Source organism: Streptomyces sp. BBFR25, from assembly GCF_044590125.1.
Classification (GTDB): domain Bacteria; phylum Actinomycetota; class Actinomycetes; order Streptomycetales; family Streptomycetaceae; genus Streptomyces; species Streptomyces canus_D.
This window is the reverse complement of the sequence record NZ_CP172447.1, coordinates 573,978-1,033,227: the sequence shown is the minus strand read 5'-3', so window position 1 is coordinate 1,033,227 and position 459,250 is coordinate 573,978. Positions and strand designations below refer to the sequence as shown.

399 protein-coding genes and 11 pseudogenes (1 of these 410 running past the window's edge) are annotated in these 459,250 nt (G+C 72.6%); 211 read left to right on the top strand and 199 right to left on the bottom strand.

Annotated features, from left to right (window positions below; all coding sequences use genetic code 11):
- Positions 1–4 precede the first annotated feature (4 nt).
- Positions 5–1,459: an MFS transporter gene (locus ACGH52_RS04500; RefSeq protein ID WP_210976913.1), complete on the bottom strand. Its 1,455-nt coding sequence runs from the start codon at positions 1,457–1,459 to the stop codon at positions 5–7.
- Positions 1,460–1,703: 244 nt separating this feature from the next.
- Between ACGH52_RS04500 and ACGH52_RS04495 the strand changes: the two genes are divergently transcribed.
- From ACGH52_RS04495 to ACGH52_RS04480, 4 genes are all read left to right on the top strand, one after another.
- Positions 1,704–2,360, top strand: coding sequence for a TetR/AcrR family transcriptional regulator (locus ACGH52_RS04495; RefSeq protein ID WP_059302967.1), 657 nt, complete (start codon positions 1,704–1,706; stop codon positions 2,358–2,360).
- Positions 2,361–2,939: 579 nt separating this feature from the next.
- Entirely contained in the window at positions 2,940–3,320 is a 381-nt protein-coding gene (locus ACGH52_RS04490; RefSeq protein ID WP_076977600.1) for a MauE/DoxX family redox-associated membrane protein, read from the top strand.
- Positions 3,317–3,784, top strand: coding sequence for a peroxiredoxin (locus tag ACGH52_RS04485; protein ID WP_076977601.1), 468 nt, complete (start codon positions 3,317–3,319; stop codon positions 3,782–3,784). The genes ACGH52_RS04490 and ACGH52_RS04485 overlap by 4 nt, the downstream gene beginning before the upstream one ends.
- 61 nt (positions 3,785–3,845) lie before the next feature.
- The gene (locus ACGH52_RS04480) at positions 3,846–6,215 is read left to right on the top strand and encodes a SpoIIE family protein phosphatase (RefSeq protein WP_210976911.1); all 2,370 of its coding nucleotides are present in this window, start codon (positions 3,846–3,848) and stop codon (positions 6,213–6,215) included.
- A gap of 13 nt (positions 6,216–6,228) precedes the next feature.
- Here the strand turns inward: ACGH52_RS04480 and ACGH52_RS04475 are convergent, their stop codons facing one another.
- Positions 6,229–6,882: a DNA polymerase ligase N-terminal domain-containing protein gene (locus tag ACGH52_RS04475; protein ID WP_399946629.1), complete on the bottom strand. Its 654-nt coding sequence runs from the start codon at positions 6,880–6,882 to the stop codon at positions 6,229–6,231.
- Positions 6,883–6,954: 72 nt separating this feature from the next.
- Positions 6,955–7,785, bottom strand: a complete 831-nt coding sequence (locus ACGH52_RS04470; RefSeq protein ID WP_121702207.1) for an aldo/keto reductase — start codon at positions 7,783–7,785, stop codon at positions 6,955–6,957.
- Positions 7,786–7,897: 112 nt separating this feature from the next.
- Between ACGH52_RS04470 and ACGH52_RS04465 the strand changes: the two genes are divergently transcribed.
- Positions 7,898–8,872, top strand: a complete 975-nt coding sequence (locus tag ACGH52_RS04465; protein ID WP_399937745.1) for a TauD/TfdA dioxygenase family protein — start codon at positions 7,898–7,900, stop codon at positions 8,870–8,872.
- 33 nt (positions 8,873–8,905) lie between these two features.
- Here ACGH52_RS04465 and ACGH52_RS04460 read toward each other — a convergent pair whose 3' ends face one another.
- The 3 genes from ACGH52_RS04460 to ACGH52_RS04450 form a co-directional block, all read right to left on the bottom strand.
- A complete protein-coding gene (locus ACGH52_RS04460; RefSeq protein WP_399937742.1) occupies positions 8,906–10,408 on the bottom strand; it encodes a metallophosphoesterase family protein in 1,503 nt (500 codons plus the stop codon).
- Positions 10,409–10,499: 91 nt separating this feature from the next.
- Positions 10,500–11,255, bottom strand: a complete 756-nt coding sequence (locus tag ACGH52_RS04455) for a dienelactone hydrolase family protein (RefSeq protein WP_210976906.1) — start codon at positions 11,253–11,255, stop codon at positions 10,500–10,502.
- A 52-nt stretch (positions 11,256–11,307) separates the two neighbouring features.
- The gene (locus ACGH52_RS04450) at positions 11,308–11,928 is read right to left on the bottom strand and encodes an L-threonylcarbamoyladenylate synthase (RefSeq protein ID WP_059302929.1); all 621 of its coding nucleotides are present in this window, start codon (positions 11,926–11,928) and stop codon (positions 11,308–11,310) included.
- Positions 11,929–12,079: 151 nt separating this feature from the next.
- Here ACGH52_RS04450 and ACGH52_RS04445 point away from each other — a divergent pair, with 151 nt between their 5' ends.
- Entirely contained in the window at positions 12,080–13,612 is a 1,533-nt protein-coding gene (locus tag ACGH52_RS04445) for a helix-turn-helix domain-containing protein (RefSeq protein ID WP_121702216.1), read from the top strand.
- A gap of 118 nt (positions 13,613–13,730) precedes the next feature.
- On the opposite strand, the gene ACGH52_RS04440 is transcribed toward ACGH52_RS04445, so the two are convergent.
- The 4 genes from ACGH52_RS04440 to ACGH52_RS04425 form a co-directional block, all read right to left on the bottom strand.
- Positions 13,731–14,771 (bottom strand): NAD(P)-dependent alcohol dehydrogenase, encoded by a 1,041-nt coding sequence (locus ACGH52_RS04440; protein ID WP_076977607.1) that lies wholly within the window; start codon positions 14,769–14,771, stop codon positions 13,731–13,733.
- A 45-nt stretch (positions 14,772–14,816) separates the two neighbouring features.
- Positions 14,817–15,605 (bottom strand): SDR family NAD(P)-dependent oxidoreductase, encoded by a 789-nt coding sequence (locus ACGH52_RS04435; RefSeq protein WP_059302932.1) that lies wholly within the window; start codon positions 15,603–15,605, stop codon positions 14,817–14,819.
- A 10-nt stretch (positions 15,606–15,615) separates the two neighbouring features.
- Complete coding sequence (locus tag ACGH52_RS04430; protein WP_059302933.1) at positions 15,616–16,284, bottom strand: TetR/AcrR family transcriptional regulator; 669 nt, start codon at positions 16,282–16,284, stop codon at positions 15,616–15,618.
- A 102-nt stretch (positions 16,285–16,386) separates the two neighbouring features.
- The gene (locus tag ACGH52_RS04425; RefSeq protein WP_399937736.1) at positions 16,387–17,256 is read right to left on the bottom strand and encodes a fructosamine kinase family protein; all 870 of its coding nucleotides are present in this window, start codon (positions 17,254–17,256) and stop codon (positions 16,387–16,389) included.
- A gap of 547 nt (positions 17,257–17,803) precedes the next feature.
- Between ACGH52_RS04425 and ACGH52_RS04420 the strand changes: the two genes are divergently transcribed.
- Positions 17,804–18,127 carry a hypothetical protein gene (locus ACGH52_RS04420; protein WP_059302935.1) on the top strand — a complete coding sequence of 108 codons (324 nt, stop codon included), beginning with the start codon at positions 17,804–17,806 and terminating at the stop codon, positions 18,125–18,127.
- 86 nt (positions 18,128–18,213) lie between these two features.
- Positions 18,214–18,981 carry a maleylpyruvate isomerase family mycothiol-dependent enzyme gene (locus ACGH52_RS04415; protein WP_399937733.1) on the top strand — a complete coding sequence of 256 codons (768 nt, stop codon included), beginning with the start codon at positions 18,214–18,216 and terminating at the stop codon, positions 18,979–18,981.
- 33 nt (positions 18,982–19,014) lie between these two features.
- On the opposite strand, the gene ACGH52_RS04410 is transcribed toward ACGH52_RS04415, so the two are convergent.
- Complete coding sequence (locus ACGH52_RS04410; protein WP_399937730.1) at positions 19,015–20,307, bottom strand: SLC13 family permease; 1,293 nt, start codon at positions 20,305–20,307, stop codon at positions 19,015–19,017.
- Positions 20,308–20,586: 279 nt separating this feature from the next.
- Between ACGH52_RS04410 and ACGH52_RS04405 the strand changes: the two genes are divergently transcribed.
- The gene (locus tag ACGH52_RS04405; protein WP_399937728.1) at positions 20,587–21,114 is read left to right on the top strand and encodes a hypothetical protein; all 528 of its coding nucleotides are present in this window, start codon (positions 20,587–20,589) and stop codon (positions 21,112–21,114) included.
- Positions 21,115–21,136: 22 nt separating this feature from the next.
- Here the strand turns inward: ACGH52_RS04405 and ACGH52_RS04400 are convergent, their stop codons facing one another.
- On the bottom strand, positions 21,137–22,357 hold the full coding sequence (locus ACGH52_RS04400) for an MFS transporter (RefSeq protein ID WP_399937725.1): 1,221 nt from the start codon (positions 22,355–22,357) through the stop codon (positions 21,137–21,139).
- Between the two features lie 480 nt (positions 22,358–22,837).
- Between ACGH52_RS04400 and ACGH52_RS04395 the strand changes: the two genes are divergently transcribed.
- Entirely contained in the window at positions 22,838–23,887 is a 1,050-nt protein-coding gene (locus ACGH52_RS04395) for an NAD-dependent epimerase/dehydratase family protein (RefSeq protein ID WP_247700876.1), read from the top strand.
- Between the two features lie 126 nt (positions 23,888–24,013).
- Here ACGH52_RS04395 and ACGH52_RS04390 read toward each other — a convergent pair whose 3' ends face one another.
- The 4 genes from ACGH52_RS04390 to ACGH52_RS04375 form a co-directional block, all read right to left on the bottom strand.
- Positions 24,014–24,577, bottom strand: coding sequence for a hemerythrin domain-containing protein (locus tag ACGH52_RS04390; protein WP_399937722.1), 564 nt, complete (start codon positions 24,575–24,577; stop codon positions 24,014–24,016).
- A 101-nt stretch (positions 24,578–24,678) separates the two neighbouring features.
- Positions 24,679–25,212 carry a DoxX family protein gene (locus tag ACGH52_RS04385; protein ID WP_076977615.1) on the bottom strand — a complete coding sequence of 178 codons (534 nt, stop codon included), beginning with the start codon at positions 25,210–25,212 and terminating at the stop codon, positions 24,679–24,681.
- A 155-nt stretch (positions 25,213–25,367) separates the two neighbouring features.
- Positions 25,368–25,859 carry a hypothetical protein gene (locus ACGH52_RS04380; RefSeq protein WP_210976902.1) on the bottom strand — a complete coding sequence of 164 codons (492 nt, stop codon included), beginning with the start codon at positions 25,857–25,859 and terminating at the stop codon, positions 25,368–25,370.
- The gene (locus ACGH52_RS04375) at positions 25,856–28,291 is read right to left on the bottom strand and encodes a molybdopterin-dependent oxidoreductase (RefSeq protein ID WP_399937719.1); all 2,436 of its coding nucleotides are present in this window, start codon (positions 28,289–28,291) and stop codon (positions 25,856–25,858) included. Before ACGH52_RS04375 ends, ACGH52_RS04380 begins: the two co-directional genes overlap by 4 nt.
- 109 nt (positions 28,292–28,400) lie before the next feature.
- On the opposite strand from ACGH52_RS04375, the gene ACGH52_RS04370 reads away from it, so the two are divergent.
- Positions 28,401–29,045 (top strand): GNAT family N-acetyltransferase, encoded by a 645-nt coding sequence (locus tag ACGH52_RS04370; protein WP_171987524.1) that lies wholly within the window; start codon positions 28,401–28,403, stop codon positions 29,043–29,045.
- 15 nt (positions 29,046–29,060) lie between these two features.
- Here ACGH52_RS04370 and ACGH52_RS04365 read toward each other — a convergent pair whose 3' ends face one another.
- From ACGH52_RS04365 to ACGH52_RS04355, 3 genes are read right to left on the bottom strand one after another with little or no spacing between them, the layout of a single operon-like run.
- On the bottom strand, positions 29,061–29,786 hold the full coding sequence (locus tag ACGH52_RS04365) for a metallophosphoesterase (RefSeq protein ID WP_399937715.1): 726 nt from the start codon (positions 29,784–29,786) through the stop codon (positions 29,061–29,063).
- A complete protein-coding gene (locus tag ACGH52_RS04360) occupies positions 29,786–30,091 on the bottom strand; it encodes a BON domain-containing protein (protein WP_059302946.1) in 306 nt (101 codons plus the stop codon). The genes ACGH52_RS04365 and ACGH52_RS04360 overlap by 1 nt, the downstream gene beginning before the upstream one ends.
- Complete coding sequence (locus tag ACGH52_RS04355; RefSeq protein ID WP_076977620.1) at positions 30,088–30,798, bottom strand: nucleotidyltransferase family protein; 711 nt, start codon at positions 30,796–30,798, stop codon at positions 30,088–30,090. Before ACGH52_RS04355 ends, ACGH52_RS04360 begins: the two co-directional genes overlap by 4 nt.
- A gap of 157 nt (positions 30,799–30,955) precedes the next feature.
- Between ACGH52_RS04355 and ACGH52_RS04350 the strand changes: the two genes are divergently transcribed.
- Positions 30,956–31,267, top strand: a complete 312-nt coding sequence (locus ACGH52_RS04350) for a hypothetical protein (protein ID WP_399937711.1) — start codon at positions 30,956–30,958, stop codon at positions 31,265–31,267.
- Between the two features lie 19 nt (positions 31,268–31,286).
- On the opposite strand, the gene ACGH52_RS04345 is transcribed toward ACGH52_RS04350, so the two are convergent.
- On the bottom strand, positions 31,287–32,468 hold the full coding sequence (locus ACGH52_RS04345) for a PP2C family protein-serine/threonine phosphatase (RefSeq protein WP_076977622.1): 1,182 nt from the start codon (positions 32,466–32,468) through the stop codon (positions 31,287–31,289).
- Between the two features lie 167 nt (positions 32,469–32,635).
- Here ACGH52_RS04345 and ACGH52_RS04340 point away from each other — a divergent pair, with 167 nt between their 5' ends.
- Positions 32,636–33,049, top strand: coding sequence for an SRPBCC family protein (locus ACGH52_RS04340; RefSeq protein ID WP_076977623.1), 414 nt, complete (start codon positions 32,636–32,638; stop codon positions 33,047–33,049).
- 77 nt (positions 33,050–33,126) lie between these two features.
- Here the strand turns inward: ACGH52_RS04340 and ACGH52_RS04335 are convergent, their stop codons facing one another.
- A complete protein-coding gene (locus tag ACGH52_RS04335) occupies positions 33,127–33,501 on the bottom strand; it encodes a hypothetical protein (RefSeq protein ID WP_059302951.1) in 375 nt (124 codons plus the stop codon).
- A 36-nt stretch (positions 33,502–33,537) separates the two neighbouring features.
- Complete coding sequence (locus tag ACGH52_RS04330) at positions 33,538–33,912, bottom strand: SH3 domain-containing protein (RefSeq protein WP_121703647.1); 375 nt, start codon at positions 33,910–33,912, stop codon at positions 33,538–33,540.
- Positions 33,913–34,098: 186 nt separating this feature from the next.
- Here ACGH52_RS04330 and ACGH52_RS04325 point away from each other — a divergent pair, with 186 nt between their 5' ends.
- The 4 genes from ACGH52_RS04325 (at position 34,099) to ACGH52_RS04310 (ending at position 38,847) form a co-directional block, all read left to right on the top strand.
- The gene (locus ACGH52_RS04325) at positions 34,099–35,340 is read left to right on the top strand and encodes a cytochrome P450 (protein WP_399937705.1); all 1,242 of its coding nucleotides are present in this window, start codon (positions 34,099–34,101) and stop codon (positions 35,338–35,340) included.
- A 665-nt stretch (positions 35,341–36,005) separates the two neighbouring features.
- Positions 36,006–37,049, top strand: coding sequence for a polyprenyl synthetase family protein (locus ACGH52_RS04320; RefSeq protein WP_121703645.1), 1,044 nt, complete (start codon positions 36,006–36,008; stop codon positions 37,047–37,049).
- Positions 37,050–37,210: 161 nt separating this feature from the next.
- Positions 37,211–38,086 (top strand): ABC transporter ATP-binding protein, encoded by an 876-nt coding sequence (locus ACGH52_RS04315; RefSeq protein ID WP_238696926.1) that lies wholly within the window; start codon positions 37,211–37,213, stop codon positions 38,084–38,086.
- A complete protein-coding gene (locus ACGH52_RS04310) occupies positions 38,083–38,847 on the top strand; it encodes an ABC transporter permease (protein ID WP_076977627.1) in 765 nt (254 codons plus the stop codon). Before ACGH52_RS04315 ends, ACGH52_RS04310 begins: the two co-directional genes overlap by 4 nt.
- A gap of 46 nt (positions 38,848–38,893) precedes the next feature.
- Here ACGH52_RS04310 and ACGH52_RS04305 read toward each other — a convergent pair whose 3' ends face one another.
- Positions 38,894–39,142, bottom strand: coding sequence for a hypothetical protein (locus ACGH52_RS04305; protein WP_059302956.1), 249 nt, complete (start codon positions 39,140–39,142; stop codon positions 38,894–38,896).
- Positions 39,143–39,327: 185 nt separating this feature from the next.
- Here ACGH52_RS04305 and ACGH52_RS04300 point away from each other — a divergent pair, with 185 nt between their 5' ends.
- Positions 39,328–39,969 (top strand): CAP domain-containing protein, encoded by a 642-nt coding sequence (locus tag ACGH52_RS04300; protein ID WP_399937700.1) that lies wholly within the window; start codon positions 39,328–39,330, stop codon positions 39,967–39,969.
- 25 nt (positions 39,970–39,994) lie between these two features.
- On the opposite strand, the gene ACGH52_RS04295 is transcribed toward ACGH52_RS04300, so the two are convergent.
- Entirely contained in the window at positions 39,995–40,972 is a 978-nt protein-coding gene (locus ACGH52_RS04295) for a hypothetical protein (RefSeq protein ID WP_399937698.1), read from the bottom strand.
- A gap of 874 nt (positions 40,973–41,846) precedes the next feature.
- On the opposite strand from ACGH52_RS04295, the gene ACGH52_RS04290 reads away from it, so the two are divergent.
- From ACGH52_RS04290 to ACGH52_RS04280, 3 genes are all read left to right on the top strand, one after another.
- A complete protein-coding gene (locus ACGH52_RS04290) occupies positions 41,847–43,166 on the top strand; it encodes a cation:proton antiporter (RefSeq protein ID WP_399937695.1) in 1,320 nt (439 codons plus the stop codon).
- 25 nt (positions 43,167–43,191) lie between these two features.
- A complete protein-coding gene (locus tag ACGH52_RS04285; RefSeq protein ID WP_399937692.1) occupies positions 43,192–43,395 on the top strand; it encodes a hypothetical protein in 204 nt (67 codons plus the stop codon).
- Between the two features lie 170 nt (positions 43,396–43,565).
- Positions 43,566–44,009 (top strand): hypothetical protein, encoded by a 444-nt coding sequence (locus ACGH52_RS04280; RefSeq protein WP_059302959.1) that lies wholly within the window; start codon positions 43,566–43,568, stop codon positions 44,007–44,009.
- A gap of 94 nt (positions 44,010–44,103) precedes the next feature.
- Here ACGH52_RS04280 and ACGH52_RS04275 read toward each other — a convergent pair whose 3' ends face one another.
- Positions 44,104–45,294 carry a S1 family peptidase gene (locus tag ACGH52_RS04275; RefSeq protein WP_210976895.1) on the bottom strand — a complete coding sequence of 397 codons (1,191 nt, stop codon included), beginning with the start codon at positions 45,292–45,294 and terminating at the stop codon, positions 44,104–44,106.
- A 273-nt stretch (positions 45,295–45,567) separates the two neighbouring features.
- Here ACGH52_RS04275 and ACGH52_RS04270 point away from each other — a divergent pair, with 273 nt between their 5' ends.
- The 4 genes from ACGH52_RS04270 to ACGH52_RS04255 all read left to right on the top strand — a co-directional run bounded on the left by ACGH52_RS04270 (position 45,568) and on the right by ACGH52_RS04255 (position 49,339).
- Positions 45,568–46,074 (top strand): SRPBCC family protein, encoded by a 507-nt coding sequence (locus ACGH52_RS04270; RefSeq protein WP_076977633.1) that lies wholly within the window; start codon positions 45,568–45,570, stop codon positions 46,072–46,074.
- Positions 46,067–47,686 (top strand): phytoene desaturase family protein, encoded by a 1,620-nt coding sequence (locus tag ACGH52_RS04265; protein WP_399937687.1) that lies wholly within the window; start codon positions 46,067–46,069, stop codon positions 47,684–47,686. The genes ACGH52_RS04270 and ACGH52_RS04265 overlap by 8 nt, the downstream gene beginning before the upstream one ends.
- Positions 47,687–47,729: 43 nt before the next feature.
- Complete coding sequence (locus ACGH52_RS04260; RefSeq protein WP_399937684.1) at positions 47,730–48,608, top strand: SDR family oxidoreductase; 879 nt, start codon at positions 47,730–47,732, stop codon at positions 48,606–48,608.
- Positions 48,609–48,847: 239 nt separating this feature from the next.
- Positions 48,848–49,339: an MSMEG_6728 family protein gene (locus ACGH52_RS04255; RefSeq protein WP_399937681.1), complete on the top strand. Its 492-nt coding sequence runs from the start codon at positions 48,848–48,850 to the stop codon at positions 49,337–49,339.
- A 5-nt stretch (positions 49,340–49,344) separates the two neighbouring features.
- On the opposite strand, the gene ACGH52_RS04250 is transcribed toward ACGH52_RS04255, so the two are convergent.
- Entirely contained in the window at positions 49,345–49,869 is a 525-nt protein-coding gene (locus tag ACGH52_RS04250) for a hypothetical protein (protein WP_399937678.1), read from the bottom strand.
- A 216-nt stretch (positions 49,870–50,085) separates the two neighbouring features.
- Here ACGH52_RS04250 and ACGH52_RS04245 point away from each other — a divergent pair, with 216 nt between their 5' ends.
- Positions 50,086–51,021 carry an EamA family transporter gene (locus ACGH52_RS04245; RefSeq protein WP_399937675.1) on the top strand — a complete coding sequence of 312 codons (936 nt, stop codon included), beginning with the start codon at positions 50,086–50,088 and terminating at the stop codon, positions 51,019–51,021.
- Here the strand turns inward: ACGH52_RS04245 and proP are convergent.
- The 8 genes from proP to ACGH52_RS04205 form a co-directional block, all read right to left on the bottom strand.
- Positions 50,985–52,472, bottom strand: a complete 1,488-nt coding sequence (proP, locus tag ACGH52_RS04240) for a glycine betaine/L-proline transporter ProP (RefSeq protein WP_079252728.1) — start codon at positions 52,470–52,472, stop codon at positions 50,985–50,987. The genes ACGH52_RS04245 and proP overlap by 37 nt on opposite strands.
- 137 nt (positions 52,473–52,609) lie before the next feature.
- A complete protein-coding gene (locus ACGH52_RS04235; RefSeq protein WP_121703639.1) occupies positions 52,610–53,956 on the bottom strand; it encodes a lipase family protein in 1,347 nt (448 codons plus the stop codon).
- Between the two features lie 158 nt (positions 53,957–54,114).
- On the bottom strand, positions 54,115–54,711 hold the full coding sequence (locus tag ACGH52_RS04230) for a 3'-5' exonuclease (RefSeq protein ID WP_210976892.1): 597 nt from the start codon (positions 54,709–54,711) through the stop codon (positions 54,115–54,117).
- Between the two features lie 316 nt (positions 54,712–55,027).
- Positions 55,028–57,100, bottom strand: coding sequence for a siderophore ABC transporter permease CdtC (cdtC, locus tag ACGH52_RS04225; RefSeq protein ID WP_399937671.1), 2,073 nt, complete (start codon positions 57,098–57,100; stop codon positions 55,028–55,030).
- Positions 57,101–57,107: 7 nt separating this feature from the next.
- Positions 57,108–58,091 (bottom strand): iron-siderophore ABC transporter substrate-binding protein, encoded by a 984-nt coding sequence (locus tag ACGH52_RS04220; RefSeq protein ID WP_076977648.1) that lies wholly within the window; start codon positions 58,089–58,091, stop codon positions 57,108–57,110.
- The gene (cdtA, locus tag ACGH52_RS04215; protein WP_059298919.1) at positions 58,088–58,951 is read right to left on the bottom strand and encodes a siderophore ABC transporter ATP-binding protein CdtA; all 864 of its coding nucleotides are present in this window, start codon (positions 58,949–58,951) and stop codon (positions 58,088–58,090) included. Before cdtA ends, ACGH52_RS04220 begins: the two co-directional genes overlap by 4 nt.
- A 102-nt stretch (positions 58,952–59,053) precedes the next feature.
- Complete coding sequence (locus ACGH52_RS04210; protein ID WP_399937667.1) at positions 59,054–59,620, bottom strand: MSMEG_1061 family FMN-dependent PPOX-type flavoprotein; 567 nt, start codon at positions 59,618–59,620, stop codon at positions 59,054–59,056.
- An 85-nt stretch (positions 59,621–59,705) separates the two neighbouring features.
- Positions 59,706–60,878 (bottom strand): spore photoproduct lyase family protein, encoded by a 1,173-nt coding sequence (locus ACGH52_RS04205; RefSeq protein WP_399937664.1) that lies wholly within the window; start codon positions 60,876–60,878, stop codon positions 59,706–59,708.
- A gap of 157 nt (positions 60,879–61,035) precedes the next feature.
- Between ACGH52_RS04205 and ACGH52_RS04200 the strand changes: the two genes are divergently transcribed.
- On the top strand, positions 61,036–61,221 hold the full coding sequence (locus tag ACGH52_RS04200) for a hypothetical protein (protein ID WP_059298917.1): 186 nt from the start codon (positions 61,036–61,038) through the stop codon (positions 61,219–61,221).
- A 32-nt stretch (positions 61,222–61,253) separates the two neighbouring features.
- On the opposite strand, the gene ACGH52_RS04195 is transcribed toward ACGH52_RS04200, so the two are convergent.
- From ACGH52_RS04195 to ACGH52_RS04170, 6 genes are all read right to left on the bottom strand, one after another.
- Positions 61,254–62,045 carry an SAM-dependent methyltransferase gene (locus tag ACGH52_RS04195; protein WP_059298916.1) on the bottom strand — a complete coding sequence of 264 codons (792 nt, stop codon included), beginning with the start codon at positions 62,043–62,045 and terminating at the stop codon, positions 61,254–61,256.
- Positions 62,046–62,156: 111 nt separating this feature from the next.
- Positions 62,157–62,804, bottom strand: coding sequence for a sugar O-acetyltransferase (locus ACGH52_RS04190; RefSeq protein ID WP_210976891.1), 648 nt, complete (start codon positions 62,802–62,804; stop codon positions 62,157–62,159).
- A 95-nt stretch (positions 62,805–62,899) separates the two neighbouring features.
- Positions 62,900–64,945: a beta-galactosidase gene (locus ACGH52_RS04185; protein ID WP_121703635.1), complete on the bottom strand. Its 2,046-nt coding sequence runs from the start codon at positions 64,943–64,945 to the stop codon at positions 62,900–62,902.
- Between the two features lie 25 nt (positions 64,946–64,970).
- On the bottom strand, positions 64,971–66,326 hold the full coding sequence (locus ACGH52_RS04180) for an ABC transporter substrate-binding protein (RefSeq protein WP_399937659.1): 1,356 nt from the start codon (positions 66,324–66,326) through the stop codon (positions 64,971–64,973).
- An 86-nt stretch (positions 66,327–66,412) separates the two neighbouring features.
- Positions 66,413–67,363: a carbohydrate ABC transporter permease gene (locus ACGH52_RS04175; RefSeq protein WP_399937656.1), complete on the bottom strand. Its 951-nt coding sequence runs from the start codon at positions 67,361–67,363 to the stop codon at positions 66,413–66,415.
- A gap of 7 nt (positions 67,364–67,370) precedes the next feature.
- Complete coding sequence (locus ACGH52_RS04170) at positions 67,371–68,297, bottom strand: carbohydrate ABC transporter permease (protein WP_076977655.1); 927 nt, start codon at positions 68,295–68,297, stop codon at positions 67,371–67,373.
- Positions 68,298–68,488: 191 nt separating this feature from the next.
- On the opposite strand from ACGH52_RS04170, the gene ACGH52_RS04165 reads away from it, so the two are divergent.
- From ACGH52_RS04165 to ACGH52_RS04155, 3 genes are all read left to right on the top strand, one after another.
- The gene (locus ACGH52_RS04165; RefSeq protein WP_059298910.1) at positions 68,489–69,547 is read left to right on the top strand and encodes a LacI family DNA-binding transcriptional regulator; all 1,059 of its coding nucleotides are present in this window, start codon (positions 68,489–68,491) and stop codon (positions 69,545–69,547) included.
- Positions 69,548–69,664: 117 nt separating this feature from the next.
- Positions 69,665–71,467, top strand: coding sequence for a thiamine pyrophosphate-requiring protein (locus ACGH52_RS04160; protein WP_076977657.1), 1,803 nt, complete (start codon positions 69,665–69,667; stop codon positions 71,465–71,467).
- On the top strand, positions 71,464–72,507 hold the full coding sequence (locus ACGH52_RS04155; protein WP_210976888.1) for an SDR family oxidoreductase: 1,044 nt from the start codon (positions 71,464–71,466) through the stop codon (positions 72,505–72,507). The genes ACGH52_RS04160 and ACGH52_RS04155 overlap by 4 nt, the downstream gene beginning before the upstream one ends.
- A 15-nt stretch (positions 72,508–72,522) precedes the next feature.
- Here the strand turns inward: ACGH52_RS04155 and ACGH52_RS04150 are convergent, their stop codons facing one another.
- Complete coding sequence (locus ACGH52_RS04150) at positions 72,523–73,326, bottom strand: ribonuclease BN (protein ID WP_399937651.1); 804 nt, start codon at positions 73,324–73,326, stop codon at positions 72,523–72,525.
- A 156-nt stretch (positions 73,327–73,482) separates the two neighbouring features.
- Between ACGH52_RS04150 and ACGH52_RS04145 the strand changes: the two genes are divergently transcribed.
- A complete protein-coding gene (locus ACGH52_RS04145; RefSeq protein ID WP_399937648.1) occupies positions 73,483–74,640 on the top strand; it encodes an enolase C-terminal domain-like protein in 1,158 nt (385 codons plus the stop codon).
- A 24-nt stretch (positions 74,641–74,664) separates the two neighbouring features.
- Here the strand turns inward: ACGH52_RS04145 and ACGH52_RS04140 are convergent, their stop codons facing one another.
- Positions 74,665–75,069: a hypothetical protein gene (locus ACGH52_RS04140; protein ID WP_059298906.1), complete on the bottom strand. Its 405-nt coding sequence runs from the start codon at positions 75,067–75,069 to the stop codon at positions 74,665–74,667.
- 72 nt (positions 75,070–75,141) lie between these two features.
- Positions 75,142–75,834 carry a GAF and ANTAR domain-containing protein gene (locus ACGH52_RS04135; protein WP_121703147.1) on the bottom strand — a complete coding sequence of 231 codons (693 nt, stop codon included), beginning with the start codon at positions 75,832–75,834 and terminating at the stop codon, positions 75,142–75,144.
- Between the two features lie 112 nt (positions 75,835–75,946).
- Between ACGH52_RS04135 and ACGH52_RS04130 the strand changes: the two genes are divergently transcribed.
- Entirely contained in the window at positions 75,947–76,435 is a 489-nt protein-coding gene (locus tag ACGH52_RS04130) for a MarR family winged helix-turn-helix transcriptional regulator (protein ID WP_399937644.1), read from the top strand.
- Entirely contained in the window at positions 76,432–78,153 is a 1,722-nt protein-coding gene (locus tag ACGH52_RS04125; RefSeq protein ID WP_210976885.1) for an MFS transporter, read from the top strand. Before ACGH52_RS04130 ends, ACGH52_RS04125 begins: the two co-directional genes overlap by 4 nt.
- Positions 78,154–78,206: 53 nt before the next feature.
- On the opposite strand, the gene ACGH52_RS04120 is transcribed toward ACGH52_RS04125, so the two are convergent.
- Positions 78,207–78,650: a hypothetical protein gene (locus ACGH52_RS04120; protein ID WP_210976884.1), complete on the bottom strand. Its 444-nt coding sequence runs from the start codon at positions 78,648–78,650 to the stop codon at positions 78,207–78,209.
- A gap of 149 nt (positions 78,651–78,799) precedes the next feature.
- Between ACGH52_RS04120 and nsrR the strand changes: the two genes are divergently transcribed.
- Positions 78,800–79,246 carry a nitric oxide-sensing transcriptional repressor NsrR gene (nsrR, locus tag ACGH52_RS04115; RefSeq protein WP_059298901.1) on the top strand — a complete coding sequence of 149 codons (447 nt, stop codon included), beginning with the start codon at positions 78,800–78,802 and terminating at the stop codon, positions 79,244–79,246.
- Between the two features lie 72 nt (positions 79,247–79,318).
- Positions 79,319–80,515: a globin domain-containing protein gene (locus ACGH52_RS04110; protein ID WP_076977666.1), complete on the top strand. Its 1,197-nt coding sequence runs from the start codon at positions 79,319–79,321 to the stop codon at positions 80,513–80,515.
- A gap of 47 nt (positions 80,516–80,562) precedes the next feature.
- On the opposite strand, the gene ACGH52_RS04105 is transcribed toward ACGH52_RS04110, so the two are convergent.
- Positions 80,563–80,913 (bottom strand): hypothetical protein, encoded by a 351-nt coding sequence (locus ACGH52_RS04105; RefSeq protein WP_076977667.1) that lies wholly within the window; start codon positions 80,911–80,913, stop codon positions 80,563–80,565.
- Positions 80,914–81,098: 185 nt separating this feature from the next.
- Between ACGH52_RS04105 and ACGH52_RS04100 the strand changes: the two genes are divergently transcribed.
- Positions 81,099–81,785 carry an adenosylcobinamide amidohydrolase gene (locus ACGH52_RS04100; protein ID WP_399937639.1) on the top strand — a complete coding sequence of 229 codons (687 nt, stop codon included), beginning with the start codon at positions 81,099–81,101 and terminating at the stop codon, positions 81,783–81,785.
- A gap of 18 nt (positions 81,786–81,803) precedes the next feature.
- Here the strand turns inward: ACGH52_RS04100 and ACGH52_RS04095 are convergent, their stop codons facing one another.
- Together ACGH52_RS04095 and snpA are read right to left on the bottom strand one after the other, a co-directional pair.
- Positions 81,804–82,064 (bottom strand): hypothetical protein, encoded by a 261-nt coding sequence (locus tag ACGH52_RS04095; RefSeq protein WP_399937636.1) that lies wholly within the window; start codon positions 82,062–82,064, stop codon positions 81,804–81,806.
- Positions 82,065–82,202: 138 nt separating this feature from the next.
- Positions 82,203–82,886 carry a snapalysin gene (snpA, locus tag ACGH52_RS04090; RefSeq protein WP_076977669.1) on the bottom strand — a complete coding sequence of 228 codons (684 nt, stop codon included), beginning with the start codon at positions 82,884–82,886 and terminating at the stop codon, positions 82,203–82,205.
- A gap of 215 nt (positions 82,887–83,101) precedes the next feature.
- Here snpA and ACGH52_RS04085 point away from each other — a divergent pair, with 215 nt between their 5' ends.
- Together ACGH52_RS04085 and ACGH52_RS04080 are read left to right on the top strand one after the other, a co-directional pair.
- Positions 83,102–84,091 carry a LysR family transcriptional regulator gene (locus tag ACGH52_RS04085; protein ID WP_121703142.1) on the top strand — a complete coding sequence of 330 codons (990 nt, stop codon included), beginning with the start codon at positions 83,102–83,104 and terminating at the stop codon, positions 84,089–84,091.
- Positions 84,092–84,198: 107 nt separating this feature from the next.
- Positions 84,199–84,960 (top strand): PepSY domain-containing protein, encoded by a 762-nt coding sequence (locus ACGH52_RS04080; protein WP_121703141.1) that lies wholly within the window; start codon positions 84,199–84,201, stop codon positions 84,958–84,960.
- Positions 84,961–85,035: 75 nt separating this feature from the next.
- Here ACGH52_RS04080 and ACGH52_RS04075 read toward each other — a convergent pair whose 3' ends face one another.
- The 3 genes from ACGH52_RS04075 to mdlC all read right to left on the bottom strand — a co-directional run bounded on the left by ACGH52_RS04075 (position 85,036) and on the right by mdlC (position 89,473).
- Positions 85,036–86,304 (bottom strand): MFS transporter, encoded by a 1,269-nt coding sequence (locus ACGH52_RS04075; protein ID WP_399937631.1) that lies wholly within the window; start codon positions 86,302–86,304, stop codon positions 85,036–85,038.
- A gap of 89 nt (positions 86,305–86,393) precedes the next feature.
- Positions 86,394–87,848 (bottom strand): benzaldehyde dehydrogenase, encoded by a 1,455-nt coding sequence (locus ACGH52_RS04070; protein WP_076977673.1) that lies wholly within the window; start codon positions 87,846–87,848, stop codon positions 86,394–86,396.
- Between the two features lie 44 nt (positions 87,849–87,892).
- Positions 87,893–89,473: a benzoylformate decarboxylase gene (gene mdlC / locus ACGH52_RS04065; protein ID WP_121703138.1), complete on the bottom strand. Its 1,581-nt coding sequence runs from the start codon at positions 89,471–89,473 to the stop codon at positions 87,893–87,895.
- Between the two features lie 94 nt (positions 89,474–89,567).
- Here mdlC and ACGH52_RS04060 point away from each other — a divergent pair, with 94 nt between their 5' ends.
- From ACGH52_RS04060 to pgm, 4 genes are all read left to right on the top strand, one after another.
- Complete coding sequence (locus ACGH52_RS04060) at positions 89,568–90,503, top strand: LysR family transcriptional regulator (protein ID WP_059298890.1); 936 nt, start codon at positions 89,568–89,570, stop codon at positions 90,501–90,503.
- Positions 90,504–90,513: 10 nt separating this feature from the next.
- Positions 90,514–91,254, top strand: a complete 741-nt coding sequence (locus tag ACGH52_RS04055; RefSeq protein WP_076977675.1) for a peptidase E — start codon at positions 90,514–90,516, stop codon at positions 91,252–91,254.
- Between the two features lie 127 nt (positions 91,255–91,381).
- Positions 91,382–91,810 (top strand): hypothetical protein, encoded by a 429-nt coding sequence (locus tag ACGH52_RS04050; RefSeq protein WP_210976875.1) that lies wholly within the window; start codon positions 91,382–91,384, stop codon positions 91,808–91,810.
- An 88-nt stretch (positions 91,811–91,898) separates the two neighbouring features.
- Positions 91,899–93,539, top strand: coding sequence for a phosphoglucomutase (alpha-D-glucose-1,6-bisphosphate-dependent) (pgm, locus tag ACGH52_RS04045; RefSeq protein ID WP_210976874.1), 1,641 nt, complete (start codon positions 91,899–91,901; stop codon positions 93,537–93,539).
- Positions 93,540–93,581: 42 nt separating this feature from the next.
- Here the strand turns inward: pgm and ACGH52_RS04040 are convergent, their stop codons facing one another.
- Entirely contained in the window at positions 93,582–94,778 is a 1,197-nt protein-coding gene (locus ACGH52_RS04040; RefSeq protein ID WP_210976873.1) for a cytochrome P450, read from the bottom strand.
- Positions 94,779–94,960: 182 nt separating this feature from the next.
- Between ACGH52_RS04040 and ACGH52_RS04035 the strand changes: the two genes are divergently transcribed.
- Both ACGH52_RS04035 and ACGH52_RS04030 read left to right on the top strand, forming a co-directional pair.
- Positions 94,961–95,698, top strand: coding sequence for a cyclopropane-fatty-acyl-phospholipid synthase family protein (locus ACGH52_RS04035; RefSeq protein WP_210976872.1), 738 nt, complete (start codon positions 94,961–94,963; stop codon positions 95,696–95,698).
- 103 nt (positions 95,699–95,801) lie between these two features.
- Positions 95,802–96,278, top strand: coding sequence for an ATP-binding protein (locus ACGH52_RS04030; RefSeq protein ID WP_059298886.1), 477 nt, complete (start codon positions 95,802–95,804; stop codon positions 96,276–96,278).
- A 459-nt stretch (positions 96,279–96,737) separates the two neighbouring features.
- Here ACGH52_RS04030 and ACGH52_RS04025 read toward each other — a convergent pair whose 3' ends face one another.
- Positions 96,738–97,277: a GNAT family N-acetyltransferase gene (locus tag ACGH52_RS04025; protein ID WP_399937622.1), complete on the bottom strand. Its 540-nt coding sequence runs from the start codon at positions 97,275–97,277 to the stop codon at positions 96,738–96,740.
- Positions 97,278–97,418: 141 nt separating this feature from the next.
- Between ACGH52_RS04025 and ACGH52_RS04020 the strand changes: the two genes are divergently transcribed.
- From ACGH52_RS04020 to ACGH52_RS04005, 4 genes are all read left to right on the top strand, one after another.
- The gene (locus tag ACGH52_RS04020) at positions 97,419–99,323 is read left to right on the top strand and encodes a SpoIIE family protein phosphatase (protein WP_210976870.1); all 1,905 of its coding nucleotides are present in this window, start codon (positions 97,419–97,421) and stop codon (positions 99,321–99,323) included.
- Between the two features lie 256 nt (positions 99,324–99,579).
- Positions 99,580–100,314, top strand: a complete 735-nt coding sequence (locus ACGH52_RS04015) for a hypothetical protein (protein WP_399937618.1) — start codon at positions 99,580–99,582, stop codon at positions 100,312–100,314.
- A 115-nt stretch (positions 100,315–100,429) separates the two neighbouring features.
- Positions 100,430–101,110 carry a class F sortase gene (locus tag ACGH52_RS04010; protein WP_399937615.1) on the top strand — a complete coding sequence of 227 codons (681 nt, stop codon included), beginning with the start codon at positions 100,430–100,432 and terminating at the stop codon, positions 101,108–101,110.
- A 168-nt stretch (positions 101,111–101,278) separates the two neighbouring features.
- Positions 101,279–102,445, top strand: a complete 1,167-nt coding sequence (locus ACGH52_RS04005) for a SchA/CurD-like domain-containing protein (protein WP_121701024.1) — start codon at positions 101,279–101,281, stop codon at positions 102,443–102,445.
- A 28-nt stretch (positions 102,446–102,473) separates the two neighbouring features.
- Here ACGH52_RS04005 and ACGH52_RS04000 read toward each other — a convergent pair whose 3' ends face one another.
- Positions 102,474–103,502: a methyltransferase gene (locus tag ACGH52_RS04000; protein WP_059298881.1), complete on the bottom strand. Its 1,029-nt coding sequence runs from the start codon at positions 103,500–103,502 to the stop codon at positions 102,474–102,476.
- 64 nt (positions 103,503–103,566) lie between these two features.
- Complete coding sequence (locus ACGH52_RS03995; RefSeq protein WP_121701025.1) at positions 103,567–104,637, bottom strand: nitrous oxide reductase family maturation protein NosD; 1,071 nt, start codon at positions 104,635–104,637, stop codon at positions 103,567–103,569.
- A gap of 144 nt (positions 104,638–104,781) precedes the next feature.
- On the opposite strand from ACGH52_RS03995, the gene ACGH52_RS03990 reads away from it, so the two are divergent.
- Together ACGH52_RS03990 and ACGH52_RS03985 are read left to right on the top strand one after the other, a co-directional pair.
- The gene (locus ACGH52_RS03990; RefSeq protein WP_076977836.1) at positions 104,782–105,579 is read left to right on the top strand and encodes a restriction endonuclease; all 798 of its coding nucleotides are present in this window, start codon (positions 104,782–104,784) and stop codon (positions 105,577–105,579) included.
- 74 nt (positions 105,580–105,653) lie between these two features.
- A complete protein-coding gene (locus tag ACGH52_RS03985) occupies positions 105,654–106,190 on the top strand; it encodes an isochorismatase family cysteine hydrolase (protein WP_059298879.1) in 537 nt (178 codons plus the stop codon).
- 7 nt (positions 106,191–106,197) lie between these two features.
- Here ACGH52_RS03985 and ACGH52_RS03980 read toward each other — a convergent pair whose 3' ends face one another.
- Together ACGH52_RS03980 and ACGH52_RS03975 are read right to left on the bottom strand one after the other, a co-directional pair.
- The gene (locus ACGH52_RS03980) at positions 106,198–106,689 is read right to left on the bottom strand and encodes a DUF5949 family protein (protein ID WP_076977685.1); all 492 of its coding nucleotides are present in this window, start codon (positions 106,687–106,689) and stop codon (positions 106,198–106,200) included.
- 104 nt (positions 106,690–106,793) lie between these two features.
- On the bottom strand, positions 106,794–107,483 hold the full coding sequence (locus ACGH52_RS03975; protein WP_247700312.1) for a FadR/GntR family transcriptional regulator: 690 nt from the start codon (positions 107,481–107,483) through the stop codon (positions 106,794–106,796).
- 152 nt (positions 107,484–107,635) lie between these two features.
- Between ACGH52_RS03975 and ACGH52_RS03970 the strand changes: the two genes are divergently transcribed.
- The 3 genes from ACGH52_RS03970 (at position 107,636) to rpfE (ending at position 110,569) form a co-directional block, all read left to right on the top strand.
- Positions 107,636–108,565 carry a dihydrodipicolinate synthase family protein gene (locus tag ACGH52_RS03970; protein WP_059298876.1) on the top strand — a complete coding sequence of 310 codons (930 nt, stop codon included), beginning with the start codon at positions 107,636–107,638 and terminating at the stop codon, positions 108,563–108,565.
- 69 nt (positions 108,566–108,634) lie between these two features.
- On the top strand, positions 108,635–110,107 hold the full coding sequence (locus tag ACGH52_RS03965; protein ID WP_059298875.1) for a sialate:H+ symport family MFS transporter: 1,473 nt from the start codon (positions 108,635–108,637) through the stop codon (positions 110,105–110,107).
- Positions 110,108–110,203: 96 nt separating this feature from the next.
- Positions 110,204–110,569: a resuscitation-promoting factor protein RpfE gene (gene rpfE / locus ACGH52_RS03960; protein WP_399937607.1), complete on the top strand. Its 366-nt coding sequence runs from the start codon at positions 110,204–110,206 to the stop codon at positions 110,567–110,569.
- Between the two features lie 24 nt (positions 110,570–110,593).
- Here the strand turns inward: rpfE and ACGH52_RS03955 are convergent, their stop codons facing one another.
- The 8 genes from ACGH52_RS03955 to ACGH52_RS03920 all read right to left on the bottom strand — a co-directional run bounded on the left by ACGH52_RS03955 (position 110,594) and on the right by ACGH52_RS03920 (position 117,440).
- Positions 110,594–111,916 (bottom strand): LLM class flavin-dependent oxidoreductase, encoded by a 1,323-nt coding sequence (locus ACGH52_RS03955; protein WP_076977688.1) that lies wholly within the window; start codon positions 111,914–111,916, stop codon positions 110,594–110,596.
- Complete coding sequence (locus tag ACGH52_RS03950; protein WP_121702033.1) at positions 111,913–112,689, bottom strand: ABC transporter ATP-binding protein; 777 nt, start codon at positions 112,687–112,689, stop codon at positions 111,913–111,915. Before ACGH52_RS03950 ends, ACGH52_RS03955 begins: the two co-directional genes overlap by 4 nt.
- On the bottom strand, positions 112,665–113,522 hold the full coding sequence (locus ACGH52_RS03945; RefSeq protein WP_210975657.1) for an ABC transporter permease: 858 nt from the start codon (positions 113,520–113,522) through the stop codon (positions 112,665–112,667). Before ACGH52_RS03945 ends, ACGH52_RS03950 begins: the two co-directional genes overlap by 25 nt.
- A complete protein-coding gene (locus tag ACGH52_RS03940) occupies positions 113,519–114,595 on the bottom strand; it encodes an ABC transporter substrate-binding protein (RefSeq protein WP_076977691.1) in 1,077 nt (358 codons plus the stop codon). Before ACGH52_RS03940 ends, ACGH52_RS03945 begins: the two co-directional genes overlap by 4 nt.
- A gap of 48 nt (positions 114,596–114,643) precedes the next feature.
- Positions 114,644–114,718 (bottom strand): putative leader peptide, encoded by a 75-nt coding sequence (locus tag ACGH52_RS03935; RefSeq protein ID WP_352146619.1) that lies wholly within the window; start codon positions 114,716–114,718, stop codon positions 114,644–114,646.
- Positions 114,719–114,804: 86 nt separating this feature from the next.
- Entirely contained in the window at positions 114,805–115,644 is an 840-nt protein-coding gene (locus tag ACGH52_RS03930) for an ABC transporter ATP-binding protein (protein ID WP_399937601.1), read from the bottom strand.
- Positions 115,645–115,788: 144 nt separating this feature from the next.
- The gene (locus ACGH52_RS03925) at positions 115,789–116,517 is read right to left on the bottom strand and encodes a trypsin-like serine protease (protein ID WP_171987530.1); all 729 of its coding nucleotides are present in this window, start codon (positions 116,515–116,517) and stop codon (positions 115,789–115,791) included.
- Positions 116,518–116,687: 170 nt separating this feature from the next.
- Positions 116,688–117,440, bottom strand: coding sequence for a sulfite exporter TauE/SafE family protein (locus ACGH52_RS03920; protein ID WP_171987531.1), 753 nt, complete (start codon positions 117,438–117,440; stop codon positions 116,688–116,690).
- 333 nt (positions 117,441–117,773) lie between these two features.
- Here ACGH52_RS03920 and ACGH52_RS03915 point away from each other — a divergent pair, with 333 nt between their 5' ends.
- From ACGH52_RS03915 to ACGH52_RS03890, 6 genes are all read left to right on the top strand, one after another.
- Positions 117,774–118,958: an ATP-binding protein gene (locus ACGH52_RS03915; protein WP_059298866.1), complete on the top strand. Its 1,185-nt coding sequence runs from the start codon at positions 117,774–117,776 to the stop codon at positions 118,956–118,958.
- Positions 118,955–119,356, top strand: coding sequence for a roadblock/LC7 domain-containing protein (locus ACGH52_RS03910; RefSeq protein ID WP_076977694.1), 402 nt, complete (start codon positions 118,955–118,957; stop codon positions 119,354–119,356). The genes ACGH52_RS03915 and ACGH52_RS03910 overlap by 4 nt, the downstream gene beginning before the upstream one ends.
- Complete coding sequence (locus ACGH52_RS03905; protein ID WP_076977695.1) at positions 119,353–119,730, top strand: DUF742 domain-containing protein; 378 nt, start codon at positions 119,353–119,355, stop codon at positions 119,728–119,730. Before ACGH52_RS03910 ends, ACGH52_RS03905 begins: the two co-directional genes overlap by 4 nt.
- Positions 119,705–120,298 carry an ATP/GTP-binding protein gene (locus ACGH52_RS03900; RefSeq protein ID WP_059298863.1) on the top strand — a complete coding sequence of 198 codons (594 nt, stop codon included), beginning with the start codon at positions 119,705–119,707 and terminating at the stop codon, positions 120,296–120,298. Before ACGH52_RS03905 ends, ACGH52_RS03900 begins: the two co-directional genes overlap by 26 nt.
- Before the next feature lie 15 nt (positions 120,299–120,313).
- Positions 120,314–121,663, top strand: a complete 1,350-nt coding sequence (locus ACGH52_RS03895; RefSeq protein WP_399937595.1) for a cytochrome P450 — start codon at positions 120,314–120,316, stop codon at positions 121,661–121,663.
- Between the two features lie 207 nt (positions 121,664–121,870).
- A complete protein-coding gene (locus ACGH52_RS03890) occupies positions 121,871–122,998 on the top strand; it encodes a tryptophan dimethylallyltransferase family protein (protein ID WP_399937592.1) in 1,128 nt (375 codons plus the stop codon).
- 98 nt (positions 122,999–123,096) lie between these two features.
- Here ACGH52_RS03890 and ACGH52_RS03885 read toward each other — a convergent pair whose 3' ends face one another.
- The 3 genes from ACGH52_RS03885 to paaI form a co-directional block, all read right to left on the bottom strand.
- Complete coding sequence (locus tag ACGH52_RS03885) at positions 123,097–124,395, bottom strand: NAD(P)-binding domain-containing protein (RefSeq protein ID WP_059298860.1); 1,299 nt, start codon at positions 124,393–124,395, stop codon at positions 123,097–123,099.
- Between the two features lie 111 nt (positions 124,396–124,506).
- Positions 124,507–125,853 carry a phenylacetate--CoA ligase PaaK gene (gene paaK / locus ACGH52_RS03880; RefSeq protein ID WP_399937589.1) on the bottom strand — a complete coding sequence of 449 codons (1,347 nt, stop codon included), beginning with the start codon at positions 125,851–125,853 and terminating at the stop codon, positions 124,507–124,509.
- Positions 125,850–126,290 (bottom strand): hydroxyphenylacetyl-CoA thioesterase PaaI, encoded by a 441-nt coding sequence (gene paaI, locus ACGH52_RS03875; protein WP_399946625.1) that lies wholly within the window; start codon positions 126,288–126,290, stop codon positions 125,850–125,852. The genes paaK and paaI overlap by 4 nt, the downstream gene beginning before the upstream one ends.
- A 213-nt stretch (positions 126,291–126,503) precedes the next feature.
- Here paaI and paaA point away from each other — a divergent pair, with 213 nt between their 5' ends.
- The 5 genes from paaA to paaE are packed head-to-tail and all read left to right on the top strand — an operon-like array spanning position 126,504 to position 130,241.
- On the top strand, positions 126,504–127,490 hold the full coding sequence (paaA, locus tag ACGH52_RS03870; protein WP_076977837.1) for a 1,2-phenylacetyl-CoA epoxidase subunit PaaA: 987 nt from the start codon (positions 126,504–126,506) through the stop codon (positions 127,488–127,490).
- Positions 127,487–127,789, top strand: coding sequence for a 1,2-phenylacetyl-CoA epoxidase subunit PaaB (gene paaB / locus ACGH52_RS03865; protein ID WP_059298856.1), 303 nt, complete (start codon positions 127,487–127,489; stop codon positions 127,787–127,789). Before paaA ends, paaB begins: the two co-directional genes overlap by 4 nt.
- A 9-nt stretch (positions 127,790–127,798) precedes the next feature.
- The gene (gene paaC / locus ACGH52_RS03860; protein ID WP_399937586.1) at positions 127,799–128,626 is read left to right on the top strand and encodes a 1,2-phenylacetyl-CoA epoxidase subunit PaaC; all 828 of its coding nucleotides are present in this window, start codon (positions 127,799–127,801) and stop codon (positions 128,624–128,626) included.
- Positions 128,620–129,135, top strand: coding sequence for a 1,2-phenylacetyl-CoA epoxidase subunit PaaD (gene paaD, locus ACGH52_RS03855; protein WP_399937584.1), 516 nt, complete (start codon positions 128,620–128,622; stop codon positions 129,133–129,135). Before paaC ends, paaD begins: the two co-directional genes overlap by 7 nt.
- A complete protein-coding gene (gene paaE, locus ACGH52_RS03850) occupies positions 129,135–130,241 on the top strand; it encodes a 1,2-phenylacetyl-CoA epoxidase subunit PaaE (protein WP_121704453.1) in 1,107 nt (368 codons plus the stop codon). Before paaD ends, paaE begins: the two co-directional genes overlap by 1 nt.
- Positions 130,242–130,263: 22 nt before the next feature.
- On the opposite strand, the gene ACGH52_RS03845 is transcribed toward paaE, so the two are convergent.
- On the bottom strand, positions 130,264–131,481 hold the full coding sequence (locus ACGH52_RS03845) for an alginate lyase family protein (RefSeq protein WP_076977705.1): 1,218 nt from the start codon (positions 131,479–131,481) through the stop codon (positions 130,264–130,266).
- Between the two features lie 254 nt (positions 131,482–131,735).
- Between ACGH52_RS03845 and ACGH52_RS03840 the strand changes: the two genes are divergently transcribed.
- Positions 131,736–133,199, top strand: a complete 1,464-nt coding sequence (locus ACGH52_RS03840; RefSeq protein WP_399937580.1) for an alpha/beta hydrolase family protein — start codon at positions 131,736–131,738, stop codon at positions 133,197–133,199.
- On the opposite strand, the gene ACGH52_RS03835 is transcribed toward ACGH52_RS03840, so the two are convergent.
- Together ACGH52_RS03835 and ACGH52_RS03830 are read right to left on the bottom strand one after the other, a co-directional pair.
- Positions 133,196–134,098, bottom strand: coding sequence for an aminoglycoside phosphotransferase family protein (locus tag ACGH52_RS03835; protein WP_399937577.1), 903 nt, complete (start codon positions 134,096–134,098; stop codon positions 133,196–133,198). The two genes, ACGH52_RS03840 and ACGH52_RS03835, sit on opposite strands and share 4 nt — an antisense overlap.
- 75 nt (positions 134,099–134,173) lie before the next feature.
- Positions 134,174–134,752, bottom strand: a complete 579-nt coding sequence (locus ACGH52_RS03830; RefSeq protein ID WP_399937575.1) for a tellurite resistance TerB family protein — start codon at positions 134,750–134,752, stop codon at positions 134,174–134,176.
- 192 nt (positions 134,753–134,944) lie between these two features.
- Between ACGH52_RS03830 and ACGH52_RS03825 the strand changes: the two genes are divergently transcribed.
- Positions 134,945–135,343: a GtrA family protein gene (locus tag ACGH52_RS03825; RefSeq protein WP_121704449.1), complete on the top strand. Its 399-nt coding sequence runs from the start codon at positions 134,945–134,947 to the stop codon at positions 135,341–135,343.
- 142 nt (positions 135,344–135,485) lie between these two features.
- Positions 135,486–135,893: a RidA family protein gene (locus ACGH52_RS03820; RefSeq protein WP_076977839.1), complete on the top strand. Its 408-nt coding sequence runs from the start codon at positions 135,486–135,488 to the stop codon at positions 135,891–135,893.
- Positions 135,894–135,899: 6 nt separating this feature from the next.
- Here ACGH52_RS03820 and ACGH52_RS03815 read toward each other — a convergent pair whose 3' ends face one another.
- From ACGH52_RS03815 to ACGH52_RS03800, 4 genes and pseudogenes are all read right to left on the bottom strand, one after another.
- Positions 135,900–136,610, bottom strand: coding sequence for a Gfo/Idh/MocA family protein (locus ACGH52_RS03815; RefSeq protein ID WP_399937573.1), 711 nt, complete (start codon positions 136,608–136,610; stop codon positions 135,900–135,902).
- Positions 136,565–136,753, bottom strand: a pseudogene (locus tag ACGH52_RS03810) (sugar kinase); the annotation flags it as partial. The pseudogene ACGH52_RS03810 and the gene ACGH52_RS03815, both read right to left, overlap by 46 nt.
- An 18-nt stretch (positions 136,754–136,771) precedes the next feature.
- Complete coding sequence (locus tag ACGH52_RS03805; protein WP_399946622.1) at positions 136,772–137,653, bottom strand: carbohydrate ABC transporter permease; 882 nt, start codon at positions 137,651–137,653, stop codon at positions 136,772–136,774.
- Between the two features lie 425 nt (positions 137,654–138,078).
- A pseudogene (locus ACGH52_RS03800) lies at positions 138,079–138,845 on the bottom strand (ABC transporter substrate-binding protein); the annotation flags it as partial.
- On the opposite strand from ACGH52_RS03800, the pseudogene ACGH52_RS03795 reads away from it, so the two are divergent.
- Positions 138,843–139,829: pseudogene (locus tag ACGH52_RS03795) on the top strand (amylo-alpha-1,6-glucosidase); the annotation flags it as partial. The pseudogenes ACGH52_RS03800 and ACGH52_RS03795 sit on opposite strands and share 3 nt — an antisense overlap.
- Positions 139,830–139,834: 5 nt before the next feature.
- Here the strand turns inward: ACGH52_RS03795 and ACGH52_RS03790 are convergent.
- The gene (locus ACGH52_RS03790; protein WP_399937571.1) at positions 139,835–140,275 is read right to left on the bottom strand and encodes a hypothetical protein; all 441 of its coding nucleotides are present in this window, start codon (positions 140,273–140,275) and stop codon (positions 139,835–139,837) included.
- 141 nt (positions 140,276–140,416) lie between these two features.
- Between ACGH52_RS03790 and ACGH52_RS03785 the strand changes: the two genes are divergently transcribed.
- Positions 140,417–141,346 (top strand): GNAT family N-acetyltransferase, encoded by a 930-nt coding sequence (locus ACGH52_RS03785; protein WP_399937568.1) that lies wholly within the window; start codon positions 140,417–140,419, stop codon positions 141,344–141,346.
- Positions 141,347–141,353: 7 nt separating this feature from the next.
- Here ACGH52_RS03785 and ACGH52_RS03780 read toward each other — a convergent pair whose 3' ends face one another.
- Positions 141,354–142,151 carry a sulfite exporter TauE/SafE family protein gene (locus ACGH52_RS03780; RefSeq protein WP_399937566.1) on the bottom strand — a complete coding sequence of 266 codons (798 nt, stop codon included), beginning with the start codon at positions 142,149–142,151 and terminating at the stop codon, positions 141,354–141,356.
- A 93-nt stretch (positions 142,152–142,244) separates the two neighbouring features.
- Here ACGH52_RS03780 and ACGH52_RS03775 point away from each other — a divergent pair, with 93 nt between their 5' ends.
- On the top strand, positions 142,245–143,024 hold the full coding sequence (locus tag ACGH52_RS03775) for a helix-turn-helix domain-containing protein (protein ID WP_121704446.1): 780 nt from the start codon (positions 142,245–142,247) through the stop codon (positions 143,022–143,024).
- Between the two features lie 4 nt (positions 143,025–143,028).
- Here the strand turns inward: ACGH52_RS03775 and ACGH52_RS03770 are convergent, their stop codons facing one another.
- From ACGH52_RS03770 to ACGH52_RS03760, 3 genes are all read right to left on the bottom strand, one after another.
- Positions 143,029–143,679, bottom strand: coding sequence for a GntR family transcriptional regulator (locus tag ACGH52_RS03770; protein ID WP_076977719.1), 651 nt, complete (start codon positions 143,677–143,679; stop codon positions 143,029–143,031).
- 125 nt (positions 143,680–143,804) lie between these two features.
- On the bottom strand, positions 143,805–144,530 hold the full coding sequence (locus ACGH52_RS03765; protein ID WP_059298836.1) for an aspartate/glutamate racemase family protein: 726 nt from the start codon (positions 144,528–144,530) through the stop codon (positions 143,805–143,807).
- 86 nt (positions 144,531–144,616) lie between these two features.
- Positions 144,617–146,104: an NCS1 family nucleobase:cation symporter-1 gene (locus ACGH52_RS03760; protein ID WP_121704444.1), complete on the bottom strand. Its 1,488-nt coding sequence runs from the start codon at positions 146,102–146,104 to the stop codon at positions 144,617–144,619.
- A 216-nt stretch (positions 146,105–146,320) separates the two neighbouring features.
- Between ACGH52_RS03760 and ACGH52_RS03755 the strand changes: the two genes are divergently transcribed.
- Positions 146,321–147,805: a family 43 glycosylhydrolase gene (locus tag ACGH52_RS03755; protein ID WP_399937562.1), complete on the top strand. Its 1,485-nt coding sequence runs from the start codon at positions 146,321–146,323 to the stop codon at positions 147,803–147,805.
- A gap of 30 nt (positions 147,806–147,835) precedes the next feature.
- On the opposite strand, the gene ACGH52_RS03750 is transcribed toward ACGH52_RS03755, so the two are convergent.
- The gene (locus ACGH52_RS03750; RefSeq protein ID WP_399937559.1) at positions 147,836–148,879 is read right to left on the bottom strand and encodes a LacI family DNA-binding transcriptional regulator; all 1,044 of its coding nucleotides are present in this window, start codon (positions 148,877–148,879) and stop codon (positions 147,836–147,838) included.
- A gap of 154 nt (positions 148,880–149,033) precedes the next feature.
- Here ACGH52_RS03750 and ACGH52_RS03745 point away from each other — a divergent pair, with 154 nt between their 5' ends.
- The 4 genes from ACGH52_RS03745 to ACGH52_RS03730 all read left to right on the top strand — a co-directional run bounded on the left by ACGH52_RS03745 (position 149,034) and on the right by ACGH52_RS03730 (position 154,159).
- Complete coding sequence (locus ACGH52_RS03745; protein WP_399937556.1) at positions 149,034–150,407, top strand: extracellular solute-binding protein; 1,374 nt, start codon at positions 149,034–149,036, stop codon at positions 150,405–150,407.
- Between the two features lie 21 nt (positions 150,408–150,428).
- Positions 150,429–151,370, top strand: a complete 942-nt coding sequence (locus tag ACGH52_RS03740; protein WP_059298831.1) for a carbohydrate ABC transporter permease — start codon at positions 150,429–150,431, stop codon at positions 151,368–151,370.
- 2 nt (positions 151,371–151,372) lie between these two features.
- Complete coding sequence (locus ACGH52_RS03735; protein WP_399937553.1) at positions 151,373–152,272, top strand: carbohydrate ABC transporter permease; 900 nt, start codon at positions 151,373–151,375, stop codon at positions 152,270–152,272.
- 66 nt (positions 152,273–152,338) lie between these two features.
- A complete protein-coding gene (locus ACGH52_RS03730; RefSeq protein ID WP_059298829.1) occupies positions 152,339–154,159 on the top strand; it encodes a glycoside hydrolase family 2 protein in 1,821 nt (606 codons plus the stop codon).
- A gap of 54 nt (positions 154,160–154,213) precedes the next feature.
- Here ACGH52_RS03730 and ACGH52_RS03725 read toward each other — a convergent pair whose 3' ends face one another.
- The 7 genes from ACGH52_RS03725 to ACGH52_RS03695 all read right to left on the bottom strand — a co-directional run bounded on the left by ACGH52_RS03725 (position 154,214) and on the right by ACGH52_RS03695 (position 161,496).
- On the bottom strand, positions 154,214–155,152 hold the full coding sequence (locus ACGH52_RS03725; RefSeq protein WP_121704440.1) for a TauD/TfdA family dioxygenase: 939 nt from the start codon (positions 155,150–155,152) through the stop codon (positions 154,214–154,216).
- A 297-nt stretch (positions 155,153–155,449) separates the two neighbouring features.
- Positions 155,450–156,283, bottom strand: a complete 834-nt coding sequence (locus tag ACGH52_RS03720; protein WP_059298827.1) for a class II glutamine amidotransferase — start codon at positions 156,281–156,283, stop codon at positions 155,450–155,452.
- A gap of 40 nt (positions 156,284–156,323) precedes the next feature.
- Positions 156,324–157,802 carry a glutamate-cysteine ligase family protein gene (locus ACGH52_RS03715; protein WP_059298826.1) on the bottom strand — a complete coding sequence of 493 codons (1,479 nt, stop codon included), beginning with the start codon at positions 157,800–157,802 and terminating at the stop codon, positions 156,324–156,326.
- Between the two features lie 149 nt (positions 157,803–157,951).
- Entirely contained in the window at positions 157,952–158,449 is a 498-nt protein-coding gene (locus ACGH52_RS03710; protein ID WP_059298825.1) for a peptidylprolyl isomerase, read from the bottom strand.
- A 49-nt stretch (positions 158,450–158,498) separates the two neighbouring features.
- On the bottom strand, positions 158,499–159,497 hold the full coding sequence (gene gap / locus ACGH52_RS03705) for a type I glyceraldehyde-3-phosphate dehydrogenase (RefSeq protein WP_210975679.1): 999 nt from the start codon (positions 159,495–159,497) through the stop codon (positions 158,499–158,501).
- A 135-nt stretch (positions 159,498–159,632) separates the two neighbouring features.
- On the bottom strand, positions 159,633–160,589 hold the full coding sequence (locus tag ACGH52_RS03700) for a GlxA family transcriptional regulator (RefSeq protein ID WP_399937546.1): 957 nt from the start codon (positions 160,587–160,589) through the stop codon (positions 159,633–159,635).
- 31 nt (positions 160,590–160,620) lie between these two features.
- The gene (locus ACGH52_RS03695; protein ID WP_399937543.1) at positions 160,621–161,496 is read right to left on the bottom strand and encodes an SGNH/GDSL hydrolase family protein; all 876 of its coding nucleotides are present in this window, start codon (positions 161,494–161,496) and stop codon (positions 160,621–160,623) included.
- 203 nt (positions 161,497–161,699) lie between these two features.
- Here ACGH52_RS03695 and ACGH52_RS03690 point away from each other — a divergent pair, with 203 nt between their 5' ends.
- The gene (locus tag ACGH52_RS03690; protein ID WP_121704437.1) at positions 161,700–162,197 is read left to right on the top strand and encodes a DUF2975 domain-containing protein; all 498 of its coding nucleotides are present in this window, start codon (positions 161,700–161,702) and stop codon (positions 162,195–162,197) included.
- A gap of 7 nt (positions 162,198–162,204) precedes the next feature.
- Here ACGH52_RS03690 and ACGH52_RS03685 read toward each other — a convergent pair whose 3' ends face one another.
- From ACGH52_RS03685 to ACGH52_RS03675, 3 genes are read right to left on the bottom strand one after another with little or no spacing between them, the layout of a single operon-like run.
- Positions 162,205–163,566, bottom strand: coding sequence for an MFS transporter (locus ACGH52_RS03685; RefSeq protein WP_210975681.1), 1,362 nt, complete (start codon positions 163,564–163,566; stop codon positions 162,205–162,207).
- 55 nt (positions 163,567–163,621) lie between these two features.
- Entirely contained in the window at positions 163,622–164,539 is a 918-nt protein-coding gene (locus ACGH52_RS03680; RefSeq protein ID WP_399937540.1) for an amidohydrolase family protein, read from the bottom strand.
- Between the two features lies 1 nt (position 164,540).
- The gene (locus ACGH52_RS03675) at positions 164,541–165,566 is read right to left on the bottom strand and encodes an amidohydrolase family protein (protein WP_399937537.1); all 1,026 of its coding nucleotides are present in this window, start codon (positions 165,564–165,566) and stop codon (positions 164,541–164,543) included.
- A gap of 250 nt (positions 165,567–165,816) precedes the next feature.
- Between ACGH52_RS03675 and ACGH52_RS03670 the strand changes: the two genes are divergently transcribed.
- From ACGH52_RS03670 to ACGH52_RS03645, 6 genes are all read left to right on the top strand, one after another.
- Complete coding sequence (locus ACGH52_RS03670) at positions 165,817–166,479, top strand: response regulator transcription factor (protein ID WP_076977736.1); 663 nt, start codon at positions 165,817–165,819, stop codon at positions 166,477–166,479.
- Positions 166,480–166,489: 10 nt separating this feature from the next.
- Positions 166,490–167,926 carry a HAMP domain-containing sensor histidine kinase gene (locus tag ACGH52_RS03665; protein ID WP_121704433.1) on the top strand — a complete coding sequence of 479 codons (1,437 nt, stop codon included), beginning with the start codon at positions 166,490–166,492 and terminating at the stop codon, positions 167,924–167,926.
- On the top strand, positions 167,923–168,906 hold the full coding sequence (locus ACGH52_RS03660; RefSeq protein ID WP_210975684.1) for a TAXI family TRAP transporter solute-binding subunit: 984 nt from the start codon (positions 167,923–167,925) through the stop codon (positions 168,904–168,906). Before ACGH52_RS03665 ends, ACGH52_RS03660 begins: the two co-directional genes overlap by 4 nt.
- A gap of 117 nt (positions 168,907–169,023) precedes the next feature.
- Complete coding sequence (locus tag ACGH52_RS03655; protein ID WP_399937533.1) at positions 169,024–169,560, top strand: DUF4303 domain-containing protein; 537 nt, start codon at positions 169,024–169,026, stop codon at positions 169,558–169,560.
- 85 nt (positions 169,561–169,645) lie between these two features.
- Positions 169,646–171,556, top strand: a complete 1,911-nt coding sequence (gene htpG / locus ACGH52_RS03650) for a molecular chaperone HtpG (protein WP_121704430.1) — start codon at positions 169,646–169,648, stop codon at positions 171,554–171,556.
- A gap of 273 nt (positions 171,557–171,829) precedes the next feature.
- A complete protein-coding gene (locus tag ACGH52_RS03645; RefSeq protein WP_076977741.1) occupies positions 171,830–173,128 on the top strand; it encodes a YeeE/YedE family protein in 1,299 nt (432 codons plus the stop codon).
- A 48-nt stretch (positions 173,129–173,176) separates the two neighbouring features.
- Here the strand turns inward: ACGH52_RS03645 and ACGH52_RS03640 are convergent, their stop codons facing one another.
- The 5 genes from ACGH52_RS03640 to ligA all read right to left on the bottom strand — a co-directional run bounded on the left by ACGH52_RS03640 (position 173,177) and on the right by ligA (position 179,067).
- Positions 173,177–173,752 (bottom strand): TetR/AcrR family transcriptional regulator, encoded by a 576-nt coding sequence (locus ACGH52_RS03640; RefSeq protein ID WP_399937530.1) that lies wholly within the window; start codon positions 173,750–173,752, stop codon positions 173,177–173,179.
- 10 nt (positions 173,753–173,762) lie between these two features.
- Positions 173,763–174,344, bottom strand: a complete 582-nt coding sequence (locus ACGH52_RS03635; RefSeq protein WP_059298816.1) for a sugar O-acetyltransferase — start codon at positions 174,342–174,344, stop codon at positions 173,763–173,765.
- Positions 174,345–174,415: 71 nt separating this feature from the next.
- Positions 174,416–175,630: an MFS transporter gene (locus ACGH52_RS03630; protein WP_399937528.1), complete on the bottom strand. Its 1,215-nt coding sequence runs from the start codon at positions 175,628–175,630 to the stop codon at positions 174,416–174,418.
- A gap of 67 nt (positions 175,631–175,697) precedes the next feature.
- Positions 175,698–176,807 (bottom strand): serine hydrolase domain-containing protein, encoded by a 1,110-nt coding sequence (locus tag ACGH52_RS03625; RefSeq protein ID WP_399937526.1) that lies wholly within the window; start codon positions 176,805–176,807, stop codon positions 175,698–175,700.
- A gap of 148 nt (positions 176,808–176,955) precedes the next feature.
- Entirely contained in the window at positions 176,956–179,067 is a 2,112-nt protein-coding gene (ligA, locus tag ACGH52_RS03620; protein ID WP_399937523.1) for an NAD-dependent DNA ligase LigA, read from the bottom strand.
- A 124-nt stretch (positions 179,068–179,191) separates the two neighbouring features.
- On the opposite strand from ligA, the gene ACGH52_RS03615 reads away from it, so the two are divergent.
- The 4 genes from ACGH52_RS03615 (at position 179,192) to ACGH52_RS03600 (ending at position 185,868) form a co-directional block, all read left to right on the top strand.
- Positions 179,192–181,705, top strand: coding sequence for an ATP-dependent Clp protease ATP-binding subunit (locus tag ACGH52_RS03615; protein ID WP_399937521.1), 2,514 nt, complete (start codon positions 179,192–179,194; stop codon positions 181,703–181,705).
- Positions 181,702–182,220: an SRPBCC family protein gene (locus ACGH52_RS03610; RefSeq protein ID WP_121704424.1), complete on the top strand. Its 519-nt coding sequence runs from the start codon at positions 181,702–181,704 to the stop codon at positions 182,218–182,220. Before ACGH52_RS03615 ends, ACGH52_RS03610 begins: the two co-directional genes overlap by 4 nt.
- A gap of 42 nt (positions 182,221–182,262) precedes the next feature.
- Positions 182,263–184,557, top strand: a complete 2,295-nt coding sequence (locus ACGH52_RS03605; RefSeq protein ID WP_399937518.1) for an FdhF/YdeP family oxidoreductase — start codon at positions 182,263–182,265, stop codon at positions 184,555–184,557.
- Between the two features lie 99 nt (positions 184,558–184,656).
- Positions 184,657–185,868, top strand: a complete 1,212-nt coding sequence (locus ACGH52_RS03600; protein WP_059298809.1) for a Cmx/CmrA family chloramphenicol efflux MFS transporter — start codon at positions 184,657–184,659, stop codon at positions 185,866–185,868.
- Positions 185,869–185,889: 21 nt separating this feature from the next.
- On the opposite strand, the gene ACGH52_RS03595 is transcribed toward ACGH52_RS03600, so the two are convergent.
- Positions 185,890–186,906: a helix-turn-helix transcriptional regulator gene (locus ACGH52_RS03595; protein WP_399937515.1), complete on the bottom strand. Its 1,017-nt coding sequence runs from the start codon at positions 186,904–186,906 to the stop codon at positions 185,890–185,892.
- A gap of 132 nt (positions 186,907–187,038) precedes the next feature.
- On the opposite strand from ACGH52_RS03595, the gene ACGH52_RS03590 reads away from it, so the two are divergent.
- Both ACGH52_RS03590 and ACGH52_RS03585 read left to right on the top strand, forming a co-directional pair.
- Positions 187,039–187,461: a VOC family protein gene (locus tag ACGH52_RS03590; protein WP_171987537.1), complete on the top strand. Its 423-nt coding sequence runs from the start codon at positions 187,039–187,041 to the stop codon at positions 187,459–187,461.
- Positions 187,458–188,555: a winged helix DNA-binding domain-containing protein gene (locus tag ACGH52_RS03585; protein WP_210975693.1), complete on the top strand. Its 1,098-nt coding sequence runs from the start codon at positions 187,458–187,460 to the stop codon at positions 188,553–188,555. The genes ACGH52_RS03590 and ACGH52_RS03585 overlap by 4 nt, the downstream gene beginning before the upstream one ends.
- A gap of 33 nt (positions 188,556–188,588) precedes the next feature.
- On the opposite strand, the pseudogene ACGH52_RS03580 reads toward ACGH52_RS03585, so the two are convergent.
- Positions 188,589–188,906, bottom strand: a pseudogene (locus tag ACGH52_RS03580) (PP2C family protein-serine/threonine phosphatase); the annotation flags it as partial.
- Positions 188,907–189,410: 504 nt separating this feature from the next.
- Between ACGH52_RS03580 and ACGH52_RS03575 the strand changes: the two are divergent.
- Positions 189,411–191,630: an MMPL family transporter gene (locus tag ACGH52_RS03575; RefSeq protein ID WP_121701376.1), complete on the top strand. Its 2,220-nt coding sequence runs from the start codon at positions 189,411–189,413 to the stop codon at positions 191,628–191,630.
- A gap of 64 nt (positions 191,631–191,694) precedes the next feature.
- Here ACGH52_RS03575 and ACGH52_RS03570 read toward each other — a convergent pair whose 3' ends face one another.
- Positions 191,695–193,008, bottom strand: coding sequence for an aspartate aminotransferase family protein (locus ACGH52_RS03570; RefSeq protein WP_399937511.1), 1,314 nt, complete (start codon positions 193,006–193,008; stop codon positions 191,695–191,697).
- Positions 193,009–193,115: 107 nt separating this feature from the next.
- On the opposite strand from ACGH52_RS03570, the gene ACGH52_RS03565 reads away from it, so the two are divergent.
- A complete protein-coding gene (locus tag ACGH52_RS03565; RefSeq protein WP_121701378.1) occupies positions 193,116–194,051 on the top strand; it encodes a LysR family transcriptional regulator in 936 nt (311 codons plus the stop codon).
- A gap of 43 nt (positions 194,052–194,094) precedes the next feature.
- On the opposite strand, the gene ACGH52_RS03560 is transcribed toward ACGH52_RS03565, so the two are convergent.
- The gene (locus ACGH52_RS03560; RefSeq protein WP_121701379.1) at positions 194,095–194,829 is read right to left on the bottom strand and encodes a TetR/AcrR family transcriptional regulator; all 735 of its coding nucleotides are present in this window, start codon (positions 194,827–194,829) and stop codon (positions 194,095–194,097) included.
- 193 nt (positions 194,830–195,022) lie between these two features.
- On the opposite strand from ACGH52_RS03560, the gene ACGH52_RS03555 reads away from it, so the two are divergent.
- Positions 195,023–197,269, top strand: a complete 2,247-nt coding sequence (locus ACGH52_RS03555) for an MMPL family transporter (RefSeq protein WP_399937507.1) — start codon at positions 195,023–195,025, stop codon at positions 197,267–197,269.
- Positions 197,270–197,352: 83 nt separating this feature from the next.
- Here the strand turns inward: ACGH52_RS03555 and ACGH52_RS03550 are convergent, their stop codons facing one another.
- The 3 genes and pseudogenes from ACGH52_RS03550 to ACGH52_RS03540 form a co-directional block, all read right to left on the bottom strand.
- Positions 197,353–198,024 (bottom strand): CBS domain-containing protein, encoded by a 672-nt coding sequence (locus ACGH52_RS03550; protein ID WP_059298800.1) that lies wholly within the window; start codon positions 198,022–198,024, stop codon positions 197,353–197,355.
- Positions 198,021–200,183: a SpoIIE family protein phosphatase gene (locus ACGH52_RS03545; protein WP_399946619.1), complete on the bottom strand. Its 2,163-nt coding sequence runs from the start codon at positions 200,181–200,183 to the stop codon at positions 198,021–198,023. Before ACGH52_RS03545 ends, ACGH52_RS03550 begins: the two co-directional genes overlap by 4 nt.
- A 153-nt stretch (positions 200,184–200,336) precedes the next feature.
- Positions 200,337–201,683 (bottom strand): annotated as a pseudogene (locus tag ACGH52_RS03540) (family 43 glycosylhydrolase).
- Between the two features lie 236 nt (positions 201,684–201,919).
- Between ACGH52_RS03540 and ACGH52_RS03535 the strand changes: the two are divergent.
- From ACGH52_RS03535 to ACGH52_RS03510, 6 genes are read left to right on the top strand one after another with little or no spacing between them, the layout of a single operon-like run.
- The gene (locus tag ACGH52_RS03535; RefSeq protein ID WP_171987538.1) at positions 201,920–203,185 is read left to right on the top strand and encodes an ROK family transcriptional regulator; all 1,266 of its coding nucleotides are present in this window, start codon (positions 201,920–201,922) and stop codon (positions 203,183–203,185) included.
- Complete coding sequence (locus ACGH52_RS03530; RefSeq protein ID WP_121702058.1) at positions 203,172–204,053, top strand: ABC transporter permease; 882 nt, start codon at positions 203,172–203,174, stop codon at positions 204,051–204,053. The genes ACGH52_RS03535 and ACGH52_RS03530 overlap by 14 nt, the downstream gene beginning before the upstream one ends.
- The gene (locus ACGH52_RS03525) at positions 204,050–204,862 is read left to right on the top strand and encodes an ABC transporter ATP-binding protein (RefSeq protein ID WP_399937503.1); all 813 of its coding nucleotides are present in this window, start codon (positions 204,050–204,052) and stop codon (positions 204,860–204,862) included. Before ACGH52_RS03530 ends, ACGH52_RS03525 begins: the two co-directional genes overlap by 4 nt.
- 20 nt (positions 204,863–204,882) lie before the next feature.
- The gene (locus tag ACGH52_RS03520; protein WP_399937501.1) at positions 204,883–205,884 is read left to right on the top strand and encodes an aliphatic sulfonate ABC transporter substrate-binding protein; all 1,002 of its coding nucleotides are present in this window, start codon (positions 204,883–204,885) and stop codon (positions 205,882–205,884) included.
- Positions 205,881–207,410, top strand: a complete 1,530-nt coding sequence (locus ACGH52_RS03515; protein ID WP_399937498.1) for a sulfatase-like hydrolase/transferase — start codon at positions 205,881–205,883, stop codon at positions 207,408–207,410. The genes ACGH52_RS03520 and ACGH52_RS03515 overlap by 4 nt, the downstream gene beginning before the upstream one ends.
- A 32-nt stretch (positions 207,411–207,442) precedes the next feature.
- Positions 207,443–208,432, top strand: coding sequence for a formylglycine-generating enzyme family protein (locus ACGH52_RS03510; protein ID WP_193777611.1), 990 nt, complete (start codon positions 207,443–207,445; stop codon positions 208,430–208,432).
- Here the strand turns inward: ACGH52_RS03510 and ACGH52_RS03505 are convergent.
- The 4 genes from ACGH52_RS03505 to ACGH52_RS03490 all read right to left on the bottom strand — a co-directional run bounded on the left by ACGH52_RS03505 (position 208,407) and on the right by ACGH52_RS03490 (position 210,783).
- Entirely contained in the window at positions 208,407–208,751 is a 345-nt protein-coding gene (locus ACGH52_RS03505; RefSeq protein ID WP_059298793.1) for a hypothetical protein, read from the bottom strand. The two genes, ACGH52_RS03510 and ACGH52_RS03505, sit on opposite strands and share 26 nt — an antisense overlap.
- Positions 208,752–208,874: 123 nt before the next feature.
- Positions 208,875–209,729, bottom strand: a complete 855-nt coding sequence (locus ACGH52_RS03500; protein WP_399937494.1) for a glycerophosphodiester phosphodiesterase — start codon at positions 209,727–209,729, stop codon at positions 208,875–208,877.
- A 167-nt stretch (positions 209,730–209,896) separates the two neighbouring features.
- Entirely contained in the window at positions 209,897–210,100 is a 204-nt protein-coding gene (locus ACGH52_RS03495) for a hypothetical protein (protein WP_059298791.1), read from the bottom strand.
- A gap of 65 nt (positions 210,101–210,165) precedes the next feature.
- Positions 210,166–210,783, bottom strand: a complete 618-nt coding sequence (locus tag ACGH52_RS03490) for a TetR/AcrR family transcriptional regulator (RefSeq protein WP_171987548.1) — start codon at positions 210,781–210,783, stop codon at positions 210,166–210,168.
- Positions 210,784–210,890: 107 nt separating this feature from the next.
- Between ACGH52_RS03490 and ACGH52_RS03485 the strand changes: the two genes are divergently transcribed.
- From ACGH52_RS03485 to ACGH52_RS03475, 3 genes are all read left to right on the top strand, one after another.
- Positions 210,891–211,853 (top strand): zinc-binding dehydrogenase, encoded by a 963-nt coding sequence (locus ACGH52_RS03485; RefSeq protein WP_399937488.1) that lies wholly within the window; start codon positions 210,891–210,893, stop codon positions 211,851–211,853.
- Between the two features lie 175 nt (positions 211,854–212,028).
- Entirely contained in the window at positions 212,029–212,250 is a 222-nt protein-coding gene (locus ACGH52_RS03480) for a hypothetical protein (protein ID WP_399937485.1), read from the top strand.
- 48 nt (positions 212,251–212,298) lie between these two features.
- The gene (locus ACGH52_RS03475; protein WP_107487908.1) at positions 212,299–212,694 is read left to right on the top strand and encodes a hypothetical protein; all 396 of its coding nucleotides are present in this window, start codon (positions 212,299–212,301) and stop codon (positions 212,692–212,694) included.
- Positions 212,695–212,743: 49 nt separating this feature from the next.
- On the opposite strand, the gene ACGH52_RS03470 is transcribed toward ACGH52_RS03475, so the two are convergent.
- Positions 212,744–213,757 carry a LacI family DNA-binding transcriptional regulator gene (locus tag ACGH52_RS03470; protein ID WP_076977849.1) on the bottom strand — a complete coding sequence of 338 codons (1,014 nt, stop codon included), beginning with the start codon at positions 213,755–213,757 and terminating at the stop codon, positions 212,744–212,746.
- Between the two features lie 337 nt (positions 213,758–214,094).
- On the opposite strand from ACGH52_RS03470, the gene ACGH52_RS03465 reads away from it, so the two are divergent.
- From ACGH52_RS03465 to ACGH52_RS03450, 4 genes are all read left to right on the top strand, one after another.
- Complete coding sequence (locus tag ACGH52_RS03465; protein WP_059298786.1) at positions 214,095–215,405, top strand: ABC transporter substrate-binding protein; 1,311 nt, start codon at positions 214,095–214,097, stop codon at positions 215,403–215,405.
- Between the two features lie 105 nt (positions 215,406–215,510).
- The gene (locus ACGH52_RS03460) at positions 215,511–216,503 is read left to right on the top strand and encodes a carbohydrate ABC transporter permease (RefSeq protein WP_059298785.1); all 993 of its coding nucleotides are present in this window, start codon (positions 215,511–215,513) and stop codon (positions 216,501–216,503) included.
- A 12-nt stretch (positions 216,504–216,515) separates the two neighbouring features.
- Positions 216,516–217,439, top strand: a complete 924-nt coding sequence (locus ACGH52_RS03455; protein ID WP_076977850.1) for a carbohydrate ABC transporter permease — start codon at positions 216,516–216,518, stop codon at positions 217,437–217,439.
- A 47-nt stretch (positions 217,440–217,486) separates the two neighbouring features.
- Entirely contained in the window at positions 217,487–218,926 is a 1,440-nt protein-coding gene (locus ACGH52_RS03450) for a GH1 family beta-glucosidase (RefSeq protein ID WP_076977851.1), read from the top strand.
- 68 nt (positions 218,927–218,994) lie between these two features.
- On the opposite strand, the gene ACGH52_RS03445 is transcribed toward ACGH52_RS03450, so the two are convergent.
- From ACGH52_RS03445 to ACGH52_RS03430, 4 genes are all read right to left on the bottom strand, one after another.
- A complete protein-coding gene (locus ACGH52_RS03445; RefSeq protein ID WP_399937479.1) occupies positions 218,995–220,191 on the bottom strand; it encodes a glycoside hydrolase family 64 protein in 1,197 nt (398 codons plus the stop codon).
- Between the two features lie 319 nt (positions 220,192–220,510).
- Entirely contained in the window at positions 220,511–221,020 is a 510-nt protein-coding gene (locus ACGH52_RS03440) for an NUDIX hydrolase (RefSeq protein WP_121701421.1), read from the bottom strand.
- 4 nt (positions 221,021–221,024) lie between these two features.
- Positions 221,025–222,086, bottom strand: coding sequence for a serine hydrolase domain-containing protein (locus ACGH52_RS03435; RefSeq protein WP_399937477.1), 1,062 nt, complete (start codon positions 222,084–222,086; stop codon positions 221,025–221,027).
- Positions 222,083–222,919, bottom strand: a complete 837-nt coding sequence (locus ACGH52_RS03430; protein WP_121701423.1) for an IclR family transcriptional regulator — start codon at positions 222,917–222,919, stop codon at positions 222,083–222,085. The genes ACGH52_RS03435 and ACGH52_RS03430 overlap by 4 nt, the downstream gene beginning before the upstream one ends.
- Positions 222,920–222,973: 54 nt before the next feature.
- On the opposite strand from ACGH52_RS03430, the gene ACGH52_RS03425 reads away from it, so the two are divergent.
- The 5 genes from ACGH52_RS03425 to ACGH52_RS03405 are packed head-to-tail and all read left to right on the top strand — an operon-like array spanning position 222,974 to position 228,258.
- The gene (locus ACGH52_RS03425) at positions 222,974–224,551 is read left to right on the top strand and encodes an ABC transporter substrate-binding protein (RefSeq protein ID WP_171987550.1); all 1,578 of its coding nucleotides are present in this window, start codon (positions 222,974–222,976) and stop codon (positions 224,549–224,551) included.
- Positions 224,548–225,540 carry an ABC transporter permease gene (locus ACGH52_RS03420; RefSeq protein WP_059298777.1) on the top strand — a complete coding sequence of 331 codons (993 nt, stop codon included), beginning with the start codon at positions 224,548–224,550 and terminating at the stop codon, positions 225,538–225,540. Before ACGH52_RS03425 ends, ACGH52_RS03420 begins: the two co-directional genes overlap by 4 nt.
- Positions 225,537–226,457 carry an ABC transporter permease gene (locus ACGH52_RS03415; protein ID WP_210975704.1) on the top strand — a complete coding sequence of 307 codons (921 nt, stop codon included), beginning with the start codon at positions 225,537–225,539 and terminating at the stop codon, positions 226,455–226,457. The genes ACGH52_RS03420 and ACGH52_RS03415 overlap by 4 nt, the downstream gene beginning before the upstream one ends.
- On the top strand, positions 226,454–227,320 hold the full coding sequence (locus tag ACGH52_RS03410; protein WP_076977858.1) for an ABC transporter ATP-binding protein: 867 nt from the start codon (positions 226,454–226,456) through the stop codon (positions 227,318–227,320). The genes ACGH52_RS03415 and ACGH52_RS03410 overlap by 4 nt, the downstream gene beginning before the upstream one ends.
- Entirely contained in the window at positions 227,317–228,258 is a 942-nt protein-coding gene (locus tag ACGH52_RS03405; protein ID WP_121701426.1) for an ATP-binding cassette domain-containing protein, read from the top strand. Before ACGH52_RS03410 ends, ACGH52_RS03405 begins: the two co-directional genes overlap by 4 nt.
- 11 nt (positions 228,259–228,269) lie before the next feature.
- On the opposite strand, the gene ACGH52_RS03400 is transcribed toward ACGH52_RS03405, so the two are convergent.
- Positions 228,270–229,229, bottom strand: a complete 960-nt coding sequence (locus ACGH52_RS03400; RefSeq protein ID WP_399937470.1) for an ROK family protein — start codon at positions 229,227–229,229, stop codon at positions 228,270–228,272.
- A 41-nt stretch (positions 229,230–229,270) separates the two neighbouring features.
- On the opposite strand from ACGH52_RS03400, the gene ACGH52_RS03395 reads away from it, so the two are divergent.
- The 4 genes from ACGH52_RS03395 to ACGH52_RS03380 all read left to right on the top strand — a co-directional run bounded on the left by ACGH52_RS03395 (position 229,271) and on the right by ACGH52_RS03380 (position 234,610).
- A complete protein-coding gene (locus ACGH52_RS03395; protein ID WP_399937469.1) occupies positions 229,271–230,038 on the top strand; it encodes a creatininase family protein in 768 nt (255 codons plus the stop codon).
- Between the two features lie 23 nt (positions 230,039–230,061).
- Entirely contained in the window at positions 230,062–231,189 is a 1,128-nt protein-coding gene (locus tag ACGH52_RS03390; protein WP_121700989.1) for a mandelate racemase/muconate lactonizing enzyme family protein, read from the top strand.
- Positions 231,186–231,593: a RidA family protein gene (locus ACGH52_RS03385; protein ID WP_121700990.1), complete on the top strand. Its 408-nt coding sequence runs from the start codon at positions 231,186–231,188 to the stop codon at positions 231,591–231,593. The genes ACGH52_RS03390 and ACGH52_RS03385 overlap by 4 nt, the downstream gene beginning before the upstream one ends.
- Before the next feature lie 92 nt (positions 231,594–231,685).
- Complete coding sequence (locus ACGH52_RS03380; RefSeq protein ID WP_399937466.1) at positions 231,686–234,610, top strand: FAD-binding and (Fe-S)-binding domain-containing protein; 2,925 nt, start codon at positions 231,686–231,688, stop codon at positions 234,608–234,610.
- Between the two features lie 6 nt (positions 234,611–234,616).
- Here ACGH52_RS03380 and ACGH52_RS03375 read toward each other — a convergent pair whose 3' ends face one another.
- The 3 genes from ACGH52_RS03375 to ACGH52_RS03365 all read right to left on the bottom strand — a co-directional run bounded on the left by ACGH52_RS03375 (position 234,617) and on the right by ACGH52_RS03365 (position 238,152).
- Positions 234,617–235,465 (bottom strand): glycerophosphodiester phosphodiesterase, encoded by an 849-nt coding sequence (locus ACGH52_RS03375; protein ID WP_399937463.1) that lies wholly within the window; start codon positions 235,463–235,465, stop codon positions 234,617–234,619.
- Positions 235,466–235,470: 5 nt separating this feature from the next.
- Entirely contained in the window at positions 235,471–237,717 is a 2,247-nt protein-coding gene (locus tag ACGH52_RS03370) for an alpha-N-acetylglucosaminidase (RefSeq protein WP_399937462.1), read from the bottom strand.
- Between the two features lie 90 nt (positions 237,718–237,807).
- Complete coding sequence (locus ACGH52_RS03365; protein WP_059298767.1) at positions 237,808–238,152, bottom strand: STAS domain-containing protein; 345 nt, start codon at positions 238,150–238,152, stop codon at positions 237,808–237,810.
- 114 nt (positions 238,153–238,266) lie between these two features.
- Here ACGH52_RS03365 and ACGH52_RS03360 point away from each other — a divergent pair, with 114 nt between their 5' ends.
- Positions 238,267–238,818 (top strand): YciI family protein, encoded by a 552-nt coding sequence (locus ACGH52_RS03360; RefSeq protein WP_210975728.1) that lies wholly within the window; start codon positions 238,267–238,269, stop codon positions 238,816–238,818.
- Positions 238,819–238,909: 91 nt separating this feature from the next.
- On the top strand, positions 238,910–239,056 hold the full coding sequence (locus ACGH52_RS03355; RefSeq protein WP_063124347.1) for a hypothetical protein: 147 nt from the start codon (positions 238,910–238,912) through the stop codon (positions 239,054–239,056).
- A 249-nt stretch (positions 239,057–239,305) separates the two neighbouring features.
- Here the strand turns inward: ACGH52_RS03355 and ACGH52_RS03350 are convergent.
- Positions 239,306–240,157, bottom strand: a pseudogene (locus ACGH52_RS03350) (family 16 glycosylhydrolase); the annotation flags it as partial.
- 99 nt (positions 240,158–240,256) lie between these two features.
- On the bottom strand, positions 240,257–241,450 hold the full coding sequence (locus ACGH52_RS03345) for a glycoside hydrolase family 64 protein (protein ID WP_399937460.1): 1,194 nt from the start codon (positions 241,448–241,450) through the stop codon (positions 240,257–240,259).
- Between the two features lie 252 nt (positions 241,451–241,702).
- Here ACGH52_RS03345 and ACGH52_RS03340 point away from each other — a divergent pair, with 252 nt between their 5' ends.
- On the top strand, positions 241,703–242,812 hold the full coding sequence (locus ACGH52_RS03340) for a glycoside hydrolase family 43 protein (RefSeq protein WP_121701006.1): 1,110 nt from the start codon (positions 241,703–241,705) through the stop codon (positions 242,810–242,812).
- Positions 242,813–242,817: 5 nt separating this feature from the next.
- Here the strand turns inward: ACGH52_RS03340 and ACGH52_RS03335 are convergent, their stop codons facing one another.
- Complete coding sequence (locus ACGH52_RS03335; RefSeq protein ID WP_076977772.1) at positions 242,818–243,288, bottom strand: hypothetical protein; 471 nt, start codon at positions 243,286–243,288, stop codon at positions 242,818–242,820.
- A gap of 288 nt (positions 243,289–243,576) precedes the next feature.
- On the opposite strand from ACGH52_RS03335, the gene ACGH52_RS03330 reads away from it, so the two are divergent.
- Both ACGH52_RS03330 and ACGH52_RS03325 read left to right on the top strand, forming a co-directional pair.
- Entirely contained in the window at positions 243,577–244,452 is an 876-nt protein-coding gene (locus tag ACGH52_RS03330) for a helix-turn-helix transcriptional regulator (RefSeq protein WP_059298761.1), read from the top strand.
- Positions 244,453–244,497: 45 nt separating this feature from the next.
- The gene (locus tag ACGH52_RS03325; RefSeq protein ID WP_059298760.1) at positions 244,498–245,313 is read left to right on the top strand and encodes an SAM-dependent methyltransferase; all 816 of its coding nucleotides are present in this window, start codon (positions 244,498–244,500) and stop codon (positions 245,311–245,313) included.
- A 30-nt stretch (positions 245,314–245,343) separates the two neighbouring features.
- On the opposite strand, the gene ACGH52_RS03320 is transcribed toward ACGH52_RS03325, so the two are convergent.
- Together ACGH52_RS03320 and ACGH52_RS03315 are read right to left on the bottom strand one after the other, a co-directional pair.
- The gene (locus ACGH52_RS03320) at positions 245,344–246,981 is read right to left on the bottom strand and encodes a vWA domain-containing protein (protein WP_399937455.1); all 1,638 of its coding nucleotides are present in this window, start codon (positions 246,979–246,981) and stop codon (positions 245,344–245,346) included.
- 20 nt (positions 246,982–247,001) lie between these two features.
- On the bottom strand, positions 247,002–248,219 hold the full coding sequence (locus ACGH52_RS03315) for an AAA family ATPase (protein ID WP_399937452.1): 1,218 nt from the start codon (positions 248,217–248,219) through the stop codon (positions 247,002–247,004).
- Between the two features lie 152 nt (positions 248,220–248,371).
- Between ACGH52_RS03315 and ACGH52_RS03310 the strand changes: the two genes are divergently transcribed.
- Complete coding sequence (locus tag ACGH52_RS03310) at positions 248,372–250,255, top strand: glycoside hydrolase family 9 protein (RefSeq protein ID WP_399937449.1); 1,884 nt, start codon at positions 248,372–248,374, stop codon at positions 250,253–250,255.
- Positions 250,256–250,292: 37 nt separating this feature from the next.
- Here the strand turns inward: ACGH52_RS03310 and ACGH52_RS03305 are convergent, their stop codons facing one another.
- Together ACGH52_RS03305 and ACGH52_RS03300 are read right to left on the bottom strand one after the other, a co-directional pair.
- A complete protein-coding gene (locus ACGH52_RS03305) occupies positions 250,293–250,865 on the bottom strand; it encodes a TetR/AcrR family transcriptional regulator (RefSeq protein WP_059298757.1) in 573 nt (190 codons plus the stop codon).
- A 63-nt stretch (positions 250,866–250,928) separates the two neighbouring features.
- The gene (locus ACGH52_RS03300) at positions 250,929–251,294 is read right to left on the bottom strand and encodes a MerR family transcriptional regulator (RefSeq protein WP_059298756.1); all 366 of its coding nucleotides are present in this window, start codon (positions 251,292–251,294) and stop codon (positions 250,929–250,931) included.
- 116 nt (positions 251,295–251,410) lie between these two features.
- Between ACGH52_RS03300 and ACGH52_RS03295 the strand changes: the two genes are divergently transcribed.
- Both ACGH52_RS03295 and ACGH52_RS03290 read left to right on the top strand, forming a co-directional pair.
- Positions 251,411–252,484, top strand: a complete 1,074-nt coding sequence (locus tag ACGH52_RS03295; protein WP_399937445.1) for an alkene reductase — start codon at positions 251,411–251,413, stop codon at positions 252,482–252,484.
- A gap of 152 nt (positions 252,485–252,636) precedes the next feature.
- Positions 252,637–253,956: a phosphatase PAP2 family protein gene (locus ACGH52_RS03290; RefSeq protein ID WP_399937443.1), complete on the top strand. Its 1,320-nt coding sequence runs from the start codon at positions 252,637–252,639 to the stop codon at positions 253,954–253,956.
- Positions 253,957–253,974: 18 nt separating this feature from the next.
- On the opposite strand, the gene ACGH52_RS03285 is transcribed toward ACGH52_RS03290, so the two are convergent.
- The 4 genes from ACGH52_RS03285 to ACGH52_RS03270 all read right to left on the bottom strand — a co-directional run bounded on the left by ACGH52_RS03285 (position 253,975) and on the right by ACGH52_RS03270 (position 258,723).
- The gene (locus ACGH52_RS03285) at positions 253,975–254,895 is read right to left on the bottom strand and encodes an SDR family oxidoreductase (RefSeq protein ID WP_121704550.1); all 921 of its coding nucleotides are present in this window, start codon (positions 254,893–254,895) and stop codon (positions 253,975–253,977) included.
- 125 nt (positions 254,896–255,020) lie between these two features.
- Positions 255,021–255,764, bottom strand: a complete 744-nt coding sequence (locus tag ACGH52_RS03280) for a hypothetical protein (protein WP_399937440.1) — start codon at positions 255,762–255,764, stop codon at positions 255,021–255,023.
- A gap of 188 nt (positions 255,765–255,952) precedes the next feature.
- The gene (locus ACGH52_RS03275; RefSeq protein ID WP_399937437.1) at positions 255,953–257,473 is read right to left on the bottom strand and encodes a catalase; all 1,521 of its coding nucleotides are present in this window, start codon (positions 257,471–257,473) and stop codon (positions 255,953–255,955) included.
- A gap of 296 nt (positions 257,474–257,769) precedes the next feature.
- Positions 257,770–258,723, bottom strand: coding sequence for a LysR family transcriptional regulator (locus ACGH52_RS03270; protein WP_121704552.1), 954 nt, complete (start codon positions 258,721–258,723; stop codon positions 257,770–257,772).
- Positions 258,724–258,835: 112 nt separating this feature from the next.
- Between ACGH52_RS03270 and ACGH52_RS03265 the strand changes: the two genes are divergently transcribed.
- From ACGH52_RS03265 to mgrA, 3 genes are all read left to right on the top strand, one after another.
- Positions 258,836–259,729: an NAD(P)H-binding protein gene (locus tag ACGH52_RS03265; RefSeq protein WP_210975714.1), complete on the top strand. Its 894-nt coding sequence runs from the start codon at positions 258,836–258,838 to the stop codon at positions 259,727–259,729.
- Positions 259,730–259,787: 58 nt separating this feature from the next.
- Positions 259,788–260,153, top strand: a complete 366-nt coding sequence (locus ACGH52_RS03260; RefSeq protein ID WP_399937433.1) for a darcynin family protein — start codon at positions 259,788–259,790, stop codon at positions 260,151–260,153.
- A 117-nt stretch (positions 260,154–260,270) separates the two neighbouring features.
- Positions 260,271–261,317 (top strand): L-glyceraldehyde 3-phosphate reductase, encoded by a 1,047-nt coding sequence (gene mgrA / locus ACGH52_RS03255; protein WP_121704554.1) that lies wholly within the window; start codon positions 260,271–260,273, stop codon positions 261,315–261,317.
- A 23-nt stretch (positions 261,318–261,340) separates the two neighbouring features.
- On the opposite strand, the gene ACGH52_RS03250 is transcribed toward mgrA, so the two are convergent.
- From ACGH52_RS03250 to ACGH52_RS03240, 3 genes are read right to left on the bottom strand one after another with little or no spacing between them, the layout of a single operon-like run.
- Positions 261,341–262,519, bottom strand: coding sequence for an anhydro-N-acetylmuramic acid kinase (locus ACGH52_RS03250; RefSeq protein ID WP_399937430.1), 1,179 nt, complete (start codon positions 262,517–262,519; stop codon positions 261,341–261,343).
- A 39-nt stretch (positions 262,520–262,558) separates the two neighbouring features.
- On the bottom strand, positions 262,559–264,130 hold the full coding sequence (locus tag ACGH52_RS03245) for a sodium:solute symporter (protein WP_210975717.1): 1,572 nt from the start codon (positions 264,128–264,130) through the stop codon (positions 262,559–262,561).
- Between the two features lie 8 nt (positions 264,131–264,138).
- Entirely contained in the window at positions 264,139–265,140 is a 1,002-nt protein-coding gene (locus ACGH52_RS03240; protein WP_059298745.1) for an N-acetylglucosamine kinase, read from the bottom strand.
- Between the two features lie 195 nt (positions 265,141–265,335).
- Here ACGH52_RS03240 and ACGH52_RS03235 point away from each other — a divergent pair, with 195 nt between their 5' ends.
- Positions 265,336–266,271, top strand: coding sequence for a MurR/RpiR family transcriptional regulator (locus ACGH52_RS03235; RefSeq protein ID WP_059298744.1), 936 nt, complete (start codon positions 265,336–265,338; stop codon positions 266,269–266,271).
- 43 nt (positions 266,272–266,314) lie between these two features.
- On the opposite strand, the gene ACGH52_RS03230 is transcribed toward ACGH52_RS03235, so the two are convergent.
- A complete protein-coding gene (locus ACGH52_RS03230; protein WP_399937426.1) occupies positions 266,315–267,484 on the bottom strand; it encodes an alanine--tRNA ligase-related protein in 1,170 nt (389 codons plus the stop codon).
- Positions 267,485–267,751: 267 nt separating this feature from the next.
- Positions 267,752–269,212, bottom strand: coding sequence for an amidase (locus tag ACGH52_RS03225; protein WP_121704559.1), 1,461 nt, complete (start codon positions 269,210–269,212; stop codon positions 267,752–267,754).
- A 129-nt stretch (positions 269,213–269,341) separates the two neighbouring features.
- Here ACGH52_RS03225 and ACGH52_RS03220 point away from each other — a divergent pair, with 129 nt between their 5' ends.
- The gene (locus ACGH52_RS03220) at positions 269,342–269,929 is read left to right on the top strand and encodes a TetR/AcrR family transcriptional regulator (RefSeq protein ID WP_076977790.1); all 588 of its coding nucleotides are present in this window, start codon (positions 269,342–269,344) and stop codon (positions 269,927–269,929) included.
- Positions 269,930–269,971: 42 nt separating this feature from the next.
- Here ACGH52_RS03220 and ACGH52_RS03215 read toward each other — a convergent pair whose 3' ends face one another.
- Together ACGH52_RS03215 and ACGH52_RS03210 are read right to left on the bottom strand one after the other, a co-directional pair.
- Positions 269,972–270,946 (bottom strand): LysR family transcriptional regulator, encoded by a 975-nt coding sequence (locus ACGH52_RS03215; RefSeq protein ID WP_193777906.1) that lies wholly within the window; start codon positions 270,944–270,946, stop codon positions 269,972–269,974.
- A gap of 40 nt (positions 270,947–270,986) precedes the next feature.
- Positions 270,987–271,580 carry a TetR/AcrR family transcriptional regulator C-terminal domain-containing protein gene (locus tag ACGH52_RS03210; RefSeq protein WP_076977792.1) on the bottom strand — a complete coding sequence of 198 codons (594 nt, stop codon included), beginning with the start codon at positions 271,578–271,580 and terminating at the stop codon, positions 270,987–270,989.
- A 78-nt stretch (positions 271,581–271,658) separates the two neighbouring features.
- On the opposite strand from ACGH52_RS03210, the gene ACGH52_RS03205 reads away from it, so the two are divergent.
- Both ACGH52_RS03205 and ACGH52_RS03200 read left to right on the top strand, forming a co-directional pair.
- A complete protein-coding gene (locus ACGH52_RS03205) occupies positions 271,659–272,927 on the top strand; it encodes an FAD-dependent monooxygenase (RefSeq protein ID WP_399937422.1) in 1,269 nt (422 codons plus the stop codon).
- An 8-nt stretch (positions 272,928–272,935) separates the two neighbouring features.
- Positions 272,936–273,820, top strand: coding sequence for an endonuclease/exonuclease/phosphatase family protein (locus ACGH52_RS03200; RefSeq protein ID WP_121704563.1), 885 nt, complete (start codon positions 272,936–272,938; stop codon positions 273,818–273,820).
- Between the two features lie 7 nt (positions 273,821–273,827).
- Here the strand turns inward: ACGH52_RS03200 and ACGH52_RS03195 are convergent, their stop codons facing one another.
- Positions 273,828–275,246, bottom strand: coding sequence for a M1 family metallopeptidase (locus ACGH52_RS03195; RefSeq protein WP_399937417.1), 1,419 nt, complete (start codon positions 275,244–275,246; stop codon positions 273,828–273,830).
- A gap of 130 nt (positions 275,247–275,376) precedes the next feature.
- Here ACGH52_RS03195 and ACGH52_RS03190 point away from each other — a divergent pair, with 130 nt between their 5' ends.
- Together ACGH52_RS03190 and ACGH52_RS03185 are read left to right on the top strand one after the other, a co-directional pair.
- Positions 275,377–276,510, top strand: a complete 1,134-nt coding sequence (locus tag ACGH52_RS03190; RefSeq protein ID WP_076977796.1) for an ABC transporter substrate-binding protein — start codon at positions 275,377–275,379, stop codon at positions 276,508–276,510.
- A 151-nt stretch (positions 276,511–276,661) separates the two neighbouring features.
- Entirely contained in the window at positions 276,662–277,036 is a 375-nt protein-coding gene (locus ACGH52_RS03185; protein ID WP_121704566.1) for a VOC family protein, read from the top strand.
- Between the two features lie 82 nt (positions 277,037–277,118).
- Here ACGH52_RS03185 and ACGH52_RS03180 read toward each other — a convergent pair whose 3' ends face one another.
- Positions 277,119–277,805 carry an alpha/beta fold hydrolase gene (locus ACGH52_RS03180; RefSeq protein ID WP_121704567.1) on the bottom strand — a complete coding sequence of 229 codons (687 nt, stop codon included), beginning with the start codon at positions 277,803–277,805 and terminating at the stop codon, positions 277,119–277,121.
- 114 nt (positions 277,806–277,919) lie between these two features.
- Here ACGH52_RS03180 and ACGH52_RS03175 point away from each other — a divergent pair, with 114 nt between their 5' ends.
- The 3 genes from ACGH52_RS03175 to ACGH52_RS03165 all read left to right on the top strand — a co-directional run bounded on the left by ACGH52_RS03175 (position 277,920) and on the right by ACGH52_RS03165 (position 281,934).
- A complete protein-coding gene (locus ACGH52_RS03175; RefSeq protein WP_210975722.1) occupies positions 277,920–278,906 on the top strand; it encodes a YafY family protein in 987 nt (328 codons plus the stop codon).
- A 170-nt stretch (positions 278,907–279,076) separates the two neighbouring features.
- A complete protein-coding gene (locus ACGH52_RS03170; RefSeq protein ID WP_399937412.1) occupies positions 279,077–281,188 on the top strand; it encodes an acyltransferase family protein in 2,112 nt (703 codons plus the stop codon).
- Between the two features lie 59 nt (positions 281,189–281,247).
- Positions 281,248–281,934: a 2-phosphosulfolactate phosphatase gene (locus ACGH52_RS03165; RefSeq protein WP_076977845.1), complete on the top strand. Its 687-nt coding sequence runs from the start codon at positions 281,248–281,250 to the stop codon at positions 281,932–281,934.
- Between the two features lie 22 nt (positions 281,935–281,956).
- On the opposite strand, the gene ACGH52_RS03160 is transcribed toward ACGH52_RS03165, so the two are convergent.
- Both ACGH52_RS03160 and ACGH52_RS03155 read right to left on the bottom strand, forming a co-directional pair.
- On the bottom strand, positions 281,957–282,607 hold the full coding sequence (locus ACGH52_RS03160) for a YceI family protein (RefSeq protein ID WP_210975724.1): 651 nt from the start codon (positions 282,605–282,607) through the stop codon (positions 281,957–281,959).
- Positions 282,608–282,991: 384 nt separating this feature from the next.
- Positions 282,992–285,409 (bottom strand): SCO7613 C-terminal domain-containing membrane protein, encoded by a 2,418-nt coding sequence (locus tag ACGH52_RS03155; RefSeq protein ID WP_399937410.1) that lies wholly within the window; start codon positions 285,407–285,409, stop codon positions 282,992–282,994.
- 133 nt (positions 285,410–285,542) lie between these two features.
- Here ACGH52_RS03155 and ACGH52_RS03150 point away from each other — a divergent pair, with 133 nt between their 5' ends.
- From ACGH52_RS03150 to ACGH52_RS03140, 3 genes are all read left to right on the top strand, one after another.
- The gene (locus ACGH52_RS03150; RefSeq protein ID WP_059298731.1) at positions 285,543–286,301 is read left to right on the top strand and encodes an IclR family transcriptional regulator; all 759 of its coding nucleotides are present in this window, start codon (positions 285,543–285,545) and stop codon (positions 286,299–286,301) included.
- A gap of 84 nt (positions 286,302–286,385) precedes the next feature.
- Complete coding sequence (locus ACGH52_RS03145) at positions 286,386–286,790, top strand: STAS domain-containing protein (protein WP_210976408.1); 405 nt, start codon at positions 286,386–286,388, stop codon at positions 286,788–286,790.
- Positions 286,791–286,961: 171 nt separating this feature from the next.
- Positions 286,962–287,450 carry a nuclear transport factor 2 family protein gene (locus ACGH52_RS03140; RefSeq protein WP_121704572.1) on the top strand — a complete coding sequence of 163 codons (489 nt, stop codon included), beginning with the start codon at positions 286,962–286,964 and terminating at the stop codon, positions 287,448–287,450.
- A 10-nt stretch (positions 287,451–287,460) separates the two neighbouring features.
- On the opposite strand, the gene pntB is transcribed toward ACGH52_RS03140, so the two are convergent.
- The 5 genes from pntB to ACGH52_RS03115 all read right to left on the bottom strand — a co-directional run bounded on the left by pntB (position 287,461) and on the right by ACGH52_RS03115 (position 292,848).
- Positions 287,461–288,915, bottom strand: a complete 1,455-nt coding sequence (pntB, locus tag ACGH52_RS03135) for a Re/Si-specific NAD(P)(+) transhydrogenase subunit beta (protein ID WP_399937404.1) — start codon at positions 288,913–288,915, stop codon at positions 287,461–287,463.
- The gene (locus tag ACGH52_RS03130; RefSeq protein WP_399937401.1) at positions 288,912–290,486 is read right to left on the bottom strand and encodes a Re/Si-specific NAD(P)(+) transhydrogenase subunit alpha; all 1,575 of its coding nucleotides are present in this window, start codon (positions 290,484–290,486) and stop codon (positions 288,912–288,914) included. The genes pntB and ACGH52_RS03130 overlap by 4 nt, the downstream gene beginning before the upstream one ends.
- Positions 290,487–290,647: 161 nt before the next feature.
- Positions 290,648–291,211, bottom strand: a complete 564-nt coding sequence (locus ACGH52_RS03125; RefSeq protein ID WP_079032856.1) for a TetR/AcrR family transcriptional regulator — start codon at positions 291,209–291,211, stop codon at positions 290,648–290,650.
- Between the two features lie 49 nt (positions 291,212–291,260).
- A complete protein-coding gene (locus tag ACGH52_RS03120) occupies positions 291,261–292,652 on the bottom strand; it encodes an amidase (protein WP_399937397.1) in 1,392 nt (463 codons plus the stop codon).
- A complete protein-coding gene (locus tag ACGH52_RS03115; RefSeq protein ID WP_059298724.1) occupies positions 292,639–292,848 on the bottom strand; it encodes a hypothetical protein in 210 nt (69 codons plus the stop codon). Before ACGH52_RS03115 ends, ACGH52_RS03120 begins: the two co-directional genes overlap by 14 nt.
- A 179-nt stretch (positions 292,849–293,027) precedes the next feature.
- On the opposite strand from ACGH52_RS03115, the gene ACGH52_RS03110 reads away from it, so the two are divergent.
- Both ACGH52_RS03110 and ACGH52_RS03105 read left to right on the top strand, forming a co-directional pair.
- On the top strand, positions 293,028–293,951 hold the full coding sequence (locus tag ACGH52_RS03110; protein ID WP_399937394.1) for an MBL fold metallo-hydrolase: 924 nt from the start codon (positions 293,028–293,030) through the stop codon (positions 293,949–293,951).
- A gap of 26 nt (positions 293,952–293,977) precedes the next feature.
- Positions 293,978–294,565, top strand: coding sequence for a GNAT family N-acetyltransferase (locus tag ACGH52_RS03105; protein WP_399937391.1), 588 nt, complete (start codon positions 293,978–293,980; stop codon positions 294,563–294,565).
- On the opposite strand, the gene ACGH52_RS03100 is transcribed toward ACGH52_RS03105, so the two are convergent.
- A complete protein-coding gene (locus tag ACGH52_RS03100) occupies positions 294,558–295,238 on the bottom strand; it encodes a TetR/AcrR family transcriptional regulator C-terminal domain-containing protein (RefSeq protein WP_361464513.1) in 681 nt (226 codons plus the stop codon). The two genes, ACGH52_RS03105 and ACGH52_RS03100, sit on opposite strands and share 8 nt — an antisense overlap.
- A gap of 53 nt (positions 295,239–295,291) precedes the next feature.
- Here ACGH52_RS03100 and ACGH52_RS03095 point away from each other — a divergent pair, with 53 nt between their 5' ends.
- Entirely contained in the window at positions 295,292–296,413 is a 1,122-nt protein-coding gene (locus tag ACGH52_RS03095; protein ID WP_399937387.1) for an FAD-dependent oxidoreductase, read from the top strand.
- Positions 296,414–296,475: 62 nt separating this feature from the next.
- Here the strand turns inward: ACGH52_RS03095 and rox are convergent, their stop codons facing one another.
- Positions 296,476–297,954, bottom strand: a complete 1,479-nt coding sequence (gene rox / locus ACGH52_RS03090) for a rifampin monooxygenase (RefSeq protein WP_399937385.1) — start codon at positions 297,952–297,954, stop codon at positions 296,476–296,478.
- 259 nt (positions 297,955–298,213) lie between these two features.
- Between rox and ACGH52_RS03085 the strand changes: the two genes are divergently transcribed.
- From ACGH52_RS03085 to ACGH52_RS03070, 4 genes are all read left to right on the top strand, one after another.
- Positions 298,214–298,807 (top strand): dihydrofolate reductase family protein, encoded by a 594-nt coding sequence (locus ACGH52_RS03085; RefSeq protein WP_121704579.1) that lies wholly within the window; start codon positions 298,214–298,216, stop codon positions 298,805–298,807.
- A 120-nt stretch (positions 298,808–298,927) separates the two neighbouring features.
- Positions 298,928–300,064: a sorbosone dehydrogenase family protein gene (locus tag ACGH52_RS03080; RefSeq protein ID WP_059298982.1), complete on the top strand. Its 1,137-nt coding sequence runs from the start codon at positions 298,928–298,930 to the stop codon at positions 300,062–300,064.
- 53 nt (positions 300,065–300,117) lie between these two features.
- Positions 300,118–301,359: a D-mannonate dehydratase ManD gene (gene manD, locus ACGH52_RS03075; protein WP_399937382.1), complete on the top strand. Its 1,242-nt coding sequence runs from the start codon at positions 300,118–300,120 to the stop codon at positions 301,357–301,359.
- Positions 301,360–301,435: 76 nt separating this feature from the next.
- Positions 301,436–302,110, top strand: a complete 675-nt coding sequence (locus tag ACGH52_RS03070; protein ID WP_076977815.1) for a histidine phosphatase family protein — start codon at positions 301,436–301,438, stop codon at positions 302,108–302,110.
- Here ACGH52_RS03070 and ACGH52_RS03065 read toward each other — a convergent pair.
- Both ACGH52_RS03065 and ACGH52_RS03060 read right to left on the bottom strand, forming a co-directional pair.
- On the bottom strand, positions 302,094–303,983 hold the full coding sequence (locus tag ACGH52_RS03065; protein ID WP_399937379.1) for a LamG-like jellyroll fold domain-containing protein: 1,890 nt from the start codon (positions 303,981–303,983) through the stop codon (positions 302,094–302,096). The genes ACGH52_RS03070 and ACGH52_RS03065 overlap by 17 nt on opposite strands.
- A 140-nt stretch (positions 303,984–304,123) precedes the next feature.
- A complete protein-coding gene (locus tag ACGH52_RS03060) occupies positions 304,124–304,465 on the bottom strand; it encodes a helix-turn-helix domain-containing protein (protein ID WP_193777908.1) in 342 nt (113 codons plus the stop codon).
- Positions 304,466–304,580: 115 nt separating this feature from the next.
- On the opposite strand from ACGH52_RS03060, the gene ACGH52_RS03055 reads away from it, so the two are divergent.
- Together ACGH52_RS03055 and ACGH52_RS03050 are read left to right on the top strand one after the other, a co-directional pair.
- On the top strand, positions 304,581–304,964 hold the full coding sequence (locus ACGH52_RS03055) for an STAS domain-containing protein (protein ID WP_399937376.1): 384 nt from the start codon (positions 304,581–304,583) through the stop codon (positions 304,962–304,964).
- Between the two features lie 189 nt (positions 304,965–305,153).
- On the top strand, positions 305,154–305,987 hold the full coding sequence (locus ACGH52_RS03050; RefSeq protein ID WP_076977820.1) for a PIG-L family deacetylase: 834 nt from the start codon (positions 305,154–305,156) through the stop codon (positions 305,985–305,987).
- Between the two features lie 36 nt (positions 305,988–306,023).
- On the opposite strand, the gene ACGH52_RS03045 is transcribed toward ACGH52_RS03050, so the two are convergent.
- A complete protein-coding gene (locus ACGH52_RS03045; RefSeq protein ID WP_121704586.1) occupies positions 306,024–306,590 on the bottom strand; it encodes a TetR/AcrR family transcriptional regulator in 567 nt (188 codons plus the stop codon).
- Positions 306,591–306,709: 119 nt separating this feature from the next.
- On the opposite strand from ACGH52_RS03045, the gene ACGH52_RS03040 reads away from it, so the two are divergent.
- The gene (locus ACGH52_RS03040; RefSeq protein WP_399937374.1) at positions 306,710–307,828 is read left to right on the top strand and encodes a saccharopine dehydrogenase NADP-binding domain-containing protein; all 1,119 of its coding nucleotides are present in this window, start codon (positions 306,710–306,712) and stop codon (positions 307,826–307,828) included.
- Between the two features lie 3 nt (positions 307,829–307,831).
- Here ACGH52_RS03040 and ACGH52_RS03035 read toward each other — a convergent pair whose 3' ends face one another.
- Both ACGH52_RS03035 and ACGH52_RS03030 read right to left on the bottom strand, forming a co-directional pair.
- Positions 307,832–308,740, bottom strand: coding sequence for an alpha/beta hydrolase fold domain-containing protein (locus ACGH52_RS03035; protein WP_399937371.1), 909 nt, complete (start codon positions 308,738–308,740; stop codon positions 307,832–307,834).
- Positions 308,737–309,294: a quercetin 2,3-dioxygenase gene (locus tag ACGH52_RS03030; protein WP_076977823.1), complete on the bottom strand. Its 558-nt coding sequence runs from the start codon at positions 309,292–309,294 to the stop codon at positions 308,737–308,739. Before ACGH52_RS03030 ends, ACGH52_RS03035 begins: the two co-directional genes overlap by 4 nt.
- A gap of 110 nt (positions 309,295–309,404) precedes the next feature.
- Here ACGH52_RS03030 and ACGH52_RS03025 point away from each other — a divergent pair, with 110 nt between their 5' ends.
- Positions 309,405–309,866, top strand: coding sequence for a MarR family winged helix-turn-helix transcriptional regulator (locus tag ACGH52_RS03025; protein WP_076977824.1), 462 nt, complete (start codon positions 309,405–309,407; stop codon positions 309,864–309,866).
- A gap of 82 nt (positions 309,867–309,948) precedes the next feature.
- On the opposite strand, the gene ACGH52_RS03020 is transcribed toward ACGH52_RS03025, so the two are convergent.
- From ACGH52_RS03020 to ACGH52_RS02980, 9 genes are all read right to left on the bottom strand, one after another.
- Positions 309,949–310,866, bottom strand: coding sequence for an endo-beta-N-acetylglucosaminidase H (locus ACGH52_RS03020; RefSeq protein WP_399937367.1), 918 nt, complete (start codon positions 310,864–310,866; stop codon positions 309,949–309,951).
- A 155-nt stretch (positions 310,867–311,021) separates the two neighbouring features.
- On the bottom strand, positions 311,022–311,600 hold the full coding sequence (locus ACGH52_RS03015) for a snapalysin family zinc-dependent metalloprotease (RefSeq protein WP_210976422.1): 579 nt from the start codon (positions 311,598–311,600) through the stop codon (positions 311,022–311,024).
- A gap of 130 nt (positions 311,601–311,730) precedes the next feature.
- Positions 311,731–313,116 carry a cellulase family glycosylhydrolase gene (locus ACGH52_RS03010; protein WP_210976423.1) on the bottom strand — a complete coding sequence of 462 codons (1,386 nt, stop codon included), beginning with the start codon at positions 313,114–313,116 and terminating at the stop codon, positions 311,731–311,733.
- Between the two features lie 194 nt (positions 313,117–313,310).
- A complete protein-coding gene (locus tag ACGH52_RS03005; RefSeq protein ID WP_121704592.1) occupies positions 313,311–314,531 on the bottom strand; it encodes a Gfo/Idh/MocA family protein in 1,221 nt (406 codons plus the stop codon).
- Between the two features lie 53 nt (positions 314,532–314,584).
- A complete protein-coding gene (locus ACGH52_RS03000) occupies positions 314,585–315,742 on the bottom strand; it encodes an ROK family protein (RefSeq protein ID WP_399937363.1) in 1,158 nt (385 codons plus the stop codon).
- A gap of 93 nt (positions 315,743–315,835) precedes the next feature.
- A complete protein-coding gene (locus ACGH52_RS02995; protein WP_121704594.1) occupies positions 315,836–317,335 on the bottom strand; it encodes a glycoside hydrolase family 36 protein in 1,500 nt (499 codons plus the stop codon).
- Positions 317,336–317,398: 63 nt separating this feature from the next.
- Positions 317,399–318,748, bottom strand: a complete 1,350-nt coding sequence (locus tag ACGH52_RS02990) for an ABC transporter substrate-binding protein (RefSeq protein WP_399937359.1) — start codon at positions 318,746–318,748, stop codon at positions 317,399–317,401.
- A 39-nt stretch (positions 318,749–318,787) separates the two neighbouring features.
- A complete protein-coding gene (locus ACGH52_RS02985; RefSeq protein ID WP_399946614.1) occupies positions 318,788–319,684 on the bottom strand; it encodes a carbohydrate ABC transporter permease in 897 nt (298 codons plus the stop codon).
- A gap of 58 nt (positions 319,685–319,742) precedes the next feature.
- Complete coding sequence (locus ACGH52_RS02980) at positions 319,743–320,696, bottom strand: carbohydrate ABC transporter permease (protein WP_210976425.1); 954 nt, start codon at positions 320,694–320,696, stop codon at positions 319,743–319,745.
- Between the two features lie 232 nt (positions 320,697–320,928).
- Here ACGH52_RS02980 and ACGH52_RS02975 point away from each other — a divergent pair, with 232 nt between their 5' ends.
- Positions 320,929–321,213 carry a DUF1905 domain-containing protein gene (locus tag ACGH52_RS02975; protein ID WP_399937355.1) on the top strand — a complete coding sequence of 95 codons (285 nt, stop codon included), beginning with the start codon at positions 320,929–320,931 and terminating at the stop codon, positions 321,211–321,213.
- Here the strand turns inward: ACGH52_RS02975 and ACGH52_RS02970 are convergent.
- Both ACGH52_RS02970 and ACGH52_RS02965 read right to left on the bottom strand, forming a co-directional pair.
- Positions 321,210–321,422 (bottom strand): annotated as a pseudogene (locus ACGH52_RS02970) (integrase core domain-containing protein); the annotation flags it as partial. The gene ACGH52_RS02975 and the pseudogene ACGH52_RS02970 overlap by 4 nt on opposite strands.
- A gap of 140 nt (positions 321,423–321,562) precedes the next feature.
- Positions 321,563–321,619 (bottom strand): annotated as a pseudogene (locus ACGH52_RS02965) (hypothetical protein); the annotation flags it as partial.
- Positions 321,620–321,819: 200 nt separating this feature from the next.
- Between ACGH52_RS02965 and ACGH52_RS02960 the strand changes: the two are divergent.
- Positions 321,820–321,900 (top strand): annotated as a pseudogene (locus ACGH52_RS02960) (IS5/IS1182 family transposase); the annotation flags it as partial.
- Between the two features lie 80 nt (positions 321,901–321,980).
- Here the strand turns inward: ACGH52_RS02960 and ACGH52_RS02955 are convergent.
- Complete coding sequence (locus ACGH52_RS02955) at positions 321,981–322,916, bottom strand: SDR family NAD(P)-dependent oxidoreductase (RefSeq protein WP_399937352.1); 936 nt, start codon at positions 322,914–322,916, stop codon at positions 321,981–321,983.
- A 208-nt stretch (positions 322,917–323,124) separates the two neighbouring features.
- Between ACGH52_RS02955 and ACGH52_RS02950 the strand changes: the two genes are divergently transcribed.
- Positions 323,125–324,030 (top strand): LysR family transcriptional regulator, encoded by a 906-nt coding sequence (locus ACGH52_RS02950; protein ID WP_399937350.1) that lies wholly within the window; start codon positions 323,125–323,127, stop codon positions 324,028–324,030.
- A gap of 48 nt (positions 324,031–324,078) precedes the next feature.
- On the opposite strand, the pseudogene ACGH52_RS02945 reads toward ACGH52_RS02950, so the two are convergent.
- Positions 324,079–324,470: pseudogene (locus ACGH52_RS02945) on the bottom strand (transposase); the annotation flags it as partial.
- Positions 324,471–324,587: 117 nt separating this feature from the next.
- Here ACGH52_RS02945 and ACGH52_RS02940 point away from each other — a divergent pair.
- Positions 324,588–324,895, top strand: a pseudogene (locus tag ACGH52_RS02940) (transposase); the annotation flags it as partial.
- Positions 324,896–324,910: 15 nt separating this feature from the next.
- Here the strand turns inward: ACGH52_RS02940 and ACGH52_RS02935 are convergent.
- Entirely contained in the window at positions 324,911–325,879 is a 969-nt protein-coding gene (locus ACGH52_RS02935; RefSeq protein WP_399937347.1) for a DUF3500 domain-containing protein, read from the bottom strand.
- 249 nt (positions 325,880–326,128) lie between these two features.
- On the opposite strand from ACGH52_RS02935, the gene ACGH52_RS02930 reads away from it, so the two are divergent.
- Complete coding sequence (locus ACGH52_RS02930; protein WP_399937344.1) at positions 326,129–328,474, top strand: esterase-like activity of phytase family protein; 2,346 nt, start codon at positions 326,129–326,131, stop codon at positions 328,472–328,474.
- Positions 328,475–328,527: 53 nt separating this feature from the next.
- Here the strand turns inward: ACGH52_RS02930 and ACGH52_RS02925 are convergent, their stop codons facing one another.
- From ACGH52_RS02925 to ACGH52_RS02915, 3 genes are all read right to left on the bottom strand, one after another.
- Entirely contained in the window at positions 328,528–329,265 is a 738-nt protein-coding gene (locus tag ACGH52_RS02925) for a VOC family protein (RefSeq protein WP_076978115.1), read from the bottom strand.
- 90 nt (positions 329,266–329,355) lie between these two features.
- Positions 329,356–329,643 carry a DUF6355 family natural product biosynthesis protein gene (locus tag ACGH52_RS02920; protein WP_121703627.1) on the bottom strand — a complete coding sequence of 96 codons (288 nt, stop codon included), beginning with the start codon at positions 329,641–329,643 and terminating at the stop codon, positions 329,356–329,358.
- 170 nt (positions 329,644–329,813) lie between these two features.
- Positions 329,814–331,163 (bottom strand): hypothetical protein, encoded by a 1,350-nt coding sequence (locus ACGH52_RS02915; RefSeq protein ID WP_399937340.1) that lies wholly within the window; start codon positions 331,161–331,163, stop codon positions 329,814–329,816.
- Between the two features lie 383 nt (positions 331,164–331,546).
- Here ACGH52_RS02915 and ACGH52_RS02910 point away from each other — a divergent pair, with 383 nt between their 5' ends.
- Positions 331,547–331,825, top strand: a complete 279-nt coding sequence (locus tag ACGH52_RS02910; RefSeq protein WP_076978112.1) for a DUF4190 domain-containing protein — start codon at positions 331,547–331,549, stop codon at positions 331,823–331,825.
- A 44-nt stretch (positions 331,826–331,869) separates the two neighbouring features.
- Here ACGH52_RS02910 and ACGH52_RS02905 read toward each other — a convergent pair whose 3' ends face one another.
- A complete protein-coding gene (locus tag ACGH52_RS02905) occupies positions 331,870–332,295 on the bottom strand; it encodes a DUF6003 family protein (protein ID WP_399937337.1) in 426 nt (141 codons plus the stop codon).
- Positions 332,296–332,382: 87 nt separating this feature from the next.
- Entirely contained in the window at positions 332,383–333,606 is a 1,224-nt protein-coding gene (locus ACGH52_RS02900; protein WP_399937334.1) for a saccharopine dehydrogenase family protein, read from the bottom strand.
- Positions 333,607–333,736: 130 nt separating this feature from the next.
- On the opposite strand from ACGH52_RS02900, the gene ACGH52_RS02895 reads away from it, so the two are divergent.
- From ACGH52_RS02895 to ACGH52_RS02880, 4 genes are all read left to right on the top strand, one after another.
- Positions 333,737–334,444, top strand: a complete 708-nt coding sequence (locus ACGH52_RS02895) for a TetR/AcrR family transcriptional regulator (protein WP_121703625.1) — start codon at positions 333,737–333,739, stop codon at positions 334,442–334,444.
- A gap of 145 nt (positions 334,445–334,589) precedes the next feature.
- Positions 334,590–335,534 carry an NADP-dependent oxidoreductase gene (locus tag ACGH52_RS02890; protein ID WP_399937331.1) on the top strand — a complete coding sequence of 315 codons (945 nt, stop codon included), beginning with the start codon at positions 334,590–334,592 and terminating at the stop codon, positions 335,532–335,534.
- Complete coding sequence (locus tag ACGH52_RS02885; protein WP_238696920.1) at positions 335,531–336,142, top strand: HD domain-containing protein; 612 nt, start codon at positions 335,531–335,533, stop codon at positions 336,140–336,142. Before ACGH52_RS02890 ends, ACGH52_RS02885 begins: the two co-directional genes overlap by 4 nt.
- Positions 336,143–336,206: 64 nt before the next feature.
- On the top strand, positions 336,207–337,097 hold the full coding sequence (locus ACGH52_RS02880) for an SDR family oxidoreductase (RefSeq protein ID WP_399937328.1): 891 nt from the start codon (positions 336,207–336,209) through the stop codon (positions 337,095–337,097).
- Between the two features lie 38 nt (positions 337,098–337,135).
- Here the strand turns inward: ACGH52_RS02880 and ACGH52_RS02875 are convergent, their stop codons facing one another.
- From ACGH52_RS02875 to ACGH52_RS02865, 3 genes are all read right to left on the bottom strand, one after another.
- Entirely contained in the window at positions 337,136–337,579 is a 444-nt protein-coding gene (locus tag ACGH52_RS02875; RefSeq protein ID WP_121703622.1) for a DUF2267 domain-containing protein, read from the bottom strand.
- Positions 337,580–337,641: 62 nt separating this feature from the next.
- Positions 337,642–338,061: a DUF2267 domain-containing protein gene (locus ACGH52_RS02870; protein WP_076978105.1), complete on the bottom strand. Its 420-nt coding sequence runs from the start codon at positions 338,059–338,061 to the stop codon at positions 337,642–337,644.
- Between the two features lie 101 nt (positions 338,062–338,162).
- Positions 338,163–338,600: an Hsp20/alpha crystallin family protein gene (locus ACGH52_RS02865; protein WP_059298685.1), complete on the bottom strand. Its 438-nt coding sequence runs from the start codon at positions 338,598–338,600 to the stop codon at positions 338,163–338,165.
- 127 nt (positions 338,601–338,727) lie between these two features.
- Between ACGH52_RS02865 and ACGH52_RS02860 the strand changes: the two genes are divergently transcribed.
- A complete protein-coding gene (locus ACGH52_RS02860) occupies positions 338,728–339,387 on the top strand; it encodes a type III effector protein (RefSeq protein WP_210976432.1) in 660 nt (219 codons plus the stop codon).
- Between the two features lie 52 nt (positions 339,388–339,439).
- Here the strand turns inward: ACGH52_RS02860 and ACGH52_RS02855 are convergent, their stop codons facing one another.
- Positions 339,440–340,345, bottom strand: coding sequence for an SDR family NAD(P)-dependent oxidoreductase (locus tag ACGH52_RS02855; RefSeq protein ID WP_121703620.1), 906 nt, complete (start codon positions 340,343–340,345; stop codon positions 339,440–339,442).
- 58 nt (positions 340,346–340,403) lie between these two features.
- Between ACGH52_RS02855 and ACGH52_RS02850 the strand changes: the two genes are divergently transcribed.
- From ACGH52_RS02850 to ACGH52_RS02830, 5 genes are all read left to right on the top strand, one after another.
- The gene (locus tag ACGH52_RS02850; protein WP_210976433.1) at positions 340,404–341,057 is read left to right on the top strand and encodes a TetR/AcrR family transcriptional regulator; all 654 of its coding nucleotides are present in this window, start codon (positions 340,404–340,406) and stop codon (positions 341,055–341,057) included.
- Between the two features lie 112 nt (positions 341,058–341,169).
- Positions 341,170–341,979 (top strand): hypothetical protein, encoded by an 810-nt coding sequence (locus ACGH52_RS02845; protein ID WP_210976434.1) that lies wholly within the window; start codon positions 341,170–341,172, stop codon positions 341,977–341,979.
- Positions 341,980–342,239: 260 nt separating this feature from the next.
- Positions 342,240–343,544, top strand: coding sequence for an acetyl-CoA carboxylase biotin carboxylase subunit family protein (locus ACGH52_RS02840; RefSeq protein ID WP_059298680.1), 1,305 nt, complete (start codon positions 342,240–342,242; stop codon positions 343,542–343,544).
- A 16-nt stretch (positions 343,545–343,560) separates the two neighbouring features.
- Positions 343,561–345,609 (top strand): CocE/NonD family hydrolase, encoded by a 2,049-nt coding sequence (locus tag ACGH52_RS02835; RefSeq protein WP_121703614.1) that lies wholly within the window; start codon positions 343,561–343,563, stop codon positions 345,607–345,609.
- Positions 345,610–345,705: 96 nt separating this feature from the next.
- Positions 345,706–346,353 (top strand): hypothetical protein, encoded by a 648-nt coding sequence (locus ACGH52_RS02830; protein ID WP_399937320.1) that lies wholly within the window; start codon positions 345,706–345,708, stop codon positions 346,351–346,353.
- Positions 346,354–346,377: 24 nt separating this feature from the next.
- On the opposite strand, the gene ACGH52_RS02825 is transcribed toward ACGH52_RS02830, so the two are convergent.
- Both ACGH52_RS02825 and ACGH52_RS02820 read right to left on the bottom strand, forming a co-directional pair.
- Positions 346,378–347,067, bottom strand: a complete 690-nt coding sequence (locus ACGH52_RS02825; RefSeq protein WP_121703612.1) for a response regulator transcription factor — start codon at positions 347,065–347,067, stop codon at positions 346,378–346,380.
- Entirely contained in the window at positions 347,068–348,255 is a 1,188-nt protein-coding gene (locus ACGH52_RS02820; protein WP_193777802.1) for a sensor histidine kinase, read from the bottom strand.
- A 191-nt stretch (positions 348,256–348,446) separates the two neighbouring features.
- Between ACGH52_RS02820 and ACGH52_RS02815 the strand changes: the two genes are divergently transcribed.
- From ACGH52_RS02815 to ACGH52_RS02805, 3 genes are all read left to right on the top strand, one after another.
- On the top strand, positions 348,447–349,907 hold the full coding sequence (locus ACGH52_RS02815; RefSeq protein ID WP_399937316.1) for an alpha/beta hydrolase: 1,461 nt from the start codon (positions 348,447–348,449) through the stop codon (positions 349,905–349,907).
- A gap of 22 nt (positions 349,908–349,929) precedes the next feature.
- Positions 349,930–350,583 (top strand): hypothetical protein, encoded by a 654-nt coding sequence (locus ACGH52_RS02810; RefSeq protein WP_399937313.1) that lies wholly within the window; start codon positions 349,930–349,932, stop codon positions 350,581–350,583.
- Between the two features lie 124 nt (positions 350,584–350,707).
- Positions 350,708–351,364, top strand: coding sequence for a DUF4328 domain-containing protein (locus tag ACGH52_RS02805; protein WP_399937311.1), 657 nt, complete (start codon positions 350,708–350,710; stop codon positions 351,362–351,364).
- Positions 351,365–351,392: 28 nt separating this feature from the next.
- Here the strand turns inward: ACGH52_RS02805 and ACGH52_RS02800 are convergent, their stop codons facing one another.
- Positions 351,393–351,983 carry a TetR/AcrR family transcriptional regulator gene (locus ACGH52_RS02800; RefSeq protein ID WP_399937308.1) on the bottom strand — a complete coding sequence of 197 codons (591 nt, stop codon included), beginning with the start codon at positions 351,981–351,983 and terminating at the stop codon, positions 351,393–351,395.
- A 51-nt stretch (positions 351,984–352,034) separates the two neighbouring features.
- Between ACGH52_RS02800 and ACGH52_RS02795 the strand changes: the two genes are divergently transcribed.
- A complete protein-coding gene (locus ACGH52_RS02795) occupies positions 352,035–352,577 on the top strand; it encodes a GNAT family N-acetyltransferase (RefSeq protein WP_399937305.1) in 543 nt (180 codons plus the stop codon).
- Between the two features lie 40 nt (positions 352,578–352,617).
- Here the strand turns inward: ACGH52_RS02795 and ACGH52_RS02790 are convergent, their stop codons facing one another.
- Genes ACGH52_RS02790 through ACGH52_RS02780 form a run of 3 tightly spaced genes read right to left on the bottom strand, consistent with a single transcriptional unit; the run spans position 352,618 to position 353,812 of the window.
- Positions 352,618–353,010 carry a VOC family protein gene (locus tag ACGH52_RS02790; RefSeq protein WP_121703607.1) on the bottom strand — a complete coding sequence of 131 codons (393 nt, stop codon included), beginning with the start codon at positions 353,008–353,010 and terminating at the stop codon, positions 352,618–352,620.
- Positions 353,007–353,309 (bottom strand): helix-turn-helix transcriptional regulator, encoded by a 303-nt coding sequence (locus ACGH52_RS02785; protein WP_121703606.1) that lies wholly within the window; start codon positions 353,307–353,309, stop codon positions 353,007–353,009. The genes ACGH52_RS02790 and ACGH52_RS02785 overlap by 4 nt, the downstream gene beginning before the upstream one ends.
- A 32-nt stretch (positions 353,310–353,341) precedes the next feature.
- A complete protein-coding gene (locus tag ACGH52_RS02780) occupies positions 353,342–353,812 on the bottom strand; it encodes an SRPBCC family protein (protein ID WP_399937300.1) in 471 nt (156 codons plus the stop codon).
- Positions 353,813–354,094: 282 nt separating this feature from the next.
- On the opposite strand from ACGH52_RS02780, the gene ACGH52_RS02775 reads away from it, so the two are divergent.
- The gene (locus ACGH52_RS02775; protein ID WP_399937297.1) at positions 354,095–354,508 is read left to right on the top strand and encodes a DUF4190 domain-containing protein; all 414 of its coding nucleotides are present in this window, start codon (positions 354,095–354,097) and stop codon (positions 354,506–354,508) included.
- A 7-nt stretch (positions 354,509–354,515) separates the two neighbouring features.
- Here ACGH52_RS02775 and ACGH52_RS02770 read toward each other — a convergent pair whose 3' ends face one another.
- On the bottom strand, positions 354,516–355,037 hold the full coding sequence (locus ACGH52_RS02770; protein ID WP_121703604.1) for a GNAT family N-acetyltransferase: 522 nt from the start codon (positions 355,035–355,037) through the stop codon (positions 354,516–354,518).
- Positions 355,038–355,182: 145 nt separating this feature from the next.
- Between ACGH52_RS02770 and ACGH52_RS02765 the strand changes: the two genes are divergently transcribed.
- From ACGH52_RS02765 to ACGH52_RS02740, 6 genes are all read left to right on the top strand, one after another.
- Positions 355,183–355,623 carry an OsmC family protein gene (locus ACGH52_RS02765; RefSeq protein WP_076978085.1) on the top strand — a complete coding sequence of 147 codons (441 nt, stop codon included), beginning with the start codon at positions 355,183–355,185 and terminating at the stop codon, positions 355,621–355,623.
- Positions 355,624–355,698: 75 nt separating this feature from the next.
- On the top strand, positions 355,699–356,586 hold the full coding sequence (locus ACGH52_RS02760) for a hypothetical protein (RefSeq protein ID WP_399937293.1): 888 nt from the start codon (positions 355,699–355,701) through the stop codon (positions 356,584–356,586).
- Positions 356,587–356,748: 162 nt separating this feature from the next.
- Positions 356,749–356,892: a hypothetical protein gene (locus tag ACGH52_RS02755; protein WP_399937291.1), complete on the top strand. Its 144-nt coding sequence runs from the start codon at positions 356,749–356,751 to the stop codon at positions 356,890–356,892.
- Positions 356,893–356,899: 7 nt separating this feature from the next.
- Positions 356,900–358,567, top strand: a complete 1,668-nt coding sequence (locus tag ACGH52_RS02750) for a PucR family transcriptional regulator (protein WP_399937289.1) — start codon at positions 356,900–356,902, stop codon at positions 358,565–358,567.
- A 154-nt stretch (positions 358,568–358,721) separates the two neighbouring features.
- Entirely contained in the window at positions 358,722–360,098 is a 1,377-nt protein-coding gene (locus tag ACGH52_RS02745) for a diaminopimelate decarboxylase (RefSeq protein WP_399937286.1), read from the top strand.
- Positions 360,095–361,534, top strand: a complete 1,440-nt coding sequence (locus ACGH52_RS02740) for an amino acid permease (RefSeq protein ID WP_399937283.1) — start codon at positions 360,095–360,097, stop codon at positions 361,532–361,534. The genes ACGH52_RS02745 and ACGH52_RS02740 overlap by 4 nt, the downstream gene beginning before the upstream one ends.
- Before the next feature lie 36 nt (positions 361,535–361,570).
- Here ACGH52_RS02740 and ACGH52_RS02735 read toward each other — a convergent pair whose 3' ends face one another.
- From ACGH52_RS02735 to ACGH52_RS02725, 3 genes are all read right to left on the bottom strand, one after another.
- The gene (locus ACGH52_RS02735) at positions 361,571–361,993 is read right to left on the bottom strand and encodes an ATP-binding protein (RefSeq protein WP_079252760.1); all 423 of its coding nucleotides are present in this window, start codon (positions 361,991–361,993) and stop codon (positions 361,571–361,573) included.
- Between the two features lie 126 nt (positions 361,994–362,119).
- The gene (locus ACGH52_RS02730; RefSeq protein ID WP_399937280.1) at positions 362,120–362,500 is read right to left on the bottom strand and encodes an FhaA domain-containing protein; all 381 of its coding nucleotides are present in this window, start codon (positions 362,498–362,500) and stop codon (positions 362,120–362,122) included.
- Between the two features lie 255 nt (positions 362,501–362,755).
- Positions 362,756–363,190 carry a MarR family transcriptional regulator gene (locus tag ACGH52_RS02725; protein WP_121700952.1) on the bottom strand — a complete coding sequence of 145 codons (435 nt, stop codon included), beginning with the start codon at positions 363,188–363,190 and terminating at the stop codon, positions 362,756–362,758.
- A 183-nt stretch (positions 363,191–363,373) separates the two neighbouring features.
- Between ACGH52_RS02725 and ACGH52_RS02720 the strand changes: the two genes are divergently transcribed.
- The 6 genes from ACGH52_RS02720 to ACGH52_RS02695 all read left to right on the top strand — a co-directional run bounded on the left by ACGH52_RS02720 (position 363,374) and on the right by ACGH52_RS02695 (position 368,371).
- Complete coding sequence (locus ACGH52_RS02720) at positions 363,374–364,543, top strand: PP2C family protein-serine/threonine phosphatase (protein WP_210976447.1); 1,170 nt, start codon at positions 363,374–363,376, stop codon at positions 364,541–364,543.
- Between the two features lie 144 nt (positions 364,544–364,687).
- A complete protein-coding gene (locus tag ACGH52_RS02715) occupies positions 364,688–365,584 on the top strand; it encodes an STAS domain-containing protein (RefSeq protein WP_121703050.1) in 897 nt (298 codons plus the stop codon).
- Positions 365,581–366,012 (top strand): STAS domain-containing protein, encoded by a 432-nt coding sequence (locus ACGH52_RS02710; protein WP_121703051.1) that lies wholly within the window; start codon positions 365,581–365,583, stop codon positions 366,010–366,012. The genes ACGH52_RS02715 and ACGH52_RS02710 overlap by 4 nt, the downstream gene beginning before the upstream one ends.
- Positions 366,012–366,455 (top strand): ATP-binding protein, encoded by a 444-nt coding sequence (locus ACGH52_RS02705; protein ID WP_076978075.1) that lies wholly within the window; start codon positions 366,012–366,014, stop codon positions 366,453–366,455. Before ACGH52_RS02710 ends, ACGH52_RS02705 begins: the two co-directional genes overlap by 1 nt.
- A complete protein-coding gene (locus tag ACGH52_RS02700) occupies positions 366,452–367,525 on the top strand; it encodes a SpoIIE family protein phosphatase (protein WP_210976449.1) in 1,074 nt (357 codons plus the stop codon). The genes ACGH52_RS02705 and ACGH52_RS02700 overlap by 4 nt, the downstream gene beginning before the upstream one ends.
- 384 nt (positions 367,526–367,909) lie before the next feature.
- The gene (locus ACGH52_RS02695) at positions 367,910–368,371 is read left to right on the top strand and encodes a SpoIIE family protein phosphatase (protein ID WP_399937275.1); all 462 of its coding nucleotides are present in this window, start codon (positions 367,910–367,912) and stop codon (positions 368,369–368,371) included.
- On the opposite strand, the gene ACGH52_RS02690 is transcribed toward ACGH52_RS02695, so the two are convergent.
- The 4 genes from ACGH52_RS02690 to ACGH52_RS02675 all read right to left on the bottom strand — a co-directional run bounded on the left by ACGH52_RS02690 (position 368,297) and on the right by ACGH52_RS02675 (position 374,409).
- On the bottom strand, positions 368,297–370,249 hold the full coding sequence (locus tag ACGH52_RS02690) for an alkyl/aryl-sulfatase (RefSeq protein ID WP_076978073.1): 1,953 nt from the start codon (positions 370,247–370,249) through the stop codon (positions 368,297–368,299). The two genes, ACGH52_RS02695 and ACGH52_RS02690, sit on opposite strands and share 75 nt — an antisense overlap.
- Complete coding sequence (locus tag ACGH52_RS02685) at positions 370,246–371,595, bottom strand: MFS transporter (protein ID WP_399937272.1); 1,350 nt, start codon at positions 371,593–371,595, stop codon at positions 370,246–370,248. Before ACGH52_RS02685 ends, ACGH52_RS02690 begins: the two co-directional genes overlap by 4 nt.
- A gap of 72 nt (positions 371,596–371,667) precedes the next feature.
- On the bottom strand, positions 371,668–372,837 hold the full coding sequence (locus ACGH52_RS02680) for an acyl-CoA dehydrogenase family protein (RefSeq protein ID WP_399937270.1): 1,170 nt from the start codon (positions 372,835–372,837) through the stop codon (positions 371,668–371,670).
- A 15-nt stretch (positions 372,838–372,852) separates the two neighbouring features.
- Positions 372,853–374,409 (bottom strand): long-chain fatty acid--CoA ligase, encoded by a 1,557-nt coding sequence (locus ACGH52_RS02675; protein WP_121703056.1) that lies wholly within the window; start codon positions 374,407–374,409, stop codon positions 372,853–372,855.
- A 108-nt stretch (positions 374,410–374,517) separates the two neighbouring features.
- Here ACGH52_RS02675 and ACGH52_RS02670 point away from each other — a divergent pair, with 108 nt between their 5' ends.
- Complete coding sequence (locus ACGH52_RS02670; protein WP_076978069.1) at positions 374,518–375,168, top strand: TetR/AcrR family transcriptional regulator; 651 nt, start codon at positions 374,518–374,520, stop codon at positions 375,166–375,168.
- A gap of 94 nt (positions 375,169–375,262) precedes the next feature.
- Positions 375,263–376,447 (top strand): serine hydrolase, encoded by a 1,185-nt coding sequence (locus tag ACGH52_RS02665; protein ID WP_171987573.1) that lies wholly within the window; start codon positions 375,263–375,265, stop codon positions 376,445–376,447.
- Here ACGH52_RS02665 and ACGH52_RS02660 read toward each other — a convergent pair.
- Complete coding sequence (locus ACGH52_RS02660; RefSeq protein WP_399937267.1) at positions 376,437–377,966, bottom strand: monooxygenase; 1,530 nt, start codon at positions 377,964–377,966, stop codon at positions 376,437–376,439. The genes ACGH52_RS02665 and ACGH52_RS02660 overlap by 11 nt on opposite strands.
- 75 nt (positions 377,967–378,041) lie before the next feature.
- Between ACGH52_RS02660 and ACGH52_RS02655 the strand changes: the two genes are divergently transcribed.
- Positions 378,042–378,755: a TetR/AcrR family transcriptional regulator gene (locus ACGH52_RS02655; protein WP_399937264.1), complete on the top strand. Its 714-nt coding sequence runs from the start codon at positions 378,042–378,044 to the stop codon at positions 378,753–378,755.
- A gap of 66 nt (positions 378,756–378,821) precedes the next feature.
- Here the strand turns inward: ACGH52_RS02655 and ACGH52_RS02650 are convergent, their stop codons facing one another.
- Together ACGH52_RS02650 and ACGH52_RS02645 are read right to left on the bottom strand one after the other, a co-directional pair.
- Positions 378,822–379,046, bottom strand: coding sequence for a hypothetical protein (locus ACGH52_RS02650; protein ID WP_059298649.1), 225 nt, complete (start codon positions 379,044–379,046; stop codon positions 378,822–378,824).
- 15 nt (positions 379,047–379,061) lie between these two features.
- Positions 379,062–379,430 carry a VOC family protein gene (locus ACGH52_RS02645; RefSeq protein WP_076978065.1) on the bottom strand — a complete coding sequence of 123 codons (369 nt, stop codon included), beginning with the start codon at positions 379,428–379,430 and terminating at the stop codon, positions 379,062–379,064.
- A 63-nt stretch (positions 379,431–379,493) separates the two neighbouring features.
- Between ACGH52_RS02645 and ACGH52_RS02640 the strand changes: the two genes are divergently transcribed.
- Complete coding sequence (locus ACGH52_RS02640) at positions 379,494–379,955, top strand: MarR family winged helix-turn-helix transcriptional regulator (protein ID WP_121703059.1); 462 nt, start codon at positions 379,494–379,496, stop codon at positions 379,953–379,955.
- Positions 379,956–379,976: 21 nt separating this feature from the next.
- Here ACGH52_RS02640 and ACGH52_RS02635 read toward each other — a convergent pair whose 3' ends face one another.
- Positions 379,977–380,279 (bottom strand): hypothetical protein, encoded by a 303-nt coding sequence (locus ACGH52_RS02635; protein ID WP_308293546.1) that lies wholly within the window; start codon positions 380,277–380,279, stop codon positions 379,977–379,979.
- A gap of 109 nt (positions 380,280–380,388) precedes the next feature.
- Between ACGH52_RS02635 and ACGH52_RS02630 the strand changes: the two genes are divergently transcribed.
- The 4 genes from ACGH52_RS02630 (at position 380,389) to ACGH52_RS02615 (ending at position 384,467) form a co-directional block, all read left to right on the top strand.
- Positions 380,389–381,243, top strand: coding sequence for a LysR family transcriptional regulator (locus tag ACGH52_RS02630; protein ID WP_121703060.1), 855 nt, complete (start codon positions 380,389–380,391; stop codon positions 381,241–381,243).
- 225 nt (positions 381,244–381,468) lie between these two features.
- Positions 381,469–381,936 carry a DUF6228 family protein gene (locus ACGH52_RS02625; RefSeq protein ID WP_121703061.1) on the top strand — a complete coding sequence of 156 codons (468 nt, stop codon included), beginning with the start codon at positions 381,469–381,471 and terminating at the stop codon, positions 381,934–381,936.
- Positions 381,937–381,944: 8 nt separating this feature from the next.
- On the top strand, positions 381,945–382,454 hold the full coding sequence (locus tag ACGH52_RS02620) for a 2'-5' RNA ligase family protein (protein ID WP_171987572.1): 510 nt from the start codon (positions 381,945–381,947) through the stop codon (positions 382,452–382,454).
- Between the two features lie 255 nt (positions 382,455–382,709).
- Positions 382,710–384,467, top strand: a complete 1,758-nt coding sequence (locus ACGH52_RS02615; protein WP_399937258.1) for a lysyl oxidase family protein — start codon at positions 382,710–382,712, stop codon at positions 384,465–384,467.
- Positions 384,468–384,540: 73 nt separating this feature from the next.
- Here the strand turns inward: ACGH52_RS02615 and ACGH52_RS02610 are convergent, their stop codons facing one another.
- Positions 384,541–385,437: a MurR/RpiR family transcriptional regulator gene (locus ACGH52_RS02610; protein ID WP_399937255.1), complete on the bottom strand. Its 897-nt coding sequence runs from the start codon at positions 385,435–385,437 to the stop codon at positions 384,541–384,543.
- A 111-nt stretch (positions 385,438–385,548) separates the two neighbouring features.
- On the opposite strand from ACGH52_RS02610, the gene ACGH52_RS02605 reads away from it, so the two are divergent.
- The 8 genes from ACGH52_RS02605 (at position 385,549) to ACGH52_RS02570 (ending at position 394,185) form a co-directional block, all read left to right on the top strand.
- Positions 385,549–386,688, top strand: coding sequence for a C45 family peptidase (locus tag ACGH52_RS02605; protein WP_079032817.1), 1,140 nt, complete (start codon positions 385,549–385,551; stop codon positions 386,686–386,688).
- 82 nt (positions 386,689–386,770) lie between these two features.
- Entirely contained in the window at positions 386,771–388,411 is a 1,641-nt protein-coding gene (locus ACGH52_RS02600) for an ABC transporter substrate-binding protein (RefSeq protein ID WP_399937252.1), read from the top strand.
- A gap of 3 nt (positions 388,412–388,414) precedes the next feature.
- Positions 388,415–389,368: an ABC transporter permease gene (locus ACGH52_RS02595; protein WP_076978058.1), complete on the top strand. Its 954-nt coding sequence runs from the start codon at positions 388,415–388,417 to the stop codon at positions 389,366–389,368.
- Entirely contained in the window at positions 389,365–390,222 is an 858-nt protein-coding gene (locus ACGH52_RS02590; RefSeq protein WP_059298635.1) for an ABC transporter permease, read from the top strand. Before ACGH52_RS02595 ends, ACGH52_RS02590 begins: the two co-directional genes overlap by 4 nt.
- Positions 390,223–390,229: 7 nt before the next feature.
- Positions 390,230–391,219 (top strand): ABC transporter ATP-binding protein, encoded by a 990-nt coding sequence (locus ACGH52_RS02585; RefSeq protein WP_399937249.1) that lies wholly within the window; start codon positions 390,230–390,232, stop codon positions 391,217–391,219.
- Complete coding sequence (locus ACGH52_RS02580; protein WP_121703066.1) at positions 391,216–392,058, top strand: ABC transporter ATP-binding protein; 843 nt, start codon at positions 391,216–391,218, stop codon at positions 392,056–392,058. The genes ACGH52_RS02585 and ACGH52_RS02580 overlap by 4 nt, the downstream gene beginning before the upstream one ends.
- A 573-nt stretch (positions 392,059–392,631) precedes the next feature.
- Positions 392,632–392,844, top strand: coding sequence for a hypothetical protein (locus ACGH52_RS02575; protein WP_121703067.1), 213 nt, complete (start codon positions 392,632–392,634; stop codon positions 392,842–392,844).
- A 39-nt stretch (positions 392,845–392,883) separates the two neighbouring features.
- Complete coding sequence (locus tag ACGH52_RS02570) at positions 392,884–394,185, top strand: hypothetical protein (protein WP_399937245.1); 1,302 nt, start codon at positions 392,884–392,886, stop codon at positions 394,183–394,185.
- 30 nt (positions 394,186–394,215) lie between these two features.
- Here the strand turns inward: ACGH52_RS02570 and ACGH52_RS02565 are convergent, their stop codons facing one another.
- From ACGH52_RS02565 to ACGH52_RS02545, 5 genes are read right to left on the bottom strand one after another with little or no spacing between them, the layout of a single operon-like run.
- On the bottom strand, positions 394,216–397,365 hold the full coding sequence (locus ACGH52_RS02565; protein ID WP_399937243.1) for a glycoside hydrolase family 38 C-terminal domain-containing protein: 3,150 nt from the start codon (positions 397,363–397,365) through the stop codon (positions 394,216–394,218).
- Between the two features lie 51 nt (positions 397,366–397,416).
- Positions 397,417–398,622, bottom strand: a complete 1,206-nt coding sequence (locus ACGH52_RS02560) for a glycoside hydrolase family 76 protein (RefSeq protein WP_210976462.1) — start codon at positions 398,620–398,622, stop codon at positions 397,417–397,419.
- A 47-nt stretch (positions 398,623–398,669) separates the two neighbouring features.
- Positions 398,670–399,485: a carbohydrate ABC transporter permease gene (locus tag ACGH52_RS02555; RefSeq protein WP_059298621.1), complete on the bottom strand. Its 816-nt coding sequence runs from the start codon at positions 399,483–399,485 to the stop codon at positions 398,670–398,672.
- Between the two features lie 2 nt (positions 399,486–399,487).
- Complete coding sequence (locus tag ACGH52_RS02550) at positions 399,488–400,447, bottom strand: carbohydrate ABC transporter permease (protein WP_059298618.1); 960 nt, start codon at positions 400,445–400,447, stop codon at positions 399,488–399,490.
- Complete coding sequence (locus ACGH52_RS02545) at positions 400,444–401,757, bottom strand: ABC transporter substrate-binding protein (RefSeq protein ID WP_399937238.1); 1,314 nt, start codon at positions 401,755–401,757, stop codon at positions 400,444–400,446. The genes ACGH52_RS02550 and ACGH52_RS02545 overlap by 4 nt, the downstream gene beginning before the upstream one ends.
- Positions 401,758–402,048: 291 nt before the next feature.
- Between ACGH52_RS02545 and ACGH52_RS02540 the strand changes: the two genes are divergently transcribed.
- The 6 genes from ACGH52_RS02540 to ACGH52_RS02515 all read left to right on the top strand — a co-directional run bounded on the left by ACGH52_RS02540 (position 402,049) and on the right by ACGH52_RS02515 (position 409,848).
- On the top strand, positions 402,049–403,767 hold the full coding sequence (locus ACGH52_RS02540; RefSeq protein WP_399937235.1) for a class I mannose-6-phosphate isomerase: 1,719 nt from the start codon (positions 402,049–402,051) through the stop codon (positions 403,765–403,767).
- Entirely contained in the window at positions 403,764–404,699 is a 936-nt protein-coding gene (locus ACGH52_RS02535; RefSeq protein ID WP_399937233.1) for an ROK family protein, read from the top strand. The genes ACGH52_RS02540 and ACGH52_RS02535 overlap by 4 nt, the downstream gene beginning before the upstream one ends.
- 44 nt (positions 404,700–404,743) lie before the next feature.
- On the top strand, positions 404,744–405,787 hold the full coding sequence (locus ACGH52_RS02530; protein WP_171987571.1) for a LacI family DNA-binding transcriptional regulator: 1,044 nt from the start codon (positions 404,744–404,746) through the stop codon (positions 405,785–405,787).
- Between the two features lie 61 nt (positions 405,788–405,848).
- Positions 405,849–407,153 (top strand): glycoside hydrolase family 125 protein, encoded by a 1,305-nt coding sequence (locus ACGH52_RS02525; RefSeq protein ID WP_399937231.1) that lies wholly within the window; start codon positions 405,849–405,851, stop codon positions 407,151–407,153.
- 156 nt (positions 407,154–407,309) lie between these two features.
- The gene (locus tag ACGH52_RS02520) at positions 407,310–409,013 is read left to right on the top strand and encodes an amidohydrolase (RefSeq protein ID WP_399937229.1); all 1,704 of its coding nucleotides are present in this window, start codon (positions 407,310–407,312) and stop codon (positions 409,011–409,013) included.
- A gap of 31 nt (positions 409,014–409,044) precedes the next feature.
- Entirely contained in the window at positions 409,045–409,848 is an 804-nt protein-coding gene (locus ACGH52_RS02515) for a LuxR family transcriptional regulator (RefSeq protein WP_121702749.1), read from the top strand.
- A gap of 47 nt (positions 409,849–409,895) precedes the next feature.
- Here ACGH52_RS02515 and ACGH52_RS02510 read toward each other — a convergent pair whose 3' ends face one another.
- From ACGH52_RS02510 to ACGH52_RS02500, 3 genes are all read right to left on the bottom strand, one after another.
- A complete protein-coding gene (locus ACGH52_RS02510; RefSeq protein ID WP_399937226.1) occupies positions 409,896–410,840 on the bottom strand; it encodes an NADP-dependent oxidoreductase in 945 nt (314 codons plus the stop codon).
- 148 nt (positions 410,841–410,988) lie between these two features.
- Positions 410,989–411,735 (bottom strand): ANTAR domain-containing protein, encoded by a 747-nt coding sequence (locus tag ACGH52_RS02505; RefSeq protein WP_399946609.1) that lies wholly within the window; start codon positions 411,733–411,735, stop codon positions 410,989–410,991.
- A gap of 340 nt (positions 411,736–412,075) precedes the next feature.
- Entirely contained in the window at positions 412,076–413,509 is a 1,434-nt protein-coding gene (locus tag ACGH52_RS02500) for a PLP-dependent aminotransferase family protein (protein ID WP_059298601.1), read from the bottom strand.
- 150 nt (positions 413,510–413,659) lie between these two features.
- Between ACGH52_RS02500 and trpD the strand changes: the two genes are divergently transcribed.
- The 9 genes from trpD to ACGH52_RS02455 form a co-directional block, all read left to right on the top strand.
- Positions 413,660–414,718: an anthranilate phosphoribosyltransferase gene (trpD, locus tag ACGH52_RS02495; protein ID WP_399937223.1), complete on the top strand. Its 1,059-nt coding sequence runs from the start codon at positions 413,660–413,662 to the stop codon at positions 414,716–414,718.
- A 400-nt stretch (positions 414,719–415,118) separates the two neighbouring features.
- Positions 415,119–415,589, top strand: coding sequence for a phospholipase (locus ACGH52_RS02490; RefSeq protein ID WP_121702744.1), 471 nt, complete (start codon positions 415,119–415,121; stop codon positions 415,587–415,589).
- Between the two features lie 87 nt (positions 415,590–415,676).
- On the top strand, positions 415,677–416,642 hold the full coding sequence (locus tag ACGH52_RS02485; RefSeq protein ID WP_063895711.1) for a helix-turn-helix transcriptional regulator: 966 nt from the start codon (positions 415,677–415,679) through the stop codon (positions 416,640–416,642).
- A 259-nt stretch (positions 416,643–416,901) separates the two neighbouring features.
- The gene (locus ACGH52_RS02480; protein WP_121702742.1) at positions 416,902–418,650 is read left to right on the top strand and encodes a fatty acyl-AMP ligase; all 1,749 of its coding nucleotides are present in this window, start codon (positions 416,902–416,904) and stop codon (positions 418,648–418,650) included.
- Entirely contained in the window at positions 418,647–418,916 is a 270-nt protein-coding gene (locus ACGH52_RS02475) for an acyl carrier protein (protein ID WP_059298593.1), read from the top strand. Before ACGH52_RS02480 ends, ACGH52_RS02475 begins: the two co-directional genes overlap by 4 nt.
- A gap of 109 nt (positions 418,917–419,025) precedes the next feature.
- Positions 419,026–433,329 carry an amino acid adenylation domain-containing protein gene (locus ACGH52_RS02470; protein WP_399937218.1) on the top strand — a complete coding sequence of 4,768 codons (14,304 nt, stop codon included), beginning with the start codon at positions 419,026–419,028 and terminating at the stop codon, positions 433,327–433,329.
- On the top strand, positions 433,326–450,812 hold the full coding sequence (locus ACGH52_RS02465) for a non-ribosomal peptide synthase/polyketide synthase (protein ID WP_399937215.1): 17,487 nt from the start codon (positions 433,326–433,328) through the stop codon (positions 450,810–450,812). Before ACGH52_RS02470 ends, ACGH52_RS02465 begins: the two co-directional genes overlap by 4 nt.
- Positions 450,812–458,020 (top strand): amino acid adenylation domain-containing protein, encoded by a 7,209-nt coding sequence (locus ACGH52_RS02460; protein WP_399937213.1) that lies wholly within the window; start codon positions 450,812–450,814, stop codon positions 458,018–458,020. The genes ACGH52_RS02465 and ACGH52_RS02460 overlap by 1 nt, the downstream gene beginning before the upstream one ends.
- A gap of 187 nt (positions 458,021–458,207) precedes the next feature.
- On the top strand, positions 458,208–459,250 hold the 5' portion of the coding sequence (locus tag ACGH52_RS02455) for a cytochrome P450 (RefSeq protein WP_399937210.1). It continues 205 nt past the right edge of the window; 1,043 of the gene's 1,248 nt are visible here — the first part of the coding sequence; the start codon lies at positions 458,208–458,210; the stop codon falls past the right edge of the window.

Below are 459,250 nucleotides of genomic sequence, written 5' to 3'. Positions count from 1 at the left end.
GGGGTCAGCGCACGGAGGCGGGCTCCGTCGCGGCGCCGTCCGTCGGTGCCGGGCCCGCCACCGGGTCGGCCGGACGGTGGCGGGGGATGAAGGACGCGATGGCGGCGGCCAGCAGCGCCGCGCCGGCGCCGATGGCCATGACCACCTTGAACGCGTTCTCGGACGGGAGGGCGAAGCCGCCGAGGTCGATCGTCAGCTGGGCCAGGATCACACCGGCGATGGCACTGGCGACCGAGGTGCCCAGGGACCGCATCAGGGTGTTGAGGCTGTTGGCGGCGGCCGTCTCGCTCGGCGGCACCGCGCCCATGATCAGCGACGGCATGGCGCCGTAGGCGAAGCCGATGCCCGCGCTGATCACGCAGGAGACCAGCACCAGGTGCCAGACCTCGGCCATCAGCACGATGTTCAGGCCGTAGCCGGCCGCCACGATCAGGGCGCCGATCATCAGCGTCACCTTCGGCCCCCTGGACCCCGAGACCTTCGCGGAGACCGGGGCGAACGCCATCATCACCAGACCGGACGGAGCCATCACCAGACCCGTGGTCAGCAGGGAGCGGCCGAGCCCGTAACCGGTGGCCTCGGGCAACTGCAGCAGCTGCGGAAGGACCAGGGACATCGCGAACATCGAGAAGCCGATGGCGATGGATGCCAGGTTGGTGAAGAGCACCTGGCGGCGGGCGGTGGTGCGCAGGTCCACCAGGGGCTCCGGGGTGTGCAGCTCCCACCAGCCCCAGACCAGGAGGATCACCACGGCCGCGACGAACAGGCCGAGGGTGGTGGCCGAGGTCCAGCCCCAGTCGCCGCCCTTGGAGATGGCCAGCAGCAGGCTCGCGAGACCGGCGGCCATGCCGATGCCGCCGAGCAGGTCGAACCGGCCGCCGGTGCGCACCGCCGACTCGGGCACCAGCGTCAGCACCAGCACCAGGGAGACCGCACCGAGCGCGCCGGAGAGCCAGAAGAGCATGTGCCAGTCGAGCTTGTCCGCGATCAGCGCCGCCGCGGGCAGGCCGAGCGCGCCGCCCACCCCGAGGGAGGCGCTCATCACCGCGGTGGCACCGGCCAGCCGTTCGACCGGGAGTTCGTCGCGCATGATGCTGATGCCGAGCGGGATCACGGCGGCGGACAGGCCCTGCAGGGCGCGCCCGGCGACCATCGGGACCAGCGTGTCGCTCAGTCCGCAGACCGCCGAGCCCGCGATCAGCAGGACCAGGCTGAGCAGCAGCATCCGCCGCTTGCCGAACATGTCGCCGAGCCGGCCGACGACCGGCGTGGCCACCGCGGAGGCGAGCAGTGTGGCGGTCACCGCCCAGGCCGCGTCCGAGGCCGACGCGTCCAGGAGCTTCGGCAGCTCCGGGATGATCGGGATGACCAGGGTCTGCATCAGCGCGACGACGATCCCGGCCAGGGCCAGTACCGCCACCACGGCGTTCGGCCGTGGTGAGGCGGGGGAAGCGGGCATGGAGAAGCCTTTCGAGCAGTGGGTCTTGCGACGGGTGTGGAAACCGGAACGCGAGCCAATTAAGTCAGTCGCTTGAAGTATCGTACGGGGTGTCGCGGGCGAACGCCCGTCCGGGCCGGGCGGCGGTCCGGCGCCGCGGCGCCGTAGGCTTTCGTGACGACCCGCCGTACGTCGGCGGACCTGCGACGACTCGAGGGACTGGTCGTCGTGGGCGGCAAGGAGAAGTCCCGGCGCGGTGGTGAGCATGGCGGGCAGGGCGGTCCGGACGGAACAGGTCAGCGCGACCCGGCAGCTGATCCTGACCACCGCTGAGCGGCTGTTCGCCGAGCACGGGGTGTACGCGGTCTCCAACCGCCAGGTCAGCGAGGCCGCCGGGCAGGGCAACAACGCGGCGGTCGGCTACCACTTCGGCACGAAGACGGACCTGGTCCGGGCCATCGCGCAGCACCACTCGGGACGCGTCGAGGAACTGCGCGCCCGCCAGCTCGCCGCCCTCGGCGACTCGGCCGACCTGCGGGACTGGGTGGACTGCCTGGTCCGTCCCCAGTTCGACCACCTGGCGGCGCTGGGCAGTCCCACCTGGTACGCGCGGTTCTGCGCCCAGGTCATGACCGACCCCTCGCTGCGGCAGATCCTGACCGAGGAGTCCCGGGCCTCCGTCTCCCTGCGGGCGATCATCGAGGGGCGCAACCGGTGCATGCCCGCGCTGCCGGACGAGGTCCGCGCGGAGCGGGGCGACATGGCCCGCCACCTCATCGTGCACACCGCGGAGGAGCGCGAGCGGGCCCTGGCCGAGAACCGGCCCACCCCGCGGGCCAGCTGGCAGGACGCGGCCGACGGGCTGGTGGACGCGATTGTGGGCATGTGGCTGGCGCCCGTCACGCCCCGGGGCGGGGGATGACGGACGCCTGGTGACAGGCGCGACCAGCGGACGGGGCGGGTCCGTCCCTCGGTGCCCTGGGCGGCGCCGGCGCCCGGCCGCCCGGAGGTCCCGTCGCTCATCACACCCCGGTCGCACCGACCGGCACGCGGCACCCGGCGCCCGGCCGCCGGGCAGCGGATCGACGCGCACCGGCACGACGAGCACCGGATCGTCCACGCCGGGCCGGGGGGCGTGGCCGTCACCGCCCTGCCTGGGTTCGCGCCCGGGACGCGGGCCATCCGGATCGCGCGGCCTGCACTGCGCACTCCCATCGTGCCCACGGCCGCCGCCTCCGGGGCACGAGCCCCCGCAGCGGCAGCCGCTGCACCTGCCCACCCCTGCCGACCCCCGGCCGACCGCGGGCCGCGCCCTCGTCCACGCCGATTTCGCGGAGACGCGCGCCGCCGCCACCGGCACCGTGGAACGCGCCCTCAGCCCGTTCTTCCGCCGCGCGTGCGACCGCACGTGCGGCACCCCCGACCACCGGACACGAACCGTTCACCACCCGGTCCTTACCGTCGAGTAATATCGCGCGGCAGGCCCCCCTGAGGAGGAACCGTGTCACGGTCCGAACGCTCACCCCTGCTGCTCGCCGGCCTCCTGGCCACCGCGGGCGTCGCCCATTTCGCCCAGCCCCGCACCTTCGACGCGATCGTGCCGCGCTCTCTGCCGGGCACCCCCCGGGCGTGGACGTACGCCAGCGGCGTCGCCGAAGTCGCGCTGGCCGCCGGACTCGCCGTGCCGCGCACCCGCAAGGCCGCCGCGCTGACCGCCGCCGCCTTCTTCGTCGGGGTGTTCCCCGCCAACGTCAAGATGGCCTGGGACTGGCGGCACCGCCCCGCCCCGCAGAAGGCCGCCGCCCTCGGACGGCTGCCCGTGCAGGTGCCGCTCGTGCTGTGGGCCCGCGCCGTCGCCCAGGGCAGCGGGGGCCGGTCATGAGCGCGCTCCCCGCCGTGGGCGACACCGTCGAGGACTTCACGCTGCCGGACGAGACCGGCACCCCGCGCCGCCTGTCCGAACTGCTCGCCGACGGCCCGGTCGTCCTGTTCTTCTACCCCGCGGCCCTGACCACCGGCTGCACCGCGGAGGCCTGCCACTTCCGCGACCTCGCCGCCGAGTTCGCCGCGGTCGGCGCCCGGCCCGTCGGCGTCAGCGGTGACCCCGTCGAACGCCAGCAGGAGTTCGCCGGGCGCCACACACTCGGCATGCCCCTGCTGTCCGACGCCGACGGCACGGTCCGGGAGCGGTTCGGGGTGAAGCGGGGCTTCAGCCTGGCTCCCACCAGACGGGTCACCTTCGTCATCGGGCAGGACCGCACCCTGCTGGAGGTCGTCCGCAGCGAACTCAGGATGAACACCCACGCCGACCGCGCCCTCGCCGCGCTACGCGCTCACCGTCGGTGACGGGGCCACCCGCGCCCCGCCCCGGTTGATACCGCATCGTCCTGGGATGATCCTGGACGGCATGGAGGATTCCTCCGCCGCGATGACCGTCGACGCCCGCGGACTGGTGACGGGGTGGAGCGACGGCGCGCGGCGGCTCACCGGATACGCGGCCGAGGAGGCGGTGGGACGCCCCGCGCGGGACCTGCTCGCGCGAGACGCGCCCGCCCGCCCCCTGGCCCGCACCAGTCCGACCGGCACCGCCCTGTCCGGCAGCGTCCTGATCCGGCACCGGGACGGCCACCCGGTGAGCCTGCGGCTGACGGTCTGCCCGCTGCTGGGCGCCGACGGCGCACCGGACGGCTACCTGGCGACCGCCGAGGCCTCCGGCGGCCCGGCGCCCGCCCTGATCGACGACGCGGTGCGGCAGGCCTCCCTGTCCCTGTCCGTCCTCGACCCCGACCTGCGCTTCGTGCACGTCAACGACACCGCGTGCCGGATGCTGGGCAGATCCGCGGAGGAACTGGTCGGCCGCGGCCTGCCCGACACGCTGACCGACTTCGAGGGCGACGCGCGCAGCTTCCTGCACCACCTGCGGGTCGTCGCCGAACGGGGGCGGCCCGTCCAGTACGAGAGCTACTCGCCCGCGCCCGTCGGCAACCGCCCGCACGCCTGGACGGTGGAGATGTGGCCGGTCCACGACGCCTCCGGCACGCTCACCGCCGTCGCGATGGCGGCGCTGGAGAGCACCGAACAGCACCGGGCCCGGGAGCGGCTGGCCCTGCTGAACGCGGCCGGAGCGGTCGGCAGCACCCTCGACGTGGTCCGCACCGCCGAGGAACTGGTCGGGCTGCTCGTTCCCCGGTTCGCCGGTTTCGCCAGCGTCGACCTGCTCGACTGGGTGCTCGGCACCGACGAACCCCTCGCCGTGCCGCCCGAGACCGGCGAACTGCGCCGGGTGGCCCACGCCTCCGCCACCGAGGGCTTCCCCACCCCCGCCGTACACCTCGGCGGCCACGAGGTCCACCCGTCCGACAGCCCACCCGCCCGGGCGGTGCGGGAGGGCCGCGTCGTCCTCAGCGGCCCCGGCGACCCGGAGTTCGACCGGTGGATGCGCACCCGCGAGGCCGAGGCCCCGCACAACCGCCCGTTCCGCGAAGCCGTCTGCTCGACCCTGTCCGTCCCGCTGCGCGCCCGCGGCATCACCCTGGGCGTCGCGCTGGCCGCCCGGACCGCGCCCCGGGAGCCGTACGCCACGGAGGACGCCGTACTGGCCGAGGAACTGGTTTCCCGGGCCGCCGTCTCCGTGGACAACGCCCGCCGTTTCGCGCGCGAGCGCTCCACCGCCCTGGCGATCCAGCACAGCCTGCTCCCCAAGGGCCTGCCCGGACAGGCCGCGGTCGAGGTGGCCCACCGCTACCTGCCCTCCGCGTCCGCCGCGGGCATCGGCGGCGACTGGTTCGACGTCATCCCGCTCTCCGGCACCCGCGTCGGCCTCGTCGTCGGCGACGTCGTGGGCCACGGCATCCCGTCCACGGCGACCATGGGCCGCCTGTGCACGGCCGTGCGCACCCTCGCCGACGTCGATCTGCCCCCCGACGAACTCCTCACCCACCTCGACGACCTCGTCACCCACCTCGCGGCCGGGGACGCCCACGACGGCGCGGCGGAGATCGCGGAACTGGGCGCCACGTGCCTGTACGCCGTGTACGACCCCGTGTCCCGCCGCCTGGCACTCGCCGCCGCCGGTCACCCCGCGCCCGCCCTCCTCCTCCCCGACGGCACCGTCCGCCTCGTCGCCATGACGGCGGGGCCGCCGCTCGGCGTCGGCGGACTGCCCTTCGAGGCGACGGAGCTGGAACTGCCGGCAGGCTCCGTCGTCGCCCTCTACACCGACGGGCTGGTCGAGGACCGCGACCGCGACGTCGACCACGCCACCGCGGAACTGTGCCGGGCACTGGCCGCGCCCGCGACCTCGCTCGACGCGCTGTGCGACGGCGTGCTCAAGGCCGTGCTGCCCGAGGAGCCCGGCGACGACGTCGCGCTGCTGCTGGCCCGCACCCGGGCGCTGGGCGAGGACCGGGTGCGCACCTGGGACGTGCGCCCCGACCCGTCCGGAGTGGCGGCCACCCGGCGGTCCGTGAGCGAGCAGCTGACGGCGTGGGGGCTGGACGACACGGCCTTCGTCACCGAACTCGTCGTCAGCGAACTGGTCACCAACGCGATCCGGTACGGCGAGCCCCCCATCCAACTGCGCCTCATCCGCCACACCGCCCTGATCTGCGAGGTCTCCGACGCCAGCTCCACCTCGCCCCACCTGCGCCGCGCCCACGCCTTCGACGAGGGCGGCCGGGGACTGCTCCTGGTCGCCCAGCTCACCCAGCGCTGGGGCAGCCGCCAGACGGACACCGGCAAGACCATCTGGGCCGAACAGCAACTGCCCGCGGACTGAACCGCCCGGGCGCCTACCCCGGCCCGTCCTCCGCCGCCACCCGCGCCAGTGTGCGGCCGGTGCGCGCGGAGCGGGCCCGCCGGGGGTCCGGAGTCCCGTGCCCGCGTCCGCCGCCGGCCGTCTTCACCAGCAGCCACGCCGCGTCCTCACCGTCGCCGTCCGGGCCGCCCCGGAACCGGGTCAGCGCGTACTCGCCGCGCAGCTTCCCGCCGTGCAGCCGGAACCTGGCGTGCCCGTGCGCCAGCGACTCGGCGAAGTCGACCGGACGCCCCCGGCGGTCGTGGCTCAGCGGCTCGTAGGTGCCGCGGTCCCACACGATGACCGTGCCGCCCCCGTACTCACCCGCCGGGATCACGCCCTCGAACTCCTCGTACTCCAGCGGATGGTCCTCCGTAGGCACCGCGAGCCGCTTGTCGCGCGGGTTGGCCGACGGTCCCTTCGGCACCGACCAGGACTTCAGCACGTCGGCCACCTGCAGCCGGAAGTCGAAGTGCAGGGTGCTCGCGTCGTGGATCTGCACGACGAAGCGCGGCGCCCCGCCGTCGCCGGACGCCGCGCTCTCGTCGGCCGCGCCCTCGCCGGACGCGCCCGGTCCCGCGGGCTCCCCGGTCCGGCCGAAGTCCCGTTTGCCGTGGTAGGCCCGCAGGCCGTCGCCCTCGCCGTCCACCTGCCGCTCCTCCCGGACAGTTCCTCGAACCACGCTTCCCCGAAGCTCGCCGACCCGGGCCGGGTACCCCGCTCAGAACTCCTCGTGCACCTCCGGGTCGCCGCCGATCCGCCGGTGCGGACGGTCCGCCACCGCGCGCATCTGGGCGGCGTCCAGCTCGAAGCCGAAGACGTCCAGGTTCGCCCGCTGCCGCGCCGGGTCGGCGGACTTCGGGATCGGCACCGCGCCCAGCTGGGTGTGCCAGCGCAGGACCGCCTGGGCGGGCGTCACACCGTGCGCCTCGGCGACCGCGGCGACGGCGGGATCGTCCAGCAGGTCGCTGCCCCGGCCCAGCGGGCTCCAGCTCTCGGTCCTGATGCCCTTGCGCTCGTGGAAGGCGCGCAGCTCGTCCTGCGGGAGGAGCGGGTGCAGCTCGATCTGGTTGACGGACGGCAGGACACCCGTCTCCTTCTCCAGCCGCTCGATGTGCTCCGCCGTGAAGTTGGAGACGCCCACCGAACGCACGAGACCGTCCTCGCGCAGCTTGACCATGGCCTTCCAGGAGTCGACGTACTTGTCCACGCGCGGCAGCGGCCAGTGGATCAGGTACAGGTCGACGTACTCCACCCCGAGGCGGGCGCGGGACTCCTCGAAGGAGGCGAGCGTCTCCTCGTAGCCGTGGTGGCGGCCGGGCAGCTTGGTCGTCACCACGATCTCCTCGCGAGGGAGACCGGCGGAGGCGATCCCGCGGCCGACGCCGGTCTCGTTGCGGTAGTTCGTCGCCGTGTCGATCAGGCGGTACCCCGCCCGCAGGGCCTCGCGGACCGCCCGCTCGGCCTCGTCGTCCGTCATCGGCCAGGTGCCCAGGCCCAAGGCGGGGAGCGTGCTGCCGTCGTTGAGCGTGTACGCCGGGATGCTGATCACCGTGGGACCTTTCCTCGACTGTGCGCGGCGGTGTGCCGCCCGTCCAGCCTCGCCCACCGAAGGACCGGTGATCAACCGGACGGCGCGGCCGGGGTTCTGCCACGATCTGCGCATGACGACGGACAGCGCGAAGGACACGGCAACGGACCGGGCGACGGGAATCGAGGTGGAACCCGTCGCCGGGCACATCGGCGCCGAGATCCGCGGCGTCGACCTCGCGGCGGGCCTCGACGCCGCACAGGTCGCCGTGGTGCGGGCGGCGGTACTGCGCTGGAAGGTGGTGTTCTTCCGCGACCAGCGCCTCGACCACGCCGGACACGTCGGCTTCGCCCGCCTCTTCGGCGAGCCGGTCGTCCTGCCCCGGCGCGGCAAGGCCTCCCCGGCCGGTTTCCCGGAGATCGAGACGACCGCCGACCGGCTGGAGCTGGGTGGCCGGTTCGGGATGGAGCACGACGAGTGGCTGCGGCGCCGGCGGCACACGCTGCTGCGCGGCTGGCACTGCGACCACGGCGCCCGCGTCGACCCGCCGGCGGCTACGATCCTGCGCGCCGAGACGGTACCCCCGTACGGCGGCGACACCACCTGGGCGAACCTCGCCGCCGCCTACGCCGGGCTGTCCGCCCCGCTGCGCGCCTTCGTGGACACGCTGCGCGCCGAACACCGCCTCGGCGTCGGCTACCAGCCCCGGCCCGGCGACGACGCCTACGTCCGCCACCTCCTGGACCACCAGACCGCGACCGTGCACCCGCTGGTCCGCGTCCACCCGGAGACGGGGGAGCGGGTGCTGTTCGTCAACGGCTACTACGTGGAACAGATCACCGGGCTCTCCCGCCCCGAGAGCGCGGCGATCCTGGAACTCCTCGTCGAGCAGGCCACCCGCCCCGAGTACACCGTCCGCTTCCGCTGGGCACCCGGCAGCGTCGCCTTCTGGGACAACCGCGCCACCATCCACCTCGCCCCCGGCGACCACGCCCACCTCGACCACCCCAGGACCATGCACCGGGTGATGCTCACCGGCGACGTACCGGTGGGGGTCGACGGCACCCCGTCCGAGGCGGTCGTCGGCAGCGAGGCGGGCCGCTGGTGACAGGGGGCCCCGAGGAGGCGGGCCGGGCGCCGGTCACACCAGCGGGATCGTCACCTCGTCCTCCACCGGCGGATCCTCCTCCTGCGCCCGGTTGCCGGTGGCGGCGTAGCAGCGCAGCGTCACCGCCTCCGGCGTCACGTCCAGGCGCAGGAAGCACTTGAAGAAGGGCGGGCTGTAGGTCGCCGAACCCGGCGAGAACACCGACGTGTAGATCTTGCGCACGGGCAGCCGGAACCGCTTGCGGCGCTCGGGCCGCCGCGCGGTGCCGAGCAGCCCGGCCACCAGCCGGGTGCGCCATGTGACCCGCGCGCCCTCGCCCGGGGCGCGGCCGGTGCGGATGCCGAGGCGTTCGGCGATCACGGCCGTCGCCTCGGCCTCCGTGAGGGTGAACAGACGCCGCAGCCGCAGTCGGCGGCCGTACAGCGCGCTGTAGAAGGCGAGCGAGTCACCGCGCAGCGGATACGAGCGGAAGTCGTCCTCGGTGACACCGGCCACCGAGACGCGCGGGATGGTGTGGCTGGCGTGCATGAACGCGCCGCCGCCGCCCGCCACCACGTACTGCACGGTGCGGCCGTCCACGTCGACCGGGTAGCGCTGGTAGTTGTGGATGTCGCCGCCGATGGCCGCGACATAGCGGTGGGCGGGGTCGCGCACGATGTCGTCGACGGTGCCGCCGCCCTCGATGGCGCACGGGTGGTGCTCGCCGTCCACGTACAGGGGTGAGCCGGTGACCAGGATCTTCGGCCGGTCCCCCGCCGACACCTCGCGCAGCCAGGCGCCCTGCTCGGCGTCGACGGTGCCCAGCAGGCCCGTGTCGATGCCGACGATCCGCACCGGACCGGCGTCGACGGCCCAGTACGGTCCGGGCTGGACGGCCTGCTGGGCGGGGTCCGCGCGCAGCTTGCGCGCCTCGTCCAGGTGCCTGCCGTCGTCCGGGCGCGGCCGGTGCCACAACAGGGACCGCAGCCACGCGGGGGTCAACGGGCGCGGCCGCGGTTCCGGCGGCAGGGGCGGGGCGTCGTCGCAGAAGACGCGCATGAAACCGCCGAGGTCCTCGTACCAGTCGTGGTTGCCCGGTATCGCGTATATGGGCGCCCGGTAGTCGCGGTAGGGGCGGAAGAACTTCGTGCCGTAGTCGTCGGCGCTGCCCACCGGGTAGATCACATCGCTGGCGAGGACCGCGAACCGGGTGTCCCCGCCCGCCTTCAACAACCCCGGCACGACGGCGTACTGGGGGTCGTCGCCCTCGCCCGTGTCACCGATGACGAGGAAGGAGAACCGGTCGGGGTCGTCGCGCCGGATCACCTTGTCGGCCGGTGCCCCGGCCGCCACGCGCCGCGCCACCCAGCGGGAGCGGGTGTGGCCCGTGGGATCACCGAACCAGGAGGCCAGCACGCCGTTGCGGGCGGCCCACAGCGTGCTCGGGTTCAGCCAGGACAGCTTCTCGGTGCGCGGGGGCATGAGCGCTCGGTAGGCGCCGGGCTCGGCGGAGCCCCAGCCGGCGCCTTCGGCGGAATCGCGTGAGGAGTTGGACACCCGGGCACGGTAACAACGGCCGGACCGGGGGCCGGAGAGGGGTGGGCCCGCCAACTCCGGCCCGCCGGTGGCCGTTTCACACTGACCGGCGTCAGAACGTCCGCTTCAGGAGGTCGAGCAGCGCGTCCCAGTGGCGTTCCGCCGCCTGCTCGTCGTACGCGGAGGTGTCGACCTGGGTGTAGCCGTGGAGCGCTCCCGCGTAGACCTCGCAGCGGTGGGTCACGCCCGCCGCGGTGAGGGCCGCTGCCAGCCGCTCCTGCTGCTCGGCGGGCATGCCCGGGTCCCGGTCCGCGTGGGCGAAGTACGCCTCGGCGGTGATGTCCCCGGCCACCAGGTGCGGGCTGCGCGGACCGTCCGTCGCCAGGTTCCCGCCGTGGAACCCGGCCACCGCGGCGACCCGGTCGGGGTAGGTGCCGGCGGTGCGCAGCGCGAGCCCGGCGCCCATGCAGTAGCCGGTCACCGCGACCGGTCCGTCGGCCGTTTGCGGCGTCCGGGCCAGCCACTCCAGGTAGGCGCGCGCGTCCCGCATCGCCCTGTCCGGGGTCAACGCCTTCCTGAACGGGTCGAGCCGCCGGAAGATCTCCGGCCGTTCCTCCGGGCCGATGAACCCGGGCAGCTCCACGACGGGCGCCCGACCGCCGCGGTAGAAGACGTTCGGCACCAGGACGGTGTACCCGGCGGCGGCCAGCCGGTCCGCCATGGCGCGCAGGGACGGGCGCAGCCCGAAGGCGTCCATGTACAGCAGGACCGCGGGACGCGGTACCCCGTCGGCCGGGTGGGTCAGATAGGCATCGGCGGTGCCGTCGTCGGTGGGGATGTCGACGGCTGTTCCCGCTGGGGCGGTCATGGTGGGGCGGGCCTCTCTCTCGGCTTCTGCGGTCGGGCGGGGGGACGCCTCGCTACTCGAACCGGGTCGTGTCGCCCGCGCCGCGCCGGACGATCTCCGCCTCGCCGCCGGAGAAGTCGACGACCGTGGTCGGCTCGGTGCCGCAGTCCCCGGAGTCGACGACCGCGTCCAGCACATGGTCGAGCCGGTCCTTGATCTCCCAGCCCTGGGTCATCGGCTCCTCCTCGTCGGGCAGCAACAGCGTGCTGGACAGCAGCGGTTCACCGAGTTCGGTCAGGAGGGCCTGGGTGACGACGTGGTCGGGGATGCGCACGCCCACGGTCTTCTTCTTGGGGTGCTGGAGCGCCCGCGGCACCTCCCGCGTCGCGGGCAGGATGAAGGTGTAGCTGCCGGGCGTCGACGCCTTGATCGCCCGGAACACGTCGTTGTCGATCTGCACGAACTGCCCGAGCTGCGCGAAGTCCTGGCAGACCAGGGTGAAGTGGTGCCGGTTGTCCAGGTGGCGGATCGACCGGATGCGGTCGATGCCGTCGCGGCTGCCCAGCCGGCAGCCCAGGGCGTAGCAGGAGTCCGTCGGGTACGCGATCAGCGCGCCGGAGCGGACGCTGTCGGCGACCTGGGCGATGCTGCGCGGCTGGGGGTTGTCGGGGTGCACGTCGAAGTACTTCGCCATTCACCGAGCTTATGCCCGCGCGCCCGCACCGGCCGACAGGCCCGGCGCGGTCCCGTCGCCGACGCCGGAGGGGACCCGTACACGGAGCCATGAGGTAACGTCCCCGGCCTGGGCCGGGGACGAAGTGGGGCGAGGCGAGGAGAAGGCCGACGTGGCGGGCCGAGAGGACGGCGGACGACAGCGGACCTCCGGGGCCGGTGAGCACGCGGGATGGGCGCGGGAACTGCTCGAACACCTGCGGCCGGCCGGACGCGACCTGAACCGGGTCGTGGCCTGGCTCGCGGGCACCGCGCACGCGACCGTCTCGCTGCAGGACGGCACCGGCCGGCTGCTGGCCGGGACCCGCGTCCCACTGGACGAGGACCTGGTCGCCGACGTCACCTCGGGCCGGCTCGCGTCCGCCGCGCTGGAGGACCGCGGCCGCCATCTGCGGCTCGTGCGCGTGGATCGGCCCCAGCCGGCGCCCGCGGCCGTCCTCGCGGTGGCCCGCGCCGTGCCGTTCGACCGGCGGGTCTCCGACATCGTCACGCACACCGCCCAGGTACTGGAGCTGCTGCTGGCGGGCCACGAGTCGACCGTCGCCGGTCACCGGCTGCGGCGGGCCACCTCCGACCTGCGCCTGGCCATTCTGCAACTGCTGATGGTGGAGGACACCGTCTCGGCCCGCCGGGTGGCCGCCGGACTCTGGCCCGGACTCCTCGACACCGACACGGCGTGCGTGTACGTCGTGGAGAGCAGCCCCGCCGAACGGGACCGGCTCGCCGAGGAGTGCCTGGCGGCGACGGGGGAGCGGGCGCTGGTCGTGAGGTGCCCGGCGGTGGACGGTCACGTCATCGTGCTCGCCCCGCGCGACACGGCCGGGCAGGAGCTGCGTTCGCTGGTCGGCCGCCGCCCCGGCGTGTACCTCGGCGGCAGCGCCCGGCAGGGCCTCGCCCGCACCGCGGCCGCCTACGGACAGGCCGTCAGCGCCCTGGCCGTGGCCCGGTTCCGCCCTCAGAAGGCGGCCCTGTACGCCGAGCGGACCCGCCCCGAGCGGCTGATGGACCCGGCGCGGCTGCACGACTGGACGGCCCAGGTGCTGAGCCCGCTGGACCGCCTGTCGCACCACACGCGGGCCGAGCTGCTCGCCACCACCCGGCTCGGCCTGGAGTTCACCGCCGTCAACACGGCGAAGGTGCTCGGCGTCAGCCGCAACACGGTCCGTGCCCGCATGGACCGGGTCGAGTCGCTGCTGCGCACGGACTTCGACGACCTGACCGTCCGGGCCGCCGTCCACCTGGCCCTGAACGCCCAGGTGGGCCTCGCCGAACCCCCGCCGGGCGCCGGGGCACGGGGAGCCGGTGCCGCCCGGCTCACCGACCTGCTGTCCGGGCCCGCGCTGCGCACCTGGGCCGTCGACCTGCTCGGGCGCCTCGACCCGGACGGCCGGGACCTGCGGCGCAGTCTGCGCACCTGGATCGCCGTGGGCGGCAACGCCGAGCGTGCCGCCCAGAAGCTCGGCATGCACGCGCAGACCGTCCGCGAGCACGTCCGCAGCGCCGAGCCGGTCCTCGAACGCCAGCTGCTGGCGGCCGGCAGCGACCTGTACGAGGTCGTGCTGGCCCACCTGGCCGCCGGTGACCTCGACCAGCCGGTACTGCACGGGACGAAACCGGGTCATCCGGACTCACCTGTGCACGAGTGAGTCCTGAGGGCCCGGCAGCGGGCACCGGCACGATTCACAACGGCGGACCCGTCCACGTAGGTTCGACGCGACGGGGGCACGACCGGAACGGGGGACCGGTCGCGCCCCCTCGGTCCCGTCAGCCGTGGGGCAGGATCACCGCGCGGCCGTTGACCTTGCCCTCGTGCAGCCGCTCGTAGGCGAGCGGGGCGTCGTCCAGGGAGTACGTCTCGGTGTGCACCGACACGGCACCCGAGCGGGCCAGGTTCAGCACCTCGATCAGCTCGCTGCGGCTGCCCCAGTACGGGGCGTTGACCGACACCTCGAACGGCAGCACGCCGAACCCGACGGGCAGCGAACCGCCACCGATGCCGACCAGGGTGACATCGCCCTCGACGGCCGCGACGGCTCCGGCGGTCTTCACGGTGGGCGCCACGCCGACGAAGTCGAACACGGCCTCGGCGCCCAGCCCTCCGGTGATCTCGCGCACCGCGTCCGCGGCCTTCGCGTCCGACAGCACCGCCTCGTGCGCGCCCACCGCACGGGCGAGGCGCAGCTTCTCCTCGCTGACGTCCAGGGCGACCACCCGGGCGGACGTCAGGGCGCGCAGCAACTGGATGGCGACGTGGCCGAGACCACCGGTGCCGATGACCACGGCGGTCGAACCGGGCACCAGCTTGGGCAGCGACCGCTTGATCGCGTGGTACGGCGTCAGCCCGGCGTCGGTGAGCGGCACCGCCGCGACCGGGTCGAGCCCGTCCAGCGGGACCAGGTGCCGGGGGTCGTCGATCAGCAGGTACTCGGCCATGGAGCCCGGGCGCCCGAGTCCCGGCGGGCGGATGCCCAGCTCGTCGGCGCGCAGGCAGTAGTTCTCCTTGCCCTCGGCGCACTTGGCGCAGGCGCCGCAGCCCCAGGGACCGTACACGGCGACCGCGTCGCCCTCGGCGAGCCCGGTCACCCCGGCGCCGAGCGCGGCCACGGTGCCGACGCCCTCGTGGCCGAGGGTGAGCGGCAGCTCGTACGGGAAGCCCTCGGCGGGCCAGCTCATCACCGCGATGTCGGAGTGGCAGACCCCGGCCGCGGTCACCTTCAACAGCACCTGTCCGGGGCCCGGTTCCGGGTCCGGGACCGTGACGACCTCGGGCGCGGCGCCGATGGTGCGGTACTGCAGTGCCTTCATGATCGAACTCCTTTGTTCTCTCCCCCCGGGTCAGGTGAGTGCCGGTCAGACGGCGGTGTAGGCGCCGTCGACCAGGTGGTAGCTGCCGGCGACGAAGGAGGCGCGGTCCGACAGCAGGAAGGCGATCAGCTCGGCGACCTCCTCGGCGCGTCCGAGGCGACCGGCGGGGTGCAGGGCGACCAGGCCGTTGTAGGCGGCCTCGTCCATGGTCTTCAGCAGCGGGGTGTCGATGAAGCCCGGGCCGACCGCGTTGATCCGGATGCCCCGGGCGGCGTACTCGGCGGCGGCCGCCTTGGTCAGCCCGACCACGCCGTGCTTGGCGGCGACGTAGGCGGGGGAACCGGCGAAGCCGACCGAGCCGAGGATGGAGGCGACATTGACGATGGCGCCGCCCCGGCCGGCCGCCTCGATGGCGGGCAGTTCGTAGCGCATCGAGTAGAAGACGCCGTCGAGGTTGGTGTGCACGACGCGCTGGTAGGCCTCCACGTCGTACTCGCCGGTCGGGGCGCTGGGGCCGCCGATACCGGCGTTGTTGACCGCGAGGTCCAGCGAGCCGTACGTGTCGACGGCGAAGGCGACGGCCGCCTCGACGGACTCCGGACGGGTGACGTCCACCTCGACGGCGGCGGCCTCGACGCCCTCGGCCCGCAGGTCGGCGGCGGCCTTCTCGGCGCCCTCGGCGTTGTAGTCGGCGACGACGACCCGGGCGCCGGCGGCGCCGAGCCGGCGGGCGGTGGCCAGGCCGATGCCGGAGGCGGCGCCGGTGACGAGGGCGGTCCGTCCGCCGAACTCGGTGGCGTGGGCGGGGGTGGGGGTGGTGCCGGTGGTGCTCATGGTGCTGTTCTCACTCTTCGGTGGTGGTGCTGTCGGGGGTCGCGGACGCGGCCTCCGAGGTCAGGGCGTCGTAGGCCTGCTCCACGAGGGCGGCGAGGTCCGCGGCTCCCGAGTCCCGCTCGCCGCCGCGCGCCCACAGGCGCAGGGCGGCGATCAGGACCCCGGCGGCGGCGTCGACGACGGCGGCCGGGCGCACGTCCCGGGCGTCGTCGCTGCCGAGCCGGGCGGCGACGATGCGGATCGACTCCTCCTGGGCGTCGACCCGGATGCGCTGGTAGGCGGCGAACAGTTCGGGCTCGGTGTCGGCCAGGGCCAGCAGGCGGCGCATCCGCGGACGCACGTGCCACGCCGGGTCCTCCCGGTCGGCCAGCCAGGCCCGCACGGCCCTGCGATAGGCCAGCAGGGGTGGCTCCTCGGCGGGGCGGGACCGCAGCAGCGCGTTGATCCGGTCCCCGTCCCGGCGGACGAAGTCGAGCGCGGCGTCCTCCTTCCCGGCGAAGTGCCGGGAGAACGTGCGGCGCGTGACGTCCGCGCGCTCGGCGATCGCCTCCACGGTGGTCGCCGCCGATCCGCGCTCCAGGATGAGGTCGCAGGCGGCGGTGGCCAGCGCGTCGCGGGTCCGGCGCGCCTTGCGCTGCCGCCGGTCCTCGGAGGCGGGAGAGGGCTTCGTTGCCGTCATGCCTCCGAGGGTACACCTGGAAATGTCCCAGTGGGACATGTGACTCGGTGGGACATGTGACTCGGTAGGACATTGACTCTGCGGGACATCGAGCGGGGTCGTTCATCCGAGGTGCCGCAGCGCCGTCCGGGCCGCCGCGAGGGCCTGCTCGGCGTAGCCGCGGCCGAACAGCACGGCGTGCACGAGCAGCGGGAAGAGCTGGTGCACGCCGACGCGGCCGGTCCAGCCGTCGGCGAGCGGCGCGGTCTCCTCGTAACCGGCCAGGATCCGCTCCAGGTGCGGACAGCCGAAGAGGCGCAGCATCGCCAGGTCGGTCTCCCGGTGCCCGCCGTGCGCGGCCGGGTCGATCAGATGGACGTGCCCGTCGGCGCCCCACAGCACATTGCCGTTCCACAGGTCCCCGTGCAGCCGGGCGGGCGGCTCGGCGGGCCCCGCCAGCTCCGGCAGCCGCGCGCAGACCCGCTCGACGTCGGCCGCCTCGGCCGCCCGGAGGGTTCCGGCGTCGACCGCGAGGCGCAGATACGGCAGCACGCGGTGCGCGGCGTACCAGCGGGGCCAGTCGTCCCCGGCGACGTTGCGCATCGGGGCCCGCCCGATGTAGGCCTCCTCGGGCCCGCCGGGCGGCGCGGCCCCGAACGCCGGTGCCCCGGCGGCGTGCAGCCCGGCCAGGTCCCGCCCGAACCGGACCGCGGCCCCCGCACTCGCCGGCCCCTGTACCACCCGGTCGGTGACCAGCCCGCGCTCGTCCACGCCGTGCACCGCGGGGATCCGCACCGTCCCCGCCCCGGCCAGCCAGCGCAGCCCCGCGGCCTCGGCCCGCGCCGCACCGGGTCCGTCCGCGAACTTGACCACCACGGTGCGCCCGTCGTCGAGCCCGACCTCGGTGAGCCCCCCGGACAACGGCCGCTCATCGACCACCCCCCGCCCGGTGAACCGCGCCGCGACGACCGAGGACGAGCTGACGCCACACATACCCACGAGCCTAGGCGGCGTCGTTTGGTTCTTGCCGGGGGGCGCGGGGCCTGGCACGCACATCTGCGGCGTTGTCGTCGGTTGCCAACTCCCCCACGCTCGACTGCGCTCGTGCGGGAGGGGCCCCCATCGCGTTGTCGCCCTCCTCCGCCTTGCAGCTGCACGCTCCCCCACGCTCGGCTTCGCTCGCGCGGGAGGGACCCCCATCGCCCCCGCTCGGGTCGGCAACAAGGCGCCGTCGACCGGACCCGGCCTGATCCAAACGACACCCCCTAGCTAGGCCCCCACCGCGCCCGAGCCCGGCCCACGCCGCGCCCGATCGTGACCCCACGACAACGGACGGGCGCGACCCCGCGCGGGGCGCGGTCACCGCGAAACCGGGGGTGTCGCGGTGGGCCGAGGCCGTGCTGGTCCTCGGTCGGGGTGTTGTTGTGGTCGTCCGGGCTCGCTGCGCCCGTGTCGGGTCTGCGGTGTGGCTGCCGCCGACCCGGTGAAATCCGCCGGGGGCGCCGATCGGACACCCCGGGGACGGGGGAGTAGTGGGACTATGACCAGTTCAGCGTTTCATCGCACCATCGTCCTGCCTGCCTCCGTGTGCCAGCAGGCCGCGCACCACCTGGAGCAGGCGGTGCACAAGGCCATCGACGGTGCCGCCACGCCGTGGCGCGCCTTCCGCGGGGCGGACGGCGACGACTTCGCCTTCTCCGTGCCGGTCGTCGAGCAGGCCGCGGGCTGTCTGCTGGTGCTGGCCGCCGAGAGCGCCCAGAGCCTGCGGCCCTCCGCGCTGCGCGCCCTGATCGCCGTCGCCCTGCACCTGCGGGACGCCGCCGAGGCGGTGCGCCGCCCCGCGGTCCCCAGCCCGGCGTGGTAGGCGCGGGCGGTGCGGGAGGGCGCGGGGGTACAGCGCGGGTGGAAAACACCGTGCCGCCGATCTGAACCTGTGTTTGGGTCGACGCCATGGAGTCCACCCGCCTGCTCGACTGCCTCGCGGCCGACCACGACCGGCTGCGGGCAGTCGTCGAGAGCCACGCCGACGCCCCGGTGCCGACCTGCCCCGGCTGGACGGTCGCCGACCTGACCCGCCACGTCGGCGAGGTCTACCTGCACAAGACCGCCGCCATGCGCGACGGCGCGGAACCCGAACCCTGGCCGCCGAAGGAGTTCGCCGAGGTGGCGCCGACGGCGCTGCTCGACCGGGGCTACACCGCGCTGCGCGCCGAGTTCGCCACCCGCGCCCCCGAGGACCCGGCCGGCACCTGGTACGGCCCCGACCAGAGCGTCGGCTTCTGGATCCGGCGGATGGCGCAGGAGACCGTCGTCCACCGCATCGACGCCGAACTCGCCACCGGACGGCCCGTCACCGCCGTACCGGACGACCTCGCCGTGGACGGCGTCGACGAACTGCTCAAGGTCTTCACCGCGTACGCCGTGGCCGAGTGGGGCGACTACTTCACCGAGATCCTGGGCGGCTCGCCGGGCCGTACGGTCCTGGTGCGCGCGGGCGACGACGCGGCATGGCGGGTGCGGACCGATCCGGGGGAGTTCACCGTCACGGACGGCGCGGGCGACGGCACGGCCGACGTGACGCTGAGCGGCTCCCCGCAGGACGTGCTGCGGTCGCTGTGGAACCGGGCGGGCGCCGACGGGGACCGCGGTGTGGCCGTCGCGGGTGACCCCCTGGCCCTGGCGGAGCTGAGGCGCTGCCTCGTCGTGGCGACCCAGTGAGCGGACCTCCGGCGCCCGGCGGCGTCCCGGGCGTCAGGCGCCGACGAGGCGCAGCGCCGCCCACAGGGCCACCGTCGACGCGGCGACCGTGGCCGGCACGGTGAGCAGCCCCAGCGCGGTGAACCGGCCGAGCTCCACCTCGACCCCGTGCCGGTGCAGGATGCGCCGCCACAGCAGGGTTGCCAGCGAACCGACGTAGGTCAGGTTGGGGCCCAGGTTCACACCGATCAGTACGGCGAGGACCTGGCCCGGCCCGCCCGGCGCGGCCAGCGGAAGCAGGGCGAGTACGGCCGGCAGGTTGTTGACCAGGTTGGCCAGCACCGCGGCGACCGCCGCCACCCCGAGCAGCGCAGGCAGCGAGTCCCCGTCCGGCAGCAGCCGCCCGAGCCCGGCCGCCGGCGCGCCCGCCACCACCCCCTGCACCACGATGCCGAGGGCCAGGACGAACAGGCAGAACAGCGGCGCGGCGGCGCCCACCAGCTCCCGGGGCGTGACATGGCGCCGGGCCAGCGCCCGTACCCCGAGCACCAGCACACCGCCGAGCGCCGCCCAGGCGGGGTCCACCCCGGCCGGCGAGGCCACGGCGAACCCGGCCAGGGTCAGGGCCACGACGACCACGGTGAACCGCGGCACGGCAGGCGCGGGTGGCACGGCCACCGTCCCCGGCCCGTCCCCGGCGGCTCCGCCCGGCGTCTTCACGGCCGCGGACCCGGCGGACCCGGGAGCGACGGGCACCGGGCCGATCCGCGCGGGTGCCACGGACAGCGGCTCGGCCAGGTCGGCGCGGAAGAACCGGCGGAACACGGCGTACTCGACGGCGATCGCGGCCAGCCAGGGCAGCGCCATCAGCGCGGCGAACCGGATGAAGGACAGCCCACTGGCCGCGAACGCCAGCAGGTTGGTCAGATTGGAGACCGGCAGGAGCAGCGAGGCGGAGTTCGACAGGTGCGCCGTCGCGTACACGTGCGGGCGGGCCCGCGCACCGGCCCGGGACGCGGTGGCCAGGACCACGGGGGTGAGCAGGACCGCGGTGGCGTCCAGACTGAGCACCGCCGTCACCGCGCAGGCCAGGGCGAACACCCCGGTCAGCAGCCGCCGCGGGCTGCCCCCGCACCGTCGGGCCACGGCCGCGCCGACGGCCTCGAACAGACCCTCCTTCGCGCACAGGTACGCCAGCGTCAGCACCAGCGCGAGGAAGACCACGACCGGCAGCAGCGTACGGGTCTGCTCCCACGCCCGGTCCGGGGACACCATGCCGAACGCCACCACGAGCACGGCGGCCGGCACGGCGGCCACCGCCTCCGGCAGCCCCCGCGGGCGCAGCACCGCGAAGACCAGGACGCCCAGCAGCAGGACGAGGGGGACGGCCTCGGAGAGGACGGTGGTACTCAGGACTCCTCCACACCGGTGAGCCGGGCGGCAACCCGGTGATCGGCGAACGGGATACAGGGTCGCACCCCTGGGCGGGGACACGATCCGCGGTACGCGGTGTGGCCGAGGCCACGCCCCGGGCGGGAGCCGGGCCATGTTCCGCGCGGTGCGCCGCGGGCTACCGTTTCCACGGACCCCGAGTCCCCCACCTCGAGCAGTTCGGACGGCCCGGCAGTGCACACAGATCTCTCCCCCGTCATCGCGGCGACCGCGCAGTGGCTCACCCGCGCCTACCCGGCGTCCGGCGGCGCCCTGGCCGACGCCCTGTGCGAGGTGCAGGCCCGGCAGGCCGTGACGGTCGCGGCCCGGCTGCGCTACCGGACCCCGATGGACGTGGCTCTGCTGGGCGTGGCGGGCCCGGGCGGTTCCGCCCGGCTCGACTGGATCACCGGCGCCGACGGCGCCACGGCCGCCGACCCGGACGCGGACGCCTGGCGGACCTGGGTGGACGAGGTCGTCGCCAGCTGGGCGGCCTGCCTGCTGACCGATCCGGCGCTCGCCGAGCCGGCTGTCGCCGCGCTGGCCGAGGGCGGCCCGTCCGCCGGGACACCCGCGGAGTTCCGCCGCCTGCTCGCACCCGACGACGCCGACCGCCGGGCGGCGGCCCTGCTGCGCCACCCGGACCTCGTCGCCCCCGTCGCCGCCCTGCACCGCGCCGGGCTCATGACCCGGCTGGACCCGGGACAGGCACTCGTCGCCTGAGCGGCGCGGCCCGCCCGGGCCCTCAGGCAGCCGTCTCCAGGTTCGCCACCGGCGACACCCTCGGCACCGTCGCCCGGCGCTCGCGCAGGAGGTGGCCGGCGCCGATGGTGCCGGCGATGATCAGCCCGCCCGCGATCAGGGCGCCGCGGGCACCGGCCAGCTCCATCAGGAGCCCCAGCGCGGGCGGCCCGCCCAGGCCCCACACCGTGCCGATGCTGCCCCACACGCCGAGCACCCGGCCCCGCAGGTGCGCGGGCGGGTCGGTCTGGAGCACCGCCGTACCGGCGGTGTCGGAGACGGACTCCACCACGGCCATCGGCAGCACCATCACCAGCAGCACGGCCAGCGACGGCGACAGCCCCGCCACGACCTGCAGCAGCCCGCCCGCCGCCGCCAGCGCGCCGACCACGCGTACGGAGGGGCGGCGCAGCCGGGCACCGAGGACGGCGCCGACGATGCCGCCGACCGCCAGCACCGTGGAGACGGTGCCGAAGGACCCCGCGCCGCCCGCGAGCGGCCCGGTGACCAGGACGGCCAGGGTCAGCTGGTAGTTGCGTCCGAAGACCGCGCTGACCCCGGTGACCCCGGCCAGCGCCAGCAGCCGGGGGCGGCGGGCGAAGAAGGCCAGCCCCTCGCGCACGCTCATGGTGTCCTTCGCATCGCGGTCCTTCGCCGCCCCCGCCTGCCGGACCGCACCCCGGGCCGGGCGCAGGAAGGGGATGACCGAGGCCACGAACAGGAAGGACAGCCCGTTGGCGGCGTACGCGGCGGCCGTGCCGAGGAAACCGACCGTCACACCGGCGAGCGCGGCGCCCGCGAGCCGGCCCGCCTGGTGCACCAGGGCGCCCACCCCGATCGCGGAGGGCACGTCCTCGCGCGGGACGAGGTCGTTGCCGAGCAGGGAACACGCCGGGCCGTCGACCGTGGCGACGACGCCGGTGACGGCGGCCAGCACCATCAGGGAGGTCACGTCGAGCCGGTCGAGCGCCACCATGAGGGCGGTCACGAACGCGACCGCTCCGAGCAGTGCCTGGCTGACCGCGGCGGTCAGTTTGCGCGGCCAGCGGTCGACGGCCGCGCCGCCGAACACGCTGATCAGCAGCGCGGGCGCGGCCTGGACGGACATCGACAGACCCGTCGCCGCGGCGGAGCCGGTGATCTGCAGGACCAGCAGGTTCTGCACGGTGAGCTGCATCCACGTACCGGCGTTCGACACGAAGTTCGCGACCGACCACCAGCGCATGCTGCGGTGTCGCAGGGACCGCCACGGTGAGCGGCTCGTCGACGCGGACGACGCGGGTGGATCGGACGGCGAGGCGGCAGGGGGCAGCGGGGCGGAGACGGAGGAAGAAGACACAGTGCGCCACTCGGAGGCGGGTCGCGGGACCCGAAGGGGAAGCGGACGGGGACGAACGGGCCGGCTGCGCTGCGCGGCCGTTCCACCGATCCGGATAGGGCGCCGACCATCGTGGCAGAACGGACCGGCGAGTCGTCGCCGGTCCGCGCCCCGGCCCCCGGCCCGGACGGAGCAACCGCCGCTGCCGGTGCCTCACTTGACGAGGCGAGTGCGGTTGATCACAGCGGCCCGCGGGTGGCCGGCGGACGCGTGGGCCGTGACCGTCGTCACGGAGCGTGACCTCGGCGGTGGGCGTCGGAGCATGTGAGTGCGCCGGTGGGGCACTCGGGGCACGCTTCAGCGCACCGAGGGAGAAAGGTCGTCCCCATGATGCCGATGGCGGCGTTCAGCCCACGGGGGGAGTCCCGCACGCCCTGGGACCGCGTCCTGGTGACCGGCGGCGCCGGATTCCTCGGCTCCCACCTGTGCACCCGGCTGCTCGACGCGGGCGCCGAGGTCGACTGCCTGGACAACCTCTCCACGGGGCGGGCCGAGAAGGTGGCCCATCTGGCGGGCCGCCCCGGCTTCCGCTTCCTGGAACGGGACATCTCCGAACCCGGCTGCGCGGACGCGCTCACCGGCCCCTACGACCTCGTCCTGCACCTGGCGGTGCCCGCGTCCCCGGCCGCCCGGCCGGACCGGTCCGTGGCGGTCCTCGACGCGGGCAGCCTGGGCACCCGTGCCGCGCTGGCCGTCGCCGGCCGGGACGGCGCCCGGTTCCTGCTCGCCTCCTCGCCGCCGCCGGGCCCCGACGCCCGCGGTGACGTCCCGGACGGAGCCGACCCGGTCGGCCCGCACCGCGCCTGCGCCGAGGCCGTCCGGTTCGCCGAGGCCCTGGTCGCCGCACACGCGGGCGCCCACGGCTCGAACGCCGGGATCGTCCGGCTGTTCGCGGGCTACGGCCCCGGCATGCGCGCGGACGGCGGGGCGACACCGGCCGCGCTCATCGAACAGGCGCTGGCCGGCCGGCCGGTCACCGTCCCCGGGGACGGCAGCGGGACGCACCCCCTGTGCTACGTCGACGACATGGTCGACGGCGTACTGCTGGTCGCGGCCGGCCGTTCGGTGCGGCCCGTGGACATCGGGGGCGACGAGGAACCCACGGCCGCGGAGATCGCCCGCCTGGTGATCGAACTGACCGGCTCCGACTCGCCGCTGGCGTTCGTCGAGGACACGGGCGACGGTCCGCTCCCGCCCCGGCCGGTCACCGGATTCGCCCGCGAGATCTTCGGCTGGCTGCCGAGCGTCACCTGGCAGGACGGCCTGGAGCGCACCGTCGCCGCCTTCCGCGGACGGCGCGAGCCCTTCCCGGCGCCGGACGGGGAGACGGCGGGCGGGCGGACGGGGGAGCGGACGGGGGAGGAGTGGTGGGCGTGAGAGCGCGCGCAGCCCGGCCCGCCACCCGCGCGCCCGGCACCGCACCACCCGGGCGCCCGGCGCATCATCCGCGAGGGCCCGTCGCCACGGCGACGGGCCCTCGCGGATGATGCCGACGGTGATCGCTCAGCCGGACTTGCCCCGCCCCGACAGGGCGTCCCGCACCCGGTCGACCATGCCCGCGCCGGGGGCGAGGAGCTTGTTCATCGGGGGCTTGTCCGGGGCCGACGGGTGCGGCCGGGTCGGCGCCGTCTTCTTCGCCTGACGGACCTTGTCGCCCAACTCGTCCAGCGCCTGTGCGGGGCACGCCTCGCGCAGCCGCGGGAACAGGTTGCTCTCCTCGTCGGCGACGTGCTCACGGATCTCGCTCATCAGCTTGCCGATCAACCGGTCGAACTCGGCGTCGTCCGCCGCGCAGCCCTCCAGGTCCTTCATGATCTGCTCGGCCTCGGCGTGGTCCTCGAGCTCCTTGTCCGCGAGGGCGCCGCCGTTCGCCACGTGCTCCCGGACCGCCGGGTAGAGATACGCCTCCTCGGCCACCGAGTGCCGGATCAGCTCGCTCGTGGCCTGATCGGCGTACAGCTTGCGGTCCTTGTGACCGGGCGGCAGTGCCTCGATCTTGCCGAAGAACTCCTCGACCTCACGGTGATCGGTCGTCAGCTCGTCGATGACGTTTCCTCCGTGACCCATGTACCACTCCACCTCCAGAGGTCGTGGCGGCTACGGATCCCGATCCGCCACGGGCGTTGGGACGACCGGGTCCCCCCGGGCGCGGTGGGCTAACGCCCGGTTCAGGACCCGAGCTTGGCCCTGATGCCGCCCGCTCGCGCCGCGGGACCGGCGGCGGCCCGCACCGAGCGGTGCACCAGGTGCGCGTCGTGCCGAAGGTCGTGGGCGGCGTGCCGGCCGCGCCACAGCAACGAGGGCGCGCTGCCCGTGTCGTCGGCCGCGATCAGCAGCCCGCCCATCATGGACAGGTTCTTCAGGAAGTGGATGCGCTGCTGGGCGCGGTCGGCGGGGTCCTCCGCCTCCCAGTACCGGTGCGCCGCCAGCGTGGTGGGGACCAGCGTGGCCGCGAGGGCCAGCGCGGCCAGCCGCGGACAGCGGCCGAGTCCGAGCATGATCCCGCCGACCACGTGGACGGCGCCGTTGAGCCGTACGAGTTGTTCGGTGCTGTCCGGCAGGACCGGCACCCGGTCGGCCACCGGCCGCACGACCGGCTCGGCCGCCGGGGCCACGTCCTGCGGCCTGCGCAGCGAATGCAGGCCGCCCGCGACGAACATCGAGGCGAGCATCGGCCGGCCGGCCAGACGCAGAAGACTCATGACGCTGTCTCGCTCTCTCCAAGAGGGTGTCAACGGGGGTCATCGGCGGGGAGGGCCCCACTGGGATCATCAGGTGCCCCCGGCGGTCGGCGCCAATCGGCGTGAGCCGTGGCCCCGGTGCCCTCCGACACCGCACCGGCCGGGGAAGACGCAGGTCACAGGCTGGTGAGGAGCTGGGGCGACAAGTTCTTGATCATGGTGTTGGTCCAGCGCATCTGGCGCAGTGTCCGCGGATGGCAGGAGGAGGCGAGCGCCAGCAGCCCGCCGTCCCTCGACGCCTGGGCGGCCTGGGCCAGCATCTCCCAGTGCAGTGAGTTCTCCGCCGCGGCGACGTGCAGCTCCCGCAGGTCGCGCAGGAGGAGCAGGCCCGGCTCCGGCCGGTGCACGACCGCCTCGGCCGCCTTCCCGCGCAGGGTCGCGAAGACGCCGTCCGAGGAGTGGTCCGGCGTCTCGCCCAGCTTCACGCCGTGCTCCGCGGCGGTCTCGGCGAGCCGCCGGACGTGCTCGCGGGACCAGAGGGCCAGGTCGGTGGCGACGTGGTGGACCTCGTGCTCGGTGCGGTGCCGCTCGGCGACGGTCACCAGGTCGTGTGCCAGCCGCCGTTCGCCGCGGTGCAGTGTGCGCAGGACCAGCGTGATGCCGTTCATCGGGTGCCTTCCTCGTGGCCGTGCGGGGCGGCACCCGCGTCGACCGGTGCCGAGGCGGTGGTGGTCGGTGCCGGGGAGGGCCGGCCGTCCCCGCGTTCCACGAGGGTGAGCGCGGCCGTGGCCGTCTTGAACAGCGGCTGCTTGGAGGCCGGGTCCCAGTCGGTGACCGTGGTCTCGTTCGCGGCCCGCCCGGGAGTGTCCGGGCCCGGGCCCGACCCGTTGTCGGTGTCCCAGTAGCCGTAGTGGAACGGCACGAACAGCAGCCCCGCGCGGATGCCGCTCACCCGCAGCCGTCCGCGCAGCGAGCCGCGCCTGCTGGTGACCTCGACCAGGTCGCCCTCGCCGAGGCCGAGCCGCTCCGCGTCCCCGGCGGAGATCTCGACCCACACGTCGGGGGCGGCGTCGTTCAGCTGGGGCGCCCGCCCGGTCTTCGTACGGGTGTGGAAGTGGTAGAGCGTCCGGCCGGTCGTGAGCTGGAACGGGTACCGCTCGTCCGGCTCCTCGTGCGGCGGCAGACAGGCGGCCGCCTTCAGCATCGCCCTGCCGTCGGGGTTGAGGGAGCGGTACTCCACGACCTCCTGCGAGGCGCCGGTCTCCAGGTCCTTGCCGTAGCTCTCGCACCTGTCGGGGTGGGCCCAGTCGATGCCGTCCGCGTAGAGCCGTGCCGTCCCCTCGGGGGCCCGGTCGTTGCAGGGCCACTGGATGCCGCTGGTGTCGCGCAGCTTGGCGTAGGACAGGCCGGTGTAGTCGCAGGGGCGGCCGGCGCTGCACCGCTTCCACGCCTCGAACGCCGACTCGGGGCCGGCCCAGGTGATCAGCGGGCCGCCGTCCTTGTCCCGGAAGTCCATGCGCCGCGCGTAGTCCAGGAAGATGTCCAGGTCGGGCCTGGCCTCACCGGGCGGTTCCACCGCCTTGCGGGACAGGTGCACCGTGCGGTCGGCGTTGGTGAGCGCGCCGGTCTTCTCGCCCCAGGTCGCGGCGGGCAGCACCACGTCGGCCAGCCGCGCCGTCTCCGTCAGGTACAGGTCCTGTACGACCGTGAACAGCCGCTCCTGCGACAGGATCGAGCGGATGCGGGACAGTTCCGGCATCGAGACGGCGGGGTTGGTGCCGCTGATCCACAGCATCCGCAGCGAGCCCTGCTCGGCGTACCGGAAGATCTGCATCGCGTGGGTCGGCGGCGCGAAGTGCGGGATGGTCTCCGGCTCGACGTTCCACACCCGGGCGAGGTCGGCGACATGGGCGTCGTTCTGCCAGTTGCGAAAGCCCGGCAGGTCGCCGTCGGCCCCGCACTCGCGGGTGTTCTGGGCGGTGGGCTGGCCGTTCATCTGGAGGAGACCGGCGCCGGGGCGGCCCAGCATGCCGCGGATCAGGTGCAGGTTGTTGACCTGGACGGCGGCGGCGGTGGCCTGGTGGGACTGGTAGACGCCCTGGAGGACGGTGGACACCAACGCGTCGGTGGTGCCGACCAGTTCGGCCGCCTCCTCGATCCGGGCGGCGGGGACGTCGCAGATCTCCGCGGCCCACCTGGGCGTGCAGTCGGCGACCCGGGCGGCCAGTTCGTCGAAGCCCACGGTGTGCGCGGCGATGAAGTCGCGGTCGATCCGCTCGTGCCGGATGGTCTCGTGCAGCAGCGCGTTGAGCAGGGCGACGTTGGTGCCGATGCGCGGCGCGAGGTGTACGGCGGCGTGCTGGGCGACGCGGGTGGGGCGCGGGTCCACGCACAGCAGCCGCGGCGGATCGGCGCCCTCCAGGCGGTCGAGGAGCCGCATCCACTGCACGGGCTGGGTCTCGGCGATGTTGTGGCTGAACAGCGCGACCACGTCGGCGTGGTCGAAGTCGTCGTAGCTGCCGGGCTGCCCGTCGCAGCCGAACGTCTCCTTCAGCGCCTCCGCGGCCGTGGCGGTGCACAGCCGGGTGTTGCCGTCGAGGTGGTTGGTGCCGATGCCGGCCCGGGCCAGCACGGCGAGCGTGTAGTACTCCTCCAGGAACAGCTGCCCAGAGGTGTAGAAGCCGATCGAGCCCGGCCCCCGCGTGTCCAGCAGTTCGCGCGAGCGGGCGGCCACCAGGTCCATCGCCGTGTCCCAGTCCGTCTCCACCAGCTCTCCGTCGCGCCGGACCAGCGGCCGGGTCAGCCGGTCGGGGGAGGCGTTGGCCTGCCAGCCGAACAGGTCCTTCGGACCGAGCCGCCCCCGGTTGACCCGGTCCACTTCCCGGCCGCGCACGCCCACCATGCGGCCGTCGGCCACCGCGATGTCCATGGCGTCACCGTCCGAGTGCAGGATCGACGCGGACTGCACCCAGCGCTGCACCGCGCCGGGCTCCACCCCGTCCGCGAGGAACGTGTCCACCCGGGCCGGCCAGGTCCCGTGCCGACCGTAGGGCACCCGTGCGCCCCACGGCCGCGCGATCCGGTCCGTCGCGTCCTCCATCGCCGGCCTCCCGCCCACGTCCGTCGCACCGCCGGCCGTCGGGTACCCGGGCGCCGCGGATCGAAGCGAACCACTTGTGGGAGCGCTCCCAGGCGGGCAGGATGCCGAAGTGACAGCTACTGCCTCCGTACGCCCCTACCGCCCCGCCGACGCCCCGGCCCTCGACGACATCTGCATCCGGACCGCGCACAACGGCCGGGACAGCCGCCCCGTGTACGCCGACCCCGACGTCCTGCCGGCCATCTTCGCCGCCCCCTACGTCCACCTCGACCCCGACCTGGCCTTCGTGCTGGACGACGGACAGGGCCGAGCCGTCGGCTACATCCTCGGCACCGCGGACACCGTGCGCTTCGCCGAGGAGTTCCGGACCAAGTGGCTGCCGCGGGTCGCGGAGCGCCACCCGGCCCCGCAGAGCCCGCCCGGCACCCGCACCCCGGACGAGGTCATGGCCGGACTGCTGCATGACCCGGAGCGCATGATCATCCCGGAACTGGCCGCCTACCCCGCCCATCTGCACATCGACCTGCTGCCCGACTGGCAGGGGCGGGGCCACGGCCGGACCCTGATGCGGACGTTCTGGCGGGCCCTGCGCGGACGCGGCGTCCCGGCCGTCCACCTGGTCATGGCGACGGCCAACACCCCGGCCAGGGCCTTCTACGACCGGCTGGGCTTCCACGAGATCGCGGCGGCGGGCCTCGACCCGGCGGACGTCACCTGCCTGGGACGGACGACCGAGGACCCGGAAGGGGCCTGACGGCCGGTCAGACGGTCAGGCCGCGCCCAACCGGTAGACGTTGAAGGCCCGGCGGATGACCGGCTGCGCCACGTTGCGCACCCGGACTCCGCCCGCCGTCATCCCGTGCTCCGAGCCCAGGTGGGCGTGACCGTGCACGGCCAGGTCGGCGCCGGCCGTGTCGATCGCCTCCGCCAGGAGGTAGCTGCCGAGGAACGGATGGATCTCCGGCGGCTCCCCGGCGAGCGTGTCCGCGACGGGGGAGAAGTGCGTCAGCGCCACCCGCGCCGCACACTCCTCCTCGTCCAGCTCCTTGAGCGCGGCGTGCAGACTGTCCGCCGAACGGCGGGTGGTCCGCACGAACTCCTTCATCACCGGCTCACCGAACTCACCGGCGCTGCGCCCCACGAACCCGCCGCCGAACCCCTTGGTCCCGGCGATCCCCACCCGGCCCCCGGCGCACTCCACGACGGTTCCCTCGCCCTCCAGCACGGTCACCCCGGCGTCCCGGAGGATCGCGGTGACCTTCTCGGGCTGCTCGTCGTGATGGTCGTGGTTCCCGAGGACCGCCACCACCGGCACCGGCAGGCCACGCACCTCCCGGGCGACCACCCGCGCCTCCTCGGGCGTGCCGTGCCGGGTGAGGTCCCCGGCGAGCAGCAGCACGTCGGCGCAGTCCGGCAGGGTCTCGAACGCGGGCCGCAGCAGCCCTTCGCTGTCGGGTCCCATGTGGATGTCCCCGACGGCGGCGACGCGGATCATCACAGCTCCTCTGCGTGATCGGGGCGGGTGCTGTCCGCCACCACGACATCGGCGTGCACGGTCAGCCCGGCCAGCTCCTCACGGGCGATGCGCAGCACGGTCTCGCGGCACTGCGCCGAGGGCACCGTGCCGGTGAGGGCGATCGCCCCGGCCCGGACCTCGGCCCGGACGCCGAGTTCACCGAGTTCCTCCGCGGCGAGCCGGTCCTGGAGGTGCGCCACCCGGTACTCGACGTTCTCGGGCTCCCCGGCCGCGCGGGCGGGGCCGCTCGCGGCGGGTCCCTGGTGTCCGACGGGGTCGCTCATGGCCGACCCTCCTTCGTGGCGGTGGCCGGTGGACCGGCCGGAGGGATGATCTCCAGCCGTTCGAGGATGAAGAAGAACGCGGCGGGCATCGGGTCGTCGCCGCAGTCGCGGCGCAGCGCCGCCCAGTCGATCTTCTCGCGCAGGGTGCGGGCGATCGGCAGCACCGCACCGAAGTCGCAGTGGTGCTCAGAGAAGGCCGCCAGCAGACCGTGCAGCAGGTCGGTCGGCGCCAGGACCGGCATCAGCACCGAGTCGACCGACAGATCCCGGGCCCGGGCCAGCAGAGCCGTCGTGACGGGCTCGTGCGCCAGCTCGAAGATGAGGTCGACCTGCTGGCCCAGGCAGTCCGCCTTGAGCAGCCAGTCCTCGGGCGGTGTGTACACCGTCAGCCCCGCCTCCCGCAGCGTCGCGGCGACGGCGTCCGCGTCCTCGGGCCGGATGCAGAAGTCGACGTCGTGCTGGAGGTTCTGGGTGCCGCCGTGCGCGTACACGGCGACGCTGCCGGCCAGCGCGAACGGGTGCTCCGCCTTCTTGAGGGTCGAGCCCACCTGCTTGGCGGCCTGGAGGATCGCCTGGTTGCGGTCGAGCGGGAGATCCTCGTGAGGTGCCTCGTGCCGGGGGAGGGGCCCGCCTTCCCCGGCGGCCGGTCGCAGCTCGGAGACGCCTGCGCGTCGGCCGGTGGCGTGGTCGTCGGCGGGCTGCCTCATCGATGTCCCCTTCCCGGGCTGTCGCCGTCCGGGGAACGGACCGGAGCGGCCCTCCCCCTCGAAGGTCGGGTACCCGGCGCCGTACCGCCGACACCGCGCCCTGCGTCGCGGCCCGCACCCGTGTGGGCCGCGCGGGGATCGCGGGCACTCGTCCGGCATGAGCGACAAGCGGATGCGACAGGGGGCCGGTCCCGCCGACCGCCGGACCGTGGAACGGCTGGTGGCGGCCTGGCTGGCCGAGACCGAACGACACGACCCCGGGGCCGCGCGCGAGGCCCGGGACGGTTGGGAACGGGACGCGCTGCCCGAACGGGCCGCCCAGGACCTGGCCACCTGGGTCACCGCCAGGGTCACGGACACGGGCTTCACCGAGGACGAGGGCCCCTACGTGGCGGGTTCCGTGCGGATCACACCGGCGGACAAGGACACCGTGCACGCCTGGCTGCGCGCCCGGGGGCACGCCGTGTGAGGCGGACACCGGCGCCGCCTCACGCAGGCGGCCGCCACTCGAACATCAGCAGCGTCGCGTCGTCCCGCAGCCGACCCTCCTGCATGGCCAGGATCGAGTGGATCAGCCGGCGCAACGACTCCGGTGCCAGCTCCCCGCCGGCCGTGGCCCGGATGACGTAGTCGGCGAAGCGTTCGAGGCCCAGCAGCTTGGCCTCCCTGGTCCGGGCCTCCACGACGCCGTCGGTGTACATCAGCACCCGGTCCCCCGGCTCCAGCTGGATCTCGTGGGTCCGGCGCGGATGCGGGCTGAGCAGGGACGGCACCCCCATGGGCGGGTCGGCGTCACGCTCCATGGCGTCGATGATCAACCGCTGGTCGCGGATCAGGATGGGCGCTGGATGACCGCAGTTGGCCCAGCGCAGCGCCCCGGACGCCAGGTCCAGCTGGGCGATGACCGACGTGCAGAACTTGTCCGGGAGCCAGCTGGACAGCGCCTCGTCCGCACTGCGCACCAGCTCGGGCAGGTCGGCGCCGGTACGCCGGGCATTGCGGCAGGCCGCCAGCGAGACCGTGGTGGCCAGTCCGGAGGCCAGGTCGTGCCCCATCGCGTCCAGGACCGCCACGTGCAGGGTCGTCTCGGTCAGCGCGTGGTCGAAGGCGTCGCCGCCGATCTCGTAGGCCGGTTCCAGCACGGCCGTCGAGACGACGTTGCCGTCGCCGATGGTGCGCGGCGGCAGCAGGGCGCGCAGCATCTCGGCGGGCAGCTGCATGGGCTCGGTGCGGGTGCGCCGCACGAAGGAGTCCTCGTAGGCCCGCTTGGACGTGATCACCATGGCCAGCAGCGAGGCGAGCGCCCGGCCGCGGGTCAGCGAGGAAGCGGTGAGGGCCGTCTCGTGCACGGCCAGGACACCGAGCCGCTCCGCACCGTCCAGGAGCGGGAACCAGGCGGTGATGCCGCCGCTCGCCCCGGACTCCTCCACCCGCAGCGACTGGGTGCGGTACGCCCACCCCGCGAGCGAGCCGTCGACCGGGACCACCGGGGCCACGGCCGTCTGCGGGACCAGGCGGCGCTGCTGGAGGTCGACGAGGTAGACGACGGCGCGTCCCAGCCCCAGCGCCTTGGCACAGCGGGCCGTGGCGGTCCGCAGGTCCAGGGTGAGATGGGCCGGATCGGCGAGGAACCTCCACAGCCCCGCGTCGTCCGGGTCCGTCGTGGACACCTCGTCTCCTCTCCTCGAGAGCCCGCCGCGGCGGGGACGATGCCCAGCAGTCTGGCACCGCCCGTACCGCCCCGCCCGTCGGGCCGCTCACCCGTGTGGCGCTTCGGTCCCGGCAGAAGGGGCACGCGTCACCTCGTACGACCCCGAGCGCCGAGGAGTGGTGCCGCATGACCGAGTACGAGCGTTCCCGCACCATGCCCGCCCAGCCCGAGCAGGTCTTCGACCAGGCCGCGAACGTCGGACAGCTGGAGACCTGGCTGCCCCGGGACCTGCACGTGGAGCCTCAGGAGCCGCCCGCCGTCACCGTGCACGAGGACCGCACCGACCGGGACACCTCGGCGCTGCTGAGCGCCCGGCCCGAGCAGATGCGGCTCGAGTGGGGCACCCGCGAGCAGGGCAGCTACGCCGGCTGGCTGCAGGTCGCCGGACTCGACAGCGGGGCCAGCGAGGTCACCGTGCACCTGTCGTTCTTCGACGACCGCCACGACCCGGGCCGGCGGACGGTGGATGAGGCCCTCGACGGCAGCCTGCGCCGACTGGAGCACCAGGTGAGGCTGCGCACCGACAACGCGGCCGGCTGAAGAGGCGAGGACGGCCCTCGGTGACCGTGCGGGCGCCGCGGATGTGGGCGCCCGCACGGTCACCGCCAGGACGTCCCTCAGCAGTCCGGAACGCCGGCGATCTTCTCACCGCCGCGCAGATAGAGATTGCTGACCCAGGCGATGTCGCTGCCCGAGAACTCCTGCACGGCCGTCCACCAGTCGTTGCCGCCGACGGCCGGGTCGTTCACGTACTGCCCCCGCTTCTGGCAGACGGCGTCCAGCCAGTAGGTGGAGCGGACCGCGAGCACGTTGGAGTCGGTGGTGGGCTCCTGGCGCAGCCGGACGTCCGTCGCCCAGATGTAGACGTCGGTCAGCGTCGGGTCCCCGCCGCTCGGCGCGGCCGGGGCGGCCTGCGCGGTGGCGGCGAGCGCGCCGACGGTGAGCGCGGCCGCGGCCAGCGCGGTGCCGGAGTGACGCATCAGTCGCTTCATGTGTGGTTCCCCCATGGTCGTGGACGGTGGTCCGGGTCAGCAGGTGGCCGAGGCGGGCAGGTCGCCGTACGCGTCGCCCTTGAGGTAGACGGCGCTGACGTAGCCCTCGACGAGCTTCACCCAGACGTTGTTGGTGTAGCCGTGGTCGCTGATGGTCTCGCCCCGCGTCCAGCAGTAGGCGCCGCGCGGCTGGCCGGCCGCGACCGAGCCGACCTTGTCGTAGGAACGGGCCGGTCCGGAACGGACGTTGACCCTCTCGTACGGCTCGACCGCGTACGGCGCGGCGAGCACGCGGTCGGCGCCCCGGCCGCCGTCGGAGACCGCGGCGGCGGTCGTCGCGGTGAGCGGGCCGAGCAGCGCGAGCGCGCCGGCCCCGATGAGCGCGACCCTGGTGAGCGGGCGAACGGTCATGTGGTGATTCCCCCTGTGCGGATGGTGCCGCCGGGCGGTACCCGGCTCGCACTCAGCACTCTAGGGACGACCGGGACGCTGGTGTCCCTGACAATTGTCAGGGCGCCCGACCGGCGAGGACCGCGCCCCGGGGACCCGGCGCGAGCGGCCCGGTGTCCGTCCGCCGTCCCGGGGCACCCACCCGCCATGGACGCTCACCGCCGCCCGCTGATGGACCACACCCCGGCCCTGCTCGTCGAGGGGTACGCCTGGCTGCCCGACCGCATGCGCCGGAGCACCGGCTCCGTGCTGCGCACCCGGCTGCTCGGCAGGCCCGCGCTGGCCGTACGGGGGCCGGAAGCGGTGCGCTTCCTCTACGACGAGTCACACGTCCACCGCCACGGCGCCGTCCCCGCGCCGGTGCTGGACACCCTGTTCGGCCAGGGCGCGGTCCACACCCTCGACGGCGCCGCCCACCGCACCCGCAAGGAACTGTTCCTGCCGCTGCTCGAAGCCGACCGCGTCGCACGCCTCACCGACCACGTCATCACGGCCTGGGACGATGCCGTGCGCACCTGGAGCGGCCGCGACCGCGTGGTCCTGTTCGACGAGGCGGCCCACGTGCTCACCCGCGGGGTGTGCGACTGGGCGGGGCTCCCGTCCCGGGCCGTCGACACGCAGACCCTGGCGGCGGACCTCGTCGCGATGGTCGACGGCTTCGCCACCCCCGGCCCCCGCCATCTGCGGGCCCGCCGTGCCCGCGCCCGGCAGGAGACCCGGATGGCCGGCCTGATCGACGAGGTCAGGGCGGGGGACCTCGCGGCTCCCGCGGACTCGGTGCTGGAGCGGGTCGCCCGGCACCACGACGCGGAGCAGGGGCCGCTGGACCCCCGGACGGCGGCGGTGGAACTGCTGAACGTCCTGCGCCCCACCGTCGCCGTGAGCTGGTTCGTGGCCTTCGCCGCCCACGCCCTGCACCGGTGGCCTGCCCACCGAGAGCGGCTGCGCGCGGGGGACGACGCCTTCGCCACGGCCTTCGCGCACGAGGTCCGCCGCTTCTACCCGTTCGCCCCGTTCCTCGGCGGCCGGACCGTGAGGGAGCTGACCTGGCACGGCGAGTCCGTCCCGGCCGGCGGGATCCTGCTGCTCGACGTCTATGGGCAGAACCACGACGAGGAACTCTGGGGCGACCCCTACGCCTTCCGGCCCGAGCGGTTCCTGGAGAGGCCCCCCGGCCCCGACGAACTGATCCCGCAGGGCGGCGGCGACCCCGCGGCCGGCCACCGCTGCCCCGGTGAGCGCGTCACCGTCGGCCTCCTCGCGTCCCTGGCGGTGCGGTTGGCGCGCCTGGAGTACACGGTCCCCGAGCAGGATCTGCGCATCCCGCTGCGCCGCATCCCCACCCGCCCCCGCAGCGGCTTCGCCGTCACCGCCGTACGCGCGCCCTGACCGGGCGTCAGCCAACCCGTCGACGACACGTCACGCGACCATGCGTACAGGGCCGGTTGGCTGATCGTTTGCAGCCCTCCGGGTGTGCGGCCGCCCCCGGGCGGCCGAAGCGGCCGTCACCCGAATGGCCCCCGCGCGCTACTGGTCACGGCCGATCCGGTGTCTCCTGGAGTGTGTCAGCGGCGTCCAGGCTGGGAGGCCGATCATGTACGAAATGTGCGTGGGCCCGGAGAAGACGAGCGGAGCGTTGGTGTGGCACGTCCTGTCCAAACAGGCCGCGGCCACACTGTGCGGACAGCAGCTCCGCGAACGAATCGAGGCATCCGACGGTGAACGGGCGCGGCACTGCCCGGACTGCATGGCTTCCTTCGAGAAGTTGATGGCGACCACACCGTGCTGACGGACCGTCCGCAAGCCGTCCGCCCCGTCGCATCCCGCGGCGGGGCGGACGGCGTTCCAGGTCGGCGTGATTGTCGGCTGGGGTCATGGTCATAGATCTGGGCCGCTTCGGTGATCTTTGGACGGGCGGGGCGCCGCGGCGGCTCCGCGCGGTCCGGCAGCCGATTGACTGGGGCGAACGGCCGGCTACGCGACGCGGCGCGGCGAAGCCGTGCGCCGCCGGAATCCGTTTCCCCCTCGTGCCCCGCCATCGTGAGGAGTAGTACGTGTCGCAGATCACCGACTCGGCCCCGGCCGGAGCCTTCCCGCGGCTGGACTGGGTGGACGACGTGCTGTCACCCGCCCTGCGGTCCGCCGTCGAGTCGCTGCCGGCCGCGGAGAGCCTCGTGGCCGGGTACCACCGGGGCTGGTGCGAGGCCGACGGCGCGCCCCGGGCCGCCACCTCCGGCGGCGGCAAGACGGTACGGCCCGCGCTCGCCCTGCTGTCGGCGGTGGCCGTGGGGGCGGACCCCTCCCAGGCGGTGCCCGGCGCCGTCGCGGTCGAGCTGGTCCACGACTTCACACTCCTGCACGACGACGTCATCGACGGCGACGCGCTGCGCCGCCACCGGCCCGCCGCCTGGTCGCTGTTCGGGACCCCCGCGGCCGTACTGACCGGCGACGCGCTGCTGGTGGCGGCGCTGCGCGTCCTCACCCAGGCACCTCCGGGCCGGGCCGGGGCGGCGGTGTGCGAACTGGTGGGGACCCTCCTGGAACTGGTGGAGGGGCAGAGCCACGACGTCGCGTTCGAGAAGAGGCAGGAGGTCTCGGTCGCCGACTACCTGGCCATGGCCGCCGGCAAGACCGGTTCCCTGATCGGCTGCGCCTGCGCGCTGGGCGGCGTACTGGCCGGCGCGGACAGCGTCCGGGTCGGCGGACTGCGGGAGTTCGGCCGGAGCCTCGGTGTGGCCTTCCAGTGCACGGACGACATCCTCGGCATCTGGGGCCGCAGCGCGAGCAGCGGCAAGCCGGTCGGCGCCGACCTCGCCGCACGCAAGAAGTCCCTGCCGGTGGTGGCGGCCCTCGCCGCCCGGGGCCCCGCGGCCGAGCGGCTGCGCGAGCTGTACCGCACACCGCACCGGCCGGGGGAGACCGACGTGGACCTGGCCCGGCACCTGGTGGAGGAGGCCGGGGGACGGCAGGCGGCCGAGGAGGAGGCACGCCGTCACATGGCGGCGGCGCTGCGGTCCCTGTCCCTGGCCCGGCCGACCGCCGACGCCTACCGCCAACTGCACGACATCGCCTGGGCGATGACCCGCCGGGAGTCCTGACCCCGCCCGCCGCCCCGCGCACCGGCCGCGACCAGTGGGCCGGCCGCGCGTGACCCGGGGCCGGACGGACCGTTGTCCTGGCGATGACCGCTCCGTTCCCCCGCCCCGGCCGCACCGTGGCCCGAGGCCGCGGACCCGATCCGACGAAACACAGTGGAGCCGTGCAGCACACCGAGCACAGCGCAGCACCCGAGAGCGACCTCCCGGCCGTGGCCGCCTACGGGCTGCGGGTGGCCCGGGGCACCCGCCCGGTGCTGCGCGACATCAGTTTCACCATCCCCCGCGGCCGGGTCGTCGGACTGCTGGGCCCGAGCGGCTGCGGCAAGACGACCCTGCTGCGCTGCGTGGTCGGCGTGCAGCAGCCGAGCGCCGGTCACGTCCAGGTCCTCGGCCACACGGCGGGGGCCTGGCCGCTGCGCACCCGCGTCGGCTACGTCACCCAGGCGCCCTCCGTGTACGCGGACCTGACGGTGCTGGAGAACCTGCGGTACTTCGCCGCCGCCCTGGGCCTCAGGGGCTGGCACCGGGAGGACGCCGTGGTCCGCGTCGTGAAGGAGGTGGACCTCGTGGCGTACGCGGACCAGCCGGTCGCCCGGCTGTCGGGCGGCCAGTACTCGCGGGTCTCCCTGGCCGTCGCCCTGCTGAACCGGCCCGACCTGCTGGTGATGGACGAACCGACGGTCGGGCTCGACCCGATGGTGCGGCGCGAACTGTGGCTGGTCTTCCGGCGGCTCGCCGACGAGGGCACCACGCTGCTGGTCTCCAGCCACGTCATGGACGAGGCCGACCGCTGCGACCGGCTGCTGCTGATGCGCTCCGGCCGGCTGCTGGCCAGCGCCGACCGCGGCAGCCTGCTGGAACACACCGGCTGCGACGAGGTGGAGGAGGCGTTTCTGCACCTCGTCAAGGCCGCGGCGGCCGCCGAGGCACGGGCCGGGCAGCGCCACCCCGTCGACGGCCTCTCGCCCCACCTCCTCGACCAGCCCGGCGCCCCCGAAGCCGAACGCGCCTTCTTCGCTGCGGAAACCCTCACATGACTGCCACCCACCTGACCGACCGCCTGCCGTTCTCCCCCGGCATCACCGCCGCCACCGCGGTACGCGTGCTCCAGCAGATCTCCCGCGACCGGGGGAGCACCGCGCTGCTGCTGGGCATCCCCTGCATGCTCATGGTGCTGCTCAAGCTGATGTTCCACGACGCCGAGGACACCTTCGAGCGGGTCGGGCCGCAGGTCTTCGGCATCTTCCCGGTCATCGTGATGTACCTCGTGGCCTCGGTGTCCACCCTCAGGGAACGCACCTCGGGCACCGCGGAACGGCTGCTGACCATGCCGGTACGGCGACTCGACATCGTCCTCGGCTACAGCCTCGCCTTCGCGTTCCTGGCGCTGCTCCAGGCGGTGCTCTCCACGCTGCTCTCGGTGGGCCCGCTGGGCCTGGACATCAAGGGCCCGGCCTATCTGCTGATGGTCATCGCCATGCTGGGGGCGCTGCTGGGGCTGGCCCTCGGCCTGCTGGTGAGCGCCTTCGCCCGCAACGAGTTCCAGGCGGTGCAGTTCCTGCCCGCCGGTGTCCTGCCCCAGTTCCTGGTGTGCGGACTGTTCGTGCCCCGCGACGAGATGCACGGCGCGCTCGCCGCCGTGGCCCGGGCGATGCCCATGACCTACGCCGTGCAGGCGGCGGGCGAGGCGGCCACGCACACCGGCGTCACCGGACTGTTCGTCAGGGACGCGGTGCTGATCCTCGTGTGCGTGGTCCTGGTGCTCGTCGCCAGCGCGGCCACGCTGAAACGCGGATGAGGGCCGTCCACGACGGCCCTCATCCGCGTACCGGCTGCCCGGGCGGCTAGCGCGCCAGACCCCAGGAGAAGCCTCCGGAGACGCTGCCGAACTTCGGGATCTCGAACGGTCCGAAGTGCATCGGGGGCTCGTGGCGGCCGCCGCCGAACCCTTCGCCGCCTTCACCGCCCGGGCCCACCGGGGCGACGGCGGGGGCGGACTGCGGGGCGGCAGCTGCGGCCGACACGGCACCGCCCGCCGTCAGGGCCAGCGCGGCCAGGGAGACCACCGCGGCGCGGCGCAGTGAGAACGACATGAAAAACCTCCTGAGGAATTGCGAAAAAGGGAGAAGGGGTGAACGACTGAAAGTCTATCCAAGGCAGTTGTCCAACATCGGGAATGAAAGGCCGAGTTCCCTCGAACGAGGCGGTGGATACACCAGAAGAAAACGCGATGAACGTCACTGAATCCGAAGTCGGAATGAGAAAGGCGGAATTCAACATGACCGGGACGCGGCACCCCGCGCCGGCCCCCCGCGCGGTCCTCTCCACCCTCACGGCCCTCATGGCGCTCCTGGCCCTGAGTACGACCACGGTGCCCGCCTGGGCCGGACCGCCGCCCGCGCCGTGGCCGCCCACCCCCTACCGCGCACCCCTGTGGCCGGTCCCCGAACCGGGCCGGTGGCAGCCCGCGCCCGGCACGGCCGCCCCCGGTGCCCGCGGCGACTCGGGAGGCGGCCGACCCCGCGAGGCCCGCCCCGGCAGCGCGGACAGCCGTATGGTCGCCGCCGTCAACCGGCAGCGTGACAAGGCCGGTTGCCGACCGGTGCGGCCGCACAAGGCGCTGGGCCGGGCCGCCCGCGAGCACAGTGCCGCCATGGCCCGCTCCGGGCGGCTGACCCACACCGGGCCCGACGGCAGCAGTCCCGCCGACCGGATGCGGGAGGCCGGATACCGCGTCGGTTCCGCGGGCGAGAACCTGACCGCCGGCTCGGACAGCGCGGAGGCCGCCGTGGCGGTGTGGATGCGCAGCGCCCCGCACCGCCGCATTCTCCTGACCTGCCGTTACACCCATGCGGGCGTGGGCAGGGCGCAGGGCTCCGGCGGTCCCTGGTGGACCCTCGACCTGGCCTCGGGGCGCTGACCCGCCCGCGGCCCACACGGGGGGGTCAGGCGAGGTCGGGGTCCCACCACCAGGCGATGGACGGTGCGCCCTCCACCGGACCGGGACGGGTGTCCGACGGTTCGTCGGCCCAGGTCAGCAGTGTGTCGTCCATCTCGTCCGGCCAGTAGCCGCCACTGAGATAGCGCGGCACCCGCAGTCCCCACTCGTTGTTGCCGCGGATGCCGTACCTGAGCCCCTGGAGATAGGTGCCCAGGTCGGCGCCGGCGGCCGGCCGGACCCGGTCGTGGAGTGCGACGAACCGCAGCAGGACGCGGTCGCGCAGACCGGTGGCGGCCACCACCGCGTCCTGGAGCGCGCAGGACCGCTCCTGCATCAGGACCGTGTAGACGTTCTGGTCGGCCTGGCCGCCCGCCAACTCCTTGTGCAGCGAGTGCCGGTCGTTGTCCAGCGCCGCCACGAGGATGGCCATCTCGGTCAGCGCGCGGACGACCGGGCGATGCAGCTCCCGGTCCGGTACCCGCGCGCCCGTCGCCAGTTCCAGCAGGGCGAAGGTGGGCTCGCCGCCCGAGGACAGCAGTCGCATCGCCAGGAAGTCGTCCAGGTCCGGCATGCGCCCGGCGGCCTGGTTGCCGATCTGCCAGGCCACGCCGGACAGCCAGGCGCGGTGCGCCTGCGTGAACCGGCTCACCTGCGTGGGCGGGGCGAAGCCGCGGAAGCGGCGCACGATGTCCTGGAGGGCGCCGACGAACCGGTCCGCGCCCCTCGCCGTGTCCGCCTCGCAGGCCCGCTGCACCTGCCCGGCCAGCGCGTTGAACTGCGCGGGACGGGTGCTGAGCGGTCCGCTGTCGCAGCGCGCGTCGTCGAAGGCGAAGCCCCAGTACACCCACAGCGCCGCCGCCAGCAGGCGGTCCTCGTCCGCGACCGGGGCGAACCGGGCGAAGAAGTCGGCGCTGTGCGTGGCCACCGTCCAGGCGCGTTCCCGTTCCGACGCGCACATGCCGCAGTCGCGAATCCAGTCCACGGCCCGTTTCTCGACCTGTCGGACCCGGGGATGAATGGCGGACTCGAAAGGACAGAAGACGGGCGGCAATTCCACTCCGGACACGCGGGACGCGGGGGATCCCATGAAAAACACGCACCTTCCGGTCGGGGGACGGGATTCGCTCACGATCATGGGTAACGGCCCGATCGAATGTCGGCAGACCGGGCCAGCCCGTGATGGGTGTCAGTCGAAAGGGGGGCTCCGGCGCCGCGGTTGACCTCGGGGCCCGGGGCGAGGATCCGGGAGCGGGCGGACGGCCCCTGACGATCACTCGGTTGGTGCAGTGTCAGGGTGGGGAGCCGGGGAAGTCGCCGGTCATGCCCCGGTGCGCCGTCCTCCCGTGCCCGGGGCGGCGGGACGCGCCGCGGCCGGGATCCCCGAATCGGCCGTGGCGCATCCTCCCGGGCCGCCGAGCGGCTCTCCACGCCGGGACGATGGGTGTCGGCCGCCGGACCATTTGGGTGTCGTCCCCGATGGCCGAGCGGGGCCCCGGCGTGTGACCGTGGACCGACGCCGCGCCCGGGGGCCTTCCGGATGCCGGGGCAGGGCGCGAGCAGGCCCGTTCCGCCCGTTCAACGGGTCTCGCCGCGTCGTCCGTTCGCTCCGGGTGTGCCGTGCGCACCCGCGTGGCGGGGCGGTGTCAGGGGGCACCGCCGCCCCCGGGGGCGGCGCATTCGACCGGCCGCCTGCCCGCGTCCCCGCCTGTCCGCCGGACCGTCAGAGTGCCTGTCCGCCTGTCCGCCCGTCCGCCCGTCCATCCGTCCGATGACGCATCCCCGACGAAGGAGAACCCGCATCCATCCCCGTCAAGTGAAGCCCTCCCGAACCTCCGCGCGGTCGAAGGCGGTGACCCGTGGGACACGCTGACACGTTGCTCGCCATGGGCGGTGCCTTCGTCGCCGCCGCGTTCCTCGCCCGCCTCGGCGGGAGGATCGGACTTCCGACGATCCCCCTGTTCATGCTCGCCGGCATCCTGCTCGGCCCGCACACACCGGGCTTCGTCCTGGTCGAGGACGCGCACGACTTCGAGATGCTCTCCGCGCTCGGACTGGTGCTGCTGCTCTTCTACCTGGGCCTGGAGTTCCACCTCGACGACCTCAAGAGCGGCGGCAAACGGCTGCTCACCGCCGGGGGCATCTACCTGCTCCTGAACGTCGGTGCCGGACTCGGCTTCGGCTTCGTCCTCGGCTGGGGCGTGCGCGAGGCACTGGTGCTGGCGGGCGTGCTCGGCATCTCCTCCTCCGCGATCGTCACCAAGATCCTCATCGACCTGGGCCGGATCGGCCGCCCGGAGACCCGGTTGATCCTCGGTGTCATCGTCGTGGAGGACATCTTCCTGGCGCTGTACCTGGCCGCCCTTCAGCCGGTGATATCGGGCGCGCACGGCGTCGCCGACACGGCGCTCCAGGCGGGCAAGGCCTTCGGCTTCCTGCTGGTACTGGCCGCCGCGGCCCGCTACGGCACCCGGCTCGTGGGCCGCCTGATCGACACGCGGGACAACGAACTGCTCGTCATCAGCTTCCTCGGCGCCGCGGTGCTCGTCGCCGGGGTCTCCGAAGTCCTGGGCGTCGCCGACGCCATCGGCGCCTTCATGGTCGGTCTGATCCTCGCCGGCACCCCTTCGGGGCCGCGGATCCGCGAACTGGTGCACCCGCTGCGTGACGCCTTCGCGGCCATCTTCTTCTTCGCCTTCGGGCTCGCCATCGACCCCGGCGACCTCGCCTCCGTCGCCGGGCCGGTCGCCGCGGCGGCCGCACTGACCGTCGTCATGAACGTCGTCGCCGGGCTGTGCGTCGCCCGGGTGTACGACTACGGTTCCGAACCGGCCGCGGAGATCGCCACCACCCTCGTCGCCCGAGGGGAGTTCGCGCTGATCCTGGCCGCCATGGCCGCCGGTGCCGGACTCGACGCCCGGCTCGCTCCCTTCATCGCCGGATACGTCCTCGTCCTCGCCGTCCTCGGCCCCGTCGTCGCGGGCCGCGCCCACGTCCTCGCCGCCGCACTGCGCGCCGCCGGCCGACTGCTGCCCGGCGGGAAGGCGCCGGACGCGGTGGCGGGCGGCGGGGAGGCGGACCGGTTGGCGGAGTCGGCCTCGGTGCCGGTGGCGGCCCAGGCCGCCCGCTCGTGCGGGGCGTCGTCCTCTGCCGCGGAGCACGCGGAGGCGGAGCGCTAGTCCGGGGCGGGAGGGGCGCGGGGCGATGCCCGCGGTGGCCGTCGTCCTTGCCGCCGCGCTGCGCGCCGCCGTTCGGCTGCTGTCCGGCGGGAAGGCGCCGGACGCGGTGGCGGGCGGCGGGGAGGCGGACCGGTTGGCGGAGTCGGCCTCGGTGCCGGTGGCGGCCCAGGCCGCCCGCTCGTGCGGGGCGTCGTCCTCTGCCGCGGAGCACGCGGAGGCGGAGCGCTAGCTCGGGGCCGTATGGCCGGGGCGGGAGGGCCGCGGTGCGGGCGATGCCGCGGGTGGCCGGTCGTCGCCCCGGGCGGGGCGGCGCCGAGGTGCCCGGTGGGACAATCTGCCCACAGGGTCGTTGCCCGACGCCGTGGTCGGACGCGTCCGGGACCGGAAGGAGCCGTCAGCATGATCGAGTGGGTGCCCCTGGGCCGCGGTGCCAGACCCGTTCCCCGGCCGGTCGCGGCTCCCCTGGTGTGGGCGGGGGCGTTCGGCGGCGCCCTCCTGCTGGTCGCGCTCCTCAACGGCACCGTGGGCGTGGGGCGTCCGGGACTGGCCCTGGTCGCGCTCTCCCTGCTGGCGGCGGTGCTCGGGCTCTGCGCCCGGTTCACGGCCGCGCCGGGGACGGCCCTGCTGTGCTGGCTGTCCCTCAACGGCTTCGCCATACCGCCGGCGGGCACGCTCACCTGGGCCGGACGGCGGGACGCGGTCTGGCTGGCCTGTCTGCTCGGCGCGGCCCTCGTCGGCACGGCGCTGGCCCGGCTGCTCCACGCGCGGGCCGCCTACCGTCGGCTGACCACGGCGACGGGCCTCGACGCGCCGGAGCCGGGGACCGGTCCCGGCGACGTCTGAGCCGCCCGGCAGGTGGGGCCACCGGGCACCTGGGCACCGGCGGCCGGGGAGGGCCGGACCGTGGACCGGACCGGCCCTCCCCACCGCCGTCGGGTCAGGCCGTGTGCAGGGTCAGGCCGTAGCGGTTCAGGATCTCGTTGACCGGCTGGAACCAGGTCTCCCCGCCGCTGGAGCAGTTGCCCCAGCCGCCCGAGGTGACGCCCTGCGCCTGGTCACCGCTGATGAACGAGCCGCCGGAGTCGCCGCCCTCGGCACACACGCTGGTCTTGGTCAGCTGGTGCACCACCGAGCCGTCGCTGTAGTTGACCGTCTGGTTGTGGGCGAGCACCGTGCCGCAGTGCCAGTGCGTGGTGGACCCGGAGCGGCAGATCGAGGCGCCGACGGGTGCCACGTTCGAGCCGCGCACGAGCTGGTCGGAGACCGTGCCCCAGCCCAGCACGACCGGCACCGTCCACCAGCCGCTGCCCACGCTGACCCACGCGTAGTCGTTGTCGGGGAAGGACGAGCCCTGGAAGGTGCCGATGTGCGAGCGGTCCCAGCCGCTGACCGCCGCACCGGCCCGGCCGCAGTGCCCGGCGGTGACGAACCCGCCGTGCACCGAGAAGCCGATGGAGCAGCGGACGTTGCCGGTGTAGTACGGGTCGCCGCCGACGGTGCCCGCCGCGAAGGTCCGCGGTGCGGACGCCACCGTCCGCACCGTGACGGGCCCGGCCTCGCGGGCCTGGTTCACGAAGCGCCGGACATCGTTGTCAGCGCGCTCGCCCTCGACCACGTCCACGACGACCCGGTTGGCGGCCTGGTCGACGTGCCAGCCGCTGACTCCGGCCGGTGCGTCGAGACGGTCGACGCGTGCCTTGGCCGCGTCCAGCCGCTGTGCGCTGTGCTCCACGGTGCGCACCTGCGCGCCGGTGGCGCGCACCGCCCGCAGGGTGGAGGGTGCCGCGTCCGAGGTGACGGCCACGGTCAGTCGTCCGGCGTCGGCGTCGAACCACGAGCCGCCGTACGCCTTTCCGGCCGCCCGGCGGGCCGCGGGCTCGATGCCGGTGGCGTCGCGTTCGGCCGCGAGCCGGTCCTCGGCCTCGGCCCGGGTGAGGCCGAAGTCCCGCTGCAGGGCATCCAGCAGACCGGCGGAGGCCGGCTGCTCGGACGAGGAGGAGGAAGGTGAGGTGGAGGGTGAGGAGGAGGGGGCTTCGGCCGCCGAGGCCGGCAGGGTGCCGACCGCGGTGAGGCTGCCGAGTACGAGGAGTCCGGCCAAGCCGAGGTGCCTGAGTCTGCTGCGTCTCACGGAGTTGCCCTTCGTCGTTCCAGCAAGGTGGGGGTGGAACAGTCGGCATGGAACAACCGCGGTTTGAGAGCGCTCTCATCGGGTCGCTTCGAGCTTAGCCAGCCCTCCCTCATCAGGTCCATGCCAATGCACGGCCTTTCCTGGCCCCGGATTCCGTTCCGAGCGGCCCCCCCCGGCTCGGCCGGTCTTTGGTTGGCCCGTCGTCTCCGGGGCACTCAGGCTGCGTCCTCGCAATGACGGCCGCATGACGGCCACCGAGCGTGGGAGGCACGCGTGGCGGTACGGCACAGGCTCATCCAGGCGACCCCGGAGGCGGTCTGGGACGTCCTGGCGGACGGCGACCTGTACGCGGAGTGGGTCGTGGGGCCCTCGGAGGTCACGCCCAAGGACGGACAGTGGCCGGAGGTGGGCGCGACGATCGCGTACGAGGTGCGGCTCGGGCCGCTGCGACTGCACAACGAGTCGGTGGTCAGGCGCTGCGTGCCGGGTTCCGAGCTGGAGCTGGAGGCGAAGGCGGGCCGGCTCGGCACCGCCCGGATCGCCGTCGAACTGCGGTCCTGGGGCGAGCAGTGCCTGGTGATCGTGGACGAACACCCCCTGCGCGGCCCCGGAGGTCTGCTGCACAACGTCGGCGTCGAGGCGCTGATCCAGGTGCGGCACCGGGCCATGCTCGCCAGGCTCGCGAGCCTGTGCGAGTCCCAGGCCGGTGGCAGGTGCCGCCCCGACCCGCCGGACACGGTGGGATCCGTGGAGTACGGCACCGGAACCGGCCATGCCTGACGCCGTCGTGATCGGGTCGGGACCCAACGGCCTGGTGGCGGCGAACCTGTTGGCCGACGCGGGCTGGAGCGTGACGGTCCTGGAGGAGCAGCCCGAGCCGGGCGGCGCGGTGCGGCACGACGGCGAGGTCGCCCCCGGCTTCGTGAACGACCTGTTCAGCTCCTTCTACCCGCTCGCCGCCGCCTCCCCGGTACTCGCCGGACTGCGGCTGGAGGAGCACGGGCTGCGCTGGGCACATGCGCCCCACGTACTGGCCCACCCCCTGACCGACGGGAGCTGCGCCGTCCTCGACCGCGACCTCGCGACCACCTCCGCCTCCGTGGACGCCTTCGCCCCGGGCGACGGCGCCGCCTGGGAGCGGCTGCACGAGGTGTGGGACCGCTACCGTGCCGACATCCTGGACGCCCTCTTCACGCCCTTCCCGCCGGTACGCGCCGCTGCCCGGCTGGCCCTGCGACTGCGCGGCGCGGGCGGGCTCAGGCTGGCCCGCACCCTGGTCCTGCCGGTGCGCCGGATGGGCGAGGAGGAGTTCCGGGGCGAGGGCGGCAGGCTGCTCCTGGCGGGTAACGCCCTGCACGCCGACCTCGCCCCCGAGGCCGCCGGCAGCGGCGGCTTCGGCTGGCTGATGTCGATGCTCGGGCAGACCTACGGCTTCCCCGTGCCCGTCGGCGGTTCCGGCGCCCTCACCGAGGCCCTGGTCCACCGGCTGCGGGCCCGGGGCGGCACCCTGCACTGCGGGCGGCGCGTCGAACGGGTCCTGGTCCGCGACCGGCGCGCCGTCGGCGTGCGCACCGCGGACGGGGAGACGGTCACCGCTCGCCGCGCCGTCCTCGCGAACGTCTCCGTGCCCGTCCTCTACGGCGCCCTCGTCGCCCCGGCGGACCTGCCGGACCAGGTCCGCACCGACCTGCGGCGCTTCCAGTGGGACTTCGCCACCTTCAAGGTGGACTGGGCGCTGGACGGCCCCGTGCCCTGGCAGTGCGAGCAGGCGGCGAAGGCGGGTACCGTGCACCTGTCCGACGGTCTCGACGAACTGACCCGGTTCGCCGCGCAGATCGCCATGCACCAGGTCCCCGACCGCCCCTTCTCGCTGTTCGGCCAGATGACGACCACGGACCCCACCCGCTCGCCGCGCGGCACCGAATCCGCCTGGGCGTACACCCACGTCCCTCACGACGTGCGCGCCGACGCGGGCGACGAGGGCATCACCGGCCGCTGGGACGCCAAGGACCAGGAACTGATGGCCGACCGGGTCGAGCGTCAGGTGGAACGCTTCGCGCCCGGCTTCCGCTCACTGGTCCGGGCCCGCCGCGTGCTCGCCCCGCCGACGCTCCAGGCCATGAACGCCAATCTGGAGGGCGGCGCCATCAACGGCGGCACCACCGCCATGCACCAGCAACTCGTCTTCCGGCCCGTGCCCGGCACCGGGCGGCCGGAGACCCCGGTGGCCGGTCTGTTCCTCGCGTCCGCGGGCGCCCACCCGGGCGGCGGGGTGCACGGCGCCCCCGGCGCCAACGCCGCGCGCGCCGCACTGCGTCAGCACCGGTTCGCGGGCCTCACCCGGGTGCAGCGGGCCCTGACGCGGCGCGACCGGACCGGCGACCGGCGGTGAACGCCCGCGCAGTGTTCCAGGAGTCCGAGGAAGGGGCCGGCCCGTGACCGACAGCCCACTGCAGAACCGCACCGTCGTGGTGACCGGCGCCGCGCGCGGACTCGGCGCCGCCCTGGCCCGCGCGTGCGCACGGCGCGGCGCCCGGATCGCGCTGCTCGGCCTCGAGAAGCCACGGCTGGACGCCCTGGCGGCGGACCTGCCGACCCTGGCGCTCGCCGTCGAGACCGACGTCACCGACCCCGCCGCGCTGGCCGACGCGGCCGATGAGACGCGCCGACGCCTGGGGCAGCCGTCGGTCGTGGTGGCCAACGCCGGTGTCGCGCACGGCGGACCGTTCGCCACCTCGGACCCCGCCGAGTGGAGCCGCGCCGTCGAGGTGAACCTGACCGGCAGCGCCCACACGGCCCGCGCCTTCCTGCCGGACCTGCTCGACACCGCCGGGTACCACCTGCAGATCGCCTCGCTGGCCTCGCTCGGCGCCGCCCCCCTGATGAGCGCCTACTGTGCTTCGAAGGCGGGCGCGGAGGCCTTCGCCCACTCGCTGCGCGCCGAAGTGGCCCACCGCGGCGTCGCCGTGGGCATCGCCTACCTCAACTGGATCGACACCGACATGATCCGCGATGCCGACCGCTACCCGGTCCTGCGTGAACTGCGCGCCCACATGCCGCCCCCGGCCCGCCGCACCTTCCCGGTGGACGACGTCGCCGCCCGGCTGGTCCGCGCCGTGGAGCGCCGCCGTACCGCCGTGTACGTGCCGGGCTGGTTGCGCCTGGTCCAGCTGGGGCGCGCGTCCCTGCCGCCCGCGGTCCTGCGGCTGTCCCGCCGCGAGCTGCCCCGGCTGGAGGCCGAGGACTCCATGGGGCACACCGGCCCGCTGGGCGCGGGAGGCCGTGCCGACCGCGCGGCGGACACGGGTGCGTGACGGGCCGACGCGGCAGCGCCGTATCGCGGCACCGGCCGGGCGGCGGCGCGACACGGCACCCGCCGGGGGAGCGGGGCCACCGGACGGGTGACCGCGGGGCCCGGAACCGGCTCCTGCGGCGTCGTGCCGCAGGCGAAGGGGGAAGACATGACGCCGACCCCACGAGAGCAACCGCGATGCGCCCCGGCCCGGTCGCACCGGCCACGCCGTGGTCCCCGGCTGAACGGAGCGGCACCGCAATGCAGACCTTCCTGCCCCACCCCGGATTCCGGGACTCGGCACTGGCCCTGGACCGGCGCCGCCTGGGCAAACAGCGCGTGGAGGCGCTCCAGGTGCTGCGCGGCCTCATCGTCCCCGGCTACGGCTGGCGCCACCACCCGGCGGTGCGGATGTGGACGGGTTACGAGGAGGCGCTCGTCCGCTACGGCCTCGACGTCTGCCGGGTCTGGCGCGAACACGGGCACCAGGACAGCTGCGCGGCCTCACTCGTCGCGGGGCTCGCCGAGATCCGTCCGGGCGAGCCGGTGCGCGACCAGCCGGAGCTGGCGGACGCCGGGGAACTGCCGCCCTGGCTGGGCGACAAGGCCTTCCACCGCAGCCACCGTTCGGCCCTGGTGCGCAAGGATCCCGCGGTGTACGCCGGGCTGTTCCCGGGGGTCCCGGACGACCTGCCCTATGTGTGGCCGGGTTCGGACCGGGAGCGCGGCCGGGAGGGGAGCGCCGACGCCTAGGACGGTCAGGTCTGCTGCTCGCCCGCGAGTTCCCTCATGTCGACCGTCTCGCCGGCCGGCGGCTGCTCGGGGCTCACCGTCTCGCCGTACTCGCTGAAGGTGACGCTGCCCGGGTTCTTGCCGCCCTCGGTCGTGGTCTTGAGGATGTACGGCTCGCCCTCCGTGGCGACGTGGAGGGTGAGCTTCTCGCCGCCGGAGGCGTCCTTGGTCAGCTCCAGGGCCTCCTCGCCGTTCACCTCGGTCGTGGAGCCGCGCTTCATGCCCTGGCGTTCCGACTCGTCCTCGTCCATGGCGGCGACGAAGCCCTGCTTGTCGCAGACCCCGGCGGTCGAGGCGTCGTCCGCCGGCATCCTCACCCACTTGTCCCGGAGCTTCGGCGCCATCTTCCGAGCCGCGTCGGGCTGCTGCTTCAGGGCGGTCCGCCAGTACTGCTCGTCACCGCGCAGGTAGAGGGTCGCGTCGGTGTGCCGCACGTCCGCCCGGGTCTCGCCGGCGCCGATGGTGCCCTGGCAGTTCTTCTCCTGGTCCACCGAGATGTCGGATCATTGCCGTCAAATCCGTTGATTCACCGATGTGTTGACACCGGGAACCTCCGACTGCCCCCGAGTGCCGAGACATGCACACTCGGCACACTCGGGGAAGAACCGGTGACGAGTGTGTGCGCGGCCCTCGGCGCCGATTGGTCCCCGACAGCGCACGCCAAGTGGACCCCGTGGCGGACCGCCGGGCTGCCTAGCGTCGTCACCATGAACGCCACCACCACCCGCGGTGCCCTGCTCGCCGCGCTCGCCTGTGTCCTCGTCGGAGGGTCCTTCACCGCCAACAGCCTGCTGGGCGACTACCCCTACGCGGGCGGCCAGTTCCTGCGCTACGGGCTGGCCTTCCTGCTGCTCGTCCCGCTGGCCGGGCCCGGTGCGACGGCCCGGCTGCGGGCGCTCGGCGCCGGCCGGTGGCTGCGTCTCGCGCTGCTCGCCGCCGTGGGCATGGTCGGCTTCAATCTGGCCGTCCTCGCCGCGGAACGCACGGCGGAGCCCGCGGTACCCGGCGTCTTCGTGGGCTGCGCGCCCGTGGTCGTCGCCGTACTCGTCCCCCTTCTGGCGCGGCGCCCTCCGCAACGGGCCGTCCTGTACGGGGCGTTGGCCGTGGCCGTGGGCGCCTTCACGGTCCAGGGGTGGGGCCGCACCGACGGCGCGGGCATCGCCTTCTCCGTGTGCGCGCTGGCCGGGGAGGTCGGCTTCGCCGTGCTGGCCGTGCCCGTACTGCGGCCGCTGGGCCCGCGGCTGCTGTCCACCGTGGTGTGCGCCGTCGCGGCGGCCGAGTCGGCGGTGGCGGGTGTCCTGGCCGACGGGGCCGGGTGGCTGCGCACACCGGACGCGGTGGAGGCGGGCGCGCTGCTGTGGCAAGCGGTCGTGGTCACCGTCGTCGGGTTCGTGTGCTGGTACATGGGCATGCAGCGGATCGGGGCCGAGCGCGCCACCCTGTACTCCGGCCTGATCCCGGTCGCCGCCGCCTGCACGGCACCGCTCGTCGGCACCGGCTCCTACGGCACCGCCCAGGCCGTGGGCAGCGCCCTGGTCTTCGCCGGGGTCGCCGCGGGATCGGGCGCGCTCCCGTTCGCGCGCCGACGGCGGTCCCCGGCCGGGCGTCAGACGGCGCCCGAGCGGTCCTTGGAGAAGCTGTAGAGGTCCTGCGAGGTGGTGATCAGCTCGCTCTGCTCCTGCGGGGAGCCGACCATGGGCTGCGAGCCGCGCAGCGGCACCTGGGCGCTCTCGGGCAGGAACCGCACGGTCACCAGGCCGATGGCGCCCGCGGCCATCAGGTAGTAGGCGGGCATCAGCTCGTCGCCGCTGATGCTCACCAGCGCCTCCGCGACCAGCGGTGTGGTGCCGCCGAAGGCCGCCACGGCGAAGTTGAAGCCGATGGCCATGGCGGCGTAGCGCACGGCGGTCGGGAACAGCGCCGGCAGGGTCGCGGCGCTCGGTGCGGCGAAGCAGGCCAGCAGGGTGGACAGCAGCAGGACCCCGGCGACCGGCGCCCAGACGCCGTCCGACTTGAGCAGCAGGAACGCCGGGACGGCGAGGACGATCATCGCCACGGCACCGGTGGCGTAGAGCGGGCGACGGCCGACGTGGTCGCTGAGCCGGCCGAGGAAGGTGATCAGCAGCACGATCCACACCATGCCGATCAGCACCAGCACGTCCGCGAAACCGCTGGAGCGGTCCAGGGTCTCCGTCTGATAGGTCGGCAGATAGCCGGTGACCATGTAGTTGGTGACGTTGTAGAGCAGCACCAGTCCCATGCACACGAGCAGCGGGCGCCAGTGCTCGCGCACGATGGTCTTGAACTCACTGCCCGCCGACTCCTGGGCGAGGCCCTTCTCGTGCTCGTCGAGCTGCTGCTGGAAGGCGGGCGACTCCTCCAGCTTGAGCCGCATGTACAGGCCGATGACGCCGAGCGGACCGGCGATCAGGAACGGCAGCCGCCAGCCCCAGTCGAGCATCTGGGCGTCGGTCAGCGCCAGGTTGAGGACGGTGACCAGCGCCGAGCCCAGGGCGTAACCGACGAAGGTGCCGAAGTCGAGCCAGCTGGAGAGGAAGCCCCGCCGCCGGTCGGGTGAGTACTCGGCCACGAAGGTGGTGGCGCCGCCGTACTCGCCGCCGGTGGAGAAGCCCTGGACCATTCGGGCGAGCAGCAGCAGGATCGGGGCGGCGATGCCGATGGTGGCGTAGCTGGGGATCAGACCGATGGAGAAGGTGCCGAGCGCCATCATGATCATGGTGGTGGCGAGCACCTTCTGCCGTCCGATGCGGTCCCCGAGCGGCCCGAAGACCAGGCCGCCGAGCGGGCGTACGACGAAGGCCGCGGCGAAGGTGGCGAAGGACGAGATGACCTGGGCGGCCGGGGAGGCGCCGGGGAAGAAGACCTTCCCGATGGTGGCGGCCAGATAGCTGTAGACGCCGAAGTCGAACCACTCCATGCAGTTCCCGAGCGCCGAGGCCCCGACCGCGCGTTTGAGCAGCGGCCCCTCGACGACCTGGACGTCCTCCTCGCGAAAGGCCCGCCTGGTGCGGCGGAGCCGGCGGGCCAGCTCCTCGCGCACCTGCAGCGGCAGGTGCGCGACCGTACTCGGCATCTTCGCCCCGCGCTGCGGCCCGGACCCGCCGTCGGGCTTCGCGTCCACCACGCCGTCGCCTCTCCGTCGCTCCACCACGATTCGCCTGAGCGAATTCTGTGCAGGAACCCGGGGTCGGCGCATGCCGGGGGCAGGGCTCAGGGCTGGACGGGCATGCTCCAGCAGTTGGAGCCGGCGGGCTCGCCGGAGAGCCGGTCGGTGAGCCAGGAGATGGCGTTGCCCTGATCCGTGAGCAACGGGGCGAAGTGGTTGAGCAGACCGCTGCCCACCCCAGGCAGCACCACGGGGACGTAGGTCACCTTCCCGCCCTTGGCGCACCAGTCGGCGGCCAGTCGGCGGGCCTGGCCGTGGGGGACCAGGTCGTCGCTGACGCCCGTGGCCACCCGGACCGGGCTGCCGGGCCGGAGCGAGCCGATGCGCTGCTCGGCGAGGAAGCGCTGGAGCACCGGTTCGGCGCGGATGACGTCGCCGATGGACTGCCCGGTCTTCGTCCAGTCGGTGCTGCTGTCGCCGCCGTAGCCGAAGAGCGCGTCGCCCACGCACATGGTCGACAGGTCCTTCAGCGCCTCCTGTCCCGCCGCGTTGATGTACCGGTCGGCGATGGGCCGCAGGGCCGGTTCGGTCTGCAGGAAGCCGTTGAGCGACCAGCCGAGCGCGCCCGCGAGGTCGCTGCCGTCGATCGCCTCCGTCACCTCCGTGAGATCGGCGGGCGGGGCTCCGGCGTAGGTACCGGCCAGTTGGACGTCGGGGGCGTAGGAGGGCTGGAGCTCGGCCGCGGCCGCCGTGGCGCCGCCGCCCTGGCTGTACCCGAACAGCCCCACCCGCGAGTCGGAGGTGACGGAGGACGAGTCGAGGGAGCGCGCGGCGCGTACGGCGTCCAGTACGGCGTGGGCCCCGTCGACCCGGTTGACGTAGGTGTGCAGCCGGTCGGTGGTGCCCAGGCCCACGTAGTCGGTGACGACGACGGCGACTCCGCGCAGCAGCAGCCGGTAGACCGACAGGTCCTCGTAACCGACCGAGACCGTCTGCCCGTTGAGCCGCAACGGGTGCTCCAGGGCCATGGAGGCGGCGCACTGGTCGCCCTGTCCCATGGTGCCCGGCGCCACGGCGACCAGGGGGCGGGGCCCGTCGCCGCGCCACTTCGCGGCCGGTTCGATGTAGGCGCCGGTCACGGCGACCGCCTCGCCGTTCGCGTCGGTGGACTTGTACATGAGCCGGGTCGCGCGGCCGGGGAGCGGGCCGTCGATGCCCGGCAGGCTCAGCGCCAGGGGGAGCGGTTCGCTGCGGATCAGCGCGCCGTCGGCGCCGGGGAGCGCGGACGGCGGTGTGTAGAACGCCGGTATCTCGATGCCGCGGGACGTCGTGGTCGTGGTGGCCGCGTCGTCGGCCGGGGGGCCGTCGGCCGCGGCGGCCGGGACGGCCTGGGCGCCGAGGGCGAGGGCCGCGGCGATCGCCGCGGCGAGCATGCGGGGACGTGGGGGCATGGCGAACCTCCTGGGGAAGGGCCGGATCCGGTCGTCCGCGGTCCCGTGCGGTCAGGGCCGTGGTCGCGCTGCTCCTGTGGGGTTACGGGACCGTAACCGGACAGGGGTTACCAGGGGTAGCACCTGACTCATTACGGTTCAGTAACTTGACGTCGCGTCTAACAAGAGCCGGGCCAGAAACCCCGGTCGGCCAGCTGGAGCACCAGCGCCGCGATGTTCCAGGCGTCGTCCACGCCCCGGTGGTGCCGCCCCTGAAGGGGCAGTCCGGCGATCTCCAACGCCCGCGCCATGCCGGGGCGTCGGCGCAGCCCGTGGGCCTCGGCGAAGACGGCCTTGGCGTTGGTGTGCGTGCGCTCGGCCGGGTGACCGAAGGGGTAGGGCACCCCGTCGGCAGCGCACTGGCGGACGAACTGCTTGCGGTCGTAGTCGCCCCAGCTCGCCCAGGGCCGCACGCCCCCGCCGTGGTCACGCAGCAGCGTCTCGCAGGCCTGGGCGAGACTCACGCCCCGGTCGGTCTCGGCCCGGGTGATACCGGTCAGCTCCGTGCAGAACGCGCTGACCCGGGAGCGGGCGGGCCGCACCAGGATCCGGTGCCGGGACACCCGCTCCCCGGCGTCGAGGTCGACCACGGCGAGCCCGATCTCGATGATCTCGCTCACCGCGCCGGGCGGCGGCTGCCCGTCCCAGCAGGTGGCCTCCAGGTCGATGACGTTCAGCAGGCCCGCGTGGCCCCCGTCCGCGGCGCGCCGGTCCATGACGGCACCGTACGGGGGCACCCGAACCACCGGCACCCGGATTTTCCTCCCCCGTCGTGCCTAGGGGGCGTCGTTTGGATCTTGCCGGGGTCGCGGGGTCTGGCACGCACTCCCCCACTGCCTTAAGGGCGTGGGAGGTACCCCCAGCGGCGTTGTCGTCGGTTGCCAGGGCTCCGCCCTGTCGCCCTCCTCCGCCTTGCAGCTGCACGCTCCCCCACGCTCGGCTTCGCTCGCGCGGGAGGGACCCCCATCGCCCCCGCTCAGGTCGGCAACAAGGCGCCGTCGACCGGAGCCGGCCTGATCCAAACGACACCCCCTAGCGGCGGCTCCGTACCAGCAGATACAGGAAGTACGGCGTTCCGATCACCGCCGTCATGATGCCCGCGCCGAGCTGGGCCGGGGCGATGACCGTGCGGCCGAGCAGGTCGGCGGCGCAGACGAGCGTGGCGCCGAGGAGGACCGCGACCGGCACGACCCGCACGTGCCGCCGGCCCACCAGGGCGCGGGCCGCGTGCGGGGCCACCAGTCCGACGAACCCGATGGTGCCCGCGCAGGCCACGGCGGTCGAGCTGAGGACGACGCTCAGCACCAGGAACCCGAGGCGCCCCGGAGCCAGCCGCAGGCCCAGCAGCCGCGGTGTGTCCTCGTCCAGCGAGATCAGGTCCAGCTCGGTGCGCTGGGCGACCGCCACCCCGATGCCGACGACCAGCGCCAGCGCGACCGGTACGACGTCCGGCATGGTCCGCCCGTAGGTCGAACCCGACAGCCAGGTCAGCGCCTTGGTGGCGTTGAACGGGTCGGTGAGCACGATCAGCAGGCTGATCAGCGCCGCCGTCCCGGAGGCCACGCCGATGCCGACGAGGACCAGCCGGTTCTGCCGGAAGCCGCCGCGGGCGGCGAGCCCGAAGACGAGGACGGCGGTGACGGCGGACCCCGCGAACGCGGCTCCCGCCACCCCCCACGTCCCGGCGGCCGGCACGGTGGTCACGAGGATCACCGCCCCCAGCGCGCCGCCGCCGGTCACGCCGAGGACGTTCGGTTCGGCGAGCGGGTTGCGGGTGACGGCCTGCACGAGCGTGCCGGCCAGGGCCAACGCCGCGCCCGCCCCCAGCGCGGCGAGCACCCGGGGCACCCGCGTGTCCAGCACGAAGGAGACGGTCCGCCCGGCCCGGCCCTGGGCCCAGTTGACGACGTCACCGAGCAGCAGCCGGGTGTCGCCCACCAGCACCGCGGCGATCACGAGCCCCACCAGGGCCACGACCAGGACGGCGACCGTGGCCAGGAACACCGCCCGGCTCGGGATCCGCAGCCGGTCGGGCGCCCCGGCCCCGGCGGTGTCCCGCACCCGCAGCGCCATGGCGACCAGGAACACGGCGCCGACCAGGCTGGTGACCACACCCGTGGGCACGGACACCGAGCGGTCGTCCGCGACCAGGGCCCGCAGCAGCACGTCCGAACCCAGCACCAGGGCGGCGCCGGTGAGCGCCGCCGCGGGCATCGCCGTACGGGAGCGGGCGAAGCCGCGGAACCGGCGGGCGAGCGGACGCACCAGGGCGGGTGCGCACAGGCCGACGAAGCCGATGGGCCCGGCGAGCGTGACGGCGGCGGCGGACAGCAGCGCCGCGAGCACGACGACCGTGACGCGGGTGGCCCGTACCGGGACGCCGAGACCGCGAGCGGCGTCGTCGCCGAGGGCCAGCGCGTCCACCCGGCGGGCCGTCAGCATCAGCCCGACCAGCCCGATCAGGGCGATCGGCAGCATCTGCAGGACGCCGTCGAAGCCGTTCTGGGCGATGCTGCCCTGGTTCCACGCGTAGAGGCCCTCGGTCTGCTCCGGGAAGAGCAGCAGCAGTCCCTCCGTCATGGAGTTCAGGCCCAGCATCAGCGCGGTGCCCGCCAGCACGAGGCGGACGGTGCCCGTGCCGAGGCCGGACAGCCCGAGCACGACGGCCGCCGCGGCCAGGCCGCCCACGAAGGCGATCCCGGACGAGGCGAGCATCGGCAGCGAGAGCCCGGTGGCACCGGCCAGCCCCAGCGCCAGGTAGGAACCGGCGTTCACCGCGAGGGTGTCGGGGGAGGCCAGCACGTTGCGGCTGACCGCCTGGAGCACGGCACCCGCCATGCCCAGGACGGCGCCGACCAGGAGCCCCGCGGTCATCCGGGGCAGCCGGGAGGCGACGACGACGGACGCGTCGTCCGGATCGGCCCGCCCGGTCAGGGCCTTGAGGACCTCGGAGGGTCCGACGGCGGCGGTGCCCTGCGTGATGTCGACGACGGCGAGCACGGCGACCAGCAGGACGATTCCGGCCGTCACCGCGGCCGCGCCCGACCGGGACGTGGGGACCGTCGTCGGACGGGCCGCGGTGGGTTCGGTTGCGGTGACGGCCATGGCTCCGCTACTTCGTCAGGGCGGCGACGACGGAGTCGATGTACGCCTCCATCGACCCGGGACCGCCGAACATCCAGATGCCGTCGTCGAGGCGGTGCACGTCGCCGGCCTTCACGAACGGCAGGGACTTCCACACCGAGTTCTTGGCCAGCTCACCGGTGAACGGGGTGGCGCTCGGGTCGTCGTCGTTGCCGATGTAGGCGAACCGGGTGTCCTTCGGCAGCTTGGTCAGGCCCTCGACGTCGGTGGTGCCGAGCCCGTAGGCCGCGTCGCCCTTGACCGTCCAGGCGTTCTTGAGACCGATGGCCTCGTTGACCTCACCGATGAGCGAGGTCGCGGTGTAGGGGCGGATCGAGACCTGGTTGGAGGCGACGTAGCCGTCGGCGAAGGCGAAGTTCCCGCCCGCCGCCCCGGCGTCGGTCAGGGCCTTCTTGCCCTCGGCGACCTTGGCCTCGAAGTCCGCGCGGATGGTCTTGGCCTTGTCCGAGGTGCCGGTGGCCTTGGCGATCAGGTCGACGTTCTCCAGCATCTGGTCGATCTGACCGGTGCCGTCGGCGGAGGTCACCTCGATCACCGGCGCGACCTCGCGCAGCTGCTTCACGGCGGCCGGGGTGAGGTCCGTGGTGGCGACGATGAGGTCGGGGGCGAGGGAGGCGACGGTGTCCATGCTCGGCTCGCCGCGGGTGCCGATGTCCTTCGGCTCGTTCTTCAGCGGAACGGCGCTGTCCCAGGTCTTGTACCCCTTGACGTCCGCCACGCCCACCGGGTCGACCCCGAGCGAGACGAGGCTCTCGACGACGTTCCACTCGGTGGCGACGACCTTGGTGGCCGGCCCGTCGAGCTTCACCTCGGTGCCCTTGCCGTCCTTGAGCGTGATCGCCTCGGAGGCCTTCTTCTCCGTCTTGTCGGCGGCGGGTTCGGTGGTGCCGCAGGCGGCGAGGGCGAGCGCCGCGGCGGTGGTGGCGGCCGCGGTGAGCAGGAGGCGTCTCATGAGGTGGTGCCGAGCCTTTCGGGGGTTCGTATGTGGTGGCGGCCGATCGGGCGGGTGCGCAGCCGGCCGGTCAGGGGGTCGGTGTCGACGTCGATCCGGATGCCGTAGACGGCGGTCAGCCGCTCGGGGGTCAGGACGTCCTCGGGCGGGCCGTCGGCGACGATCCGGCCCGCTTCGAGGAGCGTGATCCGGTCGGCGACGGCGGCCGCCTGGTCGAGGTCGTGCAGGACGACGCCGACGGCGATGCCGTGGTCGTCCGCCAGGTCGCGGACGAGGTCGAGGAGTTCGACCTGGTAGCGCAGGTCGAGGTAGGTCGTGGGTTCGTCCAGGAGCAGTACGCCGGTCTCCTGGGCGAGGCAGCTCGCGAGCCACACCCGCTGCAACTGCCCGCCGGAGAGGTGGTCGGCGCCGCGGTCGGCGAGCTTGTCGACGCCGGTCAGCGCGAGCGCCCGGTCGACGGCGGCCGGGCCGTCCGGGTCGGGCCGCCCCCAGCGGCCCCGGTACGGATAGCGGCCGAACTCGACGACGTCCCGCACGGTCAGCCCGCCGGGCGTCGGCCGGCCCTGCGTCAGCAGGGCGACGTACCGCGAGAACTCACGGGACGTCAGTGCCAGTCCGTCGGTGCTGCCGTCCAGGCTGAGCGTGGCACTGCGGGCCCGCTGCAGCCGGGCGACGGTCCGCAGCAGCGTCGACTTCCCGCTGCCGTTGGGCCCCACCAGGACGGTCACTTCACCGGGCCTGAGCCTGACCGCGGCGTCGTGCACGACATCGACACCGTCGTACGCGACGGTCACGCCCGTCGCCGACAGGTCATGGCCGCGCAGGCGCGGGGTACCGGCTGCGTCTTCACCTGATCTCACGTAGCGAAGGTTAGCCTAACCTAAAAAGTGCTGGTAGAGACGGGGCTCACACCGGCACCGGGGCGGTTGCCCCCTCCTTCGTTCCCCGGCGGAGCGTCAGGCTCAACTTGCTTGCCGGGGACGGGGTTTCCACAGCCCCGCCCGGTTCAGGGACATCGGGCAGTGGAGGTAGATCTCGTCGATCTCCAGGAGCAGCGCGAGGTCCGGACGCCGTCCGTCACGCGCCATCGCGTCGAAGAAGGGGGCGTCGGTGAGGAGCCGGGCCCGGCCGTTGACCCGCAGCACTTCCTTGCTGCCGGGGATCAGATAGAGCAGACCGGCATGCGGATTGTCGAGGATGTTGTGGAAGCTGTCCCCGCGCCGGTTGCCCGGACGGTCCGGCAGGGCGAGGGTGCGCGAGTCGACCACGTGGGTGGAGCCGGGGACGTCGCCGCGGGGCGAGACGTCGCAGTTGCCGCCCGCGTCGGAGGTCGCCAGGAGGCAGAAGGGGGAGCGGGCCAGGATGTCCCGGTCCTCGTCCGTGAGCCGGTCGTGCACCTTGTCGATGACGACGGGCCAGGGTTCGCCCAGCAGCTCGCGCAGTTGTGCGCGCGAGCCGAGTTCGACCCAGCCCTCCTCGGTGGTGGCGGCGTCCGGCCGGTCTCCGGTCGGGTCGATCGTGTGCGGCAAGGCCGGCTCCCCAGTGTGCTCGCGGAACTGCCGGACGTACTGCTCCCGGCGGTTGTTGCACACGCAACATTATCGGGGGCCGCTCTCAGAAGGCGTACCGGATCCGCAGCCAGGGCGTGTGCTCGGCGACCAGCGCACGGAGCCGGGCGACCGCCCCGGCCTTGACGTCCGCCCGGTAACGCACGTTGAGCGCGCCGTTCTCCGAGCGCTTGGCCTGCTGGATCTCCTCTCGCCACAGCACCTCCTCGGCCCGTGGGTGCCAGCCCAGGTTGACTTCGTGCAGCTCCCGGTTGTGCGTCAGCATGATCACCTCGGCGGCGGCCTGCCGCTTGACCCGCTCGGGCAGAACGTCGTCGAGGTGTCGCAGCAGCTCCGCCCAGGCCTCCTCCCATCCCGGCCGCACCACCACGGGGGAGAGGTTGAAGTGCACCTCGTACCCGGCGTCCAGGAAGTCGCCGGCCGCGGCGATGCGCTCGGCGACGGGGGAGGTGCGCACGTCCAGCATCCGGGAGTCGTCCGGCGGCATCAGGGAGAAGCGGATCCGGGTCCGGCCGCGCGGGTTCAGGGCGAGCAGGTCGGGATTGACGAACTTCGTCGCGAAGGACGCCTTGGCCGTCGGCCACTGCCCGAAGGCGTGCACCAGGTCCGCGGTGTTGTCGCAGATCAGGGCGTCCACCGAGCAGTCGCCGTTCTCACCGATGTCGTAGACCCAGGCGTCGGCGTCGCACTGGTTCGGCTCGCGCTTGGGTCCCTGCCGGGCGATGTGCCGGCCGAGGTGGGCGATGATCCGGTCGACGTTGGTGAAGACGGTGACGGGGTTGGCGTACCCCTTGCGGCGCGGCACGTAGCAGTAGGCGCAGGCCATGGCGCAGCCGTTGGAGGCGCCGGGCGCGATCCAGTCCGCGGAGCGGCCGTTGGGCCGGGTGGCCAGGGTCTTCCGCTCGCCCAGGACCAGCGTCTCGCCCTTGACCCGCACCCAGCGCTCGACGTTGCCCTCGTTGCCGTGCAGCCCGGGGATGCCCCAGTGGGAGTCCACCTCGACCACGCGGGCGTCGGGAAACCGGGCGAGGACCTGACGGCCGCGCGGGGAGGCGGCGGCGGCCGGCTCGGCGTGGATCTCCCGCACCGGCAGCAGCCGGCGGGCGGCGGCGGAGTCCCGGAAGAGCGGTCCGGCGGCGGGCGTCGCGGGGGGCGAGAGGGCGTCCAGGCCGAACAGGGTGCCGGAGCCGTCGTCCGGCGCGGTGGACGGGTCGTGCATGGGGGGCTCCGGGGCGGGATGCGGGAGGGACCGCGCGATGTCGCCGCGGTCCGGTCCCTCCACTGTACGGAGCCTTCGGTGCCCGCCGCCGTGTCACGCGGCCCGTCGGGGGCATACGCGAGACACGGCACCGCTCCGGTGCCGCCGATCCGAAGGGATGTACACCGTGCTCGCCATCATCGCGGCGGTTCTGTTCCTCATCGCCTGGCTGATCAACGCGGCGGAGGTCTCGACCAACGACGTCTTCACCTCCACCAACGTCATGCTCATCGGCCTCGCCCTGCTGGCCCTGCACGTCGCCGGGATCGGCAGCGGCTGGGCGGCGCGGGGGCGCCGCCGCTGAGCCACCGCCACCGTCAGCTCCCGTGCCAGCTGTCAGGGGATGCGCGCCACGCCCGCGTAGATACCGCTCTCCTCCGGCGCGGGCGGCTCCATGCCCTCGCCGTACCACTCGGTGGCCGTGACCAGGCCGGGCGGCAGCAGTTCCAGGCCGTCGAAGAAGCGGGCGACCTCCGCCCGGGTGCGGAAGCCGAGACGGATGCCGCCCTTGGCGTACTGGGCGATCACCTGCTCCGCCAGTTCGGGGAAGAGGTCGATCGCGGCGTGCGAGAGGACCAGGTGGCTGCCCGGGGGGAGGGTCTCGACCAGGCCCCGGACGATGCCGTGGGCGTCCTGGTCGTCCGGGACGAAGTGCATCAGCGCGATCAGCGACAGCGCGATCGGCCGGTCGAAGTCCAGGATCCCGCGGGCGTGCCGCACGATCTCCTCGGGCTCCCGGACGTCGGCCTGGATGTAGTCCGTGGCCCCCTCCGGGCTGCTGACCAGCAGGGCCTCCGCGTGCCGCAGCACGATCGGGTCGTTGTCGGCGTAGACGACCCGGGCCGCCGGCACCGTCCGCTGGACGATCTGGTGCAGGTTGGGCTCGGTCGGGATGCCCGTGCCGATGTCCAGGAACTGGTCGATGCCCTGCGCGGCGAGGTGCGCCACCGCGCGGTTCATGAACGCGCGGTTCTGCCGCGCCGCGTCCCGCGCCTCGGGCGGCAGGGTCTCGCCCACCGCCTCGTCGACGGGGTAGTTGTCCTTGCCGCCCAGCAGCCAGTCGTAGACCCGCGCGGGGTGGGCCCGGCCGGTGTCGATGTGGGGAGGCTGGGTGTGGTCCGTGGTCATGGCAGGCTCCGTGCTCCGGGAGGTGACGCTCCACCGCAGTTCTCGATCATCGTACTGCGGTGCCGCCGTGCCATGTGCCGCACGAGTGGCGGAAGTTGCCGCTCACCCCGGTCATCCGTCCCGGCCGGGGCGGCCCAGGGTGCGGGGCGGACGGTAGGCCCACGCGCGGTCGGCGTCGGTGATCTCGCGCAGCACCCGGGCCGGAGTCCCGGCGACGACCGTCATCGGCGGCACGTGGGCCGTCACGACACTGCCCGCGCCGACCACCGAGCCCCGGCCGACGGTCACGCCCGGCATGATCAGCGCACCGGCCCCGATCCACACGTCGTCCTCGATGCGCACCGGCGCCGAGAACTGCGTGCCGTCCCGGCGCAGGTCCGGGTGGACGGGGTGGCCGGTGGTGCTGACGGTCACGTGCGGGGCGAACATCACCCGGTCCCCGACGAAGACCTCGACGTCGTCGACGAGGGTGAGGCCGAAGTTGGCGTACACGTCGTCGCCCACGTGCACCCGGTTGCCGTAGGCCACGTGCAGCGGCGGCTCGATCCACACCCCCGTGCCCAGCGCGGCGAACATCTCCTTCAGGATCGCCCGGCGTCCCTCCTCGTCCCGCGGGCCGGTCCGGTTGTAGGCGTCGGCCAGTTCCTTGCCGCGCAGCCGCTCCTCCGCCAGGCCCTCCAGGCCCGGGGCGCCGTCCGAGTACAGCTCCCGGGCCGCCATTTTGCGGCGGACCTCGCGCTCACGGGGGTCGGTGGTCATGCGGTCTCCTCGTGTCCGTACGGGACGGGCCGGAACGCCCCCCGGAGCTGACGCGTGCCGCTCCGGGGAGGCGGGGTGGTGGTGCGGAGGTGCGCCTAGTCGGTGGGCGTGCGCAGGACGGCGACTCCCCGGCCCGCCAGGACGACGGCGCCCTCGTCACCGGTGTCGCCCACCAGGACCTCTCCGGTGAGCCCGGGGACGGTGACGGCCTCGTCGGTCCGGTTGACCAGGAACAGGAAGCGTCCGCCGGGGCCGCGGCGCACGGTGGTCTCTACCCGGCCGCGCACCGGGGCGGGCAGTTCGCTCGTCACCCCGGCCGGCTCCAGCAGCCTCGGCAGCAGCGCGGCCAGCCCCTCGGAGCCGAGCCGGGTGGACACGTAGGCGGCCGAACCGCCGCCCGTCGGGCGCCGGGTGACCGCGGGGCGGCCCGCGTGCGCACCGGTGCGGTAGCGGACGAGCACCTCGGTCCCGGGGGCGGTGACGGTGACGTGGTCGGTCCACAGACCGCCGGTGCCGCCGTCGTCCAGCTCCACGCTCTGCCCGGCGGGCAGCGGACCGAACTCCTCGACGCGGATGCCGAGCAGGTCCCGCAGCGCGCCCGGGTAACCGCCCAGCCAGACGTGGTCGTTCTCGTCCACGATGCCGGAGAAGTACGTGGTGACCAGGTGCCCGCCCTGCTCGGCGTAGCGGGTGAGGTCCTTGGCCAGCCCGGCCGGGACCAGGTGCAGCACCGGCGCGATCAGCACCCGGTGACGGCTCAGGTCGGCGCCGGTGGTGACGACGTCGGCGCGCACGCCCAGGGAGAGCAGCGCCGAGTACCAGTCGAGCGCCTCCTGGTGGTAGTCGAGCAGCGAGGTGGGGTGCGAGTCCTGCTCGCTCGCCCACCGCGACTCCCAGTCGAAGAGGATGCCCACCTCGGCGGGCTCCCGCTCGCTCCCGGCGACCGGCGCGAGCGTCTTCAGCGTGTCGCCGAGCGCGGTGACCGCGCGGAACAGGTCGCTGTCCGCACCGGCGTGCGGAACCATCGCCGAGTGGTACTTCTCCGCGCCGGCCGCCGACTGGCGCCACTGGAAGAAGCAGACCGCGTCGGCGCCGTGCGCCACGTGCGTCAGCGAGTCCCGGGCCATCTCACCCGGCCGCTTGGCCAGGTTGACGGGCTGCCAGTTCACGGCGCTGGTGGAGTGCTCCATCAGGAACCAGGGGCGCCCGCCCGCGATGTTGCTGGTGAGGTTCGCCGAGAACGACAGCTCGTCGCGGGCCTGCGGGTGCGGCACGACGTAGTGGTCGTTGGCGACGAAGTCCACCTCGCCCGCCCAGTCCGCGTAGTTCATGCCCTTGGTGCCGGGCATCACCATGAAGTTGGTGGTGACGGGAACCCCGGGGGTCAGCTCCCGCAGCAGGTCCCGCTCCGCGCGCAGGTGGTCCTTGAGCGCGTCCGAGGAGAAGCGCTTGAAGTCCAGCTGCTGGGTCGGGTTCGGGTGCGAGGCGGCCAGCCGGGGCGGCAGGATCTCCTCCCAGTCGCCGTAGCGCTGCGACCAGAACGCCGTGCCCCAGGCGTGGTTGAGGGCGTCCGTCGTGCCGTACCGCGCGCGCAGCCAGACCCGGAAGGCGCGGGCCGCGTCGTCGGAGTAGTCGTAGACGTTGTGGCAGCCCAGCTCGTTGTTGACGTGCCAGGCGACGAGCGCCGGGTGGTCGGCGTAGCGGGTGGCCAGCTTCCGGACCAGGCGCAGGGCGTGCTCGCGGAAGACGGGCGAGGTCGGGCGCCAGTGCTGGCGCGCTCCCGGCCACAGCGTCTCGCCCCGGTCGGTGACCGGGAGGATCTCGGGGTGCGCGGTGGTCAGCCAGGGCGGCGGGGAGGCGGTGGCGGTCGCCAGGTCGACGCCGACGCCGTGCTCGTGCAGCAGGTCCATCACCTCGTCGAGCCAGGCGAAGTCCCAGGCGTCGGGGCCGGGCTGGATGCGGGCCCAGGAGAAGATGCCGAGCGAGACGATGGTGACACCGGCCTCGCGCATCAGCCGTACGTCCTCCTGCCACACCTCCCGGGGCCACTGCTCGGGGTTGTAGTCGGCGCCGTAGGCGAGGCGGGGGGCGGGCGCACCGTCCGCCGCGCGGTGCGAGCGGGAGTGGAGGGTGGAGATCATGGCGGTCCTTCCGGTGGGGCGTGCGCTACTTCTCGACGGTGAAGCCCTGCTCCTCGCCGTACTTGACGGAGGCCTCCTGCCAGGACTCGAGACCCTCGGCCAGCGTGGTGCCGGAGACGTATGCCTTGCCGACGGTGTCGTTGAAGACCGAGTTCGCGTAGACCTGGTAGGGCAGGTACGACCAGTCGTCGGGGACGTTCGCGGCCGACTCGGCGAAGACCTTGTTGGCCTTCTGGCCGCCGAAGTACGGGAAGGCGGTGTCCTGGAACGTGGTGGACTGCAGATCCGCGGTGGTCGCCGGGAAGGCGCCGTTCTTCAGCCGGGTCTGCACGCCGTCACCGGCGTTGGCGTACTCGACGAAGGCGTACGCCAGCGCCTCGTTCTTGCCCAGCTCCGGGAGCGCCAGCGCGCTGCCGCCGTTCTCGGCGCTGACCCTGCCGCCCGCCGTCCACTGCGGCATGGGGGCGACGCGCCAGTCACCGGAGGCCGCCTTCGCGCCGGACTCCAGGTTGGCCGGCATCCAGGCGCCGGTCGCCAGCGTCGCGATGCTGCCGTCGGCGAGGCCCTTGTACCACTCGTCGGTCCAGGCGGGGACGGAGGCGAGCAGCTTCTCGTCGATGAGCTGCTGCCAGGTGTCGGTGAAGGTCTTGGCGCCCTGGTCGGAGAAGTCGATCTTCACTTTGGTGCCGTCGACCGTGTAGGGGCGTGAACCGGCCTGCCAGAGCATGCTGGTGGCGAATCCGGCGTCGCCGTTGTCGGCGGTGATGTACGCCTTCGGGTCCGCCTTGTGCAGGTCGCGGGCGGCGTCCAGGTACTCGGCCCAGGTGGTGGGCACCTCGATGTCGTACTTGTCGAAGACCTTCTTGTTGTAGAACAGCGCCATCGGGCCCGAGTCCATCGGCAGCGCGTAGACACCGTCCGAACCGGCCTTCACGCCGTTCCACGGACCGGGGGAGAACGTGGCGGAGAGCTTGTCGGCGCCGAAGGACTTCAGGTCGGTGAGCTGCTCGGTCAGGGCGTACTGGCCCATCGCGTAGTACTCGATCTGGGCGACGTCCGGGACGCCCTTCTCCGCCGAGATGGCGTTCTGCAGCGCCGTGTACTGGTCCTTGTTGGTCCCGGCGTTGACCAGGTCGACCTTGACGCCCGGGTGCGCCTTCTCGAAGTCGGCGGCGACCTGCTTGAGGGTGGGTTCCCAGGCCCAGACCGTGACGGTGCCGCCCTCCTTGAGGGCCGCCTGTATGTCCGCCTCGGAGACGGCCTTGTCGCTCGACCCCCCGTCGTCGGAGTCGCCGCAGGCACTCGCCCCCAGGGCGAGGGCGCAGACGAGGGCCGTGCCGCGCAGGAGGCGGCGCGAGCGTGTGCTCAGGTGTGTGGGCATGGGCGTGCTTCCACTTCTTCGTGGCCGGAACGGCACCGGTTGAGGGCGGGCGGGGTGGTCGGGTGAGGGGCAGGAGCGGGGGAGGGCTACTCCTTGACGCTTCCGGCGGCGAGACCGGACTGCCAGTACCTCTGGAGCAGCAGGAACGCGGCGATCAGCGGCAGGATGGTGAGGAGCGACCCGGTGACGACGAGATTGAAGACGGCCTCGCCGCCCGCGGTCGCGGCCTGCTGGTTCCAGCTGTTGAGCCCGAGGGTCAGCGGGTACCAGTCGGGGTCCTTGAGCATGACCAGCGGCAGGAAGTAGTTGTTCCAGGTCGCGACCATGGTGAACAGCAGGACGGTGACGATGCCGGGCGCCAGCAGCGGCAGCGCGACCCGGAAGAAGGTGCGCGCCTCGCCCGCTCCGTCGATGCGGGCGGCCTCCATCAGCTCGGTGGGGATGGCCTCGGTGGCGAACACCCACATCAGATAGAGGCCGAACGGCGAGATCAGGGACGGGATGATCACCGCCCAGGGCGTGTTGGTGAGCCCCATCTCGCTGAACATCAGGAAGGTCGGCACCGCCAGCGCCGTCCCCGGCACCGCCACCGCGCCGATGACGACGGCGAAGACGGCACTCCGGCCGGGGAAGCGGAACTTGGCGAGCGCGTAGCCGCCGAGCACGGCGAGGAAGGTGGCGCCGCCCGCGCCGAGGCCCACGTACAGCAGGGTGTTGAGCAGCCAGCGGGTGAAGACGCCGTCGTCGTAGGTGAACGTCTCGGTGATGTTGTCCCACAGCGCGAAGTCGCCGTCGAACCAGAGACCGGAGGAACGGGACAGCCCCTCCTGCGTCTTGGTGGCGCTGACGGCGAGCCAGACCAGCGGCACCAGGCTGTACAGCAGCACGAGGGCGGTGAGCGCGGTCAGCAGCACGCTGCGCCGGGGTTTGTCGGCGGAGTGCCGGCGCCGGGGCGCACGCAGCCGCGGGACGGAGCCCGGGGTGCCGGAGGGCGCGGGCGCACCACGGTCGGAAACGGTGGTGACGGGACCGGTCATCGCTGCCTCACACTCCCTTGCGCATGCCGCGCAGCTGCACGGCGTAGGCGACGACCATGGTGATCAGCCCCATGACGATGGCGACCGTCGCGGAGTAGTTGTGCTGCTGCCCGTTGAAGGACAGCGCGTAGGTGTAGTAGTTCGGCGTGTAGTCCGTGGTGATGGCGTTGCGCGCCAGGGGCTGCAGGATGCTGGGCTCGTTGAAGAGCTGGAAGCTGCCGATGATCGAGAAGATCGTGGCGATCACCAGGGCCCCGCGGATGGCCGGGAGCTTGATGGCGGTGATCACGCGGAGCTGGCCGGCGCCGTCGATCTGGGCCGCCTCGTACAGCGAGTGCGGGACCACCCGCAGCGCCGAGTAGAAGATCAGCATGTTGTAGCCGACGAACTCCCAGGTCACGATGTTGCCGATGGAGGCCAGCACCAGGTCGGGGGAGAGCGGGTCGGGCAGCGAGACACCCAGCGCGCCGTTGATGTCGCCGACCAGACCGAAGCGGGTGCCGTACATGAAGCCCCACATCAGGGTGGCCACCACGGCGGGCACGGCGTACGGCAGGAAGATCGAGACGCGGAAGAAGTCGCGGCCGTAGAGGCGGCCGCTGTCCAGCGCCAGGGCCACGAGCAGCGCGATGCCGAGCATGATCGGCACCTGGACGGCGAGGAAGAGCGAGACCCGGCCGAGCGACGCCCAGAACCGCTCGTCCCCCAGCGCCTCGCCGTAGTTGTCGAGGCCGACGAAGGTGGTCCCGCCGATCAGCTGGTCGCGGAAGAGGCTGAGGTAGACCGAGTACGCGAGGGGCGCCAGGAACACCAGGGCGAACACGGCCACGAACGGGCCGAGGAAGCCCCACCCCGTCCAGGAACGGCGGTCCCGCCGCACCGGGGGCGGGGCCGGCCGCGGCTCGGCGGCGGCCGGCGGTTGCAGCGTCGTCATGTCGTCCTCGCTCGTCCACGTCCTGGAGCCACGCCCGATGGTTGCGTAAACATCGGGCACCGCGAAGAGGCCCCCGAGCTGTTATGTTTACGTAAACATCCGATGGCGGCATGTCTACACTGCCCCGATGACGACGGTCAAGGGTCCTTCCGCACCGGACCCGACAGCGACAGAGAGGCGGCTGACGGCGAGTGAGCACGGCTGAGGAAGTCCCGACGAGCGGACCCGCGCGTCCCCGGCGCGGCCGGGACCGCACGGCCTCCATGGCGGACGTGGCCCGGCTGGCCGGAGTCTCCTCGCAGACCGTCTCCCGTGTCTCCAACGGCTACGCGGGCGTGACCGAGGAGACCCGACGGCAGGTGCTGGCGGCCATGAAGGAGCTGGGCTACCGGCCCAACAGCGCCGCCCGCGCCCTCAAGCGGGGCGAGTTCCGCACCATCGGCGTCATCACCTTCACGCTGGCCACCACGGGCAACGTGCGCACCCTGGAGGCGATCGCGACCTCCGCGGCGAGCGAGGGGTACGCGGTGACGCTGCTGCCGGTCGCCGTCCCGACCCAGGACGAGGTGCGCGGCGCGTTCTCGCGCCTGGAGGAACTGGCCGTCGACGCGGTCATCGTCATCATGGAGGTCCACCTCCTGGACGCGGCGTCCCTCACCCTGCCGCCGCACGTCCAGGTCGTCGTGGTCGACTCCGACGCCGGTGACACCTACACGGTCGTCGACACCGACCAGGCGGGGGGCAGCCGTGCCGCCGTGCGCCACCTGCTCGACCTCGGGCACGACACGGTGTGGCACCTGGGCGGCCCCGAGGGCTCCTTCGCCGCCCAGCGCCGCGCCGACGCCTGGCGGCGCACGCTCACCGAGGCGGGCCGCACCCCGCCGCCCCTGGTGCGCGGCGACTGGTCGGCGGAGTCCGGCTACCGGGCGGGTCTGGAACTCGCCGCGCGCGAGGAGTGCACCGCCGTCTTCGCGGCCAACGACCAGATGGCCCTCGGTCTGCTGCGCGCCCTGCACGAACGCGGCCGGCGCGTGCCCGAGGACGTCAGCGTCATCGGCTTCGACGACATCGCCGAGGCCGGTTCCTTCCTGCCCCCGCTGACCACCGTCCACCAGGACTTCGCCGAGGTCGGACGGCTGTGCGTGCGGGCCGTGCTGCGCAAGATGCGCGCGGCCGGTCCCGAGCGGGGCACCACGCTGGTGCCGACCCGGCTGGTGACCCGGGCGAGCACGGCACCGCCGCCGGGCTAGAAGGGGCTGGAGGGCCGGGCGCGAGAGGGGCGGAAGCGGACGGACCGCCGGTTTGGGAGCGGCTGTGACGGTAACCCCACAAGCCGACCGCCGTACCCCCACGCCCGGGAGAGCCCCATGACCCAAGTCGCCGACTACGTGCTCCAGCGCCTGTCCGAGTGGGGCGTCCAGCGGGTGTACGGCTATCCGGGTGACGGCATCAACGGTCTGCTCGGCGCGTTCGACCGGGCCGCCGGCGACCCGGAGTTCATCCAGGCCAGGCACGAGGAGATGGCCGCGTTCATGGCCTGCGGCCACGCCAAGTTCACCGGCGAGGTGGGCTGTTGCGTCGCCACGTCGGGTCCCGGCGCCGTGCACCTGCTCAACGGCCTCTACGACGCCAAGCTCGACCACCAGCCCGTGGTGGCGGTGGTGGGCCAGCAGAAGCGGCTGTCGCTGGGCACCCACTACCAGCAGGAGATCGCCCTCGACCAGCTCTTCGCGGACGTGTCCGAGTACTGCCAGATGGTCGTGCACCCGGGCCAGGCCCGGCACGTCATCGACCGGGCCTTCAAGACCGCGCTGACCACCCGGGGCGTCGCCACGATCATCATCCCCAACGACATCCAGGAGGAGGAGGCCCAGCCCTCCCCGCCCAGGGAGCACGGCTCCGTCTTCTCCAGCGTGGGCTGGAGCCGCCCCCGGGTCCTGCCCGACCTCGACGAGCTGCGCAGGGCCGCCGACGTCCTCAACGCGGGGAACAAGGTCGCCATGCTCGTCGGCCAGGGCGCGGCGAAGGCGGAGGCCGAGGTGAAGGAGGTCGCCGAACTGCTCGGCGCCGGTGTCGCCAAGGCCCTGCTCGGCCGGGAGGTCCTGCCCGACGACCTGCCCTACGTCACCGGGCCCATCGGCCTGCTGGGCAGCAAGGCCAGCGACAACATGATGCAGGGCTGCGACACCCTGCTCATGGTCGGCAGCAGCTTCCCGTACTCGGAGTGGCTGCCCGAGGAGGGGCAGGCCCGGGGCGTCGAGATCGACATCGACGGCCGCATGATCGGCATCCGGTATCCCATGGACGCCCACCTCGTCGGCGACTCCAGGGAGACCCTGCGCGCCCTCATCCCGATGCTCCAGCGCAAGGAGGACCGGGGCTGGCGGGAGAAGATCGAGAAGGACGTGCGGGAGTGGCACGACCTCTGCGACCGCTGGGCGGGCGAGCACTTCGGCAAGACCATCAACCCCCAGGCCGTCGCCGCCGAACTCTCGCCGCGGCTGCCCGACGACGTCATCCTGACGGCCGACTCCGGTTCGGGCACCAACTGGTGGGCGCGCCACCTCATGCTGCGCGACGGCATGCAGGCCTCGCTCTCCGGCACCCTGGCCACGATGGGCCCGGGCACGCCCTATGCCATCGCGGCGCGGTTCGCCTACCCCGAGCGCCCGGTGATCGCCTTCATCGGGGACGGCGCGTTCCAGATGAACGGCATGAACGAGATGATCACCGTCAAGCGCTACCTGGACCGCCTGTCCGGGTCGGCACCGCTGATCTTCTGCGTCTTCAACAACCAGGACCTCAACCAGGTCACCTGGGAGCAGCGCGCCATGGCCGGAGACCCCAAGTACCCGGGCTCCCAGGTCATCCCCGACGTCCCCTACGCCGCCTACGCCGAACTCCTCGGCCTCAAGGGCATCGTCTGCGCCGATCCCAAGAAGGTCGGCTCCGCCTGGGACGAGGCGCTCGCCGCCGACCGGCCCGTGGTCCTGGAGTTCAAGGTCGACGCGGAGATCGCGCCGATCCCGCCGCACATCATGAAGGACCAGGGCAAGAAGGCCATCAAGGCGGCGCTGCACGACCCGGAGCTGACCGGGATCGCCACCAAGGGCGTACGCCAGAAGCTCACCGAGTACGCCGAGCACCTCCCCGGACGGGGCAAGAAGTGAGCGGCACCCGGCACCGGGCGGCGAACGGCACCGAGGTCGTCGTCGTCACCGGCGCGACCGGCGGCGTCGGTCGGGCCACGGCCCGGGCTTTCGGCGCCCGCGGGGCCGCGGTGGCCCTGCTCGCCCGGGGCGAGCACGCTCTCGAACGAGCGGCCGAGGAGGTGCGCGAGGCCGGGGGACGCGCGCTGCCGCTGGTCGTGGACGTCGCCGACGCGGACGCCGTGGACGCGGCGGCCACCCGTGTCGAGGAGGAGTTCGGCCCGATCGACGTCTGGGTGAACGCCGCGTTCTCGACCGTCTTCGCGCCCGTGCCGGAGATCCGGCCCGAGGAGCTGAGGCGGGCCACCGAGGTGACCTACTTCGGCTTCGTCCACGGCACCCAGGCCGCGCTGCGGCGCATGACACCGCGTGATCGCGGCACCATCGTCCAGGTCGGATCGGCCCTGGCCGAACGCAGCGTCCCGCTCCAGGCCGTCTACTGCGGGGCCAAGCACGCCATCCAGGGGTTCACCGAGTCGCTGCGCTGCGAGCTGCTGCACGACCGCAGCGGGGTGCGGGTGACGATGGTGCAGATGCCCGGGCTCAACACGCCCCAGTTCAGCTGGGTCCTCACCCGGCTGCCCCGCCATCCGCGCCCGGTGGCCCCCGTCTACCAGCCCGAGGTGGCCGCCAGGGCGGTGCTGCACGCCGCGGACCATCCCGAGCGGCGCATGTACTGGGTGGGCGGCTCCACCGTGGCCACCCTGCTGGGCCAGAAGTTCGCCCCGGGTCTGCTCGACCGCTACCTGGCCCGCACCGGCTACGACGGCCAGCAGACGGACCGGCCGGTCGACCCCTCGCGGCCGGTCAACCTCTGGAAGCCGCCGGACGACACCGCCCCGGACGACTACGGCGCGCACGGGATCTTCGACGACGAGGCCCATCCGCGCAGCCTCCAGTTCTGGATCTCCCGCAACCGCCGGCCGCTGGCCCTGGCCACGGCCGCGACCGGGGCGGTGGCCGCGGCACTCGCGGGCGGACTGCGCCGGCGTGCCGGCTGACGGACCGCCCTCGGGTCAGTCCGGTCTGCGGTCGATGTTCCGCGCCCACCAGTGGTGCTCGCAGAACCAGTGCCCGACCATCGCGCCGCCGAAGACGACGAACCCCACTCCGATCAGCCAGGACTCCACCACCAGCACGATGCCGACCGTGCCGTAGCTGAAGGCGTTGTCGAGGATGAGCGGTGTGAAGAAGAGGTAGGAGAAGCCGCGCAGGCCGATCAGGCCCACCATCGTGGCGAACGCTCCCGGCAGCAGGTCGCGCCAGCGGACCTGGCCGCCCAGCAGGAAGTGCTGGCCCCACCAGAAGAACAGCATGCCGCTGGCGGTCGACAGCGCGATCCGCGCCGAACCGTGCAGCGCGGTCCGCGTCTGCACCTCCTGGTAGAGGTAGGCGGTCAGCATGATCACCCAGGTCATCTGGCGCCAGATGCGGTGCCACGGACCGGTGGGCAGTTCCCAGATGCGCTCGTAGCCGTTCTGGACGCTCGCCGCGAAGGACACGCCGAACACGCCGAGCAGGATTCCGCCCCACACGCTCGTCGTGCCGACGACCTTGGTCGGCGGGCTGATGATGTCGGTCAGCACCTTGGCCGACCGCCCGGACAGCCCCATGCCGTCGGCCAGCCAGGAGGCGAAGCCCCCGCGTCCCAGCGGGTCGGCCGCGGCCACCACGATCAGCAGCGGCGCGAGCGTGACCAGGGCGAGGGTGGCGAAGCCCATGGCCCGGTGCATCAGCTCCAGGTCCCGGCCGCGCCGGACCAGGGCGGACGCGGCCAGCCAGTCCCACGCACGGTGGAAGGGCCGCCACAACCGGTTCACGGGGTGCTCCTCGGGCGTCCTTTCGATGGCTCGCGACGGGGAACTGAGTGACCCGGCCCGCGCCCGGACAAACGTCGGTTGACCCGGACGGCCCGCGCATGGACCGGACGGCGCGGGGAACCGGCCCCGGGTACGCGAACGGCGAGGGAGCGCGCGATGACGTCGGTGACCGGCCCGGAGACGAGGTCACTGGACGCGTGCGTGGTCGACGCGGTCGACGTGCACGCCTTCGAGGTGCCCACCGACGGTCCCGGGGGCCGCGAGCAGGACGGCACCCTGGAGTGGGACGCCACGACCCTGGTCCTGGTGCGCGTGCACGCCGGCGGGCGCACCGGGCTCGGCTACACCTACGGAGACGTCTCGGTGGCGTCCTTCGCGCACTCGGTGCTCACGCCGGTCGTCGAGGGCAGCCCCGTCACCTCGCCGCCCGCCCTGTGGGAGCGGATGGGCGCGCGGATGCGCAACGCCGGCCGCCCCGGAGCGGGAGCCATGGCGCTGTCCGCCGTCGACGTGGCGCTGTGGGACCTCAAGGCGCGGCTGCTGGGACTTCCGCTGGTCCAGCTCCTGCCGGCCCACCACGACCGGGTGCCCGTCTACGGCAGCGGCGGCTTCACCAACTACCCCCTGGACCGCCTCACCGGCCAGCTCGCCGGATGGGCCGAGGAGGGCATCGGGCGCGTGAAGCTGAAGACCTCACGGGAACCGGAGTCCGACCCGCGGCGCCTGACCGCCGTCCGCCGGGCGGTCGGGGACGGGACGGAACTGTTCGCCGACGCCAACGGGGCGCTCGGCCGCAAGGAGGCCCTGTACTGGGCGCACCGGTTCCACGAGGAGTGGGACGTGCGCTGGTTCGAGGAACCGGTCGGCTCCGCGGACCTGGAGGGGCTGCGGATGCTGCGCGAGCGCGGCCCGGCCCGTCTGGAGGTCGCCGCGGGGGAGTACGCCTTCACCGCCCAGGACTTCGCCAACCTGGCCGAGGGGCCCGCGGTCGACTGCCTCCAGGCCGACGTCACCCGGTGCGGGGGCATCACCGGCGTGCTGGAGGTCGCCGGTCTGGCCGCCGTCCGGCACCTGGACCTCTCCGCGCACTGCGCGCCCGCGGTGTCCGCCCACGCCTTCTGCGCCGTGCGGCGGCTGCGGCACCTGGAGTACTTCCACGACCACGTGCGCGTCGAGCGGCTGCTGTTCGACGGCGTCCTGTCGCCGCAGGGCGGGGCGCTGCGCCCCGACACCTCGCGGCCGGGCCTCGGCCTGGACGTCAGGTGGGCCGACGCGGAGCCCTACCGGGTGTACGGGGTCCGTCCGCCGCGCTGACGCCGACGCCGAGGCCCGGTGGCCTCACGGGTCGCTGCGCTCCTGCGCCTCCCGCACGCGCTCGTTGTGCCAGGCGACGGCCGCGCGTATCTGGGGCTCCTGGAGCCCCGTGCGGGACCCGAGCTGGTCCATGGACAGGGCCGGCGGGCCGGTGGTCAGGGCCCGGGTCAGCTTCGCCGCCCACAGCTCCTCGTCCACGAAGGGCCGGTGCGCGTACCCTTCCTTGATCACGTCGAAGTGGTCGTCCGAGCACGTGGTGATGAGCCGCAGCCCGTCGAACCACTCCTTGGTGGCGTGCGCCGCGGACGAGTCCGGCACGTAGCCCGTCACGGACTCGTCCTCGGGGAAGACCCTGGCACACAGGTCGCACAGCTCCATGGGGACCGGCTTCGCGGCTCGGCGGTCCTTCCTGCCCTTGCGCTTCCACATGGCGACTCCCGGGTTCGTTGTCCGGAATGCCGGAGTTACCAGCGGGGCGGGAAGCAAACGCCCCGCGCTCCGTCAGGGCAGGCCGCCCCGTTCGCAGACCCGTGCCGCCACGTCCCGGAGTTTGACGTTGTGGTCCTGCGAGTACCGGCGCAGCGTGGCGAAGGCCTGGTCCTCGCTCAGGCGGTGCCTGCCCATGAGGATGCCCATGGCCTCCCCGATGGTGTGCCGGGTGCCGATGGCCTCCTGCAACTGCGCGTGGGTGCGGGCGCTGGAGAAGGCGACCGCCGCGTGGGAGGCCAGCAGCCAGCCGGCCGTCTCGTCGGCCTCGGTGAAGGCGCCGGGACGGTAGGAGTACAGGTTCAGGGCGCCGAGGTCCTCGTCCTCGGTGAACAGCAGGAAGCCCATCATGCTGCCGAGGTTCAGCTTGCGCGCCTCCGGGACGTACTTGGGCCAGCGCACCGCCTCGTCGGTGAAGTCGACGATCCGGAACTGGCGCTCCCCCGTGGAGGAGCGCGCGGCGTCGAAACACGGGCCCTCTCCGACCCGCCCCTGCAGTGCGTCGCTGTCGATCACCACCTGCTCCGTGGGGGCCAGTGACTGCACCTTGCCGCCGCGCAGGATGAGGATGCCGGCGGCGTCGCAGTCCGCCACCAGCTCGGTGGCCGAAGCCGTGATCCGCCGCAGGGTGTCGTTCACCGATTCCTGGGCCAGCAGATCGCGCGCCAACGACGCCATCTGCTCCGCGAACCCGCGCCAGTCGTCCATGCGGTTTCCTCCCTCGCTCTCCTGACCATTGCCCCGGGGAGGGACGGACGCAACGGGGAAGGCCGCCGCGCGCCATCTTGTTTCAAGCTACATCTAAATGCATCATGCGCTTATGGATACGCCGCAGGAGGGTCACGGCCCGAGCGGCCCGCCCCGGAACGCACCGGACCCGGACGATCTGATCATCGCCGTGGAGCAGATGATCCGGTACGTGCGGCACAGCGCCCGGACCGGCTCTCTGAGCACCGCCGCCTCCTCGACGCTGGCCAGGCTGAGCCGCGAGGGCCCCCGGCGGCTGACCGAGCTGGCCAGGGCCGAGGGCGTCTCCCAGCCGAACATGACCCAGCTCGTCACGCGCCTGGAGCGCGCCGGTCTGGTCCGGCGCACCGCCGACGCGAGCGACGGCCGCGCCGTGCTCGTGGCGGTGACGTCCACCGGCGCCGAGGTCCTGGCCGCCCGGCGCGCCGAGCGTGCCGGAGTCCTGCGGCAGCTCATGGAGGACATGACCGGGCCGGAGCGGGAGGCCACCACCACCGCGCTCCTGGCCCTGGCCCGGGTCATCCGCAACCGTCCGTCCACCCCGGAGGAAGACCGCGCATGAGTGCACCCCGTGGAAAGGCCGCCAGTCCCTTCCGGCAGCCCAGGGCCGTCTGGGCCGTCGCCTTCGCCTGCGTCATCTCGTTCATGGGCATCGGCCTGGTCGACCCGATCCTGCCGGCGCTCGCCGAGAGCCTCGACGCCACGCCCAGCCAGGTCTCCCTGCTGTTCAGCAGCTACCTGATCGTCACCGCCGTCGCCATGCTCTTCGTCGGCTGGGTCTCCAGCCGCATCGGCGCCAAGCGCACCCTGGTCACCGGCCTCGCCGTCATCGTCGTCTTCGCCGCCCTGGCCGGTGCCACCGACTCCATCAACGGCATCGTCGGCTTCCGGGCGGGCTGGGGACTGGGCAACGCCCTCTTCATCGCCACCTCCCTCGCGGTCATCGTGGCCTCCGCCAGCGGCGGCTTCAGCGGCGCGATCATCCTCTACGAGACCGCCCTGGGCCTCGGCATCGCCGTCGGCCCCCTGCTCGGCGGCGAGCTGGGCGGCATCAGCTGGCGCGGCCCGTTCTTCGGCGTCGCCGCCCTGATGGCCGTCGCCCTGATCGCCACCCTCGCCTTCGTCCCCGACCTGCCCAGGCCCGAGCGGGTCACGTCACCACTCGCCCCGCTGAAGGCCCTGCGCCATCGCGGCCTGCTGACCATGGGCATCATGGCCCTGCTGTACAACTGGGGCTTCTTCACCATGCTCGGCTACGCCCCGTACCCGATGGAGCTGGACGCCCACGAACTCGGCCTGGTCTTCACCGCCTGGGGTCTGCTGGTCGCCGCCTTCAGCGTCTTCTTCGCGCCCCGCCTGCAGGCCCGCTACGGCACCGCGCCCGTCCTCTACGCCAACCTGCTCGGCCTTGCCATCGTCATGGCCGTCATAGCCGTGGGCGTCACGGACCCCACGACCGTGATCGTCGCGGTCGTCGTCAGTGGCGCCTTCATCGGCATCAACAACACCCTCACCACCCAGGCCGTCATGCTCGTCTCGCCGGTCGAGCGTCCCGTGGCCTCCTCCGCGTACGGCTTCCTGCGCTTCATCGGCGGCGGACTGGCCCCCTACGTCGCCGGAAAGCTCGCCGACGCCTCCGACCTGAGCGTCCCCTTCTACCTCGGTGCCGCCACCTTCCTCCTCGCCGTCCCGGTCCTGGCCGGCGGGCACCGGCTGCTCCGCCGGGCCGAGGCGGACACCGGCGCGGGAGAACCCGTCCCCCCGACGCTGACGCCCGTCGGCACCCCGGCGCCGACCGACGCGCCGCCCGTGATCGTGGCCGTCGGCACCCACCACGAGTCGGCCGCCGTCGTGGACGCCGCGGCTCGCCTCGCCCGCGACACCAGGAGCCCACTGGAGGTCGTGCACGTACGGCAGACCGCCGTCGTCGAGGAGCAGGCCGCCGACACCGAGACCGAGGCGGAGGCCGAGGCCGCCGTCACCGCGCACCTCGACCGGCTGGGCGGCCTCGGGGTGGCCGCCACCGGCCAGATCCTCACCGGCGTCGGCGACCACGCCGCCGCGGGCCGCGCCCTGGCCCGGCACGCCGCCGAGGCCGGGGCCCGCACGGTCGCGGTCGGCCGCTCGCCGCGCGGTCCGCTGGCCCAGTTCGCCGAGGGCAGCTTCACCAGCGCCCTGACCCACGCCGCCACCTGCACCGTCGTCCTCGTCGACCCCGACGAGGAGCCCAGGCCCCTGACCGCCCGGTCCCTCACCCAGCTGCGCGCCGAGACGCGGTGAGCGCCCTCGGGGCACGGAGCGGCGCCCCGGCCCAGGACGCCTGCCCCGTCTGATCAGACACCGTCGCCGCCCAGGGACTGCCGCAGCCGGTCGGCGGCCTCCGGCGGCTGGATGCGCAGACCGGGACGCCGGCGGTGCACGGTCAGGTACGTCACCCCGTCCGGGCCGGCCTCAACGGCCCGGGACGAGCCGTGCGGCAGCCAGGTCAGGACGCCGGTGCGCAGGGGCTGCCCGCCGTCGGCGGAGTCGAGGCGGGCCGCGCCGTCCAGGACGAGGAGCAGGACGTCGAGGTCGGGCTCGGTGTGGGCGTCCACCCGCCCTCCGGCGGGGAGGCGGACGACGTTGGCGTCGAGCTGCCGTCCTGGTTCCGCCAGTTTCCACAGCGCTCCGGTCGGCGCGTCGGCGCCCAGGGCCACGAGCGACGCCGTGTCGCACAGCACCCGGGGGAGGGGAGGGCCCGCCGCCGTGCCGGGGGAGCCGCCGTCTTCCACTGCCATCAGATGTCGCCGATCCGTTTGCCCAACCGTGCCCGCACGCCGTCCTCTTGGGCGGTGTGCCCCGGGTGCGGCCGTCCAGTGACGCACCGCACAGGGCCCGTACCCCGGGTAAAGGCGAATCTAGCATGCGTATTTGATAGCTTCCCGGTGTGCGGCTGACGAAGTTCACCGACCTGGCGCTGCGTTCCGTCATGCGCCTGGCGGTCGTGAGAGACGGGGACGAACCGATGGCCACCCGAGAGGTGGCCGAGGTCGTCGGTGTGCCGTACACGCACGCCGCGAAGGCCATCACCCGCTTGCAGCACCTGGGTGTGGTGGAGGCGCGGCGCGGTCGCGGCGGCGGACTGATCCTGACCGACCTGGGGCGGCGCGCCTCGGTGGGCTGGCTGGTGCGCGAACTCGAGGGCGATGCCGAGGTGGTCGAGTGCGAGGGTGACAACCCCTGCCCGCTGCGCGGGGCCTGCCGACTGCGCGGGGCGCTCCGCGACGCCCAGGAGGCGTTCTACGCCGCGCTCGACCCGCTGACCGTGACCGACCTGGTGGCCTCCCCGGCGGGCCCGGTCCTGATCGGCCTGACGGACCGCCCCTCGGGATGACCGGGGGCGGCCCCGAGGGGTGCCCGGCTGTGCAGTAAAACACGAATCTCATCTACCAATTAAGGAGTCGCTGTGCTCTCCGAACAGTCCGTTCCCGTGGTCCGAGCCACTCTCCCCGCTGTCGGAGCGGCCATCGGCGAGATCGCCGACCTGTTCTACCGCAAGCTCTTCGACGCCCACCCCGAACTGCTGCGGGACCTGTTCAACCGCGGGAACCAGGCCAACGGCGAGCAGCAGCGGGCCCTGGCGGGCTCCGTCGCCGCGTTCGCCGGTCTGCTGCTGGAGAACCCGGACGAACGCGCCGACGTGATGCTCTCGCGCATATCCCACAAGCACGCCTCGCTGGGCATCACCTCCGACCAGTACGCGATCGTCCACCGGCACCTCATGGCCGCCGTCGTCGACGTGCTCGGTGACGCCGTCACCCCCGAGGTCGCCCGGGCCTGGGACGAGGTCTACTGGCTGATGGCCAACGCGCTCATCGCCCTGGAGGCGCGGCTCTACGCGCAGCAGGGCGTCGCGGACGGAGACGTCTGGCGCCCCATGGAGATCGTCGACCGGGTCGAGGAGAGCGCGGACGCGGTCTCCTTCGTTCTCGTGCCGGCCGACGACCGCCCCGTCGTACCGTTCCAGCCGGGCCAGTACGTCAGCGTCCAGGTCGAACTGCCCGACGGCGCCCGGCAGATACGCCAGTACAGCCTGTCCAACGCCCCCGGCCGTTCCGGCCGGCGGATCACCGTGAAGCGGGTCCGGGGGGACGGACAGCCGGACGGCGAGGTCTCCTCCTGGCTGCACGCGAACGCCCGCAAGGGCGACGTGCTCAACGTGTCGCTGCCCGCCGGCGACCTGGCCCTGGCGGAGCACGACGGCCCGCTGCTGCTGGCCTCCGCCGGTATCGGCGTCACGCCGATCCTCTCCATGCTCGACCACCTGGCCGCCGCCGGCGCCACCCGTCCGGTGACCGTCGTGCACGCCGACCGCACCCCCGACGACCACGCCCACCGGCAGGAGCAGCTCGACCTGGTGCGCGCGCTGCCCGGCGCCCGGCTCCACCTGTGGTACGAGGAGCCGGGCGACCGGGCGCCGGAGGCGTCCACCGGTCGCGCCGACCTCACCGGCCTCGACCTGCCCGAGGGCCTCACGGTCTACCTGTGCGGGCCGGTGCCGTTCATGCGCGCGGTCCGCGGCGACCTGCTGCGCCGCGGGGTGCCCGCCGAGGCCATCCACTACGAGGTCTTCGGCCCCGACCTCTGGCTCGGGCGGCAGTAACGGCGGACGGGGCCGCCGAGGGCCGCCGAAGAACTCCGGTACGTGCGTTAGGCCGCCGCGGTGAACGCGGTGCTGATCGCGGTGTCGACGCGGGCGTGCACCACCAGGCGCGGCCCCGAGCTGTCGGCGTTGGCCTCCAGCAGCCGCCGGACCGGCGCGCTGTGGGTCACCACCGACATCAGGACACCGAGCCGCCCGCACCACTGGTGCGCCCGGAGCACCGCGCTGACCGCGGCGTGGCCGCCCGCCCGGTCGGTCAGGACGATGACGACGGGGGTCGGCTGATGGGCGTCGACCAGGTTGGTGATGTGCGTGGTCAGCGTGGCCCGCCCGTCGATTCCCGGGTCCTGGTCCACCGTGATGACCAGGACCCCATGCTCCAGGGTGTGGGACAGCATCGCGGCCTCCGATCCGTCGCCTGGCGGCGAAGTTGTGTTCAGTGAAGGTGCCCTGACCCGGCTCCGCAATGCGCCCCGCGACGCACCGGCCGGGCGGCCGCCGGGACACCGGCACTGAGTACGATCGTCCGGTCCGCCTCCGACCTCCGCCGACCTCCGTCGATCACCGCTGGGAGTCCCGACCCGTGCCCGCCCTCCTGCCGCCGTCCCGCACCGGGGCCGCCCGTCTGCTGGACCCGCGCCACCTGACCCGGGTGGAGGACGGCGAACGGCTGCACGCCCTGCTGTGGAGCCCGGGGCCGGGCTGGCGGATGGTCAGCAGCGCGGTGCTGGGCGGCGGGATCGCCGAGCGTGCCTGGGTGCTCAACGCCCAGGTCGCCCACGGCTACCGGCGCACCGACCCCGCACGGCACCTGGCCGTCCTGGCCCGTGCCGCCGGTGCCCGCGGGCCGGGCGTGGGCCTGATGACCGCCGCCGACGTGTCCGCCCACGGCCGGGCGCACGACGGCGGGGCGGAGGCCCTCGCGACCGCCGGGATCTCGGTACGCGGCTGGGCGGCCGCGCCGCAGGAGTGCGCCACCGGGGCCGCGCTTCCGGGAACCGTCAACATCGTCGCCGCGCTGCCCGTCGCCCTGAGCGACGCCGCCCTGGTCAACGCCGTGATGACGGCGACCGAGGCCAAGGTCCAGGCGCTGCTCGACGCCGGTCTCGACTGCTCCGGCACCCCCACCGACGCGGTGTGCGTCGCCGCCCGGTCCCCGCGCGAGGGCGTCGAGGTGCACGCCTTCGCCGGTCCCCGCTCCGAGTGGGGCGCCCGGCTCGCCCGGGCCGTCCACCGGGCCGTGGGCGCCGCCCTGCCCACCTCCTCGTGAGGCCGGGAACCGCTTGCGCTACAGCGAGGTCCTGCGCCGGACCGCCGCCGCCCGCAGGCTCAGCGCCACGGCGAGCAGCACCCAGGCCATCGCGCAGTACACCCACGCCGTCGCGCCGCGCGCGAGATCGACGGCGCTCCACACGGCCCACAGCGCGAGCACCACGCACAACGCCGTCCAGGCGATGTCGGCGACGCGACCGCGCAACTGGGTGCGCTGTCTCGTGCCCGGCTCCAGATCGCCGAGACCGTCGTCGACAGGTGCCTTCCGCTCGTCCACGTCCGTCTCCTTCGGTATCTCACTGCAGAGTGAACACCGCTTACCCCCGGGGACGTTGCGCAAGCGACGGGGAGGGGAGCGCGTACGTGCGTGGGGGCGGCCCGGCCGGGCCGCCCCCACGAGGGTCCACCGCCGGTGTCAGCGCTGGGAGGCCTTCTCCAGCGCCTTGTCGAGCGCGGCCTGGAAGCCGTACGCCCACAGCTGGTTCACCCGGCTGCGCTCGTTGGCGTTCGGGTAGGGGTTGGTGCAGGACGGGCCGGGGCCGCCGCCCGACATCAGCTCGCTGCACGGCCCGGAGTAGTGGTCGGGCAGGCCGAGCACGTGCCCGGTCTCGTGGGCGGTCACGCGGGTCGAGTCGTACTGCTGGTTCTGCCGGTAGTCGAGGAAGATGTACCCGCTGCCGTGCCCGTCGGTGGAGGCGTACGAGCCGCGCGAGTCGTTGCCCTCGTAGTACGCGAAGTCCGCACCCGAACCGGACTCCGCGAGCCGCACGTTGGACACCGAGCTGTTCCAGATCTGGGCCGAGCGGGATATCTGCGAACGGAAGCTCGGCGCGTTGGTGGCGCTGTAGTAGACCGTGACGGCCGCGGCGGCCGACGGGTTGGCGGCGCGCTTCTCGGCGACGGACTTGACGACCGCCTCGAAGAACGCCCGGTTGGCGGCCGCGTCCTCGCCCGAACCGGCCGAGGGCTGGTAACCGAGCTGGGCGGCCCGGACCGGCTCCTGGGGCGCCGCGGCCGTCGCGGCGGGGCCGGTGCCGAGCACGGCCGCCGTCAGTCCGAGACCGACCGCGGTGGACAGCAGGGGCAGGCTGATACGCATCGATGACTCCTTGAGTGGGGGAGTGGGGAGAAGTCGTCATCGGCGAGTGTGGGGCGCCCGTGAGCCCGCTGTGATGATGGCAACCGGTGATAGGACCGGGCTATCACCCCCCGTCCGGCCACCCGTTGCGGCTTTGACCAGTGTGCAGAACTCGCCCTGTTCCGCCGCGTTTTGTTCACCTGGCGCAACCAACTGTTCCGCTTTACGCTCCCTGCATGGAGCTCGAGGTGAGGCACCTACGCGCACTGTGCGCCATCGCCGACGCCGGCAGCCTGCACCGGGCGGCACGCCAACTGGGCGTCGCGCAGCCCACGTTGAGCACCCAGCTGACCCGTATCGAACAGGCCCTGGGCGGCCCCCTGTTCACCCGGGAGCGCACCGGCTGCCGACCCACCCCGCTCGGCCGGACGGTCCTCGGGCGGGCCAGGCCGCTGCTGGCCGACATGAGCACCCTGGTCCGCGAGGCCCGCGCCGCGGCGGCCGGCGGCGACAGCAGGCTGCGGGTCGGCTCCACGGCCAGCCGCGCCCTGGCCGGCTGGCTGCGCCGACTCAGACGGCCGGGCCTGGAGCCCACCCTGCAGATGGACGTCTCCGCCAACGCGCTGCTGCGCCGGGTCACCGAAGGGCAGCTCGACGTCGCCTTCGTGCACGAGGTCGAGGGCAGTGCGCTGCACATCCCCGAGGGTCTGCGGCTGCGGGTCCTGGTCGAGCGCGAACCGCAGTTCGTCATGCTGCCCGCCGACCACCCCGCGGCCGTCCGCCCCGTCGTCCGGCTCGCCGATCTCGCCGACGACCGGTGGATGGTCGACCCCACCGTCGACGGCGAATGGGACGGCGTGCACCGCATGCTGCGCGCCGTCGGCCTCAACCCCCGTGTGCTGCACGGCGATTACCACACCGCCGCCTCCCTCGTCGCCACCGGCGAGGTCGTCACGGTCTGCCAGCCCAGCTCCCAGTCCCGCCCCGACATGGCGGTACGGCGCCTGTACGGCGACCCCCTCGGCGTGCGCCTGCTGCTGGCCGCCCGCACCCGGGCCGAGCTGGACGCCGTCTTCCCGGCGCTGGAGGACGCGTACTGGGAGGTCGCCCGCCAGTCCACCGCATACCGGGAGTGGCTGGAAGGAGGCGGGATCCGGACGCTGCCCCGCTGCCCGGTGACCGCCGCCACGGGCACCGGCCGGGTGGAGTTCGTACGGGCCCGCTGAAGGCTTCGTGCGCCCCGCTCCCGGCAGGATCGCCCCAACCCGGCCGATAGGGTGATTTTCATACCGGACCGGTGTGTCTGCGTGACGGAGCGGTTACGGACAGCATCATGAGCTCTGCACGACGACTTCCCCCCTTGCGTTCGCTGGCCGTGACCGGTGCCCTGGGCGCCTCCGTCCTGCTGCTGACGGCCTGCACGAACGCCGATACGAACCGTTCCAGCGTCGCGGAGGCGGCTCAGACCGAGTCCCCCTCCCCGACCGGCACCGATACCGCGTCCCCCACCGGCTCCCCGTCGGCCTCGATGAACGCGGACCAGACCGAGCGCAAGGACCTCGTCTCGGCGACGAAGGTCACCTGGGACAAGGCCGCCGCCACCGCCGTCAAGGAGGTCCCCGAGGGCAAGCTCGTGGACCTCGAACTCAAGCGCACGGAGGCCGACGCCACCGCGTCGCCGACCGGATCGCCGACCGGCTCGGCGAGCCCGAGCATGCCGAACCCCGCGCCCAGCGAGGGCGCCCCGGAGTGGGAGGCCAAGGTCGCCCAGTCCGACGGCACCCTGCACCGCATCGACATCGACGCGGTGAACGGCAAGGTCTTCCGCACCATGGCCGACCCGGACCAGGACCCCGACGACAAGACCCAGGTCACCGAGTGGCTGGACAAGGCCAAGCAGACGCCGGAGCAGGCGGTCAAGGCGGCCACCGCCAAGGCCAAGGGCACCGTCACCCACGTCGAACTCGACGACAACGACAACCAGCAGGTCGTCTGGGGCGTCGACGTGGTCGACAAGGGCAACTGGAACAAGACCACCGTCACCGTCGACGCGGCCAACGGCAAGGTGCTGGGCCAGAAGGTCGACAAGGACTGAGTCACCCCCTTCGACACCGACGGGAGCAGCGGGCCGCGCGGCCCACTGCTCCCGTTCCTCATGCCGTCAGGGGCGTCACCCGGCCGGTGCCGCGGGTGCCACGGGCGCCGCGGCCTCGGCCGGCTCCCCACCACCGCGCGGCAGCGTCAGCACGGCCAGGAAGCCGAGGACCGCCACCGCGGCGAAGAAGTAGAAGCCCCACGGGTGGCCGACCCCCGACGCGACCAGCGCGCCGGTGATCGACGGGCCGACGATCGAGCCGATCCGGCCGATCCCGGACGCCGAGCCGAGCGCGGTGCCGCGCACGGACGCCGGGTAGAAGTGCGTCACGTACGCGTAGACGAGCACCATGGCCGAGAAGACGAACACACCGGTGAAGAAGACCACGACGTTGAGCAGCAGGTCGCTCTCCATCCTGATGCTCAGACACCCCAGCATCAGCACCGAGACCGCGAACCAGACCATGGTGGTGCCCTTGATGCCCCGCCGGTCCGCCACGAACCCGCCGAGGACCAGGCCGACGACGCCGCCGATGTTCAGCACCAGGAGCTGGGTCACGGCCGTGGGCACGGGGTAGCCCGCGTCGTTCATCAGCTTCGGCAGCCAGGTGTTGAGGCCGTAGACCAGCAGCAGTCCCATGAACGAGGCGACCCAGATGCCGATGCCCGCACGCAGGTACGCGGGCTTGAGCAGCTCGGTGAACGGCACGCGGTGTGCCCCGTCCTCCTTGGCCCGCACGAAGGCCTCCGACTCCGGCAGCTTGAACCACTGGATCGCGGCGATCACGAGGCCGACGACGCCGAGCAGGTAGAAGAGGATCTCCCAGTTGTCCGTCACCTGCAGCGCCAGCAGCGAGGTGATCACCGCGCCGGTGTGGTAGCCGGTCATCGTCAGGGTGCTGGCCCGCGCCCGACGGCTGGCGGGCATGTGCTCGGCCATCATCGTGAGCGAGACCGGCATGCAGGCGCCCAGGCCCAGACCGGCGAGGAGGCGCAGCGCGGCGAACATCGCGACGGAGTTCGCCAGCGGCACCACGATCGTGAGGACCGAGAAGAGCACGACCGAGCCGATGAGCAGGCGGCGGCGGCCCAGCCGGTCGGCCAGCGGACCGACGCAGACCGCGCCGATGGCGACGCCCACCAGCGAGAGCGTCGCGATGGTGGTGGCGTCGCCCGCGGTCATGCCGAGGTGGTGGGTCTTGAGCAGGGTGGGGATGATGGCGCCGAGGACGACGAGGTCGTAGCCCTCCAGCAGGACGGTGATCCAGCACAGGACCACCGTCCAGGTGCCGCCGGCGGTGCGGCCGGTCTGCGCGGGCGCGCCGGACGTGGTGGTGGAAGCCATGATGACTCTCCCCCCGGGGACGGGTGTGAGTGAGCGGAGCCGGACCGGCCGGGGCGGCCGGGCGGGACCGGTACGGGTGACCGGAGGGATCAGAACGGGTAGTCGGCGATGTCCGGGCGGACCGTGAGCCACTGGGTCTCGGTGAACGCCTCCACGTTGGCCGCGGCGCCGCCGAAGCGGGAGCCGGTGCCGGAGGCCTTGACCCCGCCGAAGGGGGCGTTGGGCTCGTCGCTCACCGTCTGCTCGTTGATGTGCACCTTGCCGGAGTCGATCCGGTCGGCGAGCTTCATCGCCGTACCCACGTCGCCGAGGATGCCGACCGAGAGCCCGTACTCGCAGTCGTTGACGATCCGCGCGGCCTCCTCCGTCGTGGAGAAGGAGATGACGGGGGCGACCGGGCCGAAGATCTCCTCGCGCCACGCCGGCATGTCCGTCGTCAGGCCGGTCAGCACGGTGGCGCGGTAGCCCGCGCCGTCGATCTCGCCGCCCGCGGCGACCTTGGCACCCGCCGCGACGCTGTCGGTGACGATGCCGTGCACCCGCTCCAGCTGCCGCCGGTCGATGATCGGTCCGAGCGCCACGTCCTCCCGGGCCGGGTCGCCCACCGGCAGGGCCTCGGCCTTCGCGGCGAGCGCGGCGGTGTACTCCTCCACCAGCGACTCGTGCACGATGTGCCGGCCGGTCGTCATGCAGATCTGCCCCTGGTGCAGATACGACCCGAACGCACCCGCCGAGGCCGCCTTCGCCACGTCCGCGCCGGGGAGCACGACCAGCGCGTTGTTGCCGCCCAGCTCCAGGTGCGCCCGCTTCAGCAGCCGTCCGGCCTGCTCGCCGATGGCCCGCCCGACCGGGGTGGATCCGGTGAACGAGATCACCCGGACCTCGGGCGCCTCCACGACGGCCCGGCCGACCGACCCGTCGCCCGGCAGCAGGTGCAGGACACCGGCCGGCAGCCCCGCCTCTTCGAAGATCCGGGCGATGACGACACCGCCGCTCACCGCGGTGCGCGGGTCCGGCTTCAGCAGCACGGCGTTGCCGAGCGCCAGCGCGGGGGCCACGGAACGCAGGCCGAGGATGAGCGGGAAGTTGAAGGGCGCGATCACGCTGACGACTCCGGCGGGGCGGCGGCGGGCGAGCGACCAGCGGGCGTCCTCCGAGGTGAGCACCTCTCCCTGGGGATGCGTGGGCAGCCCGGCGCACTCGAAGCACTCGCCGATGGCCAGCCCCGCCTCGAAGCCCGCCTTGGACCGCACGGAGCCCGCCTCGCGCACCAGCCAGTCCTCGATCTCGGCGGCGTGCTCGGTGAACAGTTCGCCCGCGCGCCGCAGCACGGCGGCCCGCCGCTGCGGCGAGGTCGCCGCCCACCCGCGCTGGGCCTCGGCGGCCCGGGCGGCGGCGCGGTTCACGTCCGCGGCCGTGGCCAGGCCCACCGTGCCGAGCCGGTCGCCGGTGGCTGGCTCGGTGACCGGCTGCTCGGTGGGGGAGTCCTGCCAGCCGTCGCTGTGGAACTTCCCGCCCCAGACGGCGCTGTCCAGGAGTGTCATCGTCTTCCCTCTCGTCGGGATCTTCGGTCGGGTTCGCGTTGGGTTCAAGAAGGTGTGGTGAGTGCCGTGTCCACCTGGATCAGCCGGGGGTGGTCCGGCGTTTCGGCGAGTGCGGCGCGCAGCTGAGCCACCCCGCCGACGTGCTGGGCGCGGACGCCGTAGCCCTCCGCGATGCGGGTGAAGTCCAGGCCCGGGATGTCGAGCCCGGGCGCGTCCGGCACCCCGAGCAGACCGCCGAACCAGCGCAGCGCCCCGTACGTGCCGTTGCGCAGCAGTACGACGGTCAGCGGTACCCGGTGCTGCGCGGCCGTCCACAGGGCGGTGATGCCGTAGTTGGCCGAGCCGTCCCCGATCACGCCGACCACCGGACGGCCGGGCTGGGCCATCGCGACGCCGACCGCGCCGGGCAGCCCGAAACCGAGGCCGCCGGCCGCCGGGAAGTAGTAGGAGCCCTGACGGCGCAGGTCCATCTGGCGCCACCACGCCGCGTTGGTCGACGTCGACTCGACGACGTACGCGGTGTCCTCGGGCATCTCCTCGCGCAGCGCGGCGAAGACCTGCTCGGGGTGGAGCGCCGGCCCCTCGGCGGTGAGCGGTTCCGGCACCGGCCGGTACGGCTCCGCGGGCCCGTCGGCGGCGTCGAGAGCCTCCAGGAGTACGTCGATGACGGCACCCGGGTCGGCGACCAGCGCCTCGCCCATCGGCGCCCGCGCGGCGGCGGAGGCGTCCTCGGTCACCTGGATCAGCCGGGTGCCCTCGGGCAGGTACCGGCCGGGCAGGTGCTCGTGGTAGCGGAAGACCGGCGCGCCCAGCACGAGGACCAGGTCGTGGCCCTCGAACGCCGCCGAGACCGGCGCGATCCCGGCGGGCAGCACACCCCGGAACTGCGGATGCCGGTTCGGGAACGGCAGCCGGAACTGCGAGGGCGCCGCCCACACCGGACCGCCCAGGCGCTCGGCCAGCCGCACCGCGTCGTCGAAGCGGCCGGCCGAGTCGATGTCCCCGCCCAGCACGAGCGCGGGGCGCCGGGCCGCGGCGACCCGCTCCACGAGCCACCGGCGCTGCTCACCGTCCGGCACCGAGGCCCGCAGCACCCGCCGGTCGAGCACGGCCAGGGCGTTGCCGTCGACCTCGGCCGACCAGTCGTCGTACGGCACCGACAGATACGTCGGCCGGCGCTGGAGCCGCGCCTCGAAGACGGCCTGGGCGAGCGCGCGGGGCACGTCCCCGGCGCACGCCGGTTCCGCCGCCCAGCCGACCAGCGGCTTCATCAGGGCGGGGGCGTCGACGCTGGCCAGGTTGGCCTCCGGGCCGATGGCGGGGCGCACCTGCTGCCCGGCCACCACCACGAGCGGCGTACGGGAGGCGACGGCGTTCGTCAGGGCACCCATCGCGTTGCCGGAACCGGAGGCGGCGTGCAGGTTGACCAGCACCGGGCGGCCGGTCGCCTGGGCGTAGCCGTCGGCCATGCCGACGACGGCGCCCTCGTGCAGACCGAGGACGTAGCGGAAGCCGTCGGGCAGTCCGGCGAGGAAGGGCAGCTCGTTGGAGCCCGGATTGCCGAAGACGGTGGTGAGGCCCTGGCGCTCCAGGAAATCGTGGGAGACACGGCGCACGGATGGCACGGGCGTTCCTTTCGAAGTGACGCGGCACACGCTAGGCACCCCGCGACATGGGCACCAATAGATGTTTCGCCACTCCGATATAGAGTCCGTCGATATGGGCACCTTCGATCTCAACCTGGCCCGCGTCTTCGTGCTGCTCTACGAGACCGGCAGCGTCACGGCCACCGCCGAGACGCTGCACGTCACGCAGCCCACCGTCAGCTACAGCCTGGGCAAGCTGCGCCGGCACTTCGACGACGAGCTGTTCCGCCGCAACGGACGCGGGCTGACCCCCACCGCCGGCGCACGACGGCTGTACCTGCCGCTCCAGCGCGCGCTGGCGGAGATCGACGGGACGGTCCGCCAGGGCGACGTCTTCGACGCCGGGACCATGTCGGGCCGCTTCACCATCGCCCTGTCCGACCTCGGCGAGGCCACGCTGCTGCCGCGACTCGTGGCCGCCGCGCGCGAGCGGGCGCCGGGGGTCTCCTTCACCGTCCGCCCCTTCGACGTGGAGGACGCCGAGGGGCAGCTGCGCCGCGGCGACCTCGACGCGTTCGTGGCCACCCCGGTGATCACCTCGCACCTCACCGTGCGCATCCCGCTCTTCCGCGAGCGCTACGTCCTGATGGTCGCGGCCGACCATCCGCGCGTGCGGGGCGACGCGGTCACACCGGCCGACCTCGCGGCCGAGCACCACGCGACGGTCTTCGGGCCGAGCGGCCACGTCACGCCGAGGGCCCTGCTGGGCGCCCACGGGCTCCTGGAACGGGTGGCCGTGGACGCCACCCGCTTCTCGATGCTGCCCTACCTGCTGGAACAGACCGACCTGGTGGCCATCGTCCCGGAGTACGTCGGCGAGGTCTTCACCGCCTCCCACCGGGTGCGCCTGGTGCGGCTGCCGTTCGAGACCGAGCCCATCGAGATCGCCCTGTACGCACGGCACGAGTCCTCCCGCAGCCCGGCCCAGCGCTGGCTCGTGCGGTTCCTGGCCGAGGTGCTGGGCGAGCAGGTGAGCGCGGCCCAACTGCCGCCGTCGAGCCGTCGTTAGGATCACCGCCATGACGGCACCGGAACCCACCATCCTCGCCACCTCGGGCGGCCACCGCGCGGGCGGCCGGACCATGGTCGCCTTCGACGCCCTGGTCCACCACGCGGTGGACCTCTCGGGCGCGCACGGCCGGCGCCCCCGCGTCCTGTACGTGGGCACCGCCATAGGGGACGCCGAGCACTTCACCGCCCGCATGACGGAGGCCGCCCGCGTCGCTGGGTTCGACCTGACACCGCTGCACCTGTTCCCGATGCCCAACGTCGAGGACGTCGAGGAGACCGTGCTCGCCCAGGACGTCGTCTGGGTGATGGGCGGATCGGTGGCCAACCTGCTGGCCGTGTGGCGCGTGCACGGCCTGGACCGGGTCCTGCGCAAGGCCTGGGAGGCTGGCGTCGTGCTCAGCGGCGTGAGCGCGGGCTCCCTGTGCTGGTTCCGGGGCGGCGCGACCGACTCCTTCGGTCCCGAACTGCGCCCGATCACCGACGCGTTGGGCTTCCTGCCCTACGGCAACGGCGTCCACTACGACGTCGACCCGGGCCGCCGCCCCCTGATCCACCGGCTCGTCGCCGACGGCACCCTCCCGACGGCCCACTGCACGGACGACGGCGTCGGCCTCGTCTACCGCGGCACCGAACTGGTGGAGGCGGTCACCGAAGTCCCGGGCAAGGGCGCCTACGTGGTGGTACGCGACGGTGACACCGCGGTCGAGGAGCGGCTGGAGCCGCGCGACCTGCCCGGTCCGCGGCGGTGAACCGGCCGCGGCGGTGATCGGGACAACACCCCTGCGGCAAAGCTTCGTTGAGTGCCGGGACCGGCCGGTGGCGCACCGGAGCGGGACGGACGCGTTTGCCGACGCGGTGAGGGGCAAGGCGGTGTCCATGAGCGATCCGAACAAGGACACGAGCAAGAAGCCCACCAGCACGCGGACCGTCGAGTCCAAGGCTCGCGACGCCGCCGAGAAGACGACCGCGCCCGCCGCACGGGCGGGACAGGCCGCCGCGGGCAAGGCGAGTGACGCCGCGTCGGCGGCCAAGGCCGGTGCCCAGCGTTCCGCCGACGCGGCGAACGGCGCCGTGCAGACGGCGGCCAAGGGCGTCGCGGCCGGCCGCCAGGCCGTCGTCGCCACCTCGGAGCAGGTCGCGGCCACGGCCAAGACCGCCTGGACGGTGGTCGCCCAGCGCAAGCTCGTCGCCGCCGGGGTCGGCGCCGGCCTCACCGCCGTGACCGCCGCGTCGTACGCGATGGGCCGCCGCGCCGGACGCCACACGCACGGTCCCCTCACCCGCCTCACCGGCGGCCGGATCTGACACCGGCCGCGACGTACGGCACCACTGCCCGGACAGGGGAAGATGGGACTCGCGAGCGAAGTCCCGACCTATGCGGAGGAGTGGGCGCATGCAGCACGACCGAGCCGGCCAGCCGGCCGGCCCCGAGGACCTGATCGACGTCGCCCGGCTGGTGACGGCGTACTACGCCCTGCACCCGGACCCGGCGGAGCCGGGGCAGCGCGTGGCCTTCGGGACGTCCGGACACCGGGGTTCGTCCCTGGCGTCGGCGTTCAACGAGGACCACATCGCCGCCACCAGCCAGGCCATCTGCGAGTACCGCTCGGCACAGGGCACCGACGGCCCGCTCTTCCTGGGCGCCGACACCCACGCCCTGTCCGAGCCCGCGCGGGTCACCGCACTGGAGGTGTTCGCCGCCAACGACGTGACCGTCCGCATCGACAGCGCGGACGGCTACACCCCCACCCCGGCGGTCTCCCACGCCATCCTCACCCACAACCGGGGCCGCACCTCGGGCCTCGCCGACGGCGTGGTCGTCACGCCCTCGCACAACCCGCCCGCCGACGGCGGGTTCAAGTACAACCCGCCGAACGGCGGTCCCGCGGGCTCGGACGCCACCTCCTGGATCCAGGACCGGGCCAACGAGATCATCGCGGCCGGGCTGAAGGACGTACGGCGCATCCCCTACGCGCGGGCGCTCGCCGCCCCCGGCACCGGCCGCCACGACTTCCTCGACGCCTACGTCCGCGACCTGCCGAACGTCCTGGACCTCGACGCGATCCGCTCGGCCGGCGTGCGCATCGGCGCGGACCCGCTGGGCGGCGCCTCCGTCGCCTACTGGGGCAGGATCGCCGAGCAGCACCGCCTCGACCTGACGGTGGTCAACCCGCTCGCCGACCCGACCTGGCGGTTCATGACGCTGGACTGGGACGGCAAGATCCGGATGGACTGCTCGTCCCCGCACGCGATGGCCTCCCTGATCGAGCGGCGCGACCGCTTCACCATCGCCACGGGCAACGACGCCGACGCGGACCGCCACGGCATCGTCACCCCCGACGGCGGCCTGATGAACCCCAACCACTACCTCGCCACCGCCATCGCCTACCTCTACGCCCACCGCGTCGACTGGCCGGCCGACGCGGGCGTGGGCAAGACACTGGTGTCCTCCGGCATGATCGACCGGGTCGCCGCCGACCTCGGCCGCCGCCTGGTCGAAGTGCCCGTGGGCTTCAAGTGGTTCGTGGACGGGCTGGTCGACGGCTCCCTCGGCTTCGGCGGCGAGGAGTCCGCCGGGGCGTCGTTCCTGCGCCGGGACGGCTCCGTGTGGACCACCGACAAGGACGGCATCATCCTGGCCCTGCTCGCCTCCGAGATCACCGCCGTCACCGGCAAGACCCCCTCCGAGCACTACGCCGCGCTCACCGCCCGGTTCGGCGAACCGGCCTACGCCCGCATCGACGCCCCCGCCACCCGCGAGGAGAAGGCCCGGCTGGCCAAGCTGTCCCCGGCCCAGGTCACGGCCGACACCCTCGCCGGGGAGGCGGTCACCGGCGTGCTCACCGAGGCACCCGGCAACGGCGCCCCGATCGGCGGCATCAAGGTGACCACGGAGAACGCCTGGTTCGCGGCCCGCCCCTCCGGCACCGAGGACGTCTACAAGATCTACGGCGAGTCGTTCCTCGGCGCGGACCACCTCCGGCAGGTCCAGGACGAGGCCAAGGACGTCGTCCTGGGCGCCCTGGGCGGCTGACACCGCACCGCCGACGCCGTACGTCGGTCGTTCCCGGGCCGGTCAGCCGCGACCGGCCCGGGGGAGCGCCACGGTCAGGTCGCGGATCTCGTAGCCGTCGATGGCCTCCTGGAAGGCGACGCGCGGCTCAGCGGTCATCCGGACCCCGTCGAGGGCGAACAGGCGGCTGAGAAACACGTCCGTCTCCAGCAGCGCGATGTGCGCGCCGGGGCATCGGTGCGGTCCGTCGCCGAAGGAGAGCCCCGCACCGACCGCCTCGGCGCGTTCCGGGCGGACGAGCAGCGGCTCTTCGCCCACGGCCCCCGGGTCCGTGTTGACGTCGTCCAGGTGGACCTCGACGTACTCGCCGGGGCACACCGTCACCGGCCCGTCGGGACAGGGCAGCTCCACCGGCTCGGTGGCCCGCCTGCGCAACCGCCCGATGACGGGCTCCAGCCGCAGCAGCTCCTGGAGGACGGCGAGGCGCCCGGTCTCGTCCGCCGACCGGTAGTGGCCGAGCAGTTCGTCGTCCGAGAACAGGTGCCAGGCGGCCAGGCACACGAACTCGCGCGTGGTGACCATGCCGGCCGCGGCGAACGTCAGGCACTCGCCGAGGATCTCGACGTCCGAGCAGCCCTCCGCGATCAGGTGGGAGATCAGGTCGTCGTGCGCACGGCGCCGGTGCGCGCGGACGGCGGGGCGCACGTCGGCCAGGTGGACGCGCAGCCAGTTGGTGTTCTGCCGCACCAGCCAGTACAGGCCCCGGACACTGGTCAGTCCGGGCTCGCCGAACTCCTCGGGGAAGAACCGCTCCAGCCTGCGGCGGATGCCGGGCCTGCCGTACCGCAGCCCGACGACCTCGCTCACCACGCCGATGGCCAGACCGAAGGCCAGATCGGAGAGCGGGGCCTCGCCCGCCGAGCGCAGGACGGCCAGCTGCTCCTCGGCGATCCGGACCATCGGCCCGCGGTAGTGCTCGTTCACCCGGCGAGGAGTGAAGTACCGGGCGGTCTGCCTGCGGTGCTCCCGGTGCTCGGGGCCGTCCCGGTAGAGCACGGGCCGGCGGACGCGCGGCGGGAGCTTCTCCACCGTCTCGACGCCGAGACCCGCCTGCACGGTGCCCGGAGCGCGCAGCAGCGCCCGCGCGACGGCGAAATCGTGCACCTGCCAGGTCCCGTCCGCCGCCCGGTCCACCGGGCACGTCGGCCCGGCCCGCCCCCGGTCGGCCTTCCGCGCGGAGACTCGCCCGTCCTGCACCACGTGCCCACCCCCAAGTCCGGCCGTGCGGCCCCGGCGACCGCTGCGGCTCGACGACAGGATCGGCCATCCGTCCGACGCCGACCACCCCCCGAATCCGCCGAGTCGGACGGCCCCGGACCCGCCCGGCCGTCGCCGCCCGGAAATCGGGTGCGCCGTCCGGGCCGCCGTGCGAGGCTCCGCCGATGGACCGTCAGCAGATCTCCCGACTCGCCCATACCGACCACCCCGTCGCGGCACCGCTCGACGACGACTCGGTGCGCCGGCTCCTCGCCCGCGCGGTCCCCGGTGACGGCGCACGCGTCCTCGACCTGGGCTGCGGCGGCGGCGAGTGGCTCCTGCGCGCCCTCACCGGACACCCTGGCCTCACGGCCGAGGGCGTCGACACCTCCGAGAGCGCGCTCGGCCACGCCCGCGAGGCCGCGGCCCGGCTCGGGGTGGCGGACCGGCTGACCCTGCACCGTGCGGACGCCGCGCGGTTCCCCGCCGCGCACCGCTTCGACCTGGTCCTGTGCGTCGGCTCCACGCACGCCTTCGGGGGCCTGGCCGCCACCCTCGCCGCCGCACGCGAGCACCTTGCGCCCGGCGGACGCGTCCTGGTCGGCGACGGATTCTGGGAACGCGACCCGTCTCCGGAGGCCGTCGAGCTGCTCGGCGACCTCACCGACCTGCCGACCACCCTGGAGCGGGTCGTCGCGGACGGCTGGACGCCCGTGGGAGGGCACATCAGCACCCGCGCGGAACTCGACGACTACGAGTGGTCCTGGACGGGCGCGCTGGCCGCCTGGGCCCTGGACCACCCCACCGACCCGGACCGCGCTCAGGCACTCGAGACGGCCACCGCCCACCGCGACGGCTGGCTGCGCGGCTACCGGGACTCCCTGGGCTTCCTCTGCCTGGTCCTGCGCCCGACGGACGCCTAGCGCCGGCGCGCCGCACGGGTCGCGGTGGGACGGGTGATGTTTGCCGGATTCGGGGGTAGACGGGCTGGCGTAACGGTCAAGGCTCAGGAAGAGGGCGGATCGGATGGACGGGGCTGCCCACACGGGGGACCGGCTGAGTGACGCACCGGTCAAGGTTTCGGCGGAGTACCAGGGCATGCCCGGCGACATCGCCAGAGGCCGGGAACTGGCGCGCGAGTTCCTGGCACGCGTACACGCGGCCCAGGGCGCCGCGGTGTCCGACCGCGCGGTGGAAGTGGTGCAACTGGTCGTCAGCGAGCTGCTGACGAACGCCTGCAAGTACGCGCCCGGCCCCTCGCTGGTCGACCTCGAACTGACCGGGGACCGGGTGCAGGTCACGGTGTGGGACAGCGCCCCGGTGCTGCCCGTGCCCGCGACCGCGGACCCCGGCCGGATCGGCCGGCACGGGCTGGAGATCGTCATGGCCGTCTGCGAGAGCTTCGAGGTGCACCGGGAACCGGTCGGCAAGCGCATGCGGGCCGCGGTGGGCCTCGCCGACGACCTGACCACCACAACGACCCCCCTCAGCCACCCGGCCTGACACACCCGGCACCGCCCCTCCACCCCGCCCGGCATCACGCCCTCAACCTGCGCGGTACGGCCCTCTCGGCCGATCAGCCCACCCCACCGCCGCACGCGGCGACGCGCCTACGGTCTGGGCGGCTGCGTGCCTCTGGCCCGCGCGGCATCACGCTGTCGGCCAGTGTGGCGCGACGCCGTTGGCCGGTCGGCCTGCCCCGCCGCCGGGCGGGGGCGACGCGCCTCTGCCTGTGCGGTATGGCTTCCTCGGCCGGTCGGCCTCCGCCGCCGCACGGGACGACGCGCCTACGGCCTGCGTGGCGACGGCCTTCGGCCTGTGCCGTGGCGTGTCGCTGGTCTGCGCGGCGGCAGGCCCCCGTCGTGAGCGCGTACGGCGCTCGCGCCGCCGCCATCTCACCCCTCCGCCCTGCGGACCCCCGGTCGCCCCCGGGCAACCGGGGCTGTACGCGGCGGCGCCCGGTTACCGCTCCCCGGCGCGGAGTCGGTACACGACGGAGCGGCGCAGGGGGCTGCCCTCGGGGATCTCCGGGTCGTCGAAGTCGTCGGCCGGGTCGTAGGTCATGCCGAGGCGGTCCATCACCGCCCGCGAGCGCAGGTTGCCGGCCGCGGTCACCGCGAGCACCTCCGGCAGCGCGAGGCCCTCGAAGGCGTGGACCACCGCGGCCCGCCCGGCCTCGGTGGCATAGCCGTGGCCCCAGGCCGGGCGGGCCAGCCGCCAGCCCGCCTCCACCCCGGTGAACGGCATGCCGTCCTCCACGGGATCGAGCCCGGCGAACCCGATGAACTCACCGGTGGCGGCGATCTCCACCGCCCACCAGCCCCAGCCCCGCCGGTCGAGGTCGGCCTGGAAGCGGGCCACGGACGCCTCGCTCTGGGCCCGGGTCAGCACCCCCGGGAAGTACTCGCGGACCACCGGATCGGCGTTCATGGCCGCCCACGGGTCCAGGTCGGACGTCCGCCAGTCGCGGAGCACGAGACGATCGGTTCGAAGTTCGGGCATCACGCGAAGGTACGGCGTCCGGCCCGGCGGAGCGACCGGATTACGCGCCCGGACCTCCCCCCTTCGGCCGCGCGGAGCGGTTCATCCCCGCCCGCCGGGGGAACCTGGCGGGATGGACGGCATCGGAAGGCTGTGAGGGTCGTGACGTCACGCTGGGCGGGCCACCGGGAGGGCGAGGAACCAGAACACGACACGTCGGACGGGGCGGACGGCGCGCCGGAGCCCGACTTCTCCCGCGCCGTCCTGCGCACCCTCGGCGCCGGCGTCCTCACCCTCGGCCCCACCGCCCGGATCACCTCGGTGAACCCTTGGGCCGAGCACCTGCTGGGCCGGTCGGAGCAGGAGATGCTCGGGCACGACGCGCACGACCTCCTGCACCGGCATGCCGACGGCAGCCCCGTGCCCCGCGAGCGCTGCGCGCTGCGCCGCCCCCTGCACGGGGTGCCCTCCGAGGAGGGGAGCGACGAGTACTTCCAGCGGGCCGACGGCACCACGGTCCCCATCATCTGGGCCACCACCCCCTTCGTCCGCGGGGGACGGCAGGAAGGGCTGGTGCTCGTCTTCCACGACTTCAGCCTGCACCGCAGCGCCGCCGAGGAGACCGAGGCGCGGACCACCGCACTGGAAGACCTCACCGCGCAGCTGCACCTGGTCGCCGAGATCTCCACCGTGCTGGTCCCCACCGAGCGCACCTCCACCACCCTGCGCCGCCTCGTGCGGCTGCTGGTGCCGGAACTGGGCCAGTGGGCGGCGGTCGACGTCTGCTCGGGCCCGTCGGACGTACTGGAACGGGTGGCCGTCCGCAGCAGCGACCGGCCGGACCGGGCCGGACCCCTGCGCGGCCCCATCACCGCGCTGCCGGACCAGGCCCGCGCCGCGCTGACCCTGCTTCTCAAGGGTGACCGGCCCGTCCCGCTCAGCGCCGACCAGCTGTTCCAGGACCCCGAGCACCCGCTCGCCGCCACCCACCGGATGCTGTTCGAGCGGCTCGGCGGCCACGCGGCCGTCGTCGTCCCCCTCCGCACCCGGCAGCGGTCCTACGGCATCCTGACGGTGGCCCGTGCCGGGGCGCGCCCCGCCCACACCGAGGCCGAGGTCGCCCTGCTGGCCGACATCGGCCGCCGCGTCGGAATGGTCCTGGACAGCGCCCGGCTGTACCACGAGCAGCAGAACGTCGCCGAGACCATGCAGCGCCAGCTCCTGACCCCGCTCCCGCAGGTCGACCACCTGCGGATGGCCGCCCGCTACTGGCCCGCCGAGAGCGCCATGGAGGTCGGGGGCGACTGGTACGACGCCTTCCTCCTCGGCGACGGCGTGATGGCCCTGGTCATCGGGGACGTGGTCGGACACGACCTGAAGGCCGCCGCCCACATGGCCGAGGTCCGCAACATGCTGCGCGCCCTCGCCTGGGACCACCAGGAGCCGCCCAGCGTGATCATGCGCCGCCTGGACGAAGCCGTGACGAACACCAGCGACGCGCCCATGGCCACCCTCGTCTTCGCCCGCGTCGAAGGCGCCGAGGGCGGCCCCTGGTGCCTGCACTGGGTGAACGCCGGCCACCCCCCGCCCCTGCTGATCACGCGGGACGGCGCGACGCGCTTCCTGGAGGGCGGCCACGGCCCGCTCATCGGCATGGGCGCCACCCTGCGCCTCGGCCTGAACTGGCCCGACACCCGCGAGGACCTCCCGCCGGAGAGCCTCCTCCTGCTCTACACCGACGGCCTGGTGGAGAGCCGGGAGCGCCCCATCGACGTGGGCATGGAGCAGCTCCGCCACCACGCCGGCGTACTCGCCGGGCGGGTGGACAGGTGGAACGTCGACGCCTTCTGCGACGAACTGCTCGCGCGCATCGCGCCCCGCGGGGACGACGTCGCCCTGCTCGCCCTGCGCGTGCCCGCCGCCGGCATGGGCGCCCCCGGCGACACCGAGCCGCCCCCGCCGCCCCAGTCCGGGCAGAGCGAGGCCGCCCCCGACCGGGCCGCGCCCGGCTCCCGGCGCCAGGAGGCCGACGTGCAGGACCCGACCCACCCGGAGTCGGCGGAGTAGCGGATCGGGGTCGCGCGGGGGTGACCGGCCGTCGCGGGGTGACGCCCCGTCCGGACCGGCCCAACTCCACAGCCGTGCGGACCAGTTCACAGCCGACGCGGAAGCGGTCCCGGCACCCGAACGGGCGGGGTGTTCACCCGGCTGAGCGCCTTGAGTGGTGCGAGACGGGCGGTGGGCTGACGGTGATTCACGTCGGGGCCGGGTCCCCTCAGCTGACGAAGCACCAGCTGCCCGGTCGTGACGGAAGGAACCTCAGATGCGTTCTGCTCGCATGGTCCTGACCACGGCGGCGGCCTCGGCCGTCTTCGTCCTCGGCGCTCCCGGTGCCTACGCGGCGGCCGGTGGCGACTGGGACCACGACGACTCTTCCTACAGCAAGGAGCACGACAACGGAAGCAAGCACGACGAGCCGCGCGGTGGCATGCACACCGGCGGCGGCGCGCTCGCCGCGGTGAGCGAGGGCGACTGGGACCACGAGGACGCCTCCTCCGGCAAGGAGCACGACAACGGAAGCAAGCACGACGAGCCGCGCGGTGGCATGCACACCGGCGGCGGCGCGCTCGCCGCGGTGAGCGAGGGCGACTGGGACCACGAGGACGCCTCCTCCGGCAAGGAGCACGACAACGGAAGCAAGCACGAGGACGGAAGCAAGCACGAGGACGGAAGCAAGCACGACGAGCCGCGTGGCGGCATGCACACCGGCGGCGGTGCGCTGGCCGCGGTGAACGAGGGCGACTGGGACGGCGGCGGCCGCGAGTCCGGCGGCCGCGAGTCCGAGTCCAAGGAAGGCGGCTCGCAGACCTACCGCCAGGACGAGGGCGAGGGCTCCCGGGGCGGCGGCGAGCACGAGAAGCCGCGCGGTGGCATGCACACCGGCGGTGGTGGCCTGGCCACGCCGACCACGACCGCCGGCGGGCTGGCCGTCCTGGCCGTCGCCGCGACCGGTCTGTACGCCGTCCGCCGCAAGAAGTCGGTCAACGGGGTGGCGTAAGCCGTGCCGGGCGCGATAGCAGCCGGGCCGCCACCCAGGAACCACGGGGCGGCCCGGCTCGCTCCCCGCCCATCGTGTCCGCCCCCGCCGCCGTGCCCCAGTGAGGTCGTCCCCGATGTCAGTCCCCCCTTCCGCCCCCGCCCCCGCCGACGACGAGACGACGACCGGTCAGGGCTCCCGCTCCGGCCTGATGGTGCTGTGCGCCGTGGCCCTGCTGATCCTCGCGGTGAGCCTGGTCGGCGGCAACGACACGTCCGCCGACCCCGCCCGACCCCCGCTGCCCGCCCACCCCGGCACGACCGCCTCGTCCGCCCCGCCCGCGACCGGCGCGGCGGGATCCGCCCTGCCCCGGTCGAAGCCGGTGCGCCTGCTGATCCCCGAGATCTCGGTCGACGCCCCCTTCACCGACCTCGCCATCGGCGACAAGGGGCAGTTGCAGCCGCCGCCGGCCGGTGACACCAACCTCGTCGGCTGGTACGCCAAGGGCGTCTCCCCGGGCGAGAAGGGCACCTCGATCATCGCCGGGCACGTGGACACGAAGACGTCGCCCGCCGTCTTCGCCCGCCTCGACCAGCTCGACAAGGGCGACAAGTTCCAGGTACGGCGCGCGGACGGGCGCGAGGCGACCTTCGTGGTCGACGGCCTGGAGACCTTCGCCAAGGACGAGTTCCCCAGCGACCGCGTCTACGGCGACGCCGCCCGGCCCGAGGTACGGCTCATCACCTGCGCGGGCGACTACGACCACAAGGTCAAGGACTACACGGACAACCTGGTCGTCTTCGCCCACCTCGCCTGAGCCCGCGCTCACCGGCCGTACGCGGCACCGGTCGCCCGCGGCACAGGTCACCCGCGCAGTGCACACCGGTCGCGTGCCGTCGGGGCCGGGCACAGGATCGAGGCAAGCCGGCGTCGCATCACCGCGGCCGACGTACAGTTCCGCCCCCGCGAAGGAGATGTGCGCCAGATGACCACCACGTCCACCCCCGCTTCCGAACCGATCGCTTCCGAACCGCTGACGCGACAGCTGGCGCACCAGGTCTCCCAGTCCGTGTTCGACGGCTCCCGCCTGCGGGTCATCCTGCTGGTGGAGGTCTACGACGGAGCCCAGCAGCAGTTCCTCGAGACGTACGAGAACCTGCGCAGCCACGTCGAGTCCGTCCCCGGGCACATCGGTGAGCAGCTGTGCCAGTCCATCGAGAACCCCTCCCAGTGGCTGATCACCAGCGAGTGGGAGAGCGCACCGCCGTTCCTGAACTGGGTGAGCAGCGAAGAGCACGTGCGGATGGTCAAGCCGCTGCACAGCTGTGTGCGGGACACCCGGTCGCTCCGCTTCCACGTGGTCCGCGAGACCGGCCGTCCGACGGCCGGCGCCGACAACGCCCGGGGCGGACTGCAGGCCGAGCCGCGCGTCGGCGACGGCGTCCTCCGGCACGCGCTCACCTTCACGGTGAAGCCGGGCAGCGAGGAGGCGGTCGGCAAGATCCTCGCCGACTACGCCTCGCCCGAACCGCGGGTCGACGACACCACGCGCCTGTGCCGCACCTCCCTCTTCCTGCACGGCAACCGGGTGGTGCGGGCCATCGAGGTGCGGGGCGACCTGCTCGCCGCCCTGCGGCACGTGGCCGAACAGCCCGAGGTGCGGGCCGTCGAGGAGGCCATCAACCCGTACCTGGAACAGGACCGGGACCTCGGCGACCCGGAGTCCGCCCGGGTGTTCTACACGCGGGCGGCGCTGCCCGCCGTCCACCACGTCACCGCCGGTGAGCAGCGGGGCGACGCGCAGCGGCACGCGCTGTCGTACCCGGCCCGGCCGGGCTGCGGCATGCGGCTGGCCCAGCTGCTCGCCGAGCACGACGAGGCGGCGGCCAGGGATCCGCGCAGTCCCGTCCTGTGCAGCACCATCTTCCAGCGTGACGACGTCGTGGTGCGGCTGGTCGACGTACGCGGCGACCTCCACGACGGCGATCCCGCGGTGACCCTCGGCCTGCCGGACGCCGACCCGGTGTCCGAGCTGACGACCCTGCTGGACGGCTTCACGGACGCCGGTTCCCCGACGGGCGGCGGACTCGTCCGCGCGCTGGAGGGCGCCCGGATGGAGCTGGTCACCGACCGGCGCGCGCCGGACGCCTGAACGGCCCGCGTGTGCGTCCGCGATTGACTCACTCGGGCACGGTGCAGTCGAAGGCGTGCAGGTACGGGTTGACCGGACGGATGTCGTCGATGACGAGCCCCGCCTCGGTCAGGCGGCCGACCATGCTGTCGGTGGTGTGCTTGGCACCGCCGACGTTGAGGAGCAGCAGCAGGTCCATGGCGGTGCTGAAGCGCATCGACGGGGTGTCGTCGACGAGGTTCTCGATGACGACGACCCGGGCACCCGGGCCGCCCGCCGCCATGACGTTGCGCAGGGCGCGGGCGGTGCTGTCGTCGTCCCACTCCAGGATGTTCTTGATGACGTACACGTCGGCCCGCACCGGGATGGCCTCGCGGCAGTCGCCCGGCACGATACTGACCCGGTCCGCGAGCGCACCGCCCTCGCGCAGCCGGGGGTCGGCGTTCTCCACCACCCGCGGCAGGTCGAGCAGGGTGCCCCGCATCGCCGGGTACTTCTCCAGCAGGCTCGCCACCACGTGCCCCTGGCCGCCGCCGATGTCGGCGACCGAGCTGCTCGCCGACAGGTCGAGGAGCGCGGCGACGTCCTGGGCGGACTGCCGGCTGGACGTCGTCATGGCGCGGTTGAAGACCTCGGCCGACTGGGGCGCGTCCTCGTTGAGGTAGGTGAAGAACTCCTTGCCGTACAGGCCCTCGACGACGTTGGAGCCGGTGCGCACCGCCTCGTCGAGGAGCGGCCAGGCGTCCCAGGTCCACGGTTCGGTGCACCACAGGGTGATGTTGCGCAGGCTGTGCGGGTCGTCCTCGCGCAGCAGCCGGGACATGTCGGTGTGCGCGAACGTCCCGTTCTTGTGCTCGGTGAAGACGCCGTAGCAGGTCAGCGCGCGCAGCAGTCGGCGCAGCGGCTTGGGTTCGGTCTTCACCGCGGCCGCGAGGTCCTCCACGGCCGTGGGGGTCTCGCCGAGCGCGTCGGCGACGCCGAGCCGTGCGGCCGCGCGGAGGGCGGCGGCACATGCCGCCCCGAACACGAGCTCCCGCAGCCGCATGGGCGGGGGTGGGGCGGTCTGTGCGGTCGTCATGTGCCGCTTTCCTTCCTTCTTCGGTCCATGGGCCGTCTTCGGTCCACGGGTGGTTACGACCGGCTCAGCACAGGCCCGCGGGCTTGGAGGCGCCGCAGGTGTTGCCGGTGAAGGTGTTGCTCTTGCCGGTGTCGCCGGTCCCGGCGTTGACCAGGTCGGCGGGGGAGTTCCGGCTCAGCCGGTTGCCGTTGACCTCGTTCTTCGCGTTGGCGGTGCCCACCACGCTCGCGGCCAGGACGATGCCGCCCGACATCGACGACTTGCCCGCGTTGCCCTCGACCGTGTTGTCGGCGACCAGGACCTTCTCGACGCCGGTCAGGACGATGCCGGAACCCTGGAGCGCCTCCAGCCGGTCGGTCTTCGGGCACGACTTGTTGTTGCGTACGACGTGGTTGTCGCGCACGACCAGGTCACCGGCCTTGGGCGCGTTCTCGTCGCCGACGACGAAGACGCCCGCGCAGTTGCCGGTGATGTGGTTGCCCGCGACGGCGAGGTTGCGCAGGCGCCGGACGGTGACGCCGATCCGGTTGCCCTCCAGCCGGTTGTGCGCGACCTCCGTGCCCTCGGTGTCGGCGGCGCCCTCCTCGGTCTTGACGGTGTTGGCGAGGAAGATGCCCGCGTCGCCGTTGTCGCGGGCGGTGTTGCCGCGGATGATGCCGTGGACCGACCGCTCCTGGGCGATGCCCCAGACGCCGTTCTTCACCGCGTTGACGTTCCGGACCGTCAGCCCGTCGGTGGCCATCGAGAACACACCGGTACGGGTGAACCCGGTCACCGTCAGGTCGGAGACGGTGACGCCCTTGACGTTCTCGTCCTTCGTGCCGATCACACAGATGCCGTTGCCGCCCTCGGCACACGTGTTGTCGGCCGCCTTCTGGGTGCTGGGCCTGATGACCGTGGAACGGCCCATGCCCCGCAGGGTGAGACCGGGGGTGCTCACCTTCACGCTCTCGTGGTAGGTGCCGGTGGTGACGAGAACGGTGTCGCCCGACTCGGCGGCGTCCACCGCCTTCTGGATCGATTCCCCGGGGTGGACCAGGTGGGTCCGGGGGACGGAGGACGCCGGGGCCGCGCCGATCCCCGTCCCGATCATGGCTGCGGTGCACACCAGGTACACGACATGGCATTTCTTCATATTCCGAAAGATATGCCGGAAATATTCCGTGGCGACGGGGATAAGCCATCCGACGGCGTGTCATGAACCGGCGCTGAAGCGGTGGTTCGTGGGCACAAGGCCTACATGATCTTCATGTCGGCCACCCGGGGAGGAACGACCACCGTGACCGTGCCTGAACACCGTGTGAGCGAGCGGCGCACAGGGCGTCGCTTCGACCTGCGGGCGACCACCGTGACGTTCGGCCTCGCCGCCATCGCCCTGGTCCTGGTGGGATGGGTCGTGCGCATGGCGTTCGACGTGGCGCAGCGGCGGCCGGTCTGGGTGTTCGTCCTGGTCGTCGGGGTGGTCACGGCCGTTCTCCTGAGCCGGAGCGCACGGAGTCGGCGGACCGCCGCGCGGGCGGCCCTGTGTACCACGGACGCCCTGACGGCGGCCACGGCGACGACGCTGGACGCGCTGGACGTGGAGCGCGAGGCACCGCCGACGCGGTCCGCGCCCGGCGAGGAGACCAGCGTGGCCGTCGTCGCCGCCGACCTGGGGGAGCTGGACCCCTACGAGTTCGAGGAGGCGATAGCGGACCTGTGCAGGCGCGACGGCTGCACCGACGTCGAGGTGGTGGGTGGGGCGGGCGATCTCGGCGCCGACGTGCTGGCGGTGGCTCCCGACGGCCGGCGGGTCGTCATCCAGTGCAAGCGCTACGGCGACGACAACAAGGTCGGCTCCCAGGACCTCCAGCGCTTCGGCGGCACCTGCTTCACCGTGCACGGGGCCGACGTGGCGGTCCTCGTCACCAGCAGCGACTTCACCGCACCGGCCGCCGACTACGCCGAGTGGTGCGGCATAGTCTGCGTGAACGAGGAGCGGCTGCGCGACTGGTGCGAGGGCGGGGGACCGGCGCCCTGGGAGCAGCCTCCGCCCGAGGAAAACGGGACGGGGCCGTCCGAGCGGGCCCTGTGGTGAGCCGGGGGGCACACCGACCCGCGGTCGGCGGGTGCAGAGGGGCTTCACCGCCGTCCGGTGGCACCCTGGGCGGCATGGGCAAGACCGCGCTGATCGTCATCGACATGATCAACACCTACGACCACCAGGACGCCGAGTCCCTGATCCCCGCCGTGGAGTCCGTACTGCCGCATGTGACCGGACTGCTGGACCGGGCGAGGCGGCAGGGCGTCCCCGTGATCTACGTCAACGACAACTTCGGGGAGTGGCGCTCGCACCACGGCGAGATCCTCGACAAGGCCCTCTCCGGACCGCACTCCCGGCTCGTCGAGCCGCTGAAGCCCGACGAGTCCTCCCTCTTCGTGGTCAAGGCACGCCACTCGGTGTTCTTCGAGACCCCGCTGACCTATCTGCTGCACCAGCAGGGGATCGACCGGCTGGTGCTGTGCGGGCAGGTGACCGAGCAGTGCGTGCTGTACTCGGCGCTGGACGCGCACATCCGCCATCTGCAGGTCATCGTCCCGCGGGACGCGGTCGCCCACATCCACGCCGACCTGGCGGACGCGGCGCTGCGCATGATGGAACGGAACATGGGCGCCCGGGTCTGCGACAGCGGCGAGCTGTGGACGTGAGGCGGCCTCAGCTCCGCAGGGTGCGCACGGGCAGGACGACCTGCGCCGCCGAGGAGAGCGTGTCCTCGTGGTTGGCGAAGGCGGCGACCGCCGCACCGTCGCCCGGCTCGCCCCCGGACCAGGGGCGCGTGGCGAAGATGAGGCAGGCGTACCCCTGCCGGTCGACCGCCGCCCGCCACTGCGGGGTGGGGGCGAACTGGGCGTTGACCCCCGGCATGGTGAGGGCCGCGGCGCCCGGTACGACGAGCAGGCCGACCGGCAGATCGGGCAGGACGGTGGCGTCGAGGACGGTGGCGTCGCCCACCGCGATTCCGGCGCGGCTCAGCAGCCCCTCGACGGCGGCCGGGGTCGCCTCCGGGCCGCCCTCCCCGTCACCGAGGGAGCAGGCGAGGAGGAAGGGGACGTCGCCGTCGGGCGTCTCACGGCTCCAGGACATGATGACGAGCGTGCCGAGGTCGGCGGTTCGCAGGGGGCGCGGGTCAGTGGAGATCGAGGTCACCGCGAAACGGTAAGCGCGCGCGGCGACGCGTCCGCCCGGCCGTCACCCGACTGGGCGACTCCCGCGCGCTTCTTCACACGAACGAGGGGCGTCCGCCAACCCGGTCAGTGCTGCGACAGCCGCCCGCGGATGTCGTCGAAGTGCCGGTGCACGGCCGTCTCCGCGGCCTTCGCGTCACCAGCGCGCACGGCCTCGACGATCCTGGCGTGCATCCGGGCCAGTTCCTCGCCGTCGGCCGCCGAGCCGAGCCCCCGCGCCTGCGCGCGCACCCGGTGGAAGGCGCTCCAGAAGGCGTCGAGCAGCTCGCTGAGCAGGTCGTTGTCGAGCGAGCGGTGCAGCACCCGGTGGAAGGCGCGGTCGGTGCGGGACACGATCTCGCCTCCCTCGCGCACCTCCGTGTGCATCGTCTCCACCAGCGCGTCCAGCTCGGCCAGATCCTCTTCGGGCAGCCGTCCGGCGAGCTGGTGCATGAGTCCCGCCTCCAGGGCCTCGCGCAGTTGCAGCAGCTCCAGCAGACTGCCGTGGCCGCGGCGGTGCCCGACCACCGTGCGGAAGGCCATGGCCTCGGTCATCGGCTCCAGCGACATGGACCCGACATAGGTCCCGAAGCCGCGGCGGATCTCGACGATGTGCATGGCCTGGAGGGACTTGAGCGCCTCCCGCAGCGAGTTGCGGCTGACGCCGAAACGCTCCATCAGCTCCGTCTCGGTGGGCAGCGGATCGCCGGGACCGAGGCCCTGTTCGACGATCAGCTCCTTGATCTTCTCCTCGGCGTCGGCGGCGACCGAGCCCATGTGACGTCCCCTCTCGACCCTTGACATCCCCTGCTCCGACATGTGTCACTCTAACAGGACGTGGGACATCCTACGTCCCCCGTCACCTGGGGCTCCGGCGCGCTGCTGCCCGCCGCGGCCCGGGGCGAGGACAGTACGACCTGGAGTACCGCATGCCCATCCCCACGCCGCTGAGCGGCGTCGTCCCCCCGGTCATCACCCCCCTCACGCCCCAGGGCGAGGTGGACACCGCCTCCGTGCGCCGGCTCACCGAGCACCTGATCACGGCGGGGGTGCACGGCCTGTTCCTGCTGGGGTCCAGCGGCGAGGCCGCCTACCTCACCGACACCCAGCGGCTGACCGCGCTGGAGACCGCCGTGGACGCCGCCGCGGGCCGCGTCCCCGTCCTCGCCGGGATCATCGACACCACCACGGCCCGCGTCCTGGACCGGGCGGCCGACGCGGTCCGGGCGGGCGCCGACGCGCTCGTGGCCACGGCGCCCTTCTACACCCGCACCCACCCCGTGGAGATCGCCGACCACTTCCGGCGCGTGCGCGAGGGCTCGGGACTGCCGCTGTTCGCCTACGACATCCCGGTCGCCGTACACACCAAGCTGCCCCGCGACGTGGTCCTCGACCTGGCCGGGGACGGCACCCTCGCCGGACTCAAGGACTCCAGCGGCGACGAGGGCTCCCTGCGCCGCCTGCTGGTCGAACTCCGCCGCCGCACCCCCGGCTTCACCGTGCTCACCGGCTCCGAGCTGACCGTCGACGGCGCGCTGCTCGCCGGCGCCGACGGAGTCGTGCCCGGCCTCGGCAACGTCGACGCCCACGGCTACGTACGCCTCTACGAGGCCGCCCGGGCCGGGGACTGGGCGACCGCCAGGACCGAACAGGACCGGCTCGCCGCCCTGTTCGCCCTCACCGACGCGGGCGACCCCGCGCTGATGGGCGGCAGCTCCAGCGCGCTCGGCGCCTTCAAGGCGGCGGCCCACCTGCTGGGTCTCATCGACTGCCCGGCCACCGCCGCACCGCAGGTACCGCTCGACGCGCCGGCCGTGGCCCGGGTCCGCGACCGGCTCACCGAGGCCGGACTCCTCTGAACCCAGCCTCGCCCACCCGGTCCCCGTCCCCGTCCCCGACGCGCGTCTCCCCACCCGCATAGGATCGCCATGTCATCTGCGCGCACCACCTCGACCTCCCAGCCCTGGTACCGCGAGATCACCCGGGAGAAGTGGAAGTCCTTCTTCGCCGCCTGGATCGGCTACCTCCTCGACGGCTTCGACTTCGTCCTCATCACCCTCGTACTGACCGAGATCGCCGACGACTTCGGACTGTCGGCCGTCGAGTCCGCCAGCCTCGTGTCCGGAGCCTTCATCACCCGCTGGCTCGGCGGCGCGGTGCTCGGCGCGCTCGGCGACCGGTTCGGCCGCAAGAGCGCCATGGTGGCCAGCATCCTGCTCTACTCGGTCGGCACCTTCGCCTGCGGCTTCGCCTGGGACTACACCAGCCTGTTCACGGCCCGCCTGCTGATCGGCATGGGCATGGCGGGCGAGTACAGCGCCAGCGCCACCTACGTCCTGGAGAGCTGGCCGGCCCGGCTGCGCAACCGCGCCTCCGGCTTCCTCATCTCCGGCTTCTCGCTGGGCGGCGTCCTGGCGGCCGAGGTCTACGAGCACGTGGTGCCCGGGCACGGCTGGCGCTGGCTGTTCTACATCGGCCTGTTCCCCGTCGTCGTCGCCCTGTGGGTGCGCCGGGCGCTGCCCGAGGCCGACGACTGGGAGGCACGGGTGGGGGCCACCGGTGAACGGCCCAACCCCTTCCGGCCGCTGTTCGCCGGTCCCCGCCGGGCGACGGTCAACACGGTGCTCGCTCTCGTCGCCACAGGCTCGCTCTTCGCGGTGTTCACCCCGCTCGGCGCGGGCGCCGTACCCGTCCTGTCCGTCCTGGCGACGGCCTGCCTCGTCGCCTTCGCGGTGCAACTGGGCGGCCGCAAGCGGTGGGTGCTCTTCGTCGCGCTGTGCGTCACCGTCTTCTGCGCCTTCCTCTACAGCTGGCCGGTGCAGGCCCTGCTGCCCACCTACCTCAAGACCGAGCTGGGCTTCACCCCGGCACAGGTCAGCGACGCGCTCTACTACGCCGGGTTCGGCACGATGGCGGGCTGCGTCGTCACCGGCTTCGTCGGCGACCGGTTCGGCACCCGCAGGGCGTACGCCTGCACCCTGGTGGTGGGTGTCGCCTTCGTCTTCCCCGTCTTCGCGATCCGCGACAGCCAACTCCAGCTGGGCATCCTGCTGTTCCTCATGCTCGCCTGCATGCAGGGCATCTCCGGGCTGCTGCCCAAGTTCATCGCCGGGCACTTCCCGACCGAGACCCGGGCCGCGTCCCTGGGCTTCACCTACAACGTGGGCGCGCTGGGCGGCGCGGTGGCCCCGGTGCTCGGTGCCAAGCTCGCGTCGAGCATGTCCCTGGGCCAGTCGCTGGCCGTGCTCACCTTCTCGCTGACCCTCGTGGTGATCCTGCTGATCGGCTTCGACGTCCCGAGCCGCCTCAACCGGCTCGTCGACAAGGAGGCGGTCCCGGACTACCTCGCCGCCGAGGCGACGGTGCCGGACGGCGCGGAGCGCATCCGGTCGGCACCGTGAGACGGGCGGCGGGCGGGGGACGACGTGTGCTCCGACTGGCCCAAGACGCGGCCGTCGGCGCGGCGACCGGCGGCCGCCTGGTGTAACTGTCTTCGTATGATCTGTAGACGAAATGATCGTCAGAGCGACGTGCGTGGTTCGCGTGGCCGCAGGATCCGCACCGCCGCGGTGACCCTGGTCGCCGCGACCGCCCTCGGCGCCACCGGTCAGACGGTGGCCGCCCCGTCGGTGCCCCCGCGCACCGACTGGGACGCCATCGCCGCCTGCGAGTCCAGCGGCAACTGGCAGGCCAACACCGGCAACGGCTACTACGGCGGGCTGCAGTTCGCGCGCTCCAGCTGGATCGCGGCCGGCGGCCTCAAGTACGCCCCGCGCGCGGACCTCGCCAGCCGCGCCGAGCAGATCGCCGTGGCTGAACGCCTGGCCCGCATGCAGGGGATGTCCGCCTGGGGCTGCGCCTAGGCCCGGGGCCGCGCTCGCCCGCGCTCAGCGGACGGGTGCGGCGGCGGGTCGCGGCAGGCCGTAGTGGTCGCGCAGCGTGGTGCCGTCGTACGCCGCGCGGAACAGGCCCCGCTCGCGCAGGACCGGCACCACCTGATCGGCGAAGAGGTCGAAGCCCCCGGTCAGCCAGGGCGGCATGACGTTGAAGCCGTCGGCCGCCCCGTGCTCGAACCACTCCTGGAGCTGGTCGGCGACCTGCTCGGGTGTCCCGGCCACCACGCGGTGGCCGCGGGCGCCCGCGAGACGGTGCAGCAGCTCGCGCACCGTGGGCTGTTCGCGGTCGATGATGTCCAGGACCAGCCGGAAGCGGCTGCCGTTGCCGCGCTCGCCCCGGGTCTCGACGAGTTGCCGGGGCACGGGACCGTCCAGCTCGGCGGCGCTCAGCCGAAGACCCAGCAGGCGCTGCAGCAGTTGGAGCGAGTACTCGGGCTGGGTGAGTTCGTCGAACTCCTTGTGCAGCGCCCGTGCCTCCGCCTCGGTCGAACCGATGAAGGGGCTGATGCCGGGCAGGACGAGCAGCCGGTCCGGGTCACGGCCGAGCGCCCCGGCCCGCGCCTTGAGGTCGGCGTAGAACTCCTGAGCGCCGCGCAGCGTCTGGTGCGCCGTGAACACGGCCTCGGCGTAGGCAGCGGCGAAGGAACGGCCGTCCTCGGACGATCCCGCCTGGACGTACACCGGGCGGCCCTGCGGGGAGCGGGGGAGGTTCAGCGGTCCGCGCACCCGCAGCCGCGGGCCCGTGTGGTCGATCGTGTGGATGCGGTCGGTGTCGGCGAACACGCCGGACTTCTGGTCGACGACGAGTGCCTCGTCCTCCCAGCTGTCCCACAGCTTCGTCACCACCTCCACGAACTCCCGGGCGCGCTCGTACCGTTCGGCGTGCACCGGGTGCGCGTCGAGGCCGAAGTTCCCGGCGGCCTGCGGGGCGCCGGTGGTGACGATGTTCCAGCCCGCCCGGCCCCCGCTGAGATGGTCGAGCGAGGAGAAGAGCCGGGCCAGGTTGTACGGCTCCGTGTACGTGGTCGAGGCGGTGGCGATCAGGCCGATGCGTTCGGTGGCCGCGGCGAGAGCCGACAGCCAGGTGAACGGTTCGAGCCGGAAGCGGCTGGCGTAGCGCACGTTGTCCGCCAGGGACGGACCGTCGGCGAAGAACACGGCGTCGAAGGCGGCCGCTTCCGCCCTGCGGGCGAGGTCCTGGTAGAAGCCGATGTCCAGGATGCGTTCCGGGTCGGTGCCGTGGTACCGCCAGGCGGCCTCGTGGTGTCCGCCCGGGTAGACGAACAGGTTCAGACGCAGTGTCCGGGTGCTCATGCCGCCTTCTCCTCCTCGGCGTTGCCGGTGTCCTCGGTGACGTCCACGCCCAGGTGGGCGAGCAGCCGGCCGCGCAGGGCCGCGTACGCGGTGCCGCCGGGGCGGCGCGGCGCCGAGAGCCGCACGGGAAGGTCGGCCGCGATCCGGCCCCGGTCCAGCACCACGACCCGGTCCGCGAGCGCGATGGCCTCGTCGACGTCGTGGGTGACGAGCAGTACGGCGGGCCGGTGCCGCTCGCACAGCCGCCGCAGCAGGGTGTGCATCCGCGTGCGGGTCAGCGCGTCCAGCGCGCCGAACGGTTCGTCGGCGAGCAGCAGCCGCGGCTCGCGCACCAGGGACCGGGCGAGCGAGACGCGCTGCTGTTCACCGCCCGACAGCTCCACGGGCCAGGCCCGTTCGCGCCCGGCGAGCCCGACCTCGGCGAGCGCGTCGCGCCCCCGGTCTCCGGCCAAGGGTCCGGACAGGCCCAGCACGACGTTGTCGAGCAGCCGCTTCCACGGCAGCAGCCGTGCGTCCTGGAAGACGACGGACACCTGCTCGGGGGCGGTGAGGTCGCCGCTGCCCGCCACCTCGTGGTCGAGTCCGGCCAGGGCCCGCAGCAGCGTGCTCTTGCCGGAGCCGCTGCGGCCGAGGAGCGCCACGAACTCACCGGCCGCGATGGACAGGTCGAGCCCGTCCAGCACTCTGCGGTCGCCGAAGGAGCGCACCAGGTTCTCGATGCGGACCGCCGAGCGGTCCCCGGTCGTCCTCAGCCCGCCAGCGTGCGCCGCCATGACAGGGCCCTCCTCTCCACGAGTCGTACGAGTGCGTCGGAGGCCAGGCCGAGCAGGCCGTACACGACGAGACCGACGATGATGACGTCGGTCTGCCCGTACGTCCGGGCCAGCTCCATCATGTAGCCGATGCCGCTGGTGGCGTTGACCTGCTCCACCACCACCAGGGCCAGCCAGGCCGAGGTCACCGCGAAGCGCATGCCGAGCAGGAAGCCGGGCAGGGCGCCGGGGAGGACGACGTGCCGGACGAAGGCGAACCGGCCCAGGCGTACCGTCTCGGCGAGTTCCGCGTAGCGGCTGTCGATGGTGCGCAGTCCGTTGTGCGTGTGGATGTAGACCGGGACGAGAACGCCGAGGGCGATCGTGACGACCTTCATCGTCTCGCCGATGCCGAACCAGAGGATCAGCAGCGGGATCAGGGCGAGCGAGGGAATGGACCGCTTGATCTGTACCGGGCCGTCGATCACCGCCTCGCCGACGCGGCTGAGACCGGAGACGAGCGCGAGCACCAGTCCGGCCGCGACCCCGAACAGCAGGCCCAGAAGGGCGCGTTGGGCGGAGGTGCCGAGATGGGACTGGAGCTTGCCGCTGTCGATGAGGTCGCCCGCGGTGCCGGCGACGGTCCACGGTGCGGGCAGGCTGCGGACGTCGAGGAGACCGAGTCCCGAGCCCGCCGCCCAGAGGGCGAACAGCAGCACCGGGCCGATCGCCCAGCCGTACGGGACGGGTTTGCCCGGGCCCGGGCGCCCGCGGCGGGAGCGACGGGTGTGGACCGCGGCCGGTGCGGGCGGCGCCGCCGGCGGTGCCTGCTCGCCCAAGGTCGTGGTGGTCATGACGACGTCCCCTCACCGGCGACGGCCCGGGCGGCCACCGCCTCGTAGCGGCGGTCGAAGAGCAGGCCCGCGTCGAACGGTTCGCGGTCCTGTTCCTCGGCCAGCAGGTCGATGGTCTGCTGCTGGCGGTGGATGGCCTCGGTCCAGTCGGCGGGAAGGTCCGGGTGGCCCGCTCGCCGCACGAGGTACTCGCCGTCCTCGCGGTCCAGGCCCTGGTCCTTCACGTAATAGCCCGCGACCCATTCCTTCGGGTGCCGGTCGATCCATGTCTGCGCCCGCGCCCAGAACTTCACCAGTTCACGGACGGCGGCCGACTTCTGCGCGTCGGCGACGGAGTCGGTCAGCGCCCACAGGTGTGCCGGGTCGTCCCGGAGCCCGTGCTTGATCGTCGCGCCGCCCTCCTTGCCGTAGTTCGCCAGATAGCGCTTGATGTTGACGTCCGCGATGGGGGCGGCGTCCACCTGGCGGTTCCCCAGCGCGGTGGGATAGACGTCGCCGGTGCTTGCCAGTTCGACCAGTTCCACGTCCTGCTGGGTGAGCCCGGCCTTCTGGAGGATGCGCAGCACCAGTGCCCCCTGTGCCTGCCCGGGGCTGTAGGCGATCCTCTTTCCGCGCAGGTCCGCGAGGGTCCTGATGCCGGAGCCCGGGGCCGTGCCCAGTTCGTAGATGGGGTTCTCGAGCGGATCGGTGCGGAACTTCACCGCCACGAGCTTCGTGTCGAGGCCCGTCCAGTGCGCGTTGATCGACGGGATGTCCGCGGCCGAGCAGACGTCCAGGGCGTCGGCGCGGAAGGCCTCCGAGCACTGGGGGCCGCCGCTGATGTTGGCCCACTTCACCTCGAAGGGCAGTTCGTCGATCTGTCCGGAGAGTTCGAGCGCGACCTTGAGGTCGGGCGCCCCGACGGTGAGCGTGGTGTCGCGGGCGACCGCGGCCGGGATCCGCTCGTCCGAGACGTCCCTGCCGTCCGCCGCGGACTGGGCCGGGGTCACGCAGGAGGCGAGGGCGAACGGGAGGGCCAGTGCGGCCAGGACGGAACGGCGCCGGAATCCGGGCATGGGTGTGCGAGAGGTCATGACGGCCTTCACGGGATACGGGAGAAAGGGGCAGCCGGGCGGTGGGGTTCAGCTACACACCGCGGTGGCGACGCGCATCAGATCGATGGCGCGCCGCTTCGTGAACTGCCGGGATGTCCGCATGCCGTGGACGCTAACCAGGGGGTGAAACCCGGTCAAGGGCTACCGGTGGGCTCCGCCGGTAGTGCAACGACACCTTCGTGGGCGTGTCATGTTCCGGAAACGCGGCGGCCCGAGTAGGCCGACCAGCGGCCGTCGCGCCGGGCCACCGTGATGTCCCGGCCGAAGCAGGCGGTCAGCAGGGAGTCGGTCAGGACCTCGTCCACCGCACCCCGGGACAGGACCCGGCCCTCGCGCAGCAGCAGGGCGTGGCTGACGGCCGGGAACAGCTCCTCCAGATGGTGGGTGACCGTCACGGTGGCCAACTGCGGCCTCCCCTCGGCCAGTTGGTGCATCGCCTCGACGAGATCCTCGCGGGAGGGCAGGTCCAGGGCGTTGAACGGCTCGTCCAGGAGCAGCAGGGCCGGATCGGCCATCAGCGCCCTGGCGATCAGGATCCGCGCCCGCTGCCCGCCCGAGCAGACGCCGTAGGGCCGGTCGGTCAGCTCCTTGACGCCCAGCTCGGTCAGGAGGTCGCGGGCCCGCAGGCGGACCTCGTCGTCGTACGTCCGCCACAGGGGCTGCACGGTGCCGCTGTGGCCGGTGAGCACGACCGCGTGGGCGGTGAGGTCCTGCGGCACCCGCTGGGCGGAGTTGACGTGGCCGATGCGCGCCCGCAGCTCACGGACGTCGACCCGGCCGAGGCTGCTGCCGAGGACCTCGACCGTGCCCGTGGTGGGGTGCATGAGCGCGCCGAGCAGTCGCAGCAGGGTGGTCTTCCCGGCGCCGTTGGCCCCGAGCAGGGCCCAGTGTTCGCCCGGCCGGACCGTCCAGTCGACGGCGTCGAGGATCAGCTGGTCGGTCGTGAAGCGGCGCACGCTCACGTCCTGGAGCCGGAGCACGGCCGCCTCGTGCTCGTCCCTGCTGGAACTGGCTGTCTGGCCGGTCATGCCGTGACTCCTTCGCGCGCGCTGCCCCTCGGTCGTACACCCCGAACACTAGATGTACTCACCACCCGACTGCCCGGGCCGTCCGCTCCCTGGACGGTGAGCGGCGGCACCGGGCGCGGGACCGGCGGCGGAGGGCGGGAGGCGTCAGACGCCCGCCACCGACTGGATCCAGGAGCGGTACGCGGTCACGTTGGTGTACGCCGTGGTGGTCTGGCGGTCGCTGGTCGAGGCGACGCCCACCTGGATGCCGCCGGCCATCATCGGACCGCCGGAGTCGCCGCCCGCGGTGATGCCGTCGCCGGGGCGCGCGCATATCGCCTGGCCGTTGTAGGCGTCGTAGCACCCACGCGTCACGCTCAGGTTGGCGACCTTGAGGTACTGCGACTGGCAGTTGATCTCCGAGCCGCACCGGGAGGTCGCCCCCCAGCCGTAGACCTGCACGGTCTGGCCGACCCGCACCGTGCCCGGCTGCCCGAGCCGCGCGTAGGAGGCGGAGACGGACCGGTCGAGCCGGACCAGCGCGAGGTCCGCCGAGGGGCTGGTGACGGTCTGGACGCCGCTCGCCACCGTGCCGCCGGAGCCCTGGTCGAGGCTGCCGATCCGGAAGGACAGGTTGCCACCGCTGACGCAGTGCTTGGCGGTGAGGATCCAGGTGGGGGAGATGATGGTCGAGCTGCAGGTCTGGGTGCCGTTGGAGAACAGCCTGGCCGCCCAGGGGGCGTTCTGCGCGTAGCCGCCGCCGATGATCGGCTGGGGGCCGCCGTCACCGGGCCGGGGCTCCACCGCCGAGGCGGACGGCGCGAGCGTGAGGGCGGACAGCAGCGCGGCCACGATTGCGGCCAGCAGGGCGGGGACGAGTCTCGTTGTTCGCAAGGCTCCTCGATTCCGACGACACGCGCCTGGGCGCGTGCTGATGTGTGGGGGTCCACAGCATGTCGGGCCCGGCCGCCGTCCGAACAATCCCGGCTTCGCATAACGCGGCGTTATGCCGGAGGGGACGGGACCGGGGCGGCCCAGCGCGTTCCGGGGGTGGCCGGCGGGCCCTACCGGAGCAGCAGCTGCACCAGGGCGACCGTGCCGACCGTCACCACCAGGCCCCGCAGGACCGCGGGACTGAAGCGGCGGCCCACCTTCGCGCCGACGTAGCCGCCGAGGCCCGAGCCGACCGCGAGGAGCCCCACGGCGGTCCACTCGAAGTCGGCGGCGAAGAGGAAGAAGAGCGCGGCGACGGTGTTGACGACGGCGGCGAGGACGTTCTTGGTCGCGTTGAGCCGTTGCAGGGGCTCGTCCAGGAGCATGCCCATCAGGGACAGGTAGATGATGCCCTGGGCGGCGGTGAAGTAGCCGCCGTAGACGCTGGCCAGCGTCAGGCCGGTGAAGAGCAGGGGGCCGCCGTCGCGGCGGGGGGAGGTGCCGTTGCGGGCCCGGCGGCGCTGGACCAGCCTGCCGATCTGCGGCTGGAACGCCACAAGGAGCAGGGCGAGGCCCACCAGGACCGGCACGATCGTCTCGAAGGCGTCGGCGGGCAGCGTCAGCAGGAGCGTGGCGCCCGCGAGGCCGCCCAGCAGCGCCCCGGCACCCAGCTTCAGGACGCGTCGACCCTGCCCGCGCAGCTCCTTGCGGTAGCCGATGGCCCCGCTGATGGAGCCGGGGATGAGGCCGAGCGCGTTGGAGACGGTGGCGGTGACCGGCGACAGGCCCGTGGCCAGCAGCACCGGGAAGGTGATCAGCGTGCCGGAGCCCACGACGCTGTTGATGGCGCCGGCCCCGACGCCCGCCGTGAACACCGCGGCCATGGCCTCCGGTGTCACCCCGTGCCGCCCGGCGCCGGGCCCGTACTCGGCCGGAAGGTGTCTTGTGCAGCTTTCACGGGGCCGACTGTACCCACCGCCCAGGTCGGCGTGTCCGCCGGTCCCAACCGCTCATGTACGGCCACTTCTTGACGTGAATTCAGCTGATCATGCGGTGATACGATCACCGCGTTTGCGGAGCGGGCGGATGGGTGAAAGACGGCATCCCCGACGTAAGGGGCAGTCCGGGCAGCTACCCCCCGGTGCGGGCAGTCCGCCGGGCCGCCCGCACGGACGGGAATTCAGCAAGCCGGCTGTCAGTCGCCTGAAGAGAGTCTTATGACGGAATACACAGGGAACCCATTGCTCTGGGTCGCCCTCGTCGCCCTCGTCGCCGCCGCCGTGCTCATCAGCCGCCAGCGCAAGGCGGCACGGGCGTTGCGGCAGCAGGTCCAGGGGCTCAGGGATCACTACACCGAGCTGGAGAACGATTACGGGAAGTCCGTGCAGGCCGCCCAGGAGCGGGCCGAGGACGAGACCAAGACGGTGCTGAAGTCCGCCATGCGGACCCTTCAGGGCCTCGCCGCCGAACAGCAACTGGTGCTCTCCCGGCTGCAGAACAAGTACGGCGACTCGGCCCTCCTCCAGGACCTGCTGGAGATCGACCACACCAACTCGCAGTTCGGCCGGCGGGCCCAGTCCATCGCCGTGCTGTGCGACGGCTGGCTCGGCGGGCGGCGCGACACCGCCTCCGTCTACGACGTGGTGCGCAGCGCCCAGGGGCGCATCCGGCACTTCCGCCGGGTGGACATCCTCTCCCAGGTCGACTTCGGCATCACCAGCCGGGCCGTCGAACCCGTCGCCCTGGCCCTCGCCGAGCTGCTCGACAACGCCACCAGCTACTCCAGCCCGGACACCGTCGTCGAGATCAACATCCGGACCGTCCCCAAGGGCATCTGCGTCGTGGTCGACGACGCGGGTGTGGGCATGAGCGACGAGGAGCGGGCCCGCGCCGACAAGCTCCTCGCCACCGAGCGCGCCTCGGGCGTGGCGGGGCTCGGCAACCCGCCGCAGTTCGGTTTCGCCGTCATCGGCCTGCTGTGCGAACGATTCGGCTTCGAGGTGTCGGTGGACTCCTCCTCCCCCTACGGAGGTGTACGGGCGGTGGTCCTGCTGCCGCACGAACTGCTCACCGCCATGCCGGAGAAGAAGGCACCCGCCCCGGCCGCCCGCGGCACCGCCCGGCCGGTCCCGGACGGCGGACCGGAGGCCGCGTCGCTCGCCTCCGCCGAGACCGGCGACGGTCTGCCCCGGCGCCGCCGCAAGCGGCCGATGGCCATCGTGCCCGGCAGCGCCTCCGCCCCGCGCGCGGCGGGCCGCTCCGACTCCGAGCAGGCACAGATCATGGGTGCCTTCCAGCGCGGAACGCAGTCCGGCCGGGGCACCGAACCGGCGAGCCCGGACGACGCCGGCCGGACGAGCGAAACACCTGGTGCAAGCAGCGAAGGACATGAGGTCTCGTGAACGACGATCTGTCATGGATGCTCGACAGCGCCCTGGAGATTCCCGGGGCCCTGCACGCGGTCCTGATCTCCGCCGACGGCCTGCTGATGGCCCGGACGCAGGACTTCGACAAGGACGACGCCGACCGGGTCGCCGCCGCGATGAGCGGCGTGCAGTCGCTCAGCCGCACGCTCGCCTTCTTCTGTGAGGACCCCACCCACACGTGGCGGCAGACCCTGGTCGAGTTCGACGGCGGCTGGGTGTTCCTGATCTCCGCGGGCGAGGGCGCCTACCTCGGCGTGTCCGCCTCCCCGGAGGTCGACATGGCGGACATCACCTTCCGGATGCAGCAACTCGTGGCCCAGCTCGGCAAGCGGCTGACGACGCCGCCGCGCGAGAACCTGGGCGCCCGCTCATGACCGGCCACGACGGCTGGCAGCCCGAGGCGCCGGAATTAGTGCGGCCGTACGTCATCACCAAGGGCCGCGGCCTGCCCGACGAGGACGACCTGTCCCTCATCACCCTGGTCACCGCCTCCGCCGGGCAGCCGCAGCGGCCGGCCCGGCTGTCCCCCGAGGAGCAGAGCCTGCTCGACCTCTGCTCCGCCGGCTACCTCTCGGTCGCCGAGATCGCCGGACACACCCACTTCCCGCTCGGTGTCGTGCGGATCCTGCTGGCCTCCTTGATGGAAGGCGGACACCTCATGACCCGCCCGCCGGTGGCCCGCGCCCGCCTCGCGGACAAGGAGATCCTGGAGGAGGTCCTCAATGGGCTCCGCGCCAAGTTTGGATGAGCGGGACTACGTACGCGGGGGAGCGACCCAGACGGCGGTGAAGATCCTCGTCGTCGGGCACTTCGCGGTGGGCAAGACCACCCTCATCGGCTCCATCTCCGAGATCGAGCCGCTGTCCACCGAGGAGACGATGACGCAGGCCGCCGAGTCGGTCGACGACCTCAAGGGGGTCCAGGGCAAGACCACCACCACGGTCGCCATGGACTTCGGTCGCCTGACCATCAGCGACCGCGTCGTGCTGTACCTGTTCGGCACCCCCGGCCAGCAGCGCTTCGTGCAGATGTGGGAGGACATGGCCCGCGGCGCGCTCGGCGCCCTGGTGCTGGTCGACCCGGAGCGGCTGGCGGACTCCTTCCCCGTGATCGACCTCATCGAGCACTACGGGCTCGACTACGCCATCGCCGTCAACCACTTCGACGGCACGCCGCTGCGCGACGAGCGGGCGCTGCGCGAGGCGCTCGACCTGCTCGACGACACCCCCGTCGTCACCTGCGACGCCCGCGACGAGAAGTCCTCGGCCGCCGCACTGACCACCCTCGTCCGCTACTTGCTGGACCGCACCCGCTAGGAGCTGGGAGCAGACATGAACGCCCACGACACCGCCCCGGTGCCGCCGCCCGGCTGCCCGGCCCACGGCTCCGGCGCCCGGGTCCCGCTGCACGGGCCGGAGTTCGCCGCCGACCCGCAGGCGTACTACGAGTACCTGCGCCACTACGGGGCCGCGGCCCCCGTCGAACTGGCCCCGGGCGTCGAGGCGACGCTGGTCACCGACTACGCGGCGGCGCTCCAACTGCTGCAGGACTCCGGCACCTTCCGCAAGGACGCGCGCCGCTGGCGGGCCTTCAACGAGGGCAAGGTGAGCCCGGACAGCCCGGTTACACCGCTGCTGGCCTACCGGCCCAACTGCATGTTCGCCGACGGCGCCGACCACCTCAGGCTGCGCCAGGCGGTCACCGACAGCATGGCGCGGGTGGACACCCGGCGGCTGAGCCGCAGCACCGAGCAGATCTCCGGCTACCTCGTCTCCCAGTTCGCCGCCCGCGGCTCGGCCGACCTGCTCGGGGACTACGCCAAGCAGCTGCCGCTGTTCGTGTTCAACGAACTCTTCGGCTGCCCCGCCGACATCGGCGACCGGGTGCTGTTCGGCATCTCCGGCATGTTCGACGGCGTCAACGCCGAGAAGGCCACCGCGGTGCTCTTCCAGGCCGTGGGGGAACTGGTCGCGCTCAAGCGGCGCAAGCCCGGTGACGACGTCACCTCCTGGCTGATGCAGCACGAGGCCCGGCTCGACGACGAGGAGATGGTCCACCAGCTCGCCCTGCTGCTCGGCGCGGGCGCCGAACCCCTGCGCAACCTTCTCGGCAACACCCTGCACCGGCTCCTGACCCACGAGCGGTACGCCCGCGAGGGCGGACTGATCGACGAGGCGCTCGACGACACGCTGTGGGAGAACCCGCCCATGGCCAACTACGCCCCGCACTACCCGGCCGCCGACACGGAACTCGCCGGTCAGCACCTGCAGGCGGGCGAACTCGTCCTGGTCAGCTTCGCCGCGGCCAACACCGGCCCGACCCTCAAGGCCTCCCGCCAGGCCGGCAGCAACCGCGCCCACCTCGCCTGGAGCGCGGGCCCGCACGCCTGCCCGTCCAAGGAACCGGCCCGGCACATCACGGTCACGGCCGTCGAGCACCTGCTCAACGAGCTGCCCGACGTCGAACTCGCCGTACCCGAGGACAGCCTGACGTGGCGTCCGGGACCCTTCAACCGGGCCCTGGCCACGCTTCCGGCCCGGTTCACCCCGGTGCGTTCCGCGCGGCGCGGCGAACCGGGGCCGGTCGCAGCGGCGGCCGAGCAGGAGAAGGCCGCCGGTGCGGCCCGTCCGGCCGAACCCAAGGGAATGTGGAGCCAGTTCCTCAACTGGCTGACACGGTGATGTGCGCAACACCCTCCCGATCCGCCCCTTTCGCATAGAGATCGAACGGCACGGGTAGTGAGCAACGCGGTACTCAAGTTGCTCACGAGTCAAAGGAGGTGTCGTGGACCACATATCCACGAACGCCGCTTTCCCGGCGCCGGACCCACTGATACCCGCCCCCCGGGGCGGGTATCGCTTTGTGCGGCTTCGGCCGGGGACGGGCCGGTGACCGCCGCACCGACGGGCACGGACCCGTGGGGCACCCCCACGCTCGGTTCCTTCACCGGCGGTCAGCTGCGAAGACTCGGCGCGGTCGCCGGCCTGTCCCGGACCGACGTCGAGACCTACGCACAGGTCCTGACCGACGCACTGGGACCGGTGGCCGAGCGGCCGCTGAGTCCGGCGCCGCCCGCCCGCACCTTCCTGTCCGACGACCACACCCCCGTCGAGTTCTCCCTCTCCTTCCGGCCGGACGCGGCACCCGCCATGCGGGTTCTCGTGGAACCGGGCTGCGGCGCAGACAGCCTGGTTCACCAAGGCCGTGCCGGACTCGAGGCGATCCGGACGATGGCGCGGCGCTGGCACTTCACCACCGACGCCCTCGACGCACTCCAGGACCTGTTCCTGCCACCCGCTCCGCAGGGCCCCTTCGCCCTGTGGTGCGCGCTGGAACTCAGGCCCGGCGGCGTGCCCGGGGTCAAGGTCTATCTGAACCCCTCGGCAGGCGGGGAGGAACGTTCCGCCGCGACGGTGCGCGAGGCCCTGAACCGGCTCGGGCACCGCCGGGCCTTCGAGAGCCTGCCTCCGGGCAACGGGTATCCGTTCCTGGCCCTGGACCTCGGGGACTGGGCGGAGCCCCGGGCGAAGGTCTACGTGCGCCACGACCGGCTCACGGCGAGCCAGGCCGGGCACCTGTCCCGGATGGACTCGGGCCCCGGGCCCGCGGCGGTCGAGGGCTTCTTCCGCACGGCCGCGGGCTTCGGCCCCGGCACGGCCGGGCTCGGCGGGCGGCCCGGCCTGTCCTGCCACTCCTTCACCGACACCGGTAGCGGGCGGCCGAGCGGTTTCACCCTGCACATCCCGGTGCGGGACTACGTCCGGCACGACGGGGAGGCCCTGGCGCGGGCGACGAGAGTGCTGCGCCAGCACGGCGCGGACGCCTCCGTGCTCGACCGTGCCCTGGCCGCCCTCACCGCGCGGCGGCCCGAGGACGGGGTGGGCCTGATCGCCTACCTGGCCCTGGCCCACCAGCGGGGGCGGGCGCCGCGGGTGACGGCGTACCTCTCTTCGGAGGCGTACGCGGTCCGGCCGCCGGTCGTGGAGGCCGTCCGCCGACCGGTGTCGGTCCGCTGAGCGGGCCGTCCGCACACGACAGGGCTCCCGGTGCGATCCATCGGGAGCCCTGTGCGGACGCGGCCGGGCGTCGTGGCCGGGGACGCCCGGCGGGACGGTCACACGGGCAGCGACTCGCGGAACTCCGCCAGGTAGGGACCCACGTCGACCTGGATCGAGGCGCCCTCGGTCCGGCCGTAGCGCTGGACGATGCCGGCCAGGTAGGTGCCGATCTCCTCGCGCATCTCCTCGGCCGCGGGCAGCGCGGCGGCGCCGTCGACCAGCCGGGCCACCCACTGGGCCTGGGCCTCCACCAGCCGGGTGATGGCGCCCACGGGCCGCACCAGACCCACGAAGTACAGGCCGGGACGGTCCGCCGGGACGACCCGTCGGTACAGCTCGACCGAGCCGTCCGCCGCCACCGGGCAGCCGGGGGGCAGGAAGGGGAAGGTCATGTGGAAGCCGGTGCAGTAGACGACCGCGTCGGCGGTCTCGGAACTGCCGTCCGTGAACACGACCCGGTCGCCCTCGAACGAGGCGATCGCGGGCTTGGGGGTCACCGCCCCGTGCCGGATCCGGCTGAGGATCTCGTCCGAGAGGGTCGTCGCGGAGGAGAAGACCGGATGGTCGGGCTCGGGCAGGCCGTAGTCCGAGAGGCGGCCGCGGGCCACCAGCAGGGCCTGCTCCACCCACTGGCGCCGCTCGGCGAAGGACATCTCGTTCCACCACGGGGCTTCGGCGATCTCGTCGACCGACATCCCGAAGAGCTGCTTGGGCACGATGTGCAGTCCCCGGCGCACCGAGAGCAGGGTCCGCTCCGCGTGCCGGGAGAGGTCTGCGGCGATGTCCACCGCCGAGGCGCCGAGGCCCACCACGACGACGCGCCGGCCGGTGAAGTCGCCGCCGTCGCGGTAGTCGAGGGAATGAAGAATCGTTCCGGCGAAGGATTCCGCGCCGGCCGGAAGCGGGTCGGGCAGGGCCGGGTCGGTGTGGTGTCCGGAGGCGACGACCACCTGCTCGAAGCGGCGCGAGCTGCGCGCGCCGTCCGCGCCCCGGCTGACGACCGTCCAGGTGCCGTCCGCCTCCTGGTGGACGGACAGCACCTCGGTCCGCAGCTCGACGTGGTCGAGCAGCCCGGCCCACTCGGCGAAGGATCGCAGATAGGCGGCGACCTGGCTGTGCCGGGGGTAGAGCGGATACGAGGACGGCATCGGGAAGTCCGCGTAACCGGTCAGCTGCTTGGCGGTGTTCAGGTGCAGGGACTGATAGCCCGGGCCCCGCTCACCGGCCCCCGGCTGGCGCCAGATCCCGCCGACGTCGGGTGCCTTCTCCAGGCAGACGAAGGAGATGCCGCGCTCCTTCAGGGCGTGGCCCACCGCCAGCCCCGACAGGCCTGCACCGATCACACACACACGCACGGGATGTCCCCCCAGGATGTACTCAACCTCCCCCGATCATGCCTTTACTGCCCATCCGTTTCTTCCCGCACACCAGCACGACCGGCGAACCGACGTGTCCGTGCTCACGTTTCACGCGCCCCGCAGGTCCCACACCCGGCGGATCTTGCCGAGCGAGCGCTCCAGGGTCTCCGGCTCGACGACCTCCACCTCCACGGTGACGCCCACCCCGTCCTTGACGCCCTGCCCGATCGCTCTCGCGGCGGCCTCGCGCTGGTCGGCACCGGCGTCGGGCCGGGCCTCCACGCGCACCGTCATGTGGTCCATGCGGCCGCGCTCGGTGAGCCGGAGCTGGAAGTGCGGGGCGAGGCCCGGCGTGCGCAGCACGATCTCCTCGACCTGGGTGGGGAAGACGTTCACCCCGCGCAGGATGATCATGTCGTCGCAGCGCCCGGTGACCTTCCGCATCCGGCGGAAGGCGGGACGTGCGGTGCCGGGCAGCAGGCGGGTCAGGTCGCGCGTGCGGTAGCGGATCACCGGGAGCGCCTCCTTGGTGAGGGAGGTGAAGACGATCTCGCCCTCCTCGCCCTCGGGCAGCACGGCGTCCGTGAGCGGGTCCACCACCTCGGGGTAGAAGTGGTCCTCCCAGATGTGCAGCCCGTCCTTGGTCTCGACGCACTCCTGCGCCACGCCGGGGCCGATCACCTCGGACAGGCCGTATATGTCCACGGCGTGGATGTCCATGCGCTCCTCGATCTCGCGCCGCATCTCCTCGGTCCACGGCTCGGCGCCGAAGATGCCGACCTGGAGGGAGCTGGTGCGCGGATCGACGCCCTGGCGCTCGAACTCGTCGAGCAGGGTGAGCATGTAGGACGGGGTGACCATGATGATCTCGGGCCGGAAGTCCTGGATGATCTGCACCTGGCGTGCCGTCATGCCGCCGGAGGCGGGGATCACCGTGCAGCCGGCGCGCTCGGCGCCGTAGTGCGCGCCGAGGCCACCGGTGAACAGGCCGTAGCCGTAGGAGATGTGCACCTTGTGACCGGGGCGGCCGCCCGCGGCGCGGATCGAACGGGCCACGACGTCCGCCCACATGGACAGGTCGTTGTCCGTGTACCCGACGACGGTGGCGCGGCCGGTGGTGCCGCTGGAGGCGTGCACGCGCCGCACGTCGGCCATCGGGACGGCGAACATGCCGAAGGGGTAGGTGTCCCGCAGGTCCGCCTTGGTGGTGAAGGGGAACCGGGACAGGTCCGCCAGGGTGCGGCAGTCGTCGGGCGTGACCCCGGCGGCGTCGAACTTCTTGCGGTACAGCTCGACGTTGTCGTAGGCGTGCCGCAGGGTCGCGCGCAGGCGGTCCAGCTGGAGTTCGCGAAGCTGCTGTCCGGACAGTCGCTCGGCGTCGTCCAGCAGGTCGTGGGGGAGGGGCTCGCCCGGTCGGGGGGCCGGGGCCGCCCCGGTCGTCGGCTCGCTGCTCATCGCGACTCCTTCGTCGTCGTGCCCGGCGTCTCGCGCGCCGTCTCGTCCCGCGCGCCGCGGCCGCGCCCGTCGTCCCGCACGCTGCGGCTGCGGCCGCGGAACTCCGCGATCACCTCGTCACCGCGCCGCACGCTCACGTCGTAGATCCCACTGCGTCCGTACCGGGCGCGCTCCTCGGCGAGGGCCACGAGCACGTCGCCCTCGCGGGCCGGGGCGACGAAGACGATGTCGGCGCCGGCCGCCACGGTCACCGGGCCGTGGCTGTTGCAGGCGCAGGCGAAGGCGGTGTCGGCCAGCAGGAACAGGAAGCCGCCGTGGGCGATCCGGTGGCCGTTCACCATCTCCGGGGTCACGGTCATGCGGACCACGGCTCTGCCCGCGCCGTGCTCCAGCAGCTCGATGCCGAGCCCCCTGGAGGCCTCGTCCGCGGAGAACATCGCCTCCGTGGGCGTCTGTTCAACGGCCTGCGACACCGTACCCACCACCCTGTCTCCCGACCGACCATTCGGTTAGCTCACGGCACGGCCAAGTAATCCAGCCACGCGGCGACGCTGTCAAGAGTGTGACCGGCGGCGGTCCGGCTCTTGCCCGGCGCACGGAAACACGTCACACTGGTACCGAACGAATGGTCGGTTGGGAAGCTGGTGACGATGACCACGACACACGCCGCCGAGGCGCCGCCCCCGGACGCGCCGGACGGGCTCCAGGAGCACTTCGACGCGACGATCGCGCGCGACCAGCGCGTCGAGCCGCGGGACTGGATGCCGGACGGCTACCGCAAGACGCTGATCCGGCAGATCGCCCAGCACGCGCACTCGGAGATCATCGGCATGCAGCCCGAGGGCGAGTGGATCACCCGGGCCCCGTCGCTGCGCCGCAAGGCGATCCTGTTCGCCAAGGTCCAGGACGAGGCCGGACACGGCCTCTACCTGTACTCGGCGGCCGAGACCCTCGGCGCGGACCGCGACGACCTCACCGAGCGACTGATCGAGGGCCGGCAGAAGTACTCGTCGATCTTCAACTACCCGACCCTCAGCTTCGCCGACGTCGGCGTGATCGGCTGGTTCGTGGACGGCGCCGCGATCTGCAACCAGGTGCCGCTGTGCCGCAGCTCCTACGGTCCCTACGCGCGCGCGATGGTGCGCATCTGCAAGGAGGAGTCCTTCCACCAGCGGCAGGGCTACGAGCTGCTGATGACCATGATGCGCGGCACCGACGCCCAGCGGGAGATGGTCCAGGACGCGGTGAACCGCTGGTGGTGGCCGTCCCTGATGATGTTCGGCCCGCCCGACGACGCCTCGCCCAACTCGGCCCGCTCGATGGCCTGGAAGATCAAGCGGCACAGCAACGACGAACTGCGCCGCCGCTTCGTCGACATGACCGTCCCGCAGGCCGTCAAGCTCGGCGTCACCCTGCCCGACCCGGAGCTGCGCTGGAACGAGGAGAGCGGGCACCACGACTTCGGCACCCCCGACTGGGACGAGCTGATGCGCGTCATCAAGGGCGACGGGCCCTGCAACGAACAGCGGATGGAGCGGCGGCGGACCGCCCACGAGGAGGGCGCCTGGGTGCGCGAGGCGGCCACCGCCCACGCCGCCAAGCAGGCCGCCCGCGCGGAGAGGGGAGCGGCGGCATGAGCACCGAGAATCCCGGCAAGCAGGGCTGGCCGCTGTACGAGGTGTTCGTGCGCGGCAAGCGCGGCCTCAACCACGTCCACGTCGGCTCGCTGCACGCCGCCGACGACACCATGGCCCTCACCCACGCCCGCGACCTCTACACCCGGCGCAACGAGGGCGTGAGCATCTGGGTGGTGCGCTCCGAGCACATCGCCGCCTCCACCCGCGACGAGAAGGACCCGTTCTTCGCCCCCAGCGCCGACAAGGTCTACCGCCACCCGACCTTCTACGACATCCCCGACGACGTCCCCCACATCTAGGAGCAGGGCATGAGCGACGACCACGTCTACCTCACCCTGGCCGAGGGGCACGAGGACGACACCCGCTGGGCCTACGGCACCGGCTTCGAGGACCCGCTGCACGGAGTGGACACCACCGTGCCCGAGGGCGTCGACGCCGCGGCGCTGGCCGCGGAGTGCGTGGCGCTCGCCGACGACGCCCTGGTCTCGGCGCAGCGGCTCGCCGAGTGGGTCACGCGCGCGCCGGAGCTGGAGGAGGAGGTGGCGCTGGCCAACATCGGGCTCGACCTCCTCGGCCAGGCCCGCCTGCTCTACTCCCGCGCCGGACAGGCCGACGGCACCGGCCGCGACGAGGACGCCTACGCCTACTTCCGGGACGCCGACGACTTCCGCAACGTCCGCCTGGCCGAACTCCCGGGCGGCGACTTCGCGTTCGCCGTGGTCCGGCTGCTGGTGCTCTCCAGCTGGCGCCTGGCCCACTTCCGGCGGCTCCAGGCCCACCCCGACCCGGTGCTGGCGGCGGTCGCCGCCAAGGGCGTCAAGGAGCTGACATACCACCGGCAGTACGCCGCCGAGTGGTGCGTGCGCCTGGGCGACGGCACGGACGAGTCGCACCGCAGGATGCGGGCCGCGCTGGACCGGATCGCCCCGTACCTCGGCGAGCTGCACACGGCCTACGACGTCCGGGACGAGGTCGCCGACGACCTGCGCCAGGTCACCGAGGCCGCCGGACTGACCCTGCCCGTCTACCGGCCGCCGGCCGGCTCCGGCCGCGCCGGCGAGCACACCGAACACCTGGCGCCGCTCCTGACCGAGCTGCAGGGCGTCGCCCGCGCCCACCCGGAGGCGACATGGTGACCGAAGGCCCCGCGCTCCTGGACGCCCGCCGCGCCCGGCAGGTCGCCGAGCAGGTGCCCGACCCCGAGCTGCCCATGCTGACCCTCGCCGACCTCGGCGTCCTGCGCGACGTCGAGGTGGCCGGGGACGGCACCGTGGTCGCCAGCCTGACCCCCACCTACTCGGGCTGCCCCGCCATGGCCGAGATGCGGGCGGACGTCGACGCGCGGCTGCGCGAGGCGGGGTACCCGCGGGTGGAGATCCGTACCGTCCTGGACCCGCCCTGGACCAGCGACTGGATCACCGAGCCGGGGCGCCGGAAGCTCGCCGAGCACGGCATCGCCCCACCGGGCGCCGCACCCCGCGGCCCGGTCTCCCTGGTGCTGTCGCCCACCCGGCCCGCGGTGCCCTGTCCCCGCTGCGGCTCGGCGGACACCGAGGAGACCTCCCGCTTCGCCGCCACGTCCTGCAAGGCCCTGTGGCGCTGCCGGGCCTGCCGCGAGCCGTTCGAGTACGTCAAGGAGATCTGATGGCCCCGACCGCCCCCGTCCCGGCGCCACCGGTGCGCACCCGCCGCCGGCCCGCCTTCCACCGTCTGCGCGTCGCCGCCGTCGAGCGGCTGTGCGCGGACGCGGTGGCGGTGAGCTTCGAGATCCCCGAGGAACTCGCCGGGGAGTTCGCCTTCGCGCCCGGTCAGTCGCTCACCCTGCGGCGCGAGGTGGACGGCCGGGACGAGCGCCGCTCGTACTCGATCTGCGCACCGGCCGGTGCGGCGCCGCGCATCGGCGTGCGGGTGGTGCCGGGCGGGCTGTTCTCGGCGTGGCTGGTCGACGAGGTGCGGCCGGGCGACACCGTCGAGGTGATGGCGCCCACCGGCCTCTTCACGCCCGACCTCTCCACCCCCGGCCACCACGTCCTGGTCGCGGCCGGTTCGGGCATCACGCCGATGGTGTCCATCGCCGAGTCGGTGCTCGCCGCCGACGACCGCTCCACCGTCACCCTCTTCTACGGCAACCGCCGCACCGACACGGTGATGTTCGCCGACGAGCTGGCCGACCTGAAGGACCTCCACCCGACCCGCTTCCACCTCGCCCACGTGCTCTCCCGCGAACCCCGCGAGGCCGAGGTGCTCTCCGGGCGCCTGGACGCCGAACGGCTCGCGGCGCTGATCGGCTCCCTGCTGGACGTGGAGAGCGCGGACCACTGGTGGCTGTGCGGACCGCAGGGCATGGTCGCCGACGCCCAGCAGGTCCTGTCCGGCCTGGGCGTCCCGGCCGAGCGTGTCCACCGGGAGCTGTTCTACGCCGACGACGAGCCCGTGCGGGAGGTACGCCACGAGGAGAGGGGCCCCGAGGGCCCCGTCAGCGAGGTCACCGTCACCCTGGACGGCCGCTCGACGACCGCCCCGCTCTCCCGGGACCGGTCCGTCCTCGACGGAGCCCAGCAGACCCGTCCCGACCTGCCCTTCGCCTGCAAGGGCGGGGTCTGCGGGACCTGCCGGGCCCTGGTCACCGACGGCAAGGTCGACATGCGCCGCAACTACGCGCTGGAGGCGGCGGAGGTCGACGCCGGCTACGTCCTGACCTGCCAGTCGTACCCGGTCTCCGAGAAGCTGACCGTGGACTACGACAGCTGACCGGGCGACGGCCCGCGCCCGCTCAGGCGGGGTTGTCGCCGTGGGTGAGGGTCTCCCAGGCGACGAACAGGTTGTTCGTGCCCAAGGGGCGGGTGCGCTCGGTGAGCGCCTCGGTGTTGTCCATGGCGAAGCCGAGGCGGTTGTGCAGGGCGTTGTAGCCGACCTCGGTCACCGGGCCCAGGCCGAGGTGGAGCGCGCCCCCGCACAGCCAGCCCGGGACGCCCGCGCCCTGCTGGTACTTGGCCTGGAAGCCGAGCGCGTGCCGCAGCCGCTCGCCGACGTCGGTGCCGTACAGGTCCTGCCCCTGGATCCGGCTCGTCTCGGCGACGTGCGAGATGGACGAGATGCCGTACCCGGTGTGGGTGAAGTCCCGGCAGGTCTCCTGGGTGAGGCCGGTGACGAAGGTGGACTGGCCCTGCCAGTACTTGACGATCTTGTCCCGGGTGTCGAGGTTCTGACTCGGCACCGTCTTCGGCAGGTCCCCGTCGGACTCCAGGTACACGTACGCGGCCGTGCGGGTGCGGAACCTGGCCATCGCCCGGTCGTAGGACGCCTTGTCCTCCAGGAAGACGGAGATGCCGACGGCGGCCTCCGTCATCGTCAGCTCCCAGTTGCCGTTGGAGTGCGAGCCGTTGATGACCTCGGGCAGGTAGACGTCGCGGAGCATGGTGGCGAAGCGGCCGGAGTTCGCCCATGTGCCGCCGTACGTGTACTTGATGATCTCGGCGGCCTTGGGCCAGGAGGAGCCCGCCCACCCGGTCTGCAGCGGGGCGTTGCTGTTGGTGTGGTCCCGGATCACGGCGGACCAGGCGTCCATCAGCTCGATGGACTTGCGGGCGTAGCGCTCGTCACGGGTGAAGTACCAGGCCAGCGCGTTGGTGTAGGCCGCGATGGCGTCCTCGCGCTCGTCGGTGCAGCCGTAATTGGGGTTGGAGTAGGAACCGCACTCGACCACCGCGCGGGGCTTCGGGGTGCGGTTCGGGTCCGCGTACCTGCTTGCCATCATCTGGTCGAAGGCGCCCTTCCAGGGCTGGGCCCCGGCGTCGACCTTCGCGCGGACGAAGTCGAGTTGCCCCCGGGAGACGGTGACTCCGGGGTGCGTGAACGCGGCCGGTGCGGCGTCCGCGCGGGGGGTGGCCGGGCCGGGACCGGCCAGCAGCGTGCCGACGAGCGCGGCGGTGACGGTCGCGAGGAGCGCGGCGCGGGATCTGCGGTGACGGCGCGTGGGAGCAGAGGACATGTGGGGGGTCCATCCGTTCGTGTATGTGAACGTTGAGTGGTGTTCTGAACGTTCGACTGGGCGGTGACGATAGGTAGAGACCAATGGGGCGTCAAGAGGCCACGCAGGAACGACTGGCGGGCCGGGAACGGCGGAGTCCGGCGAACACTATGAACGCAACGGCCGAAGGGGTGGCTCCGGCTGCGCGCGATTCCTAACATCCCGGCTCGCCGCGCAACTTCGCGCCGGCCCGCAGCACGTACAGGAGCCGTACCTTGACCACACCCCCCGCTACCGGGCACGACACCCGGCCCACCCGCCGCGGAAGCCGCCCGGCGGTGGTCGCCGCCGCGCTCGCCGCCCTCTTCCTCGGCACCCTCGGCAACGTCTCCGCCGCCCCCGCGCGGTCCGCGGAGCAGCCGGTGGCCGCCGACTGCCCGCCCGCCCTCGCCGAGAAGGCCACCTGCTACACCGGCCAGGACGCGAACGGCGCCCACTACGCGATGGCCGTGCCCCACCGCTGGAACGGGTCCCTCGTCGTGCACGCCCACGGCGGCCCCGACCTCGGCGACGCCTCGGACCCCGCCCGCAGCACGGAGGACCTGGAACGCTGGGCCGTGATGGTCGACCAGGGATACGCCTGGGCCGCCTCCTCCTACCGGCGCGGCGGCTACGGGGTCCGCATGGCGGCCGCCGACACCGAGAACGTGCGCCGCCTGTTCACCGAACGGTTCGGCCGCCCGGATCGCACCTACCTGCACGGCCAGTCCTGGGGCGGGAACGTCGCGGCCAAGGCCGCCGAGACCTACGGCCGCCGCCCCGGCGCCTACGACGGGGTGCTGCTGACCAACGGCGTGCTTGGCGGCGGTTCGCGCGGCTACGACTACCGGGTGGACCTGCGGGTGGTCTACCAGTACTACTGCCACAACCACCCGCGTCCGACCGAGCCGCGGTACCCGTTGTGGCAGGGCCTGCGCCCCGGCTCCACGATGACGACCGCGGGGCTGCGCGCCCGCCTCGAGGAGTGCACGGGCTACGGCTCGGACCCGGCCGACCGGACCGCGCTCCAGCAGCGCAACCTCGACGACATCCTCGCCGTCACGGGCATCCCCGAGCGCACCCTGGAATCACATCTGCGGTTCGCCACCTTCACCTTCCGGGACATCGTGACCCACCGGCTCGGCGGACGGAATCCCTGGAGCAACCGGGGGGTGCGCTACACGGGCTCGCACGACGACAAGGCGCTCAACGCGGGCGTCGAGCGCTTCTCGGCCGATCCCACCGCACGGCGCGACCTGTCCTGGGACAGCGACCTCACCGGCCGGGTCCCGCTCCCCGTCCTCACCCTGCACGCCATCGACGACCCGACGGCCTTCGTGGAGCACGAGGCGGCCTACCGCGCCACGCTCCGCGGCGCCGGCCGGGACCGGAACCTCGTCCAGACCTTCACCCGGGAACACGAGCACAGCGCGCTGAGCGACTCCGAGTACGCCAACTCCCTGGCCGCGCTGGACTCCTGGGTGCGCACCGGCCGCAAGCCGAGCCCGCGGTCGGTCGCCGCCTCCTGCGCCGCCTTCGACGCGAGGTACGGCAAGGGGTGCTTCTACGACCCGGACTTCCACCCGGCTCCGTACGCCGCACGGGTGCGGCCCCGGCCGGGCGGTCTGGCCTGGCCCGCCATGACGGCCGCGCAGGAGCGGGCGTGGAGCAGGATCGAGGGCGTGGGGATCGCGCCTTAGCGGCTCTCGCTCAGCACCGCCCGGATCACGTGGCGGGCGTTGCCGGCCATCGCGGGGTTGGTCTTCCGGTAGTACGGCAGGGCGATCAGGGCCTGGGACAGGGTGCGGCCCCGGCCGCGCCGCCAGGTCGCGTCGTCCACGCCGAGGGCCTCGCGGAAGACCTGCCGCGCGCCGGGCGGCAGCAGATTCCACGCCGGGAAGAGGTCGCAGGCCGGATCGCCCACCCCCATGCACCCGAAGTCGATCACCGCGGACAGCCTGCCGCCGCGCACCAGCAGGTTGCCCGGCATAAGGTCCGCGTGCAGCCAGCGGGGCGGCCCCTCGTGGGCCGGTGCGCCGAGCGCGTCCTGCCACACCCGTGCCAGCCGGTCGCAGTCGACGCCCTCCTCGGGCAGGGCGCGCAGCTCGTCGAGCGCGGCCCGCGTCGGCGCGTCCAGCGTGGCGAGCGGCCCGCCGCGGTACGCCTTCGGGGCGTCGGGCAGGGTGATGGCGCGCATCGCCGCCACGAAGGCGGCCAGGTCCTGCGCGAGCGGCACGGGCTCGGTGAGCGCTCCGGCCTCGGGGATCTCCCCGGGCAGCCACCGGTAGACCGACCACGGCCCCGGGTACCCCTCGGCCGGCACCCCTTCCCCCAGCACCTCGGGCACCGCCGTGGGAAGCAGGGGCGACAGCCGGGGCAGCCACGCCCGCTCCGTCGCCACGTCCGCCACGCCGCCCTCGATCAGCGGCAGCCGCACGACCATGTCCCCGCCCAGCCGGTACATGGCGTTGACCGTCCCGCCGGAGGGGAAGCGCTCGACGGGCAGCCCCGCCCACCGCGGGAACTGCCCGTCGATCAGGCGCCGTACCAGACGCTCGTCGACGCGGCGCGGGTCCGGATGCGTCTGCCCTGAACTCATGGCCCACATCCGACCCTTCGCCGCGGACGGCCGTCAAACCCCTTTCCCGGCCGACGGCGCTCGCGGGGCGCGGGATCAGACGCCGAACTCCGAGGGCGGGATGTTCAGCGCGGTGCACGCCTCGCGGATCGCGTACTGCTCGGCCTGCTCGAAGGTCCCGTCGGCCCCGGCGACGACCATGCCGGTCTGGACGACCGCACGGGCCTCCGCGGGCTTCTTGGCGGCCTTGGCGATCACCTGGAGGGCCTCGGCCCTGCCCTGCTCGAAGTTGGCGAGGAGCCGGTCCACGTGCTGGTTGAACCGCTGGCGGAGCTGGTCCGCCGGGAAGTTCTGCAGCACCTCGTTGGAGACGATCAGCTCCTCCACGCGCTGCCGCTCGGCCGGTTCCACCCGGCCGTCCGCGGCGGCGACCAGCGCACACATGGCCATGCTGGCGTCGCGGTAGGCGCCGCTCTTCAGCTCGTTCTTGGCCGAGGCGAGCTGGGACTTGAACATCCCGATCAGCTGGGCCTTGGAACCGCCGGAGGACGAGCCCGGCCTGCCGCCCCCGGCGGGTCCGTGCGATCCCTGGCCGGATCCGCTCGCTCCCCGAGTGCTGCCCTGGGACTGCTGGAAGGTCTTGGCCTGGTCCTTGATCTTGTCCCACATAGCCACTCGTGCCACCTCGGCTTCTGTTGCTGCGAATCGGTCTGTCCCCGGCCGCGGTCTCCCGCGGTCACCACGATGAACGCACCCGGGGACCACAGGGTTCCCTAAGGGCAAAGAAAAGGCAAAGCGCCTGGTGGGGTCGTAGTACGCTGCGCCACCGGGACGTTCGGGGATCGGTCGGCTGCAGGGGGGCGCGCGGTGTGGTCGCGGGAGGTCGGCTGGTTCGTCGCGATCGGCGTCGCGTCGACCGCGGGGCAGGCGCTGCTCTACTGGGGACTGCGCCCCTGGTCGCCCCCGGCCGTCGCCAACCTGGTCTCCCTCCTCGTGCTGACGGTGCTGAACACCGAGGCGAACCGGCGGCTGACGTTCCGGCACGCCGCCACGAAACCGGCCCGCGCCCACCTCGGAGCGGGCGGCCTCTTCCTGCTCGGCTACCTGGTCACCTCCGGTGCCGTGCTGTGGTTCACGCACCGGCGGCCCGACGCCTCGCCCGCCGCCGAGACCGCGGTCCTCGCCGTCACGTCCGTCGCCGTCACCGTCGTACGCTTCGTCGTCCTGCGCCTGGCCGTCTTCCGCCCCGACCGCCGACGCGCCTGATCCACGCCGCGCGATCCGCTGAGCTGTTCGGTCACCCCGGGGTTCCCCAGTCACCGAAAAGTGCGTTCTTCCATGTCGGCGGCCACTCTCCTACGGTTCCCGAGTAACCACGAGAGAGCACATGGGCAAGGAGAACGAAGACATGGCCATCACCCTGGTGAACCCCGAAGGGCTGCCCGCGGTCGACGTCTACCGGCAGGTGTCGATCGCCTCCGGATCGAAGCTGGTCTTCGTGGCCGGGCAGGTCGCCTGGGACGCCGACGGCGCCACCGTCGGCCGAGGAGACCTGGCCGCGCAGGCCGAGCAGTGCTACCTCAACGTCGCCACCGCTCTGGCGGCGGCCGGTGCCTCCTTCGCGGACGTCGCCAAGCTGAACGTCCACGTCGTCGACTGGACGCCGGACAAGATGCCCCTCCTGCTGGAGGGCATCGAGCGGGCGGCCGCCCGGCTGGGGGTGACCCCGGCCGCGCCGGCCACCCTGCTGGGCGTCGCGGCACTGGATGTGCCCGAGCATCTGATCGAGGTCGAGGCCACCGCCGTCCTCGACTGACCGCTCCTAGCCGTGCACGGCCCGGTCGAGGAGGCTCTGCAGGTACAGGCCACGCCCGGCGTCGACCGGCGTCGGCGTACGGGTGCGGACGGCCGTTGCGAAGTCGTGGCGCAGGACGGGCCAGCACTCCTCGTGGTCGATGCCGGCCGTGTCGTAGACCAGCGGCTCGGCGGGACCGAAGAGTTCGACGCGGGTCAGCGCGCGGGGGACGGCCACGGAACCGGACAGCGAGGCCTGGCTCACGGCGCCGTTCTCGTGCTCGCAGGTCAGTTCCACCCAGCGGCGCGGATCGCCCGTGGCGCGGACGGCGGTGACCGGGCCGACCGCGGCGTCCAGCAGGTCGAGCAGATGGGGGCCGAGGTCGAGCAGGGCGCCGTGCTCCAGGCGCCAGCCGGTGGCGAACTCCCCCCCCAGGAAGGCGCCGTGGAGGTAGCAGGAGCGTGCCCCCACCGCCTCGAAGGAGCGGGCGGCTTCGAGGAAGGCCCGCGTGGCCGGGTGATAGCGCTTGGTCAGGACGAGCTGGGAGACGACCCCGGACTCGGCGACCGCGTCGGCCACCCGGCGGGCCGCGGCCAGATCGGGACCGAGCGGCTTCTCCAGCAGCAGGTCCTTGCCCCGCTTCGCCGCCAGCGGCGCCAGCTCGGCCTGGACCGCGGGCGGTACCGCGGGTGCGAGGGGCGGCCGCCGGTGGAGGTACCCGTGCTGTGGCGCAGCCATCCGGCGCGGTTGAGCAGGTCGAGGCGCTGTCCGACGGTGGAGCGGGACAGGCCGGTCGCCTGCTGGAGGTCGGCCCGCGTGTTGGCGCGGCCGCTGCGGATCAGGTGCAGCAGTTCGCCGGCGCTGGCCTGACTTGACGTCATCATGGAGTCCCCCACGGCTCAACTCTTGTCGGCGCCGCTGGTCAGCCCCTCGGTGAGCAGGCGTTCGGCGGCGAAGAACAGAAGTACCACGGGGATCGTGAGCACCACGGAACCGGCCATGAGGACGGTCTTGGGCACCTCGATGCCGTTGGAGAGCTGGGCCAGGCCCAGGGAGACGGTCCACTGGCCGGGGTCGGCGGCCAGGAAGAGCAGCGCGAAGAGGAACTCGTTCCAGGCGATCATGAAGACGTACAGGCCGGTCGCCATGAGGGAGGGCAGGGCCAGCGGCAGGATCACCTTGCGCATGGTCTGCAGGCGGGAACACCCGTCGAGCGCCGCCGCCTCCTCGATGGAGGCGGGGATGGTGACGAGGTAGTTCTTCAGCATGTAGATCGACACCGGCACCGTCTGCGCGACGTACACGATGGCGAGACCGGCCAGGCTGGAGGAGAGGCCGATCTTGGCGAAGATCACGAAGAGCGGCACGGCCAGCAGCGTCGCCGGGAACATGTAGACGGCCAGGAAGAGCGCGCTGACCTGACGGTGGCCGAAGAACTTCAGCCGGCTCACCGGGTAGGCGCCGGGCACGGCGGCCACCAGGGTCAGCACCACCGTGCCGAGGGAGACCAGCGCGGAGTTGAGCAGGAACTTCAGGAAGCCCTGGCCGCCGTCGTCGGTGGAGCGCAGCACGTCCCGGTAGGTGGAGAGGGTGAAGTCCTTGGCCGAGATCCACAGCGAGCCGGGGTCGAGCAGCAGCGCGTCGATGGGCTTCAGCGACAGCAGCACCATGTAGTAGAACGGCAGGAGGGTGATCACGGCGAGGAACGCGATGACGATCCAGCGCGCGACGCCGAAGAACCTCTCCTCGAACGGCTTGCGCAGGGCGAGCGCGGCGACCAGGCCGAGCACGACGGAGCCGAGCGTGGCGCCCGCCGTGTACAGCAGGGTGGTGCCGAGGCTGGACCAGAAACCGGCCGAGTCGAAGACCTGCGAGAAGTTGTCCAGGGACCAGTTGCCGAACAGGCCCATGCCCTGGATGTCGACGAGCCTGGCCTTCTGGAAGGCCAGCAGCACGGTCCACGCGATGGGCAGCACGACCACCACGAGGACGACGAGGAAGGTGGGGGAGACGAACGCGAGTCCCGCGCGGTTGGCGCGCCGGCTCGCGGTGAGCGGGCGGCGGCCCGGGGCGGGGGACCGGTCCTCGGACGGGTCCGTGGACCGGCGGCTGGTGTCCCGGCGCTGCGGTGCGCCGGCGGGGGCTGTGGGCATGAGAGACCTTCGTGATGTGCAGGCGGCGGGCGGCTACTGCAGGGACTTCTTGAGGGCGGCGACCTCTTCGTGACGATGCCGCTGTTGTCCGACAGGTACCGCGGGTCCTTCGCGCACTGCGGGCAGCTGGGCAGGGCGTCCTTGCGCAGTCCGGCGAGTTCGTCGAGCAGGAACGAGGACCAGATGACCATGGAGGACCGGCCCGCGAAGCAGGTGGCGCGGGTGGAGTCCATGGTCTGGGTGCCCGGGGCGCCGTAGCCGCGGGCCAGCTGGTCGTAGGTCCGGAAGGCCTCCTGGCAGCGCGGGGTTCGAGGGCGACCTCGTGCCGGTCGTCGACCAGTTGGCAGTCGTTGGCCAGGGCGAGGCTCTCGAAGCTCTGGGAGGTGAAGGCGTCGCTGGGGTCGGTGGCCGCCGAGATGCCGTCGTGGTCCTTGGTGGTGAGAGCCTTGGCGGCGGCCAGCGCCTTCGCGTACGTGTCGGGGGCGGGCAGGTCCTGCTGCCCGAACTGGTCCTTGCGGTAGACCAGCAGCTGGAGCCAGGCGTCGGAGGGCACACCGAGACTGGTGCCGCCGTCGGAGGTCAGCTCCAGCGCGTTGGCGTTGAAGGTGTCGCGCCCCAGCCCGTCGACGATCCGCTTCGGGATGTCGGTGTTCAGCAGGCCGTTGCTGTACATCTGCCAGACCTGGCCCATGGGGGCGGCGCCGATGACGTCGGGCAGGGTGCCCGAGGCCGCCGCCGACATGATGAGCTGCGGCATCTGCTTCTCGTCGACCCCGACGAGTTTCACCTTGACGCCGCTCTCCTTCTCGAACCCGTCGACCCCTTCAGCGGCGAGCAGCCCGGACGCATCGTCCACGAGACCCGGCACGGCGAACTCGCCCACTTCCGGCAGGTCCCGTACGGCCGGTACTACGGCGCCGTCGACGCCACCCCGCTCTTCCTCGTCCTGCTCCACGCCCACCACGAGACGACCGGCGACCGGGCCCTGGCACAACGCCTGGAACGGCACGCCCGCCGGGCCGTGGACTGGATGCTCACCGACGGCGGCCTGGAGAAGCACGGCTACCTCGTGTACGACCTGGACCCCGGCGGGCTGGTCAACCAGAACTGGAAGGACTCCGCCGGCGCCGTCTGCTTCCGCGACGGAACCCAGGCCGAGGGGCCCGTCGCGGTCTGCGAGGCACAGGGCCACGCCTACGACGCACTCCTGCGCACCGCCGAACTCGCCGAGCACGTCTGGCAGGACGAGCCCTACGCCCGTCGGCTCCGCGAGACCGCCGCCCGGCTGCGGGACCGCTTCACCGCGGACTTCTGGATGCCGGAGGCGGACTTCCCGGCACTCGCCTTGGACGGCGACGGCCGCCAGGTCGACGCGCTGGCCTCGGACGCCGGGCACCTGCTGTGGTCGGGCATCCTCGACCCGGAGCGCTCCCGCCGGGTGGGCCGGCGACTGCTGGAGCCGGACTTCTTCTCCGGCTGGGCGATCCGGACGCTCGCCGCCGGACAGCGGCCGTACCACCCGCTGTCCTACCACCGGGGCAGCGCGTGGCCGCACGACAACGCGGTCATCGTCCTGGGCCTGGCCCGCCAGGGACTCGCGGCGCAGGCGCGCACCGTCGCGGAGGGACTCGTCGCGGCGGCGGCCCACCACGGCCACCGGCTGCCCGAGGTGCTCGCCGGATACGACCGCGCGGCGACCGCGGCGCCGGTTCCCTACCCCCATTCCTGCTCACCGCAGGCCTGGGCCGCCGCCACCCCGCTGGCCCTGCGGACGGCGCTGGGGCCAGAAGCGCTCGGTCCCTGACCCCGCTACTGCGACGCCGGTCGGGCGCGGCCCCGGCCCGGGGCACCCGTGTGACGACGGCAGCCCGCGTCGTGCCGGGCGCCGAGCGAGGTCCACCAGCGCTCGCAGCAGTCCTCGGGGAGCGGGAGGCGGGCGGCCGCGGGACGGACGCACTCCGGTCCGTGCACCACACCGTCGGAGTGCCGCCAGAACGCGCAGCACGGCTCGAGGCCGTGCGCGAACGGATCCGCCGGCCCCGGCCGGGCCAGCCGCTCGGCCTGCCGGGCCAGGGCGACCCTGCGCCGGTGCGCGGCGCCCTCACGGGCGGCGCACCAGGCGAACACGGCGGCGGTGTACAGGCCGGGCAGGGCGAGCCAGGAGTGGTGGGTGGCCGCGTACACGGCGGCCGCGGCAAGGAGCACGGCGGCGGCACGGCACGCGCGGGCGGTGCGCAGGCTCGGCGTCACAGGGGACTCCCGTGGGTCGGCGGGGGAGAGAAGGCCTCGGGACATCCGTATGCCCCCGGTTCGCCGTCGTACGTCATCCGGTCGCCTCCGGCGCGGATAATCCGTTGCGGTCACCCGCCGCCGTGCCCGAATCTGCTCCTCATGTCCCCCGCCGACCTGCGACCGGCCACCCTCGCCGACGCCCCCGCCATCACCGCACTCCTCAACGAGATAGACCGGATCGAGATCGGCCGCCCCGAGACCGACCAGCACACCGTCGAAGCCGACCTCAAGCACCAGCAGACGGACCTGACCCAGGACTCGTGGCTCGCCTTCGACGACGGCCGGCTGGTCGCGTACGGGCTGCTGTGGGACGAGTCCGGCGCCGAGCGCGTCGACATCGACCACTACGTGCTGCCCGACCACCAGCCGACCGGGCTGCGCATGCTGGTGGCCATGGAAGCCCGTGCCCTGGCCAAGGCCCGGGCCAACGGCGCGGACCGCGCCGTCGTCCACCTCCACCTCAACGCCAGGCCCACGACCGACACCGCGCTCCTCGCCGAGCGCGGCTGGAGCGTCGTGCGCACCCACCACGTGCTGCGCCGCGCGCTGGACCCGGCGGCCGACCTCCCGCCCGAGGCCCCGGCCGGCGTGCGGCTGCGGGCGTGCGCCACGGAGGCGGACCGCGTCCGGGTGCACGAGCTGTACCAGCGGTCGTTCGCCCAGCACTTCGACTTCCAGCCGCGCCCCTACCGGCTGTGGCTCGACGACATCGACGCCGCGGGCCTCGACTGGTCCCTGGTGTGGATCGCCGAGACCGACGACCTGGGCGACGCCGGATTCCTGCTCGCCCGGGACGACCGCGAGGCCATGGGCTGGATCCGCAGCATCGGCGTACTGCGCGAGGCCCGCGGCCGCGGCCTGGGCGGGTTCCTCCTGCGCCACGCCTTCGCGGCCTTCGCCGCACGGGGCCGCGACACGGTGGGCCTCGGTGTCGACACCGCCAACGCGACGGGCGCCCCGCGGCTGTACGGCCGCCACGGCATGACCGTCCACTTCGCGGTCGACACCTGGGAGGCCGTGATCGCCTGACGGTGCCTCACAGCACCATGGCGACCGCCACCGCGGCGAGCAGCGCGACGTACGTCCAGGCGTAGAGGCGGTCGGGGATGTGCGGCGGGCGGCGGCGCAGCACCGCGATCACCGGGAGGGCGCCCAGGAGCAGTGCCCCGGCCGCGCGGAGGTCGACGAGACCCACCAGGGTCAGGTGCGCGTGGCCGCGGGCCGGGTCCTCGGAGGAGCCCAGGAAGACGGCGGCGGCCGGGAGCGCGATCGCCAGGGTCAGCGGGTTGGCCAGCGCGGTCGCCACCCGCATCGTGTGCCCGGCCCGCCGCATCGCCGGGACGGTCATCACGCTGCCCCCCACGCCGAGGAAGGCGGCCACCGCGCCGACGGGCGCGCCGACGACGGCCGGCAGCGGACGCGGCGCGCCGACGGCCACCTCGGCCGGGGCGCGCGGACGCAGGAAGCCGGGGCGCAGCAGCAGGTCCACGACGGTGAGGGCGACGTACGCGACGAACGCCCAGCGGATCAGCCCGGCCGGGGCGTGGCGCGCGGCGAGCGCCCCGGCCGCGGCGCCGACGCCGAGCAGGACGAGCAGCGGACCGCCGCCCCGGAGACCGGCCAGCACCCGACGGGGCGTGACCGCGGTGGCGAACGCCGCGTTCACCACCATCACCACGGCCGAGGTGGCCGTCGCCACCCGGATCGCGTCCGCGCCGAGGACGGAGTCCGCCCACACCACGACCGGGACGGCGACGAAACCGCCGCCGAAGCCGAACAGCACGGTGGTCACACCGGTCAGGAGCCCGATTCCGAGCAGAGCCACAACATCCACACCGGCCACTCCACCAGCCCGGCGGCCCGCCCGCATTCGATGCCCGGCACCATTCCTTCGCGACCCGGCCAGGACGGCCGTAGGGTGGGGCGGGTGAAGAACGTCCCCCTGGCCGACGTCGACCACGTGGACCGGGCCGTGCTGCCGATCGGCACCGACTACCCGCCCGGACACGTCCTGGACTGGCACGAGCACCGGCGCGCGCAGTTCCTGTACGGCGCCACCGGCGTCATGGTCGTCGACACCGACGACGGCAGCTGGACGGTGCCGCCCGAGCGCGCCGTCCTGATCCCGGCCGCCACCCGGCACCGGGTGCGGATGCTCGGCGTGAGCACCCGCAGCCTGTACATCGAGCCGGACGCCGTGCCGTGGTGGCCCGGCACCTGCACGGTCGTGGACGTGCCGCCGCTCTTGCGTGAACTGCTCCTGGCGGCCGTCGAGTTCGAGCCCGACTACAGCCTGTCCGGGCGGGACGGCAGCGTCGCCGACCTCCTCCTGCACGAGATCGCGGCGCGCGCCCCGCTCCCGTTCCACGTCCGCATCCCCGCCTCCGCCGACCTGGCGGCGCTGTGCCGGGAGTATCTGGCCGCGCCGGACACCGGGGTCACCAACGCCGCCTGGGCGGCGCGTACGAACATGAGCGAGCGCGCCTTCACCCGGCGCTTCCGGGCCGAGACCGGCGACAGTCCCGCCGTCTGGCGGGGCCGCGCCCGGCTGCTCGCGGCGGTGCCGCTGCTGCGGTCCGGTTCGGTCAGTGAGGTCGGCGGACGCCTCGGCTACGCCTCTCCCGCCGCGTTCACCGCCGCCTTCACCCGCACCTTCGGCATCCCGCCGTCCCGGTTCACCCGGGACCACCGGGGGCGGCCCGGCTGAGAGCCTAGGAGCGCTCCTGCGCCAGGTGGCCCAGGGCCGCGCTGCGGCTCGTCGACAGATGGTGCAGGACCAGCTCCTGGACGTGGTCCACGTCGCGGGCGGCGATGGCCCGGTAGAGGGCCTCGTGCTCCAGGGCGACGGCCAGCAGGTCGTCGTGCTGGCCCAGGAGCCAGCGCAGCCGGCTGCGCAGGACCCGCTCCAGCTCGTTGAGCAGCTCGTTGGCGGCCAGCGAGACGACGGTCTCGTGGAAGTCGGCGGCCGCCCGGCGGGCCCGCACCGCGTCGTTCGCGCGGGCCGCGTCGAGTTCGGCGTCCACCGTCGCGCGCAGCCGCTCCAGCCCCTCCCGCGTGTGCCGTTGGGCGGCGAGCCGGAACCCCAGGGTCTCCAGACCCGAGCGGACCTCGTCCAGGTCGGCGATGTCGCTCGTGGTGAACTCCCGCACCACCGCCCAGCTCCGCGGCCGCGGGGTCACCAGTCCTTCCGACACCAGGGTCTTGAGGGCCTCGCGGACGGGGAGCCGGCTCACGCCGAGGGACTCGGCCAGCTCCCGTTCCACCAGGCGGCTGCCGGGGGCCCGCACACCGTCGATGATCTCGTCGCGCAACCGCCGCGTGACCCGCTCGGACTCGGGCGTGAAGCCCTCTGACGCAGCCATCGCCGTCCTTCGTCTGTCTTCCCGTTCCCGGCACGCCGACCGCGCCGTGCGGAGCGGCTCTCGGGCGGCCCGTCAGAATACCCCGGGGCCCGCGGGCGGCCCGGGCGGGACGGCGCGCGGACGGGTCAGCCCGCCTGCGGGGGCCAGTTGACGATCCGCTTGGGGCGCGGCCGGGCGTAGGTGCGCACCTTGGACGTGGACAGACCGAGCCGGACCAGGGACTCGGCGACCGTCACGGCGGCGGCGACCCCGTCGACCACGGGGACACCGGTACGTTCCACCACGCGTTCGGCGAGGCCCGCCATGCCGCCGCAGCCCAGGCAGATCACCTCGGCCCGGTCGTCCTCGACCGCGCGGGCGGCCTGCTCGGTGATGGCGTCCACGGCCGCCTGCTCGTCCCGCTCCAGCTCCAGCACGGCGAGCCCGCTGGCCCGCACCGAGGCGCACCTGGCGCTCAGTCCGGCTACCTCCAGCCGCTCCTCGATCAGGGGCACCGTACGGTCGAGGGTGGTGACGACGGAGTAGCGGCGGCCCAGGTACTGCGCGGTGCTCGCCGCCGCCTCGGTGATGTCGACGACGGGCACGTCGAGCAACTCCTGGAGCCCCTCCCGGCCGTGCTCGCCGTAACCGGCCTGGATCACCGCGTCGAAGGGCTCCGGGTAGGCGCGCACGGCCTCCATCACGGCGACGGCGGCGAGATAGCTCTCGTAGTTGCCCTCCACGGACTCCGCGCCGAAGGCCGGGGTCAGCGGCACGATCTCGGTGCCCTCGGAGGCCGCGCCGGCCGCCTGCTTGCCGATCGCGTCGGTGATGGACTGCGTGGTGTTGACGTTGACCACGAGGATGCGCATGGGTGGGGCCTGGGCCTTCTGCTCGGACGGGGCGGGATGCGACGGGCGGGATGCGACGGGGCGGGTCGGGGCAGGGGAGTGCGGGGCTACTCCGCGGCGACGGCGATGGCCTCGCCGTCCACGTCACGGAAGACCGAGGCGCGGTCGGCGATCAGCGCGTACAGCGCGGCGGCGATGATCGCTCCGATGAACCAGGAGAACCCGGCCGCGGCGTGGAAGAAGGGGACGAGTGCGACGACGACGGCGATCGCGGCGCTGGGGACGAAGGCGGCGACGGCCCGCGGGTTGTAGCCGCGCCGGTAGTGGTACTCGGCGCCCGCGTCCTCGGTGTAGAGGGCCGGCACGTTCACGCGGGACTTCCGCAGCAGCCAGTAGTCCGCCATGATCACGCCGAACAGGGGGCCGAGCAGCGCGCCGAGCCCGCCGAGGAAGTAGTTCACGACGACCGGGCTGTTGTAGAGGTTCCAGGGCGTGATCACCAGGCCCAGGACCGCGCTCACCAGGCCCGCGCGGCGGAAGTCCAGCCGGTGCGGGAAGAGGTTGACCAGGGCGTAGATCGGCGCGACGAAGTTGGCCAGCAGGTTCACCGCCACCGTGAGGGCGATGAGGCACAGCGAGGCGACGGCCAGCAGGAACATGTTGGGGATCGTCCTGACGATGTCCGTCGGACTGGTGATCACCCGCCCGTCGAGGGTGAACTGGGCTCCGCTGAGCACCGCCACGATGACGGCGAAGAACAGCATGTTCACCGGGATGCCGATCACATTGCCCCGGACGATGGAGCCGCGGCTGCGGGCGGACCGCGTGAAGTCGCAGAAGTTCAGCACGAACGTGCCGTAGATGACCACCCACAGGGCGGCGGCCTGGAGCACCTGGAGCCACATCGCGCCGCCGGTGAGCGGGGCGTCGACCGACACCGAGACCGACCCGTCCGCCCGGACGAACATCCACACCGCGAGGGCGCACATCGTCAGCAGCGTGGTGGGCGCGGCGAAGGCCATGTACCGGCGGATCATCTGCATCCCGTAGCTGACGATGAGCACCTGGAGGGCCCAGAGCACCAGGAAGGTGATCCAGCCGAGCGTCGACTGGCCGAGCAGGGAGTTCGTGTCCAGGGACGCCAACGAGGGGAACATGGCGACCAGGAGGGTGCTCAGCACGGCGGACGCCAGATAGGTCTGGATACCAAACCAGGCGATGGCCACGGCGCCGCGGACGGCGGCCGGAATCTTCGCCCCCTTGATGCCGAAGGCGATCCGGCTCATGACGGGGAACGGGACCCCCGTCTTGTGGCCCATGAACCCGGAGAGCGTGAGCAGGAGGAAGAGCAGGACGGAGGCGAGCGCGAAGGCGGCGAGGATGCCCCACACATTCAGACCGAGGGCGAACAGTCCGATGGCGAAGGCGTAATTGCCCAGGCTGTGCACGTCGTTGGCCCAGAGCGTGAAGACGTTGTAGGCGCCCCAGCGGCGGCCTTCCCGCTTCGTCGGGGCGAGGTCGTACGTGTAGAGGCCGGAGCTGGTGGCGGTGTCGCCGGTCCCGGCGGACGAACGGCGGTCTTCCAGGGCAGTCATACGGGACTCCTGGGATCAGGTGCGGGGAGTTGGAGAGTTTCACAAAGCGGAAGTGGCTTTCCGGTGAACAGAACGTAGTTTTCGCCAAACCGCACCGTCAAGGGGTCTGCGGCAAATGGAATACCATTTTTGGCCCTGTTGGCAGCCCCATGGACCGTCCCTAACCTGACGCCTCGCCGTTACATCGATGTAAAGGCTTCGGGAGAGGACCCCCACGTGCTTCCCAGCCCCGCACACCGCCCCCGTGTCCGCCTCGGCCGCCTCCTCGCCGTCCTTCTCGCTCTGGCCGTGGGCCTGCTGTCCGGGCTCGCAGGACCGGCCGCCGCGACACCCGCCGTCGCATCCGCGCCCCCTGCCGGGGCCGCGGCGGCGGGCACCTTCCGCAACCCGCTCAACAGCGGACCCGATCCCTTCATGACGCACTGGAAGGGCGACTACTACCTCACCACCACGCAGGGCGGCAGCATCAGGATGTGGCGCTCCCCGTCCCTGGGCACCCTGCCGGCCGCGGACCCGGTCACCGTGTGGACCGACACCGACCCGTCCCGCAACCGCAACATCTGGGCCCCGGAGTTCTACCGCTTCGGCGACCGCTGGTACCTCTACTACACGGCCGACGACGGCGTGGACGACCACCACCGGCTGTACGTCCTGGAGTCGGAGCGCGACGACCCCACCGGCCCGTACCACTTCAAGGCCAAGCTCGCCCCGCCCAACCACGCGGACGACTTCGCCATCGACGCGGGCATCCTCCGGCTCGGCGGGCGGCTCTACCTCGCCTACAGCGGCATCAACCAGTACCAGCACAACGGGATCAACATCGCCCCGATGTCCAACCCGTACACCGTCTCCGGCGACGCGGTCGCGATCGACGCGGCGGGCGGCTGCCCCGAGGTGCGGGAGGGGCCCGAGTTCCTCTACCGCAACGGCCGGGTCTGGATGACGTACTCCACCTGCGACACGGGCAAGCCGGACTACCAGGTCTGGATGATGTCGATGCCGCTGGACGCCGACCCGCTGGTGCCGGGGAACTGGCACCAGCACCAGGGCGCCGTGTTCTCCCGGGCCGACGACCGGGGCGTGTTCGGGCCGGGCCACCACGCCTTCTTCACGTCCCCCGACGGCACCGAGGACTGGATCGTCTACCACGCCAAGACCACCTCGGTGAACACCTACACCAACCGCACCACGCGGGCGCAGAAGTTCACCTGGCGGGCCGACGGCACACCCGACTTCGGCCGTCCGCTCGCCATGGGCGCCACCCAGGACCTGCCCTCCGGCGATCCCGGCTCGGGCACCTACTGGATCAACGACGACGGCCGGGCCGGCGGCCCCGGCGGCGTCACCTACACCGGCTCCTGGAACTCCGGCTCGGGCTGTGCCGCGCAGTGCTTCTGGAGCGACGACCACTGGAGCGACCGGGCGGGTGCCACGGCCACCTTCTCCTTCACGGGCACCCGGATCATGCTGCTCTCCGTCAAGGACACCGGCAACGGCTACGCGGGCATCAGCATCGACGGCGGGCCCGAGCAGCGGGTGGACTTCCACCACCCGATCCGCGTCGGTGAGGCGGTCCAGTACACGAGTCCACGGCTGGCGAACGGCGGCCACACCCTGCGGATCCGGGTCCTGGGCGAGCACAACTCCCAGTCCGGGGCGTCCTTCGTGAGCGTCGACCGGGCCGAGGTCTACACGAACTGACCCCTGCCGCCCGCCCGGCCGACCGGAACGTCAGCGCCGCTCGTGGCCCTCCGTGCTCTCCCTGAGGACGAGCCGGTGGGCCACGATGCGGTCCTGCGGCGCCTGCACCCCCGACACGGCACCGTCCGGCGCCGTCGCCTCCTCGATGCGGTGCTGGAGCAGCTGTACGGCGACCTTGGCCACCGCCGCCTTGTCCGGCGCCACCGTGCTCAGCGTCGGGACGCTGAACCTCCCGCCCTCCACGTCGTCGAAGCCGATCACGGCGACGTCCTCCGGCACTCTGACCCCGTGCTCGTGCAGGGCCCGCAACGCGCCCAGCGCCAGCTGGTCGTTGAGACAGAGCAGCGCGTCGGGCCGGGCACCCTCCGCGAGCGCCCGCGACACGGCCCGCGCGCCGTCGGGCATCCGGAAGGAGCCGACCGGCAGCAGAGCGGCCGGATCGTAGGGGAGGCCCGCCTCCGCCAGGGCGGCACGGTAGCCCCGGGTGCGGGCCTGGGCGGTCCCCAGACCCGAGTCGTCGCGCCCGCCGACGGCGAGGACGGTGCGGCGCCCGAGCCCGATCAGATGGCGGGTCGCCTCGCGTGCGGCACGCTCGTTGTCGATGGCCACATGGTCGGCGCCCTCCTCCAGCAGCTCCCCGAGCAGCACCGTGGGCGGGAAGCCCGTACGGCCTTGCAGGTCGGCGGCGGTCAGCGCCAGCGGGCTGAGGATGATGCCGTCCACGAACGTGGAACCGAACCCGGCCAGCGCCGCCAGCTCATGGGCGCGGTCCGCCCCGGACTGGTGGATCAGGACCGTCAGGGACCGCTGCTCGGCCTCCCGGATGACATGCCGGGCCAGCTCCGCGAAGTACGGTATGTCCAGTTCCGGGACGACGAGCGCGATGATGCCGGTTCGGCCCTTGCGCAGGTGACGGCCGGCCAGGTTCACCCGGTAGCCGAGGTGATCGATGGCCTCGCGCACCACCTGCCTGGTCCGGTCCGAGACGTGGGCGTAGTCGTTGATGACGTTGGACACCGTCTTCTCCGAAACGCCCGCATGACGTGCGACGTCCTTGATCCTGGGCCGTGCCACCGAGACCTCCTGCTTCTTTCGCGCCGCCCGAGTCTATGTCCCGGCGCGGGGGAGGGATTCGGCGCAGGTCCACTTCCGCTCAGCTCTTTACAGCCAATGTACATCGATGTAAAAACTAGCCACCGCATGAGCTCCGGCCGTCGAAAGGTCCGCGATGAGTTCCCGTTTGCCTGCCCAGGGGGTGCCGGCCGTGTCCGACCCGGCCCACCGCCCCAGCCGCCGCCGGTTGCTGCGCAACGCCATGGCCGGGGCGGGCGCCCTGCTCGCCGCGGGCCCGTTGTCCGGCTGCGCCTCCCCGGCCTCGGCCTCCGGGGCGTCCTCGCTGAGCGTCTGGGACCTCTTCCAGGGCGGCGACGGCATGCTGATGGACGACATGATCGAGGCCGTGTCCAAGGGAGCCGGGGGAGCCGAGGGCTTCGACATCGACCGCACGATCCTGGACTGGGGCCCGTCGTACTACACCAAGCTGGCCATGTCCGCGGCCGGCGGACGGGCCTCCGACGTGGCCGCCATGCACCTGTCCCGGCTGGCGGGCTACGCGCCCGGCGGCCTGGTGGACGCCTTCGACCTGGACCTGCTCGCCGAACACGGCGTCACCAGCGAGGACTTCACCCCGGCCGTGTGGGCGCGCACCCAGCACGAGGGGACCGTCTACGCCATCCCGCTGGACGTCCACCCCTTCATCGTGTTCTACGACAAGAAGGCCGCCGAGAAGGCCGGACTCCTGGACACCTCCGGCGAACTGGCCCCCATGGGCTCGCCCGAGGCCCTGCTGGAGGCGGGCAGGGCCCTCGCCGAGGCGACCGGGGAAGCGGGCATCCTGTTCGGCCACGTCACCGACACGGCGCAGAACTGGCGCCTGTTCGCCGGTCTCTACGCCCAGACCGGCGCCGCCTTCGACCTGCCCGACGGCGGACCCCCGAAGATCGACGTCGACGCCGCCGTACGCGTCGTCACCCTCATGACACGGCTCTTCGACGGGAAGACCAACCCCAACAACCTGGACTACAACGGTGCGCTGGCCGCGTTCAGCAGCGGCCGCGGCGGCATGGCCATGCTCGGCGAGTGGGAGCTGCCGACCCTCAAGAAGTCCGGCCTGGAGCTGGGCGCCGCACCGTTCCCGCAGGTCTTCGAGAAGCCGGCCGTCTACACCGACAGCCACAGCTTCGTCCTCCCGCACCAGGACAGCCCCGACCCGGCCCGGCGCCGCGAGGCCCACCGGTACGTCGCCCAGATACTCAAGCAGAGCCTCACCTGGGCGAGCGCCGGACACATCCCGGCCTACCAGCCCGTCCTCGCCGAGCCCGAGTACGCGGCGCTCGACCCCCAGTCCTCCTACGCCGACGCCGCCGAGGTGGCGGTGCTCGACCCGCCCAACTGGTTCGCGGGCGCCGGTTCCAACTTCCAGAACCGGATGTGCCAGCCGCTCCAGTCGGCGCTGCTGGGCAACACCACCCCCGAGAAGGCGGTGCGGCAGATGGTCCGCGAGGCGGACACGCTGCTGCGGCAGCCCAACCCGGTGGCCTGACCAGCGAAAGGAGTGACCGACGTGACCACCACCGCACCCCTCGGCGCCGAGGAGCAGACCGACCCGCCCACGGTCGCCCCGGGCGGCCGCCGCACCGCCCTCGGCCGCATACGCACCGGCAACGGGCTCGTCTTCGTCCTGCCGTTCCTGCTCGTGTTCGGCCTGTTCATGGTCTGGCCGATCGTGCAGGGGCTCTGGATGAGCTTCACCGACAGCTCGCTCGCCCTGCGGGACACGAGCTTCGTCGGCTTCGACAACTACACCGAGGCGTTCGGCGATCCGGACGTGTGGAGCAGCCTCGGCAACACCGTCTTCTTCACCGTGATCTCCAGCGTCCCGCTGGTGCTGGTCGCGCTCGCGATGGCCCTGCTGGTGCACAGCGGGCTCGCCGGGCAGTGGGCCTGGCGCCTGTCGTTCTTCGCGCCCTACCTGCTGCCCGTGACCGTCGTGACCATGATCTGGACCTGGCTCTACCAGCCCGAACTGGGCATGGCCAACCAGCTCCTGGACACCCTCGGCATGGCACCGGTCGGCTGGCTGTCCGACGAGTCCGTCGCCATGTGGTCGGTGGCCGCGCTCACCGTCTGGTGGACGGTCGGCTTCAACTTCCTGCTCTACCTCGCGGCACTCCAGTCCCTGCCCACGACCTTCGACGAGGCGGCGGCCCTCGACGGAGCCGGTGCCTGGCGCCGCCTGTGGTCCATCACCCTGCCCCAGCTGCGCCGCACTACCGGCCTGGTGGCCATGCTCCAGGTCCTGGCCTCCCTCAAGGTGTTCGACCAGATCTACATCCTCACCAAGGGCGGACCCAACGGCTCCACCCGGCCGGTCCTGGAGTACGTCTACGACGTGGGCTTCACGGGCTACCGCCTCGGCTACGCCTCCGCCGTCTCGTACCTCTTCTTCGCCCTGATCGTCCTCGTCTCGCTCGTGCAGCTCCGCCTCTTCCGCCGGGAGGACTGACCGTGTCCGCAACCGCCACCACCCTCCGCCCCCGGCGCCGTCCACCCCGCGAAGCGACCGGCTCGCCCCTGCTGCTCGGCCACGGCCGGCTGCCCCGCGTCCTGGCCGGAACCGCCCTCGTCGTCCTCGCCGTCGTCTGGCTGCTGCCGTTCGTGTGGGCCGTCATCACCTCGGTGCAGAGCGAGGAGGACATCAACACCACCGGGCTGTCCCCGTTCAAGGGCGCCTTCACCCTGGACGCCTACCAGCAGATCCTGGAACGCGGCAACGTCACCGTCTGGGCCTTCAACAGCTTCCTGATCTCCGCCCTGGTCACGCTCATCACCGTCGCGGTCTCCACCCTCGCGGCATACGGTTTCTCCCGCGGCACCTTCCGCGGCCACCGAGGGCTGCTCGGCGTCACCGTGGCCGCCATCATGGTCCCGCCGCAGCTGCTCGTCGTGCCGCTGTTCGACCAGATGACCCTGTTCAACCTGGTCGACACCTACGCGGCGGTCATCCTGCCCCAGGTCGTCGCACCCATGATGGTCTTCATCCTCAAGCGGTTCTTCGACGCCATCCCCAAGGAGCTGGAGGAGGCGGCCCGGATCGACGGCGCCTCCGAGTTCCGGGTCTTCCGGTCGATCGTGCTGCCGCTCTCGCGGCCGATCGTGGCCGCGGTGGCGATCTTCGTCTTCATCGGCGCGTGGAACAACTTCATGTGGCCGTTCATCGTCACCAACGACCCCGACCTGATGACCCTCCCGGTGGGCCTGGCCACCGTGAAGGACGCCTACGGCGTCCAGTACGCGCAGTCCATGGCCTCCGCCCTGCTGGCCGCGCTGCCGCTGATCGTGGTCTTCCTCCTCTTCCAGCGACGCATCGTCAACTCCGTGGCCACCACCGGCCTCGGCGGTTCCTGAACCCGACCGGCTGTACCCACGGGCCCGGCGTTCGCGCGCCCGGCCCACCGATCGACTGGAGCATGTGTGCCCACTCACTCCGTACCGCGCCCGGAGTACCCGCGACCGCAGTTCGTGCGCCGCGACTGGCTCAACCTGAACGGCGCCTGGCAGTTCGAGACCGACCGGGGGGACAGCGGCCTCGAACGCGGTCTGCTCGACCGCGAGCTGCGCGAGGAGATCCTCGTCCCCTTCCCGCCCGAGTCCGAGCTGTCCGGCATCGGCGACACCGACTTCCTGGAGGCCGTCTGGTACCGGCGGGCCCTCACCCTGCCCGCCGCCTGGGCCGGACGCCGCGTCCTGCTGCACTTCGGCGCCGTCGACCACGACACCACCGTGTGGGCCGACGGCAAGGAGGTCGCCCGGCACCGCGGCGGCTTCACCCCCTTCACCGCCGACCTCGGCGACATCGCCGGGGCGGGGGAGGAGGTCGTGATCACCGTGCGGGCCCGCGACCCCAAGTCCGGCCCGCAGGCGCGCGGCAAGCAGGCGATCAAGTACGCCAACCACGACTGCAACTACACCCGCGTGACCGGCATCTGGCAGACCGTCTGGCTGGAGCCCGTCCCCGTCACGCACCTGCGCCGCCCCCGGATCACCCCCGACCTGGCCGGCTCCGCCTTCCACCTCGAACTGCCCCTGTCCGGCAACCGGCCGGGACACCGGGTGCGCGCCGTCCTCAGCGACGCCGCCGGCGAGGTGAGTCGCGCCGAGGCCCGCGCCGACCTCGACCTCGCCCCGCGCCTGCACCTGCCGGTGCCGGAGGACCGGCGGCGCGAGTGGGGACCCGAGGACCCGCACCTGTACGACTTGCGCCTCGAACTCCTCGACGCCGCCGGGCAGGTGGTCGACAGCGCCGAGAGCTACGCCGGACTGCGCGCCGTCGGCCTGCGCGGCAAGGCCGTCCTGCTCAACGGCCGCCCCGTCTTCCAGCGCCTCGTCCTCGACCAGGGCTGGTACCCGGACGGGCTGATGACCGCCCCCACCGACGAGGCCCTGGTGCGGGACATCGAGCTGGCCATGGCGGCCGGGTTCAACGGGGCCCGGCTGCACCAGAAGGTCTTCGAGGAGCGCTTCCTCCACCACGCCGACCGCCTCGGCTACCTGGTCTGGGGCGAGTTCGGCGACTGGGGCTGCGAGACGGGCGGCTCCTCGGGCGACAACCAGAAGCCCGACGCCTCCTACGTCGCCCAGTGGCTGGAGGCGCTGGAGCGCGACTACTCGCACCCCTCGATCATCGGCTGGTGCCCGCTCAACGAGACCTACCAGAAGCTGCACGACCGCATCACCCAGCTCGACGACGTGACCCGCGCGATGTTCCTGGCCACCAAGGCCATGGACACCACCCGCCCGGTCGTCGACGCGTCCGGCTACGCCCACCGGGTCGCCGAGACCGACATCTACGACTCCCACCACTACGAGCAGGACCCCGCCGTCTTCCGCCAGTTGATGTCCGGCCTGGCCAAGGACGAGCCCTTCGTCAACGCCCACGAGAGCGGCGCCCCCTACTCCCAGCCCTACCGGGGCCAGCCGTACTTCGTCAGCGAGTTCGGCGGCATCTGGTGGGACCCCGAGGCGGCGGCCGACCGCTCCGGCGAGGACCGCACCGTCTCCTGGGGCTACGGGGAACGCGTCCGCAACGAGGACGAGTTCCACGAGCGGTTCAGCGGCCTCACCGAGGTCCTGCTCGGCGACCGCGACATGTTCGGCTACTGCTACACCCAGTTGACCGATGTCTTCCAGGAGCAGAACGGCATCTACCGCTTCGACCGGGGCGAGAAGCTCGACGTCGCCCGCGTCCGCGCCGCCCAACTGCGTCCGGCGGCCATCGAGGAGCCGGAGGCGTAGCCCGCACGGGGGCCGGAGGCCCGATCACCGCCTCCGGCCCCCCGTGCACGCGGGTCAGAAGGGCCGGTCGCCCTCGATGGCGACGCGCTCGGCGACCCGCCGCTCGGACCCGTAGTCACCCACCGCGTAGTGCTGCGTGGCCCGGTTGTCCCAGAAGGCGACGTCCCCGGGCTGCCAGCGCCAGCGCACCTGGTACTCGGGCACGTGCGCCTGCTGGAACAGGAACCGCAGCAGCCGGTCGCTCTCGTCGCGGTCCATGCCGGTGATGTGCGTGGTGAAGGACGTGTTGACGAACAGCATGCGCCGCCCCGTCTCCGGATGCGTGCGCACGACCGGGTGCTCCACCGGCGGGAACAGGTCCTGGTGCGGCAGCAGCCGCTCGGGGCCGTAGAACCGCGCGAAGCCCGGGATGAAGTCGTGCACGGCGCGGGCGACGTCGACGCGGTCCTTCACCTCCCCGGGCAGGTTGTCGTAGGCCGCCGCCATGTCCGCCCACATCGTGTCCCCGCCGAACGGCGGCACCTCGCGCAGCTGGAGCACCGCGCCGAGCGCGGGGCGCTCACGGAAGGTGACGTCGGTGTGCCACACGTTCTCGTACGTCGGCGCGGCCCCGGCGCCCTTGTCGAACCGGACCACGTCGTCGCTGGCACCGGCGGCGAGCAGCGGATTGGTCTCCAGCTCGCCCCAGTTGCGGGCGAAGTCGCGCTGCTGCTCGGAGGTGAGGTGCTGGGCGCGGAAGAACAGCACCTTCCACTCCAGCAGGGCGCGGTTCAACTCCTCGCGCAGCACGGGGGTGAGGGGGCGCGACAGGTCGACGCCCCGCAGCTCGGCACCGATGGTGCGCGCCCGCGGGACGACCTGGAAGTGCTCGTAGGGCCGGTCCTGCCACCCTTCGGGCAGGCGGCGCAGGATGCGCCGGCCCTCGTACATTCCGTCCCCCGGGACGCGTGCTTCGCGCAGGACGGTGCTCGGACCGACGGACGTGACGGACATGGGAGTCCTCCCCTTGTGTGACGGTACGCGTGACATCCCGGCCGGGGGGTGGCGCGAGGCCACCGCCGGACGGCCGGGGAAAGAGGGTGCTACGAGTACTCCGGGCCGTGGACCGGAGAGAATGCCGACGGTCTACGACGCGGCAGGCGTCGGACGGTCGGTGCGAAGAAGGCCGTTAGAGGCCGGAGCGCTCACATCCGGTCCGCTCGGGCACGCGGGGACACTCCGCGATGGTGCCGAACCGGTATGTGGTCATGGCACCGATTGTGTGATCTTCGCCCGTCCGTGTCAACAGGGTCACGGCTGGCGGGGAACGAAGGGGAGCAGTTCGTCCCCCTCGGGCTGGACGACGCCGTAGCTGCTCTCGGGCACCTTGTTCCACACCCCGGGCAGGTCCCCCAGGGGTTCCGACACGATCAGCCGGGTGCTGTCGGACGCCTCCTTGAGGAAGGGCAGGTCGGGATGGAGCGCGCGCAGGCTCTCCACCCGGCTGCTGTAGTAGAGCGACCGGGACTGGGCCTGGCTGGAGTAGCGGAAGGCCCACAGGCGGCGTCCGTCGGTCACGGCGACCGTCATCTGCAGCGGGAACTCCACGCCGTGCTCGTGGCCGATCTCCTCCACCAGCCCCGCCATCCGGGCCACGGCCGCCGGAGGGTCGTCCTCCAGGCCGAGCGTGAGCGCCAGGTAGAACATCATCTCCGAGTCCGTCGATCCCTCGATGTCGAGGAAGAGCCGCGGGTCGACGGCCAGCGCGAGGTCCCGGCGCAGCCGGTGGAACTCGGCGATCGCGCCGTTGTGCATCCACATCCAGCGGCCGTGGCGGAACGGATGGCAGTTGGTCTGCTGCACCGGGCTGCCCGTCGACGCCCGGATGTGCGCGAAGAACAGGGGCGAGCGGACATGCCCGGCGATCTCCCGCAGGTTGCGGTTGCTCCAGGCCGGGCCGATCTCCCGGACGATCGCGGGCGTATGCATCTCCGGCCCGAACCAGCCGACGCCGAACCCGTCCCCGTTCGTCGTCTCGACGCCCATGCGGGCGTGCAGGCTCTGGTCGATGAGCGAGTGCTCGGGCTGGTAGAGCAGGGACTCCAGGAGGACGGGTGTCCCCGAGTAGGCGAGCCATCGGCACATCGCTGTGTCGCCTCCCTAGTGCCCTCCGGCGCCCCGGACGTCAGTCGACCGGCCAGGTGTGGACCGGGGCGTTGAGATGCATGTAGTCCATGTACTGCTGGGTCATCCGGCGCAGCGCCTCATGGCGGCCCGGCCGTCCGGTGGCGTCGATGTGGTGGAACATCTCCTTCTGCCAGACCGCGCCGTTGCGGCCGGTGACGCACCGCTGCTCGATGATGCCGAGCAGCGGCTCCCGCCAGGCGGAGTCCATGCCCGACAGCTCCAGTCCCCGGTGCGCCAGCGGCAGCAGTCGGCGCAGGACCAGTTCGGGCACCGTCACCTCGCCCACTCCGGGCCAGTACAGGTGTGCCTCGATGCCGTGCCGGGCCGCGGTGTGCAGGTTGTCCTCGGCGACCGAGAAGGACATCCGCGACCACACCGGCCGCTCCTCCTCCACCAGGGCGCGGGTGAGCCCGTAGTAGAAGGCTCCGTTGGCGAGGGTGTCGGCGACGGTCGGTCCGGCGGGCAGCACCCGGTTCTCCACGCGCACGTGCGGTTTGTCGTGGGCGACCGCGTAGACGGGCCGGTTCCAGCGGTAGATGGTGCCGTTGTGGAGGGTGAGTTCGCCCAGTTCCGGGATGTCGCCGCGGTCGAGGGTCTCCGCGGGGTCCTGCTCGTCGCACAGCGGCAGCAGCGCCGGGAAGTAGCGGAGGTTCTCCTCGAAGAGGTCGAAGACGCTGTTGATCCAGCGCTCCCCGAACCACACCCTGGGCCTGACCCCCTGGGCCTTGATCTCCTGCGGCCGGGTGTCGGTGGCCTGTTCGAACAGGGGGATGCGGCTCTCGTGCCACAGTTCCTTGCCGAGCAGGAAGGGCGAGTTGGCCGCGAGCGCCACCTGGACACCGGCGATGGCCTGGGCGGCGTTCCAGTAGTCGGGGAACTCCTCCGGGGCGACCTGGAGGTGGAACTGCGTGCTGGTGCAGGCGGCCTCCGGCGTGATGGTGTCCGCGTAGGTCCGCAGCCGGTCGACGCCGTCCACCTCGATGTGCAGGTCCTCGCCCCGGGCGGCGAACACCTGGTCGTTGAGCAGCCGGTAGCGCGGGTTCTCCGAGAGGGCCGCCTCGCCGACGTCCGACTGGCGCAGCGTGGGCAGGGTGCCGACCATGATCAGATGGGCGCCGACCGACGCGGCGCGGTCCTCGGCGTGGTTCAGGGCGGCGCGGATCTCGGTCTCCCAGGCGTCGGGGCCGCCCGCCGTCAGCTGCCGGGGCGGGATGTTGATCTCCAGGTTGAACCGGCCCAGCTCGGTGGACCAGGCGGGGTCCGCGATCGCTTCGAGGGCGTCGCTGTTGCGCATGGCCGGTTCGCCGCGGTCGTCGACCAGGTTCAGCTCGATCTCCAGGCCGACCTGGGGCCGCTCGGTGTCGAACCGGGACTCGCGCAGCATCTGCGCGAAGGCATCCAGGCAGTCCTGCATCTTGATCCGGTACCGGCGGCGGTCCTCGCGGGTGAAGACCAGCGCCGGGACGTCCCGTCCCATCGGTCCTCCCGGGGTTGCCTTCCTCGGACGCTCCTCCACCCCAGCGTCGCACCACCCGGCGCACCCCACCAGACGGGACGGAGCGGGGGCCCACCGCACCGTGTGCGATGGACCCCCGTCGGTTCAGGTCCTGGTAGGGCCGATCGGCCCTACAGCTTGCCGGACGCGCGCACCGTGATCTTCTTGGAGGTCTTGCCCGACGGCGAGGAGCCGTAGCCCTCGATCTTGTCGACCACGTCCGTGCCCTCGACGACCTTGCCGAAGACGACGTGCTTGCCGTCCAGCCACGGCGTGGGCACGGTGGTGACGAAGAACTGCGAGCCGTTGGTGTTCGGGCCCGCGTTCGCCATCGAGAGGAGGTACGGCTCGGTGTGCTTGAGCTGGAAGTTCTCGTCCGCGAACTTCTCGCCGTAGATGCTCTTGCCCCCGGTGCCGTTGCCCGCGGTGAAGTCACCGCCCTGGAGCATGAACTGCGGGATCACACGGTGGAACGGGGACCCCGCGTAACCGAAGCCGTGCTCGCCGGTGGCCAGCTCCAGGAAGTTCTTGGCCGTCTTGGGGGTGACGTCCTCGAAGAGCTCGAAGACGATGCGGCCCGCATCCTGGCCGTCGATGTCGATGTCGAAGTAAACCTTGGAATTGCTCATCGCACCATTGTGACGTGTGACCCCCGGTGATGCCGAACCGGCTGCCCGTTCAGCGTGTGGCGAGCAGTCCGAGGGTGTCGATCACGCGGTTGGAGAAGCCCCACTCGTTGTCGTACCAGGCGACCACCTTGACGTGGCGGCCGTCCACACGGGTCAGCGCCGAGTCGAAGATCGAGGAGGCCGGGTTCCCCGTGATGTCGGAGGAGACCAGCGGGTCCTCCGAGTACTCCAGCACACCGGCGAGCGGCCCGTCGGCGGCGGCGCGGTAGGCCGCCAGGACGTCCTCGCGCGTCACGTCGCGGGCGACGACCGTGTTCAGCTCGACGATCGAGCCCACCGGGACCGGCACACGGATCGAGTCGCCCGACAGCTTGCCGTCGAGGCCCGGCAGCACCAGGCCGATCGCCTTGGCGGCGCCCGTGGTGGTCGGCACGATGTTCACCCCGGCGGCGCGGGCGCGGCGGGCGTCCCGGTGCGGACCGTCCTGGAGGTTCTGCTCCTGGGTGTAGGCGTGCACCGTCGTCATGAAGCCGTGCTCGATACCGGCCAGCTCGTCGAGGACCGCCGCGAGCGGCGCCAGGGCGTTGGTGGTGCAGGACGCGTTGGAGACGATCGTGTGCGCGGCCGGGTCGTAGGCGTCGGTGTTCACGCCGTACGCGAGCGTCACGTCGGCGCCGCTCGACGGGGCGCTGACCAGGACCTTCCGCGCGCCCGCGGTCAGGTGGGCGCGGGCGGCGTCGGCGGAGGTGAAGCGGCCGGTCGACTCCAGCACGATGTCGACGCCCAGCTCCGCCCAGGGCAGCCGGGCGGGCTCGCGCTCGGCGAGGACCTTGATGCGGTGTCCGTCGACGACCAGGGTGTCCCCGTCGACGGTCACCGGGCGGCCGAGCCGGCCGGCCGTCGAGTCGAAGGCGAGCAGGCGGGCCAGGGTGGCGGGCTCCGTGAGGTCGTTGACGGCGACGACCTCGAGCTTCGTGTCGCGTTCGAGCAGTGCGCGCAGCACATTGCGCCCGATGCGGCCGAATCCGTTGATGCCGATGCGAGTCATGAGTGGTGTGTCCCTTTCGTTTCGCCACCGTGTCCTTCGCCCCCAGGCTCGCGCACGCCCGGTGCGCGTGGCAGCGGCGTGAGTGCCACGGTTCGAAAGGATCACGCCACAGGAGGGCCGTGGCGCGCGGTTCGGCTATTCGCCCCGGGCGAAGGTGCGCCGGTACTCGCTGGGGGTGGTGCCGAGGATGCGCTGGAAGTGCAGCCGCAGGTTCGCGCCGGTGCCCAGCCCCACGTCGGCGGCGATCTGCTCGACGCCGCGCTCGGAGCGTTCGAGCAGCTCACGGGCCAGGTCGATGCGCGCCCGCATGATCCACTGCATCGGCGTGTACCCGGTGTCCTCGACGAAGCGCCGGGAGAGGGTGCGCGCCGACACCGCCGCGTGCCGGGCCAGCGTCTCCAGGGTGAGCGGCTCGGCGAGCCGGCGCAGCGCCCACTCACGGGTGGCGGCGAACCGCTCGCCGAGCGGCTCGGGCACGCTGCGGGGGACGTACTGGGCCTGACCGCCGCTGCGGTAGGGGGCCGCGACGAGGCGACGGGCCGCGTGGTTCGACGCGGCCACCCCGAGGTCGCCGCGCAGGATGTGCAGGCACAGGTCGATGCCGGAGGCGGCGCCCGCCGACGTCAGGACGCTGCCCTCGTCCACGAACAGCACGTTCTCGTCGACCCGCACGCGCGGGTGCTTCGCCGCCAGGGCCCGCGTGTAGTGCCAGTGGGTGGTGGCCCGTCTGCCGTCGAGCAGGCCCGTGGCGGCGAGCGCGAAGGCGCCGGTGGAGATGGCGGCGAGCCGCGCCCCCCGGTCGTGGGCCGCCGTCAGCGCGTCGATCACGGACCGCGGCGGGTCCTCGACGTCGGGGGACCGGTACCCGGGGAGGAAGACCACGTCGGCCCAGGCCAGGGTCTCGAGACCGTGGGCGACGTGGTACGACAGGCCGTCCCCGCCGGTGACCAGGCCGGGCGCCGCCCCGCACACCCGCACCTCGTACGGCATGCTCGCGCGGGTCGTGAAGACCTGCGCCGGGATGCCGACGTCGAGCGGTTTCGCGCCTTCGAGCACGAGGACGGCGACGCGGCGCAGGCGGGGGGACGGCACGGGAAAAGCGTACGCGGGGGGTTGCCGGAGGTCAGTCCAGGCCGAGGACGTTCATCGTGTGCTCGGCCATGCGCCGCTCGCCGAGGGCGTTGGGGTGCACCGGAACGAGGCTGTGCCCGAACAGCAGCGGTTCGATCCAGCGGGTACCGGGTGCCTCGCAGGCGTCGTGGCCCTCGGAGACCTCGGAGAAGTCCACGTAGGTGGCGCCGGTCTCCTCGGCGGCACGCCGGACCGCGTCGTTGAGGTGTGCCTGGATGGCGCGGAGGTAGGGCACGTCACCGGCGGCGAGGGGGAGCTTCAGGAAGCAGGACGGGTCGGCGGCGGCCGGTGTGATCCACGGGTAGCCGAGGGCCGCCACCCGGGCGTGCGGAGCCCTGGCGCGGACGTCGCGGAGCGCGGCCTTGAGGGCGGGGTAGGTGTTGGCCTCGATCGCGTCGTCGAAGGAGCTGCCGTGCTTGTCCTTGCAGGGGCTGCCCTTGCCGCCGCTGAGGACACCCGCCGTGCCGCAGGCCGTGATGGCGTTGATGAAGGTGCTGTTGTCGTTGCCGCCGATGGTGAGCGTGACCAGGTCGGTGCCGGTGCCCAGCGCGTCCAACTGGGGCGCGACGCCCGGGTACTGGGCCTGCCTGAAGTCGGCGGTCCGGGCGGCGCCGCAGGTGACGTCCTTGAGCCGGGCGCCCGTCGCGTCCGCGATGACATGGGGGTAGTTGGCCGTCGAGCGCAGACAGAGCAGGTTGGTGGGGTCGACGGGCAGGACGCCCGATCCGGCGCTGTAACTGTCGCCGAGAGCCACGTAGTCGAGGGTGGCGGGCGCGGCGTGCGCGGTGGCGTCGGTGACGCCGAGGGCGAGCGCGCCGACGGCGGCGGCTGTCGCGGTCATGACACGGCGAAGGGCATGCTTCGGCATGTGCTCTCTCTTCTTCGGGAGGCGGCAGCGGAGTTACCGAGCGGTTCTACTTTTAAGTAATGTGCAGGGCTGTTGACTCCAAGTCAACGCTGTTGACGGAACTTCTCGCAGACTTCGTGGCCCCGCCGTCGGGCCGAGCTGCCGGGTCGAGTTGTCGGGCTGAGTCGATTGATTTTCGATCGATTCCCATTGAAGATCGATGCATGCACCGTCTGATCATCGCCGCGCTCCGGGCCGGCATCGCCGCTGCGATCCTGCTCGGCCTCTTCGGGCAGGTCGTCGTCATCCCCACGACGGCGTCCGACGAGGTCGAACGCTTCCCGCCCTACGAACCCTTCGCCGTGCCCTACGCGACGGTGGCGATCCTCGGCGTCGTCTGCGTCCAGGTCGTCCTGGGCGCGGTGTGGATGCTGCTCGACATGGTCGAGCGCGACGCCGTCTTCACCCGGCGGGCGTTCCGCTGGGTCGACACCGTCATCGGGGCCACGGCCGTGGCCACGCTCCTGGCGCTCGGAGTCGCCTGCCACCTGGCCGTCGCCGAGATCCCCGCTCCCGACGACGGCATGCAGATGCTCGGCGCGCTGGGCGCCGCGGTCGCCTGCACCGGTGTCGGCGCCGCCTTCGCCCTGCTCGTCGTCGTCATGCGCGGCCTCCTGAGCAAGGCGACCGCGCTGCGCAGCGAGCTGGCCGAGGTGGTCTGACGCCGTATCAGCCCGCCACGGGGTCCTGCTCCCTGCGGGGCACGGCGGCCGTCCGCGCCGCCCGGGTGCGCGGTCCGAAGACGCTCAGCGCGATCGCACCGAGCAGCCAGGTGCCGGCGATGAAGTAGAAGACGCTCCGGTAGCCGTGCGCGTTGTAGAGGGCCGCCACGATCAGCGGCCCCGCGGCGTTCGACAGGCGGCCAAGACCGTACGACACGCTGGTGCCCAGGGACCGTCCGCGCGTGTCGAACAGCTCGGGCGAGTAGGCGTAGCCGAGTGCCGTGTAACCGCGCTCGAAGAGGTTGACCAGGAAGCCGAACACGATGATGAGCACCGGGTTGAACGTGAGGCCGTACAGGAGCCCGCACACGGCGATCAGCGTGCCGAACGCGGCCAGGCACCACTTGCGTTCGAACCGGTCGGTCACCAGGGCGGCCAGATACGAGCCCAGCGGCGCGCCGACCGTGGTCAGCGCCACGTAGAAGACCGACTTCTCGACGCTGAAGCCCTCCTTGGCCAGCAGGGTCGGAGCCCAGCTCGAGTAGCCGAAGAACCCGATGGTCTGGGTGACCCACAACACGGTGAGCAGCAACGTCGGCATCAGGTACTTGCGCTGGAGCAGCAGCCGCAGCGGAGCCTTGGTCACCGGCTCCTCCTCGACCGGGGGCGCGGGCGCGGACAGCGGGCCGTGCTCGGCGGCCACCGACGCCTCGATGTCGCGCAGTACGGCGTCCGCGCTCGCGTGGTCCCCCCGGCTCTCGTGCCACCGGGGCGACTCCTTGAGGTGCCGGGTGAACAGGACCAGCAGGATGCCGAGCGAGCCCCACAGGTAGACCAGGCGCCAGGTCCAGTCCGCGAGCGGTACGACCCCGCTCGCGACGAGGTTGGTGACCGGGGTGCCGCAGATGCCGATGACGATGGCGTACGCCTGGTACTTGCCGCGCACGGCCGACGGGTACATCTCGTTGACGTAGATGACCGCGACCACGGTCATCGCCGCGAGCCCCGCCGAGGTCAGCACCCGGAAGACGGTCAGCGACACCAGGTCCCAGGAGAACGCCGACGCGAACGAGAAGACGCCGAAGAACAGCGTCGTCAGCAGCAGCGTCCGCTTGCGGCCCAGGCGGTCGGCGACGGTGCCCGCGACGACCGAGCCGAGGAACATGCCGACGAACGACAGCGAGGTGACGTAGGCGACCTGGTCGACCGAGATGCCCCACAGGTCGACGAGCTTGGGGGCGGTGGTCGCGAAGGTGTTGATGTCCGCGAACTCGAAGAAGTAGGCGAACGAGACGGCGAGCAGGGTGACTTTGTGGAACCGGGATACCGGCAGCCGGTCCAGCCGGTTCAGCGCGTTGGCGTGCTGCATGAGGGTGTCCTTGTCGCGGGGGTCGGGGACGGCGACGGCCGGGCGGGGGAGCGGCTCACCGGTCGCCGGGCCAGTACAGGCGGGCCGGGTTGTCCACCAGCAGCAGACGCCGCTGCTCCTCGGTCACGGCGATCCGCCGCACCTGGTCGACGAGGAGGCCGTCGTCGGGCATGTGGCCGGTGAGGTTGGGGTGCGGCCAGTCGGTGCCCCACAGCACCCGGTCGCCGAACTCCTCGACGACGCGGCGGGAGAAGGGCACGACGTCGGCGTACGGCTCGCGCTCCCCGCCCAGCGCGGCGGGACCGGTCACGCTCAGCCGCTCGGGGCAGGACACCTTGACCCACACGTCGCCGCGGTCGGTGAAGCGCAGGAAGCGTGCGAACTCGGGGCCGTCCACCGGCTTCGTCACGTCCGGGCGCCCCATGTGGTCCACGACCAGCGGGGTGGGCAACGAGGTGAAGAAGTCCTCCAGGTCGGGCAGGTCGGCGCTCTCGAAGTAGAGGACGACGTGCCAGCCGAGCGGGGCGATCCGCCGGGCGATCGTGCGCAGGACGTCCTTGGGCGACGCGTCGACCAGCCGGCGCACGAAGTTGAACCGCACCCCGCGCACCCCCGCCGCGTCCAGCGCCCGCAGCTCGGCGTCGGTGACGTCCTGCCGGACGGTCGCGACACCGCGCGCCCGGCCGCCGCTCGCCCGCACCGCGTCGAGCATGGCGCTGTTGTCGGCGCCGTGGCAGGTGGCCTGCACGATCACCGTGCGGTCGATGCCCAGGTGGTCGCGGAGGGCGAAGAGCCGCTCCTTGCCCGCGTCGCAGGGCGTGTACTTGCGCTCCGGCGCGAAGGGGAACTCCGCCTGGGGGCCGAAGACATGGCAGTGGGCGTCGACGGTACCGGGCGGCAGCCGGAAGGAGGGCCTGGACGGGTCCGGGTGCCAGTCGAGCCAGCCGGGGGTCTTGGGAGCGAGGATGGTCATGTCAGCGCCCCTGCCGCTTCAGCAGCGCGTCGAGGCGCGGGTACACGGAACGCGCGTTGTGCTCCCGCACGGCGTCGAGCCGCTCCGCGGACAGGCCGGACGCCTCGACGTAGCGCCGGGTGTCGTCGAAGTGGTGGCCCGTGCACGGGTCCACGTCCCGCACCGCGCCGATCATCTCGGAGGCGAACAGCACGTTGCGGGCCGGGACCACGTCGAGCAGCAGGTCGATGCCGGGCTGGTGGTAGACGCAGGTGTCGAAGAAGACGTTGCCGAGGACGTGCTCCTCCAGCGGCGGTTTGCCCAGCGCCATGGCCAGACCGCGGAAGCGGCCCCAGTGGTACGGCACCGCCCCGCCGCCATGCGGGAGCACCAGCCGCAGGGTGGGAAAGTCCGCGAACAGGTCCCCCTGCACCAGCTGCATGAAGGCCGTGGTGTCGGCGTTGAGGTAGTGGGCGCCGGTGGTGTGGAAGGCCGGGTTCACGCTCGTGCTGACATGGACCATTGCCGGGACGTCGTACTCGACCAGCTTCTCGTACAGCGGGTACCAGGAGCGGTCGGTGAGCGGGGGAGCGGTCCAGTGACCGCCCGAGGGATCGGGGTTGAGGTTCACCGCGACCGCGCCGTACTCCTCGACGCAGCGCGTCAGCTCCGGGACGCAGGTGGCCGGGTCGACGCCCGGCGACTGGGGCAGCATCGCGGCGGGGGCGAAGCGCTCGGGGTAGAGCCCGGCGACGCGATGGCACAGCTCGTTGCAGAGCGCCGCCCACGCGGCCGAGGTGCGGAAGTCACCCACGTGGTGCGCCATGAACGACGCCCTGGGCGAGAAGACGGTCACGTCGACGCCGCGCTCGTCCATCATCCGCAACTGGTGCGGCTCGACGCTCTCGCGCAGTGCGTCGTCGCCGATCCTCAGGTCGGCGGGCGAGGGCGCCGCCGCGGGGTCGGCCAGGGCGGCGGTCTGCCGCTCCCGCCAGGCGGCCAGGGCCGGCGGGGCCGTGGTGTAGTGACCGTGACAGTCGATGATCATGTGCTGCGTCCTCGGGGTCGGGTCGTCGTCGACCGCGGCAGCCTCTCCCCGGCCGCGGGGTGGCCGGGAGACGGCCGGACACAGAACTAACCTCGCCTTAACAAAGCCGCCCACCGGCCCCGTCCACCACGCGGACCAGGCGAAACGCTTCGCCGGACGTGGTCTACATTCGGACGAGGACATTCCGAAACCGAACCGGTCCGGTACACGGGCGGCGTCGACGCGGACGCCGCCGAAGGGAGGCGGCAGGGTGCAGATACTGCTGGCCGAGGACGACGACGGAGTCGCCGGAGCACTGGTGGAGGTCCTGTACGACCACGGCCACGTCACCCGGCGGGTCACCCGCGGCAAGGACGTGCTGACCTATCATCGCAGCTCGGACCTGCTCCTCCTCGACCTCGGCCTGCCCGACGTCGACGGCCTGGAGGTGCTGCGCAGGCTGCGGGCGGTCAGCGACCTGTCCGTGGTGGTGCTGACCGCGCGCGGCGACGAGCGCTCGGTGGTGCGGGGGCTGCGGCTCGGCGCCGACGACTACCTCGTCAAGCCGGTGCGGCTGACCGAGCTGCTGGCCCGCATCGAGGCCGTCACCCGGCGCACCGCCGCCGCCCACGCGCCGCGCACCGCCCGGACCGTGCGCGTCGGCGACGTGGAGATCGCCCTCGACGCCCGGCAGGTCCGCGTCGACGGCACGGAGGTGGAGCTGACCACCAAGGAGTTCGACGTCCTCGCCGTGCTGGCCCGCCGGGCCGGGACGGCGGTCAGCCGCGAGCAGGTCCTCGACGAGGTGTGGGGCGACGCCTACCACGCCGTGTCCCGCTCCCTGGACGTGCACCTCACCCAGCTGCGGGCCAAGCTGGGCCGCCCGGAACTGCTCACCACGATCCGGGGCTTCGGCTTCCGCCTCGGCGACTGAGGACCGGCGCGTGCGCACCCGGGTACAGACCGTGCTGCTGCTGTTCGGCGTGCTGGCGGTGGCCGCCTTCGCCGTCCCGCTGCTGCTGTTCACCGCCTCCGACCGCACCCAGCAGCTGGTCCTCGCCCGCAGCTCCGACCTGGACCGCTTCGCGTCCCTCATGGACCGGGCGGCCGGCAACGGCGACACCTCGGCGGTCACCGCCGAGGCCCGGCGCTACACCCGGCTCTACGGCGAACCCCTCGTCGTCACCGACATCAGCGGGCACCCCGTCGTCCAGACCGGCGGCATGCGGGCCGCCGACCCCGCCGTCGCCCGGCTGATCGACGCGGCCCTGCGGAACCAGACCGCGCACCCGCGCGGCGCCCTGCGTCCCTGGTCAGGCGGGCACCGCATGTTCGCCACCCCGGCGGGCACCGGAACCCAGGTCTCCGGCGCCGTGGTGCTGCGCGCCGACGTGGACACGGCCGCCGGGGACATCGCCCGGCGCTGGGCCGCCGTCCTGGCCGGCACCGCGCTGGTCGCCCTCGCCTGCACGGTCCTGGCCCGGGCGGCGACCCGCTGGGTGGTCAGCCCGCTGCGCCGCCTCGACCGCGCGGTCGGGGAGCTGACGGCGGGGCTCCCGCCCGATCACACCCTCCCCGGCGGCCCGGGGCAGCGCGGCTCCGTCTCCGTCGGCGGACCGCCCGAGCTGCGCCAGCTGACTGCGGGCTTCAACCGCATGGCCCGCACCGTCACCGCCGCACTGGAACAGCAGCGCCGACTGGTCGCCGACACCTCGCACCAGATGCGCAACCCCATGGCCGCCCTCCGGCTGCGGGTGGACGCCCTCCAGAGCCACCTGCGGCCCACGGCCGACCGCACCTACACCGGGGTCAACACCGAACTGGACCGGCTGGAGACCCTGCTCGACGACATCCTGGCCCTCGCCGCCGCCGAGCACCGGGCCGGGGAACTCACGGTCACCGACGACCCGGGCGCCCACTGCGACGCCGCCGAGGTCACGCTGAACCAACACCGCCTGTGGGAACCGGTCGCGCGCCGCGCCGCGGTCCGCCTCACCGCGGAGGCGGCCGGGCCGGTCCCGGCGGCCTGCACCGACCGCGAACTGGCCCAGGTGACGGACATCCTGCTGGACAACGCGATCAAGTACGCGGGCGACGGTGCCCGCGTCCGGCTGCGCTGCGCCGCCGAGGGCCCGTACGCGGTCGTCACCGTCACCGACGACGGTCCCGGACTGCGGGCGGAGGAGATCGACCGGGCCACCACCCGCTTCTGGCGCTCGGCCCGCCAGAGGGGGACGTCCGGTACGGGCCTGGGCCTCGCCATCGCCGAACAGCTCCTCGCGGGCCGCGGCGGCCGCCTGGAACTGGCCCCCGCGCACCCGCACGGCCTGCGGGCCCGCGCGGTCGTACCGGGCGCGCCCGCCGAAGGAGCCCCCCGGTGAACCGGCGTACCGTCCTGCGTGCGGCGTTCGGTGCCGCCGCCGCGGGTGGCCTCGGTGGTGTGCTCGCCGGTGATCTCGCGCACGGGCGCTCCGGACCGGGCGGTCCGCTGCGGCTGGCGACCGGCGAGCCGACCGCGTTCTACGCCGCCTTCGGCCGCCTCCTCGCCGAACAGGTGGAAGCGGCACACCCCGGGCTGCGCTGTAGCGTCCGCACCACCGCGGGCAGCATCACCAACATCGAACTGCTCCGCGACGGCAGGGCCGACCTCGGCCTGGTCCTCACCGACACGGCCCGCGCCGCCCAGGGCACCGGGCTCTTCCCGCGGCCGGTGCCCCTGCGGGCGATCGGCCGGGTCTACGAGACGTACCTCCAGTTCGCCGTGCGTGCCGACGCCCCCGTGCGCGGCGTGGCCGACCTGGCCGGGCACCCCGTCTCGCTCGGCGCCGTCGGCTCCGGCGCGGCCCACCTCGGCGCCCGGCTGCTGAGCGCCGCCGGTCTCTCGCCCGGCACCGACGTCCCGGTACGGCACCTGCGCCTGGCCGACGCGGCGGCGGCCCTGCGGGCCGGTTCCGTGGTCGGACTGCTGGTCGCGGGCGGCGTGCCGCTGCCCACCCTCTCCGAACTGGACCGCGACCCCGGCCTGCGCTTCCTCCCGCTCGCCGGCCTGCTGCCCGGTCTCGCCGGCGGCCGGGACGGCCGGGCCGCATCGGGGCTGGAGGAGGTGTCCCTGCCGCAGAGCGCCTACCGCTCGTCGGCCGGTGTCGCGACCGTCGGCGTCTCCAACCTCCTGGTGTGCCGCCCCGACCTGGACCCCGCCGTCGCCGGTGCCCTCACCCGCCTCCTGGTCCGGCGCGCCCCCGCGTTCGTGCCCGACCACGCCGTCGGCGCCCAGTTCCTCGACGTCCGCAGCCTCATCGGCACGGGCGGCGTGCCGCTGCACCCGGGTGCGGTGGCGGCGTACCGGTCGCTGCACGGCTAGCGGGGAGGGAGGCGGGCAGGCACCTGCGCGGGGCCGGACGCCGGGCCCGCCTGTCGGTGCCCGCCGTTACGCTTCCCGCGACCCAGACGTCCTGTCCGCCCGCCCCGGAGGCCCGCCGTGCACCCCACCGAGTCCGAACTGGCCGACGCCGTCCACCGCGCGGCCCGCGCGGCCCTGCTCGACCTGTTCCGCGAACACCCCGGCCACCGGTTCTACTACTGCACGTTGGTGACCTCCGGCGAGGCCTACGGACCAGCCCTGTCCGCCTGGTCCCACGAGGCCCTGGCCCAGGAGTCGGCGCGCCAGGGGTGCGCGCCCGGCGACCTCAAGTGGTCGTACGCCGACTCGCCGTTCTGCTGCTACGGCGAGCAGCACCTGGAACCGGTCCGGCCCCTCTTCGAGGCCCGGGGCGAGCTCTTCGACCTGCCGGACGACGAGGCGGACGCGGAGTTCGAGTTGCGCCTGCGGGCGATGGAGACGGCCATGGCCCGGCTGGACGTCGAGGGGCTCTTCGGCACGGGCGCCGACCGGCACTGCGTCGTCGTCACCGTAGAGGTGCCGTCCGAGGAGGGAGACGAGGAGCGGACGCGGCGGCTGAATCCGCCGCAGGCACTGGCGGACTGGGCGGTGGAGACGGGCGCGGAAGTCGTCTGACCGGCGCCGAGAGCCGCCCGCGCTGTTCTAGAGTTGCCCTCACCAGTGCAGACGATTCCGTGGACCTGTGAGGTACGCACCAGCCATGACGACCGAAACGTTTGAGTTCCAGGTAGAGGCGCGTCAGCTGCTCCAGCTGATGATTCACTCCGTCTACTCGAACAAGGATGTCTTCCTGCGCGAGCTCGTCTCCAACGCCTCCGACGCGCTGGACAAGCTGCGCCTCGCCGCCCTGCGCGACGACGCCCCCGACGCCGACGTGAGCGACCTGCACATCGAGTTGGAGGTCGACAAGGACGCCCGCACCCTGACCGTGCGGGACAACGGCATCGGCATGTCGTACGACGAGGTCACCCGGCTGATCGGCACGATCGCCAACTCGGGCACCGCCAAGTTCCTCCAGGAGCTGCGCGAGGCCCAGGACGCGGCCGGGGCGGACGGGCTCATCGGCCAGTTCGGCGTCGGCTTCTACTCGGGCTTCATGGTCGCGGACGAGGTCACCCTGGTCACCCGGCACGCCGGTGAGACCGAGGGCACCCGGTGGACCTCGCGCGGCGAGGGCACGTACACCCTGGAGCGGCTCGACGAGGCCCCGCAGGGCACCGCGGTCACGCTCCACCTCAAGCCCGCCGATTCCGAGAACCAGCTCCACGACTACACCTCCACGTGGAAGATCAAGGAGATCGTCAAGCGGTACTCGGACTTCATCACCTGGCCCGTCCGGCTGCTGCCGGAGCCGGGCGCGGACGGCGACGACGGCGCCGAGGCCCGCGAGCCCGAGACGCTCAACTCGATGAAGGCCCTCTGGGCGCGCCCGCGCGACGAGGTGTCCGACGACGAGTACCACGAGCTGTACAAGCACATCGCCCACGACTGGCGCGACCCGCTGGAGACGATCCGGCTCCAGGCGGAGGGCACCTTCGAGTACCAGGCCCTGCTGTTCGTGCCCTCGCACGCCCCGCACGACCTGTTCACCCAGGGCTACCAGCGCGGCGTCCAGCTCTACGTCAAGCGCGTCTTCATCATGGACGACTGCGAGGAACTGCTGCCGCCCTACCTCCGCTTCGTCAAGGGCGTCGTCGACGCGCAGGACCTCTCGCTCAACGTCTCCCGCGAGATCCTCCAGCAGGACCGCCACATCCGCATGATCCAGCGCCGGCTGACCAAGAAGGTCCTCTCCACGGTCAAGGACCTCAGGACGTCGGCGCCGGACCGTTACGCCACCTTCTGGCGCGAGTTCGGCGCGGTCCTCAAGGAGGGCCTGGTGACGGACTCCGAGAACCGGGACGCGATCCTCGCCGCCTGTTCGTTCGCCTCCACCCACGACGCCGACGAGCCCACCGCGCTCAAGGACTACGTGGAGCGGATGAAGGACGGACAGGACGACATCTACTACATGACGGGCGAGTCCCGGCAGGCCATCGAGAACTCCCCGCACATGGAGGCGTTCCGGGCCAAGGGCGTCGAGGTGCTCCTGCTCACCGACGCCGTCGACGAGGTCTGGGTCGACGCGGTCGGGGAGTTCGACGGCAAGACGCTGCGCTCGGTGGCCAAGGGCGAGATCGACCTGTCCGGCACCGACGAGGACAAGAGCGACGCCGAGAAGGAGAAGCAGGGCGAGGAGTACGCCGGGCTGCTCGGCTGGATGACGGAGCACCTGGGCGAGGAGGTCAAGGAGGTCCGCCTCTCCCACCGCCTGACCGTCTCCCCGGCCTGCGTCGTCTCCGACGCGGGCGAGCTGACGCCGGCCCTGGAGAACATGTACCGGGCGATGGGCCAGGAGGTGCCCAACGCCAAGCGGATCCTCGAACTCAACCCCGAGCACCAGCTGGTGAAGTCCCTGAACCGGGCCTGGACCGACCGGCGGGACCGCGCGGAACTCACCGAGACCGCCGAGCTGCTGCACGCGCTCGCGGTGCTCGCCGAGGGCGGTCGGCCCAAGGAGCCCGCCCGGTTCGTCCAGCTGATGGCCGACCGCCTGGAGCGCACCCTGTAACCGGCGGGACCGGCGTCGTCCGGAAAGACACGGAGGCCACGCCGTCCGCCATCCGCATGGCGAGACGGCGTGGCATACGGAGCACACTCCTCCGTATCTTCGTACGCATGTATGCATCGGCTCCGCTGCTGTGCCTCGCGCTCTTCGCGTGCTCGGCGTGGTGCGTCGACGACGGCCTCTGTCGCCGCTGAGACCCCCGGACCGGCCGCGCTCCCCGCGCCACCGGTCCACCAGCGTCCGCCGTCCCCGTGCACACCACCCCGGAGAACTTCCGTGACCACCGCACCTCCGGCCGGGTCGACCCCGGCCGCGCCGCCGCGCGCGTCCACCCCGCTGTTCGCTCCCTCGCCCACCTCCTCGGCACGTCCCGCGGCACCGCCCCTGCCCCCGGTGCGGCGGACACCGCTCGTGGTGTCCGGGCTGCTCGCCGCCGCCCTGACCGCCTACGTGTGGTCCGCGCACGGCGCCAAGCCCGGCGTGCTGCTCCTGCTCGGCCTCGGTCTGGGCGTCGCCCTCTTCCACTCCCGGTTCGGCTTCACCTCCGCCTGGCGGCAGCTGGTCGCCGTCGGCAACGGCTCCGGGCTGCGGGCGCACGCCCTGCTCCTGGGCACCACGGCCACCCTGTTCGCGCTGGTCATCGGCACGGAGACCGGGCTGTTCGGCTCCCAGCCCGCGCCGTCCGCCGGACCGATCGGCGTCGGCCTGTTCGCCGGTTCGGCGCTCTTCGCGATCGGTATGCAGCTCGGCGGCGCCTGCGCCTCGGGCACCCTGTTCGCGGTCGGCTCGGGACAGACGTCGATCGTGCTGACCCTGGGCGGCTTCGTCGCCGGTGCCACGCTGGCCGCCTGGCAGTTCGACCTGTGGAAGGACCTCCCCGCCTGGGAGCCCGTCGTGCTGTCCGAGCACCTCGGCTGGTTCGGCTCCTGGGCCGTGACCATCGGCGCCCTGCTCCTCGTGGTGCTGGTCAGCCGCCGGGTCCAGGCCCGGCGCAACCCGCCGCCGCTGGGCGCCGTGCCCTCGGCACGCCGGGCGGCCGTCCGTGCCGTCCGCGGTTCCTGGCCGCTGGCCGTCGGCGCCCTGGCGCTGGCCGTGCTCGGCGCGGGCGTCCTGCTGGTCTCCGGCGGCGCCTGGGGCGTCACCAGCGCCTTCAGCCTGTGGGGCTCGGAGCTGGTCGGCGCGCTCGGCGGACACCCGGAGAACTGGACCTGGTGGCAGCGGCCCGGCAACGCCGAGATGCTGGCCGGTCCGGTGCTCGCCGACAAGACCAGCCTCACCGACATCGGCATCATGATCGGCGCGGCCGTCGCCGCCTCGCTCGGCGGCACCTGGGCGCTGCACCGGGGCATCCCGTGGCGTACCGCCGTCGCGGCGGTGCTCGGCGGTGTGCTGATGGGCATCGGCGCCCGGCTGGCCGGCGGCTGCAACATCGGCGCCTACCTGGCGGGCATCGCCTCGGGCAGCCTCAGCGGCTGGCTGTGGGGCGCCTTCGCGCTGGCCGGCACCTGGGTGGGCCTCAAGCTGCGGCCCCTGTTCGGCCTGGGCAACCCCAAGCCGGGCGACGGCGTCTGCTGACGGGGACGCCCGTGCGGCACGGGGGTCAGGCCCGCGCCGCACGGGCCGTTAGGGGGTGTCGTTGCCCTCGGGGGAGCGGCGGTCCGTGGTGGTGATCCGGACGATGGCCGCCACGGTGAGGGCACGGCCGTGCGGCTCGCGGGCCAGGGCGCGGTGCAGCGTCAGACCCTCGATGAGGGCGTCCAGCTGGCGGGCCGTGTCCGGGTCGAAGTGCTTCTCCAGGTGGACGCGGCTGCGGCGCATCCACTCGTGGGTCAGCTCCCGGTAGGCCGGTTGGCGCGCGGCGAGCGTGTACAGCTCCTGGGTGAGCACCAGGTCGCGCTGGCTGTCCTCGGACAGCTCGTGCACGAGGTCGGCCACCGCCTCGCGGGCCTGGTCACGGTCCGCGGCGGCGCCGAGATGCTCGTCGAACACGGCGACGATGTGATCGGTGAACCGGCCGAACGCCTCCCGCAGCAGCTGCTCGATGCCGCTGAAGTGGTACGTCATCGAGCCGAGCGGTACCCCCGCGCGCTGCGCGATCCTGCGGTGGGAGACGCGTGCGATGCCCTCCTCGGCGATCAGGTCGAGGGTGGCCGCGAGGATGCGCTCCCGCCGCTGCGGGTCCGTGTGTCCGGTTGCCATGGGAGCAGAATTACACGTTCCGTACCGGCCGGGCGGGGTTGCCGACGGCCACGACGTTCGCCGGCACGTCCTTGGTGACGACCGCACCGGCCCCGATGACGGCGTTGTCCCCGATGGTGACGCCCGGCAGCACGATCGCGCCCCCGCCCAGCCAGACGTTGTCGCCGATGACGATCGGGCGGGCGGCCTCCAGCTTGTCCCGCCGGGGGCCGGGCTCCAGGGGGTGCGTCGGGGTCAGCAACTGGACGTTCGGCCCGATCTGGCAGTCCTCGCCGATGGTGATCGCCGCGACGTCCAGCGCCGTCAGGTTGTAGTTGACGAAGGTGCGGGCCCCGACGGTGATGTTGCTGCCGTAGTCGACGTACAGCGGCGGCCGCACCTGCGCCTCGGCCCCCAGCGAGCCGAGCAGTTCCGCGAGGAGCGGCCGCGCGGCCTCCGCGTCCTCGGCGTAGGCGGCCTGGTAGCGGGCGGCCAGCCGCACGGCCTGCTGCTGCCTGCGGGCGATCTCCGGGTCGTCGGCGATGTAGAGGTCGCCCGCCAGCATGCGTTCCAGGTTGGTGCGGGAGTCGCCCGCGAAGTGGTCCGTCGGCATGCGCCCGATCCTACCCCCGAAAGCGTACGAACGTACACTCTTGGCCGGGTCGGGTTGCCCGGCGGTGCGGCTCAGCGGCGCCGGGGCTGGAGCACTCCTGCGCACAGGAGCACGAGGAGCCCCGCGAGCGGCACCACCAGCAGGCCCACCCGCAGACTCGTCGCGTCGGCGACCAGCCCCACGACCGGCGGGGAGAGCAGGAAGCCGAGCCGCATCAGCCAGGAGACGAGGGTCAGCCCCGACCCGGGCTTGAGGCCGGGCAGTTCGTCGGCCTCGTGCATCGCCGCCGGTACCAGCGTCGCCACCCCGAACCCGGCCGCGGCGAACCCGAGGACCGTGCCGGGCACCGTCGGCACGGCCAGCGCCAGACCCATGCCGACCGCCGCGATCAGGGCGCCGGAGCGGGCCACCGCGCGCTGGCCGAAGCGGTCCACGAGCCGGTCGCCGACGATCCGGCCCACGAACTGCGCGCCGACCAGGGCGACATACCCGGACGCGGCCAGCGCCGCCGTCGCGTGCAGCGAGTCGGAGAGGTAGAGGGTGGCCCAGGACATGCCGGCGTCCTCGACGAGGGTGCCTGCTGTGGCGATGAGGACGAGCGCGGCCAGCACCCAGCCGGTGCGCGGGCCCGCCGCCGGGGCCCGCGTCGGCAGCGGTGCGCCGTCCTCCGTGCCGGTCTCCACGGCCGGTTCCGCCTCGGTCTCCGGACCCGGCAGGCAGTAGCGCAGGGCGACGCACGCCGCGACCGCGAACACCACGGCGGAGAAGAGCAGGTGCGGGCCCCGCGAGACGCCCAGCGCGATCGCGGCGGCCGCCATGGAGCCGCCGGTGACGGCGCCGACGGACCAGATGGCGTGGAAGGAGTTGATGATGGATCGTCCGTAACGGCGTTGCACCCGCAGGCCGTGGGCGTTCTGCGCGACGTCGGTGAACGCGTCCATCGCCCCGGCGAGGAACAGCGCACCCGCGAACACCGCCACCGAGTTGGCGAGGCCCGCGGCGAGGATGCCCGCCCCGGTCAGCAGCGTGCCGCCGACCGCCACCCGCGCCGAACCGAACCGGCGCACCAGGACCCCGGCCGCGAGCCCGGCCGTGATGGCCCCCGCCGGGAACGCCGCCACGGCCAGTCCGTAGGCGGCGTTGCCGATGCCGAGGTCCGCCTTGATCTGCGGATACCTCGGCAGCAGGTTGGCGAACAGGGCCCCATTGGTGAAGAACAGCACGGCGACGGCCACGCGAGCCCGCCGATCGGCCAGGGCGGGCCGGCGCAGTACGTCAACAGTCATGCGCGGGAGCCTACCCGTCGGGGCGTACGAACGTACACTCCTGTTCGCCCCGTCCGAAGGGCGTTCCTCAGCGCCGCTTGGCGCACAGGGCCGCGTCCACGGCGCCCTGGAGGTGACGCAGGCTGTCGCCTTCGGCCGCCCACGTCGTGGTGTAGACGGTCACGGTGCCCCGGCCGCCCGTGGCCCGGCCGCCGCCCACCGAGCCGCCGGGCAGGTCACCGCCGTGGCCCCAGTAGACGCCGCCGCAGCTGAGCGGGACCGAGGCGAGGCCGTACCCGTAGCGGCTGCCCGCGGGGTAGACGTCGCGGCCGCCGATGTCGGTGGTGTCCCGCGTCATCAGGCGGACCGCCCAGCCGGGCAGCAGCCGGCCGCCGAGCAGACCGTCCCAGAAGGCGTTGAGGTCGACGGGGGTGGACACGAGGCCGCCGGACGCGCCGAACTCGTGGCCCGGCAGCTCGGTCACGTCCACCCTCCCGTCCTGCGGGTGCGCGGGATGGACGCCGTAGTTCCGGGCGTGCGGGCCGCGCACGCCCAGCTCGCCGGGCGCGGGCCAGTAGGTGTCGTCCAGGTGCAGCGGGCGCAGGATCGTGCGCTCCACGTACGTGCGGAAGCCGACCCCGGAGACCTCGTCGATCACCATGCCGAGGACCAGGTAGTTGGTGTTGGAGTAGCCCCAGTCGGTGCCGGGCTCGAAGACGGGGTCCGCGTCGAGCGCCAGGGCCAGGTAGTCCTCGGGCGTCCCCGGCCGGGTCCAGTCCACCAGCGCCGTGTACTCCGGCAGCCCGCTGGTCTGCTTCAGCAACTGCCGTACGGTGACGGGGCTGTCCGCCAGTCGGGGCACGTAGGAGCCCGCGCGGTCGCCGAGGTCCAGCCGGCCGTCCGCCACCAGGCGCATCACCGCGGTCGCCGTGAACGCCTTGGTGTCGCTGGCGAGCCGGAACCGGCCCCGCTCGTCGGTCATCGGCCGTCCCGTGTCCAGGTCCGCGACGCCCGAGGTACGCGTCGTCCTGCCGTCGTACGCGAGCGCGCCCGGGACGCCGTCGCGCGCGGTGAGCAGGTCCAGTTGACGCTGCACGGGGTCGGGGCGGTGGGCCGGGTGGGCCGCCGCCGCGGGCGCGAGCGCCCCGGTGAGCGCGGCGGCGAGCAGGACTGCGGCGGCGAGGCGCTTGCGGTGCATGGGTCTTCCCCCTCTTCGTGGCCACCCGGCGGCGGGTGGACGGTGTCCGTTCACCGATGACCCTTCCAGGGCCCGGAAGGAAGATCACTGGGACTGGCCCCCGGCCCGGGGGTGTCGCCAACACCCCTGAGCGCCCACGCGGGTGGTCTCAGCCGAGCAGGTCGGCGACGAGCGCGGCGAACTCCTCGGGGGTGGCCAGCCGGACGCCGAGCTGCTCCGCCTTGGCCCGCTTCGAGCCCGCCCCCTCACCCGCGACGACGAGCGTCGTGTTCTTGGAGACGCTGGAGGAGGAGCGTCCGCCGGCCCGCTCGATGAGTTCGTTCATCTCGTTGCGGCTGAGCCGCTCCAGGGTTCCGGTCATCGCGCCGGTGACGACCACCTTCATGCCCGCCAGCGGGCCGCCGTCCCCCGCCGCGGCGGACGGCGCCCCGTTCTCCCCGTCCTCGCCGTCCGCGTCGGCGGGCGGGGGCGGGGTCGCGCCGGGTTCGGTCATGTTGACGCCGGCGGCGGCGAGCTTGTCGATGAGCGGGGCGAGTTCGGCGATCTCCGCGACGACGGAGCGGGCCTTCTCCACCCCGATGCCGTCGACCCGCTGCATGGCCTCGGCGTCGGCGGCGCGTATGTGGTCCATGGTGGCGAAGTACCGTGCGATGCGCCGAGACATGGAGCGGCCGGTGCCCCGGACACCCAGCGCGCACAGCACCCGGGACAGCGGCTGCTCCTTGGCCCGGGCGAGCGCGGCGAGCAGGTTGTCGGTGCTGGTCTCGCCCATCCGCTCCAGACCGAGCAACTGCTCGCGCCGCAGCAGGAACAGATCGGCCAGGTCGGCGACGAGGCCCGCCTCGACGAGCTGGACCACGCGGGTGCCGCCCAGGCCCTCGATGTCGAGCTGGTCGCGCCCGGCGGCATAGGCGAGGGAGGCGACCAGGTGGCAGTTGCGGCCCTGGGCGCACCGCCAGCGCTCCTCACCGGTGTCGATGTCCGAGCCGCAGCGCGGACACGCCTCGGGGAACACGATGGGCTGCTCCTCGCCCGTCCGCAGATGGGCGACCGGAGCCTCGATGCGGGGGATGACGTCACCGGCGCGGTGGACCATGACGTGGTCGCCCAGCCGCAGCCCGCGGCGGGTGATGTCGGCCGGATTGTGCAGCGTGGCGTAGGTGATCGTGGAGCCCTCGATGACCACCGGTTCCAGGACGCCGCGCGGGGCGATGATGCCGGTGCGGCCCACGTTCCACTCCACCTCCAGCAGCCGGGTGATCTTCTCGACGGCCGGGAGCTTGTACGCGACCGCCCACCGCGGCGCCCGCGAGCCCGACCCGGCGGCCCGCCGGTCGGCGGCGAGGTCCGCCTTGACGACGATCCCGTCGATGCCGAACGGCAGCTCGGCACGGAGCGCGGCGATCTCCTGGACCCGGGCCACCACCTGCTCGGGCGTCTCGACGACCACGTCCGGCACCGCGGTACCGGCGCTGGTGTGCACGCCGAGCCCGGCCGCCGTCTCCATCAGCTCGCTGTACGCCGACTCGTCCAGCCGCCCCGCGAGCGCCGCGTCGGTGCCGGGCAGGGCCAGCAGGCCGTACCCGAAGAACGTCATCGGCACCGTGTAGGCGCGCTCCTTCGCCCGCAGGGTGCCCGCGGCGGCGTTGCGCGGGTTGGCGAAGGGCTGCCCGCCGTGCCGGCCGCGCACCTCGTTGGCGTGCTCGAACTGGGCCGTCGTCATCAGGATCTCACCGCGCACCTCGACGGTCACCGGCTCGGCCAGCGTCTCGGGCAGTCCCTCCACGGTGCCGATCGCGTGCGAGACGTCCTCACCGGCCGTGCCGTCGCCCCGGGTGATCAGCCGGGTGAGGCGGCCCTCGTGGTAGCGGGCGGCGACGGCGAGGCCGTCCAGCTTGGGGCCCACGGCGAACCGGGTGACCTCGCGGTCGACGCGCCGGGCCAGGGACGCCGTCCAGGCGGTGAACTCCTGCGGCGAGAACACGTTGTCCAGGCTGAGCATCGGCACCGTGTGCGGCACGTCCCCCTCGGCCGCGCCGCCGGCGACCTTGCCGGTGGGGGAGTCGGGCAGCACCTCGTCCGGGTGTGCGGCCTCCCACGCGGCGATCCCTCTCGCCAGCCGGTCGTAGGCGTCGTCGTCCAGCGGGGAGGTGCCGCCCGCGTAGTAGGCGGCGGCCGCGCGGGCGGCGTCCTCGACCGCCTGGGCGTAGGCGGTGGCGTCGACGATCACTGCGGCAGGAGCAGTCACAGGAGTGGGCATGGGCGAAATCATGCCGCCCACCACTGACAACGGGTCCTCGCCGCCGCGCGGCGGCCGCTCCGCTTGCGGAGCCGCCGACATGGGGTTTCGGTGGAACCGACTCGCCACCGCCCCAGGAGCTGTCATGTCGATGTCGTCGTTCGGTTTCGGTGCCTCCGATCCGTTCAGTGATCTGTTCAACCGGTTCTTCGGAACGTCGCCCGCCTCCTCGCCCCCGGCGGTGCAGCGCGTGCCGATCGGCCGGATGCTGACCGAGTCCTCGCAGGAACTCCTCAACCTGGCGGCCCGGCGGGCGCTGGAGGACGGGACGTCCGACCTGGACACGGAGCACCTGTTGTGGGCGGCCACGAAGGTCGAGCCCGCGCGGGGACTGCTCGCCCGGGCGGGCGCCGACCCCGACACGCTCGCGTCCCGGATCGCCGAGATCCTGCCCCGCGAGGCGGGCGAGCCGTCCGCCGAGCCGGGCCTCACCCCGGCCGCCAAGCGCACCCTCGCCACCGCCTACGCCCGCTCCCGGGCGTCCGGCGTCTCCTACATCGGCCCCGAGCACATCCTGGGCGCCCTGCTGGCGGACGGCGACACCGGCGCGGCGCGGCTGCTGGGCGCGGAAGGGCAGGACATCGGCAAGCTGGAAGGGCTCACCGAGCAGGCCGCCCGTTCGGGCGGGACCCAGGGCGACGGCGCCGGGAAGCCCGCCACGACGCTGGACGAGTACGGACGGGACCTGACCGAGGAGGCGAAGGCCGGGAAACTCGACCCCGTCGTCGGCCGGGCCGAGGAGATCGAGCAGACCGTCGAGATCCTCTCCCGGCGCTCCAAGAACAACCCGGTGCTGATCGGCGAGCCCGGCGTCGGCAAGACCGCCATCGTGGAGGGACTGGCCCAGCGCATCGTGGCCGGTGAGGTCCCGAACACGCTGAAGGACAAGAGGGTCGTCGCCCTCGACCTGTCCGGCATGGTGGCGGGCGCGCAGTACCGGGGACAGTTCGAGGAGCGGCTCAAGAAGGTCATCGAGGACGTCCAGCAGGCCCGCGGCGACATCATCCTGTTCATCGACGAACTGCACACCGTCGTCGGCGCCGGGGCCACCGGCGAGGGCTCCATGGACGCCGGCAACATGCTCAAGCCCGCCCTCGCGCGCGGCGAGCTGCACGTGGTGGGCGCGACGACGATCGACGAGTACCGCAAGTGCGTCGAGAAGGACGCGGCCCTCGAACGCCGCTTCCAGCCCGTGATGGTCCCCGAGCCCTCGGTCGAGGAGACGGTGCAGATCCTGGAGGGCCTGCGCGACGCCTACGAGGCGCACCACCAGGTCCGCTTCGCCGACGGAGCCCTGGCCGCGGCGGCGGAACTCTCCGACCGCTACGTCAGTGACCGCTTCCTGCCCGACAAGGCGATCGACGTCATGGACCAGGCGGGCGCCCGGGTACGGCTGCGCAGCGCGAGCCGCTCCACCGAGGTCGTCAGCCGCGAGGACCGCATCGCGAAGCTGCGCCGGGAGCAGGAGCAGGCCGTCGCCGCCGAGGACTACGCCCGCGCGGGCGAGCTGAAGCGCGAGATCGCCGAGACGGAGGGCGAACTCGCGGGCATCGAGGAGCGCCGCGAGGGCGTCGTCTCCGTCACCGCCGACGACATCGCGGACGTGATCTCCCGCCGCACCGGCATCCCGGTCGCCCAGCTGACGGCGGGGGAGAAGGAGCGGCTGCTCAGGCTGGAGGAGGAGATGCACGCCCGGATCGTCGGCCAGGACGAGGCGGTCACCGCCGTCTCGCGGGCCGTGCGCCGCAACCGGGCCGGCATGGGCGACCCCGACCGCCCCGTGGGCTCCTTCCTCTTCCTCGGCCCCACCGGCGTCGGCAAGACCGAGCTGGCCAAGACCCTCGCCGAGCTGCTGTTCGGCGAGGAGAACCGCATGATCCGCTTCGACATGAGCGAGTTCCAGGAGAAGCACACCGTCGCCCGGCTCGTCGGCGCGCCTCCCGGGTACGTCGGCTACGAGGAGGCCGGCCAGCTCACCGAGAAGGTCCGCCGGCAGCCCTACAGCGTGGTCCTGTTCGACGAGGTGGAGAAGGCCCACCCCGACGTCTTCAACACGCTGCTGCAGATCCTCGACGACGGCCGCCTCACCGACGGACAGGGCCGCACCGTCGACTTCCGGCACTGCGTGGTCATCATGACGTCCAACATCGGGGCCCACCGCATCCTCGACCACCAGGGCGATGTGACCGACCTCAAGGACGAGCTGATGGAGGAGCTGCGGACGCGCTTCCTGCCCGAGTTCCTCAACCGCATCGACGACATCATCGTCTTCCACGGCCTCACCCAGGACGACCTCTCCCGGATCGTGGACCACCTGCTGGCCCGCAGCGAACGGCGCGTGCACGCCCAGGGCCTGACACTGAAGGTCACGGAGGCGGCCAAGAAACTGCTGATCGCCCACGGCCACCAGCCCGAGTTCGGCGCCCGCCCGCTCCGGCGCACGATCCAGACCGAACTCGACAACCGCGTCGCCGACCTGCTCCTCGGCGGCGAGGCGGACCCCGGCGACACCATCGTCGCCGACGTGGTCGACGACTCCCTGCACTGCTCGGTCGAGAAGACCGGCACCGCACGACCCGCGGAGGCGAGCGGCACGTGAACACCGTCGAGGAGACGATCGAGATCGCCGTACCGGTGCGCACCGCGTACGACCAGTGGACCCAGTTCGAGTGCTTCCCGCGGTTCATGACCACCGTCAAGCGGGTCGAACAGGTCAGGCCCGCCGTGACCCTGTGGGTCGTCGGACTCGGCCCCCTCCGCCGGGAGTTCGCGACCGAGATCGTGGACCAGGTGCCCGACTCGCACCTGACCTGGCGCAGCCTCGGACAGCGCCACGGCCACCGGGGCGAGGTGACGTTCCGGCCCACCGGGCAGGACGGCACGGCGATGACGGTGCGGCTGTCGGCCGGGCCGCGCGGCCTCACCGGCGTGCTCACCGCGGTCCCCGGGGCGGCCGGCCGCGTCGTACGCCGCGAACTCGCCCACTTCAAGGCGTACATCGAAGGGCACGGCGAGGCGAGCGGCGCCTGGCGGGGGACCATCCGGGGCGGCCAGCTGCGCCCCGGGGAGCCCGAGCCGCCGCGCAGCCGGGTGGCGGTCTGGCCCGTGGGCTGAGAACCCCGCACCGGAACACAGCGAACGAGAGGCGATCCCCCGATGAAGAAGCCGCCCAGGGAAGAACCCCGGGACGACCTGACCGTCACCGCGCCCAAGACCTGGGCCGCGGGCGTGCCCGCGGTGGTGCACGCGCTGGAGTACTCCCTGGAGCAGACGTCCCCCAAGGAAACCGCGGTGGACCTGCTGACCATGAACCAGGTCGACGGGATCGACTGCCCGGGCTGCGCCTGGGCCGACCCCGCACCCGGCCACCGGCACCGCAACGAGTACTGCGAGAACGGCGCCAAGCACATCAACGACGAGGCGACCACACGGCGGATCACCGCCGACTTCTTCCGCGAGCACCCCGTCTCCGACCTGGCCCGCCGCTCCGACCTGTGGCTGAACCAGCAGGGGCGCCTCACCGAGCCGATGGTCAAGCGGCCCGGCTCCGACCACTACGAGCCCATCAGCTGGCGCGACGCCCTCGACCTGCTCGCCGCGGAACTGAAGGCGCTCGACAGCCCCGACGAGGCGGTCTTCTACACCTCGGGCCGGGTCAGCAACGAGGCCGCGTTCGTCCTGCAGCTCTTCGCCCGGGCGTACGGCACCAACAACCTGCCCGACTGCAGCAACATGTGCCACGAGTCGAGCGGCTTCGCCCTGCACGAAACCCTCGGCACCGGCAAGGGCACGGTCAGCCTCGACGACCTCCACCACGCCGACCTGATCTTCCTGGTGGGACAGAACCCCGGCACCAACCACCCCCGGCAGCTCTCCGCGCTGGAGCAGGCCAAGCGCAACGGCGCCCGCATCGTCGCGGTCAACCCCCTCCCGGAGGCGGGACTGCTGCGGTTCAGGAACCCGCAGAAGGCACGCGGGGTGATCGGCCAGGGCGTCCGGATCGCCGACCGGTTCCTGCACATCCGGCCCGGCGGCGACCTCGCCCTGTTCCAGGCGCTGAACCGGCTGCTCCTGGAGGCCGAGGACGCCCGGCCCGGCACGGTCCTGGACCACGCGTTCATCCGGGACAGCACCAGCGGCTTCGAGGAGTTCGCCGAGCACGCCCGGCAGACTTCCTGGGACGACGTCATCGCCGCCACCGGTCTGACCCGCGAGGAGATCGAGCGGGTCCGCGACGAGGTCCTCGGCAGCGAACGCGTCATCGTCTGCTGGGCGATGGGCATCACGCAGCACAAGCACGGCGTCCCCACCATCCGGGAGATCGTCAACTTCCTGCTGCTGCGCGGCAACCTCGGCAGGGCCGGGGCCGGCGCCTGCCCGGTGCGCGGCCACAGCAACGTCCAGGGCGACCGCACGATGGGCATCTGGGAGCAGATGCCGGACTCCTTCCTGGACGCCCTGCGCGACGAGTTCGGCTTCGACCCGCCGCGCGCCCACGGACTCGACTCGGTCAACTCGATCAAGGCGATGCGGGAGGGCCGGATCAAGGTCTTCCTCGGCGTCGCGGGCAACTTCGTGCGGGCCGCCCCCGACAGCGCGGTCACCGAGGAGGCCATGCGCGGCTGCCGCCTGACCGCGCACGTCTCCACCAAGCTCAACGGGTCCCACACCGTCTGCGGGCGGACCGCGCTGATCCTGCCCACCCTCGGCCGGACCGAACGCGACCACCAGGCGGGCGGCGAGCAGTTCGTCACGGTGGAGAACTCGATGAGCGAGGTGCACACCTCCCGGGGACGGCTCAAGCCGGCCTCCCCGCTTCTGCTCAGCGAGGTCGCCATCCTGTGCCGGCTCGCCCGCCGCACCCTCGGCACCGGCCCCGGGAACGTGGTCTGGGAGGACTTCGAGGCCGACTACGGCACGATCCGCGACCGGATCTCCCGGATCGTGCCCGGCCTGTACGACTTCGACCGGCGCGTGACCCGCCCCGGCGGCATCCGACTGCCCAACCCCGTCAATGAGGGCGTCTACCGCACCGCCACCGGCAAGGCCATGTTCACCCGCAACACCTGGCGCGCGCCCGACCTGCCCGAGGGCCACCTGCTGTTGCAGACCCTGCGCTCCCACGATCAGTGGAACACCATCCCCTACACCCTGAACGACCGCTACCGGGGCATCCACGGCAGCCGCCGGGTGGTCATGGTCAACCCGGAGGACCTGAACGCCCTGTCCCTGGCCGAGGGGGACCGCGTCGACGTGGTCGGCGTCTGGCACGACGACACCGAGCGCCGCGCCGAGGGCTTCGAGGTGGTCCCGTACCCCACCGCCCGCGGTTCCGCCGCCGCGTACTACCCGGAGACCCAGGTCCTGGTCCCGCTCGACAGCGTCGCCGACATCAGCAACCAGCCCACCTCGAAGGGCATCGTCGTCCGGCTGGAGCGCGTGACCCCGTAGCCGCATCGTGAGACGGAGCCCGCCGCGGGAATGGCGGGAAGCGGGGCTCCGTTGACACCTGTCATGCCCGATTCTTCCCCACGGCCCACGGCCGGACGCATGCCGCTCGCCGTCTACATCCTCGGCCTGTCCGTCTTCGCGCTCGGCACCAGCGAGTTCATGCTCTCCGGGCTGCTGCCGCCCATCGCCGACGACATGGACGTGTCGATCCCGCGAGCCGGTCTGCTGATATCGGCGTTCGCGATCGGCATGGTCGTCGGCGCGCCGCTGCTCGCCGTCGCGACCCTGCGACTGCCCCGCAAGACCACGCTGGTCGCGCTGATCTCGGTGTTCGGCGTCGGCCAGGTCGCGGGCGCGCTCGCGACCGGTTACGAGGTCCTGTTCGTCTCCCGGGTCGTCAGCGCCCTGGCCTGCGCCGGGTTCTGGGCGGTGGGCGCGGCCGTGGCGATCGCGATGGTGCCGGTGACCGCGCGGGCCCGTGCGATGGCCGTGATGATCGGCGGACTGTCCATCGCCAACGTGCTCGGCGTCCCGGTGGGCGCCTTCCTCGGCGAGCACCTGGGCTGGCGGTCCGCGTTCTGGGCCGTGGGCGGCGCGTCCGCCGTCGCGCTCGTCGGCGTGGTGACCCTGATCCCGCGCATCCCGCTGCCCGAGCGGCGACCCCGGCTGCGGGGCGAGCTGGCGATCTACCGGGACCGCCAGGTCTGGCTGTCCATCGTCGTGACCGCACTCGCGGCCGGCGGCGTCTTCTGCGCCTTCTCCTACCTCGCGCCGCTGCTCACCGACGTGGCGGGCCTCGCGGACGGCTGGGTGCCGACCGTGCTGGCGCTGTTCGGCGTCGGCGCGCTGATCGGCACGACGATCGGCGGCCGGGTCGCCGACGCGCACCTGTTCGGCGTCCTGCTCTCCGGCATCACCGCGTCCACGGTGCTGCTGGCCGCCCTGGCGCTGTTCGCCTCCAGCCCCGCCGCCGTGATCGTCCTGTCGCTGCTGCTCGGCGTCTCCGCGTTCTACACCGCGCCCGCGCTCAACGCCCGCATGTTCAACGTCGCCGGTGCCGCGCCCACCCTCGCGGGCGCGACGACGACCGCCGCGTTCAACCTGGGCAACACCGGCGGCCCCTGGCTCGGCGGCACGGTGATCGACGCGGACCTCGGGTACGCCGCCACCGCCTGGGCGGGCGGCGCGATGACCCTGGTCGCGATCGGCTTCGTCGCCGTCTCCCTGCGGCTGCACAGCCGGTCGCGCGTCGTGGCCACCGGCGGCCCGGCCACCGAGACCGTGAACGCGGAGCGGGCCCAGCGGGTGTGACCCGGGCCCGGTGACCGGCGCTCAGCGCGGCCGGGCGTCCCCCGCGGTGGCCCTGGCGCAGCGGTCGGCCAGCCGGGCGAACGCCTCTGCGAGCGCGGGCGGGCCCACGACTTCGACGTCGGTGTCGAAGAGGCAGAAGGCGGCGGCGAGCGAGGCCCACGACCAGGAGCCCGTCGTGAGCCGGCAGCGGTCGGGCCCCAGCTCCTCGACGGTCCCGTCGGACGCGTGCGGGGACACCGCGGAGGCGGGCAGGTGGAGTACGGCCGCCCCGCGGCAGGGCCAGTCCGAGGACCCGTCGGAGCCGCGGAACCTGCCGGTCAGGAACGCGGCCACGTCCCCGCCGGGCAGCTCCCTCGGGGTGAAGCGGGGTCCGGTGGGCGTGCGCGGGGTCACCCGGTCGGCGCGGAAGACCCGCCAGTCCTCGCGGTCCAGGTCCCAGGCCACCAGGTACCAGCGCCCGCCCCGGGTGACGAGATGGTGCGGCTCCACCCGGCGCGGGGGCGGCGCGGCCTCGGTCGCGGTGTCCGCGGGGCGGGCCGGCGCCTGGTCGGCCGGCGCGTGGTCGAAGCGCAGCACCTCGCGGGCCTGGACGGTGGCGCTGAGCGCCATCAGGACCCCGGGGTCCGCCTGGGGCTGCGGCCGGGACGCGGACCGCTCGACGGAGGTGACCTGGAGGGCGTCGATCCGGTGCCGCAGCCGGGCGGGCATGACCTGGCGCAGGGTTGCCAGCGCCCGTGCCGCGCCGTCCTCGATCCCGGCCCCGGTGGCGGCCGCGGTGCGCAGCGCGACGGCGAGGGCGACCGCCTGCTCGTCGTCGAAGAGCAGCGGTGGCAACCGCGTCCCGGCGTCCAGGCGGTATCCGCCGTCGGGCCCCTTCACCGCCCGGACCGGGTAGCCCAGTTCGCGGAGCCGGTCGACGTCGCGGCGCAGGGTGCGCGGGCTGACGTCCAGCCGCTCGGCCAGCACCGGCCCGGGCCAGTCCCGGCGCGCTTGGAGCAGCGAGAGCAGGGACAGCAACCGGGCCGAGGTCTTCTGCATGACCACCATGCTGCCGCACATAGCGGCCACAACCTGACCGCTACCCGGAGCAGAGTCGGTACCGCGAGGCCGGACCGGCCCCGCGGCGGCCCGCTCCATGGGCCGCCCCACCGCGAGGGCAAGGAGCCCGTCGTGACCGCACAAGCCGTGACCCACCTGAACTTCCGCGGCGACGCCCGCGAGGCACTCACCTTCTACCGGTCCGCGTTCGGCGGGGACCTGACCGTGGTGACCTACAAGGACGCCGGGAACGTCCAGGACCCCGCCGCGGCCGACCAGGTGATGTTCGGCCAGGTGGCCACCGCCGACGGCCTGAGCGTGATGGCCTACGACGTGCCGTCCGACCTGCCGTTCAACCAGGGCGAGAACGCGTTCTTCGTCTCGGTCCGCGGCGAGAGCGCCGAGGAGATCACCGCGTACTGGGAGAGGCTCGCCGAGGGCGCCACCGTCCTGCGGCCGCTCGGGGCCGCGCAGTGGGCGCCCCTCTACGGCATGCTGCGGGACCGGTTCGGCGTCACCTGGGTCCTGGACGTGGTGAGCGAGTACAACGCGTGAGCGTGCTCGACGCCCGGTCGCTGAACCGGGCGGCACTCGCCCGGCAGCTGCTGCTCGACCGCGCGGACCGTCCGGTGCCGGACGCCGTCGCGCATCTCGGCGGCATGCAGGCACAGGAGCCGCAGGAACCGTTCGTCGGTCTGTGGTCGAGGCTGCGCGACTTCGCACCGCGGGCACTCGACGACCTGCTGACCGGGCGTCGGGTGGTGCGCACCCACCTGATGCGCCGCACCGTCCACCTCGTCACCGCCGACGACGTACTGGCCTGGCGCTCACGCCACGACGCCATGCTGCGCGGTCGCGTCCTCGGCACCTACCGCCGCGAACTCGAAGGGGTCGACCTCGACGCGCTCGCGGCGGCGGGCCGGGCGGTCCTGGCCGACGGCGAGCCCCGCTCCATGGGCGAACTGGCGCGGGCCGTGGCCGGACGGTGGCCGGAGGTGGGACCGCGGCCGCTCGGGGAGATGCTGGTCGCCGCGCTCGTCCCGACGGTGCAGCTGCCCCCGCGCGGACTCTGGCGCACCAGGGCCGGGGTGCGCAACGCCCCGGTCGCGCACTGGCTGGGCCGCGAGGTCGACCCGCCGGCCCCGCCGGGCACCGATCCGGTCGGTGCGGCGCTCGTACGGCGCTACCTGGCCGCGTTCGGGCCGGCCGCCTCGGCGGACCTGCGCGCCTGGTGCGGGCTCGCGGGGCTGCCGGCCGCGGTCGCGGCGGTGCGCGGGGAGCTGGTCGCCTTCCGCGACGAGCGGGGCCGGGAACTGCTGGACCTGCCCGCCGCGCCGCGACCCGACCCGGACACCCCCGCCCCCGTGCGGTACCTGCCTGCCTTCGACAACGCGGTCCTCGGCTACCAGGACCGACGCCGCGTCATCGACGACGCACACCGCGGTCTGTCGGTCACCGGCGCCCGGTTCGTCCTCGTCGACGGCCGGGTCTCCGCGACCTGGACCGTCGAGGGCGACACGGTGACCGTCACCCCGCTGCGCCCGCTCACCCGGCCGGAGCGTGCCGAGGTCACCGAGGAGGGGCGGGCCCTCGCGTCCTTCCTCTCCGAGGGCGGCAGCGACCGGGTCAGGGTCGGGGCGGCGCCCTGAGCGGCGGGCGGCCCGGGCAGGGCGGGCCGGGTGTCACCCGCCGGTCACGACGTCGGCGACGACGCAGCTGACGTTGTCGGGACCGCCGGACCCGTTGGCGAGCGCCACGAGTTCGCGGACGGCCCGCCCGGGCTCCCCGGGGGCGGCGAGCACCCGGCGGATCCCGTCGCCCGGCACCACCGTCGACAGGCCGTCGGAGCAGAGCAGGTAGCGATCCCCGGGCCGGACGTCCTGCAGGCGCATCTCGGCGGTGCCGTCGGCGCCGCCGCCCAGCGCCCGCACCAGCAGCGACCGCTGGGGGTGGGAGGCCGCCTCCTCCGGCGTGAGGCGGCCTTCGTCGACCCGGCCCTCCCCGGTTCGCGGCCGGGGGACGGCCGCCCACAACCCGGCCGGCGCTGCGACGGTGGCGACCGCCTCGGTACGGCCCTTCGCCCGGCGGGCCCGGAACCGTCCGGGTTCTCCAACTGGACCTTCGAGATCCGGGCGAGCGCCACGGACACGGTGAGCGCCCCGGAGGCCGCTACACGGGCGGCGGGGCCGTCGACGTCGTCGCCCCCGTCGTCCCCGTCAGGGTCAGCACCGGCGGGCGGCAACGCCACACCGGTCACCGGCTGAGAGACGTCGGCTGCCCCCGGCAACGAAATGCGGAGTACACCCATCTTCGTGATCTACACCGAGGGGTGAGGGGTGCGGCACCCCACTACACCCGACGCAGTACGCCAGTCCAGACCCAGGGTCGGATCAAACGCCCGGATCCCCGGGCGAGCATGGAGGTGTACCCCGGTGAGCGCGTCCGCCTTCCCCCCATGTGCCGGGTCTTCGTCCTGCCCGTAACCCGACGGATTGGTCCAAAAGGTGGCTACGTTTCTTTATCGACTCGGCCGGAGGGCGTTCCGGCGCCGCGGCCTCGTCGCCCTGCTGTGGGTGGCCCTACTCGTGGGCGCCGGCGTCGCCTCGTCCGCCGCGCCGGCCCCGCCCGAAGACTCCTTCTCCATGCCGGGCACCGAGTCCCAGAAGGCGTTCGACCTGCTCGACGAGCAGTTCCCGGCCGCCAGCGCCGAGGGCGCCACGGCCCGCGTCGTGATCCGTGCTCCCGAGGGCGCGAAGATATCCGACGGGTCCGGCAAGGACCGGGTCCAGGACCTGGTCGCCGACCTGAAGGCCGGACCGCAGGTCGCCTCGGTGGACGACCCGTTCAAGGCGAACGCCGTCAGCAAGGACGGCACCACCGCCTATGCCTCCGTGACCTACAAGGTCAACGCGATGGAGCTGACCGACGAGGCCCGGGACTCGCTCACCGCCGCCACCGACAGCGCCCGCGCGGGCGGGTACACCGTCGAGACCGGTGGCGACGCGGTCGTGGCCGAGCAGGAGATGGGCGGCACCGCCGAACTGATCGGCATCGGCGTCGCCGCGATCGTGCTCCTGCTGACCTTCGGCTCACTGGTCGCGGCCGGTATGCCGCTGCTCTCGGCGATCATCGGTGTCGGCATCGGCATCTCCGCCATCGGGGCGCTGGGCAGCACCCTGGAGCTGTCCGCCACCACCTCCACGCTCGCCATGATGATCGGCCTCGCGGTCGCCATCGACTACGCCCTGTTCATCGTCTCCCGCTACCGGGCCGAGATAGCCGAGGGCCGCGCCCCCGAGGAGGCGGCCGGACGCGCGGTCGGCACCGCGGGCTCCGCGGTCGTCTTCGCCGGACTCACCGTCGTCGTGGCCCTCGCCGGGCTCGCCATCGTCAACATCCCGATCCTCACCAAGATGGGCCTGGCCGCAGCCGCCACCGTCGGCATCGCCGTGCTGATCGCCCTGACGCTCACCCCGGCCCTGCTCGGCTTCGCGGGCAAGAAGGCCCTCAGCCGCAAGGACCGCAAGGCACCCGCCGGGGCGCGGGCCGCCTCCGGCAAGCCGAAGCTGGGCACCCGCTGGGCCCGTTTCGTCCAGCGGCGCCCGGTCACCGTGCTGCTGACCGCGGTCCTCGGCCTCGGCGTGATCGCCGTACCGGCGGCCGGCATGGAACTGGGCCTGCCGGACGAAGGCAGCTCGGCCCCCGACACCACCCAGCGCAAGGCCTACGACATGCTGTCCGAGTCCTTCGGCGCAGGATTCAACGGCCCGTTCATGATCGCCGTCGACGCGCGCGACGCCGACGACCCGAAGGCCGCCGCGGACGCCGTGAGCGAGAAGATCACCGGACTGGGGAAGGCCGCGGCGGTCACCCCGGCCAGCTTCAACGAGGAGGGCGACACCGCCGTCCTCACCGTGGTGCCCAAGACCGGCCCGAGTGACGTCGCCACCGAGTCGCTGGTGCACGACATCCGCTCGCTGTCCGGCGGCATCAAGGCCGACACCGGCGCGACCATGCTGGTCACCGGCGCCACCGCGATGACGATCGACTTCTCGCAGACCCTGGACGACGCGCTCGTGCCCTACCTGGCGCTGGTCGTCGGGCTCGCCTTCCTCCTCCTGATGCTGGTCTTCCGCTCGGTCCTCGTCCCGCTGAAGGCGGCCCTGGGCTTCCTGCTCTCGGTGGCCGCGGCGCTCGGCGCGGTGGTCGCGGTCTTCCAGTGGGGCTGGCTCGCCGACGTGTTCGGCGTGGACCAGCCGGGCCCGATCATGTCGATGATGCCCATCTTCATGATCGGCGTGGTCTTCGGTCTGGCGATGGACTACGAGGTCTTCCTCGTCACCCGAATGCGCGAGGCGTACGTCCATGGACAGTCCGCCGCCGAATCCGTCACCACGGGCTTCACCCACGGCGGCCGGGTCGTGGCGGCGGCCGCGATCATCATGATCAGCGTCTTCTCCGGCTTCATCCTGGAGAACGACGCCATGATCAAGATGATGGGCTTCGGCCTCGCGATCGCGGTGCTCTTCGACGCCTTCGTGGTCCGCATGGCCATCGTGCCCGCGGTGCTCGCCCTGCTCGGCACCAAGGCCTGGTGGCTGCCCAAGTGGCTGGACCGCGTCCTGCCGAACGTCGACGTCGAGGGCGAGAAGCTGCACCGGGAGCTGGGCGACACCGCCGCGCCCGCCGAGCCGACCCGCGAGCCGGAGACGGCCGGGGTCTGACATCCCCGGCACCTCACGTGCGGCCCCGGTGACCTGGAAACCCAGGCCACCGGGGCCTTCGGTGCTACAGGTCCGCGGTGGCGTCGGTGAGCGCCTGGTCGAGGACGGCCACGCCGCGGGCGATCTCGTCGTCGCTCGCCGTCAGCGGGGGCGCGATCCGGAAGATCCCGCCCATTCCCGGGAGCTGGACGATGTTCATGTGCAGACCCAGGTCGAAGCAGCGCCGGGTGACGGCGGCGCCGAGCCGGTCGGCTCCGCCCTCGCCCAGCACGTCGTCCCCGACCAGCTCCATGCCCAGCAGCAGCCCGCGGCCGCGGACGTCGCCCACGACCTGGTGGCGGGCGGCGAGCTTGTCGAGGCCCTCCCGCAGCGCGGCCCCGAGCGTGCGTGCCCGCTCGTCCAGCCGGTCGCGGACCAGGACGTCGAGGACGGTGTTGCCCACCGCGGCGGGCAGCGGGTCGTTGACGTGGGTGGTGAAGAACAGGAAGCCCCGCTCGTGCGCCCGCCGCTCGATCTCCGGGCTGGTCAGCACGGCGGCCAGCGGCAGTCCCGCGCCCAGCGTCTTGGACAGCGTGAGGATGTCCGGGACGACGCCCTCGTGCTCGAAGGCGTACCAGTCGCCGGTCCGGCACAGCCCCGTCTGGGCCTCGTCCAGGATCAGCAGCATGCCGCGCTCGCGGCACTTGTCGGCCAGGGCGGCGAGATAGCCCGGCGGAAGCTCGACGACGCCGCCCGAGGACAGGATCGGCTCGACCAGGCACGCGGCGAGGCTGCCGACCGACTGGGCGTCGATCATCTCGAAGCCCAGGTCCAGCTGGCGGCGCCAGTCCAGCTCGCCGTCCGCGTCGACGACGGAGGGGCGGTAGCGGTCCGGCACCGGCAGCGCGAAGTTGCCCGGCGCGGCGGGGCCGTAGCCCTTGCGCCCGGCGCTGTAGGTGGCGTTCGCGGCCGCCTGGGTCATGCCGTGCCAGGACCGGGCGAAGGAGACGACCTCGTGGCGGCCGGTGACGAGCTTCGCCATCCGCACCGCGGCCTCGTTGGCCTCCGCCCCGGTGGTCAGCAGCAGCGCCTTCTCCAGCGGCTCCGGCAGCGTCCCGGCGAGCCGGCGGGCCAGCTCGACGACCGGGCGGCTGAGCATGCCGCTGTGCAGGTGGTCGAGGTGCGCGACCTGCTCGCGCACCGTCGAGACGATCGCCGGATGGGAGTGCCCGAGGATGGCACTCATCTGACCGGACGTGAAGTCCAGCAGCTCGCGGCCGCTCTCCGTGAACACGGACGTGCCCGCGGCACGCACGACGACCTCCGGCGAGAAGGGTGCGTGGCCGGAGTAACGGATCAGGTGGCGCCCCGGGTCGGCGCCGGAAGTCTCGGAAGGCATGCGAACGACGGTAGGGAAGCGCCGCTGCGCGTGTCCATCGCACAGAATCGACGCTGCTGTACGTCAGAACCGTACAGAAAGCCGGGTTTGCGCCGTAGCATCACAGCGTGCTCAACTCCGGACGACTGCATCTGCTCAGCCAGCTCGACACGCTCGGTACCGTCCGCGCGGTCGCCGACACGCTGCACCTGAGCGCGTCGACGGTCTCCCAGCAGCTGGCGGTGCTGGAGACCGAGACCCGGTGCCGGCTGATCGAGCGGACCGGGCGGCGGGTGCGGCTGACCCCGGCCGGACTCCTGCTGGCCCGCCGGGGCCGGGAGATCCTGGACCGGATGGCCGACGTCGAGGCCGAGCTGCGCGCCCTGAACGACGAGCCCATCGGGACCGTGCGGCTCGCCGTGTTCCAGAGCGCGATCTACAGCCTCGCCGTCCCGGCGGCGAACCGGCTGGCCACCACCCATCCGCACCTGCGCCTGGAACTCGTGGAGATGGAGCCGCACGAGAGCGGCCCCGCCCTGCGCTCCGGCGAGGCGGACGTCATCGTCACCACCACCGACTACACCGGCCTGACGTGGGGCGCGGACCTCGAAGTCATGTCGCTCGGCAGCGACCCGGTCGTCCTGGTGCTGCCGCAGGGCCATCCGCTGGCCTCGCGCACCGCGGTGAGCCTCACGGCGTGCAAGGAGGAGACCTGGGCCTGCGACCGGCCGCAGTCGTACATGGCGGACCTGACCGTCCGGCTGTGCCGCGAGTCGGGGTTCGAACCCCGGGTGGCCTGCCGGTTCAGCAACTACCTCATGCTGCTGCGGCACGTCGAGACGACCGGCTCGATCGCCCTGCTGCCCGCCCTCGCGGTCACGGCGGACCACGCCGTCGTCACCCGGCGGCTGAGCCCGCCGGTGCACCGCAACGTCGCCGTCGTGGTCCGGCGCGGCACCCCGCGGCGCGCCGCGGTGAACGCGGTCATCGCCGCGCTGCGCGACCACCCGGAGATCGAGGCCCTGTCGGCCCCCGATTCCTCCGGCGAGGGCCGGGACGGCTGAGGGCCGGGACGGCGACCGGCACCGCTGAGAGCGCGGCGCTCGGTCAGGCCGCGGGGATGCGGCGGTGGACGTCCTCCAGCAGCATCCGGACCGACGTGCGGAAGACCTCCGCCTGATGGTCGCCGAGGAACGCGGTGTGCCCGAACACCTCCAGGACGACCAGGCCGTGGACGTGGCCCCACGCGCTCAGGAAGAGGGAGACCGCGGCGGGCGGCAGATCGCCCTGGGCGTGCACGGGGAGCCGTTCCAGATGCTCCCGGTAGGGGGGTGAGAGCGGGGGGACCTCGGCCGCGGCTAGCTGCGCCGGGGTGAATCCGGCGAACAGTTCGCGCTGGAAGATTGCACCCATCCGGCGGACCGCCTGCGTGGTCGGCCCCTCGGCGGGTGCCGCGTAGTACCGCAGGGGCGTCCCGTAGAGCAGCTGGAAGCGCTCCGGGTGGGCGACGCCCCAGTCCCGGTAGGCCTCGGCCACCACGGCCAGGCGCGGTGCGCGGGGGTCCTCGCCCGCGCCGTCGGCGGCGGCCTGCAACGCGTCGGACAGGTCGCCGTACGCCTTGGTGATCAGGGCGGTGACGAGGGCGTCGCGGTTCGGGAAGTAGTGGTAGAGCGCCTGCACGGTCATGCCGAGACCGCGGGCGACCGCGCGCAGCGACAGGGCCGCGGGCCCGTGCCGGCCGATGTGCTGCTCGGCGGCGTCGAGTATCTCGCGGGCCGCGGCGCTGCGGCGCCGCTCGCGCAGGGAGACGGGGGCCGTGGTGGTGTGCCGGTCTGCGGACATGCGGCGATCCTAGGGCGGCCCGACTGACGGGGCGTCAAGAAGCCGAACACTGTTAGGTAAATCTCACACTGCCAAAGCGCACGGCCTCTCACTAACGTCGTGGTGCGGCGACGCAGGCCCTCCTGAGGCCCCGACTCCGGCCGCATTCCGTCGTCTTCACCGTCTTCACCGCAAGGAACAAGGGAGAACGTGCGTGTTTGAACGCATAGCCGAACTGGCGATCCGCCGGTCCCGGCTGGTACTCGTCGTCGCCGTCGTGGCCGTGGCGCTCATGGGCGCCGTCGGAGCCGGTGCGTTCGGCAAGTTGAAGGGGGGAGGCTACGACGACCCGGCCTCCCAGTCCACCAGGGCCTCCAAGGCCATCGAGGAGAAGTTCGGCGGGGAGACGAACCTGGTCCTGCTGGTCCGCGCCCCCGAGTCGCGCGTCGACGCGCCGGAGGCCGAGCGCGGCGGCCGGGCCCTGGTGGCCGACCTCAGGGACGACCCGAACCTCGAGAACGTGGTCTCGTACTGGGACGCGAAGCAGCCCGCCCTGCGCTCCGAGGACGGCCGCGAGGCCCTGGTGCTCGCCCATGTGAAGGGCGACGAGACCCAGCAGCGGGAGAACGCCAAGACCGTCATCGACGACTACACCGGACCCCACGAGGGCGGGCTCGGCGTCCGGGCCGGAGGCGGCACCGCCGTCGGCAACGACATGGAGACGCAGACGCCCAAGGACCTCGTGCTCGCCGAGGCCATCGCCGTACCGCTGACCCTCCTGCTGCTCCTGGTCGTCTTCGGCAGCGTGGTCGCAGCCCTCCTGCCGCTGGCCATCGCGGTCATCGCCATCGCGGGCACCTTCGCCGAACTCGCCCTGCTCGGCGGCTTCGTCGACGTGTCCGTGTCCGCCACCAACCTGACCACGGCCCTCGGACTCGGCCTGGGCATCGACTACGCCCTGTTGATGACCAGCAGGTTCCGGGAGCGGCTCGCGACCGGCTCCACCGTGGACGACGCCGTCCGTCACACGGTGCGCACCGCCGGCCGCACGGTCGCCTTCTCGGCCGCCACCGTGGCCGTCGCGCTCGCGGCGCTCCAGGTCTTCCCGCAGTACTTCCTCCGCTCGTTCGGCTACGCCGGGGTCGGCGTCGTCGCCATCGCCGCCGTCGGCACGCTCTTCGTGATGCCGGCCCTGTTCGTCGTCCTGGGCCACCGGGTCAACAGCGGGCGGCTGCCGTGGGCCAGGCGCGCACGCACCGCCGCCACCCGGGCGCCCCTGTGGGGACGGCTGGCCGGCGCCGTGATGCGGCGTCCCGCGCTCACCGCGCTGCCCGTGCTGGCCGTCCTGCTGGTGGCGGCGAGCCCGCTGCTGGGCATCACCCTGGGCACCCCCGACGAACGCGTGCTGCCCGAGGACGCGCAGAGCCGCCAGGTCGCCTCCGTGCTGCGGGAGAAGTTCGACGGCAACGACGCCGCCGCCCTCCACGTCGTCATCGACGCCTCCGTGGACGAGGCACCGCCGGCCTCCTACGCGGCCCAACTGTCCGGTCTCGAAGGCGTGGTCCGGGTCGAGACCGGCACGGGCACCTACACGAAGGGAGAGCCGAGGGCGACCGGTCCCGGCAACGCGGCCCTCAGCCGCCCCGACGCCCAGCGCGTCACCGTCGTCAGCGGCCTCGCGCCCCGGTCGGAGCAGGCGCAGGAACTGGTCCACGAGGTGCGCGCCGTCGCGACGCCCGCCGGGACCGAGGCGCTGGTGGGCGGCGGGGACGCCGAACTGGTCGACTCCAAGGACTCCATCAGCGGCCGGCTCCCGCTCGCCCTGGGCCTGGTGGCCCTGACCACGTTCGTCCTGCTCTTCCTGTTCACCGGCAGTGTCGTGCAGCCGCTGCGCGCGCTGGTCCTCAACGTGATCAGCCTGGGCGCGACTCTCGGCGTCATGACCTGGATCTTCCAGGACGGCAACCTGGCCTCGCTGATCGGCGTCACACCGCAGCCGATGGAGGCGTCCATGACGGTGCTGATGTTCTGCATCGCCTTCGGCCTCTCCATGGACTACGAGGTGTTCGTCACCAGCCGGATCAAGGAGCTGCACGACCAGGGCGCGGACACCCGCACGGCCGTCACCGACGGCCTCGGCCACACCGGACGCATCGTCACCGCGGCGGCCTGTCTGCTCGCGGTGAGCTTCTTCGCCTTCGGGACGGCGAAGATCAGCTTCATGCAGATGTTCGGGCTGGGCAGCGGACTGGCCATCCTCATCGACGCCGTCGCCGTACGCGGTGTCCTCGTACCGGCCGCCATGCGCCTGCTCGGCCGGTCCGCCTGGTACGCGCCGCCGTTCCTGCGCCGGTTCCACGGACGGTTCGGTCTCAGCGAGGGCGGCCCCGCGCCCGCGCCGGCCCCCGCCGTGGCGCCGCCGGCCCAGCCGTCCGGGGTGAAGGACTCGACCGGAGTCTGATCCGCTCCGGCCCCGCACTCCGCCCGTGTCCGCGTCCCCTCCCCCGGGAAGCGGGCACGGGCGGGAGTTCGCCTGGGGGCAGGTCAGGAACCGACGGCCGCCGCGTCCTCGGCACCGGCCTCGCCGGCCGGCCGGAACTCCACGGCGACGACACCGTCCACGCTCCGGCAGTGTTCCTCGAGCAGCGGGGCGGACACATGGTCGGGAAGCCGCCCGCTGAGCACGACATGACCGTGCGTCACATCCACCTGCACCGAGGAGGGCGCCAGACCGAGCGCCTTGACCAGGGCCTCTTCGATGATCTCGGTGCGGATCGCGCGGTCCGTGCGCAGGAAGACCCGCAGCAGGTCGCTCCGGCTGACGACCCCGGCGAGCCGCCCGTCCTCGTCCACGACCAGGAGCCGTTTGATGCGGTGCCGCGCCATCACGCGGGCCGCGTCCACGACGCTCCAGTCCTCCCGGGCCGAGAGCGCGGGCGAGGTCATGAGCCCGTCCGCGTCAGTGGCGCCCGCCTTGGCGGCCGAGGCCCTGGACCACTCGGCGTGCTCCGGGGAACCGTCGGGCTCCCCGCCCCACATCTTCTGCAGGAGGTCCGCCTCCGACACCACCCCCACGGGGCGGTTCTCCCCGTCGACGACCGGCACCGCGGTGATGTCGTACTCCAGCAGCAGGTGGGCGATCTCCTTGAACGGGGTGCCCCGCTGCACGCGGACCACGGCGTCGCTCATCAGATCGCGCACCCTCTGGTGTTTCATGAAGGGTCTTCTCCTCCGCTGCCGGCCCGTCTCGACCGGCGTTCGTCCTTCTTGCCCGGGAAAACGATCGAGTGGCCCCGGGAGTGCCCGGCCGTCCGGGCGGGCGGCCCGACGAGGACCAGGGCGATGTCGTCCCCCGGGGTGGGCGCGTGCCGGATGAGGGCGTCCGCCATGGCGTCCAGGTCGCCGGGGTCGCCGTGCTCCAGGAGCCCGGCGAGGGCCGCGATCGCGTCGTCGAGGTCGACCCCGGGCGCCTCGACGAGTCCGTCGGTGTAGAGGGCGAGCACACTGCCGGGCGGCAGCGGGAACTCCAGCGCGGGATACCAGGCGTCCCGCTCGATGCCCAGCAGCAGTCCGGGCGGCACGTGCACGGGCTCGACATGCCCGTCCGCGTGGCGCAGCAGGGGCGGCGGGTGCCCCGCGAGCGCCACGCAGGCGCGGTGGGTGGCGAGGTCGAGGTGGACGTAGGCGCAGCTGGTGAACAGGTCGGGGTCCAGGTCGGTGAGCAGGCGGTTGGTGCGGGCCAGGACGCGGTCGGGGGGAGCCCCCACGGTGGCGTTGGCGTGCACGGCGGTGCGGACCTGCCCCATGAGCGCCGCCGCGTCCACGTTGTGCCCCTGCACGTCGCCGATGGTGACGCTCGCGGTGTGCTCGTCGAGCCGGATGACGTCGTAGAAGTCGCCGCCGATGCCCAGGCCCCGGGCGGCCGGGAGGTAGCGGGCGGCGACGTTCAGCCCGGGCACGTCGGGGAGGGTGTGGGGCAGCAGGGCGGACTGCAGGCGGTGGGCGAGGTCGTGCTTGGCGTCGTAGAGCCGGGCGCGGTCCAGGGCCTGCCCGACCAGGCCCGCCAGCGACGTGAGGGCGGCCCGTTCGCCCGGCGGGAAGACGTGGGGCCGCCGGTAGGAGAGCAGCAGCGAGCCGATGGGGCGGCCGGAGGCGATCAGCGGCAGCAGGGCCCAGGCGGCCATCCCGTCCTCGTGCGTCATGGCGGGATAGGCCTGGTGGAGTTCCTCGAAGGTCGTCCAGAACCCCGGGACCCCCGTGGCCATGACGTCGACGCCGGGGAGGGCCGCGGTGAGGGGCGTCCCGTCGAAGCGCCTCAGCAGCTCCGGGCTGTAGCCGCGCTGCCCGACGACCTTGAGCCGGCCCTCCGCCGGGGCCATCACCACCATGCCCTGCGCTCCGAGCGCGGGCATCAGCTGGTCGGCGGTCTGCTCGACCACGTCCTGCACGCTGACGGCCTCGGTCAGGGTGGAGGCCAGGTGCATCAGGTGGTAGAGCACGGTGGCACGGCTGGGACCCGAGGTCTGGACCGACCGGGACGGGGGCGCCTCCGCGTCCGGGCTGCCGCGGGTGATGCGCACGCTCAGCCCGGTGGCGTCCGGGTACAGCTCGAAGGACAGCCACGTCCCCGGCGGGCGCAGCACGGTGAAGGTCTGCGGTCTGCGGCTGACCAGCGCGGCCCGGTAGCGGTCCTCGACGTGCGGCACATCCATCCAGGGCAGCGCCTCCCAGGGCAGGGCGCCCACCAGCAGCGACCGGTCGACGCCGAGCAGCTCGGCCGCCCCGGGGCTGACGAAGGTGAGGTGCCCGTCCAGGTCCAGAGCGCACGATCCGCCGGGCAGGCGGTCCACGAACGCGGACAGCGCGGTCGCCTCGGCGGGGGAGGGGGTGCGCGGGGCCGCGGGCGGCAGGGTCCGGGGCCGGTCCGGTGGCAGGAGCGACTCACCGCGGTCGAGCGCCCGCTGCAGGCTGTCACCCAGGCGGCGGCAGCCCGCCCGGACGACGTCCTGTTCACCGGCGCTCAGCCGCGCGGGGTGACTCCCGGGCCACAGCAGCACCAGCCCGCCCCGGACGGCGCTGCCGGAGACGAGCGGTGCGGCCGCCAGCCCGAAGTCGTACGGCAGGACGAGCGCCAGCCGCGGATACTCGCGTGCCATCTCCTCGCGGCCGCCCGCCCACACCAGACGGCGCTCGCGGACGGCGTCCGCCACGGGCATCGGATCCTTCAGCCCGACGCGCCGCCACGGGGCGGCCATCTCCTGCGGGAGCCCTGTGACCAGGACCTGCCACACTGCGCTCTCGCCCGGTGGCAGTACGTAGAGGATTCCTCCGAACGCACCGCTCGCCCGCACCACGGCCGCCATCGCGGAGTCCATCAGCGGTCCGCCCGCGTCCGCCATCGGTCCGCCCGCGTCCACGTCGGCAGGGCTGCCCGACGCCGGCCACCCCGAACACCACCCATATCTGGACACTACGCCCGTACCGCCGCGACGGCATGCGAGGGGCGGCGGCCCGGGCGTCGCCCCTGCTCAGCCCCGGTCGCCGGGCCCTCCGGGCGCGCGCTTCACGTACAGCCGGCCGTCCGCCGGGCCGGTCCATTCGAGCCGTACGACACCGGGCACCGCGGCCTGGGCGACGCGCGAGGCGCCGGACCAGTAACCGGCGGCCGGGTTCAGGAAGTACGTCGCCCACAGGCCGCCGCGGTGATCGGCGAAGAAGTTGTTGTGACCGGCGCCGACACCAGCGGTGTACCGCTTCGTGTACGGGCCCTCGAACCGGTCGGCCACGGCGACGACCGCGTCGTACTGGTACTGCACCCGCCCGGCGGCGGGCACGTCGTAGGCGTGCCGGACGGTGCCGTCGGCGTTGACGGACGTGCGGTCCCAGGCGGCGTGGACGAGGTGGTACTTGCCGCGGTACTTGAAGACGTAGGCGCCCTCCAGATACGGCTCGGGGGAGTAGGGCGTCTGCTGGAACCGGGGCAGGTCCGTCGTCGTGACGATGTCCTCCATGTCGTCCCGGAACTTCGCGTACAGGTCGTTGTGCAGCACGAGCCACGCGTCGTCGCCCTCGGAGTAGAGGCCGCCGTCGATGTGGTGGTAGGCGCCGGGCTCGATGAACTTCGGCCCGCCGATGAACGAGTCGCCGAAGGGCTTCTCCAGGTTCCCCTCGACCAGCCGGTACGGTCCCTCGACGCCGCCCTCGCTCACCAGCATGAACGAGCCCACCTTGCGGGAGTGGTCGCCCATGCACGCCACGATGTACCAGGTGCCGCGGAAGTGGTGCAGCTCCGGTGCCCAGGCCTGGCCCCGCTTGCCGAACTGCTCGTCGTACCAGTACTCCTGCTAGGGCGCGACGACCGTGCGGCCCGGCCGGTTCTCCCCGGCGAACTCGGGCGACCACACCTTGCCGCGCTCCGCCCCGGGCCGGATGCCGGTCGTGTCGGCCAGCCGCCACGGGCCCTTGAGGGAGGGTGCCAGCCACACGAAGATGCCGTCGTTCCAGGGAGCGGCGACGTCGAGTCCGGGCACCCGGGTGGTGCCGGTGGCGACGTAGAGGGGGCGTCCGTCGACGACGAAGCAGTTGACGTAGGTGTCGCGCATCCAGACCGTGCCGCGCTCCTCGTCGCGAGGGCGCAGCTCCAGCGGGAGGACGAACGAGTTGTCCTGTCTCGGCCACAGGTCGGCCCGGGTGTCCGCGGCGCCGTACGGCTCGGGGTCGGGCCAGTTCCGCGGGTGCCGCCGGGACCCTCCGGCCGCCGTGGGAGCGGCGGGAGCCGCCTGTGCGGCGCCCGCGGGCAGGGTGAACGCCGCCCCCGCACCGGCGGCGCCGGCCAGCAGGGATCGGCGGTGGAGTCCGTACTCGGCATCGGTCATCAGTCGGGTTCTCCTTCGTCGTCCCCGTCCGGGGACCGGGGCGCGGCACACGAGCCGCGGGACGGGGGCATGGCGCACAGCATGCGAACGCCCGCACATTTACGTCAACAGGGCGGACGAATAATCGCGTGCGAGCGCCACACCCGGGCCGCTTCCCACCAGGCATTGTGAACGCTTCATTGCATCTTTCTGTCGGAGTGTTGACGGAATAATCGAGCCTCCCTACCTTGACCGGCATGCAGATGCCCAGCGGAGTGCACGCACTGGTCAGGCGGACCCACGAAGAGCGCGTCATGCGTGCGCTGCAGGAGAACGGCGCCATGAGCCGGGGCGAGATCGCCCGGGTCGTGGGCCTGTCGCGCACCACCCTGTCCGAGATCACCGGCAACCTCCTGCAACGAGGCGCCATCGTCGTCGTGGACACCGACGCCTCCCGCCGCGAGGGCAGCGGGCGACCGGCCGAACGGCTGGCGCTCGACCCGGCGTCGGCGCAGTTCATGGGCGTCGACTTCGGCCACCGCCGCGTGCACGTCGTCGTCGCCGACGCCGCGCACGAGGTCATGGTCTCCGGCTCCGTCCGGTACGAGGACACCGCGACCTGGGGGACCCGCACCGAACTGGCCCTGGACCTGGTCGACCGGCTGAGCGGCGAGGCCGGCGTCCACTACGGGGCGCTGCAGGGCATCGGCATCGGCGTACCCGGCCCCTACCCGGCCCCCGAGGGGGCGGCCTGGCCCCGCGCCACCACGGGGACCACCGTCCTGCGCCCGGCGCCCGAAGGCGTCGACGTGGCCTTCGCCGAACGCTTCGACGCCCCGGTGATCGTCGACAACAACACCCGCCTCGCCGCCCTCGCCGAGGCGATCAGCGGCGCCGACAGCGTCGCCGACCTGGTGTACGTGCGGCTGTCGGACGGTGTCGGCGGCGGTCTCGTCGTCGGCGGCCAGCTGGTGACGGGCTCGTCCGGACTGGCCGGGGAGCTGGGGCACGTGACCGTCGAACCGGCGGGCCGCCCCTGCCGGTGCGGCAAGCGGGGCTGTCTGGAGACCGTCGCCTCGGTGCCGGGCATCCTCGCCGCCTGCTGGGAGTTCGGCCTGCGCCTGGAGAACCTGGACGACCTCGCGGCCGCCGTGCGCCGCGCCCACCCCGTCGTGGACCGGGTCCTGCGGGAGGCGGCGGGGGCACTGGGCCGGGTGGTCGGCGCCGCGACCATGATGCTGAACCCGGCCAAGGTGGTCATCGGCGGCGAGATCACCCGGCTGGCGCCCGTCCTCGTGGAACAGGTCGCCGCCACCCTCGCCGCCGAGATCTTCCCGACCGCGTCCGCCGGTCCCGTCGTGGCCGCGGCCCGGCTCTCCGACGACGACGGCGCCATCGGCGCGCTCGCCGCGGTCTTCCACAGCTCACCCCTCCTGGCGAGGTATCCCGAAACCGCCGACGTGAAGGGCCGTTCCGATGCACCCGACTCCGCCACCGAAGGAGCCGCCCATGTCCGTCCTTGACAAGCGGAGCGCCGACCAGCGGCAGCCGCGGCCCGAGCAGGGGTCCGGCGCCCCGCCCGGAGCCGAAGCGGGCGACACCACGGCGGGCGTCGCCAAGTCCGCGCCGGAACGGCCGCGTTCACGGCGGCGCGGGCTGCCCCTCGCCCTGAACGCCGTGTCCGTCGCGCTCGGCATCGCCATCTGGTGGGCCCTCGCGTCCGCCGGTTTCAAGCTGCCGACACCCCCCGAGGTCGTCGACCGCGCCGCCACGCTGATCAGCGACGGGACGCTCGCCGACGACGCGCTGGCCAGCCTGACCCGGGTCCTCGTCGGCTTCGCCCTGGGCACGGCCGTGGCCGTCCCGGTGGGCTTCCTGATGGGCTGGTACGGCATCCTGCGCGGACTGATCGAACCCTGGGTCCAGTTCTTCCGCACCATCCCGCCGCTGGCGATCATCCCGCTGGCCGTGGTCGCCATGGGCATCGACGAGACCCCGAAGATCTTCGTCATCTTCCTCGCCGCGTTCCTGGCCTGCGTGATCTCCACCTTCCAGGGCGTGGTGAACGTCGACCGCACCCTGATCGACGCCGCCCGGGTGCTGGGCGCGGGCGACGCCACGATCTTCGCCCGCGTGGTGGTGCCGGCGTCCACCCCCTTCATCCTCGTCGGCATGCGGGTCGGCCTCGGCTCGGCCTGGGCCACCCTGGTCGCCGCGGAGCTGATCGCCGCCCAGGAGGGCCTCGGCTACCGCATGCAGAACGCCCAGCTCTACTACGACCTCCCGACCATCTTCGTCGGGCTCATCTCGATCGGGATCCTCGGTCTCCTCATGGACCGCGTCCTCCTCCTCGCCGAACGCAGGCTCACCCGATGGCAGGAACGCCGATGACCAGCACACCCGCCAAGATCTCCGTCCAGCACGTCACCAAGACCTTCGCGCTGGGCCGGGAGACCTTCACCGCCCTCGACGACGTCTGTCTCGACATCGCCGACCACGAGTTCGTCACCGTCGTCGGCCCCTCGGGCTGCGGCAAGAGCACCCTGATGAACATCCTCGCCGGACTGGAGACGCCCACCTCCGGCCGCGCCCTGGTGGACGGCGCCCCGGTCTTCGGCCCCGGACCCGAGCGCGGCGTCATCTTCCAGCAGTACGCCCTCTTCCCCTGGCTGACCGTGCGGCAGAACGTCGAGTTCGGCCTGCGGACCACCGGCGTCCCGAAAGCCGAACGCCGGTCGAGGGCCAAGCACTTCATCGAACTGGTCGGACTGGAACGCTTCGCCGACGCGCTCCCCAAGACCCTCTCCGGCGGCATGCGCCAGCGCTGCGCCATCGCCCGCGCCTACGCCGTCGACCCCTCGATCCTGCTGATGGACGAACCCTTCGGCGCCCTCGACGCGCTCACCCGGGTCAAGCTCCAGGAACAGCTGCTCAAGACCTGGAGCCGGGACAAGCGCACGGTCCTGTTCATCACCCACGACGTCGACGAGGCCGTGTTCCTGGCCAACCGGGTCATCGTGATGGCCGCCCGCCCCGGACGCGTCTACGACGTCGTCGACGTCGACCCCGGCGTCGAGCGCGACGAGGCGTTCCGGCTCAGCCCCGAGTTCGCCGCGCTGCGCAACCGCGTGTGGACTTCCGTCTACCACCAGGAAGGCCGCACCGCCGCCCTTTCCGGTTCCCCCTCCCCGACGTCGTGACCCGGAAGGGACTCACCGCCATGTCACCCGCCCTCACCCGCAGAAGCCTCACCACCACCCTCGTCGGCGTGGCCGCGCTGGCGCTGCTCGCCGCATGCGGCGGCGGCTCGTCCTCCGGCGGCTCCTCGGACAAGGTGCGCTTCGGCTACATCAACGACTTCAACGGCGCCAGCCTCATCGCCATCGCCGAGGCCAAGGGCCTGTGGAAGAAGCACGGGCTCTCCGCCGACGCCAAGGTCTTCACCAACGGGCCGCTGCAGATCCAGGCCCTCGGCACCGACAACCTCGACTTCGGCTACATAGGCCCCGGCGCCATGTGGCTCCCCGCCTCCGGCCAGGCCAAGGTCGTCGCCATCAACACCCTCGGCAACTCCGACCGGGTCCTCGCCCAGCCGGGCATCACCTCGATGCGGCAGCTCAAGGGCAAAACCGTCGCCGTGCCCGAAGGCACCTCCGGCGACATGATCCTCTCCCTCGCCCTGGAGAAGGCCGGGATGACCAAGGAGGACCTGAAGGTCGTCCCCATGGACCCGTCCACCATCGTCTCCGCCTTCTCCTCCCACCAGGTCGACGGCGCCGGCTTCTGGTACCCGGCCGCGGCGACGATCAAGAAGCAGGTCCCCGACCTGGTCGAACTCGCCAAGAACGCCGACTTCGAAGAGGACGTCTCCTTCCCCACGGCGTTCGTCGCGGGCAACAAGGTGGTGGCCGACCAGCCGGAGAAGACCAAGAAGGTCCTCGCCGTGCTGCGCGAGGCCATGACGTTCCGCGCCGAGCACACCGACGAGGCGATCGAGCTCACCGCCGACAAGCTGAAGATCCCCGTCGACCAGGTGAAGGCGGACGCCGCGAACAACAAGGTGCTCAGCGTGGCGGAGCTGGACAAGCTGACCCGGGACGGCACCGTCGTCACCTGGCTCAAGGGCATGAACGACTACTTCGTCGACGCCGGCAAACTCGACAAGCCCGTCGACCCGAAGACCTACTACACCGGCGACCTCTTCACGGGAGCGGGCAAGTGACGCAAGCGAACCAGCCCGGTCCCCGGCCCGGCGCGTCCCGGAAGAACATCCTCTTCCTCATGACCGACCAGCACCGCACGGACACGCTCGGCGCCTACGGCAACCCGCTGGCCCACACCCCCGCGCTCGACGAACTGGCCGCCACGGGAACCCGCTTCGACCGCTGGTACACCCCCACCGCCATCTGCACCCCGGCCCGCGCCAGTCTCCTGACCGGCCAGGCACCCTTCCGGCACAAGCTCCTCGCCAACCACGAACGCAACGTCGGCTACCTCGAAGACCTGGCCGAGGACCAGTTCGCCTTCTCCCGCGCCCTGCGTGAACACGGCTACAACTGCGGCCTGTTCGGCAAGTGGCACGCCGGAAACCGGCGCACGGCGGCCGACTACGGCTTCGACGGACCCGACCTGCCCGGCTGGCACAACCCCGTCGACCACCCGGACTACCTCGCCTACCTCACCGAACGCGGACTGCCCCCGTACGAGATCAGCGACCGCGTCCGCGGCACCCTGCCCAACGGCGGCCCCGGCAACCTGCTCGCCGCCCGGCTGCACCAGCCCGTCGAGGCCACCTTCGAGCACTACCTGGCCACCCGCGCCATCGAGCAGTTGGAGCGGTACGCCGCCGACGCCCACGAACGTGACCAGCCCTTCTTCCTGGCCCTGCACTTCTTCGGACCGCACCTGCCGTACATCCTGCCCGACGAGTACTTCGACCTGGTCGACCCCGCGGACGTGGAGCTGCCGCGGTCGGTGTCCGAGACCTTCGAGGGCAAACCCCCGGTCCAGCGCAACTACAGCGCGCACTGGACCTTCGACACGATGCCCATCGAGACCACCCGCAAGCTCATCGCCGTCTACTGGGGTTACGTCGCCCTCATCGACAAGCAGATCGGCCGGGTCATGGCGGCCATGGAACGGCTCGGCCTCGTGGACGACACAGCGGTGTTCTTCACCTGCGACCACGGCGAGTTCACCGGCTCGCACCGGCTGCACGACAAGGGCCCCGCGATGTACGAGGACATCTACCGCACCCCCGGCCTGCTCCGGGTCCCGGGCGCCCCCGGCGGCCAGGTGCGCGACGAGTTCGTCAGCCTCCTCGACTGCACCGCCACCATCCTCGAACTGGCGGGCCTCGACCCGAAACCCGCCGTAGACTCGCGCAGCCTGCTGCCCCTCGTACGGGGCGAGGCGGTGGAGTGGGACGAGGACATCGTCTGCGAGTTCCACGGCCACCACTTCCCCTACCCGCAGCGCATGCTGCGCGAGGACCGCTACAAACTCGTCGTCAACCCCGACTCCGTCAACGAGCTGTACGACCTGCACACCGACCCGGACGAACTGCAGAACGTCTACGCCCATCCGGAGCGTGCGGAGGTCCGCGGCCGCATGATGCGCCGGCTGTACGACGTCCTGCGGGCACGCGGCGACAACTTCTACCACTGGATGACGTCGATGTACGACGTGGGCGAGGTGGGACACGACCCGACCCTGAGCGGGCTCGACGAGTCCACGTACAAGGCGTAGCAGGCCCGGGCACGCGAACGATTCGAGGACCGATGACCAGCACTCACCGCCCGTGCTGCGCCCCCGCGACGGCACCCGTCGCCGTGGACGCCGCGCCCGGCGCGCCCCCCGCGGTGCCGGAGTCCGCCGCCCGCCCGCGCTCGACACGCGGCCAGGTGCGTCTGCCGGGCGGTGAGTTCGCCATGGGGGACGCTTTCGGGGAGGGATATCCGGCCGACGGCGAGACACCCGTGCACACGGTACGTCTGAGGCCCTTCCACATCGACGAGACCGCCGTCACCAACGCCCGGTTCGCCGCCTTCGTCAAGGCGACCGGCCATGTGACCGACGCCGAACGCTTCGGCTCCTCGGCCGTCTTCCACCTGGTGGTCGCCGCTTCCGACGCCGACGTCCTCGGCAACGCCGCCGGCGCCCCCTGGTGGATCAACGTGCGGGGCGCCCACTGGCGCCGCCCCGAGGGTGCCCGCTCCGACATCACCGGGCGGCAGAACCATCCCGTCGTCCACGTCTCCTGGAACGACGCCACCGCCTACGCGCGATGGGCCGGCAAGCGGCTTCCCACCGAGGCCGAGTGGGAGTACGCCGCCCGCGGGGGACTGGCCGGCCGCCGCTACCCCTGGGGCGACGAGCTGACTCCCGGCGGCCGGTGGCGCTGCAACATCTGGCAGGGCCGCTTCCCCCACGTCAACACGGCCGAGGACGGTCACCTCACCACCGCGCCGGTCAAGTCCTACCGGCCCAACGGCCACGGCCTGTGGAACACGGCGGGCAACGTGTGGGAATGGTGCGCCGACTGGTTCTCGCCGTCGTACTACGCCGAGTCCCCGGCCGCGGACCCGCACGGGCCCGCGACCGGGACGGCACGGGTCCTGCGCGGCGGCTCCTACCTGTGCCACGACTCCTACTGCAACCGCTACCGGGTCGCCGCCCGCTCCTCCAACACCCCGGACTCCTCGTCCGGCAACCTCGGCTTCCGCTGCGCCAACGACGCGGCCGTCACATGCGGATCAGCCGCTGCGTGAGCTCCCGGTACTGCCGCAGGGCGAGCCGGAGTTCCTCGCCGTGCGCCTCGGGGTCCTGGTCCTGCCAAGCCTCGTGCAGGGCCCGACGCCGTTCCGCGAGGGCGTTCGCGAGGTGAGCCGCGGCGTCGTCGAAGGCGCCCTCCGCCTCCTCCAGCGCGTCGTGCGGAGCGTCGGCGAAGGTGTTGATGGCCTTGCGGAGGCGGTCCAGGACCGCGTCCCGTTCCTCCGACGGCAGGAGGGCGTCCGGTGCCGCGGGACGGCGCTCGGTGCGGTTCTGGTCCCGGTCCGCGGGCTGCTGTGCGCGCGTCTGGTCATACATGTCGTGTGCCGCTTTCCTGGGTTGCTTGGATCACCGGGTTCCCCGGAGCGGCATGCGCTGCGCCGTACGGACAGTCAACGCCCGAAGACGATGTGTGTCAAAGCGCCGGTTTCCCGTGCCCCGCTACCGCCGGGTGAGGGTCTGGGGGTAGTCGGTGATGATGCCGTCGACGCCGAGACCGACCATTTTGCGGATGGCGCCGGGTTCGTCGACGGTCCAGACGTTGATGTCCATGCCGAGTTGGTGGATGCGGTCGACGAGGGTCTGGTCGGTGACGGTGTGCTGGGGGTTGACCTGGTCGGCCCACTGGCTGAGCTGGAGGAGTTCGGTGTCGGTGGGGCGGTCGGCGTCGAGGATGCCGATGGGGATGTCGGGCTGGGCGGTGTGGAAGGTGCGGGCGTCGTCGGTCTGGAAGGACTGGACGGCGAGCCGGTGGTGGGCGAGGGCGGTGCGGACGTAGCGGGGTTTGTCGCGCAGGGTGTCGGCGAGGTCGGTGGCGATGGTGGTGCCGTACTGGCTGCAGGGGCTGATCTCGGCGAGGAGTCCGGTGCGGGTGTGCTGGATGTGGCGGATGACGTCGTCGACGGTGATGATGCGTTCGCCGGTGTAGTCGTCGTGGAACCAGGTTCCGGCGTCGAGGCGGCGCAGTTCGTTCCAGGTGAAGTCGGAGACGCGGTAGCTGGGTCGGCCGGGGTAGAGGTTTTCGATGTCGGTGGTGCGTTCCATGGTGCAGTCGTGGAAGTTGACGAGGTGGCCGTCCTTGGTGCGTTGTACGTCGATCTCGACGTAGTCGGCGCGTTGGCGGACGGCGAGGTCGATGGCGGCGGCGGTGTTCTCGGGTGCCATGCCCGAGGAGCCGCGGTGGGCGATGACGTCGGGTCCCGTCGCGGCCTGCGCCGTCGTCGACGTCGCCGCCAGGGCCAGACCACTGAGCACGGCCACGACCGCACCGGCACGCCTCTTGCTCGCGAACTTCACTGGAGCCTCCCACGTTGAATGACTCCCTGGAGACTCCCGGACGGTGGTTACGGGAAGCCTGCCGCGGTCTGGCGGGCCCGGGAGGGGCCGGTGGAGCGGAGCGCCGAACCGGTCATCGGAGGCGGAGGGGGCGATTGCGCGCAATCACCCCCTCCGCCTCATGCGTTTCACCTGCCGAGGATGCCCTGGGGGAGGAGCGACTGCGGCGAGGTGGCCGGGTGTCCCACCTCCAGCGATCCCAGGAGACCGTTCAGGAGCGGACCACCGGGAACACCGGCGGCCGGATCGGGCCCGGGAGCCGCCTCGGCGAGGGGAGCGGAGACCAGCAGGGCGGTGGCCATGACGGAGACGCAGGCAAGCTTCTTGATCATGTGCGGCCCAACGAACGAGGGCCCGGGGGGAAACGCTCGCCGGGGCCGGACTGGGCCAGTCGGGTTCAGGCGGGCGCCAACCGTGGCACGGGTGGGAGCGGCGCGTGCCCGGGGGAGGCCCGGAACGCCTGGATCACCAGCGCGGCGAAGCGCCGGGAGGCCGCGACCCGGGCGGCCGTCGGCAGGGCGTGGATTCCCCGGTTGGCCGTGATCATGAGGATGAGGTCGTCCAGCACGAAGTCGGGGCGCAGACCGCCGTCTCCCTGGGCCCGACGGGCCAGTTCACCGACGGACTTCAGCGAGTACGCGCGGGCGGCGGTGAAGTCCCTCGCGTCCGGGTAGGCCGCCATGAACGCCTCGGAGCAGCCCAGGTGCCGGGCATGCAGCTCACAGGTCTTCTCGACGACGAGACAGAATCCGGCCCAGGGGTCAGGGTGGGCCAGGCCCTCGTCCACGACCGCCCGGCACGCGCGCAGCTGATCCCTGCACGCCTCGGTGATCAGCTCCTGCTTGGTCGGGAAACGCCGGTAGAGCGTGGCGGGCCCGACACCGGCCCGCCGGGCGATTTCCCGCATCGGCACCCGCAGCCCCTGGGCGGCGAACAGCGCGCGGGCCGCGTCGAGGATGCGCGCGCGGTTGTCCTCGGCGTCGGAGCGCAGGGTGCGAGGCAAATGATCGGTCATCACTCTCACTTTAGCGAAGTGGACGGGGGCGCCCGTTAACGTCCGAAGGACACGGCCCCCGTGCCCGAGGACATGGCGGCACGGCTTCGACGAGCAAGGAGTGGCGAATGAAGGCAGTGGCGATCCGGGCGTTCGGCGGGCCCGAGGGGATGGCGGTCGTCGACCTCCCCGTCCCCGTGCCCGCCGCGGGACAGGTGCTGGTGGCGACGGAGGCGATCGGCGTGAGCGGTGCCGACGTCGCCATCCGCAGCGGCGCGCTCGCCTCCTACGGGTTCCAGGAGGGGCATGTCCCCGGCGGGGAGGTGGTGGGTACCGTCACGGCGGTCGGCGCGGGCGTCGACGCCTCCTGGACCGGCCGGCGCGTGTGGGCGCTGACCGGCGTGGGAGGTGGCTACGCCGAGCAGGCGACCGCGCCGGTCCACGACGTCCTCCCGCTCCCCGAGGGGCTGTCCGCCCTGGACGCGGTGACCCTCGGCAGCGCCGGGGTGGTGGCGCACTTCGGACTCGCCCACGCCCACCTCACCGCGGGCGAGAAGGTGCTGGTGCGGGGCGCGGCGGGCAGCCTCGGCATCATGACGGTCCAGCTCGCGGCGCGGGGCGGTGCCGCGGCGGTGGCGGTCACGACCTCGTCGGCCGCGCGGGGCGAGCGGCTGCGCGGGCTCGGCGCGACCCACGTCCTGGACCGCTCCGGCCGCGGCGACGCGGACGCTCCCGAGTCCTTCGACGTCATCCTGGACATCGTCGCGGGCGCCGAACTGCCCTCCTTCTTCAGCAGGCTCGCGCCGAACGGCAGGATGGTGGTCGTGGGCGCCGTCGCGGGGCAGCCACCCGCGGACTTCGGCACGCAGCTGATGGCGTCCTTCCAGAAGTCGATGTCGTTCGCCACGTTCAGCGCCGCCACCGTCCCGGAAGCCGACCTGCGGGCCGTGCGGGCCGAGCAGTTCGCCGCCGCGGGCCGGGGGGAGTTCGAGACCGTCGTGCACGAGGTGCTGCCCCTGGACCAGGCGGCCTCGGCGCACCGGAAGATGGACGCGGGCGAGGTCTTCGGCCGGATCGTGCTGACCCCGTAGGCCCTGCGGCGTGCCACCCCTTCCCGGCAGCCACGGCCCGTCGGGAGCGGCGGCGCCCGGGCACCCGTGATTCCCCTGTGCGGCCGGTGCGCCCGCCCTGCGCCCTGCCCCGCCTCCACGTCCTGCTCGAACCCGTACTCACCGTGCCCGCCCACCTGGTGCCGGGCGGGCACCGATGGTACGTCGACCCGTGCGGGCAGGCCTGGAACGGCGGCCTCGGCGAACCCCGCCCGGCGCCACCTGCCGCGTCCCCCACCGGCTCGCCCGCCCGGGCCTCGGCCTGGACGAGAGCGGACCGTGGCGGTGGCTGGACGCGGCGCGCGAGGAGAACACCCGGCGCGCCCGGCGGCAGGCGGACGGGACGGACCGCCCGGAGGCGCTGCCGGACACCGGCTGATCGCCCGGCCGCGGTCGATTGTCAGTGCCCGCCGACACCATGGACGGCATGAAACCCTTGCTTCTCGCCGATGTCGAGCGTGCCGTCCGCAGCAGTTGGAGTGCCGAGACGAGCACGCCGGAGTTCCGGTCGCAGTGGACCGAGGACAATCCCGCCCGGGACCAGTGCGGCGTGACCGCCATGGTGCTCAACGACCTGCTGGGCGGCGAGCTGATCCGGGGCGAGGTGCACGTGGCGGGCGAGCGGGTCGACTTCCACTGGTGGAACCGGCTGGGCATGGGCGTGGAGATCGACCTCACCCGGGAGCAGTTCGGCCCGCACGAGACCGTCGTCGGCGCCACCGTCGTCCCCCGGCCGCCCGAGATACGCCGACTGCGGGAGGAGTACGAGCTGCTGCGCGGGCGCGTCCTGGAGCGGCTGCGGCGGCAGGAAGCCGCCTCGTGACCACCCCGGCCGGGGCACCGGTCGCGCTCCCCGCGGCGAGGGTCCGGGCCTACGACGACTCGCGCACCACCAGCTCCGTCGGCAGCGTCATCTGCTGCCGGGGCGCGCCGTGCTGCGTGATGTCGGTGAGGATACGGGCCATGGTCCGGCCCAGTTCCTCCACCGGCTGACGCACCGTCGTCAGCGGCGGGTTGGTGTGGCGGGCCAGGACGGAGTCCTCGAAACCGACGACGGCCACATCCCCCGGAACCTGGCGCTTCAGCCGGCGCAGTTCGGCCAGGGCGCCGACCGCCATCAGGTCGGACGCGGCGAAGACGGCGTCCAGGTCGGGGGCGCGTTCAAGAAGCAAACGCATGGCGTTCGCACCGCCCTCCTCGGTGAAGTCACCCGCCTCGACGAGGAGTTCCGGCGTAGGCACCCCCGCCTCCTCATGCGCGGCGCGCCAGCCGGCGAGCCTGCTGCGGCCGACGTCCATGTCCAGCGGTCCGGTGATGGTGGCGACCCGGCGCCGTCCGCCGCCCAGCAGATGCCGCACGGCGGCGGCCGCCCCGCCGGCGTTGTCGGAGTTGACGTAGCTCAGCCGCTCGCCCGCGTCGCGGCGGCCGGCCAGCACCGTGGGCAGGCCCATCTCCTCCAGCATGCCCGGCAGCCGGTCCTCGGAGTGCACGGAGACCAGCAGCACGCCGTCCACCCGGCGGGTCGCGACCGACTCGGTCAGCTGGTCCCGCTCGGCCTGGTCGCGGACGAGCATCAGCTGCAACTGGGTGCGGCTGACGGCCAGGGCGCCGCTGACACCGCGGATGAGCGCGGCGAAGAACGGCTCCGAGCCGAGCCGGCTCTCCGACTCCGGGATCACCAGGGCAACGGCGTTGGTGCGGTTGGTGACCAGGCCGCGGGCGACCGAGTTGGGAACGTAGTTCAGTTCCTTGATCGCCGCAAGGACCCTCTCCCGGGCATCGGCACTGACCAGCTCCGAGCCGTTGACGACACGGGAGACCGTGGTGCGGCCCACGCCGGCGCGGGCGGCGACCGTTTTGATCGTTGGACGGCGGTTGCCGGTCATGTACTCCCCCCTCGGCGGCCGCGGCGGCGCTGCCTGCCGCGGAGGTGACCTGCGGCAATTCTTGCAGACACCGCGATCGGCGGAGCACCCCCCGGGCTCCGGGACACGAACGCGGCGCGGGGGCGCTTGCGACAAGTTGCTTTCAAGTTATTGACAGACAGGCCCCGTTCCCACGAGTCTTCGATGCGCCGGTGGGAACGTGCCCACCAAAATTGGGCACGTTCCCACCCCGTGTTCGAGCCGCTGTCTTTCATCGCTGTAGCCGCTGTAGCCATCGCAGTAGTCATCGCAGAACTCGTCACTCCGATGTGTCAGCGTCGTCGCTAGGAGGAGATCCATGGGCACTCTCGGTTCATTGCGCAGAAGGGCGGTGGCGACGGCCGCGGCCGTGGGCGCGCTGGCGCTCGTCGTCGGCTGCGGCGGCAGCGACGACTCGGCCACCGGCGGTGGCAAGAAGGACGGCAAGGTCACCATCACCATGGGCATGTACGGGGTGATGGGCATCAAGGAGACCGGCCTTCTCGAGCAGTACGAGAAGGAGAACCCCGATGTCGACATCAAGGCCGAGATCGCCGGTGACGAGCAGACCTACTACACCGCCCTGCAGACCAGGCTCGCCGCGGGCAAGGGCCTGAAGGACATCCAGGGCATCGAGATCGGCCGGGCCAAGGAGATCACCGAGACCCAGGCGGACAAGTTCGCGGACTTCGCCGAGGTCGCGGGCACCGACCACTTCCTGCCGTGGAAGGAGTCCCAGATCAGCACCAAGGACGGCAAGGTGCTGGGCCTGGGCACGGACATCGGCCCGATGGCCGTCTGCTACCGCAAGGACTACTTCGAGAAGGCGGGCCTGCCCACCGACCGCGAAGAGGTCGCCAAGCTGTGGGCGGGCGACTGGAACAAGTACGTCGAGGTCGGCCGCACCTTCAAGAAGGACTTCAAGGGCGGCGACGTGGCGTACATGGACGCGGCCAGCGGCCTGTTCAACGCCATGGTCTACGGCTACCCCGAGCAGTACTACAACGAGAACGGCGAGCTGATCCACGACTCCAACCCGGCCGTCAAGGAGGCGTGGAACCTCTCCGCCGACGCGGCCGAGGACGGTCTGACCGCCAAGCTCCGCCAGTTCCAGCCCGGTTGGGACCCGGGCCTGGCCAACGGCACCTTCGCCACCGCGGTGTGCCCGGCGTGGATGCTCAGCCACATCAGCGAGAAGGCCGGCGACGCGAACAAGGGCAAGTGGGACGTGGCCAAGGCGCCCAAGGGTGCGAACTGGGGCGGCTCCTTCCTCGGCGTCGTCGAGCAGAGCCCGGTGAAGGAGGAGGCCAAGAAGCTCGTCGCCTGGCTCACCGCGCCCGAGCAGCAGGCCCACATCTTCAAGGAGATCGGCAACATCCCGTCCTCGCGCGAGGCGCTGGACAGCCCCGAAGTGAAGAACGCCAAGTCCGAGTACTTCAGCGGCGCCCCGATCGGCCAGATCTTCGGCGCCGCCGCCCAGGAGATCCCGGACAAGCAGGTCCTCGGCCGCAAGGACGGCACGATCAAGGACACCTTCTCCCAGGGTCTGGCCCTGATCGAGCAGGGCGACGCCACGCGTGACGAGGCGTGGGAGACCACCGGGGAGCGCATCGAGAAGGCGGTCGGCTGACCGCACGCTCCCGAGGCCGACCGGGCCCGCCCGCGTCCAGGAACAGGTCCTGGCCGGCGGGCCCGGCGCCCGGCTCACTCAAACCGCACTCAGGAAGGAAGTCCGGTGGCCACCTCCACCACCAAGGCCCTGGCCGGGGGCGAGCCTGCGCGTCCGTCCCCCCGCGGGGACGGGGACGCCCCCCGGCGGCGCGGCGCGCTCTGGCACCGGCTCGACATCAAGGGCGCCCCGTACGCGTTCGTCGCGCCCTTCTTCGTCATCTTCGCCGCGTTCAGCTTCTACCCCCTGATCTACACCTCGTGGATCTCCCTGCACGACGTGGAGCTGGCCACCCTCGATGTCATGGAGTGGGTGGCGTTCGACAACTACGTCGAGCTGTGGGGCGATTCCCGGTTCTGGAACGCGCTGCAGAACACGATCACCATCGGCGTCATCTCCACGGTGCCGCAGCTGATGATGGCGCTCGGCATGGCCCATCTGCTCAACTACCGGATGCGCGCCTCGCTGTTCTTCCGGGTCGCCTCCCTGGTCCCCTACGCCACCTCGGTCGCCGCGGCCGCCCTCGTCTTCACCATGATCTTCGAGCGCGACTTCGGCATGATCAACTGGGCGCTCGGCTCGGTCGGGATCGACCCGGTGGACTGGGAGGCCGACAAGTGGCCCGCCCAGGTCGCGATCTCGACCATCGTCATCTGGCGCTGGACCGGCTACAACGCGCTGCTCTACCTGGCCGCGATGCAGGCCATCCCCGCCGACCGGTACGAGGCGGCCTCCCTCGACGGCGCCTCCCGGTGGCAGCAGTTCATCCACGTCACCGTTCCAGGGATCCGCTCCACCATCGTCTTCACCATCGTGCTCTCCACGATCGGCGCCACCCAGCTCTTCGGTGAGCCGCTGATCTTCGGCCAGGGGCCCAACGGGGTCACCGGCGGCGCGGACAACCAGTACCAGACGCTGGGCCTGCTGCTGTACGAGGAGGGCTGGAAGAACTACCAGATGGGCCGCTCGGCGACCGTCGCCTGGGCGATGTTCATGGTGCTGGTCCTCGTCTTCGTCGTGCAGCGCGTCATCAAGCGCCTGCGCTCCCGCACGTCCTGACCTGGAGTCGTCATGACCACTCAAAGTCTCCCGGCCCGGACCGACGCCCCGGCCCGGACCCCTGCCGCGAAGGAGGGCGGCCGCGGTGGCCGCCGGCTGCTGCGCCAGCGCGCCGGCCGCCAGCACCACGCCGGCCCCCTGGCCTACGTACTGCTCGCCATCATGGCGATCCTGTCGATCTTCCCGCTGTACTGGACGATGGTGGCCGCGTCCACCGACAACACCCGGGTCAGCCAGACGCCGCCGCCGTTCCTGCCCGGCCCGAACCTGTTCAGCAACCTCGCCCGGGCCTGGGACGAGGCGGCGATGGGCAAGGCCATGGTCAACAGCCTCATCGTGGCCGGGGTGATCGCCCTGTCCACGGTGCTGTTCGCGACACTCGCCGGGTTCGCCTTCGCCAAGCTGCGGTTCAAGGGCCGCAACGCCCTGCTCATGCTGGTGATCGGGACCATGATGGTGCCGCCGCAGCTCGCCGTCGTGCCGCTGTTCATGATGATGGCCGACCTCGGCTGGTCGCAGCAGCTGCCCGCCGTCATCTTCCCGACGCTGGTGAGCGCGGTCGGCGTCTTCTTCATGCGGCAGTACCTGACCGAGGCGCTGCCGGACGAACTCGTCGAGGCCGGACGGGTGGACGGAGCGCACTCGCTGCGGATCTTCTTCAGCATCGTGCTGCCCATCGCGCGGCCCGCGATGGCCGTCCTGTTCATGATCACTTTCGTGCACGCGTGGAACGACTTCTTCTGGCCGTTCGTGGTCCTCGACATGACCAACCCGACGGTCCCCGTCGCGCTCACCCAGCTCAGCGCGGGCTACGTCCGCGACCAGTCGCTCATCATGGCCGGCGCGCTGCTCGGCACGCTGCCGCTGCTGGCGATGTTCGTCGTCTTCGGCCGCCAGATCGTCAGCGGCATCATGGCGGGCGCCGTCAAGGGCTGATCCGTCGCCCCCCGCCGTACCCAGCATCCCCACCCGAAAGGACTTACGTGGTCACCGCAGCACACCAGACCGCGTCCGCCCCGGACGCCGCCCGCACCTTCCCCAAGGGCTTCCTCTGGGGCTCCGCCACCGCTTCCTACCAGGTCGAGGGGGCCGCCGGGGAGGACGGCCGCACGCCGTCCATCTGGGACACCTACGCCCGCACCCCCGGCCGGGTCCGCAACGGCGACACCGGTGACATCGCCACCGACCACTACCACCGCCGCAGCGAGGACGTCGCCCTCATGGCCGAACTCGGCCTGGGCGCCTACCGCTTCTCCCTCGCCTGGCCCCGGATCCAGCCCACCGGCCGCGGCCCGGCCGTGCAGAAGGGCCTGGACTTCTACCGGCGCCTGGTGGACGAGCTGCTGGAGAAGGGCATCCAGCCCGTCGCCACTCTCTACCACTGGGACCTGCCCCAGGAACTGGAGGACGCGGGCGGCTGGCCCGAGCGTGCCACGGCCGAGCGGTTCGCCGAGTACGCGGCCTTCGCCGCCGACGCCCTCGGCGACCGGGTGAAGACCTGGACCACCCTCAACGAGCCCTGGTGCAGCGCCTTCCTCGGCTACGGCTCCGGCGTGCACGCGCCCGGCCGCACCGACCCGGTCGCCGCCCTGCGCGCCGCCCACCACCTCAACCTGGCGCACGGCCTGGCCGTCGAGGCACTGCGCGACCGCGTCCGCGCCGACGCCCAGGTCTCCGTCACCCTCAACATCCACCACGTCCGCCCGCTCACCGCGAGCGACGGCGACGCCGACGCGGTGCGCCGGATCGACGCGCTGGCCAACCGGGTCTTCACCGGTCCCATGCTGAACGGCGCCTACCCGGAGGACCTGCTCAAGGACACCGCCGAGCTGACCGACTGGTCCTTCGTCCAGGACGGCGACCTGCGCCAGGCCCACCAGCCGCTGGACTTCCTCGGCGTGAACTACTACACCCCCACCGTCGTCTCCGAGACCGACGGCAGCGCCGCGCACACCTCCGACGGGCACGGCAACAGCGCCCACAGCCCCTGGCCGGGGGCCGACCGGGTCGCCTTCCACCAGCCGCCCGGCGCCACCACCGCCATGGGCTGGGCCGTCGACCCCACCGGCCTGTACGACCTGCTGCGCCGGCTGTCCGCCGACTTCCCGCGGCTGCCGCTGGTCATCACCGAGAACGGCGCCGCCTTCGACGACTACGCCGACCCCGAGGGGCAGGTCAACGACCCCGCCCGGATCGCCTACGTCCGCGACCACCTGGCCGCCGTCCACCAGGCCATCCTGGACGGCTCGGACGTGCGCGGCTACTTCCTGTGGTCCCTGCTGGACAACTTCGAGTGGGCCCACGGCTACAGCAAGCGCTTCGGTGCCGTCTACGTCGACTACCCGACCGGCACCCGCATTCCCAAGGCGAGCGCCCGCTGGTACTCCGAGGTCGCCCGCACCGGCGTACTGCCCGGCGCCTGATCACGGGTCCGCCCCCGTCCTCCACCGCACCGGCGGGGGACGGGGGCGGACGTGTGCCCGCCGCCGGCTCAGTCGAGCGGGGCGAGCGTGAGCCGGGCCTCGGCCGGGTTGCCGTCGTGCACCAGCGACTCGTGGTTGCCGACGTCGTCGAAGGCGAACGCGTACGCCTTTCCGTCGGCCATGCGCTCGTGGATGATCCGGGCGTAGTGGTTGGTCACGGAGTCCCGGTAGAAGTTCGCCGCCGAGGGGTCGGGCTGGTTGGGGTTGCTCAGCAGCGTCGAGCGGTTGAAACCGGCGCACAGGGTGCGGGAGATCGGCCCGCGCACCTGGTCGTTGGGCGCGTCCAGGAGCCGGTGGCAGCCGAAGACGCTGGAGGCGTCCGGCTTCTGGAAGCTGGTGACGACCGCGCCGGAGGTGTTGGTGAAGTTCATGACGTTGCCCGACACGCGTCCGAAGTACTTGGTGTTCGGCTGGTCCCCGAAGGGCGTGACGGTGAGCGTGGTCGTCGTGTACTTCTGCCAGACCCGGTTGATGTAGTCGTCCATGACCGACGCGGGCAGCGCCCCGGTCTCCACCCCGTACAGCGGTGCCAGCGCCCGCAGTACGGTGCCGTCCGGCCGGGTCTGGATCAGCCCGCCCCAGCCCGGCTGGGCCCGCAGCGCGTCGAACACCCCGCGGTAGCCACCGGCCTTGAGCTGCCCGGCGCTGATCGCGCTGCCGTCGGCGCGCTGCACGCCGACCGTGTAGGGCGCGGAGAACATGTCGACCTGGGTGCTGTTCAGCCACAGCCCGCCGTCGTTGAGCGTGTACTCCGACCAGTTGAAGAGGGTGTTGCGGTTGGGGTCGCTCGGGTTCTGGACGGCGGGCTGGACCAGGCCGCCGGTGGTCAGCCGGAAGTCCAGCTTCTGGCCGTAGGAGAAGTAGATGCGTCCCGACAGCTTCGGGATCCGGATGGTCTTGGTCTGTCCCGCGGCCGGTCCGGCGATGGACGCGTCCGGTGCGGGAGTGGGGGGATTGCCCCCGGCGGGCCAGGCGTGGAAGGTGCCGTTCTCGTCCGCCCAGCCCTGCTGACCGGTCGTCAGCGAGGTGCCGAGGTTGTAGATGTGCACGGCGTCGCCGCGGGCGGAGTTGTTGGTGATCTTCAGGGGGATGGTGGCGGGCACCGCGGCGTCCGCGGGCGGTGCGGCGCCGAACGTGAGCAGGGCGCCGGTGAGGCCTGCGGCCGCGGCCACGGCGAGCAGACGGTGTCTGAGTCGGGAGAGCACTCTCCACCTCCGTGCGGGTGTGGGGGAATTGGTCCGTACCGATTCTGAGAGCGCTCTCAGCGTTGCGCTGGGGCGCGTTCATGTCAATGCATGCGGGGCAATGCGGCTCGCCCGGTCCGTGCCGCCCGAAGGCTTCGGCGGCCGTGGCGAAGGGCGTCGGTGCCGCGCAGCCCGGAGCCCCGGACGGGTTCGCGGCGAAGGCCGGCCCCGCGTCGCCCGGGGCGACGGCGCCGACGACGACCGGTCGGAGGGCGAAACCCAGGTCGCCCAGCATGTCGGTGGTGGCGCCGGACGGGGCCGGGCGGCGAGCGTCAGCTCGTCATGATGACCACCGCGACGTGGCGGACCCGGCCACCGCGTAGTGCCGGACTGCCTCCGCACCCCGCCGCTCCCCACCGGGCCACAGGCAGTCCAGGACCGAGGCGGACGGCGGGAAGAGCGCGGAGGGGACCGACTCGCGGGCGAACCACTCCCAGCGCTCGATCTTGTCGGGCTCGGTGACCCGGGGCGTACCGGCCGCCCGCTCGGTGACGGCCGCGGCGGTCACCCGGGTCAGCCCGCCCACGCCGTCGACGAGTACGGCCAGCACCCGCACGTTGGCGGGGGCCGCCACGAGCCCGGTCTCCTCCGCCAGTTCCCGGGCGGCGGCCGTCTCGAAGTCCTCGCCCGCGTCGACCTTGCCGCCGGGCATCTCCCAGCGTCCGTCGTGACCGAGTCCGAGCAGGACCCGGCCGGCGGGATCGAGGACGGCGAGGCCGACGCCGGTCAGGCTCTGGGCGGCGGGGCGGATGCGTTCGGGGCGTTCGGCGCGCGGTGCGGAGGAGTTCACCGGCTCATTCCACACCGTGCGGGGCCTCGGCGGCCAACGGGATTGTCCGGGCGGCGGCGTCGTGGAAGGCGCGGCGCAGGGCGACGATCCCGTCACCCGTCCTCGTCGGGTGCACCCGGTTGGTGAGCAGCACGGCGTAGCGCCGCGTGGCCGGGTCGACCCACAGGCTGGTGCCGGTGAAGCCGGTGTGGCCGTACGAGTCCGGGCCGAACACCTCCCCGGCGGGGGAGCCGACCGGATCGCGGCCCTGCCAGGCGAGAGCGCGCCGCAGCGCCAGGTGGTCCGTGTGGGCGGCCGTCATCAGGGCGAAGGTGTCGGGGCGCAGCAGGCCACGGCCGCCGGCGGCGAGGGCGGCGCCGAGCCGTTCCATGTCCGCGAGCGTGGAGAAGAGCCCCGCGTGGCCGCCGACCCCGCCGAGCACCACCGCGTTCTCGTCGTGGACCTCGCCCACGACCGGGCGGCGGCGCCAGGGGCAGTCCTCGGTCGCCACCGCCCGCGCCCGGCGTCCCGCGTCCGGGCGGAAGACGGTGTCCCGCAGGCCGAGCGGCGCGCACACCAGCCGCTCCACCAGCGCGTCCAGGGGCTCTCCGGCCGCCGCCTCGGCGATCAGGCCGAGGATGATGAAGCCCTGCGAGGAGTACTGGACGCGGGTGCCCGGCTGTGCGGTCAGCGGCAGCAGACGCACCGCCTCCAGCAGCGCCGCACGGGTGGGGTGGTCGCGGTACAGCGGCACCTGCCCCGGTATCCCCGAGGTGTGCGCGAGGAGTTGACGTACGGTCAGCTCCGCCTTGTCGCCGCCCCGGTAGTCCGGGAGGTACGCGCCGACGGTGTCGTCGAGGCCGAGCGCGCCGCGCTCGACGAGCGCCATGACCGCGAGTCCGGTGATCGGCTTGGTCACCGAGGCGAGGTCCCACACGTCGTCGCCGTCCAGCGCCGGTCCGTCCCAGCGGCGGGTGCCGGTCCAGCCCCGGTCCAGTGGTCCGTCCGGGCCTCCGACGGACCAGGCGGCGCCGGAGTAGATGCGCCGTTTCCGTCCGTCGGTGAGCAGTTCGGCCAGGGCGGTCATGCCTGCTCACCGCCCCTGGCCGGGTCCACCACGCCGAGTTGGGGGGTGCGCGCGCCGAGCCCGGCGGACACCGTGCGCGCGGCGGCCCGCACCATCGGGCCGAACACCTCCACACTGCCGGGGTCGAGGGTGAAGGTCAGTCCGGCGATGCCGATGGCACCCACGGCGCGGCCCTCCGCGTCCAGCACGGGTGCCGCCACCGACCGCACGTCCGGCTCGTCGTACTCGTCGTCCACGGCATAGCCGCACAGCGCCGCCCGCGCGAGCACCGCCCGCAGCGCGGCCGGGTCGGTGGGCGTGTTCGGCGTGCGTGCCTCCAGGTCCGGTGCGTCCAGGACCGTCGCGGCCTCCTCGGCGGGCAGCGCGGAGAGCATGGCGAGCCCCACGCCGCAGCTGTACAGCGGCGACCGGTGGCCGGGCCGGGTGCCCATCCGGTACTCGCGCGCCGGTTCTGATTGCTCCAGATACACGGCGTCGGAGGCGTGGCGCACCGCGTAGAAGGCGACGTGGCCGGTGCGCCGGCGCAGGTCGGCGAGGGCGGGCCTGGTCAGTTCCAGGACCCGGCTGTCGCTCAGGGCCGCCGCCGCGAGGCCCAGCAGCCGGGGTCCCGGACGGTAGCTGCCGCCCTCGGCGGGCTCGGCGAAGCCGTACTCCGCCATGGTCCGCAGATGCCGGTGGACGGTGGGCTTGGTCAGTCCTGTGCGGCGCGCGATCTCCCCCAACCGGTGGGGGCCACCGGGCTGGACGAGCGCATCGAGCACCTCCATCGCCTTGTCTACGGGGCCCTTCGCGAGTTCCTGGTCGACCGACCGGGTGTTGACCGCTTTCACCATGTCGCTTAGCTTAACCCAACCGCATTCCATCTGACGGAACGGAGGTGTTGTTCAATGGAACGAATTCTTCAGGGGCGCACGGTGGACCGCAGCCGTCCCAGCCGACGCCACGTCCTGCGGACCGGCGGTCTCCTGCTCGGAGCCCTCAGCGCTCCCGCGCTCCTGAGCGCGTGCGGCACGACGGCCGCCGCGGGCCGGGCCGGCAACGTCCTGCGGGTCTCCCAGCCGGGCGACCCGAAGACCCTGGACCCGCAGAAGCAGGGCGACATGGTGTCCATGAACGTCCTGGTCAACATGTTCGACACCCTCACCACCCGCGGCCGGGACAACCGGCTGCACCCGAGGCTCGCCCTGTCCTGGAAAGCCACCGACGCGCGCACCTGGCGCTTCACCCTCCGCCCCGGGGTGACCTTCCACAACGGCGAGGTGTGCGACGCGCGGGCCGTCGCCTTCAGCATCGAGCGACTGCTCGACCCCGCCACCAAGTCACCGATCGTCGAGCTGCGCTTCGTCAAGGGCGTCACCGTCGTCGACCGGCTCACCGTCGACCTGCACACCACCGTGCACGACCCCATCCTGCCCGCCAAACTCTCCCTGTTCGGCGGCGTCGTGGTACCGCCCCGCCACCTCGCCGAAGTGGGCGACGCGGCCTTCGCCGACCACCCCGTCGGCACCGGCCCCTTCACCTTCACCAGCTGGCAGCGCGACCACGAACTGCGGATGCGCGCCTACGCCGACCACTGGAACGGACGTCCGGCCGTCGACGGCCTCGTCTTCAGCCCCGCCCCCAACGCCTCGTCGTCCCTGGCCGCCCTGCAGAGCGGCGGCGTGGACCTCGTCGCCGGACTCACCCCGGACGCCGCCCAGCAACTCGACGGCTACGGCGGCATCACCATCGACGGCCACACCGGCATCCGCACCGCCTACCTGTCCCTGAACACCCTGGAACGCGGCCCGCTCCAGGACCGCCGGGTGCGCCAGGCGCTCAACCACGCGATCGACGTCCCGCTGCTCATCAAGGCCGTGCTCGGCGGCAAGGCCACCGAGACGCCCGCCCTCGTCCCGCGCGGCTCCTTCGGCTTCGACCCCACCGTCAAGCCCTTCACCCGCTCCGTCGACACCGCGCGGCGGCTGCTCGCCGAAGCCGGACACCCGCACGGTTTCTCCACCACGCTCACCGCCTCCAACGTCGACGCCAACGTCGCCGAGGCCCTCTCCGGACTCCTCGCCAGGGCCGGGGTGGACGCCCGCGTCAACCTGCTCGACCCCGGCACCTACTCCGCCCGCCTCACCTCCGACAACCGCGGCGCGCTCGGCCCGATCTACCTCGCGGCCAGCACCGTCTGGACGATGGACGGTGCCAGCATCGTCCAGTCCAACGTGCGCAGCGACCGCCGCCAGAGCCGCTGGCACTCCGCCGAGGCCGACCGCCTCATCGACGCCGAGGAACTCTCCGAGGACCCCGCGGAGCGCGAAGCGGCCTTCTCGGACCTGCAACGGCTGATGCGCCGGGAAGCACCCTTCGTCTTCCTCTACCAGATCGACAACATCTACGCCCGCAACGAACGGCCCCGCTGGACGCCGGGAGCCGCGGGCGTCCTCGCCATGGAGAGCGCGGAGGTGTCCCGATGAGCGCCCTCACCCTCGACAAGCCGCCCACCCGGGCGGACACGCCGACCCGCCGCACGGACCGGACGGGGCTGCTCCTCGGGGTGGCCAAGCGTCTGCTCACCGCCCTGTTCGTGCTGCTGTGCACGGCGACCGTCGCCTTCTTCCTCGTCCGCCTGTCCGGCGACCCGGTGAAGATCCTGCTGCCGCCGGACGCCACGGCCGAACAGGAGCAGGTGCTGCGCCACTCCCTGGGCCTGGACCAGTCGCTGTTCTCCCAGTACCTCGACTACCTCTGGGGACTGCTCCACCTCGACTTCGGCGACTCCCTCGTCTACGGCCAGCCCGTGAGCGAGATCCTCGCCGACCGGCTGCCGGCCACGATCGAACTGGCCGCCGCCGCCCTCGCCGTGACCCTCGTCATCGCGATCCCGGCGGGCATCGTCGCCGCCATGCGCCGCGGCCGGGGCACCGACAACACCGTGATGACCGGCGTCCTGCTCGGCCAGTCCACCCCGCCGTTCTGGGTCGGCATCCTGCTCATCCTCGTCTTCGCCGTCTGGCTGCGCGCCCTGCCCGCCTCCGGCTACGGCACCCTCGCCAACCTGGTCCTGCCCGCGGTCACCCTCGCCGTGTACTCCGTCGCCGTCGTCGCCCGCCTGCTGCGCTCCTCGCTGATCGACGTCCTGTCCTCCGACCACATCCGCAGCGCCCGCGCCAAGGGCTTCGGACCGCTGCAGGTGGTGGTCCGGCACGGACTGCGCAACGCCTCGCTGCCCGTGGTGACCGTCGTCGGCCTGGAGGTCGGCAACCTGCTCGGCGGCGCGATCCTCACCGAACGGGTCTTCTCCTGGCCCGGAGTGGGCCAGCTGACCGTCGAGGCGATCTCCAACCGCGACTTCCCGCTCGTCCAGGCCACCGTCCTGTTCTTCGCCGCGACCTTCGTCGTGGTGAACCTGCTCGTCGACCTCTCCTACAGCTTCCTCGACCCGAGGGTGAGGACGTCCCGATGACCGTCTTGTCACCGGCCGCGACCGACACGACCCCGCAGCACAAGCCGTCCGGCGGCTCGGGCTCCGGCTCCGTCGTCCTGCGCGGCCTGCTGCGCAACAAGCTCGCCGCAGTGGCCCTCGCCGTACTCGCCCTGCTGCTCGTCGCCGCCCTGTTCGCGCCCCTGCTCGCCCCCTACGACCCCAACACCCAGAACCTCCTGCTGCGGCTGCGGCCGCCCGCCTGGCAGGACGGCGGCAGCGGCGCCCACCTCCTCGGCACCGACCAGCTCGGCCGCGACATGCTCTCCCGCGTCGTCTACGGCACCCGGGTCTCCCTGCTCGTCGGCGCCGGCGCCGCACTGCTCGCCGGTGTCGTCGGCACCGTCGTGGGCCTCGCCTCCGGCTACTTCGGCGGCTGGGCCGACCGCACCCTCATGCGACTCGCCGACGTCCAACTCGCCTTCCCCTCGCTGCTGCTGGCCCTCGCCGTCGTCGGCTTCCTCGGCTCCGGCCTGTGGGTCGTGATCGTGGTGCTCGGCTTCACCGGCTGGGTCTCCTACGCCCGCGTCGTGCGCTCCGAGGTGATGTCGCTGCGCACCCGCGACTTCGTCACCGAGGCCCGCGCGATCGGCGTCACCGACGTCACCATCATGCGCCGCCACCTGCTGCCCAACGTGATGGCACCCCTGGCCACCATCGGCACCCTGCACGTCGCCGCCGCCATCGTCGCCGAGGCCTCCCTCAGCTACCTCGGCCTCGGCGTCCCCAAGGAGACGGTCACCTGGGGCGGCATGCTCTCCGACGGCCAGCTCTACCTGGGCACCTCCTGGTGGGTCGCCGTCTTCCCCGGCATCGCGCTGATGCTGACCTCCCTCGCCATCAACATCACCGGAGACGCCCTGCGGGACGTCGCGGACCCGAAGGCCTACCGCCGATGAGCAACGACCGACCGACCACCGGCCCCGACCGACCGACGGCCGACACACCCCGGCAGACCATGGAGCGGCCGCCGCTCCTGGAGATCGACGGCCTCAGCGTCGACTTCCGCCTGGAGGGGTCCGTCGTCCATGCCGTCCAGGACGTCCGCCTCGACGTCCGCGCCGGCGAGACCCTCGCCGTGGTGGGGGAGTCCGGCAGCGGCAAGAGCGCCACCGCGCTGTCCGTGCTGCGCCTCAACCCGAGCCCGCCGTGCCACTACGCGAGCGGCGAGATCCGCTTCGACGGGCGCGACCTGCTGCGCCTGTCCGAGAAGGAACTCGGCCGGGTCCGGGGCCGCGACATCGCCATGGTCTTCCAGGACCCGATGACCTGCCTCGACCCGCTCCAGCGCGTCGGCGCCCAGGTGGCCGAGGTGCTCAGGCACCACACCGGCATGTCCCGCGCCGAGGCCAAGGAGGCCGCGCTGGCCGCCCTCGACGAGGTCGGCATCCCCGACCCGGCCCTGCGCTACCGCCAGTACCCGCACGAACTCTCCGGCGGCCTGCGCCAGCGCGTGATGATCGCCACCGCGCTGGTGGCCCGGCCCCGCCTCCTCATCGCCGACGAGCCGACCACCGCCCTGGACGTCACCGTGCAGCGCCAGATCCTCGACCTCCTGGTCACCCTCCAGCACAAGCACGACATGGCCGTCGTACTGATCACCCACGACCTCGCGGTCGTCGCGGAGACCGCCGACCGCGTCGTGGTCATGAACAAGGGCAAGGTCGTCGAGACCGGCGACGTCCTCGACGTGTTCGACCGTCCGGCCGACGCCTACACCCGCAAGCTGCTGGCGGCCACCCCGCGACTGGAGGCGGCATGAGCACCGACACGACCGGGACCACCGGCACCACCGGGACCGGCCCCGCGACCGGCCGCCCGCTCCTCGAACTGTCCGGCCTGCGCAAGGAGTTCGGCGGCAGGCGCCCGAACGTCGCCGTCGACGACGTGTCGCTCGAAGTCCACGAGGGCGAGACCCTGGCCCTGGTCGGCGAGTCCGGCTGCGGCAAGACCACCCTCACCCGGCTGCTCCTCGGACTCCTCGAACCCACCGCCGGCGGCGTGCGCTTCGACGGCCGGGACCTCGCCGCCCTCACCGCGTCCGAACTGCGCGGCGTACGGCGCCAGATGCAGGTCGTCCTCCAGGACCCCTACTCCAGCATGAACCCCCGCATGCGCATCACCGACATCGTCGCCGAACCCCTGGTCACCCACGACCCCGAGGCACGCGGACGGCGCGCCCGGGCCCGCAACCGGGAACGGGTCGGGGAACTCCTGGAGTCCGTCGGCCTGGACGCCGGCATCCAGGACCGCTACCCGCACGAGTTCTCCGGCGGCCAGCGCCAGCGCGTCTCCATCGCCCGGGCCCTGGCGCTGCACCCCCGGCTGCTGGTGCTCGACGAGCCCACCAGCGCCCTGGACGTCTCCGTGCAGGCGACCGTCCTCGACCTCCTGGCGGACCTGCAACGGCGGCTGGGCCTCACCTACGTCTTCGTCTCGCACAACCTCGCCGTGGTGGCGCAGGTGGCCGACCGGGTCGCCGTGATGAGCCGCGGGAGCCTGGTCGAGGTCGGTGAGGCGGCGGCGGTCCTGCGCACCCCGCGGCACCCCTACACGCGGCAGCTGCTCGACGCCGTACCGGTCCTCGACCCGCGCCGGGGCCGCCGGGCCGCGGCACGCGCGTCCGCTCCTACGGACGAAGCGACGCACGAACCGACGGGGGCGGCGACGGACGAACCGACGGGCGAAGCGAGCCGATGACCCGCCCCACGCTAGAGGTGCGACAGCACCAGACCGGCCCCGCCCAGGAGCGCCACGTCGTCGACCGCGGCGGTGCCGACCAGCACCCTCGGCTGCTCCGCCCCCGCGAAGGCGACCGCGTCCCGCAGCCGTTCCTCCACCACGGTGCGGAAGCGCTCGCCGCCCTCCCGAGCCTCACCGTGCAGGATGAACAGGCCCGGCGCGAAGAGCTGCTGCACGTTCACCAGCCCCAGCGCCAGGTTGTGCGCGTACTCCTCCACCACCCGCCCGGCGAGCGCGTCCCCGCCACGCACCAGCTCGGCCAGCGACATCGCCTCCCCGAGCCCCGCGGCGCGTGCCCTGGACCGCAGCCAGCCGGTGGTGGCCAGGGTCTTCCAGCAACCCCGGTTCCCGCACGTGCAGCGCTCGCCGCTGGCCGACACCGTCATGTGCGCGCCGCTGCGTCCGCCGGGCGGCGCCATCACCTCGCCGTCGTAGAGGACACCCACCCCGAGCACCTCGCCGGTCGAGACCGAGGCGAAGGTGCGCCGCCCGCGGCCCGCGCCGAACCAGCGGTCGCCGAGCACCTGGAGCCGCGCCCGGTGCTCCAGGTACACCCCGGCCCCGGTGAGGGCGCCCAGCCGCTCCGTGACCGGATAGCCGTGCAGCGCCGGCACGTCGTTGACCTCCAGGATCAGCCCCGTGAGGGGGTCCACCAGCCCGGCGGCGGCCACCCCGATCCCCTGCACCTCCTGGGCCGCGAAGACACCGGCCGCCTGGGCCAGTGCCCCGTCGATGTCCGCGGGGGTCGCGGTGGCCGCGTCGTACGAGGACTCGGTGCGGTCGAGCACCCGCCCGGCCATGGACACCACAGCCGCCCTGACCCGGCCGGGCACCAGCTCGACGGCACCGAGCCGCCGCGATGCCGCGGGAGCGGCCGGTTGCTCCGCGGCATCCGGGACCAGTCGCAACGGAGAACTTTTGTGGACCATGCGCCGACTCTGCCATGGCCCCGTTTCGGAGAGGTAGCACCGTGAGCCAATCGAGACTGACCGAACTGACCTGGCGGGAGGTGCGCCGGGCCGGCGAGCAGGGCATCGCCCTGCTGCCCATCGGCTCGCAGGAGCAGCACGCCGGGCACCTGCCGATGGGCACCGACACCCTCCTGGTCGAGGAGGTCGTGGACCGGGCGCTGGCCCTCCTCGACCACGACGCACCTCCCGCACCCGAGGTGGTGCGGCTGCCCGCGCTGCCCTTCGGGCACAGCCCGCACCATCTGTTCGCGGCGGCCGTCTCGCTCTCCGCCGCGACCCTCGGCGCCGTACTCGACGACGTCCTCGACTCGCTCGTGACCAGCGGGTACCGACGCGTCATGGTCGTCAACGGCCACGGCGGCAACGACGAGATCATGCGGCTCGCCGTGAAGCGGTTCGCGCTGCGCGCCCGGGTCACGGTCGCGGCCTGCTCGTACTGGACCCTCACCGAGGGCGAGGAGGGGGCCGGACGGCCCGACGTCAGCCCGGGGCACGCCGGATGGTTCGAGACGTCCCTCATGCTGGCGGCCCGCCCGGAACTGGTGCGCACCCCCGTGCCCGCCCGCACCCCCGTCGAACCGCCCCCGCTGTTCGACCAGCCGCCCCACCCCGGCCTGACCGTCGAACGGCACGGCGAGTGGGAGCGGGTCGACGGCTCCACCGACGACGCCTCCGCCGCCGACGCCGACCGGGGCGGCCGGCTCCTGGACGACCGGGCGCGGGGACTGGCCCGTGCGATCCGGGCCTTCGATGCGGCGAGCCGGTGACCCCGATGATGCGAGGAGAAGCAATGAAGATCACCGACGTCGACGTGTGGGTCGTCAACCTCCCACTCGTCAACCCCTTCACCAGTTCCTTCGAGACCAAGACCGGGGAGACCCGCACCGTGGTGCGCGTGCGCACCGACGCGGGCGTCGAGGGCTGGGGCGAGACGATGTGGGGCGCGCCGGTCGCCGCGATCGTCCGCCGGATGGTCCCGGACCTGATAGGTACCAGCCCCTTCGCGCTGGAGGGCTTCCACCGCAAGCAGCACATGGTGCCCTTCTTCCACGGCTACCTCGGCTACGCGGCGATCGCCGCCGTCGACGTCGCCTGCTGGGACGCGATGGGCAAGGCCACCGGCCAGTCCGTCACCGACCTGCTGGGCGGCGCCGTCCGCGACGAGGTCCCGATCACCGCGCTGATCACCCGCGCCGACGCCCAGGGCGCGACCTCGGCGGACCTGCCCAAGGCCATGGCCGAGCACGCGGTCCGCGTCGTCGACGAAGGCGGATTCGACGCCGTCAAGCTCAAGGGCACCAGGGACTGCGCGGGCGACGTCGCCATCCTGCGCGCGGTCCGCGAGGCGCTGCCCGGCGTGAACCTGCGCGTCGACCCGAACGCGGCCTGGTCCGTCCCCGACTCGGTCCGCGCCGGCATCGCCCTGGAGGAACTCGACCTGGAGTACCTGGAGGACCCCTGCGTCGGCATCGAGGGCATGTCCCAGGTGAAGGCCAAGGTGCGCATCCCGCTGTGCACCAACATGTGCGTCGTCCGCTTCGAGGACTTCGCCCCGGCCATGCGGCTGAACGCGGTCGACGTCATCCACGGCGACGTCTACAAGTGGGGCGGCATCGCCGCGACCAAGGCCCTCGCCGCGCACTGCGAGACCTTCGGCCTGGGCATGAACCTGCACAGCGGCGGTGAACTCGGCATCGCCACCGCCGCGCACCTGGCCGTCGTGTCGAGCACCCCCGTCCTCTCGCGGGCCATCGACAGCATGTACTACCTGCACGCGGACGACATCATCGAGCCGCTGCACCTGGAGAACGGCCGGCTGCGGGTGCCGCCGGGGCCGGGCCTCGGCGTGAGCGTGGACGAGGACAAGCTCCGCCACTACGCGGGCGTCAACGAGCGGGACGGTGACCTGACCGGATGAGCGAGCCGACCGGCAAGCAGGTCGTGCACACGCCCGATGCTCCCCGTCCCGCGGGCGCCTACTCCCAGGGGGTGGTGGCCGGCGGGTTCCTGTTCACGGCCGGATTCGGCCCGCAGGACCCCGCCACCGGCGCCGTACCCGAGGGCGTCGCGGCACAGACGACACAGGTGCTGCGCAACGTGGCGGCGGTCCTCGCCGCGCGGGGTCTGTCCCTGCGGGACGTCGTGAAGGTCACGGCACACCTGCAACACCTACGGCGGGACTTCGCCGCGTACGACGCGGCCTACCGCGCGTTCTTCGAGGAATCCTGCCCGGTGCGCACCACGGTCGGGTCCGACCTGATGGACATCCTCGTGGAGATCGACGTGGTCGCCCTCCTGCCCGGCCCGGACCTGCCCGGGTGAACCGCTCGTGCTCGTCGGCCCCACGCGGGCCGGCGAGCCCGGCAGTCGTACGCTGAGCAGCACCGATCGAGACCGTGTGGGAGTCGAACGTCATGCCCCTGCTGGAGCCCAAGCCGGAAAGCCTCCGTCCCGGCACGGACCGCGTCGCGTCCGCCGACCGGGTGCCCGACGCCGGTGCCACGGGCACCCCCGAACCCCTGCGCGCCGGACTGACCGCGCTGCTGGGCCCGGACAAGGTCCTCTGGAAGATCTCCGACCTCGTGAAGTACGCCTCCGACGCCAGCCCCTACCGCTTCGTCCCGCAGGTCGTCGTCCTCCCCGAGACCGTCGACGACGTGGCCGCGGTGCTGGCGTACGCCCGCGACCACGGCCGCCAGGTCGTCTTCCGCGCCGCCGGCACCAGCCTGAACGGCCAGGCCCAGGGCGAGGACATCCTCGTCGACGTCCGCCGCCACTTCACCGGCATCGAGGTCCTGGACGACGGCGCGCGGGCCCGCATCCGCCCCGGCACCACGGTCATGCGGGCCAACGCGACCCTCGCCCGGTACGGCAGGATCCTGGGGCCCGACCCGGCCAGCGCCATCGCCTGCACCGTCGGCGGGGTCGTCGCCAACAACGCCTCCGGCATGACCGCGGGCACCACCCGCAACTCGTACCGCACGCTGGCCTCACTGACCTTCGTACTGCCGAGCGGCACCGTCGTCGACACCGCCGACCCGCACGCGGACGAGGCGCTGGCGCGGACCGAGCCGGAGCTGTGCGCGGGGCTGCTCGCGCTCAAGGCGGAGATCGAGGCGGACGAGACCCTCACCGCCCGCATCCGCGCCAAGTACGAGATCAAGAACACCAACGGCTACCGGCTCGACGCCTTCCTCGACGGCACCACCCCCGTCCAGATCCTGCGCGGGCTGATGGTCGGCTCCGAAGGCACCTTCGGGTTCCTCTCCGACGTCGTCTTCGACACCCTGCCGCTGGACCGTCGGGTCTCCAGCGGGCTGCTTTTCTTCCCCTCGCTGACCGCCGCCGCGGCGGCCGTACCCCTCTTCAACGAGGCCGGGGCGATCGCCGTCGAGCTGATGGACGGCAACACGCTGCGCGCCTCGGTGAGTGTGCGAGGCGTACCGGCCGACTGGGCCGGTCTGCCGCGGGAGACGGCGGCACTGCTGGTGGAGTTCCGGGCCCCCGACGAGGCGGGGCAGGAGGCATTCGAGCGGGCGGCGGCCGCGGTCGTCGAACGGCTGGAACTGGTCGCGCCGGTCGCCTCGGTGACCAACGGGTTCACCCGCGACGCCAAGGTGATCTCCGGCTACTGGAAGGCCCGCAAGGCCTTCGTCACCGCGGTCGGCGGCTCCCGCCCGGCGGGCACCACCCTGATCACGGAGGACTTCGCCGTCCCGCCGTCCCGGCTGGCCGACGCCTGCGAGGCTCTGCTCCAACTCCAGGCGGAGCACGGTTTCGACGCGGCCGTCGCCGGTCACGCCGCCCACGGCAACCTGCACTTCCTGCTCGCCTTCGACGCGTCGAAGCCCGCCGACGTGGACCGGTACGCCGCGTTCATGGACGCCTTCTGCCGGATGACCGTGGAACGGTTCGACGGCTCGCTGAAGGCGGAGCATGCCACCGGACGCAACATCGCCCCGTTCCTGGAGCTGGAATGGGGGCCCCGGGCCACCGAGTTGATGTGGCGCCTCAAACGGCTCATCGACCCGGAAGGCGTACTGGCGCCCCGGGTCGTCCTCGACCGCGACCCGAAAGCCCATCTGCGCGGTCTGAAGACGATCCCCGGCATCGAGCCGCTCGCCGACCCCTGCATCGAGTGCGGCTTCTGCGAACCCACCTGCCCCAGCCACGACCTGACGACCACTCCGCGCCAACGCATCGTGCTGCGCCGGGAGATGCTGCGGCAGCCGGACGGCTCACCCGTGGAGGAACAACTCCTCGCCTCCTACGGCTACGACGCCGTCGACACCTGCGCGGGCGACTCCACCTGCGCGATCGCCTGTCCGGTCGGCATCGACACCGGCGCCATGATGAAGGACTTCCGCCACCGCAGGCACTCGCCGCGCGAGGAGCGGATCGCCGCCCTCACCGCGAAGCGCTTCAGGGCGGTGGAGGCGTCGGCACGCCTCGCGGTCGGCGCGGCGGACCGGATCAGCGACCGGCTGCTGGAGGCCGCGACCGGCCTCGCCCGCAAGGCCGTACGCCCCGATCTGCTGCCCGAGTGGCTGCCGGAGATCCCGGGCGCCGCCGCCCGCACCGCACCGCCCACCTCCCGCACGGGAGCGAGCGCCGTCTACTACCCGGCCTGCGTCAACCGGATCTTCGCCGGGCCCGAGGGCGACGGCACCCCTTCGCTCCAGCAGGCCGTGGTCGACGTCTCGGCCCGCGCCGGCCGCCCGGTGTGGATCCCGGACGACGTCGCGGGCACCTGCTGCTCGACGATCTGGCACTCCAAGGGCTACGCGGACGGCAACACCGTGATGGCCAACCGCGTCGTCGAGGCCGCCTGGGCCTGGACCGACGGTGGCAGGATCCCCCTCGTCGTCGACGCCTCGTCCTGCACGCTCGGCATCCGGCACGAGGTCGTCCCCTACCTCACCCACGCCAACCGGGAACTGCACGAGCGCCTCGAGGTGATCGACTCCGTCGTCTGGGCCGCCGAGGAACTCCTGCCGCGGCTGACGATCCGCCGGACGACCGGTTCGGCGGTGCTGCACCCGACCTGCTCGATGCAGCACCTGGGCGACGTGGACCAACTGCGCGCGGTCGCCGACGCGGTCGCCGACGAGGTCGTCGTCCCGGACGACGCCGGATGCTGCGCCTTCGCGGGCGACCGCGGCATGCTGCACAAGGAGCTGACGGCCTCGGCGACGGCCAAGGAGGCCGCCGAGGTGACCTCGCGCCCCTACGACGCCCACCTGTCCGCCAACCGCATGTGCGAGATCGGCATGGACCGCGCGACCGGCCGCGCGTACTACTCGGTCCTCGTCGAACTGGACCGGGCCACCCGTCCCTGAGCCGTGTCACCCCCGTTGGGTGAGGGTCTGGGGGTAGTCGGTGATGATGCCGTCGACGCCGAGGCCGACCATTTTGCGGATGGCGCCGGGTTCGTCGACGGTCCAGACGTTGATGTCCATGCCGAGTTGGTGGATGCGGTCGACGAGGGTCTGGTCGGTGACGGTGTGCTGGGGGTTGACCTGGTCGGCCCACTGGCTGAGTTCGGTCAGTTCGGTGTCGGTGGGGCGGTCGGCGTCGAGGATGCCGATGGGGATGTCGGGCTGGGCGGTGTGGAAGGTGCGGGCGTCGTCGGTCTGGAAGGACTGGACGGCGAGCCGGTGGTGGGCGAGGGCGGTGCGGACGTAGCGGGGTTTGTCGCGCAGGGTGTCGGCGAGGTCGGTGGCGATGGTGGTGCCGTACTGGCTGCAGGGGCTGATCTCGGCGAGGAGTCCGGTGCGGGTGTGCTGGATGTGGCGGATGACGTCGTCGACGGTGATGATGCGTTCGCCGGTGTAGTCGTCGTGGAACCAGGTTCCGGCGTCGAGGCGGCGCAGTTCGTTCCAGGTGAAGTCGGAGACGCGGTAGCTGGGGCGGTCGGGGTAGAGGTTTTCGATGTCGGTGGTGCGTTCCATGGTGCAGTCGTGGAAGTTGACGAGGTGGCCGTCCTTGGTGCGTTGTACGTCGATCTCGACGTAGTCGGCGCGTTGGCGGACGGCGAGGTCGATGGCGGCGGCGGTGTTCTCGGGTGCCATGCCCGAGGAGCCGCGGTGGGCGATGACGTCGGGTCCCGTCGCGGCCTGCGCCGTCGTCGACGTCGCCGCCAGGGCCAGACCACTCAGCACGGCCACGACCACACCGGCGGCTCTGCCGCTCACGCGCCTCACCGCGCCCTCCCGGACGACGCCGCCGACGGCACCGCGGCGGGCAGCGCGTCCAGCACCTCGCCGGCCGTCGCCACGGGGTCGCCCGAGGGCTCGACCGGATAGCGGTCGTGCCGCTGGTTCCAGTCGTTCTCCAGCGCGAACCAGTCGACGGCGGCCGGTGGCCGTCCGGTGACCAGCGCGGTGTCGAGGGAGTCGAGATACGTCGACCAGCGCTTCGCGTAGAAGTCGCAGACCAGCCCGGACCACTCCCGGTTGGCGTAGTCACGCAGGCCGCCCGAGTCGCTGCCCGAGCGGTGGCCCCAGGTGGTGAGGATGGACCGGGCGTCGAACTCGGCGGTGTCCTTCTCCGCCGCGGTGCGTCCCCAGGACCTGGCGTCCTCCAGCCACGGGCCGAGCAGGAAGCGGGTATCGGTGGCCAGCAGCCGGTCCAGCAGGACCATGTCGCCCTTCCACTCGGCCGCCCCCGCGCGGAACGCGGACAGGTCACCGGCGTCGTAGGCGGCCTTGATCTCCGGGAGCAGGGAACGGCTGCGGTTGGCCAGCGCCTGGCGGGCGACGTCGACCAGGTCGAAGCGGTAGGCGTCGGTCGTCCGCAGGGCCGGTGCGACCTTCAGCAGCTCGGCCAGCGCCCGGCGCACCGTGTCCGGGTCGTAGCGCATCGCGCCGGGGCTCCAGCTGGCCGCCGAGGTGGCCGTCAGCCGGGGACGGGCGGTGAAGAGGCTGTCCTGGGCCTCGCTCCAGGTGCCGGACGGCATGCTGTACGGGCCCGTGCGCAGCAGCTCCCAGGCGCGGGCCGCGTGCGGATCGGGTCTGCCGTAGCGGCGTTCCGCGTAGGCGGCGAACCATGCCTCGTGGTCCACCGGGCCCGTGCGCCAGGCCAGTTCGGTGAACAGCTCGTACGCGACCGGATTGCCGCCCGTGCCCTCCGGCAGGTACGCGATGCCCGCGAGCGCGCTGTCGGCCTTGGTGCGCCACTGGTCGAAACGCTCGGCCCACACCGCGGTGTTGGCGCCGACGGTGGTGTGACCGCCGAAGTTGGGGATGGTGCCGAACGCGTAGGGCGCGCCGTGCCAGGCGGTCTCGCGGTCGAGGCCGTCGTAGCGGTCGGACAGGCCGTCGACGATGAGCAACTTGCTCTTGTCGACGGCGTCGATGATCTGCGTCGAGGGGTTGTTCTGCCAGCCGAGCAGGGTCCAGACGGCACCGGGACGCGCGGTCTGCAACGCCTTCATCACGGCCTGGGCGGCCTTGCCGATGGGGACGTCCCCGGGCCGTCCGCCCTCGTGCAGCAGATCCATCTTGTACATCGTGGAGTCGCCGAACAGCTCACGCTGGTGGCGGTAGAACGAGGCGGCGACCCTGGGGAACACGTCGGTGCGCGGGTCCAGCCAGTCGGGCCGCTCGAAGCCGACCCACTGGCCCTGCGGGACGACCGTGCCACCGGGGTTCCGGTCCGTGAAGCCCGGTGGCACGGTGCCGTAGTAGCCGGGCAGTACGGGGGTCATGCCCAGCTCGCGCAAGCGGTGCGCGATCCGGCGGCCGAGTGCGGCGCGGTCCTCGATCAGCCGCTCGGAGACGGGACCGGCGAAGCCGGACATGTTCTGCATCAGCCACCACGGCTGGTGCGCCGGGCCCGGGATCCAGGACCTGAGTTCCTCCTTCGCGTACCCGAACTCCTGGAGCGTCTCGTAGTAGACGGCGTCCGCGCCCATCTGCACGAAGACCTCGTTCGCGCCGTGCAGGGCGAGGAGATCGATCTGCTTCTCGTAGGAGGCCCAGTCGCGGTAGGCGCCGGAGTAGCCGTCGTCGGTGTCGTTGAGCGCGAAGCGGTGCGGCACCGAGGCGGTCCGGCGGACGGTGCCTTCGGGTGCGGGCAGGGTGCGCGGCAGCTTGGCCGTGCTGCGTCCGGGCCATCCGATGTCGACCTTGGCCGTGTACTTGAGGTACCAGTTGACGCCGCTGAGGATCACCGCGGGACTGGTGCCCCGGACCCGGACGTGGCCGGCGCGGCCGGAGACGCTGAACCAGTCTCCCGATGCGGGGCGGCCGGCGGGAATCAGGGTGAACTGCGAGACGTGCCGCGGCAGCAGCCGGGCGAGCGCCGCCCGGGCGGAGTGCGTGGCGAAGACCGGAGCGCCCGGCGGGGACGCCGCCGCCGGGGCGGGGGAGGGAGCGAGTGTGGTGGTGAGAAGGGCGAGGGCGGCGGCTGCGCAGAGGGCAGCCCAGGGTCTGAGGCTTCTCACGGTCACCTCTGGGGGGTTGTTGACGGGGTGTTGGTGAATATGAGGGCGGGCGGGCAACCAGTCAAGAGCGCCTCGTCGGGAGGCGCCTCGCTAGGAGGTGCGTCGCGCCTGGTACACGGAGTCGTAGATGGGGAAGACGTGCCGCAGGCCGGTCAGGGCGAAGAGCTGCTTGGTGTGGGCGTCCGTGATGACCAGCTTCAGTTCGCCGCGCACCGACTGGACCCGTTTGAGGGCGCCGACCAGCACGCCCAGACCCATGGAGTCGATGAACGCCACTCCGCGCAGGTCGACGACGAACCGGCGGTGCCCGTCCGCCAGCCGTTCGATCATGTACTGCTTGATCACCGGCACGGTGTACACGTCCACCTCGCCGCGGATCTCCACGATGGTCCAGTCCCCGACGCCGCTGTGGTTGATCTCGATGGGAGGTTCCATACGTACCCAACGGCATGCCCTGGGCAGAGGTAGTGCCGCACATTCGTTCTGCATATGCGTGAACGACTGGCCAAAGGATCACCGGAGGTAGTGCCCGTGCCCCAGACTGAGCGCATGGAGTTCTTCTGCTACCACCGCGACCGCGCCGGCTCCCTGCCCCTGCGGGAGGAGCTGCTCGAGGCGCACTGGTCCTACATGGACGGGTACGCCGCGGAGATGATCGCGCGCGGCCCGACCCTCACCGCGGACCGCGAGGTGCCCACGGGCAGTGTGCACGTACTCGACCTGCCCGGTCCCGCGGCCGCCCGGGCGTTCGCCTTCGACGAGCCCGGCCACCAGGCCGGCGTCTACCGCGACGTGCTGCTGCGCAGGTGGCGCAACACGCTGGGGCGCACCATGTGGGACTTCCCCGGTGGCCGGACCCAGGGAGACAGGTTCCTGGTGCTCGGCCTGGGCGCCGGTGCGGCCGCCGACCTGGAGGTGCCGCCCGGACGGGACGAGCTGATCGCCTACGGCCCCCTGCTGTCCGACGACGGCGACACCTGGCTGGGTACGGCGGCGCTGGTGCGGGCACCGGACCCGGAGACGGCACGGGCCCTGCTGACGGCGGACCGGTACGCCGAGGTCGAGGTGCACCCCTGGCAGTTCGGCGGACGTCAGTCCTGATCCGTCGGCTCCCGTCGTGCGGGTTCCGCCATTCGGGCGCATCCTGGAAGCCGGGCCACGAAGCCCACAGACCGACCCACCGGGAGGTCCTGTGATTCTGCTCGCGCTGCTCCTGCCAGTCGTGATGATGGCCTTCCTCTTCGCCGCGGACGCGCTCGAAGACCTGATCTTCCCGCCCCCGGCGGCCCCGGACGAGGATGCCCCGGCCGGGGACGTCGCCCGGACCACGTACCCCTGAGACGATCAGGCGGCGCGCCGCTCGCCCACGGGCCTGCGGCGCAGCTCCGAGCGCTGGAGCACCGGCGGCACGAGGACCTGGTTGGTCCATCGTGCGTGGTCCGACGATCGCGCCGGTCACGCCCGGGTGCGCGAGGGTGAACGGGCGAGATGGGTCAGCGGCAGTCCCGAAGACGGGACGACGGGAAGGGGACCGCCGCCACCTCGGGGAGGCGGCGGCGGTCCCCTTCGGGGCCCGGGGCCGTCAGCCGTCGCTCGTGGTCACCTTCACCTCGTCGACCACCAGTTGCTGCGGGAAGGTGGTCGAGCCGTCGGGGTCGCCTGGCCAGTAGCCGCCGACCGCGAGGTTCAGGATGAGGAAGAACGGCTTGTCGAAGACCCAGTCCTTGCCGCCCAGGTCGGCCGGCGTACGGGTCTGGTAGACGTTGCCGTCGACCGACCAGGTGATCCTGTCCGGAGCCCAGTCCACCGCGAAGGTGTGGAAGGCGTCCGCGAACGCCTCGCCGTTCGGCAGCGTGTAGGCCGCGCCTATGCCGCCCGAGCCGGAGTAGCCGGGGCCGTGGAGGGTGCCGTGCACGGTGGACGGCTCGAAGCCGACGTTCTCCATGATGTCGATCTCGCCCGAGTTGGGCCAGCCGACCTCGCCGATGTCCTGGCCCAGCATCCAGAACGCGGGCCAGATGCCCTGCCCGCGCGGGATCTTCATCCGGGCCTCGACGTGGCCGTAGGTCGCGGTGAACCTGCCGGAGGTGTTCAGCCGGGCGGAGGTGTACTCGCACGTGCCGTACCAGCACTGGTAGTTGCCCGGGTTCTCGCGGCGGGCCTCGATCACCAGGTTGCCCTGGCCGTCGAGCTTCGCGTTGTCCGTGCCGGGCGTGTAGTACTGCCGCTCGTGGTTGCTCACGTTGTCACCGGTCTCCAGCTGCCACTTGGCGGCGTCGACACCGGAGCCGGCGGGTCCGTCGAAGGTGTCGGAGAACGTCACCGCCGCGGCGGAGTCCGGCCGGTGCTCCGCCTGGGCGGGGGTCACCGCGGCGGCCGCGACGAGGGTGGCGGACAGGGCGGCGAGGAGGCAACCGCGGAGCAGTCGTGGGGAGGCCATGTCTCTCCCTTTCGTGGGCCCGCTCCCACGAGAGGGGAGCGGGCGCGGGGGTGGGGGGAAGGTGGTGCGTCGGTTCGGGCGCGGGTGGGGCCGGCCCGGTCAGTCGAAGGACTCCAGCGTGATCGCCGCGTCCTTGGGGTCGCCGTCGTGCACGAGCGACTCGTGGTTGCCGACGTCGTCGAAGGCGAAGGCGTACGCCTGGCCGTCCCGCATCTGCGCGTGGACGAGGCGGGCGTAGTGGTTGGTGACGTCGTCCTGGTAGAACCCGGAGGCGTCGGCGTCGGGCTGCTCGGCGTTGGTGAGCAGCGTGGAGCGGTTGTACGCGGCGCACAGGGTCCGCGAGATGGGACCGCGCACCTGGTCGTTGGGGGCGTCGAGCTTGTTGTAGCAGCCGAAGACCGAGTCGGAGTCGGGCTTCTCGAAGGAGGTCACCACCGCGCCGCTGCCGTCGGTGAAGTCCATCCTGTCGCCGTTGACCTTGCCGTAGAACTTCGTGTCCGGCTGCTCCTTGAACGGCGTCACCGTCAGCGTGTCGGTGGCGTACTTGCTCCAGACCCGGTTGATGTAGTCGTCCATCACGTCGGCGGGCAGGTCGCCGGAGCCGATGCCGTGCCCCGGGGCCAGGACGCGCAGCGGCGAGCCGTCGCTCCGCGTCTGGACCAGCCCCTCCCAGCCGCCGCCCTGCTGGGTGAGACCGTCGGCGACCGCCTTGTACCCGCCGGGTTTGAGCGAACCCGTCTGCTTGGTGGAGCCGTCGCCCGCCGTCAGACCGACGGAGTAGGGCGCCGAGAACATGTCCACCTGGGTGGAGTTGATCCACAGCCCCGAGTCGTTGAGCGTGTACTCGGTCCAGTTGAACAGCGTGTCGTGGTTGGGGTCGTCGGCGTTCTGGACGGCGGGCTGCACGAGGCCGCCCTCGGCGAGCCGGAAGTCGAGCTTCTTGCCGTACGAGAAGTAGACCCGGCCCGAGAACTTCGGAAGCTGAACGGTCTTTGACCCGCCGTTTGCGGGCCCCGCGAACGAGGCGTCGGGGGCGGGGACCGGCGGGGCGCCACCGGCCGGCCAGGCGTGGAAGGCGCCGCTCTCGTCGGCGTATCCCTGCTTCCCGGAAGCGAGTTCGGTGCCGATCACGTAGACGAAGACCTGCTCGGCGTTGCCCGAGTCGTTCTTCAGGGTGAGCGGGATGGTGTCCGGTACCGCCGAAGCCGGTTCGGCCGGCCCGACGACTACGGCGACGGCGCCGATCGACGCCGCGACGGCCAGGGACGCCGTCAGCTTGCGTGGGGAAAGCACACGGTCCTCCTTGGTGTGGGGGACTTGCAGCGTTCTAGTCCTTCCCTGTGCATGTCAACTAGTTGAACGAGATCAATCGGAAGAAGGCCCTCCAGGTTCGGAAGGTGAAGTGGAGGAAGGTCCGGTACGTCCCCATGCCGTGCGTGTCCGGGTGTTGCGGTGCGGCCATTGACATGTCCGCTGTCACTCACGATCCTGGACCCGCTGCCTACTTCCATCGATGTACATCACGGCCCGTGGAAGCGGAGGGACATGCCGACCCTGACCGGAATGCCACCGAGCGGGACCGGAAAGCTCTCCCGCCGCCTTCACGGTGCCGTCGCCGCCCTGCTGTCCGGCGTCCTCGTCGCCTTCCTGCTGCTGGTGGCCTCCGCGGGGCCCGCACGGGCGGACCGGACCGGTCTGCGGGCCGCCGACCCGAGCGTGATCCGGGTGGGCGGGACCTACGTCTCGGTGCAGTCCACCGGGGGCGGCATCGCCGTACGCCAGGCCGCGTCCACCGCCGCGCTGGCGGCGGCGCCCGCCCGGCAGGTCTGGTCGGACACCCGCGACCGGGGCGAGGTGTGGGCCCCCGAGATCGTGCGGGACGGCGGTCGCTACTACATCTACTTCTCGGCCGGGCGCGGAGCGGCCCACCGGATGTACGTGATCAGCTCCGCCGTCGCCGACAGCGGCTACACGGCCGAGACGAAACTGGCGCTGCCGGACGACAAGTGGGCCATCGACGGCACCCTGTTCACCTTCGAGGGACAGCGCTGGTTCGTCTGGTCGGGCTGGGCCGGTGACACCAACGTCGAACAGAACCTCTACATCGCGCGGATGAGCAGCCCGACCGCACCGACCGGCGCGCGGTACGTCATCTCGCAGCCGCGCGAGAGCTGGGAGCGGGTGGTGGGCAACCCGTTCATCAACGAGGGCCCCGAGCCGATCAAGGACCCGAACGGGCAGCTGCACATCGCCTACTCCGCCAACGGCAGCTGGAGCGACCAGTACTGCCTGGCCGACCTGAGGCTGCGCTCCGGCGGCGACCCCACGTACGTGTGGGACTGGTACAAGTCCAACGGCTGCCTGTTCGGGTCCCACCGCGCCACGATGATGGCGGGCTGGGACCCCACCCTCTACGTCGACGGGCCGGGCCACCACAGCTTCGTCCTGCTCGACGGCGACATCGCCACCAGCCCGCCCGCCGGGCCCAGGTTCCCGCTGATGTTCCACGCGGTCGCCAAGGGGACGCCGTACGCCTGGGAGAACCGGTACTGGTACACCGGCACCTTCTGCTGGTGGGGCGGGACCACCTACAGCCGGGCCAACGTGCCGGGCCCCACCAGCGACACCGGTTGGAGCCTCAAGTTCTTCGAGTAGGGCCTTCAGGGCGCCAGGGACCAGCGCGGCGGCACACCGGCGAGCCGGCAGACGAGGAAGTACAACGGGATGGGCGCGGTGTAGGGCGAGTCGCCGTCGGGACCGTGGATCAGGCGCGGTCCGGCCGTCCGCGCGTCCGGCCGCGCCCGGGTCCAGGACGGGTCGCCGACGACATAGGGGGCGCTGGAGGGCCACGCGACTCCGATGTCGGATCCGGAGGGGACGATCCACCACCAGCGCCCCTCGTCGGCGAACACGCACCCCGCACGGGGCAGGCGGGCCAGAATGCGTTCGCCGTGGGACGCGGAGGTGCCCACGGCGTCGTGCCCCAGGCCCGCGCGGAGCCCGACGGGGAGGCTGAGCGGGGCCGGGCCCGGGCGGCGTCGGCGGGGCGGACGGGGAGTGCCGGACGAGCACGAGCGGTCACGGACGGTGGCCGCGGACGGACGTGGATCACGGGTGTGCTGCAGGTCCATGGGGGGTGGGTCCTTTGGCCGCGACGGACGTCAGGAGAACGTTGTCATGCGAGACCGTCCCGTGGGGGTGGGGGACGTGTCGCCAACAGGACGGTCCTGGGCATCGGTCGTGAAACGCGGGTCGAGAAGGGCAGGGGGCGGTGGAGCCACTGTGTCATCCGCCAACAACGGTGCGCAACCGGCAAGTTGAAAATTGCAGCCCCCAGGTGCATGCTCCTGCGGCGGGACGACGCCCGTGACAGACTGGCGTGTCCGGGCCCGGGCGCGGGACGGCGAAGGGGAGATGGTGTGACCGCGGAGACCGACTGGGGCGGTGCCCCCTCCGTGCTGCGGATGATCCTGGGCAGGCAGTTGGAGGAGCTGCGCACCCGCGCCGGTCTCACCTTCGAGCAGGCCGGTGACGCGATCGGGGTGAGCCACTCCACGATCCGCCGGCTCGAGGCGGCGAAGGTGGCACGGTTGCGCCTCCCGGACGTGGAGAAGCTGCTCCAGGTCTACGGTGTCCGCGACCAGCAGGAGATCGACACCTTCCTGAAGTCGGCGCGCGAGGCCAACAAGCGCGGCTGGTGGCACACCTACCGCGACGTCATGCCGGACTGGTTCGCCGCCTACCTGAGCCTGGAACAGGCGGCCCTGCACATCCGCGCCTACGAGGCCGGGTTCGTGCACGGACTGCTGCAGACCCCCGACTACGCGCGGGCCCTGCTGAGCGCGGGCAACCCGCACGCCTCCACCGTGGACACCGAACGGCGGGTGGCCCTGCGGATGCGGCGCCAGGAGATCCTCACCCGCCCCTCGCCGCCCCGCCTGTGGGTCGTGATGGACGAAACGGTCCTGCGCTGGCCCGTCGGCGGCACCGAGGTGATGCGGCAGCAGGTGGACCACCTGATCGAGGTGGGCCGGCTGCCCCACGTGACCCTTCAGATCATGCCGTTCGCCGGAGGCCCGCACCCCGCCATGCGCGCCGGCGCCTTCGACCTCTTCCGGTTCCGGGCCCCCGAACTCCCCGACATCGTCTACCTCGGCGGGCTGGTGGGCGCCGTCTACCTGGACAAGGGCGACGACGTGGTGGTCTACCGCGAGGCCCTGGACCGCCTGGGCGCCCAGGCGGTGCCCGCCCGAGGCACCGAGGAACTCCTCGGCGCGCTGCGCAAGGAGCTGTGAGGACCTCCACTCGTACCGCACAACCCCCACGGAGAAAGGCGAACGATGTCCGACAGCGGATGGCCGGCCGACCGGATCGACACCGAGCACGCGCACTCGGCCCGGATCTACGACTACATCCTGGGCGGGAAGGACTACTACCCCGCCGACCGCGAAGCGGGTGACGCGATGGCCCGGGAATGGCCCGCGCTGCCCGTCCACATGCGCGCCAACCGGGACTGGATGAACCGCGCGGTGCGCTGGCTGGCCGAGGAGGCGGGCATCCGCCAGTTCCTCGACATCGGCACCGGCATCCCCACCTCGCCCAACCTGCACGAGATAGCCCAGTCGGTGGCCCCCGCGTCACGGGTCGTCTACGTGGACAACGATCCGATCGTCCTCACCCTGTCCCAAGGGCTCCTGTCCAGCACGCCCGAGGGCCGTACCACGTACATCGAGGCGGACTTCCAGCACCCGGAGGCCGTGCTCGAATCCGACGAGTTCCGCAAGACACTGGACCTGGCCGAGCCCGTCGCACTCACCGTGATCGCGATCGTCCACTTCGTCCTGGACGAGGACGACGCGGTCGGCATCGTCCGCCGCCTCCTGGAACCCCTGCCCGCGGGCAGCTACCTGGCCATGACCATCGGCACCGCCGAGTTCGCCCCCGAGGAGGTGGGCCGGGTCGCACGCGAGTACGCGGCCCGCGACATGCCGATGCGGCTGCGGACCATCGACGAGGCCCACGAGTTCTTCGAGGGACTGGAGCTGACCGAGCCGGGCATCGTCCAGGTCCACAAGTGGCGTCCGGACGGCACCGGGGAGCAGGGCATCCGGGACGAGGACATCGCGATGTACGGGGCGGTGGCCCGCAAGCCGTGACCGCCCGGCGTGCGGCCTGGGGCGGCCGGGTCAGATCACGCGGAACAGGTCCGCGGCGGCGTGCACGTCGGTGAAGTCCTCGACGGAACGGAGGTTGTCGCACAGCGCCGCGAGGACCGAGCCGGCCGCCGCGACGCGCGGGGCGCCGATGCCCACGCCGAAGACCCGGAAGCCCAGCCGGCGCTTGGCCTCGTTCCAGTCCCGCATCCACGCCTCGGTGACGCCGCAGTCGTCGTCGGTGAGCATGACGATGTCGCCCCGGGTGCGGGCGGCGTCGTTGAACTCCTCCTCGAGCAGTTCGCCCGCCGCCGACAGGGGCCGCTGGTAACTGGTGCCGCCGCCGAGGAAGGTCTCCGCGAAGTCGAGGGTGCGGGCGAGGTCCGCGGGCCGGCCGGCCGGAAAGCGGAAGACGCGGAGCTTGTCCGCGGCGGAGAACACGATGCCGACGAAGTCACGCCCCGCGTGGCGGGCCTGGTCGAGCAGCGCCAGCGCGCACGCCTTCGCCCACGCCTCCCGGGTGATGCCGCCGGGCCCCGCCTCGTACATGGAGTGCGAGGTGTCCACGCACGCGATGACGGCGCCCCGGCCGGTGGACTGCTCGCCCTGACTGTCGTAGAGCATCAGCTCCCCGGCGGCGTAGCGCGCGGCGAACACCGCGCGCAGTCCGGGCAGTCCGAGATGCGCCAGCTCCGACGGGATGACGCGGGAGAGGTCGTCGCCGAGCGTGACCCCGATCAGCTCGCCGGTGGTGTTCTCCACTTTGCGGGCCCGTTCCCCGTCGGCCATCTGCCGGAAACGGCCGATCAGTTCGGCCCACTCGGCGAGCCGGCCGGTGCGCAGCCGCTCGGCCAGCCGGGCCCGCTCGTCGAAGGACATCCGCTCCAGCTCGCCGGAACCGACGCCCCAGGCCCGCATCAGCGCGGCCTCCTGCCGGGCGGCCGACGCCGACTTCGCCACCGCACCGCGGGCGGCGGCACGGACGCCGCCGGGCACGGCCACCGCGAGCGACCGGGCGGCGTCGGACGCGGCCCGTTCCGCGGCGGCCTCCGCGTCCTGCACCGCGCGTCGTACGGTTTCGGCCGCCGGTCCCGGCACGGTGCCGTCCTCGTCGGCCCCCTCGGCGGCGTGCCGGAGCGCCTCGGCCACGGCGTCCGCCGCGTCCTCGGCCTCCCGCCGGGCCCGCTCCGCCCGCTCGTCTTGGTCCCCGGCGGGCCGGGAGTCGTCCAGCATCCGGCGCAGCGCGGTGCCCTGGGCGAGCACGGCCATGGCGGCGGCGTACGGGTCGCCGACCGTCTCCCGGTGCAGCTCGGCGAAGTCCGGCGAGTCCAGGAGCGCGGTGACGATGCGGTGGTTGACCAGCCGGGAGGGCGTCATCTCGCGCGGCTCGCGCAGGCGCGGAGCGGCTTTGTACGCGGCCAGGAAGACGTCGGCGAGGAGGTCGGCGGTGTGCGTGTGGTGCTCGCCCAGCTCTTGGGCCAACTCGCGCAGCGCGGCCGACTGTTCGCAGGTGTCGCGCCAGGCGACGCGGTCGAAACGGTCGGCGGCCACGGCCCCGGTGTGCCGTACGGTGGCGGCGGCCGACCGGGCCAGCCACACCCCGGCCAGGTCGGTCAGTACGCCGAGCCGGCTCGCCGCCCCGCCCGCGTCCACCTCCGTGCCGTCGTCCACGGTGCCGTCCCCACCCGTGCTCAGAGCTGGGCCTGCACGGTGCTGGCGTCCACGCCGAGGGCCTCGGTGAGCACCCGGGCGCGTACGGCGCGCTGGCGTCCGGTGACCCGGTCGATGGCGCTGGTGGAGCGGCCCGCGACCACCGCCTCCTCGCGCAGTCTCTCCAGCCGCTTGCCCGCCATGGCCAGCTGGTTGTGGGCCTTCTTGATGACCCACTCACTGAGCGCCTCGCGGGACTGCCCGGCCATCGCGTCGAGCTGGGTCTCCAGCTCCTCGATGGTGTCGGCGAGGTCGAGGGCCTCCTTGGCGTCCGGATTGACCAGGTGCAGCACCTCGCGCTCGACGGTCGGGCGTTCGGCGGGGGAGTCCCACAACACGTGGGTCAGGACCGACAGATCGCTGTCGGCGACCGAGGGGCGCCCGTCGAGGTACGCGGACGCCTGGAGCAGACCCACCGCCTGCCGCCAGCGGCGGTCGGAGGCGATCAGCTCCTTGCGGCGCAGCGCGGCCCGCAGGGTGCACACCGCGTCCACGATCGCGTCGGGCACCTCCACGGCGGGCACGGCCTCGGCCACGGCGTGCCGCAGCGCGGCCAGGTCCACGGTGGTCCGCTTCGGCGCGGCCGGACGGCTGACGGCGGAGCGGACCAGAGCGGCGAAGTTCGAGGGGTCCTCCAGGTACTTGACCTCGGTCCGCACCAGCAGCCGGTCGTAGATCGCGGCCGAGTCCTCGCCGTCGGGCAGTTCGTTGCTCGCCGTGATCGCGCCGATGAGGGGGCAGCGGACGGGCTCGCCGCCGCTCTCGGGGTGGTAGATCCGCTCGTTGAGATAGCCCAGCGTCTCGTTCAGCGCCGCCGTGGAGCACTTGAAGATCTCGTCGATGAACGCGACGTGCGCGGTGGTGGCGCGTCCTTCGTAGACCTGGCGGTACTCCCCGCGCGCCAGCGCGGCCACGTCGATGGGCCCGAACATCCGCGTCGGCGCGGTGAACTTGGACAGCAGGATCTCCCAGTAGGACGCCCCCACGATCCGGCCGGTCAGCTCCCGGGCCAGCTCGGACTTGGCCGTTCCCGGCGGGCCGAGCACCAGCGAGTGCTGACCGGCCAGCAGCGTCACCAGCAGCGTCCGGACGACGTCGGCCCGTTCGTAGAAACGGTCCGACAACTCGTCGCCGATCGCCCGGAGCCGCTCGGCGGTGTCCGGTGCGGCCGGTGCCTCCTGCGGGTCCTGTGGGCCCATGGCCGACTCCTCCTGTGGCGGTCCTGGCGGGCTGGCGGACCAGAGCCTATCCGCACGGACGTCCACTTCGCCGTCCCGCCCCCGACCGGCACCCCGGCCCGCCCCGCCTCCTCGGCGACACCGCGGTCGTGCCATCGACCAGACTGTCGACCATGAACCACGTGCTCTCGCCGTCGGCCCGCACCGTGCCGGCCGTGACCGCTTCCGTCCTGGCGGCCTGCTGCCTCACCGCGTGTTCCGAGGGCCGGGACGCGGCACCGGTGGCCCTCCGCGTCAACCAGGTCGGATACGCGTCCGGCGAGGCGAAGTTCGCCTATGTCATGGGGGACCGGGACACACTGGCCGACGCCGAGTTCGAGGTCCTGGACGAGCGCGGCGGCACGGTCGGGCACGGCGGCCTGGGTCCGTCCCTCGGGGGCTGGAACGGCACGTACACCGCCGTGCGCACGATCGACCTCTCGTCGCTGCACCGTACCGGCACCTACCGGTTGCGTCTGGCCGGTGCGGACGGGGACCCGGAGGTGCGCTTCCGGGTGGCACCGGCCCGGCGGTTGCTGGACCCGCTGCGCGCGGACACCGTGCGCTTCTTCGGCACCCAGCGGGACGGCGAGGACGTACTGGCCGACGCGACCGGGCGGGTGCCCTCGCACCTGACCGACGAGCGGGCCCGCGTCTACGAGCCGGCCCGCACCGGCTCGGCCGCGGAACCGACCCCGGTCGGCGGTCCCGTGGACGTCTCGGGCGGGTGGTTCGACGCCGGTGACTTCCTGAAGTTCACGCACACGGCGTCCTACGTGGTCGCCCAGATGCTGAGCACCGTCCGCGACACCCCCTCGGTGCCCGGGCTGCGGGAGGAGGCACGGCACGGACTGCGCTGGCTGGACCGGATGTGGGACGGGAGGACGGGCACGCTCTACGCGCAGGTGGGGCTCGGGTCCGGCGGCGAGGAGGTGCGCGGCGACCACGACGTGTGGCGGCTGCCGGAGGAGGACGACCGGCTCACCGTGCGACCGGGGGACCCCGATTACCTGATCAAGTACCGGCCCGTCTTCCGTGCCAACCGGCCCGGGGAGCCCATCAGCCCCAACCTCGCCGGGCGGGTGAGCGCGGCCTTCGCCCTTGCCGCGCAGACCGAGGCCCGGGACCACCCGGCGCGGGCCCGCGCGTGGCTGGACAAGGCGGCCGCCGTCTACGAGCGGGCGGACACCCGGCCCGCCGAGGGGGCGCTGGTCACGACCACGCCCGCGGACTTCTACCAGGAGCACTCCTGGCGCGACGACCTGGAGTGGGCGGCCGTCGAACTCTCCCGCGGCGCGGACGCCCTGGGCGACGCGCGCGGCTCCCGGTGGAGCGACGAGGCGGCCGCCTGGGCCCGCGCGGCCCTGCGCGAGGAGCGCGGCGGCGTCCTGGGCCCCGCCGACGTCAGTGCCCTGGCCCACGCCGACGTGCTGACCTCGGCGGACCCCGACGCGGGCCTCGTCACCGCACTGGAGGCGGAGCTGCGGCGGCAGGTGGAGACGGGGAGGCAGCGCGCGGCCGGAGATCCCTTCCGGTCGGGCGTCGTACCCCGCGACTTCGACGCGGTTCCCCACACCTTCGGACTGCTCGCGACCGCCGAACTGTACGCCCGCGTCACCGGCGACCACCGGTACGACGACTTCGCCGCGCGGCAACGCGCCTGGGTCTTCGGGGCGAACGCCTGGGGCACCAGCTTCGTCGTGGGCGCGGGCGACCTCTACCCGCACTGCCTCCAGCACCAGGTCGCCAACCTGGCCATGAGCCGCACCGGCCGCGGCGACATCCTGCGCGGCGCCGTCGTCAACGGGCCCAACGAAGCGGACCTGCTGAAGGACCCGGACACCTTCGACGGGGCGCGCCCCTGCTCCCACACCCCCGACGGCGGGCCGTGGTCCGCGTTCGACGGTCGCGGCGCCGGTTACGTCGACGACGTGCGCGCCTGGCAGACGGTGGAACCGGCGGACGACTTCACCTCGACGGCCCTGTACGCCCTCTCCCTCACCGCCGCGCGGTCCTGACCCCGAGGGGACGCGGCTCCGGTGTCCGGGGGTGGGGTCAGGACGTGGTCGGCCAGGTCCGCAGCAGGGCGTCCAGCGCGTTGAGGATCTCCGTCCAGCTCTCCTGCGAGTCGGGGGCGCTGTGGCTGAACCCTCCCGCGGCCTCCAGACCGACGTAGCCGCTGAAGACGCTGCCCAGCAGCCGCACGGCATGGGTCTGGTGCGGTTCCGCCAGGTGGTACCCGCGCAGGATCGCCCGCGACATCTGGGCGTGCCGCACCCCGGCACTGGAGGCCGCCGCCTCCGCGTCGAGGGGGAATTGCGTGGCGGCGAAGCGGCCCGGGTGCTCCAGGGCGTAGTCGCGGTAGACGTTCGCGAACGCGGTCAGCGCGTCCTTCCCGGCCCGGCCGGCCACCGCCTCGGAGGCCCGGTCGGCCAGTTCCTCCAGGGCGAACAGCGCGATCCCGGTCTTGAGGTCGTGGGCGTTGCGCACGTGCGAGTACAGGCTCGCGGTCCGGACGCCGAACCGCCGGGCCAGCTCCGTCGGAGTGGTGCTCTCGAAGCCGATCTCGTCGGCCGTCTCGGCCCCGGCCCTGATCAGACCCTCGGTCGTCAGTCCTACCCGAGCCACGCCCGTCCTCCGTCGTATCGCTCACCCGGCAGCCGGTGAAGATTATGAGCTTGCCTAACGTGATTAGGCAAACTCGGCGTCCCGGTACTCGCGGGCCGCCGTCATCAGGGCGTTGAGCGCGTCCCTGGTGCGGATGAGGTCGGCGATGTGCTCGGTCAGCCGGTCCCGCTCCTCGGCCATGCGCTCCAGCGCGGCGTCGGAGTGGTCCGCGCTGGGCGCGTCCACGCAGGGCAGCAGTTCGAAGATGGTGCGGCTGGACAGGCCCGCGGCGTACAGCCGCTGGAGGAACCTGACCCGCTCGACCTCGTGCTCCGTGTACTGGCGCTGGCCCCCGGCGCTGCGTGTGCTGGCCAGCAGGCCCTGGTCCTCGTAGTAGCGCACCGAACGGACGCTGACCCCGGCCCGCGCCGCCACTTCCCCGATCCGCATGCCCTGCTCCCTGCTGTGATCCGCGGCACACATACTTGCCTCTGACGTCAGTGTCAGGTTCTAGCGTAGCCGTCGTGCCCGAGATCCGGGCCCGCGGACGACCAAGGAGTCCTGACATGACGTCCCTCTTCGACAGTTACCGGCTCGGCGAACTGACGCTGCCCAACCGGATGGTCATGGCCCCGATGTCACGCGTGCGGGCCGCCGAGGGCGGCCTGGCCACACCGTCGATGGCCACGTACTACGCCCAGCGGGCGACCGCAGGACTGATCGTCTCCGAGGGGGTGCAGCCGAGCCTGGTCGGGCAGTCCAACCCGGGGACGCCGGGACTGCACACCGACGAACAGGTCGCCGCCTGGCGCTCCGTCACCGCCGCCGTGCACACCAACGGCGGACGGATCATCGCCCAGATCATGCACGGCGGCCGCGTCTCGCACCCCGACACCACCGGCATGCGGCCGGTCGGGCCCTCGGCCGTGGCCGCCGTCGGGGACGTGTTCACCCCGAGCGGGCCGCAGCCCGCACCGACGCCCCGTGCGCTGGAGACCGCCGAGATACCCGAGCACGCGCGCTCCTACGCCCTCGCCGCCCGCCGCGCCGTCGACGCGGGCTTCGACGGAGTCGAGCTGCACGGCGCCAACGGCTACCTCATCTCGCAGTTCCTGTCCTCGAACGCGAACCTGCGCACCGACCGCTACGGAGGTCCGGTGGCCAACCGGATCCGCTTCGCCGTCGAGGCCGTGTCCGCGACCGTCGAGGCCGTCGGCGCCGCCCGGACCGGCATCCGCCTCTCCCCGGCGGGGACGTTCTGGGGCGTCGAGGAGACCGAGGTGCTCGACCTCTACACCGAGCTGCTGACCGAGCTGGCGCGCCTGGGGATCGCCTACGTCCACATCGAGGCCACCGCCGACGAGGACCTGCTGGTCGCGCTGCGCCGCCTGTGGCCGGGCACGCTCGTCATGAACCCGGTGCTCCCGATGGGACCCAAGCAGGCCGGGCGCGAGGACGCCGACCACTGGCTCGGACTCGGAGCGGAGCTGATCAGCTTCGGCCGCGGCTTCATCGCCAACCCCGACCTGGTGGAGCGGTTCCGCACGGGCCTGCCCGTCGCGCCGGTGGACGAGGCCACGTACTACCAGGGCGGAGACGCGGGCTACCTGACCTACCCGTCGTACCAGCACACGGCCTGACGGCGGTCCGGGGGTCGGCCGAGCGGTGCCGTTAGCATGTTCGAACTCGTGACGATCCGCACGAGCGAGCCATTTGTCCGACCCCTAGCAAACGGGCCAAACAATTGAAAACCACACCAACACGAATATCCTCGCGAAGAGACCTCGATTCCGTGCTCACCGCGTCGCGCCGGCCGCGGGCCGTGCTGTGGACCGCGGCGGGTGTGGTGACCCTCGGTTTCCTCATCGCGCTGGAATTCGCCGCGCGCCACTACGGCGTGCGGGGCCCGATCACCGAGCAGGCGCGAGAAGTGGTCTTCGCCCCCGACTCGGGGCCGCTGCTGTACGCCGGCCTCGCCCTGACGATGGTGGTGCTGACCTGGCGGCAGCGCCTGGTCGCGGCCGGCGCCGCGATCGGCGTCGACCTCGTCTTCTGGCTGGTGCGCTGGGCGGTCGGCGCCGACATGAACTTCGGCAACGGCGCGCTGTGGGTGGTCCTGGGCTGCGCGGTCGTCGCGGTGACGCGGCGCCGGGGCGGTGAGCGTGCCCTGCTGCTCAAGGGCGTGGGGCTGGGGTTGCTCCTGGTGGCCGGGCACAAGACGGGCGACACCTGGCTGCTCATCACCTCGGAGACCCGGGGTGCGGTGCTCGACCCGTACGTGGCCACCGCCGACCAGGCGCTGGGCAACCCCTCGTGGCTGGTCGGCCGGTTCGTCGAGGCCACCGAACCGGTCGGCAACCACGTGCTCCACCTCGTCTACGGCCAGCTGCCCCTGGCCGCGGCCCTCGTCGGGCTGTACCAACTGCGGCACGTGGCCGTCGAGCGCCGGTTCCCGAGCCACCACCTCGTGCGCACCTTCCTCGTCATCGGCCTGCTCGGGCCCGCCGTCTACATGGTCTTCCCGGTCGTCGGGCCGGTCTTCGCCTACGGGGCCGACGGCGGCCAGTGGGCGGTGGCCAACCTGTGGCCGGACACCCTGCCGCCGGGCGGCGCCCCGCACGCGATCCCGTTCGACGACATCACGCCGCGCAACTGCATGCCCAGCCTGCACACGGCATGGGCCACGACGCTGTTCCTCCACTCCCGCAGGGGGTCCCGGGCCATGCGGTTCGCGGGCGCCTTCTGGCTGGTCGCCACCCTCACCGCGACCCTCGGCTTCGGCTACCACTACGGCGCCGACCTCATCGCCGGTGTGGTGTTCGCGCTCACCGTCGATGCCGCGATGCGCGCGTTCGCGCGGGGCTGGGACCGCGCGGCCGTCCGCCTGGTGGCCCACGGCACGACGGTGTTCGCGGTGCTGCTGGTGTCGTACCGGTATCTGCCGGTGGAGATGGCCGAGCACCCGTGGGCGGCCGGGCCGCTGCTCGTCCTCGCGATGGCCTCCGTGATCCTCGGCTATGTGCGGACCACCAGGCTGTGGGACGCGAAGGCCGCGCCGGTGCGGCAGCCGGAACCGCCGCGCCCCGCGGAACCGCAGCCCGAACTGGTCTGACGCCCGGACCGGACCTGGCTACTTGAAGTAGTGGCCCTGCTCCAGGTCCTCGACGAGTCCGGGCTGGACGGGCTCCCACCCCAGCAGCTCGCGGGTCAGGGTGCTGGACGCCGCGCGGTTGTTTGCGAACGGTCCCGCCAGCCAGGTGAAGTGGGCGCCCGCCTCGGCGGCCGGGACCGACTCGACCGGCAGGTCCAGCTGCCGGCCGATCACCTCGGCGATCTCCCGCACGGGCAGACCCTCCTCCGCGACGGCGTGCAGCGTCGAGCCCGCGGGGGCCTGCTCCAGCGCAAGGCGGAACAGCCGCGCGGAGTCGAGGCGGTGCGCCGCCGACCAGCGGTTGGTGCCGTCCTCGATGTAGCCCGAGACGCCCTTGTCGCGGGCGATCGCGATGAGGGCAGGGACGAACCCGTTGTCCCCCTCGCCGTGATTGGTCGGCGCCAGCCGCACCACGGAGGAGCGGACCCCGCGGGCCGCCAGGGAGAGGGCCAGTTCGGCGGTGGCGCCCCGCACGTGCTGGGCGTCGCCGCGGGCGGCCGCGGCCGGGTCCGGGTCGTGGCCGTCGCGCTCGGTCGCCACGTGGCCGGGAATGGCGGGCGTCCCGGACGCGATCGTGAACGGCCGGTCGGATCCCGCGAGCGCCTCGCCGATCACCTCGACGGCCCGCCGGTCGGCCTCTCCGGCGCCCTTGAAGTCCCCCGAGAACGCGATGTCGTGCTTGAAGGCCAGATGCACCACCCCGTCGGAATCGGCGGCTGCGCTCCGCAGGACGTCGAGGTCGTCGAGGGTGCCGCGGACCACTTCGGCCCCCGCCGCGGTGAGCGCCTCGGCCGAGGCGTCCGAACGGGCGAGTCCCACGACCCGATGGCCCGCCCCGATCAGCTCGGGAACAACGGCCGAGCCGATCCAGCCGGATGCGCCGGTAACGAAAACACGCATGAGATTCCTCCAGGTATGCCCGTACGTGGCGACTGCCGACACCACCGGACACGGGCGCGAGCGGCGGGAGCAGGGCGGCCGGAACCGTCAATGACAGTCGCTGTCATCGACAGTAACACGCGATGTCAGTCACTGTCTTCACTGAGTCGCATCAGCTCGAGGTCGTCGCCCCAGGCGTCCAGCGTCGCCGCGTGCCCCGCCGCGCGCGCCAGGACCTCGACCCGGCCGAACAGCTTTCGCTGCGCGCGCACGTCACCGGCCCCGGTGATCCTTCCGAGCGTCGCCAGCAGATCGCGCGTGTCCCATCCCGGGAGCGGGAAGCGGTCCAGTTCCCACGCCAGGTACTTGTTGTAGGGGCGCGGCCGGCGGTCGAGGGCGAACAGCAGTTCCAGCAGGAAGCCGACGCTGTCCGCCGCGTCGAGCCGCGCGGCGAGCGGATGCCTGTCCCGGGCGTTCTTGAGCGACCGGTAGTGGGAGTTGGCGTAGGCGTCGAGCCGGGCGGCCGCCGTGCGCGCGGCCTGGGCGGCGCCGAGCCGCCCCTTGGCGGCCACCATCCTCGTGACGCGCCCGCCGAGGCGGTCGAGCAGGACCCGGGCCCGGGCGAGCGCGTAGCGCTCCCAGCCGTCGAGCCGGTCGAACTCCGTCACCGTCACGACGACCAGGTCCAGCCGGGCGGAGCGGAAGCCGTCGAGGGCGGTCAGGTCGTTCTCCGACCCGTCGGCGACCATGACGTACAGGTCGTGGTCGGAGTACCGGGTGGCCATGCCCTGGTGGGCGTGGGACCCCTTGAGGACGAGACCGACGACGTCGGGGTCGTCGGTGGCGCGGGCGACGAACGCCTCGTAGGACATCGGGTGCGGTGCGGACACGTGCGGACCTCCGGACTGCCTGACGGGGGACATGCCGAACCGCCCTCGAAGTCCCATCGACACGAGGGCGGTCACTCCGTCCGCGGCGGCCGAAGCCGCCGCACGGCAGATCAACGCACGGAGCGGACGCCAGCAGCCGGTGCGTGCGCCCCGCGAGGTGATTGTTCCGAGTCCAGGGGGAGCAGGAATCAGGCCTTGTCCTGCATGGACTGCCGGGCCGGATTGCGCTGCTCGGCCGCCTTGAAGTCCTTCTCGCCCGCCTTCGCCCGCACCCCCTTGGCGATGCGCTCGCCGATGGTCCGGTCGATGTTGGACCAGTACTCGAAGGCCCGCTGGAGCACGGGTTCGGTCACCTCGTTGAGGAGGTGGTCCACCACGTTGTCGACCAGCCGGTCCCGGGCCGCGTCGTCCATCACCTCGCGCACGAGGGTGCCCGGCTGCCCCCAGTCGTCGTCCTCGGCGTGGCTGACGTAGGCCGTGCGGGTGATGGCCCCGTCCGTCTCCCAGCTGGGTGGCGTGCCGAAGTGCTCGGTGTCGGCGGCCGGACCGCCCTTGGAGTTCGGCGCGTAGACCGGATCGGTCGTCTTCCGGTAGGCCATCGCACCGTCCTTGGAGTAGGTGCGGACGTCGACCACCGGGGCGTTCACGGGCAGCTGCTGGTAGTTCGCGCCGATCCGGTGGCGGTGGGCGTCGGCGTACGAGAAGAGCCGGGCCAGCAGCATGCGGTCGGGGCTCGGGCCGATGCCCGGGACCAGGTTGTTGGGCTGGAAGGCCGCCTGCTCGATCTCGGCGTGGTTGTCCGTCGGGTTCCGGTCCAGCGTCATGCGGCCGACCGGGATGAGGGGGTAGTCGCCGTGCGGCCACACCTTCGTCAGGTCGAAGGGGTTGAACCGGTAGCCCGCGGCTTCCTCGTACGGCATGACCTGCACGTACAACGTCCAGCTCGGGAAGTCGCCGTCGCGGATGTGCTCGAAGAGGTCCCGCATGTGGTAGTCGGTGTCGGCCGCCGCCATCTGGTCGGCCTCGTGCTGGGTGAAGAACTCGATGCCCTGGTCCGTCTTGAAGTGGTACTTCACCCAGAAGCGCTCGCCGGAGGCGTTGATCCACATGTAGGTGTGGGAGGTGTAGCCGTTCATGTGGCGCCAGGTGCGCGGGATGCCGCGGTCGCCCATGAGCCAGGTGACCTGGTGCGCCGACTCCGGCGAGAGGGTCCAGAAGTCCCACTGCATGTCGTGGTCGCGCAGGTTGCTGTCCGCCCGGCGCTTCTGCGACCGGATGAAGTGCTGGAACTTCACCGGGTCCTTGACGAAGAACACCGGCGTGTTGTTGCCGACCATGTCGTAGTTGCCCTGGCTGGTGTAGAACTTCACCGCGAAGCCGCGCGGGTCGCGCCACGTGTCCGGGCTGCCGCGCTCGCCCGCGACGGTCGAGAAGCGGGTCACCAGGTCGGTGCGGGTGCCCGGCTGGAAGACGGCCGCCTTGGTGTAGGCGCTTACGTCGTGCGTCACTTCGAAGTGGCCGAAGGCGCCGCTGCCCTTGGCGTGCGGCTGGCGCTCGGGGATGCGCTCCCGGTTGAACTGCGCCATCTGTTCGATGAGGTAGGCGTCCTGGAGGAGGACCGGCCCTGCCGGACCGGCGGTGAGCGAGTGTTCGTCGCTCTCCACCGGTGCGCCGGAGTCCGTGGTGGTGGCAGGCGGGGTGTCCGTCATGAGACTGCCTTTCGTCGGGGGGTTGCTGACGCCCGAGGACCGCGCGACACGAACACGGGGCACGGGGCACGGGACCCGCTCCGCCCTGCCCGGCGAGGCGGTCCCACAGACGCCCGAGCGGTGCCCGGGGCCTCGGTCCACGCGGTACCCGCAGCACGCGTGCCCCGGAGCGGTCGCGCCAATCCGGTCGGCGTGCTCGCCCGTCCGTCCAGGACCTTCCGGAGTGCCGTCGTCCGTATCAGTCTCCGCCGCCGCCCCACCCTCGCAAGCGGAGCGAGCGGCTGGGGCCACCCGCGCTAACCGGACGGCTGGGCGAGCAGCACCCGGCGCACGGCGGCGCGCAGCCAGTGGTGTGCGCCGTCGGCGGTGTGCCGGGGATGCCAGGCCATGCCGATCGTCACCGGCGGCAGCGGCAGCGGGATGTCGAGGAGGCGCAGTCCGAGGAGCGAGGCCTGCTCGGTCAGGGGGCTCGGTGGGGAGTCCGCGCCGTCCGGCACGGCGGGCACCAGGGCGACGACGTCGGTGCGGGCGGCGAGGGACAGTGCGGACAGGTGCCCCGGGAGGACGACCGCGACCCGACGGCTGAGGCCGTGTTCGGCGAGGGCGGTGTCGATGGGACCGTCGAACCGGCCGCGGCGGCTGACCGCGACATGCTCGGCGGCGGCGAACCGCGCCGGAGTGAGGGGCCCTTCGGCCAGCGGATGGCCGGGCCGGACGGCCGCCGTCATCCGCAGCGTGGCCAGCTCCTCGACGCGCGTCTCCGGATCCACGTGGTCGATCGCCCCGACCTCCAGGTCCACCCGGCCGTCGCGCAGCGCGGGCCCGGCCTCCAGCTCCTCGGCCCGGAACCGCAGCGAGACCCCTGGCGCCTCCTGCCCGGCCAGCCGCAGCAGTCCGGCGGCGAGGACCGCGCCGACCAGGTCGGCGGCCTGGAGGGTGAACGTGCTGCGCAGTGCGGCCGGGTCGACTCCGGTGGCCGGGGTCAGGAGCGCACCGAGCCGTCGTACGACCGTGGCGGCCTCGTCCCGCAGGGCCAGCGCCCTCGGGGTCGGCACCATGGCCTGCCCGGCCCGGACCAGCAGGGGGTCCTGGAGGATCCGGCGGAGGCGGCCGAGGGTGCGGCTCATGGCCGCCGGAGAGGTGTGCATGCGGGCGGCGGCGCGGGTGACGCTCTGCTCGGCCAGCAGGGCGTCGAGAGCCACGACGAGGTTGGCGTCGATGACCGGCGCGAGTGAATCAGTGCTGTTCACCAGTGTTGTTCCGTTCCAGGCAACAATCCCTTGCTGAAGTTCCCATTGTGGCAACACCTCGCGGCTTCGCAGGATGAGGGCGTACCCGAACGGCACGACCCACGAGGTTTTCATGATCGTCATCACTGCTCCCACCGGGAACATCGGGCGCCGACTGCTGCCCCTGCTCCTGGAGTCCGCCCCCGCACGCGGCGAGGAACTGCGCGTGATCGTGCGCGACCCCGCACGCCTGGCCGCCCCGGTGCGCGAGCGCGTCGAGGTGGTCACCGGCTCGCACGGCGACCCCGCGGTAGTCGACCGGGCCTTCGACGGCGCCGACGCCGTCTTCTGGCTCGTCCCGCCGGATTCCTCCCGCACCCCCGACGACGCCTACCGGCGCTTCTCCCTCCCCGCCGCCCACGCCCTCGTCGCGCACGGCGTCGGGCATGTCGTCGGCGTCTCCGCACTCGGCCGCGGCACGCCGGTCGCCGGGCGCGCCGGACTCGTCACCGCGTCCCTCGCCGTGGACGACCTCATCGGGGAGACCGGCGTCTCCTACCGGGCCCTGGCCAACCCCTCCTTCTTCGAGAACCTCCTGGAAGAGGCCGACTCCATCCGGGAGCACGGCTGCTTCACCGACGTCCTCGACGCCGACCGCAAGGCGCCCCTCGTGGCCGTCGCCGACATCGCCGCCGTGGCCGCCGGGCTGCTGCTCGACCGGTCCTGGACCGGCACCGGCAGCGTCCCGGTGCTCGGCCCGCGGGACCTGTCGCCCGCCGACCTGGCCCGCATCATGACCGAGCGGCTCGGCCGCCCCGTCCGCTACGAACGCCAGGCGTACGACGACCTGCGCTCCGCCCTGGTCGGTCACGGCCTCGACAAGGAGTTCGTGGACGGCATCGTCGACATGAAGCGGGCCAAGGACGACGGCCTCGACGCGGGCGTCACGCGCACACCGGAGACGGCCACCCCGACCACCTTCGAGGAGTGGGTCACCCAGACCCTCGGGCCCGCGGTCCTCTCCTGAACCCCCAGCACCTCCACCCCACCCCACTCCGAAACCCCACTGCGCACAGGGAGCAACCATGTCCGTAGAGACGGCCGGCACCCCGGTCACCGCGTTCATGCTCGTCAAGACCACGCCCGAGTGGCTCGCCATGACCGTCGAAGAGCGGGTGCGCGCCTTCACCACGGAGGTCGTCCCCGTCGTCGAGGCCAGGACCACCGGCGTCCGGTCACGCTTCTACGACACGGAGTTCTACTCCGCCCGCGTCACCGACGTCTGGGTCTGGGAGGCCCGCGACCACCACGCCTACCAGCTCCTCGTCGATGCCCTGCGCGAAACGCCCTTCTGGGACCGGTACTTCGAAGTCGTCGACCTCCTGGTCGGCACGGAGAACGGCTACGCCCGCACCTACGGAGTCGACGCGGTCACCACCCTGTCCACCTGAGCCGTGCTTCTCCTGCCGGATCACGTCGTCGACGACGGTGAGAAACTGACGGTGCCCACGATGCCACCGTGGCTCGACGGTCGCGTCCGACCCCCCGCTTCCCACCGGAGAACACCCATGAACCACGTCGCGGACCCCAGCCGCTACGACGGCGCCATGCACTACCGCCGCACCGGACGCTCCGGGCTCGACCTGCCCGCGCTGTCCCTGGGCTACTGGCACAACTTCGGCGACGACAAGCCGTTCGAGACCCAGCGGCGGATCGCCCTGCGCGCCTTCGACCTCGGCATCACCCACCACGACCTCGCCAACAACTACGGCCCGCCCTACGGATCCGCCGAGATCAACTTCGGCCGGATCATGCGGCAGGACCTGGCGCCGTACCGCGACGAGCTGGTGATCTCCACCAAGGCCGGGTGGGACATGTGGCCCGGCCCCTACGGCCAGGGCGGCGGCTCCCGCAAGTACGTGCTCGCCTCCCTCGACCAGTCGCTGAAGCGCATGGGTGTGGACTACGTGGACATCTTCTACTCCCACCGCCTGGACGCCTCCACCCCGCTGGAGGAGACCATGACGGCGCTGGACACGGCGGTGCGCCAGGGCAAGGCCCTCTACGTCGGCATCTCCTCCTACGACGCCGAACGCTCCCGGCAGGCCGCGGCGATCCTGCGCGACCTGGGCACGCCGCTGCTCATCCACCAGCCGTCGTACAACATGCTCAACCGGTGGATCGAGACCGAGGGCCTGCTCGACGCGGCCGCCGACGAGGGCTTCGGCGTCATCGGGTTCACCGCCCTCGCCCAGGGGCTGCTGACCGGCCGCTACCTCGAGGGCGTGCCCGAGGGGTCCCGCGCCACCCAGGGCAAGTCCTTCGCGACCGGCTGGCTCACCGAGGACACCGTCCGGCGGCTGCGCGCCCTCAACGACATCGCCGCCCGCCGGGGCCAGAGCCTCGCGCAGATGGCGCTCGCCTGGGCGCTGCGCGATCCGCGCGTCACCTCGCTGGTGATCGGCGCCTCCCGGCCCGAGCAACTGGAGGAGAACGTGGCCGCGCTCGCCAACCTCTCCTTCGGCGACGACGAACTCGCCGAGATCGACAAGTACGCCGTCGTCGACGGCGACGTCGACCTGTGGCGGCAGGCCCGGACCGGCGACCTCGGCTGAGGCGTCCCCGGCCCGGGAGGCGCTCAGCCGAGGTCGCCGGTGACGCGCAGCATCCGGGGCGGCTCGCTGGCGGGCGCGGGCAGCCGCAGGGGCTCGCGCCCGGGTGTGATGCTGCCGAGCAGCGTCGCCCGGCGCGCCCCCGTGCCCGAGGGGATGGCGCCGGGCAGGCCGTTGACGGTCAGGAAGCCCAGGAGGGCGAAGGCCAGCGCCTCCTTGGCGTCGGACGGCAGCCCGAGCGCGTCACTGGAGCAGAGGACGACCCCGGGCAGCTCCTCGGCGAGCATGCCCATCAGCACGGGGTTGTGCGCGCCGCCGCCCGACACGACGAGCCGCGTGACGCCGTGCGCGCGGCAGGCGTCGGCGACCGTCACGGCGGTGAGCCGGGCCAGGGTCGCCAGGACGTCGTCGGGTTCCGCGACCGGCGCCGCCGCGAGCGCCCGCAGCAGGTACGGCAGGTGGAACTGCTCCTTGCCGGTGCTCTTCGGAGCCGGCCTGCCGTAGTAGGGGTCGTCCAGCAGCACCCGCAGCAGCACCGGGTCCACCCGGCCCGCCCCGGCCCGCCGCCCGTCCTCGTCGTACTCGGCCGCACCGCCGGTGAAGTGCCGTACGGCGGCGTCCATCAGGGCGTTGGCGGGTCCGGTGTCGAAGGCCAGCGGTGCGGCGCCGGGGGCGACGACGGTGACGTTGGCGATCCCGCCCAGGTTGAGGGCGGCGGGGACGCCGGGCAGCGCGGCCAGGGCCAGGGCGTCGGTCATGGCCACCAGCGGCGCCCCCTGACCGCCGGCCGCGACGTCCCTGCTGCGCAGGTCGGAGACGACCGGCAGACCGGTCGCCTCGGCGATCCAGGCGGGTTGGCCGAGCTGGAGGGTGCCGCGCACGGCGCCGTCCTCCACCCAGTGGTACATCGTCTGCCCGTGCGAGACCACCAGATCGGCGGCGCCCCCGCACAGCTCGCGCACGGCCCGCCCGGCCACGTCGGCGAACGCCCGCCCGATGCCGGTGTCGAGCCGGGCGACGTCCCGGAGCGTCGCCGCCGACGGCGGCAGACTGCTCGCGATCAGGTCGCGCAGCTCGTCCGGGTAGGACGCGGAGAGATGGCCGAGCGGGCGCATCACCAGCGCCTCACCTTGTAGTTCGAGGTCGGCGGCGGCCGCCTCGATGGCGTCGTAGGACGTGCCTGACATCAGGCCGATCACACGCACGATGCACTCCTGCGAGGGGTTGGGCGGGTCGGGACGGGGTCACTTCCGGCCGGCCGTCGAGGTCAGCCGGTCGGGTCCGGCGCCCGGCTCCTCGTCGACCGCCGCGCCCTGGGCGGACTCCGGTGCCCGGTGGAACAGGCTCAGCACACCGCCGACGAACAGGGTGATCAGTACGCCGATCGGCACCAGCCACTGGGCCGCGATCGCCTGGGACACCGTGGTCCCGCCCGTGGTGACGTCGATCTTCACCCCGCGCACGATGTACGTCATCACCCCGATGGTGACCAGGAAGGCCACGATCGAGTCGACCTCGTTGGCTCGCTTGACGAGCCGCCCCAGCAGGAACGCGCCGAGCAGCGCGCCGTAGGTGTAGCCCGCGATGGTCAGACCGGTCAGGTACACGTTGCCCGTGCTCGCGCTGAACGCGCAGGCGAAGACGGCCATGAGCGTCGCCCATACCAGCGTCATCCAGCGGGCGAGCCGGAGCAGCGCCTCCTCGGAGGGTGTGGTGCGGAAGAAGCTGTGGATGATGTCGGCGACCGTCGAGTTCGACATGGAGTTCAGCGCCGAGGACAGCGAACCCATCGCGGCGCCCAGGATGCCGGCCACGAGCAGCCCCGAGACCACCACGGGCAGCCCGTGCAGGATGAAGTCGGGGTAGAGGTTGTCCGAGCTGGACAGTCCCAGCTCCGAGAAGGACTTGCCCTGGTTGTACGACCACAGCAGCGCGCCGACCAGGGAGAAGGCCGCGAACTGGATGGTGACGAAGACACCCGAGGCGATCATGGCCTTCTGGCCCTCGCGCAGCGTCCTCGTCGCCAGCACGCGCTGGACGATCAGCTGGTCGGAACCGTGTGAGGCCATGGCGAAGATGGCGCCGCCGATGATGGCCGTGGGCAGGGCGAACGGGCTGGTGAGGATGTGGGCCAGGTCGAAGTCGGTGTCGAAGAGCTGGAACTTCCCGGCGTCCAGGGCGCGTGCGTAGCCGTCACCGCCGACGTGGGCGGAGAGCACCGCCACGGCGAGGACCGCGCCGCCGAGGTAGAGGACCATCTGGATGGCGTCGGTCCAGATGACCGCCTTGATGCCGCCCAGGTAGGTGTAGACCACGGTGATCAGCGTGATCACGATGATGATCACGCGGTAGCTCGCGTGCACCCCGAACTCGTCGAGCAGCAGCTTGATGGGGATGGCGGAGGCGAACAGCCGCACACCCTCGGCCAGGAGCCGGGTGAACACGAAGGTGACCGAGGCGAGCCCTTGCAGCTTCAGTCCGAACCGGTCGCCCAGGTACTGGTAGGCGCTGACGAAGCCGCCGCGCTTGTAGAGGGGGATCAGCACGGTGGCCACGACGACGCGTCCGATGACGTAGCCCAGGGCCAGTTCGACGTTGCCGAACCCCTGGCCGCTGTAGGCGCCGCCGGGAACGCTGATCACCGTCAGCACACTGGTCTCGGTGGCGACGACGGAGAAGGAGACCGTCCACCACGGCATGTGGCCTTCACCGACGAAGTAGTCCTTCGCCGACTTCTGCCGGCCTGCCTTCCGCAGGCCGATCCAGGCGATCCCGATCAGATAGACCACGATCACCACGAGGTCGAGCTGGCGCACGCTTGCTCCTAGGCACTGGCCGGTGGGGTCGCCGGCGTGGGGAGAGGGGAACTGGCGGTCGTCCGGCGGACGCGGACGACGAGGGAGGCATGAGGGGTCGCGCGGTCCACGGCCAGCAGCCGGGCCCCGTCGAGGGGATCGCCGAGCGCGGAGGTGAGCCGCACGGGGAGCCCGGAACCGGTGAGGGCGGCGGTCAGCGGCGCCATCAGGGCCGGGCCGAGACCGGTCAGACCCCCGGTGACGGCCATCGGCAGCGGACCGCCGTCCGCGGTGATCCGGCCGGCCGCCGCGAGCGCGGTCTCGGCCAGGTCGGCGGCGGCGTCCCGGACGATCGCCGAGGCCACGGCGTCCCCCGCGTCGGCGGCGCGGGCCACCTCGGGGGCGAACGAGGCCGCCGTACGGGCGGGATTGCCGTCCCGTCCGACGGTCGCCGGCAGCCCTTCGAGGTCGCCGAAGAGGCCGGCGGCCGCGTCCAGCAGCACGGTGGCCGGGCCCCGCCCGTCGTGGGCGCGCAGGGCCGCGCGCAGTCCCGCCGTGCCGATCCGGGCGCCGCTGCCGTCGTCGCCGAGCAGGGGGCCCCACCCGTCGACACGCGCGTACGTCCCGTCGGTGCCGATACCGACCGCGACCGAGCCGGTGCCGATCGCCAGCACCACACCGGCCCGGCCGCCGAGCGCGCCGGCGTGGGCGGTGACGGCGTCGCTGGTGACGGCGGCCTCCTGGACGGGCAGGTCCGCCAGGAGGGCACCGACCAGAGAGCGGGCCGCGGCGGGGGCCGAGGCCGCTCCGGCGGCACCCACGAGGACGGACTCGGGCCGGGCACCGCCCGGTTCCCGAAGGAGCGGCTCGACGGCGGCGCGCACGGCCGCACGGGCCGCCGCCACCCCGTCGGGCGCCGCCAGACCGGGAGCACCGGCCACGGAACTGACGGCCCGTGACGAGTCGGCGCTGTTCCACAGCATGGCGCGGCAACCGGTCTTCCCGAGATCTACCGCCACTACTGAAGTCATACGGCCTGCCCTTTGCCCGAGGGACCCGGCACGCCGAGAGCCACCGGGTCGTCGGTGACCGGCGCGGATCGCCGTCCGAGTATGGGAACGCCGCCCTCCGGATGTCAATAAGTAACGTCGCGTTGCTCACCGCGTAACTTTTTGACCTCCCCGGGCCACCCCCTTACCCTGTGTGCACCACATCCAGGAGGGGCCATGGTCCGCCAGTCCTCGTCCCGCGTGCCGGAGCCGTCCGCCCAGGACGCCCCGCTCGCCGACATCCTCACGCGCGTCCGCGCGGCCCGGCCCTCCCTGGCCCCCTCCGAACGGCGGGTGGCCGACGTGGTCCTCGCCGACCCGGGGCAGGTCGCGGAGCTGTCCATCCACGCGCTGGGGGAGCGGGCGAGCACCTCGGCGGCCACCGTGATGCGGTTCTGCCGCACCATCGGCACGGGCAACTACCCCCAGCTGCGCCTGGCGCTGGCCGCCGCCGCCGCGCGGGAGCACGCGCTGGGCGGCGAACGGGCGGCGCACGGCGGCACCGACATCAGCCCGACGGACTCGCTGGACCGGATAGTCAGCAAGATCATCTACAACGAGGTCCGGGCCCTGGAGGACTCGGGCGCCGCACTCGACGTGGACGCGCTGGGCCGGGCGGTCGACGCGGTGGCCGAGGCCCGCAGGGTCGACATCTTCGGTGTGGGGGCCAGCGCGTTCGTCGGCCAGGACCTGCACCAGAAGCTGCACCGCATAGGCCGGATGGCCTTCATCTGGAGCGACCGGCACGCGGCACTCACCGCTACGGCCCTGCTGGGGCCCGGCGACGTGGCCCTGGCCGTCTCCCACTCCGGGGAGACCGAGGACACCACCGAGCCCCTCCAGGCCGCGGCCGCGCGCGGAGCCACCACCATCGCCCTGACCAACGACCCGGGCTCCACGCTCGCGACCAGCGCCGACCTGGTGCTGACGACCTGCGCGCGCGAAACGCCGTTCCGCTCCGGCGCCACCGTCAGCCGCATCGCCCAACTGGCCGTCATCGACTGCCTCTTCGTCGGGGTCGCCCAGCGCTCCTACGACGCGGCGACGACCGCCCTCGAAGAGACCTACGGAGCCGTCCAGCGCCGCAGGCGCCCCGCCCGCCGCACCGGCTGACGGGGCGTCACGACCGCACAGCTCCCACACCGCCCGTCTCCGGTTACTCGCCCTCGCGCAGGCTCGTCACCAGCTCGCGCGGCAGACCATGGGTGTCATGGAGGTAGTGGAAGTCCTCCTCTCCCAGCGGGCCCCGGAAGCGGGGCCGGGCGAGCACGTTCCGGCCGCGCTCCAGGAGCCGCCGGAACCGGCGCTCCTCCTCCACCAGCAGGCGCCGTACGAGGGCGGGGTCGGCGTCCTGGCGGAAGTGGTCCAGGGTGTGCGTGACCAACTCGTCCGGCAGGTCCCCGAGTACGCGCGAGGGGTCGTCCCGCCACAGCACGGTGAGCAGCCGTCGCACCAGGCGGCGCAGCACATAGCCCTGGCCGGTGTTGGACGGCCGGACTCCGTCGCCGACGACCACGACGGCCGACCGCAGGTGGTCGCAGACCACCCGGAACGACGGTTCGTCCAGCGGCCACAGGGCGGGCAGCAGCCGCCGCCACGGCTCGAAGACGTCGCACTCGAACACCGACGACTTGCCCTGCAGGAGCGAGGCGAGGCGCTCCAGGCCCATGCCGGTGTCGACGTTGCGCTGCGGCAGCGGCACGAGGCGGCCGTCGTCGAGCCGGCGGTGGCGCATCATCACGTGGTTCCACACCTCCACCCAGCGGTCGTCGCCGGTGGGGGTGGACCGGGGCGGGGTGTCACCGCTCCACAGGAAGATCTCCGAGTCGGGTCCGCACGGTCCGACCGGTCCGTTGGACCACCAGTTGTCCTCCACCGTCCGCTCCACGGGGACGCCGAGTTCCTGCCACAGCCGCAGTGACTCGGTGTCCGGCCCGACCTGCTCGTCACCCCCGAACACGGTGGCGTGCAGCAGGCCCGGGTCGACGCCCAGCCCCTCGGTGAGCAGCCGGTAGCCCCAGTCGAGGCTCCGCGAGCCCTCGTAGTCGCCCAGCGACCAGGTGCCGAGCATCTGGAACACCGTCAGATGGGTGGTGTCGCCGACCTCGTCCAGGTCCGTGGTGCGCAGACAGCGCTGCACGTTGACCAGCCGCCGGCCCAGCGGGTGGGGGCGGCCCTCCAGGTACGGGGTGAGCGGATGCATGCCGGCGCTGGTGAACAGCACCGGGTCGCCCGGCTCGGGCAGCAGGGTCGAGCCGGTGATCCGGCGGTGACCCCGATCCTCGTAGTACTCGACGAACGTGCGGACCAGCTGCTCGGTGTCCATGGGGTGACTCCTTCGCTTCGAGGCGGAGAGGCACCGGAGAACGGAACCGCGCGGTCCTCGCACCGAGGCGAGGGCGGCAGAACGCCGCGGGAACCACCGACGGGCCGTTTCCGGTCGCCGGTGGAAAAGGGGAAGGTCAGACGGCGGCAACCGGCGAGCTGGTCGCTCGCGCGGTCGCGAAGATGCTTCGGCCGATGACGTTCATGCCTCGAAGATAACGCTGCGGGCGCCTGCGGGCACCTGAATATGTCGCAGGCGCCCGCAGCGTCAGGAATCCACCGGAACAGGAACGTTCCCCGCCCACACGGCGGGCGTCCGGTCCGACCACGGTTGGGCCCTCTCGAGCTGTCCGGCGAGGCGGAAGAGGAGCCCTTCGTGCCCGTACCCGGCGGCGAACTGCATGCCGATCGGGAGTCCCGTTGCGGGGTCCGCCGTCAGCGGAACGGACATGGCGGGTGTGCCCGCCACGTTGAACGCCATGGTGAACGGCGAGCGGTCGTTGAGCCGGTCGATCCAGCCGAGGCCGTCGAGCGCCTCCGCGCCCTCGCCGTAGGCGCCCAGCCGCGGGGGCAGCTCCGGCAGCGTGGGGGTGAGCAGCACGTCGTGGCTGGCGAAGTACCGGGCCAGACTGCGGGCGACGCGGTTGCGGATCGTGAGCGCGGCGACGAACTGGGGGCCGCTGACCCGCTGCCCGTAGCGGTGGGCGGCCAGCGTCGCCGGCTCCAGGGACGAGGGGTCGACGGGCCGGTCGAGGGCGGCGGCCAGGTCGTCGACCGAAGCCGCCACATTCGCGGTCGACAGACGCGCGTTGGCCAGCACGAACTCCTCCCAGTCGGCACCGAGGCCGACCGTGACCTCCTCCGTGCGGTGGCCGAGGGACTCCAGCAGGCGCACGGTCCGCTCCAGCGCGTCGGCCACCGGGGCGGCGGTGCGGCGCCCACCCCAGGCCTGGGCGAGGACCCCGATGCGCAAGGAGCCCGGCGGGCGCGTGACCTCCTGCGCGTAGGGGCGGGACGGCTGCTCGGCGTAGTAGGGGTCGCCCGGCTCCGGACCGCGTATCAGGTCGAGCAGCGTCGCGCTGTCCCGCACGGTGCGGCTGACGCTGCCCTGGACGGCCAGGCCGTTGAAGCCCTCGTCGAGGGCGGGACCCAGGGAGACCCGGCCGCGCGTGGGCTTCAGCCCGAAGAGGCCGTTGTACGCGGCGGGGATGCGCAGCGAGCCCGCGGCGTCGGTGGCGTGGGCGAGGGGGACCGCACCGGCCGCGACGGCCGCGCCCGCGCCGCCGCTGGAGCCACCGGCGCCCCGCCGGGGGTCCCACGGATTGCGGGTCGGGCCGTACAGCACCGGTTCCGTGGTGATGCTGTAGGCCAGCTCCGGGGTCGCGGTGCGTCCGAAGGTCACCAGGCCCGCGCGGCGGAAGCGCCGCATCAGGAAGGAGTCGGAGCGGGCGACGTGCCCGGCCGCCAGACGGCTGCCCAGCTCGGTGCGCCGACCCGCCATCGCGACCCCGAAGTCCTTGATCAGGAAGGGTGCGCCGGCCAGCGGGGTGCTGCCGGGCGCCGGGCGGTCGTCGGCCGGCCAGGTCTCCACCACGGCGTTGATCCGCGGATCGACCCTCCGCACGGCCTCGCGCGCGGCGGCCTCCACCTCGGCGGGGGTCACCTCGCCCTCGGCCACCAGCTCCGCGAGACCCACCGCGTCGTGGCGCACGTACTCGGAAACTCTCACTGTCACTCTCCCTCGGAACGCAGGACGATACTCAACAGTCCCGAACGATACCGAGCGGTATCGAGTGGGACGGACTGGTACCGTAACAGGGAGTGCAGGGACCCATCGACCGGACGTCACGGAGCACGCATGACATCGACCGCCGCCAGGCCGGGCAGAGTGGCGAAGCTGCCGCCCCGTGAGCGCATCCTCGACGCGGCCGAGGAGCTGTTCCAGAGCGAGGGCATCCGGCGGGTGGGTGTCCAGGCGATCGCCGAGAAGGCCGAGACGACCAAGATGGCGATCTACCGGCACTTCGAGACCAAGGACGCGCTGGTCGCCGAATGGCTGCGGATCCTGGCCGCCGAGTACCAGGCGGCCTTCGACCGCGTCGAGACCGAACACCCCGGCAGGCCCCGGGAGCAGATCCTGGGCCTGGCCCGCTTCATCGCCGACGGGCTGCCCGCGCTCTCGTACCGGGGCTGCCCCTTCATCAACTCCCTGGCCGAACTGCCCGACCGCGCCCACCCCGCGCGCCAGGTGATCGAGGAGCACAAGGCCGGCCAGACCCGCAGACTGGTCCGCATGTGCGCCGAGGCGGGACTGCCCGACCCCGAGCAGGTCGCCGCCCAGATCACCTTCGTGCTCGAAGGGGCGCAGGTCAGCACGCAGAACGGCAGCATCGACCGGGCGGGGGAGCGGTTGCTGCGCATCGTCGAGGGGATCGTGGACCAGTAGCGTCACGCGAGGAACGCGTGCCCCCTCGGGGATCTCGTGCCGTCAGCCCAGGGCGTGACCGACGCCGCGGCCGTCGTCGTCGCGGTGCGGCGCCGCCGCCCAGGAGGGCAGCCAGGTGTCCTCGGGCAGCGGGGCCAGGCTCGCGAAGTGGTTGACGACCGCCCGCAGGCCCGGGTGCGGATTCTCGCGGGGGAGAATGAGCGAGAGCGGGTAGGCGAGCGTCGGGTGCGCGATCGGGATGCGGCGCAGGTCGTGGCCGGTCGGCCAGATGTACCGGTCGCGCGAGCCCACAAGGGTGGCCACGTCGTCGGAGTCGGCGAGGATGTCGAGGAGCACCTCGTTGCCGAAGTTCGGGCCCGCGGCGTCCACGCGGAGGTCGAACGCGTCGGTGAGCTGATCGTAGAAGTCCGCCCATTCGCTGCCCGGTGCGATCCCGGGCACCCAGATCCGGTGTCCGCGCAACTGGGCCGGTGTCACGGTGCGTGCGGAGGCGAGCGGGTGTCCCGGGCCGACGACGAGTTCCAGCGGGGAGTGGAACGCGTGGATCATCCGCAGCTCCCGCGGCAGGGCGGCCGGGTCGGTGACCGAGCGGAACGAGGCGTCGACGTCGCCCGCCCGCACGGCGGCCACCGCCAGCCGCGGGTCGTCGACCTTGAGCGTCACCACGTCGAGTGCGGTCTCCGGATGCGAGCGCCAGTAGTCGTGCAGGATGACGGCCTGCGCGCTCCGCAGGCCGAGGACATCGATCCGCAGCGCCCGCGAGCCCCGTCGGATCGCGGCGACGGCACGGTCGGCGTGCGCGACGACGTTCCGCGCGTGCGACAGGAAGGCCTGTCCGTCGAGGGTCAGCTCGACCCCCCGGGCGGTGCGGGTGAACAACCGGACGTCGAGGGTGCGCTCAAGGGCCGCGATCCGCTTCGAGACGGCCTGCTGCGTCACCCCCAGCTCGTCGGCCGCGTGCCGCAGTTGTCCCAGCTCGGCCGCGCGGACGAACGAGCGCACCGCCTCGGTATCCATGGGAGCGAGCATAAGGCGTCGCCCAACCGACGGTTGTGGCTCACCCCGCGCGCCCCACGTGCCGCTCCAGGCCTCCGAGGATGAGGGCCAGCCCGGCCTCGAAGAAGGCCTCGTGGTCCATCGGCGGTACGTCCAGGGGCGGGTCCAGCGGCGCGGCGGCCGTACGGTCCCCGCCGTCGCCGGGGCCGGTGTCCGCCTGCTCCTCCAGGACGCTGCCGACGGTGAAGCGGCCCGCGGCCAGCATCGCCGTCCGCGCATGCTCCTCCGGTACGCCCGCCGCGGTCAGGAACGCCATCTTGTGGGCGATCCGGCCGAGGTCGGCCCCGCGGGGGCTGCTCCCGGCGTGGAGTCGTGCGCCGTCGCGGCGCAGCAGCAGGGTGCGCCGGAAGCTGCGCGTGTTCTCCAGAAACCAGTCCCGCCAGTCGTCGGCGGGCGTCGGCAGGGGAGCCGTCGCGTGCGGCGCCATCGCGGCCTCGCTCATGGCGCCGAGCAGCTCCTTCTTGTTCCGGAAGTGGTAGTAGAGCGACGGCTGCTCGACACCCAGACGTCTGGCCAACTGCCTCGTGCTGACGGCGTCCAGACCGACCTCGTCCAGCAGGTCGAGCGCCTCGGTCAGGACCGTCTCCCGGTTCATCTTCGCCACATTGACAATCTATCGGTGATAGATGACTCTGCAAAGCGTACCTATCACCGATAGAAAAAGAGGTACGGCATGACGGACCGAGCACCGGCGCCGGGCAACGGCCGCCTGAAGGTCCTCATCTGCGGCGGTGGGATCGCCGGTGAGGCGCTGGCCCACTGGCTGGCCCGTGGCGGCCACCGGGTGACCGTCGTCGAACGCTTCCCCGCGCTGCGGGCCACGGGCGCGCAGGTGGACCTCCGCGGGCAGGGCATCGACGCCGTCGAGCGCATGGGGCTCCTGGACGCCGTCAGGAGCAGGCTCGTGGACGAGGCGGGGGTCGCCTTCGTGGACCGTCGGGGCAGGAAACGGGGGACGATCATGGCCAACACCTCCGGCCGGGGCCGGCAGACCCTGACGTCCGAGTACGAGATCATGCGCGGGGACCTGGTCCGCATCCTGCACGACGCGACGCGCAAGGACGTGGACCACGTGTTCGGCACGAGTGTGGAGCGCTTCGAGCAGGACGAGAGGCGGGTCGTCGCCCACTTCTCCGACGGCTCGTCCGAGGCGTTCGACCTGCTCGTCGGCGCGGACGGGCAGGGCTCGCGCATCCGCCGGGCGGTCCTGCCGCCCGGCACCCCCGACCCGTACTGGCGCACGGGGATGCACATGGCCCACTGGTTCGTCCCGCGCACCGCCTCGGACAGCGGCATCCGGGACACGTACCTCGCGCCCGGCGGCCGGATGATCATGCGCAGGAGTCACAACCCGACCGAGACCCAGGTCTACTTCGTGCTGCGGGAGCGCTCCGCGCAGGCCTCGGCCGTCCACCGGGAACCGGTCGAACGCCAGAAACAGTTCTGGACCGACAGGTTCCGCGACGCGGGATGGCAGACCGCGCGGTTCCTCGAAGGCATGCGGGGGACGGAGAGCCTCTACTCCCAGGAGGTCGTGCAGGTGCGCACGGACACCTGGTCCCGGGGGCGTGTGGTCCTGGTCGGCGACGCGGCACACTGCGCGTCCCCCTACAGCGGCATGGGCACCTCCGGCGGCCTGGTCGGCGCCTACGTCCTGGCCGGCGAACTCAACCGGCACGGCCACGACCTGCCCACCGCCCTGGCCCGCTACGACCGCGTACTGCGGCCCTTCGTGGACGAGATCCAGGCCGAGGTGAAACCGCACCTGCTGCGCCTGGGCATGCCCGGGAGCCCACGGGCCGTCGACGCCTTCCACGCGGTCACGGCACTGGCCTGCCGCCTGCGCGTCCCCGAATTCGTCGCCCGTCACGCGAAGGAGGACCGCGGCGGCGCCTGGCGACTCCCGGACATGCCGGTGAGCCGTCACCAGGACGTGCCATAACCTCGACCGTGGATACGTCAGTTGCCACGTGTGGCCACACCGAGGAGGCGGCGGTGCTCAAAAGGGGCGGTTCGCGATTGCTCGTCTGCGCCGTGGCGCTGGCCTGCCTGGCGCTGGTGGGTCCCAGCGGCCCCGGCGGCGCCCTGTCGGGCAGGTCGCTGCCCGTGGAAGCCGTCAAGGACGTCGTACCGAACCGGGTCATGACGTGGAACCTGTGCAACCCCTGCGACGCGAGCAACCTCGACCGGGCCGCGGAGATAGCCGCGCACGCGCCCCAGGTCGTCGGCATGCAGGAGGCGTGCGCCCGCGACGTCGACCGGATCCGGGACTACCTGGAGGCCTTCCACGGGCTGGTCTACCACGTCGAGTACGGGACGGTCCTGGAGAACTGGGGCCGCTGCGGGGGAGCGCCGTGGAACCCGGGGGGCTTCGGCCAGGCCATCCTGTCGGCGGCCCCGATGACGGACCGGGTCAACGCCGAATACCCCGACGGCGGGTCCGAGGACCGCGGATATCTCGCCGTCACCACCGAGGTGGGCGGCCGCACCGTCCGGGTCTTCAACACGCACCTCGCCCAGCGGCGCCAGGAGGAGTTCAGGAAGGACCAGGTCCGCGTCCTCGCCACCGAAGTCGCCCGGCAGGACCGGGCCATAGTCCTCGGCGACTTCAACGCCGTGCCGGACGCCCCCGAACTCGACCCGATGTGGGCGCTGGCCACGGACACCGACCCGCAGTGCCATCCCTCGCCCGTCGGCACCTGCGAGCCGACCACGGACTGGCAGAGCAAGTTCGACTACGTCTTCCTGCGCGGCATCGCCCCCGTCGAGCACCGGGTGGTCCACTCCGAGCACTCGGACCACGACATGCTGTACAGCGACCTGGACGTGACCTGAACCGCCGTCACCTGATGCGGTGGCTCTCCCAGAAGGGGCCGAGGTCCACGTCGGTCATGGACTGGGCGGCCCGCTTGAAGTCCTCGGTGGTGGAGACGCCGTACCAGTGGTCCCGCGCGTAGCGTGCGAGGAGCCGCGCCATGGTGTCGGAGCCGAGGGTGCGTTCCAGGTCGGCCAGGGCGCACGGTCCGGCCGAGTAGACCAGGTGGTACGCGTCGCGGTGCCGCGACCAGTACTCCATGGAGGCGGTCAGTACGGTGCCGTCGTCGGGCCAGTAGACGTCCGCCCAGCAGTCGCGGGTCTCCAGGCCGTAGAAGCGGAAGTTGGCGTACTGGGCGAAGCTCTCGTCCAGCCACGGCGAGGCGTACTCGTCGTTGCCGACGATGCCGTACCACCACTGGTGCGCCAGCTCGTGGACGACGGCGCTGCCCTCCTGCGTGGTGCCCAGCAGGACGAGACCCGGGTACTCCATGCCGCCGCCGAACCCGGCGGTCATCACCAGATCGATCTCGCCGTAGGGATAGCGGCCGAACTCCCGGCCGAACCGGTCGACGGCGGCGACGGCTTCCGCGCGGTTGAGGCGGACGCCCGCGGCGGGGGTGCCGGGCGCCCAGTACGACCTGACGCGCACGCCCCCGGGCGTGGTCTCCGCCGCGGTGCGGAACGGTCCCGCGGCCCACGCGAAGTCCCGCACGCGCTCCGCGACGCTGACGGTCACCGCGCGGCCCGGGCCCGCCGGGCGGGTCCCGGTGCGGCCCGTCGCCGGTACCTCCAGGTCCGACGGGTGGTCGAGACGGACCCGGAAGTCACCGGTGAGGGCGTAGAAGCTCTCGCCGACGGCCACGTACGGGTCGAGGTGCCACCCCTTCGCGTCGTGCACGGCGAGCACCGGCAGCGCGTTGCCGAGGAAGCGGAAGGCGCCCTCGCGGCCGAAGCGGGCATTGCGCTCGGGCACCGTGATCGAGACGTCGAAGGCGACGGACGCCCGCTCGCCGTGCGCGAGGGGCCTCGGCAGGGCGATGCGCAGAGCCGTGCAGTTCACCGCGAGCGGTCCCGCCGTGCCACCGCGCACCCCGGACACGACCACGGGGGAGTGCACACCCGGCGCACCGGCCCCGCCGCAGCCGTCCTCGCCGTTGCCCCACAGACGCAGGTACACCTCGTGCAACGGCCGGTCGGACGCGTTGCGGAACGACACCCGCTGCCGTCCCGTCCAGCGGCTGCCGTCGGCGTCGGAGCGGAGGTCCACGTCGTAGCGGGCCCGGTCGGGCGTCGCCGCGGTCCCCGACCCACCGGTCCCGGCCGCCCCGACGGCATCGGGCACCAGGACACCGACCGCCAGGAGCAGCACGAGCAACCCCACGAACAGCCGACGACGGAACCCGCGCGACCACGGACCGGACGGTGACATGCCAAGCGGTGACATGACAGCGGATACTGCCACAACTCGCCGATGATCGGACCGACTTGCTCCCATTCCGGTCCAGCCGGGCCGCGCGGGACGGCGCGCCGAGGGGACGCATAATCGGTTGCCCCCGGCGTCGGTGGCGGCTGCAATGTCGGGCATGATCACCGAGGTGGGTCCGACAGGGCGGGGCGAGATGGACGCGTGTGTGCGGATCGGCGCTCTCGCGCCGCTGACCCGGCCGGGCTGGGACGAGGCGGGCCGGCACCTGCTCGCCGGGATGGAACTGGCCGTACGCGAAGTCAATGACGCCGGCGGCATCGCGGGCAGACCACTCGAGCTGGTGGTCCGGGACACGGCGGCCGATCCGCACCGGGCCGCGGCGGCCGTGGACGAGCTGGCCCGGCTGGGCGTGGCCGCCCTGGCGGGGGAGTACCACAGCGTCGTCGCGCGCGCCGCTGCCACCAGGGCCGATGCTCTCGGTCTGCCCTTCCTGTGCTCCTCGGCCGTGCTCGACGCGCTCACCGAACAGCCGACGCCCTGGGTCGCGCGGCTCGCCCCGGCGCAGTCCCACGGCTGGCGGATCTACGCGGACTTCCTCCTCGCCGCGGGCCACCGTCGTATCGCCGTGGCCGCCCAGCCGAGCGTCTACTGGGCGTCCGGCGTCCGTATCCTGCGCGACCACCTCGGGCCACGCGGCGGCACCGTCATCGAGGTCGACATGCGCGAGTCGACCCCCGCGTCGGTGTGCGACGCGCTCGTCGAGGGCCACGCGACCGCCCTGCTCCTGCTGGTCGGCCACCCCGAGCCGGCCGTGTCCGTCGTCCGGTCCGTCCGCGGTGACCCGCGCCTGGCCGAGATCCTGATCGGTGCTCCGGCCGGGCAACCGGAGTTCGCCGCGTGGGCGGCGTCGCTGGGTGACGAAGGCGCCGGGGTGCCGTTCCTGCGCTACCTGCCCGAGCGCCTCGGCCCCCTCGGCACCCGCGTCGGGACGGCCCTGCGCGAGCGGCTGGCCGAAGCGCCGTCCTTCGTCGCCTTCGAGGGCTACGACACGGTGGCGGTCCTGGCCGAGGTGCTGCGGTCGCACGGCACCGACCGGGCGAGGATCGCCGGATCCTGGGCGCGCGTCTCGGTCGAGGGCACCCGCGGACGGATCCGCTTCTCCCGCACGCCGGACAGCGGCGTCCGGCAATGGGCCTGGGCGCCGGTCCAGGTCGTCGACCGGGACCCGGCGCGCCCCGGTCGGTTCCGTGTGCTGCGTTCGGTCGACGCGTCGACACCCTGACGCGCGCGTGGTCTCCGTAGGAACCAGGCCGCGTAGCGGCGTGGGTGCGGCTCGCCCACGTACGGGCCGGTGTGCATGCGGCCCGCCGACCCGGGTAACCCTCCCGTGCGAGGCGTGACGCGAGAGTCCCAAGAGCAAGGAGTGTCGGAACGTGATTCGAAAGCTGCAGGCGGTCGCGCTGGACTGTGCCGATCCGGTACGGCTCGCGGAGTTCTACGCGGAACTGCTGGGCGGACGGGTGGTCGCGGACCCGGACGATTCCGGCTGGATCGAGGTGCACGGCTTCGAGGGAACGCCGCTGGCCTGCCAGCGGGTGGACGGCTACCGGGCGCCCGAATGGCCCGGCCAGGACCGTCCGCAGCAGCTCCACCTGGACTTCGACGTCGACGACCTCGAAGGCGAGGAGAAGCGGGCGCTCGCGCTCGGCGCGACAGTCCTGGAGCGGACGGACCAGCTCCGCCCGGGCGCCAACTGGCGGGTCTACGCGGACCCGGCCGGCCATCCGTTCTGCCTCTGCCTCCACTGAGCCCACCGGGCGCTCGCACCCACCCGCCCACCACAGGCGCATCGACGCCCGTCTCCTCGTCCCGTCAGCCCCGTCAGCCCCGTCAGCCCGTCTCGGCCGCCGCGGCCAGGACCCGGGCCAGCTCGGCGGGCCGGGAGATCATGGGCCAGTGGCCCGAGTCGATGTCCACGAAGTCGACCCGCTCGGCCCGGGCGAGTTCCGGAACATCGCCCCCGTCGATCCACTTCCGCGCCTGCGCGGGCGTGAACTCGGGGCACACCACCACGACCGGCACGGCGAACCGGCGCTCGTCGGTCAGCCGCACCACACCCCTGGCCACGCCTTCGGGCACCGGAATCGCGGCCGACGCCAGCTCACGCCTGGCCGCCTCGTCGAGATCGGCGGCATCGGGCCCCGCGAAGGGCTCCCAGCCGGGAAAGGGCATCGCCCCGTCCCTGACCTCGAAGAAGTCGGCGTACGGCCGGCCGTCCGGGGTCGGGATGCCGCCGATGAGTACGACCTTGGCCAGCCGCTCCGGCCGCCGGTCGGCGGCCAGCCAGGCCAGTGCACAGGCCGCGGAATGCCCCACCACCATGGGCTTGCCGGGCGCGGCGTCCACCGCGGCCAGCACGGCCGCGACCTGGTCGTCGAGCGTGGCGGTCGCCGCGCCGTCCCCCTGCCCCGGGAGGGTGAGCGCCACCGGGCGGTGGCCGAGCGACTCCAGCGTGGTCGCGACCCGGTCCCACACGGACCCGTCCAGCCACAGGCCGCCGATGAGCAGAATGTCCATGATCGGTTCCCTTCGTTGCCTGGTCTCACCGTAGGAGGAGATCCGGACGTTCCACTGCCGGTATGTTCACCGAGAACCCTCGTGGCGTCCGCCGCGCGGGATTAACCTGCTCCGGTGCCCAACGACCCGAGCCCGACCGCGCGAGCCCTGCGCGCCCTGGAGATCCTCCGCACCCGCCCCACCACGACGGCCGACGAACTCGCCGACCGTCTCGGCGTGACGGAGCGAGCGGCACGCCGGTACGTGGGGATCCTCAGGGAAGCGGGCATCCCGGTGGAGTCGGCCCGGGGACCGCACGGCGGATACCGGCTGGGCCGCGGGACGAGACTGCCGCCCGTGCACTTCACGCAGGCCGAGGCCCTCGGGCTCGTCATGGCGGCGCTCAGCGGCCGGCCCGCCGTGACCGACGCCGACGACCTGGTGGGGGCCGCCCTGGGCAAGGTCGTCAAGGCGCTGCCGGAGAGCGTCGGGCGGCAGGCGGCGCTGCTGCGGGAGTACGCGTCCGCCGCCCCCGACCCGTACGCGGCCCACCCGGACCCCGCCGTCACCAGCTCCCTCGTCGAGGCCGTCGCCCACCGGCGCCGCGTACTGCTCACCTACCGCAGCGAGTCCGGCAACACATGGGAGGAGGAGGCGGACCCCTGGTCTCTCGTGGTCCGCCACGGGCGCTGGTACCTGCTGTGCCACTCGCACCGCGTGGACGCCGTCCGCACCTACCGGGTGGACCGGATCGGCGGGGTCCGGAGCACCGCGCAGGGCTTCGACCCGCCCGTCGGCTTCGACCCGGTGGCGGTGCTGGAGGAGAACCTGGGCACCGGATGGCAGTTCGCCACCCGCGTGGTCTTCGACGCCCCGCCGGCCGAGGTCGCCCCCTGGATCCGCCCGCCCATGGGCCGGCTCGAACCCCTCGGAGACGGCTGCGTCCTGATCGGCAGCACCCGCAACCCGGACATGTACGCGCAGGAATGGCTCGCGAGGGTGCCGCTCGCCTTCCGTATCGACGGCGGAGCGGAACTGCGGGCCGCGGCCGCCGCACTCGCGGCGCGCTTCAACGCCGCGGTGCCGGACCACCGGCCCGGCTCCCGGCCGCCGACGGGCTGAAGGCGCTTCCCGGTCGCCGGGCCGGACGGGGGCTGAACCGCTGGTTGCCCACTGTTGAACCTTCCCGATCGAGGCCAAGTCGGGCGACGACGGCGGAACTCCGGGACGCGGCGCGCTGATCTTGTCAGGCGCAGCGTGTCCGTCCCCCCCCCCGAGGAGTCCAGCCCCTGATGACCAGCACCATGCCCACCGCGGCACGTACCGTCCCGGCCGCCGGTGGATCCGCGCCGCCCCACAGCCACCCCCCGCGACGGGACATCCAGGGGCTGCGCGCGGTGGCCGTCGCACTGGTGGTGCTCTCCCACGCCGGTGTGTCGCGGGTCGGCGGCGGCTACGTCGGGGTCGACGTCTTCTTCGTGATCTCCGGCTTCCTCATCACCTCGCTGCTGCTGCGCGAACTCGCCACCACCGGCCGGGTGTCGCTGCGTTCCTTCTACGCCCGCCGGGCGCTGCGGCTGCTCCCCGCGTCGTCGCTGGTCATCGCCGTCACGCTGGGCGGGGCATGGCTGTTCCTGTCGAAGGCGCGGCTCGCCGAGTACGCGGTCGACGCCCTCGCGGGGGCGCTGTACGTGGTCAACTTCCGGCTGGCTGCGGCCGGTACGGACTACCTCGCCCAGAACAGTCCGCCCTCACCACTCCAGCACGTGTGGTCGCTCGCCGTGGAGGAGCAGTTCTACCTGGTGTGGCCGGTGCTCCTGCTGCTCACCTGGCGGCTCGCCCGCGGGCGGCACGCACTGGTGGCGGTGCCGCTCGCCGCCCTGTGCGTGGTCTCCTTCGCGGCGGGCGTCCTCGTGACGCACACCTCGGCGCCCTGGGCGTACTTCAGCTCCCTCACCCGGGCCTGGGAACTGGGCGCCGGTGCGCTCCTGGCCCTGGCCGCCACCCGGCTGCGCCGCCTGCCCGCCGCCCTCGCCGCCCCGCTGAGCTGGCTCGGCCTGGCCTGCGTCACGCTGGCGGCGCTCTGGTACGACGACGAAACGCCCTTCCCCGGCCATCACGCGCTCCTGCCGGTCGCGGGCACCGTACTCGTCCTGGCCGGCGGCTGCGCGCCCACCGCGTACGGCGCGGGACGGCTGCTGGAGCGACGGCCGCTCGTCTGGCTCGGCGGACTCTCGTACGGCTGGTACCTGTGGCACTGGCCGCTGCTGGTCATAGCCCCGGCGGCACTCGGCCGCGCCGACGGCACCGCCGAAGTGCCGCCGGCGCTCGCGCTGTCGGCCGTGGCACTGGCCCTGGCCTGGCTCACCCTGCGCCTCGTCGAGAACCCCGTCCGCTTCCACCACGCCTTCCGCGCGCACCCGCGCCGCGCCCTGGCCCTCGGGGCCGCGCTGACCGCGAGCGCCTCGGCGCTGTCCCTCACCGCGACGGCGGTGCCGCCGACGATCGAGGTGGGCGGCCCCGCCCCCGCCCTGGCGCGGGCCCTCTCCGACACCCCCGACCCGCGGACACGCCTCGCCGAACTCCTGGCCTCGTCCCCCGGCGCCCTGCCGAGCAACCTCGCGACGCCCCTGCCGCGGGTCAAGTCCTCCCGCTCCGCGCTCTACCGGGACGGCTGCCACGTCGACCGCGCCGCCACCCGCCCGCGGTCCTGCGTCTACGGAGACCGGACCTCCTCCCGTACGGTCGTCCTCTTCGGCGACTCCCACGCCGCACAGTGGTTCCCGGCCCTGCGACGGCTCGCGGACGCACGCGGCTGGAGACTGGTGCCGCTCACGAAGGCCTCCTGCAAGGTCGCCGACGTGACCATCGTCAACCTCCACAAGCCGTACACCGCCTGCGACACCTGGCGCTCGAACGCCCTGGAGCGGATCAGGGCCCTGCGCCCGGCCCTCGTGCTCGCCTCCTCCTCGGACGCGGGCGACCCGGCACGCCCCGCCACCGACCCCCTGCAGCAGTGGACCACCGGCTTCGCGCACACCTACCGCGCCCTGCGCGGCTCGGGCGCCCGGGTCGCCGCCCTGCTCGACACCCCGTGGCCCAAGGGCGACCCGATCGACTGCGCCGCGAGGAACTCCCTGCAACTGCACGCCTGCGCCCACCACTTGCCGGAGGCGCCCCGGGACGCGACGCGCGGCAGGGCCGTCCGGGCCGCCGCCTCCGCCACGGGCGCCACGGTCATCGACCCCACCCCCTGGGTCTGCGCCCCTCGCACCGGTGTCTGCCCCGTGGTCGTCGCCGACACCGCCGTCCACCGCGACGACAGCCACCTCTCGGAGGCGTACGCCGAGGCGCTCGCCCCGCTCCTGGCGGCGCCGCTGGACCGTCTCGTGGGCGCGCCCTGACGCCGGGAGCACCCGCGAGGGGTGGCCATCATGAGGGGGCGTGCGCGATCATGACCGCGATGGACACTCGATTCGTTGGCATACCCGAAGTGACCGAGGCCCCGTCCGTGGCGGTCGTCGTCGACGTCATGCGCGCGTTCACCGTGGCCGCGTGGGCCTTCGCCCGGGGGGCGGAGAAGATCGTCCTTGCCGGGTCGCTGGACGAGGCCCTCGCTCTCAAGGCGCGCCACCCGGACCGCGTGGCCCTCAAGGACGGCGCGCCCGCGCCCGGGTTCGACCTGGTCAACTCGCCGGGCCTGCTGCGCTCCGCCGACCTCGCCGGACGGACGGTCGTGCAGAAGACCACGGCGGGGACGGTGGGTGCCCTCGCGGTGCAGGACGCGTCGCTGGTGCTGTGCGCCGGCTTCGTGGTCGCGGAGGCGACGGCCCGGCTCCTGCGGGAACGCGCCGCCGAGCACGTCACGTTCGTGGTCACCGGCGAGGACGGGCGGGCCGACGAAGACCTGGCGTGCGCCCAGTACATCGCGGGCAGGGCCGCCGGGGCCGGTACGGACGCCGCCGCCTTCCTCCGCCGCGCCGCCGCCTCGCGGGCCGCGACCGAGCTGGCGGAGGGGGTGCGTCAAGGCGTCCACCCCGACGACGTCGCCCTCTGTCTCGAGGTCGACCGGTTTCCCTTCGCCATGGTCGCGGCCCGCGAGGACGCGCTCATGGTCCTGCGCCCGTGCGCCGTGCCCCGGCCGGTGTGAGCGCCCGCGGTCCCGGTGGGGCTCAGGCGGAGCGGATCGCGGAGATGTCGAACTGCAGGCGGACCTTCTCGCTCACCATGCTGCCGCCCGCCTCCAGGCGCTGGTTGTAGACCAGGCCCCAGTCCCTGCGGTCGATGGTGGTGGTCCCGTCGAAACCGGCCCGCTCGTAGCCGAAGGGGTCCACGACCGAGCCGAGGTAGTCCAGTTGGAGTTCGACGGGCCGGGTCGTGTCGCGGATGGTGAGGTCTCCCGTCATACGGAAGCTCTCCGCGGATTCCTGGACGGTGGAGGTGCTGCGGAAGGTCATCTCCGGGTGGCGCCGCGCGTCGAAGAAGTCCTTGCCGACGAGATGGGCGTCCCGCTGCTCCACGCCGGTGTCGACGCTGGCGACGCGGATGACGAGCTCGGCCCGGGACTCGGAGGGGCGGGCCCCGTCGAAGTAGAGCCTGCTGTCGTAGTCGGTGAAGGCCCCGCGGACCGTGGTGACCATGGCGTGGCGCACGGAGAAGCCGATCCGGCTGTGCGGGCGGTCGATGGTCCACTGCCCGGTCAGCGCGCGAAGGGCCGGATCGAGCGTGGCCGCCGCTGTCGCGGACCCCGCGGCGAACCGCTCCGGTCCGGCGGCCGTCGGCTGCTCGACGGTGGCGGTCTGGCGACGGCTGAAGATACCCATGAGTCGGCCCTTTCGAATTGATCACTTCGTGTTACCACGAAGCCGATCGGCGACCCACGGCAAGATGGGTGACCTCGTCCGGGTTCCATGACCCCGCCCGCAAAACTGCACGCGTTCGACACGAGGCCACTCACTTGTGCCCGCGGTGGCCCTAGGGCCTGTCTGACAATTCCCGTCTGCCGCGCGACGCCATGCACGCTCCCCCACTGCCTGAAGGGCGTGGGAGGTACCCCCACTCGCCGCACCGACCCCAGACCCGAGTACGTCCAGTACGCGGGTCTGGGGCCGGCACTCCCCCAGCCTCCGGCCGGGGGGACCCCCAGAGCACGCACCTGACGCCGCGCGGCCGCCCTTCGGGCGACGACGGGAATTGTCAGACAGGCCCTAGTGGAGCCGCCCGAGTGCCTCCCGCAGTCGCCGGGCGTCCCGCAGCCGCTGTTCGTAGGTGGCGCCCAGGACGAGTAGCACCAGACCGGCGAGGGCCGGAGGCGCCCATCGGGGGAGCGCGCCGACGACCTGGGTGAGGTACGGGGCCAGCTCGTGCAGTGCCACCAGCGCGAGCACCCCCGAGCCGAGGACCAGGGGTGCCTGGAGCCGCTGCCGGGCGCCCACCAGCGTCACCGCCAGCGCGGCGGCGCCGAGCAGCAGGGGCCGCAGCCAGTGCTGGTCGTCCCAGGCGGCGAGCAGGCTCGGCACCAGCGTGGCGGCCAGCCCGGCACCGTACGCCGTCCACGAGGAGACCTCGGCGTCGCGGCGCCGGCGCAGGAACCCGACGGCCAGCGCGGGCCCGGTCACCGGCAGGGTGTAGGCCTCCGGCGTGCCGACGTCCCACGCCGCCAGGCGCACCCAGGCGGCCAGCAGGAACAGCGCGGCCGCCGCCCAACCGGCCGCCCGCCGCTCCGGACGCAGCGCGGAGGCGGCGGCGACGACGCCACACAGGGAGAGCACCAGAGCCAGCGTCGGCGGCTCCGGCACGGCGAGCGCGAGTGCGAGCAGTGCCGCGGCCCCACCGGCCGCCTCGACCGGCACGGTCGCGGGCGATCCACCCGCCCGCGACGCGATCAGGGCGGCGACCGCGGGTACGGCGAGCACCAGCAGCGCCGTGTGGTGCGGGGCGAATCCGGCGGACGCACCGAGGGCGCAGGCCAGCGCCGTGGCGTGACCGAGAGCGGCGGGCGCGGTGAACGGAGCGAACCCAGGGCGGAGCCCTGCCGCACCGAACAGGACCGTGAGCGTCACCAGTACACCGAGCGTTGCGGCCTCGGAGGCCAGCGACAGGAGGGCGAGGTCGACCGAGGTGACGAGCGCCAGCAGCAGGGCCGTCAGGGCCAGCGGCGAGGGCCCCTTGTCGGCGCGGTCGGCCCGCACCGCGAAGCCCAGGGCCGCCGCGACCACGGCCGCCTGCGCCACCAGCCCCGCCGTGTAGGGCAGCTGGAGTGCCACCGGGAGAACGAGGACGGCCGCCCAAGCGAGGACGAGGGCCACCACCATGACGGCCGTGCGCCGACGCGTGCGGCGGGCGGCCATGATCAGCGTCCCGGCCACCACGGCGAGGACCAGCGGTACGGTGCTCGCGTACGGAGGCGGGGGCACGTCCGTGAACACGGCGTCCCGGATGCTTCGCGGCGCGCCGGACCAGGGCGTCGCGGCCCGGGCCGCCGGACCGAGCACGCTCCCGGCGACCAGGGGGACCGCCCACAGCACCGCGAAGCCCTGGACCGCCGCCGAAGCGCGCACCAGCCCCTGACGCAGAGGCCGCGCAAGCGGCGTACGCTCCGCCGCCAGCAGGGCGATCGCGCACGCCAGGCACCCCGGCACCGTCCACTCGCCGGGTACCGAGACCCGCAGTACCCCTCCGGCCCCGGCGACCAGGCACAGACCCGCGGTCGCCGCGGCGCCCATGGCGACCTCCCGGGACGCGACGAAGCGGCCGGTCACCAGGGCGACCGTCGCCGCCACGGCCAGGAGCGCCGCCGCCCGTGCGGCCGTGCCGGGACCGGACGCGCTCCAGCAGAGCCACCCGGCCGACAGCACTCCGACGGCGCCCGTGCCCAGCGCGCCGACGACGGCGACCACACGCACCGGCACCGCAGCGGCGCGCAGCGCGACGGCGGTGCCGCCGGCCGCCGTCGCCAGCAACACGGCGGTGAGCGTGTGCGGGCCCGCGCCGACGGCGACCGCCCACAGCAGCAGGGGAAGGTGGGCGGTCGCCACGGCGAGCGGGAGGGGATGGAAGAGCCCGAGGCGCAGACCGTACGCGGCCCACAGCGCGGCCAGGACGGCGGACGCGGCGGCCGTGTAGCCGACACCGTCCGTGCCGGTGAACGCCACCTCGTGGAGCGCATAGGCGTCGAGGACGGTCAGGGCCGTTCCCAGCGCGGCCACGGCCTCGGCGGTCGACCTCAGCCCGCGCCGCAGCAACGCCACCGGCGCGCCGAGCGCCGCCACGGTCAGCGCACCGAGCACCAGCGCGCGGCCCGCGATCCCCAGGTGGCCCCAGCTGACGAGGGTGAAAGCGATCGCCGCGACCGTCAGCAGTACGCCACCGAGTACCAGCAGCACGTTCTGCACGCCCGGCGCGGTGGCCTCCGGCCGGTGAGTGACGGCACCGGTGTCCGGCCCGGTGGGCGACCCGCTCGACCGCGCCCCGGGGCCCTGGGCGGGCCGCGGAGCGGCGGCCGCCCGCAGCGTGTGGATCAGCCACGCACGGCGCCGCAGCAGGACGGCGCGGCGCGCGTCGAGATGCCGCAGCTCGGCGTCGAGGAGCCGCAGCTCCTCGGCCGGGGGCGGAAGATTCGTCATGCCTCGGAGTGTGGCCCGCGCCACGTACCGGGACATGAGCGCGGATACTCAGCTCACGTACTCATCACTTCCGTCGGCGCGTCCCTGCGCAGCGCACTTGCCGGATTCCTTCGGAGGGGCGCAGGGTGGAGGAATGAGCGGTCAGGAGGGCCCCACGCTCATCGCCTCGGTGCAGCGAGCGTTCCGGCTGATGGAAGCCGTGGGCGCCCACGAGAGCGGCGTACCGGCCAAGCAGCTGGCGCGCGAGACGGGCCTGGCCCTGGGCACCACGTATCACCTGCTGCGCACCATGGTCCACGACGGCTACGTGCGCAGACTCGAGGACGGCACCTTCGTCCTGGGGGAGAGGCTGGGCGCGCTGCACGCGGGAAGCCGGGACCAGACGGCGCTCAGCAGGGTCCGGCCGACGCTCACCGAGCTGCGGGACGACCTGTCGGCCGCGGCCTACCTGACCCTCTACGAGGAGGGCGAGATCCGGGTCGCGGAGATCGTGGACGGGCCGAAGGCCCCCCGGGTGGATCTCTGGGTCGGCTTCGAGGACGCGGGACACGCCACGGCGCTGGGCAAGAGCGTGCTGCGCGAGCTGGACGCCGAGGCCCGCGCCGAGTACCTCTCCCGCCACGCGCTGAACGATCTCACCCCGCGCACCATCACCTACCGTGCCGAGCTGCTACGGCGCCTCGACGCCTCCCCGCACCGCCCGGCCGTCACCGACATCGAGGAGTACCGCCTGGGCACCGCGTGCGTGGCGGTCCCCGTCCGCCGGGGCGACACCATCGGATCGCTCGGCATCTCGCTGGACGCCCACCGCACGGCCCGCCTCGACGACGCCGTCACGACGCTGCTCACCACCGCGGAGCGGGTGTCCCGGGGGCTCTCGCTCACCATCTGAAATCCGGGCCCTTGTGACAGCGCGGCCGTACGCGTTTCCTGGATGAGACGGACAAACCAGACAGGCTGACAGGGGAGCGAGAGCGTGAGTGAGCAGGGCGTCGCAGGGCCGCACGTACAGGTCGGGAGCCACGTGGCGAACGGCTGGACGGTCGTCCGGGCCGACGACGAGATCGACATCGCCTTCGCGCCGCTCGTCCGGGCCGAGGTGGCGCGGCGCCTCGCCGACGGCCACCGGCACTTCGTGCTGGACCTGTGCGACACCCCGTTCATCGACTCCATGGGACTCGGCATGATCGTGGCCGTGACCAAGCACATCCGCAACCACGCCGGATCTCTGCGGATCGCCTGCTCCGACCAGCGGCTCCTGCACGTCTTCGCCCTCGGCGGCCTGGGAGCGGTCTTCTCCTTCCACGACACCGTGGAGGAGGCCGTCGCGCAGCCTCCCGGCACGGAGGGACTGGCCGGCTGGCCGCGCGTGCGAGCCTGACGAGGGCGCGGTCCCGGCACCGGTGCGGGAAGCCCGACCACCGGGGCGCCCGGCCGCCCCGAGGAGTCCGCGTCCGGCCTTACGTCGGAGGTAATCGCCTCGCCGGGCGCGGGCCGACACGATGGGTGTCCTCGCCGCATCGACGGGATGCGGCCCCGGAGGAGGTCAGCCATGTCCACGGCCACATCGACGCACACCCGCACCGTGGTGGAAGAGCTGCTGCGCAGGATCGGCACGGGCGACAGCGGGCACATCGCCGAGCTGTACGCCGAACAGGGCGACTGGAGACTCGACTGGCCCGAGGCCGAGCACGGCCGTCCCGCCACGCCGTGGATCCGTCACCGGTCCAGCCGGGCGGACGCGGCGGCCCACTACCGCGAGCTCGCCGAGCACCACGTGCCCGAGCAGGCCGCCACCGAGGTGGAGCGCATCCTCGTCGACGGGAACGACGCGGTCGTACTCGGCGAGATCCGCCAGACCGCGCGCCCCACCGGACGCGCGTACCGCGCCCGCTTCGCCCTCCACCTCACCATCGAGAACGGCCTCGTCACCCGCCACCACGTCTACGAGGACAGCCTCGCCGTCGCCCGGGCGTTCGAGCGGCCCGCGCGTGAGGGCGCGCGGGCGGACGGTGCCGTCGAGACGGCCTCGCCCTCCTGAACCACCGGGGTCAGCGCACCGCCGTCACCCCCTGCGCGGGGGCCGTGGACCCTCGTCCGGGCCCGAGGGCCTCCAGGATCGCCTCGACGCTCTGCTTGGCGTCGCCGAAGAGCATGCCGCTGTTCTCCCGGAAGAACAGCGGGTTCTGCACGCCCGCGTAGCCCGAGGCCATCGAGCGCTTGAAGACGACGACCTGCTCCGCCTCCCAGACCCGCAGCACGGGCATGCCCGCGATCGGACTGGCGGGGTCGTCGGTCGCCGAGGGGTTGACGGTGTCGTTCGCTCCGATGACCAGCACGACCGAGGTGTCCGCGAAGTCGTCGTTGATCTCGTCCATCTCCAGGACGATGTCGTAGGGCACCTTCGCCTCGGCCAGCAGCACGTTCATGTGCCCGGGCAGCCGCCCGGCGACGGGATGGACGCCGAAGCGCACCTCGACCCCGCGCTCGCGCAGCCGCCGGGTCAGCTCCGCGACCGGATGCTGGGCCTGCGCCACGGCCATGCCGTAACCGGGGGTGATCACCACGGACCGCGCCCGCGCGAGCAGCTCGGCCGCCTCGTGCGCCCGTATCTCACGGTGCTCGCCCTGCTCGTCCGCGTCGCCGGGCGGGGCCTCGATGCCGAAGCCACCCGCGATCACGGAGAGGAAGGAACGGTTCATCGCATGGCACATGATGTAGCTCAGATACGCACCGGAGGAACCGACCAGCGCCCCGGTGACGATGAGCAGGTTGTTGTCGAGCAGGAATCCGGCCGCCGCCGCGGCCCACCCGGAGTAGCTGTTGAGCATCGAGACGACCACGGGCATGTCGCCACCGCCGATGGAGGCCACCAGGTGCCAGCCCAGGGCGAGCGCCAGCACCGTGACCGCCACCATCAGCGGGAGGCCCGGACTGACCGTGAACCAGACCGTCAGCACCGCGAACAGTGCCAACGCGCCCAGGTTGAGGGCGTTCTTGCCGGGCAGCGTCAGCGGACGGGACTTGATCCGCGCGGACAGCTTCAGATACGCGACCACGGAGCCGGTGAAGGTCACCGCGCCGATGAAGACGCCGATGAACACCTCCGCGTGGTGGATGCCGATCAGATCGGCGGCGATCTTGCCCCGCGAGCCGTGGGCCTCGACCTCCAGGTAGCTGTTCCAGCCGACCAGGACGGCCGCGAGGCCGACGAAGCTGTGCAGCACCGCGATCAGTTCGGGCATCTGCGTCATCTCCACGCGCCGCGCCCGCCACAGGCCCAGCGCGGCACCGATCACCATGGCGAGCAGGATCAGCGCGACCGGCCCGGCGGAGACGCTCCGCGCCGAGACCACGACGGTGGCGACCAGCGCGAGGGCCATCCCCACGATGCCGTAGACGACGCCGGCGCGTGAGGTCCGGTGCTGGGACAGACCGGCGAGGCTGAGGACGAACAGCAGGGCCGCCACCAGGTCGGCGGCGCGGGAGGCGGTCATGGACGTCATCGGGGCTCGCCTCTCGAGAACATGGACAGCATGCGGCGGGTGACGGCGAAACCGCCGAAGATGTTCACGCTCGTCAGCAGGATCGCCACGAAGGACAGCACGGTGACGAGCGTGCTCTCGTGCCCGATCTGCACGAGGGCGCCGATCACCACGATCCCCGAGATGGCGTTGGTCACCGACATCAGCGGGGTGTGCAGGGAGTGGTGGACCTTGCCGATCACGTAGTAGCCGATGACCACGGCCAGCGCGAACACCGTGAAGTTCTCCGCCAGTTGGGCCGGGGCGAAGGCGACCAGCAGGAAGGTCGCCAGCATGCCGAGGCCGATCAGGCCGAAGCGCCCCGCCGGGCCGATCCCGGACGGCTTCGCGCCCACCGGTGCGGCCGCGGCCGTCGCATCCGGCGCGGTGGAGGGCGGGGCGGCCGACACGGGCACCGGAGGAGGCGGCCAGGTGACCGTGCCCGCGCGGACCACGGTCACGGTCCGCTGCACCACGTCGTCGAAGTCGATGACGATCCGGCCGTCCTTGCCGGGGGTGAGGAGCCGCAGCAGGTTGGCCAGGTTGGTGCCGAACAGCTGTGAGGCCTGGGCGGGCAGCCGGGACGCCAGGTCCGTGTAACCGATGAGGGTCACGCCGTTGTCGGTCACCACGCTCCGGCCCGGGACGGTCCCCTCCACGTTGCCGCCCTGCGCGGCGGCCATGTCGACGACGACACTGCCCGGCCGCATCGCCGCCACGTCGGCGGCGGTCATCAGGCGCGGGGCGGGCCGCCCGGGGATCAGCGCGGTGGTGATGACGACGTCCACGTCGTGGGCCTGCTCGTGGTAGAGCCGGGCCGCGGCACGGTCGTAGTCGGCCGACGTCGCCCTGGCGTAGCCGTCGGTGCCCTCCTCCTGCGCCACGTTCACCGCGAGGTACTCGCCGCCCAACGACCGCACCTGGTCGGCGACTTCGGGACGCGGGTCGGTGGCGCGCACGATCGCGCCGAGACTGGAGGCGGCCCCGATGGCGGCGAGCCCCGCGACCCCGGCCCCCGCGACCAGCACCTTCGCCGGCGGTACCTTGCCCGCCGCGGTGACCTGCCCGGTGAAGAAGCGGCCGAAGGCGTGGGCCGCCTCGATCACCGCCCGGTATCCGGCGATGTTCGCCATGGAACTGAGCACGTCCATCGACTGCGCCCGTGAGATCCGCGGCACCGCGTCCAGGGCGAGCACCGTGACGTCTCGTGCGCAGAGCGCGTCCAGCAACTCGGGCCGCTGCGCCGGTGCGACGAGCGCCACCAGCGTCGTTCCCGCGCGCAGCCGCGCGATCTCCTCGTCGGTCGGCGCGTTGACCTTCAGTACGACGTCCGCGGCCCAGGCCTCGCCGGTACTCGCCCCCGCCTCGGCGTACGCCTCGTCACCGAATCCGGAGGCCGCGCCGGCTCCCGACTCGACGACGACCTCGTAACCGAGGCCGAGCAGCAGGCGGACCGTCGAGGGCGTCGCGGCGACGCGCGTCTCCCCGGGCAAGGACTCGGCGACGACGCCGACGCGTTGAGGTGGGTGGTGAGCGGGTTGGTGTCCAGTCATGTCCAGTCTCTCGTCGAGGCGTTGTTGCCGGGTTCCGTACCCAGAGGAGGACGGCGAGGCACCGAGAACACGGATTCCGGACCGCCTCCGGCCACGTCCCGCAGGAGGGGCCTCGGGCGCGCGTGCGGGAGAGACGGCCGACGTCGCGCGGGCGCCCCTGGTCAGGGGCCGGTCCGCCCCAGGGCCTGGGCGACCAGCCGCCGCGCGTACGCGGCGTCGAGCCCGTCGGGGCGGAACAGGATGCGGTACATCAAGGGAGCGACGACGCGGTCCATGACGGTCTCGACGTCGGGCGTGTCGTCGCCGCGTCCGGCCGCGCGGGCTAGAACGGTGCCGAGCTGCTCGGCGGCGTAGGCGGAGCACTGCCCGGCGTTGCTGCCGTCCGGGTCGCCGAGCAGGGCGTCGCGGATGTAGGCGCGGCCGGTGGGGGAGGCCATCTCGTCGAGGAACTGCTCGGCCCAGGCCGTCAGGTCGGCGTACAGGGCGCCGTGGTCCTGGGGGGCGGTGTCGGGGCGGAGGCGCTCGACCGCGACGTCCGACAGCAGTTCCTGCAGGTCTCCCCAGCGCCGGTAGATCGTCGACGGTGTCACGCCCGCACGCCGGGCGACCAGCGGTACGGTCAGGGCGTCCCGCCCCACCTCCGACGCCAGCTCGCGCACGGCTGCGTGCACCGCCGCCTGGACCCGGGCGCTGCGTCCGCCGGGACGCACCATCTGCCTGCTCATGACGGCCAGCCTAAAGCAAATTCATTGCGTCTAGGGGTTCGGTGCTCGGTCACGCGGCGCGCGCGAGCCCACGGGCGGGCCGGCTCCGCTCGTAGGCGTGACCGGCCCGCAGGAGGACGCGTTCGCCGAGCGGTCGTCCGAGCAGCTGCATGCCGATGGGAAGTCCCGCCGCGTCGTGGCCGACCGGCAGGGACAGGGACGGCACGCCGGTGATGTTGGCCGGGGACGACAGGCGTACGTAGGCGTCGGACACGCCCTCGACCGTGCCGTCGGCCCAGGTGATCGTCTCCTGACCGGCCTCGACGGCGGTCGCCGGGACGCTGGGGGCCGCGATCAGGTCCACGTCCCGGAGCATGGCCGCCCACTCCCGCCGCATGAGGGTGCGGGCGCGCTGGGCGCGCAGGTAGTCACCGGCCGGCATCAGCTCACCGGCCTCCAGCAGGATGCGGACGTCGGCCTGGTACAGCTCGGGGACGGTGCGCAGCGTGCGCTCGTGGTAGGCGGTGGCCTCGGGCACCATCAGGCCCCACTGGGTGGCCTGGATGTAGCGGGTCATGGGGATCTCGACCTCGACGAGACGTGCACCGAGTTCCTCGAGCCGGTCGATCGCGTCCCGGACGGCGCTCTCCACCTCCGGGTCGACGTGGTCGAAGTAGTAGTTGCGCGGCACGCCGACCCGCAGCCCCTTGAGGTCGGTGCCCGCGACCGGCCCGTACCGCGCGGCGGGCGCGGTCAGGGAGGCGGGGTCACGGGGATCGTGTCCGGCCAGGGTGTCCAGGACCAGGGCGGCGTCCTCGACGGTGCGGGTGATCGGGCCGACGTGGTCCAGTGACCAGGACAGGGACGTGACGCCGTGCCGGGGGACGAGACCGTACGTCGGCTTGAGGCCGACGACCCCGTTCAGCGCGGCGGGCACCCGGATGGAACCGCCGGTGTCGGTGCCCAGGGCGAAGGTGGCCGTACCCGCGGCCACGGCGACGGCGGACCCGCCGCTGGACCCTCCGGCCACCCGGCCGGTGTCCCACGCGTTGCTGGTCTGCGGGGTGGTCAGCCCGTAGGCGAACTCGTGCGTGTGGGTCTTGCCGACGAGGACGGCGCCGCCCGCCTCCAGCCGCGCGGCGACGGTGCTGCTCGCCTCAGCGCGGTGACCGGCGCGGACCCGTGAACTGGCCGAGGTCGCGATACCGGCGACGTCGATGAGGTCCTTGAGGCCCATCGGGATGCCGTGCAGCGGGCCGCGGTGGCGGCCGGCCGCGAGGTCGTCCTCGGCCGCACGCGCGGCCCGGCGGGTGTGCTCCGCGGTGACGGTGGCGTAGGCCTGGAGGTGCGGCTCCGCCCGTTCGACGCGCTCCAGCACGGAGTCCACCAGCTCGACGGGGGACAGGCGCCGGGTCCGGACGGCGTCGGCGGCCGCGCTGAGGGTCAGTTCATACGGCTGCATCGTGCGTCTCCTGTTCCGCGCGGTAGGCGGGGGCGGGCGGGGTGTCGGCGAAGTCCAGCTCGCGCAGGACGGCGACGACGGAGTGGATGTGATGGGCGGTGGCCGCGACCGCGGCGTGGCGGTCCGGGGGCAACGGGAGTCCGGCACGGGCGGCCCAGCGGGCCGCCTCCGGCGGAGTGGGTTCGGGGGAAGGCACGGGTGTTCTCTCTTCGGGTTGGGGTGGCGGGGCAGAACACGACGCTCAAAAGCTAAGTGTTTGCGTTAGGTGGACTGTAGGTCCTACGGTGGTTAAAAGCAAAAAGATTGCGTTTAGCGTTTAGTGTCGAGGGGGCGTTCCCGTGCCCACCGGCAGCACTCCGAAGGAAGCGACCGATCATGACCACCGCTCCGGCCACCGACCAGACCACAGCCCCGTACTGGACGGTGGGAGACGTCCCCGTGCACCGCATCGACGAGGTCGCCCTGCCGGCCGCCACCGGCTCCTGGCTGCTGCCCGACGCCACCCCGGACCTCGTCGCCGGACAGCACTGGCTGCGCCCCGACTTCGCCGACGACGAGGGCACCCTGCGCATCGACAGCCACAGCTTCGCGTTCACCGTCGGCGGGTCGCGCATCCTGGTGGACACCGGCATCGGCAACGGCAAGGAGCGGGCCAACCCCGCCTGGCACGACCTGCGCACCGACTTCCTCCGGCGCCTCACCGACGCCGGATTCCCCCCGGACTCCGTCGACCTGGTGATCCTCACCCACCTGCACGCCGACCACGTCGGCTGGAACACGCGGCGCGAGAACGGGAAATGGGTCCCCACCTTCCCCAACGCCCGCTACCTGACCTCCCGCACCGAGCGGGAGTTCTGGGCCGGGTACGACATGGACGAGGCGCGCAGGCAGATGTTCCGCGACTCCGTGTTCCCGGTGGAGGAGGCGGGGCTGCTCGACCTCGTCGACGTCCCCGCCCAAGGCCTGGAGGTCGTCCCGGGCCTGCGCCTGATCCCCACCCCCGGGCACACGCCCGGCCACCTCGCCGTCGAGCTGACCAGCCGCGGCCGGACGGCCCTGATCACCGGCGACTGCGTCCACCACCCCGTCCAGCTCGCCCACCCCGCCGTCGGAGCCTGCGTCGACATCGACCCCGAACGGTCCGAGGCCTCCCGCCGCGCGCTGCTCGGCTCGCTCGCCGACACGGACACCCTCGTCCTGGGCACCCACTTCGCGCCGCCCACCGCCGGCCGCGTCGTCACGCACGAGGACGCCTACCGGCTCCTGCCCGTCCCCGCCGGTCCCGCCCGGCTCCGGTGAGGGCGGGCACGTCGTAGGTTCGTGCCATGACGACCGACGATGACAGGGACTACGACGACGACAGGGGCTACGAGTACCGCACGGCCCGGCCGGAGGACATCGACGCCCTCCACGCGCTGGACGGGTCCTTCACCACCGACACCGTCTTCCGGGTGACCGTCACCGACGAAGGCTTCACCCTCCGGGAGATCCCGGTCGACCCGCCCCTGCGCAAGGTCTTCCCGCCCCGGGACACCGAGGACGCCGAGGGCCCCACGCCCGGGGGCGACGACGCCGGGCGTACGTTCGTCGCCGTCGGCGCGGACGGCCGGCCGGTGGGTTTCGCCGCCGTCTCCTACGCGTCCTGGAACCGGCGGCTGACCGTCGAGGACATCGAGGTCGCTCCGGCCCACCGGGGCCGGGGTGTCGGCCGCGGACTCATGGGCCACGCCGTCGAGTTCGCCCGCGCGTGCGGGGCGGACCACCTCTGGCTGGAGGTGACCCACGTCAACGCGCCGGCGATCCACGCCTACCGGCGTATGGGATTGCGCTTCTGCGGACTGGACACGGCGCTCTACGACGGCACACCCGCGTCGGGCGAACAGGCCCTCTACATGGCCATGGCGCTCAGGTGAGCCTGGCGGCCACGGCGTCGAGCACCCACTCCAGGCCGGTCGCGAAGGACTCCTCGGCGTCCACGTGCGTGCCGTCGTGCACGGCCTTGGCCAGCGCCGGAAAACGGCCCGTGGCCAGCATTTTCGTCATGTGAGGGCCACGGGCGCGCTGCCACTCGGCCTTGGACAGCCCCGTGTCGCGCTCGGCCCGCAGATCCGCGACCTCGCGCCTGATCGCGCCGGTGAAGTAGGCGCTGACCGTCTCCACGGCACGCATGACCGTGTCGACGTCGGCGAGGCCGTCGAGGGCGGCCAGCGTCGCCTCGCTCACGGCGAGGCCGTTCGGGCCCAGGGCGGGTCGGCCGCCGAGCAGATCGGCCAGCCACGGGTGTCGCAGAGCGGCCCGCCTGGTGCGGTGGGCGAGCGCGCCCAGCGCCTCGCGCCAGTCACCGGGCCGCTCCTCGGGCAGGATCTCGGCGTACACCGCGTCCACCATCAGGTCGAACAGCTCGTCCTTGGTGGAGATGAATCCGTACAGCCGCATCGGGCCGGCGTCCAGCCGGGCGGCCACCTTGCGTACGGACACCGCCGCCAGCCCGCCCTCGTCGGCGAGCGCGACCGCGGCGGCGACGATCCGCTCCCGGTCGAGCGGCACAGGGCGGTTCGGCGGCTCCGGCCGGTCCCAGACAGTCATGCTCCCACCGTACTGTTGCGGTACGGCGTACGGTGACAATACGGTGTATCGACATGAGACAACGTATCGCCGTGGTCGGTGGCGGCCCCGCGGGACTCGCCTTCGCCCGCGTGCTGCACCGCCACGGCCACCCCGTCACGGTCCTCGAACGCGATCCCGCCCCCGACGCCCGCCCCGCGGGCGGCACACTCGACCTGCACGAAGGGCTGGGCCAGCTGGCCATGGACAAGGCGGGGCTGCTCGCGCAGTTTTGGGCCCTGTCCCGCCCCGAGGGGCAGGCCATGCGCATCCTGGACACGGACGGGACCGTGCTGCGCGACTGGCGACCGGGTCCGGACGAGCGGGCCAATCCGGAGATCGACCGCGGGCAGCTCCGTGACCTGCTGCTCGGCCCCCTCGACGTCCGGTGGGGGCAGGGTGTGGCGAAGGTGGTGCCGGGGACCCGGGACGGCGTCCTGGTGCACTTCGAGGACGGGCGGCAGGAGACGTTCGACCTCGTGGTCGGCGCGGACGGCGCCTGGTCCCGCACCCGCCCGGCGGTCTCGCCGGTGACGCCGCACTACACCGGCGTCACCGCGATCGAGACCTCACTGGACGACATCGACACCCGCCACCCCGACCTCGCCCGCCTGGTCGGCGACGGATCCGTCGCCGTGTACGGCGTGAACCGGGCGTTCGTCGCCCAGCGCGGCAGCGGCGGCCAGGTCAAGGCGTACGCCCAGTTCCGCGCGCCGCTGGACTGGCACACCCACCTGGACCTGACGGACGCCGACGCCGTGCGGTCGGAGCTGTCGGCCCTGTTCGACGGCTGGACCGCGCCCGTCCTCGACCTCCTGCGCCACGGCGCCGTCTTCGCCCACCGCCCCCTGTACGTCCTGCCCGTGTCCCACACCTGGACCCATGTCCCCGGGGTGACGCTCCTGGGCGACGCCGCCCATCTGATGCCTCCCCTGGGGGCGGGCGCGAACCTCGCCCTGCTGGAGGGCGCCGAACTCGCCGAGGCCTTCGCCGCCGGGCCCGCGGACCCGGACGAGGCCGTCCGCGCCTTCGAGGAGCGGATGTGGGCTCGGGCCGAACGGTGGGCGAGGATCACGGCGGCCGGTCTGGAACGGCTGGTGAGCCCGGACCCCGCCGCGGCCCTCGCCGTCTTCGACCAGGTCCAGCCGTCCCGTTGAGCGGGAGGCCGCTCCGGCCCCCGCTCAATGGGAGGGGGGCCGCTCCGGCCGCCGGGGTCGCGTCAGCCGGTGGGCTCGCCGAACCAGCGGGACAGGTGCCGCTCCAGGTCCTGCCGGTCGTCGCCGATCCAGGCGACGTGGCCGTCCGGGCGCAGCAGCACGCACGGGACGTCCAGTGCCGCGGTGGGGTCCGCGAGGTGGTCGACCCGGTCCGACCAGCCGCCGGGGGTCAGGCGTCCGGTGCGGTCCAGCAGCAGGCCGCGACCGCGGTGCAGCAGACCGTAGAGGCGGCCCTGCGCCACCTCGATGTCCGGCAGGCGGCGGCCGACGAGGTCGGGGCCCTCGCCGAAGTCGTAGCGGATGCCGATCGCGGTGATCTTCTCGGTGAGACGGCGGTTCACCTCGTCGATGTCCATCAGCTCGGTGAGCAGCCTGCGCACGGCCCGCGGGCCCGGTTCGGCGGAGTGCAGCTCCGTCTGGGCGCGGGTGTTGTCCAGCACGTCGGCGGCGACCGGACGGCGTTCGCCCTGGTAGGTGTCCAGCAGGGACTCCGGCGTCCGGCCGCGGATCCGGGCGGCCAGTTTCCAGCCGAGGTTGAACGCGTCCTGGAGGCCCAGATTGAGCCCCTGTCCGCCGGTGGGCGGATGGATGTGCGCCGCGTCACCCGCCAGCAGCACCCGGCCGACCCGGTAGTGCTCGGCCAGCCGGGTGGCGTCCCCGAAGCGGGACAGCCAGCGCGGGGAGTGCACGCCGAAATCGGTGCCCGCGACGGCGCGCAGCTGCTGCCGGAAATCGTCGAGGGTGGGAGGTTCCGCGCGGTCGCCGACTCCCGCGGCGGGGACCACGACGCTGTACACACCCGCGCCGAAGGGGCGCAGCCAGAACCGCTGCTCGGTCGCGCGGACCCGGGCCACCCCGGCGGCGATCTCCTCCTGGGGCACACCCACTTCCATCTCGCCCATCAGCGTCTCGTTCCGCGAGGGCTCGCCGGGGAAGCCGACACCCAGCACCTTGCGCACCGTACTGCGCCCGCCGTCGCAGCCGACCAGGTAGCGGGCCCGCAGCCGTTCACCGTCGGCCAGCTCCACGGTGACGCCCTCGTCGTCCTGCTCGAAACCCGCGACCGGGACCCCGCGCCGGACCCGCGCGCCCAGGGCGACCGCGTGCTCCTCCAGGAGCCGTACGACGACCGGCTGCGGGATGCCCAGCAGATAGGCGTACGCGGAGTCCAGGCCCGCGGGCGCGGGCGCGGGGATGGTGGCGAAGAGCCCGCCGACCGGACGCCGTCTGCCGTGCCGCAGGAGACGGTCCAGCAGTCCGCGCATGGCCATCAGCTCGATGCTGCGCATGTGCAGCGCGACGATGCGGACGAACGACACGGGCTCGGTGTCCTTCTCCAGAACGAGTACCCGCACCTTGTGCAGCCGCAGTTCCGCGGCCAGCATCGCGCCGGTCGGCCCGCAACCGGCGATGATCACGTCGAAATCGTGCCCGGCCGTGTCGTTGGACGACGGCTCGGCGGTGAACTGCCCAGAGTCCATGGGTGTGGCCTTTCGGGAGTGCCTTGTGGTCGAGGCGCTCCCGGCGACACCGCGTCAGTCGCCGGCCATGACGGGAAGGGGGAGCACCCACGTCGATACAGCGTTCATGGGTCTCACCTCCTCGGGCGGTGTCACGGTCCAGGGGGAGTCAACCGTTGCGGGCGTCACCCCGTCCACTCCTTTTCGATGACTTCCGGGCCCGGCGACGGTCGTATCCGGTAGGCACACCCGGCTTACCTGCCGCAGGAGGGACAGACCGATGTCATCAAGCCTCATGGTCGACTTCATCATCTCGCTCGACGGCTACGCGTCCGCCGAGGGCTGGCCCGGATTCTGGGGCATGGAGGGGCCCGAGTACCTCGCCTGGCTCGACGGGGACGACGAGAAGCGGCACACCAGCCTCATGGGCGCCACGACGTACCGGCTGATGTCCGGATTCGCCCGCGAGATGCCCGACGATCCCGGGTTCGCCTGGCTGACCGGGATGCCCAAGGTGGTGTTCTCCTCGACCCTCCGGCCCCCGCTGTCCTGGGCCAACACGGAACTGGTCCCGGGCGACGCCGTCGCGGCCGTGCGGGACATGAAACGGGACGGGACGCGGCCCCTGCGCACCCTCGGCAGTCTCAGCCTGTGCCGGTCGCTGCTCGAAGCCGGTCTGGTCGACCGCTTCCGCGTGGTCGTCTTCCCGGTCATCACCGGTGCGACCGGCAAGGAGAGGATCTTCGACGCGTACCCGGACGTCACCCTCGACCTCGTCGAGAGCCGCACCTTCGACGGCCGGCTCCAGTTGCTGGAGTACGTTCCCACGGTCCTGGACGGACCGCCCCCGGCCGGCGGCCGGGACGCGTCCTAGAGGGCCCCAAGTCGGCCGGAAGAAGCGCGTATTGGTCTAGGCCAGAACGGTGTGGCCCCGTATCCTCGGTGGTGGCCGGCGACGGAACTTCCCCCCACTCACCGCCTCCGGGAGGCCATGGTGAAAGTTCGCACCCGAATATCGGCGATCATCGGCACGCTGGGACTCGTCGGAACCCTGGCTCTGGCCACGGCGTCCGCCGACGAGTCCCGCGCCCCGGGCGACGCGGCGCAGGTCGTGCTGACCGAGGTCGCCCGGGCCGAGAACCCGACGGCCGGAGCCGCGGGACCGAAGGACACGGTGTGGATCGCCGAACGCGCGGGCACCGTCCGGATCCTCGACGGCGACGGACTCGGCGAACCCGTGCTCGACATCTCCGACGAGACCACCACCGACGGCGAACGCGGCCTGCTCGGCCTGGCGTTCGACCAGGACTTCGCGCACCTCTACCTCTCCTACACCGACCTCCAGGGCACCAGCACCGTCGACGAGTTCGCCGTCCAGGACGGCACGGTCCAGGAGGACACCCGGCGGACGGTCCTCACCCAGGAGCAGCCCGAGTCCAACCACAACGGCGGCGACATCAAGTTCGGCCCCGACGGCCACCTCTACATCGCGTTCGGCGACGGAGGCGGCGGGGGCGACCCCGAGGGCAACGGCCAGAAGCTCGACACCCTGCTCGGCAAACTGCTGCGCATCGACCCCCAGGGCGGCGACCCGTACGCGATCCCGGAGGACAACCCCTTCGTCGGCGACCCGAACGCCAAGGGCGAGATCTGGGCCTACGGCCTGCGCAACCCGTGGCGGTTCTCCTTCGACTCGGCAACGGGCGACCTGCTCATCGGCGACGTCGGCCAGAGCGACTGGGAGGAGATCGACTGGGCGCCCGCGAGCAGCGCGGGCGGCGAGAACTACGGCTGGTCGCAGATGGAGGGCACGCACCCCTTCCGCGGCGGCACCGAGCCCGCCAACCACGTTCCGCCGGTCCACGAGTACGACCGCACCGGCCTCGGCTGCTCGGTCACCGGCGGCTACGTGTACCGCGGCGAGGCGATCGCGGACCTCGAGGGGCAGTACGTCTACAGCGACTACTGCGACGGCACCCTGCGCTCCCTGGAGATCGAGAACGGCGAGGTGACCGCCGAGCACGACCTCGGGGTGAACGGCGGAGAGGTCGTGTCCTTCGCCCAGGGCGGCGACGGCGAGCTGTACGTCCTCGCCATCGGGGGTACGGTGTCCCGCGTCGACCCGGCGTGATCACGGCACCGGCCTGACCACCGGGCTCGCGCCTCGGAAGGAGCACCGCCCCCGTGAAGATCACCGCTGCCGATGTCGTCGTCACCAGCCCAGGGCGCAACTTCGTCACCCTGCGCATCACCACCGAGGACGGGCTCACCGGCCTCGGCGACGCCACCCTCAACGGGCGCGAACTGGCCGTCGAGGCATACCTGCGCGAGCACGTGGCCCCCTTGCTGCTCGGGCGGGACGCGCACGCCATAGAGGACACCTGGCAGTACCTGTACCGGGGCGCGTACTGGCGCCGGGGCCCGGTCACCATGGCGGCCGTCGCCGCCGTGGACACCGCCCTGTGGGACATCAAGGGCAAGGCGGCGGGCATGCCCGTGTACCAACTCCTCGGCGGTGCCTGCCGCACCGGCGCCCTCGCCTACGGCCACGCCTCCGGCCGGGACATACCCGAACTGCTCGACTCGGTGCGCGAGCACCTGGCGGACGGCTTCCGGGCCGTCCGCATCCAGAGCGGCATCCCCGGCCTCGACTCCGTCTACGGCGTCGCCGCCTCCGCCGCGGGCGACGGGGACCGCTACGACTACGAGCCCGCCCGTCGCACCGGCACCGCCCACCCGCGTCCCACCGAGGAGACCTGGGACACCCGCGCCTACCTGCGCCACATGCCCACCGTGTTCGAAGCGGTCCGGCACACCTTCGGGCCCGAACTCCCGCTGCTGCACGACGGACACCACCGCATGACGCCCATCCAGGCGGCGCGGCTAGGCAAGGACCTCGAACCCTACGACCTCTTCTGGCTGGAGGACGCGACCCCGGGCGAGGACCAGGGCGCGCTGCGGCTGATCCGGGAGCACACCACCACACCCCTGGCCATCGGGGAGGTCTTCAACTCCGTCCACGACTACACCACGCTCCTCCAGGAACGGCTGATCGACTACGTCCGCTCGGCGGTGACGCACACCGGCGGCATCACCGCCGTACGCAAACTGCTCGACATGGCCGCCGTGTACGGCATCAGGTCCGGCATGCACGGCCCGACCGACATCTCCCCCGTGGGCATGGCGGCCGCCCTCCACCTCGACCTCGCCGTGCACAACTTCGGCATCCAGGAGTACATGCGGCACGCCCCCGAGACGCTGGAGGTCTTCCGCACCTCCTACCGCTTCGAGGACGGCCTCCTGCACCCCGGCGACGCCCCCGGCCTCGGCGTCGAACTCGACGACGAGGCCGCGGCCCGCTTCCCCTACGAACCCGCCTACCTGCCCGTGAACCGTCTCGCGGACGGCACGGTGCACGACTGGTGAGACCCGGGACACCCGTGGCGCGTGGCAGAGTGGAGAGGCCCCGTCGTCCCGTCGTCCCGCAGAAAGTCCCCGTCGCATGCGTCTCCTGCTCATCAGGCACGGCCAGACCCCGTCCAACCTCAAGCACCTCCTGGACACGGCCGAGCCGGGTCCCGGTCTGACCGCCCTCGGCCAGGAACAGGCGGCGGCGCTGCCCGACGCCCTGGCGTCCGAGAAGATCGACGCGCTGTACGCGTCGACGCTGGTACGCACGCAGCTGACCGCCGCCCCGCTGGCCTCGGCGACCGGCCTCGAGGTCCGGGTCCGGGCCGGAATCAGGGAGCTGACCGCCGGCGATCTGGAGATGCGCGGCGACGACGACGCGGCGCGCATCTACATGCACACCGCGTTCGCCTGGTCCGCGGGGGACGTCCGGCCGCGTATGCCCGGGGGCGAGAACGGGGTGGAGGCACTCGCCCGTTTCGACGCCGTGGTGGCCGAGGCCCACGCGACCGGTGCGCAGACCGTCGCACTGGTCAGCCACGGCGCCGCGATCCGCATGTGGGTGGCGGCGCGCGCCGACAACGTGGACGTCGACTACGCCAAGCAGCACCCCCTGGCGAACACCGGGATCGTCATCCTCTCCGGCTCGCCCGAGCAGGGCTGGCGGGCGCTGCTCTGGGAGGGCGAGTCCCTGGGGCCCGTGCCCCTCACGCCGGGCCCGGACGACCCCACCGGAGCCACCGTGGAGCAGCTCAGCCGAGGGGAGTGAGGAACTCCCGCACCGGCAGCGGCCGCCCCACGATCCGGGTGTCGCCCATCCAGCCGTAGAAGCCCTGCCCGAACCGCTCGTCGAACTGCGTGCCGCCCAGGACGAAGGGCTTGCCGAGGGTCGCGATGCCGGTCGACGGCTGCGTCGGATTGCGCGCGATCTTCGAGCCGTCCACGTACATCACCGTGCGGCGGCCGTCGTTGACGACGGCGATGTGCATCCAGCGCCCGACCGGCACCGCATGGCTCCAGGACGTGGGGTCGGCGTCCTGGCGGTGCGGGTAGACCACGAACTGGAGGAACCGCTCGGGGGAGAGGTTCAGGCTGCACGTCGGCTCCAGCGGGGACCAGCCGGTCGTCTTGCCCGCGTCGCCGTTGCGGCCTTCCCAGCTGAGGATGCCCATCCAGGCGTGGTCGCCCTCGAACGGCTCGGGCAGCCGGACGAAGGTCTCGATGGTGTATCCGCGCGGGAACTTCTCGCTGTTCAGGGCCGCCCCGGGGGCGGTGGTGAGGACGGCGCCGCGGTCCGGGGCCTGCCCGCCGTCGAAGCGGAGGCTGGCGTGCGCGGGCTGACCGCGGTGGTGGTCCCGCGACCAGGTGAGCGCGTCGGCGCCACTGGCGTGCAGCCGACGCACGGTCAGGTCGTTTCCGCGGCCGGTGAGATCCTTCACCACGGTGCCGTCGGCCAGGGGCGCACCCTGCCGCTGGGCGGCGTCGGTCCCGGACGCGTCGAAGCGCCAGTAGGCGAGCGTGCCGCGGGGCATCACGGCCCGGGCCGGCCGGGGCTCCGGCACCGGCCGGGCAGCGTAGCCGGCGAACCGCTCGTCGAAGTCGACGGTGAGGGTGAACCGGTCGGCGGGACCGGTGAGTTCGAGCGTCTCGGCCGCCAGCGGGGAACGGTCCGCGGGGTCCCTCGCGAGGAACCAGGGCGAGAACGTCTCCACGTCGACGACCCCGCGCGCCAGGTCGAAGCCGTAGGTGCGGATCATTCCCGCGCCACCGTAGTAGCGGTCCTGGTAGTTGGTGATGTGGACGTGGACGTCGTGCCCGGCGTCGTTGGTCAGCACCGTGCGGCCGGGCGGCCAGTAGTGCCCGCCCAGTGCCAGGAAGATCTGGTCGTTGCCCTTGATTAGGCCGTCCCACAGGCGTTGGCCGTGGTCGGACAGCCGGGCCTCGCCGTCGTCCCCGGACCAGGCGATGTCGTGCGTGGTCAGCACCGCCGGCAGGGTCGGGTGCCGGTCGAGCACCCCCTGCGCCCACGCCAGTCCCTGGTCGGAGACCCGCCAGTCCAGGGCGAGGACGAGCCACTGCCGGCCCCCGGCCCGCAGGAGGTGGTAGCTGTTGTAGCCGTCGGGCGAGGCACCGCCGAACGTGGACATGGACCGGTAGCGGTCGGGCCCGAACGCGGAGAGGTAGGCGGAGTCGCCGCGCTGGTCGTCGGTGGACGAGCGGATGTCGTGGTTGCCCGCCAGCACGCTGTACGGAACCCGGCCGTGCAGGACGCGGAAGGTGTCGGCCGCGAGCCCGATCTCGTCCTCGGTGCCGTGCTCGGTCACGTCGCCGAGGTGCGTCATGAACGCGATGTTGGCCGCGGCCCGCTCGGTGACGAGGTGGCGGAACGTCGCCCGCAGCGGTGCGGGATCGGCGCTGTCGGCATCGAACAGGTACTGGGTGTCGGGCAGCACCGCCAGCGCGAACCGCGGACTGTCGGCGTCGAACCGGCCGCCGGACCACCCGGCCGCTTCGGCGGCTCCCGCCGGGCCGGTGGCCGTACCGGCGACCACGGCACCGGCCGCCGGTACGGCCACCGCCGCACGCAACAACACGCGTCTTTCGGGATGGCGGCGGCCACTGCTCTGTTCCTCTGTGCTCATCGGGGCTCCACGGTCCAGGTGACGGAAGGGGATCAGCCCGCATGCTGCTCACCCGCCCCGACCGCCCGATGGCGCCGAGCTGAACACCGCCCGCCCGGCCGACGACGGCCAGAGGCGGAGCGGCAAAAGCGCGGTCGGCCCTACCTTCGTCCCTCTCGAACACTGCCGCGCCGGCCGCGGTCGGTCTCGTCCTGTACGAGCAGGGAGAGGAGCGAGGCCACGGTCAGACCCGCTTCCGCGGGGTGGCGCAGGACCTGGTCCGGCTGGATGCGGTAGGTGTTGGTGCGCCCGTCGCGGGTGTGGGAGAGGTAGCCGTCCTGCTCCAGGTCGGAGATGATCCGTTGGACCGCCCGCTCGGTGAGCCGGCAGCGGGCCGCGATGTCACGGATCCGGATGTTCGGGTTGTCGGCGATCGCCGCCAGCACCCGCGCGTGGTTCGTGACGAACGTCCATCCGGTGTGAGACTCAGGTACTTCCACCATGCGGTGCATTCTACGGAGCACCTTGCGTGAAACCAGATACGTGACATACTTTTCGTGCTACGCGCTGCGTGTATCGGTGGGGCCCGCGTGCGGGAGACACAGGAGGGACCTGAAGGTGTCTTGGCATGAGGCGGTCACAGGGCGTACGGACGAGGCCGACGCCGGCCTGCCGCGGACCCTGGACCAGGTCGTGATGGATCAGTACGCATGGCACGGCGCCTGGGTCGTCGCCGCGCGCGGCTCGTACGACATGAGCTCGATCGGACCACTGGCGGACGTGCTGGGCGTCGCGGCCCAGGAGCATCCGAAGGTCGTGCTGGAGGCTTCCGGCATCACCTTCGCGGACTCGAGTCTGCTGAATCTGCTGATCCTCACCCGCCGAGCGGTCGACCTCCGCGTGGCCGCGCCGCCGCAGCAGTTGCGGCGCCTCCTGGAGATCACCGGAGTCGACGCGATCATCGAGGTGCGGGCGACGGTGGACGAAGCGGCCGCCTGCTAGGACTACTGCGGCGGCGCTCCCCGTCCGGTCGCCGGACCGCCGGTGCCCCGGGTGGCGGACAGGGACGCGGTCGGGAACAGCGGGCCCGGCCCCTGCTGTTGCACGGTCGGAGGGCGGCGCCGCTTGCCCGGGCCGCCGTACCTCCGCCGTACCCGGAGCGCGACGTATGCCTGCAGGAGGACCTTTTTCATGACGAACCGACCCTTGACGCTCATGGCCGTGCACGCCCATCCCGACGACGAGGCCACCGGAACCGGCGGGGTGCTGGCCCGGTATGCGGCGGAGGGCGTCCGCACGGTGCTCGTGACGTGTACCGACGGCGGTTGCGGTGACGGACCGGGGGGTGTCAAGCCGGGTGATCCGGGGCACGATCCGGCGGCCGTCGCACTGATGCGCCGTCAGGAACTCGAGGAGAGCCGCGAGGTCCTGAAGATCAGCGATCTGGAGATGCTGGACTACGCCGACTCCGGAATGGCGGGCTGGCCGAGCAACGACGCCCCCGGTTCCTTCTGGCGGACCCCGGTCGAGGAAGGCGCCGCGAGACTCGCGGAACTCATGCGGCACTACCGGCCCGACGTGGTCGTCACCTACGACGAGAACGGCTTCTACGGCCACCCCGACCACATTCAGGCCCACCGCATCACGATGGCGGCCCTGGAGATGACGGAGCTGACACCGAAGGTCTACTGGACGACGATGCCCCGCTCGATGATGCAGCGGTTCGGCGAGGTCATGCGCGAGTTCGGTGAGGAGATGCCGGAGCCGGACCCCGCCGAGGCCGCCGCGATGGCCGAGATCGGGCTCCCCGACGACGAGATCACCACCTGGGTCGACACCACCGCGTTCAGCGGTCAGAAGTTCGACGCGCTGGCCGCGCACGCCAGCCAGGGCGAGAACATCTTCTTCCTCAGGATGGGCAAGGAGAGGTTCGGCGAGCTGATGGGCATGGAGACGTTCGTACGGGTCCGGGACACCACCGGTGCGGCCGTACCGGAGAACGACCTCTTCGCCGGACTGCGCTGACCCGCCCGACTGCCCAACTGCCCGACTGCCCGCCGCTCACGTCTCGGCGAGGGCGGCCCGCAGACGTTCGGTCACCGTGTCCAGGCAGCTGCCGAAACTCGTCTGCCCCCCGGCGTCGATCCAGCGCCGGAAGGCGTTGCCGAAGGCCACCGTGGCGAGCTGCGCGACGAGTTCGGCGGTGTCGGCCTCGACCTGCCGTTGGACCAGGGCCTCGCGGATCGCCCGGGTGACCGCGGCCGCCTTGGTGCGTTCGCGCTCCTGCAGCTCGGGGCTGGCATCGATGACCGCCCGGCGCTCCGCCGCGTCGTGCACCTGTGCGGCGAGCAGGGTGCCGACGCGGGACATCGCGTCGAGGGCGGCGGTGAGCGGGGCCGCGTCGGGGTCCGTGGCCAGAACGGCTTCCGCCAGTGCCGGGGGCAGGCGCTCCGAGCCCCCGAAGAGGACCTCGCGCTTGTCGGGGAAGTAGCGGAAGTAGGAACGCCGGGTGAGCCCGGCCCGCTCGGCGATGTCGGTCACGGTCACGTTGTCGTAGCCGTGCTCCGAGTAGAGCTCCAGCGCCGCCCGTTTCAGGCGCTGCTCGGCACCCGGATCCCACCTTGCCATGAGGCGACTCTAACAGGTGATGTCTCGCTGTGTCGTCAGTGCTAGCCTGCCCTCATGACACAGTGTGTCGTCACTGGGGTGTGGCCCCGGTGTGGCCCGGAACAGGCAGGGGCGTACACATGACCGAGACCGGCAAGGCCAGTGGGACGGAAAACGGGAACGGGACGAACGACGAGGTGTGGATCGTCGGGGCGACCGGCCGGGTGGGCCGGGGCGTGGCCGCGCGTCTTGCCGCCCGGGGGCTGACGGTCGTGCCGGTGGGGCGCAGCCGGGAGCGGATGGCCGCCGTCGGCGCCGAAGCCGGTCTGCCCGCGGACGCGAAGGCCGTCGTCGCCGACTCGGCCGAGCGGATCGCGGACGAGGTCGTCCGGGGGCGCCCGCGGGTGGTGGTGAACACGATGGGCGACTACGCCACCACGGCACCGGTGATCGCCCGTGCCTGCATGTCCGGCGGCGGCCACTACGTCGACCAGGCCAACGACGTGGCCGCCGTGGAGGGGCTGCTCGCTCTGCACGACGAAGCGGTACGGGCGGGCAGCACCCTGGTCACCGGCGCCGGATTCGGGGTGCTGGCGACGGAGGCGGTGGTGGCGAAGCTGTGCGAGGAGCGCCCCGCGCCGCGCCGGGTACGGGTCGACTCCGTGGCCTCGGCGGAGGTGGAAGCGGGTGCGCTCGGCACCGCACTCGCGACCGGCATCGTGGACGCGCTCGTCGCGGGCGGGCGGCGTTACGAGAACGGACGGCAGGTGAGCGCGCGCCTCGGCGCCGACCCCCAACGGCTCGCCTTCCCGGACGGGACCTCGGCCAAGTCGGCGGGTGTCGCGTCCGGAGAGCTGATGGCGGCGCACGTGGTCAGCGGAGCACCGTTCGTCACCGCCACGTCCGCCCTGGCCCCGACCACTCCGCTCCTGCGGGCCCTGCTCCCGCTGCTGGGCCGGCTGCTGTCCGTCCCGGCACTGCGGCGCCGCGCCGTCCGCCTTCTCGGCGCGGTGACGGTCAAAGCCGCGCCCCGTCCCCGCGAGCACTCCTGGGGACACGCCGTCGTGGAGTGGGCCGACGGCACCCGGCGCGAGGGATGGCTCCGCGCGGGTGAGGGCATGGCGTACACGGCCGACGTCACCGCCACGGTCACCGAACTGCTGGCCGGTGGATCGGGCCGGCCGGGGGCCTGGACGCCCGCGGCCGCCCTCGGGCCCGGCCTGGCGACAACCGCCGGTGGCGCCTTCGTAGGGGACTGACGCTCACCCCTCCCCGGCCGCCCGCCGGGTGCAGCGCCTGGTGAACCGCAGTGACTGGTCGAATATCTCCTCGACCCGGGCAGCGGGCAGGCCGTACCAGCCGTGGTCCGCGCCCGGCACGGTGCGCAGGTGCGCCGGTGCGCCCAGTTCCTCCAGTCGCGTGGCGAGATCCCGGCTGTGCGAGCACGCGACCATGGTGTCCTCCTCGCCGTGGACGAGGAGGAAGGGAGGCGCTCCCGGATGGGCGTGCGCCAGGGGACTGGCCTCTCGCGCCCGTTCCGGGGACGCGGCCGGTGCTCCGCCGAGCAGCAGGGCCTCCGGCGTGGTGGACGATCGTGGGTCGTAGGGGCCGCGGGCGGTGGTGAGATCGGCCGGTCCGTACCAGACCACGGCGGCGACGGGGGCCGGTCCGACGTGCGGAGTGAGCGCCAGGAGGGAGGCCAGGTGGCCGCCGGCCGACTCACCCCACACCACCGTGCGACCGACGTCCAGATCCAGCTCGGCGGCGCGCAGGCCGAGCCAGCGCAGCGCGGCGCGAAGATCATCGAGAGGCGCGGGGAAGTGCGCTTCGCCGCTCAGCCGGTAGTCGGCGCAGGCGACAGCTACACCGGCCGCGGCGATCCGCGCGAACGGTCCGGGGTCCCAGTCCCGTGTCCGCATGCCCATGTCGTCCCGGCGGCCGCGGAGCCAGGCGCCGCCGTGCACGAACAGCACCAGGGGGAGTGCCTCCCGCTCGGTGTTCTCGGGCAGCCAGAGGTCCAGTTCCAGCGGTCGGCTTCCCGCGCGCTCGGCGAAGGGGACACCCCGCAGCACCCGGACGCCCGGCGCGCAGCGGGCCGCGGGAGGCAGGGGTGCGACGTCCGGATGGGGTGCGGCGATCAGCTCGCGGACGGTGCTGCGCCCGGCGGTCACGGGGTGCGCCACTGGTGGTCGGGCAGGAACCGCACGTCGAACTGCTGGGGCACGGTGGCGAATCGTTCCGGCTCGGGTATGTGGGGCTCGGGCGGCAGTCCGAGGGCGTCGGCGGGCGTACCGAGAGTTTCGAAGAAGCGCTCGAAGGTACGGCCCGGACCGGCGGCGACACCGACGACCTGGCTGTGGTGGCGCTCCATGCGGTAGGCGTGCCGGCAGTTCTTGGGCACGAAGCCGAAGTCGCCGGGCGTGAGCAGCTTCTCCTGCTGACGGCCCTCGGTGTCCTCGACGAACAGCCGGACCGCGCCCTGGGTGATGTAGAAGACCTCGTGGGTGTCGGTGTGCAGATGGGCCGGGATGATGTCGCCCTTGGGGCCCTCGACGGTGAAGAAGTTGAAGGTGTTCTCGGTCTGCTCCCCGCCGGCGTAGATCGTGATCAGGTCGCCGAACAGGTGGGCGCGGTCGCCCTCGCCCTTCTCGATGAAGTACGGCTTGCCCGGTTCGGCGGGGATGCGCGAGGCGCGCCGGTAGCGTGTGGCGTACTCGATGGTCATGGCTCTCCCGTGTCGGCGTCCGTTCGATGTCAGGTAGCCTGACACAACGGGCCGCCGACCGCCAAGTGGGCCGACGGACCGGCCCGCCGCCCACCGCCCGTGAGGAACTGATGCATTCCGCCGACCGCAACCTCCCGCAATTGCTGGGTGACGCCCGGCGCTGGTTCGACGAGGCCCTGCTCGCCGCGCTGGAAGAGACCGGCGCGTCCCACGTCTCGCCGACGCAGCTGGGGCTGTTCAGCGTGCTGGACGAGGACGGCACGACGGTGTCGGAGCTGGCCCGCCGGATGGGCGTCACCCGGCAGACCGCCCACCAGGCGGTCCACGGCCTGGTGCACCTCGGACTGTTGGAACAGGCACCCGATCCCGCCTCCGCCCGGCGACGGCTGATCCGGCGCACCCCGGAGGGGCAGCGCGCGCATCAGCAGGCGGACCTCGTGCTGCGAGGCCTGGAGGAGACACTCGCCGAGCGGATCGGGCGGGACGCGGTCGCCGCGCTGCGGGCCGCGCTGGAGGCGCCGTGGGGTCCGGCGCCGACCCGCGACCCCCGAGCCGCCCCGCCGCGCCCGTGAGGGCCGGGCACCGGTGCCCGGCCCTCACGGCACTGCTCACCGCTCACTGTTTCTGACATCGTTGTCGAAACCCGCGGACGCCCTACGGCGTGTAGACGGCCCCGCTGCCGTACAGCTCCCTGGTGAACGCGGAGACGTCGGCGCTGCGATCGCTGCCGTCTAGGTTGTACGTCAGATAGACGCCGTACCCCTCGCCGACGGTGCGGCGGGCGAGGTCGGCGGCCGTGTTCTGCGCGGTCCGGCCGATCTCGACGGCCGCCGGTGACAGCTTCGCCTTGGGCAGCGCGATGCCGGGGACCTGCCAGGTGCCGTAGTACGGGTTCCAGGCGTAGTCGAACTTGGACGAGACGTCGACGCCGCCGTACGACAGCCGGGACGCGGCCGGGCCGATGTTGTAGAGGCTGATGATCTTGTCCGGCATGTTCGCGCGCAGTGCCGTCACCAGGTGCACGAACGAGCTGTCGTTGGGCTGGGCGGTGCCGTTGTTGCCGTACTCGGCGTATTCGTCGTCGAAGTCGATGCCGTCGAGGCCGTACTCGGCCACGGCGTCCGAGAGTTGCTTCGCGAACGCCGAAGCCGCCTGCTGGGACGGGAAGTTGGCGAATCCGGCCCCCTGGTGGTTGCCCAGCACCGACAGGACGACCTTGATGCCCTTCTGCTGCAACGGCCGTATCTGCGTGGCGGCGTTGTCGAGGACGCGCTGCACGTTCTCGTTGAAGTGCAGGTACGCCGTCCTCGAGGCGGTGTCGTAGTTGATGTTCGCGGCGAAGATCACGGCGACGTCGAAGACGTTTCCGCCCCCGTTCTCCAGCGCGTACTTGCCGACGTTGAGCATGCTGTTGTTGTTCACCTCGACGTACGCCACCGAGGTCGGCCCCTGCTTCACGGGGGCGGGGGCCGCCGCGGCGCCGGTCGCGGTGGCCGCGCCGAGGACGAGGGCCGCGACGGCCGAGAGCGCGAGCGCCGTCCTGCGCGCTCTTCTCCGTACCAGACTGAACATGGGTGATCGGTCTCCCAACGCGTGGTCGGCGCCCTGCTTGTCCATGAGCGCCGAGCGAGTCCTACGAGTCTTCCGCTGCCGTGGTCGAAGCCCCGGGCGTGTGCTCGAACTCTTCACGGGTTCCACGCACGGGGCACGCCGACGGCCCTGCCGGGTCAGCCCTCGACGAGTACGGGCACCGACTCGGCGACCGCCGACGGCGCACCGGCCGCTTGGCCGAAGTTGCTCTCGACCTCCGCCTTCTCCGCCGCGTCCGGGTACGGGTTCGTGCACGCGGTGCCCGCGCTCGACCCCGACATCAGGCTGGAGCAGGGCCCGGGCTTGCGGTCCGGCAGCCCCAGGATGTGACCGAGTTCGTGGGACGAGATGCGCACCGTGTCGTAGCCCTGGTCCACCGCCTGACGGCCGATCCAGACGGTGCCGTTGCCCAGGGAGGTGGTGAGCGCGCGCGGCCAGCCGTCGTCGGCCAGGACGCGTATGTTGGCCCGCTGCCCGGCCGTGGCCGGACGCAGCTCAGCGCCCTCGACGCTCTCGTTCCAGATCGCCGCGCCCCGGTCGACCGCGGACCTGAACTCCGCGGAGCCGCTGGCGTCGTAGGTGAGGACTCGGGCCGCGGCCACTGAGTCCGCGGCGGCGTCCGGCGCGTCGGCGGCCACGGCCTGGCCGCCGCTCAGCAGCGGCAGTGACAGCAGTGCGGCGGCGACGAGATGTCCGGTCAGTGTGCGGACGTGCATGCTCGACCTCCTTGTGGGGGAGAGGAGTCGTGCTCATGACATCATCTGCCACCTTGCCCACCCGGCGCCGCCGTCAATCAGTCAATTCGCGCGGGGCCCCGGACGAATCCGGAGCCCCGCCGGGCAGGGGTCAGCTCGTCGGGAAGTCGTCGGCGGTGCTGATACGGCTCTTCAGCAGGGCCCCGGACTCGGTCAGTACGCCGCTGCTGCTGTAGTCGGTGCCCCCGCAGGTGCCCGGTTTGAACGCCGCGCTGCCCTCGTCGGCGTCGGAGTACGTCCAGTTCGCGTAACCGATCTTCAACCGGTCGAGCAGGTCCAGCCACGCGACGCTGCTCGCCCGGTCCACCGCACCGCCGCCGGTGGCGCTCACCGTGCCGAACTCGGAGACGAACAGGGGCAGCTGCGCGGCTGCCCGGCTCACCGCCGCGCGGTAGGCGTCCTTGTGGCTCGCGGCGTAGAAGTGGAAGGCGTACATGATGTTGGTGGCGTTCACGGGGTTGTTGACCACCTCGCTCTCGTTCGAGCCGTCCGAGACGCCCAGCGAGGACCAGCCGCGGGTGCCGACGATCACGACGGCGTCCGGGTCGGCGGCCCGGATCACCGGGATGACCTGCTCGGCGTAGCTCTTGACGGCCGCCCAGCTCACCCCGTTGGGCTCGTTGGCGATCTCGTAGATCACGTTCTTCTTGTGCGCGTTGCGCGCGGCGACGGAGGAGAAGAACGTCTTGGCGCGGTCGAGGTTGTGGTTCGGGTCGCCCGGCGTCAGCGTGTGGAAGTCGATCACCGCGTACATGCCGCGGGCCTCAGCCATGTCGACCAGGGAGTTCACCCGGGCGGTGAAGCCCGCCGGGTCGGTCTCGTAGCCGTCCTCCTGCACGTACATGGCGACGCGCAGCAGGTCCGACTTCCAGTTGTGCGCCAGTGCGTCCAGGGAGGCGTCGTTGTAGCAGGGGCCGAACCACTGGATGCCGTGCGTGCTCATGCCCCGGAGCTGTACGGGGCGGTCGTACTGGTTGCACAGATGGACGCCGCAGACGTGCAGTTGTCCGTTGACGGCGGTCGGGGTGCCGGTCGCGGGCGGGTCGGTCGGCGGGTCCGTCGGCGGATCGGTGACGGACCCGGTGCAGGTCACGCCGTTGAGCGTGAAGGACGTGGGTGCCGGGTTGGAACCGGTGAAGGAGCCCACGAAACCCAGGTCGGCCGACGCGCCGGTGGACAGGGTGCGGTTCCAGTCGGCGCCGCCGGCGGTGACCTGGGAGCCGGACTGCGACCAGGTCGCGTTCCAGCCCTGGACGACCTTCTGTCCGGCGTCCGGCAGCGTGAACCCGAGTGTCCACCCGCTGACCGGATCGCCCAGATTCGTGATCTTCACCCCCGCCTGGAAGCCGCCCTCCCACTGGTTGGTGATCGTGTATTCGGCCGCGCAGCCGGTCGCGGCCTGCGCCGGGGGTCCGGCGAGCACCGTGAGGCCGACGGTCGACGCTCCGGTCGCGAGCAGGGCCAAAAGGCGTTTCAACGCGTTCCTCCTCGTATGAAGCGGGCATGACAAACCGGAGCGCGTTTGGGAGCGCTCCCAAAGCCTTCGGGCCGGACCGTACACCCGTACGCCGGTGCGCGACAGGTGTCGGACCGTGCAACCGCCCGCCCCGGCGGGGCCAGGAGCGGGCGGTTGCACGGCGCGGGGCAGGTGCGCGGCCGCCGTCGCGGAGGCTACGCGGGCTGGTGCCGCCGGAAGTAGTCGACGATCTCCGCGGGCAGCGCGGGTACGTCGACCGGGGTGCCGCCCGAGCGCAGCGAGGTCGTCGCGGCCACCGCGGCGGCGACCGCCTCACGGGCCGCCACCGGAGAGGTGTCCGTCGGCCCCCCTGCGGCGGCGAAGCGGAGGAACTCGTCGACCAGCGCCCGGTCCGCGCCGCCGTGGTCGTCCTGGGACGGTGTGGGGACGGGGACGGTGAGGTCGGCGTCGCGCCGGTAGCCGGAACGGTGCCGGTTCCACACCTGGATCGTCGCGGGATCGCCCTCGATGCCGTCGCCGAAGTTCTCCAGACGGCCCTCGTCCCCGATGACGGTGTAGTTGCGCCAGTAGTCCGGCGTGAAGTGGCACTGCTGGTAGCTGGCGAGCACCCCGTTGTCCAGGCGCGTCAGCATCATGCTGATGTCCTCGACGTCGACGACGGGGTTCAGTTCCCGCAACGCGGACGGCGGCCAGATCTCCGGGTCGAACCAGTCGGGCATGCGCCCGCCCGCCGGTGCCGGGTCGTCGGCCCCGCGCCGCGGGTTGTCGCCGTACACCGACAGGGCGCCCTGCGCGACGACGTTCCTGGAGTAGCCCCCGGCGAGCCAGTGGATCACGTCGAGGTCGTGGGCGCCCTTCTGCAGGAGCAGCCCCGTGGTGTTGGCCCGCTCGGCGTGCCAGTCCTTGAAGTAGTAGTCCCCGCCGTGCCCGACGAAGTGGCGGCACCACACGGCGCGCACCCGGCCTGTCGCACCGTCGTCGATCAGTTCGCGCATCCGCCGCAGCACCGGGAGATGGCGCAGGTTGTGGCCCACGTACAGGCGGCCGCGGGAGTCGTACGCGGCCCGCAGCAGGGCGTCGCAGTCCTCGACGGTGATCGCCAGCGGCTTCTCCACGAACACCGGGACCCCGGCGGCCAGGAAGAACAGCGCGGGCCGCGTGTGCACATGGTCCGGCGTGAGGACGAACACGGCGTCCAGGCCGTCGTCGGCCATCTCCTCGTACCGCTCGTGCAGCACCACGTCCGGTCCGAACAGGGACCTGGCATCGTCCCTGCCCCGCGGATCCGGATCGGCACAGGAGACGACCCGGGCGAGTCCGGGACGGTTCGCCAACGCGGCCACCGGCGCGCGCTGGCCGACGCCGATCACGCCGACGCGCAGTTCCGGCCTCGATGTCTGGTCACGGTGGCTCACGTGCTGTCCCTTCGTTCCCGGCGGGGGAGTGGTGGTTGTCGTGTGCGGGGCACCTACCGGCGTGGCGCGGTCGGCGCGGAGAGTCCGTCGCTCAGCAGCCGGGCGTCGACCTCGTCCAGCGCGAGGCGCACCCCGCCCAGGGCCACGCTCTCGTCGCCGAGCGTGGAGGCGCGCAGTTCCGGCAGGCGCAGGCAGTGCTTGGTCAGTTCGCGGCGCAGCGGTTCGAGGACCACGTCGGCGGAGCGCGAGAAGCCGCCGCCGTAGACGACGACCTGCGGGTCCAGGGTCAGCACCAGCGCGGCGACCCCCACCGCGAGGTCGCGGGTGTAGCGGCGGACCGCGGTCCTCGCGTCCCGGTCGCCGTCCCGGGCGGCCTGGAAGACCCACGCGGCGGCCTCGCCGGGCGCGGCCGTGGCCGGGATCCCGGGACAGTTCTGGAGGTGGTCCGGAGCGGTGAGCCAGCGCACCGCCCTCAGGGCGCCGATCTCTCCCGCGGCGCCGCCGTGCCCGCGCCGCAGGGTGCCGTCCAGGATGAGACCGGCGCCGGTGCGCAGCCCTGCGAGGAGGAAGACGATGTCGTCGGCGTCCTGCGCCACGCCCTTCCACCGCTCGGCCACGGCGGAGAGCTTGCAGTCGTTCTCGACCCGGACCGGGCAGGAGAAGCGGGCCGCGAGGTGGGCGACCGGGTCGGCCTCGGTCCAGCCGGGCAGCGGAGTGGACAGGCTGGTCCGGCCGGCGGCGTCGACCGGGCCGGTCACCCCCACCGTCACCGCCCAGACGTCGTCCGGCGTCATCCCGCCGGTCCGCAGGACGTCGTCGATCACCCGGTCGACCTCCGACAGCCGTGCCGCGGGCGGCGCGTCCGGGTCGACCGGCCGGCGCAGCGTCTCCACGAGGTTGCCCTCCAGGTCGCTGAGGACCGCCAGCACCTTGTGCACGCCGACGTCGATGCCGAGCACATGACCGGCGTCGGCCCGGAAGCGGTACCGGCGGGCGGGGCGCCCCACCACGCTGCCGACCCCGGGCTCCTGCACCACGGCCCAGCCCTCGGTGACCAGGGCCTGCACCAGTACGTCCACGGCGGGCCGCGACAGACCGGCCCGGCCCGCGAGTTCGGTGACCGTCGACGGGGGGTTGCCGCGCAGCGCCCACACGATGGACAGCTGGTTCATCTCGCGCATCCGGGACAGGTCTGTTCCGGTCGTCGCCATGCTTGGTACTCCCTGCGAGGGTTGCCGTGCGCGCCGCTGGATAATGCTGAGGAGTTTACTAACGCCGTTTCGCGGACGCGTTCGTGCCGGAGGTCAGGCGATCGGATACCGCTGTTCCGCCTCCGCGGAGACGGCCGGGGTGAGGTCGACCTCCCGCCCGTCCAGGGCGAAGCGGTAACGGCCGAGCCGGTGCACCACCGGGCGTGCCTCGAGATACGCCGTCATCGTCCGCAGCTCGTCCGGGCGCAGCCACCCGGGCGGATCCGAGACCGCCCGGAATCCGCAGACGTCGGCGAGGTCGCGCAGCCACCGCTGCTGCCGTTCGGTGAGCAGGTTGAGGCGGCTGCGGAAGTACACGACGTCCGGGTCCACCTCCAGCAGTGGTTTCTGCCACAGCCGGTGCACCGTGTTGACGACGGCGTTGCGGGCCAGGGCGTCGGACGGGTCCCGGGTGGCGTAGTGCTCCCACATCGGGGCGACGTCCGGGCCGCTGCGCACACCGTCGGCCAGGCCCAGCGAAGGCAGCAGCGGAGCGCCGCTGGCGAGCAGGTACACGTCGGGGCCCGCCGCCTCACGGATGATCCGCAGCCCGGTCCGGTACGCCTCCTCGCGCCCGGCGTCCGCGCAGTGGACCCCGGGCACCGCCCCGGCCTGCAGGAAGTCGAGCTTGAGGTACGTGAACCCCCACTCCCCGACGACCCGGTGCACGATCTCCCGAAGGTGCTCCTGCGCCGCGGGGGAGGTGAGGTCCAGCGCCCAGTACCCGGTGCCCCAGTTGTGGCCGGCGACCACCGGAGCGCCGTCGTCGCCGCGCAGCAGCAGCTCCGGCCGCTCCCGGGCGGTGCGCGAGTCGGGGTGGACGATGAACGGCGCGAGCCAGAGCCCGGGCCGCAGTCCCGCGTCGGTGATCCGCCCGGCCAGCGCCCGCATCCCGGAGGGGAACTTGGCGTTGGCCTCCCAGTCGCCCACCGCCCGCTCCCAGCCGTCGTCGACCTGGACGACGTCGAAGGGCAGATGGCGCAGGGCGGTGATGTCCTCGGCGAGCCGTGCCTCGGTGATGTCCTCGTAGTACGCGTACCAGCTGCACCACACGTTTCCGGCCCGCCCGTTGCCGCGTCCCATGCGCTCGCCCAGGTGGCGGGCGTAGTCCGCGAAGACCTTCTCCTCGTCGCCGTAGGCGAGGAACCAGGGGGCTCCCGCGTGTTCGTACCACCCGGAGAGTGTGTCCAGGTCCGCCGACAGCCGCGGTACGTCGAGGCCCAGCGCGCCGAGCAGCAGCACCCGGCCGTCCGCGCCCTCCAAAGCGGCGACGGCGGAGGAGTGGTGGCGCGCCGGGTCGTCCCACACCGGGTCGTCCGCCGTCAGCCGCCGCTCGCGGCTCTCGATGCGCAGGGGTGCGGCGGAGAGCCGACGCCAGCCGCACGGGCTCCAGGAGTTGTGCCCGTGGCGGTAGAAGAGCGCGTCGCCGAGACCGTGCAGCAGGGCCACCCGGCCGGGCGGCAGCAGCAGACCGCCGTCGACGGGCCGCGGTGGGGCTTCGCCTTCGACCTCGATGGCGAAGCGGCGGTCGCCGAGGTCAACGAGCTGGGCCATGTATCTCCTTGCGTTGCGGTGAGGGGTGGTGCGGAACGGTTCGACGCGCTGCCGTGCGGCGGGTCAGCGGAAGAGGTCGTTCACCTTGTCGTTCGCCGTCCTGAGGGCTTCCTCCGGCGAGGTCTGGCCGAGGATCGCCGACTGGATGGCGTCCTGGACGATGGGACCGATCTCGGTGCCGTTCTCGGTGATGGGCAGCAGGAACGTGCCGTCCTTCGCCGCGACGGCGTCGGTGAAGACGTGGACGTCCTCGCCCCTGGCCCGGCGGGCGGCGAGCGCCTTCTCGGTGGCGGACCTGAGCGCGGGGAAGACCACGGCCCGCTCGGCGACCAGGTTCTGGCACTCGGCCGAGGCCAGGAACTTCACCCACTTCCAGGCCTCCTCCTTGTGCTTGCTGCCCGCCCAGACGGCGTCCGAGAGACCGTTGACGGCGCTCTTGCGCCCGGCCGGACCGATCGGCATCGGCGCGAAGGCGAACTGCCGCTCCAGCTTCGGACCGGTGTAGCTGGAGATGGCGTAGGAACCCGCGACCGTCATGGCTCCCTTCCCGGCGGCGAGCAGCTCGGAGTTGGCCATCTTCGACTGCTGGTCCAGACGGGGTGCGTACCCCTTGTCGATCAGGTGCTTGAACCAGGAGATGGTCTCGACCAGCTTCGGGTCGTCGTAGCGGTAGTGCGTGCCCCACGGGTTCTTGTCCAGGTACTGGAAACCGTTGGCGGCGGCGAATTCGCCCCAGCCGTTCTGCCCCTGGGAGCCGTCGGCCCACTCGGGCAGGAAGCCGTAGACCTCGACGTGGTCCTTGTCGAAGCCGGGGTCGAGACCGTTGCGGCCCTTGTCGTCCAGCGTGGCCCTGGCGATGACCTCCTCCAGGGTGCCGCCGTCGGAGGGATTCCAGGTCAGCCTCGCCAACCGGTCGGCGTCCAGGCCCTGTTCGCCGAGCATCGCCGTGTTGTAGACCAGCGCCACCGTGTCCCAGTCCTTCGGCAGGCCGTAGCGCTTGCCGTCCTTGACCCAGGGCTCGGTGAGTCCGGCCTGGTAGCCGGAGAGGTCCACCTGGTCCCGCTCCACATAGGGCTGGAGGTCCAGGACCTGGCCGCCGGAGACGTAGGTCGCCGAGTAGGTGGACTGGTTCGTCCACACGTCCGGTGCGTCACCGGAGACCAGTTCGGTGGTGAGGTTCTGCCAGTACTGGGTCCAGGCCGTCTGCGTGAACTCGACGGTGATGCCCGGGTTGGAGCGGTGGAAGGCGGCCGCGCAGTCCTGGTAGGCGGGCAACTGCCGGTCGTCCCACAGCCAGTAGTCGAGGGTGACGGTGCCGTCGGCCGCGTCGTCGTCGCTGCCGCAGGAGACGAGGGTGGCGGAGGCGGCCAGGCACAGCAGGGCCGCGCCGGCGCGCAGGCGCAGGGATGTCATGGGAGAGGGGCCTCTCTTGCTCGTGCCGCGTGCGAAGGCTTACTTGACGCCGGTGAAGTTGAGCGACTCGACCAGACGCCGGCCGAGCAGGATCAGCAGGACGAGGACGGGCAGCACCGACAGCGTCGAGCCGGCCATCAGCCCCGTCCAGTCGGGCGAGGTGTTGGGCGACTGCTGCTGGAAGATGCCGAGCGCGACGGTGAGGACCCGGGTCTCCTCGTCCCGGCCGGTCAGCAGGGGCCACAGGTAGTCCTTCCAGGCCCACACGGTGGTGGTGAGCCCGATGGTGAGAAGCGGGCCACGGCTCATCGGCAGCACGACCCGCCAGAACAGGCCCCAGGCGCCCACCCCGTCGAGGACCGCGGCCTCCTCCACCTCGCGGGGGATCGACAGGAAGAACTGACGCAGGAAGAAGATGGCGAAGGGGGTCATCAGCACGCTCGGCGCGACCATGCCGGCGAAGGTGTTGAGCCAGTCGAGGTTCTTCACCAGCACGAAGTTCGGCATGACGGTGAAGATCGGCGGCACCATGAGCGCGGCGATCAGCACGCCGAACACCGCGTCGCGGCCGGGGAAGCGCAGCCGGGCGAAGGCGTAGCCCGCCATGGCGCAGCAGAGCGTCTGCAGCACGGCGATCAGACCGCTGTAGACCACGGAGTTGAGCAGGTAGCGCAGGAAGTCCACCTGCGCGCCGGACCCGCCGGCGGCCATGGCCTCCTCCTGGCTGGTCAGGCCCAGGACCCGCAGGAAGTTGATCGCCGTCGGGTGCTGGGGGACGAGCCCGGTGGAGTCGGAGTAGAGGTCGGCCGCCGGTGTCACGGCGGTGCGGACCATCCAGTAGAACGGGAAGACGGTCGCCACCAGCGCGACCACGAGCACCACCCATGCGGCGACCCGCCCCGGCGTCACGGCCCCGCGGGTCCGGGCACGGGCGATGCCCCGCGCCCGCGCCGGGGCAGCAGTCTGTGTCTGTGTCTGTGTCACGTCCGCCTCCTCAGGCCAGGTCCGAGCGCGACGCGCGCAGCAGGCGCATCTGCACCGCCGTCAGCACGCCGAGGATCAGGGCGAGCATCACGGCCACGGCGGAGGCGTAGCCCATGTGGAAGTAGGTGAAGGCCTGCTCGTAGATGTAGTAGTAGATGACCCGGGTCGCGCCCACCGGCCCGCCCCGGGTGGTCACCGCGATCGTGTCGAAGATCTGGAACGAGCCGATCATCGACACCACCAGCACCAGAGCGAGCACCGGCCGCAGCAGCGGCAGCGTGATCCTGGTGAACATCCGGATCTCACCGGCGCCGTCCAGGGACGCGCTCTCGTACAGGTGCTGGGGGATCTGCAGCATCCCCGCGTAGAGCAGCAGCGCCGTGTAGCCGGTGTACGCCCAGGTGTTGACTGCGGCGATGGACGGCATCGCCCAGTCGGGGGAGGAGAAGAAGCCGGTGGTGCCCATGCCGAGGGCGTTCAGGACGTGGTTGACGAAGCCGAGGTTGGTGTCCAGCAGCCACAGCCACAGGAGGCCGACGGTCACGTTGGGGACGAGCCACGGCAGCAGCAGCATCGCGCGCAGGGCCACCGAGCGGGTCAGCCGGTGCATGAGCGTGGCCAGGAGCAGCCCCAGCACGGTCTGCGAACCGATGTTGACCACGACGTAGTAGCCCGTGACCTTGAGCGCGTTCCAGAACTGCCCGTCGCTCACCAGGTCGCGGTAGTTCTCCGCTCCGGTGAACTCCGGAGCGGCGAGGAGGTTGTAGTCGGTGAGCGAGTAGTAGACGCCGCGCACCGTCGGATAGGCGTAGAACAGCGCGAACCCCGCCAGCGCCGGTGCCAGGAACAGCCAGGCGACCCTGCGGTCGTCGCGGCGCTTGCGCGGCCGGCGGGAGGCGGGTGCCTGGTCGGGGCCCGGGCGGGCGGACCCCGGTGGTCGCGCAACTGCGGTGTGGGCACCCATGGTTCCCCTCCGAAGGTATCTGCGCCGCACCTCTTGCCAGTGGGGCACCATGGATTACATATTGATGAGGTGCAGTGAAACTTTGTCAATACTGGATCATAAAAAGGTGCGGTCATGTCCTGCGGATCAGTGAGGGGTCTTCGTGGTCGGCGATGAGTTTTCCCGCGCGCCTCGGTCCTACCCGTGAACACCGAGACAGCGGTCGATCACTCCTGAACAGGCGGTATCCACGATGGACGAGCAATTCACCGCGACCTTGCTGAAGAGCCCCGCCACCGGCGGCTGGACCTACGTCGCGTGGCCCGAGTCGGTCGGCTACTTCGGCACCCGGGGCCTGGTGAAGGTCCGGGGCACGATCGACGGGCATCCGTTCCAGGCTTCCTTCATGGCCCTGGGCGACGGCACGCACAAACTGCCCGTGAAGGCGGAGGTGCGCAAGGCGATCGGCAAGGAGCAGGGGGACACCGTGACCGTCCGGCTCCTGGAGCGGCTGGACGGTCGGAAGGGCACGCGCTAGGCGTGCTGTCTGGAGAGGTTGGTGCCGCGGCTGGCGGGTGTTTGGCCGCCCATGCCGGTGCGAGGCCGGTGGTAGTTGTACCGGTGCAGCCCGTGGGTGAACGCTTCCATGCGTTCGTGATCCGAGGTGTAGGGCCGCTGGTAGGCCCATTCCTCGAGCAGGGTGCGGTGGAAGCGTTCGACCTTGCCGTTGGTCTGGGGCGGGTAGGGGGGGGGTGAGCTTGCCGGCCGCGCCGAGGCCGGCCAGGGCCTGCTGTCAGGCGAGGCTCTTGCGAAAGGGCCAAGCGTTGTCGGTCAGGACCCGTTTCGGACCTCCAGCGGCGGACCCACTTGTGGGCCGTGACGCGGGTGATGCCCATCTCGGCCGCGACGTGTGCAACGGGGCGGCCGCTGCGGACACGCTCGATGAGCAGCCGCCTGCCGTGAACGGTCAGTCGGCATTACGGTGGGACATGAAGACCTCCGTGCGGTGCAGTCCTAGACAGCTCCACCACACCGGAGGTCTTTGCCATGATCAAGCCCAGTCGGCGTCAACAACGCTCGTGATCAATACAGCTAGAGCGTGTCTCTTTGAGCGGTTGGTCAGTTGATCGGTTGTGTCCATCCGGCCGATCACTGCCGAACCTTGGAGGCCATCGCGTGGAAGTACCGCACCTGCACGCCTTGGCAGGACCTGCCGGACGAGTTCCGCCCGTGTCGTCCTCGTCGTCGGCCTCGCTGAAGGCGCGCTCGGGGATGCGGTTGGCCGACGGAACTTGGTGAAGGTCCTCACCGCCGTGCTGTGGCAAGCATGTCGAGCGAGACCTGCCACAGGCGGGCGGCCGCCTCGGAGTCGAGGGCATGTGCGGCTACGCCCTGCGTGGGCTTGTCCGGGGTGAACGGCAAGGCCTCGTTGCAGTACTCGAAGTAGCGGCCCCCGGCCCCGTCGAGCTCCGGCCACGTGGCGAGCAGAACGGAGGTGGCCGCGCCGTGTTCGGCCGTTGTGTAGTTGTAGGCCGGCAGTTGGGCGACGTCCTCGGCGGTCAGGTGACGCCCGAGGTTGGTCACGACCGAACCCGGGTTCGCGGCATTGACAGTGATGCCGTCGCCGGACCAGCGCCTGTGGGCCTCGACCGCGAACAGCGCAGTCGCGGTCTTCGACTCCCCGTAGGCGAGCATGCGGTCGTACGGCCGCCTCTGGAAGCCGATGTCGTCGAAGACCATCGGTGCGTGCAGGTGGGCGTTGGAACTCAGCGACACGACCCGGGCCCGGCCGGCGGCGGCCAGGGCACGGTGCAGACCGTTCGCGAGGGCGAAGTGGCCGAGGTGATTCGTGGCGAAATGCAATTCCCATCCCTCCGGGGTCCGCGCCTCCGGAACCGCCGCGACACCGGCGTTGTTGATCAGGATGTCCAGTGGGGTGTTCCAGGCGGTGACGAACGCGGCGATCGATCCCTGATCGGAGAGGTCGAGCCGAGCGACATGGACCGGTCCGCCCCCGGTGGCGGAGCGGATGTCCTCAGCCGTCTTCTCGCCCGCTTCGATGTCACGGACCGCCAAGGTCACCTCGGCACCCGCGGAGGCCAGAGCCCGGGCGGTCTCCACGCCGATACCGGAGGAGGCGCCTGTGACGACGGCATGCCGTCCCGTGAGCCGAACGCCGGCGGTGATCTCGGCGGCTGTGGAGTCGGCGGTGAAGGGAGTGGTGATGCGAGATGCGTTCATGATCCTTTTCCTGATCGTGCAGAGTGTTCCCAGGCGAGGCATCGTCCGGAGAGATCGCTGGGAACCGGATCCTCACGGCTCCTCACCTCGGGTGCCGGGCCCGCCGTCCGGTCCGTACCGTCCGCTGATTGAGGTCCTGTGACCACAGTCGGCGACGGGCCGTGTTCGGTCCAACAGAGATTGCCTGCCGGAGCTACAGTCTGATCCTGTGACCACTCCTGAGCTGCGGCAATTGCGCTACTTCCTCGTCCTCGCGGAGGAACGGAGCTTCACGCGGGCGGCCCGGCGTCTCATGATCGCGCAGCAGTCGCTGTCGCAGCAGATCAGCGCCCTGGAGCGCGGGCTCGGCGCCAGGCTCTTCGATCGTGGCGGCAGAGGGACGGAGCTGACGGTCATCGGCGCTCTGTTCGTCGAGGAGGCGCGTTCCGTCGTGAACAGGGCAGACGAGGCATTCGCCGTGGTGTCCCGGGCGCTGCGGGGGGAGGTGGGGAGCCTCCGGCTCATGTTCCTGACGACCGTCACCAACCAGCTTCTGCCCCCTGTCGTGCGGGCCGTGCACCGCGAGTTTCCGGACCTTCGCCTGACGACGGAGTCCACGAGCATCGCGCAGTTGGTGGAGAGCATCCGCGCGGGGCGCCAGGACGTCGCCTTCACCCGGCCCCCGCTCGTTCCCGGTCTGGCATCCAAGGTTCTGACGACCGAGCCCGTGTGCGCGGTCCTGCCGACCGGCCACCCCCTCGCCGAGCGTGCGGAACTGGATCTGGCCCAGTTGGCAGACGAACCCTGGGTAATGACCCCGCGGGATTCATGGCCACCGTGGCACCGCGCTTACGGCGAACAATTCCGTGAGGCGGGCTTCACACCGAACGTCGTCCAGGAAGCCGACAGCGTGCAGGACCTCCTCGGTCTGGTAGCCGCCGGACTCGGAGTCACCCGGCTGGTCCGCTCCTCGCTCACTCTTCGTGGCACCGGCGTGGTGTTCGTCCCGCTGAAGGACGCGTACGCGCACACCGAGATGGTGTGGCTGCCGGGCAACACCTCTCCAGCCCTGCACCGGCTCATCGACATCGTGACCGACCTGGCCACGACCACCGACTTGACCGAATACGGCTGACGCCGGACCTGGTCCAGGCGGTGGGCCGTGCGCTGCGGATGCAGCCGGGCGAGGGCAAGGTGGCCAGCCTGGTGTTGCCGGTGCTGCTCGGGCCGGGCGAGACGGCGACCGCCCCTCTCCGGCAAGGTGAATCTTGCTTGTGAGTCCGACTCGCGAGCGTCCCAAGGCCTCATCCGGGCGGTGACGCGCCGGGGTCTTGCGCCGTCCCGGGAGCTTCGGGACGTGGGCGGAAGCGCCAGCCGCGTGCTGATGAGCGCGGCAGGTCGTGGAATCGACGCCAACCATGCTCCAGTCGATCCGGCCCTCGTGAACCGTCTTCCAGCTGCCAAATGAGGGAGGCAGGTCCCGCCATGGGAGGCCGGTCCGCTGCCGGAACGGGTCTCGTTGATCACACGACGGTGGCATTGCCAACGTCCGCGCCGCCCGCGATTCCTCGGCAAGTGCCCTCAGAGACCTCCACGACGCAGTCGTCGGTGGAGGTCCACATGTCGGTGTCGGCGTCGCGGAGGCCACGCAGCCGACGGGGACCGGGGTGGTGGCCGGGCAGGCCCTGAACGCGGCCCCTGGCCGTTCTGGCCGACCGCGCGTATTCCTCCCGCGCCATCCGCAGCCACCTGCGACGCCGGGGCATCCGTGCGGTCGTCCCGCAGCCCTCCGAGCAAGTCGGTCACCGCCTGCGACGAGGCCGACTCGGCGGCCGTCCACCCGCCTTCGACGCGGACGCGTACAAGCAGCGGAACGCCGTCGAGCGGTGCATCAACCGCGTCAAACAATGGCTTGGCCTGGCCACACGAACTGACAAGCTCGCGATCGCCTGCCGGCCGCACTCCACCTTGCGGCCATCCTCATCTGGACCCGGCGCTGACCATAGAGACAGAACCTAGGCGTGCTGCTCCGTGTAGTGCCCGCGGAGCAGATCGGCTCCCCAGTCGTGGCGGACGTGCCGCCAGACCGAGTGGGCGTGGTTGCCGTCGTCCTGCGTGTTGTCGTACTCGATCAGGAAGTCCGGAGCGCGCACGCAGTAGTAGTGCCGGTCGCCGGGCGCCAGGCCGCCGGCCCAGGCGAAGGAGAGGGTGCTCAGTCCACGGGTCACGGCGTCGGACCAGCACTCCTCGGCGTACGCCGCGGGCGCGCGGTCGAGGTACCGGCGCACCAGGCGCTCCAGCAGGCGCTGTTGCCCGGGTGCCAGGCGGTCGTACGGCAGGCCCTCCGGAAGGAGGTCCGGGTCGGCGAACGGATCGGCCCGGGTCAGGATGTCGTCCGGCGGCACGGCGGCGAAGACCGCCGACGCCCGCGCGGTGCCGTGCAGGCTCGTGACCAGCCGCCTGGCCAGGTCCTCCTCAGGGCCGAGGAGCCGGTGGCCCGCCCGCGGGCCGCTGCCGACGCGAGCCGGTTCCGAGCCGACGAAGTGCGGGGTCACCCGGATCCCGGCGGCCGTGACCAGCACGTGCACGGCGAGGTGGTGGCCGTTCATCCGCCAGCCCCAGGGTTCGTCACCGTCCGGGTCGCCCAGCAGCCGCACCCAGTAGCGGTCCGGGCCCAAGGGCCCCAGCTGGGCGCGCCGGTGCCGCTCCACCTCGATCGCCCCGCGCACCAGCTCCGCTCCCGCCGCGCTGTGCGCCGTGGCCAGGAGCGCGTCGACCGCCTCGCGCTGCCGCTCGTCCAGTCCTTCGGTGCCGAGTCCGGGGCGCGGGCCCGGCAGATAGGTCCACTCGCGCAGCTCGGGCGCGTCCAGCCGGTCGGGCACCGCACGCAGTACACGCACCTGCTCCGGCTCCAGGACGGCGAGCAGCGCACGAGCCGCCTCCCGCATCCCGGAAACGACGTCCTTCGACGAGATCCCGCCCACGCTTCTCCCTCCGCCGACGCCCGCCGTGCCCGCAACGGGACTCATTCTGCGCGGCGTGCGGAGCGGTGTCATGCGGTGTCAGGTTTCGGGCCACGGCTCCGGACGACCGGGCCACCGCGTACCCCTTGCCGACCGTACGACTCCGGCCCTCGGCCTCCTGGACTTCGCCCGCCGTTCACCCGCCGTCCCCGGAGCACTCGTCCTCGGCTGAAAGCGTGCGGCGACCGAGTGGACCGGACCGGAGGAAAGATGTCCCCCAAGAGCAAGAGAACCCGCGCCGCGCTGGCCGCCCTGGTCGTGGCAGCCAGCACCCTGGCGACCACGGGAGCCGCGCACGCGGAGCGGTCGCACCCCGGACAGCAGCACCAGCAGCGGCGGCCGGGCCTGTTCGAGCGCACCGCCACCTACCCGGTCTTCCAGAACCGCCCGGCGGGTGAGGACGCGGCGAAGGGGACCGTCGCGGAGATCTCCTCGGTCAGCGAGGACGGCCGCACCCTCGTCCACACCGACGCGGTGGCCCGGCGGATCGGCTTCCTGGACATCAGCGACCCCGGCCACCCGCGCGGCCTCGGCACCCTGTCGCTGGCCCGGCTCGGCGACGCCGAGGACGAGCCGACCTCGGTGACCGTGGCCGGCCAGTACGTCCTGGTGGTCGTCAACACCAGCGCGAGCCACGCGCAGCCCTCCGGACGGCTCGACGTCGTCTCCCTGCGCGACCGCGAGCGGGTGGCGAGCTTCGACCTCGGCGGGCAGCCCGACTCGATCGCCCTGAGCAAGGACAAGCGGTACGCCGCCATCGCGATCGAGAACGAACGGGACGAGGAGGCGACACCGCCCGGCCGCGAGGAGGGCGACCTGCCGCAGGCCCCGGCGGGCTTCGTGCAGATCCTCGACCTGGGCCGGGGCGCCACGCCCGCGCACTGGCGGACCCGGGCGGTTCCGCTGACCCGGGCCGACGGCCGGGCACTGCCGGTGCTGGCCGAGGCCGGAATTGCCGAACCGACCGACCCGGAGCCGGAGTACGTCTCCGTCAACGGCCGCGACCAGCTCGCCGTGACGCTCCAGGAGAACAACGGCGTCGTCCTCATCGACCTGCCGACCGGCCGGATCACCAAGGCGTTCAGCGCCGGTACGGCCTCCGTGCGCGGCATCGACACCGCCGACGACGGCACGATCGACCAGACCGGCTCCATCGAGGACGTTCCGCGCGAGCCCGACGCCGTCGGCTGGATCGACGACCGCTACCTCGCCACCGCCAACGAGGGCGACTGGCGCGGCGGAACCCGCGGCTGGTCCGTGTTCGACAGCCGCACCGGCAAACCGGCCTGGGACGCGGGCAACGGCTTCGAGCGGCTCGCCGTCCGCCACGGCCTGCACGACGAGAGCCGGGCCGGGAAGAAGGGCTCCGAGCCGGAGGGCATCGCGATCGCCGAGTACGACGGCGTGCCCTACGCCTTCGTTGGCTCCGAGCGCGGGAACTTCGTCGCGGTCTACGACGTCAGCCGGCCCACCCGGCCGGTCTTCCGCCAGCTGCTGCCCGCCACCAACGGCCCCGAGGGCCTGCTGCCGATCCCGTCGCGCGGACTGGTCGCCGTCTCCAGCGAGGAGGACGACGCCGAGGCGGGCGTGCGCGCGTCGGTGAGCCTGTTCCGCCTGGGCCGGGGCAGCGGCCACCACCCCTCGTTCCCCGGTATCGTCTCGGCCGACGACGCCCACGGCGCCCCCATCGGCTGGGGAGCGCTCGGCGCGCTGTCCGCCGTACCCGGCAAGCCGCACCAGCTCTACACGGTCACCGACGCCGCGTACTCCACCACCCGCGTCCTCACCGTCGACACGGCCCGCCGCCCCGCTGTCGTCACCCGGGAGCTGACCGTCAAGGACGCCGACGGCCGCCCCGTCGGCTACGACGCCGAGGGCGTCCACGCCCGGGCGCAGGGCGGCTTCTGGCTCGCCGTCGAGGGCGAGAAGGGTGCGGACAACAAGCTCGTCCGGCTCGACGCACGGGGCGCGACCCGGCAGGTCGTCCCGCTGCCCGCGGACGTCGCCGAGGGCCTCGGCAAGCAGGGCTTCGAGGGCGTCACCGCCACCACGGACCGGCACGGCCACGAGATCGTCTGGGCGGCCCTCCAGCGCGAGGTCGCGGGCGACCCGGCGGGCGTCGTACGGCTGGGACGCTACGACGTGACCGCAGGCACCTGGAGCTGGTACGGCTACCGGCTCGAATCCACCAGCACGCCGGGTGACTGGCTGGGGCTCTCCGAGATCACCGTGGTCGGCGACCGGCTCGCGGTCATCGAGCGCGACAAGCTGAACGGCCCGGCCGCCGAGGTCAAGCGGATCTACACGGTCGGCCTGCCGACGTCGGCGGCGCCCTCGGGACCCCTGCGGGTCCTGCCGAAGAGGCTCGCGCACGACGTGCTGCCCGACCTGCGGGCCACGGGTGGCTGGACGCAGGAGAAGCTCGAAGGACTGACGGTGGGCGGTGACGGCCACGTCTACGCCCTCACCGACAACGACGGTCTGGACGATGCGACCGGGGAGACCGTCTTCCTGGATCTCGGCGCGGCCCGACGGGTCTTCGGCCAGCGCCGCTGACACCCGACGGTCGCGGACGCGGGGGCCGGGCGCTCCGTGCGCCCGCGGCCTCGTCAGCCCCGGCCGAGGACGCAGAACTGGTTGCCCGCGGGGTCGGCCAGGACGACCCAGGGCACGTCACCCTGGCCCACGTCGGCCCTGGTCGCGCCGAGGCCTTCGAGCCGGGCGACCTCCCTCGCCTGATCGTCGACCGGGTCCGACATCACGTCGAGATGGATCCGGTTCCGCACGGCCTCGTCGTCGGACGTGCGCCGGAACTCGAGGTACGGTCCGACGCCCTTGGCGGAGCGCAGCAGCGCGCGGGCATCGGTCAGCTCGTGGACGGTCCAGTCGATCGCCTCGCCCCAGAACCGGGTCATGGCCCGCGGGTCGGCGCAGTCGACGACCACGCAGGCGATCGGCCCCGTGTCCCGGTACAGCTCGCGGGGCTCCAGGACGCTGAAGGTGTTGCCTTCCGGGTCGGCCATCACCTTCCACGGAGTGTCGCCCCGGCCCCCGTCGGCGTGCGTAGCCCCGAGCGCCTCCAGGCGGGTGACCAGCTCCGCCCGGTGGGCTTCGGAGGTGGTCGCGAGCTCGATGTGCACCCGGCACTCGACCGTCTCCGGGTCCGGCACGCGGACCAGATCGATGCACACGGCGGCCGGGTCCGGCCAGTCGAAACCCTCGGGTTCCAGGTTGGTGACACCGGGCCCTTCGCTCGACATGCCCCAGCCGAGCGCCCGGGCCCAGAACCGGCCGAGCGCCGCGTCGTCCCGGGCCTTGAAGTTCACCTGCACGAGTTCCAACGTCACGGGGCCCACCCTAGCCGTACGCCACGGCCGGACAGCCCGGCCCCCGGGAGGGCCGAGCTGCACCGGGCCTGACCGTGCCCGCCGTTCGGCTCAGCAGGTGCGGCCGGTGTACCAGGCGCCGTCGATGTCGGAGCTGGAACCGATCCAGGTCACGCCGGGCACCACACACCGTTCGCTGTTGGGGCCCCAGTCGTCGATCTCGATGACGATGTGCGAGCCGTCCGAGGTGCAGTGGTGGTAGTAGGCGTCGGACGCGGTCTCGTAGAAGCCGCAGGGATTCGCTGCCGCCGGACCGGCGGTGAGGGTGACGGCGCCGACGGAGGCGAGTACCAGCGCGAGGGAGGCGAAGGCGCTGGACACGATGCGACGAAGTGACATGCAGAACTCCAGACATGAGGGGATCGCCGGCCGGAACCGCCGGTGTCCGCCGATCCGTTGTCGATGCGACGCCCAGACTCACAGCCCGGAAGAGCCGTTGTGGCGAACGCTGGCCCCGTTCACCCGGCGAATCGATTCAGTGCTGCGCCGATCAGTTGATCTCCGCCGGTTCACCGGATTTCGTCGCGGCCGCGCCGCCGTGACCGTCCGGGCCGGGGACGCCGGGCTCCTCGCTCGGGAGGGGTGGCGTCCGGGGCGGACAGGCGCAGCGAGATACGGCGGCGTGCGACCAGGCCGACCGCGATCAGCAGCAGGAACGGCAACCAGGCCATCGCGTAGGCGACGCCGTAGTGGCGGACGTCCAGGATCGACCGGTTCGGGTCGACGTCGCTGCTGTTGACGCCGAAGTACGCCAGCAGCAGCGCGGGCGGGAGCGCGATGAGCGAGCCGACGGCGATCACCGCGGCCAGCACCCGGTCCCGGTCCTCGGCGTACTGCTGGGAGGCGGTCTCGAGGTCGACGCGGCGGGTGGCGAGCACGGCGTTCACCCGCTCGACGATGCGGGAGGTGTTGGCCAGCGCGTCCGCCAGCGACGAGACGTCGCGCAGTGACGAGTGGAAGCTTTCGACCAGCAGCTCCGGGATGAGGATCGTGTCGGCGTACACCTCGACGCTGAAGCTCAGATCGAGCTGGAGATCGTTGAGCCGGCGCGAGAGCTGCGCGACCAGGGCACGGACGTCGTCCGTCGTCTCGACCGCGGCTGCCCGGTCCAGCTCCAGCGCCTCGAACGCCTGCCGCCGGATGCGGTGCACCGCCGCGACCGCGGTGAGGATTCCGGCGGCGGCCAGCCCGAACGCGTTCTCCACCGGCGGCGCGTAGCCGACGATCAACGACACACCCCTGCCGTGCGCCACCATGGTCTGGCCGGCGTTGTTCAGCGTCTCGGGCCGCCGGATGCCCAGGGTGGCGCCGGTGCCGCTGTCCAGCGTGCCGCGCAGCACGATGGTCACCACGTCCTGGCCGACCGCGTCGCCGGGGACATGCTCGGCCAACAGCCTGCGGGCGAGGGCCGCTCCGGGAAACACGCTCTGGTGGACGTTCCGCCCGAACTCCAGCGGCGGCCCGTCGGCGGGCCGGTCCGGGATGCCGTACGCCCGCAGCCGCCCGTCGAGCCACTCGGTCAGCGGCACTCCCTCGACGCGGATGGCGGAGCGGTTCTGCCACGTGGCGTAGAGGGTTTCGGCGATCGCGTCCGAGCCGTCCGCGTCGTCCGCGATCTCGATGTCCAGGAAGAGGAGCGGGTCCCGGCGGGGCGTGACAGCCAGGGTGATGGCCGCACCGTCGACCCGGACCGCGCTCGACGGCAGGGTGATCTCGACGACGCGCTCGTGCAGCACCAGCCGGGGCAGCAGCAGTTCGGCGGCCTCGACATGGGCGGTGAACCGGCCAAGGCCGAGCGCCTGGGACAACGGACGGAGCATCTCGTCGGGCACCTGCACCTGCGGCGTGAGGTTGTACATCAACAGCAGGCGCGTACGAGTCCTGGCAGCTGCGTCGGACCGTGGCACAACGTCCCCCTCCGGCTGGCACCCGTGTTGAGGCAGCAGCCTAGGGGCCCATCGATCATCGAGTGCCGCTTTCAGGGACCTCGGCACCGGCAAGGCGAGACGTATCGTCTTGGCACTTCACTCGGAGCGGCGTACCGCCCTCCGCATGTGTTCCCTGTGAGATCACCGGCGCCGACGGCGTGGAGCACCACTCCGCCGTCGCCGCGCCACCGAAGCCTCGAACTCACGCCGCAGCGCCCGTATTTGACGGCGTGCGGGTGTGAAACGACCTCGAGAGGCAACTCGAAGGACACCGAAGGAGAAACCAACCGATCCATGACAAGTCGGGAGACAGCATGTCGACCTACAGCAGAACTGGAGCGGGAACCCGAAAGGGCGGCAGGACCAGCGGACTGGCGATCGCCGGACTTGTCTGCGGCATCGTCGGACTCCTCATCCTGCCGATCGTCCTGGGGCCGCTCGCCATCGTCTTCGGTGCCGTGGCGCTGCGTCAGACCGGATCCGCGATGGCCAAGTGGGCACTCGCTCTGGGAGTGGTCGACATCCTGCTCATGATCGTGATGTTCGCCGTCGCCGCCAACAACGGAGGCAGTTTCTCCTGGCACATCGGCTGACACCGCTCCACCGCGGTGCGCGACGCCGTGACAGCGGTCGCCCCCTAGCGGCGGGCGATCGCTGTCACGGCGGTCAGGTCCTCGCCGGTCAGCTCCGCGACGCGGTGGGCCGGCACACCGGCCGCCAGCGCACGCACGAGCAATGCCTCGTGCCCCTCCACGAGGGAACGGTAGGCAAGCAACTCCTCCTCCAGTCGTGCGACGTCCTCAGGCGCGGCATGGTGACGAACCCGGCTCATTTCTTCGTCACTGAGGGGGACGGGAAGACGTTCGGCCTCCTCGGGGATGGCCGACGTCTCCTCGGGAGGCAGCAGGCGAAGACCCGGCGACGAGACCGTGACCCCCTGCGCGTCCAGCCACGCGCGCACCGCGGGCGTCTCCAGGCACGCGAGGTCCGCGACCGCGGCGAGTGGGACACCGAGCGTCGAAGCGGTGTCGTGCAGCAGGACGAGGTAGGCGTCGTCGGTCATCCTCGGTTCCTCACGGGAGGGGGTGGTGTTCTGACGGCCACCCCTATACCCGCGATCGCCGGTCTCACCGGCTGCCGCCCCCACGGCTCATGTCTGTTCGCGCAGGCCCCAGGGCGACCCGTACTCGGTCAGCAGGTCGAGGAACGGGCGGGCCGGCAGGGCCTCGGCGCCGAGGACACCCTCGCCGGACCAGACACCGGTGGCGAGCAGTTCGAGGGCGACGACCGGGTTGACGGCCGTCTGCCAGACCACGGCCTGCGAACCGTACTCACGCATGGACCACTGGTTGTCGACCACGTGGTACAGGTAGACCTCGCGGGGCTTGCCGTCCCTGACGCCGGTGACCCAGGTACCGGCGCAGGTCTTGCCGGTCATCCGGTCGCCCAGGGTCGCGGGATCCGGAAGGCACGCGGCGACCACGTCACGCGGGGAGACCCGCACCGGCCCGGCCGCGCTCGGCACGGTCACCTCGGTGGTCGAGTCCAGGCCCAGCTCGTGGAGGGTCTTGAGCCGGGCGATGAAGTCGTCTCCGAGGCCGTACTTGAACGTGACACGCCGGGCGTCCACCCAGCGGGGGATCAGCAACACCTCCTCGTGCTCCACGTTCACACACTCCACCGGCCCGATCCCCTCGGGAAAGTCGAACACCTCCGGCTCGCTGAAGGGCGCGGTGGTGAACCAGCCGCGTTCCTTCTCGTAGACCACCGGCGGGTTCAGGCACTCCTCGATCGTGGTCCAGATACTGAAGGAGGGAGCGAACTCGTAGCCCTCCACCCGCAGGTCGGCGCCGTCGCGGACGCCGATCTCGTCGATCTCGTCGAACAGCTCGTCCGCGGCGTACCGGGCGAAGACATCGGACAAGCCCGGCTCCACACCCATACCCACCAGGGCCGTACGCCCCGACTCCGCCCAACGCCCGGCCAGTTCGAACTGCGCGTCACCGAGCTTCACCCCGCACTCCTCGTACGGCCGGGAGGCGTGCGGAGCGGACAGCGACATGGCCATGTCCATGTAGTGGGTCCCGGCGGCGAGGGCCGCCCGGAACAAGGGCATCACGAACCGTGGATCAGTGGCGTTCAGCAGGATGTCGCACCGGTGCTCCGAGAGCGCCTGCCGTACCGCGCCCTCGTCGGCGGCGTCGAGGCGCAGCGCACTGAACCGGTCGCCCCGGCCCGACAGCGCGTCGACCGCCGCCCGCGCGCGGGAGTGGTCGTAGTCGGCCACGACCATGTGGGACAGGAACCCCCTGCGGGCGGCGATCCGGGTGACGGCGGTGCCGACACCGCCCGCTCCGACGAGAAGCACGCGCATGACGGAGACCTTTCGTACGGGAGGCTGCTGCCTCCGGATCGCCCCGATGCAACAGGACCCCCTGTTATAAGGTCAACCGTGTTGGCATAAGGGCGCCGCGGCCCGGCCGGGCCGCGAATGGAGGGGACGGATGCCGAAGAAGGTGGTGCCCGAGGAGGCGCGACGCAGGCGCCGGCCGACACGGCATGGCGCGGTGCTCTCGGAGGCCCTCATCGTGGAGACCGCGCTGCGGGTACTGCGCGAGCACGGCACCGCCGGACTGACCGCCCGGCGGCTGGGCGCGGCGCTCGGCGCCGACCCGAGCGCCCTGTACCGCTACTTCACGGGCATGGACGATCTGGCCCGGGCCGTCGGCAACGAGCTGATGGGGCGGGCCCTGGACGGATGGACGGCGGGCCGTGACTGGCGAGCCGGGCTGCGCTCCCTCGGCCTCGCCCTGCACTCCTCCTACCTCGCCCACCCCCAGGCCGCCGTGCTCACCGCCAGCCGGGTGAGCGGACGGGCGCGCGAGATCGCCGTGGACGAGACGATCCTCGGCATCCTGCGGGGCGCCGGGCTCACCGATGAGGCCGCGGTCCGCTTCTACCACGCGTTCATCGACATGACCCTGGCCTTCGCCGCGCTCGACGCGGGTTCCCTGGCCCTTCCGGAGGAAGCCCGCGGAGCCGACGAGGACATGTGGGCGTCCACCTATGCCCGGCTGCCCGCCGAGTCCCACCCGAACATCGCCGCGACCGCCGACCGCCTCGCGGCCCGCATGCCGCACAGCGCCTACCCGGTGGTCCTGGACACCCTGCTGGACGGCGTCGCCGCAGAACTGGCCGCAACGGCACAGTGAAGTGGCTCATCCGACCGCTGCCGGAATGGCCCACACGGGGGGAGCGGCAGGGGCATACGGTCGAGATGACGACGCACGGTGACCCCACGCGAGCGCGCACGGGCATCGTGGGTCCGACGACCGCCGCAACCCCCGAGGACCCCTCATGCAAGCCATCACCGTCCACGACCGCGAGGCGGGTGCCGACGGGCTCGCCCTGACGGAACTGCCGCACCCGCACGCCGCCGAGAACGACGTCGTCGTGCGCGTCCATGCCGCGGGCTTCACTCGCGGAGAGCTCGACTGGCCCGGTACCTGGACGGACCGGGCAGGCCGCGACCGGACGCCGAGCGTCCCTGGGCACGAACTGTCGGGGGTGGTCGAGGAACTGGGATACGGCACCACCGGCCTCACCGTCGGCCAGCGGGTGTTCGGCATGGCGGACTGGACGCGCAACGGATCGCTGGCCGAGTACACCGCGGTGGAGGCCCGCAACCTGGCGCCCCTTCCCGCGGACGTCGATCACACCGTGGCCGCCGCGCTGCCCGTCTCGGGGCTGACCGCGTGGCAGGGCCTGTTCGACCACGGACGGCTGACCGCGGGACAGACCGTCGTGATCCACGGCGCCGCGGGAAGCGTCGGGTCGGTCGCGGTCCAGCTCGCGCGCGAGGCGGGCGCGCGGGTGGTCGCCACCGGCCGTGCCGCCGACCGGCACATCGTTCTCGCCCTCGGCGCCGACGTCTTCCTCGACCTCGGTTCCGAGCGGCTGGAGGACGCGGGAGAGGCCGACGTCGTGTTCGACGTCATCGGCGGGGAGGTCCTCCGCCGCTCTTCCGCACTCGTACGTCCCGGCGGCACTCTCGTCACCATCGCCGAGCCGCCCGAGGTCGGGCCGGAGAACGGCCGGGCGGTCTTCTTCGTCGTCGAACCCGACCGGGTCCGGCTCACCGAACTCATGCAGCGGGTGCGGGACGGGCGGCTCCAGCCGGCCGTGGGGGAGGTGCGCCCGCTGGCCGAAGCCCCGGCGGCCTTCGCCCCCGGCCGGGGCAGACACGGCCGGACAATCATCCGCGTCGCGTCCGACGTCCCCGTGGCGGCGGGCTCCCGGTGAACGACATCGCGCTCGACGCCCTTCCCGTGCCCGGCACGGCGACGGCGGCGGCCGCCCTGGAGGTGGCGGCCGCCCACCTCTCCCCGGCCCTGCTCAACCACTCGCTGCGCGCCTACGTGTGGGCGGCGGCCCGCGGCACGGCGGACGGCGTCTCCTTCGACCCGGAACTCCTCTACGTCGCCGCACTGTTCCACGACATCGGGCTGGTGCCGGTCTTCGACAGCCACACCGTCGCCTTCGAGGAGGCGGGCGGGCACGTCGCCCGTGTCTTCGCCGCCGGGGCCGGATGGCCCGCCGAGCGCCGCGCGCGCCTGTCGGACGTGATCGTCCGCCACATGTGGCCGCAGGTGGAGGCCGCCACGGACCCCGAGGGCCACCTGCTGGCCCGCGCCACCGCGACCGAGGTCGTCGGCAAGGAGGCGGACGCCTACCCGTCCCGCTTCCGCGACGAGGTGCTGGACCGTTACCCGAGGCTGGACCTCGCGGCGTCGTTCCTGGCGTGTTTCCGGGACCAGGCGGCGCGCAAACCCGACAGCTCCGCGGCCGCCGCGGTGCGCTCGGGACTCGCGGACCGCATGGCCGCCAACCCGCTGGACTCCTCCGCCTGAGTGGGACCGCCCGGTCAGGGCACCCGGTCGCCGACCGCGCAGTGACGAGACACGGGAGATCGACGTGGCGGACGACCCGCATCGCCAGCAGGACCCTACTGATCAGTACCCTCGTCCGGACTTCGCCGGTCAGGACCAGCCGCACCCGGGCTGGACCGGGCCGATGGACCCGCCGCCCGACCACGGTGAGGAGTCGTACCGCGGGTCGGGGCGTCTGGTGGGCCGCAGGGCCGTCATCACGGGCGGTGACTCCGGCATCGGCCGAGCGGTGGCCCTGGCGTACGCCCGTGAGGGCGCCGACGTGATGTTCACCTACCTCGAGCAGGAGCAGGACGAGGCACGGCAGACGTCCCGTCTGGTGGAGGACGCCGGGCGGAAGGCCGTGGCCGTCTCGTGCGACATCCGTGAGGAGCGGAACTGCCGGGCGCTGGTCGACCGGGCCGTGGCGGAGTTCGGCGGCATCGACGTCCTGGTGAACAACGCGGCCTACCAGATGTCCCAGCCGGACGGCATCGAGGCGATCACGACGGAGCAGTTCGACCGGGTGATGCGGACGAACCTGTACGGCATGTTCTGGCTGACCAAGTTCGCGCTGCCGCACATTCCCGAGGGCGGCAGCGTCATCAACACCACCTCCGTACAGGCGTACAAGCCCAGTCCGCACCTGCTGGACTACGCGATGACCAAGGGCGCGATCGTGACCTTCACCCAGGGACTCGCCCAGATGGTCGCGGAACGCGGGATCCGTGTGAACGCGGTGGCGCCCGGCCCGGTGTGGACCCCGCTGATCCCGGCGACGCTGCCGGACACGACCGAGTTCGGGAAGCAGAGCCCGCTGGGCCGTCCCGCGCAACCGGCCGAGCTGGCACCGGCGTACGTCTATCTCGCCTCCCAGGAGGCCGGATACGTCACCGCGGAAATCATGAACGTGACCGGTGGGACGCCTCTGCCCTGAGCGGGGGCCCGAGTGCGAGCGGGCCGCACCGGCCGGGCTCAGGCGGCCTGGGTGAGTTCCGCGCGCCCGAAGAGGATCGCGTAGCCGGAGGGCAGTTGGGCGAGGATGCGGTCGAGCAGGTCCGGTCCGGCGAGACGGCCGACGACGCCCAGGACCGAGCCGACGTCCCAGCGCGTGGTGGCCAGGGTGCCGCCGGTGCGGGTGGCGAGGTCCCGGACGAAGGCCCAGCCGGTCATCGAGTCGGTTGCCGGGATCTGGGCGGCGAAGATCTGCGCCGCCTCGCGGGGGAGACGCGCCGCCAGCTCGACGCGTTCCTCGCCGGTGACGCGGCGGCCGAGGGCGGCCAGGACGGCGGACACGACGTCCTCGGCCCGCTCCCGGGTGGGATAGGCGCCGTGGTACCGGACCTGCTCCAGCATCTGGACGAACGACATGGCCGGCTCGGTGATGGTGATCGTCGTCGGCGCCGTCTGGGACTGCATCGGTGAAGGGTGCCTTTCTGAGTGGAATGGGAAGGGTCGGTCTCCGGACATGCCTGCCGGGCTCATGTGCCGGCCGGGCTCCGGGCGGTGCCGTCCTGCGGACGGCCGAAGAGCAGGTCGTATCCGGGCGGAAGCTGGAACAGGATGCGGCGGGTCAGCTCCTCGCCGGCCGCGTCCGCGGCCACGCTGAGCACGGCCCCGACGTCCCAGGTCGCGGTCTGTTCGGTGGCCCCCTCGATCCACGCCGCGGTGGCCCGCACGAAGCGGTCCGCGGACAGCGGCTCGGTGGCCTGGAGCGGATTGAGCAGGATCAGGGCGAAGCCCTCCGGGAGCCGCGCGGCCAGTTCGGCCCGCACCTCGCCCACCAGGTGGGCGCCCAGGAGGGCCAGCACGGTGCGCGCCGCACGGTCGGCCTCGGCCCGGGTCGGGTACTCACCGCGTTCCTGTACCTGGTCGAGGAACACGTTCCACGGCATGGTCATCGGGATCCTCCTTCCCCCGGGAGGTCGTACCCGCGGGCGGGCGGGGGAGGGGACGCACGGGGTCGTCCCGTCCGCCGCCCGCCGGGAGCGCGGCTTCCGCCTCAGCCGGAGATCTCCTTGTGGTCCGTGCCGACGCCGATCGAGATCTTGCGTGGCTTGGCCCGCTCGGCGATCGGGACGCGCAGGGTGAGGACGCCCGCGTCGTAGTCGGCACTGATGTGCTCGGTGTCGAGGGTGTCCGCGAGCACCACCTGGCGGGAGAAGGCGCCGAAGGGGCGCTCCGAGAGCTCCATCTGAACGTCGTCGCCCTTGGCGGCGGGACGACGCTCGGCCCGGACGGTCAGCATGTTGCGCTCGACGTCGATGTCGATCGCGTCCCGGTCGACGCCGGGGAGGTCGAGCGCGATCACGTACACGTCCCCCTCGCGGTAGGCGTCCATGGGCATCGCGGACGGACGCGACCAGGTGCCGGACGTGCTGGGGAACAGCTGCTGGGTGAGCCGGTCGAGCTCACGGAAGGGGTCGGTGCGCATCAGCATCGTGAGTCACCTCCAGTTCGAGCGGATCCGCTCATGCGCTGGTTCTTGCTTTTCTTGTAGCATGTCATCGGAACGATGACAACCGACGGTGTCGTCAGACGGGTGACACCGGTGCCGGGAGGTGAGCATGGCCGCAGATCCGCAGGAATCCGCACCCCAGCCCGTGTCCTTCCTCGCCGCCGAGGCAGCGCTGGCGGCGATCGAGGAGGCGGTCCACAGTGCCCAGGCACCGCGGCACGGAAGGCAGGCCGGTGACGAGGTCAGCTCCGACCAGGCGCTCGCCGCACTGCTGCTCCTGCGCCAGATGCGCGACCAGCTCGCCGGGTGGGAGACGGGCCTGATCGAAACCGCCCGTGAGGCGGGCGCGAGCTGGGCCGACCTCGCCCGTCCCCTCGGCGTCGCCAGCCGACAGGCCGCCGAACGCCGCTACCTGCGCCTGCGCCCCGGTGCCCCCGGCAGTACCGGCGAACAGCGTGTCCAGGCCACCCGTGACCGCCGCGCCGCCGACCGCGCCGTCACCACCTGGGCCCGGGGCAACGCCGCGGACCTGCGTCAGCTCGCCGGTCAGATCACCGCACTCGCGGGCCTGCCGGACCGGGCCCGTACTCCGCTGGTCCAGGCACTGGGTCGCGACGACGCCGCCGGGCTCATCGGGCCGCTGTCCGGTGCCCGCGAGCACCTCTGCGCGCACCACCCGGAACTGGCCGACCGCGTCGACACCCTCACCCGGCGCACCGACCGGCTCCGCCGCACGGGGGGCAGCGAGGACCAGCCGCCCGGGGAGTGAGAGTCGTACGACGCAATGGCTTTGCGGGCCGTCGACACCGCCGCGCGTCGCGTCAGCGGCGTGCTGCGTGTCCCGCCTCGTCGGCGGGCATCGGGGCGGGGTAGGGCTCGGTGAAGTCCGCCGAGCGGCTGACGCCTTCCCATGCGGTGGCTTCCGCCAGTTGGCGACGGGAGTACTCCTGTGCCATCTCGACGGCGTTGACGCCGAGCAGGAGATGAGAGGGCGGGTTGTCGCGGCGGACCGCCCCGACGATGATGCCGGCGGCGCGCCGCGGATCGCCCGCGGCCCCGGCGTCGCTCTGCCGCATGCGCCGGTTCATGAGGCCGACGGTGTCCTCGTACTCCGCGGGCACCGGCCGCACCGTCATGGAGGAACCGGCCCAGTCGGTGGCGAATCCGCTCGGCTCGACCACCATGACCCGTACGCCGAACGGCGCCGCCTCCACGGCGAGCACCCGGCTGAACCCGTCCACCGCGAACTTGGCCGCCTGGTAGGAGGCGATGCCGGGTGATCCGCCCACGCGACCGCCGACCGAGGAGACCTGGACGATCGTGCCGCCGCCCTGAGCGCGCAGGGTCGGCAGGGCGGCCCTGGTGACGTGGTGGACGCCCCAGAAGTTGGTCTCGAACTGGGCGCGGAAGTCGGCGTCGTCCGTCGTCTCGATCGGTGACACGTTCGCGTACCCGGCGTTGTTGACCAGGACGTCGACGCGCCCGAAGCGGCTGACCGCCGCGTCGACGGCCTTCCGGGCGCCGGCGGCGTCCGTGACGTCGAGTGCGACCGGGAGGACGCGGTCCTCGCCGTACCGCTGTACGAGGTCGTCGAGCTGATCCGGCCGACGGGCGGTGGCGACGACCAGGTCGCCCGCGTCGAGGGCGGCGGTGACCAGGGCGCGGCCGAGGCCGCGCGAGGAGCCGGTGACGAACCAGACCTGCTGCTTGTGCTCGCGTTCTTCCATACCCGTAGTGAAACACCGTTGCGTTAATAATGCAACGCGGTTGCCCTATGCTGAGGGGATGACCGGGTCCGGATTCCAGCGCGCCCGCAGCGCGCAGGCCAAGCAGCAGCGTGAAGAGGCGATCCTCGAAGCGGCCCGCGCCCTCGGCGCCGAGCGGGGCATCCGCGGGATCACGCTGACCGACATCGCCGCCGCCGTGGGCATGCACAAGTCAGCGCTGCTGCGCTACTTCGAGACCCGCGAACAGATCTTCCTCAAGATCACCGCCGAGGGGTGGCGGGACTGGTCCGCGGAGTTGTGCTCCCGGCTGCGCGCACTGCCGAGCGCCGCACCGGAGGCCGTCGCCCAGGTCTTTGCGGTCACCCTGGCGGCCCGGCCCCTGTTCTGCGACCTGCTGGCCCAGGCGCCCCTCAACCTCGAACGGAACGTGTCCATCGAGTCGGTGCGCGCTTTCAAGATCGTGACCCTCGACGAGGTCGGCCGCATCGGCGCCGAGCTGAGACGGCTGCTCGGCATCGAGGAGACCCAGGCCGTGGACGTCATCGCGACGGCCACCAGCCTGGCGGGCGCGCTGTGGCAGATGGCGACGCCCGGTCCGCACATCCAGACCCTCTACCGCAGCGATCCCCGGCTCGCCCACGCGGTCGTGGAGGTCGAACCACGACTGGACCGCGTCCTGGGCGCCCTGCTCCGGGGACTGGCCGACCGATGACGGGAAGGCGCGGACGCCGGACTCGCTCCACGGGCCCGACTCCGACCGGCCGCTTCCATGGGCGACTTCGTGTCTCTTGACGTTCGTCCAACAAGCCCCTCATGATCCGCTCATGAAGAGATCTCCGTGGGCGCGCGCGGGCGCGACGGTCACCGCGAGCCTGTTCCTGCTCGCCCTCGGCACCGGGTGTGGTGGCGGGTCGCAGGACACCGGCTCGGCCGGGAAGCCGGACGACTCCTCGTCGACGTCCACGCAGACCGCCGCCCCGGCCGCGAAGGCGGTCGGCTCCGCCGAGTTGGAGAAGCTCCTGCTGGCGGGGAGCGACCTCCAGGGTTACCAGGTCGACCCCGGCGACGACGCGCTGCCCAAGTCCAAGGAGCAGGTGAAGACCGACAAGGCGGCGTGCGCACCGCTCGCGTACGCCATGGCCGCACTGGCGCCCGGCGACACGCAGGCCGGCGCGAGCAACTCCGTCACCAGGAACCCCGCGTCGGACACCGCCTCCAAGTCCCCCGAGGACATCAGCGAGGCCGACATCGAGAACGCCTTCAAGGTCGAGGTCACCTTCGTGGGCCTCTCCTCCTACGACGGCGACGGCGCCGAGAAGGCCCTGAAGGCGGTCACCGACGGCATCGACGCCTGCTCGGGGGGATTCGTCCTCACGGGGCAGGGCGAGACCCAGAAGATCACGAGGGCCGCGGCGGCCAAGTCCTCCGGCAGCGGCGACGAGTCCGTCGCGTTCTCCGTCGACTCGGACATGGACGGCGAGGGCACGGCCACCTTCACCACCGAGGTGGTGCGTGCCGGCAACACCGTGGCGACGTACTACACGGTCGACCTCGCCACCCTCGGTTCCGGCAAGGTCGCCGCGGTGCCGACGGCCGTGATCGAGGCGCAGACGGCGAAGCTGGCCGAGCGCTAGTAGCCCGCCGACGGAGCGCATCCGCAGACGCGTCCCCTGGCCGGGCGCGCGCCCGGCCAGGAGCGCCCCGCAAGAGCCAGGCCGAACCGCCCTGGTGGGCCTCGGAAGGCCGCGCCTGCGCGGTGTGACGGCCGGACCTCTTCCGGTGCCGGTACCCCATGAGCACGTCGAGTCCGCCGCCCCGCGCACGTACCGGGTGGCGACGGCCGGAGGTTGTCCGGGGCTTGAAGGGGTACCCAGCCGATCTTGAGAGGAGAGTCGTGTCTGAAGAGAATGTGAAGAACGTCTTCGTCGTCGGCCTCGACGAGGCGAACCTGCCGACGCTCCAGGCGGTACCGGGCGCCCGATCACTGCGCTTCCACGGCCTGTTGACGGTGGAGGAGCTCCAGGAGGGCGAGGTCTCGGTGCCCGACATCCTGGAGAAGGCCCAGCGGGAGCTGGACGCCTTCGAGGGAAGCATCGATGCCATCGTGGGCTACTGGGACTTCCCGGTCAGCACCCTGGTGCCGATCCTCGGCGAGCGTTACGGCACCCGCACCACCAGCCTGGAGTCGGTGGTCAAGTGCGAGCACAAGTACTGGAGCCGGCTCGAACAGCGGGAAGTCACCGACTGCCACCCGCGTTTCGGCCGCGTCGACCTGCGGGGCGACCCGCCACGCCCGCCGGAGGGCGTGCGCTTCCCGATGTGGCTCAAGCCCGCACTGTCCTACTCCTCCGAACTCGCCTTCGGCGTGGGCGACGAGGAGGAGTTCCGCAAGGCCGTCACGGAGATCCGGGACGGCATCTCCCGCGTCGGCCGCCCCTTCGAGCGCATCCTCGACCGCATCGACCTGCCGCCCGAGATGGACGGTGTCGGCGGCCGGGTGTGCCTCGCCGAGGAGGAGTGCTCGGGCATCCAGGTCGCCGTGGAGGGCTATGTTCACCAGGGTGAGGTGACCGTCTACGGCACGCTGGACTCCATCGACTATCCGGACTCGGCGTGCTTCCTGCGCCACCAGTACCCCTCCACCCTCCCCCCACAGGTGATCGGGCGGCTGCACGACGTCACCGAGCGCGTGATGCGCCGCATCGGCTTCGACTCGGCGACCTTCAGCGTGGAGTACTTCTACGACCCGAGCAGTGGGCGGATCAACCTGCTCGAGATCAACCCCCGCCACTCCCAGTCGCACGCCGAGCTGTTCCAGTACGTGGACGGGGTGTCGAACCACCACCCCATGCTGGCCCTCGCCCTGGGCGACGACCCGACCATGCCGTACCGGCAGGGGCCGTACGCGATGGCCGCGAAGTGGTACTACCGCTGGTTCACGGACGGTGTGGTGCGCGAGGTGCCCTCGCCCGAGACGATCGCGCGGATCGAGCGGGAGACGCCGGGCGTGCGGATCCACGTCCTGCCCGAGGCGGGCCGACGGCTGTCCGACCTCTCCCAGCAGGACAGTTACAGCTACGAGGTCGCGCACATCTTCACCGGCGGGAACGACGAGGACGAACTGCGCGAGAAGTACGACCACTGCGTGGCGGCCCTCGGGCTCACCATCGACGAGCCCGACGCGGGAGCGCGACGGTAAGGAGTACGCCAGACCCATGCGTTACGTGACCCAACTGCCGCACGAGACAAAGGAAGAAGAGCACGTCGTCATCCCGATGTCCGACGGCGTCCGCCTGTCGGCGCGGGTGTGGCGGCCCCTGTCGTCCGACCACGAACCCGTGCCCGCGGTACTGGAGTACATCCCCTACCGCAAACGGGACCTCACCGCCGTCCGCGACTCGGTCCACCACCCCTACATCGCGGGGCACGGCTACGCGTGCGTCCGCGTCGACCTGCGCGGAACCGGCGAGTCCGAGGGGGTCCTGCGGGACGAGTACCTGGAACAGGAGCAGCGCGACGCCGAGGAGGTGCTGGCCTGGCTCGCCGACCAGCCCTGGTGCGACGGCAGCACCGGCATGATGGGCATCTCCTGGGGCGCCTTCGCCGCCCTCCAGGTGGCGGCCAGGCGGCCGCCGAGCCTCAAGGCCATCGTCATCGCCTCCTTCACGGACGACCGGCACGCCGACGACATGCACTACATGGGCGGCGCCATGCTGTCCGACAACCTGGCCGAGGCGGGCACCATGTTCGCCTACGCCACCTGCCCGCCCGACCCGGCCGTGGTCGGTGACCGCTGGCGCGAGATGTGGCACGAACGCATGGAACACACCCGGCCCTGGGTGCTGGAGTGGCTCCGGCACCAGCGCCGCGACGACTACTGGCGGCACGCCTCGGTCGCCGAGGACTACCAGGCCGTACAGTGCCCCGTCCTCGCCTCCAGCGGCTGGGCGGACGGCTACTCGAACGCCGTCACCCGGCTGCTCGCCCACCTGGACGTGCCCCGCAAGGGGTTGATCGGCCCCTGGTCGCACAAGTTCCCCCACCTCGGCGAACCGGGCCCCGCCATCGGCTACCTCCAGGAGGTGGTGCGCTGGTGGGACCACTGGCTCAAGGGCGTCGACAACGGCGCCATGGAGGGCCCCATGCTGCGCACCTGGATGCAGGACAGCGTGCCGCCCTCCACGTCGTACGAGGAACGGCCGGGACGCTGGGTGGCGGAGCCGTCCTGGCCCTCTCCGAACGTCCACCCGGTCACCCACCCGCTCAGCCGGCACCGCATCGAGGACCCGGTGGAGCAGTCGTCCGACCGGGGCGGGAGGAGCGCGGCAGGCGACGTACTGACCGTGCGGTCGCCCTTGTCCGTCGGCCAGTTCGCCGGCAAGTGGGCCTCCTACAACGCGCCCCCGGACCTGCCCTACGACCAGCGTGAGGAGGACGGCGGTTCCCTCGTCTTCGAGACCGATCCGCTCACCGAACCGCTGGAGATCCTGGGCTCACCGACCGTCGAACTCGACCTGTCGGTCGCCGAACCGGTCGCCATGGTCGCCGCGCGCCTGTCCGACGTGCGCCCCGACGGGGCCGCCACCCGGGTGACCTACGGGCTGCTCAACCTCACGCGCTGCGAGAGCACCGAGCAGCCCGAGCCGCTGGAACCCGGCCGCCGCTACCGGGCCACGGTCCACCTCAACGGAGTGGCGCAGTCCTTCCCGCCCGGACACCGCATCCGGCTGTCGCTGTCCACCTCCTACTGGCCGCTCGCCTGGCCGCCGCCGAGGCCCGCCGAGCTGAGCGTCCACGAGCGGTCCAGCACCCTCACCCTTCCCGTCCGGCCGACGCACCGCCCCGACGACACACCCGCCGACCCGTTCGGCGTGCCGGAGGGGACGCCGCCGCTGACGACGACCACGCTGGCCCCTCCGGAGGAACGCTGGGAGGTACGGCGTGACCTGATCGGCTACGACGCCGAACTGGACATCGTCAAGGACCGGGGCCTGATCCGCTGCGACGACATCGGCGTGGACGTCGGTTGCCGGGCCCACGAGCGGTACGCGGCGACGGCGGACGACTTCACCTCGGCGCGCGGCGAGTCGACGTGGACCATGCGTTTCGGGCGGGACGACTGGGACGTCCGCGTCGTGACCCACACCCGGCTCAGGTGCGACGAACAGAGCTTCTTCGTGGACGCCACCCTCGACGGCTACGAGGCGGGCCGCCGCGTGTTCTCCCGCACCTGGAACGAAACGGTGCCGCGGGACCTGCTCTGAGCACCGCACTCGCCGAGGACGGCACACCGCTCGGGCGGCCGGGCGGGTGCCGTCCGCGCGATGCCCGTAAGATCACGCGGGGGTGATGGCATGGTCATGAAGCACTACGGGTGGTGCCTGGCGACCGCGGCGGCCGTGCTGCTGACCGGCTGCGGCGGCGGCACGGGGAGCGACAGCGCGGACGACAAGGCGGTGGCGCTCACGAAGGAACAGGTGCGGGAGACGCTGCCGGACGGCGGGTCCATGACGGGCTGGCAGGAGGCCGCTCGGCCCACGGCCGTCGAGACGGACGAGCTCTACCGTCGAGAGGCCTGCCCCATCAAGGGCAACGCGGGCTGCGAGAACTCCCGCTTCTTCGGCGTCTCGACCTTCCGGCACGACGACAACGCCGCCCAGGTCAACTTCCTGCTCATCGCCTACGACAGCGAACAGGCCGCCCGCGAGGCCTACGACGTCCTCTGGGACGGCCACTACAGCAAGAAGGCGGGGCCGCGGCCGAAGACGTTCGCGCTCGGCCCGGTCGGCGACGAGCGCGACGCCCGGTTCGGTACCTCCGGCTTCCGGGGTGAGCCCGGCGCCGTGACCCAGACCAGGGTGGGCACGACCCTGCTGTGGACCGAGACGGCTTCCGCGGGCAAGGGCGGCGTCGACGAGGACGTGGTCCGGGACCTGGCCACGGTGCTGGCCGAACGCTCCCGGCAGGCACAGAACGGGCAGACACCTTCCGCCGCGCTCGACGACTGACCGAACCCCACGCCCCCCGCCGGATCACGCCTCCGGCGAATCCCCCGCGTCGCGGACCAGGAGCGCGATCTGCACCCGGTTCTCGACCCCCAGCTTGGCGAACAGGCTGCCGGTGTGGGCCTTGACCGTCGCGACGGTGATGCGCAGCCGCTCGGCGATCTGCGGATTGCCCAGCCCGTCCGCGATGGCCCGGGCGGTCTCCCGCTCCCGGTCGGTCAACACGGACAGCCGCTCGCGCGCCTCCTCGCGGGAACGGCCGCGGACGTGCGAGGAGTCCGGGCCCGTGGCCGCCGCGATCACTCGAGCCGTGGCCGCCGGGGACAGGACCGGGCTGCCGTCCGCCACGGTCCGCACCGCGTCGAGGATGCCCGCGGGCGGGGTGTCCTTGAGGACGAAGCCGAGCGCTCCGACGCGCAGCGCCCCGAGCACCAGGTCGTCGGAGTCGAAGGTGGTCAGCATCAGCACCCGCGGTGGCGCCGGCCGGGCGAGCAGCTCCCGGGTCGTGTCCAGCCCGTCCCGGCCCGGCATCCGTACGTCCATCAGCACCACGTCGGGACGGTGCTCGGCCACCGCGGTGAGCGCGGCGCTCCCGTCGGCCGCCTCCGCCACGACGGTCAGGTCCGGTTCGCCGTCGATGACGAGCCGCAGGGCCATGCGCACCAGTTCTTCGTCGTCGACGATGACGACCCGTACGGGATCGCGTCGCGTGTCCACTCAAGCGCCCCTTTCGTTGCGGTGGGCCGGACCGTCCGGCCAGGGAAGCCGGGCGGTGAGAACGTACCCGCCGTCGGGTGTGGGGCGATGGCCGAGTTCGCCGCCGACGACGCTGACCCGCTCGCCGAGACCGAGCAGGCCGAAGCCGGAGGACGGTGGCCGTGCGGGGCGCAGCGGGGCCGGGCCGTTGCGGACACCGACGTCGAGGGTGCCGCCCGCGGCGCCGTCGAGGGTGACCCGCACGACCGCGCCGGGGGCGTGCTTGGCGGCGTTGGTCAGCGCCTCCTGGACGATCCGGTAGCAGGTCCGTCCGATGCCGTCGGGCGGGGTCGCGGCCACGCTGCTGGTGAGCCTGACGTCGAGACCCGAGGCGCGGGTGTCGGCCACCAGGTCCGGAACGCGGTCGAGGGAGGGCTGCGGGGGTTCCGGGCGCCCGGGATCGGCGCGCAGCACGCCGAGGACCTCCCGCAGTTCTTCCAGCGCCTGGTGGGAGCCCTCGGCGATACCGCGGACCAGGACCCGGCTCTCCTCGGCGGAGAGGTCGCCGCGGTGGTCGAGCACCCCGGCCTGCATGGCGACCAGGGAGATGCGGTGCGCGAGGACGTCGTGCATCTCGCGGGCGATCCGGTTGCGTTCGAGGGCCCGTGCCTGCGCCGCCCGCGCGTGCTGCTCCCGTTCGGCGCTCTCCGCCCGTTCGCGCAGGGACCGCACCTCGACCCGCCGTGCCCCGACCGCCATGCCGGCGGCCACCGCGATCCCCGCGGTCAGCGCCGACACCACGACCTGGACCCACCACAGCCCCTCGGCCGAATCCTGCAGCGGATAGACCCCGCCGGCGAGCTGTGACGCGGCCACGTAGGCCACGACGACGGCCCCGATCTCCACCGGGCGACGGCGGGTGGCGACCGAGCACAGCGCCAGCAGCGCGGCGCCGGTGGCGAGCGCCGACACGGCCGAGGCGATCGTGACCGTCACGGCGACGGTGCGGGGCCACCGTCGCCGCCAGCGGAGCGCCGTCAGGCAGCCCAGGGCCACCAGCGGATCGCCGACGAGGATCCAGGCGCCCGGGTCCCCGGGCCCGTTCCGCATCAGCGCGAGGGTCGCGAGCCAGATCGGCACGCTCACGACCGCGGCCACCAGCAGCCGCCACGCGTGCTGCCACGCTCCGAGCCGCGGCACAACGTCCATGTTCACCAGGCCATTGTCACCGCACCGTGCGACCGGCGGATCAGACCGAGGGCCGATGCGCCTTGGACCCAGGTCTAACCGGTGCCTCTCCCGCGGTCGCAGGCGGAGCCGGTCCGCCGGGCCGATGTGCCCACCGCGCCCGATGAACAGACTCGTTCACGTACCGGTCAGCCCCCACAGGAGGACACCTCATGCGCAGAAGTCTGTCCCTCGCGCTCGCCGCCGCCGCGTTGACGGTGACCGCGCTGCCGTCGTCGTCGTCGGCGGCGGCGACGACACCGCCGGGCGCCCTGAAGTGGGGTCCGTGCCCCGAGGGTGCCGCCGCTCCCCGCCTGGAATGCGCGACGCTCCGCGTTCCGCTGGACTACCGCGATCCGGACGGCCGTCGGATCGAGATCGCCGTCTCCCGGCTGGCGAGCGAGAAGCCCGCCCAGCGGCGTGGCGTCCTGCTGACCAACCCGGGCGGCCCGGGCGGCTCCGGTCTCCTGTACCCGGCCGTCCTCGCCGCCTCCGGGTTGCCCCAGAAAGTCCTCGACTCCTACGACATCATCGGCTTCGACCCGCGCGGCGTCGGCCACAGCACGCCGGTGACCTGCAACCTGACGCAGGAGCAGCAGTGGCGCGGCAACTTCCCGCCGTACGCGCACACCGCGGCCGACGTCACACGGGAGGCCCGGCCCGCGCGGAAGATCGCCGAACAGTGCGGCAGCTCGCGGACGGCGTGGATGCTGCCGCACACCACCACCGCCAACACGGCACGCGACATGGACCGCATCCGGACGGCGCTGGGCGAGCCGAAGCTGTCGTACCTCGGGGCCTCCTACGGCAGTTACCTCGGCGCGGTCTACACGACGCTGTTCCCCCGGCGCGGTGACCGGATCGTGCTCGACAGCAACCTGGGGCCCGGCGGCTACGACTACACCGCCATGCGGCTGTTCGCCCGCGGGCTGAAGGACCGCTTCCCCGACTTCGCCGCGTTCGCCGTCGCGCACCCCGAATACGGCCTGGGCACCACGCCCAAGCAGATCCGCGCGAAGTTCTTCGAGCTGGCGGAGCGACTGGACGCGAAGCCGCAGCAGAACGTCGACGGGACCGCGTTCCGCGCGCACACCTTCGAACTGCTCTACGTGGACGGTTCCATGCCGCGGCTCGCCGAGTTCTGGCAGGCGGCCGACACGGGCGGTCAACTGCCGCTTCCGGAGCCGCCCGCGGACCTGGAGAACCTCATGGCCTCACGTTTCGCCGTGGTCTGCGGTGACTCGCGCTGGCCGAGGACGCTCCGGGAGTACCGGCGCAACGTCGCCGTCGACCGGCTCAAGTACCCGATGCTGGGCGGCTCCACCGCGAGCATCAACCCCTGCGCGTTCTGGCCGCGGAAGCGGACCGAACCGCCGGTGCGCATCACCGACAGGGGGCCGTCCAACGTGCTGATGGTGCAGAACGAGCGCGACCCCGGCACCCCGCTCGCCGGCGCCCGGGAACTGCGGCGGGCCTTCGGCGGGCGGGCCACGCTGGTGACGGCCGACCAGGGCGGCCACGGCGTCTATCCCTACGGCCGCAACGCCTGCGCCAACGACGCGGCGACGAAGTTCCTGACCACCGGAGAACGTCCTGCGCGGGACCTCGCCTGCGCGGCGCAGCCGGGCAAGTGAGCGAGTGACGGAGGAGCCGGAGATGTTCGAGGAGATGCGAAACCGCCGGGCCGCCCGAAGGATCACCCCCGGGGACGGACGACCGCTCCGGCCGTTCCGCTGGTGGCAGCTGCCCTACCGCTCCCTGTTCTATCTCCGGCTGCCGGACGGCGGCGGCGGGCAGGCGGTCTACGCCGTGGACGTCAGGCGTGGGCAGGACCAGACCTCCGCGCAGGCCAAGGCCGACCTGTACCTCGACGGCAGGCACCATGCCCGGTCGAGGCTCCCCGCCGCCTTCCCGGTCCCCGGCGGCACCGTCGAGGTGCGGCTGAGCAAGTTCGGGTTGCGGCGCTGCCACTACGTCACCACCAAGGGCACCGAGCACCTCCTGGTCCCCGACCGCGACTCCGCCGAGGGGCGCCGCGCCCACCTCGACCGTGCGCACCCCGCGCTGAGCCGCGGGATCGGTGCCTTCTCGCTGACCGCGCTCGTCGTCTCGCTGGCCGTTCTGGCCGGGCAGCTCGTCGAACACATCACCGCCGTACCCGCGGTGGCCGAGCACGTCGGGGCCCTCACCTCGCCGGTACACCCGTCGGTCGGGGGCAACATCGTGCTGACCCTGATCACCTTGTCGGCCGGCACGGAACGGGCCCTGCGGCTGCGCTACAACCGACTGCTCGACGGCACGGCGGGCTGACCACATGGGCGATCAGGTCCCTGTCCCCGGCTCGCGGCGCCACCGGCAGAGGCGGGAACGGGCTGGTGGGGCAGGTGGGACCGCGTCCGCTGCCATGAGGCAGGATGGACGGGTGAACGGTGACATGGACCCGCCAGCCCTGAGTTCGGTCAGGGGAGTCTCCCGCTGCGTTGTCGCGGCGCTTGCCGTGGCGGGAGCGGCCTGGACCGCCAGAGGCATCTGGCAGATCCGGTTGGCCGTGGCCGGTCTGCCGCCCTCCGGTCCGCCGGACCAGGGAGACGGCCGGCACCGCCCGCTGACCGGCTTGGAGGACGCCTATCACCTCGTCAGTGCCTGTGGTGACATCGCCACGGTGGTGTGCGCCATAGCCTTTCTGGCCTGGTTGCTGCGGGTCCGCGACAATGCGCGTGCGCTGTCCGGGCGGCGGTTGCACTACGGCCTGCCCTGGGTCTATCTCGGCTGGGTCGTGCCCATAGTCAACTTCTGGGTGCCTCGCGGCATCGTGGCGGAGGTCCACCGTGTCGGCGCCCCGGAGACCCGCCTGCCGCGCAGCGTGAACCTGTGGTGGGGTCTGTGGCTGATCGGCGCCCTGAGCGGGGTGGGTCTGATGTACGCCGACTCGACCGACGCCGTCATCGCCCGCGCCTACTCCCACGTCGCACCGTTGCTGCTGGCAGACGCTGCCGTCGTCGGCGCCGCCCTCGCCTGCGCCCTCATGGTCCGCGCCCTCACGGCCGCCCAGCAGCGAAGGATCGACGTCCTGAGGCCCGCGAGCGAGTGAGCCGTCCGCGGCAGCCGTGCCCTGCCGACTACGTGTCGGCGGCCAGGGCGGCCAGGTAGCGGTCCAGGAGCTCGACCTGCCGCTCCGGCGGGAATGCCGGCGGGTCGAAGAGGGCCTGGACCACCAGGCCGAGTGCGAAGGACTGCGCGCTCGCCGCGACATGTGCGGGGTCGCCCGGGGGCAGTTCACCGAGTTCCTGTGCGGCGGCCACCCGGGTGCGCAGCCTTTCGCGGCCCTGTGCGTACTTGCGGGCGTAGTCGGTGGCCAGGGCGGGGTCGGAGAGCGCGGCGTCCCAGGACGAGACCCAGACGCGGTTGCTGTCGGTGGCCTCGGGGGTCAGCGGCAGGATGTCCAGCAGGGCGTCCCTGAGGGCGGCCAGGCCCTGGCCCGCACGGCGGCGGGGGCGGGAGAGCGTGCGCTGCTCGAGCAGGTCGAGGGCGTGTTCGAGCAGGGCGCGCTTGGTGGGGAAGTAGTGCGTGAGCAGGCCCGTGGTCGCACCGAGTTCGGCCGCGACGGCGCGCAGGGTCAGACCGGCGAAACCGCGGGTGGCCATGACCTGCCAGACGGCCGCGGAGACGTCTCGCCGCCGGGCCTCGTGATCTCCCTTGGTGCGTGGCATGCCGTCACGGTACATTGACATAACAAGCGTTGTGCAAAAGGGGGAGGTCTCATGTTCTCGGTGTCGATCGGTGCCGCTGCTCGCCTCGGTCCGCTGGAGGTGTGGCACGCCGAGGAGTTCGCCGGTCATCTGGACCGGGCCCGTGAACACATCCGCCCCTGGGTCGGGCCCGCGTTCGTCACCGACGACGTGGGGGGAGCCCGGGCCACGCTCGAACGGTATGCCGCACGCCAGGCGGGCGACGGTGCGCGCATGTACGGCATCTGGCGCGAGGACGTGCTGGTCGGCGGTGTGATGTTCACCGACTTCGACGCCGCCTTCGGCAATTGCGAGGTCGGCTGCTGGCTGGAGCCGTCGGCCGAGGGCCACGGTCTGGTCACGCGGGCCTGTGGCCTGCTGCTGGACTGGGCCTTCACGACCCGGGGGCTGCACCGGGCCGAATGGCACTGCCGGGCGGACAACGACCGCAGTGCCGCGGTGGCCGAGAGGCTCGGCATGACCCTGGAGGGCGTGCGACGCGAGGCGTGGCCGTACGAGGGCGTGCGTCACGACAAGCAGGTCTGGGCGATTCTGGCCCCCGACTGGCGGATCTGAGCACCTGTACCTGCCGGAGCCCCGGGACCGGGGCACGCCGTCACTGCGGCTCGGTGGAGATCTGGATCAGGTTGCCGCAGGTGTCGTCGAAGACGGCGGTGGTGACGGGGCCCATCTCCAGGGGCTCCTGGGTGAAGCGGACGCCCAGGGCGCTCAGGCGCTCGTACTCGGCGTGCACGTCCTCGACGGCGAACTGGGCGAGGGGGATTCCGTCCTCGACGAGGGCGTCGCGGTAGGGCTTGACGGCCGGGTGGCCCGCGGGCTCCAGCAGAAGCTCGACGCCGCCGGGCTCGTCGGGGGAGACGACGGTCAGCCACCGGTCCTGCTCGCCGACCGGTACGTCGTGCTTCTTCACGAAGCCGAGCACCCCGGTGTAGAACTCCAGCGCCTTGGCCTGGTCGTCGACGAAGAGGCTGGTCAGGTGGATCCTCATGAGGTGTTCTCCTTCGGTCCGGACGCGCCGGGAGCCGGCCATCGCTCGGTGATGTGCCGCAGCGGCGCGGTGTTCAGGTCGTGGTACTTGTAGCGGCCCTCGCGCCGGGACTCCACGAGCCCGGCGGCCTCCAGCACGGCGAGGTGCTGGGAGACCCCCTGGCGGGAGATGGCCAACCGGTGCTTCATGCTCAGCCGCGAGCAGATCTCGAACAGGGTCTGTCCGGATTTCTGCACGAGTTCGTCGAGGATGATGCGGCGCGTGCGGTCGCCCAGGGCTTTGAAGAGTTCGTCGGCCACGACGTGATGATAGGCAAGTGTGGACTTGCCTATCAAGTCGGGCGGTGCTCGTCCGTGCCGAGGGGGCGCTCCTCGGTGTAGCGGGCCAGTCCTTCCGCCATGCCCTGCATGAACCTCTGCAGGTAGCGAGGCAGGAACCAGCCGAGCAGCCGGCTCGTCCGGTACTCGCCGTACCAGTGAATGACCGTGCCCGAGTCACCGGCTGCCGGGCTCAGCTCGATGCGCGCGCGATAGTCGCGCAGTGACGCGTTGAACGCGTCCTCGTAGGCCGGCAGGCGTCCCTCGACCTTCTCGGTCAGCCTTTCGCCGGTCACGGTGCGTCCCGTCCGGAAGGCCCGGACGGCCCCGACGGCGTCGTCGCCGTCCGGGTCGAGGCCGACCGACCGTGCCGTGTCCAGGCTGTCCACCTTGGACCACCGTGGCCAGCTCGAGGCGTCGACCAGCAGCTTCCACACGGTCTCCGGCGGGGCGGCGGTCGTCACGGTGACGTCGTACTCGTGCATGGTGCGGGACTCCTGCGCGTCGGTGGGTGGGGGCAAGCACGGGCGGCGGAGCGATGGCGAGGCGCCCCGGTCGGCAGTCTTGCCCGGGCGCGTCGAGCGGGGCACGGAACCTTGCGGTTACGGCAAGGCGGACCCGCTCGCCGACGCACTCCGCTGTGGCGGATGGCAGCCGACGCGGGCCGACCGACTCCGATACGAGGCGGCAGGCATCCGTCACGCTCGGCGGGGCAGTCGCAGTTCACGACAACTCCCCGTGACACACCCAGAGATGAGCGTGATGACGTGTCCTTCCCCGAACACCCCACGACGCCCGCCGACTCGACGCAGCCGCACACCGGGGAGGGGGCCAGGCGCGGTAACGGACTGGCGATCGCCGCGCTCGTGCTCGGCATCCTGGCCGTGGTCCTCTTCTGGACCGTCATCGGCGGTGTGCTGCTCGGCATCCTCGCGCTGGTCTTCGGCATCATCGGCGCGCGCAGAGCCCGGGGCGGCAGGGCGCCGCGCCGCACGATGTCCATCTTCGGAGCGGTCCTGGGCGTGCTCGGGGTCATCGGTTCCGTGGTGATCATCGCGATCGGCGCGTCGATCCTGAACTCGGACGAGTTCAAGGACTTCGACGACTGCGTGCAGCACGCCGACACGCAGAGCGAACGGGACGCCTGCGCGGACGACTTCAACGAGGACGTCAACAACTGACCTGGACTCAGCGCGGCGCTCCGGGACGCAGGTCGAGGGTCCAGTTCTGGCCGACGAGGTCCTGGCCGTAACTGTGGTGGCGCTCCTCGTCGGCGAGGGTGAAGCCGAAGCTCTGGTAGATCCGGCGCGCCGCCACGAGCACGTCGTTGGTCCACAGCGTCACCCGCTCGTAGCCCGCCGCACGGGCGAAAGCGAGGCACTCCCCGACCAGGCGCGTTCCGAGACGGAGGCCCCTGCCCTCCGGGGTGACGAGGAGAATCCTCAGCCTGGCGACCTCCGGACGGTCGCCCGCGACGAGGAAGACGCAGCCCACGCGCCGGCCGTCGACCTCGGCGATCCAGCCCGCCTCGCGGGCCGGGTCGTGCCGGGTGGCGTAGTCGGCGACGATCCCGGCGACCAGAGCCTCGAAATCGGTGTTCCACCCGAACTGCCGGTCATAGGTCTCGCCGTGGGCCATCACCACCCACCCCAGGTCGCCGGGCCTCTCGGCGCGGCGTACGACGACGTGCTGCTGATCTCGCTGCGGCATGTGGCGCTCTCCCGGCCCCTGCGGTCGTTTCCGTCGACATTACTGAAACAGTCGTTTCAGAGGCCGTCTGCCGGTACGCCCTCACGCATGGACCGGCCGACCTGTCCCTGCGCCCCGGTGGGTCGATGTGGCTAATGTGAACGGCATGAGCGAACAGTCGGAACGTTCCGTCATCGTCGAACGCACCAGCAGCGGCCAGTTCGTGGCCACCAACACCCGCGGCGGGTCGATCCGGTTCGGCACGTCCCCGGACGGCGACCAGGACGCCGGGTTCACTCCCGTCGAGTTGTTCCTGGCCGCGATCGGCGGGTGCTCGGCCGTGGACGTCGACAAGGCGACCGGCCGTCACGCGGAACCCACCCGCTTCTCCGTGACGGTCACGGGAGACAAGGTCAGCGACGACCTGGGCAACCGCCTGACCAACCTCGAGGTCGCGTTCACCGTGGCCTTCCCGGACGACGAGGGAGCGGAGCGCGCCCGCGCGATCCTGCCCCGGGCGGTCAAGGCTTCCCACGACCGTCTGTGCACCGTGAGCAGGACCGTGGAGATCGGCACCCCGGTGCGCACGACGGTCACCGACGCCTGACCCCCGACGCTCGCTCGCGCCATACTGGTGCAAAAGGGATGAAATCCCGAAGGGCGAGTTCGTGGAGGCGCAGCGATGCAGCAGCACGCCGAGAACGGGGACGACGACTCGACGCAGGAGCGGCCGCCGGAGGAGCGGCCGCCGGAGGAGCACGGCCCCGACGTCTTTCTGGACGTCCCCCAGCTCAAGGTCGACGAACTCAACCTCGACGTGGAGAACCTGCGGGCCCGGGTGTCCCTCCAGGCCGAAGTGCTCGACCTGCTCAAACTGAACGTGGGTGCCGACGTCGCGCTCGGCCAGGTCCACCTGGGCATCTCAGGGGTCGAGGCACAGGCCCAGCTCAAGGTCCGCCTGGACAACGTCGCGCTGATCATCAACCGGGTTCTCACCACGCTCGACCGCAATCCGCAGATCCTGGAGGAGCTGGCCCGCGGCGTCGGGTCGGCCGCGCAGGACGTGGGCCGGGGCGCCGGGCACGCCGTGCGGAACGTCGGAGAGGGGGCCGGGGCCGCGGTCGAGGACGTCGGCGGCAGCGCCGGTGAGGCCGTCGGAGAGGTGGCGCGGGACGTCGGCGGTGCCGTCGAGGGCGTCGGCGGGCGGGCGGGCGAGGCTGTCGCCGAGGTGGGCGGGGCAGGCGCGGACGCGGTGGACGCGGTGGGGGAGACCGGGCGGTCCGCGGCGGGGAGCGTGCGCCGCGCCTCACCGGAGGCCCGGGCTGAGGACGCGACCGGGAAGGCCGCGCGTCGGGCCGGTGGTGCGGCCGGTTCCGCCACTCGTACGGGCCGGGGCACGGACGGCACCGCCTCCTCGGGCGGCGTGGCGCCGCGCCGGACGGCCCGACGGACCGGCCCTGACGCCGAGGGCGGAGACTCCACCCGCCGGCGCCGCACACGCGACGACGAGTCCGGGACGGCGCGACCCGTCGGCCGCCGGGCTGCCAGGAAGCACGAAGAGCCGCCGTGAACGGACACGCCGGCGCCTCCGTCCGCCGAGACCGCCGCCGGGCACCTCGCGGGCCCCGGGCCCGCCATCTCCTTCGACGCGGTCGTCAGCGGCGCCCGTCTGCGCTTCGAGGAGGCGCCACGGACCCGGGTCACCTTCCCCGGCACCGGAGCGCGCGAGTCGGTGTCCCGCGCGGAGCGGACCAACCTGCCCCAGCGGGTGGAGCCCGGGCACGACTACCAGGACGTGACCGTGAGGTACCACCTCGCCAGCCGTCTCACCGGGACCTCGGAGGACGGCACGGTGCCGGACGACGGCCGACCATGATGGACGTATGGCAACACAGGAACCCGAGCGGCCCGACAGCGGGCCGTCGCTGGAGCAGATCCTCGGTCTGATCGCACCCGGCATGCTGGATGTCGTCGTGGCACCGCGCGGCCCCGGCGTGCCGGTGGCCGACGTGGTGCTGCACGACCCGGGCGAGGAGCGGGACGACGAGACCTGGGCGGCGTCCGGACTGATCCTCCTCGCGGTCGGTGTGGACGCCGCCTCGCCGGAGGCGATCGACGTGCTGCGCGGTGCCGACCGGGCCGGAGCCGCGGCCGTGGTGCTGAGGCGGGGCACCCGCGGCCCGCGGACGGCGCTGCTGGAGGCGGCCGCCTCGGGGCGTACGGCGCTGCTCACCCGGCGGCCGGGGCAGGGCTGGACGGAGGTGCTCGGCCAACTGCGCACCGCCCTGGCGCACAGCGTCCCGACCGGGACGACCGGGGTGGAGGGCCTGCGGCTCGGTGACCTGCCCGGGCTCGCCAACACGGTGGCGACCCTGGTCGGCGGCGCGATCACCATCGAGGACCCTCAGTCGCGGGTGCTCGCCTACTCGCGCATGGACCACGAGCCCGACCCGATGCGCAGGCTGACGATCCTCGGACAGGAGGTCCCGCGCTGGCGCGTGGACGAACTGCGTGAGAGCGGCTTCTTCCAGGCCCTGTGGAGCACCGACGGCGTCGTACGGCTGCCCGCCGACGACCGGTACGCGGAACGGCTGGCCGTCGCGGTGCGCCACGGATCGGAGGTCCTCGGGTCGCTCTGGGCCGCCGCCGACGGCCGGCCGCTGGCCGAGGACGCGGCGGCGGCGCTGCACACGGCGGCACGGGCCGCCGTGCCGCATCTGTCCCACCACCAGACCTGGGGCCGGGCCGCGGCCAGGGCGCGGGAGGGCGCGGTGCACGCGCTGCTCGACGGGAGCGGCCGGGCGGCACGCGTCGCGCACGAAGCCGGCATCGTGCCCGGCAGGCCGTACGCGGTGATGGTCGCGGAGGCGTACGACAGCCGGGAGCCGACCGGCGGGCCCGCCGCGGCGGCAGGGGGAGCCGCCGAGCAGCGGCTGCTGGACGTGCTCGCGTTGCAGGCCGCGGCGTACCGGCCGGGCTGTGTGACGGCGCGGTCGGGGCGGCGGCTGTACGTCCTGCTTCCGGCGGGGGAGGAGGAGACGGACCCGGCGCGCGCCCTGCTGGCGGCGGCCCGCTCGGTGCCGCGCGGTGTGGTGTTCGCGGGCGTGGGCCCGGCGACCGCCGACCTGGCGGGGCTGCCCGCGTCGCGGGAGGCAGCGGAGCTGGTGGTGCGGGTGCTGGGGGAGCGGGCCGCGCGACGGCCGGGAGCTGAGGTGGTGTCCGCGGTGGCCTCCTTCGGTGAACTGGTTCCCGAGGTGTCCGCGCTGCGGGTGCTCGACCGGATCGCGCCGTTGTGGGAGAGCCTGTCGGGTCCCGTGCACGCGATGGTGGAGCACGACCGGGCGCACGGCTCGGAGTACGGCGCCTCCGTCGCCGCCTACCTCGACGCGTTCGGTGACACGGGCACGGCCGCGGGGCGCCTGAACGTGCATCCGAACACCCTCCGGTACCGGCTGCGGCGGGCTCGGGAACTGTTCGGCGTCGACCTGGCGGACCCGACCCTGCGGTTCCTGGCGGACATCGGGCTGCGGCTGGCACGGCGCACAGAATGATCATTTAGTTGTATCGACGCACAGTACTCCGGTCCGACCGTGGTCGTACGGAACGAAGACGCGACGGGCTCCGCGGAACGAAGCTGTGCACGTGACAACGGCCGGCCGCCCGACGAGCGCCGTGCACGACCGACGTGTCTGGAGTGTGTTGACAGTGACTTCCGGTTCCCTCCACCAGCGCCGCGGCGCCCGTGAGGCCGCGCTCGCCCGGGCCGTCGAGGAGGGCCTGCTGGGCCCGCGGGCGCCTCTGGTCGGTCTCCTCGACGTCGACGGTGTGCTCGCCGCCGTCGAGGCGCTGAACGAGGCGTTCGAGGGACCGGCCGCGGTGCAGCACACGTTCGCGGCGAAGGCGTGCGGGCTGGTGCCCGTGCTGCGGCTGCTCGCGGACGCGGGCATGGGATGCGAAGTCGCCTCGCCCGGGGAGTTGGAGCAGGCGCTGGCGGCCGGGTTCACCTACGACCGGCTGGTTTTCGACAGCCCCGCGAAGACGGTCGAGGAACTCGAGTTCGCCCTGGCCCACGGCATCGCGATCAACCTGGACAACTTCCAGGAGATGGCCCGCGTCGACGGCCTGCTGGCCGGCCGAGCGGCCACCGGGCCCATCGGACTGCGAGTGAACCCGCAGGTCGGCGCCGGTGCCATCGGCGCGATGAGCACCGCCACCGCGACCTCCAAGTTCGGCGTCGCGCTGCGCGACGAGGGAGCCGTCGACGCGGTGATCGAGGCGTTCGCGCGCCGCCCCTGGCTCAACCGGCTGCACGCCCACGTGGGCTCCCAGGGCTGCCCGCTGCCGCTCATCGCCCAAGGGGTGCGAGCGGCGTACGAACTGGCCGAGCGCATCAACACCGAACTGGGCCGCACCCAGATCACCGGACTCGACATCGGCGGCGGCCTGCCCGTCAACTTCGACAGCGAGGACGACCGCCCGACGTACGCGGAATACGTCGCCGAACTCCGCACCGCCGTACCCGGCCTCTTCGACGGCCGCTACGACCTGATCACCGAGTTCGGCCGTTCCCTGCTCGCCAAGAGCGGCACCATCGGCTCGGTCGTCGAATACACCAAGGCGGCCGGCGGCCGGCGGATCGCGGTCACGCACGCCGGCGCCCAGGTGGCCACCCGCACGGTCTTCATGCCGGACGCCTGGCCGCTGCGCGTCGGGGTGTTCGACGCCACGGGCCGTCCCAAGCAGGGCCCGACCGAGATCGTCGACATCGCGGGCCCGTGCTGTTTCGCCGGCGACCTGACGGCGACCGGGCGCGAGCTGCCGGCCGTCGAGCCGGGCGACGTGGTGGCGCTGTACGACACCGGGGCGTACTACTTCTCCTCGCACTTCTCCTACAACTCCCTGCCGCGGCCCGCCGTGTACGGCTATCGGACCGACTCCGGCGGACGGGTCGCCTTCGCCCTCGTGCGCGAGGCACAGAGCGTGCGCGGCGTGGTCGAGGAGAGCGGACTCTCCCAAGCGGACGCCCTGGTGGCGCTGCGCGCCGACAACGCCGCGGAACAGGCGAAGGAGACGGCGGAATGACCTCCCCCGCACCGCACGGAGAAGCGCGGGACCCGCAGCCGGAACTCAGCCGGTCGCTGCGCAACCGCCACATGTCGATGATCGCGATCGGCGGTGCGATCGGCGCCGGCCTGTTCGTCGGCAGCGGCTCGGTGATCAAGACCGCCGGACCCGCCGCGATCGTCTCGTACTGCCTGGCCGGAGCCCTCGTGCTGTGCACGATGCGGATGCTCGGTGAGATGGTCGTGGCGAGGCCGTCCTCGGGCTCGTTCGCCGACTACGCGCGCACCGCCATCGGGCCGTGGGCGGGCTTCACCATCGGCTGGCTGTACTGGTACTACTACGTCATCATCGTGGCCGTCGAGGCCGTCGCGGGGGCGGCGATCCTGCACGCGTGGATCGGACTGCCGCTGTGGGTACTGGCGATGGGCCTCATGGTCGTGATGACCGCGACCAATCTCCTGTCGGTGAAGTCGTTCGGCGAATTCGAGTTCTGGTTCTCCTCGGTCAAGGTCGCCGCGATCGTCGCCTTCCTGATCGTCGGCGGACTGTACGTCTTCGGCGCCTGGCCGGGCGCGTCGCTCGACTTCTCGAACCTGACCGCGCACGGAGGCTTCGCCCCCAACGGCTTCACCGCGATCTTCTCCGCCATCGTGGTGGTCATCTTCGCCTTCGGCGGAGCGGAGATCGTCACCATCGCCGCGGCCGAGAGCAAGGAACCGGAACGCTCCGTCGCCCGCGCCACCACGGGCATCATCTGGCGGATCATCCTCTTCTACGTCGGATCGATCGTGCTGGTCGTCACCATCGTGCCGTGGGACGGCGCCAAGGTGCTGGCCAGCCCCTACGTGGCGGCCTGGAACATCATCGGTCTGCCCGGCGCGGGCCTCGTGATGGACATCGTGATCCTCACCGCGGTGCTGAGCGTGCTCAACTCCTCGGTCTACGTCTCCTCGCGCATGCTGCGCGCCCTCGCCACGCACGGTGACGCGCCGGCCTGGCTCGTGAAGACGAACAAGCGCAGCGTCCCGGCCCGCGCGATCCTCGCCGGAACCGTGGTCGGCTGGGTCTCGGTGCTGTTCGCCTACCTCTCCCCGGACACGGTGTTCAGCTACCTGGTGAACTCCTCCGGTGCCGTCGCCATCTTCATGTACCTCATGATCGGGGCGTCCCAGCTGCGGATGCGCCGCAGACTGGAACGCGAGGCCCCGGAACGGCTGTCGCTGCGCATGTGGCTCTTCCCCTGCCTGACGTGGGCGGTGATGGCCGCCTTCGCCGCCGTCCTGGTGGCCATGGCCGTCATCGGCGACCAGCGCACCCAACTGCTCACCAGCATCGGCAGCCTGGCCGTCGTCCTGATCGCCTACGCGGTGCGCAGGGCCCGGGGCAGCCGGCCGCAGACCGCCGTCGACGCCACGGCCATGGACGAGCCCGGCGCGGACGTCCTGCCCAGGTAGGCACCGTACGCACGGGCCGTCGCCGTCGCCCGCCTTTCAGGGCTGTCGCGGCAGGCGGGCGTGGATGGTCTTGCCCTGTCCGGGGAGCGCGGTGACGGTGACCCTGCTGGTGAGGCGGCGGACCATGGGCCATCCGAACCCGCCGGTGCCGCCGTCGAGGTCGGGAGTCCGCTCCCGTGGGGGCGTGGGGTCGGGATCGCTGACGGCGGCGTTGAGCGCGTCTGCGGTCGCCGTGAGTTCGAGGGTGTACCGACCGCCGCCATGACGCACGGCGTTGGTGGTGAGTTCGGAGACCACGAGGACGAGAGTCTCCGCCGTCTCGGCGGCCGGGGCCGGGTCCAGCCCGTCGACGAAGGCACGAGTGACGTCACGAGCGTGAGCGATGCCGCAAGGGCTGTCACCTTCGGTACGGACGGGAGCCCTGGGGGTGAAAGTACGCGTGGTGTCGGTGTCGGTCATGCACTACCACCCGGTCCTGATCGGTTGTGCTGGCAGGCCCAGCGTGTGCCCGCCCGACGGGATTTCAACCCGTAACGCCCCCTTGCGGGCGTATGTGCAGCACCTCTTCCACAGAGCCTCTTCGCCTCATCGCCTCTTCGCCGGGGCAATACGGCTGTGAACGCGGAACCGGTCGGTGCGGTCGTCCGGCGCGGGGCGCAGATGAACCGTGACGGGGCCCGCGAAGGTGTACCCCCGTTCGGCCGCGTGGCGGCGGACGTGCGCGGCGAGGGCGGGCGCCACGGGCAGCGCGCTGTCCGAGATCTGGCGGTGGGTCTGCGCAAGCAGCTCGATGACGTAGGCGTTGGGTGCCACGACGCGCTGCCGACCGACGATCAGGGTGTTCTCGTCGCACTGCCGCAGTATGGTCGCCAGGGCCTCGCCGTGGGTCTGCCGAGCCGGTGACAAGCGGCTCCACACGTTCATCACCCACTGCTCCATGACGCGTTCGCTTTCGAGGAATCCCATCGGGGGCGCCTGCCCCACCCCATCCCGAGCAGGCTCACCCACACGAGCGCACTTCCGGCGGCACGGCCTCGCCGCGCAAGGAGTGAAGCGATTTAACACACAGTCGCGGCAGAACGCGCTGTGAGCGGGTACACGGGTCACCGCAAGGACAGACAGGGACCGCACCCGCATAGTTGCCGTGTGACAATAATGGCCGCCAGCAACAAAGCGCCGGTGCCGGGACGAGGGGAGGGGACCTGAGATGCTTCGACGGGGTCAGGCGGTGCGGCTGTCGGAGTCCGTCACGTCACCGTGCATCTGCGCCGCCGCCGTGTCGCAGAACGCCTCCAGCCCTTCCAGCAGGGCCACTCGCTTGGCGGCGGGCATGTCCGCGAGCACCCTCCACAGTTCCTTCTCCCTGCGAGCGCGCAGATCGGCGAGGAACGCGCGGCCTCGGCTGCTGAGGTGCAGCCGCACCTCGCGGCGGTCCTCCGGACGCGTCACCCGCTCGACGAACCCGGCCGCGTGCAGGCGGTCGCACAGGCGGCTGGTGGACGGTGGCGTGGAGGCGAGGGACTCCGCAAGGGTGCGCAGGTTGATGCCGTCGTGGTGCTCGAGGATATGCAGCACGCGCAGCTGGGAAGCGGACGTGGGCGCCGTGGAAGCCCGCCCCCACACGACCTCCAGCAGCTCAACGGCCGTCGTGGTCACACGTGCGACCTCGTCGGGCTCCGGGCGGCGGAAGACAGTCACGATCACACTCTCGCAGGCACTGGGGTGCCTGCCAGCGTACTAGGCGCACTCGCGGAGTACAGGAGGTCCGGGGCGACCGATGCCCACTCCGTGAGCGAGACGCGTTTCTTCGTAGGACGAAAGACAGGTGTAAATCCCATTATGAACAGATTCGTGGCCGCCGAGCGCGCCCTGCGTACGGCGGCTCCGCACGAGCTGCTCGACGCCATCCGTGCCGTACTGGCCGACCAGTACGGTGTGGAGGACGTCGAGCTGTTCATGGCGGACTACGGCCTGACCGTGCTTCAGCCGGTGTCCGTGCTCCCGCACACCATGGAGCCGGTGTCGGTGCACAACAGTCCCGCCGGGCGGGCCTTCGGCTCGCAGGAGCCCTACCGCGAGGACGGCAGGGACGGGCGGGCGCGGCTGCATCTCCCGGTCAGCGTGCGCGGCGACCGGCTCGGTGTGCTGAGCGTCACGCTGCCCGGAGTCGACGCCGCCCGGGAATGGGAGTCCGAGCTGGCCGAGATCGCCTCCGTGCTGGGGCACGAGGTGATGGTGGCCGAACGGGACACCGACCTGTACCTGCAGGCGCGGCGCAGGGACCGGCTGACCCTGGCCGCCGAGATGCAGTGGCAGTTGCTGCCCGGCCGCTCCTGCTCGCGTCCCGAGTACGAGTTGGGTGCTCAGCTGGAGCCCGCCTACGCCATCTACGGCGACAACTTCGACTGGTCCGCCACCGCCGACCACTTGATGCTGTACGTGACCAACGGCATGGGTGAGGGCATCGAGGCGTCCCTGTTGACGAACCTGGCGATCAACGCCCTGCGCAACGCGCGCCGCGCCGGCATTCCCATCGCCGACCAGGCCGCCCTGGCCGATCAGGCGGTCTACGCGCAGTACCAGGGGCGCTGCTACCTGTCCGTCCTCATGTTCGACTTCGATCTGGCCGCCGGCCGGGCGAGCGTGGTGGACGCCGGCTCGCCCCAGCTGCTGCGGCTGCGGGACGGCAAGGTGGAACAGGTGTCCTTCGAGGCGCAGCTTCCCCTCGGCATGTTCGAGGAGACCGACTACATGGTGCAGGACTTCCGCGTGGAGCCCGGTGACCGCCTTGTCTGCGTCAGCGACGGCGTTCACGCGGTGGCCTCTCCGAAGGGGGAGCCGTACGGCGACGCGGCCCTCGCGCGGGCCATCCAGGCGACCCGGCTGCTGCCCGCCGCGGAAGTGCCGCGCGCCATCCTGCGGGAGTTGACCGGCCACCGCGGCGAGGCCGTGCCGGATGACGACGCTCTGGTCATGTGCCTGGACTGGCACGGAAGACAGGACGGCTGACGGTCCGGGTCCGCCGAGTTGTGACGATCGCGTGTTGTTCGACTCAAGTCATCGCGCTAACGTTTGTCATCTGGAAATAATTGCCGGATGGTCTGCCATTCGGCGGAGCACAGGACACAGGGCACAGGACACAACAGGGAGACGATGCAGGTGGCGGAGCACGACACGGCCCCCGAGACGGCGCGGGAACTGGGCGCCTTCCTCGAACGCCGCCGCGAGCAGATCGCCCAGCGATGGGCGGACGCCGCGCTGTTCCGGACGGTCTTCACCGTCTCGAGGGACGAGGCGGTCGAGGCGTGCAAGGCCGTGGTGGACGCCCTGGCGGACGTGGCCCGCACCGGGCGGCTTGAGGACGTCACGGCGCCTGGGTTCGGCACCGTGAGAGACCAGTTGGGGCGGATGTCCGCCTCCCGGACCCGGGCCGGACAGAGCCCGTCGCAGATCGCCGAGGAGGTCGCCGGTCTGCGCGAGCCGGCCGGCGCACTGCTGCGGGCCGACTTCGAGGAGGACTCCGTCGAGCAGGCGAACGCCTGTCTGCTGGCGCTGACCGTCCTCATGGGCACACTCCGCCTCGTGGTGATGCAGACGACCGTGCACGCCGGTGAGGAGCTGATCGCCCGCCAGCGTGAGCAACTGCTGGAGGTCGCCACCCCGGTCATCCAACTGTGGGAGGGCATCGTCGCGGTGCCGCTCATCGGCACACTCGACAGCGCCCGCAGCCAGGTGGTGATGGAGAACCTGCTGGAAGCGATCGTGGCCCAGCGGGCCCGGTACGCCATCCTCGACATCACCGGTGTGCCGACCGTGGACTCGCTCGTGGCACAGCACCTGATGAAGACCGTCGCCGCGGCCCGCCTGATGGGGGCCGAATGCATCGTCTCGGGAATCCGTCCCGCCATCGCCCAGACCATCGTCCACCTCGGCATCGACCTCGGGTCGATCACCACGCGCGCCACCCTGGCCGACGCCCTGGCGCACGCCCTCACCAGGCAGGGCATCGTCGTCTCCCCACGTACGGCCGGGGGAGCGAGCGCGCCGTGACCGGGTTCTCCGCCTCCCCGACGGTGTCCGTGCCCGTGCCCGTGCCGGTGCTCGCGCTGGGCGATGTCCTGCTGGTCACGTTGCAGGGAGAGCTGCACGACGGGGCGGCCGAGCAACTGCAGGACGACGTGGCCCGCCGCATCGCCTCCAGCGGGGCACCGGTGGGAGGTGTGGTGATCGACATCTCCGGCGTGGAGATCGTCGACTCCTTCCTCGGTCGCGTCCTGGCCGAGATCGCGGCGGCCGCGAGCCTGCTGGCCACCCGCACGGTCCTGGCCGGGATGCGCCCCGCCGTGGCCATCACCCTCGTGGAGCTGGGCCTGACCCTGCCCGGCCTGGTGACCGCCCTGGACGTCGAAGCGGCCCTGTCCCTGTTGGGACGAGCCCCTCTGTTCGCTCCCCACGTTCACCCGGAAGGGGGTGCGTGATGCATGCCCCATCCGCCTCGACGACATGTCTGCACATCGGCTCGGACGCGGACCTGGCCTGGGTCCGTCACGAAGTGCGCCAGGCCGCTGCCGGACTCGGCTTCAGCCTGGTCCAGCAGACGAAGCTGGTGACCGCGGCCAGCGAACTGGCCCGCAACACACTCGTGCACGGCGGCGGCGGACACGTGGAGATGACCCCCCTCGAAGACGGTGCCGGCCGCGGACTGCGGCTGGCCTTCACGGACGAGGGCCCCGGAATCCCGGACCCGGAGTTGGCCATGACCGACGGATACACCTCCGGCGGCGGCCTGGGCCTGGGTCTGAGCGGAGCCAAGCGGCTCGTCCAGGAGTTCACCCTCGACAGCCGTCCCGGACGGGGCACCACCGTCACCATCACCGACTGGACCACCGTCCTCCCCACGGCCCGTACGGGCGGATCATGAGCAGGGTCTGGGACGTCCCGCTCCAGGACAGCACACGGGTCCGGGACGCCCGCGTCGCCGCGGAAACCGCCTGCGCCGCCAGCGGCATGGACGCGCACTCCACGGCCGTCGCCGCCCTGGTGGCCACCGAGTTGGCCACCAATCTGGTCAAACACGCCAGCGGTGGACGCATCATCATCAATCTGACCGGCCCCTCCGACACCCTCGCGGAGGCCGAGCCGCAGGTGCAGATCATCTCGCTCGACCACGGCCCCGGCATCGACGACATCCAGGCGACCCTGCGCGACGGCTACACCACCTCCGCCGACTCCCTCGGCGCGGGCCTGGGCACCTGTCTGCGCATATCCAGCGACTTCGACCTCCACAGCCGACCGGGCCGAGGCACCGTGGCCATGGCGCGCATCGGCCCGTCCCTGCCCTCCGCGGGCCGCCGGTCCCGGGCGGTCCGCTCCGCCACGGGAGCCCGGGCCGGGGGAGTCAACACCTCCCTCGCCCATGCCGAGCACTCCGGCGACTCCTTCGCCTGGGTGCGCTCGGGTCCGCGGCTCACCCTGATGCTCGCGGACGGACTCGGGCACGGCGAAGCGGCGGCCCAGGCGTCCACCGCCGCCGTCCACGCGCTGCGCGGAACCGCCGACCGGCCACCGGCCGAGATCCTCAGACACCTGCACGCGGCCCTGCACGACACGCGAGGCGCGGCCGTCGGCGTGGCGCAGCTCGACGAGGACAGGGCCCGGCTCTCCTTCGCCGGTATCGGCGACACCGGCGCCCGGCTCCGCACCGGCGGCTCCTGGCACGCACTGACCTCCCACCCGGGCATCGTCGGAGCGCACTTCCCCGCGAGGGTGCCCCCGCACGAGGAGGCCTGGCAGGCGGACAGCCTGCTCGTCCTGCACAGCGACGGACTCCCCAGCCGCTGGGAGCCGCCGCACGACCCCACGCTGCAGGCCCACGACCCGGCCCTGGTGGCCGCGGTCGTCCTGCGGGACGCCGGCAGCGCGGCTCGCCCCGTGCGTGACGACACCAGCGTGGCCGTACTGGTCCCCGGCCCCGGAGACGGACATCCATGACCGTGACTTCCGACGCCTGGAAGATCGTGTCCGCCACCGACGGGGCGTGGGTACGCGCCGCCGTCGCGGACGTGGTCATCACGGGCCGGGCTCCCGCGCTCGCACGTGCCCGGTTCCTCACCGACCTGACCGCGCGGCTGCGCCGCTGTGTCCGCCAGGGGGGCGAGTGGGAGGTCGGTCTCCACATCCGGCAGGCCACCGCCGGACGGGAAGGCGAACTCACCGTCCGGCTCCGGCCGATCGCCCAGCCCGTCCCCGACCAGCAGGACGAGCCCCCACTCGTCTGCCCCCTGGCCCACGGGCCGGTCCGGGCCCGGCCGCCGGCCACCCCTCTCCGAGGCGCTCTGGCAGGCGGACGACAACACCTCGGCCGTACTGGACCGGTTGGACGAGCAGACGCGGCTCGTCGAGATGTACCGGCACGAACTGCACCAGACCAACCAGGGCGTCCTCGCGCTGCACTCCGACCAGACCGCCGAACTGCCGCCGGGCTCATCCCTGCTGCTGTACACCGACGGCCTGGTCGAACGCCGGTCACGGGGGATGGACGTCGGTATCGAGGCCCTCAGCCGGATCCTGGCCTCGGCGAGCACACGAGACCTGGAGCAGGACATGGACGCGGCCGCCGACGACCTGCTCACCACCCTCCTGCGTGACTCCGCGCGTGACGACGACGTCTGCCTGCTGCTCTGTCACAGCAGGGCCGCCGCGGGCCGGGCCGGGGGCCAGGAGGTCGCAGGGGCGAGTGACGGCGGGCACCGGGCCCGGCGATCACGAGGCGGGAGTGACGACGGGAAAGCGGCGGTCCGGGGTGTCCAGGACCGCCAGGAGCTGCGCCAGTTGTGAGCCGTCACCCGTCATCGTGATGCCGTCGGTGCCCTTGCCCGCGAGCAGCGCGAGGAGCTGCGGCTTGGTCATCGTCATGGTCAGCGCACTGTCGGGGGCGGGGCTCGCGTCGCTGGTCCAGGTGAGCACACCGTTGGCGAGCCGTAGGTGCCAGTAGACATCCCCGATGTGCCAGTCGAGGGCGAGCCGCAGCGACCACGCGGCGGGCCCGTCGACGCGCACGGCCAGGCCGTCGACGAGCTGTCCGACCGTCAGTGCCCCGTGCAGGTCGGGTCCCGTGGTGGGCTTGGGAACCGGCTTGATCCCGTGCATGAGTTCCTGGGCACCGGTGAGGTAGAAGTTGCGCCACACGGCGTTCTCGGCGGCCCGGCCCAAGCGGACGTAGAGCGTGGCGAGTTGCCGCTTCGCCCTGGTGTCGTCCGGGTCGTTGAAGACGGCGTGGTTGAGGAGCGTCACGGCGAAGCGCAGATCGCCCCGGTCGCTGTAGTGCCGGGCACGAGCCCGCACCGCGGCCTGCCCGCCGAGGGACTCGACCCACCGCCGCGCCTCCTCGGCCGGCGGGTGCTCCCACAGGTGCGCGGGGTTGGCGTCGAACCAGCCCATGTAGCGCTGGTACACGGCCTTGACGTTGTGGCTGAGGGAGCCGTAGTAGCCGCGGTTGGCCCACACCCGCTCCAGCTGCGGCGGCAGGCGGAGACTCTCCGCGATCTCGGTGCCGTTGAGGCCCTTGTTGATGAGGCGGACGGTCTGGTCGTGCAGATAGGCGTAGAGGTCCCGCTGCCGGGTGAGGAGGGCGACGATGCCGTCGTTGCCCCAGGTGGGCCAGTGGTGGGAGGCGAACGCCACATCGGCCGCGCCCGCGTAGAGGCCGATCGACTCCGTCAGGTATCCCGCCCAGGCGTGCGCGTCGCGGACCTGGGCACCGCGCAGGGTCAGGATGTTGTGCATCGTGTGGGTGGCGTTCTCGGCCATGCACACCGCCCGCAGGTCGGGCAGGAGGAAGTTCATCTCCTCCTGGCACTCCGTGCCCGGAGTCATCTGGAAACGGATCCTCACCCCGTCGAGGACGGTCTCCTGCCCGGTGGCCTCGATGTACCGGGTGGGCGGTATCAGGCCGACGGTGCCGGTGGAGACCGCCAGCCCGAGGCCGCAGCCGACCTGTCCCGCGGCGTCGGTGGGCAGGCTGGAGCCGTACATGTAGCCCGCACGGCGGGACATGGCGGGACCGGCGTAGACGTTCTCGCTGACCGCGTGCTCCATGAACCCCCGCGGCGCGAGCACGGGTACGCCGTCGGTGCCGTCGGGCAGGACGCCCCGGCAGCCGCCGAAGTGGTCGACGTGGGGGTGGGTGTAGATCATGGCCCTGACCGGGCGGTTCCCGCGGTGGGCGCGGTACAGCCGGAGCGCCGCGGCCGCGGTCTCCGCGGAGGTCAAGGGGTCTATGACGATGATGCCGGTGTCGCCCTCGACGACGGTCATGTTGGACAGGTCCAGGCCGCGGATCTGGTAGATCCGCTCCGTGACCTGGTAGAGCCCCTGGCGGGACAGCAGCCTGGCCTGGCGCCACAGGCTCGGGTCCACCGTCGCCGGCGGGGTCTCGGTGGCGTCGGCGAGGAAACGGTGGGCGTCGGGGTCCCAGGCGGTGCTGCCGGAGGGCGTGGTGATCGGCCCGCCGGTGTACGCGGCGACGAAGCCGCGGTCGGCGTCGGCGAAATCGGACCGGTCCTCGTAGGGGAGGTCGCCGGTGCGGGTGGGAGTCGGCGTTTCGGTGGCAGGGCGGCCGGGGGACGCCTCGGACACCTGCGCGTTCAGCGGCACGGTCGCCGCGGCGGCGCCCGCCGCAGCGGTGACGAAGCCGCGCCGGTTCATCGGATTCATGCGGGTACACCCTTCTCGGGGTCGGTCGCGAGGGGGAGCAGGCCGAGCCGTCGCGCGTCCTGTTCCGGCCGGATGGCGAGGATGGCCGAGGCGCCCGCCAGCAGCATCACCGCCGCCGCGAAGAGGAACGCGGTCGTGTAGCCGACGGACGCGGTGTCCGCACCGTCGATGAGGTGGCCGGTGACGAAGGGCGCGATCAGGCCGGGGAGGGTGCCCGTCGCGGCGACGATGCCGAAGACGGCACCGCGCTGTGCCGGGGGCACGACCTCGGCAACGGTCACGTAGTGCAAGGGGATCGCGACGGCGACCGTGCCGAAGGCCACCCCGATCAGGAGCAGGCGGACGACGTCGCCGTCGGTGAAGGGGAAGGCGGCCATGGCACAGCCGGCGACACAGACCGAGACTCCCTGTGCGGCACCGGTGGACCAGCGGCTGGACACTCCGCGCGCCTTGAGGGCGTCCACGAGCGGCGAGACGGTCAGCAGCAGGACGAGGCTGAGACCGGAGATGCCGCTGATGACGGTCGCCACCGTCTGGGGGCCGAGACCCAGCTGGGTCCTGAGGTAGGCGGGCAGCCAGGCGTGGGCCAGCGCGAGGGCCCAGGCGGCTCCGAAGGCGCCGGCGATGCTGCCCACCGTGGTTCCGGTCAGCAGCAGCCGGCGGTAGGGCAGACGCCGCACGGGCCGTGAGTCGACGGCGGGTGGCACACGCGTCTCGTCGTACGGCCCGTCGTGGCCCGTCCGCCACCACACCAGCGCCCACAGCAGGCTGACGACGGCCAGGACGGCGTAGGCCGACCGCCATCCGAAATCCGTGATGAGCCAGGTGAGCAGGGGCGCGGAGACCAGCGTGCCGATCGCGGCGCCGCCGATCTGCAAGGCCGAGGGCAGCCCGCGCCGCTCGGGCGGGAACCACTTGTACAGCGCGTGCATGGACATCGAGGCTGCCGGGCCTTCCGCGACCCCCAGCAGGACGCGGCCCGCGATCAGGGTCGGGACCGCCGCCACGGCCAGCACCGGCAGCTGGGCGACGGCCCACAGCAGCGCCATGACGAAGAGCATGGTCCTGCTGGAGATCCGGGAGGAGAAGAACCCGACGACCAGTCCGGAAAGGCTGAACAAGAGATAGAAGGAGCTGGAGATCAGCCCGTAGGTGCTGTTGCTGAGGTGCAGTTCGTCCATGATCGGGACGGCGGCGAGGCCGAGGACCGACTTGTCGGCGAAGTTGATGACCATGAAGGTGACGATCATGGCCGTCACCAGCCAGGCCCGGCGGCGGTCGGGCGGACGGGCGGCGGGCCGACGCGCCGAGCGGTCGGCGGGAGGCGCGGAGGGTTGGGGTGCCAAGGTGACTCCTGCGGATGCGGGCCGAGCAGGCCCCGGGGAGTGCCGGCTCGGACGGACTCCCCGGGGCGCCGGTCAGACGACTGCCTCGACGATGGCGTTCTTGTGGATCTCGGACGTGCCGGTGACGATCCGGAACATGCGCAGGGACCGGAAGATCTGCTCCACCTCGTGACCGCGGGTCAGGCCGTCCTTGCCGTGGATCTGCACGGCCTGGTCCGCCGTGCGGAAGCACGCTTCGGCGGTGAACAGCTTGCACATGTTCGCCTCCACCGCGATGTTCTCGCCGCGGTCGGCCTTCGCGGCGGTGGCGAGGACCATCGAGCGGGCCGCGTAGAGGTCGGTGGCCATGTCGGCGAGCTTGTGCTGGATGGCCTGGAGCGCGAGCAGCGGCTGCCCGAACGCGACGCGGGTCCTGGCGTGGGCGACGGACAGGTCCCAGGCGCGCCGGGCGGCCCCGATCAGGGAGGGACAGTGGAGCAGCCGGTTGAGGGTGATGCGGCCGATGCCGATGCGCAGCCCCTGGCCGACCTCGCCGAGCAGGTTCGCGACGGGGATGCGGCAGTCCTCGAAGACGAGGTCGCCCTCCATCCGCTGGCCCGACATGGGCACGGCGCCGTCCAGGACACGGCAGCCGGGGGTGTCCAGGTCGACGAGGAAGGCGCTGTACGTCTCCTCGCTGTCCGCCATCCGGGCGACGACGACCGCGAAGTCGGCGAACGGGGCGGCGGAGCTGAACACCTTGTGCCCGTTCAGTACGTAGGTGTCGCCGTCCCGCGTCGCGGTGGTCCGCATGCGGCGTACGTCCGAACCGGCGTCCTGCTCGGTGAGGGAGAAGCAGCAGGCGCGCTCGCCCCGGACGACCGGGAGGAGATAGCGCTCGCGCTGCTCGTCGGTGGCGTACTCGAGGATCGCGCCGACGCGCAGCGGTCCGCCCATGTCGCCGAGGACCGAGTGGGACAAGGCCGCTCCGGAGGCGGTGAGTTCCTCCTTCAGGGCGCACAGCTCGGTGAAGTTCAGTCCCTGGCCGCCGAGTTCCGGCGGCAGGCTGATGCCGTAGAAGCCGAGTTCGGCGCTGCGTTTCCAGACGCCTTCCAGGGTGGGCCGGTCCAGCGTGCTCTCGGGGGTGATGCCGTGGGCACGCTCGTAGGGGAGGAGTTCGTCGGTCAGATAGGCGCGCAGCCGGCCGACCAGTTCCTCCAGGCGGGGGTTGTCGTCGTAGCGGGGAGTGAGGGTGTAAGGCATGGGGTGTTCCCCTGTTCAGTGGACGCGGCGCTCGGCGCCGGACCAGTAGGTGTCGCGTATCGCGCGGCGGTCGATCTTGCCGTTGGGGTTGTGGGGCAACGCGGCGACGACGTCCACGGAGCGGGGCTTCTTCATGCGCGCCAGGCGTTCGGCGCAGAAGGCGATCAGTGCCTCCGCGTCGAGCGTGACCCCTGCCCGCGGGACGACGACGGCCTTGACCGCCTCGCCCCATCGCTCGTCGGGGACGCCCACGACCGCGGCCTCGAAGACGCCGGGATGCTGGTGGAGGACGGATTCGACCTCGACGGCGTAGATGTTGAAACCACCGGAGATGATCATGTCCTTCTTGCGGTCGACGATGAAGACGTAGCCGTCCCGACGTCGCCGCGCCAGGTCCCCGGTGAGGAACCAGCCGTCGCGGAAGCTGAGCGCGGTCAGTTCCGGCTCGTTGTGGTAGCCGGGAACGACGTCGGGCCCGCGGACGGCGATCTCGCCGATCTCGCCGTCCGCCACCGGGACGCCGCTGTCGTCGACGACGCGTACCTCGGCCTCGGCCGACGGGCGGCCGCAGGACAGCAGCAGTTCCTCGTCGTCGCCCTCGACGGCGCGGCGGTGGTCCTCCGTGGAGAGGAACAGCACGCCGGAGGTCGTCTCGCCGCAGCCGTAGCCCTGGCTGAGCACGGGGCCGAAGAGGTCCCAGGCCGCCCGGATCCGGGCCGGTGACATGGGCGCCGCGCCGTAGGTCAGGTGGCGGAGACTGGAGAGGTCGTGGTCGCCCGCGTTCTCCAGCGCGAGGACGGTGTTGACCATGGTCGGGACCAGGAAGGCGTGGGTGGCACGTTCCCGTTCCACGGTGGCGAGGAACTCCTCGGCGTCCCAGCGCGGCAGCACCACCGCGCATCCGCCGGCGAAGAGGATGCCCATGAGCGGCATGCCGGAGGCGTGGGTGACGGGGCCGGCGAGGATCTGCCGGTCGCCCGGCCCGACCCGAGTGGCCTGGTTCATCACCGACTTGCGCAGCAGGGCCAGCCGATTGCCGTACGTCTGCACGGCCGCCTTGAGCTTCCCGGTGGAGCCAGAGGTGAAGTGGAGGACGGCGATGTCGTCCTCGGCGCACTCCACGTCGACGGCCGCACGGGAGGCGGCCGCGAGTGTCTGGGCGTAGCCGGGACCGAGGTCGGCGGGGCCGTCGTAGCCGATGACGGCTTTCACGCCCGAGCCGGGCACCGCCCGCCGCGCCGTTTCCAGGTGTGCGGCATCGGTGAGCAGGACGCGGGCGTCCGACTCCCGCAGGAGATGGGCGACTTCGCCGTCGCCGAGACGGGCGTTGACCGGCGCCCGGGCCAGGCCTGCCTTGTAGAGCGCCACTTCCGTGACGACCAGCTCCGCGCGGTTGGCCGCGAGCGTGGCCACCCGGTCCCCCCGGCTCAGGCCCATCCCGGTGAGCGCGGACGCCAGCCGGTCGCTGTGGTCGTCGAGTTCCGCATAGGTCAGCCGGACCGGTCCGCACACCACCGCCTCCGCGTCCGGTTGGTGCTCGGCTGTCCGGCGTACGTAGCGACCGAGGTTCATCGCCGCCTCCAGAGTTTCTGAACAGTCTGTTCCATATCAATCTCGCTGTCAGGCAACGTACGGGCAGCGCTAGGGTCAGGTCAACGGTCGTGACGAGAAGGAATCGAAGTGGACATGAAGCCCGAAGACCGCCGTGTCCGGCGGACGCGCGCCGCGCTCCGCCAGGCCCTGGTCGAACTGGTGCTGGACAAGGGGTTCCAGGCCATCACCGTCGAGGAGATCACCGAGCGGGCCGACATCGGCCGGGCCACCTTCTACGCGCACTACCGGGACAAGGAGGACCTGCTCGTCGGCATCGTCCGCGACCTCGCACAGGACCGCGAGCGTCTGCTGCCGGCCGTGCGCCAGGCGCACGCCCAGGGCTTCACCGGCCTGCCGGTCAAGTACATCTTCGAGCACGCCACCCAGGAGCGGGACGTCTACCGGGTGATCCTGCGGGGCGAGGGCGACGGGCGGGCGCTGCGGGAGTTCACCGAACTCATCCGCACGCACGCCGAGATGGCCTTCCGCGACCGCGCGGGCCAGCTCGGCGTGGAGCCGAGGATCCCGCTCGGCATCGTCGCCCGCGCCTGGACGGGCGAACTCATCTCGGTGCTGGGCTGGTGGGTCGAGAACGACACGGGGTACACCGCCGAGCAGATCACCGCCCACCTGCGCGACCTGTCCCTCTACGGACGGGTCTGGGCGACGGGCCTGACCCCGGTGGACGCTCCCGGCGCCGTCGACCTCCCCGGCGGGCAGGGCACCGGACCCCAGTAGTCACCACATGCCGGTCCGACCCTTCCCCCGTTTCCGAACAGCGTGTACGGTATCGGCCTCGCGATGAGCTGATCCCGAACGAGCGGAGCGACACGTGACCGGCACGGACTCACTGGCGGACCTCGTCTGGGCACGAGGATTCACGGACTCGGCCTGGGCGCGACGGCACACCACGGCGGGCCGGGAGATCATGCCCAGCCGTCGCGTCTGGCGGGGCCCGGGCGGACCCGGTGACCTGCCCGCCTCATCGTCCGGCGCCCTCGACGACCTCGCCGTCACCGGTTCCCACGGACGTACTCTCACGCTGTCGGAACTGCTCGCCGAGGCCGAGACGGACGCCCTGCTCGTGCTGCACCGCGGCAGGCTCGTCCACGAGCAGTACCTGCACGGCTACGAGGCCCACGTCCCGCACTTCAACGCCTCGGCCGCCAAGTCCTACCTCGGCCTCCTGGCGGCGACCCTCGCCCATGAAGGACACCTCGACCGCGGCGCCCAGGTCGCCACGTACGTCCCCGAACTCTCCGGCACCGCCTTCGGAGACGCCCAGGTCGACCACCTGCTGCACATGGGCACGCGGATGAGCTACGCCGGCCGCCCGTACGACAAGGCCCTGGAGGCGCAGCGCTACTTCGCCGTCCTCGCTCCGCGACTGCGCCCCTACGGCTACTCGGGACCCGCGACCATCCGCGAACACCTCGCCACCGCCAGGGCCACGGGCGAGCCCGGCACCGAGTTCCGTTACGAGAACGGCAACGTCGAGGCGCTCGCCGAGGTCCTGCGACGGGTCACCGGCCTCAGCACCTCGGCGCTGATGAGCGAGATGATCTGGTCCCGGATCGGGGCGGAGGAGGACGCCTACTACCTCGTCGACGCGGACGGGGCCGAGGCGGCCTGCGGCGGCTTCAGCGCCACCGCGCGCGACGTGGCCCGCCTCGGCGAACTCGTCCGCTGCGGCGGGGCCGTCGGGGACCGTCAGATCGTGCCGGAAGCCGTGACCGCCCTCGTCGAGGGTGTCCCCGACGGCTACCCGCGCCGCGTTCGCCTGCCCGCGGCACCGCCCGACTCGCCGCCCACCCTCTCGTACCACGACCTGTGGTGGATCCTGAACGACCCCTACGGATCCTTCATGGCCAGCGGCATCCACGGCCAACGCCTGTTCGTGTCACCCGCCCTGGACCTGGTCGTCGTCCACTACGCCTCCCAGGTGGTCTCCCCGGCGGTCCCACAGGTCCCCCTCGTTCAGGCCTTCCTCTCGATCGGCAGGCGTCTCAACGGGTAGGGCACGCGTCGAGGGGGCGTCGGCGGCCCAGCGCCGAAGCGAGGGCGGTCAGCCGCTCGGCGCGGCGCGCGGCCGGGTCGGTGGTGCGGGTGGTCCAGGCGATGTGACCGTCGGGGCGGACCAGGATCTCGGTCGTCCCCCGCAGGTCCGGGCGGTCGTCGTAGCCGGTCACCAGGGCGGTGGTGACCCGCGCGTCGCGTTCCGGGCCCTCGGTCGCGGTGGGGCCGGGAGCCAGGTCGAGGTGGACGAACCGGGCGGTGTGCAGCAGGTCGTAGACCCGGGTGGCCGACGAGCCCGCGGCCGTCAGCGAGATGTCGGGCATTCGTCGTCCCACCAGGGGATCGGCGTCGGGGTCCGCGGGACGGTAGGCGGTGTCCAGTGCGGAGACCCGGCCGGCGAGCGTGCGGTTGACCTCGTCCTGGCCGAGGAGTTCGTTCATCAGGCCCCGCAGGGCGGCGGCGGGACGCGCGTACCGGGGGACCAGGGTCAGCTCCATGAGCAGGGTCTGGATCTCCGTGTTCTCGGTCACCCCGCGGCCCACCGGGCGGCGCTCGGTGTCGTAGCTGTCGAGCAGGCCCGGCGGAGCCCAGCCCTGGACCGCGGCGGCCAGCTTCCAGCCGAGGTTCATGGCGTCCTGGAGGCCGGTGTTGAGGCCCTGACCGGCGGCGGGGAAGTGGATGTGGGCGGCGTCCCCCGCCACCAGGAGACGACCCGCGCGGTAACGGTCCGCGAGCCGGGTGGCGTTGCCGAAGCGGGAGAGCCAGCGGGGGTCGGCGACGCCGAGGTCGCTGCCGCACATCCGGCGCAGGGTCCGGCGGAACTCCTCCAGGGTGACCGGTTCCGCGGACGGCACCCGCATCCGTTCCGGATCCACCAGCACCAGCCGGGTGACGCCGCCTTCCAGCGGCGCGACCAGCACGCCGGCGGCCCGGGCGGCGTCCAGGGCCGCGGGGCCGGTGTCCATGACCGCGAAGTCGCCGAGGACTCCGGTGAGCGTCTCCTCGGTGCCGGGAAAGCCGATGCCGGCGGCCCGGCGCACCACACTGCGTCCACCGTCGCAGCCGACCGCGTACGAGGCCCGGACGGTCTCGGCGCCTTCCGGTCCCCGTATGTCCGCCTCGACCCCGTCCTCGTCCTGGCGCACGCCGACGACCTCGTGGCCCCGGCTGATCCGCACCCCCAGCTCGGCCGCCCGTTCCGCCAGCAGCGCCTCGGTGCGCGCCTGGGCGATGAACAGCGTGTAGCCGTGCCGGGAGTCGAGCCGGGAGAAGTCGAGCCGCGTCGGAAGCTGGGAGAAGTGCCAGCCGGGGACCGCGCGGCCCAGCGGCAGGAACCGGTCGAGCAGACCCCGCTGATCCAGCAGCTCCACACTGCGTGGGTGCAGGGTCAGTGCCCGGGAGTCACGCTGCGGTTCGGTACGGCGCTCCAGGATCCGGGTCCGCACGCCTGCCAGGGCCAGCTCGCAGGCGAGCATGAGTCCGGTGGGGCCGCCGCCCGCGATGATCACGTCGTCCTTCATGGCAGATCGCCCTCTCGTGCCGCACGCAATTAGTGAACAGCGTTCACGTGAACGCTGTTCACTATACTGCGGGGCATGAATTCCTCGTCAACCCGGCCACGGGGCCGCCCCTCGCGCATCGACAGCCCCCGCACCCTGCGCACCGCACTGGAACTGCTGGACGAGTCGGGCCTCGACGCCCTGACCATGCGGCGTCTCGCCGATGCGATGGAGGTGCGGGCCGGAGCCCTGTACCGGTACTACGCCACCAAGCAGGAACTGCTCACGGCCATGTCGGAGCAGATGATGGAGGGCGTCACCGAGAAGGTCCTGGCGACCGACGGCGCCCCGTGGCACGAACGGGTGGCGGACTTCGCGCGCGCCCTGCGGGCGGCACTGCTCAACCACCGTGACGGAGCGCGGGTGTTCGCCGGAACCCACCCGACGGGCGGCAACGTCCTCGGTTTCTCCGACGCGCTGGTCGGCGTCCTGCTCGACGCGGGCTTCCCCGCGGACGACGCGGCCCGGACGCTCTACACGCTGTCGAACTTCACCGTCGGCCACACCCTGGAGGAACAGGCCGCCCCGTCGGAGGAGAACGGCGGACCGGGCGCCGCCGGACTGCTGCGCTCGGCGGTGACGGACGGCTCGTACCCGCACCTGCACACCGCCGTGACCGCGCTGGCCAGCACGGACTTCGACCGCCACTTCGAGTACGGGCTGGGCCTGATCATCGAGGGACTGAAGGCGCGACGTCCGGCCCTGCCGGCGGGGTCCGGCCGGTCGAAGGCGGACGTCGCCATCTCCTGACGCTCGACCGATGGTCGAGGGGTGCTGCGAGCACCTGGTGATCGAGTTCCGCGGCCGGAGCCGCCCTCAATCCTTGGCGCGGTGCAGTTCGATCCGCGGATTGACGAAGAGGTGCACGAAACCGCACCGCAGGCAGATCAGCCCCGTGGCGGTCTCATCGGCCCAGGCCAGATTGAACAACTCCCCGCCCGTGCTGTTGAGTTTCACCCCCCGTTCGCGGAACAGGTCGTGCTTGCAGATCTGGCACGTGATCGACATCTCGCCCAGTGAGGCCCGTACCGCCTTGGCCATGCCGTCTTCCTTCCGTTAGGCGCGGTCGTGGAGGGTGACGTGGTAGCCGTCGGGGTCGGCGAAGGTGAACGTCCGGCCGAAGGGGCCGTCGATCGGTGCGGAGACGATGGTGTGCCCGTCGGCGACGAGGGCGTCGTGAATGGCCTGGACGTCGGTGGCGTGGAGCCAGATCGCGGCACCGATGCCGGGCCGGGCGACGGAGGTGAGGTCGGTGCCGGGCGCGATGTCGCGGACCGCGAACGCGATCGGCTTGGTGTCGAAGACCACGGCGTGCGGAGGCCCGGCCGGTGAGCGGACGAGGCCGAGGTACTGCTCGTAGAAGGCCTGCGAGGTGTCGAGGTCGCGTACCTGGAGCGAGATGAAGTCGGGGCCGGTGGCGGGCATGGTGGTGCTCCTTCTCTTCATGTCAGCTTTCTGACACGCATCACCGTATGTCAGAATACTGACATGAGTCAAAACGGTGCCGGCATCGACCTGGACAAATCGCTGGGCTACCTGCTGAAAGAGGCTTCGAGCGCCCTGCGGGCAGCCATGGAGGAGGTGCTGCGGCCACTCGGGATGAGCGTGACGCACTACTCCTGCCTCGAACTGCTGGCTCAACGGCCGGGCCTGTCGAACTCGGAGCTGGCGCGGGGCGCGTTCGTGACACGGCAGACGATGAACGTGCTGCTCCAGAACCTGGAGCGGGACGGCTACGTGACCAGGCCCGCTCAGGCGCCCGTCGGGAAGGCCCTGCCCGCGCGGCTCACACCGCGCGGGCGACGGAGCCTGGAGCGGGCGACCGTAGCGGTCCGGTCCGTCGAGGTCAGGATGCTGACCGGTATGACCGAGACCGAGCAGGCGAACGCGTTCCGCAGCCTGCAGAGCATGATTCGTTCCCTGCGCGGCGGCCACGAGGACGCGTCCTAGCCCGCTCCTCGGAGCCGCGGCTCAGGTCAGCGGCTCGTGGTTGACCCAGACGGCCTTGTACGGGTGGCGGGACTGCCATCGCTTGATGAGGTCGAGCGCGCCGGGCATGGAGAAGGTCGCGTTCAGGGCGTCGAGGTCGGTCAGGCGCAGTTGCAGGACGGCGCTGGCGACGGCCACCGGGGCGTGGTCGTCGCCCGGGACGCGGATGTGATGCCGGGCCGCGACCGACTCGACCAGCCCGGAACGCATCACGAGCTCCTCGAACTCTTCGAGGTACTGGTCCAGCTCACTCGTGGGAATCGGATTGTCGAACGCTACGATCATCGTGTGGTGAATCATGCCCCCAGAGAACAGGCATCTTTCCCGTCCGTCCAAGATCTGTCCGTTCTCCTTCCATGCCTCAGGGGAATGGATCGAGCGGTAGCCTTGCGGCATGGCCGAACTGGAGACCCGCGAGCTGGAGTACTTCGTCGCCGTGGCGGAGGAGCTGCACTTCGGTCGTGCCGCGGCCGGCCTGGCGATCGCGCAGCCGGCCCTGTCCAAAGCGATCCGGCGCCTGGAATCCAGGCTCGGCGTGCGGCTGCTGGAGCGCTCCAGCAGGCACGTGGCCCTCACCGCTGCCGGTGAGACGCTTCTGCATCATGGCCGGCACGCGCTCAACGCCGTGGCCGCGGCCGCCGAGAAGACCCGCCGGGCCGGGGATCAGCGGGATCATCTGCGCCTGGTGATCAAACCCGGCGGTGACGCGAACCTCCTGTCCGGCATCCTGGCCGCATACGCCGGTCGGCCCGACGCCGGCCGGGTGGACATCCTGTTCGGCGGAGCCACCGACCGCGCCGACCACGTCCGCGACGGCCGCGCCGATGTCGCCCTGCTCTACGCGCCGTTCGACGACATGACCGGCCTGGACCACGAAACCCTGCTGGTCGAAGGACGGGTCGCGATCCTGCCGCCGGACCACCGGCTCGCCTCCCGCTCGACCGTCACTCTCGCCGACCTCGCCCAGGAGACGCTGCCACGCTGGAAGGGCGTGCGCTGGACCGGAGCGCCCGAGGCCGGGCAGGGGCCCGAGGTCACAGACGCGGCCGAAGTCCTGCACATGATCAGGCTGGGACGCACCGTCGCGCTCCTGCCCCGCTCGCTCGCCCAGCCCATGCGCCCCGACCTCGTCTACCGGCCCGTGACCGACGCCCCCGACAGCGAACTCGTCCTCGCGTGGTCGCAGGACGACCGACGCACCATGGTCGCCTCCTTCATCACCGCCGCGGTGGACGCCGCGGGGCGATGACACCTCACAGATCCGTGAGCGGGAAGTCGCCGTTCACGACCGGGTATGCCGCGAGGCCGGACGGAGCTTGGCGGCCGTCGGCCGGGTGCTCCGCCGGAAGGCTCCCGGGAGGCCACCGCCCTTCAGTTTCCTGAACAGCAGGGCCGCCGTCAGGACGGAGGCTATTGCTTCACCGGCGACGCATGGGGATGACTGCGCACGCGGTGCTGAATTAGCGTTCCACCCATGGTCTACGCACGCGACGACACCGACGACGAGCCCAGTGTCACCGTCCGCTGCCAGGACAACTCGTCCGTCGGCGTGACGTTCCGCGACCGGTTCAGCCTGGACGCGGATTCCGTGCACTACGCCGTTGAGCTGTGGGCCCCGGGTCTGACCGCCCGTGTCGACGAGGTCGTCGCCTGGAACCGGGGCAGCGGTCTCGTCCCGTTCCTGGAGGGGCTGGCCGCGGACTACCGGGGTTGGGACGAGGAGCGAAGCTGGCAGAGCGACGACCGGGACTTGGCGGTGTCGGCCGTGTTCCGGTCCGGCGGGTATGTCGGGTTGTCGTGGGCCATTCGGTCATGGCCGAAGAGGGCCGGGGGCTGGAGCGCATCGGTGACCACCTGGGTGGAGGTCGGGGAGCAGCTGGCTTCCTTGGCCGCTGAGATCCGGCACTTCCTGCTCATGAGGGCAGTGCACGAAGGGGGATGAGGAAGCAGATGGCTCGGACGGGGACGACCGCGGTGCTGGCCTTGCTGCCGGACGCCGAGCCGTTGTTGCGGTTGGCCGCCGAGGTGGACCGGACGGTGGTGCGACCGGGCGTGCCCGCACACGCGGCGCTGCTCTATCCCTGGTTGCCCGCCGACGAGGTCGGAGAGTCGGAGCTGCACCGGCTGCGGGTCTCCCTGCCGGTCGGTCCGGTCCCCGTCGGACTGGCTGCCGTCGAACGGACCGGGGGGTTCGTCGGTGTCCCGGTGCCCGAACTGGGCCGGGTGGCCGACGCCGTTCGCACGGCGTTCCCGGCTCAGGTCCCTTACGGCGGCCGGTTCGGTCCCCGTCCGCCGGTGCACGTCACCGTCGCTCTGGACGCGGCCCCGCAGGCCGCCGCCGACATCGCCCGTCGCACCGCCGCCGCCCTGCCGATCGTCACAGAGGTCAACACCCTGCATGTGGTCGGCCTTACCCGCACGGGCTGGCAGGGCCTCGCCGAACTGCCACTGGGCCGTTAACCTCCCCTCCGCGCTCACGATCGCTCCGGTCGTCGCGTGACGGCCCCATAGCGCACCATCCGCCGACAGGCGGCCCGTATCCCCGACTTCAGCCTGATTTCGTCCACAACACAGCGATCCGGCCAACCTCCCACGGTTTCCCACCTTCTGGAGAACCGAGCATCCGGCCGCTCCCTCTCACAGCGCGGGCACAGCAACGTGCCCGCCTGCTTCCTTCCCACCGCACCCCCCCAGCACCTGAAGGACGAGGGATCGATGACCAGAACGCGCACCATCCGGCTGCGGCGCCCACTGCTCGCAGGCACCACGGCCGTCGCCGCCATGGCCGTGACCGCCGGACTCGTGGCCGCCACCGCGGAACCGGCGAAAGCGGCGACAGGGCCCAAGCTGAGCCTCATCGCCGCGACCAGCACACTGACGCTCACCTCCTGGAAGGAGGACCCGGGCGTCTACCTCGACCTCGGCACCTACCTCACCGCGGAGGGCAGGCCGCTGGAGCTGAAGGTGACCCGGAAGTCCTACAAGGACCCGGTGACCGTCACCCAGACCGTGTACGAGGGCGGCAAGACCAAGGCCAAGACCCTGCCCAAGGGCACGGTGAAGGACTTCTCGGGGCTGCCCGGCTTCGCGGAGATCACGGTCACCGACAAGTCGGGCAAGAAGGTTCTCAGCAAGACCGAGGACTTCTGCCCGAACAACGCCAGCGGCCGGGTACGCCCCGACGCGCCCGCCACCTCCAAGTATCCGGAGAGCTGCCCCACCAACCCGTTCACCCTCGGTTCGGTGTGGGGTGTCGAGAAGGGCTGGGCGGCCAACACCTACGCGGGTTCCTACACCGAGCCCGTCTCCCTGGCGGCCGGGACCTACACCGCCAAGGTCGGGGTCGCCAAGAAGTACCGCGACCTGTTCGGCATCGCGAACAAGCCCGCCACCGTCAAGGTGACCGTGGTGGAGCGGAGCTACGAGGACGACCAGGGTGCCGCCGGGTCGGCCGCGTCCCGGTCCGCGACGGCGGGCGAGCACGCCGGTCACGAAGCCGCCCACCAGGCCCCGGACGCGCACGCGGGCCACGGGCCGGGCCACGCCCCGACACCCGCCCAGGCCGCGGCGCCGCTCACCAGCGGGGCGAGCCCCTCGTACAACGCGGGCCACGGACCGCTCAAGGCGGCGCCGCCCGCCCTGCCGTGGGCGCTGAAGAAGCAGCAGGCCGCGCGCTCCATGGCGGTCGGTGACAAGGGAGGCCAGACCGACGGCTCGCGCAAGGCCCCATCGCTCCAGCCGCTGGCGAAGCGGCCCGCGGGCAAGCCCGCCGTCCCGGACGTCCCCAAGCCCGACCTGCGTTCGCTGCCGGCCTACGGCATCGTGGTGACCGACGGGGAGAAGGACATCCCCGGCAAGGACTACCTGGCCTTCAGCGCCAACGTGTGGAACGCCGGTCCGGCGCAACTGGTGGTGGACGGCTTCCGGTCGCCCGGCAAGGCCAAGATGGACGCCTACCAGTACTTCTACGACGCCAAGGGCAAGCAGGTCGGCTACACCCCGACCGGCACCATGGAATGGGACCCGCGTCCGGGACACGTGCACTGGCACTTCACCGACTTCGCCAGCTACCGGCTGCTGAAGGCGGACAAGAAGGAGGCCGTGCGCAGCGGCAAGGAGGCCTTCTGCCTGGCCAACACCGACGCGATCGACTACACGGTGAAGAACGCCAACTGGCACCCGTACAACACCGACCTGGCCACCGCCTGCGGGGAGGAGAACTCCATCTCCGTGCGGGAGGTGCTCGACGTGGGCTCCGGCGACACGTACTCCCAGGACCTGCCGGGCCAGTCCTTCGACATCACGGACGTGCCCAACGGCACGTACTACATCCAGGTGCTGGCCAACCCCGAGAAGCGGCTCAAGGAGACCAGCGTCGACAACAACAGCGCGCTGCGGAAGATCGTGCTCGGCGGCAAGCCGGACGCACGGACCGTGACCGTACCGGCGCACGACCTGGTGAACGAGAACTGACCTGACCCCGGGGCGGCAGCCCCCCGGTCCGAGGAGCCGACGGCCGCCCAAGGTGGCCGTCGGCTCCTTCGCGTCACCGATGGGGCGGTACCAACCGCTCTCGCAGGGCCGTCAGTTGATGCGAGTGCTCGACGGCGCGCGTCTCGTCCAGGGTGGCCAGGGCGAGCAGCAGGGCATCGGCGACCAGGAGGCCGGTCAGGGACTCGTTGGTGTTGCCGGTGGGAGTGTGCGGTGCGGTGAGCACGGCGTCCACGCGGTCGCCGAACGGCTCCCCGAGTTCGTCGGTGACCAGGACGACGGTGGCCCCCACCGCTCGTGCCCGTTCCACCAGCACGGTCAGTTCGTGCAGGTGCCGGGCGGGCTGGAAGACGACCACCGCGTCGCCCTGGGACAGGGGCAGCAGATCGTCGGCGAAGCCGAAGCCGGTGGCTCCGCTGAACCGCGAGCGGCGCCCCAACCGCCCCAGGGACAGGGCGAGGTGGCGGGCTCCGACCTCGCAGGCGGCGACGCCGTAACAGAGGACCTCGCGGGCCGAGGCCAGCGCTTCGACGGCCCGTTCGAAGGACTTCGTACCGGTCAGACGCCTGGCCTGCTCGATGCGTTCCTGCGCCTCGTCGAACACGTCGCCCCAGATGCTCTCCAGGTCCTGGCCCACGTGCGAGATGCGCTGCTTGAGGCGGACCTCGGGCGCCTGGGAAGCGGTGAAGTCCGCGGCGAGTTCCCTCTTGAGGGCCGGGAGCCCGGCGTATCCCAAGTGCTGCAGGGCGCGCACGACGGTGGCGTTGCTGGTGCCGCTCGCGGTGCCCAGCTGCTGGGCGCTGGCGAACATGATCTGCTCCGCGGGCGCACTCGCGAGGTACTGGGCGACGGTGCGCTCGGACGTGGAGAGTTCGCCCCACAGATCTCGGATCGCGGTCCGCAGACGGGCCAACCCGCCCGGACCCACACTGCCAGCCTCTGGAACATCCATTACGTCTCTTGACTTCCTCGGTTTCGTGGTTACGCTCTGAGCAACTTGTTCCAATGATGTTCATCTTTGGAACGGATGTTACAGCACCGTTGCCCCCCGAGGAGTCCTGTCATGCACCACGCCCTGCCGGTCATTGAGATCTCCGGGACACCGGAGGAACGCGGGCGGCAGTACGGCGAAGCGGTGCGCTCCCGCATCGGTGAGGCCATCGGCTACTACACCGAAGCCTTCGGTGAGGCGTCCGGCCTGCCCTGGGACCAGGTCACGGCCCGCGCCCGGCTCTGGCTGGAGCCCGTGCGCGAGCACGCTCCCGAACTGGTCGAGGAGATGCAGGGGATAGCCGACGGAGCGGGCGTGGGCCTGCTCGACGTACTGGCGCTCAACGCACGCGGCGAGGTCATCTACGACTCCACCTTCAGCCGGCTGTCCGAGGACGAGGAGGCCGCCGAGGGCTGCACCTCCTTCGCGGCCCACGGACCGGCGAGCGGCGACGGCCATGTATGGGCGGGACAGAACTGGGACTGGCGGGCCGCGGTGGCCGGCACCGTCGTGATGCTGCGCGTCGTCCAGCCCCCGAAGCCGACCCTCGTCATGCAGGTGGAGGCCGGTCAGATCGGCCGCCAGGGCGCCAACTCGGCCGGCATCGCGCTCAACGCCAACGGACTGGGCGGACGCTTCGACGACACCGTCGGCCTGCCGCAGACGGTGATCCGCCGCAGCGTGCTGGACCAGTCCAACATCAGCGACGCCCTGCGCGTGCTGAGCCGGACCCGCGCCCACATCGCCGGGAACGCGCTGCTCACCTGCCGGGAGGGCTTCGCCATCGACGTGGAGACCACCCCGGCCGGACACCGCTGGATGTATCCCACCGACGGCCTGCTGGTGCACGGCAACCACTACCAGGCCGGCATCCCCGCCGCGCTCGCCGCCGACTACCGGCCGCTGGCCGCCGACTCCCTGGTCCGGGTCCCCCGCGCCGAGCAGGGTCTGCGGCGGCTGCGCGAGTCCACGGGCCCCGACGAGTCCCGCAAGACCATCCAGCAGGCCATGTCGGACCACCTCGGCTTCCCCGAGTCCCTGTGCACCCATCCCGACCCGCGCAGGTCGCCCGTACGGCAGTGGCAGACCCTCGTCTCCTCCTGCGTCGACCTGACCTCCGGCGACTACCACGTCACCGCAGGCACCCCCTGCGACCGCGACTACCAGCACCTGCCCTGGAACCTCTACGACGGCCCCCACGCCCCCCGTTAGACCGGCCCGCAGGCCACCGGGAGCCCCACCCCCGCAGAAACGAGAAGTCTCCGCACCACCCTTCCCGCTCAGGAGCCACCGTATGAAGTTGAAGACCTCGATCGCCGCCCTCGGGATGGCGGGCCTGACGGTACTCGCCACCGCGTGCAGCGGCGCCGACACCGGCCGATCCGGGGACACGGGCCGTGACGTGGCCCAGTTGGAGCTCACCCCGACCACGGCCGCGGCCACCGGCGCGGTGGACAGCGTCGACTGGCTGCTGGAGGACGAGCCCGACTCCCTGGACCTCGACACCCAGGGCGGCAGCGCGGGCCGCACGGTGCTCACCAACGTGTGCGAGCGCCTGTACCGGTTGGAGCCCGACATGACCGTACGGCCGTGGCTCGTCGACCGGGCCGCCCGGCCGGACGCCAAGACCCTGGTCCTGACCGTGCGCGAGGGCGTCACCTTCCACGACGGCACCGCCATGACCGTCGACGACGTGCTGTTCAGTCTGCGCCGGCACGCGGACCCGGACATGTCCGAGGCCGACGAGTTCGAGAACGTGACGTCGATGAAGAAGACCGGCGCCCACGAGATCACCGTCAGGTTCAAGGAGCCCGACGCCCTGTTCACCAAGGCGCTCGCCGGCGACGCCGGACTCGTCTACCAGCAGAAGCGGGTGCGGGAGCAAGGAGAGGACTTCGGCACACCGGGCCAGACCGACGCGTGCAGCGGCCCGTACCGGCTCGCCTCCTGGAAGTCCGGCGACTCCGTCACCCTGGAGCGCTACGACGACTACTGGGGCGACAAGCCACTGACCCGGAAGGTCGTCTTCCGCTGGGCCGAGGACAGCGCCATGGTCAACGCCCTGCGCACCGGAGCCGCCGACGGCGCCTACACCGACTCCGTCGGCACGGCCGCCGCCCTCGACGGCAAGAAGGGAATCGACCTGCACTTCGGGCCCAGCACCGCGACCCTCGACCTCATCCCCACCGAGCGCGGCGGACTGGCCGACCCCGACATCCGCAAGGCACTCTCGCTGAGCCTCGACCGCACCGGCATAGCCAAGTCCGGCTACGGCGGCCTGGCCCAGCCCTGGGCCACTCCCGTCGGCTCCGGCGCCTGGGGCTACGAGAAGTCCGTCTTCTCCACCGCCCAGGAGAACCTGACCGGCGCCCCCGCCTCGCCCACCTCCGCCGACATCGCCCGGGCCAGGAAGCTCGTCCAGAACGCCGAGCACAAGCCCGACGGGCCGATCGTCATCGGCACCGACAGCACACAGGGACGCCTCGTCATCGCCAACGGCGTACGCGCCGCACTCCAGCAGATCGGCCTCAAGGCGCAGATCAAGACCGTGCCCTCCGCCGAGTACGGCGAGTTCTACGGCGACAAGTCCGCCCGCGCCGCCATCGACGTGCTGGTCGCCGACTGGTACATCTCCAAGAGCGACCCCGTCGGCTTCTACGACAACGGCGTGTCCGGCGACTCCAACAACTGGGTCGGCTTCCGCAGCGCCGCCTACGACAAGAAGGTCGAACAGGCCAAGCGCACCCTCGACGACGCCGAGCGAGCCGCGCTGGTCGTCGACATCCAGCGCCGCTTCGCCGACGCCGCCGTCTGGATCCCCGTGGCACAGACCCCCACCGCCCTGGCCCTCAGCGACAAGCTCACCGGCCCGCCGGCCTCGATGGCGTACCTCTACCACCCGTGGGCCGCGTCGCTCGGCGCGAAGAAGGGCTGAGCCATGATCGTCCGAATCGGCAGACGACTCGCCGGCCTCCTCGCCACCCTCCTCGCGTCGTCGTTCGTCATCTTCGCCGCCATCTACGCCGCCCCCGGCGACCCCGCGGTCTTCCTGGCGGGCGGCCGCGACACCCTCACCCCCGAGCGCCTGGCCGCCGTACGCGAGCAGTACCACCTGGACGAACCCCTGGTCGTCCAGTACGGCCGGTGGCTGTGGGACTGCCTCCATCTGGACCTGGGACGTTCCTTCCAGTACGGCGACGAGGTCGCCGACCTGCTGGCCGCCCGCTTCCCCACCACCCTGGAACTCGTCGCCTACGCCACCGTCCTCTTCGTGGTCCTGGGCGTCAGCGCCGGCGCGCTCGCCGCGCTCAACCGGGGCCGCTGGATCGACTCGGCCGTCGTCGGCGCCACCACCCTCGCCGCGTCCGTGCCCTCCTTCGTCGGCGGCATCGCCCTGGTCGCGCTGTTCGGCGTGCAACTGGGCTGGTTCCCCGTCACCGGCAGCGGAGAAGGACTGGCCGGCACCCTGCACCACCTCACCCTGCCCGCCGTCGCCATGGCCCTGGGCGCGCTCGCGGTCGTCAGCCGGGTCACCCGGCAGGCCGTCGTCGACGCCGACGGAGCCGACCACGTCGCCGTGGCCCGCTCCTCGGGCCTGCCCGAACGCGAGATCGTCCGACGCCATGTGCTGCGCAACGCCCTCGGCCCGATCGTCACCATGTGCGGTCTGGTCACCGCCGGGATGCTCGCCGGGACCGTGGCCATCGAGACCGTCTTCGGCCTCAGCGGCATCGGCTCCCTGCTCGTCGGCGCCATCAACAGCCACGACTTCCCCGTCGCCCAGGCAGTCCTCCTGCTCATGGTCACCTGCTACGTCGTGGTCACCACCCTCGTGGACCTCGCGCACCCGCTGCTCGACCCGCGCCTGAAGTCCGCAAGGAGCGCCGCATGACCGCCGTACCCGCCGACGCCCCCGCACCGGCCCGGACCGTACGGCGGGCCCGGCGCCCGGTCGCCGCGCTCGTCGCCGTCGGCTTCCTCGCCCTGGTCGTCCTCGCCGCCGTCCTCGCCCCGCTGCTCGCGCCGTACGCCCCCGACGCCGTAGACCTGTCCTCCTCCCTGGTCGGCACCGGCGGCGAGCACCTGCTCGGCACCGACGCCTCCGGCCAGGACCTGCTCTCCCGGGTGCTGTACGGTGCGCGCACCAGTCTCGTCGCCCCCGTGCTGCTGCTGGCGCTCGCCGCCGTCATCGGGGTGAGCCTGGGCACCCTGGCCGCCTGGCGCGGCGGCTGGATCGACGCCTTCGTCTCCCGGCTGACCGACGTGATGTACGCCTTCCCCGGGCTGCTGTTCGTCGTACTGATCATCGCCGTCTTCGGCACCGGCATGACCACCTCGGTGCTCGGCCTCGGCCTCGCCTTCGCGCCCACCATCGCCAAGTACACCCGCAGCGTGGCCCTGGCCGAGCGCGCCAAGCCCTACATCGACGCCTACCGGGTGCAGGGCATGGGCGGCGCACGGATCTGCGTACGCCACCTCGTGCCCAACCTCGCCCGGTCGATCGCCGGATACCTGGTGGTCCTCTTCGGCGAGGCGCTGATGAGCCTGGCCACGCTCAGCTACCTCGGCTTCGGCACTCAGCCGCCCAGCTCCGACTGGGGACTGATGGTGCAGGAGGGGCAGTCGGCCATCGTGCAGGGCGCGCTGCTGCCCGCGCTGGTGCCCGGCACCGCCATCGCCGCCGTCGTCGTGGCCTTCAACGTCGCCGGGGTGCACCTGGCCGACCGGCTCGGAACCAGGAGGTAGCCAACCCGTGCTGCTCGACATCGACCGACTCACCGTCCACCTGCCCGGCGCCGCCCGCCCGCTCCTCGCCGACGTGTCCCTGCGCATGGCCGCGGGCGAAGTCGTCGGCCTCGTCGGCGAGTCCGGCTCCGGCAAGTCCACCACCGCCAAGGCCGTACTCCGTGTCCTGCCCGACGACGCCGCGGCGCACGGGCGGGTGACGGTCGCCGGAACCGACGTACTGACCATGACCCCCGCCGCGCTGCGCGAGCACCGGGCCCGGCGCGTGGCGATGATCCACCAGAATCCGCGCTCGGCCCTCAACCCCGTCCACCGCGTCGGCGACTTCCTCGTCGAGCGCCTCCTGCGCACCGGTGACCACGACCGCCGCACCGCCCGCGCACACGCCGTCGAACTCCTCGACAGCGTCGGCCTGAACGACCCGGCACGCCGCCTGCGCCAGTACCCGCACGAGATGTCCGGCGGCATGCTGCAACGCGTCGTGATCGCCGGTGCACTGGCCGCGGGTCCCGACCTGATCCTGGCCGACGAGTCCACCAGCGCCCTGGACGTCACCACCCAGGCGGAGATCCTCGCCCTGCTGCGCGACCTGGGGCAACGGCGCGAGACGGGCATGCTGTTCATCACCCACGACCTGCACCTGGCCGCCGCGTACTGCGACCGCGTGTACGTCATGTACGCGGGCCGCATCGCGGAACACCGGTCGGCGCGGAGCCTCTTCGACCACGCCCGTCACCCCTACACCCGCGGACTGCTCGACTGCTCACCCGAACTCGGCGTGTCCCGCCCCCTGCGGCCCATCCCGGGCCGGCCTCCGTCGCTCGCGGACGGGTCCGACGGCTGTCCGTTCGCCGCGCGGTGTCCCCAGGCCGAGTCCGCCTGCGAGGTGTGGGCCCCGCAGGCGACAGAACTTCCCGACGGCGGCGAGGCCGCCTGCCGCCGGCTGCCCGAAGCGGCGGCGGCCTCCGCCGGAGCGACTGTGAGGAACATCCCGTGACCACCCCGAAAGCCGTGTCCCCGGCCGTGCCGCTGCTCATCGCCGACGGGCTGCGCAAGACCTACCGGCTCCCCGACGGCGACAGCCTGGTCGCCGCTGACGACGTGTCCTTCACCCTGCCGACGGGCGGGTCGCTCGGCATCGTCGGCGAGTCCGGCTCCGGCAAGACGACCGTCGCCCGCATGCTCGTCGGACTCGTACGGCCCGACGCGGGAACGGTCTCCGTCGACGGCATGGACCGGACGGCGGGCCTGAGCCGAGGCCGCGCCGCACGCCTCGCCCGGGCCCGGGAGATCCAGATGGTCTTCCAGGACCCGTACCTCTCGCTCGACCCCCGGCTGACCGCACGCCAGTGCCTGTCCACCTCGCTGAGCCTCCACGGCGCGACCGACGCGGACGGACGGATCGAGGAACTCCTGGACCGGGTCGGCCTCGGCCCCCGCGAGGCCGCCGCCCGCCCGCACGAGATGTCCGGCGGGCAGCAGCAGCGGCTGGCCATCGCCCGGGCCCTGGCGGTGAACCCGCGCGTCCTCGTCCTGGACGAGGCGGTGGCCGCACTGGACGTGTCCATCCAGTCGCAGATCCTGCGGCTGCTCGTCGACATCCGCGAGGACACCGGTCTGGCCCTCGTCTTCATCAGCCACGACCTCGCCGTGGTCCAGCACGTCACCGACGAGACGGTGGTGATGCGACGGGGCACCGTCGTCGAACAGGGTCCCACGGAGCGGCTGCTGACCGCGCCCGAGAACGACTACACCCGGTTGCTGCTGGCCTCGGTTCCCCGCCGCGGCTGGGACCCGGCGGCCGCGGTACGGGCCCGCGGGTCGTCGACCTGCTGAAGACAGTTGTTCAGTGCCGCGCCCCGCTTGGTGAACAACGCGGGGCGCGGTGCACTGGGACCGGAGACCCGGGCGCGGACCGCGCCACGGCGGGGCGCACGGCCAGGAGGTGCGGTCACATGATTCCCGTGCACCGCTCGACGCGGTTTCGGGACCGGCGCCGGCTCGGCGGGCGACTCGTCGGCGCCGCGACGGCGCTGGGGCTCGCGGGCCTGTTGGCGTGGGCGCTGATGCTGCTGCCCCCGGTCAACGACGCCGTCCTCGGTGATCTGCCGCGTGACCTGCACGACTTCGCCCGGATGTGTGAGGGCGAGAGTGAGGAGAGCGGCGAGCCGTTCCCGCGTGCGGCCTCCTACCAGCCGCAGGACGCGGGCCGCCCGCACCCGTGGGTCGCCATCGAGGACGACTGGGCTGCCCATTCGTCCTCCGGGACAGACACGAAGGAACCGGTCGACCGGAACCACGAGCCGGCCCCGGAATCGGTCCAGCTGGTGATGTGCAGCAAGGTCTCCGGGAGCGTCCCCGGTACAGAGATCAGCTGCTCCTACACCTCCGGACCGCTCGGCTACGGCCGTGACCCAGACGGTCGAGTTCTCCCGGGGCGAGTACACCGTGAGCGTCTTCGAAGCCCGCGACGGCGAACTGGTCGCGAGCCGCACCCTGCGGGGCGCCAGCAAGGTCCAGTGCGCCCAGTTCGTCGCCGCGGAGGAGTCGGAGCCCAGATACACCACCCCCGAGTGGAAGGCGTACGCGGACCTGGCCGCCGACCTGCATGCCTCGTCGTAGTGTTCCGGGTGCAGGGGATTTCCAGTGATGTGGGGGGCGATGGTGCACAGGCCGGTCGTGGGCGAGGTCCGTGTCGAGTACAGCCAGATCTATGTCGAGAGCGGTCCGGACGCCGTCGGTCCCGGTCTGCCGGAGGCGTTCGCCGGGCAGAACTCCGGGTTGTGCGGAGCGGCGGTACCCGGTGCGCTGTGGCTGCACACCGGGTTGCACACGGGACGCGTCGGCTTCTGCGTCGAGGTGCACGACCAGGCTCCGCACCTGGACCCCGCGTGGGAGGACGTCGTGGAGGCCTCCTTCCGTCCTGCGTCGGCCGGAGCCGCCCTCGTCGAATGGGGAGGCGGAGCCGTGCGGGAGCTGGGCCTGCGAGAGATCGACTACCGGGTGCGGTACTGCGCCCGGGGCATGGACGAGGCGCGCCGGCAGGACACCCGGCTGGACGGGCAACCGCAAGTGGACCGTTACCTGTTGCAGTTCTGGCCGGGTGAACCCGCGCCGGACCGGATTCTGAAGCAGACCACGGCGATCGCCGCGTACTGGCACGACTACGCGCGCCGGTTACCGGCTCCGCCGTCACCGGCCGAACGCGCCGAGGCCGAACGACGGGCCCGCCTCGCACAGGAACGAGCCGCGGAGCAACGCCGGTTGGCCCTCGAACTGCGGGAGTGGGGTGGACAGTCGCCGAGCCGCGCCCTGCGCGCGGTCGGCGGCAACGTGCGCGGTCTGCTGGACTTCGACCCGGCTCTCGTCCACGCCATCGACGCCGCCGGTGCGGGAACCCAGCGTGCCGTTGCCCGGCTGGCCGCACACCGTGCGTGCGAGGCCGCCGGCCTGGACCGGCTCGACTGGGTCTCCGCGGGACTCGCCGCCCTGGTCGCGGGCCGCCCCCTGCCACCGCCTCTGGACGACCCGGAGCAGGCGTGGCGGGCGCTGGCAGCCGACCCGCGGGTACCGGACCGGACCGTCGGCCGGGCCGTCCCGCCCCAGCGGCCCCCGTTTCGACCGCCCGCCCGTGACGACGAACGACCGCAAACAGCCCGGCCTGCTCCGGCCCGCCGCATCGCGGGTCCCGCCGCAGGCGGCGCGGAGCCCGCGAGTCTTCCCGCTGCACCGACACCGCGGGCCCGCGAAGGCGCGGGACACAGAGTGCACATCACGCTCGGCGAGCCGGACCCCGGCCTGCGCATGTCCCAGCCCCACATGGCGCTCCCCGCACTCCTCGACGCGGCGGCAGTCGACCCGCTCCGGGCAGCCCTCGACGCCGTGTACGCGGGTGTAGCGGCATACGGGGAGGACTACCGGGCTCTGCTGGACGAGGTCCGGTCCCTGTGCCAGGGGGCGTGAACGCCGTCGGAACAGAACTCCTGACCCGGATCACCCACCGGTGGCGGAGGAGGGCAGTTCGAGGACCAGGGCCGCCGTTCCGAGCGCCGGTACATCGACCGGTATCGCGCCGTCCGGCTCCGGGCCGATGTCTCGCAGGGGCAGGCCCAGGTAGGTGGTGCGGACGGCGCGGACGACGGGGAAGGGGGTGTTCAGACGACACGTGACGGGGGTGTCGGCCAGGGACTGCAACCGCACCAGGAGCTTGCCGCCGTCGGGCACCGTCACCCCGACCAGCCGCACCCGGGGATCGTCCAGGGCCAGGAACCGCTCCTGCGCCGGGGATGCGGCCCCGGCGCGGGCGCGGGCGCGTACCGGCACGAGGGGGTGGCCGGTGACGGCGGCGACGCGCACGGCGAGTTCGTCGGCCCGCGCCTTGTCGTGCTCCGCGGTCGTGGCGAAGCCGACGCTGTAGCGGAAGACGTGGTCGAAGGCCTGCTGGGCGGGGAAGTTGGTGTCCCAGACGTTGTTGTGCACCCAGGAGAACACGGTGGCGGGCTCCGCCCGGGGCAGCGACTGGGGGTAGGGGACGTAGGGGATCGCGATCCCGCCGAGCTGCACGAGCGGGGCGTCGGCCGTCGCCAGTGCCGCGTGGCGGGTGCCGTCGCTCAGGCTGATCCAGCGCCGGACGGCGCGCATGTGGGTCGCGGAGCCCGGCACGGTCTCGCGGTCGGAGCCCAGGACGCCGCCCGTGGCCTCCGTGTGCACGGCGGGGTCGTCGAGGGCGAAGGGGAAGGCGAAGAAGGCACTCTCCTTGGTGAGGGTCGCGTTCTTGTCGATACGGTTCTCGATGTCGACGCGGGCCGCGTGGTGCGGCAGGTGCACGCGCACCCGGAGCCGACGGGTGCCGGCCGGGGCGCATTCGTAGACCAGGGTCTGCCCGGTGGCGTCCGTGGTGCGGTCGACGAGGGCGGCGGGCGGCGCGGTGCTGCGGGAGGCGAGCAGGTGCATCGAGTCGTCGGCCACGGTCTTGCTGGACTGGTGGTTGAACGCGCCGGCCGTGGCGTACTCGTCGTACACATAGCCGTTGAACCCGACGACGGCGTCCTGGCGGACCAGCTCGCGTCCGGTCGCCTTGTCGAGGATGGACGAGATGCACGCCTCGCTCAGGTCGACCGTCACACGCAGGTGGTCGTTCTCCAGGACGGTGGCGTCGGCGGGCGGGTTCGCCCCGACGGCCGGTGCGGGGGAGTCGGCGCCGGTGACGACGTCCAGGCGCACGGCTCCGCAGGCCGGCACATCCGCGACCGGCACGTGCAGGAACCGCCCGGCCGCCCGGTGGCGTTCGTTGCTCTGCGCCTCCTCCGCGAAGGGCAGGGGCTCGCCGGTACGCCCGTCGAGGACCCGTACCGCGTCGCCGAGCGCGACCGTGCTCTCCGGCAGGAAGAGGCGTGCGGTCTCGGTGCGCGGCCAGCTGCACGTGTTCACGACGTAGAACGACGCCGCCGCGTCGTCGGACGGGGCGAAGGCTTCACCGAGCAGGGCGGAAGCGGCGTCCAGGAGCGTCTCGGCGTCGTCGTGGGCGCGCATGGCCTGGGAGTACTTCCAGTGCCACTGCTTCTCGCCGGACCCGTGGCCGTGGTCGCCGTGGGTCCAGGGGTCGCCCGCGCCCCACGTGTGCTCGTTGAACAGGGACGCGGACCGGTAGACGTCCGGTGCGGCCGAGGCGACGGCCGTGCTGTCGGGTACGCCCATCAGGTGGGCGTACCCGGCCACGGTCTGTGCCTCGGCGAGGGCCGCCTGCCCGCGCCGGGTGGCCGCCAGCGGTACGGCGCCCGCACCGACGCCGTCGACCCACCAGTCGCTCCAGTCGCCCCGGTAGGTCTCCAGGCGGTCTCCGACGCGCTTCTCGGCGTCCTCGAAGAAGTCCTGGTTGCGTGAGGCGCGCAGCCGCGGGTAGGCCCACTGTTCGTTCCAGCGGCGCACGGTGTCGGAGATGATGCGGCGCGGCGGGCCGTTGTCCGCGAACTTGCCCAGCACCCGCAGGTGCAGCACGTCCCACGGGTAGGGGTCGGCGGTCCCGGGCAGGTCGAGGGCGGGGAAGCCGGGGATCCCGCGCCCCTGGTGGGGGTAGGGGAAGCTGGCCAGGGCGCCGAGGTAGGCGGGCAGCAGGTCGTCGACGTGGTCGTAGGACTCGTCGAAGCCGAGGATCGAGCCCTCCATGTAGGCCAGTCCGTGCGGCGTGTCCGTCCGCCAGACCAGGACGCTGTTGCCGCTCGGCGCCTGCCAGCGGAACAGGCGGGGCAGGTGTTCCCCGCCCACGAGGTGGGGCACGGCGCGGCCGGCCCAGTTGTGCGCCACGGACAGGTAGCGGATGCCGTGGTCCGTGAGGACGTCGGGCAGGCCCACGACCTGGCCGGGCACGTCCGTCTGCATGGCCGTGGTGATGTCGATGCCGTGCCGGTCGCGCAACGCGGTCGCGGGGCGCAGCAGTTCGTGCAGTTCGTCGGTGGAGCAGGTCTCGGTGTGCAGGTTGAACGGCATGGCCGTGAGTTCGACGCGTCCCTCGCGCACCCGGTCGAGGAAGCTCTCCACCTGGCGGCAGGGCCGGTTGGCCCGCCAGTCCTGGAAGGAGTGGAATCCTTCGACGGCCCAGCGGAAGCGGGCCGCTTCCGGCCAGTCGTCGGTGTCGCGGCACAGTTCGAGGAGCGAGTCGAGGTAGGCGCGGCTCTCGGCCATCACCCGGCCCTGCGGGTCGGTGTAGCCGATGTCCAGGTGCGAGTGCTGCACCAGGTGCAGCGTCCAGTGCCGCTGCGGCCGGGCCTCGAAGGCGACCTGGGTGCCCTCCTCGAGTTCCGGGAGTTCGACGAGGAGCGGGGTGGGCGCGTCCACTTCCGGGACCAGGAGACGGGTGTCGTCTCCCGGCCCGGGCATGATCTCGCAGGGGACGGGGGTGCCCCCGACGGTGGTGACACGGGCCCGGGTGACGCGCTGTCGCGGGTGGGTGCCGCCGGGGTGACCCACCCCGAGCCGGATGGACTGCAGCAGTCCGCCCGTCCCGTCGTGGCGCAGCAGCGGCTCTCCCGACAACCGCACCTGGAGGCCGCCGAGGCCGACGGTGGTGGCCACGCGCTCCTTCAGGAGGTCGCGCGCGATGTCGGAGTCCCACCAGGACGGCCGGGTCAGCGGTGGCTTGGGCATGGTGCGTGAAGGTCCTTTGCGTCGAGGGGAGCGGGGGCGCGGTCCGCCGCGTCAGGAAGTCCGGTGGGCCCGGTGGGTGGCGTCGGCGAGGGTGGCGAAGATCTGGACCATGGCCGACTGGTTGAGGGTCGCGGCCGGGGCGGCGGGGTCGTAGTCGCCGCCGTTGGAGGGCTGGAAGCGGAACAGGCCGGTGGAGGTGTCCCGGTTGGACTTGTAGGTGCTGTCCGCGTACGTGCTCATGGCCTGCAGATAGGCGGGGTCCGGGCGGACGGCGTCCAGGTCGAGCAGGTCCTTGAAGTAGAAGGCGTTGAAGACGGCCGGCTGGTCGTGCAGGCGGGTGCCCCCGGTCCAGTACGCCAGGGAGCCGCGGGCGTCCTCCACCGCCTTCTTCAGGTACCGGGCGTCACCCGTGCCGCGGTAGAGCGCGGTGGCGGTGCCGATCATGGCGCCCGAGTTGTAGGTCCACAGCGTCTCGTTGGTGCTGCCGTCGTCGCCGCGGTCGTTGGCGTACAGGCCGGGTGCCGTGCGCATGCACGAGTACACCCAGCCGTACCACTGCTCCGCCTTGTCGAGGTAGGCGCGGTCGCGGGTGTGCTCGTAGAGCCGGGCGGCGAGCTGGGCCGACAGAGCGGTGACGTTGGTGGCACGGATGGTGTTGCCGGGCGCGTCGTACCAGTCCATGCCGCCCGGACACGCCTTGGTGGCGTCGCCGTCCCAGGCCCGGGAGACGACGGGCACGACCTGCTCGGCCCGCCGCAGATACCGTGCGTCGCCGGTCTCCTCGTACTGGTCGAGCTGGCTGAGGGCGACGACGGCGTTGTCGTCGTAGTACACGTCGCCGCCCGTGCCCAGGGGGGCGGGCAGGTACGACTGGTAGCCCGGGCGCTCGCCGCCGGTGTGGTACAGCTCGGCCGTGTCGAACCGCTCTCTCGCGTCGTGGCGGTAGGCGGCCCCGGTGCGCGGCAGCCGCTGCATGTCGACGGCGGCCTGGGCGGCCTCGCGGAACGGCCACAGGAAGGAGTGCTCCGGGTCGGTGGCCTGCCGGGGTGTGTGCTCCAGGTACAGCCCGTGGTCGCCGGGGCCCTCGTACAGGTGCCGCTGCAGGGCGCGGTAGGTGCCGGTGGCTCGGTCGGCCCAGGTGTCGGAGGAGACCGGGCGGGTGGGTGCGGGGCTCTGGGCGTGCGCGGGGGCGGCGGTCCACAGCAGGCCGGCGCAGAGGGCGGGCGCGGTGGCGCGGAGGAGGAGCGAGCGCAGCATGGGTGTTCCCTTCGCGGCGATGACGGGGGAGGAGCAGGCGTGCGGGCTCAGCGGTGGATCTTGAGGCTGCTGACGAAGAAGCGCTGGGCGGAGAAGAACAGCACCACGGTCGGCAGCGACACCAGGAGGGCGCCGGCCAGGACGATGGGCGGTCCGACGTTGGAGTAGTTGCCCTGCAGGTCGGCGAGCGCGGCCATGACGGGCCGGATGTTGCGGCTCGTGACCATGGTGATGCCGAACATCAGGTCGTTCCAGACGGCCACGAACTGGAACACGAACACTGCGATCATGGCGGAGCGGGTCAGCGGGACGTGGATCTGCCAGAACACCCGCCACCACGACGCACCGTCCATGCGGGCGGCCTCCACGACCTCCCGCGGCAGCGTCAGGGCGTAGTTGCGCATGACGAAGAACGCGAACGGGACCGCGATCGCCGTGTAGATCAGCACCAGACCGGTCTGGGTGTCGTAGAGCGAGGTGCGGGCGTAGGACAGGAACAGGGGCCTGATGAAGACCTGGAGGGGCAGCAGGGTGCCGGAGTAGATCACCCAGAACCACAACGCCTGCCGTTTGACGGGCATGATGATCGTGGCGAAGGCGGCGAAACCGGCGATCACCGCGGCGGCCGCGGCGCTGACCACGGAGTACAGCAGGCTGTTGCCGAGAGCCGGGCCCAGGTTGGCCTTGTCCCAGGCCTCGGACATGTTGCCGAACAACCCGAAGTCCTGGGGCAGCCAGTGCGGACTGCCCGAGTAACTCGCCGCGGGCACCAGTGCGTTGACGACGAGGAGCCAGGTGGGCACCAGCCACAGCAGGGCCAGTACCGCGATGACGGCGTTGCGCAGAACTCGGCCGAGGGACATCGTCACACGCCTTTCACGTCGAGCTGGCGGCGCAGGTAGAGCCAGGAGGCGGCCAGCACGATCACGGTGAGGACGACCGCGATCGCCGCTCCCGCGCCGGGCCGCAGTTCGAGGAAGGTCTCGTTGTACATGGACACGGCGAGCGTCTCGGTGGCCCGCCCGGGCCCGCCCTGGGTGAGCACCCAGATCAGGTCGAAGGACTTGAGGCCGTTGACCAGGCTCATGCCGATCACGATGATCGACACCGGGCGGAGCTGGGGCAGCACGATGTGGCGGAACTGCTGCCAGCCGCTCGCGCCGTCCAGGGCACCGGCCTCCAAAGTCTCGGGCGGGATGGACTGGAGTCCGACCAGGAAGAGGATGACGGCCACGCCGGTGGCCTGCCAGGCGTTGGCGAGGATCATCACGACGGTGTTGCCCGGCCAGGTCAGCAGCCAGCCCTGGGCCAGCGAGTCGAGCCCCATGCCGGTCAGGACCTGGTTGACGGCGCCGTCGGTGGTGAGCATGAAGTTCCACACCACGGCCACCGCGGACCCCGAGAGCGCGTAGGGCAGTACGACGCACAGCCGCGCGAGGCGTGAGAACCGGCCGGCGTTGGTCATGCAGGCGATCGCGAGCCCCAGCACGAACGGCAGCGCGACCGTGCCCACCACCCACATCAGGGTGTTCTGGATGGAACGGGACAGGGCCGGATCGGACGCGAACAGCGAGTAGTTGTCGAACCAGCTGAACGGAGCGGTCCGCGTGTCGCTGAAGAAGCTGCGGTAGACGGTCCAGAGGAAGGGGGCCAGCAGGAACAGCGCGACGAGGAGGACGGCCGGAGCCATGAACCCGCCCGCCGTCACACGTTCACGCGCGGTGGCCCACCTCTGCGTCGAGGGGGGACGCCGCATCGTGCGCCGGGGCGCTCCCGGTCCGCCGGCCGGGGTCGGCGGGCGTCGGTCGGTCACTGAGGTGCTCATGCTTCGTCTCGCTTCCAGGCCGCCCATTCGTCGTGTGCGCGCTCCTGCATCCGGCGCAGGGTGGTGGCCGGTGAGGTCTGTCCGGCCATGAAGCCGCCGAGGTCGTTGGTGTTGCCCTGGACGAGGCTGGGCGGGCCGGCCTCCCAGTAGCGGACCAGCGCCGTCCGGCGGTTGCGGGCGACGTCCCGCTGGAGTCCGGCCACCACCGGATTGGACGCGCGCACCTTCGGGTTGGCGGAGCTGTCCTGGAGGAAGTCGCTCCACACCCGCTGGACGGACGGGTCGAGCCAGGCTCCGACGTTCGCCATCGCCGCCTCGTGGGAAGAGGCGCGGCCGGGCACCACGAACACCCCCGACTCGGCGATGACGCTCTTCGGCGTGGCGGGACGCACCGTGGGCAGGATGAAGGCGCCGTAGTCGGTGCCGGGTTTCATCCCGGCCGCCGACATGCCCGACGCCTGCCAGGTGCCGTGCAGGAACATGCCCACCGTGCCCTCCTTCAGCGCGCCGGGGCCGCGCGCCTGGTCGAAGTCGGGAGAGGTCATCCAGCCCTTGCGCATGAAGTCGTGCCAGATGTCCATGGCCCGGCGGGCCCGGTCGTCCGTGTAGGAGGCTTCGCCGGAGACCAGCTTCTGGTAGAAGCCGGGGTCGACCTTGCTGACCAGCTCCTGGAACCACTCGATGGCCGGCCAGCCGCCCACCTGGCTGGCGAGGAACGGTGTGATCCCGTTGCGCTTGAGGACTTCGGCGCAGTGCAGCAGCTCTTCCCAGCTGCTCGGGGCGGACAGGCCCAGCTTCCCGAACACCGGCTTGCTGTAGAAGAGCACGTAGTACGACTCGTACAGCGGGATCCCGAACACCTTGCCCCGGTACGAGACGGACTCACGCGACGTGCCGCGCACCCAGCCCTTGGCCGCGTACTCCTCCCAGACGGGCGTCAGGTCGGTGAGCCCGCCGGTGCGTGCCAGGCGCTTGAGCTGGTAGCCGGACGCCCACTTGACGAGGTCGGAGGACTTCGAGGTCTGCAAGGTCATCTGAACGACCTGCTGGTACGAGGTGACCGACGGATTCGACAGCGGCCTGAGCGTGTATCCGGTGATCTTCTTCAGCTCGCGGCCGGCCGCCCGGTAGCCGTCGTCCCAGGTGGCGTTGTCGTTGGAAATGCTCGTGGTCCCCGGCTGCGCGGACGTGCTGGCTCCCCGCGCGCAGCCCCCGGCCGCCAGAGCGGCCGCGCCGGCGGCCACCCCGGTGAGGAAGCGGCGCCGAGCGAGCGGCACGGCCGCACTGCTGGTCCTGCCCGATGCTGACATTGATCACCTTCACGAAATCGGGCCACCTGCATGGCCGGATGTGAATCACAGGACGTGTGCGGTGTCGGAGAGACCCCGGAGCAGCCCCGGTGTGTGTTGCGTGGAGGTTAACGACACCATTCCGCTGGTAGCAAGACTCCGAAGGGAAAAGAATCTCAATGCGCCAAGAGACTTGCTGAAGGTGCAGGTCAAGAGCCTCAAAGCCTCCTCATCAGGTGACTGATCGGCCGTGGACACCTCCAGCCAAGCACTGTTATCGTTAACGCAAGTGGAGCCGAGTAAGGAGCAGATGTGCCCGCGTCTCGTTCGTACGACCCCCTCCCCAGCTACCAGCCGGTCGACGGCACGGTGACCACCGGCTGGCCGGCCCTGGCCGCTGATCTGCCGCCGGGGCCGCTCGTCCTGGCCGTCGAGGGTCCCGCGGCCCTCGACTGGGCCGCGCTGGCCGACGGCCTCGCGGGCGCCGTACGCGCCACGGGCCGCGACGTCGACCTGGTCGATGTGCGCGACCACTACGCGGAGGCGGCCGACGAGCGGATCGCAGCCCGTCCCGTCCCCACCGACGACCCGTTCTTCACCCCGCTGTCCCGGGCGCGGGTCGCGGACCTCTTCGACTCCCCTCCGCGCCCCGAGCGGCCCGAGCGGGAGGGCGTGCTGGTGGTGTTCGGACCCGGCGCGTCACTGTGCGGACCTGACCTGCTGTGGTACGCCGACCTGCCGAAGCGGTACGCCGAGGCGGCCGTGGCGAAGGGCGAGCTGCCGGTCGGGGTCAACCTGGGCCGCGCCGCCGCGCCCGGCGACCTGGTGCGCCTGTTCTACACCGACTGGCCGGTGCTCGACCGGCACCGCGACGCGATCGCGGAACGGATCGACCGCTGGATCGACGTACAGGACCCGGCCGGCCCGGCCGCCCTGGACGGTGCCGCACTGCGCAGCACGCTGGCCCACCTGGCCCGGGGCCCGGTGCGCACCCGTCCCTACTTCAACTCCACGCCGTGGGGCGGCCAGTGGGCGGCGAGTGAACTCGGCTTCACCCCGCGGGCGGGCAACACGGCCCTCGGCTACGAGCTGATCGCGCCCGAAGCGGGGGTCGTGATCGGTGACAAGGGCGCCGCCCAGGTCGAAGTCCCCTTCCAACTGCTGTGCGTCGCACACCCCGAGGACATGCTCGGCGAGGACGTGCACCGCGCCTTCGGCACCTCCTTCCCGATCCGGTTCGACTACCTGGACACGATGGGCGGCGGCAACCTGTCCCTCCACCTCCACCCGCGCGAGCGGTACATGCGGGAGGTGTTCGGCTGGCCGTACACCCAGCACGAGACGTACTACGTCACCGCGAGCGAGGAAGGCGCCCAGGTGCTGCTCGGCCTCACCGGGGAGGCGGACCTCGACGTCATGCGGCGCCAGGTGGAGGACTCGATAGACAACGGCACCCCGATGCCCGTCGAGCAGCACATCCAGTCGCACCCCGCGACCGTGGGCCAGCTCTTCATGATTCCGGCGGGCACACCGCACGCGTCCGGCGCGGGCAACCTGGTGCTGGAAGTGAGCGCGACCCCCTACCTGTACTCCCTGCGGCTCTACGACTGGCTGCGCAAGGACGCCGCCGGTGCCTCCCGTCCCCTGCCCTACGAGCACGGATTCGCCAACCTGGACACGGCCCGGCGCGGGGAGGACGTCACGAAGGACCTCGTCCAGCAGCCGCGTCCGCTGCGCTCCGGCGAGGGCTGGCGCGAGGAGGTCCTGGGCGCGCTGCCCGAGATGTTCTACGCGGTGCACCGCCTCGTCGTGTCGCAGGGCTGCGACATGCCCGACGACACCGCCGGGCGCTTCCACATCCTCAACGTGGCCGCGGGCGAAGGCGCCGTCATCGAGACCCGCGACGGCCGCACGCACACCCTGGCCTTCGCGGAGACCCTCACGGTCCCCGCCGCGGTCGGCCCGTACCGCGTCCGCGCCCTGGGCGGCGACGAGGTGCAGATCGTCAAGGCACTGGTGGTCGAACCGTGACCGCGGCCCCCACGAGGCGGGCCGCGCCACCGGTCCCGGTGCTCGACATCGGCGGTACGCACGTCACCGCCGCCCTCGTCGACCCCACCGCGAGCCGCCCCGCGCCCTCCCCGGTGATCCGCAGGCCGCTCAGGCCGCACGCGGAGGCCGACGCCGTCCTCGACGCCATCGCCCAGGCCGCCCTGGCGCTGCCGGGCGGGCACGACCCGCGCTGGGGTGTGGCGATGCCCGGCCCCTTCGACTACGCCACCGGCGTCGGCCGCTTCGCCGACGTCGGCAAGTTCGAATCCCTGAACGGCGTCGACGTCGGGGCGGGCCTGCGCGAGCGGCTGGCCGGCCGGTGCGAGCGCCTGTGCTTCCTCAACGACGCGGACGCGTTCGCCGTCGGCGAGTACCGTGCCGGTGCCGCCGCAGGGCACGACCGCGTCGTCTGCCTGACGCTGGGCACGGGTGTGGGGTCCTCGTTCCTGTCCGGCGGACGCCCCGTCCACTCAGGTCCCCTCGTCCCGCCCGGCGGACACGCGTACCGCCTGACGGTGCACGGCCGGCCGCTGGAGGACACGGTCTCGCGTCGCGGCATCCGCGCCAACTACGCCCGTCTCGCCACCGTGACGGGAGACCGGCACCTCCCCGACGTCCGTGACATGGCCGCGCGCGCCAGGAAGGGCGACACCGCCGCACAGGAGGCCTTCCGCTACGCTTTCGACGCACTCGGCCAGGCCCTGGCTCCATGGATCGACCGCTTCGAAGCCACCGCGGTGGTCGTCGGTGGCTCCATGGCCCGGTCGTGGGACCTGATCCACCCTGCGCTCACCGCGGGCTCGGCGTCGGCCGGCCGACCGGACATACCCGTTCTGCCGGCCCGGCAGCCCGAGGAGGCCCCCCTGCTCGGGGCCGCCCACTGGGCGCGGGGCACGCCGGACGCGTCATGAGGACGGGGGCGCCGGTGCAGGAAGGCAGAGGAAGGGGCAGGGGCATGACCGCTCGCCGGGGCAGCGGGCCGACCATGCATGACGTCGGCAAGCTGGCGCAGGTCAGCGCGATGACCGTCTCGCGTGTGCTCAAGAACGACCCCGGTGTGTCCGAAGCGACCCGCGAGCGCGTCTTCGCGGCGGTCGACCGACTGGGGTACCGCCGCAACCAGACCGCGCGCAGTCTCCGCCTCGGGGGCAGCGGGATGATCGGCCTCGTCGTCACCAACCTCGCCAACCCGTTCTACTCGCGCCTCGCCCTCGGCGTGCAGGAAGTCGCGACCGAGTACGGCCTGCGCGTCCTGCTCAGCAACTCCGGTGAGCAGGCCGACCGGGAACCCGGACTCATCGACGGACTCGTGGACCACCAGGTCGAAGGGCTGATCGTCGTCCCGGCCGGCAGCCGCCAGCAGCATCTGGCCCGAGCCATGCGGCACGTGCCCGTCGTCCTCGCCGCACGGCCGCCCGCCGGACTCGACACCGACTGCGTCCTGGTCGAGGACTTCCACGGCGCGCGCGAAGCCACCGCATGCCTCCTCGCCGACGGACAGACGCGCATCGCCTTCCTCGGCAACCCGCCGGCGCTGTACACCGGTGCCGAACGGCTGCGCGGATTCTGGGCGGCACACGAAGAAGTCGGCATCGAACCGGACAACGCCCTCATCCGCCAGGGTCTGGTCGACGCCGCTACAGCGGAGCGCGCCACCCTCGACCTGCTCGGGCTGGACGAACGCCCCACCGCGCTGTTCTGCACCAACAACCGCATCAGCCAGGGCGCGATCCGGGCCCTGTACAAATCCGGAACCACCCTGCCCGTCGCCGGGTTCGACGACTTCGACCTGTCCGACGTCCTCGGTCTGCCGCTGACCCTCGTCTCCTACGACGCCGACGAGATCGGCCGCCAGGCCGCGCGGCTCCTGATCAACCGGCTCGAACAGGACGACGACGCGGCGCCGAGGGCCTCCCGACGCGTCACCGTCCCCACGCGCGTCGTCCGCCACGGCGCACCCTCCGCGGACGGGCCGGGGCACCCGCCCACCGGCGCCTGACACCTCGTCAAGAAGCCTCCGACCGCCGACGGCCGCGCGCCGACCGCCGAAAGGCCGACCCATGAGCTTTCCCACCAGCGTCACGGACCACCCGATCGTCCAAGAGGCCGTTCACCGGCTGGACGACCTCGGTGACCCGCGCTTCGGCCGGACGTTGACACGCTGTCTGAACGACACCCTGGCCCGCACCATCCGGCCGATGCCCGACGGCACCGCGTTCGTCGTGACCGGCGACATCCCCGCCATGTGGCTGCGCGACTCCTCCACGCAGATGATGCCGTACCTGGCGCTCCTGAAGGACGACCCCGCCCTTCAGGACCTCCTGCTCGCCGTGCTGCGCCGTCAGTTCCAGCAGATCGCCCACGATCCCTACGCCAACGCCTTCAACGCGGAACCCTCCGGGCAGGCCCACGATCCCGAGGACCTGTGCGGGGACCCCTGGGTGTGGGAGGAGAAGTACGAAGTCGACTCCCTGGCCTTCCCCCTGCTGCTGGCCCACCGCTTCTGGGCGGCGACCGGGCGGACCGACCACGTCCCCGGGCTGCTCGGGACCGCGCGCACCGTCATCGCGGTGTGGCGCACGGAGCAGGACCACGAACGTCTCTCCACCTACCGCTTCCGCCGCGAGCACGGCCCGTCGAGCGACACGTTGCCGAACGCGGGACGCGGCACGCCGGTCGCCCGGACCGGGATGACCTGGAGCGGGTTCCGGCCCAGCGACGACGCGTGCGCCCTCGGCTACAACGTCCCGGCGAACCTCTGCGCGGCCGCCGCTCTCGACGGCACCGCCGAACTGGCCCACCACGCACGCGACACCGAACTCGCCGAGGACGCCGCCCGACTGGCGGCAGAGCTGCGAGCGGCCACCGCACGGCACGGCACCGTGCGGCACCCCGACCTCGGCCCGATGTACGCGTACGAGGTGGACGGCAACGGCAACGCGGTGCTGATGGACGACGCCAACATGCCCGGACTGCTCTCCCTGCCCCTCGTCGCGCACGTCCCCACCACCGATCCGCTGTACCTCGCTACCCGAAGGTTCGTCCTCTCGCCGGAGAACCCCACCTGGCACCGGGGGACGGCGGCCGAAGGCATCGGCAGCCCGCACACGCCCGACGAGCACATCTGGCCCATCGCCATCGCCGTACAGGGACTGACCGCCAACGACACCGCCGAGCGCGTGCAGGCCCTGACGACCCTCCTCTCGACCGACGCGGGCACCGGCCAGATGCACGAGTCGTTCCACAAGGACGACCCCCGCCGGTTCACCCGCCCCTGGTTCTCCTGGGCCAACGCGATGTACGCCGAACTCGCCCTGGACACCGTGGGGCTGGGCACCCGGCCCCTGTGGCAGAAGGGAGCCTGAACCCGGCACGGACCGACGGCACGAGACGGGTGCCCGCCGCTGGGAGAACGCGTATCGGTGGGATGACCGATGTGCCGGGGCCGGGGGAGTGGCCATAGTCCTCGGAGATCGTTTCGCGGTTCGCCGTCGTGCGCCCGATGACGGAAAGGACCTTCTGTGGACGCGTACGCGGATCTGGTGTTTCTCGGCGGCCGGGTGGTCACGGTCGACGCGGAGTTCTCCGTCGCCTCGGCCCTGGCGGTGACCGACGGCATCATCAGCGACGTCGGCGAACGGGACGACGTCGCGCCGCTCGTCGGACCCGGCACCCGCGTGGTCGACCTGCGCGGGGCGACGCTGCTTCCCGGCATCAACGATTCCCACCTGCACGGATGCGCCTTCGGGATGGCGACGCCGCCGCTCTCCCTCGACCTCGGCCATCCCGCCGTGTCCTCCCTCGCCGACGTGGCCGAAGCCGTACGGGAGGCCGCCGGGCGGGTTCCGGACGGGCGGTGGATCACCGGGCACGGCTGGGACCCCGGCTACCTCCACGAATGCGCCCTCGACCCGTCGCGGCAGCCCTCGCGGCACGACCTCGACGCCGTGAGCCCCCACCACCCCGTCGCTCTGTACTCCTTCTCCGGACACGCCACCTGGGTCAACTCCAAGGCACTGGAACTCATGGGTGTCGACCGGCACACCGTCGCGCCGCCCGGCGGGGCCGTCGTCGTGGACGAAGCCGGGGAGCCGACGGGGCTGCTCCACGAGGGGGCCCAGGCCCTCGTCCAGAACGCGCTGCCGCCGCTCGGCCGACAGGAGCGGACCGACGCGATCAGGTCGACCCTCGCCACGCTCGCCCGGCTCGGAGTGACCAGCTACACCGAGCCCGGGCTCGGCCCCGGCGGCGACGGCATCATGCGGGGCGCGCTCGGTACGCAGACCCTCGACGTCTACCGCCGGCTGCTGGCCGACGGCGAACTGACCGCCCGCGTCGGCGTTCTCCTCCTGCCCACCGGTATGGCGAGTACCGCCGAGGAGTTCGCCCGCGCCCTCACCGCCCGCGCCGACTCCGGTGGCACCGATCCGCGCCGCCTCGCCATCCACGGCGTCAAGGTCTTCGCCGACGGCATCGTCCCCAACAAAACCGCGTGGATGCACGAGCCGTACGTCGGTGGCGGCTGCGGATCGCTGTGCGTCGGCGGCGAGACCGACGCCGAGCGGGTCGCCGAGATCCACGCCATGATCCGGCACGCCCACGCCGCCGGGCACCAACTGGGCGTGCACGTCACCGGGGACAGGGCCATCGACACCGTCGCGGACGCCTTCGCCGCGGCCATGGCCGAGCACCCGCGGCCCGATGCCCGCCACTACGTCATCCACGGCGACTTCCTCACCGCGCACAGCATGAAGGTGCTGGCCGAGCACGGCTTCGGCGTCAACATGAACCCCACCATCAAGTGGACCGTCGCCGACATGGAGGAGGCGTTCGTCGGCCCCGGACGGGCCGCGTACGCCTGGCCCTACCGCGCTGCCCTCGACGCCGGAGTGCGCGTCGCGAGCGGGTCGGACGCCCCCGTCACCCACCCGGACTGGCGCCAGGGCGTCGCCACCATGGTGCTGCGCGAGTCCAAGGCCGCCGGCCGGGTCAGCGGCCCCGAGCAGCGCATCGGTCTGGCCGAGGCGCTCCGCACGTACACGATCGACGCGGCCTGGCAGGACTTCGCCGACGACTGGAAGGGCTCCCTGGAGCGGGGCAAGGTCGCCGACCTCTGCGTGCTCGACGGGGACCTGCTCACCGCCGACCCGCACGACATCCCCTCGATGCCCGTCGTCCTCACCGTCGTGGACGGGCAGGTCGTGCACGACGCCCTTCGCGATTGACGTACTCCCCGCACATGATCATCCTTGGCTGATGGCAGCGCAGCGGAGCACGGCAGGAATTCTGGACGCGGCCGTCCACGTCCGCGCGGTCGCCAGGAGCGCCATGAGCGGCGCCACGGGCGTCGGTACGGTCCTGGCGGCGCTGTCGGAGGTGATGGAGTACGACCACGCCTCCCTGGCCCGCTGGGACCCGTTGCGGCGGCGCCACACCACGCTGGCCGGGAGCTACCCGGAGGCGGCCACGGCCTACATAGAGACCCGCCTTCACCACGACCCGGTGTTCCCCGTGCTCCGCGACCCGGCCCGGGGCGGCCTCTGGCTCACGGATGTCCCCCGGCAACTCCTGGAGTCGTCCCCGGGTTTCCAGCAGGTGCTGAGTCCCCTCGGTGTCGAGGACGGTGTGGCCCAGTGCCTGTTCGCCGACGACGGCCGGTACGTCGGCATGCTGAACGTCAGCACCCGTCGGCCGCGGCGCGCGCCCGATCCGGCGCGCGCCGTGGTCACCCTGCTCACCGAAGCCCTCGCCGCGGCCGTCGACCCCCGCGCGGGCCTGCCGCCCGAAGCCCCTGCCGCGGCCGACCGCGCCGCCGATGCGCGACGGCCCGGCGGGCTCTCACCCCGCGAACTCCAGGTGCTGGCCGAACTGACCACCGGCCGCACCAACCGGGAGATCGCCGAGCGGCTGTACATCACGCCGCGCACCGTCGGGACCCACATCGAGCACATCCTCGCCAAGCTCGGCCTCCCCAACCGCGCGGCCGCCGCCGCCCGAGCCGCCGCCTGGGGGATCACGGACAGGCCGCCCCACCGGTCGGGCCCCGCCAGGTTCGGCTGAGCGCGACGGTCCGTGCCTCTCGGCGTGCCTCTCGGCGGGGGCCGAGGTCAGGCGGCGGGCGGGACGACGACGACCTTGCCGTGCACCGCGCCTTCGGCGGCGCGGGCGTGCAGCGCCGGCAGTTCGGCCAGCGGCACCCGCTCGGCGACGGCGACGCGCAGCTCGCCGCCGTCGATCAGCGCCACCAGCTTCGCCAACTGGTCGGCGTCGCTGCGGACGTACAGGTCGATGCCCCGTACGTCGCGCTCCTCGTCGCCGGGAGCGGGCATCCAGACCGTGGTGTTCACGACGACCCCGCCGGGACGGACCAGGGTGACCAGCGCGGCCAGTTCGGCCGGGTCGACCGGGGCGAGGTTGAGGGCGATGTCGACCGGCTCGGTCACCGCCGCGGTGACGTCGGTGGTGGTGTGGTCGACGACTTCGTCGGCGCCGGCCGAGGTGACCGCCTCGCTGCTGCGCGGGGCGGCCGTGGCGATGACGTGGGCACCGGCGTTCTTGGCCAGCTGCACCGCGTAGCCGCCGACCGCTCCGCCCGCGCCGTTGACCAGCACGCGTTGCCCGGCCGTCAGCCTGCCATGGTCGAACAGCGCCTGGTACGCGGTCAGACCCACCACCGGCACCGCGGCGGCGTCGGCCAGGGGGACACTCCTGGGCGCCCGGGCCAGGGACTCGGCCGGCGCGAGGACGTACTCCGCGGCGGCTCCGTCGCCGTCCATCGGCAGGAAGCCGATGACGTCGTCGCCGACCGCGATGCCGTCGACGCCCTCGCCCAGCGCGTCGACCGTACCGGCGACGTCGAGGCCGGGGGTGTGCGGCAGCACCACCGGGATGGGGCCGCGCATGAAGCCGCCGCGGATGTTGCCGTCGACGGAGTTGAACGACGTCGCGGCGACGCGGACCCGGACCTCACCGGCCCCGGGGTGGGGCCGCTCCACGTCCTCGTAGCGCAGGACGCCGGGGTCGCCGTACTCGTGGAAACGTACTGCCTTCATCGCGCTTCTCACCTTCGCCAACCGTCCACTGTGCTTCGAATTCGAAGCAACTGGGGACGACAGTACTCCTGCTTCGAATTCAAAGCAAGTTTTCATCGGGCAGGTGTTCCGTGCCGGGCCATCAGGCGCGGCAGCCTCGCGGAGGGGGTCAGCCGCAGGCGCCGAGCGCTTCTGCGTGGAGGCGTTCCAGAGCGTCCAGGACCACGGTGTCCCAGTGCCAGGACAGCCACCGGCCGACGTCGCTTCCCGTCTGGTGCAACGCGGTGAGCTGGGGGCGGGAGAAGCCGGTGAGGGGGCGTTCGTGGTGGGAGGAGATCATGCCCAGCACACGGCCCTTGACGCTGGTCAGGGGGACGCTGTGGGCGGCCCTGCTGCCCGTCTGCAGGATGGCCCGGCGGGAGGCCTCGTCGAACACGGCCGCGGTTCCCACGTCCCGCACCGTGACCTGCCGACGGGCGGAGGCCGCCTGCGCGCACAGGGTGGTGGGCGTCTCGACGAAGGCGAAGAAGTCGGTGAAGTACTTGTTCAGACCGGTGTGCCGGGCCAGATGGAGCCGGCCGCTCTCCGCCAGTTGCACATTGCCCATCGGTGTCTGCGTGATCGTCAGCAGGCGGTGCAGGGTCGCCTTGAGCACGGCACCCTGGCTGTCGTGCGCGCCCGCTTCCAGGCGGAGCCCGGGCAGCCGGGGCGGGCCGGAACGGGCCCTGCCGGGAAACCACGTCGTCGCGTCCCGGTCCGGAGCCGGGGTGCGCACGACCGCGTCGGCGAGTGTGTGGAGCTTGACGTTGGACCGCTGGGACGAGGCCTTGAGCAGCTCGAACGCCGCGTCGGCGCACTCGAGGCGGTACCGCCGGGCAAGGATGTCCTGAGCACGGGCGACGCCGGCATGCCCCAGCCGTCGGTTGCGTCGATCGAGCTGTCACTGTTCCCACCGCGGGCCCTGCGGGGCGGGCCCCGGCCCCGGTGCCGACGCCGGGGCGGCTTCTTCACCCGGGTGCTGGGAAAGATGGCCCATGGGAAGCTCCAATGCGGTCTGGCAGGCACGAGACCGCGACCGCCTCCTCCACGCCGGCCGCGGGCAGCACCTGCTTCCCAAGCACTGCAACCGACCCTAACCAAAACCGGCCTGCCCCGCGCAACCCGGCCGGTCCCCAAATCCGAGTCACCGAGCGGTCGTCGGACACCCACGACGGACTCGCCCCGCCGGCCGACTTCCCGGGCCCGGCCGCAGGCCGTCACGCGATCCGCGCCGGTGCGGGCGCCCTGCGGCCCGCCACTTCCGCGTAGGCGGTGCCCAGGACCCGCACCGCCTCCGTCAGCCCCGACCGGGGCAGCGCCGTGTACCCCACCACCAGCGCGGGGCCCGTGCCCGGCGGGCGGCCGTGGAAGTCCCGCCCGCCGCGCACCAGCACCGACCGGCGCAGCGCCGCCGCCACCAGGGCGGCCTCGTCGGTGCCGTGCGGCAACCGCAGATAGGCGTGCAGACCGGCGGCCGGACCGCCGAGCCGGGCCTGCGGCAGGAAACGCCGCACCGCTTCCACCAGGGTGTCGCGGCGCGACCGGTAGCGCCCCCGCAGTCGGCGCATGTGCCGGTCGTAGGCCCCCGAGTCGAGCAACTCGGCGAAGGCGAACTGCGTCAGGCTGTCGGAACCCAGGTCGCGGCGGGCCCGCACCCGTTCCAGCGGGGCCAGCAGCGGATCCGGCACCGCCAGCCACCCCAGTCGCAGCCCCGGCACCAGCGTCTTGGAGGCCGTACCCGCGTACACCACCCGGTCCTGGGCATGCCGCTGGAGGGCCAGCGGCCGGCTGCGGCGCTCGAACCAGAAGTCGCCGTCGTAGTCGTCCTCGATGACGTAGCCGTCGACGTCCCGGGCCCAGCGCACCAGTGCGGCACGTCGCTCGGCGGACAGCGCCACCCCGGTGGGGAACTGGTGGAACGGCGTCACCAGCACGGCTCGCGCCCCGCTGCGGGCCAGCGCGTCGACGTCCAGTCCGTCGTCGTCCACCGGCACACCTCGCGGGCGCATCCCCGCCTCCAGCACGAATTCCCGTTGCCGCAGCAGACCCGGCTCCTCCATGGCCAGCTCGCCGATGCCGAGGCCGGGCAGCGCCGCGCACAGCAGCCCCAGCCCGTGCGCGAACCCGGACACCACCATGACCCGGCCGGGCGCCGTCCGCACACCCCGCAGCCGCCCCAGGTGGCGGGCCAACTCCTCACGCAGCCGGGGCACTCCGGACAGCGGCGGATAGTCGAGGTCGCCCTGCCGGGCCGTCTGCAGGACACGTTGGTACCCCGCCAGCCACTCGCGGTACGGGAAGTGCGAGGCGTTGGCCCGCCCGGAACGCAGGTCCCAGCGCACGGCCGGCACTCGGCCCTCGTCCAGCAGCGTCGGCACGACCGCCGCCGACGTCGGCGCCAGATGGCGCGCCACCCGCGTCCCCGAACCCTGCACGGCCTCCAGATAGCCCTCGGCGATCAACTGCCCGTATGCCTCGACGACCACACTGCGCGAGACGTCGAGGTCGTCGGCGAGCCGACGGCTCGGCGGCAACCGGGTCCCGGGGTGCAGCACCCCCTCGGCGATCTCCCGCTTCAGCACCCGCTGGATCTGCGCGGTCAGGGACTCGTCGGCGGCACGGGACACCTCGATCGACGGCAGCCAGCTCATGTTCCACCCTCCTGTGGTGATTGGACCGCAAAGGACCACTCCGAATGGTCTGGAGACCGGCTCACCGCCCCGAGAAGACTGGGACCGGACGCACCGCCTCCCCCAGCCCGCCCGCGCCCGCGCGGCGAACCGACCCCAGGGAGAACCGACGTGACCCGAAGCGCGCACGAACCCGGCTGGCCCGCGCTGCTGACCACGCTGCTCGACCGGTGCGACCTGTCCGCCGACGACACCGCGTGGGCCATGGACGAGACGATGAGCGGCACCGTGACCCCCGCCCGCATGGCGGCGTTCCTGATCGCCCTGCGGGCCAAGGGCGAGACGGTCGACGAGGTCAGCGGCCTGGTGCGGTCGCTCACGGCGCACGCGCACACCGTGGACGTGCCGGGCCCCACGCTCGACATCGTCGGCACCGGCGGCGACGGCGCGCACACCGTCAACGTGTCCACCATGGCGGCCGTCGTCGCGGCCGGCGCGGGCGCACGCGTCGTCAAGCACGGCAACCGGTCCGCGTCCTCGGCGTGCGGCTCCGCCGACGTGTTGGAGGAACTGGGCATCCCGCTCGGCCTGCCGGGGCACCACGCCGCGGAGACCGTCGCCCGGGCCGGCATCACGTTCTGCTTCGCCCCGCTCTTCCACCCGTCGATGCGGCACGCCTCCGCCGTCCGGCGCGAACTCGGCGTCCCCACCGTCTTCAACGTCCTCGGGCCGCTGTCCAACCCCGCCGCGCCCACCGCCCAGGCCGTCGGCGTGGCCGACCGCCGCACGGCTCCGCTGATCGCCGGGGTGCTGGCCGCGCGTGGCACACGGGCCCTGGTGTTCCGCGGCGACGACGGACTCGACGAGCTGACCGTCACCACCACCTCCACCGTCTGGTCCGTCCAGGACGGCGAGGTCCACGAGAGCCGCTTCGACCCCCTGGACATCGGCGTCCCGCGTGCTCCGCTCGACGCGCTGCGCGGCGGCGACCGCGTCCACAACGCCCGGGTCGCCCGCCGGGTCCTGAACGGCGAACCCGGCCCGGTGCGGAACGCGGTGCTGCTGTCGGCCGCGGCCGGGCTGGCCGCACTGGAACCCGGCGCAGGCACCGTCACCGAACGGCTCGCCGCGGGATGGGAACGGGCCGCCGAGGCGGTCGACTCCGGTACGGCGGCGCAGGTCCTCGACGACTGGATCACCGTGACCGCCAAACTGGCCGCCGCCGGGTGAACCGGTCCCTCCTGCCCGGAGCAGTACGCGAACCACGCGTCCGGGGCACGGGCTCCTCCACTTCGGTAGGGCGGTGTCCTCCACGGCCGATCCTGCGTGCAGAAGCTATGCGTGACGCATCGGGCGGATATCGAGCGGGCAACCCGGCCCGTCTTCCTCCGCGTCGCCGTTTCTCACACGGTCGCACCGGCGCATCGCGGACGTGGCGTACCGGCTTCCGAGCCCCCGGTGTTCGAATCCTCCCGGTCATCGAACAAACCGCCGCCATAGTCGCTCGATAAGGCGTGCATATCCGGGTTCCGCAGACTGAGGCGGCGCGAGTGACTCCGCGTGTTTTCCGCCCGTCCGGCTCACCCGAGCCGTTCCCTGTCTCCCGGAGGTGTCCAGCGTGCTTCGTCAGATGCGTCTTTCCGCCGGTGCGGCCGTGGCCGCGGTGGCCGCCGCACTTCTCACCGCCGCCCCGGCGCAGGCCGCTCCGGCCGACAAACCGGAGGTCTTGTCCCGATGGACGCAGACCAGTGCCACCAGCTATCAGGCGTGGAACGCCGCACGACAGAATCAGGCGGCCTGGGCGGCGTACGCATTCGACTGGTCCACCGACTACTGCACCACGTCCCCGGACAATCCCTACGGGTACCCGTTCGCGCAGTCCTGCGCCCGGCACGACTTCGGATACCGCAACTACAAGGCGGCCGGCCAGTTCGCCGCGAACAAGGACCGCCTGGACAGCGCCTTCTACGCGGACCTGAAGCGGGTGTGCGCCACCTACAGCGGTGAGCGCCGCACCGAGTGCGACAGCCTCGCGAGGGTGTACTACGAAGCGGTCCGGATCCTCGGGCTGCGGGAGGCGGACGCCGGAAAGGCCGCCTGACGGCGACCGCCGACCGACGCTTCGGCACCAGCCTGTACCGCACCGGCCGCACAGCGACCGGACACCGTCCCGGGGGAGAAACGGACAGTGCAGAGAATCCACTTCACGGCAGAAGACCTGGCACGGACCCGGCTGAGCCCCACACTCGGCCAGGTCGCGGAGACGGTCTTCGCCCTGGGGCTGCTCGGCCGCCCCGCCAGCGCCGCGCACCTGCGCTGGCGTCACCGGCTGGCCCAGCACCTGCGCCAGCGCACCGCGCTCGCCGCGATGGTCGCCTCGCCCCATGGCCGGCTACGGGCGCCAGGTGATCTGCTCTGCCTGGTCGACGCGGCCTCCGACGAGGGGGACCGTGCGCTGCGGGCCCTCGGCCTGGGGCCCGACGAGGCCCTGGCCGCCGTACGGGACGTGTGGCGGCACGCCCTCGCCCCGTACTGGAACCGGGTGCTGAACCAACTGGAGCACGAGTGCAACGCCCGCGGCCGCATCACCATGACCGGCGGGGTCGACCGGCTCCTGGAGACCCTGCACTCCAAGATCCAGTGGCAGAGCCCGGTCCTCGAAGTGCCCGGACCCGACCGGGACATCCACCTGGACGGACGGGGACTGGTCCTGGTGCCCTCCCTGTTCCTGGTGCACCAGCCCTCGGTGCTGATCCGCTCCCTGCCGGAAGACGGCGGGGCCGCCCTGGTGTTCGCCGTGTCGCCGGACTTCCCCCAGGCCGCCGGACTGTGGGACGAGCCCGACAACACCGGGCAGGCGCTCGGCGCGCTGGTGGGCCGGACGCGGGCGGCGGCCCTGCGCGCCCTCACCGCCTCGCACACCACCTCCGAACTCGCCGAGACACTCGGTATCTCCTCCGCGGGCGCCAGCCAGCACACCGCGGTCCTGCGGGAGTCCGGACTCATCACCACGCACCGCAATCGCAATACCGTTCTCCATACCGTGACTCCCCTCGGAATGGCCCTGCTGGGCATGCGCGTCCGGGAATCGGGGCGCACCTCGGGAAATGGTGAACAGCGCCTTGCGGGCGGGTTCCGTCAGCCCGCGGCGTGAAACCGCTCCGCATCGCACCCGGACGACCGCCACGGTCATTCAGGCGGGAGTGAAACATCCTGCTGGCCGTCGCGGTGACTGCTGAAGCCCAGGCTTAAGAACCCTGCGTACAGCCATCCGGTGGACCCACGGAAAAGGAGGGGACGCGGCCCCGGCCGAGATCCCGTTCCTTGACGTCTACTTCGCGGGCCGACTAGCGTCGCAGCCCGTCGATGATCGTGCATCAATTCCTGACCGCAGAATCGAGGAATCGACGGTCATGTCGGAAGTCAGCACCGCTGCCAATGCCACGGAAATCCTTCGGCATTGGGCCGCCGAACGCCCCGCACAGGACGCGCTCATATGGGTGCGCGATCCGGAGCGGCGGGATGCCCTGCATCTCACTCACGCAGAACTCGACACCCGCGCCCGGCAACTCGCCATGCGGCTCCGCAGCCTTTTCCCCGACGGGTCCCGCATTCTGCTGCTCTGCCCGCCCGCCGAATTCATCGTCCCCTTCGTCGGCTGTCTGTACGCCGGAATGGTCGCCGTACCGGCCCCCCTGCCCGGCCGCTTTCCGCACGAGCGCAGGCGGGTCAAGGCGATCGCCGCCGACTCGCGGGTGTCCGCCGTCCTCACCGACACCGCCGACCTCCCCGCCGTCCGGGACTGGGCGCGCCAGGAGGGCCTGGACGGGCTGCCCCTGCTCGTCGCCGACGACACCGGACTGCCGGGCCCCGACGGCTGGGAGCCGCCGGCCGCCGACCGCGGGACGCTGGCCCTCCTCCAGTACACGTCCGGGTCGACGGGCACCCCCAAGGGGGTGATGATCAGCCACGGCAACCTGCTCACCAACGCGGCCACCCTCTGCACCACCCTCCAGGTCCCCGAAGGCGCCCGGTTCGGCGGCTGGGCCCCGCAGTTCCACGACATGGGCCTGATGGCCCAGACGCTGCCCGCCCTCTTCCACGGCAGCACCTGCGTCCTGATGGACCCGACGGCCTTCCTCAAACGCCCCCATCACTGGCTGCGCATGATCGACACCTACGACGTGGTGTGGTCCGCCGCGCCCAACTTCGGCTACGACTACTGCTGCCGCAAGGTGACCGACGAACAGATCCAGGACCTGGACCTGTCCCGCTGGCGCTACGCCGTGAACGGCTCCGAACCCGTCCAGGCGGGCACGACGACCGAGTTCGCCAAGCGGTTCGCCGCGGCGGGTTTCCGTCCCGAGGCCGCCTCACCCTGCTACGGCCTGGCCGAGTCGACGGTGTTCGTCTCGGGCGCACCGCCCCGCGAGCCCCTCGTCACCACGGTCGACGGCGACGCCCTGGCAAGACGCGAGTTCCGGCCGGTGCCCACCGCCGCGGGCGGTCGCGACCTCCCGAGCAACGGCGCGGCCCACGGCTTCGACGTGGCCGTCGTCGACCCCGAGACCCACCGGCGCCTGCCCGCCGGACGGATCGGCGAACTGTGGCTGCGCGGACCCAACGTCGCCCAGGGCTACTGGGACGACCCGGACACCACCGACGCCACCTTCCGCGCGACCACCGCCGACGGCGACACCGGCTACCTGCGCACCGGCGACCTGGGCACCGTCCATGACGGCGAGCTCTACGTGACCGGCCGCATCAAGGACGTCATGATCTTCCGCGGCCGCAATCTGTACCCCCAGGACATAGAACACGAACTGCGCACCTCCCACCCGGAACTCGCCAACGTGGGAGCCGTGTTCGCCGCGCCCGTCCGCCCGAGCGACCCCCGGGACCTCGAGGAGGGCCTCGTCGTCACCCACGAGGTGCGGGCCGGACTCGGCGAGCCCCGCCTCACGGCGCTGGCCGCCGCCCTCCGGCAGACCGTCGCCCGCGACTTCGGCGTCGTCCCGGCAGCGGTGCTGCTGCTGCGCCGCGGTACGGTCCGCCGCACCACCAGCGGCAAGATCGAACGGGCCGCGATGCGCGAGCTGTTCCTCACCGGACGTCTGGACAGCGAGTACGCCACCGTCATCACCCCGGGTGGTGCCCGATGACCGCGCACGCGCACACCGTGTCCGAGAGAGCGGTACGCCACTGGCTCGCCGAGCGCCTCGGCGTCCTCCTCGACCGGGCCGGTCACGAGATCCAGCCGGATGTCCTGATGGCCGAGTACGGCCTCGACTCCCTCCAGGCGGTCGCCCTGGCGGGGGAGGCCGAGGACCGCTGGGGCCTGCCCGTGGACCCCGACGTGGCCTGGGAGTACCCGACCGTCGCGCTCCTCGCGGCCCACCTCGCCGCACGGATGGCCGACGGCGGCTGATCCGCGGCACCGCAGCACCACAGCACCGCAGCGCCCGCCCGGGACGACGGCATGTCCCGGGCACCGGCGCGCACGTCCCGAACGAGCCGGAGAGAGGGCGGATGTGAGCATGTCCAAGGGCGAGGCCCCGCGTTACCGGGCGTCATCGGCACAGCTGGGCATCTGGGTCGCGCAGCAGTTGCAGCCCGGCAGCCCGCTGTACAACTGCGGCGTGTTCTTCGACATCGACGCGCCGGTGGACCCGGTCCTGCTCGATCGAGCCGTCGTCCGCGCCGTCGAGGACACCGCGGCGCTGCGCGTCCGCTTCACCGAAGACGACGAGGGCCTGTGGCTGCGGACCGTTCCCGAGGCGGCGCCCCCGCGCCATGTCGACCTCGGCGGCGAAGAGGACCCGTACGCCGCCGCCCTCGCCTGGATGCGGGACGATCTGGCCACACCCGTCGACCCCGCCCAGGACACCCTGTACGGGCACGCGCTGCTGACCCTCGCCCCGAACCGCCACCTCCTCGTCTTCCGGTACCACCACATCGCCCTCGACGGCTGGGGGCAGATCCTCCACTGCCGCCGCATCGCCGAGCTGTACACGGCGTACGCCAAGGACGCCGACACACCCGCCACCCCGTTCGGCACCCTGCACGACCTCCTGGCGGACGACGCCGCCTACCTCGGCTCCCCGGCCCACGCCCGGGACGCCGCGTACTGGCGCGCCACCCTCGCCGACCCGCCGGAGCCGCCCCGCCTCGCGGCCGGTTCCGCGCAGCCCGCCCACAGCGAACTGCGCGCCGGGGCCCGGCTGTCCGAGCCGCAGGTCGCCGCCCTCTCCGCGGCGGCCGGCGCGGCCCGCACCCGCTGGACCGTCGTCCTGGTGGCCGCCGTCGCCGCCTACCTCCACCGGCTCACCTCGGTGCGCGACGTCGTCCTCGGCTTCCCCGTCGCCGCCCGCACCAGCCGTACCGCCCTCACCACCCCCGGCATGCTCGCCAACGAGGTGCCGCTGCGGCTGCACGTGCACCCCGCCACGACCTTCCGGGACCTGGTCGCACAGGCCGACGCGCAGGTGCGCGACGCCGTCCGGCACCAGCGCTACCGCGGCGAGGACCTCCACCGGGACTTCGGCCGTACCGCGACGCACCCGCTCACCGGACCGGTCGTCAACCTCGTCGCCCAGGACCTGTCCATCGACCTCGCCGGCCGCACGGTCACCGCCCGCCAGCTGTCCACCGGACGCGTCAGGGACCTCTCCGTGCACATCAGCGGGGCCACCGACGGCACCGGCGGCATCCACGTCGACTTCGACGCGCACCCCGGCCTGTACGAGGACGCCGCGCTGCTCGCCCACCGGGACCGGTTCCTCGGCTTCCTCACCGAAGTGCTGGAGGGCCCCGCCCTGCCCGTCGGACGGGCCGACGTCCTGGACGCCGAGGACACGCACCGCGCCCTCGTCGAGTGGAACGACACCGCCCGTGACGTGCCCGACACCACCTTGCCCGCCCTCTTCGCCGAGCAGGTGCGCCGCACCCCCACCCGTCCGGCCCTGGACGTCGACGGCACCGTGGTGACGTACGCCGAGCTGGACGCCCGCGCGGAACGCCTCGCCCGGCGGCTGCGCCGGGCGGGGGCCCGCCCCGAGTCGTTCGTCGCGGTGGTGCTGCCCCGCTCCGCCGACCTGGTGGTCGCCCTGCTCGCCGTGGTGCGGACCGGTGCCGCCTACGTGCCGGTCGACCCCACCTATCCGGCGGACCGCATCCAGTACGTGCTGCGGGACTGCGACCCCGCCCTCGTCGTGACCGAGAGCCGACTGGCCGACCGGGTCCCCGTACCCGCCTCGCGGCGCCTCCTCGTCGACGACCCCGATACGGCCACCGGCCCGCGGGACTCCGCCGACCAGCCCGCACAGGGGCCGCTGCCCCGGCACCCGGCGTACGTCATCTACACCTCGGGCTCGACGGGCCGCCCCAAGGGCGTGGTGGTCGAACACCGTTCGCTGGCCGCCTACCTGCAACGCGCCCGGCAGGAGTACCCGGCCGCCGCCGGGACCTCCCTCCTGCACTCGCCGGTCGCCTTCGACCTGACCGTCACGGCGCTGTACACGCCCCTGGTCAGCGGCGGCACCGTCCGCGTCGCCGAACTGGACGAGGACACCGCGCACACCGGCGGACAGCCGACGTTCATGAAGGTCACCCCCAGCCACCTGGAACTCCTGGACGCCCTGCCGAACGCCGCGTCGCCCAGCGACACCCTCGTCATCGGCGGCGAGGCCCTGCACGGCGCCGTCCTCGACGGCTGGCGCCGCCGCCACCCCGACGCGGTCGTCTACAACGCCTACGGACCCACCGAGGCCACCGTCAACTGCCTCGACCACCGGCTGGAACCGGGCTCCCGCGTCCAGGACGGTCCCGTGCCCATCGGCCGCCCCTTCGCCAACACCCGGGCCTACGTGCTCGACGGCGCCCTGCGCCCCGTGCCGCCCGGCGTCGCCGGCGAGCTGTACATCGCCGGAACCGGCCTGGCCCGCGGCTACTGGAAACGCCCCGGCCTCACCGCCGAACGCTTCGTCGCCGACCCCCACGCGAGCCTCCACGGCGACGCGGGCGCCCGCATGTACCGCACCGGCGACCTCGTCCGCAGGCGGGACGACGGCACCCTCGTCTTCGTCGGCCGGGCCGACGGCCAGGTCAAGATCCGCGGCCACCGCATCGAACTCGGCGAGGTCCAGAGCCGACTGGCCCGGCTGCCCGAGGTCGCCCAGGCCGCCGTGGTCGCCCGCGAGGACCGGCCCGGTGACCTGCGACTGGTCGGATACGCCGTTCCGTCCGGCGGCGCCCACCCCGACTCGCTGCGCGAACAACTGGCGGACACCCTCCCGGAGTACATGGTCCCGGCCGCGATCGTGCTGCTGGACGCCCTGCCGCTCACCCCGAACGGCAAGCTCGACCGGAAGGCGCTGCCCGCGCCCGAATACGCCGACGACACCCCCGCCCGCGCCGCCCGCACCCCGCACGAAGAGCTGCTCTGCGAGCTGTTCGCACGCGTCCTCGGGCTGCCCCAGGTCGGCCCCGACAGCGACTTCTTCGCCCTCGGCGGGCACTCCCTGCTGGCCACCCGCCTTGCCGCCCGGATCCGCGCCGCCTTCCGGGCGGACGTGTCCGTCCGGCAACTGTTCGACACCCCCACCCCGGTCGGGCTGGCCCGTCACCTCGCCACGGCGGACACCGACAGCACCGACGACGCCCGGCCCGTCCCCGTCCGCGGCCGCCCCGAACGCGTCCCCGCCTCCTACGGGCAGCGCCGCTGGTGGTTCCTGGACCGCCTGGAGGCCCAGGACTCGGCCACGCACAACATCCCCGCCGCCCTCCGGCTCACCGGCGACCTCGACCGGGACGCCCTGCACGCCGCCCTCGCCGACGTCGTCGCCCGGCACGAGCCGCTGCGCACCCTCCTCACCGAGGACCCCGAGGGCCTGCGCCAGACCGTGCTGCCCGCCGACGCCTCACACCCCGCGCTGCCGGTCCAGCCGGTCACCCCGGACGCACTCGACGGCGCCCTCGCAGCGGCCGCCCGCGAACGTTTCGACCTGGGCTCCGAACCGCCCCTGCGCGCGCGACTGTTCACGATCTCCGGCACCGAACATGTCCTGCTGCTCGTCGTCCACCATGTCGCCGCCGACGGCTGGTCCATGGAACGACTCGTCCGCGACCTGGCCACCGCGTACGCCGGACGCCGGCAGGGCCACGCCCCCGACTGGGCGCCGCTGCCGCTGCAGTACGCCGACTACGCCCTGTGGCAGCACGCCTTCCTCGGCGAGCCCGGCGACCCCGGCAGCCGCGCCGACCGCCAACTGGCGTACTGGCGGCAGGCCCTGGCGGACCTCCCCGACGAACTGCCGATGCCCGGCGACCGCTCCCGCCCCGCCGTGCCCACCGGCGCGGGAGACCACCACCGCTTCGACGTTCCCGCCGAACTCCACACACGGATCACCGCCCTCGCCAGGGCCCACGACGTGAGCGTCTTCATGGTGATGCAGGCCGCCCTGGCGGCCCTGCTGTCCCGGCTCGGCGCCGGGAACGACATCCCGATCGGCTCCCCGACAGCCGGACGTGTCCACGAGGACTTCGAAGAGCTGGTCGGCGTGTTCGTCAACACGCTGGTCCTGCGCACGGACCTGTCCGGCGACCCCACGTTCGCCGAACTGCTGACCCGCGTCCGGGAGACCGACCTCGCCGCCTACTCCCACCAGGACCTGCCCTTCGAACGGCTCGTCGGCGAACTCAACCCCTCCCGGTCGCTGTCCCGCAGCCCCCTCTTCCAGGTGATGCTGGCCTTCCAGAACACCTATCAGCACGACGGCATCGGCGCTCTGCGCCACCTGTCCGGACTCGACGCCGAGTTGCTGCCCAGCCACACCGGCACCGCCGAGTTCGACCTGTCCTTCGACTTCGGCGAGCGCTTCACCGCCGACGGTTCACCCGCCGGGATGTACGGCGGCCTGGAATACAGCACCGACCTCTTCAGCCCCGACACCGCCCACCTGCTCGCCGACCGGCTCCTGCGCCTCATCGACCAGGTGTGCGCCGACCCCGCCCGCTCCGTCAGCGCCCTCGCCGTGGTGTCGGCGGGTGAGCGGCGGCGGGTGGTGGTGGAGTGGAACGCGACGGGGCGGGTGGTGCCGTCGGTGTCGTTGGCGGATCTGTTCGTGGAGCAGGTGCGTCGGTCGCCGGATGCGGTGGCGGTGGTGTTCGGGGGTGTGTCGGTGTCGTATGCGGAGTTGGATGCGCGGGCGTGTGCGTTGGCGGGGTGGTTGGTGGGGCGTGGTGTGGGTGTGGGGGACCGGGTGGGGGTGATGGTGCCGCGGTCGGTGGAGTTGGTGGTGTCGTTGTTGGCGGTGCACAAGGTGGGTGCGGCGTATGTGCCGGTGGATGTGGGTTATCCGGTGGAGCGGGTGCGGTATGTGCTGGAGGATGCGGCTCCGTCGGTGGTGCTGACGGTGGCGGAGGGTGTGTCGCGGGTGCCGGACGGGGTGCCGGTGGGGTGTGTGGACGAGGCGTTGTCCGGTGGTGGGGGTTTCGTGCCGCGTGCGGTGCCGGGGGGTGCGGCGTATGTGATGTACACGTCGGGTTCGACGGGGCGTCCGAAGGGTGTGGTGGTTCCGCACCAGGGCGTCGTCAACCGCCTCCTGTGGATGCAGGACACCTACGCGCTCACCGCCGACGACCGCGTCCTGCAGAAGACACCCACCGGATTCGACGTCTCCGTCTGGGAGTTCTTCTGGCCGCTGATCACCGGGGCGACGCTGGTCGTCGCCCGGCCGGACGGCCACCGCGACCCCGCCTACCTGGCGGAACTCATCCAGCACGAGCGCATCACGACCGCGCACTTCGTGCCGTCGATGCTGGGTGCCTTCCTGTCCGAGCCGGCCGCCGCCGAGTGCACCACCCTCACCCGGGTGATCTGCAGCGGTGAGGCCCTGCCCGGCGAACTGCGCGACCGGTTCACCGACACCCTCGACGCGGAACTGCACAACCTCTACGGCCCCACCGAGGCGTCCGTGGACGTCACCTACCACCCCTGCGTGCCCGCCGAGCGGGGCACCCAGGCCGTCGCCATCGGTCGTCCGGTGTGGAACACGTCGGTGTTCGTGTTGGACGGTGGTCTGCGGCCGGTGGGGGTGGGTGTGGTGGGGGAGTTGTATTTGGCGGGGGTGCAGTTGGCGTATGGGTATTGGGGTCGTGCGGGGTTGTCGGCCGAGCGTTTTGTGGCGTGTCCGTTCGGGGTGTCGGGGTCGCGGATGTATCGCACGGGGGATCTGGTGCGGTGGACGTCCGGTGGTGAGCTGGTGTTTGTGGGGCGTGTGGATGATCAGGTGAAGGTGCGGGGTCAGCGGGTGGAGTTGGGTGAGGTGCAGGGGGTGGTGTCTGCTGCGCCGGGTGTGGGTCAGTGTGCGGTGGTGGTGCGGGATGAGGGTGGGGGTGATGTGCGTCTGGTGGCGTATGTGGTGCCGGTGGTGGGTGGTGTGGTGGATGCGGGTGTGGTGCGTTCGTGGGTGGGGGAGCGGTTGCCGGAGGGGATGGTTCCGTCGGCGGTGGTGGTGCTGGACGGGTTGCCGGTGACGGTGAACGGGAAGCTGGACCGGCGTGCGTTGCCTGCGCCGGAGTATCGGGTGGGTGGGGGCCGGTTGCCGCGTGGTCCGCGTGAGGAGATCCTGTGTGGTCTGTTCGCGGAGGTGCTCGGTGTCGCGGAGGTGGGGGTCGACGACTCGTTCTTCGATCTGGGGGGTCACTCGCTGCTGGTGACCCGGCTGGTCTCCCGCATCCGCACCGTCCTCGGCGCCGAACTGCCCCTCCAGCGCGTCTTCCGCACACCGACCGTGGCCGGTGTCGCCGACGCCCTGACGACCGCCGACCAGGCTCGTCCCCCCGTGACCGCCCGCCCCCGGCCCGACCGCCTACCCCTCTCCTACGCGCAGGAACGCCTCTGGTTCCTCGACCGCTTCGAGGGACCCGGCGCCACCTACAACCTCCCCCTCGTCCTCAACCTCTCCGGCGGCCTGGACCGGGAGGCGCTGCGTGCCGCGCTCGCCGACGTCGTGGCCCGGCACGAGCCGCTGCGCACGGTGTTCGCCGAGGACGCCGACGGGCCCCACCAGGTGATCCGGGACGACGCCGCCCTCGACCTGAGCGTCGTCACCACGGACACCGAACGGCTCGACGAGGACCTGACCACCGCCACCCGCCGGCCCTTCGACCTCACCGCCGAACCGCCACTGCGCGTGACCCTCTTCGAGACGAGCGGGGACGAGCACGTTCTGCTGCTCCTCCTCCATCACATCGCCGCCGACGGCTGGAGTCTGCCCGTCCTCGCCGAGGATCTGGCCGCTGCCTATACGGCCCGGCTCGACGGAGCGGCTCCCGTGTGGCAGCCGTTGCCGCTCGGGTACGCGGATGTGGCGGTGTGGCAGCGTGAGGTGTTGGGCTCGGGTGACGATCCCCGGTCGTTGCTGGGCGGTCAGCTGGAGTTCTGGCGGGAGCGGCTGGAAGGGCTGCCGGAGGAGCTGGCGCTGCCGGTGGACCGGCCGCGGCCGGTGGTCGCCTCCTACCGGGGTGAACGCCTGGAGTTCGAGGTGCCGGCCGTGCTGCACGCGCGGGTGGCGGAGGTGGCCCGTGCGCATCGGGTCAGTGTGTTCATGGTGATGCAGGCGGCTCTGGCCGCGCTGCTGACCCGGCTGGGCGCGGGCACGGACGTGCCGATCGGCACCCCGGTGGCCGGGCGGGGCGACGAGGCGGTGGAACGCCTCGTGGGCTGCTTCGTGAACACCCTCGTGCTGCGCACCGACACCTCGGGTGACCCCACCTTCGCCGATCTCCTGGACCGCGTCCGCGAGGCCGACCTGGCCGCCTACGACCACCAGGACCTGCCCTTCGAACGCCTCGTGGCGGAACTCAAACCCGAACGCTCCCTCGCCCGCCACCCCCTCGTCCAAGTAGTCCTCACCTTCGACACCGACGGACCGGCCCACGAGCGGATCGGCACGGCCATGCCCGGCCTCACCGTCACGGAGCACGCCGCGACGACCGGTGCCGCCAAGTTCGACCTCGTCCTCGGTTTCGCCGAACGGCGCACGCCCGACGGCGACCCCGACGGCCTGCGCGCCGCCCTGGTCTTCGCCACCGACCTCTTCGACGAGGCCACCGCCCGCTCCCTGACCGTCCGCTTCCTGGACCTCCTCGCCGCGGTCGCCGAACGGCCCGAGCTGCCCCTGCACGCCGTCGACGTGCTGGTGGGTGAGGAGCGTGTGCCGGTGGCCGGGTTGGGTGCGGAGGGTGTGCGGTCGACGGTGCCGGAGTTGTTCGAGGCGCGGGTGGCCGAGGGGCCGGAGCGTGTGGCGGTGGTGTGCGGTGGCGAGTCGTTGTCGTACGGGGAGTTGGACGCGCGTGCGGAGCGGTTGGCGCATGTGCTGATGGGCCGGGGTGTGGGTCCGGGTGATTTCGTGGCGCTGGCGTTGCCGAGGTCGGTGGAGCTGGTGGTGGCGGTCCTGGGTGTGCTGAAGGCGGGTGCGGCGTATGTGCCGGTGGATCCGGCGTATCCGGTGGACCGGATCGCGTACACGGTGGAGGACTGTGCGCCTGCGGTTCTCGTGACGGTGTCGGAGGTGGCCGAGCGCGTGCCGGCGGCCGGGCCTCGGCTGGTGCTGGATGATCCGGTGGTGGTGGCGGAGTTGGCGGGGATGCCGGTGGCTGGTTCTGCCGGGTGTCGGGCGGGTCTGGTGCCGGAGCAGGCGGCGTATGTGATTTATACGTCGGGGTCGACGGGGCGTCCGAAGGGTGTGGTGGTGGCGCACCAGAACGTGGTGCGGTTGTTCGGGGCGACGGACGGCTGGTTCGGGTTCGGGCCGGATGATGTGTGGACGTTGTTCCACTCGTTCGCGTTCGACTTCTCGGTGTGGGAGTTGTGGGGTGCGTTGTTGTATGGCGGGCGGCTGGTGGTGGTGCCGCACGAGGTGAGTCGTTCTCCGGGGGATTTCCTGGACTTGCTGGTGCGGGAGCGGGTGACGGTGCTGAATCAGACGCCGTCGGCGTTTCATCAGTTGAGTCAGGCGGATGCGGAGCGGCCGGGTGCCGATCTGGCGTTGCGGTATGTGGTGTTCGGTGGTGAGGCGCTGGAGCCGTCCCGGTTGGCGGACTGGTTTACGCGTCGTGGTGAGCGTTCGCCGGTGCTGGTGAACATGTACGGGATCACTGAGACGACTGTGCATGTGACGTATCTGCCGATGAGTGCGGAGCTGGCGGCGGGTCAGTCGCGGAGTCTGATCGGTGGGGGGATTCCGGATCTTCGGGTGTATGTGCTGGACGAGTGGCTGCGTCCGGTGCCGTTCGGGGTGATGGGGGAGATGTATGTCGGTGGTCGTGGTCCGGCGGTGGGGTATCTGGGCCGTGCGGGACTGACGTCGGGGCGGTTCGTCGCGGACCCGTTCGCCGGTGACGGCTCGCGGATGTATCGCACGGGTGACCTGGCACGCCGTCTGCGGGACGGCGGTCTGGAGTACCTGGGGCGTGCCGACGACCAGGTCAAGATCCGCGGCTTCCGCATCGAACTCGGCGAGATCGAAGCGGCCCTCGTGGCGCATCCCGCCGTCGCGGGCGCGGCCGTCGTCGTCCACGAGGACCGACCCGGGGACAAGCGGCTCGTCGCCTACGTCGTCCCGGCGGACGACGCACCGGACCACCGCGCGCTCCGGGAGCGGACCGCGGCCGCACTGCCCGAGTACATGGTGCCGTCCCAGTTCGTCACCCTCGACGTGCTGCCGCTCACCGCCAACGGCAAGCTCGACCGCAAGGCCCTGCCCGCTCCCGGGCCGATCGACGGAGCGGGCGCCGGACGCGCCCCGCGCACCGCACGCGAAGAGATCCTGTGCGGCCTGTTCGCCGACGTCCTGGGCGTCGAGCGGGTCACCGTGGACGACGACTTCTTCGCCCTCGGCGGGCACTCCCTCCTCGCCACCCGGCTCATCGGCCGCATCCGCGCCGCCCTCGGCGCCGAACTGTCCGCACGAGCCCTGTTCGAAGCGCCGACGGTCGCCGAACTGGCCGGACGGCTCGGAACGGCAGACGCGGCCCGCACCGCGCTGACCCGCGCCGAGCCCCGGCCGGAGCGCATACCCCTGTCGTACGCGCAGCAGCGGCTGTGGTTCCTCCAGCACCTCCAGGGACCCAGCCCGGCCTACAACATCCCGGCCGCACTGCGGCTGTCCGGCGACCTCGACCGCGACGCCCTGTACCTGGCCCTGCGGGACCTCGTCACCCGGCACGAGTCGCTGCGCACCGTCTTCGCCGAGGGCGACGAAGGACCCCGCCAGCAGATCCTGCACCCGGCCGAGGCGCTGCCCGCCCTGCCCGTCGAGGACGTCACCGAGGACCGACTGGACGCCGTGCTCGCCGACGCCGCGCGCACCGGTCTCGACCTCACCGCCGACGCACCGCTGCGCGCCCGGCTGTACGCCCTCGCCCCGCGCGAGCACGTGCTGATGCTGGTCATCCACCACGCCGCCACCGACGGCTGGTCACTCCAGCCGCTGGCCCGCGACCTCGCCACCGCCTACACCGCCCGCGCCGACGGCAGGGCACCGCACTGGACGCCGCTGCCCGTACAGTACGCCGACTACAGCCTGTGGCAGCACACGCACCTCGGCTCCGAGGACGACCCGGACTCCGCGATCTCGCGCCAACTGGCCCACTGGACCGAGGCGCTCGCCGGGGTGCCGGCCGAACTCACCCTGCCCACCGACCACCCGCGTCCCCTGGTCGCGTCCGAGGACGGTGACGCGGTCGCCTTCGAGGTACCCGCACAGGTCCACGAAGGGCTGCTGCGGCTCGCCCACAGCAGTGGAGCCAGCCTCTTCATGGTCGTGCAGACCGCGCTCGCCGCCCTCCTGACGCGGCTCGGCGCGGGCCACGACATCCCCATCGGCACCCCCGTCGCCGGCCGGAACGACGAGGCACTCGAGGACCTGATCGGCTTCTTCGTCAACACGCTCGTCCTGCGCACCGACACCTCCGGCAACCCCGCCTTCACCGAACTCCTGGACCGGGTGCGCACCACCGACCTGGCGGCCTACGACCACCAGGACGTCCCCTTCGAGCGCCTCGTCGACGCGCTCAACCCCGAGCGGTCCCTGGGCCGTCACCCCCTCTTCCAGGTGTCGCTCACCGTCGACGGCTCCGACCGGCAGGACGCGCTGGACGCCGTCGGACAGCTGCCCGGGCTCACCGTGACCGGGCACCCCGTCAGCACCCGCGCCGCGAAGTTCGATCTGTCCTTCGTCGTGGAGGAACGGCCGGGGGACGTCGACGGACCCGCCGGTCTGCGCGGCGCCGTCGAGTTCCGCACCGACCTCTTCGACCGGCGCACCGCCGACACGATCGCCGAACGGTTCGTCCGAGTCCTGACCGCGGTCGCCGAACGTCCCTCGGCGCGCATCGGTGAGGTGGACGTGCTGGTGGGTGAGGAGCGTGTGCCGGTGGCCGGGTTGGGTGCGGAGGGTGTGCGGTCGACGGTGCCGGAGTTGTTCGAGGCGCGGGTGGCCGAGGGGCCGGAGCGTGTGGCGGTGGTGTGCGGTGGCGAGTCGTTGTCGTACGGGGAGTTGGACGCGCGTGCGGAGCGGTTGGCGCATGTGCTGATGGGCCGGGGTGTGGGTCCGGGTGATTTCGTGGCGCTGGCGTTGCCGAGGTCGGTGGAGCTGGTGGTGGCGGTCCTGGGTGTGCTGAAGGCGGGTGCGGCGTATGTGCCGGTGGATCCGGCGTATCCGGTGGACCGGATCGCGTACACGGTGCAGGACTGCCGGCCGAAGCTGGTGGTGACGGCCGCCGAGGTCGTGGAACGACTCGGTTCCTTCGGTGGTGCCGTGCTGGTGCTGGATGATCCGGTGGTGGTGGCGGAGTTGGCGGGGATGCCGGTGGCTGGTTCTGCCGGGTGTCGGGCGGGTCTGGTGCCGGAGCAGGCGGCGTATGTGATTTATACGTCGGGGTCGACGGGGCGTCCGAAGGGTGTGGTGGTGGCGCACCGGAATGTGGTGCGGTTGTTCGGGGCGACGGATGGCTGGTTCGGGTTCGGGCCGGATGATGTGTGGACGTTGTTCCACTCGTTCGCGTTCGACTTCTCGGTGTGGGAGTTGTGGGGTGCGTTGTTGTATGGCGGGCGGCTGGTGGTGGTGCCGCACGAGGTGAGTCGTTCTCCGGGGGATTTCCTGGACTTGCTGGTGCGGGAGCGGGTGACGGTGCTGAATCAGACGCCGTCGGCGTTTCATCAGTTGAGTCAGGCGGATGCGGAGCGGCCGGGTGCCGATCTGGCGTTGCGGTATGTGGTGTTCGGTGGTGAGGCGCTGGAGCCGTCCCGGTTGGCGGACTGGTTTACGCGTCGTGGGGACCGTTCGCCGGTGCTGGTGAACATGTACGGGATCACTGAGACGACTGTGCATGTGACGTATCTGCCGATGAGTGCGGAGCTGGCGGCGGGTCAGTCGCGGAGTCTGATCGGTGGGGGGATTCCGGATCTTCGGGTGTATGTGCTGGACGAGTGGCTGCGTCCGGTGCCGTTCGGGGTGATGGGGGAGATGTATGTCGGTGGGCGTGGTCCGGCGGTGGGGTACCTGGGCCGTGCGGGACTGACGTCGGGGCGGTTCGTCGCGGACCCGTTCGCCGGTGACGGCTCGCGGATGTATCGCACGGGTGACCTGGCACGCCGTCTGCGGGACGGCGGACTGGAGTACCTGGGGCGTGCCGACGACCAGGTCAAGATCCGCGGCTTCCGCATCGAACTCGGCGAGATCGAGGCAACGCTGGCCCGCCATCCCGAAGTCGGGCAGTGTGCTGTCGTCGTGCGCGAGGACCGTCCCGGGGACAAGCGGCTGGTCGCCTACGCCGTGCCGGCCGCCGGGACCACCGCCCTCCCGGACACCGCCCGGCTGCGCGAACACCTCGCGCGGGACCTGCCCGACTACATGGTGCCCATGGCGATCATGCCGCTGGACACCCTGCCTCTCACACCCAACGGAAAGATCGACCAACGAGCGCTGCCCCGCCCGGTGTACGGCGACGAAACCCGTCGTCGCGGCCCGCGCACCGCGCGTGAGAAGGCTCTGTGCGCGCTGTTCGGCGAGGTGCTCGGCCAGGACGAGATCGGCGTCGACGAGGGGTTCTTCGCGCTCGGCGGGGACAGCATCATGGCCATCCAACTGGTCAGCGGGGCCCGGCGCGCCGGCTTCGAGCTGACCGTCCGTGAGGTGTTCGAGCACCAGACGGTCGCCGCGCTCGCCCACACCGTGCGCGACGCCGACGGTCACACCGGCCGCCCGGTCGACGAACCCGGCGGAACCGGACACGTACCGCTCCTGCCCATCAACCACTGGCTCGCTGAACTCGCGGGGCCCGTCGACCACTTCAGCCAGTCCCAGCTGATCCGCACCCCTGCCGGGACCGACCTCGACCGCTTGGAGCGCGCACTGCAGGCAGTCCTGGACCACCATGACGCCCTCCGCATGACGCTCCACATCGACGACACCGACGACACCGACGACGAGGACACCGGCGAGACCGGCGCAGCGAGCGCGGTCGGCTGGCGGCTGGAGGTCCCCGAGGGACCTGGACCACGCGCCGCTGACGTCCTTCACCGAGTCGACGTGTCCCGGCTCGACGAGGAGGAACAGCGCCGGGCCTTCGTGAGCGAGGGCACCGCCGCGCGCGCCCGGCTCGCCCCCCGCGACGGCACCATGGTGCAGGCCGTGTGGTTCGACGCGGGACCCGACCGGCAGGGACGGCTGCTGCTGGCCGTGCACCACCTCGCCGTCGACGGAGTGTCCTGGCGCATCCTCCTGCCCGACCTCGCCGAGGCCTGGCGGGCCGACGGCGCGGGCGACGCACCGCCGCTCCAGCCCGTGGGCACCTCGCTGCGCGGCTGGGCGCTGCGGCTGGCCGAACTGGCCGCCACCCGGCCCGACACCGAACTCGCCCGCTGGGAGGCCGTCCTCGACACACCCGACCCACTGGCCGGACTCCCGGCCCTCGACCCGGCCCGCGACACCTACGCGACCGCCGGACACCTGACCCTGACCCTGCCGCCGGACGTCACCTCGGCCGTCCTGGGCGCCGTCCCCGCCGCCTTCCGCGCCGGACCCGACGAGGTGCTCCTGGCCGCGTTCACCCTCGCCCTCTCCGAGTGGCGACAGGGCGACGGACGGCAGCAGGCGGGGGACGTCCTCGTCGACCTCGAAGGCCACGGCCGCGAGGAGGAGTTCGCCGGTGGCGCCGACCTGTCGCGGACCGTGGGCTGGTTCACCGCCCTGTACCCGGTGCGGCTCGGCACCGGTTCGCTGGACCGGGCCGACGCCTGGGCCGGCGGGCCGACCGCCGGCGACCTGGTGAAGCGGGTCAAGGAACAGCTGCGGGCCGTTCCCGACCGGGGCATGGGCTACGGCCTGGCCCGCTACCTGGACCCCCGTACGGCGCGACGGCTCGCCGCGCGGCCCCGCCCCCGGATCGGGTTCAACTACCTGGGCCGCTACACGGTGGGCGCCGACGCGGACGCCGACGACTGGAGCGTGGTGGCGGGCGTCGACACCGGATCCGACCACGATCCGGGCATGCCGCTGCCGCACGCCGTGGAAGTGAACGCGGCCACCCGTGACACCGCGCACGGCCCGGAACTGGTGGCCGTGTGGACCTGGGCGGCCGGACTGCTGACCGAGGACCGGGCCGAGGAACTGGCCCGGCTGTGGTTCCGGGCCCTCAAGGCCCTGGCCGCACACGCCGAACGTCCCGACGCCGGCGGGCTGACCCCGTCCGACGTGGCGCTGTCGTCCATCGACCAGCGCGAGATCGACGAGTTCGAAGAAGAGCTGACGCAGGAGTGGGAGACGCACACATGAGCCGACAGGCGAAGGCCATCGAGGACATTCTGCCGCTCTCCCCGCTACAGGAGGGGCTCCTGTTCCACAGCGTCTACGACCGGTCCGGCGACGACGTCTACACCGCGCAGTCCGTGTTCGAACTGACCGACGACAGCGGCGCGGGCCCCCTCGACACGGACGCCCTGCGCGCGGCCGTCGCCGGTCTGCTGCGCCGGCACGCCGCGCTGCGCGCCTGCTTCCGCGAGCGCAAGAGCGGCGAATGGGCGCAGCTCGTGCTGCGCCATGTCGAGCCCGACTGGCGCGAGATCGATCTCAGCGCCCTGCCCGAGGCCGAGCGCGCGGCCGAGGCGGACCGTATCGTCACCGAGGACCGCACCCGACGCTTCGACCTGTCCCGGCCGCCGCTGATGCGCTGCACGCTGCTGCGGCTGGGCGACGGGGTCCACCGCTTCCTGCTCACCAGCCACCACCTGCTGTACGACGGCTGGTCCCAGCCACTGCTCGCCCGTGACCTGTTCGCGCTGTACGAGAACGGCGGCGACACCGACCAGCAGGCGCCCGTGCGTCCCTACCGCGACTACCTGACCTGGCTCGCCGGACAGGACCGCGAGGCGGCCCTGCGTGCCTGGGGCGACGCACTCGCCGACGTCGACGAGGCAACCCTCGTCGCCCCCGGCGCCGACCGGTCCCCCGTAGTCCCCGACGAACTGCGGACCGAACTCGACGAAGGAGACACCGCCGCGCTGCTCCGCTGGGCGCGGGACAACGGCCTCACCCTCAGCACCGTCGTGCAGGGCGCGTGGGCCCTCGTCCTCGCCTCCGTCACCGGCCGGGACGACATCGTGACCGGCCTCACCGTCAACGGCCGGCCGCCCGAGGTCGCCGGTGTCGAGTCGATGGTCGGCCTGTTCATCAACACGGTGCCCCTGCGGCATCGCATCCGCCGCGCCGAGACCCTCACGGCGATGCTGCGGCGCCTCCAGGACGAGCAGACCCTCCTGCTGCCCCACCAGCACCTCGGGCTCTCCGAGATCCAGCGCCAGTCCGGCGTCACCGGCGAACTCTTCGACACGCTCTGCGTCTTCCAGAACTACCCCTCCAGCGGGGCCGCCCGCCGCGGCGCCGCCGACACGCGCTCGCTGCCCGTCACCCGGATCGACAGCCGGGACGCCACCCACTACCCGCTGGCACTCGTCACCGCCCCCGGAGACCGGCTCGGCTTCCGGCTCGACTACCGCTCCGACGCCGTCGCCCACGACACGGCCCGAGCCGTGCTCGACCGGCTGCGCCTCGTCCTCGACGCCCTGGTCCGCGACCCCGACCAGCCCGTCGCCTCCGTGGAACTGCTGTCGGCGGGTGAGCGGCGGCGGGTGGTGGTGGAGTGGAACGCGACGGGGCGGGTGGTGCCGTCGGTGTCGTTGGCGGATCTGTTCGTGGAGCAGGTGCGTCGGTCGCCGGATGCGGTGGCGGTGGTGTTCGGGGGTGTGTCGGTGTCGTATGCGGAGTTGGATGCGCGGGCGTGTGCGTTGGCGGGGTGGTTGGTGGGGCGTGGTGTGGGTGTGGGGGACCGGGTGGGGGTGATGGTGCCGCGGTCGGTGGAGTTGGTGGTGTCGTTGTTGGCGGTGCACAAGGTGGGTGCGGCGTATGTGCCGGTGGATGTGGGTTATCCGGTGGAGCGGGTGCGGTATGTGCTGGAGGATGCGGCTCCGTCGGTGGTGCTGACGGTGGCGGAGGGTGTGTCGCGGGTGCCGGACGGGGTGCCGGTGGGGTGTGTGGACGAGGCGTTGTCCGGTGGTGGGGGTTTCGTGCCGCGTGCGGTGCCGGGGGGTGCGGCGTATGTGATGTACACGTCGGGTTCGACGGGGCGTCCGAAGGGTGTGGTGGTTCCGCACCAGGGCGTCGTCAACCGCCTCCTGTGGCTCCAGTCCGTCGACCCCCTGGCCCCCCACGACCGACTGCTCCAGAAGACGCCCATCGGCTTCGACGTCTCCGTACCCGAGCTCTTCTGGCCGCTCATCACCGGCGCGACACTCGTCATGGCCCGCCCCGACGGCCACCGCGACCCCGCGTACCTCGCCGACGTGATCCGGCGGGAGCGCATCACCAGCGTGCACTTCGTGCCGTCGATGCTGGGTGCCTTCCTGTCCGAGCCGGCCGCCGCCGAGTGCACCACCCTCACCCGGGTCTTCTGCAGCGGCGAGGCTCTGCCCGGCGAACTGCGCGACCGGTTCACCGACACCCTCGGCATACGCCTGCACAACCTGTACGGGCCGACGGAAGCCTCCATCGAGGTCACCCACCACCAGTGCGGAGACGAGCGAGGCCCCGCCCCCGTGCCCATGGGCCGTCCGGTGTGGAACACGTCGGTGTTCGTGCTGGACGGTGGTCTGCGGCCGGTGGGGGTGGGTGTGGTGGGGGAGTTGTATTTGGCGGGGGTGCAGTTGGCGTATGGGTATTGGGGTCGTGCGGGGTTGTCGGCCGAGCGTTTTGTGGCGTGTTCGTTCGGGGTGTCGGGGTCGCGGATGTATCGCACGGGGGATCTGGTGCGGTGGACGTCCGGTGGTGAGCTGGTGTTTGTGGGGCGTGTGGATGATCAGGTGAAGGTGCGGGGTCAGCGGGTGGAGTTGGGTGAGGTGCAGGGGGTGGTGTCTGCTGCGCCGGGTGTGGGTCAGTGTGCGGTGGTGGTGCGGGATGAGGGTGGGGGTGATGTGCGTCTGGTGGCGTATGTGGTGCCGGTGGTGGGTGGTGTGGTGGATGCGGGTGTGGTGCGTTCGTGGGTGGGGGAGCGGTTGCCGGAGGGGATGGTTCCGTCGGCGGTGGTGGTGCTGGACGGGTTGCCGGTGACGGTGAACGGGAAGCTGGACCGGCGTGCGTTGCCTGCGCCGGAGTATCGGGTGGGTGGGGGCCGGTTGCCGCGTGGTCCGCGTGAGGAGATCCTGTGTGGTCTGTTCGCGGAGGTGCTCGGTGTCGCGGAGGTGGGGGTCGACGACTCGTTCTTCGATCTGGGGGGTCACTCGCTGCTGGTGACCCGGCTGGTCTCCCGCATCCGCACCGTCCTCGGCGCCGAACTCTCCATCAGGCAGGTCTTCGAGAAGACCACGGTCGCCGAGCTGGCCGCGCTGCTCGACACCGCCGCCACGGCCCGCACCCCCGTCACGCCGGTCCGGCCCCGGCCCGCCCGGGTGCCGCTGTCCCTCGCACAGGAACGCCTCTGGTTCCTGCACCGCTTCGAGGGACCCGGCGCCACCTACAACCTGCCCATGGCGCTCCGCCTCTCCGGCGGCCTGGACCGGGAGGCGCTGCGGGCCGCGCTCGCCGACGTCGTGGCCCGGCACGAGCCGCTGCGCACGGTGTTCGCCGAGGACGCCGACGGGCCCCACCAGGTGATCCGGGACGACGCCGCCCTCGACCTGAGCGTCGTCGCCACGGACACCGAACGGCTCGACGAGGACCTGACCGCCGCCGCCCGGTACCCCTTCGACCTCACCGGCGACCTCCCCGCCCGCGCCTGGCTGTTCCAGGTGGCGGACGACGACCACGTCCTGCTCTTCCTCGTGCACCACATCGCGGCCGACGGCTGGTCCGTGCGCGTCCTCGCCGAGGATCTGGCCGCTGCCTATACGGCCCGGCTCGACGGAGCGGCTCCCGTGTGGCAGCCGTTGCCGCTCGGGTACGCGGATGTGGCGGTGTGGCAGCGTGAGGTGCTGGGCTCGGGCGACGATCCCCGGTCGTTGCTGGGCGGTCAGCTGGAGTTCTGGCGGGAGCACCTGGAAGGGCTGCCGGAGGAGCTGGCGCTGCCGGTGGACCGGCCGCGGCCGGTGGTCGCCTCCTACCGCGGTGAACGCCTGGAGTTCGAGGTGCCGGCCGCGCTGCACGCGCGGGTGGCGGAGGTGGCCCGTGCCCATCGGGTCAGCGTGTTCATGGTGATGCAGGCGGCTCTGGCCGCGCTGCTGACCCGGCTGGGCGCGGGCACGGACGTGCCGATCGGCACCCCGGTGGCCGGGCGGGGCGACGAGGCCGTGGAACGCCTCGTGGGCTGCTTCGTGAACACGCTCGTCCTGCGCACCGACACCTCGGGCGATCCCACCTTCGCCGATCTCCTGGACCGCGTCCGCGAGGCCGACCTGGCCGCCTACGACCACCAGGACCTGCCCTTCGAACGCCTCGTGGCGGAACTCAAACCCGAACGCTCCCTCGCCCGCCACCCCCTCTTCCAGGTCATGCTGGCCTCCGCCGACGGCACCGGCGAGGCCACGGCCGGGCTGCCCGGCGTGACCGCGACGCCCCTCGACGTCGGCACCCGCACCGCGCAGTTCGACCTGTACCTCACCTTCCGGGAGCGGCGCGGCGACGACGGCGCCCTGGGCATCGGCTGCTCACTGGAGTTCGCCACCGACCTCTTCGACACGGACACCGCCCGCCGGCTCGCGGACCGGCTCGTACGCCTCATGGACGCCGCGACCCGGGCGCCCGGCAGCGCCGTCGCGGACCTCGACCTGCTGGATCCGGCCGAGAGCGCCCAGGCGCTGACCGGCGGTCACGACACCACGGCCGACGTCCCCACGGCGTCCCCGGCCGAACTGTTCGCACAGCAGGCCGCACGGACCCCCGACGCACCGGCCCTCACCTCCCGGGGCCGCACGCTCACCTACCGGGAGTTGGACGAGGCCGCCAACCGGCTGGCCCACCACCTCATCGCGCTCGGCTGCGGCCCCGAGCGGTACGTGGCGCTGGCCCTGCCGCGCACCGAGCAGCTGATCGTCGCCCTGCTCGCCGTGCTCAAGTCCGGCGCCGCCTACCTTCCCGTCGACCCGGACTTCCCGCCCGACCGGATCGCCCTGATGCTGGCCGAGGCCCGGCCCGGGGTCCTGCTGACCACCCAGGAGCACAGCGCCGCCGTGCCCGCCGACGAGGCGAGCCGCATCGTCGCCCTCGACGCCCCCGCCACGCGCGCGGAACTGGCCGCGAGGCCCCACCACGAGCCGACCGACGCCGACCGCACGGCACCCGCGCACCCCGGTCACCCGGCCTACGTGATCTACACCTCCGGTTCGACCGGCCGCCCCAAGGGCGTCGTCGTGCCGTCCGGCGCGCTCGTCAACTTCCTCCACGACATGGGCCGCAGGGCCGCACTCGCCCCCGGCGACCGGCTGCTCGCCGTGACCACCGTCGGCTTCGACATCGCCGCCCTGGAGATCTTCGGCCCCCTCCTCAACGGCGCCGAAGTCGTCCTCGCCGACGGTGACGAGGCCCGCGACCCCGCCGCCCTGCGCGCGCGCCTCACCGGCGACGGCATCACCGTCATGCAGGCCACCCCCAGCCTCTGGCAGGCGCTCACCGCCGACGGCGAGCCCACCGCGCTGACCGGCGTCCGCGTGCTGACCGGCGGCGAGGCGCTGCCCGCGGCCCTGGCCCGCACCCTGCGCCGCGACGCCGCCGCCGTCCTCAACGTGTACGGGCCGACCGAGACCACCGTGTGGTCCACCGCATCCGTCGTCGACGCGCGGGCCGAACAGGCCCCCGACATCGGCGTCCCGATCGCCAACACCCGCACCTACGTCCTCGACCGCGCCCTGCGCCCCGTCCCGCCGGGCGTCGTGGGGGAGCTGTACATCGCCGGAACCGGCGTCGTCCGCGGCTACCTCGACCGCCGCGACCTCACCGCGGAGCGGTTCGTCGCCGACCCGTACGGCCACACGCACGGCGCGCCCGGCGCCCGCATGTACCGCACCGGAGACCTCGCCCGCCGCACCCCGGACGGACGGCTGAGGTTCGTGTCCCGCGCCGACGACCAGGTGAAACTGCGCGGCTTCCGGATCGAACTCGGCGAGGTCGAGGCCGCCCTCGCCACGCACCCGGACGTACGGCTGGCCGCCGCCACGGTGCGCGAGGACCGGCCCGGCGACCGGCGCCTGGTCGCCTACGTGGTGCCCGCCGACGGCCGGGAGCCCCAGGCCGCCGAACTGCGCGAGCACATGGCCGGGGCGCTGCCCGACTACATGGTGCCGTCCCTGTTCGCCACCCTGGAGGCGCTGCCCCTCACTCCGAACGGGAAGCTCGACCGCAGGTCCCTGCCCGCGCCCGCGTACGACGCCGACGGCGGCGGGCGGGAGCCGCGCACCCCGCGCGAGGAGATCCTGTGCGCCCTGTTCGCCGACGTCCTCGGCGTGCCGAGGATCACCGTCGACGACGACTTCTTCGCCCTCGGCGGACACTCGCTCCTGGCCACCCGGCTCGTCGGCCGCATCCGCACCGTCCTCGGCACCGAACTGCCCCTGCGGACGCTGTTCGAGGCACCCACCGTCGCCCGGCTCGCGCCCCGCCTGGACACCGCCGGCCGTGCCCGCGAAACCGTCACGGCCGGACACCGCCCCGAGCGGCTGCCCCTGTCGTACGCGCAGACACGGCTGTGGTTCCTCAACCGCTACGAGGGCCCCTCCGCGACCTACAACATGCCGCTCGCGCTGCGACTCACCGGCACCCTCGACCAGCCGGCCCTGGCGGCCGCGCTCACCGACCTCGTCGACCGGCACGAGCCGCTGCGCACCGTGTTCGCCGAGGACGCCCAAGGCCCGCACCAGATCGTCCGCGACACCGCCCCCCTCGAACCCGAGACGGCCGACGTGACGCCGGACGAACTGGACGCCCGCCTCGCCGAGGCCGCCCGGTACGGATTCGACCTGGCCGCCGAACGCCCCGTGCGGGCCTGGCTGTTCCGGCTGCCCGAGCGCGCGGACACGGCCGCCCGCGAGCACGTGCTCCTGCTCCTCGTGCACCACATCGCCGCCGACGGCTGGTCGCTTCCCGTCCTCGCCCGCGACCTGCACCGCGCCTACAGCGCCCGGTGCGAGGGACGCCGTCCCGACTGGGCGCCGTTGCCGGTCGGCTACGCCGACCACGCACTGTGGCAGCGCCGCGTCCTCGGCGACGCCGACGGCCCGGCCGCCGCCACCGACACGCCCGTAGCCCGGCAGCTCGAGCACTGGCGCACCGCGCTGGCCGGGCTTCCCGAGGAGATCGCCCTGCCCACGGACCGGCCCCGGCCGGCCTCGCCCACCCACCGCGGCGACCGCGTGGACTTCGCCGTACCGGCCCGGCTCCACGCCGGGCTCGACCGACTGGCCCGCGAGCACCACTGCAGCATGTTCATGGTCCTCCAGGCGGCCGTCGCCGCACTGCTGTCCCGGCTCGGGGCGGGCACCGACATACCGCTCGGCAGCCCCGTCGCGGGACGCGGCGACGAAGCCGTCGAGGATCTCGTCGGCGTGTTCGTCAATACCCTGGTGCTGCGCACCGACCTGTCCGGCGATCCCACCTTCGCCGAGCTGCTGGCCCGCGTCCGGGAGACCGACCTCGCCGCTTACGCCCACCAGGACGTGCCCTTCGAACGGCTCGTCGAGGAACTCAACCCGGAGCGCTCACCCGCCCGGCACCCGCTCTTCCAGGTCCTGCTCGTCCTGACCAACCACGTGCGGGACACCGGGGTGCGCGCCCTGCCCGGCCTCACCGCCACCGCCGTGCCCGTCGACACCGGCGTGGCCCGCTTCGACCTGCTGCTGTCCTTCACCGAGCGGCGCGCCGAGGACGGCGGCCCCGCCGGGATCGACGCGGCGCTCGAGTTCAGCGGCGACCTGTTCGACCGCGTCACCGCCGACCGGATCACCGAGCGGCTGCTGCGGCTCGTCGAGGCCGTCACCGCCGACGGCGACCGGCCGGTCCACGCGATCGACCTGCTCGCGCCCGGCGAAGGCCGCCGACTGCTCGAGGAGTGGAACGCCACCGGCCGGGACGTGCCCGCGACCACCCTGCCCGCCCTGTTCGAGCGGCAGGCCGCCCGCACCCCCGACGCGCCCGCCGTCCTCGACGGGGACGCCACACTCACGTACCGGGAACTCAACACCCGCGCCAACCGGATCGCCCGGTACCTCATCGGCCGGGGCGTGGGGCCCGAGTCCCGCGTGGCCCTCGCCATGCCCCGCTCCGCACGGTGGGTGGCGGCGCTCCTCGGCGTCCTCAAGGCCGGTGCCGCCTGGCTGCCCATCGCCCCCGACCAGCCCGCCGAACGCACCGCGTTCATGCTCGCCGACAGCCGTCCGGCACTCGTGCTGCACGGCGACGAACCCGAACTGGCCGAAGCCGAAGCCGAAGCCGAAGCCGACGGACTTGGCACCCGCCCGGCCGACGGCGACGTCACCGACGCGGAGCGGACCGCGCCGCTGCTGCCCGGCCACCCCGCCTACACCATCTACACCTCCGGCTCCACCGGCCGGCCCAAGGCCGTCGTGATGCCCACCGAGGCCATGGTGAACCTGCTGGAGTGGCACCACGCCGCCATCGGCGGCGGCACCGGCACCGTCACCGCGCAGTTCACGGCGATCGGCTTCGACGTGTCGGCGCAGGAGATCCTCTCGACCCTCCTGTACGGCAAGACGCTCGCCCTGTGCCCGGAGGACGTACGCCGCGACCCCGACGCCCTGGCCGCCTGGCTGGACCACGTCGGCGCCAACGAGCTGTACGCCCCGAACCTGGTCGTGGACGCGGTCTGCCGGGCGGCCGACGAGCAGGGCCTCGACCTGCCCGCCCTGCGCCACATCGCGCAGGCCGGCGAGGCGCTCACCCCGCGCGGCGCGATACGCGACTACCACGCCCGGCGCCCCGGACGGCTGCTGCACAACCACTACGGGCCCACCGAGACCCACGTCGTCACCGCGCACACGATGCCCGGTGACACCGCGGCCTGGACCGACACCGCGCCCATCGGCCTCCCCGTCGCCAACACCCGCGCCTACGTGCTCGACGCCCGCCTGCGCCCCGTGCCCGAGGGCTCCACCGGCGAGCTGTACCTCGCCGGTACCGGACTCGCCCGCGGCTACTGGGACCGCCCGGCCCTGACCGCCGAGCGGTTCACGGCCTGCCCGTTCGCGGGGCCCGGCGAACGCATGTACCGCACCGGCGACCTGGCCCGCTGGAACCGCGACGGCAGCCTGGAGTACCTGGGCCGGGCCGACGACCAGGTGAAGATCCGCGGCTTCCGCATCGAGCTGGGTGAGATCACCGCCCGCCTGGCCGGTCACCCGGACGTCGCCCGCGCCGCCGTCGTCGTGCGCGAGGACACCCCGGGCGACCGGCGGCTCGTCGGCTACGTCGTACCGGAGGACGGCGCCGCCCCGGACCCGGCGACGCTGCGCCGCCACCTGGCGGCGGCGCTCCCCGACTACATGGTGCCGGCCGCCTTCGTGCCCCTCGACACGCTGCCGCTGACCCTCAACGGCAAGCTGGACCGCCGAGCGCTGCCCGCGCCCGCACCCGCCGATGCCGCGGGCACCGGCTCGGGCCGGGCCCCGCGCACCCCGCACGAGGAGCTGCTGTGCGGTCTGTTCGCCGAGGTGCTGGGCCTGCCCGCGGTCACCGTCGACGACGACTTCTTCGCCCTCGGCGGCCACTCGCTGCTCGTCACCCGGCTGGTGAACCGGATCCGCGCCGCCCTGGCGGCCGAGGTCACGGTCCGCCAGGTCTTCGAGGCACCCACCGCGGCCGGGCTCGCCGCGGTCCTCGACAGCGCCGACCGCGGCCGCGGCCCGGTCACCGCCGTCGACCCGCGGCCCGCGCGGCTGCCGCTCTCGTACGCGCAGGCACGGCTGTGGTTCCTCGAACGCCTCCAGGGGCCCTCCGCCACTTACACCATCCCCGCCGCGCTCCGGGTCACCGGGACCCTCGACACCGGCGCGCTGCGACAGGCCCTCGCCGACACCGCGGCCCGGCACGAGGTCCTGCGGACCGTGTACGCCGAGGACGCCGAGGGACCGCACCAGGTCGTCCTCGACGCCGGCACCCCGCCGGAACTCCACGTGGAGACCACCTCACGCGCGGCACTGGACAAGCGGGTCGCCGAAGCGGTCCGCAGGCCCTTCGACATCCGCACCGAACCCCCGGTACGCGCCCACCTGTTCACCCTGACGGACACACCCGACGGTGCCGCGCGGGAGCACGTGCTCGTCCTGCTCATGCACCACATCGCAGGCGACGGCTGGTCGATGCCCCTCGTCGGCCGCGACCTGGCCACCGCCTACGCGGCCCGCCGCGAAGGCCGGGAGCCCGACCCGCAGCCGCTGCCCGTGCAGTACGCCGACTACGCGCTCTGGCAGCGCCGGGTCCTCGGCGACGACGCCGACCCCGACAGCCCGCTGGCCCGCCAGCTGCGGTACTGGCGCGACACGCTCGACGGCGCGCCGCAGGAGCTGGACCTGCCCACCGACCGGCCCCGCCCCGCCGCCACCGCCCATGCCGGAGACCAGGCACCCCTGGAGATCCCCGCCGGCCTGTACACCCGGCTGCGGCAGTTGGCCGACGAGACCCGGTCCAGCCTGTTCATGGTGCTCCAGGCCGGTCTGGCCGCCCTCCTCACCCGGCTCGGCGCGGGTACCGACATCCCGGTGGGCGCGCCCGTCGCGGGCCGCACCGACGAGGCCGTCACCGACGTGGTCGGCCTTTTCGTCAACACGCTGGTACTGCGCACCGACACCTCCGGCGACCCGACTTTCACCGAGCTGATCGACCGCGTCCGGGAGACCGACCTGGCCGCGTACGTCCACCAGGACGTGCCGTTCGAACGCCTGGTGGAGGAACTGGCCCCCGAGCGGTCGCTGGCCCGGCACCCGCTCTTCCAGGTCGCGCTGGCGCTCAACAACACGGCCCAGTCCGGGGTGTCGCACACCTTGCGGCTGCCGGGCGCCTCCACCGCGCCGTACGAGGTGGGCACCTCCACCGCCAAGGTCGACCTCACCTTCGCACTCCAGGAGCGGACCGAGGCCGCCAGGGACGGGCTGCACGGCGTCCTGGAATACAGCACCGACCTGTTCGACCGGCCGACGGCGGACGCGCTCGCGGCCCGCTGGATCCGCCTGCTCGACACGCTGTCCGCGCATCCCGACCGGCGCATCGGGGCCGCGGAGCTGCTGGACGCCGCCGAACTGCACCGCGTACGCGAGCAGTGGGCCGACGGCGGACCCGCCCTGCCGCCGCGCACCCTGCACGCCCTCATCGAGGACCAGGTGGCCCGCACCCCGGACCACGTCGCCGTGGAGGGCGACACCGGGCCGCTCACCTACCGGGAACTGAACACCCGCGCCAACCGGCTCGCCCGGCTGCTCGCCGCCGAGGGCGCGGGCCCCGACCGGCTCGTGGCCCTGCTCATGCCGCGCAGCACCGCGTGGGTCGTGGCGATGGTCGCCGTCGCCAAGGCCGGTGCCGCCTGGCTGCCGGTGGACCCCGCGCACCCGGCCGACCGCATCGCCTACATGCTCGACGACGCGGCACCGGTCCTCGTGGTCACCGACTCCCGTGCAAGGCAGGCGGCGGAGACCGGACCGGGCGCGAACGCCACCCCCCGGATCGTCGACCTCGACACGGACGCCGTCCGGGCCCGCCTGGCCGAACTGCCCGCGGGCGACCTCACGGACAGCGACCGGACCGCCCCCGTGCACCCGGCGCACACCGCGTACGTCATCCACACCTCCGGCTCCACCGGCCGCCCCAAGGGCGTGGCCGTCTCCCACCACGGGCTCGGCTCGATGCTCACCGGGCACATCCGGAACCTGGCCCTGGACACGTCCAGCCGGGTCCTGCAGTTGATGTCGCTCAGCTTCGACGCAGCCGTCGCCGACATCCTCCAGACACTGGTCTGCGGTGCGACCCTGGTCCTCGGCCCCGCCGACAACCGGCTCCCCGGCGAGGACATCGCCGCCCTGCTCACCGAGAAGGCGGCCACCCACGTACTGCTGCCGCCGCCGGTCCTGGCCACCGTCCCCGAGGACCGCGCCGCGACCGTGCGGACCGTGATGACCGGCGGAGAGTCGCTCGGGGTGGACCTCGCCGCCCGCTGGATCCGCGGCGGCCGCCGTGTCATCGACGCCTACGGGCCGACGGAGGCCACGGTCACCGCCACCATGAGTGAGCCGCTCGCCGACGGCGAGGTCCCGCACATCGGCCGGCCCCTGCCCGGAACCCGCGTGTACGTCCTCGACCGGGAACTGCGCCCGGTGCCGCCCGGCGTGGGCGGCGAGCTCCACATCGCCGGTGCCGGTGTCGCCCGCGGCTACGTGGGGCGCCCCGCCCTCACCGCGGAACGCTTCGTGCCCTGCCCCTTCGGCGAGCCCGGAGCGCGCATGTACCGCACGGGCGACCTGGCCCGCTGGAGTCCCGACGGCCACCTGGAGTTCCTCGGCCGCGCGGACGACCAGGTCAAGATCCGCGGGGTGCGCGTCGAACCCGGTGAGATCCGGGCGGCCGTCACCGCCCTGCCGCAGGTGCGCACGGCGGAGGTGCTGGTGCGCGAGGACCGGCCGGGCGACCGGCGGCTCGTCGCCTACGTCGTCCCGGTGGACGGCTCCGCACCGGCCCCCGGCGAACTGCGCGAGCAGGCCGCCCGGACCCTGCCCGACCACCTTGTGCCGTCGGCGTTCGTGGTGCTCGACGCGATGCCGCTGACCGCGAACGGCAAGCTCGACCGCGGGGCCCTGCCGGCCCCCGCTCCCACCGCCGGCACCGGCCGCGCCCCCCGCACGACCCGCGAGGAGATCCTCTGCACGCTGTTCGCCGAAGTCCTCGGCGTGGAACGGGTCTCCATCGACGACTCCTTCTTCGAACTCGGCGGACACTCGCTGCTCGCCACCCGGCTCGTCAGCCGCATCCGAGCCGTCCTGGACACCGAGGTCGCCGTCCGCGCCCTGTTCGACGCACCCACCGTCGCCGGACTGGCGGCGGCCCTGCCGGGCGCCACCGGCACCCGCGCCGCCGTCACGGCCGGACCCCGGCCGGAGCGGATGCCCCTGTCGTACGGGCAGCGCAGGCTGTGGTTCCTCAACCGCTTCGAAGGACCCGGTGCCGGTTACAACATGCCGCTGTCGCTGCGGCTCACCGGACCGCTCGACCGTGCCGCCCTGACCGCGGCCGTCCGCGACGTCGTGGCCCGGCACGAGACGCTGCGCACCGCCTTCGGCGAGGACGAGGACGGGCCCTACCAGCGCGTGGCCGACGCCGCCGACGCGGACGTGGAACTGCTCGTCGTCCCCGTCGCCGAGACCGACCTCGACGAACGGCTGGCACGGGAGGCCCGGCACCCGTTCGACCTGAGCACGGAACTCCCCCTGCGGGCGCGGCTGTTCGCCCTGGCGGAGGACGACCACGTGCTGCTGCTGCTCATGCACCACATCGCCGCCGACGGCTGGTCGATCCCGCTGCTGGCACGCGACCTGACCCGCGCCTACACCGCACGCCTGGACGGCCGCCGGCCGGACTGGCCCGCACTGCCGGTGACGTACACCGACTACACGCGGTGGCAGCGCGAACTGCTCGGCGACGCGGACGACAGCGACAGCGAGACGGCCGCACAACTGGCCTACTGGACGCGCACCCTGCGCGGGCTCCCCGAGGAACTGCCGCTGCCCACCGACCGGCCGCGCCCCGCGTCCCCGTCCTACCGGGGCGACCGCTTCGAGATACCGGTGCCCGCCGGGCTGCACGACCGGCTGCACACCCTGGCCCAGGAACACCACGCGAGCGTCTTCATGCTGCTGCAGGCGGCCCTGGCCACCCTGCTGTACCGGATGGGCGGGGGCAGCGACATCCCCGTCGGCGCACCCGTCGCCGGACGCACCGACGAAGCCCTGGACGACCTCGTGGGCTTCTTCGTCAACACGCTGGTGCTGCGCACCGACGTGTCCGGCGGCCCGACCTTCGCCGAACTCCTCGACCGGGTGCGGGACTCCGTCCTGAGCGCCTACGCCCACCAGGACGTGCCCTTCGAGCGGATCGTGGACGCCCTCGCCCCCGAGCGGACCCTCGCCCGCCACCCCCTGTTCCAGGTCGTGCTGTCGCTCAACAACACGGCCCGTGCCGTGCCCGGCGGCACGGCCGGCCGGCACGGACTGAGCGTGGCGGCGCACCCGGTCGGCACCGGAACCGCCACCTTCGACCTGCTCTTCGGCTTCGGCGAGGAGCCGTCCGCCGACGGCACGCCCGGCGACCTGTACTGCTCCGTCGAGTACAGCACCGACCTCTTCGACGAGACGACCGTACGGGCCGTCGCCGACCGCTATCTGCGACTCCTCGAGGCCGTCGCGGCCGACCCCGGCACCTCCGTGGACCGCATCGACGTCCTCGCCCCCGCCGAGCGGGACCTCGTCCTCGACGCGTGGCACGACACCGCCCTGGACCTGCCCGAGCGCACCTGGCCCGAGCTGTTCGAGGACCAGGTGCGGCGCACCCCGGACGGCGTCGCCGTCGAGCACGCCGGTACCACCCTGACGTACCGGGAACTCGACGCCCGGGCCAACCGGCTCGCCCACCACCTCATCGGTCTCGGCGTGGGACCCGAGCAGTTCGTGGCCGTCGCCCTGCCCCGCACCGAGGACCTCGTGGTCGGGCTCGTGGCACTCCTCAAGGCCGGTGCGGGATACCTGCCCATCGACCCCAACTACCCGGCCGACCGCATCGCCTACATGCTGGAGCAGGCACGCCCCGCGCTGCTGCTGACCACCACGGGCACCGACGGGGCGCTGCCCGCCGCCGACACTCCGCGGCTGCTGCTGGACAGCCCGCGGACCCGGGCCGCCGTCGCCGCGAGCCCCGGCCACCGGCCGGACGACGGCGACCGCACCGCCCCGCTGCGTCTGGACGGCGCGGCCTACGCCATCTACACCTCGGGCTCCACCGGTCGGCCCAAGGGAGTGATCGTCCCCCACACGGGACTCGCCTCGCTCGCCGCGGCCCACGTCGACAAGCTGGCCCTCGAACCCGGCAGCCGGGTCCTGCAACTGGTGTCGCCCAACTTCGACGCCGCGATCGGCGACTTCGTGATGACACTGTTCACCGGCGCCACCATGGTCCTCGGCCCGGTGTCCGGCCTCGTCGGCGGCGACGAACTGGCCGAGCTGATCACCCGGGAGCGGGTGACGCACACCGCCCTGCCGCCCACCCTGCTCTCCACCCTCGACCCCGAGGGCGCCCGCACGCTGAAGGGGGTGCTCATGGGCGGCGAGTCGTTCTCCGCCGAGCTGGCCCAGCGCTGGTGGCGCGCCGGGGTGCGGGTGATCAACGTCTACGGCGCGACCGAGTCGACCGTACTGACCACCATGAGCGACCCGCTGCGCGGTGACACCGTCCCGGACGCCGGGCGGCCGATCCCCAACGACCGCCTGCACGTCCTGGACGCGGCCCTCAACCCGGTGCCGCCCGGCGTGACGGGCGAGGCGTACCTCGCCGGAGCGGGCGTCGCCCGCGGCTACCTCGGGCGGCCCGACCTGACCGCCGAGCGGTTCCTGCCCGACCCGTTCGGCCCGCCGGGCACCCGGATGTACCGCACCGGCGACCTGGTGCGCCGCACCGGCGAAGGCCGCGTCGTCTTCGTCGGCCGTGCCGACGAGCAGGTGAAGATCCGTGGCTTCCGGGTCGAGCTGAGCGAGATCGAGGCGGTCCTGGCCCAGCACGCCTCGGTGGCCCAGGGCATGGTCACGGTCCGCGAGGACCGGTCCGGTGACCGGCGCCTGGTCGCGTACGTGGTCGGCGACGGGGGCGAGATCGACACGGCGGACATCCGCGCCCATCTCAGCCGCGCCCTGCCCGACTACATGATCCCGGCCGCCCTGGTGGACCTCGACGAGTTCCCGCTGACCCCCAACGGCAAGATCGACCGCAGGGCGCTGCCCGCACCCGAGTTCGGCGGCGGCGAGCCCGGCCGCACCGCACGCGACCCGCGCGAACGCCTGCTGTGCGACCTGTTCGCCGACGTCCTCGGCCTGCCACAGGTCGGCCCCGACGACGAGTTCTTCGCCCTCGGCGGCGACAGCATCATGTCGATCCAGCTCGCCAGCCGGGCCCGCAGGCGCGGACTGGTCCTCACCGCCAAGGAGGTCTTCGAGCACAAGACCCCGGCCGCCCTGGCCCGCGTCGTCACCGAGACCGACGGCGCCGCCGCCGAGGAGGAGGGCGCCGGCATCGGCCCCGTGCCCGCCACACCCATCGTCCACTGGTTCGCCGAACTGGGCGGCCCCGTAGACGAGCTCCACCAGTGGCGGGTCGTGCAGGCCCCGGCCGACTGCGACCTGGACACGCTGACCGCCACCGTGCAGGCCCTGCTCGACCACCACGACGCCCTGCGGCTGCGGCTCACCACCGAACCCGGAACACCGGGCGAGGGGCCGGGCGCGGGCGACGGCTGGCGGCTGGAGGTCACCGCACCCGGCACGGTCGGCGCACGGCAGTGCGTGGCGCGGGTGGACTGCGCCGGTCTGGGCGACGACGCCTTCCTCAAGGTGATGGCGGAGCACGCGGACGCCGCACGCCGACGGCTGTCGCTGCGGGACGGCTCGCTGGTGCAGGCCCTCTGGTTCGACCGGGGCCCGCACGAGCCCGGCCGGATCTTCCTGAGCGTGCACCACCTCGCCGTCGACGGCGTCTCCTGGCGGATCCTGCTGCCCGACCTCGAAGAGGCCTGGCACGCGGTCGCCCGCGGCCGGCAGCCCGCGCTCCAGCCCGTCGGCACCTCCCTGCGGGGCTGGGCGGGGCGGCTCGCCGACTGGGCCCAGGACCCCGCCCGGGAGGCCGAACTGGCCCACTGGGAAGAGGTGCTGAGCCGGGACGAGCCCCGGCTGGGCCGCCGGCCCCTGGACCCGGACCTGGACGTGAACGAGCGGGGCGCGACCCTGGCCCGGACCCTGTCGCCCGACCTCACCGAGGCCGTCCTGACCACCGTCCCCGAGGCGTTCCGCACCGGCGTCGACGAGGTGCTGCTGACCGCGCTGGCCATGGCCCTGGTGGAACTGCGGGGCGGCGGCGACACCGGCATCCTGGTCGACCTGGAGGGCCACGGCCGCGCCGAACACCTGCTGCCGGGCAGCGAACTCTCCCGCACCGTCGGCTGGTTCACCGTCATGTACCCGGTGCGGCTCGATCCCGGCAGCTACGACCGGGCCGAGGCGATGGCCGGCGGGCCCGCCGCCGGGCAGGTCCTCAAACGGATCAAGGAGCAGCTGCGGGCCGTACCGGACGACGGGCTCGGCTACGGCGCCCTGCGCTACCTCAACCCCCGCACGGCACCCCGGCTCGCCGCCCGCACCGGAGCCCAGATCGGCTTCAACTACCTGGGCCGGTTCGCCGAGTCGGACACCACCGAGGCCGTCACCGACTGGTCGGTACTCGCCGACCTCGGCGGTGTCGGCGGTCAGGCGCCCGGGATGCGGCTGCCGCACGCGCTCGACCTCGCGGCCGTCACCCGGGACGGGGCCCGCGGCCCCGAGCTGACGGCCCACTGGCTCCACGCCGCGGACCTGCTCCCGGCCCAGGAGGTCGGCCGTATCGCCGACGCCTGGGTGCGGGCGCTGGAAGCCCTGGTGCGGCACGCCCGTCGGCCGGAGACCGGCGGCTACACCCCCTCGGACATGCCTCTGGTCGAGCTGAGCCAGAGCGAAATCGATCTGCTGGAAGACGACTGGAGGACGGCGTAATGAGTCAGTCGGGACTTGAGGAGATCCTTCCGCTGTCACCGCTGCAGGAAGGCATCTTCTTCCACAGCGTCTACGACGAGACCGCACCCGACCTGTACGCGGTGCAGCTCGTGGTGGACCTGGAGGGCCCGCTGCGGCGCGACGCCCTCCGGGCGGCGGCGGACGGCCTGCTGCGCCGCCACGCCAACCTGCGGACGAGCTTCCGCTACGAGGGGGTCAACCGCCCGCTCCAGATCGTCCACCGCGCGGTCGAGGTGCCCTGGCACGACATCGACCTCACGGACCTCGCCGAGGAGGACCGGGCCGCCGCGGCCGACCGGGCCGTCGCCGAGGACCGCGCCCGCCGCCTGGACCTCGCGAAACCGCCCCTGATGCGGTTCACCCTGGTCGCGCTCGGCACGGACCGCCACCGGCTCGTCCTGACCTTCCACCACGTGCTGCTCGACGGCTGGTCGCTGCCCGTCCTGTGGCGGGAGCTGTTCGCCCTGTACTCCAGCGCGGGGGACGTGTCGCGGCTGCCCGCGGTGCGCCCGTACCGCGACTACCTCGCCTGGCTGCGCGGGCAGGACCGGGTCGCCGCCGAGAACGCCTGGCGCGAGGCGCTGGGCGACCTCGACGGACCCACCCTGGTCGCGCCCGACGCCGGCACGGTGTCCATGGTTCCCGGGCAGGTCAATGTCCGGCTGCCGGAGCGGACCACGCACGCCCTCACCGAGTGGGCACGGGAGCAGGGCCTCACCATGGGCACCGTCCTCCAGGGCGTCTGGGCGATCGTGCTCTCCCGGCTCACCGGCCGGGACGACGTGGTCGCGGGCGTCACCGTCTCCGGACGGCCGTCGGAGATCGACGGCGTCGAGAGCATGATCGGCCTGTTCATCAACACCGTGCCCATGCGCGCCCGGCTGCGGCCCGCGCAGCCCATGGCCAAGTTCCTGCGGCAGCTCCAGGACACCCAGACCCGGCTGCTGGCCCACCAGCACATCGGCCTCGCCGACATCCGCAGGGCCATCGGCTCCGACGGCCGGGGCGGACTCTTCGACACCCTCACCGTCTTCGAGAACTATCCCTCCGGAGGCGGCGGTGGGGCCTCCGACGCCGCCCTCAAGGTGACTCGCGTCGACAGCCGGGACGCCAACCACTACCCGCTGTCCCTGATCGGGGCACCCGGCGAGCGGATCTGGCTGCGCCTCGACCACCGCCCCGACCTGTACGACGAGACAGCGGCCCGGCACATCATGGACCGGGTGGTGCGGATCCTGGAAGCCGTGGCCGCCGCCCCCGACAGCCCGGTCGCCCGGATCACCGCCGCCGCCGAGCCGGGCGGGTTGTCGACCCTGCCGGAGGGCTCGGCCGGCGCCGCCCGCGAGGTGCCCGACGCCCCCCTGCCCGAGCTGTTCCGCGCCCAGGTCCGCCGGGTGCCCGACGCCCCCGCCGTCGTGACCGACGGCCTCACCCTCACGTACGCCGAACTCGACGCGCGCGCCAACCGGCTGGCGCACCGGCTCGCCGACGCGGACGTCGGCCCCGAGTCGGCGGTCGTGCTGCTGATGGAACGCTCGCCCGAGGTGCCGGTCGCCGTGCTCGGCGTCCTCAAGGCGGGCGGCCACTACGTGCCCCTCCACCACGGCTTCCCCCTGGACCGGATGCGCGACGCCGCCCAGGAGGCCGGGGCCCGCGCCGTCGTCACGGACCGGGCGACCGCGCCGCGCGCCGAGGAACTCGCCGACGCGCTCGGGGTGCCCGTGATCGTCGTGGACGACCCGGACGCGGGAAAGTGGCCGGCCGACGACCCCGGGACGGCCGTACACCCCGACCAGGCGGCGTACGTGATGTTCACCTCCGGCTCCACCGGCCGGCCCAAGGGCGTCGTGGTGACCCAGCGGGGCGTCGCCGAACTCGCCTTCGACGGCCGCTGGCACACCGGCGCCCACACGTCCGTCCTGATGAACGCCACCCTCGCCTTCGACGCCTCCACCTACGAGCTGTGGATACCGCTGCTCGCGGGCAACCGGATCGTCGTCGTCCCGTCCGGCGAGACCGACGTGGACGCCGTGGCCCGCACCATCACCGGGCACGGCGTCACCGGTGCCCTGCTCACGACCGCGCTGTTCAACGTACTCGCCGAGGAGCGGCCCGAGGTCTTCGCCGGGATGCGCGAGATCACCACGGGCGGCGACGCCGCCTCCGCGCAGGCGTTCCGCCGCGTCCTGGAGAGCTGCCCGGGGCTGACGGTCACCAATCTCTACGGCCCGACCGAGATCACCATGAACGCCACCCACCACGCGGTGACCTCGCCCGGCGCGCTCGGCTCCACGGTCCCCATCGGCGGCGCCATGGACGGCACCCGCCTGTACGTCCTGGACGGCGGCCTCCTGCCCGTGCCCGACGGGGTGCCCGGCGAGCTGTACGTCGGCGGCGCCGGAGTGGCGCGCGGCTACGCGGGACGCTCCGCCCTCACCGCGGAACGCTTCGTCCCCGACCTGTTCGGCCCGGCCGGCTCCCGCATGTACCGCACGGGCGACCTGGTGCGGCGCACCCCCGCCGGCGTCCTGGAGTTCGTCGGACGCGCCGACCACCAGGTCAAGATCCGGGGCTTTAGGATCGAACCCGCCGAGGTGGAGGCCACCGTCGCCCGCCACGCCGCCGTCGGACAGGCGGTCGTCGTCGTCCGCCAGGACCCGGCGGGGGAGAAGCGCCTCGTGGCGTACGTGGTGCCCGCGGCAGGCGGCGGCACCGCCCCGGACGCCGAGGCCCTGCGCGCCCACACGGCGCAGACGCTGCCCGGCTACATGGTGCCGACGGCGTTCGTGGCGCTGGACGCGCTGCCGGTGCTGCCGAACGGCAAGGTGAACCCCAAGGCGCTGCCCGACCCGGACTGGGACACCGCCGTCCTCGGCCGCGGCCCGCGCAGCCCCCGCGAGGAGATCCTCTGCGGCCTGTTCGCCGAGGTGCTGGGGCTGCCCAGGATCGGCATCGACGACAACCTCTTCGAGCGGGGCGGGAACTCCCTGCTGGCCACCCGGCTCGTCAGCCGCATCCGCTCGACGCTGCGCACCGAACTCGCCATCCGCGAACTGTTCGAGGCACCGACCGTCGCCGCCCTCTCCGCCGTCCTGGACCGCAGCGGCGACGGCCGCGGCGGCATCACCCCGGCCCTCCCGCGGCCGCCGCGCGTCCCGCTGTCCTTCGCCCAGCAGCGCCTGTGGTTCCTGCACAACGTGGAGGGCCCCAGCCCCAGCTACAACCTGCCCGTACCGCTGCGCCTCACCGGCCGCCTCGACCACGCCGCACTGCGCGACGCGCTCACCGACGTCGTCACCCGGCACGAGCCGCTGCGCACCGTCTTCGCGGAGGACACGCACGGCCCGTACCAGCGGGCCCTGCCGCCCGCGCCCGTCCCCGTCGACGTCGTGCCGACCGACGAGGCCCGGCTGCGCGGACTGCTCGACGAGGCCGTGCGGCACCGCTTCGACCTGTCGGCGCAACCGCCGCTGAAGGTCTGGCTGTTCCAGATCTCCGAGACCGAGCACGTCCTGCTGCTGCTCATGCACCACATCGCCGCGGACGGCTGGTCCATGCCGCTGCTGCGCCGCGACCTGACCGTCGCCTACGCGGCACGGCACACCGGGCACGCCCCGAGGTGGGAGCCGCTGCCGGTCACCTACGCCGACTACAGCCTGTGGCAGCGGACGATGCTGGGCGCCGAGGACGACCCCGACTCCGTCCTCGCCCGCCAGCTCGCGCACTGGACCGAGCAGTTGGCGGGCCTGCCCGAGCAGCTCGAACTGCCCGCCGACCGCGAGCGGCCGCTGGTGTCCAGCGGCGAGGGCGGCATGCTGGTCTTCGACGTACCCGAGCGCACGCACGCCGGACTCGCCAAGCTCGCCCGCGACACCCGCTCCACCCTCTTCATGGTCGTCCAGGCGGGACTCGCCGGGCTGCTGTCCCGGCTCGGCGCCGGCACGGACATCCCCATCGGGACGCCCATCGCGGGCCGCACCGACGACGCCGTCGGCGAACTGGTCGGCTTCTTCGTCAACTCCCTCGTGCTGCGCACCGACGTGTCCGGCGATCCCACCTTCACCGAGCTGGTGGCCCGGGTCCGCGACGTCGACCTGGCCGCCTACGCCCACCAGGACGTGCCCTTCGAGCGCCTCGTGGAGATCCTCAACCCCCAGCGCTCCCTGGCCCGGCACCCGCTGTACCAGGTCCAGCTGGCCTTCGACAACAACGACCAGCAGGCCGCCGCCGACGTACAGGGGCGGCTGCCCGGGCTCACCGTCGCCAACGAGCCCGTCACCGTCGACACCGCCAAGTTCGACCTGTTGTTCTCCTTCGCGGAACGGCGCGGCGCCGACGGCACGCCCGCCGGGATGATCGCCTCCCTGGAGTACTCCCGCGACCTGTTCGACGAGGACACCGCCCGCTCCGTCGTGGACGCGCTGCTGCGGCTCCTCGCCTTGGTCGTGGAGAACCCGGCCGCCCGGGTCCGCCGCATCGACGTCCTCGCGGACCGGGACCGCGACCAGGTCCTCACCGAGTGGAACGACACCACCCGGGAGCACCCGTGGCGGCCCCTGCCGGAACTGTTCGAGCAGTGGGCCGCGCGACGGCCGGACACCCCGGCCGTCGTGCACGAGACCGTCGCGGACGACGGGACGCCCGGCCCCGTCGAACGGCTGACGTACGGCGAGCTCAACGCGCGGGCCAACCGGCTCGCCCGGCTGCTCGTCGACCGCGGCGTGGGCCCGGAGTCGTACGTCGCCATCGCCCTGCCCCGCTCGCCGCTCCAGGTGACCGCGGTCTGCGCCATCCTCAAGACCGGCGCCGCCTACGTGCCCGTCGACCCGGCCCACCCCGCCGAGCGCGTCGGCTACATACTCGACGACGCCGACCCGGCCGTCCTCCTGACCACCTCCGACGTGGCCGCCACCCTGCCCGGGGAACGCCCGGGCACCGTCCTGCTCGACGACCCGGCCGTCCGCGACGCCCTGGAGAAGCTCCCCGGCACCGACGTCACCGACACGGAACGCACCGCGCCGGCCCTGCCCCGGCACCCGCTGTACGTCATCTACACCTCCGGCTCCACCGGCCGCCCCAAACCCGTGGTCATGCAGGCCGGCGGCCCGGCCAACCTGGTCGCCTGGCAGGACGGGCTGCTCGCGGGCAACCGGATCACCGCCCAGTTCGCGCCCATCGGGTTCGACGTGTCGGTGCAGGAGATCCTCTCGGCGCTGCTGTACAGCAAGACGCTGGTGCAGTGCCCCGAAGACGTGCGGCGCGACGCCGAACGCCTGGTGCGATGGCTGGACCGGCACGGTGTGCAGGAGCTGTTCGCACCCAACCTCGTCGTGGAGGCGGTCGCCGACACGGCCCGCGAACGCGGACTGGACCTGCCGGAACTGCGCGACATCGTCCAGTCCGGCGAGGCACTGGTGGCCGGCGAGTCCCTGCGCGCCTTCCACGGCCGGGTGCCCGGCCGGCGCCTGCACAACCAGTACGGCCCCACCGAGACCCATGTGATGACCGGCTGGGTGCTGCCCGAGGACGCGGCGGAATGGGAGAACGCGCCCACCATGGGCGGCCCCGTGGACAACGCCCGCCTCCGGGTCCTCGACGCGGCGCTGCGGCCCGTCGCGCCCGGACGCACCGGCGAGCTGTACATCGCCGGCGCCGGTCTGGGCCGCGGCTACCTCAGGCGGCCCGGCATGACCGCCGAGCGTTTCGTCGCCGACCCGTTCGGGGCGCCCGGCGAACGCATGTACCGCACGGGCGACCTGGTCCGCTGGACCCGCGAGGGACAGATCCGGTACCTCGGCCGTGCCGACTTCCAGGTGAAGATCCGTGGCTTCCGCGTCGAACCCGGCGAGGTCGAGGCCGCGCTCGTCCGCCACCCGGCCGTCGCGAAGGCCGCCGTGGTCGTCCGCGAGGACCCGCCCGGCGACAAGCGCCTGGTCGCCTACGTGGTACCGGAAGAGAGCGCCGGACCCCTGCCCGCGGAGGCCCTCGACGAGACGCTGGCCGCGCACGTGATGGCCGGCCTGCCCGAGTACATGGTCCCCTCGGCGTTCGTCGCACTGGACGCCCTGCCCCTGACCCGCAACGGCAAGCTGGACCGCCGCGCCCTGCCCGCGCCGCGCCCCGCGGCGGCCTCGCTCGCGCACCCGCGCACCCCCGAGGAGAAGGTGCTGGCCGACCTCTTCGCCGAGTTGCTCGAACAGGAGGCGGTCGGCGTCCACGACGACTTCTTCCGGCTCGGCGGACACTCCTTCCTCGCCACCCGCCTGGTCCGCCGGATCCGCTCGGACCTCGGCGTGGAGATCTCCGTACGGAGCGTCTTCGAAGCGCCGACCGTGGCGGGCCTGGCCCGGGCCCTGGGCTCGGACACCTCTCGGGACCCGCTCGACCCGCTGCTGCCGCTGCGCCCCCGCGGCGAGCGACCGCCGCTGTTCTGCATCCACCCGGGCTCCGGCACCAGTTGGTCGTTCTCCGGCCTGCTCGCCCACCTGGACCCCGAGCAGCCCGTGTACGGACTCCAGGCCCGCGGGCTGACCGAGCCGGACCGGATGCCCGACTCGATCACGGAGATGGCGGACGACTACGTCGCCCGCATCCGCACGGTGCAGCCGACGGGCCCGTACGCGCTGCTCGGCTGGTCCTTCGGCGGCCTGGTCGCACACGCCGTCGCGGTACGGCTCCAGGAGCAGGGCGAGGAGGTGCGCACGCTGGGCATCATGGACACCTTCCCGCCCGACCTGGAGGCCGAGGCGCCCCGTTGGGACGACCACGAGATCATCGCCCCGCTGCTGGCGTCCGGCTTCTCCTTCGACATGGGGGAGCTGGCCGCGGACCGCGACGCGGTGCTCGCCCGGTACGCCGCGTACCTGGAGGAGGAGAACAGCCGCCTCGCCGCACTGGGCGAACAGGGCCTGGTGAAGAGCATGAACGCCTACGTCCACAACAACCGGCTGATGGGCACCTTCCAGCCCGGCGTGTTCGGCGGGGACCTGCTCTTCTTCACCGCCACCCGCCCCACGCCCGGTGTGGAGTATCCCGAGGAGGTCCGAGCCAGGCTCGTGCCGGAGGCCTGGCGGCCGTACGTCAAGGGCGTCATCGCCAACCACGACGTCGACTCCACGCACGGCGGGATGCTCTCCGACGCCGAGGCGGTCGCCGTCATCGGCCGGGCCCTGGCCGACGCCCTGTGAGCAGGAACGACGGCCAAGTCGTCGGCACGGGCGGACGGTGACCGTGCGTCATTCAGCCGCCGCTTAAGGACGATGCCTCCGTTCGGCGGCCGGTGCTAGCGTCGAAGCATCGGCCGTCGACTCCCACCACTGCGGCAACACCGGTGACTCCGGTGTTGCGACCACGACGAACGGGGTGATCCGCGGCATGACGGAACTGATCCACGACGTGGACCTGGCGGACCCGCAGACGTTCCACTCCGATCTCACGGACTTCTGGGAACGGCTCAGGGAGCACGACCCGGTGGCCTGGCACCCACCCCGGGGGGACAACCCCGGCTTCTGGGTCGTCAGCCGCCACGCCGACATCATGGCGGTCTACCGGGACAACGTGCACTTCACGTCGGAGCGCGGGAACCTGATGGTGACCCTGCTCGCCGGCGGGGACTCAGCCGCCGGCCAGATGCTCGCCGTCACCGACGGCCACCGCCACCGCGAACTGCGGAAGATCATGCTCACGGCGTTCTCCCCGCGCGCCCTGGAGCGCATCGCGGAACGGGTGCGGGAGAACACCAGGCGGCTGGTGGCCGAGGCGGTCGAGCGCGGCACCTGCGACTTCGCCGAGGACATCGCGAGCCAGATCCCGATGGGCACCATCGCCGAACTGCTCGGAGTCCCCGCCTCGGACCGGGAGTTCCTGCTCTCGCTCACCAAGTCCGCGCTGAGTTCGGACGCCGAGGACGCGGGCGAGGTCGACGCCCTCATGGCCCGCAACGAGATCCTGCTGTACTTCGGCGAGCTCGTGGAGCAGCGCCGCGCGTCCCCCGGCGACGACGTGATCAGCGTCCTCGCCGGAGGCGAGATCGACGGCAAGTCGCTCACCGAGGACGAGATGGTCCTCAACTGCTACAGCCTCATCATCGGCGGCGACGAGACGAGCCGACTCTCGATGATCGACGCCGTGCGCACCCTCGCCGGCCACCCCGCGCAGTGGCAACTGCTGCGCGACGGCGACGTCGGCCTCGGTACGGCCGCCGAGGAGATACTGCGCTGGTCCACGCCCGCCATGCACTTCGGCCGCACCTGCCTGACCGACACCGAGGTCGGCGGCGTACGCATCGCCGCGGGCGACATCGTCACGCTGTGGCACAGCTCCGGCAACCGCGACGAGTCCGTCTTCGAGGACCCCCACGCCTTCACGCTGGGCCGCACGCCCAACAAGCACATCACCTTCGGCTACGGCCCGCACTT

Coding starts and splice junctions, on each gene's coding strand:
- ACGH52_RS04430 (WP_059302933.1), bottom strand. CDS start 16,284: ATGACGGCAACGAAGCCCTCTCCCGCCTCCGAGGACCGGCGGCAGCGC.
- ACGH52_RS02720 (WP_210976447.1), top strand. CDS start 363,374: ATGAACAGATTCGTGGCCGCCGAGCGCGCCCTGCGTACGGCGGCTCCG.
- ACGH52_RS03340 (WP_121701006.1), top strand. CDS start 241,703: ATGCCGACCCTGACCGGAATGCCACCGAGCGGGACCGGAAAGCTCTCC.
- ACGH52_RS03905 (WP_076977695.1), top strand. CDS start 119,353: ATGACCGGCCACGACGGCTGGCAGCCCGAGGCGCCGGAATTAGTGCGG.
- ACGH52_RS02975 (WP_399937355.1), top strand. CDS start 320,929: ATGGACGAGCAATTCACCGCGACCTTGCTGAAGAGCCCCGCCACCGGC.
- ACGH52_RS02980 (WP_210976425.1), bottom strand. CDS start 320,696: ATGGGTGCCCACACCGCAGTTGCGCGACCACCGGGGTCCGCCCGCCCG.
- ACGH52_RS03235 (WP_059298744.1), top strand. CDS start 265,336: ATGGTCCGCCAGTCCTCGTCCCGCGTGCCGGAGCCGTCCGCCCAGGAC.
- ACGH52_RS04050 (WP_210976875.1), top strand. CDS start 91,382: ATGAGCGATCCGAACAAGGACACGAGCAAGAAGCCCACCAGCACGCGG.
- ACGH52_RS03325 (WP_059298760.1), top strand. CDS start 244,498: ATGTCCGACAGCGGATGGCCGGCCGACCGGATCGACACCGAGCACGCG.
- ACGH52_RS03485 (WP_399937488.1), top strand. CDS start 210,891: ATGAAGGCAGTGGCGATCCGGGCGTTCGGCGGGCCCGAGGGGATGGCG.
- ACGH52_RS04190 (WP_210976891.1), bottom strand. CDS start 62,804: ATGACCACCGACCCCCGTGAGCGCGAGGTCCGCCGCAAAATGGCGGCC.
- ACGH52_RS02675 (WP_121703056.1), bottom strand. CDS start 374,409: ATGAACCTCGGTCGCTACGTACGCCGGACAGCCGAGCACCAACCGGAC.
- ACGH52_RS03030 (WP_076977823.1), bottom strand. CDS start 309,294: ATGACCATCGAGTACGCCACACGCTACCGGCGCGCCTCGCGCATCCCC.
- ACGH52_RS02905 (WP_399937337.1), bottom strand. CDS start 332,295: ATGACCGACGACGCCTACCTCGTCCTGCTGCACGACACCGCTTCGACG.
- ACGH52_RS02550 (WP_059298618.1), bottom strand. CDS start 400,447: ATGAGCACCTCAGTGACCGACCGACGCCCGCCGACCCCGGCCGGCGGA.
- ACGH52_RS03430 (WP_121701423.1), bottom strand. CDS start 222,919: ATGGTGAAAGCGGTCAACACCCGGTCGGTCGACCAGGAACTCGCGAAG.
- ACGH52_RS04175 (WP_399937656.1), bottom strand. CDS start 67,363: ATGACCGGTCCCGTCACCACCGTTTCCGACCGTGGTGCGCCCGCGCCC.
- ACGH52_RS02715 (WP_121703050.1), top strand. CDS start 364,688: ATGCAGGTGGCGGAGCACGACACGGCCCCCGAGACGGCGCGGGAACTG.
- ACGH52_RS03105 (WP_399937391.1), top strand. CDS start 293,978: ATGACGACCGACGATGACAGGGACTACGACGACGACAGGGGCTACGAG.
- ACGH52_RS04185 (WP_121703635.1), bottom strand. CDS start 64,945: ATGATCTCCACCCTCCACTCCCGCTCGCACCGCGCGGCGGACGGTGCG.
- ACGH52_RS03995 (WP_121701025.1), bottom strand. CDS start 104,637: ATGAAGAAATGCCATGTCGTGTACCTGGTGTGCACCGCAGCCATGATC.
- ACGH52_RS02555 (WP_059298621.1), bottom strand. CDS start 399,485: ATGTCCCTCGGCCGAGTTCTGCGCAACGCCGTCATCGCGGTACTGGCC.
- ACGH52_RS04205 (WP_399937664.1), bottom strand. CDS start 60,878: ATGCACGACCCGTCCACCGCGCCGGACGACGGCTCCGGCACCCTGTTC.
- ACGH52_RS02770 (WP_121703604.1), bottom strand. CDS start 355,037: ATGCCGCAGCGAGATCAGCAGCACGTCGTCGTACGCCGCGCCGAGAGG.
- ACGH52_RS04380 (WP_210976902.1), bottom strand. CDS start 25,859: ATGAACGGCATCACGCTGGTCCTGCGCACACTGCACCGCGGCGAACGG.
- ACGH52_RS03675 (WP_399937537.1), bottom strand. CDS start 165,566: ATGATCATCGACTGTCACGGTCACTACACCACGGCCCCGCCGGCCCTG.
- ACGH52_RS03015 (WP_210976422.1), bottom strand. CDS start 311,600: ATGCACGTCCGCACACTGACCGGACATCTCGTCGCCGCCGCACTGCTG.
- ACGH52_RS03985 (WP_059298879.1), top strand. CDS start 105,654: ATGGGCAAGACCGCGCTGATCGTCATCGACATGATCAACACCTACGAC.
- ACGH52_RS03180 (WP_121704567.1), bottom strand. CDS start 277,805: ATGGACATTCTGCTCATCGGCGGCCTGTGGCTGGACGGGTCCGTGTGG.
- ACGH52_RS03970 (WP_059298876.1), top strand. CDS start 107,636: ATGCCCATCCCCACGCCGCTGAGCGGCGTCGTCCCCCCGGTCATCACC.
- ACGH52_RS02910 (WP_076978112.1), top strand. CDS start 331,547: ATGTCGACCTACAGCAGAACTGGAGCGGGAACCCGAAAGGGCGGCAGG.
- ACGH52_RS02990 (WP_399937359.1), bottom strand. CDS start 318,748: ATGACATCCCTGCGCCTGCGCGCCGGCGCGGCCCTGCTGTGCCTGGCC.
- ACGH52_RS03595 (WP_399937515.1), bottom strand. CDS start 186,906: ATGCAGAAGACCTCGGCCCGGTTGCTGTCCCTGCTCTCGCTGCTCCAA.
- ACGH52_RS03955 (WP_076977688.1), bottom strand. CDS start 111,916: ATGAGCACCCGGACACTGCGTCTGAACCTGTTCGTCTACCCGGGCGGA.
- ACGH52_RS02855 (WP_121703620.1), bottom strand. CDS start 340,345: ATGGAAGAACGCGAGCACAAGCAGCAGGTCTGGTTCGTCACCGGCTCC.
- ACGH52_RS03275 (WP_399937437.1), bottom strand. CDS start 257,473: ATGACGGACACCCCGCCTGCCACCACCACGGACTCCGGCGCACCGGTG.
- ACGH52_RS03195 (WP_399937417.1), bottom strand. CDS start 275,246: ATGTCACCGCTTGGCATGTCACCGTCCGGTCCGTGGTCGCGCGGGTTC.
- ACGH52_RS02700 (WP_210976449.1), top strand. CDS start 366,452: ATGAGCAGGGTCTGGGACGTCCCGCTCCAGGACAGCACACGGGTCCGG.
- ACGH52_RS03630 (WP_399937528.1), bottom strand. CDS start 175,630: ATGACTGTTGACGTACTGCGCCGGCCCGCCCTGGCCGATCGGCGGGCT.
- ACGH52_RS03950 (WP_121702033.1), bottom strand. CDS start 112,689: ATGGCGGCGCACGCTGGCGGGCTGAGGACGACCGGGGACCGCTCGGCG.
- rpfE (WP_399937607.1), top strand. CDS start 110,204: ATGATCTGTAGACGAAATGATCGTCAGAGCGACGTGCGTGGTTCGCGT.
- ACGH52_RS04055 (WP_076977675.1), top strand. CDS start 90,514: ATGACGGCACCGGAACCCACCATCCTCGCCACCTCGGGCGGCCACCGC.
- ACGH52_RS03310 (WP_399937449.1), top strand. CDS start 248,372: ATGAACCACGTGCTCTCGCCGTCGGCCCGCACCGTGCCGGCCGTGACC.
- htpG (WP_121704430.1), top strand. CDS start 169,646: ATGACGACCGAAACGTTTGAGTTCCAGGTAGAGGCGCGTCAGCTGCTC.
- ACGH52_RS02465 (WP_399937215.1), top strand. CDS start 433,326: ATGAGCCGACAGGCGAAGGCCATCGAGGACATTCTGCCGCTCTCCCCG.
- ACGH52_RS03530 (WP_121702058.1), top strand. CDS start 203,172: ATGTCCGTCCTTGACAAGCGGAGCGCCGACCAGCGGCAGCCGCGGCCC.
- ACGH52_RS02515 (WP_121702749.1), top strand. CDS start 409,045: ATGGCAGCGCAGCGGAGCACGGCAGGAATTCTGGACGCGGCCGTCCAC.
- ACGH52_RS04075 (WP_399937631.1), bottom strand. CDS start 86,304: ATGGCTTCCACCACCACGTCCGGCGCGCCCGCGCAGACCGGCCGCACC.
- ACGH52_RS02750 (WP_399937289.1), top strand. CDS start 356,900: ATGGCAACACAGGAACCCGAGCGGCCCGACAGCGGGCCGTCGCTGGAG.
- ACGH52_RS04485 (WP_076977601.1), top strand. CDS start 3,317: ATGAGCGCGCTCCCCGCCGTGGGCGACACCGTCGAGGACTTCACGCTG.
- ACGH52_RS04495 (WP_059302967.1), top strand. CDS start 1,704: ATGGCGGGCAGGGCGGTCCGGACGGAACAGGTCAGCGCGACCCGGCAG.
- ACGH52_RS03915 (WP_059298866.1), top strand. CDS start 117,774: ATGACGGAATACACAGGGAACCCATTGCTCTGGGTCGCCCTCGTCGCC.
- ACGH52_RS02740 (WP_399937283.1), top strand. CDS start 360,095: ATGACCTCCCCCGCACCGCACGGAGAAGCGCGGGACCCGCAGCCGGAA.
- cdtC (WP_399937671.1), bottom strand. CDS start 57,100: ATGGCCGTCACCGCAACCGAACCCACCGCGGCCCGTCCGACGACGGTC.
- ACGH52_RS03380 (WP_399937466.1), top strand. CDS start 231,686: ATGCCCCTGCTGGAGCCCAAGCCGGAAAGCCTCCGTCCCGGCACGGAC.
- ACGH52_RS03095 (WP_399937387.1), top strand. CDS start 295,292: ATGAGACAACGTATCGCCGTGGTCGGTGGCGGCCCCGCGGGACTCGCC.
- ACGH52_RS02850 (WP_210976433.1), top strand. CDS start 340,404: ATGACCGGGTCCGGATTCCAGCGCGCCCGCAGCGCGCAGGCCAAGCAG.
- ACGH52_RS03695 (WP_399937543.1), bottom strand. CDS start 161,496: ATGCCGAAGCATGCCCTTCGCCGTGTCATGACCGCGACAGCCGCCGCC.
- ACGH52_RS04070 (WP_076977673.1), bottom strand. CDS start 87,848: ATGACACTCCTGGACAGCGCCGTCTGGGGCGGGAAGTTCCACAGCGAC.
- ACGH52_RS02810 (WP_399937313.1), top strand. CDS start 349,930: ATGTTCGAGGAGATGCGAAACCGCCGGGCCGCCCGAAGGATCACCCCC.
- ACGH52_RS03510 (WP_193777611.1), top strand. CDS start 207,443: ATGACCAGCACTCACCGCCCGTGCTGCGCCCCCGCGACGGCACCCGTC.
- ACGH52_RS02490 (WP_121702744.1), top strand. CDS start 415,119: ATGCGTCTTTCCGCCGGTGCGGCCGTGGCCGCGGTGGCCGCCGCACTT.
- ACGH52_RS02920 (WP_121703627.1), bottom strand. CDS start 329,643: ATGTCACTTCGTCGCATCGTGTCCAGCGCCTTCGCCTCCCTCGCGCTG.
- ACGH52_RS04415 (WP_399937733.1), top strand. CDS start 18,214: ATGGAGTCCACCCGCCTGCTCGACTGCCTCGCGGCCGACCACGACCGG.
- ACGH52_RS03765 (WP_059298836.1), bottom strand. CDS start 144,530: ATGCGCATCCTCGTGGTCAACGTCAACACCACGCAGTCCATCACCGAC.
- ACGH52_RS03150 (WP_059298731.1), top strand. CDS start 285,543: ATGAGCGGTCAGGAGGGCCCCACGCTCATCGCCTCGGTGCAGCGAGCG.
- ACGH52_RS04080 (WP_121703141.1), top strand. CDS start 84,199: ATGAGCTCTGCACGACGACTTCCCCCCTTGCGTTCGCTGGCCGTGACC.
- ACGH52_RS02930 (WP_399937344.1), top strand. CDS start 326,129: ATGTCCCCCAAGAGCAAGAGAACCCGCGCCGCGCTGGCCGCCCTGGTC.
- ACGH52_RS04360 (WP_059302946.1), bottom strand. CDS start 30,091: ATGAGCGACCCCGTCGGACACCAGGGACCCGCCGCGAGCGGCCCCGCC.
- ACGH52_RS02530 (WP_171987571.1), top strand. CDS start 404,744: ATGACCGCTCGCCGGGGCAGCGGGCCGACCATGCATGACGTCGGCAAG.
- ACGH52_RS03100 (WP_361464513.1), bottom strand. CDS start 295,238: ATGACTGTCTGGGACCGGCCGGAGCCGCCGAACCGCCCTGTGCCGCTC.
- ACGH52_RS03490 (WP_171987548.1), bottom strand. CDS start 210,783: ATGACCGATCATTTGCCTCGCACCCTGCGCTCCGACGCCGAGGACAAC.
- paaE (WP_121704453.1), top strand. CDS start 129,135: ATGGCCCCGACCGCCCCCGTCCCGGCGCCACCGGTGCGCACCCGCCGC.
- pgm (WP_210976874.1), top strand. CDS start 91,899: ATGCAGCACGACCGAGCCGGCCAGCCGGCCGGCCCCGAGGACCTGATC.
- ACGH52_RS04130 (WP_399937644.1), top strand. CDS start 75,947: ATGGATACGCCGCAGGAGGGTCACGGCCCGAGCGGCCCGCCCCGGAAC.
- ACGH52_RS02615 (WP_399937258.1), top strand. CDS start 382,710: ATGACCAGAACGCGCACCATCCGGCTGCGGCGCCCACTGCTCGCAGGC.
- ACGH52_RS04170 (WP_076977655.1), bottom strand. CDS start 68,297: ATGACGACGCTGCAACCGCCGGCCGCCGCCGAGCCGCGGCCGGCCCCG.
- ACGH52_RS03475 (WP_107487908.1), top strand. CDS start 212,299: ATGAAACCCTTGCTTCTCGCCGATGTCGAGCGTGCCGTCCGCAGCAGT.
- ACGH52_RS03420 (WP_059298777.1), top strand. CDS start 224,548: ATGAGCGCCCTCACCCTCGACAAGCCGCCCACCCGGGCGGACACGCCG.
- ACGH52_RS02705 (WP_076978075.1), top strand. CDS start 366,012: ATGCATGCCCCATCCGCCTCGACGACATGTCTGCACATCGGCTCGGAC.
- ACGH52_RS04255 (WP_399937681.1), top strand. CDS start 48,848: ATGCAGACCTTCCTGCCCCACCCCGGATTCCGGGACTCGGCACTGGCC.
- ACGH52_RS03685 (WP_210975681.1), bottom strand. CDS start 163,566: ATGCAGCACGCCAACGCGCTGAACCGGCTGGACCGGCTGCCGGTATCC.
- ACGH52_RS03265 (WP_210975714.1), top strand. CDS start 258,836: ATGATCGTCATCACTGCTCCCACCGGGAACATCGGGCGCCGACTGCTG.
- ACGH52_RS04340 (WP_076977623.1), top strand. CDS start 32,636: ATGACCGAGTACGAGCGTTCCCGCACCATGCCCGCCCAGCCCGAGCAG.
- ACGH52_RS03920 (WP_171987531.1), bottom strand. CDS start 117,440: ATGGCCGCGGTGTTCACGGCGGGCGTCGGGGCCGGCGCCATCAACAGC.
- ACGH52_RS02595 (WP_076978058.1), top strand. CDS start 388,415: ATGATCGTCCGAATCGGCAGACGACTCGCCGGCCTCCTCGCCACCCTC.
- ACGH52_RS04400 (WP_399937725.1), bottom strand. CDS start 22,357: ATGCGCTGGTGGTCGGTCGCGAACTTCGTGTCGAACGCCGGTACGTGG.
- ACGH52_RS04160 (WP_076977657.1), top strand. CDS start 69,665: ATGACCCAAGTCGCCGACTACGTGCTCCAGCGCCTGTCCGAGTGGGGC.
- ACGH52_RS03140 (WP_121704572.1), top strand. CDS start 286,962: ATGTCCACGGCCACATCGACGCACACCCGCACCGTGGTGGAAGAGCTG.
- ACGH52_RS04350 (WP_399937711.1), top strand. CDS start 30,956: ATGAGCGACAAGCGGATGCGACAGGGGGCCGGTCCCGCCGACCGCCGG.
- ACGH52_RS04180 (WP_399937659.1), bottom strand. CDS start 66,326: ATGCCCACACACCTGAGCACACGCTCGCGCCGCCTCCTGCGCGGCACG.
- ACGH52_RS03020 (WP_399937367.1), bottom strand. CDS start 310,866: ATGTTCAGTCTGGTACGGAGAAGAGCGCGCAGGACGGCGCTCGCGCTC.
- ACGH52_RS03410 (WP_076977858.1), top strand. CDS start 226,454: ATGAGCAACGACCGACCGACCACCGGCCCCGACCGACCGACGGCCGAC.
- ACGH52_RS04500 (WP_210976913.1), bottom strand. CDS start 1,459: ATGCCCGCTTCCCCCGCCTCACCACGGCCGAACGCCGTGGTGGCGGTA.
- pntB (WP_399937404.1), bottom strand. CDS start 288,915: ATGACGTCCATGACCGCCTCCCGCGCCGCCGACCTGGTGGCGGCCCTG.
- ACGH52_RS04390 (WP_399937722.1), bottom strand. CDS start 24,577: ATGGGTCACGGAGGAAACGTCATCGACGAGCTGACGACCGATCACCGT.
- ACGH52_RS02995 (WP_121704594.1), bottom strand. CDS start 317,335: ATGGCCCAGCTCGTTGACCTCGGCGACCGCCGCTTCGCCATCGAGGTC.
- ACGH52_RS03535 (WP_171987538.1), top strand. CDS start 201,920: ATGCAGATGCCCAGCGGAGTGCACGCACTGGTCAGGCGGACCCACGAA.
- ACGH52_RS03520 (WP_399937501.1), top strand. CDS start 204,883: ATGTCACCCGCCCTCACCCGCAGAAGCCTCACCACCACCCTCGTCGGC.
- ACGH52_RS02690 (WP_076978073.1), bottom strand. CDS start 370,249: ATGAATCCGATGAACCGGCGCGGCTTCGTCACCGCTGCGGCGGGCGCC.
- ACGH52_RS02460 (WP_399937213.1), top strand. CDS start 450,812: ATGAGTCAGTCGGGACTTGAGGAGATCCTTCCGCTGTCACCGCTGCAG.
- ACGH52_RS03435 (WP_399937477.1), bottom strand. CDS start 222,086: ATGACCGCCCTGGCCGAACTGCTCACCGACGGACGGAAACGGCGCATC.
- ACGH52_RS04140 (WP_059298906.1), bottom strand. CDS start 75,069: ATGTGGAAGCGCAAGGGCAGGAAGGACCGCCGAGCCGCGAAGCCGGTC.
- ACGH52_RS03640 (WP_399937530.1), bottom strand. CDS start 173,752: ATGGCAACCGGACACACGGACCCGCAGCGGCGGGAGCGCATCCTCGCG.
- ACGH52_RS03560 (WP_121701379.1), bottom strand. CDS start 194,829: ATGTCCGCAGACCGGCACACCACCACGGCCCCCGTCTCCCTGCGCGAG.
- ACGH52_RS03845 (WP_076977705.1), bottom strand. CDS start 131,481: ATGTCCTCTGCTCCCACGCGCCGTCACCGCAGATCCCGCGCCGCGCTC.
- ACGH52_RS03480 (WP_399937485.1), top strand. CDS start 212,029: ATGGTACGTCGACCCGTGCGGGCAGGCCTGGAACGGCGGCCTCGGCGA.
- paaK (WP_399937589.1), bottom strand. CDS start 125,853: ATGAGCAGCGAGCCGACGACCGGGGCGGCCCCGGCCCCCCGACCGGGC.
- ACGH52_RS03315 (WP_399937452.1), bottom strand. CDS start 248,219: ATGGGCCCACAGGACCCGCAGGAGGCACCGGCCGCACCGGACACCGCC.
- ACGH52_RS04035 (WP_210976872.1), top strand. CDS start 94,961: ATGGACCGTCAGCAGATCTCCCGACTCGCCCATACCGACCACCCCGTC.
- ACGH52_RS03160 (WP_210975724.1), bottom strand. CDS start 282,607: ATGGGTATCTTCAGCCGTCGCCAGACCGCCACCGTCGAGCAGCCGACG.
- ACGH52_RS04000 (WP_059298881.1), bottom strand. CDS start 103,502: ATGACGACCGCACAGACCGCCCCACCCCCGCCCATGCGGCTGCGGGAG.
- ACGH52_RS02955 (WP_399937352.1), bottom strand. CDS start 322,916: ATGAACGCATCTCGCATCACCACTCCCTTCACCGCCGACTCCACAGCC.
- ACGH52_RS03815 (WP_399937573.1), bottom strand. CDS start 136,610: ATGGCTGCGCCACAGCACGGGTACCTCCACCGGCGGCCGCCCCTCGCA.
- ACGH52_RS03495 (WP_059298791.1), bottom strand. CDS start 210,100: ATGATCAAGAAGCTTGCCTGCGTCTCCGTCATGGCCACCGCCCTGCTG.
- ACGH52_RS04120 (WP_210976884.1), bottom strand. CDS start 78,650: ATGGCAGTGGAAGACGGCGGCTCCCCCGGCACGGCGGCGGGCCCTCCC.
- ACGH52_RS04330 (WP_121703647.1), bottom strand. CDS start 33,912: ATGACCGTTCGCCCGCTCACCAGGGTCGCGCTCATCGGGGCCGGCGCG.
- paaB (WP_059298856.1), top strand. CDS start 127,487: ATGAGCACCGAGAATCCCGGCAAGCAGGGCTGGCCGCTGTACGAGGTG.
- ACGH52_RS02625 (WP_121703061.1), top strand. CDS start 381,469: ATGGTCTACGCACGCGACGACACCGACGACGAGCCCAGTGTCACCGTC.
- ACGH52_RS03545 (WP_399946619.1), bottom strand. CDS start 200,183: ATGGACTCCGCGATGGCGGCCGTGGTGCGGGCGAGCGGTGCGTTCGGA.
- ACGH52_RS03360 (WP_210975728.1), top strand. CDS start 238,267: ATGGAGTTCTTCTGCTACCACCGCGACCGCGCCGGCTCCCTGCCCCTG.
- ACGH52_RS04435 (WP_059302932.1), bottom strand. CDS start 15,605: ATGAGCACCACCGGCACCACCCCCACCCCCGCCCACGCCACCGAGTTC.
- ACGH52_RS03835 (WP_399937577.1), bottom strand. CDS start 134,098: ATGAGTTCAGGGCAGACGCATCCGGACCCGCGCCGCGTCGACGAGCGT.
- ACGH52_RS04060 (WP_059298890.1), top strand. CDS start 89,568: ATGGGCACCTTCGATCTCAACCTGGCCCGCGTCTTCGTGCTGCTCTAC.
- ACGH52_RS04300 (WP_399937700.1), top strand. CDS start 39,328: ATGACCGGGACGCGGCACCCCGCGCCGGCCCCCCGCGCGGTCCTCTCC.
- ACGH52_RS04450 (WP_059302929.1), bottom strand. CDS start 11,928: ATGGCGAAGTACTTCGACGTGCACCCCGACAACCCCCAGCCGCGCAGC.
- ACGH52_RS03770 (WP_076977719.1), bottom strand. CDS start 143,679: ATGGCTGCGTCAGAGGGCTTCACGCCCGAGTCCGAGCGGGTCACGCGG.
- ACGH52_RS03570 (WP_399937511.1), bottom strand. CDS start 193,008: ATGCCTTCCGAGACTTCCGGCGCCGACCCGGGGCGCCACCTGATCCGT.
- ACGH52_RS02510 (WP_399937226.1), bottom strand. CDS start 410,840: ATGAAGGCAGTACGTTTCCACGAGTACGGCGACCCCGGCGTCCTGCGC.
- ACGH52_RS04395 (WP_247700876.1), top strand. CDS start 22,838: ATGATGCCGATGGCGGCGTTCAGCCCACGGGGGGAGTCCCGCACGCCC.
- ACGH52_RS02640 (WP_121703059.1), top strand. CDS start 379,494: ATGAGTCAAAACGGTGCCGGCATCGACCTGGACAAATCGCTGGGCTAC.
- ACGH52_RS02900 (WP_399937334.1), bottom strand. CDS start 333,606: ATGCGCGTGCTTCTCGTCGGAGCGGGCGGTGTCGGCACCGCCGTCACC.
- ACGH52_RS04375 (WP_399937719.1), bottom strand. CDS start 28,291: ATGGAGGACGCGACGGACCGGATCGCGCGGCCGTGGGGCGCACGGGTG.
- ACGH52_RS03965 (WP_059298875.1), top strand. CDS start 108,635: ATGTCATCTGCGCGCACCACCTCGACCTCCCAGCCCTGGTACCGCGAG.
- ACGH52_RS04015 (WP_399937618.1), top strand. CDS start 99,580: ATGCGTTCTGCTCGCATGGTCCTGACCACGGCGGCGGCCTCGGCCGTC.
- ACGH52_RS04365 (WP_399937715.1), bottom strand. CDS start 29,786: ATGATCCGCGTCGCCGCCGTCGGGGACATCCACATGGGACCCGACAGC.
- ACGH52_RS03215 (WP_193777906.1), bottom strand. CDS start 270,946: ATGGATACCGAGGCGGTGCGCTCGTTCGTCCGCGCGGCCGAGCTGGGA.
- ACGH52_RS02590 (WP_059298635.1), top strand. CDS start 389,365: ATGACCGCCGTACCCGCCGACGCCCCCGCACCGGCCCGGACCGTACGG.
- ACGH52_RS03335 (WP_076977772.1), bottom strand. CDS start 243,288: ATGGACCTGCAGCACACCCGTGATCCACGTCCGTCCGCGGCCACCGTC.
- ACGH52_RS03470 (WP_076977849.1), bottom strand. CDS start 213,757: ATGACCGGCAACCGCCGTCCAACGATCAAAACGGTCGCCGCCCGCGCC.
- ACGH52_RS03550 (WP_059298800.1), bottom strand. CDS start 198,024: ATGAAACACCAGAGGGTGCGCGATCTGATGAGCGACGCCGTGGTCCGC.
- ACGH52_RS04200 (WP_059298917.1), top strand. CDS start 61,036: ATGTACACCGTGCTCGCCATCATCGCGGCGGTTCTGTTCCTCATCGCC.
- ACGH52_RS04385 (WP_076977615.1), bottom strand. CDS start 25,212: ATGAGTCTTCTGCGTCTGGCCGGCCGGCCGATGCTCGCCTCGATGTTC.
- ACGH52_RS02545 (WP_399937238.1), bottom strand. CDS start 401,757: ATGTCAGCATCGGGCAGGACCAGCAGTGCGGCCGTGCCGCTCGCTCGG.
- ACGH52_RS04425 (WP_399937736.1), bottom strand. CDS start 17,256: ATGTGTGGCGTCAGCTCGTCCTCGGTCGTCGCGGCGCGGTTCACCGGG.
- ACGH52_RS02820 (WP_193777802.1), bottom strand. CDS start 348,255: ATGGACGTTGTGCCGCGGCTCGGAGCGTGGCAGCACGCGTGGCGGCTG.
- rox (WP_399937385.1), bottom strand. CDS start 297,954: ATGGACTCTGGGCAGTTCACCGCCGAGCCGTCGTCCAACGACACGGCC.
- ACGH52_RS04125 (WP_210976885.1), top strand. CDS start 76,432: ATGAGTGCACCCCGTGGAAAGGCCGCCAGTCCCTTCCGGCAGCCCAGG.
- ACGH52_RS03295 (WP_399937445.1), top strand. CDS start 251,411: ATGACGTCCCTCTTCGACAGTTACCGGCTCGGCGAACTGACGCTGCCC.
- ACGH52_RS03820 (WP_076977839.1), top strand. CDS start 135,486: ATGGCCATCACCCTGGTGAACCCCGAAGGGCTGCCCGCGGTCGACGTC.
- ACGH52_RS02560 (WP_210976462.1), bottom strand. CDS start 398,622: ATGCTGCGCTCGCTCCTCCTCCGCGCCACCGCGCCCGCCCTCTGCGCC.
- ACGH52_RS03785 (WP_399937568.1), top strand. CDS start 140,417: ATGTCCCCCGCCGACCTGCGACCGGCCACCCTCGCCGACGCCCCCGCC.
- ligA (WP_399937523.1), bottom strand. CDS start 179,067: ATGCCCACTCCTGTGACTGCTCCTGCCGCAGTGATCGTCGACGCCACC.
- ACGH52_RS03205 (WP_399937422.1), top strand. CDS start 271,659: ATGACGGACCGAGCACCGGCGCCGGGCAACGGCCGCCTGAAGGTCCTC.
- ACGH52_RS03900 (WP_059298863.1), top strand. CDS start 119,705: ATGGGCTCCGCGCCAAGTTTGGATGAGCGGGACTACGTACGCGGGGGA.
- ACGH52_RS03220 (WP_076977790.1), top strand. CDS start 269,342: ATGACATCGACCGCCGCCAGGCCGGGCAGAGTGGCGAAGCTGCCGCCC.
- ACGH52_RS02470 (WP_399937218.1), top strand. CDS start 419,026: ATGTCCAAGGGCGAGGCCCCGCGTTACCGGGCGTCATCGGCACAGCTG.
- ACGH52_RS04440 (WP_076977607.1), bottom strand. CDS start 14,771: ATGAAGGCACTGCAGTACCGCACCATCGGCGCCGCGCCCGAGGTCGTC.
- ACGH52_RS02830 (WP_399937320.1), top strand. CDS start 345,706: ATGAAGCACTACGGGTGGTGCCTGGCGACCGCGGCGGCCGTGCTGCTG.
- paaD (WP_399937584.1), top strand. CDS start 128,620: ATGGTGACCGAAGGCCCCGCGCTCCTGGACGCCCGCCGCGCCCGGCAG.
- ACGH52_RS03505 (WP_059298793.1), bottom strand. CDS start 208,751: ATGTATGACCAGACGCGCGCACAGCAGCCCGCGGACCGGGACCAGAAC.
- ACGH52_RS04195 (WP_059298916.1), bottom strand. CDS start 62,045: ATGACCACGGACCACACCCAGCCTCCCCACATCGACACCGGCCGGGCC.
- ACGH52_RS03000 (WP_399937363.1), bottom strand. CDS start 315,742: ATGGCGACGACCGGAACAGACCTGTCCCGGATGCGCGAGATGAACCAG.
- ACGH52_RS03425 (WP_171987550.1), top strand. CDS start 222,974: ATGGAACGAATTCTTCAGGGGCGCACGGTGGACCGCAGCCGTCCCAGC.
- ACGH52_RS04325 (WP_399937705.1), top strand. CDS start 34,099: ATGGACGCTCACCGCCGCCCGCTGATGGACCACACCCCGGCCCTGCTC.
- ACGH52_RS02660 (WP_399937267.1), bottom strand. CDS start 377,966: ATGAAGGACGACGTGATCATCGCGGGCGGCGGCCCCACCGGACTCATG.
- ACGH52_RS02805 (WP_399937311.1), top strand. CDS start 350,708: ATGGACCCGCCAGCCCTGAGTTCGGTCAGGGGAGTCTCCCGCTGCGTT.
- ACGH52_RS03715 (WP_059298826.1), bottom strand. CDS start 157,802: ATGGGACGGGACGTCCCGGCGCTGGTCTTCACCCGCGAGGACCGCCGC.
- ACGH52_RS04085 (WP_121703142.1), top strand. CDS start 83,102: ATGGAGCTCGAGGTGAGGCACCTACGCGCACTGTGCGCCATCGCCGAC.
- ACGH52_RS02735 (WP_079252760.1), bottom strand. CDS start 361,993: ATGACCGACACCGACACCACGCGTACTTTCACCCCCAGGGCTCCCGTC.
- ACGH52_RS03060 (WP_193777908.1), bottom strand. CDS start 304,465: ATGGTGGAAGTACCTGAGTCTCACACCGGATGGACGTTCGTCACGAAC.
- ACGH52_RS04030 (WP_059298886.1), top strand. CDS start 95,802: ATGGACGGGGCTGCCCACACGGGGGACCGGCTGAGTGACGCACCGGTC.
- ACGH52_RS04265 (WP_399937687.1), top strand. CDS start 46,067: ATGCCTGACGCCGTCGTGATCGGGTCGGGACCCAACGGCCTGGTGGCG.
- ACGH52_RS02630 (WP_121703060.1), top strand. CDS start 380,389: ATGGCCGAACTGGAGACCCGCGAGCTGGAGTACTTCGTCGCCGTGGCG.
- ACGH52_RS03615 (WP_399937521.1), top strand. CDS start 179,192: ATGTCGATGTCGTCGTTCGGTTTCGGTGCCTCCGATCCGTTCAGTGAT.
- ACGH52_RS03600 (WP_059298809.1), top strand. CDS start 184,657: ATGCCGCTCGCCGTCTACATCCTCGGCCTGTCCGTCTTCGCGCTCGGC.
- ACGH52_RS04280 (WP_059302959.1), top strand. CDS start 43,566: ATGATCGAGTGGGTGCCCCTGGGCCGCGGTGCCAGACCCGTTCCCCGG.
- ACGH52_RS02620 (WP_171987572.1), top strand. CDS start 381,945: ATGGCTCGGACGGGGACGACCGCGGTGCTGGCCTTGCTGCCGGACGCC.
- ACGH52_RS03165 (WP_076977845.1), top strand. CDS start 281,248: ATGGACACTCGATTCGTTGGCATACCCGAAGTGACCGAGGCCCCGTCC.
- ACGH52_RS02600 (WP_399937252.1), top strand. CDS start 386,771: ATGAAGTTGAAGACCTCGATCGCCGCCCTCGGGATGGCGGGCCTGACG.
- ACGH52_RS02730 (WP_399937280.1), bottom strand. CDS start 362,500: ATGGGATTCCTCGAAAGCGAACGCGTCATGGAGCAGTGGGTGATGAAC.
- ACGH52_RS03760 (WP_121704444.1), bottom strand. CDS start 146,104: ATGACTGCCCTGGAAGACCGCCGTTCGTCCGCCGGGACCGGCGACACC.
- ACGH52_RS02890 (WP_399937331.1), top strand. CDS start 334,590: ATGCAAGCCATCACCGTCCACGACCGCGAGGCGGGTGCCGACGGGCTC.
- paaI (WP_399946625.1), bottom strand. CDS start 126,290: ATGTTCTCCGCGGACGAGGCCTCCAGGGGGCTCGGCATCGAGCTGCTG.
- ACGH52_RS02860 (WP_210976432.1), top strand. CDS start 338,728: ATGGCCGCAGATCCGCAGGAATCCGCACCCCAGCCCGTGTCCTTCCTC.
- ACGH52_RS03120 (WP_399937397.1), bottom strand. CDS start 292,652: ATGCAGCCGTATGAACTGACCCTCAGCGCGGCCGCCGACGCCGTCCGG.
- ACGH52_RS03465 (WP_059298786.1), top strand. CDS start 214,095: ATGGGCACTCTCGGTTCATTGCGCAGAAGGGCGGTGGCGACGGCCGCG.
- ACGH52_RS03190 (WP_076977796.1), top strand. CDS start 275,377: ATGTCGGGCATGATCACCGAGGTGGGTCCGACAGGGCGGGGCGAGATG.
- ACGH52_RS02570 (WP_399937245.1), top strand. CDS start 392,884: ATGGTGCACAGGCCGGTCGTGGGCGAGGTCCGTGTCGAGTACAGCCAG.
- ACGH52_RS03085 (WP_121704579.1), top strand. CDS start 298,214: ATGTCATCAAGCCTCATGGTCGACTTCATCATCTCGCTCGACGGCTAC.
- ACGH52_RS02635 (WP_308293546.1), bottom strand. CDS start 380,279: ATGATCGTAGCGTTCGACAATCCGATTCCCACGAGTGAGCTGGACCAG.
- ACGH52_RS02500 (WP_059298601.1), bottom strand. CDS start 413,509: ATGAGCTGGCTGCCGTCGATCGAGGTGTCCCGTGCCGCCGACGAGTCC.
- paaC (WP_399937586.1), top strand. CDS start 127,799: ATGAGCGACGACCACGTCTACCTCACCCTGGCCGAGGGGCACGAGGAC.
- ACGH52_RS03390 (WP_121700989.1), top strand. CDS start 230,062: ATGAAGATCACCGACGTCGACGTGTGGGTCGTCAACCTCCCACTCGTC.
- ACGH52_RS03400 (WP_399937470.1), bottom strand. CDS start 229,229: ATGGTCCACAAAAGTTCTCCGTTGCGACTGGTCCCGGATGCCGCGGAG.
- ACGH52_RS04420 (WP_059302935.1), top strand. CDS start 17,804: ATGACCAGTTCAGCGTTTCATCGCACCATCGTCCTGCCTGCCTCCGTG.
- ACGH52_RS03690 (WP_121704437.1), top strand. CDS start 161,700: ATGCACCGTCTGATCATCGCCGCGCTCCGGGCCGGCATCGCCGCTGCG.
- ACGH52_RS03125 (WP_079032856.1), bottom strand. CDS start 291,211: ATGAGCAGGCAGATGGTGCGTCCCGGCGGACGCAGCGCCCGGGTCCAG.
- ACGH52_RS02610 (WP_399937255.1), bottom strand. CDS start 385,437: ATGGATGTTCCAGAGGCTGGCAGTGTGGGTCCGGGCGGGTTGGCCCGT.
- ACGH52_RS03975 (WP_247700312.1), bottom strand. CDS start 107,483: ATGGGCTCGGTCGCCGCCGACGCCGAGGAGAAGATCAAGGAGCTGATC.
- ACGH52_RS03940 (WP_076977691.1), bottom strand. CDS start 114,595: ATGACCTCTCGCACACCCATGCCCGGATTCCGGCGCCGTTCCGTCCTG.
- ACGH52_RS02845 (WP_210976434.1), top strand. CDS start 341,170: ATGAAGAGATCTCCGTGGGCGCGCGCGGGCGCGACGGTCACCGCGAGC.
- ACGH52_RS02865 (WP_059298685.1), bottom strand. CDS start 338,600: ATGCTGATGCGCACCGACCCCTTCCGTGAGCTCGACCGGCTCACCCAG.
- ACGH52_RS03130 (WP_399937401.1), bottom strand. CDS start 290,486: ATGACTGGACACCAACCCGCTCACCACCCACCTCAACGCGTCGGCGTC.
- ACGH52_RS03635 (WP_059298816.1), bottom strand. CDS start 174,344: ATGCCGACGGACCACTTCGCGGGCGACTCCCGCACCAACCTGGAACGC.
- ACGH52_RS03415 (WP_210975704.1), top strand. CDS start 225,537: ATGACCGTCTTGTCACCGGCCGCGACCGACACGACCCCGCAGCACAAG.
- proP (WP_079252728.1), bottom strand. CDS start 52,472: ATGCCGAGTACGGTCGCGCACCTGCCGCTGCAGGTGCGCGAGGAGCTG.
- ACGH52_RS03170 (WP_399937412.1), top strand. CDS start 279,077: ATGACCAGCACCATGCCCACCGCGGCACGTACCGTCCCGGCCGCCGGT.
- ACGH52_RS03155 (WP_399937410.1), bottom strand. CDS start 285,409: ATGACGAATCTTCCGCCCCCGGCCGAGGAGCTGCGGCTCCTCGACGCC.
- ACGH52_RS04310 (WP_076977627.1), top strand. CDS start 38,083: ATGACTGCCACCCACCTGACCGACCGCCTGCCGTTCTCCCCCGGCATC.
- ACGH52_RS02645 (WP_076978065.1), bottom strand. CDS start 379,430: ATGCCCGCCACCGGCCCCGACTTCATCTCGCTCCAGGTACGCGACCTC.
- ACGH52_RS03300 (WP_059298756.1), bottom strand. CDS start 251,294: ATGCGGATCGGGGAAGTGGCGGCGCGGGCCGGGGTCAGCGTCCGTTCG.
- ACGH52_RS02605 (WP_079032817.1), top strand. CDS start 385,549: ATGCACCACGCCCTGCCGGTCATTGAGATCTCCGGGACACCGGAGGAA.
- ACGH52_RS02480 (WP_121702742.1), top strand. CDS start 416,902: ATGTCGGAAGTCAGCACCGCTGCCAATGCCACGGAAATCCTTCGGCAT.
- snpA (WP_076977669.1), bottom strand. CDS start 82,886: ATGCGTATCAGCCTGCCCCTGCTGTCCACCGCGGTCGGTCTCGGACTG.
- ACGH52_RS02650 (WP_059298649.1), bottom strand. CDS start 379,046: ATGGCCAAGGCGGTACGGGCCTCACTGGGCGAGATGTCGATCACGTGC.
- ACGH52_RS04025 (WP_399937622.1), bottom strand. CDS start 97,277: ATGCCCGAACTTCGAACCGATCGTCTCGTGCTCCGCGACTGGCGGACG.
- ACGH52_RS04105 (WP_076977667.1), bottom strand. CDS start 80,913: ATGCTGTCCCACACCCTGGAGCATGGGGTCCTGGTCATCACGGTGGAC.
- ACGH52_RS04230 (WP_210976892.1), bottom strand. CDS start 54,711: ATGGACCGGCGCGCCGCGGACGGGGGCCACGCGGGCCTGCTGAACGTC.
- ACGH52_RS03210 (WP_076977792.1), bottom strand. CDS start 271,580: ATGAACCGGGAGACGGTCCTGACCGAGGCGCTCGACCTGCTGGACGAG.
- ACGH52_RS03025 (WP_076977824.1), top strand. CDS start 309,405: ATGCATTCCGCCGACCGCAACCTCCCGCAATTGCTGGGTGACGCCCGG.
- ACGH52_RS02765 (WP_076978085.1), top strand. CDS start 355,183: ATGAGCGAACAGTCGGAACGTTCCGTCATCGTCGAACGCACCAGCAGC.
- ACGH52_RS03455 (WP_076977850.1), top strand. CDS start 216,516: ATGACCACTCAAAGTCTCCCGGCCCGGACCGACGCCCCGGCCCGGACC.
- ACGH52_RS04145 (WP_399937648.1), top strand. CDS start 73,483: ATGACGTCGGTGACCGGCCCGGAGACGAGGTCACTGGACGCGTGCGTG.
- ACGH52_RS02760 (WP_399937293.1), top strand. CDS start 355,699: ATGCAGCAGCACGCCGAGAACGGGGACGACGACTCGACGCAGGAGCGG.
- ACGH52_RS02835 (WP_121703614.1), top strand. CDS start 343,561: ATGCGTTACGTGACCCAACTGCCGCACGAGACAAAGGAAGAAGAGCAC.
- ACGH52_RS02680 (WP_399937270.1), bottom strand. CDS start 372,837: ATGCCTTACACCCTCACTCCCCGCTACGACGACAACCCCCGCCTGGAG.
- ACGH52_RS03725 (WP_121704440.1), bottom strand. CDS start 155,152: ATGTCCGTCACGTCCGTCGGTCCGAGCACCGTCCTGCGCGAAGCACGC.
- ACGH52_RS04355 (WP_076977620.1), bottom strand. CDS start 30,798: ATGAGGCAGCCCGCCGACGACCACGCCACCGGCCGACGCGCAGGCGTC.
- ACGH52_RS04135 (WP_121703147.1), bottom strand. CDS start 75,834: ATGGACGACTGGCGCGGGTTCGCGGAGCAGATGGCGTCGTTGGCGCGC.
- ACGH52_RS02895 (WP_121703625.1), top strand. CDS start 333,737: ATGCCGAAGAAGGTGGTGCCCGAGGAGGCGCGACGCAGGCGCCGGCCG.
- ACGH52_RS04305 (WP_059302956.1), bottom strand. CDS start 39,142: ATGTCGTTCTCACTGCGCCGCGCCGCGGTGGTCTCCCTGGCCGCGCTG.
- ACGH52_RS04465 (WP_399937745.1), top strand. CDS start 7,898: ATGACGACGGACAGCGCGAAGGACACGGCAACGGACCGGGCGACGGGA.
- ACGH52_RS03930 (WP_399937601.1), bottom strand. CDS start 115,644: ATGACCGGCCAGACAGCCAGTTCCAGCAGGGACGAGCACGAGGCGGCC.
- ACGH52_RS02815 (WP_399937316.1), top strand. CDS start 348,447: ATGCGCAGAAGTCTGTCCCTCGCGCTCGCCGCCGCCGCGTTGACGGTG.
- ACGH52_RS04245 (WP_399937675.1), top strand. CDS start 50,086: ATGAACGCCACCACCACCCGCGGTGCCCTGCTCGCCGCGCTCGCCTGT.
- ACGH52_RS02565 (WP_399937243.1), bottom strand. CDS start 397,365: ATGCCCAAGCCACCGCTGACCCGGCCGTCCTGGTGGGACTCCGACATC.
- ACGH52_RS03680 (WP_399937540.1), bottom strand. CDS start 164,539: ATGACCATCCTCGCTCCCAAGACCCCCGGCTGGCTCGACTGGCACCCG.
- ACGH52_RS03260 (WP_399937433.1), top strand. CDS start 259,788: ATGTCCGTAGAGACGGCCGGCACCCCGGTCACCGCGTTCATGCTCGTC.
- ACGH52_RS04335 (WP_059302951.1), bottom strand. CDS start 33,501: ATGAAGCGACTGATGCGTCACTCCGGCACCGCGCTGGCCGCGGCCGCG.
- ACGH52_RS02475 (WP_059298593.1), top strand. CDS start 418,647: ATGACCGCGCACGCGCACACCGTGTCCGAGAGAGCGGTACGCCACTGG.
- ACGH52_RS04455 (WP_210976906.1), bottom strand. CDS start 11,255: ATGACCGCCCCAGCGGGAACAGCCGTCGACATCCCCACCGACGACGGC.
- ACGH52_RS03240 (WP_059298745.1), bottom strand. CDS start 265,140: ATGACTTCAGTAGTGGCGGTAGATCTCGGGAAGACCGGTTGCCGCGCC.
- ACGH52_RS03745 (WP_399937556.1), top strand. CDS start 149,034: ATGAGTTCCCGTTTGCCTGCCCAGGGGGTGCCGGCCGTGTCCGACCCG.
- ACGH52_RS02800 (WP_399937308.1), bottom strand. CDS start 351,983: ATGCCACGCACCAAGGGAGATCACGAGGCCCGGCGGCGAGACGTCTCC.
- ACGH52_RS03040 (WP_399937374.1), top strand. CDS start 306,710: ATGACCGAGACCGGCAAGGCCAGTGGGACGGAAAACGGGAACGGGACG.
- ACGH52_RS02795 (WP_399937305.1), top strand. CDS start 352,035: ATGTTCTCGGTGTCGATCGGTGCCGCTGCTCGCCTCGGTCCGCTGGAG.
- ACGH52_RS03720 (WP_059298827.1), bottom strand. CDS start 156,283: ATGTGCCGATGGCTCGCCTACTCGGGGACACCCGTCCTCCTGGAGTCC.
- ACGH52_RS02790 (WP_121703607.1), bottom strand. CDS start 353,010: ATGAGGATCCACCTGACCAGCCTCTTCGTCGACGACCAGGCCAAGGCG.
- ACGH52_RS02870 (WP_076978105.1), bottom strand. CDS start 338,061: ATGACCATGCCGTGGAACGTGTTCCTCGACCAGGTACAGGAACGCGGT.
- ACGH52_RS03625 (WP_399937526.1), bottom strand. CDS start 176,807: ATGCACCGCAAGCGCCTCGCCGCCGCAGTCCTGCTCGCCGCCGCGCTC.
- ACGH52_RS03050 (WP_076977820.1), top strand. CDS start 305,154: ATGACGAACCGACCCTTGACGCTCATGGCCGTGCACGCCCATCCCGAC.
- ACGH52_RS02525 (WP_399937231.1), top strand. CDS start 405,849: ATGAGCTTTCCCACCAGCGTCACGGACCACCCGATCGTCCAAGAGGCC.
- ACGH52_RS03945 (WP_210975657.1), bottom strand. CDS start 113,522: ATGACCACCACGACCTTGGGCGAGCAGGCACCGCCGGCGGCGCCGCCC.
- ACGH52_RS03405 (WP_121701426.1), top strand. CDS start 227,317: ATGAGCACCGACACGACCGGGACCACCGGCACCACCGGGACCGGCCCC.
- gap (WP_210975679.1), bottom strand. CDS start 159,497: ATGACTCGCATCGGCATCAACGGATTCGGCCGCATCGGGCGCAATGTG.
- ACGH52_RS03710 (WP_059298825.1), bottom strand. CDS start 158,449: ATGAGCAATTCCAAGGTTTACTTCGACATCGACATCGACGGCCAGGAT.
- ACGH52_RS03230 (WP_399937426.1), bottom strand. CDS start 267,484: ATGGACACCGAGCAGCTGGTCCGCACGTTCGTCGAGTACTACGAGGAT.
- ACGH52_RS03110 (WP_399937394.1), top strand. CDS start 293,028: ATGACCACCGCTCCGGCCACCGACCAGACCACAGCCCCGTACTGGACG.
- ACGH52_RS03605 (WP_399937518.1), top strand. CDS start 182,263: ATGAAGAAGCCGCCCAGGGAAGAACCCCGGGACGACCTGACCGTCACC.
- mgrA (WP_121704554.1), top strand. CDS start 260,271: ATGAACCACGTCGCGGACCCCAGCCGCTACGACGGCGCCATGCACTAC.
- ACGH52_RS04480 (WP_210976911.1), top strand. CDS start 3,846: ATGGAGGATTCCTCCGCCGCGATGACCGTCGACGCCCGCGGACTGGTG.
- ACGH52_RS03895 (WP_399937595.1), top strand. CDS start 120,314: ATGAACGCCCACGACACCGCCCCGGTGCCGCCGCCCGGCTGCCCGGCC.
- ACGH52_RS04285 (WP_399937692.1), top strand. CDS start 43,192: ATGCCCGCGGTGGCCGTCGTCCTTGCCGCCGCGCTGCGCGCCGCCGTT.
- ACGH52_RS03285 (WP_121704550.1), bottom strand. CDS start 254,895: ATGCGTGTTTTCGTTACCGGCGCATCCGGCTGGATCGGCTCGGCCGTT.
- ACGH52_RS02915 (WP_399937340.1), bottom strand. CDS start 331,163: ATGTACAACCTCACGCCGCAGGTGCAGGTGCCCGACGAGATGCTCCGT.
- ACGH52_RS03065 (WP_399937379.1), bottom strand. CDS start 303,983: ATGAGCACAGAGGAACAGAGCAGTGGCCGCCGCCATCCCGAAAGACGC.
- ACGH52_RS02875 (WP_121703622.1), bottom strand. CDS start 337,579: ATGCAGTCCCAGACGGCGCCGACGACGATCACCATCACCGAGCCGGCC.
- ACGH52_RS03365 (WP_059298767.1), bottom strand. CDS start 238,152: ATGGAACCTCCCATCGAGATCAACCACAGCGGCGTCGGGGACTGGACC.
- ACGH52_RS04220 (WP_076977648.1), bottom strand. CDS start 58,091: ATGAGACGCCTCCTGCTCACCGCGGCCGCCACCACCGCCGCGGCGCTC.
- ACGH52_RS03045 (WP_121704586.1), bottom strand. CDS start 306,590: ATGGCAAGGTGGGATCCGGGTGCCGAGCAGCGCCTGAAACGGGCGGCG.
- ACGH52_RS03385 (WP_121700990.1), top strand. CDS start 231,186: ATGAGCGAGCCGACCGGCAAGCAGGTCGTGCACACGCCCGATGCTCCC.
- ACGH52_RS03070 (WP_076977815.1), top strand. CDS start 301,436: ATGCGTCTCCTGCTCATCAGGCACGGCCAGACCCCGTCCAACCTCAAG.
- ACGH52_RS04010 (WP_399937615.1), top strand. CDS start 100,430: ATGTCAGTCCCCCCTTCCGCCCCCGCCCCCGCCGACGACGAGACGACG.
- ACGH52_RS02655 (WP_399937264.1), top strand. CDS start 378,042: ATGAATTCCTCGTCAACCCGGCCACGGGGCCGCCCCTCGCGCATCGAC.
- ACGH52_RS02780 (WP_399937300.1), bottom strand. CDS start 353,812: ATGCACGAGTACGACGTCACCGTGACGACCGCCGCCCCGCCGGAGACC.
- ACGH52_RS04005 (WP_121701024.1), top strand. CDS start 101,279: ATGACCACCACGTCCACCCCCGCTTCCGAACCGATCGCTTCCGAACCG.
- ACGH52_RS04235 (WP_121703639.1), bottom strand. CDS start 53,956: ATGCCCCCACGTCCCCGCATGCTCGCCGCGGCGATCGCCGCGGCCCTC.
- ACGH52_RS03525 (WP_399937503.1), top strand. CDS start 204,050: ATGACCAGCACACCCGCCAAGATCTCCGTCCAGCACGTCACCAAGACC.
- paaA (WP_076977837.1), top strand. CDS start 126,504: ATGACCACGACACACGCCGCCGAGGCGCCGCCCCCGGACGCGCCGGAC.